The organism is Lysinibacillus sp. NPDC092081, from assembly GCF_044755845.1.
Lineage (GTDB): Bacteria > Bacillota > Bacilli > Bacillales_A > Planococcaceae > Lysinibacillus.
In genome coordinates, this window is the sequence record NZ_JBIVRU010000002.1 from 115344 (window position 1) to 484275 (window position 368932).

At 37.4% G+C, this 368932-nt stretch carries 347 protein-coding genes, 1 tRNA gene, 1 other RNA gene, 5 pseudogenes, 4 riboswitches and 6 other annotated features (1 of these 364 running past the window's edge); of the genes and pseudogenes, 281 read left to right on the forward strand and 73 right to left on the reverse strand.

Going from position 1 to position 368932, the window contains the following annotated elements:
* A protein-coding gene (gene thiD, locus ACIQLB_RS05355) for a bifunctional hydroxymethylpyrimidine kinase/phosphomethylpyrimidine kinase (RefSeq protein ID WP_400723067.1) crosses the window boundary here: on the reverse strand, positions 1 to 552 show its 5' portion. Its footprint begins 273 nt before the window's first position; 552 of the gene's 825 nt are visible here — the first part of the coding sequence; it begins with the start codon at positions 550 to 552; its stop codon lies off the left edge, out of view.
* Complete coding sequence (thiM, locus tag ACIQLB_RS05360) at positions 552 to 1307, reverse strand: hydroxyethylthiazole kinase (protein WP_400722005.1); 756 nt, start codon at positions 1305 to 1307, stop codon at positions 552 to 554. The genes thiD and thiM overlap by 1 nt, the downstream gene beginning before the upstream one ends.
* A gap of 87 nt (positions 1308 to 1394) precedes the next feature.
* Positions 1395 to 1493: riboswitch (TPP riboswitch) on the reverse strand.
* Between the two features lie 297 nt (positions 1494 to 1790).
* Between thiM and mbcS the strand changes: the two genes are divergently transcribed.
* The 5 genes from mbcS (at position 1791) to ACIQLB_RS05385 (ending at position 7209) form a co-directional block, all read left to right on the forward strand.
* Entirely contained in the window at positions 1791 to 3380 is a 1590-nt protein-coding gene (gene mbcS, locus ACIQLB_RS05365) for an acyl-CoA synthetase MbcS (protein WP_400722008.1), read from the forward strand.
* Between the two features lie 384 nt (positions 3381 to 3764).
* Entirely contained in the window at positions 3765 to 4778 is a 1014-nt protein-coding gene (sppA, locus tag ACIQLB_RS05370; RefSeq protein ID WP_400722011.1) for a signal peptide peptidase SppA, read from the forward strand.
* A 12-nt stretch (positions 4779 to 4790) separates the two neighbouring features.
* Positions 4791 to 5408, forward strand: coding sequence for an RDD family protein (locus ACIQLB_RS05375; RefSeq protein WP_400722013.1), 618 nt, complete (start codon positions 4791 to 4793; stop codon positions 5406 to 5408).
* Between the two features lie 278 nt (positions 5409 to 5686).
* A complete protein-coding gene (gene tpx, locus ACIQLB_RS05380; RefSeq protein ID WP_337989065.1) occupies positions 5687 to 6190 on the forward strand; it encodes a thiol peroxidase in 504 nt (167 codons plus the stop codon).
* A gap of 89 nt (positions 6191 to 6279) precedes the next feature.
* Positions 6280 to 7209 carry a class I SAM-dependent methyltransferase gene (locus tag ACIQLB_RS05385; protein ID WP_400722016.1) on the forward strand — a complete coding sequence of 310 codons (930 nt, stop codon included), beginning with the start codon at positions 6280 to 6282 and terminating at the stop codon, positions 7207 to 7209.
* A 475-nt stretch (positions 7210 to 7684) separates the two neighbouring features.
* Here ACIQLB_RS05385 and ACIQLB_RS05390 read toward each other — a convergent pair whose 3' ends face one another.
* Complete coding sequence (locus tag ACIQLB_RS05390) at positions 7685 to 8134, reverse strand: universal stress protein (RefSeq protein ID WP_323649118.1); 450 nt, start codon at positions 8132 to 8134, stop codon at positions 7685 to 7687.
* Positions 8135 to 8494: 360 nt separating this feature from the next.
* Here ACIQLB_RS05390 and ald point away from each other — a divergent pair, with 360 nt between their 5' ends.
* Positions 8495 to 9610: an alanine dehydrogenase gene (gene ald / locus ACIQLB_RS05395; RefSeq protein ID WP_400722020.1), complete on the forward strand. Its 1116-nt coding sequence runs from the start codon at positions 8495 to 8497 to the stop codon at positions 9608 to 9610.
* Between the two features lie 756 nt (positions 9611 to 10366).
* On the opposite strand, the gene ACIQLB_RS05400 is transcribed toward ald, so the two are convergent.
* Positions 10367 to 11455, reverse strand: a complete 1089-nt coding sequence (locus tag ACIQLB_RS05400) for a M24 family metallopeptidase (RefSeq protein WP_400722023.1) — start codon at positions 11453 to 11455, stop codon at positions 10367 to 10369.
* A 276-nt stretch (positions 11456 to 11731) separates the two neighbouring features.
* Between ACIQLB_RS05400 and ACIQLB_RS05405 the strand changes: the two genes are divergently transcribed.
* Both ACIQLB_RS05405 and ACIQLB_RS05410 read left to right on the forward strand, forming a co-directional pair.
* Positions 11732 to 12415, forward strand: a complete 684-nt coding sequence (locus ACIQLB_RS05405) for a metal-dependent hydrolase (RefSeq protein ID WP_400722026.1) — start codon at positions 11732 to 11734, stop codon at positions 12413 to 12415.
* 151 nt (positions 12416 to 12566) lie between these two features.
* On the forward strand, positions 12567 to 13874 hold the full coding sequence (locus tag ACIQLB_RS05410; protein ID WP_400722029.1) for a DRTGG domain-containing protein: 1308 nt from the start codon (positions 12567 to 12569) through the stop codon (positions 13872 to 13874).
* Between the two features lie 195 nt (positions 13875 to 14069).
* Here the strand turns inward: ACIQLB_RS05410 and ACIQLB_RS05415 are convergent, their stop codons facing one another.
* Complete coding sequence (locus tag ACIQLB_RS05415) at positions 14070 to 14375, reverse strand: YtpI family protein (RefSeq protein ID WP_400722032.1); 306 nt, start codon at positions 14373 to 14375, stop codon at positions 14070 to 14072.
* Positions 14376 to 14465: 90 nt separating this feature from the next.
* Between ACIQLB_RS05415 and ACIQLB_RS05420 the strand changes: the two genes are divergently transcribed.
* From ACIQLB_RS05420 to ACIQLB_RS05455, 8 genes are all read left to right on the forward strand, one after another.
* Complete coding sequence (locus tag ACIQLB_RS05420; protein ID WP_400722035.1) at positions 14466 to 15407, forward strand: DHH family phosphoesterase; 942 nt, start codon at positions 14466 to 14468, stop codon at positions 15405 to 15407.
* 47 nt (positions 15408 to 15454) lie between these two features.
* Positions 15455 to 18538: a DNA polymerase III subunit alpha gene (dnaE, locus tag ACIQLB_RS05425; protein WP_400722038.1), complete on the forward strand. Its 3084-nt coding sequence runs from the start codon at positions 15455 to 15457 to the stop codon at positions 18536 to 18538.
* 420 nt (positions 18539 to 18958) lie between these two features.
* Positions 18959 to 19600, forward strand: coding sequence for a FadR/GntR family transcriptional regulator (locus ACIQLB_RS05430; RefSeq protein ID WP_400722041.1), 642 nt, complete (start codon positions 18959 to 18961; stop codon positions 19598 to 19600).
* A 21-nt stretch (positions 19601 to 19621) separates the two neighbouring features.
* On the forward strand, positions 19622 to 20470 hold the full coding sequence (accD, locus tag ACIQLB_RS05435; protein ID WP_400722044.1) for an acetyl-CoA carboxylase, carboxyltransferase subunit beta: 849 nt from the start codon (positions 19622 to 19624) through the stop codon (positions 20468 to 20470).
* Positions 20463 to 21419 (forward strand): acetyl-CoA carboxylase carboxyltransferase subunit alpha, encoded by a 957-nt coding sequence (locus ACIQLB_RS05440; RefSeq protein ID WP_400722047.1) that lies wholly within the window; start codon positions 20463 to 20465, stop codon positions 21417 to 21419. The genes accD and ACIQLB_RS05440 overlap by 8 nt, the downstream gene beginning before the upstream one ends.
* Positions 21420 to 21695: 276 nt before the next feature.
* Complete coding sequence (pfkA, locus tag ACIQLB_RS05445; RefSeq protein ID WP_400722050.1) at positions 21696 to 22655, forward strand: 6-phosphofructokinase; 960 nt, start codon at positions 21696 to 21698, stop codon at positions 22653 to 22655.
* A gap of 27 nt (positions 22656 to 22682) precedes the next feature.
* A complete protein-coding gene (gene pyk / locus ACIQLB_RS05450) occupies positions 22683 to 24443 on the forward strand; it encodes a pyruvate kinase (protein WP_400722053.1) in 1761 nt (586 codons plus the stop codon).
* Between the two features lie 304 nt (positions 24444 to 24747).
* Complete coding sequence (locus ACIQLB_RS05455; protein ID WP_400722056.1) at positions 24748 to 25137, forward strand: FxsA family protein; 390 nt, start codon at positions 24748 to 24750, stop codon at positions 25135 to 25137.
* Here the strand turns inward: ACIQLB_RS05455 and ACIQLB_RS05460 are convergent.
* On the reverse strand, positions 25121 to 26203 hold the full coding sequence (locus tag ACIQLB_RS05460) for an AI-2E family transporter (protein WP_400722059.1): 1083 nt from the start codon (positions 26201 to 26203) through the stop codon (positions 25121 to 25123). The two genes, ACIQLB_RS05455 and ACIQLB_RS05460, sit on opposite strands and share 17 nt — an antisense overlap.
* Positions 26204 to 26337: 134 nt before the next feature.
* On the opposite strand from ACIQLB_RS05460, the gene citZ reads away from it, so the two are divergent.
* The 23 genes from citZ to ACIQLB_RS05575 all read left to right on the forward strand — a co-directional run bounded on the left by citZ (position 26338) and on the right by ACIQLB_RS05575 (position 52040).
* Positions 26338 to 27453 carry a citrate synthase gene (gene citZ / locus ACIQLB_RS05465; protein WP_400722061.1) on the forward strand — a complete coding sequence of 372 codons (1116 nt, stop codon included), beginning with the start codon at positions 26338 to 26340 and terminating at the stop codon, positions 27451 to 27453.
* Between the two features lie 80 nt (positions 27454 to 27533).
* Complete coding sequence (icd, locus tag ACIQLB_RS05470; protein WP_400722064.1) at positions 27534 to 28796, forward strand: NADP-dependent isocitrate dehydrogenase; 1263 nt, start codon at positions 27534 to 27536, stop codon at positions 28794 to 28796.
* A gap of 373 nt (positions 28797 to 29169) precedes the next feature.
* The gene (mdh, locus tag ACIQLB_RS05475; protein ID WP_370041448.1) at positions 29170 to 30108 is read left to right on the forward strand and encodes a malate dehydrogenase; all 939 of its coding nucleotides are present in this window, start codon (positions 29170 to 29172) and stop codon (positions 30106 to 30108) included.
* Between the two features lie 429 nt (positions 30109 to 30537).
* Positions 30538 to 30978 carry a MaoC/PaaZ C-terminal domain-containing protein gene (locus ACIQLB_RS05480; protein WP_400722068.1) on the forward strand — a complete coding sequence of 147 codons (441 nt, stop codon included), beginning with the start codon at positions 30538 to 30540 and terminating at the stop codon, positions 30976 to 30978.
* Between the two features lie 51 nt (positions 30979 to 31029).
* Positions 31030 to 31746, forward strand: a complete 717-nt coding sequence (locus tag ACIQLB_RS05485) for a response regulator transcription factor (protein WP_370041452.1) — start codon at positions 31030 to 31032, stop codon at positions 31744 to 31746.
* On the forward strand, positions 31743 to 33278 hold the full coding sequence (gene pnpS, locus ACIQLB_RS05490; protein WP_400722072.1) for a two-component system histidine kinase PnpS: 1536 nt from the start codon (positions 31743 to 31745) through the stop codon (positions 33276 to 33278). Before ACIQLB_RS05485 ends, pnpS begins: the two co-directional genes overlap by 4 nt.
* A gap of 374 nt (positions 33279 to 33652) precedes the next feature.
* On the forward strand, positions 33653 to 34021 hold the full coding sequence (locus ACIQLB_RS05495) for a CidA/LrgA family holin-like protein (protein WP_400722075.1): 369 nt from the start codon (positions 33653 to 33655) through the stop codon (positions 34019 to 34021).
* Positions 34018 to 34731: an LrgB family protein gene (locus tag ACIQLB_RS05500; RefSeq protein WP_400722078.1), complete on the forward strand. Its 714-nt coding sequence runs from the start codon at positions 34018 to 34020 to the stop codon at positions 34729 to 34731. Before ACIQLB_RS05495 ends, ACIQLB_RS05500 begins: the two co-directional genes overlap by 4 nt.
* A gap of 195 nt (positions 34732 to 34926) precedes the next feature.
* Positions 34927 to 35913 (forward strand): FtsH protease activity modulator HflK, encoded by a 987-nt coding sequence (gene hflK / locus ACIQLB_RS05505; RefSeq protein WP_400722081.1) that lies wholly within the window; start codon positions 34927 to 34929, stop codon positions 35911 to 35913.
* Positions 35913 to 36914, forward strand: a complete 1002-nt coding sequence (gene hflC, locus ACIQLB_RS05510) for a protease modulator HflC (RefSeq protein ID WP_400722084.1) — start codon at positions 35913 to 35915, stop codon at positions 36912 to 36914. Before hflK ends, hflC begins: the two co-directional genes overlap by 1 nt.
* 626 nt (positions 36915 to 37540) lie before the next feature.
* A complete protein-coding gene (locus ACIQLB_RS05515) occupies positions 37541 to 37972 on the forward strand; it encodes a DNA polymerase I (protein WP_400722087.1) in 432 nt (143 codons plus the stop codon).
* A 205-nt stretch (positions 37973 to 38177) separates the two neighbouring features.
* Positions 38178 to 40805: a DNA polymerase I gene (polA, locus tag ACIQLB_RS05520; protein ID WP_400722090.1), complete on the forward strand. Its 2628-nt coding sequence runs from the start codon at positions 38178 to 38180 to the stop codon at positions 40803 to 40805.
* 12 nt (positions 40806 to 40817) lie between these two features.
* Positions 40818 to 41690 carry a bifunctional DNA-formamidopyrimidine glycosylase/DNA-(apurinic or apyrimidinic site) lyase gene (gene mutM / locus ACIQLB_RS05525; protein ID WP_400722093.1) on the forward strand — a complete coding sequence of 291 codons (873 nt, stop codon included), beginning with the start codon at positions 40818 to 40820 and terminating at the stop codon, positions 41688 to 41690.
* A 12-nt stretch (positions 41691 to 41702) separates the two neighbouring features.
* Complete coding sequence (gene coaE, locus ACIQLB_RS05530; RefSeq protein ID WP_400722096.1) at positions 41703 to 42299, forward strand: dephospho-CoA kinase; 597 nt, start codon at positions 41703 to 41705, stop codon at positions 42297 to 42299.
* A 952-nt stretch (positions 42300 to 43251) separates the two neighbouring features.
* Complete coding sequence (locus ACIQLB_RS05535; protein WP_400722099.1) at positions 43252 to 44274, forward strand: glyceraldehyde-3-phosphate dehydrogenase; 1023 nt, start codon at positions 43252 to 43254, stop codon at positions 44272 to 44274.
* 281 nt (positions 44275 to 44555) lie between these two features.
* Positions 44556 to 45026 (forward strand): transcriptional regulator NrdR, encoded by a 471-nt coding sequence (nrdR, locus tag ACIQLB_RS05540; protein ID WP_049667519.1) that lies wholly within the window; start codon positions 44556 to 44558, stop codon positions 45024 to 45026.
* Positions 45027 to 45044: 18 nt separating this feature from the next.
* Complete coding sequence (locus ACIQLB_RS05545; protein ID WP_400722102.1) at positions 45045 to 46427, forward strand: replication initiation and membrane attachment family protein; 1383 nt, start codon at positions 45045 to 45047, stop codon at positions 46425 to 46427.
* A gap of 2 nt (positions 46428 to 46429) precedes the next feature.
* The gene (gene dnaI / locus ACIQLB_RS05550) at positions 46430 to 47368 is read left to right on the forward strand and encodes a primosomal protein DnaI (RefSeq protein WP_400723070.1); all 939 of its coding nucleotides are present in this window, start codon (positions 46430 to 46432) and stop codon (positions 47366 to 47368) included.
* Positions 47369 to 47944: 576 nt separating this feature from the next.
* Positions 47945 to 49876, forward strand: coding sequence for a threonine--tRNA ligase (thrS, locus tag ACIQLB_RS05555; RefSeq protein ID WP_400722105.1), 1932 nt, complete (start codon positions 47945 to 47947; stop codon positions 49874 to 49876).
* 658 nt (positions 49877 to 50534) lie between these two features.
* A complete protein-coding gene (gene infC, locus ACIQLB_RS05560) occupies positions 50535 to 51038 on the forward strand; it encodes a translation initiation factor IF-3 (protein WP_024363824.1) in 504 nt (167 codons plus the stop codon).
* Positions 51039 to 51069: 31 nt separating this feature from the next.
* Positions 51070 to 51270: a 50S ribosomal protein L35 gene (gene rpmI / locus ACIQLB_RS05565; protein ID WP_004226312.1), complete on the forward strand. Its 201-nt coding sequence runs from the start codon at positions 51070 to 51072 to the stop codon at positions 51268 to 51270.
* Between the two features lie 54 nt (positions 51271 to 51324).
* Positions 51325 to 51684: a 50S ribosomal protein L20 gene (rplT, locus tag ACIQLB_RS05570; RefSeq protein ID WP_049667524.1), complete on the forward strand. Its 360-nt coding sequence runs from the start codon at positions 51325 to 51327 to the stop codon at positions 51682 to 51684.
* 95 nt (positions 51685 to 51779) lie between these two features.
* Positions 51780 to 52040, forward strand: coding sequence for a DUF1294 domain-containing protein (locus ACIQLB_RS05575; protein ID WP_400722115.1), 261 nt, complete (start codon positions 51780 to 51782; stop codon positions 52038 to 52040).
* Between the two features lie 39 nt (positions 52041 to 52079).
* Here the strand turns inward: ACIQLB_RS05575 and ACIQLB_RS05580 are convergent, their stop codons facing one another.
* A complete protein-coding gene (locus ACIQLB_RS05580; RefSeq protein WP_400722118.1) occupies positions 52080 to 52475 on the reverse strand; it encodes a sigma-w pathway protein ysdB in 396 nt (131 codons plus the stop codon).
* A 103-nt stretch (positions 52476 to 52578) separates the two neighbouring features.
* Here ACIQLB_RS05580 and ACIQLB_RS05585 point away from each other — a divergent pair, with 103 nt between their 5' ends.
* The 3 genes from ACIQLB_RS05585 (at position 52579) to ACIQLB_RS05595 (ending at position 55434) form a co-directional block, all read left to right on the forward strand.
* Positions 52579 to 53064 (forward strand): dUTP diphosphatase, encoded by a 486-nt coding sequence (locus ACIQLB_RS05585; protein WP_400722121.1) that lies wholly within the window; start codon positions 52579 to 52581, stop codon positions 53062 to 53064.
* 94 nt (positions 53065 to 53158) lie between these two features.
* Positions 53159 to 54247 (forward strand): M42 family metallopeptidase, encoded by a 1089-nt coding sequence (locus ACIQLB_RS05590; RefSeq protein ID WP_400722124.1) that lies wholly within the window; start codon positions 53159 to 53161, stop codon positions 54245 to 54247.
* Between the two features lie 572 nt (positions 54248 to 54819).
* The gene (locus tag ACIQLB_RS05595; RefSeq protein ID WP_400722126.1) at positions 54820 to 55434 is read left to right on the forward strand and encodes a cysteine peptidase family C39 domain-containing protein; all 615 of its coding nucleotides are present in this window, start codon (positions 54820 to 54822) and stop codon (positions 55432 to 55434) included.
* Positions 55435 to 55633: 199 nt separating this feature from the next.
* On the opposite strand, the gene ACIQLB_RS05600 is transcribed toward ACIQLB_RS05595, so the two are convergent.
* Positions 55634 to 56629 carry a serine hydrolase domain-containing protein gene (locus tag ACIQLB_RS05600; RefSeq protein WP_400722129.1) on the reverse strand — a complete coding sequence of 332 codons (996 nt, stop codon included), beginning with the start codon at positions 56627 to 56629 and terminating at the stop codon, positions 55634 to 55636.
* 573 nt (positions 56630 to 57202) lie between these two features.
* On the opposite strand from ACIQLB_RS05600, the gene argF reads away from it, so the two are divergent.
* The 9 genes from argF (at position 57203) to ACIQLB_RS05645 (ending at position 65058) form a co-directional block, all read left to right on the forward strand.
* A complete protein-coding gene (gene argF / locus ACIQLB_RS05605; protein ID WP_400722132.1) occupies positions 57203 to 58168 on the forward strand; it encodes an ornithine carbamoyltransferase in 966 nt (321 codons plus the stop codon).
* A gap of 307 nt (positions 58169 to 58475) precedes the next feature.
* Positions 58476 to 59375 carry a LysR family transcriptional regulator gene (locus ACIQLB_RS05610; RefSeq protein WP_400722135.1) on the forward strand — a complete coding sequence of 300 codons (900 nt, stop codon included), beginning with the start codon at positions 58476 to 58478 and terminating at the stop codon, positions 59373 to 59375.
* 185 nt (positions 59376 to 59560) lie between these two features.
* Positions 59561 to 60889: an LLM class flavin-dependent oxidoreductase gene (locus tag ACIQLB_RS05615; protein ID WP_400722139.1), complete on the forward strand. Its 1329-nt coding sequence runs from the start codon at positions 59561 to 59563 to the stop codon at positions 60887 to 60889.
* A gap of 46 nt (positions 60890 to 60935) precedes the next feature.
* A complete protein-coding gene (locus ACIQLB_RS05620; RefSeq protein ID WP_400722142.1) occupies positions 60936 to 61943 on the forward strand; it encodes an LLM class flavin-dependent oxidoreductase in 1008 nt (335 codons plus the stop codon).
* A gap of 13 nt (positions 61944 to 61956) precedes the next feature.
* A complete protein-coding gene (locus ACIQLB_RS05625) occupies positions 61957 to 62229 on the forward strand; it encodes a glutaredoxin family protein (RefSeq protein WP_400722145.1) in 273 nt (90 codons plus the stop codon).
* Between the two features lie 15 nt (positions 62230 to 62244).
* Positions 62245 to 63069 (forward strand): transporter substrate-binding domain-containing protein, encoded by an 825-nt coding sequence (locus tag ACIQLB_RS05630; RefSeq protein WP_400722148.1) that lies wholly within the window; start codon positions 62245 to 62247, stop codon positions 63067 to 63069.
* Positions 63070 to 63095: 26 nt separating this feature from the next.
* Positions 63096 to 63800, forward strand: a complete 705-nt coding sequence (locus tag ACIQLB_RS05635) for an amino acid ABC transporter permease (RefSeq protein WP_400722151.1) — start codon at positions 63096 to 63098, stop codon at positions 63798 to 63800.
* A gap of 11 nt (positions 63801 to 63811) precedes the next feature.
* Positions 63812 to 64519: an amino acid ABC transporter permease gene (locus ACIQLB_RS05640; RefSeq protein WP_400722154.1), complete on the forward strand. Its 708-nt coding sequence runs from the start codon at positions 63812 to 63814 to the stop codon at positions 64517 to 64519.
* A 26-nt stretch (positions 64520 to 64545) separates the two neighbouring features.
* The gene (locus tag ACIQLB_RS05645) at positions 64546 to 65058 is read left to right on the forward strand and encodes a GNAT family N-acetyltransferase (RefSeq protein WP_400722156.1); all 513 of its coding nucleotides are present in this window, start codon (positions 64546 to 64548) and stop codon (positions 65056 to 65058) included.
* Between the two features lie 57 nt (positions 65059 to 65115).
* Here the strand turns inward: ACIQLB_RS05645 and ACIQLB_RS05650 are convergent, their stop codons facing one another.
* Together ACIQLB_RS05650 and sspI are read right to left on the reverse strand one after the other, a co-directional pair.
* Complete coding sequence (locus ACIQLB_RS05650; RefSeq protein ID WP_400722159.1) at positions 65116 to 66495, reverse strand: FAD-binding oxidoreductase; 1380 nt, start codon at positions 66493 to 66495, stop codon at positions 65116 to 65118.
* A 78-nt stretch (positions 66496 to 66573) separates the two neighbouring features.
* Positions 66574 to 66783, reverse strand: coding sequence for a small acid-soluble spore protein SspI (sspI, locus tag ACIQLB_RS05655; RefSeq protein ID WP_132357157.1), 210 nt, complete (start codon positions 66781 to 66783; stop codon positions 66574 to 66576).
* Positions 66784 to 67019: 236 nt separating this feature from the next.
* Between sspI and ACIQLB_RS05660 the strand changes: the two genes are divergently transcribed.
* Together ACIQLB_RS05660 and ACIQLB_RS05665 are read left to right on the forward strand one after the other, a co-directional pair.
* Positions 67020 to 67544: a sigma-70 family RNA polymerase sigma factor gene (locus ACIQLB_RS05660; protein WP_400722163.1), complete on the forward strand. Its 525-nt coding sequence runs from the start codon at positions 67020 to 67022 to the stop codon at positions 67542 to 67544.
* Between the two features lie 524 nt (positions 67545 to 68068).
* Positions 68069 to 70201: a bifunctional diguanylate cyclase/phosphodiesterase gene (locus ACIQLB_RS05665; protein WP_400723073.1), complete on the forward strand. Its 2133-nt coding sequence runs from the start codon at positions 68069 to 68071 to the stop codon at positions 70199 to 70201.
* Between the two features lie 150 nt (positions 70202 to 70351).
* Here ACIQLB_RS05665 and ACIQLB_RS05670 read toward each other — a convergent pair whose 3' ends face one another.
* From ACIQLB_RS05670 to ACIQLB_RS05680, 3 genes are all read right to left on the reverse strand, one after another.
* Positions 70352 to 70543: a small, acid-soluble spore protein, H family gene (locus ACIQLB_RS05670; RefSeq protein ID WP_400722166.1), complete on the reverse strand. Its 192-nt coding sequence runs from the start codon at positions 70541 to 70543 to the stop codon at positions 70352 to 70354.
* Between the two features lie 12 nt (positions 70544 to 70555).
* Positions 70556 to 70717 carry a YfhD family protein gene (locus tag ACIQLB_RS05675; RefSeq protein WP_142508843.1) on the reverse strand — a complete coding sequence of 54 codons (162 nt, stop codon included), beginning with the start codon at positions 70715 to 70717 and terminating at the stop codon, positions 70556 to 70558.
* A gap of 243 nt (positions 70718 to 70960) precedes the next feature.
* Positions 70961 to 72376 (reverse strand): LysM peptidoglycan-binding domain-containing protein, encoded by a 1416-nt coding sequence (locus ACIQLB_RS05680; protein ID WP_400722171.1) that lies wholly within the window; start codon positions 72374 to 72376, stop codon positions 70961 to 70963.
* 168 nt (positions 72377 to 72544) lie between these two features.
* Between ACIQLB_RS05680 and ACIQLB_RS05685 the strand changes: the two genes are divergently transcribed.
* Positions 72545 to 73894 (forward strand): FAD-binding oxidoreductase, encoded by a 1350-nt coding sequence (locus ACIQLB_RS05685; protein WP_400722174.1) that lies wholly within the window; start codon positions 72545 to 72547, stop codon positions 73892 to 73894.
* Positions 73895 to 74043: 149 nt separating this feature from the next.
* Here the strand turns inward: ACIQLB_RS05685 and ACIQLB_RS05690 are convergent, their stop codons facing one another.
* On the reverse strand, positions 74044 to 74439 hold the full coding sequence (locus tag ACIQLB_RS05690; protein ID WP_400722177.1) for a (deoxy)nucleoside triphosphate pyrophosphohydrolase: 396 nt from the start codon (positions 74437 to 74439) through the stop codon (positions 74044 to 74046).
* Positions 74440 to 74749: 310 nt separating this feature from the next.
* Between ACIQLB_RS05690 and ACIQLB_RS05695 the strand changes: the two genes are divergently transcribed.
* From ACIQLB_RS05695 to ACIQLB_RS05710, 4 genes are all read left to right on the forward strand, one after another.
* Complete coding sequence (locus ACIQLB_RS05695; protein ID WP_400722180.1) at positions 74750 to 75514, forward strand: TrmH family RNA methyltransferase; 765 nt, start codon at positions 74750 to 74752, stop codon at positions 75512 to 75514.
* 847 nt (positions 75515 to 76361) lie between these two features.
* A complete protein-coding gene (gene pheS, locus ACIQLB_RS05700) occupies positions 76362 to 77399 on the forward strand; it encodes a phenylalanine--tRNA ligase subunit alpha (RefSeq protein WP_400722183.1) in 1038 nt (345 codons plus the stop codon).
* Positions 77400 to 77411: 12 nt separating this feature from the next.
* Complete coding sequence (gene pheT, locus ACIQLB_RS05705) at positions 77412 to 79829, forward strand: phenylalanine--tRNA ligase subunit beta (RefSeq protein WP_400722186.1); 2418 nt, start codon at positions 77412 to 77414, stop codon at positions 79827 to 79829.
* Positions 79830 to 80371: 542 nt separating this feature from the next.
* Positions 80372 to 82339, forward strand: coding sequence for a methyl-accepting chemotaxis protein (locus tag ACIQLB_RS05710; RefSeq protein ID WP_400722189.1), 1968 nt, complete (start codon positions 80372 to 80374; stop codon positions 82337 to 82339).
* 131 nt (positions 82340 to 82470) lie between these two features.
* Here ACIQLB_RS05710 and rnhC read toward each other — a convergent pair whose 3' ends face one another.
* Positions 82471 to 83397, reverse strand: coding sequence for a ribonuclease HIII (gene rnhC, locus ACIQLB_RS05715; protein ID WP_400722192.1), 927 nt, complete (start codon positions 83395 to 83397; stop codon positions 82471 to 82473).
* Positions 83398 to 83529: 132 nt separating this feature from the next.
* Here rnhC and zapA point away from each other — a divergent pair, with 132 nt between their 5' ends.
* The 15 genes from zapA to ACIQLB_RS05790 all read left to right on the forward strand — a co-directional run bounded on the left by zapA (position 83530) and on the right by ACIQLB_RS05790 (position 102317).
* Positions 83530 to 83790, forward strand: coding sequence for a cell division protein ZapA (gene zapA, locus ACIQLB_RS05720; RefSeq protein ID WP_400722195.1), 261 nt, complete (start codon positions 83530 to 83532; stop codon positions 83788 to 83790).
* 5 nt (positions 83791 to 83795) lie between these two features.
* Positions 83796 to 84335 (forward strand): CvpA family protein, encoded by a 540-nt coding sequence (locus ACIQLB_RS05725; RefSeq protein ID WP_053484931.1) that lies wholly within the window; start codon positions 83796 to 83798, stop codon positions 84333 to 84335.
* Positions 84336 to 84394: 59 nt separating this feature from the next.
* Complete coding sequence (gene polX, locus ACIQLB_RS05730) at positions 84395 to 86104, forward strand: DNA polymerase/3'-5' exonuclease PolX (RefSeq protein ID WP_400722199.1); 1710 nt, start codon at positions 84395 to 84397, stop codon at positions 86102 to 86104.
* 18 nt (positions 86105 to 86122) lie between these two features.
* A complete protein-coding gene (locus tag ACIQLB_RS05735) occupies positions 86123 to 88489 on the forward strand; it encodes an endonuclease MutS2 (RefSeq protein ID WP_400722202.1) in 2367 nt (788 codons plus the stop codon).
* A 21-nt stretch (positions 88490 to 88510) separates the two neighbouring features.
* A complete protein-coding gene (locus tag ACIQLB_RS05740) occupies positions 88511 to 88924 on the forward strand; it encodes a DUF350 domain-containing protein (RefSeq protein WP_197144741.1) in 414 nt (137 codons plus the stop codon).
* Between the two features lie 720 nt (positions 88925 to 89644).
* The gene (locus ACIQLB_RS05745) at positions 89645 to 91336 is read left to right on the forward strand and encodes an AMP-binding protein (RefSeq protein ID WP_400722207.1); all 1692 of its coding nucleotides are present in this window, start codon (positions 89645 to 89647) and stop codon (positions 91334 to 91336) included.
* 203 nt (positions 91337 to 91539) lie between these two features.
* A complete protein-coding gene (locus ACIQLB_RS05750; RefSeq protein ID WP_400723076.1) occupies positions 91540 to 92121 on the forward strand; it encodes a fatty acid metabolism transcriptional regulator FadR in 582 nt (193 codons plus the stop codon).
* A 14-nt stretch (positions 92122 to 92135) separates the two neighbouring features.
* Positions 92136 to 92909: an enoyl-CoA hydratase gene (locus ACIQLB_RS05755; protein WP_400722210.1), complete on the forward strand. Its 774-nt coding sequence runs from the start codon at positions 92136 to 92138 to the stop codon at positions 92907 to 92909.
* A gap of 117 nt (positions 92910 to 93026) precedes the next feature.
* Entirely contained in the window at positions 93027 to 93800 is a 774-nt protein-coding gene (locus tag ACIQLB_RS05760) for an electron transfer flavoprotein subunit beta/FixA family protein (RefSeq protein WP_400722213.1), read from the forward strand.
* Between the two features lie 51 nt (positions 93801 to 93851).
* Positions 93852 to 94829, forward strand: a complete 978-nt coding sequence (locus tag ACIQLB_RS05765) for an electron transfer flavoprotein subunit alpha/FixB family protein (protein WP_400722216.1) — start codon at positions 93852 to 93854, stop codon at positions 94827 to 94829.
* Between the two features lie 141 nt (positions 94830 to 94970).
* Positions 94971 to 95204 (forward strand) — a binding site (T-box leader).
* A gap of 195 nt (positions 95205 to 95399) precedes the next feature.
* Positions 95400 to 96758 (forward strand): amino acid permease, encoded by a 1359-nt coding sequence (locus tag ACIQLB_RS05770; RefSeq protein WP_400722219.1) that lies wholly within the window; start codon positions 95400 to 95402, stop codon positions 96756 to 96758.
* A gap of 124 nt (positions 96759 to 96882) precedes the next feature.
* Entirely contained in the window at positions 96883 to 97194 is a 312-nt protein-coding gene (gene trxA / locus ACIQLB_RS05775; protein ID WP_142508860.1) for a thioredoxin, read from the forward strand.
* A 166-nt stretch (positions 97195 to 97360) separates the two neighbouring features.
* Positions 97361 to 99151 (forward strand): excinuclease ABC subunit UvrC, encoded by a 1791-nt coding sequence (gene uvrC / locus ACIQLB_RS05780; protein ID WP_400722223.1) that lies wholly within the window; start codon positions 97361 to 97363, stop codon positions 99149 to 99151.
* A 135-nt stretch (positions 99152 to 99286) separates the two neighbouring features.
* A riboswitch (Lysine riboswitch) is annotated at positions 99287 to 99465 on the forward strand.
* A 239-nt stretch (positions 99466 to 99704) separates the two neighbouring features.
* Positions 99705 to 100931 (forward strand): aspartate kinase, encoded by a 1227-nt coding sequence (locus tag ACIQLB_RS05785; protein WP_400722226.1) that lies wholly within the window; start codon positions 99705 to 99707, stop codon positions 100929 to 100931.
* A 126-nt stretch (positions 100932 to 101057) separates the two neighbouring features.
* On the forward strand, positions 101058 to 102317 hold the full coding sequence (locus tag ACIQLB_RS05790) for a methyl-accepting chemotaxis protein (RefSeq protein WP_400722229.1): 1260 nt from the start codon (positions 101058 to 101060) through the stop codon (positions 102315 to 102317).
* A 133-nt stretch (positions 102318 to 102450) separates the two neighbouring features.
* Here the strand turns inward: ACIQLB_RS05790 and ACIQLB_RS05795 are convergent, their stop codons facing one another.
* Positions 102451 to 102885, reverse strand: coding sequence for a YslB family protein (locus tag ACIQLB_RS05795; RefSeq protein WP_400722232.1), 435 nt, complete (start codon positions 102883 to 102885; stop codon positions 102451 to 102453).
* A gap of 272 nt (positions 102886 to 103157) precedes the next feature.
* Here ACIQLB_RS05795 and ACIQLB_RS05800 point away from each other — a divergent pair, with 272 nt between their 5' ends.
* The 13 genes from ACIQLB_RS05800 (at position 103158) to ACIQLB_RS05860 (ending at position 113886) form a co-directional block, all read left to right on the forward strand.
* The gene (locus tag ACIQLB_RS05800) at positions 103158 to 103766 is read left to right on the forward strand and encodes a succinate dehydrogenase cytochrome b558 subunit (protein WP_400722235.1); all 609 of its coding nucleotides are present in this window, start codon (positions 103158 to 103160) and stop codon (positions 103764 to 103766) included.
* A 66-nt stretch (positions 103767 to 103832) separates the two neighbouring features.
* A complete protein-coding gene (gene sdhA, locus ACIQLB_RS05805) occupies positions 103833 to 105587 on the forward strand; it encodes a succinate dehydrogenase flavoprotein subunit (protein WP_400722238.1) in 1755 nt (584 codons plus the stop codon).
* A gap of 5 nt (positions 105588 to 105592) precedes the next feature.
* On the forward strand, positions 105593 to 106372 hold the full coding sequence (gene sdhB, locus ACIQLB_RS05810) for a succinate dehydrogenase iron-sulfur subunit (RefSeq protein WP_400722241.1): 780 nt from the start codon (positions 105593 to 105595) through the stop codon (positions 106370 to 106372).
* A 373-nt stretch (positions 106373 to 106745) separates the two neighbouring features.
* A complete protein-coding gene (locus ACIQLB_RS05815; protein ID WP_400722244.1) occupies positions 106746 to 107204 on the forward strand; it encodes an acyl-CoA thioesterase in 459 nt (152 codons plus the stop codon).
* A 314-nt stretch (positions 107205 to 107518) separates the two neighbouring features.
* Positions 107519 to 107740, forward strand: coding sequence for a helix-turn-helix domain-containing protein (locus ACIQLB_RS05820; protein WP_004226437.1), 222 nt, complete (start codon positions 107519 to 107521; stop codon positions 107738 to 107740).
* A 75-nt stretch (positions 107741 to 107815) separates the two neighbouring features.
* Positions 107816 to 108268, forward strand: coding sequence for a MarR family winged helix-turn-helix transcriptional regulator (locus tag ACIQLB_RS05825; protein ID WP_400722249.1), 453 nt, complete (start codon positions 107816 to 107818; stop codon positions 108266 to 108268).
* Between the two features lie 10 nt (positions 108269 to 108278).
* A complete protein-coding gene (gene racE, locus ACIQLB_RS05830) occupies positions 108279 to 109076 on the forward strand; it encodes a glutamate racemase (protein ID WP_400722251.1) in 798 nt (265 codons plus the stop codon).
* 133 nt (positions 109077 to 109209) lie between these two features.
* Positions 109210 to 109959: a ribonuclease PH gene (rph, locus tag ACIQLB_RS05835; protein WP_400722254.1), complete on the forward strand. Its 750-nt coding sequence runs from the start codon at positions 109210 to 109212 to the stop codon at positions 109957 to 109959.
* A 1-nt stretch (position 109960) separates the two neighbouring features.
* Positions 109961 to 110554: an XTP/dITP diphosphatase gene (locus ACIQLB_RS05840; RefSeq protein WP_400722257.1), complete on the forward strand. Its 594-nt coding sequence runs from the start codon at positions 109961 to 109963 to the stop codon at positions 110552 to 110554.
* A gap of 12 nt (positions 110555 to 110566) precedes the next feature.
* Positions 110567 to 111070 carry a metallophosphoesterase gene (locus tag ACIQLB_RS05845; RefSeq protein ID WP_400722259.1) on the forward strand — a complete coding sequence of 168 codons (504 nt, stop codon included), beginning with the start codon at positions 110567 to 110569 and terminating at the stop codon, positions 111068 to 111070.
* 277 nt (positions 111071 to 111347) lie between these two features.
* Positions 111348 to 112808, forward strand: a complete 1461-nt coding sequence (locus ACIQLB_RS05850; protein ID WP_400722262.1) for a protein adenylyltransferase SelO — start codon at positions 111348 to 111350, stop codon at positions 112806 to 112808.
* A gap of 141 nt (positions 112809 to 112949) precedes the next feature.
* A complete protein-coding gene (locus ACIQLB_RS05855; RefSeq protein WP_400722265.1) occupies positions 112950 to 113123 on the forward strand; it encodes a DUF2639 domain-containing protein in 174 nt (57 codons plus the stop codon).
* Positions 113124 to 113184: 61 nt separating this feature from the next.
* Positions 113185 to 113886 (forward strand): YqjF family protein, encoded by a 702-nt coding sequence (locus tag ACIQLB_RS05860; RefSeq protein WP_400722268.1) that lies wholly within the window; start codon positions 113185 to 113187, stop codon positions 113884 to 113886.
* Positions 113887 to 113931: 45 nt separating this feature from the next.
* Here ACIQLB_RS05860 and ACIQLB_RS05865 read toward each other — a convergent pair whose 3' ends face one another.
* Positions 113932 to 114678, reverse strand: a complete 747-nt coding sequence (locus ACIQLB_RS05865; RefSeq protein WP_400722271.1) for a glucose 1-dehydrogenase — start codon at positions 114676 to 114678, stop codon at positions 113932 to 113934.
* Positions 114679 to 114871: 193 nt separating this feature from the next.
* On the opposite strand from ACIQLB_RS05865, the gene ACIQLB_RS05870 reads away from it, so the two are divergent.
* Both ACIQLB_RS05870 and ACIQLB_RS05875 read left to right on the forward strand, forming a co-directional pair.
* Positions 114872 to 114945: transfer RNA gene (locus ACIQLB_RS05870), tRNA-Arg, on the forward strand.
* Positions 114946 to 115064: 119 nt separating this feature from the next.
* The gene (locus ACIQLB_RS05875; RefSeq protein ID WP_400722274.1) at positions 115065 to 115220 is read left to right on the forward strand and encodes a hypothetical protein; all 156 of its coding nucleotides are present in this window, start codon (positions 115065 to 115067) and stop codon (positions 115218 to 115220) included.
* Between the two features lie 942 nt (positions 115221 to 116162).
* Here the strand turns inward: ACIQLB_RS05875 and ACIQLB_RS05880 are convergent.
* The gene (locus ACIQLB_RS05880) at positions 116163 to 116330 is read right to left on the reverse strand and encodes a hypothetical protein (RefSeq protein ID WP_400722277.1); all 168 of its coding nucleotides are present in this window, start codon (positions 116328 to 116330) and stop codon (positions 116163 to 116165) included.
* A 202-nt stretch (positions 116331 to 116532) separates the two neighbouring features.
* Here ACIQLB_RS05880 and ACIQLB_RS05885 point away from each other — a divergent pair, with 202 nt between their 5' ends.
* The 4 genes from ACIQLB_RS05885 to ACIQLB_RS05900 all read left to right on the forward strand — a co-directional run bounded on the left by ACIQLB_RS05885 (position 116533) and on the right by ACIQLB_RS05900 (position 118521).
* Positions 116533 to 116856, forward strand: a complete 324-nt coding sequence (locus ACIQLB_RS05885) for a hypothetical protein (protein WP_400722280.1) — start codon at positions 116533 to 116535, stop codon at positions 116854 to 116856.
* A 50-nt stretch (positions 116857 to 116906) separates the two neighbouring features.
* Complete coding sequence (locus tag ACIQLB_RS05890; RefSeq protein WP_400722283.1) at positions 116907 to 117569, forward strand: alpha/beta hydrolase; 663 nt, start codon at positions 116907 to 116909, stop codon at positions 117567 to 117569.
* Positions 117570 to 117922: 353 nt separating this feature from the next.
* A complete protein-coding gene (locus tag ACIQLB_RS05895) occupies positions 117923 to 118123 on the forward strand; it encodes a hypothetical protein (RefSeq protein WP_370041634.1) in 201 nt (66 codons plus the stop codon).
* A gap of 110 nt (positions 118124 to 118233) precedes the next feature.
* Positions 118234 to 118521: a hypothetical protein gene (locus ACIQLB_RS05900; protein WP_400722287.1), complete on the forward strand. Its 288-nt coding sequence runs from the start codon at positions 118234 to 118236 to the stop codon at positions 118519 to 118521.
* Between the two features lie 194 nt (positions 118522 to 118715).
* Here the strand turns inward: ACIQLB_RS05900 and ACIQLB_RS05905 are convergent, their stop codons facing one another.
* The 3 genes from ACIQLB_RS05905 to fdhF are packed head-to-tail and all read right to left on the reverse strand — an operon-like array spanning position 118716 to position 123193.
* Positions 118716 to 119762 carry an Mrp/NBP35 family ATP-binding protein gene (locus ACIQLB_RS05905; protein ID WP_400722290.1) on the reverse strand — a complete coding sequence of 349 codons (1047 nt, stop codon included), beginning with the start codon at positions 119760 to 119762 and terminating at the stop codon, positions 118716 to 118718.
* A gap of 16 nt (positions 119763 to 119778) precedes the next feature.
* Positions 119779 to 120255 carry a helical membrane plugin domain-containing protein gene (locus ACIQLB_RS05910; protein WP_400722294.1) on the reverse strand — a complete coding sequence of 159 codons (477 nt, stop codon included), beginning with the start codon at positions 120253 to 120255 and terminating at the stop codon, positions 119779 to 119781.
* 4 nt (positions 120256 to 120259) lie between these two features.
* The gene (gene fdhF, locus ACIQLB_RS05915) at positions 120260 to 123193 is read right to left on the reverse strand and encodes a formate dehydrogenase subunit alpha (protein WP_400722297.1); all 2934 of its coding nucleotides are present in this window, start codon (positions 123191 to 123193) and stop codon (positions 120260 to 120262) included.
* Between the two features lie 619 nt (positions 123194 to 123812).
* On the opposite strand from fdhF, the gene ACIQLB_RS05920 reads away from it, so the two are divergent.
* The 3 genes from ACIQLB_RS05920 to moaA are packed head-to-tail and all read left to right on the forward strand — an operon-like array spanning position 123813 to position 126006.
* A complete protein-coding gene (locus ACIQLB_RS05920; RefSeq protein ID WP_049667590.1) occupies positions 123813 to 124160 on the forward strand; it encodes a Na-translocating system protein MpsC family protein in 348 nt (115 codons plus the stop codon).
* Between the two features lie 12 nt (positions 124161 to 124172).
* A complete protein-coding gene (gene fdhD / locus ACIQLB_RS05925; RefSeq protein ID WP_400722301.1) occupies positions 124173 to 124988 on the forward strand; it encodes a formate dehydrogenase accessory sulfurtransferase FdhD in 816 nt (271 codons plus the stop codon).
* Between the two features lies 1 nt (position 124989).
* Positions 124990 to 126006, forward strand: a complete 1017-nt coding sequence (gene moaA / locus ACIQLB_RS05930) for a GTP 3',8-cyclase MoaA (protein ID WP_400723079.1) — start codon at positions 124990 to 124992, stop codon at positions 126004 to 126006.
* 79 nt (positions 126007 to 126085) lie between these two features.
* Here moaA and moaC read toward each other — a convergent pair whose 3' ends face one another.
* The 3 genes from moaC to ACIQLB_RS05945 are packed head-to-tail and all read right to left on the reverse strand — an operon-like array spanning position 126086 to position 127642.
* Positions 126086 to 126568: a cyclic pyranopterin monophosphate synthase MoaC gene (moaC, locus tag ACIQLB_RS05935; RefSeq protein ID WP_370075498.1), complete on the reverse strand. Its 483-nt coding sequence runs from the start codon at positions 126566 to 126568 to the stop codon at positions 126086 to 126088.
* Complete coding sequence (locus tag ACIQLB_RS05940; RefSeq protein WP_400722306.1) at positions 126561 to 127151, reverse strand: molybdenum cofactor guanylyltransferase; 591 nt, start codon at positions 127149 to 127151, stop codon at positions 126561 to 126563. Before ACIQLB_RS05940 ends, moaC begins: the two co-directional genes overlap by 8 nt.
* The gene (locus tag ACIQLB_RS05945; RefSeq protein ID WP_400722309.1) at positions 127148 to 127642 is read right to left on the reverse strand and encodes a MogA/MoaB family molybdenum cofactor biosynthesis protein; all 495 of its coding nucleotides are present in this window, start codon (positions 127640 to 127642) and stop codon (positions 127148 to 127150) included. Before ACIQLB_RS05945 ends, ACIQLB_RS05940 begins: the two co-directional genes overlap by 4 nt.
* Before the next feature lie 122 nt (positions 127643 to 127764).
* Here ACIQLB_RS05945 and ACIQLB_RS05950 point away from each other — a divergent pair, with 122 nt between their 5' ends.
* Genes ACIQLB_RS05950 through moaD form a run of 5 tightly spaced genes read left to right on the forward strand, consistent with a single transcriptional unit; the run spans position 127765 to position 131275 of the window.
* On the forward strand, positions 127765 to 128781 hold the full coding sequence (locus ACIQLB_RS05950; protein ID WP_400722312.1) for a thiazole biosynthesis adenylyltransferase ThiF: 1017 nt from the start codon (positions 127765 to 127767) through the stop codon (positions 128779 to 128781).
* Positions 128782 to 128795: 14 nt separating this feature from the next.
* Entirely contained in the window at positions 128796 to 130088 is a 1293-nt protein-coding gene (locus ACIQLB_RS05955; RefSeq protein ID WP_400722315.1) for a molybdopterin molybdotransferase MoeA, read from the forward strand.
* The gene (gene mobB, locus ACIQLB_RS05960) at positions 130055 to 130573 is read left to right on the forward strand and encodes a molybdopterin-guanine dinucleotide biosynthesis protein B (RefSeq protein WP_400722318.1); all 519 of its coding nucleotides are present in this window, start codon (positions 130055 to 130057) and stop codon (positions 130571 to 130573) included. Before ACIQLB_RS05955 ends, mobB begins: the two co-directional genes overlap by 34 nt.
* Entirely contained in the window at positions 130570 to 131049 is a 480-nt protein-coding gene (locus ACIQLB_RS05965; RefSeq protein WP_400722321.1) for a molybdenum cofactor biosynthesis protein MoaE, read from the forward strand. Before mobB ends, ACIQLB_RS05965 begins: the two co-directional genes overlap by 4 nt.
* Positions 131042 to 131275, forward strand: a complete 234-nt coding sequence (gene moaD, locus ACIQLB_RS05970; RefSeq protein WP_400722324.1) for a molybdopterin converting factor subunit 1 — start codon at positions 131042 to 131044, stop codon at positions 131273 to 131275. The genes ACIQLB_RS05965 and moaD overlap by 8 nt, the downstream gene beginning before the upstream one ends.
* Positions 131276 to 131399: 124 nt before the next feature.
* Here moaD and modB read toward each other — a convergent pair whose 3' ends face one another.
* On the reverse strand, positions 131400 to 132056 hold the full coding sequence (gene modB, locus ACIQLB_RS05975; protein ID WP_400722327.1) for a molybdate ABC transporter permease subunit: 657 nt from the start codon (positions 132054 to 132056) through the stop codon (positions 131400 to 131402).
* A gap of 3 nt (positions 132057 to 132059) precedes the next feature.
* Positions 132060 to 132845, reverse strand: a complete 786-nt coding sequence (modA, locus tag ACIQLB_RS05980) for a molybdate ABC transporter substrate-binding protein (RefSeq protein WP_400722330.1) — start codon at positions 132843 to 132845, stop codon at positions 132060 to 132062.
* 164 nt (positions 132846 to 133009) lie between these two features.
* Here modA and ACIQLB_RS05985 point away from each other — a divergent pair, with 164 nt between their 5' ends.
* Entirely contained in the window at positions 133010 to 133933 is a 924-nt protein-coding gene (locus ACIQLB_RS05985) for a substrate-binding domain-containing protein (protein WP_400722333.1), read from the forward strand.
* 164 nt (positions 133934 to 134097) lie between these two features.
* Here ACIQLB_RS05985 and ACIQLB_RS05990 read toward each other — a convergent pair whose 3' ends face one another.
* Positions 134098 to 135150, reverse strand: a complete 1053-nt coding sequence (locus ACIQLB_RS05990) for an ABC transporter ATP-binding protein (RefSeq protein WP_400722336.1) — start codon at positions 135148 to 135150, stop codon at positions 134098 to 134100.
* A 526-nt stretch (positions 135151 to 135676) separates the two neighbouring features.
* Here ACIQLB_RS05990 and ACIQLB_RS05995 point away from each other — a divergent pair.
* The gene (locus ACIQLB_RS05995; protein WP_053484870.1) at positions 135677 to 135877 is read left to right on the forward strand and encodes a cold-shock protein; all 201 of its coding nucleotides are present in this window, start codon (positions 135677 to 135679) and stop codon (positions 135875 to 135877) included.
* Between the two features lie 263 nt (positions 135878 to 136140).
* Entirely contained in the window at positions 136141 to 136479 is a 339-nt protein-coding gene (locus ACIQLB_RS06000) for a hypothetical protein (RefSeq protein ID WP_400722341.1), read from the forward strand.
* A gap of 106 nt (positions 136480 to 136585) precedes the next feature.
* Here the strand turns inward: ACIQLB_RS06000 and ACIQLB_RS06005 are convergent, their stop codons facing one another.
* Together ACIQLB_RS06005 and ACIQLB_RS06010 are read right to left on the reverse strand one after the other, a co-directional pair.
* Positions 136586 to 137962 carry an MATE family efflux transporter gene (locus ACIQLB_RS06005; RefSeq protein WP_400722344.1) on the reverse strand — a complete coding sequence of 459 codons (1377 nt, stop codon included), beginning with the start codon at positions 137960 to 137962 and terminating at the stop codon, positions 136586 to 136588.
* Positions 137963 to 137981: 19 nt separating this feature from the next.
* Complete coding sequence (locus ACIQLB_RS06010) at positions 137982 to 138461, reverse strand: DUF6530 family protein (RefSeq protein ID WP_400722347.1); 480 nt, start codon at positions 138459 to 138461, stop codon at positions 137982 to 137984.
* 358 nt (positions 138462 to 138819) lie between these two features.
* Between ACIQLB_RS06010 and ACIQLB_RS06015 the strand changes: the two genes are divergently transcribed.
* The 3 genes from ACIQLB_RS06015 to ACIQLB_RS06025 all read left to right on the forward strand — a co-directional run bounded on the left by ACIQLB_RS06015 (position 138820) and on the right by ACIQLB_RS06025 (position 140653).
* The gene (locus ACIQLB_RS06015) at positions 138820 to 139230 is read left to right on the forward strand and encodes a hypothetical protein (RefSeq protein ID WP_400722350.1); all 411 of its coding nucleotides are present in this window, start codon (positions 138820 to 138822) and stop codon (positions 139228 to 139230) included.
* 54 nt (positions 139231 to 139284) lie between these two features.
* On the forward strand, positions 139285 to 139827 hold the full coding sequence (locus ACIQLB_RS06020; protein ID WP_400722353.1) for a TlpA family protein disulfide reductase: 543 nt from the start codon (positions 139285 to 139287) through the stop codon (positions 139825 to 139827).
* A 100-nt stretch (positions 139828 to 139927) separates the two neighbouring features.
* The gene (locus tag ACIQLB_RS06025; RefSeq protein ID WP_400722356.1) at positions 139928 to 140653 is read left to right on the forward strand and encodes a metallophosphoesterase family protein; all 726 of its coding nucleotides are present in this window, start codon (positions 139928 to 139930) and stop codon (positions 140651 to 140653) included.
* Positions 140654 to 140721: 68 nt separating this feature from the next.
* On the opposite strand, the gene ACIQLB_RS06030 is transcribed toward ACIQLB_RS06025, so the two are convergent.
* Together ACIQLB_RS06030 and ACIQLB_RS06035 are read right to left on the reverse strand one after the other, a co-directional pair.
* On the reverse strand, positions 140722 to 141024 hold the full coding sequence (locus ACIQLB_RS06030; protein ID WP_400722359.1) for a hypothetical protein: 303 nt from the start codon (positions 141022 to 141024) through the stop codon (positions 140722 to 140724).
* A 561-nt stretch (positions 141025 to 141585) separates the two neighbouring features.
* Entirely contained in the window at positions 141586 to 142590 is a 1005-nt protein-coding gene (locus ACIQLB_RS06035) for a nucleoid-associated protein (RefSeq protein ID WP_400722362.1), read from the reverse strand.
* 248 nt (positions 142591 to 142838) lie between these two features.
* Between ACIQLB_RS06035 and ACIQLB_RS06040 the strand changes: the two are divergent.
* A pseudogene (locus ACIQLB_RS06040) lies at positions 142839 to 142976 on the forward strand (IS1595 family transposase); the annotation flags it as partial.
* Positions 142977 to 143075: 99 nt separating this feature from the next.
* On the opposite strand, the gene ACIQLB_RS06045 reads toward ACIQLB_RS06040, so the two are convergent.
* Positions 143076 to 143408 (reverse strand): GNAT family N-acetyltransferase, encoded by a 333-nt coding sequence (locus ACIQLB_RS06045; RefSeq protein WP_400723082.1) that lies wholly within the window; start codon positions 143406 to 143408, stop codon positions 143076 to 143078.
* A gap of 236 nt (positions 143409 to 143644) precedes the next feature.
* Between ACIQLB_RS06045 and tsaA the strand changes: the two genes are divergently transcribed.
* The gene (gene tsaA, locus ACIQLB_RS06050) at positions 143645 to 144106 is read left to right on the forward strand and encodes a tRNA (N6-threonylcarbamoyladenosine(37)-N6)-methyltransferase TrmO (RefSeq protein ID WP_400722365.1); all 462 of its coding nucleotides are present in this window, start codon (positions 143645 to 143647) and stop codon (positions 144104 to 144106) included.
* A 58-nt stretch (positions 144107 to 144164) separates the two neighbouring features.
* Positions 144165 to 144719: a GNAT family N-acetyltransferase gene (locus ACIQLB_RS06055; protein WP_400722368.1), complete on the forward strand. Its 555-nt coding sequence runs from the start codon at positions 144165 to 144167 to the stop codon at positions 144717 to 144719.
* 200 nt (positions 144720 to 144919) lie between these two features.
* Here the strand turns inward: ACIQLB_RS06055 and ACIQLB_RS06060 are convergent, their stop codons facing one another.
* The 7 genes from ACIQLB_RS06060 to ACIQLB_RS06090 all read right to left on the reverse strand — a co-directional run bounded on the left by ACIQLB_RS06060 (position 144920) and on the right by ACIQLB_RS06090 (position 152499).
* Positions 144920 to 145780 carry a DUF6612 family protein gene (locus ACIQLB_RS06060; protein ID WP_400722371.1) on the reverse strand — a complete coding sequence of 287 codons (861 nt, stop codon included), beginning with the start codon at positions 145778 to 145780 and terminating at the stop codon, positions 144920 to 144922.
* A 478-nt stretch (positions 145781 to 146258) separates the two neighbouring features.
* Complete coding sequence (gene qoxD / locus ACIQLB_RS06065) at positions 146259 to 146543, reverse strand: cytochrome aa3 quinol oxidase subunit IV (protein ID WP_400722374.1); 285 nt, start codon at positions 146541 to 146543, stop codon at positions 146259 to 146261.
* Positions 146543 to 147142, reverse strand: a complete 600-nt coding sequence (qoxC, locus tag ACIQLB_RS06070) for a cytochrome aa3 quinol oxidase subunit III (RefSeq protein ID WP_400722377.1) — start codon at positions 147140 to 147142, stop codon at positions 146543 to 146545. Before qoxC ends, qoxD begins: the two co-directional genes overlap by 1 nt.
* 1 nt (position 147143) lies before the next feature.
* Complete coding sequence (gene qoxB / locus ACIQLB_RS06075; RefSeq protein ID WP_400722380.1) at positions 147144 to 149087, reverse strand: cytochrome aa3 quinol oxidase subunit I; 1944 nt, start codon at positions 149085 to 149087, stop codon at positions 147144 to 147146.
* A gap of 27 nt (positions 149088 to 149114) precedes the next feature.
* Complete coding sequence (gene qoxA / locus ACIQLB_RS06080; RefSeq protein WP_400722383.1) at positions 149115 to 150038, reverse strand: cytochrome aa3 quinol oxidase subunit II; 924 nt, start codon at positions 150036 to 150038, stop codon at positions 149115 to 149117.
* Between the two features lie 844 nt (positions 150039 to 150882).
* Positions 150883 to 151725: a DUF2785 domain-containing protein gene (locus ACIQLB_RS06085; protein WP_400722386.1), complete on the reverse strand. Its 843-nt coding sequence runs from the start codon at positions 151723 to 151725 to the stop codon at positions 150883 to 150885.
* Positions 151726 to 152031: 306 nt separating this feature from the next.
* A complete protein-coding gene (locus ACIQLB_RS06090; RefSeq protein WP_400722389.1) occupies positions 152032 to 152499 on the reverse strand; it encodes a hypothetical protein in 468 nt (155 codons plus the stop codon).
* Between the two features lie 450 nt (positions 152500 to 152949).
* Between ACIQLB_RS06090 and ACIQLB_RS06095 the strand changes: the two genes are divergently transcribed.
* The 22 genes from ACIQLB_RS06095 (at position 152950) to ACIQLB_RS06200 (ending at position 184091) form a co-directional block, all read left to right on the forward strand.
* Positions 152950 to 153939 (forward strand): hypothetical protein, encoded by a 990-nt coding sequence (locus ACIQLB_RS06095; protein WP_400722392.1) that lies wholly within the window; start codon positions 152950 to 152952, stop codon positions 153937 to 153939.
* Between the two features lie 111 nt (positions 153940 to 154050).
* Positions 154051 to 155340: a trigger factor gene (tig, locus tag ACIQLB_RS06100; protein WP_400722395.1), complete on the forward strand. Its 1290-nt coding sequence runs from the start codon at positions 154051 to 154053 to the stop codon at positions 155338 to 155340.
* 1151 nt (positions 155341 to 156491) lie between these two features.
* A complete protein-coding gene (gene clpX / locus ACIQLB_RS06105; protein ID WP_400722398.1) occupies positions 156492 to 157763 on the forward strand; it encodes an ATP-dependent protease ATP-binding subunit ClpX in 1272 nt (423 codons plus the stop codon).
* Positions 157764 to 157993: 230 nt separating this feature from the next.
* On the forward strand, positions 157994 to 160318 hold the full coding sequence (gene lon / locus ACIQLB_RS06110) for an endopeptidase La (protein WP_400722401.1): 2325 nt from the start codon (positions 157994 to 157996) through the stop codon (positions 160316 to 160318).
* Positions 160319 to 160322: 4 nt separating this feature from the next.
* Entirely contained in the window at positions 160323 to 160904 is a 582-nt protein-coding gene (yihA, locus tag ACIQLB_RS06115; protein WP_132357011.1) for a ribosome biogenesis GTP-binding protein YihA/YsxC, read from the forward strand.
* A 118-nt stretch (positions 160905 to 161022) separates the two neighbouring features.
* Positions 161023 to 161196 (forward strand): YjfB family protein, encoded by a 174-nt coding sequence (locus ACIQLB_RS06120; protein ID WP_400722405.1) that lies wholly within the window; start codon positions 161023 to 161025, stop codon positions 161194 to 161196.
* A 165-nt stretch (positions 161197 to 161361) separates the two neighbouring features.
* Positions 161362 to 163020: a hypothetical protein gene (locus ACIQLB_RS06125; protein WP_400722408.1), complete on the forward strand. Its 1659-nt coding sequence runs from the start codon at positions 161362 to 161364 to the stop codon at positions 163018 to 163020.
* A 267-nt stretch (positions 163021 to 163287) separates the two neighbouring features.
* Complete coding sequence (locus ACIQLB_RS06130) at positions 163288 to 164742, forward strand: S-layer homology domain-containing protein (RefSeq protein WP_400722411.1); 1455 nt, start codon at positions 163288 to 163290, stop codon at positions 164740 to 164742.
* 19 nt (positions 164743 to 164761) lie between these two features.
* Positions 164762 to 167665: a vWA domain-containing protein gene (locus ACIQLB_RS06135; RefSeq protein WP_400722414.1), complete on the forward strand. Its 2904-nt coding sequence runs from the start codon at positions 164762 to 164764 to the stop codon at positions 167663 to 167665.
* A 248-nt stretch (positions 167666 to 167913) separates the two neighbouring features.
* Entirely contained in the window at positions 167914 to 168696 is a 783-nt protein-coding gene (locus tag ACIQLB_RS06140) for an MBL fold metallo-hydrolase (protein WP_400722417.1), read from the forward strand.
* Positions 168697 to 168796: 100 nt separating this feature from the next.
* Complete coding sequence (locus tag ACIQLB_RS06145) at positions 168797 to 169330, forward strand: hypothetical protein (protein ID WP_400722420.1); 534 nt, start codon at positions 168797 to 168799, stop codon at positions 169328 to 169330.
* A 595-nt stretch (positions 169331 to 169925) separates the two neighbouring features.
* Positions 169926 to 171290 (forward strand): glutamyl-tRNA reductase, encoded by a 1365-nt coding sequence (gene hemA, locus ACIQLB_RS06150; RefSeq protein WP_400722423.1) that lies wholly within the window; start codon positions 169926 to 169928, stop codon positions 171288 to 171290.
* 189 nt (positions 171291 to 171479) lie between these two features.
* Positions 171480 to 172307: a cytochrome c biogenesis protein CcsA gene (ccsA, locus tag ACIQLB_RS06155; protein WP_400722426.1), complete on the forward strand. Its 828-nt coding sequence runs from the start codon at positions 171480 to 171482 to the stop codon at positions 172305 to 172307.
* An 18-nt stretch (positions 172308 to 172325) separates the two neighbouring features.
* On the forward strand, positions 172326 to 173258 hold the full coding sequence (hemC, locus tag ACIQLB_RS06160; protein ID WP_400722429.1) for a hydroxymethylbilane synthase: 933 nt from the start codon (positions 172326 to 172328) through the stop codon (positions 173256 to 173258).
* Positions 173248 to 174009 carry a uroporphyrinogen-III synthase gene (locus tag ACIQLB_RS06165; protein ID WP_400722432.1) on the forward strand — a complete coding sequence of 254 codons (762 nt, stop codon included), beginning with the start codon at positions 173248 to 173250 and terminating at the stop codon, positions 174007 to 174009. The genes hemC and ACIQLB_RS06165 overlap by 11 nt, the downstream gene beginning before the upstream one ends.
* Positions 174006 to 174986: a porphobilinogen synthase gene (hemB, locus tag ACIQLB_RS06170; RefSeq protein WP_400722435.1), complete on the forward strand. Its 981-nt coding sequence runs from the start codon at positions 174006 to 174008 to the stop codon at positions 174984 to 174986. The genes ACIQLB_RS06165 and hemB overlap by 4 nt, the downstream gene beginning before the upstream one ends.
* A complete protein-coding gene (hemL, locus tag ACIQLB_RS06175; protein WP_400722438.1) occupies positions 174987 to 176279 on the forward strand; it encodes a glutamate-1-semialdehyde 2,1-aminomutase in 1293 nt (430 codons plus the stop codon).
* A gap of 249 nt (positions 176280 to 176528) precedes the next feature.
* Complete coding sequence (locus ACIQLB_RS06180; RefSeq protein ID WP_400722441.1) at positions 176529 to 176975, forward strand: SRPBCC family protein; 447 nt, start codon at positions 176529 to 176531, stop codon at positions 176973 to 176975.
* A gap of 274 nt (positions 176976 to 177249) precedes the next feature.
* Positions 177250 to 178017 carry a valyl-tRNA synthetase gene (locus ACIQLB_RS06185; protein ID WP_400722444.1) on the forward strand — a complete coding sequence of 256 codons (768 nt, stop codon included), beginning with the start codon at positions 177250 to 177252 and terminating at the stop codon, positions 178015 to 178017.
* A 268-nt stretch (positions 178018 to 178285) separates the two neighbouring features.
* Positions 178286 to 178564, forward strand: a binding site (T-box leader).
* A gap of 130 nt (positions 178565 to 178694) precedes the next feature.
* A complete protein-coding gene (locus ACIQLB_RS06190) occupies positions 178695 to 181340 on the forward strand; it encodes a valine--tRNA ligase (RefSeq protein WP_400722447.1) in 2646 nt (881 codons plus the stop codon).
* A 211-nt stretch (positions 181341 to 181551) separates the two neighbouring features.
* Positions 181552 to 182841: a bifunctional folylpolyglutamate synthase/dihydrofolate synthase gene (locus ACIQLB_RS06195; protein ID WP_400722450.1), complete on the forward strand. Its 1290-nt coding sequence runs from the start codon at positions 181552 to 181554 to the stop codon at positions 182839 to 182841.
* Positions 182838 to 184091 carry a bifunctional folylpolyglutamate synthase/dihydrofolate synthase gene (locus tag ACIQLB_RS06200; RefSeq protein ID WP_400722452.1) on the forward strand — a complete coding sequence of 418 codons (1254 nt, stop codon included), beginning with the start codon at positions 182838 to 182840 and terminating at the stop codon, positions 184089 to 184091. The genes ACIQLB_RS06195 and ACIQLB_RS06200 overlap by 4 nt, the downstream gene beginning before the upstream one ends.
* A gap of 105 nt (positions 184092 to 184196) precedes the next feature.
* On the opposite strand, the gene ACIQLB_RS06205 is transcribed toward ACIQLB_RS06200, so the two are convergent.
* The gene (locus tag ACIQLB_RS06205) at positions 184197 to 184616 is read right to left on the reverse strand and encodes an SRPBCC family protein (protein WP_400722456.1); all 420 of its coding nucleotides are present in this window, start codon (positions 184614 to 184616) and stop codon (positions 184197 to 184199) included.
* 318 nt (positions 184617 to 184934) lie between these two features.
* Between ACIQLB_RS06205 and ACIQLB_RS06210 the strand changes: the two genes are divergently transcribed.
* From ACIQLB_RS06210 to rpmA, 13 genes are all read left to right on the forward strand, one after another.
* Positions 184935 to 185582 (forward strand): hypothetical protein, encoded by a 648-nt coding sequence (locus ACIQLB_RS06210; RefSeq protein WP_400722459.1) that lies wholly within the window; start codon positions 184935 to 184937, stop codon positions 185580 to 185582.
* Positions 185583 to 185680: 98 nt separating this feature from the next.
* Entirely contained in the window at positions 185681 to 186274 is a 594-nt protein-coding gene (locus ACIQLB_RS06215; protein WP_400722462.1) for a Maf family protein, read from the forward strand.
* A 34-nt stretch (positions 186275 to 186308) separates the two neighbouring features.
* Positions 186309 to 186980: a RadC family protein gene (gene radC, locus ACIQLB_RS06220; RefSeq protein WP_400723085.1), complete on the forward strand. Its 672-nt coding sequence runs from the start codon at positions 186309 to 186311 to the stop codon at positions 186978 to 186980.
* A 916-nt stretch (positions 186981 to 187896) separates the two neighbouring features.
* Positions 187897 to 188916 carry a rod shape-determining protein gene (locus tag ACIQLB_RS06225; RefSeq protein ID WP_370041845.1) on the forward strand — a complete coding sequence of 340 codons (1020 nt, stop codon included), beginning with the start codon at positions 187897 to 187899 and terminating at the stop codon, positions 188914 to 188916.
* Between the two features lie 13 nt (positions 188917 to 188929).
* Positions 188930 to 189841, forward strand: a complete 912-nt coding sequence (gene mreC / locus ACIQLB_RS06230; protein ID WP_400722465.1) for a rod shape-determining protein MreC — start codon at positions 188930 to 188932, stop codon at positions 189839 to 189841.
* Complete coding sequence (gene mreD, locus ACIQLB_RS06235) at positions 189841 to 190365, forward strand: rod shape-determining protein MreD (protein WP_400722468.1); 525 nt, start codon at positions 189841 to 189843, stop codon at positions 190363 to 190365. The genes mreC and mreD overlap by 1 nt, the downstream gene beginning before the upstream one ends.
* A 27-nt stretch (positions 190366 to 190392) precedes the next feature.
* Complete coding sequence (gene minC, locus ACIQLB_RS06240; RefSeq protein WP_400722470.1) at positions 190393 to 191061, forward strand: septum site-determining protein MinC; 669 nt, start codon at positions 190393 to 190395, stop codon at positions 191059 to 191061.
* A gap of 1 nt (position 191062) precedes the next feature.
* Complete coding sequence (minD, locus tag ACIQLB_RS06245; RefSeq protein ID WP_370041853.1) at positions 191063 to 191860, forward strand: septum site-determining protein MinD; 798 nt, start codon at positions 191063 to 191065, stop codon at positions 191858 to 191860.
* Between the two features lie 93 nt (positions 191861 to 191953).
* The gene (locus tag ACIQLB_RS06250) at positions 191954 to 192508 is read left to right on the forward strand and encodes a peptidoglycan DD-metalloendopeptidase family protein (RefSeq protein ID WP_400722473.1); all 555 of its coding nucleotides are present in this window, start codon (positions 191954 to 191956) and stop codon (positions 192506 to 192508) included.
* On the forward strand, positions 192498 to 193109 hold the full coding sequence (locus ACIQLB_RS06255; RefSeq protein WP_400722476.1) for a site-2 protease family protein: 612 nt from the start codon (positions 192498 to 192500) through the stop codon (positions 193107 to 193109). Before ACIQLB_RS06250 ends, ACIQLB_RS06255 begins: the two co-directional genes overlap by 11 nt.
* Positions 193110 to 193154: 45 nt before the next feature.
* Positions 193155 to 193230, forward strand: a sequence feature (ribosomal protein L21 leader region).
* Between the two features lie 14 nt (positions 193231 to 193244).
* On the forward strand, positions 193245 to 193553 hold the full coding sequence (gene rplU, locus ACIQLB_RS06260; protein WP_370041859.1) for a 50S ribosomal protein L21: 309 nt from the start codon (positions 193245 to 193247) through the stop codon (positions 193551 to 193553).
* A 16-nt stretch (positions 193554 to 193569) separates the two neighbouring features.
* Complete coding sequence (locus tag ACIQLB_RS06265) at positions 193570 to 193926, forward strand: ribosomal-processing cysteine protease Prp (protein ID WP_068983764.1); 357 nt, start codon at positions 193570 to 193572, stop codon at positions 193924 to 193926.
* On the forward strand, positions 193923 to 194222 hold the full coding sequence (rpmA, locus tag ACIQLB_RS06270; RefSeq protein ID WP_024363181.1) for a 50S ribosomal protein L27: 300 nt from the start codon (positions 193923 to 193925) through the stop codon (positions 194220 to 194222). The genes ACIQLB_RS06265 and rpmA overlap by 4 nt, the downstream gene beginning before the upstream one ends.
* A 161-nt stretch (positions 194223 to 194383) precedes the next feature.
* Here the strand turns inward: rpmA and ACIQLB_RS06275 are convergent, their stop codons facing one another.
* On the reverse strand, positions 194384 to 194560 hold the full coding sequence (locus tag ACIQLB_RS06275; RefSeq protein WP_400722481.1) for a hypothetical protein: 177 nt from the start codon (positions 194558 to 194560) through the stop codon (positions 194384 to 194386).
* Positions 194561 to 194669: 109 nt separating this feature from the next.
* Here ACIQLB_RS06275 and ACIQLB_RS06280 point away from each other — a divergent pair, with 109 nt between their 5' ends.
* The 5 genes from ACIQLB_RS06280 to ACIQLB_RS06300 all read left to right on the forward strand — a co-directional run bounded on the left by ACIQLB_RS06280 (position 194670) and on the right by ACIQLB_RS06300 (position 198733).
* Positions 194670 to 195197: a Spo0B domain-containing protein gene (locus ACIQLB_RS06280; RefSeq protein ID WP_400722483.1), complete on the forward strand. Its 528-nt coding sequence runs from the start codon at positions 194670 to 194672 to the stop codon at positions 195195 to 195197.
* A 5-nt stretch (positions 195198 to 195202) separates the two neighbouring features.
* Complete coding sequence (obgE, locus tag ACIQLB_RS06285; protein ID WP_400722486.1) at positions 195203 to 196492, forward strand: GTPase ObgE; 1290 nt, start codon at positions 195203 to 195205, stop codon at positions 196490 to 196492.
* 23 nt (positions 196493 to 196515) lie between these two features.
* Positions 196516 to 196971, forward strand: coding sequence for an ACT domain-containing protein (locus ACIQLB_RS06290; protein ID WP_004226679.1), 456 nt, complete (start codon positions 196516 to 196518; stop codon positions 196969 to 196971).
* Positions 196972 to 197437: 466 nt separating this feature from the next.
* A complete protein-coding gene (pheA, locus tag ACIQLB_RS06295) occupies positions 197438 to 198313 on the forward strand; it encodes a prephenate dehydratase (RefSeq protein WP_400722491.1) in 876 nt (291 codons plus the stop codon).
* A gap of 30 nt (positions 198314 to 198343) precedes the next feature.
* Positions 198344 to 198733 carry a thiol-disulfide oxidoreductase DCC family protein gene (locus tag ACIQLB_RS06300; protein ID WP_400722494.1) on the forward strand — a complete coding sequence of 130 codons (390 nt, stop codon included), beginning with the start codon at positions 198344 to 198346 and terminating at the stop codon, positions 198731 to 198733.
* A 219-nt stretch (positions 198734 to 198952) separates the two neighbouring features.
* Here the strand turns inward: ACIQLB_RS06300 and ACIQLB_RS06305 are convergent, their stop codons facing one another.
* Positions 198953 to 199486 carry a transcription repressor NadR gene (locus ACIQLB_RS06305; protein ID WP_400722497.1) on the reverse strand — a complete coding sequence of 178 codons (534 nt, stop codon included), beginning with the start codon at positions 199484 to 199486 and terminating at the stop codon, positions 198953 to 198955.
* A 142-nt stretch (positions 199487 to 199628) separates the two neighbouring features.
* Between ACIQLB_RS06305 and ACIQLB_RS06310 the strand changes: the two genes are divergently transcribed.
* The 8 genes from ACIQLB_RS06310 (at position 199629) to ACIQLB_RS06345 (ending at position 206767) form a co-directional block, all read left to right on the forward strand.
* Positions 199629 to 200651, forward strand: a complete 1023-nt coding sequence (locus tag ACIQLB_RS06310; RefSeq protein WP_400722500.1) for a LysM peptidoglycan-binding domain-containing protein — start codon at positions 199629 to 199631, stop codon at positions 200649 to 200651.
* A gap of 70 nt (positions 200652 to 200721) precedes the next feature.
* Positions 200722 to 201519: a phosphotransferase gene (locus ACIQLB_RS06315; protein ID WP_400722502.1), complete on the forward strand. Its 798-nt coding sequence runs from the start codon at positions 200722 to 200724 to the stop codon at positions 201517 to 201519.
* A gap of 113 nt (positions 201520 to 201632) precedes the next feature.
* A complete protein-coding gene (ruvA, locus tag ACIQLB_RS06320) occupies positions 201633 to 202253 on the forward strand; it encodes a Holliday junction branch migration protein RuvA (RefSeq protein WP_400722505.1) in 621 nt (206 codons plus the stop codon).
* 18 nt (positions 202254 to 202271) lie between these two features.
* The gene (gene ruvB / locus ACIQLB_RS06325) at positions 202272 to 203276 is read left to right on the forward strand and encodes a Holliday junction branch migration DNA helicase RuvB (protein WP_400722508.1); all 1005 of its coding nucleotides are present in this window, start codon (positions 202272 to 202274) and stop codon (positions 203274 to 203276) included.
* Between the two features lie 17 nt (positions 203277 to 203293).
* A complete protein-coding gene (gene queA / locus ACIQLB_RS06330; protein ID WP_400722510.1) occupies positions 203294 to 204337 on the forward strand; it encodes a tRNA preQ1(34) S-adenosylmethionine ribosyltransferase-isomerase QueA in 1044 nt (347 codons plus the stop codon).
* Positions 204338 to 204391: 54 nt separating this feature from the next.
* The gene (gene tgt / locus ACIQLB_RS06335; RefSeq protein WP_400722513.1) at positions 204392 to 205537 is read left to right on the forward strand and encodes a tRNA guanosine(34) transglycosylase Tgt; all 1146 of its coding nucleotides are present in this window, start codon (positions 204392 to 204394) and stop codon (positions 205535 to 205537) included.
* A gap of 175 nt (positions 205538 to 205712) precedes the next feature.
* A complete protein-coding gene (yajC, locus tag ACIQLB_RS06340; protein WP_400722516.1) occupies positions 205713 to 205979 on the forward strand; it encodes a preprotein translocase subunit YajC in 267 nt (88 codons plus the stop codon).
* A gap of 152 nt (positions 205980 to 206131) precedes the next feature.
* Positions 206132 to 206767, forward strand: a complete 636-nt coding sequence (locus ACIQLB_RS06345; protein ID WP_400722519.1) for a DUF421 domain-containing protein — start codon at positions 206132 to 206134, stop codon at positions 206765 to 206767.
* Here ACIQLB_RS06345 and ACIQLB_RS06350 read toward each other — a convergent pair.
* Positions 206764 to 208281: a putative polysaccharide biosynthesis protein gene (locus ACIQLB_RS06350; protein ID WP_400722522.1), complete on the reverse strand. Its 1518-nt coding sequence runs from the start codon at positions 208279 to 208281 to the stop codon at positions 206764 to 206766. The genes ACIQLB_RS06345 and ACIQLB_RS06350 overlap by 4 nt on opposite strands.
* A 93-nt stretch (positions 208282 to 208374) precedes the next feature.
* Between ACIQLB_RS06350 and ACIQLB_RS06355 the strand changes: the two genes are divergently transcribed.
* From ACIQLB_RS06355 to ACIQLB_RS06365, 3 genes are all read left to right on the forward strand, one after another.
* Positions 208375 to 208683 carry a post-transcriptional regulator gene (locus tag ACIQLB_RS06355; RefSeq protein WP_400722525.1) on the forward strand — a complete coding sequence of 103 codons (309 nt, stop codon included), beginning with the start codon at positions 208375 to 208377 and terminating at the stop codon, positions 208681 to 208683.
* A gap of 349 nt (positions 208684 to 209032) precedes the next feature.
* Complete coding sequence (gene secDF, locus ACIQLB_RS06360; RefSeq protein WP_400722528.1) at positions 209033 to 211300, forward strand: protein translocase subunit SecDF; 2268 nt, start codon at positions 209033 to 209035, stop codon at positions 211298 to 211300.
* A 146-nt stretch (positions 211301 to 211446) separates the two neighbouring features.
* Positions 211447 to 211623, forward strand: coding sequence for a hypothetical protein (locus ACIQLB_RS06365; protein WP_400722481.1), 177 nt, complete (start codon positions 211447 to 211449; stop codon positions 211621 to 211623).
* A gap of 213 nt (positions 211624 to 211836) precedes the next feature.
* Here the strand turns inward: ACIQLB_RS06365 and ACIQLB_RS06370 are convergent, their stop codons facing one another.
* On the reverse strand, positions 211837 to 213525 hold the full coding sequence (locus ACIQLB_RS06370) for a methyl-accepting chemotaxis protein (protein ID WP_400722531.1): 1689 nt from the start codon (positions 213523 to 213525) through the stop codon (positions 211837 to 211839).
* 321 nt (positions 213526 to 213846) lie between these two features.
* Positions 213847 to 214120, forward strand: a binding site (T-box leader).
* A 279-nt stretch (positions 214121 to 214399) separates the two neighbouring features.
* Between ACIQLB_RS06370 and ACIQLB_RS06375 the strand changes: the two genes are divergently transcribed.
* From ACIQLB_RS06375 to ACIQLB_RS06430, 12 genes and pseudogenes are all read left to right on the forward strand, one after another.
* Positions 214400 to 215773, forward strand: coding sequence for a chorismate-binding protein (locus tag ACIQLB_RS06375; RefSeq protein ID WP_400722533.1), 1374 nt, complete (start codon positions 214400 to 214402; stop codon positions 215771 to 215773).
* Positions 215773 to 216804 (forward strand): anthranilate phosphoribosyltransferase, encoded by a 1032-nt coding sequence (gene trpD / locus ACIQLB_RS06380; RefSeq protein ID WP_400722536.1) that lies wholly within the window; start codon positions 215773 to 215775, stop codon positions 216802 to 216804. Before ACIQLB_RS06375 ends, trpD begins: the two co-directional genes overlap by 1 nt.
* Positions 216801 to 217592 (forward strand): indole-3-glycerol phosphate synthase TrpC, encoded by a 792-nt coding sequence (gene trpC, locus ACIQLB_RS06385; RefSeq protein WP_400722539.1) that lies wholly within the window; start codon positions 216801 to 216803, stop codon positions 217590 to 217592. Before trpD ends, trpC begins: the two co-directional genes overlap by 4 nt.
* The gene (locus tag ACIQLB_RS06390; protein WP_400722542.1) at positions 217589 to 218203 is read left to right on the forward strand and encodes a phosphoribosylanthranilate isomerase; all 615 of its coding nucleotides are present in this window, start codon (positions 217589 to 217591) and stop codon (positions 218201 to 218203) included. The genes trpC and ACIQLB_RS06390 overlap by 4 nt, the downstream gene beginning before the upstream one ends.
* Positions 218203 to 219414, forward strand: a complete 1212-nt coding sequence (gene trpB / locus ACIQLB_RS06395) for a tryptophan synthase subunit beta (protein WP_400722545.1) — start codon at positions 218203 to 218205, stop codon at positions 219412 to 219414. Before ACIQLB_RS06390 ends, trpB begins: the two co-directional genes overlap by 1 nt.
* Complete coding sequence (gene trpA / locus ACIQLB_RS06400) at positions 219411 to 220202, forward strand: tryptophan synthase subunit alpha (protein WP_400722548.1); 792 nt, start codon at positions 219411 to 219413, stop codon at positions 220200 to 220202. Before trpB ends, trpA begins: the two co-directional genes overlap by 4 nt.
* Before the next feature lie 118 nt (positions 220203 to 220320).
* Positions 220321 to 220611: a single-stranded DNA-binding protein gene (locus ACIQLB_RS06405; protein ID WP_400722551.1), complete on the forward strand. Its 291-nt coding sequence runs from the start codon at positions 220321 to 220323 to the stop codon at positions 220609 to 220611.
* 707 nt (positions 220612 to 221318) lie between these two features.
* Positions 221319 to 221555, forward strand: a pseudogene (locus ACIQLB_RS06410) (group II intron reverse transcriptase/maturase); the annotation flags it as partial.
* Between the two features lie 42 nt (positions 221556 to 221597).
* Positions 221598 to 221825, forward strand: coding sequence for a hypothetical protein (locus ACIQLB_RS06415; protein ID WP_400722554.1), 228 nt, complete (start codon positions 221598 to 221600; stop codon positions 221823 to 221825).
* Between the two features lie 151 nt (positions 221826 to 221976).
* Positions 221977 to 224019: pseudogene (gene recJ, locus ACIQLB_RS06420) on the forward strand (single-stranded-DNA-specific exonuclease RecJ); the annotation flags it as partial.
* A gap of 33 nt (positions 224020 to 224052) precedes the next feature.
* Positions 224053 to 224565, forward strand: a complete 513-nt coding sequence (locus ACIQLB_RS06425) for an adenine phosphoribosyltransferase (protein ID WP_400722557.1) — start codon at positions 224053 to 224055, stop codon at positions 224563 to 224565.
* A 173-nt stretch (positions 224566 to 224738) separates the two neighbouring features.
* Positions 224739 to 225596, forward strand: a complete 858-nt coding sequence (locus tag ACIQLB_RS06430; RefSeq protein ID WP_400722560.1) for a PhzF family phenazine biosynthesis protein — start codon at positions 224739 to 224741, stop codon at positions 225594 to 225596.
* A gap of 476 nt (positions 225597 to 226072) precedes the next feature.
* Here ACIQLB_RS06430 and ACIQLB_RS06435 read toward each other — a convergent pair whose 3' ends face one another.
* On the reverse strand, positions 226073 to 226519 hold the full coding sequence (locus ACIQLB_RS06435) for a MarR family winged helix-turn-helix transcriptional regulator (protein WP_400722563.1): 447 nt from the start codon (positions 226517 to 226519) through the stop codon (positions 226073 to 226075).
* Positions 226520 to 226755: 236 nt separating this feature from the next.
* On the opposite strand from ACIQLB_RS06435, the gene ACIQLB_RS06440 reads away from it, so the two are divergent.
* The 6 genes from ACIQLB_RS06440 to ACIQLB_RS06465 all read left to right on the forward strand — a co-directional run bounded on the left by ACIQLB_RS06440 (position 226756) and on the right by ACIQLB_RS06465 (position 233766).
* Positions 226756 to 228012, forward strand: coding sequence for an MFS transporter (locus tag ACIQLB_RS06440; protein WP_400722566.1), 1257 nt, complete (start codon positions 226756 to 226758; stop codon positions 228010 to 228012).
* Positions 228013 to 228528: 516 nt separating this feature from the next.
* Positions 228529 to 229620 carry a carbohydrate kinase gene (locus ACIQLB_RS06445; RefSeq protein WP_400722569.1) on the forward strand — a complete coding sequence of 364 codons (1092 nt, stop codon included), beginning with the start codon at positions 228529 to 228531 and terminating at the stop codon, positions 229618 to 229620.
* A gap of 4 nt (positions 229621 to 229624) precedes the next feature.
* Positions 229625 to 230533, forward strand: coding sequence for a pseudouridine-5'-phosphate glycosidase (locus ACIQLB_RS06450; protein WP_400722572.1), 909 nt, complete (start codon positions 229625 to 229627; stop codon positions 230531 to 230533).
* A 215-nt stretch (positions 230534 to 230748) separates the two neighbouring features.
* Complete coding sequence (locus ACIQLB_RS06455) at positions 230749 to 232944, forward strand: RelA/SpoT family protein (protein WP_370075397.1); 2196 nt, start codon at positions 230749 to 230751, stop codon at positions 232942 to 232944.
* 92 nt (positions 232945 to 233036) lie between these two features.
* A complete protein-coding gene (dtd, locus tag ACIQLB_RS06460; RefSeq protein ID WP_400722575.1) occupies positions 233037 to 233477 on the forward strand; it encodes a D-aminoacyl-tRNA deacylase in 441 nt (146 codons plus the stop codon).
* A 73-nt stretch (positions 233478 to 233550) separates the two neighbouring features.
* Positions 233551 to 233766: a DUF2642 domain-containing protein gene (locus ACIQLB_RS06465; protein WP_400722578.1), complete on the forward strand. Its 216-nt coding sequence runs from the start codon at positions 233551 to 233553 to the stop codon at positions 233764 to 233766.
* Between the two features lie 280 nt (positions 233767 to 234046).
* Here ACIQLB_RS06465 and ACIQLB_RS06470 read toward each other — a convergent pair whose 3' ends face one another.
* Positions 234047 to 235633: an N-acetylmuramoyl-L-alanine amidase family protein gene (locus tag ACIQLB_RS06470; RefSeq protein WP_400722581.1), complete on the reverse strand. Its 1587-nt coding sequence runs from the start codon at positions 235631 to 235633 to the stop codon at positions 234047 to 234049.
* Positions 235634 to 235795: 162 nt separating this feature from the next.
* Positions 235796 to 236037 (forward strand) — a binding site (T-box leader).
* A 94-nt stretch (positions 236038 to 236131) separates the two neighbouring features.
* On the opposite strand from ACIQLB_RS06470, the gene hisS reads away from it, so the two are divergent.
* From hisS to ACIQLB_RS06560, 18 genes are all read left to right on the forward strand, one after another.
* Complete coding sequence (gene hisS, locus ACIQLB_RS06475; RefSeq protein WP_400722584.1) at positions 236132 to 237397, forward strand: histidine--tRNA ligase; 1266 nt, start codon at positions 236132 to 236134, stop codon at positions 237395 to 237397.
* 178 nt (positions 237398 to 237575) lie between these two features.
* Positions 237576 to 239345 carry an aspartate--tRNA ligase gene (gene aspS, locus ACIQLB_RS06480; RefSeq protein ID WP_400722587.1) on the forward strand — a complete coding sequence of 590 codons (1770 nt, stop codon included), beginning with the start codon at positions 237576 to 237578 and terminating at the stop codon, positions 239343 to 239345.
* Between the two features lie 140 nt (positions 239346 to 239485).
* Positions 239486 to 239685: non-coding RNA, 6S RNA (gene ssrS / locus ACIQLB_RS06485), on the forward strand.
* Between the two features lie 138 nt (positions 239686 to 239823).
* Positions 239824 to 240369: a GrpB family protein gene (locus ACIQLB_RS06490; RefSeq protein WP_400722590.1), complete on the forward strand. Its 546-nt coding sequence runs from the start codon at positions 239824 to 239826 to the stop codon at positions 240367 to 240369.
* Between the two features lie 187 nt (positions 240370 to 240556).
* Entirely contained in the window at positions 240557 to 241714 is a 1158-nt protein-coding gene (nagA, locus tag ACIQLB_RS06495; protein WP_400722593.1) for an N-acetylglucosamine-6-phosphate deacetylase, read from the forward strand.
* Positions 241715 to 241745: 31 nt separating this feature from the next.
* Positions 241746 to 242468: a GntR family transcriptional regulator gene (locus tag ACIQLB_RS06500; RefSeq protein WP_400723088.1), complete on the forward strand. Its 723-nt coding sequence runs from the start codon at positions 241746 to 241748 to the stop codon at positions 242466 to 242468.
* Between the two features lie 4 nt (positions 242469 to 242472).
* Positions 242473 to 243192: a sugar isomerase domain-containing protein gene (locus ACIQLB_RS06505; protein WP_400723091.1), complete on the forward strand. Its 720-nt coding sequence runs from the start codon at positions 242473 to 242475 to the stop codon at positions 243190 to 243192.
* 17 nt (positions 243193 to 243209) lie between these two features.
* On the forward strand, positions 243210 to 243479 hold the full coding sequence (locus ACIQLB_RS06510) for an HPr family phosphocarrier protein (protein ID WP_400722596.1): 270 nt from the start codon (positions 243210 to 243212) through the stop codon (positions 243477 to 243479).
* 100 nt (positions 243480 to 243579) lie between these two features.
* Positions 243580 to 244755, forward strand: coding sequence for a GNAT family N-acetyltransferase (locus ACIQLB_RS06515; RefSeq protein ID WP_400722599.1), 1176 nt, complete (start codon positions 243580 to 243582; stop codon positions 244753 to 244755).
* A 323-nt stretch (positions 244756 to 245078) separates the two neighbouring features.
* Entirely contained in the window at positions 245079 to 245390 is a 312-nt protein-coding gene (locus ACIQLB_RS06520; protein WP_400722602.1) for a PTS sugar transporter subunit IIB, read from the forward strand.
* Positions 245391 to 245403: 13 nt separating this feature from the next.
* Positions 245404 to 245724: a PTS lactose/cellobiose transporter subunit IIA gene (locus ACIQLB_RS06525; protein WP_400722605.1), complete on the forward strand. Its 321-nt coding sequence runs from the start codon at positions 245404 to 245406 to the stop codon at positions 245722 to 245724.
* A 45-nt stretch (positions 245725 to 245769) separates the two neighbouring features.
* Positions 245770 to 247098 carry a PTS sugar transporter subunit IIC gene (locus ACIQLB_RS06530; protein WP_400722608.1) on the forward strand — a complete coding sequence of 443 codons (1329 nt, stop codon included), beginning with the start codon at positions 245770 to 245772 and terminating at the stop codon, positions 247096 to 247098.
* Between the two features lie 25 nt (positions 247099 to 247123).
* Positions 247124 to 248206, forward strand: coding sequence for a DUF871 domain-containing protein (locus ACIQLB_RS06535; RefSeq protein ID WP_400722610.1), 1083 nt, complete (start codon positions 247124 to 247126; stop codon positions 248204 to 248206).
* Positions 248207 to 248375: 169 nt separating this feature from the next.
* A complete protein-coding gene (locus ACIQLB_RS06540) occupies positions 248376 to 249350 on the forward strand; it encodes an N-acetylglucosamine kinase (protein WP_400722612.1) in 975 nt (324 codons plus the stop codon).
* Positions 249351 to 249731: 381 nt separating this feature from the next.
* Entirely contained in the window at positions 249732 to 250493 is a 762-nt protein-coding gene (locus ACIQLB_RS06545) for a tRNA threonylcarbamoyladenosine dehydratase (RefSeq protein ID WP_400722615.1), read from the forward strand.
* A 296-nt stretch (positions 250494 to 250789) separates the two neighbouring features.
* The gene (locus ACIQLB_RS06550; RefSeq protein WP_400722618.1) at positions 250790 to 251179 is read left to right on the forward strand and encodes a hypothetical protein; all 390 of its coding nucleotides are present in this window, start codon (positions 250790 to 250792) and stop codon (positions 251177 to 251179) included.
* Between the two features lie 172 nt (positions 251180 to 251351).
* Complete coding sequence (locus ACIQLB_RS06555) at positions 251352 to 251912, forward strand: hypothetical protein (protein ID WP_400722621.1); 561 nt, start codon at positions 251352 to 251354, stop codon at positions 251910 to 251912.
* A 439-nt stretch (positions 251913 to 252351) separates the two neighbouring features.
* Entirely contained in the window at positions 252352 to 252933 is a 582-nt protein-coding gene (locus ACIQLB_RS06560) for a hypothetical protein (protein ID WP_400722624.1), read from the forward strand.
* 216 nt (positions 252934 to 253149) lie between these two features.
* Here the strand turns inward: ACIQLB_RS06560 and ACIQLB_RS06565 are convergent, their stop codons facing one another.
* Positions 253150 to 254439, reverse strand: coding sequence for a replication-associated recombination protein A (locus ACIQLB_RS06565; protein WP_400722627.1), 1290 nt, complete (start codon positions 254437 to 254439; stop codon positions 253150 to 253152).
* Positions 254440 to 254641: 202 nt separating this feature from the next.
* Between ACIQLB_RS06565 and cymR the strand changes: the two genes are divergently transcribed.
* The 4 genes from cymR to ACIQLB_RS06585 all read left to right on the forward strand — a co-directional run bounded on the left by cymR (position 254642) and on the right by ACIQLB_RS06585 (position 258204).
* Positions 254642 to 255061, forward strand: coding sequence for a cysteine metabolism transcriptional regulator CymR (gene cymR, locus ACIQLB_RS06570; RefSeq protein WP_053484768.1), 420 nt, complete (start codon positions 254642 to 254644; stop codon positions 255059 to 255061).
* A 79-nt stretch (positions 255062 to 255140) separates the two neighbouring features.
* Entirely contained in the window at positions 255141 to 256289 is a 1149-nt protein-coding gene (locus tag ACIQLB_RS06575; protein ID WP_400722632.1) for a cysteine desulfurase family protein, read from the forward strand.
* A gap of 46 nt (positions 256290 to 256335) precedes the next feature.
* The gene (gene mnmA / locus ACIQLB_RS06580) at positions 256336 to 257460 is read left to right on the forward strand and encodes a tRNA 2-thiouridine(34) synthase MnmA (RefSeq protein ID WP_400722635.1); all 1125 of its coding nucleotides are present in this window, start codon (positions 256336 to 256338) and stop codon (positions 257458 to 257460) included.
* A gap of 84 nt (positions 257461 to 257544) precedes the next feature.
* Positions 257545 to 258204: a tetratricopeptide repeat protein gene (locus tag ACIQLB_RS06585; protein WP_400722638.1), complete on the forward strand. Its 660-nt coding sequence runs from the start codon at positions 257545 to 257547 to the stop codon at positions 258202 to 258204.
* 60 nt (positions 258205 to 258264) lie between these two features.
* On the opposite strand, the gene ACIQLB_RS06590 is transcribed toward ACIQLB_RS06585, so the two are convergent.
* The 3 genes from ACIQLB_RS06590 to hisA all read right to left on the reverse strand — a co-directional run bounded on the left by ACIQLB_RS06590 (position 258265) and on the right by hisA (position 260226).
* Positions 258265 to 259005: a GTP pyrophosphokinase gene (locus tag ACIQLB_RS06590; RefSeq protein ID WP_400722641.1), complete on the reverse strand. Its 741-nt coding sequence runs from the start codon at positions 259003 to 259005 to the stop codon at positions 258265 to 258267.
* A 169-nt stretch (positions 259006 to 259174) separates the two neighbouring features.
* Positions 259175 to 259462, reverse strand: a complete 288-nt coding sequence (locus ACIQLB_RS06595; protein WP_400722644.1) for a hypothetical protein — start codon at positions 259460 to 259462, stop codon at positions 259175 to 259177.
* Positions 259459 to 260226, reverse strand: a complete 768-nt coding sequence (gene hisA / locus ACIQLB_RS06600) for a phosphoribosylformimino-5-aminoimidazole carboxamide ribotide isomerase (RefSeq protein ID WP_400722647.1) — start codon at positions 260224 to 260226, stop codon at positions 259459 to 259461. The genes ACIQLB_RS06595 and hisA overlap by 4 nt, the downstream gene beginning before the upstream one ends.
* Positions 260227 to 260415: 189 nt before the next feature.
* Between hisA and recD2 the strand changes: the two genes are divergently transcribed.
* Together recD2 and ACIQLB_RS06610 are read left to right on the forward strand one after the other, a co-directional pair.
* Positions 260416 to 262848: an SF1B family DNA helicase RecD2 gene (recD2, locus tag ACIQLB_RS06605; RefSeq protein ID WP_400722650.1), complete on the forward strand. Its 2433-nt coding sequence runs from the start codon at positions 260416 to 260418 to the stop codon at positions 262846 to 262848.
* 194 nt (positions 262849 to 263042) lie between these two features.
* A complete protein-coding gene (locus ACIQLB_RS06610) occupies positions 263043 to 264725 on the forward strand; it encodes a polysaccharide deacetylase family protein (RefSeq protein WP_400723093.1) in 1683 nt (560 codons plus the stop codon).
* A gap of 55 nt (positions 264726 to 264780) precedes the next feature.
* On the opposite strand, the gene ACIQLB_RS06615 is transcribed toward ACIQLB_RS06610, so the two are convergent.
* Positions 264781 to 264969 carry a hypothetical protein gene (locus tag ACIQLB_RS06615; RefSeq protein WP_400722654.1) on the reverse strand — a complete coding sequence of 63 codons (189 nt, stop codon included), beginning with the start codon at positions 264967 to 264969 and terminating at the stop codon, positions 264781 to 264783.
* A gap of 342 nt (positions 264970 to 265311) precedes the next feature.
* On the opposite strand from ACIQLB_RS06615, the gene hpaB (ACIQLB_RS06620) reads away from it, so the two are divergent.
* On the forward strand, positions 265312 to 266748 hold the full coding sequence (gene hpaB / locus ACIQLB_RS06620) for a 4-hydroxyphenylacetate 3-monooxygenase, oxygenase component (protein WP_400722657.1): 1437 nt from the start codon (positions 265312 to 265314) through the stop codon (positions 266746 to 266748).
* Positions 266749 to 266911: 163 nt separating this feature from the next.
* Here hpaB (ACIQLB_RS06620) and ACIQLB_RS06625 read toward each other — a convergent pair whose 3' ends face one another.
* Positions 266912 to 267685: a magnesium transporter gene (locus tag ACIQLB_RS06625; protein WP_400722660.1), complete on the reverse strand. Its 774-nt coding sequence runs from the start codon at positions 267683 to 267685 to the stop codon at positions 266912 to 266914.
* 18 nt (positions 267686 to 267703) lie between these two features.
* On the reverse strand, positions 267704 to 268408 hold the full coding sequence (locus ACIQLB_RS06630) for an MgtC/SapB family protein (RefSeq protein ID WP_400723096.1): 705 nt from the start codon (positions 268406 to 268408) through the stop codon (positions 267704 to 267706).
* Between the two features lie 369 nt (positions 268409 to 268777).
* A riboswitch (M-box (ykoK) riboswitch) is annotated at positions 268778 to 268951 on the reverse strand.
* 771 nt (positions 268952 to 269722) lie between these two features.
* A riboswitch (M-box (ykoK) riboswitch) is annotated at positions 269723 to 269896 on the forward strand.
* 226 nt (positions 269897 to 270122) lie between these two features.
* Here ACIQLB_RS06630 and ACIQLB_RS06635 point away from each other — a divergent pair.
* The 16 genes from ACIQLB_RS06635 (at position 270123) to mtnN (ending at position 286595) form a co-directional block, all read left to right on the forward strand.
* Positions 270123 to 271052 (forward strand): magnesium transporter CorA family protein, encoded by a 930-nt coding sequence (locus ACIQLB_RS06635; protein ID WP_400722663.1) that lies wholly within the window; start codon positions 270123 to 270125, stop codon positions 271050 to 271052.
* A gap of 21 nt (positions 271053 to 271073) precedes the next feature.
* The gene (locus tag ACIQLB_RS06640) at positions 271074 to 272024 is read left to right on the forward strand and encodes a magnesium transporter CorA family protein (RefSeq protein ID WP_400722666.1); all 951 of its coding nucleotides are present in this window, start codon (positions 271074 to 271076) and stop codon (positions 272022 to 272024) included.
* A 38-nt stretch (positions 272025 to 272062) separates the two neighbouring features.
* On the forward strand, positions 272063 to 273016 hold the full coding sequence (locus tag ACIQLB_RS06645) for a magnesium transporter CorA family protein (protein ID WP_400722668.1): 954 nt from the start codon (positions 272063 to 272065) through the stop codon (positions 273014 to 273016).
* 106 nt (positions 273017 to 273122) lie between these two features.
* Positions 273123 to 273336, forward strand: a binding site (T-box leader).
* A 110-nt stretch (positions 273337 to 273446) separates the two neighbouring features.
* On the forward strand, positions 273447 to 276107 hold the full coding sequence (alaS, locus tag ACIQLB_RS06650) for an alanine--tRNA ligase (RefSeq protein WP_400722671.1): 2661 nt from the start codon (positions 273447 to 273449) through the stop codon (positions 276105 to 276107).
* A 224-nt stretch (positions 276108 to 276331) separates the two neighbouring features.
* Entirely contained in the window at positions 276332 to 276598 is a 267-nt protein-coding gene (locus ACIQLB_RS06655) for an IreB family regulatory phosphoprotein (protein WP_004226839.1), read from the forward strand.
* 2 nt (positions 276599 to 276600) lie between these two features.
* A complete protein-coding gene (gene ruvX / locus ACIQLB_RS06660; protein ID WP_400722676.1) occupies positions 276601 to 277017 on the forward strand; it encodes a Holliday junction resolvase RuvX in 417 nt (138 codons plus the stop codon).
* Between the two features lie 19 nt (positions 277018 to 277036).
* Positions 277037 to 277345: a DUF1292 domain-containing protein gene (locus ACIQLB_RS06665; RefSeq protein WP_400722679.1), complete on the forward strand. Its 309-nt coding sequence runs from the start codon at positions 277037 to 277039 to the stop codon at positions 277343 to 277345.
* A gap of 534 nt (positions 277346 to 277879) precedes the next feature.
* Positions 277880 to 278407, forward strand: coding sequence for a DUF1292 domain-containing protein (locus tag ACIQLB_RS06670; protein WP_400722682.1), 528 nt, complete (start codon positions 277880 to 277882; stop codon positions 278405 to 278407).
* A gap of 427 nt (positions 278408 to 278834) precedes the next feature.
* On the forward strand, positions 278835 to 279962 hold the full coding sequence (gene mltG / locus ACIQLB_RS06675) for an endolytic transglycosylase MltG (protein ID WP_400722685.1): 1128 nt from the start codon (positions 278835 to 278837) through the stop codon (positions 279960 to 279962).
* Positions 279963 to 280461: 499 nt separating this feature from the next.
* Entirely contained in the window at positions 280462 to 281094 is a 633-nt protein-coding gene (locus tag ACIQLB_RS06680) for an O-methyltransferase (protein WP_400722688.1), read from the forward strand.
* A gap of 5 nt (positions 281095 to 281099) precedes the next feature.
* The gene (locus ACIQLB_RS06685) at positions 281100 to 282032 is read left to right on the forward strand and encodes a peptidase U32 family protein (RefSeq protein ID WP_400722691.1); all 933 of its coding nucleotides are present in this window, start codon (positions 281100 to 281102) and stop codon (positions 282030 to 282032) included.
* A gap of 14 nt (positions 282033 to 282046) precedes the next feature.
* The gene (locus ACIQLB_RS06690) at positions 282047 to 283327 is read left to right on the forward strand and encodes a peptidase U32 family protein (protein WP_400722694.1); all 1281 of its coding nucleotides are present in this window, start codon (positions 282047 to 282049) and stop codon (positions 283325 to 283327) included.
* On the forward strand, positions 283327 to 283965 hold the full coding sequence (gene udk, locus ACIQLB_RS06695; RefSeq protein ID WP_400722697.1) for a uridine kinase: 639 nt from the start codon (positions 283327 to 283329) through the stop codon (positions 283963 to 283965). The genes ACIQLB_RS06690 and udk overlap by 1 nt, the downstream gene beginning before the upstream one ends.
* Positions 283966 to 284152: 187 nt before the next feature.
* Entirely contained in the window at positions 284153 to 284641 is a 489-nt protein-coding gene (gene greA / locus ACIQLB_RS06700) for a transcription elongation factor GreA (protein ID WP_400722700.1), read from the forward strand.
* A 542-nt stretch (positions 284642 to 285183) separates the two neighbouring features.
* A complete protein-coding gene (locus ACIQLB_RS06705) occupies positions 285184 to 285837 on the forward strand; it encodes a YrrS family protein (RefSeq protein ID WP_400722703.1) in 654 nt (217 codons plus the stop codon).
* A 65-nt stretch (positions 285838 to 285902) separates the two neighbouring features.
* The gene (gene mtnN, locus ACIQLB_RS06710) at positions 285903 to 286595 is read left to right on the forward strand and encodes a 5'-methylthioadenosine/S-adenosylhomocysteine nucleosidase (protein ID WP_400722706.1); all 693 of its coding nucleotides are present in this window, start codon (positions 285903 to 285905) and stop codon (positions 286593 to 286595) included.
* A gap of 526 nt (positions 286596 to 287121) precedes the next feature.
* Here the strand turns inward: mtnN and sigK are convergent.
* Both sigK and pssA read right to left on the reverse strand, forming a co-directional pair.
* Positions 287122 to 287829, reverse strand: coding sequence for an RNA polymerase sporulation sigma factor SigK (gene sigK, locus ACIQLB_RS06715; protein ID WP_053484741.1), 708 nt, complete (start codon positions 287827 to 287829; stop codon positions 287122 to 287124).
* 87 nt (positions 287830 to 287916) lie between these two features.
* Positions 287917 to 288417: a CDP-diacylglycerol--serine O-phosphatidyltransferase gene (gene pssA, locus ACIQLB_RS06720; protein ID WP_400723099.1), complete on the reverse strand. Its 501-nt coding sequence runs from the start codon at positions 288415 to 288417 to the stop codon at positions 287917 to 287919.
* A gap of 136 nt (positions 288418 to 288553) precedes the next feature.
* On the opposite strand from pssA, the gene ACIQLB_RS06725 reads away from it, so the two are divergent.
* Genes ACIQLB_RS06725 through ACIQLB_RS06765 form a run of 9 tightly spaced genes read left to right on the forward strand, consistent with a single transcriptional unit; the run spans position 288554 to position 294388 of the window.
* Positions 288554 to 289336 (forward strand): phosphatidylserine decarboxylase, encoded by a 783-nt coding sequence (locus tag ACIQLB_RS06725; RefSeq protein ID WP_400722710.1) that lies wholly within the window; start codon positions 288554 to 288556, stop codon positions 289334 to 289336.
* Positions 289337 to 289372: 36 nt separating this feature from the next.
* A complete protein-coding gene (locus ACIQLB_RS06730) occupies positions 289373 to 289894 on the forward strand; it encodes a YqeG family HAD IIIA-type phosphatase (protein ID WP_053484739.1) in 522 nt (173 codons plus the stop codon).
* Positions 289891 to 290994: a ribosome biogenesis GTPase YqeH gene (gene yqeH / locus ACIQLB_RS06735; RefSeq protein ID WP_400722714.1), complete on the forward strand. Its 1104-nt coding sequence runs from the start codon at positions 289891 to 289893 to the stop codon at positions 290992 to 290994. The genes ACIQLB_RS06730 and yqeH overlap by 4 nt, the downstream gene beginning before the upstream one ends.
* 30 nt (positions 290995 to 291024) lie before the next feature.
* Complete coding sequence (aroE, locus tag ACIQLB_RS06740) at positions 291025 to 291855, forward strand: shikimate dehydrogenase (protein ID WP_400722717.1); 831 nt, start codon at positions 291025 to 291027, stop codon at positions 291853 to 291855.
* Between the two features lie 5 nt (positions 291856 to 291860).
* Positions 291861 to 292163, forward strand: coding sequence for a ribosome assembly RNA-binding protein YhbY (gene yhbY, locus ACIQLB_RS06745; RefSeq protein ID WP_400722720.1), 303 nt, complete (start codon positions 291861 to 291863; stop codon positions 292161 to 292163).
* Between the two features lie 9 nt (positions 292164 to 292172).
* A complete protein-coding gene (locus ACIQLB_RS06750; protein ID WP_400722723.1) occupies positions 292173 to 292763 on the forward strand; it encodes a nicotinate-nucleotide adenylyltransferase in 591 nt (196 codons plus the stop codon).
* Positions 292732 to 293304 (forward strand): bis(5'-nucleosyl)-tetraphosphatase (symmetrical) YqeK, encoded by a 573-nt coding sequence (yqeK, locus tag ACIQLB_RS06755; protein ID WP_400722726.1) that lies wholly within the window; start codon positions 292732 to 292734, stop codon positions 293302 to 293304. The genes ACIQLB_RS06750 and yqeK overlap by 32 nt, the downstream gene beginning before the upstream one ends.
* Positions 293301 to 293645 carry a ribosome silencing factor gene (gene rsfS / locus ACIQLB_RS06760; protein WP_370042014.1) on the forward strand — a complete coding sequence of 115 codons (345 nt, stop codon included), beginning with the start codon at positions 293301 to 293303 and terminating at the stop codon, positions 293643 to 293645. Before yqeK ends, rsfS begins: the two co-directional genes overlap by 4 nt.
* A gap of 2 nt (positions 293646 to 293647) precedes the next feature.
* The gene (locus ACIQLB_RS06765) at positions 293648 to 294388 is read left to right on the forward strand and encodes a class I SAM-dependent DNA methyltransferase (RefSeq protein WP_400722730.1); all 741 of its coding nucleotides are present in this window, start codon (positions 293648 to 293650) and stop codon (positions 294386 to 294388) included.
* Between the two features lie 45 nt (positions 294389 to 294433).
* Here the strand turns inward: ACIQLB_RS06765 and ACIQLB_RS06770 are convergent, their stop codons facing one another.
* Positions 294434 to 294889 carry a DUF3997 domain-containing protein gene (locus ACIQLB_RS06770; RefSeq protein ID WP_400722733.1) on the reverse strand — a complete coding sequence of 152 codons (456 nt, stop codon included), beginning with the start codon at positions 294887 to 294889 and terminating at the stop codon, positions 294434 to 294436.
* A 132-nt stretch (positions 294890 to 295021) separates the two neighbouring features.
* Here ACIQLB_RS06770 and ACIQLB_RS06775 point away from each other — a divergent pair, with 132 nt between their 5' ends.
* The 4 genes from ACIQLB_RS06775 (at position 295022) to ACIQLB_RS06790 (ending at position 300118) form a co-directional block, all read left to right on the forward strand.
* Positions 295022 to 296152, forward strand: coding sequence for a DUF4085 family protein (locus ACIQLB_RS06775; protein WP_400722736.1), 1131 nt, complete (start codon positions 295022 to 295024; stop codon positions 296150 to 296152).
* 337 nt (positions 296153 to 296489) lie between these two features.
* Positions 296490 to 297137, forward strand: coding sequence for a helix-hairpin-helix domain-containing protein (locus tag ACIQLB_RS06780; protein WP_400722739.1), 648 nt, complete (start codon positions 296490 to 296492; stop codon positions 297135 to 297137).
* A 123-nt stretch (positions 297138 to 297260) separates the two neighbouring features.
* Positions 297261 to 297830 (forward strand): ComE operon protein 2, encoded by a 570-nt coding sequence (locus ACIQLB_RS06785; protein WP_400722742.1) that lies wholly within the window; start codon positions 297261 to 297263, stop codon positions 297828 to 297830.
* Between the two features lie 29 nt (positions 297831 to 297859).
* Positions 297860 to 300118 (forward strand): DNA internalization-related competence protein ComEC/Rec2, encoded by a 2259-nt coding sequence (locus ACIQLB_RS06790; RefSeq protein ID WP_400722745.1) that lies wholly within the window; start codon positions 297860 to 297862, stop codon positions 300116 to 300118.
* A 32-nt stretch (positions 300119 to 300150) separates the two neighbouring features.
* On the opposite strand, the gene ACIQLB_RS06795 is transcribed toward ACIQLB_RS06790, so the two are convergent.
* Positions 300151 to 300288, reverse strand: coding sequence for a YqzM family protein (locus ACIQLB_RS06795; RefSeq protein ID WP_082337542.1), 138 nt, complete (start codon positions 300286 to 300288; stop codon positions 300151 to 300153).
* A 164-nt stretch (positions 300289 to 300452) separates the two neighbouring features.
* Here ACIQLB_RS06795 and holA point away from each other — a divergent pair, with 164 nt between their 5' ends.
* A complete protein-coding gene (gene holA, locus ACIQLB_RS06800; RefSeq protein ID WP_400723101.1) occupies positions 300453 to 301463 on the forward strand; it encodes a DNA polymerase III subunit delta in 1011 nt (336 codons plus the stop codon).
* A 172-nt stretch (positions 301464 to 301635) separates the two neighbouring features.
* Here holA and rpsT read toward each other — a convergent pair whose 3' ends face one another.
* Positions 301636 to 301884: a 30S ribosomal protein S20 gene (gene rpsT / locus ACIQLB_RS06805; RefSeq protein ID WP_400722749.1), complete on the reverse strand. Its 249-nt coding sequence runs from the start codon at positions 301882 to 301884 to the stop codon at positions 301636 to 301638.
* A gap of 162 nt (positions 301885 to 302046) precedes the next feature.
* Between rpsT and gpr the strand changes: the two genes are divergently transcribed.
* The 4 genes from gpr to lepA all read left to right on the forward strand — a co-directional run bounded on the left by gpr (position 302047) and on the right by lepA (position 308552).
* The gene (gpr, locus tag ACIQLB_RS06810; protein ID WP_400722752.1) at positions 302047 to 303063 is read left to right on the forward strand and encodes a GPR endopeptidase; all 1017 of its coding nucleotides are present in this window, start codon (positions 302047 to 302049) and stop codon (positions 303061 to 303063) included.
* Positions 303064 to 303115: 52 nt separating this feature from the next.
* The gene (gene spoIIP / locus ACIQLB_RS06815) at positions 303116 to 304000 is read left to right on the forward strand and encodes a stage II sporulation protein P (RefSeq protein WP_400722755.1); all 885 of its coding nucleotides are present in this window, start codon (positions 303116 to 303118) and stop codon (positions 303998 to 304000) included.
* A gap of 593 nt (positions 304001 to 304593) precedes the next feature.
* Positions 304594 to 306492, forward strand: coding sequence for an acyltransferase family protein (locus ACIQLB_RS06820; protein ID WP_400722758.1), 1899 nt, complete (start codon positions 304594 to 304596; stop codon positions 306490 to 306492).
* A 233-nt stretch (positions 306493 to 306725) separates the two neighbouring features.
* Positions 306726 to 308552 carry a translation elongation factor 4 gene (gene lepA / locus ACIQLB_RS06825; RefSeq protein WP_400722761.1) on the forward strand — a complete coding sequence of 609 codons (1827 nt, stop codon included), beginning with the start codon at positions 306726 to 306728 and terminating at the stop codon, positions 308550 to 308552.
* A 103-nt stretch (positions 308553 to 308655) separates the two neighbouring features.
* Here the strand turns inward: lepA and ACIQLB_RS06830 are convergent, their stop codons facing one another.
* Together ACIQLB_RS06830 and ACIQLB_RS06835 are read right to left on the reverse strand one after the other, a co-directional pair.
* On the reverse strand, positions 308656 to 308844 hold the full coding sequence (locus ACIQLB_RS06830; protein ID WP_400722764.1) for a hypothetical protein: 189 nt from the start codon (positions 308842 to 308844) through the stop codon (positions 308656 to 308658).
* A gap of 124 nt (positions 308845 to 308968) precedes the next feature.
* Complete coding sequence (locus ACIQLB_RS06835; protein WP_400722766.1) at positions 308969 to 309217, reverse strand: N-terminal phage integrase SAM-like domain-containing protein; 249 nt, start codon at positions 309215 to 309217, stop codon at positions 308969 to 308971.
* 320 nt (positions 309218 to 309537) lie between these two features.
* On the opposite strand from ACIQLB_RS06835, the gene ACIQLB_RS06840 reads away from it, so the two are divergent.
* Complete coding sequence (locus tag ACIQLB_RS06840) at positions 309538 to 310314, forward strand: CsxC family protein (RefSeq protein WP_400722768.1); 777 nt, start codon at positions 309538 to 309540, stop codon at positions 310312 to 310314.
* 721 nt (positions 310315 to 311035) lie between these two features.
* Here ACIQLB_RS06840 and ACIQLB_RS06845 read toward each other — a convergent pair.
* Together ACIQLB_RS06845 and ACIQLB_RS06850 are read right to left on the reverse strand one after the other, a co-directional pair.
* The gene (locus ACIQLB_RS06845; RefSeq protein ID WP_400723103.1) at positions 311036 to 311254 is read right to left on the reverse strand and encodes a tyrosine-type recombinase/integrase; all 219 of its coding nucleotides are present in this window, start codon (positions 311252 to 311254) and stop codon (positions 311036 to 311038) included.
* Positions 311255 to 311404: 150 nt separating this feature from the next.
* A complete protein-coding gene (locus ACIQLB_RS06850; RefSeq protein ID WP_400722770.1) occupies positions 311405 to 312310 on the reverse strand; it encodes a LysR family transcriptional regulator in 906 nt (301 codons plus the stop codon).
* 132 nt (positions 312311 to 312442) lie between these two features.
* On the opposite strand from ACIQLB_RS06850, the gene hpaI reads away from it, so the two are divergent.
* The 19 genes and pseudogenes from hpaI to ACIQLB_RS06945 form a co-directional block, all read left to right on the forward strand.
* Entirely contained in the window at positions 312443 to 313369 is a 927-nt protein-coding gene (gene hpaI, locus ACIQLB_RS06855; protein ID WP_400722773.1) for a 2,4-dihydroxyhept-2-ene-1,7-dioic acid aldolase, read from the forward strand.
* A gap of 71 nt (positions 313370 to 313440) precedes the next feature.
* Positions 313441 to 314958, forward strand: coding sequence for a 5-carboxymethyl-2-hydroxymuconate semialdehyde dehydrogenase (gene hpaE, locus ACIQLB_RS06860; protein WP_400722776.1), 1518 nt, complete (start codon positions 313441 to 313443; stop codon positions 314956 to 314958).
* A gap of 27 nt (positions 314959 to 314985) precedes the next feature.
* Positions 314986 to 316458, forward strand: coding sequence for a 4-hydroxyphenylacetate 3-monooxygenase, oxygenase component (hpaB, locus tag ACIQLB_RS06865; RefSeq protein WP_400722779.1), 1473 nt, complete (start codon positions 314986 to 314988; stop codon positions 316456 to 316458).
* A 26-nt stretch (positions 316459 to 316484) separates the two neighbouring features.
* Positions 316485 to 317468 carry a 3,4-dihydroxyphenylacetate 2,3-dioxygenase gene (gene hpaD, locus ACIQLB_RS06870; protein ID WP_400723105.1) on the forward strand — a complete coding sequence of 328 codons (984 nt, stop codon included), beginning with the start codon at positions 316485 to 316487 and terminating at the stop codon, positions 317466 to 317468.
* A gap of 162 nt (positions 317469 to 317630) precedes the next feature.
* A complete protein-coding gene (locus ACIQLB_RS06875; RefSeq protein WP_400722782.1) occupies positions 317631 to 317867 on the forward strand; it encodes a hypothetical protein in 237 nt (78 codons plus the stop codon).
* A 39-nt stretch (positions 317868 to 317906) separates the two neighbouring features.
* Entirely contained in the window at positions 317907 to 318380 is a 474-nt protein-coding gene (locus tag ACIQLB_RS06880; RefSeq protein WP_400722785.1) for a flavin reductase family protein, read from the forward strand.
* 21 nt (positions 318381 to 318401) lie between these two features.
* The gene (locus tag ACIQLB_RS06885; protein ID WP_400722788.1) at positions 318402 to 319298 is read left to right on the forward strand and encodes a cytidyltransferase; all 897 of its coding nucleotides are present in this window, start codon (positions 318402 to 318404) and stop codon (positions 319296 to 319298) included.
* 33 nt (positions 319299 to 319331) lie between these two features.
* Complete coding sequence (locus ACIQLB_RS06890; RefSeq protein WP_400722791.1) at positions 319332 to 320774, forward strand: aldehyde dehydrogenase family protein; 1443 nt, start codon at positions 319332 to 319334, stop codon at positions 320772 to 320774.
* Positions 320775 to 320837: 63 nt separating this feature from the next.
* On the forward strand, positions 320838 to 321191 hold the full coding sequence (locus tag ACIQLB_RS06895; RefSeq protein WP_400722794.1) for a DUF485 domain-containing protein: 354 nt from the start codon (positions 320838 to 320840) through the stop codon (positions 321189 to 321191).
* A gap of 4 nt (positions 321192 to 321195) precedes the next feature.
* Positions 321196 to 322752, forward strand: a complete 1557-nt coding sequence (locus ACIQLB_RS06900; protein ID WP_400722797.1) for a solute symporter family protein — start codon at positions 321196 to 321198, stop codon at positions 322750 to 322752.
* A 53-nt stretch (positions 322753 to 322805) separates the two neighbouring features.
* Complete coding sequence (locus ACIQLB_RS06905; RefSeq protein ID WP_400722800.1) at positions 322806 to 323564, forward strand: fumarylacetoacetate hydrolase family protein; 759 nt, start codon at positions 322806 to 322808, stop codon at positions 323562 to 323564.
* Positions 323565 to 323597: 33 nt separating this feature from the next.
* Positions 323598 to 324386: a fumarylacetoacetate hydrolase family protein gene (locus tag ACIQLB_RS06910; protein ID WP_400722803.1), complete on the forward strand. Its 789-nt coding sequence runs from the start codon at positions 323598 to 323600 to the stop codon at positions 324384 to 324386.
* Between the two features lie 13 nt (positions 324387 to 324399).
* Entirely contained in the window at positions 324400 to 324786 is a 387-nt protein-coding gene (locus tag ACIQLB_RS06915; protein ID WP_400722806.1) for a 5-carboxymethyl-2-hydroxymuconate Delta-isomerase, read from the forward strand.
* A 217-nt stretch (positions 324787 to 325003) separates the two neighbouring features.
* The gene (locus ACIQLB_RS06920) at positions 325004 to 326497 is read left to right on the forward strand and encodes an aldehyde dehydrogenase family protein (protein ID WP_400722809.1); all 1494 of its coding nucleotides are present in this window, start codon (positions 325004 to 325006) and stop codon (positions 326495 to 326497) included.
* Between the two features lie 635 nt (positions 326498 to 327132).
* Entirely contained in the window at positions 327133 to 327954 is an 822-nt protein-coding gene (locus ACIQLB_RS06925; protein WP_400722812.1) for a helix-turn-helix domain-containing protein, read from the forward strand.
* Positions 327955 to 328346: 392 nt separating this feature from the next.
* Positions 328347 to 328445, forward strand: a complete 99-nt coding sequence (locus ACIQLB_RS06930; protein WP_400722814.1) for an aldehyde dehydrogenase family protein — start codon at positions 328347 to 328349, stop codon at positions 328443 to 328445.
* A 280-nt stretch (positions 328446 to 328725) separates the two neighbouring features.
* Positions 328726 to 330030, forward strand: a complete 1305-nt coding sequence (locus ACIQLB_RS06935) for an APC family permease (protein ID WP_400722817.1) — start codon at positions 328726 to 328728, stop codon at positions 330028 to 330030.
* Positions 330031 to 330075: 45 nt separating this feature from the next.
* Positions 330076 to 331455, forward strand: coding sequence for an aminotransferase family protein (locus ACIQLB_RS06940; RefSeq protein ID WP_400722820.1), 1380 nt, complete (start codon positions 330076 to 330078; stop codon positions 331453 to 331455).
* A 300-nt stretch (positions 331456 to 331755) separates the two neighbouring features.
* A pseudogene (locus ACIQLB_RS06945) lies at positions 331756 to 332063 on the forward strand (IS3 family transposase); the annotation flags it as partial.
* Between the two features lie 174 nt (positions 332064 to 332237).
* On the opposite strand, the gene ACIQLB_RS06950 reads toward ACIQLB_RS06945, so the two are convergent.
* Entirely contained in the window at positions 332238 to 332399 is a 162-nt protein-coding gene (locus ACIQLB_RS06950; protein WP_400722822.1) for a YjcZ family sporulation protein, read from the reverse strand.
* Positions 332400 to 333043: 644 nt separating this feature from the next.
* On the opposite strand from ACIQLB_RS06950, the gene ACIQLB_RS06955 reads away from it, so the two are divergent.
* The 3 genes from ACIQLB_RS06955 to ACIQLB_RS06965 all read left to right on the forward strand — a co-directional run bounded on the left by ACIQLB_RS06955 (position 333044) and on the right by ACIQLB_RS06965 (position 334818).
* The gene (locus tag ACIQLB_RS06955; RefSeq protein ID WP_400722825.1) at positions 333044 to 333775 is read left to right on the forward strand and encodes an alpha/beta hydrolase; all 732 of its coding nucleotides are present in this window, start codon (positions 333044 to 333046) and stop codon (positions 333773 to 333775) included.
* Between the two features lie 345 nt (positions 333776 to 334120).
* Positions 334121 to 334363, forward strand: a complete 243-nt coding sequence (locus ACIQLB_RS06960) for an NUDIX domain-containing protein (protein ID WP_400722828.1) — start codon at positions 334121 to 334123, stop codon at positions 334361 to 334363.
* A gap of 2 nt (positions 334364 to 334365) precedes the next feature.
* Positions 334366 to 334818, forward strand: coding sequence for a GNAT family N-acetyltransferase (locus ACIQLB_RS06965; RefSeq protein ID WP_400722831.1), 453 nt, complete (start codon positions 334366 to 334368; stop codon positions 334816 to 334818).
* Positions 334819 to 335037: 219 nt separating this feature from the next.
* On the opposite strand, the gene ACIQLB_RS06970 is transcribed toward ACIQLB_RS06965, so the two are convergent.
* Together ACIQLB_RS06970 and ACIQLB_RS06975 are read right to left on the reverse strand one after the other, a co-directional pair.
* A complete protein-coding gene (locus ACIQLB_RS06970; RefSeq protein ID WP_400722834.1) occupies positions 335038 to 335565 on the reverse strand; it encodes a SpoIIIAH-like family protein in 528 nt (175 codons plus the stop codon).
* A gap of 314 nt (positions 335566 to 335879) precedes the next feature.
* Positions 335880 to 336914, reverse strand: coding sequence for a YdcF family protein (locus tag ACIQLB_RS06975; RefSeq protein ID WP_400722837.1), 1035 nt, complete (start codon positions 336912 to 336914; stop codon positions 335880 to 335882).
* A gap of 243 nt (positions 336915 to 337157) precedes the next feature.
* Here ACIQLB_RS06975 and ACIQLB_RS06980 point away from each other — a divergent pair, with 243 nt between their 5' ends.
* On the forward strand, positions 337158 to 337658 hold the full coding sequence (locus tag ACIQLB_RS06980) for a GNAT family N-acetyltransferase (protein WP_400723108.1): 501 nt from the start codon (positions 337158 to 337160) through the stop codon (positions 337656 to 337658).
* A 172-nt stretch (positions 337659 to 337830) separates the two neighbouring features.
* Here the strand turns inward: ACIQLB_RS06980 and ACIQLB_RS06985 are convergent, their stop codons facing one another.
* Positions 337831 to 338256, reverse strand: a complete 426-nt coding sequence (locus ACIQLB_RS06985; RefSeq protein WP_400722840.1) for a GNAT family N-acetyltransferase — start codon at positions 338254 to 338256, stop codon at positions 337831 to 337833.
* Positions 338257 to 338376: 120 nt separating this feature from the next.
* Positions 338377 to 339246, reverse strand: coding sequence for a cation diffusion facilitator family transporter (locus ACIQLB_RS06990; protein ID WP_400722843.1), 870 nt, complete (start codon positions 339244 to 339246; stop codon positions 338377 to 338379).
* A 678-nt stretch (positions 339247 to 339924) separates the two neighbouring features.
* Here ACIQLB_RS06990 and ACIQLB_RS06995 point away from each other — a divergent pair.
* Together ACIQLB_RS06995 and ACIQLB_RS07000 are read left to right on the forward strand one after the other, a co-directional pair.
* A complete protein-coding gene (locus ACIQLB_RS06995; RefSeq protein ID WP_400723110.1) occupies positions 339925 to 340077 on the forward strand; it encodes a YoaP domain-containing protein in 153 nt (50 codons plus the stop codon).
* Positions 340078 to 340509: 432 nt separating this feature from the next.
* The gene (locus ACIQLB_RS07000) at positions 340510 to 341502 is read left to right on the forward strand and encodes a zinc-dependent alcohol dehydrogenase family protein (RefSeq protein ID WP_400722846.1); all 993 of its coding nucleotides are present in this window, start codon (positions 340510 to 340512) and stop codon (positions 341500 to 341502) included.
* 92 nt (positions 341503 to 341594) lie between these two features.
* Here the strand turns inward: ACIQLB_RS07000 and ACIQLB_RS07005 are convergent, their stop codons facing one another.
* Positions 341595 to 342590 carry a PLP-dependent cysteine synthase family protein gene (locus ACIQLB_RS07005; RefSeq protein ID WP_400722849.1) on the reverse strand — a complete coding sequence of 332 codons (996 nt, stop codon included), beginning with the start codon at positions 342588 to 342590 and terminating at the stop codon, positions 341595 to 341597.
* A 439-nt stretch (positions 342591 to 343029) separates the two neighbouring features.
* On the opposite strand from ACIQLB_RS07005, the gene ACIQLB_RS07010 reads away from it, so the two are divergent.
* Entirely contained in the window at positions 343030 to 344475 is a 1446-nt protein-coding gene (locus ACIQLB_RS07010) for a DEAD/DEAH box helicase (protein WP_400722853.1), read from the forward strand.
* Between the two features lie 432 nt (positions 344476 to 344907).
* Here ACIQLB_RS07010 and ACIQLB_RS07015 read toward each other — a convergent pair.
* Together ACIQLB_RS07015 and ACIQLB_RS07020 are read right to left on the reverse strand one after the other, a co-directional pair.
* Positions 344908 to 345745, reverse strand: a pseudogene (locus ACIQLB_RS07015) (PLP-dependent cysteine synthase family protein).
* Positions 345746 to 345768: 23 nt separating this feature from the next.
* Positions 345769 to 345894 carry a hypothetical protein gene (locus ACIQLB_RS07020; protein WP_400722856.1) on the reverse strand — a complete coding sequence of 42 codons (126 nt, stop codon included), beginning with the start codon at positions 345892 to 345894 and terminating at the stop codon, positions 345769 to 345771.
* Positions 345895 to 346412: 518 nt separating this feature from the next.
* Between ACIQLB_RS07020 and ACIQLB_RS07025 the strand changes: the two genes are divergently transcribed.
* From ACIQLB_RS07025 to ACIQLB_RS07045, 5 genes are all read left to right on the forward strand, one after another.
* On the forward strand, positions 346413 to 347171 hold the full coding sequence (locus ACIQLB_RS07025) for a formate/nitrite transporter family protein (RefSeq protein WP_400722859.1): 759 nt from the start codon (positions 346413 to 346415) through the stop codon (positions 347169 to 347171).
* A 295-nt stretch (positions 347172 to 347466) separates the two neighbouring features.
* On the forward strand, positions 347467 to 347670 hold the full coding sequence (locus ACIQLB_RS07030; RefSeq protein ID WP_400722862.1) for a hypothetical protein: 204 nt from the start codon (positions 347467 to 347469) through the stop codon (positions 347668 to 347670).
* Positions 347671 to 347952: 282 nt separating this feature from the next.
* Positions 347953 to 348378 carry a GatB/YqeY domain-containing protein gene (locus tag ACIQLB_RS07035; protein WP_400722865.1) on the forward strand — a complete coding sequence of 142 codons (426 nt, stop codon included), beginning with the start codon at positions 347953 to 347955 and terminating at the stop codon, positions 348376 to 348378.
* Positions 348379 to 348527: 149 nt separating this feature from the next.
* Positions 348528 to 349106, forward strand: coding sequence for a TetR/AcrR family transcriptional regulator (locus tag ACIQLB_RS07040; RefSeq protein WP_400722868.1), 579 nt, complete (start codon positions 348528 to 348530; stop codon positions 349104 to 349106).
* A 75-nt stretch (positions 349107 to 349181) separates the two neighbouring features.
* Positions 349182 to 350135 carry an SDR family NAD(P)-dependent oxidoreductase gene (locus ACIQLB_RS07045; protein ID WP_400722871.1) on the forward strand — a complete coding sequence of 318 codons (954 nt, stop codon included), beginning with the start codon at positions 349182 to 349184 and terminating at the stop codon, positions 350133 to 350135.
* A gap of 81 nt (positions 350136 to 350216) precedes the next feature.
* Here the strand turns inward: ACIQLB_RS07045 and ACIQLB_RS07050 are convergent, their stop codons facing one another.
* The 3 genes from ACIQLB_RS07050 to ACIQLB_RS07060 all read right to left on the reverse strand — a co-directional run bounded on the left by ACIQLB_RS07050 (position 350217) and on the right by ACIQLB_RS07060 (position 354322).
* Complete coding sequence (locus ACIQLB_RS07050) at positions 350217 to 351914, reverse strand: methyl-accepting chemotaxis protein (RefSeq protein ID WP_400722874.1); 1698 nt, start codon at positions 351912 to 351914, stop codon at positions 350217 to 350219.
* A complete protein-coding gene (locus tag ACIQLB_RS07055) occupies positions 351892 to 353541 on the reverse strand; it encodes a pyridoxal phosphate-dependent decarboxylase family protein (protein ID WP_400722877.1) in 1650 nt (549 codons plus the stop codon). Before ACIQLB_RS07055 ends, ACIQLB_RS07050 begins: the two co-directional genes overlap by 23 nt.
* A gap of 622 nt (positions 353542 to 354163) precedes the next feature.
* Positions 354164 to 354322: a polysaccharide deacetylase family protein gene (locus ACIQLB_RS07060; protein ID WP_400723113.1), complete on the reverse strand. Its 159-nt coding sequence runs from the start codon at positions 354320 to 354322 to the stop codon at positions 354164 to 354166.
* A 194-nt stretch (positions 354323 to 354516) separates the two neighbouring features.
* Between ACIQLB_RS07060 and ACIQLB_RS07065 the strand changes: the two genes are divergently transcribed.
* The 12 genes from ACIQLB_RS07065 to ACIQLB_RS07120 form a co-directional block, all read left to right on the forward strand.
* Positions 354517 to 355707, forward strand: coding sequence for a DHH family phosphoesterase (locus ACIQLB_RS07065; protein ID WP_400722880.1), 1191 nt, complete (start codon positions 354517 to 354519; stop codon positions 355705 to 355707).
* A gap of 522 nt (positions 355708 to 356229) precedes the next feature.
* Positions 356230 to 357075 (forward strand): DUF4179 domain-containing protein, encoded by an 846-nt coding sequence (locus ACIQLB_RS07070; protein ID WP_400722883.1) that lies wholly within the window; start codon positions 356230 to 356232, stop codon positions 357073 to 357075.
* Between the two features lie 105 nt (positions 357076 to 357180).
* Entirely contained in the window at positions 357181 to 358341 is a 1161-nt protein-coding gene (chrA, locus tag ACIQLB_RS07075) for a chromate efflux transporter (protein ID WP_400722886.1), read from the forward strand.
* A 246-nt stretch (positions 358342 to 358587) separates the two neighbouring features.
* Positions 358588 to 359733 (forward strand): radical SAM family heme chaperone HemW, encoded by a 1146-nt coding sequence (hemW, locus tag ACIQLB_RS07080; RefSeq protein ID WP_400723116.1) that lies wholly within the window; start codon positions 358588 to 358590, stop codon positions 359731 to 359733.
* Positions 359734 to 359822: 89 nt separating this feature from the next.
* Positions 359823 to 360851 carry a heat-inducible transcriptional repressor HrcA gene (hrcA, locus tag ACIQLB_RS07085; protein ID WP_400722889.1) on the forward strand — a complete coding sequence of 343 codons (1029 nt, stop codon included), beginning with the start codon at positions 359823 to 359825 and terminating at the stop codon, positions 360849 to 360851.
* 2 nt (positions 360852 to 360853) lie between these two features.
* Positions 360854 to 361441, forward strand: a complete 588-nt coding sequence (gene grpE, locus ACIQLB_RS07090) for a nucleotide exchange factor GrpE (RefSeq protein ID WP_400722891.1) — start codon at positions 360854 to 360856, stop codon at positions 361439 to 361441.
* Positions 361442 to 361515: 74 nt separating this feature from the next.
* Positions 361516 to 363357 (forward strand): molecular chaperone DnaK, encoded by a 1842-nt coding sequence (gene dnaK / locus ACIQLB_RS07095; RefSeq protein WP_400722893.1) that lies wholly within the window; start codon positions 361516 to 361518, stop codon positions 363355 to 363357.
* Positions 363358 to 363592: 235 nt separating this feature from the next.
* On the forward strand, positions 363593 to 364711 hold the full coding sequence (dnaJ, locus tag ACIQLB_RS07100; protein WP_400722896.1) for a molecular chaperone DnaJ: 1119 nt from the start codon (positions 363593 to 363595) through the stop codon (positions 364709 to 364711).
* A gap of 21 nt (positions 364712 to 364732) precedes the next feature.
* Positions 364733 to 365674, forward strand: coding sequence for a 50S ribosomal protein L11 methyltransferase (gene prmA, locus ACIQLB_RS07105; RefSeq protein ID WP_400722899.1), 942 nt, complete (start codon positions 364733 to 364735; stop codon positions 365672 to 365674).
* Between the two features lie 82 nt (positions 365675 to 365756).
* Entirely contained in the window at positions 365757 to 366494 is a 738-nt protein-coding gene (locus ACIQLB_RS07110; protein ID WP_400722902.1) for a 16S rRNA (uracil(1498)-N(3))-methyltransferase, read from the forward strand.
* Between the two features lie 453 nt (positions 366495 to 366947).
* On the forward strand, positions 366948 to 367763 hold the full coding sequence (locus tag ACIQLB_RS07115; RefSeq protein ID WP_400722904.1) for a CsxC family protein: 816 nt from the start codon (positions 366948 to 366950) through the stop codon (positions 367761 to 367763).
* Between the two features lie 616 nt (positions 367764 to 368379).
* Positions 368380 to 368932 (forward strand): hypothetical protein (locus ACIQLB_RS07120; RefSeq protein WP_400722907.1); only part of this gene is annotated, 553 nt, incomplete at its 3' end.

Below are 368932 nucleotides of genomic sequence, written 5' to 3' on the forward strand. Positions count from 1 at the left end.
ATCAGTAGCATAACATTTATCCTCTAAATGACCACCTTTAATAATGACGCACTGAACGCCCATTTGTAATAAGGCCTGAGCTACTTCTTTAATATCTGCTAAAGAATTGATTTTCCTGCCAGAAAGGGTTTCTGCTTCAGGAATATTCGGTGTTACAATTGTTGCTAAAGGTAGCAAATAACTACGTAATGCCTCAATTGCTTCTTGCTGTAACAAGCTTTCGCCACCTTTTGCAATCATGACAGGATCTACAATAAGCGGAATTTTTACTTCGGCTAAAATCTGTGCAATTGATTGGATTATATCGGAGGAAAACAGCATTCCGGTTTTAACAGCACTTATAGAAAAATCCTCGACCAGCGCTTGAAGTTGTTTTTCAACAAAGCTAACTTCAATTGGTAAGACATCCGATACACCAAGTGTGTTCTGGGCCGTTAAAGCTGTAATGACAGACGTTCCAAACACCTTTAATTCCTGAAATGTTTTTAAATCAGCCTGTATGCCTGCACCACCACCACTATCTGAACCAGCAATTGTCGTTACAATTTGCATCATTCTTCACCATCCTTTGAAAGACGATGCAGTTCATTCAATACTGCAATTTGAAAATCGCCAATGTATTGAGTAGAAGAAGCGGCTTGCACTGCCACTTTTTTATAAAGCAATAAAGTTTCTACCAATTGGTCAAATGGTTTATTTCCTAAAGAGTAGGAGGCACAACAAATTGCACTCAATAAGCAACCTGTTCCAGTAACTTCTGTCATTTGAGCATTTCCACCCGTAACCCATTGCTGATGTTCACCATCAGTAATAAAATCCTTTTCGCCGGTCACAATCACAATACAATTGTAGAGTTGCGCTACATGCTGTGCCTCAAGTTTTAAAGAAATGGAACCACTACCACTATCTACGCCTTTTTGTTGCCATTCTACATTGGCAATAGCTGCAAGCTCTCCAATATTACAACGAATAGCCGCAAATTTTATTTCCTTCAGTAATTGCTGTACTGTTTGTTTCCGGTATGTTGTTGCACCTGCAGCAACAGGATCTAAAATAACGGGAATGCCAAGAGCATTTGCTTTTTTTCCTGCAAGTAACATTGATTCTTTCATTCGTTCATTAAGGGTACCAATATTTATCAATAAACCTGAGGCAATTGCGACCATTTCTTCAACCTCATGACTGTCATCAGCCATGACTGGAGAAGCGCCTATTGCTAATAGGCCATTTGCTTGAAAATTAGCCACAACATAATTAGTAATGCAATGAATTAGTGGATTTTGTTTACGGATAGTATGAAATACCAATTTAAGTCCTCCTTGTTGGATGGACGTAAGCGTGCAAAAAAGGCTCTTTTCGTGTAGAAAAAACACGTAAAAGAGCCCTTCATCAGTAATTAGATGTGTATTGCTCCCTACGTCAGTATTAACTAACAGGTTCAAAGGGTCAGGTTTTACCTTCTCAACTCTAAATGAGTCCCCCTGCAATCATGCTTTTAGTTGTCCAAAATGTACCATATTATTCATTCGTGTTCAATAGGGAATTTTTTTCTGTGCGACAGCAACAAATATTTTCTATGCGAAAGCGAAGCGACAGCAACAAATATTTTCTGTGCGAAAGCGAAGCGACAGCAACAATTACACCACGCTGAAAATGATAGAACCAAAACGTGACTGATGCCATATAGCAGAGCATGATAGTTGTCACGACTTTAATGAATTAGAGTGAATTTCATTGAAAATGATAAAAATTGAGTTTTATAATGAGCGTAACAAAAGGGGGCATTTGCCATGAAAAGAGAAGATTTAATCGCACCAGAATGGTATAACATTTCAGAGGAAATTGAAAAACATGTACAGGATTCTACCAAAAATGCATTAGTAGTTTATAACGAAGACGGGGAAGTTCAGTACATAACATATACAGATTTACTTGAAAAGGCGAATCAAGCAGCACATGTATTTACATCTCAAGGTTTAAAAAAAGGTGATGTTATTTTAGTCATGTTGCCGAGATCAGTTGAAGCGTATATCGTCTATATTGCTGCCTTAAAGGCAGGTTTAACCATAATACCTAGCTCAGAAATGCTGAGAACGAAGGATATTGAATATCGAATCAAACATGCCGATGCAAAAGGCGTTATTGCATTTGAGCCTTATATTGAACAATTTGATAATGTGGAAAATTTACAAGAACTACAGCAATTTGTCATTGGTCATGCACATGGATCTTGGCAGGCATTGCTTGAAAAAATGCAAAACCAACCAACAACCTATATAAGTTCTACACCAACTAAGAGTACAGACATTGCATTTTTAGCATATACGAGTGGTACAACAGGCAATCCGAAGGCAGCGGTACATACACATGGCTGGGGTTACGCACACTTACGAACTACTGCACCAAATTGGTTAGGTGTCCAAGAAGGTGACATTGTTTGGGCTACAGCAGCTCCTGGCTGGCAAAAATGGATTTGGAGTCCGTTCCTTGCAACTTTAGGAAGCGGTGCAACAGCATTTGTTTACAAAGGTCACTTTGATGCGGCAACATACCTTGCACTGCTTGAAAAATTCAATATTAATATTCTGTGTTGCACGCCAACCGAATATCGATTTATGGCGGGGCTTGAAAATTTACGAGATTTCAATTTAAGTACAATACGTCAGGCTGTGTCAGCGGGTGAACCTTTAAATAGTGAAGTGATAAAAGTATTTTCCGAGGTCTTTAATTTACAAGTACGAGATGGTTATGGACAAACAGAGAATACATTACTTGTTGGTACAATGGTAGGAATGGAGTCTAAAATGGGCTCAATGGGTAAACCTACTCCGGGTAATACTGTTGAAATTATCAATGATTTTGGAAATCCTGTTGCAATCGGAGAAGTTGGAGATATTGCTGTACACTGTGAAACACCCGCGTTATTTAAAAAATATTTAAACGATCCCGAACGTACAAATCTACAATTTAGAGGCGAATGGTATATTACCGGAGATCGTGCATATAAAGATGAAGATGGCTATTTTTGGTTTGAAGGACGTGGGGATGATGTCATTATATCGTCTGGCTATACGATTGGCCCATTTGAGGTAGAAGATGCGTTATTGAAGCATCCAGCAGTAAAAGAAACTGCCGTTGTCGCGAGTCCGGATGAAGTTCGTGGAAATGTAGTAAAGGCATTTGTTGTGCTCTCTGATGGAGAAGTTGGTGATGAATCGCTTATTAAAAAACTACAAAGCCATGTGAAAACTTTAACAGCCCCTTATAAATATCCTCGTGCAATTGAGTTTGTTACTGAGCTACCAAAGACTGCATCAGGCAAAATTCGTCGTGTCGAATTACGTGAACAAGAGAAAACCCATTCTATCATTCATCATTAATTTCCTAGGAAATAATGTCGAAAATCAAAGTTCCTGCTTAGTTTATGAACTTTGATTTTTTTTTTTATATTAGATAATGTAGTATAGGTTGAATAGGTTGAATAGGTTGAAGCTTTTGCATAGTATTGGCTCATCATCAAAAGTTAGAAATGACATTTGTTTAAACGTGTGACTTGTATAATTGGAGTCTTGGCACTCCTTAGGGATTAGCGTCATAGATTTAAACCATGGAGTGTGCCAAGTAGAGGAGACGAAGGTAAAAGCACCCTGAGAGTCCAATCGGAACAGAGATCAACCCATGTTATGGTGATATGCCATATTATTGCAATAAGTATGAAACAAATTGGAATATCTATTGTATAACGTATGAGGAGGCGGAAAAACATGAATGTTAAAAGGTGGACTGCTTTAATAATTGCAGGTGTGTTATTAGTATTCTCGTTATGGATCAACACTATTTTTGCAATATTTAAATCGGATTTCTTTAGTAGTTTTGATAGCTTGACGGCTGGAAACGACTTAACGGTAATGGAAGAGGTTAAAGAAGGTGGCGATATGGATAAACGTATTGCATACTTAAAGGTAAATGGTACGATTCAAGATGTTGGCTCAGGTACATTCTGGCAACCAGTTTCTTATGATCATCAATTTTTCTTAGATCAATTAGATTATATTCTAAATGACGAAACTGTGGAAGGTATCGTCTTAAGTGTTAATTCACCAGGTGGCGGTGTAAAGGAATCAGCAGAAATATATAAAAAACTTTTGAAAATTAAAGAAGAGCGACAAATTCCAATCTATGTTTCTATGGATTCGATGGCAGCTTCAGGTGGTTATTACATTTCAGCACCTGCCGATAAAATATTTGCGCAACGTGATACAATTACAGGTTCGATTGGTGTCATTATGCAATCTATTAATTATCAGGCGTTAGCAGAAAAAGTTGGTATTAAATATGAAACGTTTAAATCTGGTGAACATAAAGATATGCTTAGTCCAATGCGTGAAGTGACACCGGAAGAGCGTGCTATGATGCAAGACATGATTAATGAAACTTATCAGGAATTCGTTCATATTGTTGCAAAAGGGCGTAATATGTCTGAAGCCAATGTGAAAAAAGTTGCCGATGGACGAATTCTTAGTGGTAAGAAGGCTCTCGAAGCGGGCTTAGTAGATGAAATTGGCGATGAGGAAGCAACAATCGCTGCACTGCGTAAAGACTTTGGTTTAGAGGACGCAGAATTATTCGAGTATTCATATGATGAGGGTGGCTGGCAATCATATGTTGGGATGAAGATTGGATCAATCTTTGGTCCTTCAGCAGAGGAAAAAATGCTGACGAAAATTATGGCAGATTATAAAGCACCAAAAATGATGTACTTATATGGCGAAAACTAAGGAGGGAGTACAATGACAAACAATGAAATTGTTATGCAAGGTTCACCCTTTATGGAGAATGATTTCCTAATAGATAAGCCAATTACGAAAAAAAATTATGCGTTAAAAACGGCAGGCTTTTGGATACGCTTTTGGGCATTTTTATTAGATGGATTCGTGATTACAGCTATAGGTGGAATTCTCGTTAACCCAATTTTTTATTTAATGGATTGGTCATTATCTGAAACAGTGTGGTATGCACCAATTTCGATTATATCCGCTATTCTCTATTACAGTTATTTCGTATTAATGACGAAATTTTTTGGACAAACATTAGGGAAAATGATATTTGGATTACGTGTTATTTCATTAAAGCATAAGAAGCTGACTTGGTCAGATGTGTTATTCCGTGATTGGATAGGGCGGATCATCAACAGCATTTTTATGCCACTTTATATTCTTGTAGGCATTTTACCAAACAATCAAGGTCTACATGATTATTTCGCGGATACAACAGTCGTTCATGAAAAAGTTTATATTGAAAAAGATATTGTGCAACCATCTTTGCCAATTAAAGAGGAAAAGACTGAATTTGTACCTCAAGAGGAAAAACCAGAACCCAAAAAGCTAGAGGAAAAAAACGAAGAATAATGGCTAGAGCTGTCTCATTTCAGTGAGACAGCCCTTTATTTTTGTTGATAGTAGTAATAATTGATGGTTAGTTAGAAAATAACCTTGGGAATTAGCGTCATAGATGAAACCCTGAAACGCAAGCGTGGCTGCTCATCGGACGCGCCTAGCCGGAACGGAAATCAACCTACATGCGCGATAAGATTTTATCAAAACTATTTTTGATAAGCTGTCTTAGTTGCAATTAATTCCCTCCATTTAGTAATATTATGTACATATGATGATTAGGAGGGGTTTATATGGCACAAGTAACATTTAAGAATGGCCCAGTAACACTTGTAGGTAACGAAGTAAAAGTTGGAGACAAAGCACCAGACTTTACTGTATTAGCGAATGATCTATCACCTGTTACATTAAAAGATTCAGAGGGAAAAATTCGTTTATTTAGCGTTGTACCATCATTAGATACTGGTGTTTGTGATGCACAAACACGTCGTTTTAATGAAGAAGCAGCAAACTTAGGTGACAATGTAGTTATTTATACGGTTTCTGTTGACCTTCCATTTGCTCAAAAACGTTGGTGTGGTGCGGCAGGAATTGATGCTGTTCAAACAGTTTCAGATCACCGTGACCTTTCATTTGGTGAAGCATACGGTGTCTACATCCAAGAATTACGCCTTCTAACACGTGCGGTGTTTGTTGTGGACGCAAATGACAAAGTGACATATGTGGAATATGTTCCTGAAGCAACAGACCATCCAAACTATGAAGCCGCAATTGCAGCTGTCAAAGCACTAGCATAATTTATTGATTTTAGGCTAAGATATTACTAGACAAAGGGGCTGTGACAAGTTTTTGTCACGGCTCTTTTCTGCGTGAAAGGAAGTTGTGTATGGAAAATATCGAAAAATTATTTGGTATGCTAAATGAACATGCTGAAAAGATAGAAAAAGAACATAATATTACATTGCTAGAGGGTATTTTAGATGGCCTAGAGGCATGGCTAGATGAGGAAGTTAATTTTTCACAAGACGGTGCTACAAAGGAAGATGTGCGCAAAGCGATTCAAATTGCTGTTTTAAAGGGGATGCGAAAAGGATCTCAGCCGAATCACCAAATGACACCCGATACTCTTGGATTATTAGTTGGTTATTTTGTGGAACAGCTATTTGCAGAGCGTCTAGAAACAGAAAAAATTTCTATTTTAGATCCAGCAGTAGGTACAGGGAATTTACTATTAACAGTTATGAATTTATTAGACGAAAAAATAGAAGCTACAGGTGTAGAGGTTGATGAGCTACTTATTCGTATAGCTGCTGCTACAGCTGATTTGACAGAGCAGCCAGTTGCCTTATTCCGTCAAGATGCTTTACAAGATTTATTAGTAAATCCTGCAGATGCTGTTGTTTGTGATTTACCGGTCGGGTATTATCCGAATGAAGATGTCGCATTAGATTATGAACTATGCGCGTCAGAAGGAATGAGTTATGCACATCACTTATTTATTGAGCAGTCCATTAATTACACGAAGGATGGAGGCTACTTATTTTTCTTAGCACCAACTCATCTCTTCGAGTCTGAGCAGTCGAAACAACTGCATAAATACATTCAAAAGCATGCTTGGATTCAAGCGATTATTCAATTGCCAGATACAATGTTCGCCAATAAAGCACTTGAAAAGAGCATTGTTATTTTACAAAAGCAAGGTAAGGAATTCAAAGCTCCAAAAGAGGTACTGTTAGCAAAAGTACCAAACATGCAAAATAAACAAGCTCTTGCTATGTTCTTTGAAAAAGTGAAGATGTGGCAAGAAGGAAAATAAGTAAAAAAGGTATCCAAAATAGGATACCTTTTATTTTATCGATAATAAAGTATGTATCAATGAACACCTGTTGATTTTCACCCTGAGTCTCCACTTCACGCTAAAATCAATGGTTCCACACCATAGAATAGGTGAAAAGCTAAATCCAAAATAGTATTAACTATAATAAAAAACTAAAAAGATCCTAAATTATAAATGGATAGATTTGATTATTTTTCTATACTTCGATTTTGCACAAAAAACATATGTTGTTGCAGCTACTTAGCACTACGTTTTCACATAAATATGCTGTCACTTCGCTTTCGTAAAGCGTAGCGGCAGCAACAAAGCGCCCAGTCGGAACGGAAATCAACCTCTCGTTTTTGCCGGAGTGACATACCTTATTTAATAAAACACTTTAATCTCATTGACATAACGGTTTTTCTACAATAAGAAAAAGGTATCCAAAATTGGATACCTTTTATGTAATACAAAATTAATTTTCAGGTGTACGGATTACAAGTACGTCACATTTAGCAGAGCGTACAATTGCTTCAGATACTGAACCAATTAGGAAGCGTTCTACTGCATTTAGACCAGTTGCACCACAGATGATTAAGTCTGCGTCTACAATTTTAGAAAGCTCTTTTGTAATGATATTTTTTGGTGAGCCGTATTCAATTACAAGGTTAACATTTGTTAAGCCTTCTTCTTCAGCTTGTTTTTTGTAACCATTTAATAGCTCTTCAGAGAATGCTTGAGCACGCTCAGCAATTGAACGGTCGTATGCTTCGATTGCTGCGAATGAGCGTGTGTCAATAACATTTACTAAATTTAATACAGCACCGTCGTTACGTTTTGCTACGTCAATCGATTTACGGAAAGCGTATTCAGCTTCCTTTGAACCGTCTACTGCTACTACAATGCTTTTATATTTATTAGCCATTTGAATTACCTCCCTGATTTGTATATGTTGATTATACCAAATGATTTTCTAAAGGAAATACTTTCCGGAAGAAAAAATGTGAAAAAGTGAAGGCATTTACATTCACAAACAAAATAAATATTACTAATACAAGCATATTTTTTGTTACTTAAGTGGCATTTTCCAGGAAACATCTTCTTGATCTATAAAACCGAAATATTTATCATTATGAGAATATTAGGAATTTTATCTATTATTATTTTAATTAAAGCATTTTTTGTTTATGTTTGGTAATATGGAAATGCAAGGGGTGCATCAATACATCGAGGAGTATGTAACAAAATGTGCTTATTTTTTAGGTAATGGAAGGGGATAGGGAAGATGAAGATTGGTATTCCAAAAGAGATTAAAAACAATGAAAATCGTGTAGCCATGACACCAGCAGGGGTTGTTACATTAACAAATGCAGGCCATGAAGTGTACATTGAAACTGGAGCAGGTTTAGGTTCAAGCTTCACAGATGCAGACTACGTTGCTGCAGGTGCTCATATTGTTGAGGCAGCAAAAGAAGCATGGGCGCAAGAAATGATCATGAAAGTAAAGGAACCCGTAGCATCAGAATACGATTACTTCTATGAAGGTCAAATCTTATTTACTTATTTACATTTAGCGCCAGAGCTTGAATTAACGCAGGCACTTTTAAATAAAAAAGTTGTAGGCATTGCATATGAAACGGTGCAATTAGCAAATGGTTCTTTACCTCTTTTAACACCAATGAGTGAAGTTGCTGGTAAAATGGCAACACAAATTGGTGCACAATTCTTAGAGAAAAATCATGAAGGTAAAGGTATTTTACTAGGCGGCGTATCAGGTGTACCACGCGGTAAAGTTACAGTGATCGGTGGCGGTATAGCTGGAACAAATGCGGCAAAAATAGCTGTCGGAATGGGTGCTGATGTAACGGTTATCGATTTAAGCCCAGAGCGTTTACGTCAATTAGAAGATTTGTTTGGCCGTGATGTTCAAACATTAATGTCCAATCCTTATAATATTGCAGAATCAGTGAAAAACTCAGATCTAGTAGTAGGGGCAGTTTTAATTCCTGGAGCTAAAGCACCAAAGCTTGTTTCTGATGAAATGATTCAGTCAATGCAACCAGGTTCTGTCGTAGTCGATATCGCTATTGACCAAGGCGGTATTTTTGAATCATCTGATCGAGTGACGACACATGATAATCCAACTTATGTAAAACATGGAGTTGTGCATTATGCAGTAGCAAATATGCCAGGAGCTGTACCACGTACATCAACAATTGCTTTAACAAATAATACAATTCCTTATGCACTTCAAATTGCTAATAAGGGTTATAGACAAGCATGTGTTGAAAACGCTGCATTGAAAAAAGGTGTTAATACTATAGAGGGCCATCTCGTTTACAAGGCTGTTGCAGATTCTCAAGGTTTGTCATATGTAAATGTTGATGAATTAATTCAATAAGTAACATAACAAAAGGAAGCACCATTTTTAATTATGGTTGCTTCCTTTCATGTTGTTGAAAAACTATTAAAGTGTCCTATTAAGGTATGGCTCTTAGCAAAACGATGGTTGATTTCCGTTCCAGGCTACTCGCTTTCCTGTGGGCGAGCGTCGAGCCGCTTCCTCCGCTTACGCTTCGTGCAGGGTCTCGCCTGTCTCGCTTTCCCACGGGAGTCGAGTAGCCTTCCACTCCAATCAGCAATAGTGTAGAACTTTAATAAATTTTATTCATTTCAAAAGTGAACACTATGCAACTTATAACAGTGACACAATTGTACACCTGTTATTGCTAATGCTGCGCTTTCGCACAAAACACATCTTGTGCTACCGCTTCACTTTCGCACAGATAAAACATTGTTGCTGTCGCTGCACTTTCACACAAAAAACATCTTGCTAAGTTTTTTATAAATTAGAGTTCCATGCCAGAAGAAATATGCTATGTGAAGTAGTTGATTGTAGTGGAGGCTGGGCGACTCCTTGGGGATCAGCGATAGAGGAACGAAGGCTAAAACCATCACATCCTGTGATAACGCCTTCGTGACCAACATCGTGTTGGCCCGAGACCCTGGAGCGAGCAACGCGAGTGAAGCGGCTCATCGGACGCCCCCAGGAAAGCGCCCAGCCGGAACGGAAATCAACCCCTCGTTGTGCCGAAGAGCATACTTTATACTTAAAAAGGAAGCACCGTGTTGGTTGCTTCCTTTTTCTTAAATAAACTTACAGTACAATCAAATCTTTCGGGAATTTTGTTAGTACTTCTACTCCGTCTTTTGTTACGACTACATCATCTTCAATACGGACACCAGTCACATCGGATTTATAGATACCTGGTTCAATTGTGAAGACCATGCCTTCTTCCATAGTCATTTCATTTGCGCCTGTAACAGAAGGGAATTCATGTACAGAAATGCCGAGTCCATGACCAAGTCGATGTGTGAAATATTCGCCATAGCCTGCGTCAGTAATAGTATCACGAGCGATTTTATCTAAATCCATTGCACGAACACCTGGTTTCACTGCTGTAATTGCATTTGTGTTAGCAGCTAGTACTGTGTTGTAGATTTCCTTTTGTGCCTCACTAGGTTCACCAAAGGCAACCGTACGTGTAATGTCAGAACAATAACCGTCGTAAATTACGCCAAGGTCGAATAAAATCATATCGCCTTTTTCTATTTTTCGAGCACCTGGTTTACCGTGTGGAGAAGCTGTTTTTGGACCGCTCAATACCATTGTCTCAAAGGACATCTTGCAGCCTTTATCTTGAATAGCACTTTCTATCGTTGTTAAGATTTCCATTTCTGTTTTGCCTTCAGCGATTTCTTTACAGCCGATTTCAATAGCATAGTCAGCTAGTGCAGCAGCTTTACGTAATTTTTCTAATTCATTTTCCGCTTTAATAACGCGCATAGCATTGATTTTTTCATCGAGACGGACAAAACTTGCCTGTGGGAATGATTGTTGTAGGGCTTCTAAACGCTCTACAATGAGTTGACTTTTTTCAATAGCAAACGTTTGCGGGTTAACATTACGAGCTTTTATCGCTTGTGCAAGAACTTCCATGGAATTTTCAGTATCTTGGTGGCCGATGACTTCATAAGACCAACCTGCATCCTTTGCATCTGGGATTTCCATTTTTGGGCAAATTAAAAAAGGTTCTGCCTCTTTAAAAATCATCACGCCTAGCAATCTCTCATGTGGATCACTTTTAAAGCCTGAAACGTAAAAAACATTGTCTGGTGTCGTTACGAAAGCAGCATCAATTTGGTTTTGTTGTAAATAGTTTTGAATTTCTTTAACCTTTGACATAAACAGTTCCTCCTCTTGTTGCACTGAAAAAATTTTCATGTGCTTGACTAAACTAATAGCCTAATCGGGATGAGGCTTCGACTTTTGAGCGATCTATAACTCTAATTCGATGCTTCATTTTTGTACGAATGAATAATTGTCTCCCCATAAAGTATTACTTTGTTGGGAAAGCATCTATTATTCTCTGTACAAGCATATCAAAAAAAGGGAAAAATCGCATGGATAGCGAATAAAAATATGATGTAGAACAATATGTACCGCAGGGAGGAAATTTAGATGGAAATTAGTTATCATGGACATTCTGTTGTCAAAATCCAATCAAATGGGAAAACAATCTTGATCGATCCATTCATTAATGGGAATGGGCAAACAGATTTAAAGGTTGCTGAGGAAGCGCCGGATATAATCTTACTTACACATGGCCATAATGATCATGTCGGAGATACAGTAGAGCTTGCAAAGAAAAAAGATGCACTCGTCATTGCACCGAATGAGCTAGCCAATTGGATTTCTTGGCAAGGAGTGAAAGCGCATCCAATGCATATAGGGGGAGCCAAGGAATTTGATTTTGGTAAAGTGAAGTTTACACAAGCCTTCCACGGTTCGTCATATGTAACTGAAAATAATGAAATTATTTATATGGGAATGCCTGCTGGAATTTTATTATTTATTGAAGGATTAACAATTTATCATGCAGGGGATACAGCTTTGTTTAGTGATATGAAATTAATAGGAGAACGCCATCCTATTGATGTTGCATTTTTACCAATTGGTGACAATTTCACGATGGGCCCAGAAGATGCAGCTTGTGCAGTGTCATTTTTGAAGCCGAAAATGGTCGTACCAGTTCATTACAATACATTCCCTCCAATCGAGCAGGATCCACAAATTTTTGCAGATTTAGTGCAAAATGCAGAGGTTCAAATTTTAAAAGCGGGTGAAAAAGTAAACTGTTCCTAATCAATGACACTACTGTACTATATGAGTTGGCATCACGTGCGTAGTTGAAACGATGGGAAAAGAAAACAAATTCATCACTTTATATTAAATATTTTCATAAAAAATATGGTACACTAAGAGCAGAATTGATGCTTGAGAAATAGGTGATATTTTGTCTACAAAACATGAGAGAATTTTACAATACATCGAATCACTACCCGTGGGTGATAAAATTTCAGTACGTCAAATTGCAAAGGAAATGCAGGTGAGTGAAGGAACGGCATACCGTGCCATTAAAGAAGCGGAAAATCGTCGTTTAGTAAGCTCTATTGAACGTGTTGGAACAATTCGAATTGAGAAGAAAAAGAAAGAAAATATTGAGCGATTAACTTTTGCTGAAATAGTTAACATTGTAGACGGCCAAGTTTTAGGTGGCAAAACAGGTCTACATAAAACGTTGACGAAATTTGTGATTGGTGCCATGCAATTAGAAGATATGATGCGTTATACAGACGCAGGAAGCTTGCTCATCGTTGGTAACCGTATTAAAGCACATGAAAATGCACTGCGAGCTGGGGCAGCTGTTTTAATTACAGGGGGCTTTGATACAACCGAGGAAAACAAGTTACTCGCAGATTCCTTGGACCTACCGATCATTTCAACAAGCTATGATACATTTACTGTGGCAACAATGATTAATCGTGCAATTTATGACCAATTAATCAAAAAAGATATTTTATTTATTGAAGATATTTTTGTACCGATGACGGATACTTCTGTTCTCAGAAATGATGAGACAATTCATCATTTCCAAAAGCTAAATGAACGAACAACTCATGGTGCATTTCCTGTTGTTACAGCAAACAATAAACTTGTTGGGATGATTACAGTAAAAGATGTTATTGGTCGAGAAGAAAACGAGCTTATTGATAAGGTTATGACAAAAAATCCAATTGCCGGATCGATGAAAATGAGTGTTGCTTCTGCAGGACATCGTATGATTTGGGAAGGGATTGACCTGTTGCCAATTGTCGATGATGACAATATTTTACAAGGTGTAATTAGTCGACAAGATGTACTAAAAGCGCTTCAACTTGCTCAAAGACAACCGCAGCATGGTGAAACGATTGATGATTTAGTGAAAAACGAGATGAAGGTGCTTGGCGATGAAGAATTAATCGTAGATTTTAAAGTGACACCTCAAATGACAAACCAATATGGGGCAATTTCTTATGGAGCATTTACAACTTTGTTAGCGGAAGTTGGTTCATTCGCATTAAAGCGTCGTAAACGTGGGGATGCAGTTGCTGAAAACATGACGATTTATTTCATCAAGCCTGTACAAATGGAAAGTACACTTACTGTAAAGCCTCGAATATTAGACATGAGTCGTAAGTTTGTGAAAATGGACTTCGAAGTGTTTAATCAACAAATGCTTGTTGGGAAGGCAATGATGATGTTCCAACTACTGGAACGTTAAGAAAATACAAAAAGGGATGGTCTAGGGTAAATGCTAGACCATCCCTTTCACTTCTTTCAGCGGGTGTCCAAACACCCGCTGAAATAGAGGAACTCGGTCTAAGGACGCCACGTCCTTAGACTGAGTGACCAACATCACGTTGGCCCAAAGCCTCCGGAGGATGTCACGCAATTATGCCGAGGCATAATTGATTATTTATTGGTTAATTCGGTACTCCTCGTCAACAAATTGACCGTAGTGACGAACCCTTTTAATATTTTCGATAATAACAAAGATGCCTAAAACGACAAGAATTGCTACAATAATAAATGTATATAACCCAGGGAATAAATAGGCTTGGTTTAAACCGAATAACAGAATAAATGCACCGAAACTTACATTAGCTTTACTTTTGTACCAATTTTTAGCGATTGGTAATGAAGAACGAAACTGTTTTGTTTTAAAATAAAAATAAAAAACAAATGATATGATTATTGCAAACACAAATATTAAATTGAGCATAGTAAACCTCCTAGCATAACTAGTCATTATTGTAACGATTATTAAAGAAAAATGCTAACGGTTATTACTATCAATTTGGGGGAAATTAATTTGAAAAGACAAATCATCGACACAATTGCTTCATATGAAACAATCATTATTCATCGCCATGTGCGTCCAGATCCAGATGCTTATGGATCTCAGCAAGGGTTAAAAGAGCTTATTTTAGCAAATTATCCGGAAAAGAAGGTTTTTGCTGTAGGCGAGCATGATGAATCTTTATCATTTTTAGCAAATCCAGATCACATTACAGATGATGTATACGACAATGCTTTAGTTATTGTGACAGATACGGCAAATACTGAACGTGTAGATGATCAACGTTATACAAAGGGTAAAATGGTCATTAAAATAGATCATCATCCAAATGATGATCCGTATGGTGATTTACTTTGGGTGGATACGAAAGCGAGCTCTTGTAGTGAAATGATTTATGAGCTTTTTGAGGTAGGAAAACAAGTAGCAAACTGGATTCTATCTGATGCCTCTGCAAGATTATTATTTGCTGGTATTGTAGGGGATACAGGACGTTTCCAATTCCCTAGCACGACCGTAAAAACGTTTAAAATTGCAGGAGAGCTTATTACATATAATTTTGATCGAAATCAAATTTTCGATGGAATGTATGAAATGGATCAAAAGCTATTAAATTTACAAGGCTATATGTATCAAAATTTCAAAATGGATGAGTATGGAGCAGCACATATCAAGCTGACAAAGGAATTGCTGGCAGAATTCAATGTTGTACCGTCAGAGGCATCCCTGTTAGTTGGCTGTCTTGGTAGTGTGAAAGGTATTTGTGCATGGGTGGTCTTCATTGAAGAGGCCGATCAAATTCGTGTGCGTTTACGCTCAAAAGGCCCTATTATTAACACTTTGGCGAAAGAATTTAATGGTGGTGGACATCCGCTCGCTTCTGGAGCTACAGCTTACTCATGGGAAGAAGCAGACCGTGTTATAACGAGATTACAGGAAATTTGTAAGGCATATTAATAAACCGGTTGCTTTATTGATCGAAACTTAGAAAGGAAGGGATTCATTTGACACATGTATACACGAAAATGCATACGAGTGCGGATTTATTGAAAAGTACGATTCGGCTTGAACAATTGATCCCTTTTTTACAAGAGCAAAATACTCAGGCCTGTGCAATCGTCAATTCAAAATTGTACGGGCTTTTGCCTTTTTGTAAAGCATTGCAGCAAGCGAATATCCATGCTGTATTAGGGCTCACGATCAATGTACAGTGGCAAGAAAGAAAGGTTCCACTTGTGCTGTATGCTCAGACGCAAGAAGGTTACCAACATCTATTAAAGATTAGTAGTGCAGTTTCGATTAGAGAGGATGATGCACTTCCGTGGAAATGGCTTGAAGGATATGCAGCGGGTTGTGTGGCATTACTTTCTTCGAATGATTTAATAGAAATTGAGGATTGGATTGAAGTAGCAAGTGCTCTAAACAAGGTATTTGGTAAACATTTATTTATGGGTATAGCAAGACCTGCAGGAATGATAACTGAAAAAGAAGAAACGTATGTAGCATGGTGTGAAACTATGAACATAACGATGGTTGCCTCTCAGAGCTGCTATTTTTTACGTCCTGAAGATCATTTTGCCTTTGAGGTTGCAAGAGCGATAGATTCAGGTGAAAAGCTTACCGGTACAATGCTATCAGCTCATTTTCAAGGTTATTTCGCTCCAACGGAAGAGGAATGGCGAAGTTGGTTTGCTGATCATCCAGAATGGCTTGAGTCTAGTGCAATGATGCTAGCTAGCTGTACGGCGGAAATTCCTGAAATGCACGTACAGATGCCTAAATTTCCTGTGCCAACAGGTGAAACTGCCGAAAGCTTGCTCGTTAAAGAGACTTTTGTAGGATTGGCAGAACGTTTAAAGCAAACTGAAATTCCTCTAGTTTATCGGGAGCGACTTCAATACGAGCTTGAAATTATTTGTTCAATGGGCTATGCAGATTATTTTTTAATTGTTGCAGATTTTATGCATTTTGCTAAAGAAAATCGTATTTTAACAGGTCCTGGTCGTGGTTCATCAGCAAGTTCTCTTGTGGCTTATAGCTTATCTATTACACAAGTAGATCCATTAGTTTACGGCTTATTATTTGAACGATTTTTAAACCCTGAACGTGTTACACTGCCAGATATAGATATCGATTTTGTCGACAGTAAAAGACAAAAAGTCATCCAATATGTCACTCAGAAATATGGAAAGACAAATGTAGCGCAAATTATTACATTTGGCACTTTATCTGCTAAGGCAGTTGCTAGAGATGTTGCCCGTGTTTTTGGTTTTGATGCTGAAGTATTAGAAAAAATTTCAAAAATGATTCCGAATAAACCTGGGATAACATTGCAAAAAGCAGTGGCTGAATCACAAGGCTTACAAGGTTGGTTAGCCGAGGATGAAAAGCATCGTCGCTGGTTTGAGGTGGCGTTAAAACTTGAAGGATTGCCAAGAAATTCTTCTACTCATGCGGCCGGAATTGTGCTGTCTCCTTCACCATTAGTCAATACGATACCGATTGAAGAAGGGCATGATGGAATATATTGTACGCAATGGCCAATGGGGGATGTAGAAGCTTGTGGACTTGTCAAAATGGATTTTTTAGGTTTGCGCAACCTGACAATTTTAGAGCAGATACGTTGGTCCATTTATAAAGCAGGTGGTCCTTGGATAGAGTTTGAGCTTATTCCGATGCAAGATGAAAAGACATTTCAACTTCTTCAAACGGGAGATACATTAGGGATTTTTCAATTAGAATCGGAAGGTATGAAGCAAGCTTTACGTGATATTCATCCAACCCATTTTTTAGATATAGTAGCAGTCAATGCGTTGTATCGCCCTGGTCCGATGGATTTTATTCCTGTGTATGCCAGACGGAAAGCAGGAAGGGAATCGGTTACTATGCCACATCCAGCTTTAGAACCCATTTTACGAGAGACATATGGTGTCATAGTTTATCAAGAACAGATCATGCAAATTGCTTCAGTGATGGCTGGTTTTACAATGGGACAAGCGGATTTATTGCGTCGGGCGGTAAGTAAGAAAAATCGTCAAGTATTAGAGGAGCAACGTGCCGCATTTGTAAATGGATCAATGAAGCAAGGCTTTGACGTTCATGTGGCGGAAGAAGTGTATGCATTAATTGTACGCTTTGCAGACTATGGTTTTCCTAAAAGCCATGCTGTCGCATATAGCGTCATTTCCTACCAAATGGCCTATTTAAAGGCACATTTCCCACAAAGCTTTTATACAGCACTTTTATCAAATGCAACAGGAAATGTGGAGAAAATTCTGCAGCTTGTGAGTGAGGCAAAAGAGAAGGGGATTCCATTCTATCCACCTTCATTAAAACAAAGTACAAAATATTTTACTGTTGAAAAGGATGGAATTCGCTATAGTTTATCTGGAATAAAGGGTGTACCTCATACATTTATAGAGACAGTGAATGCCTTACGCCAAACGAATGCAGAAGCATTTGATAATTTATTTGACTTGGCAGTTGCCTTAAGTGCGCAGCATTTTAAACCAAAAGTAATGGAATCTTTAATTTTCGCCGGGGCTCTCGATTATATAGGTAAAGATCGTGCTGTCCTAATAGCAACATTGGAGGCGGCCTTAAAGCATGCTGATCTGCTAAGACCAACTGAGGATATTGATATAGAATCGGCTACTGCCTTTAGTTTTGGTAAGCCAAAGTATATGGAATCGGAAGCGATGTCACAAAAGGAAAAATTACTACATGAAAAGGAAAGTCTTGGTTTTTATATATCAGCACATCCGGTCTCAGAGGAAAGAGCTTTTTGGAATGAAGTAAATAGTACGTGCCGTGAGTTAAAGCATGCTCGTGAGGGAACGTATGTGAAAATGATTGGCATGATAGAAGAAGTAAAGAAAATACGCACAAAAAAAGGTGAGCAAATGGCCTTTGTTCAGCTTCAGGATGAGTTTGGAACGGTATCTGTAACCTTATTCCCACAGGTTTTTCATCTTGTCCAAGAGCTGTTACTAGAAGATGAATTTGTTTACATTGAGGGAACGCTTGAAAAGCGCTTTGGTAAACCTCAAGTGAAAGTAAAACATGCGCAAGCGACGAAAAGAATATGAAATTGAAGAAAATTTTAGAAACTGCATAATTTTTTTATGCAGTTTTTTCTTTACTTTTTAACAGTTATTTTGTAAGCTAGAGTCAATGTTAAAAAGTGGCCAGACCACTTTTATCCTCATTCAGTATTAGATTCTCACCTTTGAAGGTGACGAGATGAAAGCGGATGTGATTTCTTTTCAGAGAGTGTCCAGACTTCTACTGAAATTGAGGAACTCAGTCTAAGAACGCCACGTCCTGTGGCAATTTATCTGTGACCAACATCATGTTGTTACTGACGCTACGCTTTCGCACAGAAAACATTTGTTGGTCCATAGCCTCCGGTGGATATTTGGATTTTCAAAGGAATGAATTGTGTAGATACAATTCAAAATCCAGACGCAATTACGCCAAGGCGAAATTGATTAAGAGGAGTTGATTGTATGGATAAAAAAACCGAACAAAAGAAAGTGTTTTTAGATATCGTCCAACAATTACGTCAACTTATTATAATGGAAAAAATACAGGCTGGTGAAAAACTACCTTCCGAACGAGTCCTTTCAGAACGTCTAGGTGTCGGGCGATCCTCCGTGAGAGAGGCATTGCGAAGCTTAGAATTGTTAGGTCTTATTGAAACGAGACATGGAGGAGGTACGTTCCTAGCTTCCACACATAAGCATCAGCTCGTAGAAATACTGTCGATGTTTATATTAGAAGATGAAAAATCGAAAAAGGATGTCGAATTAACGCGACAAATTCATGAAAAGGAAGCCACTCGCGTAATAAGTTGTACAGAGACTCTGCGAACACTTCCTGTGTGGGACAGTTTTTTTGTAAAGCTAGAAATAGAAAGTACGATTAATTGTCGGGATGTATTACGAGAAATAATAATCACTGCAGGAAATCGTCTTTCACTAAAAATCTGGTTTCAGTTAGCAGCTTATGATGGTGACCGTCTAAATCGAAACTCAACAGAAGAAGAAAAATTAATCATACAAACTATGTTGAAATCGATGCAGCTTGGCTATGAAAAAGAAGCATTACAAGCTTATGAGCAATGGATGAAGACTGTACGAAGCATGTAGACAACAAAGGGGGAGACGAACATGGCAATACGTAGCTTATTTAGCAAAAAGAAAGAGGACGGACAAGAAAAGGGATTTCCAGAAGGACTTATGACAAAATGTCCAGAATGTCGTCATATTCAGCTAACGAAGGAATTAGAAAAAAATCATAAAGTCTGTACAAAATGTGACCATCATTTCAAAATGACTGCACAGGAGCGCGTAGTAGATTTCTTAGATGAAGGTTCATTTGTTTCAATGGATGATCATTTACAAACAAGTAATCCACTTAATTTCCCTGCTTATGTAGAAAAAATTTCAGCGGATCAACAAAAAACGGGATTAAACGAAGCTGTACTGACAGGATTGGGGACACTTGATGGAGAAGAAATTGTAGTAGCAATTATGGATTCTCATTTCCGTATGGGCTCAATGGGCTCAGTTGTCGGAGAAAAAATCACACTTGCTGTTGAAAAAGCTACTGAATTACGTGTACCATTTATTATCTTTACTGCTAGTGGTGGAGCGCGCATGCAAGAAGGCATTCTATCATTAATGCAAATGGCAAAAACGAGTGTTGCTTTAAAACGTCATGGCGATGAAGGACTATTGTTTATTTCTATATTGACGCATCCGACAACTGGTGGCGTTTCTGCAAGCTTTGCCTCTGTTGGAGATATTAATATTGCTGAACCACAAGCGTTGATTGGCTTTGCTGGTCGTCGTGTGATCGAAGAAACAGTAAGAGAAAAACTACCAAGTGATTTCCAAACGGCGGAATTTTTACTAGCGCATGGTCAGCTTGATGCAATCTTCCATCGAAAAGATTTACGAAACCAAGTAGCAGTGCTTGTAAAAATGCATACGAAAGGCGGCGTGCAACATGTCTAAAAATTTAGCTTTTGAAGAACCTGTAGTACAATTACGTGAAAAAATTGATGAGTTAAAAATGATTGCTGCCGATGCGGATGTAGATATGACAGGCGAAATCGAAAAGTTAGAAATACGTCTAACACAGCTAGAACAATCCATTTATGCCAATATGAAGCCGTGGGATCGTGTACAGGTTGCAAGACATCCAGAACGACCAACGACATTACAATATATAGAGGCTATGTGCGAAAACTTTATTGAGTTACATGGTGATCGTACGTTTGGTGATGATGCGGCTATTCTTGGAGGAATTGCTTTTTTTGAAGGTCAGCCAGTAACGATTGTTGGACACCAACGCGGAAAATCAACTAAAGAAAATATTCGTCGGAATTTTGGTATGCCACACCCTGAAGGATATCGTAAGGCATTACGGTTAATGAAGCAGGCTGAGAAATTTAAGCGACCAATTATTTGTTTTATTGATACGAAAGGTGCTTATCCTGGTAAGGCAGCTGAGGAACGTGGTCAAAGTGAAGCGATTGCCAGAAATCTAGTCGAAATGGCAGGCTTATCAGTGCCAGTTATTACTATTGTTATTGGAGAAGGCGGTAGTGGAGGTGCAATTGCATTAGGTGTAGCGAATCGTGTCTTTATGTTAGAAAACTCAACGTATTCGGTTATCTCGCCAGAAGGGGCTGCGTCGATTTTATGGCGTGATGGTAGCCTAGCAAAGCAAGCGGCAGAAGCAATGCGTATAACAGCACCTGACTTAAAAGAGCTTGGCGTTATTGATGGAATTATCCCTGAAATAACAGGTGGAGCTCATCGCAATGTAGCGAAGCAAGCACTTTCTATAAAAGAATGTATAAGCGACACACTAAAAGCATTGAATTCTCTAAATGGCGAACAATTAATTGAAGACCGTTATGAGAAATTCAGAAAGATAGGACAATATACAGAGGCTTAAATACAGTTTTAAGTTTTTGGACATGTAAATTTGCTCGAAAATAGTTAAAAATTGTGTTTTACATTCATAAAAAGCCTAGAGTAAATAGCATAAAAAATAATGAAATTATATTGAATAAATGTTAAATTTAGGATGTTTTCAAGTAGAAAGAGTGTGTGAAAACGCATTCTTTTTATTTTTTATGTAAAAGTTATGTTTTTCTAGCCTTAGAACACTTACATAGTTTGTTTTTTCATGTTAATGTGAATAATAATAGTATCTGCAGGAGGTTCGACAATGAAAAAAATTGCCGTATTAACAAGTGGTGGAGATGCACCAGGAATGAATGCAGCTATTCGTGCAGTCGTTCGTAAGGCAGCATATCATGGAATTGATGTTGTCGGAATTAAGCATGGCTATGATGGCTTAATAAAAGGCAGTATGGAAAATCTTGATTTAGGTTCAGTAGGTGGCATTATTCAACGTGGCGGTACACATTTAAATTCAGCAAGATGTCCTGAATTTAAAGAAGACGCTGTTCAGCAGCGAGGCATTGAAATTATGCGTGAAGCTGGCATTGAAGGACTAGTCGTTATTGGCGGTGATGGTTCCTACCGTGGAGCTATGGATTTAGTGAAAAAAGGCTTTCCTGTTGTTGGTGTACCAGGAACAATTGATAATGACGTACCAGGAACCGAGTATACTATAGGTTTCGATACGGCACTAAATACGGTCGTGGAATCAATAGATAAAATCCGCGATACAGCAACTTCCCATGAAAATTCCTTTATTGTTGAGGTAATGGGGCGAGATGCAGGGGACATTGCTTTATGGGCAGGTCTTGCAGCTGGTGCTGAAACAGTTTTAATTCCGGAAGAAGATTATAATTTGGATGACATTGTGGCACGCTTAGAACGTGGAGCAGCGCGCGGGAAAAAGCATAGCATTATTATCGTCGCTGAAGGTGTCATGTCTGGTAGCGAATTGGCAAAACTATTATATGAAAAAACAGGGAAAGAGACGCGCGTTTCTGTTCTTGGACATATCCAACGCGGTGGTTCACCTACTGCGCGTGATCGTGTTCTAGCGAGTCAATTTGGTGCACATGCAGTTGAATTGCTTATGGAAGGAAAGTCTGGCAGAGCGGTAGGTATCCGTAATCATCAAGTTATTGACTATGATATGCCTGAGGCTTTCGAAAAAAATCATGAATCAGATGTAAGCTTATATACTTTGATGAAAGAACTATCAATATAATTTGGCATAAAACGGAGTGGGCAGAAAATGAGAAAAACAAAAATCGTATGTACAATTGGTCCAGCAAGTGAGTCAACAGAAACTTTAGAGAAACTAATTGAAGCAGGTATGAATGTTGCCCGCTTAAATTTTTCGCATGGTTCTCATGAGGAACATGAAGTACGTATTAATTTAATTCGTGAAGTAGCACAAAAATTAGGGAAACCAGTTGGGATTTTACTCGACACAAAAGGCCCTGAAATTCGTACACATAATATGAAAAACGGAGAATTGCATTTAGCGGCAGGGCAAGTAATTGATATTTCAATGACTGAGGTTGAAGGAACAGAGGCAAGCTTCTCTGTAACGTACGATCGTTTAATCGAGGACGTTGAGCAAAACTCGATTATTTTATTAGATGATGGACTTATTCAATTACGTGTATTAGCAAAAGATATGGAAAAAGGTCTTATTCATACGATTGTTGAAAATGCAGGTGTTTTAAAAAATAAAAAGGGTGTTAACGTGCCGGGTGTTTCTGTACAGCTTCCTGGAATTACAGAAAAAGATGCACAGGACATTCTATTCGGTATTAAACAAGGTGTTGATTTTATTGCAGCCTCGTTCGTTCGTCGAGCAAAGGATGTACTAGAAATTCGAGAATTACTTGAACAAAATGGTGGTAGCCACATTCAAATTATCCCGAAAATTGAGAACCAAGAGGGTGTCGATAATATCGATGAAATCATCTTGGTTTCAGATGGATTAATGGTAGCTCGTGGTGACCTCGGTGTAGAAATCCCAGCAGAAGAAGTACCACTTGTACAAAAGAAATTAATTTTAAAATGTAATCAAGTAGGTAAACCAGTTATTACAGCTACACAAATGCTAGATTCGATGCAGCGTAATCCACGTCCAACACGAGCAGAGGCTAGTGACGTAGCAAACGCAATTATCGATGGTACAGATGCAATTATGCTGTCTGGTGAAACGGCAGCAGGGATTTATCCAGTAGAGTCCGTACAAACAATGAATAAAATAGCACAACGTACAGAAAATTCATTAGACTATAAGGCAATTGTCTCTACACGGAGTCGTGAAAAAGAGGCAAATATGACAGAGGCGATTTCTCAGGCAGTAGCATACACTTCGATAAACTTAGGTGTGAAGGCAGTACTAGCACCAACAGAAAGTGGTAACACAGCTAAAATGATTGCAAAATATCGCCCAGGTGTACCGATTGTCGCTGTAACAGGTTCTACCAATACAGCTCAAGCATTAACACTAGTTTGGGGTGTATACCCAGTTGTTTGTCAACGAGTGACAACAACAGATGAAATTTTAGAGCTAGCTGTTGATGAAAGCTTGAAGCATGGCTTTGTAACGCACGGTGATGCAGTTGTCATTACAGCAGGTGTACCAGTAGGTGAAGCGGGTACTACTAACTTAATGAAGGTACACATCATTGGAGATTTATTAGCTCGTGGTCAAGGAATCGGTAAAGCTTCAGTAGTAGGAAAAACAGTTGTTGCAAAAAATGCAGCAGAGGCACTAGCATATGATACAGACGGATGCATTTTAGTAACGCTTGGCTCAGATCGTGATATGATGCCAGCAATTGAAAATTGTGTTGGTCTGATTACAGAGGAGGGCGGGCTAACAAGTCATGCAGCGGTTGTAGGACTAAGCCTTGGTATCCCTGTTATCGTCGGAGTAAAAGAAGCCACTACATTGATTCGCCACGATCAAGAAATTACAATGGATGCTGAAACAGGAGTTATTTATAAAGGGCATGCAAGTGTACTTTAATCTATAAAAAGAAGCTCTAGTGCAAATAATTGTACTAGAGCTTTTCTTATATTAAAGAAGTAAATAGCATTTTGTGGTTTTTCACCGAAATCTAGGGATGACATTTTGTTAAAACGTATGTCGTGTTTGCCTAGTTTAAACAATATTTAACGAAATCGTCCCTTTTCTCTCATGGAATGAGATTTACTATAAAAAGAATAGCGTCGTCACCTCTTAAATAGGACCCATTGTTTTTTTAATGAAACTTAATGGGCTATAATAACGTATAAAAGGTATAGCTTTTTTAGATAGAAAGGAGAAAAAAATGAGAAAAGTTTTTCTTGGTTTCATTGTCTATGCATTAGCCGAGTTGGCGTTATTAATAGTAATTGGTCAAAATATTGGTGTTCTAAATACATTATTGCTTATAGTCGCTACGAGTATTATAGGTATTTATATAGTGAAAAATAAAGGTATGAATTCTGTACAAAAGGTAAAAAATACGATAGCACGCGGAGAAGCTCCGGGGCCAGCATTAGTTGACACAGTATTAAATTTCAGTGGTGGTGTACTTCTAGCATTACCAGGTTTTATAACAGACCTTGTTGGTTTATTACTGCTCATGCCTTTTTCTCGCAAAATGTTCCAGCCAATCTTTTATTATTGGATGCGGAAAAAAATGAAACAAGGTCAATTTATCATCGTTCAAAAATAGCATTATCCTTTAGTTTAACCGCCAAAAATAAAAATATTGGGCTCAGTAAAATGCCGTAAAAACCAAATAATAAAATAGAGGCAGCACTGATGAAAAAGGTGTGGAATGTCCGTAATTGTAATGTATTTGACCAAAGCATGGATTCAGCTAGCTGCCTTGTTAATTGAACGAAGAGATACAAAAGTAAAATAGCTACACATAAAAAGGTATTGCCTTTTAAGTAAAAATAAATGCTCATGGGTACAAGAAATACGCCAATCCCAAAGAACGGAAGTACATCTGCAAATGCAACTATAAAAGCTTTAATGATGGCTTGTTCAAATTGGAGAATCATAAATCCCGCACAGAGAATGAGCAGTGTAATTGTGAATAGCTGAAACTCCACATACAAAAAGTAATGAAATAGCTGCATAATTTTAGAAAAATGCTTTTGCCATTCATTGCGGAATTTTTTCGGCACATATTGAAAAAACCAATATCGGGATTTGCGAGTTTCTAATAGGGCGAAATAGTAAGAAACAAGGAATATAAATACTTCAATTACATGCTTCATGAATAATTGAAAAATATTAGCTGTGTATAAAAAGATTGAATCGAAAATAGAGAGCGATTTTTCCTTTAAAACTTGGATGAACATTGATTCATATTCATTGAAAAGTGGGAAATTTTGTAGAGTATCTCTGATTTCAGGGAAGACAAGAATAATACTGTTTATAGATATGATAACGAGAAGAAAAATGCAAGCTAGTATAAGTGCTTCCACAATAAGTGCTGCAAGCCAATAGGTAATCCTACAATAAGAATGAAGAAACTTTATGATAGGATACGTAGAAAAAGACAAAAAAATCGCGAGTGATACAGGTAATACAAACCACAGTATTACCAAATAGAATGTAAAGAACAAAACACTTATAGTTCTTTCGTATGAAAAGTATTTAATATTCCTCATTTTTACAAATTCACCCCGTTTCAAATGATAAATTAATATTGAAATGTGCGAAAGAATCTCTTTAAAGCTTATATATAATCGCTCGTACGCCTTTTTCTTTATTCGGAGGATTTTCATTCACAAAGCTGTCAAAAATGATTATAATAGCAATGTAAGCGATTAACTTAATGGTTCATATGAGCAAAAAACGTAAATGTGAGCTAATAACTGCATTTACAACTAAAAAATATATTATGAGGGAGCGATAATTTATGTCAGCAACTAAAGGTTTAGAAGGTATCGTAGCAGCGGAATCTAAAATCAGTTCAATTATCGATGACACACTTACATATGTTGGTTACAACATTGATGATTTAGCAGAGAATGCGTCATTTGAAGAGGTAATTTATTTATTGTGGCATACTCGTCTACCAAAAGCGGACGAGCTAGCTGAATTAAAACAACAATTGGCAGACAACATGTCTATTCCACAAGCAATTGTAGACCAATTCAAAACATACCCACTTTCAACTGTACATCCAATGGCTGCACTACGTACTGCAGTATCTTTACTTGGTGTATTCGATGAAGAAGCGGATGTTATGGATACAGAAGCTAACTATCGTAAAGCTATCCGTTTACAAGCTAAAATTGCTACAGTAGTTACTGCATTTGCACGTGTTCGTAAAGGTTTAGAGCCAGTTGCGCCAAAACCAGAATTAGGATATGCAGCAAACTTCTTATACATGCTTAAAGGTGAAGAACCAGCAGCAATCGAAATTGAAGCATTCGACAAAGCATTAGTATTACATGCTGATCACGAATTAAATGCGTCTACATTCACAGCACGTGTATGTGTAGCTACATTATCAGATGTTTATTCTGGTGTAACTGCAGCTATCGGTGCATTAAAAGGACCACTTCATGGTGGTGCAAACGAGCAAGTAATGAAAATGTTATCTGAAATTGGCTCACTTGAAAACGTTGAGTCTTATATTCAAAATAAATTAGACAACAAAGAAAAAATCATGGGCTTCGGTCACCGCGTATACCGTAAAGGCGACCCACGTGCACCACACTTACGTGTAATGTCACAAAAATTAACTGAGCTAACTGGTAAACCAGAGCTTTATGAAATGTCAGTTAAAATCCATGACATGATCGTAGAACAAAAGAAATTACCTGCAAACGTAGACTTCTTCTCTGCGTCAGTGTATGATTCTTTAGGTATTGATCATGACCTATTCACACCAATTTTCGCAGTATCACGTACTTCTGGTTGGGTAGCTCATATTCTAGAGCAATATGCTAACAACCGCCTAATCCGTCCACGTGCAGAGTATGTTGGACCAGGCATGCAAAAATATGTTCCAATCAGCGAGCGCTAATTCGGAAAATATGCTAGAATATTTGGGACTGTGTTACTGATAACACAGTCCTATGATTATGAATTTAGGAGGCAACATCAATGTCAAACAAAATTGTAGTTGAAAATGGCGTACTTAATGTACCAAACAATCCAGTGATTCCTTTCATCGAAGGTGACGGAATCGGTCCAGATATTTGGGCTGCAGCATCACGCGTAATCGACGCAGCAGTAGAAAAAGCTTACAACGGTGAAAAGAAAATCGAATGGTTAGAAGTTCTAGCTGGTGAAAAAGCATTCAACCAAACTGGTGAATGGTTACCACAAGAAACTTTAGACAAAATTAACGAATACCTAATCGCAATCAAAGGTCCTCTTACTACTCCAATCGGTGGTGGTATCCGCTCTCTAAACGTAGCATTACGTCAACAGCTTGACCTATATGTATGCTTACGTCCAGTACGTCACTTTGATGGAGTACCTTCTCCAGTTAAACGTCCAGAAGACGTTGAAATGGTTATCTTCCGCGAAAACACAGAAGACATCTACGCTGGTATTGAATTCGAATCTGGTTCAGAACAAGCACAAAAAATCATCAACTTCCTACAAACTGAATTTGGTGTTAATCAAATCCGCTTCCCAGAAACTTCTGGTATCGGTGTAAAACCTGTATCTAAAGAAGGTACTGAGCGTTTAGTACGTTCTGCTATCGAATATGCAATTAAACATAAACGCCCATCTGTTACTTTAGTACACAAAGGTAACATCATGAAATTCACTGAAGGTGGATTCAAAAAATGGGGTTATGAATTAGCTGAAAAAGAATTTGCTGATCAAACATTCACTTGGAACCAATATGATGCTATTAAAGCTGAACAAGGTGAAGAAGCAGCAAACAAAGCACAAACTGACGCTTTAGCAGCTGGTAAAATCTTAGTTAAAGATTCTATCGCTGATATCTTCTTACAACAAATCTTAACTCGTCCAACTGAGTTCGACGTAGTTGCTACAATGAACTTAAACGGTGACTATATCTCTGACGCATTAGCTGCTCAAGTTGGTGGTATCGGTATCGCTCCAGGCGCAAACATTAACTACGTAACTGGACACGCGATCTTCGAAGCTACTCACGGTACAGCTCCAAAATATGCTGGTCAAGATAAAGTAAACCCATCTTCAGTATTACTTTCAGGTGTATTAATGCTTGAACACTTAGGATGGCAAGAAGCGGCTGACATGGTTACTAAATCTGTAGAGAAAACAATTTCTTCTAAAGTTGTAACTTACGACTTCGCTCGTTTAATGGACGGCGCTAAAGAAGTAAAATGTTCAGAATTCGCTAATGAATTAATCAAAAACCTATAATTTTCTATTCTAAAATAGAAATTATAGTTAAAGCGGAAGTATATTCTGCCGATATAATTAGGGTGAAATGTAAATTTCTATTGACCTTAGCTTAATAAAATATTTACGATGAACTTGTTTAATCGAGGGAGTGAGATTTATTCTCCTCCCTCTTTTAATTTCTTTCAGCGGGTGTTTAAACACCCGCTGAAAGAAGCCTCCGGCGGATGTCATGGAATCGGAAAGGAGTTCACATAGGATGTTAGCCTAAAAGCATCGCATCCATGCGATAACGGCTAACTGACCTGCATCACGCAGGCCTAAAGCCGATTCCTGACGCAATTATGCCGAGGCATAATTGATTAAATAACCTAATTTAAAGGAGCGTATTCGAATGTCTCTGAAACGAAAAAAAATCTCAGTAATCGGTAGCGGTTTTACTGGCGCTACTGCAGCATTTTTAGCAGCTCAAAAAGAACTTGGTGATGTAGTGTTAGTGGATATTCCTCAAGCTGAAAACCCAACAAAAGGTAAAGCTCTGGATATGTGGGAAGCTGCACCAGTGCAAGGCTATGATTCTTATGTTAAAGGTACTTCTAATTATGCAGATACTGCAGATTCTGATGTAGTAATCATCACTGCTGGTGTTGCTCGTAAACCAGGTATGAGCCGTGACGATCTTGTTCAAATTAATCAAGATGTAATGAAAGCTGTTTCCAAGGAAATTGCTAAGTACTCACCAAATGCAACAATCCTCGTTCTTACAAACCCAGTTGATGCAATGACTTACACAGTATTCAAAGAAACTGGTTTCCCTAAAAATCGTGTAATAGGTCAATCAGGTGTACTTGATACGGCTCGTTTCTGTGCGTTTGTAGCTGAAGAACTGAATATCTCGGTAAAAGACATCACAGGTTTTGTTTTAGGTGGTCATGGTGATACAATGGTGCCACTTACTCGTTACTCATTCGCTGGTGGTATTCCATTAGAATCATTAATCCCAGCAGATCGTCTTGAAGAGATTGTTGACCGTACACGTAAAGGTGGTGCTGAAATCGTTAACCTCCTTGGTAATGGTTCTGCATATTATGCTCCTTCAGCGGCACTTATTGAAATGGCGGAAGCTATTATTAAAGACCAAAAACGTATACTTCCATCTATTGCATACTTAGAAGGTGAATATGGCTACAATGATTTATATCTAGGTGTTCCGACATTATTAGGTGCAAATGGTATAGAAAAAATCTTTGAGCTTGAATTAACAGATAATGAAAAAGCAGCTTTAGATAAATCGGCAGAGGCTGTCCGCGACGTTATGAAAGTTTTAGCTTAATAAGAGTTTATGAAATCGAGTAGGATTCATTCCTACTCGATTTTATGTTGTTGAAAAACTATTATTTCAATTAAATTAACAAATTGATAATAGTTCATCATAACGTAGGGGTGATTTCCGTTCCTGGAGAGAAGCGGATAGGGGAACGAAGGCTAAAAGCATCACGTCCTGTGATAACGCCTTCGTGACCGACATCCTGTCGCCCCGACGCCCCTCAGGAAAGCGTCCAGTCGGAACGGAAATCAACCCTTCGTTTTGCAGAAGAGCCATACTAATGACACCTCCTTGGCGTAATGGTAGCTGTCGGTTTGCTTTCGACAGATAAATAAAACATTTGTGAAGATAAAATGGTTATTCTGCTTTTCGTTGTACTTTTGGAATAAAATTGATACTATGAAGGTATATGATAGAAAAGGGGTTGGCGTATTATTGCTTCAAAAAAACAGTAAGCTTGGTCTCACTATTGATGAAATTACAGTTGGCGAGAAGATTCATATTACTGAAAAAATAGAAGATAAGGATTTACTGCTTTATTTAGGACTAACGAATGATAATAATCCGCTTTATATTCAACATGATTATGCTGCGTTGACACCTTTTCAAAAGCCGATCGTACCAACAATCATGTTAAATGGTATTATTACGTCAGCTGTGTCAAAGTATATTCCTGGACCAGGTGCACGAATTATTGAGCAACATATAAAGTATTTAGAACCACTCTATCATTATGAATTATTTGATACACTTTTAGAGGTAACAGAAATCAATAAATTACAAAATACAATTACTGTATCGGTACACTCATATAATGAGCAAAAGCAGCTTGTGATTGAAGGTATTTTGCTGGTGATACCACCACTTGCTTTATAGACGTCTTGGATTTGAAATGGGGGTTTCAAATCACTAACGGAGGCATTACACATGACAAAAACGATTTTAGTTGTAGAAGATGAATTTTCTATTGCGACATTATTGAAATATAATTTAGAGCAGGCTGGATATGTTGTAGAAACAGCTGCAGATGGTCAAGAGGGCCTTGATAAGGCAATTGACTTACAGCCAGATTTAATTTTATTAGATTTGATGCTTCCAAGGCTTGATGGTATGGAGGTTTGTAAACAAATTCGTCAACAACGTATGAATACACCTATTATTATGCTAACAGCAAAGGATGACGAGTTCGATAAAGTACTTGGTCTAGAGCTAGGGGCGGATGATTATATGACGAAACCCTTTAGTCCGCGCGAAGTGTTAGCACGGGTAAAGGCTGTTTTAAGACGTTTTACTCAAAATATAGTGGTTGAAGATAAGAATGGGCCACAAGAGAAAATGTATGAATTTGGACAATTGCGTGTCTTTCCAGAGCGTTTTGAAGTATTTTTACAGGATGAGGCACTAGAATTTACACCAAAGGAATTTGAGCTACTCATTTATTTACTTGAAAATAAAAACCGTGTTTTAACACGTGATCAGCTATTAAGTGCTGTATGGAAGTATGACTTTGCTGGCGATACACGAATTGTGGATGTGCACATAAGTCACCTTCGCGATAAAATCGAGGAAAGTAGCCGTAAGCCAATGTTCATCAAAACGATTCGTGGCCTTGGCTATAAGTTCGAGGAGCCGAAGACGACATGAAATCAATGAGCAACCGCTTATTCTTGACATTCATGCTATTGCTTGGAACAATATTAGCTGTCCTAATGATTGTTATAGGTCAGCTTTTTCCTGTTTATATAGAACAGTACAATGATCAGGCAAGTTTACAGATGCAAGAATCCATTAACCAAATATTAGATGAACGAAAAATTGAACTATCAAAAGAAGATAAAGAGGCACTATATACTGCTCAAAACATTGAGGAAACAGAATCTCTTATATCGAATGTTCATGCGCGACTTTATGTAGTGCTAGCGATTCTTTTTATAATAGCACTTATTTTAATAGCTATTGTAAGTCGTTATATGATTCGAAATTTCACTGCTCCTATTGATAACGTGACAGATACAGCACTTGAGCTGGCGAAGGGAAATTACCGTGCTCGTGCTCATGAAAATGAGCGTGAACGCATAATACCACTTAGTCACTCCATCAATATTTTAGCGCGTAACTTACAGGATATTACGACGATTCGCGAGGTAGAAGAGGAAAGGCTTAAGACGTTAATTGAAAACATGGGAAGCTCCCTCATGATGATTGGACGTGAGGGGAATATATCTATCGTAAACCGTGTATTTTTAGAGCGTTTCGGTATGCAAATTGACGACGTACAAGGAAAAGTTTTTCGTACAATTGGCTTACCTAAATCACTTGAGCAATTTATCGACCATGTGTTTCTAACAGAAATGCCTTATCGTCAACAAATTATAATGGAGGTTCAACAAGAGCTATATAATAAGGAAGTGTATGGAGCGCCTGTTATAGGAGATCATGGTCGATGGCTTGGTGTCGTTATCGTTATGCATGATATTACGGAGCTTGTTCGTTTAGAGCAAATTCGTAAGGACTTTGTAGCAAATGTATCCCATGAATTGCGTACACCTATTACATCTATTAAAGGCTTTTCTGAAACTTTACTGGATGGTGCGTATAAGGATGAAAAAATGCTGCTATCTTTTTTAGAGATCATTAATAAGGAAAGTAACCGTCTGCAAATGCTTATCCAGGATTTACTGGAGTTATCGAAAATTGAACAGCATGGTTTTACCGTTAATATTATGCCGATGGGCTTGCAAGATGTACTTATACGTGGAGCAGAGCTGACAGGACCTCGTCTGGATGAGAAAAATATGAGCTTTCATGTTGATATAGAACGTGATGTTCAAGTTATGGGTGATGCGAATCGTATCATTCAAATTGTTACTAATTTAATTACCAATGCCATAACATACTCTCCAGAAAATACAACCGTTACGATTCGATTAAAGGAAAATGAAGCGTACGGAATTCTTGAAATAGAAGATCAAGGTATAGGAATAGAAAAGCATGAAATTGCCCGTGTCTTTGAGCGGTTTTACCGTGTGGACCGTGCGCGAAGCCGGAATTCTGGAGGGACAGGGTTAGGGCTTGCTATTGTGAAGCACTTAGTAGAAGCGCATCATGGTCGCATTCAGGTAGAAAGTGAAGTTGGCGTCGGGACAAAAATGATTGTCATGATCCCGAAAAATTAACGATTTCTTTACAATAGCGCAATTTTAGATTCACAATGGGGCCTTATACTTGTTAGTAGAAACCCCCTATATATTATTAAGACTTTAAAATAGCTAAAAAATCTTCAGATAAAGATTTTTTGATTGTGTTGCTTAGTTATCGCCACAATAGGAAGAATCTATTGCCAAACTTTTTGGTGATAGATTCTTTTTCTGTTTTACACGTAACGTAAATAGGTGTAAAGTATAGTAGCATAATATTCAACTAATAAGCAATGTACTTGTTAGTTGAACTAATCAGGCTAATACGGTCAGATAATATGCCCATTTTAATCTAGAAGGAATCTATATTACTGACCGCTAAAGCGGGATAAAAAATTGAGAGAAGGATGACCATGAAAATCGTCAAAAGTATCGTGCAAATCGGCTATCTTTATGTAATTTTATTTATAGGGAATAGTATTGCACGTCTACTTCACTTGCCGATTCCAGGTAGCATAATTGGACTAGTCTTATTGTTTTTACTTTTGCAGTTTCATATTATAAAGCTTGAATGGATTGAGCTAGGTGCAGGTTTATTACTTAGTGAATTATTACTGTTTTTCATACCATCTGCTATCGGAGTAATCGATTATACTGCATTATTTGGTGTGCAAGGTGTGAAAGCTTTGCTTGTTATTGTGTTGAGTGCCATAGTTGTAATGTTTGCAACAGGTTTTACAGCACAATTGCTAGGGCAACGAAAGAAAGGTGATACTGCATGAGCTTTTTAATAGCTATAGTAAGTTTACTAGGTACTATTGCAGTTTTTTATACTAGTAAAATGTTTTATAAAAAGTATCAGCAGGAATGGTTAACACCTATACTGATCACACCATTAGTGGTAATTATCATCTTGCTATTAACGGGTACATCCTATAAATCGTATACTGCTGGAGCCAGTATTTTATCAAATTTACTAGGACCAGCAACAGTTGCATTTGCGGTACCAATTTATAAAAATTTTAACCTATTAAAGAAACATGCTTTTGAAATTTTTCTAAGTATCGCAGTTGGCTCAGCCGTTGCCATTGCATCTTCATTTATCATTGCCGTAGTAATTGGATTAAATAATGAGCTTGTGCATAGCTTAGTTCCGCGTTCAGTTACGACACCAATAGCAATGGACATTTCTAACATGATTGGTGGCTCTCCTACACTTACTGCTGTTTTCGTTATGGTAACTGGTATTTTAGGGAGTCTAATAGCACCGTTAGTGATTAAAGTATGTCGTTTCCATCGACCATCCTCTAGAGGTCTAATGTTAGGAATGGGAGCACATGGTACAGGTACTTCTAAAGCATTTGAACTTGGTGAGTTGGAAGGTACTTTTGCAAGTCTTGCGATGATTGTAGCTGCATTAATTAGCATTGTTTTATCAACAACCTTTTTCCCAGCGTTTGAACATCTAGTTGTCAATATCCTGTTACCTTAAATGGTAACGGGATTTTTTTCAGTTCTATTTTATTTGTGCGGTATGATTTTAGATGGAGGGCCGATGCAGGAACGTTTAGTGCGCTTGCTCCTTATGTCAAACTGCCTAAAATAAAAAAAGGTTTATTAAAATATTTTGAAACTTTTTATAAATTGTCCCGTATACAATAGTACTAAGCTTAAGGGAGGATTAGACATGAGTGTGAAAAGGTCACTTATGATGGTGGGACTTGGCATTTTTGGCATTGTTGCAATTATTGCGGTATTTACATCGTGGTACACGGTAGATGAATCAGAACAAGCAGTTGTCATTACGTTCGGTCGTGCCGATAATACAGTTACAGAACCAGGTTTACATTTTAAATTACCTTGGCCTGTACAATCGGTTCAGGTTTTATCGAAGGAAACATTTAGTTTAAAGTTTGGCTATAAGCAAAATGAAAATGGGGAATTGGAAACTTATGATGCTGAAACGAAAATGATTACAGGGGATGAACATATTGTATTAACAGACCTTGTCGTTCAATGGAAAATTACAGAACCGAAAAAGTATTTATTCAGCTCACAAGATCCAGAAAAAATATTACATAGCGCTACGTCGAGTGCGATTCGATCCATTATCGGAAGTTCCAAAATCGACGCTGCGTTAACTGAAGGAAAAGCGGACATAGAAGCAAAATCACGAGATTTACTCGTTTCTCTTCTTGGAAAATACGATATAGGTATAAGTGTTTTAGGGGTAAAACTACAGGATGTTGAATTACCGAATGCAGATGTGCGAGCAGCCTTTACAGCTGTTACAGATGCACGCGAAATGAAAAATACAAAAATTAATCAGGCGAAAAAATATAATAATCAGCGAATTAGTGAGGCTGAAGGTGAGAAGGATGCAATCATCTCGAAAGCTCAAGGTGAAAAAACAGCGCGTATTGAGCAGGCTCAAGGGGATGTAGCTGTCTTTAATAAAATGTATGAGCAATATAAGGGCAATCAACAGATTACCCGCGAACGTTTAATTTTGGAAACACTTGAAAATGTATTACCTAAAGCACAAATTTATATTATGAATGATGATGGTAATACAATGAAATACTTACCTCTTCAAGCCTTGCAACCTGCAAAACAGGAGACACCTGCAACAAAAGAAACATCAAAAGAAAAAAAAGAAGGGAGCGGTAACTAATGGATCAAAAAAATAAGGATCTTGAAAAATTCCTGAATTTTTTATCGGGTAAATCCAAAAATACTGCTCCAAAAGAAGAGGATAATGTGGTCAAAATGTCGAAAAAAGGCCCGATGAATCCGAAAAAATATATTTCTTTTGCTGTAACCTTAACAGCCGTTTTTGCTATTGCCATTATATTATTTGCTAATGTTTATATAGTTAAAGAATCCGAATACGCAGTTGTTAGACAGTTTGGAGAAGTAGTGAAATTTCAGAGTGAGCCCGGCTTGAAAATAAAGGTTCCGTTTATTCAAAGCGTAACGAGGCTACCAAAAAACCAAATGACATATGAAGTTTCTGAAGAAGAAATTAATACAAAGGATAAAAAACGAATTATTATTGATAATTATGCAGTTTGGCATATAACTGATCCAAAGCAATTAATTTCAAATGCAGGAACAATAGAAAAAGTTGAATCACGTATGGAAGAGTTTATTTATTCAGTTATTCGTTCAGAGCTTGGTCGAATAGAATATAAGGCGATTATTAATGATGAAGGTTCTTCACGTGGGAGTATCAATGATCAGGTAACTGCACGTGTCAATGAGTTACTTTCAAATGATAAATATGGAATAGAAGTAGTAGATGTTCGTATCCGTCGTATCGACTTGCCTACTGAAAATGAGCAATCCGTGTTTACGAATATGATTTCGGATCGTGAATCAATCGCACAGAAATATTTATCTGAAGGTGACGCTGAGAAACGTCGTGTTGAAGCTCAAACAGATCAGCAGGTTCAAGAAATGCTCGCAACAGCGAAAAAGGATGGAGCATTGATTCAAGCGGAAGGGGAAGCAGAAGCTGCGAAGATTTACAATAAATCATTCTCTCAAGATCCCGAATTCTATTCATTGTACCGTACATTAGAATCATATAAGAAAACTATAGGTGAAGATACGGTCATTATTTTGCCATCCACTTCACCGTATGCGAAAATATTATCGGGTTATATAAAGTGAAACTAAAATAATACTATTATTCTTGCAGGGATTAGTAGTATGAAGTCGTCTCAAATTTTTTGAGACGGCTTTTTTACACTTTCCATAAAATTAGCAATACATTTCTACATATTAGTGACTGGTTTAAAGACTCATTACCATAACGTAGGGTTGATTTCCGTTCCGATTGGGCGCTTTGCCGCTGACGCTACGCTTTCGCACAGATAAAACATTTGCCGCTGACGCTTCGCTTTCGCACAGAGCAGAGCTTCCTTGGGGCGTCGGGGCAACAGGATGTTGGTCACGAAGGCGTTATCACAGGACGTGATGGTTTTAGCCTTCGTTCCTCTATTGCTAATCCCCAAGGAGTCACCCAATCTCCACTCCAATCAACTTATATACGTTTTCGATAAATATCATCTCTAACTTTTGTTGATGAGCAGTTTATAGGAGAATTTTTTAATGGATACAAGTTCTAAATTCTTTAATTTTATATTTAGGTATTTTTTATCACGATTTCTATAAAAATCTTTCATATATTAATGGTATGATATAAAAATAATAAAAATTTATGATTTTGTGTTTCGCGGATGACTGTTATCTGATAGAATGATAATGTTCAGAAATAAAAAATGGGGGTAATAGTTGTGAAATTGCAAATTAGCAAGGGGCTCCAAAATCTATTGATAGCCTGTAGTATTGCATCGTTATTTACACTTTTCTTCCGTCTATCAGATTTTGCATGGATCACGAAAAGTGTTTATCATATACCAGTATTTTTTGTCATTTTGTTTTTATTAGGTTTAGTCATTGCTGAGGATGTAAGAAAGATATTTAAAAAAATGTTTTGGTACGAAAAACGCAAAGTTAAGCGTCCTATATGGCAAGTTGGGATCGGCTTCATTTTCTTCTTAGCGCAAATCGGCACTGTAATGGTGTTTAATACAGAGCTTACACATCCACAGCTTGGTGGTATGCCATTATTTTTAGTGTTTGCCTTTATGAATGCCTTTATTATGACAGTCATATATGAAGAGATTTTCTATCGCAAAGAAAAAACAACTAAAGCTAGTGAATAATATCGGAAAAGTCAATTACAATGAGTGATTGGCTTTTTTTGTGTCGTCAATCCTGAGTTAAACTATTAATGTAGAAAATTTGGCGATTTTCATCGTTATGATTGGTAAAATAACCGTTTTCTCGATAAAGTAAAAGGAAGAGGCATTTTCAAACATACGTTTTCGTTTTACAATTAAGAAGACGACAACGCAGGAGGATAAAATCATGACAAAGGAAAAATTGCTATTATTGGACGGCAATAGTTTAGCATATCGCGCGTTTTTTGCGTTACCTCTATTAACGAATGATAGTGGAATTCATACGAATGCAGTGTACGGCTTTACAACAATGCTACAAAGAATATTAGAGGAAGAGCAACCAACGAAAATTTTGGTTGCCTTTGATGCGGGTAAGACAACCTTCCGCCATGAGACATTTACGGAATATAAAGGTGGTCGACAAAAGACTCCACCAGAATTATCTGAGCAGTTTCCTTATATACGTAAGCTTATTGATGCTTATGGTATTAAGCGATATGAGCTTGAATTGTACGAAGCAGACGATATTATAGGGACACTTGCCAAAGAAGCTTCATCACAGGATATGGACGTCATCGTCGTATCCGGAGATCGTGACTTAACACAGCTCGCGACTGAGCAAGTAACAGTATATATTACTAAAAAAGGCATTACTGAAATTGAAAAAAATACACCAGAGTTTATTGCAGAAAAATACGGCTTAACTCCCCAACAAATTATTGATATGAAAGGTTTAATGGGGGATTCTTCAGATAATATCCCTGGTGTGCCGGGTGTCGGTGAAAAAACGGCTGTTAAATTGCTAAAAGAGCATGGTTCAGTCGAGTCGCTTTATGCGGCAATGGATACGTTGAAGGCTTCTAAAATGAAAGAAAAATTAGTTGCCAATGAAGAACAGGCACTAATGAGTAAAAAACTAGCTACCATTTTTACAGATGCGCCGATTGAAATAACGATTTCTGATCTTGCCTATAATGGTCCGATTGAGGAAGAAGTAATTAGCGTGTGGCAGGAGCTTGGCTTTAAATCATTGCTAGAGAAAAGCGATTTTACTGTCCAAGAAGAAGAACAAGCACCTTTTGACTATGAAATTGTGCAAGAAGTAAAGCAAGGTCATTTAAAAGATGTAATGGCAGTGCACTTGGAGCTAGAGGACGAGCATTATCATACATGTCAGCAACTAGGTATTGCACTAACGGATGGAACGAAAACAATGTACGTGCCGTTTGATATTGCTGCTAAATCAGATGACCTTCGTCTCTGGTTAGAAGATGCTACTAAAATAAAGTATATGTCTGATTCAAAAGCATCTCAGGCTGCATTAAAACGCGCGGGAATACGTTTAGCGGGTGTGGAATTTGACTTATTGCTTGCTTCTTATATTAACAATCCTGCGCTAAGTGGAGATGATGTGGCAACGCTTGCGAAAGAACTGGGTTATCGTAATGTGCACGCAAATGAGACCGTTTATGGTAAAGGGGCGAAACGGGCTATACCAGCCATTGATGCACTTGCTGAGCATGCAAGCCGCAAAGCCTTTGCTGTGTGGTCTTTACAGCCAAAGCTTGAGGCATTGTTAAAGGAAAATGAACAGTTCGAACTCTATAAAAACTTAGAACTTCCTCTTGCTGCTATTTTAGCGGAAATGGAAAGTGAAGGTATCACGGTCAATCGTGCCACATTAGAGAAGATGGGGCAGGAACTAAATGACAAACTAGTTGTGATTGAACAGGAGATTTATACAGAGGCAGGAGAAGCCTTCAATATTAATTCACCAAAGCAATTAGGTGTCATCCTCTTTGATAAACTTGGTCTTCCTGTTATTAAAAAGACAAAGACAGGCTATTCCACTGCAGCAGATGTATTGGAAAAATTAAAGCCAGAGCATGCCATTATTGAGCATATTCTTTTGTATCGTCAGCTTGGAAAATTACAATCAACTTATATTGAAGGCCTGCTAAAGGAAATCCATGAAGAGGATGGAAAGGTGCATACTCGATTCCAACAAGCATTAACAGCTACAGGGCGTTTAAGCTCAACTGATCCGAATTTACAAAACATCCCGATTCGTTTAGAAGAAGGGCGAAAAATTCGTCAAGCGTTTGTGCCATCGAACGAAGATTGGATATTATTTTCCTCCGATTATTCACAAATCGAATTGCGTGTATTGGCCCATATGTCAAAGGATAAAAATTTAGTCGAAGCTTTCCGTGAAGGTATGGACGTTCATACGCGTACTGCGATGGATGTTTTCCATGTCTCAGCAGATGAGGTCGATAGTAATATGCGTCGCGCTGCAAAAGCAGTAAACTTTGGGATTGTCTATGGTATTAGTGATTATGGCTTATCGCAAAACTTGGATATTACTCGTAAGGAAGCTGCTACATTTATCGAGAAATATTTTGCGAGTTTCCCAGGTGTAAAACAATATATGGATGATATCGTCCAAGATGCGAAGTTTAATGGTTATGTGACAACGATTTTAAATAGACGTCGATATTTACCTGACATTTCGAGCTCGAATTTCAATTTACGAAGCTTTGCAGAGCGTACTGCGATGAATACACCAATTCAGGGAAGTGCAGCTGATATTATTAAAAAAGCAATGATTGATATGGATGCTCGCTTGAAAAAAGAAAATATGCAGGCAAAGCTCCTATTACAAGTGCATGATGAATTAATTTTTGAAGCACCTAAAGAGGAGATTGCATTGCTTGAAAAAATAGTACCAGAGGTTATGGAGAACGCAATCGAGCTTTCAGTACCGTTAAAGGTAGATTTTAACTACGGTGCTACTTGGTACGAAGCGAAATAAGGAGGGGTTAAAATGCCTGAATTACCAGAGGTTGAAGGTGTCGTCCAGGCATTAAAACCTAAAATTGAAGGGCGCACAATTCAACAGGTTCAACTATCTGAAATTATTCGTTTTTCCTTTGGAGAGGGGAAGCAATGTATCGTGAAGCAAGCTGAGCCTGATGCATTTGAAATATCCTTGTCTCAAATGACGATTACAAAAGTCGAACGACGTGCGAAATACATCTTTTTTCATTTGCTGAAAGAAGATGTCCCTTACGTGCTTGTTAGTCATTTAGGGATGACAGGTGCATGGTTTGTGGTGAATTCGCCTGAGGAAATCCATGAGGCGAAATTTAAAAAGCATATTCATGCTACATTTCAAATGACAGATGGTGGCTATTTAATTTATTCAGATATACGCCGCTTTGGTGAACTGCGTTTTTTAACAAAAATTGAGGATCATGCACCATTAACAAAAATGGCGCCAGAGCCATTCGATGAAATAGCATGTGATTATTTTATTGCGAAATCAAAGTTACCGAAATATGAGAAAAAGGCTGTTAAGGATGTAATTATGGATGGGCAGGTCATTTCGGGCTGTGGCAATATTTATGCTACAGAAGCACTATTTGCTCAAAAAATTCATCCGGCCCGCACTATGAACCGCATTAGTGAAAAGCGTAAGCGTGCATTATTCGAGGCGATTGTCGCTATTTTACGCCAGAGCATTGAAGCAGGAGGTTCAACAATTTCAGATTATCGTAATATTAACGGTGAGGCTGGAGGTATGCAGAATCGACTGCAAATGTATGGGAAGAAGATGTGTCCAACGTGTGGAACTGCAACGAGCCAAATGACGATAGGTGGGCGCACATCAGTCTTTTGCCCAAATTGTCAACATTAAAGGGGATTAACTATGATTATCGGACTAACAGGAAGTATTGCGAGCGGAAAAAGTACAGTAGCAAAAATGATGACAGCACTTGGTTTACCGATTGTTGATGCAGATATTGTTGCGCGTGATGTTGTAGAACCAGGAACGGAGACTTTAAAGTTAATAGCTGAAAATTTTGGACAAGTTATATTGCTAGAAGACGGTAGTTTAAATCGTGCCAAGCTAGGCGATATTATTTTTCACGAGCCTGCAAAGCGTAAAATGTTAAATGATATTATGCATCCTGCTATTCGTAAGGAAATGTTACGCCAGCGTGATGCTTATTTAGAGGCTGGAGAAAAGGATGTTGTGATGGATATTCCACTGTTATTTGAAAGTAAATTGCAGCATTTTGTCGAGCGTATTATCGTGGTATCGGTTAGTGAAGAGGTACAGCTTCGTCGATTAATGGAGCGTAACAACTTATCGAAGGAAGATGCCCTAGCCCGAATGCGTTCTCAGTTACCTATGTCAGTGAAAGAAAAAGGGGCCCATGCGGTTATTTATAATAATGAAAATTTAGAACAAACCGAGCACCAATTAAAAAAAATCCTAACATATTGGAACGTAATTAATTAAAAATCTGTAAAATCATTCGATGCGTAGCAATGACATATTGCTACGCATTTCATATTGTTGGAAAACTAGTGTATCAATGAAATTAAGGTGTCACATTAAAAATAGTATGGCTCTTCGGCAAAACGAGGGGGTGATTTCCGTTCCGGCTGAGCGCTTTGTTGCTGCCGCTACGCTTTCGCACAGATAAAACATTTGTTGCTGCCGCTACGCTTTCGCACAGAGCTTCTTGGGGGCGTCCGATGAGCCGCTTGGGGCAACAGGATGTTGGTCACGAAGGCGTTATCACAGGACGTGATGTTTTTAGCCTCCGTTCCTCTATCGCTAATCCCCAAGGAGTCGCCCAGCCGGAACGAAGATCAACCACTTCACATAGCGTGTATCTTCTGACAGGGCACTTTAATTTATAGTTGAAACTACAGCGGTTTTGGAAAAACGAAGCATTGGCAATAACAGGTTACAATTGTTTCATTGTTATAAGTCTTTTCTGTTCGATAGGTAAGTAGCAATAGTGTTTACTTTTGAAATGATTAAAATTTATAAAAATTCTACGCTATCGCTGATTGGAGTGGAAGGCTACTCGACTCCCGTGGGAAAGCGAGACAGGCGAGACTCTGCACGGAGCGCAGCGAAGGAAGCGGCTCGACGCTCGCCCACAGGAAAGTGAGTAGCCTGGAACGGAGATCACCCATTAAAGAGCCACACCATTCACCGAGGTTTCCTTACCAATTTTGTTTTTTTTCAACAACATGAATGCGTAGCAAGAACACTTCGCTATGCATTTTTTTTGTGAGTTTATACCATAATAAGGACTAATTTAGGTGATTTTATTTTTCAGAAAATAAGAACTTTAATATTATGAATATATAATGTTCATCTTTTTTGAAATTGTGTTATACTATTCGCATAAAGTATATAATTAATCTGAGTATGTACTCACAGGAGGATTTTATAAATGACAGTATCAGTTGCTATTAATGGTTTCGGGCGTATCGGACGTATGGTTTTCCGCCAAGCGATCGTGCAAGAAAATTTAAATATCGTTGCAATTAACGCTAGCTATCCAGCTGAAACGTTAGCACATTTGATTAAGTATGACACAAATCACGGAACATTCGAGGGTACAGTTGAGCCAGCAGGCGATGCTTTAATTGTAAATGGTAAACGTGTTCAAATTATTAGCGAACGTGACCCATTAAAATTACCATGGGCAACAATGGGTGTGGATATCGTTATTGAAGCAACTGGTAAATTTAATGATCGTGAAAAAGCAGCAATGCACTTAGAAGCAGGCGCAAAGAAAGTGATCTTAACAGCACCTGGTAAAAACGAGGACGTAACAATTGTTTTAGGTGTAAATGATGAGAAACTTGATATCGCAAAACATGATGTTATTTCAAATGCTTCTTGTACAACAAACTGCTTAGCACCAGTTGCCAAAGTATTAAATGACACATTTGGTATTGAAAGCGGATTAATGACAACAGTTCACGCTTATACAAATGACCAAAAGAATTTAGACAATCCACATAAAGATTTACGTCGTGCACGTGGTTGCGCACAATCAATCATCCCAACATCTACAGGTGCTGCAAAAGCATTAAAATTAGTGTTACCAGAATTAGAAGGCAAAATTCATGGTATGGCACTTCGTGTTCCAACACCTAACGTATCATTAGTTGACCTAGTAGTTGATTTAAACACAGACGTAACAGTTGATGCTATCAACGCTGCATTTGTGAAGGCTGCTACTGAAGGTCCAATGAAAGGTATCTTAAACTTCTCAGTTGAGCCTCTAGTATCTTCTGATTACAATACAACAACTTACTCTTCTACAGTAGATGGACTTTCTACAATGGTAATGGGTAACCGCAAAGTGAAAGTACTTGCTTGGTACGACAATGAGTGGGGTTATTCTGCACGTGTTGTAGATCTTGTGAAAAAAGTGGCAAAAGCTTTAGAAACAGTTAATGCATAATTGCGTCCGGAATCGGCTTTGATCTTAGGCTAACATCCTATAAGAACTCCTTCCGATTCTGTGACACCCGCTGAAAGAAGTTAGACGGAGCACATTGAAATCCAAGTGATTTCAATGTGCTTTTTTTATTTAGATAGCTAGTTTAAATGTAGAAACTATACTTGTACTTTAGCCTTGCAAGGTTTATCATGAGCACACTAGCGTCAATGCGCTTTTCTTATACATAGGAAATTTGTTATAATAGAGATATTAAATTGTTGTGAAATCAGGAGAGTAATTATATGAGATGTCCATCTTGCCAATTTAACGGAACGCGTGTTGTGGATTCGAGGCCAGTTGATGATAATAAAGAAATTCGTAGACGTCGTGAATGTGAGTCATGTGGCTTCCGCTTTACAACGTTTGAAAAAATTGAAGAGACACCTTTAGTTGTAGTGAAAAAAGAAGGTTCACGAGAAGAATTTAGCCGTGAAAAGGTACTTCGTGGACTTATTCGTGCTTGCGAAAAACGACCTGTTTCTCTTGAAGTACTTGAGGGACTAGTAATGTCTATTGAAAAAGATCTTCGCCGCATAGGGAATTCTGAAGTCCGATCCGAGGATGTAGGAGAAATGGTAATGGATCGCTTAGCAAAAATCGATGAGGTTGCTTATGTACGCTTTGCCTCGGTTTATCGTCAGTTTAAAGATATCAATGTCTTTATTGAAGAGATTAAAGAAATTATCCAACGTCAGACAGAACAGAAATTATAGGGAAAACAGAGAGGGTGAATGACGTTGATCCATTTGTATAAGGAATTGCAGCCAGCTGATTCTTTTGACATTCGTCTACCTCATGCACTTTCTACGCAGGAACGTCAATTAGTAACGCTTTTTTATCAGCCTTTAATTGGAGCGGAACCAATCAGCCTTTATTTAACACTATGGGCAGAAGCTGAGCAAATGCCAAGTCAGCAAATGACACATTATTATTTAATGAATGTGCTAGGGCTTCCTATTGGCAAAGTATTTGAGGCACGTATTGCGCTTGAAGCAATTGGTCTGTTACACACATGGAAAAAAGAAAATGATGGCCAGCGAAGCTTTTTATATGAGCTGATACGTCCACTTGATGCAGATAGCTTTATGAAAGACCCACTGCTCTCGATGTTTTTATTTAGTAAAATAGGGGAGCAAGCTTATCGGAAGTTACGTCAGCGTTTTATTTCATCTGCAAGAGATGCAGAATTTAAAGATGTATCGCGTGCCTTTATAGATGTTTTTAAGCCTGTAAGTACAAACATTCCAGATGATTTACAAGCTGATACTAGTAGCAAAGATAAACAGCAAAAGATGTATCCGTTTTATTTTGACCAGTTTGACTTTGAGCTACTGCAAGCGGGCTTATCGGAGCAACTAGTGCCGGCAAGTCTACTAACATTTGAGGTACGTGAATCAATAGCAAAATTAGCGTTTTTATATCGCTTAACTGCACTTGATATGCAAAAAGTAGTGATTCTTGCATTAGATGATGACTTAGGTATTTCACTGGAACGTTTACGTAAAGCCGCTGCGGATTTTTATAAGCTAACGGTTTCAAAAGAACCACCAAAACTTGCAAGAGTGAGTAAGCCGTCAACCATAGAGGAATCAGGCCAGAAAACAAAGGATCAGGAGCTTCAGCAATATTTAGAGACGACTCCACCAGTGCAAGTATTGCGAGATATCAATAATGGCAAAGAACCTTTACAGACCTCCGTGCAGCTTGCTGAGAGTTTGATTGTCCAGCATGGAATGCCAGTAGGCGTTGTTAATGCTCTTTTGGAATATGTAATGCTAACAACTGATATGAAGCTACCTAAAAAATATGTGGAAACGATTGCGGATCATTGGGTACGTAAAAATATTCAAACAGCAAAAGAAGCCATGGAGCTAGCGCGCCAAGAGCATGATAAGTACACTACGTGGAAAAATAAACCCCAGACTTCGACGAAAAAGAACTCGTACACAAAAAATCGCCGAGAGGAAAAAGTGCCAGATTGGTTTTATAAGCGTAATGAAAAATCAGAGGAAGTAGTAAAAGATACAACGAATACTGACACTACTGATTTTGAAAAGGAAAGACAAAAGATCCTAGAAAAATTAGGTAATATTCAAAATAAGGTAGGTGAATGACAATCGAACCGATTAATGGACCATTAAAAAGAGCAATTACTGTACCATCATTTCAAGAACGTTACGAAGCGATGCGTCGAGAAATATTGGAAAACCCTCGTGTGCAAGAGTTTTTAGCTGAGCATATGGATGAGTTAAGCTACGATGCAGTTGAACGTAATTTACCGAAGCTCCATGAATTTATTAGCCAATCTACAGTCTGCTGTGGCTGTGACAATACAGAAAGTTGTACAAATTACTTAAAAGGTTTTTTACCTACTTTACGTGTAGTAAGGAGTACTGTTGAAATTGATTATGTACGATGCGAGCAAAAGATACGTGAAGATGAGCGCCGAGATGTTGCTAATATGATTGCCAGTATGCATATGCCAAAAGATGTGCTACAAGCTACAATAAGTGATTTATTTATTGATGATCATACACGTATTGACATTGCAAACCGTGCGACTGATTTTGTTCAAAATGTATTAGATACAGGGAATTTGCCTGCTAAGGGCTTTTATTTATATGGTCAATTTGGCGTGGGGAAATCTTTTGTGCTAGGCGCACTAGCTAATGAACTTGCGAAGGCGAAAGTAAAGTCAGTTGTAGTTTTCGTGCCTGAATTTTTACGAGAAATGAAAAATGCAATTGGCGACAACACATTGAATGAAAAAATAGACTATGTGAAAAAGGCACCAGTGCTAATGCTTGATGATTTAGGAGCCGAAACAATGACTGCTTGGACGCGAGATGAAATTTTGGGGACTATTTTCCATTACCGCATGGCAGAGCAATTGCCAACATTCATTACATCTAATTTTAATTACGATGAGTTGGAGCATCATTTAGCGCAGTCACAAAAAGGTGACATAGAAGTCGTAAAGGCTGGACGTGTTATGGAACGTATCAAAGCCTTGACAGAGCCGATTAAAATGAGTGGGAAAAATAGACGTATGTAAGATTGGCAGTTGCATTTTATGACAATCGAGCGTATACTGTCACATATAATAATTAACTTCTTTCAGCAGGCTGTGCAAACACCCGCTGAAAGAAGTTAATGCCTTCGGCGGATGTCACGGAATCGGCTTTGTGCTTGCATAAAGCCGATTCCAGACGCAATTATGCCGAGGCATAATTGATCCAAAAATGCATTGATGAGGACATGAATTTTGTGTAACGGCTTTTAGAGAGGGAAGTCATTGGCTGTAAGCTTCCTAGTTTGAGCACACTATTTACTACCTGCTGAGCAGCGAAAGGGATAATCTTTCGCCGGTCCCTAGCCCGTTAGCTAGCCTTGAGCTTCGTCTGACTATAAAAAGTCGGAAGGAAGAAGGGTGGAACCACGAGCATACGCTTCGTCCCTTTCGTAGGGACGGAGCTTTTTTTATGTTCATTCAGTGGAAATTAGTGGTGAAATGAATACGGATGTAGTTCCTTTTCAGTGGGTGTCCAAACACCTATTGAATGAGGATAAATTCCGAGGATTCTTGAACTTCAATCATGCATCACAACATAACTATAAGGAGTGCAAAAAAATGTCAGATATGATTAAATTAACTTTCCCAGATGGCGCTGTAAAGGAATTTGCAAAAGGTACATCTACTGATGACGTAGCATTATCAATTAGCCCAGGACTTCGTAAAAAAGCATATGCCGGTAAAGTAAACGGTGTCTTAGTCGATTTAAAAACACCAATTGAAGAGGACGCAACAATCTCGATTATTACACAAGATGATGAGGAAGCACTGGAAATCTTACGTCACTCTACTGCACACTTAACAGCACAAGCAATTAAACGTTTATTCCCAGAAGTTAAACTTGGTATTGGTCCAGTTATTGAAGGTGGCTTCTACTACGATATTGATGCACCGACGCCAATCACTGCTGAAGACCTACCAGCAATCGAAAAAGAAATGAAAAAAATTATTGCTGAAAACCTAGAGATCGAGCGCAAAAATGTTAGCCGTGCAGATGCACAAGCGATCTATGAAAAAATTGGCGATGAGTACAAATTAGAATTACTTGAAGCGATTCCGGCTGATGAGCAAGTTTCTATTTACTATCAAGGTGAATTCTTCGACCTTTGCCGAGGTATTCACGCACCATCGACTGGCAAACTACGTGAGTTCAAACTTCTTTCATTAGCAGGTGCTTACTGGAGAGGTAACTCAGATAACAAAATGCTACAACGTATTTATGGTACAGCATTCTTTAAAAAAGAAGAATTAAAACATCACCTACAAATGCTTGAAGAAGCAAAAGAACGTGATCACCGTAAAATCGGTAAGGAATTAGAATTATTTACAACTTCTCAAAAAGTTGGTCAAGGCTTACCGCTATGGTTACCAAACGGTGCAACAATCCGTCGTGTCATTGAGCGCTATATTGTAGATAAAGAATTATCTCTTGGTTATAAACATGTTTATACACCAGTACTTGGTTCTAAAGAGCTTTACCAAACTTCTGGTCACTGGGATCACTACCAAGATTCTATTTTCCCACCAATGGAAATGGACAATGAAACATTAATTATGCGTCCGATGAACTGTCCTCACCATATGATGGTGTACAAAAACAGCATGCATTCTTATCGTAACCTACCATTACGTATTGCGGAGCTTGGTACAATGCACCGTTACGAAATGTCAGGCGCTGTTTCAGGTTTGCAACGCGTACGTGGGATGACTTTAAATGATGCACATATCTTCGTTCGTCCAGATCAAATTAAAGTGGAATTCCAAAAAGTAGTACAGTTGATTTTAGAAGTATACAAAGACTTCGATTTAAAAGATTACTCATTCCGTTTATCTTACCGTGACCCAGCAGATACTGAGAAATACTTTGACGACGATGCAATGTGGGAAAAAGCACAAAGTATGTTAAAAGAGGCAATGGATGAGCTTGGCTTAGATTACTTCGAAGCTGAAGGTGAAGCTGCATTCTACGGTCCTAAACTTGACGTACAAGTGAAAACTGCCATTGGTAAAGAAGAAACTTTATCAACAGTTCAACTTGACTTCTTATTACCAGAACGCTTTGACTTAACTTACGTTGGAGAAGATGGTAAACCACATCGTCCAGTTGTTATTCACCGTGGTGTTGTATCAACAATGGAACGTTTCGTTGCTTTCTTAATCGAAGAGTACAAAGGTGCATTCCCAACATGGTTAGCACCAGTACAAGTTGAAGTCATTCCAGTTTCAAACGAAGCACACTTTGATTATGCAAAACAAATTGAAGAGCAATTAACTGCAGCGGGCTTACGTGTTGAAATGGATGACCGTGAAGAAAAACTAGGCTACAAAATCCGTGAAGCACAAATGAAAAAAATCCCGTATATGCTTGTTATCGGAGACAAAGAAGTAGAGGCTGGTGGCGTAAATGTACGTCGTTACGGCTCAAAAGATTCAGAAACAATTAGCTTCCAAGACTTCTTAGCCAACATTAAAGCAGAAATTACAAAATAATTTTAACTTCTTTCAGTGGGTGTCCAAAAATCCGCTGAAAGAAATTAAAGCCTATTTTAATAAAACAATATATTGATTTCATCACCAGATGTTGGGGTGACACTTGTGTTTAAACGAATGCCATATATAAGTTGATTGGAGTGGAGGCTGGGTGACTCCTTGGGGATTAGCGATAGAGGAACGAAGGCTAAAACCATCACGTCCTGTGATAACGCCTTCGTGACCAACTTCGTATTTGCCCGACGCCCCCAGGAAAGCGCCTAGCCGGAACGGAAATCAACCCCACGTTATGATGAAAACCATTATAATAATATAGATTAAGAATTTTTAGGTTACTTTATTAATAATAAACCCAAAAAACATTTGACAGCTTATAACGCACATGCTATTATAGTTAAGGTTAATGAATACAAAGTTTGTGGTTGAAGTAGAGGCTGCCCGCTTCTCACCTGATACAACGCTCTTAGGCTGTGAACAGGTATTACACGTTGAATTGTTTTGCGCAGACTTGCGCATGCACATATAGCGGGCGGACATCTTAGTGTCCGTCCTTTTTTTATGGACATGACAAGAGGATGTACCGTTCAACCGGGCAAGGCTTTGCCCAAACCATGTATTCGCGACAACTACTTGGAGGTGGATTACTATTAGCAAAGACATGTATGTAAACGAAGGCATTCGCGCACGTGAACTTCGATTAATCGATCACAATGGTGACCAGCTTGGTGTAAAGACACGTAACGAAGCGCTAGAAATCGCCACTCGTGTAAACTTGGATCTTGTCCTTGTGGCCCCTCAAGCCAAGCCGCCAGTCGCTCGTATCATGGACTATGGTAAATTTAAGTTTGAACAGCAAAAGAAAGACCGTGAAATTCGTAAAAATCAAAAGGTCATCGTAATGAAAGAGGTTCGTCTGAGCCCAACAATCGATGAGCATGATTTCCAAACGAAGCTACGTAATGCGATTAAATTCCTTGAAAAAGGCGATAAAGTAAAATGTAGCCTACGTTTCAAAGGTCGTGCGATTACACACAAAGACATTGGTCAACGTGTATTAGATCGTTTTGCTGAAGCTTGTGCTGAAGTATCGACGGTTGAACAAAAACCGAAGATGGAAGGCCGAAGCATGTTCTTAGTTCTTCAACCGAAGAACGAGAAATAATATTAGACGAACAGTTTAGGAGGAATTCGACATGCCAAAAATGAAAACTCACCGTGGAGCTGCGAAACGTTTCAAAAAAACGGGTTCAGGTAAATTAAAATATGACCGTGCTTATGGAAGCCACTTATTCGCAAACAAATCTACGAAACAAAAACGTCACCTACGTAAAGCAAATATCGTTTCATCTGGTGACTTCAAGCGTATCAAATCTTTACTTGTTTACATGAAATAATTGACTAAAAAATACTAACATTCATTTTTAAATGAAAAGCAGGAGGTAATTCATATGCCACGCGTAAAAGGCGGAACAGTGACGCGCAAACGTCGTAAAAAAGTATTGAAATTAGCTAAAGGTTACTATGGTTCAAAACATACATTATACAAAGTTGCTAACCAAGCAGTGATGAAGTCAGGTCAATATGCATACCGTGACCGTCGTCAGAAAAAACGTGATTTCCGTAAATTATGGATCACTCGTATCAACGCAGCTGCTCGCATGAACGGCCTTTCATACAGCCGCTTAATGCACGGTTTAAAAGTTGCTGGTATCGAAGTTAACCGTAAAATGTTAGCTGACCTAGCTGTAACTGATGCAGCAGCATTCACTCAATTAGCTGAATCTGCTAAAAAAGCAGTAGCTAAGTAATTAGTGATATAATGCTTTCACAAGACTGATGGATTTATCCGTCAGTCTTTTTTGTGTTAGAGTAGTAGTAAATAAAAAATAAAAAGGAGTATTCAATGGGTCAAGCATTATTAGCTTATATGGCGATTGTTTCTATAGTCCTGCTCATTATGATGGGCGTGGATAAATCAAAAGCAAAAAAGCATGAATGGCGTATTGCAGAACGCACATTATTTACATTAGCAATCGCTGGGGGAGCAGTAGGTGGCGTGCTAGGAATGTATTTATTCCGTCATAAGACACGCCATAATAGCTTTGCATTTGGCTTCCCACTGCTAGCAGCTATTCAATTTTTTATCCTAGTACAATTATTGTGATAAATCGCAGGAATAGTTCCGATAAATAAAAACACATCCTCATGATGAGGATGTGTTGTGCATAAGCTTTTCAATGGGTTGCTTCCAATTTATTTTTGCGCTCGGATAGTTCAATAGGATTTCTTGCTGTAGGTATTCAAAGTCTCTTTTCGTAAAACCTTGCAGTGTAGCGGCGTCTCGGGCGCCAACAAAAATCGTCACAACCTCGAAGGCATCTTCAGTAGTGCCGAGGTATTTTTCACCTTCGAAAAGAGCACCCTTATAAGAAATAAAGAAATTTTTTCGGACATTTTTGACGTCATCATAAAAAAAGTAATGGCCTTTTTCATAGGCTTCATCAAGTTTTCGCTTAGGATCGGTTATATAACGAATCGCTTTATAAAATACATAGATAATAAGCGCAATAACAGCAAGACGAATAAGTAACGGCAACATTTTTAATTTCCCCCTTGAAGAAAGGTTATTCCTTCCTATACGATTGTAGAGGGCAATTAGTTTCACTTTTTATAAATATTTTTAAGAAATTTAGGAGAAAAAAATGAATTTACAACAATTGTTTAAAATGCAAAAAGAGCTTGATGATTTCATCGAGAAAACACAAAATATTGAACGTGATGTATTTAAAGAAAAAGGTTTAGCCTTAATGGTGGAGCTAGCTGAACTAGCAAATGAGACACGTTGCTTTAAGTTTTGGAGCACAAAGGGAGCCTCAGAGCGAGATGTGATTTTAGAGGAATATGTAGATTCTATTCATTTTATATTATCGCTTGGCCTATTAAAAGGTTATACAGCGATAGAAAAATGGCCCGTGATTGAAGAGAAGAGAGATTTAACAGAGACATTTTTAATGACACAAGACTATATTTTAAGCTTTATTAGTCAACCAACAGAGGATAGATATTTAGCGATCTGGAAATGCTATGGATTACTTGCGTTTAATCTATGCTTTTCGTTTGAGGACGTTGTTGCGGCATATATTGAGAAAAATGAAGAAAATTATAATCGCCAACGTTCAGGATATTAAAGTAAGAAATACACCAATTTTCTGACGATTAAGCTAGGAATATTTCGGTAAACGAAGTATAATAGAGGAGATACAAGAGTCAGGAGGCAGAAGTATGACACAACTAGATCCAACATTACAAATGTTTAAAGATTTAACAGATGCGAATGGTATTGCAGGTAATGAACGTGCACCACGCGAGGTCATGAAAAAATACATTGGACCATATGCAGACTTAGTTGAAACAGATAATTTAGGTAGCGTCATTGCTAAAAAAGTTGGCGATGAAAATGGTCCAAAAATTATGGTTGCAGGTCATTTAGATGAAGTAGGCTTCATGGTTACTCAAATCGATGACAAAGGATTCATCAAATTCCAAACTGTAGGCGGCTGGTGGAGCCAAGTTATGCTTGCACAGCGTGTCACAATTACAACACGTAAAGGCGAAGAAATTATTGGGGTTATTGGTTCAAAGCCACCTCACATTTTACCAGCAGATGTGCGTAACAAAGTAGTAGACATTAAAGATATGTTTATCGATGTTGGTGCGGCTTCAAAAGATGAAGTGCTTAAATGGGGCGTACGCCCTGGCGATATGGTAACACCATATTTCGAATTTAATGTGATGAAAAACGAAAAATACTTATTAGCAAAAGCATGGGATAACCGAATTGGTTGTGCAATTGCCATTGATGTTATGAAAGCATTGCAAAATGAAAAGCATCCTAACATTCTTTATTCTGTAGGGAATGTCCAAGAGGAAGTAGGGCTTCGTGGTGCGAAAACTGCTACGCATAAGATCCAACCAGATATTGGCTTTGCTGTCGATGTAGGTGTAGCAGGAGACACACCAGGGGTAACTGCAAAAGAATCAACTAGTAAAATGGGCGCTGGTCCACAAATTGTTGTTTACGATGCATCAATGGTGTCACACCGAGGCTTACGTGAATTCGTATTAGATGTGGCTGATGACCACAATATTCCATATCAATTCGAGGCAATGGCTGGTGGCGGTACAGACGCTGGTTCTATCCACGTAACTGCAAATGGTATACCTGCTCTATCCATCGGCATTGCAACACGCTATATCCACTCACATGCAGGTATTTTACATCGTGATGATTATGATAATGCTGTAAAATTAATGGTGGAAGTTATTAAAAAATTAGATCGTGATGCAGTCAATAAAATTATTTTTGACTAATACTGCTAAAATTGAAATACTATAGTTTTGCCTTCTAACAAAAATGTTAGGAGGCTTTTTTCGTTGGTTAGGCCAAAGAAATGTATAAATGTTGACGTTGATACGAAGATTTTGGCGATTCAAGCTCAAAAGGAAGAGGAAGAATTCACCCAAACAGCTTAGAAGAAAGATACTTTTAATGCTGTTCTCAATGGCTTCTTCTGTAATTCGAATGTAGCCCTCTATGAAATATCTTTATCTATTCACACAGTTTAGATGATGATAAATTTCCCCTTATGTACTGCCTCGATATGGCTCACTATTTAATTTGAGTATTGTATATGAATTTTCCCATGAACTTCTGTGCTTTATAGTTGAATAAACTTCTAAGACATTTAGCCCTTATCGTCTCGACTGTTGTAACGGTCAATTACTTTTGTTACTGATTCCCAACTCCCACACACCAATATTTGTGAATATGTTACACTAGACATAATAACTGATTATTCAGTTATTCAAACAACGAGGTAGGTTAGTGAAAGAAGGACTTAGAATAATGTTGCGATATGGACGCAAAGCAATGGGGGAGTAGTGTGTTTATAGTTAGAACAGCTATTTTATGGATTATTATATCAACTATTATTAATGCATATTTAATGACATTACCCATACCTGTTTTACGAAAAAGAGATTATCCGGCTAACTATCTAATTAACCGAAATAATAGGATAGATATACAGAACAAAAGGGAATGTGCAGCATTTTCAACAGCATATGTGTTGCGTCATTTTGGAATGGAGGCCGATGGTGATGAGTTATATACTAATTTCCCTAGTAAAATGTGGTCAGGCAATGTATATCCAAAGGGAATCCGTACGGTGTTAAGAAAAAAGGGATTTAAAACAAGCTATTATAAAGGAAATATAAATACATTAAAGTACGAAGTTAGTAAAGGAACTCCCGTAATTGTTTTTATTAAAGTACATAAAGATCGTAATAATTTGCATTTTGTCCCTGTCGTAGGATATGACGAGGAGTATGTCTACCTTTCAGAATCATTAAGGCAACGGGTGAATTGTAATGATGATAACAATAGCTATAATCGAAAAGTTCCTATTAATGAATTTAGGAAATTGTGGAATGTAAAAAATATTAATATGCTTCTTTATAGCAATACTTACATAACCGTAGACGCCACACAGAGCTAATATTAATGACGAAGAATTTTATTTGGATACACAGTTAAAAGATACTAAAAATTGATGTGGTCTTATTTTAATAATATGGAATTTTCGTTGAAGATATTTTTACTCTAACAGCCCTCAAACTTAAATGTTTGGGGGCTGTTTTTTTATGTCGATAAATTTAAAAAGTTAGGCGATAAATTCACGTAATCATATAAATTGTTTATTTAACCTGTAAAAGCTGCAATATATCCTTGCCAATTTGACTAGGGTTTGCCGCAAATATAGGCGATCGATAATTAGAGAGAACAACAACGCCTGTTTGTTGTGTTTTATCAAACCCTAAATAGCTAGAGAAAGCTTTCGTCGAACCGTTATGCCAAATGATATTGTGATCGAGTTGCCATCCTAGACCAATACCTATATTTTCTGAAAAGGTTTCAGTAGCTTGATGTGTTAATGTATAACCTAAATTTTCATCACTTAAATGTACTTTCATAAATTTTAAAAGGTCATTGACAGTTGAACGGATTGCCCCAGCTGCCATAAAGACATTCATTTGGAGCGGTGGCTTTTTATGTCCAAGGATCGTGTATCCTTGCAATACTGTCTCCGCTTTATCAGAAGGGATAGAGATAAATGTATTTGGCATATTTAAAGGATCTGTTAATCGTTGTTTGATCGCTGTTTCATAATCAGTATGCAGTGTATTGGCTAAAATATATCCTAAAAGCCCCATTCCTACGTTAGAATATCTAAATTTAACTTTTGGCTCGTCGGTGTGCGTTTTAAAATAATGTATAGTCTCGTTCAGTGAATATTGACAAAAAGTATCACGAGGTGTTTGCGCGTCAAAAACATTGTAAATGTTCTTCAGCACACCTATTCCTGGTAATCCAGAAGTATGATTTGCTAAACGTTTGAGTGTGACGGGATGATTGTCTAGAATTGCGGAAAAATATTTGCCAATGGAATCTTCTACATGGACTTTTCCTTCCTGAATCATTTCCCCTAAAATGGATGTAGTCAAAACTTTAGAAATTGATCCAACTTCATATATATAAGGCTTTTCTTCCAGCTTAAAACCCGAGCCACTGAAAATAAAAGTAGCTTCTTGGCCTTGATAAATGATACCAATGGATAAGGCAACATTTGGACGAGTTTTTATATAGGGATAAGCAATTTTAAATATGTCCTTCTTTAAATCATGTAAATCCACAATAGTTCCTCCATTAAGAACACTTATTTTTTCCTGCTCCTTTGAAATAATAAAATGTAATTTCAAAAGTATGTACTTTAATTGTAACAAATCTAGCTTTGTATAATTTTTATAAATAATAGCAAGCTCAATTTCCTCCTGCTTTTGAAAATAAATATGTCCTCGTTCATCTAGCTATATAATAACCTCTCTACGATCCTTTTTATTCATTGTTCTTTTTCTTGCTCCAGCCAATTTACTAATTGGCTTACAGTGCCTGCGGATGTATCCATTAACTTTGTTAATAAGTTTGAACGGACCATTCGTCTGAAGAGGACTTAAAAGATGCACCAATTCCTTATCCGTATATTTTACCACCTAAATACCGAATATATATTAATTATTACCAATAGTGCAATTCTCTTAAATATGCGATTGAAGATGAAATATGCATAAATATTCTATTATCCGCATTTTAGACACATTTAAAGATAAAATTCTAATTTTTTAAAATAAACATAAAAATTCAGTTGATTTTATAATTATGCATTTGCTATACTAAGTCCAACAGCAACGAAACAAGGAGAGAAGGCTATGAAATTACTTGAGGAAGTACAGTTAAAGTTAGTGTCTAGCTTAAAAGGTAAGGACCTATTAACCTTGCTAGACTATACGAGTCAAGAGGTTCAACAGTTAGTTGAATTAGCGACACAGCTGAAAATGATTACTAAAGAAGGGAAATGTCCGAAGCTACTAGAAGGTAAGACACTCGGCATGATTTTTGAAAAACATTCAACTCGTACTCGTATTTCATTTGAAGTAGGTATGAATCAATTGGGTGGCAAAGGTATGTTTATGCATGCGCGTGATTTACAGATTGGTCGCGGTGAATCGATTTATGATACAGCACATGTGTTATCAGGCTATCTAGATGGTATTATGATTCGTGCGAACTCGCATGCAATGGTGAAGGAGCTTGCAGAGCATGCATCTATACCGGTTATCAATGGACTAACGGATATTTATCATCCATGCCAAGCTTTAGCGGATTTAGAAACGATCGCTGAAAATAAAGGTAAATTAAAAGGACTAAAAATTGCATATGTTGGAGATGGCAACAACGTGGCGCACTCATTAGTAGTCGCTTCTGCGCATGTAGGAATGAACGTGGCAGTGGCAACGCCAGTTGGCTATGAATGTGATGCAGATGTTATCGCAAAAGCACAGGCTACCGCAGCAGCAAATGGTAGTACTATTATAATTACAAACGATCCTATAGATGCGGTTATAAACGCGGATGTAGTGTACGCTGATGTATGGACGTCGATGGGGCAAGAAGAGGAGGCTGCAAAACGACTAGAAGACTTTGCAGATTATCAAATTAATGATGAACTTGTCGCATACGCAAAACCGAATTATATGTTCCTGCACTGTTTACCAGCTCATCGTGAAGAAGAAGTAGCGTCATCTGTTATTGATGGCCCAAATTCCTACATCTTTGAGCAAGCAGAAAATAGACTTCATGCACAAAAAGCAGTGCTAGCATCAATTCTGGCTTAATGCAATAAATAAACAGACGCCAAGCATTATCAGATTGAGAAATACTATAGAGATAGAGTTCATATTGGTAACAGGGGGTGTCAATGTGAATAGCATAACAGTGGTTGCAGACAGAGGGATGTAAGCCGCGCGTGATGTATGTTATCAAGATGGATGACCACATCGCTACATAATAAAGTAACCTGGGAGACGCTAGGTTACTTTTTTTCTTGTTGAAAATAAAATTCCTAGTTTTCCAATCTTTTATAGAGAATTAAAACGATTATCTATATAATAGGATAAATAAGTAATTTGAGGAGGGCTTCACATGAATATTGACCATATCGAAGCATTTTTATATGTAGTGCATTATAAAAGTATTCATAAGGCCGCAAATGCATTGTTTTTATCTCAACCGACTGTAACGGCGCGTATTAAATCATTGGAGCGAGAGTTAAATGTAGAGTTATTTCATCGAGATGGGCGAAGTGTAATATTATCGGATAAAGGCAAGGACTTTGTACCGTTTGCGACACAGATTGTGCAAACCTTCGAACGGGGAAAGAAACAATTAGAGGAAACGAAGGAGTCTGATGAGGTGTGCATTGGTACAAATGGGGTCACAGCACAGTATTTTTTAGCTTACGCATTGCCTAAATGGAAGAAGGATTTTCCTCATTTGCGCTTTCAGATTGTCACAGGTTCAACAGCAGTGATTTTAGAGAAATTGCAAAGTCATCAAATCCATCTTGGTCTTGTTCAATACGTGCATAAGGAAGGAATTTGCAACGAGCTATTATTAAGTAATGCTGTTAAACTTGTGATGCATCGTGAGCACCCATTTATACAACAAAATCTAATGAAAGCAAAGGAACTGGCACAACAGAAAATGGTGTTTTTTGAATGTGGGGCTTTTGATTGGAATTATGTGCATAAAATGTTTGAGGTAGAGGGCGTATCAGCAAATATTGAAGTGCGAACGGATCATTTAGAGGTAGCGAAAGAATTTATTCGTACGAGAGAATATATGAGCTTCTTACCACATCTCTGTGTAAAAAAGGAGCTTGAAAGTGGGGAATTTGTTGAGATTGATGTGAAGCATTTACTGGATATGAATCAACACATTTTTTTAACGTATAAAAATAAAGAGACGCTGGCACCAGCTTTTTTGAAAACAATATACGATACAGCTGTGGAATTCGAAAGCATTCAAGAAAATTCGAATTGATAAAATATTTTATAAGACAGTAAATTTTTTCTATTATGTAGCCTATTGCAAATTGGATAAATGAACGGTATTATCTTCCTCAATCCCATTTTATTTATGAAAAACCATAAATAAAATATTTTTTTAATCGTAAAACATACTTAACCACTATGTTTAGTAAAAATAAAGTTTGAGGAGGAAATAATATGGTGAGACAGGACAAAATTCGATTTGGGGCTATTATTCATGGTGTAGGTGGCAATATTTCAGGTTGGCGACATCCTAAGGTGGCTAGCAATCAAAGTGTAAGCTTGCCGTTTTATATTCAACAGGCACAAAAGGCTGAGCAGGGGAAATTTGATGTTGCTTTTATTGCAGATGGTTTATTCATCAATGAAAAATCTATTCCTCATTTTTTAAATCGTTTCGAGCCAATAACAATCTTATCGGCGCTAGCAGTAGCAACTAAAAACATCGGGTTAGTAGGTACTGTATCAACCTCCTATAGCGAACCATTTACAGTTGCACGTCAATTTGCCTCTTTGGATCATATTAGCGGGGGGCGTGCAGGGTGGAATGTCGTAACGACACCATTAGAAAGTACTGCCTTAAACTACAATAAAACTATTGAGCAGCATCCTAGTCACGCTGAGCGCTATCAAATTGCTGAGGAATATTTAGAAGTAGCAAAGGGCTTGTGGGACTCCTGGGAAGATGATGCTTTCATTGCAGATGTAGAAAATGATGTGTTTTTCGATTCAGATAAGCTGCACACATTAAATCATAAGGGCAACTACTTTTCAGTACAAGGTCCGCTAAATATTGCACGCTCTAAGCAGGGGCAGCCCGTTATTTTCCAAGCGGGTTCTTCAGATGCAGGTATTCGATTAGCAGCAAAGGATGCAGACGCAATTTTTACGCACGGTGCGTCGTTAGAAGAGTCACAGAAATTTTATAAAAGGGTAAAAACTGAGGTTGCGGCGTTTGGACGCAATCCAGATGAAGTTAAAATTTTTCCAGGAATCTCTCCGATAATTGGCGATACGCTTGAAGAAGCAGAAGCAAAGTATCAGGAAATTGTTGAGCTTGTTTCGATAGAACGTGCACTTGCTTATCTTGGAAGATATTTCGATCATCATGATTTTTCACAATATGATGTAGATGCACCGTTCCCAGAGCTTGGTGATATTGGAGCAAACAGCTTTAGAAGTACGACTGATTATATTAAAAAATATGCCAAACAAGAAGGGCTAACATTGCGACAAGTAGCGTTACGTGAGGCAACCCCAAAAACAGCATTCTTTGGTACAGCAGAGCATGTTGCTGACCTCGTGCAGGAATGGTTTGAGCAAGAGGCGGCTGATGGCTTTATTATAGGCGTTACTGTACCTGGAGCACTGGATGATTTTGTAGACAAGGTTGTGCCGATTTTACAAGCAAGAGGGTTATACCGTGAAGAATATGAGGCTGACACATTACGTGGTAACTTAGGTTTACCATTTAAAGAAAGCCGTTATGTCAAACAGTCTGTCTAAAAACCTAGTAAATGTATACGAATAAATGTATTTAAGGAGGCAATGTATGAGCTATTCATTAGGTATTTTAGATCAAAGTCCTATTATTGAGGACGCAACAAATGAGCAGACCTTACAAAAAACAGTGGCTCTAGCACAAAAAGCAGAGCAATTGGGCTACTCACGTTTTTGGGTGTCAGAGCACCATAATACAGATACATTAGCGGGGTCATCTCCAGAGGTATTAGTATCTTATCTCCTTGCTAAAACAAAGTCTATCAATATTGGGTCGGGTGGAGTGATGCTACAGCACTACAGCCCATACAAAGTAGCAGAAAATTTTCATGTTCTCGCATCGTTGGAGCCAGGGCGCGTTGATTTAGGCATAGGGAAAGCACCGGGCGGTTTACCTCTATCTACGAAGGCATTGCAATTTGGCACGCTCAATAAAGGCGAAGATTTTGAGGAAAGATTAACATTTTTACAGCAATTAATTGAGCAAACAGTACCAGCAGAGCACGAGTTATATGGAGTACAGGCAACACCGATTCCAAAGGTAAAGCCAGCATTATTTTTACTTGGGGCAAGTCCTCAAAGTGCCGCTCTTGCAGGCTCACTAGGCATTGCGTTCGTCTTTGCTCGATTTATTAATAGTGATAATGATGTGTTAGCACAAGCAGCTACAGCTTATCGCACGCATCATCCAAACGGGCATTTTGCCGTTTCCATCGCAACCCTTGCAGCTCCTACAAAAGAAGAGGCGAAAGAGTTAATTGGTGATCAAAAAATTACGAAGGTGCATTTAGCAAGTGGCAGAAGCCTTACATTACAATCAGTAGAACTTGCAGAGAAATTTGGTCAGGAATCTGGAGAGTCATTTACGGTGATGCAATATGATGCAGATATTTTATATGGTACTCCGGAAGATATTAAAACGATACTAGATGACTATCATGTGCGCTATCAAATTGATGAGTTTATCTTGCATACACCTGTATTGAAAGAATTTGAACGGGAAAGATCATTTGAGCTATTAAGTCCAGTCTATTTACAGCAAAAGGAAGCGGTAAGCTAAGGAGGAAATGAATATGGCAAAAAATATAGATGTAATTGTTTGGTCAAAGCAAGGCTGTAGTTATTGTGATGAAGTGAAAACATATTTACAACAACAAGGCATTTCTTACAAAACAGTGGATGTAACGCATAATGATGCATTCCGTGACATCCTTGAAACAAAATATGGTATCCGTTATGTTCCGGTTGTCGAAATTGGATCAAATGGTGTTTTTAATGCAGTAACAGAAATTGGGCTGGAACATTTAAAAGCAGGGCTTGCTGTTGATATACCGTCGCATGCATAAGAAGAGAGGGATTCTATGAAAAAATTATCATGTTATTTACTATTGTTGCTAGTTTTACTTTTAACAGCTTGTACAAGTTCTGAAAAATCTGAAGGGGATACTAGTGAAAATAATGCAGCACAAGGTGGAAAGGGAGTTCAAAAAATTATTGTCGGTACAGGAACCCAATTTCCAAATATCTGCTTCATTGATGACAAGGGGAATTTAACAGGTTATGATGTGGAGCTTGTGCGCGCTATTGATGAGAAGCTACCAGAATATGAGTTTGAATTTAAAACAATGGAATTTTCAAATTTATTACTAAGTTTAGAGACAAGAAAGATTGACTTTATTGCCCATCAAATGGAAGTTAATAGTGAACGAGAGGAAAAATTCCTCTTTAATAAAGAGCCTTATAATGTATTCCCATTAAAAGTAACAGTCAATGAAAAAAACAATTCTATTCAATCCATTGATGATTTGAAGGGGAAAAACGTTAGTGTTTCACCAACGAGTAACTCTGCTGTCTTTCTAGAGAAATATAATAAGGAGCATAATTTAGGCGCTAATATTGTCTATTCGTCCGGCTCGGTCGATGTTCACAATCAACTTGCGACTGGTCGAATCGATGCAATCATTACAACACCATTTGCAGTGAAGTACTATAACGAAAGCAATAAAGCGCAGGAGAAGGTTGTAGGAGATGCTTTATTGAATTCAAAAGTTTACTTCTTATTAAACAAAGACGAGGTAGTCTTACAGGAGCGACTTGATGATGCAATTCGAGAGTTAAAAGCAGAAGGCGTCATTAGTAAGCTAAGTAAGAAATGGCTAGGTGACGATTATTCGGTAGACTTCTAAACGAAATAGGAGAGGGAGAAGGAAGTATGGCTAATGACTTTGACTTCACACTAATTGCAAAAGTACTTCCAATATTGCTTCAGTATTTACCAGTAACACTCGAAATTTTAGTATTTGCCACTTTTTTTGGCATGCTGCTTGGTATAGTGATCGCCATTCCAAAGCTGTTACACATACCAGTTCTGAAGCAAATCATAACGATTTATATTTCGTTTATTCGAGGTACGCCGATTTTAGTGCAATTGTTTTTAGTGTTTTATGGTATACCAGCATTATTAAAGCTTGTGCATATTGATGTAACAAGAATGGATGCTATGTATTTTGTGATTATTACTTATACTTTGAGCAATGCTGCATCGTTCGCTGAGATTTTTAGAGCGGCTATTTTAACAGTTGATCGTGGACAAATGGAGGCAGCTTATTCAGTTGGATTCAGTGGAATACAGGCCTTTCTACGGATTGTTCTCCCTCAGGCGATTCGTGTTGCCTTTCCAAATATGACAAATACAATGATTAGTTCATTAAAGGATACCTCTTTAGCATTTTCAATTGGTGTCATGGATATGGTGGGACGTGGAGAAACTCTTATCGCTTCAACGACAAGGGCGCTGGAGATATATTTGGCGCTATCCATCGTTTATTATGTCATTGTTATGCTACTAGAAAAGGGTTTAAAGCGAAATGAACGGTATCTTAATCGATATATGCCAAAGGAAGCTGCATCTAGCTAGGGGGAAATGCTATGACAATAGATTTTGCTTTTATTTTTGAAGCTTTAATAGAAATTAGTAAAGTATTGCCGTTAACTTTATTCTTGACAGTTACGCCTGTCGTATTGGGCATTTTAATCGGCATAATAGTTGCTTTTGTTCGGATACAACAAACAAAAATTCTCGCACCATTGTTGAATTTTTACGTATCTTTTTTTAGAGGCACACCAATCATTATGCACATTATGCTTGTTTATTTTGGCATACCAATTGTGGTAGATGTCATTGCAAAAGCTTTAAAGATAGAGTATCAATCAAGCTCTATCCCTATTTTATTTTTTGTTATTTTGGCTTTGACGCTAAGTGCAGGAGCTTACGCCTCCGAAATAATTCGGTCCGGAATTTTAAGTGTACCTAAGGGACAGCTAGAGGCAGCTTATGCAGTCGGTTTAACATTTTCACAGGCGATGCGACGCTATATTCTACCCCAAGCATTTAGTAAATCCATACCTAACTTCACAAATGTCTTTATCGGTTTCTTACATGCGACGTCACTAGCTTTTTTCCTTTCGGTTAAAGAGTTGACAGGAGTTGCGAATATTATTGCCTCTATTAATTTAAAGTTTTTGGAGGCATTTATCGCTGTTGGGCTAATTTATTGGGGTGTTTCAGCTATCGTTGAATGGTTGGCACATCGTATTGAAAAAAGAGTAACTGCCTATAGTAAGGGCGGCATTTAAATAGAGTCTAGAAAGGGGATTGAACGATGACAGTAGCTGAAATAGTGATTGAACATTTGAAAGAGGAAGACTATGCACGATATTTAGAGGTTCTAGTAGAAAGTTATGCACAATATGAAAAAGAATATGATAACCCAGAGGACTGGGCTTCATACTTAAGTGATATTCGGGCATCTGTTGGTAATACTAATGCAGAAACAATTTTAGTGGCAAAGCGTGACGATGAGATTTTAGGGGGACTGCAATTATTTACAGATTCTGAAAAAGCGTATGGTTTGCCAGAGCTTAACATAAAGTCTACCATTGTGCGCTTACTTGGCGTACATCCTAAAGGAAGAGGGCTAGGTGTTGCTAAAAAATTATTGCATGAAAGCTTTACTTTTGCACGTAATCGTCAGGATCAAGCATTATATTTGCACTCAGGCGATATTATGCAGGCTGCTATTAATCTTTACTTATCGCTAGGCTTCGAACGAGACGAATCAAAGGAATTTTATAAAGGACAGAAGCTAGTAAAAAGCTTCCGCTATGAACTGTAAAAAATGAACCCGTTGATTTTGACATCAACGGGTTTTATGTTTGAAAGAATAATGAATTTACATGCTGAAAATTTTTCCAGGATTCATAATATTTTGTGGATCAAGTGCTGCCTTTATGCTCTTCATCACTAATAGAGATGTTCCGTGCTCTGTAGACTGATATTTCATTTTTCCAATACCAACACCATGTTCACCAGTACAAGTGCCACCACGCAGTAAAGCAAAGTGCACAATATGTTCATTGAAGCGATTGGCTTTTGCTTGCTCCTCGGCATCGTTTGGATCTAACATTAACAAGGCATGAAAGTTACCGTCTCCAACATGACCTACTATCCCACCTGCTAGACCAATATCCTCAAGTTGTTCACGAGCATATAAAACGGATTCAGCAAGCATAGATATCGGTACACAAACATCAGTCGACATAAGCTTTTTCCCTGGATAAGCATGGATATATGCATAGGCCAATGAATGGCGCGCCTCCCAGAGCTTATTCCGTGCTGCATTGTCTTGTTCAAATTCAACCGTAAGACAGCCAAAGTCCTCAAAAATTTCTCTAGAAAATTCTATATCGGCATGCATACCTGCTTTATTTCCGTGAAATTCTAAAAATAGTGTTGGTTTTTCATCATAGGATGTTTCATTATAAATATTTGCTTGTTTGATAGAGGCTTCATCGACCAGTTCAACACGGCCAATTGAAATGCCCGCTTGCAACAATGCGGTTACTGCACCGACAGCATCGCCAACTGTCGCAAAAACTGCACGTCCCGCCGTTACAAATTCGGGTATACCATAGACTTGTAAAGTCAATTCTGTAAAGCAACCTAGCGTACCCTCAGAGCCAATGAAAAGGCCATTCAAGTGATAACCAGAAGAAGATTTTGCTGCTAAGCTACCGGTATGAATGACTGAACCGTCTGCGAGTACAACCTCTAAATCTCTTACTTGATCGCGCATAACACCATAGCGCACTGCTGTTGTCCCGCTGGCATTAGTTGCTGCCATTCCACCAAGAGTAGCATCAGCACCAGGGTCAACTGTGAATTGAAGTCCATGTTTTTTTAACTCTTTATTCAATTGGGTACGTGTTACACCTGGTTGTACTTTCACAAGCAGGTCATCTGGTCGAATTTCTAAAATAGCATTCATTTCAGAGAAATCGATAGAAATGCCATTTGCAATGGGAATTGCATTTCCTTCCAAGCTTGAGCCAACACCAAAAGGTACGACTGGTACACGTTCCGCATGTGCAATTTTCAAGATGGCACTGACGTCGGCCGTGGAACGAGGAAAGACAACGATATCTGGTAAGCTGATTGTATGATGAGATTCGTCCCTTCCATGTAGCTGTCGCACCGTTTCGTTTGTTGACACCTGTTCTTCAGATAAAACCTTTTTTAGTTGATTTATTATTAATTCTACAGCAACAGTCATTCCAATCCCTCCTAATTTTCTGATAAGTTAAACTTTATCATGCATTTATTGGAAATGGAATGAACTGTCTATAAAAAATTAGTGAGCAAAGGCTTTTTCAAGTTTTTGAACAAATGCATCCTGCTCAGTAGGACTAGATTGCTGCCACCATTTTTCGAAAAACACACCAAGCCCTGGAAGTAAATGCTCTTCACCACGGCTAATTGCATCTTCGACAATATCCTTAAATTCGGCCGCTGATTGACCATGTACGTTTGTCGTAATCGCATCTCTTATTTGAAAATTCATCTATTTCGCCTCCTTAGTAGTAATTTGTCCAACCTTTTAAGAAATATGTATAGAATTACAGTTAAAAGATATGATTTTTGAAATATCATATTGTTGTTATGTATAAATATTAAAAAGGACTTATAAAAACTTTCTCATCCTATTGACAAAAGGGCTGTTCGACATCCTCGTTGCATAATAACTAAGATAGAGGCACCTAGGAATAATGGATTGTGCACAGTCGATAGGACAATAGGATGACAACACAGCATAATAAACAAAAGTTATTACCTGAACAACCATTTGATGAAGTATTAGAATTAGTCCAGCCGATGATAACGTCGATTTTGTTAAGGTGCCACATTTATAAGGATTTTGAGTATTATCGTCATGTAGCATCCATAGCCGTGTGGGAGGCTTGGCGTAAAGCAGATCAATCAAAAGGGCTGTTTTCTGCTTATATTTATACAACCGTTAAAGGAGAAATTTTAAAAGAGCTTTCAAAAGAAAAGAGTTTTGAAAATATGAACACACCTATGGATAATGAAACGATAAATTATATTCGAGATCATGAAATGAATGAAAGAAGTCCAGTGCTTATAGACTGTATTATGTCTCATTTAAAATTTGAAGAAAGAAAAATATTACTACTTTTTTATGTAGAAGGTTATAGCTATTTGGAAATAGCTAAAGAACTAGGTTTATCTGTGGACGCTGTTAAAAAAAGACGCACACGAATAATGATTAATCTTCGCGAGATGTTATATTCTACAGACGAATAGAGCGTTAAAGGTATGCTAATTTCAAAAAAATGAATATTGGCATACTTTATCAATTATGCCTCGGCATAATTGCGTCCGGAATCGGCTTTGTGCTTAGGCCTGCGTGATGGCCGACACGATGTCGGTCATTTCGGTAATGCCACAGGACGTGGCGTTTTTACCGATGCAGGTCAGTTAGCCGTTATCGCAAGGATGCGATGATTTTAGGCTAACATCCTATGTGAACTCCTTTCCGATTCCGTGACATCCGCCGGAGGCTTTAACTTCTTTCGGCGGTTGTTTGGACACGCTGAAAAGTGATTTAAACCCGCATTCATCTCACGACCTATAGAGGTGGGGGACATCTGCTGAAAGAAGTTATATTTGCATACAAATTCCAATAAAAATGCTATGATTTGTAATAAGTCAAAAAAATATACAATTTTTAATTTTATTTCCCCTTAAGATAGATCATATTACCTATCTAATTTGATATATATTGGTATGGAGGGTTTTTGTTGGAGAAAAGGTTGAATCAATTAGAGATGGAAAAGAAAGAGGTTTGGTATATAGTATTGCCACTATTGCTAGTGTTGCCACTATTAGGTTTAAGTAATCAGGTATTTGGATTTTTTAAGGAAGAAAGTTACATTTGTTTGAATTTGATTATACAAGTACTAATTATTGTTTTTACAATGGCAATCGCTATTCAATCTTGGCTCGTTTTTTCACACTTATTATCGAATCAAACATTATACATAGGTAATTTATTTTTTATCATCGCCTTGTTTGAATTCGTGAACTTGGTTATCGCTCAAAATCCAATGGCTGAAACACTATATTTGGAAATATGGTTGGATTTAATAATGCGTTTATGCTTATCAATCGGTTTTCTCTTTATTATTTTAAAGCCAAAAAAACGCTTAACGATGAATGATCGTAATTATACATATAGAAGTTCTTTATTATTTGTACTACTGAGCCTTTTTCTAGTGTATTTCTCTTCGAAATATTTTTCACTTGAAGAACAATTGTTGCTTAAAGCAAATGCTATTGTTCATTTATTTTCTGCTGTCTTACAAGGTGTAACGATAGTGATTTTAAGTAAGAAAGGAAAGCTGCCTAAACGAGTTATGTGGCTAATTAGCGCAGCATTTTATTTAATTATTAGTGATGTTTTCTTTGCGTTCATCAAAGATTTGAAATCAATTTGGGGCTTTTCAGCATTAATTTATCAATTTTTAGCCTTCTACTTTTTCCTAAAAGCAATCTACTATACAACTGTTGCAAGACCATATCAACAACTTTTAAAAACAAAGCGAGATCTTGAGCATTCACAGCAGGAACTTCATTTTCAAGCTTATCATGATGATATTACTAAGCTTCCAAATGAACATTTACTTTTGAAAACCTTAAAAGAGGATTTACATGATAATAGTCGTCAAAAAGCAATCATTGCAATAGAGATTGATCGCCTTGCTGGTATCCGCTCATCTATAGGTATTAGCTATTCTAATACAATGATGAAGCTCGTAGCTGAGAGAATTCAAGCCATATTACCTCCTCATTATTTTGCTACAAAGCTTCGTGAGGGGCAGTTTATTATTTATATAAATCATGTGAGGACAAGAGAAGAGTTGCTACAATTTTGCTTGAACTTGAAGAGTGCTATGGAAAAACCATTACAAGTACAATTATTTCCACTTAATGGGAATCTTAATATTGGGATTGCAATGCATGAAGAAGATTGTTCAGGTGAAGAGCTTTTAATGCATGCTCAATTAGCGATGCGGGAAGCGAGACAAATACCTCAAAGATTTCTTTTTTATAAGCCATATATGTCAAATGGCCTTGCTGATCGTTTATTGATTGAGCAAGAACTCCATAAAGCATTAGCTAATGAAGAATTTTACTTGGATTTTCAGCCTCAAGTAAATTTAAAAACGGGTAAAATTGAATCGGTGGAAGCGCTAGTACGTTGGCGTCATCCAACTCGTGGTTTTGTTTCACCTGAGTTGTTTATCCCAATTGCAGAAGAATCTGGCCTTATTATTCCATTAGGAAAATGGATTTTAGAGACGGCATGCTTTCAAGCGAATGCGTGGAAAGAGCAAGGATTGCCACCAATGAAGGTTGCCGTAAATTTGTCGCTTGGACAATTATTCCAGCAAGATTTAGTGCAAATGGTGCAAGAGATTTTACAAGGAACAAATTTAGAACCAAAATATTTACAGTTAGAAATTACGGAAAGTATGACGATGAATATCGATCAAATGACACAGCTACTTCATGAATTAAAGGCAATTGGAATTCAAATTGCTGTTGATGACTTTGGGACAGGGTATTCGTCACTTTCATATTTAAAAGATTTTCCGATCGATTGTTTAAAAATTGACAGGGCGTTCGTTCGAAATATTCAACATAATCCAAATGATGAAGCGCTCGTTTCTATGATTTTATCAATGGCGAAGCATTTGAGATTAAAGGTTGTTGCCGAAGGAATTGAAGAAGTGGAGCAGCTTGCTTTCCTTATTGACGGTGATTGCGATTATATACAGGGCTATTTATTTAGTAAGCCGATTTCTGCTGAACAGATTTCCAATACCTTTAACGAGTTACACAATCGAGCAAGAGATATTTTAACAGAGTTTAAATATGAAGAGGATTACGTCATTTAAAGTTGGGATTATCAGAGGTGAAAAATTGATCAAACACTCGATTGACGAAGTGCCATACTTTATTTAATAGAAATTTTATTGACATAATAAACATGAAAACTGCTTACTTCACCAAAGGAAGTAAGCAGTTTTTTTATTTGAGATAAAAATCTAATGTACGAGGTACTCTTCCTTTAATTCTCCTATGTCCACTTCAGATCGTTCCTCTAAAGAGCGACGTAAATGGACAGTTGCTGTTTTACCATCATCATGAAGCGTGTCAATCCAGATAGATACGCCATTATAGCTTACTTCATATTCTTTTGGTGAGGCGACAATTTCTTGTGCACGTGTATAATCCACTTGAAGGCCCCCTTATTTTTTCGTCTTGCCTTCTTTAGTGACTGAATTAATCATGTTCATAAACTCTTGAGAAAATTCTTCACTAACTTTATCTGGCGCTATTTTTTGGTTTTTTGGCGTTTGAGGCAATGACCCTTTGTTGGCGCTTTTACCTTGTTTATTGTCTCTTCCCATGTTCAGTTGCTCCTTTCGTTTAGATATTTCTTAATATGGCTTTGAATTGATTTTTTTATCATGGGAAAAACTAGGGAAAGGTAAGGATTTATTGTGGATATTAGAACTTTTTGGGTTAATAAATAAGCCTTAAATGCACATACTTAGCCATAATATCGCCTTTGTAATCAACAACTTTTTGACCAAAGTGGTTCATCGGACACCCACTGGAAAGTGCCTGGTCTACCAGAAATCACCCCACGTTTATAAAGAAACCTTTTTGATGGAAAAATCATTATTTAATAGTGCCCAGTTTTGTGGGAAAGGAAAACCTAATGCCCAATAGCTAATACCTCGAAGATTATATTCCTTCGTCATGTCAAACTTAGCTTGTGCACTTCTAGCATCTTCAAACCATACCTCATGATTTTTACCTTGTTCATCAACATAACGGAAATACGGTGACTGTGCGGTCCTATCATATTGAATGGTTGCGCCATGTATTATTGCTCTGTTAAGTGCTTCTTGAGAGCTGAATGTTTCTGCCTCCTGACCTTTAACATGCGGTAGAAGCCAATCGCGAGCATAAATTTGAAAGCCTAAAAATATTTTGTTAGCAGGCATAACTGATAAAGCATATTCCACAACTTTTCTCATTTCGTTAATGGGTGAAATGGCTTGTGGTGGACCAAGTCGGTATCCCCACTCATATGTCATTAAAATAACAAAGTCTGCAATTCTTCCGTGTGCTTCATAATCATGTGCCTCATATAAAGTCCCTGCCTGCGTTGCGCTCGTTTTTGGCGCAAGTGCCGTTGAAACTAGGAACCCTTTTGGATGAAGACGATCAACAGCTAATTGAAGGAAAGTGTTGTAATTCTCTCGATCTGCTGGAAGAACGTTTTCAAAATCAACGTTTAGAACTTTATAGCCCTTTTCCTGCATCACTTGCAAAGTATTATTGATAACCTTCTCCCGTAATTCTGCACTAGATAAAATAACATGTGATAAGTTGGAACCGGCTTCTGTGGAAGAGAAATTCGTAAGTGTCAGCATAGGTGTAATGTTTTTGGCAATAGCTGCATCGATCATTTCTTTATCCTTTATAGGCTGTAGTGTTCCATCCTCCTTCATCATATAAGCAAAGGGGCTAAAATAAGTTAGTAGATGACCGATTGCGTTAATCGACTGCACAGCTTCTTTAGGTTCTTGATACGTATAAGCATTTACTTCAATGGAAGGCTTTGCTCTTGGAATAATCAAATGTGTACCAACATAAATCATATTCGGATTTGGAATTTCATTTTCTAAAACAATTGCTTGCACAGTCGTTCCATATTGCGTGGCAATTTGCGATAGAGTCTCTCCTGGTAGCACAATATGTGTCGTAGGTGGAATAATTAGTCTAGTTCCAGGTGTTAAAACATCTGGATTCGTTAAATGATTATCTGTAATAATCGATTGCATAGTCACCCCATATTGTTGGGCGATCGACCATAAGGTGTCACCCCTTTTTACAATATGAGTTGTGTAAGGAGAAGGGATAACGAGTGATTGTCCGATTACTAATTGATTTGGATTAGATAAAGCGTTTAATTCGATAATGGAATTAATAGGTACTGAATAGCTGTTTGCAATTTGCCAAAGTGTTTCACCAGCGCTCACCACATGAATAATCATTAGGACACCTCCTTAGTGGTTTCAATATAGCATCATATGTATGAATAAAGAGAATGAGCATTTATCTTTCATTTTTAAGCGATAAAAATTTCGATTTTCATATTCTTTTCAAGTGATATGCATAGGATAAAACATATGCATGGCATCATTAGAGAGAGGAGCTGTATTTTGAAGAAAGTAAAGCTCACAGGAAGAATTGTTACCCCTGAAGATCCGGACTATGAGCAAGCAAGAACAAATAATAACTTAAATAATCCCAAATTTCCGAGTATCATTGTATTTTGTCGACATACGAAAGACGTTATCAACGCATTAAGATGGGCGAGAGAAAATAATGAGCCATTTCGAATCAGAAGTAGGCGACATAACTATGAAAATTATTCATTATTAAATGAAGGTCTTGTTATAGATGTTAGTGATATGAATGACATAACCATTAACCTGCAAGATATGACAGCGAGAATTGAAGCGGGTGCTAATTTAGGAAAAGTGTATCGGGTATTATGGGAAAATGGTTTTACAATACCAGCAGGAACTGAAGGTAGTGTAGGGGTTGTTGGTTTGACGCTTGGTGGCGGAATTGGCATGCTATCGCGTCCATTTGGGCTAACTTGTGATAATTTACTTGAACTTGAAATGGTTGTTGCAAGCGGTCATGAAGGAGCAGAAGTAATCCAAGCTAACAAGCAGAAAAATAGTGATTTATTTTGGGCTAGTTGTGGTGGGGGCGGAGGGAATTTTGGCATCGTTACAGCGCTTACATTTAAACTGCATCCTATTTCTAACGTATCAATTTTCTCCATTACATGGGGATGGGAGGATTTTGAACGAGCCTTTGATGCATGGCAAAAATGGGCACCTTCTACAGATGAACGCTTGACCTCACAGATTGAGCTTAAATCTAAGGAAGTGGGCGAAATTGTTGCTCAAGGTGAGTTTATAGGTACAGCATCTGAGTTAAAGAAATTACTCCGTCCTTTAAGGAAAACAGGTTCACCGACGAATGTATGGATAAAGGAAGTTCCGTATATTAAGGCTGTAGAATTTTTTGACTTACCGAGCGGCAACAAACCAGCTCTTCGTAAAAGATCTGGATCCTTTATTGAAAGGCCACTCCCTCATGTTGCTATTGTAAAAATGAAAGAATTTTTAATGAACACTCCTAATAGAGATACGACCATTTGGCAGCAATCTCTTAGAGGTGCGGTTAGTCAAATTGCGTCAAGTCGAACAGCTTACTATTATAGAAATGCTTTAATTGCCCAGGAGTATAATACTTCATGGAAAAAGCCTAAAGAAGAAGAAAGAAATATTCAGTGGGTGGAGAATTTAAGAAGGGCTTTGTCACCTTACACTACTGGTGATTATGTGAATTTTCCAGATCGTTTTATAAAAGATTGGCCAACTGCCTATTATGGTCGTAACCTTAGAATGCTTAGAGAAGTAAAGGGAAAATACGATCCGTTTAATGTATTTAATTTTCCTCAAAGTATTCCGGTAAATAAAAAATGGCTTTAACACCATTATGATTCCGGACGCAATTATGCCGAGGCATAATTGATATGAGGGACAATTCAAAAAAGAAAGAGCAGAATGCAGAGGGTAATCTAAACATTGCTGCTCTTTTCTCCCGCATAAACTGCCCATAAAAGCCTGATTGGTGAAGACTATTCTTCTGCAAGTATTTTATTGATCGCAGGAATATCAGCGGGGGCAAAATTAAGATTTAGAAGTTCATTTCGAGGGACCCATCTAATTTCAGTATGTTCTAGCAGGACCGGCTCTCCCTTTGTAATCGACGCTTTAAATGTTTCTAAGCGTACGATAAATTTTTCATATTCATAAATGGTATCTTCAACCTTTTCCTCAACTTGTATAGAGCAATTAAATTCCTCTAATATTTCACGAGTTAAAGCTTGTTCAGGCGATTCGCCCTCTTCGATTTTACCACCGGGAAATTCCCAATAATTTGCTAGTACCATATTAGGATTTCTTAACGCACAAAAAATTTCGTGCTTATCATTTTCAATAATTGCACCTACTACATGTACATTTTTTTTCATTCATTTTCACCCTTAAGTTTATTTATGAATATTAGCTTCACCCAAAATGGCAATCTTTTTTTATTCCTAAAATATAGAAAATTATAACATGTATAATCTAGTACGGTAATAATTTGGCTCATAATGTGGGGTTGATTTCCGTGCAAAATAAATAACTAACTAAAAAATTATATAGAATCATCCCATTTCGTTCCTTAAGAACGTTGATTTTAAAATAACAATTAAACTGTTTTTTGCATGACTATGTAATTTATCGTTTTCTACTGTATAATAATGAACAATATATAGGAAAAAGGCGGTACGAGGTACGATGAAAAGAATTGAATCTACGCAAAATGCGTTAGTGAAATATTGGAAGAAGCTTGCGACAACACGTAAAGAGCGTGAAAGATCTGGAGAATTCATAGTAGAGGGATTCCATTTGGTAGAGGAAGCATTAAAAAATAACGAGCAGGTGCTACAGCTAATTGTACGTGAAGGTGTAGATTTACCAATGCTTTGGCCGATTGATAATGTAGCCGTCGTTGAAGTAACAGCGGCTGTTGCCAAGGAGTTTGCTGAAACGGAGACATCTCAAGGTGTATTTGCAGTTTGTAAGCAACCTTTGTTAGAAGAAGATGTAATGGCTTCGTGGCGCAAGGTGCTGCTAATTGATGCCGTCCAAGATCCAGGAAATATTGGGACGATGATTCGTACTGCGGATGCAGCTGGTTTGGATGCAGTCATACTCGGTAAGGGTTGTGCGGATATATATAATCCTAAAACGCTTCGCTCTGCACAAGGCTCACATTTCCATATTCCTGTCCTTCGTGGTGATTTAGAGGAATGGATTGAGCAACTACAGGATAATGGTGTACCAGTATTTGGAACTGCTTTGGATGAGGATGCAGTTGTCTATAGTGATATTGAGCATACTGGTGCATTCGCTATAATGATGGGGAATGAAGGTAGTGGCATTCATCCACAACTACTTTCGATGACAGATCAAAATATTATCATTCCAATTTTGGGACAAGCGGAGTCTCTAAATGTAGCAGTGGCAACAGGAATAGTATTATATGGATTTGTTAAGTAATTAATAAAAGCAATCAACTGCGGTTATAAGTATTTGATAAAATCGTTAAAAGTAGTCTTATTACCAAAATTTGCAGATGACATTTTTAAAAATATATACCCTGTGTATTAGTTGATTGGAGTGAAGACTGGATGACTCCTTGGGGATCAGCGTCACAGATGAGACCCTGGAGCGAGCAGTAGGGGAACGAAGGCTAAAACCATCACGTCCTGTGATAACGCCTTCGTGACCAACATCCTGCTGCTGACGCTACGTTAGCACTACGCTTTCGCGCAAAAAACATCTGTTGCCCCAAGCGGCTCATCGGACGCCCCCAGGAAGCTCTGCTCTGCGCGAAAGCGAAGCGTCAGCGGCAAATGTTTTATCTGTGCGAAAGCGAAGCGGCAGCAACAAAGCGCCCAGTCGGAACGGAAATCAACCACACGTTATGGTGATGAGCCTAAAATTGCCGATAGAGCCATCAATATCGCTAATAATGGGCACATGGCTCTTGATTTGAATTGGTATAGTATTGTATAATCACTGTTAAAATATAAATTTAAATGCTTTGACCGGGAAGTAGTAAAGATTGTGAATGGACGACAGGGAGCGCAGGCCGAAGATTGAGAGCCAGTGCCGTACCAATGCAGTTTTGAATTCATCCCGCGAGCAGCTACCGGGACCAGCGAAATGCTGTAAAGGTATGCCGGCTTTAATCTAGTCGTTATGTCAATGAAGTGATTGCTAGGAATTTTCCTTGCAATAACTAGGGTGGTACCGCGAATATGTCCTCGTCCCTTTTATAGGGGCGAGTTTTTTTATGCCTTCAACAAAATTGGCATGGATTTGAACAAGGAGGGTTTATTACATGGAAGAGCAATTAAAGCAATTAGAGCAAGAAGCACTTGCTAAAATTGAAGCGGCAGCAAATTTAAAGGAATTAAATGATGTGCGAGTAGCATATCTAGGAAAAAAAGGACCTATCACTGATTTATTAAAAGGGATGGGGAAATTATCAGCTGAAGAACGCCCAAAAATGGGTGCCTTAGTCAATACGGTACGTGAAAATGTAACTGCTGTATTAGAGAAAAAGGTAACGATGCTAGAGGAAGCAGCAATTGCTGAAAAATTAGCAAGTGAGTCGATTGATGTCACTTTACCTGGTCGTGAAATTAAAGTTGGAAATCGTCATCCATTAACACGTGTTATTGAAGAAATTGAAGATTTATTTATCGGTATGGGCTACGAAATTGCAGAAGGTCCTGAAGTGGAAAAGGATTACTATAACTTTGAAGCATTGAACTTGCCGAAGGGGCACCCTGCTCGTGATATGCAGGATTCGTTCTATATTTCCGAGGAAATATTACTACGTACACAGACATCACCTGTTCAAGCTCGCACTATGGAGGCAAAAAAAGGTGAATCAATTCGTATTATTTGCCCAGGGAAGGTATTCCGTCGAGACAACGATGATGCTACACACTCACACCAATTCATGCAAATTGAAGGGTTAGTGATTGGTGAAAATATTCGCATGAGTGACCTTAAAGGAACGCTTGATACTTTAGCGAAAAAAATGTTCGGTGCAGACCGCGAAATTCGACTTCGCCCAAGCTTCTTCCCATTCACAGAGCCATCTGTTGAAATGGATATTTCATGCTTCAAATGTGGTGGTTCAGGCTGTAACATTTGTAAAGGAACAGGCTGGATTGAAATTTTAGGCGCTGGTATGGTACATCCAAGAGTACTAGAAATGTCTGGCTATGATCCGAAAAAAGTGTCAGGCTTTGCATTCGGTATTGGTGCTGAACGTATCGCAATGTTGAAATATGGTGTCGACGATATTCGTCATTTCTATACAAATGACTCACGTTTCTTATCACAATTCGAGCGAACAGAGGCGTAAGGGGGATAAAAGATGTTAGTATCATTAGAATGGTTAAAAGATTATGTAAATACACAGGATTTAGCGACTGAACAGTTAGCTGAAAAAATTACGCGTTCTGGAATTGAAGTAGATGCAGTAATTGACCGTGCTAACGGCATGGATAAAGTTGTTGTCGGCTATGTCGTATCAAAAGAGAAACACCCTGAAGCAGATAAATTAAATATTTGCCAAGTGGATGTTGGTGAAGCTGAACCACAACAAATTATTTGTGGTGCTCCAAACGTTGATGTTGGTCAAAAAGTTATTGTTGCTCGTCCAGGTGCACATTTACCAGGCGGCATTAAAATAAAAAAAGCAAAACTTCGTGGACATGAATCAAACGGTATGATTTGTTCATTACAAGAGTTAGGTATCGAAGGGAAACTTGTTCCTAAAGCATATTCTGAAGGTATTTATGTGCTTCCTGAGGGTGCTGAGGTTGGCTCGGATGCCCTTGCTATTTTAGGTCTACGTGACACAGTGTTAGAGCTAGGTTTAACACCAAACCGCTCAGATGCGCTGTCAATGCTAGGCGTGGCGTACGAAGTTGGTGCAATTCTATCTGAAGAAGTGAAGTATCCAGAAATCGCCTACAGCACATCTTCTGAAAAAGCAGAAGACATGTTAAAGCTTCGCGTAGAAGATTTACAAGCAAACCCAATGTATGTAGCAAAAGTTGTGAAAAACGTAAAAATCGCGGAATCACCGATGTGGCTACAAAATCGCTTAATGGCAGCAGGCGTACGCCCACACAATAATGTTGTCGATGTAACGAACTACATTTTAATGGAATACGGTCAACCGCTTCATGCCTTTGACTACGATAGCCTAGCAACAGGTGAAATCGTAGTGCGTAAAGCAACAGAGGGCGAAAAAATGACAACTTTAGATGACCAAGAGCGTACTTTAAAAGCAACAGATTTAGTTATTACAAATGGCAAAGAGCCAGTAGCTATCGCAGGTGTAATGGGTGGTGCAAACTCTGAAGTAAATGATTCTACAACAACAGTTGTGATCGAATCTGCTTACTTCGACGGTTTAACTGTACGTCAAACATCGCGTCATCTTGGACTTCGTTCAGATGCTTCTGCTCGTTTTGAAAAGGGTGTTGACCCTAACCGTGTATTACCTGCTGCAGAACGTGCTGCAGCACTACTAGCTGAATTAGCTGGCGGTGAAGTGTTAGAGGGAACATGCATCGTGGATGAACTCGATAAATCACCAGCACGTGTTGTCGTTTCTCCAGATTTTGTTAATGAACGTTTAGGTATGAAAATTTCATTAGAAGAGATGCTGTCTATTTTAGAGCGTCTTAAATTTGGCGTAGAAGCAGCAAATGGTTTGCTAATCGTGGATGCGCCAACACGTCGTCAAGATATTAAAATTGAAGAAGATATCGTAGAGGAAATTGCTCGTCTATACGGCTATGATGAAATCCCGATGACTTTACCAGAGGGAGCAAACCAAGTAGGCCGTCTAACGCCATATCAAGCAAATCGTCGTGTAGTTCGTAGTTACATGGAAGGGGCAGGTCTTTACCAAGCTGTCACTTACTCATTAACTTCAGATGCATTGTCACAACGCTTTGCATTGAAAGCTGTGCCGGTAACACGTTTACTAATGCCGATGAGCGAAGACCGTTCAACACTACGTCAAAGTCTTATCCCGCATTTAATTGAAGCTGCTGCTTATAATGTGGCGCGTAAGGCTGACAATGTGGCATTGTATGAAATTGGTTCAGTATTCCTTGGTCAATCAGAAGAGGGGCTACCATATGAGGAAGAGCATGTGGCAGCAGTAGTAACAGGAAAATGGCTTGACCATGCTTGGCAAGGTGAGAAAAAAGCAGTAGATTTCTTCGTCTTAAAAGGCATTGTAGAAGGTGTTATTGGTAAGCTTGGTTTAGAGGATCGTATTTCATTTGTGAAAGCTGAAGTAGATGGATTACACCCAGGACGTACTGCTAGCATCCTTTTAGACGGTGAACAAGTCGGTATTATCGGCGGATTACATCCAGCAGAACAAAAAGCATGGGGTGTAAAAGACACATATGTAATGGAAATGAATCTAGTATCATTATTGAATGCTACTGCTAAAGAAGCACCACTTGGTTATACACCAGTGCCTCGTTTCCCAGCAATGTCTCGTGATATTGCACTTATCATGGACCGTACAACAACAGCTGGAGAGGTTATTTCTGCGATTCGCTCAGCAGGCGTGAAATTATTGAAAGACGTTCGTGTATTCGACGTATATGAAGGTGAAAAAATGGAGGCTGATAAAAAATCAGTAGCATTCTCCCTAACATACTTCGATCCAGAACGTACATTAACAGATGAAGAGGTTGTTGCAGCACATAATAAAGTGTTAAAAGCTATCGCAACAATTGAAGGCACAGAAGTACGCTAATTTAATAATTAATTTGTGAGCTGTCTCGTAATGAGGCAGCTTTTTGTTTTGTTAACAGCAATTATGCCTGGGCATAATTGCCGCTGTCGCGCAGATAAACAATGCGTCCGGAATCGGCTTTGCCTGCATGAGGGCCGACACGATGTCGGTCATTTCGGTAATGCCACAGGACGTAGCCTTTTTACCGATGCAAGACAGTTAGCTGTGATAACATCCTATATTAACTCCTTTCCGTTTCTGTGACATCCGTCGGAGGCTTTAGGCCAACAAATTTTTTTGCGCGAAGATGTTAGTCACTCAGTCGTGTGTTGCTGACGCTTCGCTTTCGCTACAGAAAATAATTGCTGAAAGAAGTTAAAGTGTTACAAGTATTTTTGCAGGAAGTGTGAGAGAAATAAAACACGGCAGAGAAGATACTTTAAACTAATCTTATATTTAAGTTTTTCATCAATATTTAGAAATAACAAAAAATAAATTTTTGATCTATATTATGTGTATAGTAGAACTTGGATAGAAAATTTTACTATGGGGTGGTAGTTATTATGAAAAATCATCGAAAACGAAGAGGCTTTTCCATGCGAGCTCGATTAATATGGGCGTTTACTTTGACACTTTTAATCCCAAGCATCGCTATTGGTACGTTTTCATATATGAAGGCTTCTGATCAATATCATAAGGAATTAAGTAAGAACTCACGTGAAAATGTCGATTTATTAAATACACTAATTTCGAATGAGATATCACCTATTCAAAGTGATGTCGAGTATTTAGCTGCTTCTTTTAATAAGGATGTGCAAGATGCAGAGGCTTTAAAGGAATTAGAGAAATATAATGCCTTGCATAGCAATGTCTCTGTTGTCAATTTAGCAATTGAGGGGCACAAATTTTTGCGTGAACCATACGCTGAATCCTCAGCTGATTATGATCCATTTACGCGACCATGGTACTTAAAGGCTATTGAATCACCAGGCAAAGGCGTTATGGTTGATCCATATAAATCAACGATTACAGGTGAATTAATTTTAGCGGTATCAGCTGGTTTACAGGACCGTTCAGGGGCTATTTCTATTGGTTTAAATTTAGACGGAATATCCGAGCTAGTGAATTCGGTAGAGATTGGTAATAATGGCTATGCTACATTAGTAAATGCCAATAATCTTATTATTGCTGATCCACAGTTGGAGGTAGGGGCGGAGCTTAAAAAGACATATATAGAAAAGATGCAAGGAAAAGAAGAAGGTAGTTTTACCATTGAGGAAGATGGAAGAGAGCATCAAGTGTTTTTTACTACAAATAAACTAACAGGCTGGAAAATTATCGGTACTATGGATTTAGCAGATGTAGCAGCTGTCACAAAACCAATTTTAATAAACACTTTGACGGTTATTGTCATTGCTCTAATTGTATTTGGAATCATTGGTGCTGTCACTATAAGAACAATCACTCAACCATTAAATAACTTATCAACAATAGCTGAACAGGTAGGAGATGGTGATTTACGGAATTTAATTGAAATTAAAAGACATGATGAGATAGGTAAATTGGCGGATATATTCAATAAAATGATTCTATCTTTACGTGGTGTAGTTGGTAACATTGGTGAGGAATCAAATCAGTTAGCTGCATCATCGGAGGAACTTACAGCAAGTACATCAGAAAATAAACGAGCTACATCGCAAATTGTTGATTCCATTCAAACATTTGCTGAAACAGTTGATTTGCAAGCAGAAACAATTAATGATAGTACTAACGCTGTACTTGAAATGTCATCATCCATTCAACAAATTGCAGTAAAGTCCGATACCGTTAAAGCGATGTCAAATAAAGCAATGGAAGCTGTTATGATAGGAGACAAAACTATTCAAACAGCAATTGGCCAAATGAAAATGATTCAAAGTACTGTCCAAGCACTTGAAAACACCGTACAAACACTGAGTGAACGTTCAAATGAAATCGGACGTATTGTAGAGGCAATTACGCAAATTGCTGATCAAACAAATCTTTTAGCTTTAAATGCTGCAATTGAAGCTGCTCGTGCTGGTGAGCATGGAAAAGGTTTTGCAGTTGTTGCAGATGAGGTACGAAAGCTTGCTGAGCAATCCGCACAATCAACAATGCAAATAAAAGATATTATTGATTATATTCAAGCCGATACAAAACTAGCGGTTGAATCAATGGCTGCTGGTTCAGCTGAGGTCGTAAAGGGAATTGATGTAACAAATATGGCAGGAAAGTCATTCAAAGAAATTAATAATAATGTACAAAGTGTAACCTATGAAATAGGACAAATTTCAGAGACAGCAAAAGTTATTTCTGAACACTCCAATCAGGTAGCATTCGGAATTGAAAGTGTGCTTCAGCGAACAAATGAAAATACAGCAAGTGCACAAAATATTTCTGCCGCAACAGAGGAACAGCTTGCTTCTATGGAAGAAATCGCTGCATCGGCCGAAGCTCTTGCTAAAATGTCTGAAAATCTACAACAAACAATTAAACAGTTTAAATATTAAGCTAAACAAAAATCCAATCATGATAAGTTTTTGATATAAAGAATTTCGCTAACTACAGTAGAGAGCAAGTCGTTTAACCTTGTAATCTGCTGGAGTATAGCGAAATTTTTTTGTTGTCTATATGACCAATTTTATTTCATCTTTTTAGCTTTATCAGTATTCGCAAAATGCCATTTCGTAATGGAACGTAAAAATTCCGTGCCTTGCTTTCGCCAAATGCGTGCTGCTAACGCATCTACTTTCGCTGAAGCCCCCTTTAACAACTCTATCCCAGCAATCTCACTTAGGCGATCCATTTCTTTTAAAAATGCCGCACGAGCTAATATCGATGCAGTGGCTACTGAAACATGTAATTGCTCGGCCTTCGTAGAAAATAGCACATCATCTCGAACGATTTCTCGTTCATTTTTTAAGTAATTGTAATACACACCACGTTCCGCAAACTGATCTATCAATATATGCTCTGGTTTTTCGGGTGCCATTTTTGACAGTGTATTTTTAAGTGCCCTATTGTGCATCATAGCTTTCATCTTACCTTGAGAGTAGCCTCGTGCTTGTAATTCGTTATATTTTTCATTGCGTAGTACAAGCACACTATGGACACAAGCTGCACGTAAATCTGGCGCTATTTTACGCATGTAATCATCCGTTAGCATTTTGGAGTCCTTGACACCAAGTTCGTTTATAAGCGCAATTTTTGATGAAGGGACATATACGGCTGCAACTGTTATTGGACCGAAATAATCACCAGTACCCGTTTCATCTGAGCCTAACACCGACATCGCAGCAAAACCTTCTGGCAGAACGTCGCCCTTTGCTCCTATCGACGATGATTTTTGTGTATTTGTAACTTCTACGTTTCCCCAGCGTGCAGCTTCTCGCTCAGCTCCGCCCCCTTGGAACATTAATTTACCGGATTTGTACATCGTAATTGCTGTATCTGGGAGCTTTGCAGCAAAGATTACACCAGGAGCTTTACGTTCTACAAAATGGTTTGCATAATAAGACATTACCTCTTTTTGTTTATTTGTTGATATGGAAAGTACAATATTTGACATTTACTCGTTCCTTTCTGTCCTCGTTGTTCACAATTTTATACCTTTCATGGTATGATAATAAATAGCTTTTTTGTGTATGCTGCTCACAACCAAAAAATTCGTGAGCACAAAAATTTAAAAGGGGGTGCGACTATGGAAAATCAAGAAAAGAATAAAATTTCTGTGGAAATCTACGGTCATACATATAAAATGGTCGGCTCTGAATCCATTGGACATATGCGACTTGTCGCTTCGATTGTTGATGACCGTATGCGCGAAATGATTTTACATAATCCCTCTCTTGATAGCACAAAGCTTGCCGTTCTTACAGCAGTAAATACAGTTCACGATTATTTACTACTAAAAGAACAAATGGAACAACTAGAAGAAGAATTGAAAAAATTAAAGGGTTGAAGTGAATGTTAGATTTAATCATATTAGCGGTACTATTAGCTGGTCTCATCGTTGGAGCAAAACGTGGTTTCATTGTACAGATGATGCATATCGTTAGCTTTATAGTGGCCCTAATTGTTGCGTATATCTATTATAAACCATTGGCACAAAAATTTGTGTTTTGGGTTCCGTATCCAGGTGTAACGGATTCAGGTAGTCTGGGAGTAGTTATTGATAGCCTGGATTTAGACCGCACTTTTTACCGTGTCATTGCCTTTGCTGTCATTTTCTTTGCGGTGAAAATTACATTGCAAATTGTGGCATCGATTTTTGATTTTATAGCGTATTTACCTGTGTTAGGTACAGTGAATCGTTGGCTTGGAGCATTGTTAGGCATGATTGAAAACTATTTAATAATGTTTATTTTGCTGTACATTCTTGCTTTATTGCCAGTTGATTTTATCCAAAGTTTAATGTCGAAATCGTTGTTAAGTGGTCTTATTTTGGAGCATACCCCAATTATTACAAGTATGTTCCAAAACTGGTGGTATATTTATATGCAATAGCAAACTGTGCACTTCTCTCGGTTTTGAGGGAAGTGTTTTTACGATAGGAGGAATTCCCGATGAACAAAAAAACAATTATTCGCACATTTGAAAAAATTGCATTGTATATGGAATTACAAGGGGAAAATCCATTCAAAGTGTCTGCCTTTCGAAAAGCTGCCGCTGCACTTGAAGGGGACGAGCGCTCATTAAGTGAGATGGAGGATGTCACAAAGCTCAAAGGAATAGGTAAAGGTACAGCTGCTGTTATTGAGGATTTAATGACAAATGGTGAATCGCGCTTATTAAAAGAGTTAGAAGAAATTGTACCAAAAGGATTGCTCCCGTTATTAAAACTTCCAGGCTTAGGTGGTAAAAAAATAGCTAAGCTTCATCAAGAATTAGGGATTGATTCTGCGGAAAGTTTAAAGGCTGCTTGTGAGGAAGGTAAAGTTCGTGAGCTAGCAGGCTTTGCGGCGAAAACCGAAGAAAAAATTTTGAAGGAACTTGCAAATTTAGCAAATCGTTCAGAACGTTTACCGATTTGGCAGCTAGAGCCAGTTGTTTTACAAATTGAATCTCTTCTAGATAATATGGAAGAAGTGGAACGTTTTTCTGTTGCGGGAAGCTTCCGTCGTGCAGCTGAAACAAGTAAGGATATTGATTTTATTGTTGTCACTGAAGCAGTTGAAACTGTACGTGAAAAGCTACTAAATGAGCTTTCTGTACAGGAAGTAGTAGCTGCTGGTGATACAAAGATTTCAGTTATTTTAGATCTAGAGGAGCCTGTAAGTGTTGATTTTCGATTAGTGAGGGATGCTGAATATGCAACGGCCTTACATCATTTCACAGGTTCGAAAGATCACAATGTCCGCATGCGTCAAATTGCTAAGGCCCGTGGTGAAAAAATTAGTGAATATGGTGTAGAGCAAGCTGATGGCACTGTATTAACGTTTAAGGATGAAGAGGAATTTTTTGCGCATTTTGATTTACCATTTATCCCGCCTAGCTTGCGTACAGGAACAACGGAATTTGACAAAACAGATGACATTAAAAGTTTAGTAAAATTAGAAGATATTAAAGCAGATTTGCATATGCATACGACATGGTCTGATGGTGCGTACTCTGTAGCTGAAATGGGCGAGGCATTGATTGCGCGACGCTATCAGTATAGCGTGATTACTGACCATTCACAATTTTTAAAAGTAGCGAATGGTCTAACGCCAGAGCGCTTAACAAAGCAACGTGCTGAAATTGAGGCATTTAATGAAGTACATCCAGATTTCCATTTATACGCTGGGACAGAGATGGATATTTTGCCGGATGGTTCCCTTGATTTCGAAGATGATGTACTAAGAGAGTTAGATTTTGTCATTGCTTCTATTCACTCTAGCTTTACACAATCACAGGACAAAATTATGGCGCGTTTACTTACGGCGATGCAAAATCCGTATGTTCATATGATTGCCCATCCGACTGGCCGCATTATTGAGGATCGTAATGGCTATAATCCTGATATGGGGCAATTAATTGCTTGGGCAAAGGAGTATGGTAAAATTTTAGAGTTAAATGCGAATCCGTATCGTCTTGATTTATGTGTTGAGCATTTAGAAATGGCTTTGGCAGCTGGTGTGCCCGTAGCAATTAATACGGATGCCCATGATATTGCTCATTTACGCTTTATGGATATTGGAGAGCGCTACGCAAACAGAGCATGGTTGAAAAAGGATATGATTGTGAATACATGGACGCGAGAACAATTTGAAGCGTTTATTCGACGAAATAAATAGGTTGAGGAGGTGTTCTCAGTGATCGCAGAACGCGCATTGAAAACACTAGAATATGATAAAGTACGTCAGCAAGTGGCTACATACTGTACTTCTTCAATCGGCAAATCAGCGGTTGATGGGCTTGTACCACAGACAGACTATGAAAAAGTTGTACAATTATTAGAAGAAATGGATGAAGGACTATCCATTTTACGTGTAAAAGGCAATGTACCAATGGGTGGGATTTTTGATGTACGACCAGCTGCAAGGCGTGCACAAATTGGTGGCATGCTTTCTGCAATGGAATTAATGGAAGTTTCAAGTACGATTCGAGCTAGTAGAATTCTTCGTAATTTTATTGAAGATATCGAATCAGAAGAAGTGATTGAGATTCCTCATTTCATCGCCAAAAAGGAGGCAATGCCTGTTTTGACAGGCTTGCAACATGAAATTAATAACTGTATTGATGACAATGGTTCAGTGCTAGACTCTGCTAGCCAAACTTTGCGTTCAATTCGCCAATCTTTTCGCGCAGAGGAGGCTAAAGTACGTTCTAAGCTAGAAAGCCTTATACGTGGGAGCAATGCTTCAAAAATGCTCTCAGATACACTTGTAACGATTCGTAATGATCGCTTTGTTATTCCCGTTAAGCAAGAGTATCGTCATCATTATGGTGGAATTGTGCATGACCAATCATCTTCTGGCCAAACATTATTTATCGAGCCAGATACGATTGTACAAGCGAATAATGAAATTCATCGATTAAAAATGAAAGAGCAAGCTGAAATTGAGCGTATCTTACTTGCCTTAAGTGCAATGGTAGAAGAAGTAGCTCCGGATTTATTTAACTTAGTAAAAGTACTAGGTGAGATCGACGTCATTTTAGCTAAAGGCAAATATGGTCAAGCGAACAAATGTACAATGCCTAAAATGAATAACGACGGCTATATTCGACTTGTGCGTGCACGTCATCCACTTTTACCAATTGAAACGGCGGTTCCTAACGATATTGAATTTGGGAAAGACATTACGGCAATTGTTATTACAGGACCAAACACTGGTGGTAAAACTGTCACTTTAAAAACAGTTGGACTGTGTACTTTAATGGCACAGGCGGGGTTACCGGTGCCTGCACTTGATGGTTCAGAGCTTGCTGTTTTCAAGCAGCTTTTTGCGGATATTGGAGATGAACAGTCAATTGAGCAATCACTGTCAACGTTCTCCTCTCATATGGTCAACATAGTAGATATTTTACAAAAGTTTGATGACGAGTCACTCGTTCTATTTGATGAATTAGGTGCTGGGACAGATCCTCAGGAAGGGGCAGCTCTGGCCATCTCCATTTTAGATGAAGTACATGGTCGTGGCGCCCGCGTTATGGCAACGACACACTATCCTGAGCTAAAAGCATACGGCTATAATCGTCCAGGAGTTGCCAATGCAAGTGTAGAGTTTGATATTGAAACATTGAGTCCAACATATCGTCTGCTTATCGGTGTACCAGGCCGCTCCAATGCATTTGAAATTTCAAGCCGCCTTGGCTTACCAGAATCGATTATTGACCGTGCGAAAAGCTTTACAGGTACAGATCGCCATGAGGTAGAGTCAATGATTGCATCACTAGAAGAGTCTCGTCGCCAATCCGAAGATGATGCAGAACGCTCTCATGAATTAATGATAGAGTCTGAAGCCCTACGAAAAGAGCTACAAGAAAAACTACAAGCTTACGATGACCGTAAAGAGGCACTCGATAAAAAAGCGAAAGAAAAAGCTCGTAAAATTGTTGATGAAGCAAAAAGAGAAGCAGAATCAATTATTGCGGAGCTTCGAGAAATGCGTAAAAATGCAGACCAGGTTGTCAAGGAGCATGAGCTTATCGAAGCTCGTAAACGACTGGAAGAAGCTACACCGCTTGACAACAATAAAGTACTGAAAAAAGCGGCACAAGTAAAAGCCCGTGCACAAAACCTAGTTGTCGGAGACGAGGTAAAGGTGTTAAGCTATGGACAACGGGGTACATTGCTCGAAAAAGTATCGAATTCCGAATGGGTTGTCCAAATGGGGATTTTGAAAATGAAAATCGCGGATAGTGATCTGGAGTACATTAAACCAGAAAAAGAACCTGTGCAACGTATTGCTGGTGTGAAAAATCGCAGCAGCCATGTAAAATTAGAATTAGATTTACGCGGCGAACGATACGAAGATGCCATTATACGTACAGAAAAATATATTGATGATGCATTGCTTGCTAACTATGGGCGTGTATCAATTATTCATGGTGTCGGTACAGGTGCATTACGTCAAGGAATTCAAAACTATTTGAAAAAACATAAGCGTGTAAAATCCTTCCGTTTTGGTGAAGCCGGCGAGGGTGGCTTAGGCGTCACGGTTGTGGAATTGAAATAAGCAGTAAAGGGGACGGAGAAAATGCTGAATTCTAGCTTTTGGCGATATCCAATTATCGAAACGGCAGGATATTTTAGTGTTGTTGTGTTATGTTTAGTCGTCTCGATGGCATTGTTCGAAGTCGTTACGAAATATAAAAATTGGGAAGAAATTAAAAAGGGCAATATCGCTGTGGCACTCGCAACAGGTGGGAAAATACTGGGGATCTGTAATATTTTTCGCTTTTCCATTGCGCGCCATAGCACTTTAAGTGAAATGATTGGCTGGGGCCTTTTTGGTTTTACATTACTAATTGTGGCGTATTTTTTATTTGAATTTATGACCCCACGTTTTAATGTCGATCAAGAAATCGCAAATGATAATCGCTCAGTCGGCTTCATTTCATTTACTATTTCAGTCGGTCTATCGTTTGTTATTGGGGCAAGTATTGCATAGGAGTGTAATGACATGGAAAAATTAGCAAAAATACTAATCGTTGTCTGCATCGCATTTTTGGCAGTCGGTGTCTATTATATGATGACCCTTTAATCAAAAAACGCATCCTTTTGAGGGTGCGTTTTTTTATAGGTAAAGAGAAGAACTGCTCGAGTGTCTAGCGACGAAAAGAAGACAGGGCGACGGAAAGAAGAGCCGAAGTGACGGAAAGAAGCCAGAGCGACGGAAAGAAGAGCCGAAGTGACAGAAAGAAAAACCAAATCGAGGAAAGACGTGCTAAAGCGACGGAAAAGAGTGAAGAACTGCTCTCGCCCGAAGAGAAACTGTTCAAGTTGAGTGTGCAATCGCTCCAATAGAAAAAACTATAATACCCCCGAAAAAAATCATAAGTTACATCATCCTCACATCAACCCAAATCATAAAAAATTACTAAAACCTATTAATATTCCTTCATCTATCTAAAAAGTTATCATTAAAAAATTATTTTTGGAATATAGAAATATGAACTCAGTCGTGTGCATAAAAAAAGAAAGAATGAATGAGTATTCATACGGCCTATCGCTCCAAAACCCTAAGAAATAAAGTAATATAAATGTTGTGAAACGCATAATAATTAATCGAAAATACATTTATTTTCTATTTTGTGTTTGAAAGAGTATTTCTTTTTCATTATAATTAAAGTAAGAGTTTACAAAGTTTGGGGCAAAGGGGAGAGGACGTATGACAACAAAACCATGGCTAAAAAATTATCCTGAAGAAGTACCATCGTCTTTAACGTTTGAGGAAATTCCTGTGCAAGAGTTTTTGACACGTGCCTATAAAAAGAATCCATCCAAAGTTGCGATTCATTTTATGGGAAAGGATTTGACGTACACCGAGCTATATGAGTCAGCGCTAAGGTTCGCAAACTATTTAAAAGCCCTTGGAGTAGAGAAGGGAGATCGAGTAGCTATTATGCTGCCAAACTCACCGCAAAGTGTAATCGCTTACTACGGGGCAATGTATGCTGGAGCGATTGTCGTACAAACAAATCCACTTTATACTGAGCGTGAACTTCAATATCAAATGGCTGATTCAGGTGCGAAAGTTATTTTATTGATGGATATTTTGTATCCACGTGTTATGAAAGTCATAAAAGAAACTGCACTTGAAAATGTAATTGTCACGGGTATTAAAGATTATTTACCATTTCCAAAAAATTTGGTTTATCCCTATATTCAAAAAAAGCAGTACGGTTTTAGTGTCAAGGTTGAACATAGTGGTCAAAATCATTTATTTACAGAAATTATGCGCTCTTCGCCCATCAAAATGATTGATATTCCATTTGATTTTGAAGAGGACATAGCACTGCTTCAATATACAGGTGGAACGACTGGCTTCCCTAAGGGTGTGATGTTGACCCATAAAAACTTAATTGCTAATACATCAATGTGCGATGCGTGGATGTATAAATGTGTACATGGTGAGGAAACCATTATGGGCATACTGCCATTCTTCCATGTTTATGGTATGACGGCTGTTATTTTATTATCCGTATTCACGCAAAATAAAATGGTGTTATTACCAAAATTTGATGCAGAGACAGCGTTGAAAACGATTGATAAGCAAAAACCAACACTATTCCCAGGTGCACCGACTTTATATATTGGTTTATTAAATCACCCGGATATTGCAAAGTACGACTTGTCGTCCATCAAAGCATGCATAAGTGGATCAGCTTCATTGCCCGTAGAGGTGCAGGAGAAATTTGAAGCGGTAACAGGGGGAAAACTTGTTGAAGGATTTGGATTAACAGAAACTTCTCCTGTCACACATGCAACACCTATTTGGGGTAAGCGTGTCATGGGCTCGATTGGTTTACCTTGGCCAAATACGGATTCAATCATTTTACGTACAGGGGATGCTGAGGCGCTTCCAGTCGGTGAGGTTGGCGAAATTGCTGTAAAGGGCCCGCAGGTTATGAAAGGCTATTGGAATCGCCCTGAGGATACAGCAGCAGCATTCGTAGATGGCTGGTTTTTAACAGGCGATCTGGGCTATATGGACGAGGAAGGCTATTTCTATGTAGTTGACCGTAAAAAAGATATTATTATTGCAGGTGGTTTTAATATTTACCCTCGTGAGGTAGAGGAAGTACTATATGAGCGTGAGGAAATCCAAGAATGTGTTGTTGCGGGTATACCTGACCCTTATCGTGGAGAAACAGTAAAAGCTTATATTGTTTTAAAAGAAGGATATTCGATTACAGAAGACGAATTAAATAAATATTGCCGTCAAAACTTAGCCGCTTTCAAAGTTCCTCGCTATTATGAGTTTAGAGATGAGCTACCGAAAACAGCTGTTGGAAAAATTTTGCGTCGCGCAATAGTTGATGAAGAAAAAACAAAATTAGTGAATAAAGAAGCGAAATAAATACGTGGTAAAGTATTGACAAGTAAAGATGTAAATTATAATATGAAAATATGAATGAATGACCATTCATATTTTCATTTTTTTTTAGGTTAACACGTCACATCCCTAGAATATATCAGTTTTAGATGGCTGGTCATTGGATGACATCATGTATTGAGCATGATTTTAGACGTGTGCAAGTTTTTTTAGGTGGTGATATAAAAGTGAAACGTGATAAGCCAAAATATAAGCAAATTATTGATGCAGCTGTCATCGTTATTGCAGAAAATGGGTATCACCAAGCACAGGTATCGAAGATTGCTAAACAGGCAGGGGTGGCCGATGGAACAATCTATTTATATTTTAAAAATAAAGAAGATATATTAATTTCTGTCTTTAATGAAAAAATGGCTGTTTTTGTAGAGTCATTACAAGATATAATAGAAAATGGAAGTACGTCTAAGGACAAACTTTCACGAATGATAGAAAATCATTTTAATGTTCTAGCGACAGATCGATACCTAGCAACCGTCACACAATTAGAACTACGACAATCGAACAAAGATTTACGACTGAAGATCAATTCGGTGTTAAGAGAGTATTTACAATTACTTGATCAAATTTTAATTGAAGGTATGCTAACAGGTGAGTTCAATCAAACGATGGATGTACGCTTGGCACGTCAAATGGTATTTGGAACAATTGACGAAACCATTACGTCGTGGGTCATGAATGACTATCGATATGATTTGATAGAACAGGTTCCAAAAGTTCAGGCGTTAATCCTGAACGGCATTAAAGCTTAAAAGGATGTGGAGAAATGGAATTTCTAAGTTGGAAAGCAGAGGATGGAGTAGCGATTATTACAATTGCACGCCCGCCAGCAAACGCATTATCTCGTGGAATCATTGCCGAAGTAAATGCTGTGCTAGATGCCGTAGAAAATGATGACACAGTACGTGTCCTTGTACTTCATGGCGAAGGTCGTTTCTTCTCAGCTGGTGCAGACATTAAAGAATTTACAGAGGTTACATCTGGTGATGAATTTTCAAAGCTAGCAAGCAATGGTCAACAAGTTTTTGAGCGAGTTGAATCGTTCTCTAAACCTATTATTGCTGCAATTCATGGTGCTGCATTAGGTGGGGGCCTTGAACTAGCAATGAGCTGTCATCTGCGCTTTGTGACAGAATCTGCGAAATTAGGGCTACCTGAATTACAATTAGGTCTTATTCCAGGTTTCGGGGGTACACAACGTCTACCACGATATGTAGGGGTTGCAAAAGCTGCGGAAATGATGTTTACAAGTGAGCCGATTTCTGGTACAGAAGCTGTACAATGGGGTTTAGCGAATCGTGCATTTACAGATGAAGCATTATTGGAAGAAACGCTAAAGGTAGCGAAGAAAATTGCGAAGAAGAGCCCGGTTGCTTTAAAAGCAGCTATTCAAACATTGCAATATGCTAAGCATGCTTCGTTTTATGAAGGTATTGAGGCAGAAGCAAAATCCTTTGGCACAGTATTCGTTTCGGAAGATGCCAAAGAGGGAATTCAAGCATTTATTGAAAAACGCGAGCCTGTGTTTACTGGTAAATAATATTCCATCAGTGTCGATAGCGACTTGAAAAAGTGTTATCGACGTTATCGACACTGAAAATATATAATATTTATAAGTTTACTTAGAAATAAAAAACGTTGCAGGAGGTATGGATATATGAATATTTTTGCATTAATTAAACGTACGTTTGATACAGAAGAAAAAATTGTTGTGTCGGGTGGTAAAATCCAAGAGGATGGCGCAGAGTTCATCATCAATCCTTACGATGAATATGCTATTGAAGAGGCAATCCAAGTACGTGACGCTGCTGGTGGTAAAGTAACAGTTGTGTCAATTGGTGGCGAAGATACAGAGAAGCAATTGCGCACAGCTCTTGCAATGGGAGCAGATGAAGCAGTTCTTATTAATACAGAAGACGATCTAGATGAACTGGATCAAAATGCAGCAGCATATATTTTAGCTGAATATTTAAAAGATAAAGACGCTGATTTAATTTTAACAGGAAACGTTGCAATTGACGGAGGCTCTGGTCAAATAGGACCTCGTGTTGCAGATTTACTAGGTATTAACTATGTAACAACAATTACAAAACTTGAAATTGACGGAACATCTGCGAAAATTGTACGCGATATTGAAGGTGACTCAGAAGTTATCGAGACATCTTTACCACTTTTAGTAACAGCTCAGCAAGGTTTAAACGAGCCACGTTATCCATCTTTACCAGGTATTATGAAAGCGAAGAAGAAACCGCTTGCAGAACTTGAGTTAGATGATCTAGATATCGATGAAGATAATGTAGAAGTTAAGGTAGAAACAGTTGATATTTTCTTACCAGCTCAAAAGGCAGCAGGTCGTGTTCTTGAAGGCGAACTTTCTGCACAAGTAAAAGAACTAGTAAACCTACTTCATACAGAGGCGAAAGTAGTTTAAGTCATCTGATAACGCAAATCGAATCTTAAAGGGTAACGGAGGGAATATACTATGTCAAAAAAAGTATTAGTATTAGGTGAAGTTCGTGAAGGAAGCTTACGTAATGTTTCTTTCGAAGCAATTGCAGCTGCAAAGCAAATCGCAGATGGTGGTGAGGTTGTGGGTGTTCTTTTAGGGGATGCCGTAGCAAGCTTAACAGGCGCATTATTTGAATATGGTGCTGATCGTGTTGTAACGGTGGAGCATCCACATTTAAAACAATATACATCTGATGGCTATGGTCAAGCTTTATTAGCAGTAATTGAGGAAGAAAAACCAGCTGGTATCGTATTTGGTCATACTGCAAACGGTAAAGATTTATCACCAAAAATTGCAAGTAAATTACAAGCAGGTCTTGTATCTGATGTAACGTCTATTGAAGGTGCTGGCGATGATGTTGTATTCATCCGTCCAATTTACTCTGGTAAAGCTTTTGAAAAAATTAAAGTAAAAGACGGTTTGGTTTTAGCCTCAGTTCGTCCAAATAATATTGCACCATTAGAAAAAGTTGCCGGTAAATCAGGTGACATCACTTCTGTTACTGTAGATATTACAAACCTTCGTACAATCATTAAAGAGGTAGTACGAAAATCTTCAGAGGGTGTCGATCTTTCTGAGGCAAAAGTAGTTGTAGCAGGTGGTCGTGGCGTAAAATCTGATGAAGGTTTTGAACCATTAAAAGAGCTAGCGGATTTACTTGGTGGTGCAGTGGGTGCTTCACGTGGTGCATGTGATGCTGAATATTGTGACTACTCACTTCAAATCGGTCAAACAGGTAAGGTAGTAACACCAGATCTTTACATCGCAGCAGGTATTTCTGGAGCAATTCAGCACTTAGCGGGTATGTCAAACTCAAAAGTAATCGTTGCGATTAATAAAGATCCAGAAGCAAATATTTTCAAAGTTGCGGACTACGGTATCGTAGGTGATTTATTTGAGGTAGTGCCTCTTCTAATCGAAGAATTTAAAGCGTTAAAAGTGAATGCCTGATTAATGATATTTGTAGCAGGGAGGATGTATCTTCCCTGCTTTTTTTGTTGAATTTTTTGATTTTTTAAAGTTATTGCAAAATAAAATGTTGACATAATTAATTTTAGAACGTATAGTGATGAATATTAATTTAAATCAATTTGAAACGCAAAGATTAGGAGTAGTAAAAGCTCATTATTTGGTGAAGAGAGCTGCGGGTTGGTGCAACGCAGTCCAATAAGACTTTGAACTTGCCTAGGAGCGGTAAGATAAATGGAATTTGCAGAATATTCTATTTGTTGGACGGTTAACCTTCGTTATTAGGTTTTTAAGCAGGGTTCTTTAAGAACCAATTAGAGTGGTACCGCGGTTTGCTTATGGCATATCGTCTCTTCTTTCATTTGATAATGAAGGAAAGAAGAGACGATATGCCTTTTTTGTTTTCGTCTAGGCTAAAGCGCTACATCCTCGAGGTCGCTTCGATCCCTCGGGCAAAAGTGGAGGAGCACTTACTTTTGCTTCGGGCTCTCCAGCGCTTGTCGGATGTAAACGAGCGCTTTAGCGCATTTGTTCAATTTAGGAGGTAAGGAAATGGAAAATGACAATCAGAAATTAAAGAGAACGATGACCTCACGGCATATTACGATGATGGCTTTAGGTGGTGCCATTGGTGCAGGGTTGTTTAAAGGAAGCAGTACAGCCATTGATATGGCAGGTCCATCAGTACTTATTGCGTACTTAATTGGTGGGATTATTCTGCTATTTGTTATGCAAGGTTTAGCAGAAATGGCTGTCCGCAATAGCGAAGCGAGAACATTTAGAGATTTAGTGCAAGCCGTTTTAGGAAAGTATCCAGCTTATTTTCTAGATTGGATCTATTGGAAAATGTGGGTGTTAAATATTGCGGCAGAATCTATAGTTGCTGCCATTTTTATTCAATATTGGTTGCCAGATTACCCAATTTGGATACTTGCATTATCTGTTTCGGTGTTAGTTACAGCTATTAACTTGTTATCAGTGAAAGTGTTTGCTGAAACTGAATATTGGCTGGCGTTAATTAAAATTACCGTTATTGTGGTGTTCATCATAGCGGGATTAATATTATTGCTTGTTACTTTTGGTAATCATACAGCGGTTGGTTTTTCCAATTTAACGGAACATGGCGGTTTCTTCCCGAACGGATCAATGGGGTTGATTGCTGCAATGCTTGTAGTTATTTATTCTTATGGTGGTACTGAAATTATTGGTATTACATTAGCTGAAACGAAAAATCCAGAGAAAGTAGTGCCAAAAGCTGTTCGCAGTACATTAGTACGTATTGTGACTTTTTATTTAATTCCTTTCTTTATTATCGTTAGCTTGATTCCTTGGAATGAAGTAAACGGGGTACCAGAAAGTCCGTTTGTAATGGTTTTTAAAATGATTGGGATTCCTGGTGCTGACCATATTATGAACGCTGTTGTTTTACTTGCCATTATTTCATCAATGAACTCTGGACTTTATGGTTCATCACGCGTTCTGTATACACAAGCTGTGGACGGGCGTGTTCCTAAAATCTTTGCCCACTTATCAAAAAGAAAGGTTCCTGTATATGCCATATTTATGTGTACGTTAGCTTTATATATGGCTGTAATATTTTCTTTATTTGCGGGAAGCAAAACCTTTGATTTCCTAATGGGTTCACTTGGATATACAGTGTTATTTATTTGGTTAATTATTGCGATTGCGCATCTGAAATCGCGTAAAAAACAGCCGGAAAAAACAAGTACCTATACTGTGAAATGGTACCCTTATACAACTTGGATCGCTATTATTGCGTTAAGTGCAATCCTGATTGGTATTATTTTTACAACATCTATTATCGTAACAGGTATTACATTAGCTATTTATCTCTTTATTACGTTAACGTATGTCTTTAAAGGTCGTTTTCAAGAAAATGAGGCTAAATAACAAATCAGTTTAATGCCATTTTCGACCTTGTTTTTCATAAATTATGCATACTAGGCAGATTGTTCGCTCAAGAGAATTTATCCATGCTATACTACAAACATAGTAAGTTTAAGGAGGATTTCAAATGGCAATTGTACATGCAACAGATGCAACTTTCCAAGACGATATTAAAGAAGGGTTAGTACTAGTAGACTTTTGGGCTGCTTGGTGCGGACCTTGTAAAATGATTGGACCAGTTCTTGAAGAAATGGACGCTGCAGGTAGTGCGGCTAAAATTGTAAAAGTAGATGTAGATAACAACCAAGGTACTGCAGCTCAATACCAAATTATGTCTATCCCATCATTACTATTATTCAAAGACGGTGAAATAGTAGATAAAACTGTTGGTTTCCAACCAAAAGAAGCGTTAGAAGCATTTATCGCAAAACATGCTTAATCTGTAAGAAAAAAAGAGTCAAGCCATCAATAAGATGTGCTTGGCTTTTTTTCGTTATATAATATAGAGAAAAAGCGAACGTTATCCTTAGAAGCAGACAATGTGGTATACAAAGCTGTATTTAGGGAACGAACGCTATTTTAAGAAAAAGGGGGGCAGGTAGGCGATGAATGATTTAATTAAACGAAAGCTTGAAATTTTACCAGATCAGCCTGGCTGCTATTTGATGAAAGATCGACAAGGAACCATTATTTATGTCGGGAAAGCAAAAGTGCTGAAAAATCGAGTACGCTCGTATTTTACTGGTACGCATGAAGGGAAAACACAAAGACTTGTAAGCGAAATAGAAGATTTTGAGTACATTGTGACATCCTCCAATATTGAAGCTTTAATTTTAGAGCTTAATCTTATAAAACTACATGATCCGAAGTACAATATTATGCTGACGGATGATAAAACGTATCCGTATTTAAAAATTACAAATGAAAAACACCCACGTCTTATTACAACACGAAAAGTGAAAAAGGATAAGGCAAAATATTTTGGTCCTTATCCGAATGCGTATGCAGCAAGTGAGACGAAAAAGCTGCTAGATCGTTTATATCCTCTGCGAAAATGTGTACAACTCCCTACCAAGGTTTGTTTGTATTATCACATGGGGCAATGTCTAGCCCCTTGTGTGAAGGATATTGATGCTGAAGTTTACCACGATATGATTGAGGATATGACAAAATTTTTAAATGGTGGGGTTGAGGAAGTCAAAAAGGAGCTAGAGGTAAAAATGCTAGCGGCCGCAGAAAATTTAGAGTTTGAGCGTGCAAAGGAATTTCGTGATCAAATTGCACATATCGATACAGTCATGCAAAAGCAAAAAATCGTCTCAAGTGATACAACTAACCGCGATGTATTTGGCTATGCCGTCGAGAAGGGCTGGATGTGTGTTCAAGTTTTCTTTGTCCGTCAAGGAAAGCTCATTGAGCGAGATGTCTCGATTTTCCCAATTTATCAAGAGGCAGAAGAGGAATTTTTAACGTTCGTTGGACGATTTTACGAAAAACTAGAGCACATTAAGCCTAAGGAGATCTTTATCCCACAATCTATTGATGCAGATATTTTAACGGAATTACTAGAAGTTAAGGTACTGACACCAAAACGTGGACAAAAAAAAGAGCTAGTTGAATTAGCGACGAAAAATGCTGAAATTGCTGTAGCAGCGAAGTTCCAACTTATTGAACGTCAGGAAGAACGCACTATAGGAGCATGTGAGGCACTTGGTGAAGCTATGAGCATTTCTACGCCTTTACGGATTGAAGCTTTCGATAATAGCCATATGCATGGGACAGATGCTGTATCTGCAATGGTTGTATTTATCGATGGAAAACCTGCAAAGAAGGAGTATCGAAAGTACAAAACACGTACAGCTGCCAAGCACGATGATTACGGAGCAATGCAGGAAGTAATCCGTCGTCGTTACACACGAGTATTAAAGGAAGGTCTACCTTTGCCAGATTTAGTACTAATTGACGGTGGGAAGGGGCAAATGGAAGTCGCACGAGAAGTATTAGAGGATGAACTCGGCCTTGTCATTCCAATTGCTGGATTAGCAAAAGATGAAAAGCATAATACGTCACAGCTTTTATTTGGTGATCCACCTGAAGTAATTGCGTTAAAGCGTACAAGTGATGGATTCTACTTACTGCAACGAATTCAGGACGAAGTACACCGCTTTGCTATTACCTTCTTGCGACAGCAGCACGAGAAGCATGCTATACAATCTGTCCTCGATCATATAGAGGGCATTGGTCCAAAGCGAAAACAGCAATTACTTAAGCATTTTGGCTCTGTCAAAAAAATTCGTGAGGCAAGTATGCAGGCATTACAGGAAGCCGGGATGCCAGCTAATCTAGCTAGCAATATCTATGCTTATTTTCAACAAGAGACGTTGTCAAAGGATTAGACGTATGCTAAGGTTGTATATAACATTGCCCCTTCAGTATAGCAATGTTATATACCGTGCCTTAGTTTTTCAGTAGTTTCTACTTATTAAATTGGAAATTTCTTCACTAAGGTTCAATTAAATACTTCACTATTTAGTGATGATAGAGGTGCAAGGTTTAAGAGTAGTACGTTCGAGGACGAACAAGTCCAGTGAAAACGTATGAAAGGGAAGCTTGCCGAAGTGGAGCATCGTTGATTCCGATGCTGTGCTGGTTTTACATTTAAGAGATGTAAGACTGTCGATTCTAATCGTTTCGGAGAGCTATCACACATGCGCAAGTTACTATTATTGTACATGTTATAGGCAGCTTTCACGTTATGTGAGAGCTGCCTTTTTTTGCTTTCTAGAGACAACCTTTTTTCAAGGTAGTTACTCTGACCTAAGAGGTGATGCCAACCGTATTATTTCAAGGGCGCTATTTGCTTTTGCAGCGTTAATTTGGTGAAGAGCCACAAAAGTATAGCTACTTTATAATCAGCGAAATGATTGAATACGAAGGAGAATGATAAAGATGGCGAGAATTGTGATGAAATTTGGTGGTGCTACATTAGCATCAACAGAGCACATTCGAAATGTTGCGAAAAAGGCGATTGTAGAAAAGGAAAGAGGTTTTGATGTTGTCGTTGTCACTACAGCTATGAGGGGTATGGCTAAAGAATTAGCAAAGATGGCTCGTGATCTATCAGACAACGCATCTAAGCGTGAACTAGACGCACTATTTTCAACAAGCTCACAACTTACAAGTACATTAGTGGCAATTGCTTTACAGGAGGAAGGATACGATGCAGTGTCATTAACAGGCTGGCAGGCAGGCATTGAAACCGATGCTATGTATAGTAATGCCCGTATTGATGAGATGGATGCTAGTCGAATAGAAGAGTATTTTGTACAGGGGAAAATCGTAATCGTTGCTGGGGAACAGGGTATCGATAATTTACGGAATATTACGACGTTAGGTAAAGGTGGTGCGGAAACGTCGGCTATAGCTATTGCAGCAAAATTGAAGGCGGAGCGGGTAGATATTTACACGAATGTGGATGGAGTCTATACAGCTGATCCAAATCATGTTGCTGGGGCACAAAAGTTAAAAGAAATTTCCTACGATGAGATGCTAGAGCTATCAAACTTAGGATCACAAATTTTACACCCACGAGCTGTAGAGTTAGCAAAGAAGTTTCAAATCCCGGTTATCATTCTGTCGAGCGAAATAGATACAGTAGGTACTTTATTGAAGGAGGAAGTTGAAATGGAGAAAAATTTAATTGTACGTGGTGTTGCCTATGAGTCAGACATTATTCGCTTAACAGTTGGTTATGATGCTTATTCCAATGCTTCATTAGCAGATATGTTCACAATACTTGCAGAAAATTGCATAAACGTCGATATAATCGTACAAGCAATAATTGATGGCTTAAAGCCAACTGTATCATTTACCATTTTAAAAGAGGAGTTCGCTGAAGCATTACGTGTCCTAGAAGATAGTAAATTATCATTAGGGTTTAGTTTTGCTGATTTTGAAATTGGCTTAGCAAAAGTCTCAATTATTGGCTCAGGAATGGCATCTAATCCAGGGGTGGCTGCCCGAATGTTTGATCGTCTACGTCGTGAAGGTATCCCTGTAAAAATGGTCAGTACTTCTGAAATAAAAGTGTCTGTCGTTGTTCCTCAGGACGAAATGATTCGTGCAGCAAATGCATTACATGATGAATTTAACTTAGAACAAACGCTTTACATATAATTTTGAATAGGATGTGTCTGAAAAAGGCACATCTTTTTTTGTTCACATCAATTTAATATTTTATCCAATTTTATTGTTATATAATAAAAAGTGACATGTTTTACCAAGGGGAAGGTGGGAGTTTGTATGGTATTATTCGGTTTATTTCAAAAAACAATGGATGAAAGCGTTGAAAGAGACAACGATTTAGAAATACAAATATTAAAAAAGCGAATTCTGGAATTGGAACTTGAGCAGGAAAGCATTGATGTGAAAAATGCGATTTTAGACTTTGTACTAGCGCATATGGAGTTAATTAATTTTCAAACGGCTTTAAAGGTTCAACATGTCTCAACGAGTGTAGGGGATATTTCCGCAATGAGTGAAGAAATGTCGTCAAATACAGAAGAGATGCTTGCGGTTGAGCAAAATGTTAATGCAAATATTCAAGAAATAAAACAGCATTCATTATACCTTGTAGAGGAAATGGAATCATCCATTTCAAAAGGTGAAATGGTTCAGGAGTTGTTGGCTAAAGGAGCTCATTCAACAGAGCAATTGAATGATGAAATAACTAAAATGGATGATATCGGTAAAGGGGTAACCGGGATTGCCGATCAAACACAACTACTATCCTTAAATGCCTCTATTGAAGCCGCGCGAGCTGGTGAGCATGGAAAGGGCTTTAATGTTGTCGCGATGGAAGTAGGGAAGTTAGCCAACAGCTCGAAAGGTTCATTGCAAGAAATGACGAAAATTCGATCAGTCATTGATAAGAAATTACATAATACAATAACAAATATTAAACAAGTCGAACATTATTTAACTGACTTTTTAAGTATCATGAAGAACAATATTGCTAATCTGACTGTAACAAGTAAAAATATTGAAGAAGCAGCACATGGAATTCATCAAATAACAGCTGCATCAGAAGAAAATGTAATAGCTGTAGGTCGTTTAGCGGAAACAACGACGGAATTATCACATACTAGTGACTTCTCGGATATAATACAAAATCAAGTATCTGAAATGTTAAAAGCTATTGCACCGACAATCAGAAAGCCCTCAGAGCAAACGGTAGTTAGCCAATTGGCCGCAAGGTTAATGGATCATGCTAGCTTTTTACGAAATGCTATTCAAAAGGCTGGTCATAAAGAAACTTTAAAGACGCATCATCAATGTATGTTTGGGAAATGGTATTATGGACATTTTGAGGAATATCAGAATTTACCAGAATATCGTCATATAGAACAACCTCATGAATTAGTACATATGGCCGCACAAAAATTAGTGAATGAACTGTCAATTAGTAACTTAGAGGAAATGATTCAACACTCACTTAGTATTTTAGAAGCATTTATATCGTTAATAGATGTGCTCTTAAAAGAAAGACATGCACAACTATAAATATAAAAATGATTCGTGATCAAAACGAGGGGTTGATTTCCGTTCCGTCAGTCTTCTCTCTATTAATCTTATATATTTAGCATACATAAAAAGGATTGTCATCCATAAATTTCGGATGACAATCCTTTTCGTTTTATTCTGTAGGAACGGTGTTCATGATTCGTTCTTTGACGTCCCATTTTACTGTAAACATAACGTTCTGTTGCTTTTCGCGTTTTTCATCATAGCATTCTGTTAAATAACCTTTTGCTTGCTGGATTTGTTCAGCTATAAATCCTGCTTCAAGTCTAAAGCTACGAAGACCGATTTGTAACAGTTCTGGATCATTTGTCAACTGGAATATACGGCCATCCTTCGATTCTTTGACAAGTTCTAAATTACCCCAGCAGGCATCTGCGAAAAATGCGATAAGTTCTTCTTGACTTTTACATGGGAACTTCCGAGCTAGATCTTTTCCTGCCCAGTAAAGTACATCTCCTTCATGTTTACCAAGAATAGAAGATAAAATATAATCGCGAATTATCTCATAGCCAAATGCTGAGATTGTAGGTGATGAAGTGTTTAACATTTAAATCCTTCTTTCTTAGAATTTTCTTAAAATTTGACACTGATAAAGTAAAGATAGATTTTTCGAGAAAAAACGAAGCATCATGTACTAGATTGTTTCTTTAATAAGGATTGTGAAAAACTCTTAGTTGCCTTGACGCTCGTAGCTCTTGAGAGTACAATAAACATGTCATAATATTGTACCATGATGAAATACACAGTCAATGAAGTATCAGTTACAAAATGATGACTTCTTTTGTTGTGCTATTTTAAGTACTAAGGGGGGTAACAGTCTTGTCGAAAGATCGAGAGTTTTTATGGCGTCGCTTACATTCTCTACTTGGGATCATACCAGTAGGTCTGTTTTTAACGATGCACCTGTTAATTAACTTTACAGCAACAGGCGGAGCAGAAAGTTACAACGCAGCTACCGCAAATATGGAAAAGATTCCATTCCTTATCCTAGTTGAATGGATTGTCATCTATATTCCATTAATGTTCCACGCATTTTATGGTGTCTACATTGCATTCACTGCTACACCAAATACAGGACGTTTCAGCACATACCGTAACTGGATGTATTCATTACAACGTTTCACTGGTGTATTCTTAGTGATCTTCATTGCATGGCATATTTTCCAAACTCGTATTCAAAAAGCGCTTGGTACAGAAGTTGATTACGATATGATGGCGAATATTGTCTCTAATCCATTCATGCTTGGATTCTACATTGTTGGTATTATATCAGCTACTTTCCACTTATCTAACGGTTTATGGGCATTCCTAGTAAGCTGGGGTATTATACAATCTCCTCAGTCTCAAAAGATTGCTACTTATGTAACAAACATTATTTTCGTAATTCTAAGTGTAGTTGGTGTGGCTGCTATTTTAGCTTTCGTTTAATGTAATAGAAGCTACTATAGAGTACATGCAATCATTGCAATTTTTTAAGAGGAGTGAGAAATAATCATGGCGAAAAGCAAAATAATTGTTGTCGGCGGCGGTCTAGCTGGTCTGATGGCAACGATTAAAGCAGCTGAAGTTGGTACTGAAGTTGATTTATTCTCATTAGTTCCTGTAAAACGCTCACACTCTGTATGTGCGCAGGGCGGAATTAATGGTGCGGTAAATACAAAAGGTGAAGGGGATTCTCCTTGGATCCACTTTGATGATACAGTTTATGGTGGGGACTTCTTAGCGAACCAACCACCTGTTAAGGGTATGTGTGATGCAGCCCCTGGTATCATTCACTTAATGGACCGTATGGGTGTAATGTTCAACCGTACACCAGAAGGTCTTCTTGACTTCCGTCGTTTCGGTGGTACTTTAATGCACCGTACAGCCTTCTCTGGTGCAACAACTGGTCAGCAATTACTATACGCACTAGACGAGCAAGTTCGTTCTCACGAAGTAGCTGGTTTAGTGAACAAATATGAGCACTGGGAATTCCTTGGTGCAGTAGTCGATCCTGACGGCGTATGTCGTGGTATCGTAGCGCAAGATATGCGTACAGAAGAAATCAAATCATTCCGTGCAGACGCTGTTATTATGGCGACTGGTGGCCCTGGTATTATCTTCGGTAAAACAACAAACTCTGTTATTAATACAGGTTCAGCTGCTTCTATCGTTTACCAACAAGGTGCCTCATACGCGAATGGTGAGTTCATCCAAATTCACCCAACAGCGATTCCTGGAGATGACAAAAACCGTCTAATGTCAGAATCAGCTCGTGGTGAAGGTGGCCGTATTTGGACATATAAAGACGGTAAGCCTTGGTACTTCTTAGAAGAGAAATACCCTGCATATGGTAACTTAGTACCACGTGATATTGCAACACGTGAAATTTTCGACGTTTGTGTAAACCAAAAACTTGGTATCAACGGCGAAAACATGGTATACCTAGATCTTTCTCATAAAGATCCACACGAATTAGACGTTAAACTAGGTGGTATCATCGAGATCTACGAAAAATTCGTAGGAGATGACCCACGTAAATTACCAATGAAAATTTTCCCAGCAGTTCACTACTCAATGGGTGGATTATGGGTTGACTACAACCAAATGACTGAAATTCCTGGTCTATTTGCAGCAGGTGAATGTGATTATTCTCAACATGGTGCAAACCGTCTTGGTGCGAACTCATTATTATCTGCTATCTATGGCGGTATGGTTGCTGGACCAAACGCAGTAGATTATGTTAAACATCTTAAAAAGCATGCTGAAGATATTTCTCAAGAAGTATTCGATGCTCGCGTTAAAGAAGAACAAGCTAAGTGGGATGCTGTCATGAAAATGGACGGCACAGAAAACGCTTACTTGCTTCATAAAGAGCTTGGTGAAATGATGACAGCTACTATGACAGTAGTACGTTACAACGACCAACTTCAAGATACATTGAATAAACTTGATGAATTCCAAAAACGTTGGGAAAACATTAACATCAACGATACTCAAAAATGGAGTAACCAAGGTGCTCACTTTACGCGTCAGTTGAAAAATATGATTTACCTAGCAAAAGTAATGACAAAAGGTGCATTACTACGTAACGAATCTCGCGGTGCTCACTATAAGCCAGATTTCCCGAACCGTGATGATGAGAACTTCTTAAAAACAACAATTGCGAAGTTTGACCCAACTACTGGTGATCCAATCATCACGTACCAAGAAGTCGACGTTTCATTAATTCCACCACGTAAACGTGACTACTCTGCGAAAGGAGACTAAAAGTTATGCAAATCGCAGCAAATACTGGAAGAATGGTCAAAGTGGAAATTTTACGTCAAGATACAAAAGGCGGCAATGGCTACTGGCAAAAATTCCAAGTGCCTTACCGTCATGGTATGAACGTAATTTCTATTTTAATGGAAATTCAAAAAAATCCTGTTACTGAAAATGGTGAAAACACTTCTCCAGTAGCATGGGATATGAACTGTCTTGAAGAAGTTTGTGGTGCATGTTCAATGGTTATCAATGGCCGCCCACGTCAATCATGTTCAACTCTTGTTGACCAATTGACTGAGCCAATTAAACTTGAGCCTATGAAAACTTTCCCAGTTATTCGTGACTTACAAGTTGACCGTGAGCGTATGTTCAATGCACTAAAAAAAGTTAAAGCATGGGTTCCAATCGATGGTACTTATGATTTAGGTGAAGGTCCACGTATGCCAGAAGGTAAACGTCAATGGGCTTATGAATTATCTAAATGTATGACTTGTGGTGTATGTATGGAAGCATGTCCAAACGTGTCTGAAAAAGCTTCATTCATCGGACCAGCACCATTATCACAAGTACGTCTATTCAACACTCACCCAACTGGTGCAATGATTAAAGACCAACGTTTAAATGCGATCATGGGTGATGGAGGCCTTGCAAACTGCGGTAACTCACAAAACTGTGTAGCTGCTTGTCCAAAAGGTATTCCTCTAACAACATCTATCGCATCATTAAACCGTGCAACTTCAGTGCAAATGTTCCGTAACTTCTTCGGTTCTGACCACTACGTAGACTAATAGTACAAGCTATTACTCCCAACCCCCTTACACTTAATGTGTGAGGGGGTTTTTTTATGTAAATATAAAACAATTTTATAGATTAACTGGAAAGACCCACCGATTAAAGTTTCGCATTATATCGAGTTCTGAATAGGGGCATTTTCAAGAAAGAGTAATAAACTAAATAAGATGACTTCAATACAGCAAAAAATAGAACGGGGATTGTTGAGTTTTTGAAAAAAAAGGAGATTTCGAATAAATCGAGAAAAAATTGGAGTTTTCTATGATAATATAGTATTTTCCTTTATAATGAATATAGATTCATTTATGACTTGCTAATTCCATCTGTTGTTTTGGGAAGAAGCGAATGAAAATTAGGGGGATGGTTAAGATGAAAGCAAATTATATCGGAGATTTTCAGGAATGGGCAAAGGATTTTGCATTTTTTATTGAGGTCCGTGTACGTTTTTCAGAAACGGATATGTATGGTCATATGAACAATACCGTTAGCTTTACATTTTTTGAACAAGCACGAATCGATTATTTCCGTCATTTAGGTGTTCTAATGCCATCAGCAATTGATGAACATGTAGAGGGGATTCCGATTGTAGCCGACTTACAGTGTGATTACGTGAAGCAGGTTTTCTTTGATGATGTGCTAAGAGTTTATGCGAAGATAGCGAAAGTAGGAAACTCATCAATGGATATTCATTACTTAGCGAAAAACCAACATGATGAGGTTTGCTTTACGGGGCGTGGTACGGTAGTGCAAATGGACCCTCGAACTGGGAAGAGTGTACCTCTATCTGAAGAAGCAAAAATTCAGATAGCAAACTTAGTGTCCATATAGGATCGCGAAAGTTATCTGTAGAAAGTTTTAACTTCATTCAGCAGAATCTAAAGCCTCCGGACGCAATTATGCCGAGGCATAATGGATTGACAGTAATATTTTTCTACATTATTGCGAAAAAGTCCCTCGGGAAAAGAAGTATAAACAATGATTTCGACGGTTGAAATTGCATTTTTACATAAAATTCATTAATGTATGGAAGCAATTTCCGATTTTTTTAAAGAAACACGAGATATTCATGAAAATAGCCGTCACCGCTCCCCATTCCTTTACATAAGTTACAATACGTGCGGGGGAGGAGGGTGTAACTGAAAATGAATGGCTCTCATCATCGTTCTCTTTTAACGAACCGAGAACGTGAAATATTTGCGCTTTTATTAGCTGAAAAAACAACGAGGGATATTGCAGAGCAACTTGGTATTAGTGAAAAAACAGTGCGAAATCACATTTCCAATACAATTCAAAAGTTAGGTGTAACGAATCGATCTCAGGCGTTAATTGAGCTGTTACGCTTAGAAGAATTCAAATTAGACTAATTGGACACTTGCTATTTCAGAAAAAAAACGACAAAATAGAACTATTCAACGTATTTTTAGGAGTGAAATAGTTATATGTCGGATGAAGTAACAAAGCACTCACCTGAAACCGTTGCAACGGTTGAAAAGGAATTACGCTATATAGCGGCGATTGTGAAGCAAAAAGGAAGAGAGATTGTTTCACAATATGCGATTACGCCGCCACAATTTGTTGCATTACAGTGGTTAGAAGAGCTTGGAGATATAACAATTGGCGACTTGTCAAATCGATTATACTTAGCTTTTAGTACAACAACAGATCTAGTGGACCGAATGGAGAAAAATGAATTAGTCAAGCGAGTACGTGACGAAAATGATCGTCGTGTCGTTGTTGTTCATCTTCTCGAGAAGGGCAAACGTATTATTCAAGAGGTTATTGAAAAAAGACAGCACTATTTGCAAGAGAAGCTTGTTGGTTTTAATGAACAAGAAGTCGCGCAATTATCAAGCTATTTAGAAAAACTACATGTACACATGAAACAGGATTGAGGCGGAAAGTATGAATGCCCCGATAGGCGTTATTGATTCAGGAGTAGGCGGTTTAACCGTAGCAAAAGAAATAATGAAGCTATTACCAAATGAAACGATCTATTATATTGGTGATACAGCAAGATGTCCGTATGGTCCAAGAACTCGTCAGGAAGTACGAAATTTTACTTGGCAAATGGCTAAAGCACTAGAGAAAATGAATATCAAAATGCTCGTCATTGCTTGTAATACAGCGACTGCAGTAGCACTCGAAAGTTTACAAAGAAATATGCCTTTTCCGGTACTAGGCGTTATTAATGCTGGCGCACGTGCAGCTGTAAAGAAAACGAAGCGACATGAAGTCGTTGTGCTTGCAACAGAAGGTACAATTAAAAGTGGGGCGTATGAGGAAGCCTTACTTTCACTGAATACTTCAACTCATATTATTCCACTTGCTTGCCCTACATTCGTACCACTTGTAGAAAGTGGCGAATATAAAGGTGAATTTGCAAATAAATTAATTGCGGAAGGCTTAAAACCGATAAAAAACGAACAATTTGATACGGTCATACTAGGATGTACGCACTATCCAATTTTGCAAAAACAAATTGAAGCTGTTGTAGGAGAAGAAGTTTTTGTGCTATCTTCCGCTGAGGAAACAGCAAAGGATGTTCAAGAAATGCTTGCGTATAATGGTACTTTGGCTGACCCAGACGCTGTGCCTGCTCATAAATTTTATGCAACTGGTTCTGTTCCAATTTTCCGTTCGATAGCTGAAAGTTGGCTTGAGCAAGGTACTCTTCATATAAAACGTATGACATTAAAATAAAAAATCAGCTTAGCTAGGGGGCTAGGCTGATTTTTGCCGTTTTTAGCATTGTACATAAGGGACCGAGCACTTTTTTGAAGGTGAAAATTATGTTAAGATGAGTGCGCGAAAGATTTTAGGAGGAACGAAAACTATGACAAGATTTGATGGAAGAAATATAGATGCACTGCGACCTGTGAAAATGGATAGTGAGTATCTATTGCACCCAGAAGGCTCAGTGTTAATTCAAGTAGGCAATACGAAAGTAATTTGTACAGCAACGATAGAAGATAAGGTTCCTGGGTTTTTACGTGGACAAGGCAAAGGGTGGATCACTGCAGAATACTCAATGCTACCTCGTGCAACAGCACAGCGTACAGCACGTGAATCATCTCGTGGCAAAGTAAATGGCCGTACAATGGAAATTCAACGATTAATCGGTCGTGCATTACGTGCTGTCGTTGATTTAGAAGCACTTGGTGAGCGTACTGTGTGGATTGACTGTGATGTGATTCAAGCAGACGGAGGGACACGTACAGCTTCAATAACAGGAGCATTTGTAGCGATGACACAGGCAATTGCTAAGGTTGCAGAAGAAAAACAATTAGCGAAATTTCCGGTGACAGACTATTTAGCTGCAACGAGTGTTGGTATTGTAGAGGATCATGGGGCAATTTTAGACTTAAACTACGTTGAAGATGTCGCTGCTGCTGTAGATATGAATATCGTCATGACAGGAGCAGGACGATTTGTTGAGCTACAAGGGACAGGTGAAGAAGCAACCTTTTCTCGTGAAGAGTTAAATGAACTACTGGCGTTAGGTGAAGAAGGCATTCAACAATTGATTGCACTTCAAAAAGAGACACTAGGTGAATTGGCTAACAAAGTGGGAGGAAATGAATAACATGAAACAAGTAGTCATTGCAACGAAAAATAAAGGAAAAGCAAAAGATTTCGAAGCATTATTTGGTCCACTTGGTTATGAAGTAGTAACGATGTTTGATGTTGCCCCAGAGATGGAAATAGAAGAAACAGGCACTACTTTTGAGGAAAATGCGATCTTAAAGGCAGAAGCATTGGCAAAAGAGCTTGGCACAATTGTTATTGCTGATGATAGTGGCTTAGCTGTTGATGCATTAAATGGTGAACCTGGTGTTTATTCTGCACGTTATGCTGGTGATCATGATGATGAAGCAAACATGGTTAAGTTGTTAGAAAACCTAAAAAATGTCGAAGATGAAAAGCGTACAGCCCGCTTCTGCTGTTGCATCGCTATTGCGGGGCCTGGTTTTGAAACGACAACAGTTTTTGGTACTTGTGAAGGTGTCATTGCACACGAAAAACGTGGTACAAACGGATTTGGTTATGATCCAGTCTTCTTTGTCCCAAGCTTAAACCGTATGATGGCAGAGCTAACTGCCGATGAAAAAGGAGCAATTTCCCACCGCGGGAATGCGATTCGTAAGTTGAAGGAACAATTGCCAAGTCTTATAAAATAAGAGGTGATATCCATGCAAATACTGGTCATGAGTGATACACATGGCGATAGTGATGTGATTGAAAAAGTACGTAGCTTTTACCCAAATGTTGATGCTTTGATTCACTGTGGAGATAGTGAGCTTCCTTTCTCACATAAAGCGCTGGATGGCATGAAGAAAGTACGAGGAAATTGTGATATCGATAAAGCCTTTCCTGATGAAGCAGTATTCGATTTAGAGGACGTAACAGTCTTTGCAACACATGGCCACTTATTCAATGTTAAAACATCAATCTTATCCTTATCATATCGTGCCAAAGAGGTAGACGCACAAATTGCGTGCTTTGGTCACTCTCATATTCTTGGGGCAGAAATGATTGATGATGTGTTATTTTTAAATCCGGGGAGTTTATTAAAACCACGTGGTCGTAAAGAAAAAAGCTTTACCCTTGTAGAGGTTGAAGATACGTATTTTGAAGTAAAGTTCTTGACGGATGATAATAGCTGTATTTCCACCCACAAGTTTATGCGAAAATGATGTAACAAAAACGCTTAAGTTTTAGAACTCTAAGCGTTTTTTGTTTTATCCTGGCCTGATTGGTGAAGAATCAATTATGCCTTGGCATAATTGCGTCCGGAATCGGCTTTGTGCTTGCACAAAGAACTCCTTTCCGATTTTCGTGACATCCACCGGAGGCTTTAATTTATTTCAGCGGATGTTTGACCCGCTGAAATAAGTTAAATGGAAAAAATGGCTATGAATTGTTTATGATGAAGTAGAAAAAATAAATATAAACGTAACGAAGGGAGACAACATGGACAATACAATAGGATGGAATTTTGATAATAGCTATACCCGCTTACCAAGCATTTTTTATACATCAATCAATTTAAATCCAGTTCGTTCACCAAAGTTAATAATGTTAAATGAATCAGTTGCCAATTCACTTGGATTAAACATCGATGCTTTGCAAAGCGAGGAAGCGGTAGAGATTTTTGCAGGTAACAACAATCCGACTGGTGGCACACCCATTGCACAAGCTTATGCAGGGCATCAATTTGGTCACTTCAATATGCTTGGAGACGGAAGAGCACTGTTATTAGGTGAACAGCTAACACCAACTCATGAACGCTTGGATATCGCACTAAAAGGCTCAGGAAGAACGCCTTATTCCCGTGGCGGAGATGGCAGAGCAACACTTGGTCCAATGCTACGTGAATATATAATTAGTGAAGCCATGTATGCACTTGGTATTCCAACCTCTCGAAGTTTAGCTGTCGTAACTACAGGCGAAATTGTCCTCCGCGAAACCGAGCTTCCTGGTGCAGTTTTAACGCGTATTGCAAGCAGTCATTTGCGAGTTGGGACTTTCCAATATGTAGCGAACTTTGGATCTGAGAAGGAGCTGAAAGCTTTGGCGGATTATGCTTTGGAACGTCACTTCCCTAATGCTGATGTAGCTCAAAATCGTTATTTAACCCTTCTACAGGAAGTTATAAAGAAACAAGCATCTCTCATTGCAAAATGGCAGCTAGTTGGTTTTATTCATGGCGTCATGAACACTGATAATATGACCATTAGTGGTGAGACGATTGATTATGGTCCTTGCGCCTTTATGGATACTTATGATCCAGCGACAGTATTTAGCTCTATTGATCGACAAGGCCGTTATGCTTACGGGAACCAGCCTAATATCGGAGGATGGAATTTAACACGACTGGCTGAATCATTAATACCGTTAATCCATGAAAATGAGGAAGATGCTATACACTTAGCTCAAGAGGCTCTAAAGCAGTACCCTCAATTGTATTATGCAAAATGGCTAGCAGGTATGCGAGCAAAGCTTGGGATATTCAACGAAGAAGATCAGGACATGGCACTCATTGAAGAGCTTCTAAAGTTAATGCAGCAACATCAAGCAGACTATACAAATACATTTATCGCATTAACCTTCGATAAATTTGATGAATCAACGTTATTTAGTACAAATGAATTTAAAGAATGGCATAAGAATTGGCTTGCAAGACTAGAAAGACAACAAGAAACAAAAGATATGTCTCAACAATTAATGCGTGAGCATAATCCAGCAGTAATTCCACGAAATCACCGTGTAGAAGAAGCTTTAGAGGCTGCAGTTGAACAGGAAGACTATAGCGTAATGGAGCGATTACTGGATGCTCTTGCTCTTCCGTTTGCACATTCTAAGGAGCAGCAGAAATACGCGACATTACCAACACAATCTAACCAACCATATCGAACTTTTTGTGGCACATAAGTTGAAAGTACAATTGCCAAGGAAAATCTTTGTGGGTACAAAATAAAAAACGAAGGATAAATTCTTCGTTTTTTATTTTGTAAAAATTGTCACTACACAAATTCCTGAGCATACGCTATGTAATGAATAGTAGTGAAGGGAATGTGTAAAGTGCATAAGTATTCAAAAGGTTGGTTTGTGAAGCAACTTCGAGATCATGGTATTTTGGTGCATCCACAATATAAAAGTCATTTAGGCAATTATAAAGAATCCGAACTGCGCAATTTATATTACCGATATGTTGAAATAGAAACATTAGATTCAGAACAAAAATAGTCATTTTCGTTTGAATAACTCCTTTGTAGGAAAGAATTTAACTACAGAAAGGAGTTATTTTATGTGGAGTAAATCGTGGATGTTGACGCAAATATGGCAAGATGTGTTGTTTCTACATTGGCCAGTATCACCTAAGGATTTAGAGCAGTACATTCCGCAAGAGTTGCAACTGGATCTCTATGAAAATAACGCTTGGCTTAGTGTTGTCCTTTTTAAAGTAAAAGGACAACGACTGAGATATCTACCACCATTACCAGGAGTAGGTTCCCATTTGCAGCTTAATGTCCGGACATATGTTACATATAATGGCATGAAAGGTATCTATTTCTTTAACTTAGATGTTACGAATCGTTTTATCGTACAAATAGCTACAAAGGGCAGTTTATCATATCGCCATTCAAAAATAGCTTTAAACCAAACAGGGAACAATTTTTCTTTTACAAGTTTATATCATGGTGCACTAGATGAGAGGTTGAAAATTTCATATCAACCGACTGCCAGTGAAATAATTACTTCGACCTTTGATAAATGGTTAGTGGAACGTTATCATTCTTGGTCGAAGTGGAAGAGTTCTCTAGTTCGCATAGATATAGATCATATGCCATGGCAGCTACAACGAGTTCATATTAACATTGAAAGCAACACACTAGCTCCATTTGTGAAGGAATCTATACAAGGCATTCAACCTATTGCTCATTATTCGAAGAGTAAAGAGGCTAGAATTTATTCGCCAAAAATAGAAACCGGATTCAAAAATGCTTAGTGAATCTGGTTTGCTTTTGTTCATTGATTGAAAGTAGTGTGTTACCTACTCTTCATACATCATTTTCTTTGTCATCCCACCATCAACTGTTAAATTAATGCCTGTGACGAAATTATTTGTGGGGCTAGTTAAATATAAGCAAGCCTGTGCAATGTCTTCAGGTACGCCTACACGCAACGATAAATGCTGCTCGTGATCAATCTTACGGAGCTGTTCATAATCACCCGTTTCAATCCAACCAGGCGAAATACAATTAACCGTAATATGATCTGGACCTAAAGAACGCGCTAAAACATGTGTTAATGCAACGATACCGCCTTTTGTTGCTGCATAGGCTTCGGTATGGGGCTCAGACCTCTCAGCGCGTGTAGAGGCTATAGAAACGATTGAGCCACCATTGACATTAGCTCGCATAACTTTTGCAGCCTCTCTCGAACACAAAAAGACACTCGTCAAATTAGTTTGGATGATATCGTTCCATTCGTCCAACGTTACGTCATAGAGAGATTTATGTTGAAATTTACCCGCATTATTAATTAAAATATGAATAGTACCAAAATAATTAACAACTTTTTGCATTAAAGAAACGATGTCTTGTTCTTTCGTAACATCTGTTTGAACAAAAAGAACAGAATAACCTTGCTTAAGTAAATCTTTTTCCAATTCCTGACCTAATTCTTTATTTACATCGGCAATAACTACATTGGCACCATTTCTTGCATACGTAAGTACAATGCCTTTGCCGATCCCTTGCGCACCGCCAGTTACGACGACAACTAAATCTTTAAACATAATAGCTTCCTCCAGTTTTATTGCTTTTCATTATTTTAGCAAAAGAAGAGCTGAGAGTGGGCATAATGGGGTACATGAAATCATATAATATTAATATGAGGCAAACCTTGCCTTCATAGTAAAATTAATGTTGACATTATGATATTAAGCACATATAATAAATATTGTCCTTATATGGACTACATAACATCATGTCTCAGTAGCTCAGCAGGATAGAGCAACGGCCTTCTAAGCCGTCGGTCGGGGGTTCGAATCCCTCCTGGGACGTCCAGTTTTACAACGTTATATCTAGAGAAATAAGCACTTTCGCTTATGATTCAATTTTACAGTACTCGGTCAGTCGAGTTTCTGTACTAATGAATTATAGGTGGAGGTGCTTTTTTCATTTGACTAAAAAGAAGGGGATATTTGATATCCAAATTGAACAACCGTTAATTCAAGTTAGAAAACGTGAAGTAAAACGTAATGATGTGGCAATTGGACAAGCGTTGTCAGTCATTCTGAAACAACTTGAAGTAAGTGGCTGCAAAATCTTTAATTAACTATGTATTAACTAGTCTTTATTCTGAAATGTATTTGTATTTGTCAGATTAACAATTACTAATTTCATTTAGTAGTTAAGCTTCGAAAAGCTTTAGCTTTGAGAAGGATATTTTGAACTTATAACGCTTTAACTGTTAATTCACTTTAAGCTTACCGTTATCTAATTTTCTCAGTAATATGTCCGTGAAAACCCCCTAAAGTAAGACAAACACCATCAAATCCCCTGAAAATTGATTAAATAGTCCTGCGTTTATCTATGATTTCACGTCTTACTAATTTTGATGATTTTAACTCGTTATACCGCTGATTCAAGTTTATTAAACAAGTATCGCCTTATATAATTGAAGATACTTAAACGAGTGATACCACTGATTCAAGATTCTTTAACAGCTAGTGTTATATGTGTCAAATATGTGTCTTCGTGTGCAGTGAATATAGGGGGAAATTGCCCATGTTTCGTGCGTTAAGTGTGGGAAAGGAAAGAAAAAAGTAAATCGTTTCTTCCCAAACAGCTTAGAAGTGACGCTGGTGACGTTTCACTTTCAATCACAAAAATCACCACATCCGTTAACTGCAATATAAACAAAAAGAATCGTTTCACCGATTATTATAAAAATACTAAATGCTTTCAATAAGGTAACTAAACAGCCTTTGCTATTTCTGTAAATATATAATCCTCCGATATTAAATATTAGTATAAGTATATAATTTACTATTAATTTTATAGTCAATTTCTAACTCTATCTCCTTTTGATGTACCATGTTTTCTATGTACATGACTTGCAAGATTATAATAACACCAAATATTGCACTTTGCACTGGATGCTGAAGGTAATATAAAAAAAGAGAGAACCAGCAAAAGCCGATTCTCTATAGTTTAAAATTCAGTGTTAGGTCAGGGTGTGACATGCCTTGCCTATGTAAGTGTATAAGAACCGCCTCTATTTACGGGGCTTTTTCTTTTTCTTTTTGTTTGTAACCTTTTTGCTTTTAACCTCTAAATAAACCTTAACACCGTAAAAAACACTTACCCCAACAACTTTAAATGCTGTTATAACAGCTGTGCTAACCACCATTAAAACTATTTCCAACAACAATAATAAATCCATTTTCGGAATCCCCTTATAAACTTGATGTCTATTATTTGCAAGCATTATAAGGAAACCCTCTTTTAATTTAACAGGAACTCGTAATTTTTTTAAAAGTCTACAAAGGTACAGGCTTGTAGACGTGCTGGAATGGAAGATTGGCAATTTGCGATGTTAAAAATCATTGTAGACGGTGATGAAAAGGACTTGGAGGAACTATTGAATGGACTTAATCGACAAACTGAAAAAGGCTGATAAATTGCTACAAGGTGAAAATTTACATGAAAGCAAACCATTGTTAATTCAGTGGTTTGCTGAAATCTATCAGGAAATTACAGAAACACCCTTTACATATCAAATGGGGTATAAGCTTACAACCATGCAAGCACACATTCCAACCTATAGAAAATACGCTATGAAGCATAGAGAAAAAGCACTCGCTGCTACCCACCTTATTCTGATGGATGGTCTCCCGGGAGCAATGGTGCCCTTGAATTTGATGAAAGACACCATTTACCCTCACAGCAACTGCTTACCTTCGTGCTAGTGCATGGTGCTTGGGCTGATGCTCATTTCTGGGATAGAGTAGCGGCAGAGTTGCGCAGTCGAGGGCATGACGTCTATACACCTGAATACGCAGGTCACGGCGAAGATCCGAATAAAAATGTCACGCATGCGATGATCACGAAGTCCGTCGTTGATTTTATAACAAAATGGAATCTACGTAACTTTGTTCTCGTTGGGCACAGTTTCGGAGGGTCAGTCATTCAAAAGGTTGCAGAGCAGGTTCCGGATCGCATAAAGCGACTTGTTTTCTGGGACGCGTTCGTACTGAAAGACGGAGAATCAGTTGCTGACGAATTCTCGCCCCAAATGTTACAAGGTTTTGAACAGCTCAGAGCCAGCTCGAAGGACGATACGATCTTTATGCCGTTTTCCTTGTTTCGGGATTCGTTCGTTAATACGGCCACTTTAGAGGAAGCTAAACGGATGTATGAAAGCGTTACTCCGGAACCGGCTAAGCCGCTTTTCGAGAAACTGGATCTGAAAACGTTCTACTCGCTACCTACGCCCAAAAGCTATGTCTATTTCTACCAAGACAACGCATTGCCACGAGGGGAGAATTACGGCTGGCATCCGAATATGTCCAGACGGCTCGGGCAGTTCCGCCTGATTGTAGGTGATGGTGATCACTTTACGGACACGCGTACAAGGCCAGCTATGGTAGCACAGAAATTTTACGAGGCTGGTCGCGACTGACTATTGTAAGCGGGATTAAGTTAATGATTAGCTTTAATAAACCATAAAAAGGCCACTCGTGAGGAACAAAAAGAACCGAGTTAGAACCAACTGAAAAGTGCTTTAAATCCTTTGTTTTCAAGGATTTGAGGCATTTTCTTTTTTCATGTTGTTCATTCTTAATGTGGTCAGATCAACTTCTTTGAAAAATGTATTTTGTTGCACTTAGCCTCTATTGGGTTATTCACATGTAATTAATGATGTTCTCACTAAACCATATATCATTCTCCTTCCGTAAAGATTCTTTTGTAAATTAGAATAATTTATATAAAAAACAGAAAGAAATATGTGTAAAAATGTTGGAGTTGATCGTTATGGAATTTGATAAAGAGTTAGAAATTTACTGCTACAGCTGTCGTAAAAAAACTGTATTTACACGCAAAGATATGCATAATAAAAGTGGGGTAGATAGTCACTGTAGTGAATGCTCAGGTATTTGGTTTGAATGGCAAAATCGAGCTGTAGAGAGAGAAATGGAAAAGTGGATTGAATATAATAAAGGACTCGTAAATTAGAATAGTCAATGATACCAGCCTGAATGTCTCAAAAACGAAAGAAGCGGAAACTTATAAAAAGAGTTATAATATAATAGGAAGAAACTCAATAAAGAGAGATGGATTTTAACATGAATGAACAACTAGTAGATTGGATTACACGTTTTCAAAAGGAGAAAGATATAGAGGCTCTCGCAAACTTAAAAGACTATTGCTACTATATGATTGAACCTTTAATTGAGGAATTTACGGAGAAATACGGTGAAGATGCTGGGGAGTTATTACGGTTAAAATGGGATAAGCGTTTTTATTTTATTTTTACAAAGTATCAATTAAATGTTGGGCTGCCTTTAGATACTTTCGTTAAAAATACGTACCGCTTTTATTTTATGCAGATTTTAAAAAAGGCTGGTTATTGAATTACATATAGGGGAGTGTTTCAAACTTGAACATTGCTCGATAAAAAAATCCTTGTCTCGTGTAAAAGTGAGGCAAGGGTTTTTGTGTTTTATCATGCTTTTGGCGGGAGATTAATTGCCTGTAAAAGTCTGATTGGTGAAGACTAATCATCAGTAGGGGATGAAGAAAACCACCTACTGATGAAAGGTACATTTTATTGATACATCATATCTTCTGCAAGGTGGGTAAATACCTCACCGATAATGGAGTCTTCGTCATAAACGGAAGAACCTGTATTTTCCTCAGGTTGCGCAAATGGAATTTGAGCGATGATACTTGTCTGAAGCTCATCTGCTAATTTTTCTGCGCCACCTTGACCGAATAAATAGTTCTTTTCACCATTTGAGTTTTTAAAGTAAGCCATGTTTTCAATAACACCAAGAATCGTGTGGTTCGTATGTTGAGCCATCAGACCTGCGCGAGAAGCAACATGAGAAGCTGCAAGATGTGGTGTTGTTACAATAATTTCATGTGCTTGTGGGATCATTGCCGCCATATCAATGGCTACATCTCCTGTACCAGGTGGTAAATCTATAAGGAGATAATCTAATTCATCCCAATGTGTATTGACAAGGAAATTACGAATCCATTTGTTGAGCATTGGGCCACGCCACATGACAGGTTGGTTTTCGTTTGTGAAAAAGCCCATCGACATGATTTTTACACCATGACTTATTACTGGAATAGCTGTTTGGTCTATCATTGTTGGCTTTTGATGAATCTTCATCATGGCAGGAATACTGAATCCATATATGTCGGCATCTAAAATACCTACACGTTTTCCAAGACGGGCAAGAGCTACTGCTAAGTTAATCGTCACGGTAGATTTACCGACGCCACCTTTACCACTAGTAACTGCTATAAATTTGACACCAGAATCGGGTAGAAGCATTTTAGGCATACCTTTATCCGTCACTTTTTCTGATTTTAAAGAAGCTGTTAAACTACGACGTTCGTCATCTGTCATAGAACCAAATGTAATGGAGACATTTGTTGCGCCGATTGCTTTCAACGCTTCTTCAACATCTTGTTGGATTTTGGCTTTCATAGGACATCCTTGAATAGTCAAGATAATATCAAGTGAGATATCCGTACCGTTGACTTGAATATTGCGTACCATATTCAAGTCAACGATGCTTTTATGAAGCTCTGGGTCATCGATTTTCTGCAAAGTTTTTAAAATGTGTTCGTTCGTTAGCATGTTAGAAACCACCTTCCTATTTTAGGCCTTTGCCAAGCCCTTTTAAGAAGTGAACGCCAAAGTTTACAGCACGATTAACATCAGGATCGTTTAACATTTTGAACAACTTAAAGGCGCTAACTTTTTCATCCGATTCAACGGCTTTGTTCGCTTCATCTAAGCCGGTATTTAAGCCTTCAATAAGCTTTGTTGTTGTTTCTGGATTCAATTCGGTTAATGCTCCTGCAACACCCATTAAGTTGTTGATGATATTCGTAACAGGCTTACGCGTTAATTGACCAAGAGCGATATGTGTAACATCCTCTTTTGCTTCAAGTAGTTTCGTAGCTGCTTCTAGCGCTCCAATATCATTTAATTCTGCCATGATCGTAAAGACCTGATTCACCATTTCTTCATTCTCAGAAAGTAGTTGCTTTAAATTCTCTAACTTTTCTTCCTTTAGTTGCTCTTCTGTTACTTGCGCTTTTTGAATTGTCGTAATTGGTGCAGCCATGAAATCACTCCCTTTCGTTAGTTGTTAAGTGAACGTAACCAGGACGATTCCATTTACGTTGTACCTCAACACCATTTTGTGGATGACGTTTTTTATAACGCGGGTTTGTTCTAGGAAGTGGCGATTTTCCTTTTTGCTTCAATACTTCTACGCGTACTTTTGTTTGTTTGTACGCCGGTGTCGATGTATTGATGTCTGCAGCCGGGCCAGTTAAGAAATTAATCGCTGAATCTTTGCTAACAGAGTTCATTGGTAAGAAAAGTTCATTTCCTTGTACGCGGTCTGTCACTAGGGCATTTAATTTTAATGCACCCTGAGGAGACACTAAACGAAGAAGAGCTCCATCTTCAATGCCACGTTCTTTTGCTAGTTCTGGTGATACTTCAACAAAAATTTCAGGTACTTTCGATTGAATACCTTTTGATTTATTTGTCATATTACCTTCATGGAAGTGTTCAAGCATACGACCGTTGTTAATATGGCAATCATATTGCGCTTCATATTCAACCGGTCTGATCCAATCATTTAAAGCAAAACGAGCTTTTTTGTCAGGGAAGTTAAAGCCATCCTCATATAGTAAAGGTGTGTCTTTACCATCATGGCTACCCCAACAGAAGCTACCCCAATTTTCTAATACATCATAGTTCGCTTGCGAGAAGAATGGAGCAAGACTAGCCATTTCAGCAAAGATTTCACTTGGGTGACTGTAATTCCAGTCAGCACCTAGGCGACGTGCTACTAATTGAAGGATTTCCCAATCGGCTTTTGATTCACCAAGTGTTGGTAATACTTGATATAGTCGTTGTACACGACGCTCTGTATTCGTGAAAGTACCTTCTTTTTCAAGAGAAGGTGCTGCTGGTAAAATAACATCCGCATATTGTGCTGTACGTGAAAGGAAGCAATCTTGTACAACAAAGAAGTCTAATTGTGAAAGTACTTTATCTACATGGTTAGCATCGCAATCTACAAGTGCCATATCTTCCCCAACTAAATACATTGCTTTCATTTTACCTTCCATGATAGCATCTAACATTGCCATATTCGTACGACCTGGTTCAGGTTTGATTTTCACACCATATGCTTCTTCAAATTTCTTACGTGCTTCGTCGTCTATTACTTTTTGATTACCTGGTAATAGATTTGGTAGTGTACCCATATCACAAGCACCTTGAACATTGTTGTGACCACGAAGAGGGTAGGCACCTGCACCTGGACGACGATAGTTACCAGTAGCTAGAAGTAGGTTAGAAATGGCAGCTGATGTATATGAGCCACCTGTATTTTGTGTAACACCCATACCCCAAAGTACACATGTACCGTCAGCATCACGAATCATTTCAGCAACATTTATCAATGTTTCTTTTGAAATGCCCGTTTCTTTTTCTGCATATTCTAGTGTGTATGTTTCAAGTACATCTTTAAAATCATCAAAGAAGTGTACGTTCTCTTTAATGAAGGCTTCATCATGCCAACCTTGATCGATCATATATTTTGTAACGGCCATTAACCATACTTGGTCTGTGCCTTGTTTTGGGCGCATGAAAATATCAGAACGCTCAGCCATTTCATGTTTACGAACGTCGGCAACAATTAATTTTTGACCGTGTAACTTATGGGCACGTTTTACACGAGTAGCTAAAACAGGGTGACCTTCTGCAGGGTTTGCCCCAACAATAATAACAAGGCCAGCTTTTGCGATATCTTTGATCGTTCCAGCGTCGCCACCTATACCAACTGTGCGTAGTAGGCCATCTGTAGCTGGAGATTGACAATAGCGTGAGCAGTTATCAACGTCGTTTGTTTCGAATAATTGACGTGCCATTTTTTGAATTAAGTAGTTTTCTTCGTTTGTAATTTTTGAAGAAGAAATAAAGCCGACAGAACCAGAACCGTGTTCTTTTTGAATGCCACCTAGTTTAGTAGCAATTAAATCAAGAGCTTCATCCCATGAAGATTCAACAAATGCATCATTTTTACGAATTAATGGTTTTGTAATTCGTTCTTCAGAGTTGATGAAGTCCCAACCGAATTTTCCTTTTACACAAGTAGAAATAGCATTTACAGGACCGTCAGAAGGTTGCACTTTTAAAATTTTGCGGTCTTTTGTCCACACTTCGAACGAACAACCTACTCCACAGAAAGTACAAACTGTTTTTGTTTTCTTCGTACGTTTACTACGCATAGCAGCCTCGACTTCAGAAACAGCGAAGATACCGCTATAGCCAGGCTCGACTTCCTTAATTAAACTAATCATCGGATCTAATGTTTCTTGTTTAAGTCCAGTCATAAAACCAGCTTCACCAAGCATTGATTTTTCCATTAATGCGTTACATGGACAAACGGTAACACATTGTCCACAGCCTACACATGAAGAATCGTTAATGGCAACGCCTTCATCCCAAATTACTTTTGGTCTTTCAGCTTCCCAGTCAAGAGATAATGTTTCATTAACTTGTAGGTTTTGACAAACCTCTACACATTGTCCACATGCGATACATTGGTTTGGATCATATCGATAAAACGGGTGCGACATGTCTACTTCGTGTGGTTCGACTTTTGGTTGATAAGGATATTTTTGATGTTCGATTTCCATTAATTCTGCTGTGTTGTGTAATGTACAATTTCCGTTGTTATTATCACAAACTGTGCAGTACAGTAAATGATTTTCTAGTAGACGATCCATCGCTTCTGTTTGTGCAGCTTTCGCTTTATCAGAAGTAAGTTGGATATCCATGCCGTTTACTGCTTTTGTTGAACAAGAGCGTACTAATTGTCCATTCACTTCAACGATACATGTATCACAAGTTTCGATAGGATCAACAGATGGTACATGACAAATTTGTGGATGGTCGATGCCATGTTGATTAATGGAATCAAGTATTGTAGCTCCCTCTGCTACATCATACGGTAGGCCATTAATTTTAATTGTAGTCAAGGTGTTTTCCTCCCTTTGCTCTTTGAGACTAATTTGACAACAGGTTAATACTTAGGATAAATCGGGAAAAGAGTTACGAGTTTTTTTATTTTGATTGTCTTGTTATTTTTAAAAAATTGTCTTGTTATAATGTCATTTCCCAATTTGTCCAATTTCTACACCAACATAGATGAAGAAACATTTATTATTTGTTGTCGATGTTGATATTGCTCAAAAATAAAAAAATCCACCATGAAAAGGCATGTATTATCATGCTATTTATTCATGGTGGATAAAATTCTTAACAGGCCTTGCTAAAAATTCAATCAACTTTTATTTTTTATTCAATATAACTATAGAATTTAAATATTAAAACCACTATGCCAATAGTTCAAATTTATTTATATGAAACCATGACATAGGAATCAAAATACTTTCATTCCATATGTAATACCAATTATTATAGCCTTTTCAGCCAAAATGGACAATAATTATAATAAAAATTATTGATTGAGAATAATTATCATTGAATATTTTCTCTTTAATTTTTATTTAAGTTGCTATATTATTAACAAACTGTAAGGGTGACCCCCATGAACATAGGATAAATAAGATTAATTACGTTGGGAGAATCGTTAAAATGTCAAAAAAAGTGCATGAGTTCAACGACATTATTCGAAAACTACGCAAAGATATATTTGGAAAAGGACCAGAGCGTATTCATACTGTTTTCGTAGAGAATATGGCTGTGTCAACTTTATATGGTAATATCACACCGACAGAAAAATTTATTGCGAGTACGCCTGAAGGGTTAAAAATGGTTCATGCTGCACGTACAAGAATGATTCAAGATTTGTATACTAAATCACCTCCAGAAGGCATGGAAGAACTGATGGGCACTAAGTTACTCCATTTATTTTCAGATATCAAAATTGAAGAAGATTTTGCTATTTCTGTCTTTGTTTTTGAAGATAATATTAGTGAATAAAGGGGATGCCATATGGAACGCGCAGTAGCTAGAGAAATAATACGTGTTGAAGGTAATCAAATCAAAGAAATAGAAGATACAGTTGTCACAGAATACGCGGTCACAGTGAAGATTAATGAGCAAGAATTTGTGACGATGGTTTGCACACCAGAGTATGTAGAAGATATGGTTATTGGATATTTGGCTTCTGAACGAATTATTCGCGATTACGAAGATATTGAAGCCATTTGGCACCAAGAAAAAGAAGGTTTTGTGCACGTTAAAACAAAACGTGTGAATCCTTACTTTCAACAAATTCAAAATAAACGTTACATTACTTCTTGCTGTGGCATGAGCCGCCAAGGGTTTGTTTTTGCTAATGATGCATTAGTAGCTAAAAAAATGGAAGGCATTCATGTGCGTATTACAACAGATGATTGTTTTCGTTTAATGCGCGATATGCAAGATTTGGCTGAAATATTCAAACAGACTGGTGGTGTTCATAACGCCGCGCTATGTGATGCGAATGGTGTTTTATTGAGTAGAATGGATATTGGGCGCCATAATGCCTTAGATAAAATTTATGGCTATTGCCTAAAAAACAAAATTAGCATTCAGGACAAAATTATCGTATTTAGCGGAAGGATTTCATCTGAAATTTTACTTAAAGTATCGAAAATTGGCTGTGAAATTGTTCTGTCCAAATCAGCTCCAACAGAATTAGCATTGCAATTGGCAGAGCAACTCGGTATTACGACGGTAGGTTTTATTCGCCAAAATACACTTAATATTTATACACACAAAGAACGTATTCACTTACCAACCAATAAAATGAAAGGAAGAGATTAACATTATTAATCTACAAGACCAACTACACAGACCATTAAGAGATTTAAGGATATCAGTAACAGACCGTTGTAATTTTCGTTGTCAATATTGCATGCCTGCAGAAGTATTTGGTCCAGATTATGCTTTTTTATCGTCCGATAAAATATTGAGTTTTGAAGAAATCGAACGATTAGTAAAGATTTTCGTTTCATTAGGTGTGAAAAAAGTACGCATTACTGGTGGTGAGCCTTTACTACGTCGTGATCTGCCAAATTTAATTGAACGTATACATCGCATAGTTGGAGTAGAGGATATTGCGTTAACGACCAATGGCATATTGTTGAAAAAATATGCCAATGAATTGGTGAGAGCAGGTTTATCACGAGTAGCTGTTAGCCTAGATTCTCTAAATGAGGAACGTTTTTTTGAGATGAATGGCCATCGAGGAAAAGTGAAAACAGTATTAGAAGGTATAGAAAAAGCGGCAGAAGCGGGTTTACAAGTGAAGATCAATATGGTCGTTCAAAAAGGAAAAAATGAACAGGATATCATTTCGATGGCAGAATATTTTAAAGAAAAACAGCATATTCTTCGCTTTATTGAATATATGGATGTCGGTAATTCAAATGGTTGGCGGTTGGATGAGGTTGTGTCGAAGAAAAAAATTATTGACCAGGTCAACCAATTTTCCCCTTTGCATAGTGTTGACCCTAATTATAAAGGGGAAGTGGCTACACGATATCAATATGAGGATGCTCAGGGTGAAATTGGCGTAATATCATCTGTAACAGATTCTTTCTGCTCCACTTGTTCGCGTGCCCGTATTTCGGCAGAAGGAACATTATATACGTGTTTATTTGCAACAGAAGGAACGAATCTACGAGATTTGTTAAGGTCTGGGGAAGATGATGAAACGATCATCCAATGCATTTCGAATGTTTGGGAAAATAGAAAAGATCGCTATTCAGATGAACGAAATGAGCAAACAATGGAAAAAAGGAAAAACTCAAGAATTGAAATGTCACATATCGGTGGGTAGACGAAATAGAGTGGTATTAGTTAGTGCTGGTGACTTAAGACAGAAAAAAATCGGCAAAATAATGCCGGATTTTTTCTGTTTATTTATGCACAAAGTCGCCACTTTTTCCACCTGTTTTTTGAACGAGGTATGTTTCTTTAATCACCATAGATTTGTCGACGGCTTTACACATATCATAAAAAGTCAGTGCAGCAATGGATACAGCAGTTAATGCTTCCATTTCGACGCCTGTTTTACCATTACATTTTACTGTAGCTTGAATGTGTAGTTCATAACCATCCTCTGCTTTTGTATATTCAAATTGAAGATCTGTTCCTTGTAACATAATCGGATGGCACATTGGGATAATATCAGCAGTTTTTTTAGCACCCATAATCCCAGCAATTTGTGCCACTTGCGTAGGGTCGCCTTTTTTAATGCCTCCCTGTTGGATAGCTTGATAGACTTCATCGGATAACGTGATTGTACTACGAGCGATCGCAGTACGGTTTGTGATTGTTTTATCTGAAATGTCGACCATTTTGGGACGACCTTCTTCATTCCAGTGTGTAAAATTACTCATTATTAGACTTCCTTTCAAATGTTTGTAGCCAATCTTGTTGAGAATTAATATTGATAAATGTTGAGCTTTCTTCCTCGAATGGGACATAACATACTTGAAGTTGCTCTAACAAGACTTTCATACTTCGCTTGTTTTGTTGGACTAATTGCTGTGCTTTTGGTAAAGCGCTGCGTCGATATAAAGCAGCAAGAGGTTGTAATCTTGAAGCTTGTTTAGGAACAATCGCATCATAACGATCATCGATAAATGTGAGCATAGTTTGGACAAATTCTGCATTAATAAAAGGCATATCACTAGCTATTACGAAAAACCACTCTACTTCCGGAAAATTTGTCATTATAATATGCAAGGCAAACAGAGGTCCTTGATGAGGGTGTTTTTCAATAATCCATTGGACATTTTCTTCTACAAACTTTGATTGCAAGCTAGCATTCGTAGCAATAATTAAAGGCTGTAGTTGATTTTTTTGTAAGGCTATGAGACTGTGCTTATATAAAGGCAGACCAGCAAATAATTCAAACATTTTCGGTTGACCATACCGTGAAGATTGACCGCCAGCTAAGACAACACCAGCCATTTTCATATGCGATTCAACTCACCGACAAAATGTTGCACAGTAGGAAGAATCAGCTTTGTCATGGCAAGTGTCACGGCGTTAGTGGAACCTGGTAACACATAGATAGCCGTTTTATCGCGACTACCCGCTGTTGCACGACTAAACATGGCTTTTGGACCGATTTCTTCATAGCTTAGTGTTCGAAATAATTCACCAAATCCCATCATTTCTTTTTCGAAAAGAGGGAGAAGCGTGTCGTAAGTTTGGTCTCTCGGTGTAAATCCTGTTCCTCCTGTTACGATAATGGTATTAATGGTTTGATCATCGCACCATTTCCGTACATGGTTTGAGATTTCAAGCGGTTCATCTTTTGACATTTGGTAGTCTACTAATTCAAATGAAGCTTCTTGAAGTAATGATTGAATACGCTGGCCACCACGATCATCCGACTTCGTGCGTGTGTCACTCACTGTTAAAATGGCAGCTCGTATAGGAAGTTCACTATGTGTGGGATGCAAGGTAAAAGCCCCCCCCCTTTATAGAGTTGATTTTTGTTTTTGCTGAAAAACATTGCTTTTATTATAAAGCTATAAATTAAAAGGTCAAACTAAAATTCATAGAAAGAAAGGCAAAAGCGTTTATGCATAATAGATATTCTAGACAACAATTATTCAACCCAATCGGAGAAAACGGGCAGCTACTACTACAACAAAAGCATGTCCTGATGATAGGAGTTGGTGCTTTAGGTAGTGCTAGCGCAGAGGCTCTTGTAAGGGCAGGCGTTGGAAAATTGACGATTATTGATCGTGATTATGTTGAGTGGAGTAATTTACAAAGACAACAACTATATACCGAACAAGATGCGCAAGAAAAAGTTCCTAAAGTAATCGCTGCAAAAAAACGACTACAAAGCATTAACTCAGAGGTAGAAATTAACGAATATATTTTTGATGCGTGTACAGAGCAAATAATCCCATTGCTTGCAGATGTAGATATTATGATGGATGCAACGGATAACTTTGATATTCGCTTTATGATGAACGATCTTGCACAAAAATATCAAATTCCTTGGGTTTACGGTTCTTGTGTTGGTAGTTATGGTGCTACTTATACAATTGTGCCAGGGAAAACACCTTGTTTACATTGTTTGCTAGCAGCGATGCCCAATACAGGGATGACATGCGATACAGTAGGAATTATAAGTCCAACTGTTCAAATCGTAGCAGCTTATCAAGTTGCTGAGGTATTAAAGTTTTTAGTAGGCGATGAAGAAGCATTACGAAAAAGTTATTTAACTTTTGATGTTTGGCAAAATCAACACTATGAAATAAACGTAGAAAAAATTCGCAATCATGATTGTCCATCCTGTGGCAAAAATCCGAGCTATCCGTATTTATCATATGAAAATCAAACAAAACTAAATGTATTATGTGGTCGCGATGCTATTCAAATACGTCCACCAAAACCGATGCATTATAATTTTGATCAGCTCGCTGTCCAACTTCGTCCCTATGGTGATATTCAACAAAATCCCTATTTACTATCTTGCCAAGCAGAAGATTATCGACTAGTGATTTTCCAAGATGGACGAGTTGTCATTCACGGTGTACAAGATATACAAAAAGCTAAAACCATTTATTATCGTTTATTCGGATAAAGGAGTGTTCTAAAATGTTAGAAAAAAGAAAACCAATTGCTGTTGGAGAAGCTGTTCAACGTGTCATGGAGTTTGCATTCCAAGGAAAAATAGAGGTCGTTTCACTACAGCAAGCACATGGACGTTTTTTAGCAGAAGATGTTGCTGCAGACCAAGATGTACCAGCTTTTGATCGCTCCCCTTATGATGGTTATGCTATTCGCTCGATCGATAGTCAAGAAGTGAATTCAGAAAATCCAGTAACCTTTAAAGTAGTAGGAGAGATTGGCGCGGGCTATGTATTTGAGGAAATAGTGGGTCATCGAGAAGCGGTGCGTATTATGACAGGTGCTCCTATCCCAAACGGATGTGATGCAGTCGTTATGCTAGAATTAACGCACACATTTGAAGAAGACAATCAACGATATATGTCGATTAAACGCTCTTATGAAACAGGAACAAATATTTCCTATAAGGGAGAGGACGTTCAAAAAGGCGCAATTCTTATTGAAAAAGGACAATACATCAATCCAGGCGTTGTCGCATTACTTGCTACTTTTGGTTATGATCAAGTACCTGTTTTTCGAAAACCAATCGTTGGCGTTATTGCAACAGGAAGTGAATTACTAGAACCAAGTGATTCTTTGCAGCCAGGAAAAATTCGTAATAGCAATGCCTATATGATAATGGCTCAAATTGAACGTGCTGGGGCAACCGTCAAATATTTTGGTAAATTTAGCGATGATTTAAATTTATGTATTCAAGCTGTTGAAAAAGCTCTTCAGGAAGTAGACATATTGATTACAACAGGAGGAGTATCTGTAGGGGATTACGATTATTTACCTGCCATTTATGAAGCCATTGACGCACAAGTCCTTTTTAACAAGGTAGCAATGCGACCAGGTAGTGTAACGACTGTTGCGGCTCGAAATGGCCAATTATTATTTGGACTTTCAGGCAATCCGTCAGCTTGCTATGTTGGTTTTGAACTATTTACACGGCCTATTATTCGAACGGCGTTTAGTAATAAGCAACCACATTTACGTAGAGAGCAGGCTATTTTAAATACGGACTTTAAAAAACCGAATCCGTTTACCCGTTTTGTGCGTGCTAGTGTTTCTTATGAAAACGGTCAATTAGTTGCAGTTCCCTCTGGTTTTGATAAATCTAGTGCGGTATCTTCCTTAGCAGAAGCTAATGCTTTTATTGTATTACCAGGTGGCTCACGTGGTTATGAAAAAGGCATGCAAGTTGTTGTTTTATTGTTAGAAGATTTGCAGGGAAGTGAGTGGCCATGGGACATCATCGAAAAATCTTACAAATCGTAGGCTATCAAAATAGTGGCAAGACAACGTTAATGGAACAACTCATCACACAAGCCACCATAGAAGGTTTTCGTGTAGGAACGATCAAGCACCATGGACATGGTGGTATTCCTATGATAGAAAGTTCGAAAGATAGTGTTCGCCATGAGAAGGCTGGCGCAAGTGTCACAGCAGTTGAGGGAGAAGGTACTTTGCGCATGAGTATTCACCAAAGTAACTGGCAGCTTGCTGATATACTAGCTATTTATGAAACATTTAAGATGGATATCATTTTCATTGAAGGCTATAAAAATGAAGATTATCCGAAGGTTGTTCTTTTGCGTAAGGCGGAAGATGAATCTTTACTACAAAAAGTAAGCAATATCGTCTGTGTTCTTTATTGGCCCACATATCCACTAAATAAACCGTTAGATTATCCAACTTTTTTAATTCAAGAAAAAGCACAATATATGGAAGTTCTTATGCAGGAAATGAGGAGAAAATCATGACTACATCGTTGTTTGAAATCATTGATAAACCAATTGATGTTGAAGAAGTTAGACAAAAAGTAACAGATCGAAATGCTGGTGCAATCACTGTTTTCATCGGAACAGTACGTGAAATGACGAAAGGCAAGAAAACACTACATTTGGAATATCAAGCTTATCCAACTATGGCTATTAAAATGTTTAAACAAATATCTAAAGAAATACAAGAGCGATGGTCAGAAGCGAAAGTAGCCATTACACATCGTGTTGGTCATTTAGAAATTTCGGATATTGCCGTAGTCATTGCGGTTTCATCACCACATCGTAAAATAGCCTATGAAGCCAATGAATATGCCATTGACCGTATTAAACAAATTGTGCCTATTTGGAAAAAAGAGTATTGGGAAGATGGAACTGAATGGATTGGTGATCAATTAGAAAATGTCCCTTATCCAAAAGGAAATCCATCCATTAGTGAGGAGGAATCTTGTGATTAACATATTACTATTTGCTCACTTACAAGAAAGTATCGGTGAGTCAAAATTATGTGTAGACCTGTCAGACCGAACAGTTGGACAAATTAAGGAATGGATGGAAACGCAATATTCACAAGTTAATTTACAACATGTTATGACAGCAGTAAATGAGGAATTTGCAATAGATTCAACAGTTGTAAAAGAAGGGGATACAATCGCCTTTATTCCACCTATTAGTGGAGGGTAAAAAGAAAAGATGTAGTTGGTACAGTTTAGTTTGAACCGACTACATCTTTTATTTTATTTATTCTGTAAAAGCCCGATTGGTGGAGCCTAATAATCGGTAGGGGGAAGAAAACTCCCCTTATACTTTATACCTTCAAAAGATGAACACTCAGAAGCATAAGGAAGGAAATACCTATCATACAAATCACCCATGACCATGCGAGTGACATGTCACCTGAACCAATCGCCATATATATAGCAAGTGGCGTAGTTTGCGTTTTGCCTGGAAGGTTTCCAGCAAACATTAAGGTTGCACCAAATTCACCTAAAGCTCGTGTGAAACTTAAAATTCCACCTGAGACAATTGATTTTAATGCAAGAGGGATTGAAATAAAGAAAAAGACTTGCCATTCGTTAGCACCATCAACACGTGCAGCGTTCTCGATGTCCTCATCAACAGATTCAAAGCCAGTTTTTACTGATTGATACATTAAAGGAAATGCAACAATAGTAGAGGCAATGACTGCCGCCCACCATGTGAACATAACTGGTTGGTTAAAAAGCCATGTAATCAAGTTACCTAGCACACTGTTTTTTCCGAAAATAATAATTAGAAGAAATCCTACTACAGTAGGAGGTAATACTAATGGTAAAAGTAACACTGTTTCTAGAAATAATTTTCCTTTGAAATTGCGTTTTGCCATCCATTTACCAAATAGAATACCTGTTACTATGACAATTATTCCTGACACAAGGGCTATCTCGATAGAAAGTTTAAGCGGTGACCAGAAATCAGAACTCATTTATTAATGAGTTCCTTGAAAGCCGTATTTTTTAAAAACTTTCATCGCTTGATCACTTTGTAAATAGTGATAAAACTCTTCCGCTTCTTTTGCATGCTTACTATCTTTGATAACACCTACAGGATAAATGATAGGTGTATGTGTATCTTCTTTGGCTGTAGTAACGACATCGACTTTTTCTGATATAAGGGCATCGGTTTTATAAACCAGACCTGCATCAACATTTTCAGTTTCTGTATAAGTTTGAACTTGTCGTACGTCTTTTGTATATACTACTTTTGATTCTACATGTTCCCAAAGGTTCATATTTTTCAATGTTTCTATACCGTACTTGCCAGCAGGAACCGTTTCAGGTGTACCAACGGCAATCTTATCAACTTTCTTTAAGTCTTCAAATGAGTGAATCTGTTTTTCATTTTTCTTAGGAACGATTAATACTAATTCGTTCGCTAAAAGATCTGTTCCTTGCTTTTTATCGATTAAATCTTCTTGAATTAGCTCATCAAACTTATCCTCTGCTGCTGAAAAGAAAAGATCAACAGGAGCACCTTCTAAAATTTGTTGTTGTAAAGCACCAGAGCCACCAAAGTTAAATGTGATTTTAATAGTATCGTGTTCATTTTCATAGTTTTTTTGAAGTTCTTCTAATGATTCTTGTAAACTAGCTGCTGCGGAAATCGTTAATTCAACTGGTTTGTTTGTTTTGTTTTTGCTTCCTTGGCTACCACAACTTGCTAAAATGCCGACCAGTAGTAACAATAAAGCTATTAAACTATAATACTTTTTCACTTTGATTATACTCCTTTTATAACTCGTTATAACAAGACATTACTAATTATAATTAGTTATGTCTAAAAAAGAAATACCAAATCGCTAGAAACTTTCAAGATGTTAAAAATATTATAATTACGATACTATAGTAATCAATAGAAGCAGAAGGGGAGATTTTTTACATGTCACATGAACATTCCTATACGATTGAAGAGGTGGCTCAATTATTAAAGGTTTCAAAATTAACGATCTACGATTTAGTGAAAAAGGGAGATTTACCTATTTTTCGAGTAGGCCGACAAATGCGTGTGGATAGAACCGATTTACAATTATATATACAAAAGAGCAAGACAGGAGCAACTCCTGCTGCATCTACTGCCTCGACTACTCCTTCGACAAAAAATAAAAAAATTATTATTAGCGGACAAGATTTAGCCTTAGACTTATTAGGGAAATTTATAGAGAAAAAACAATCAAATAAAGTATTGCGCTCACATGAAGGTAGTTTTAATGGTGTCATGGCGCTATATAATGGGGAATGTGATATTGCTAGTTTACATTTGTACGACGGTGATACAGGGGAATATAATACCCCTTATTTGAAAAAGATTTTTGTAAGTCACTCTTATATTCTTCTCAATCTGATTTCACGCCGAGCAGGCTTTTACGTTCAAAAAGGAAATCCATTGCGAATTCAATCAATGGATGATTTTAAGACCAAATCACTAAAATTGATGAACCGTGAAAAAGGTTCAGGTGCTCGTACTTTTCTTGATGAACAATTACGTATTCATCACATCTCTCCATCCTCAATTGAAGGGTATAACGAAGAAGAAATGAGCCATATAGACGTAGCTTCTGCTGTCGCAAATGGGAATGCAGACATTGGAATAGGCATTGAAAAAATATCAAAACTCATGGAGGTTGACTTTATACCACTTATTAGAGAACGTTATGATATTGTCCTATTAAAAACACCTGAAAATCAATTGCTGGTTGAATCGGTAAAAGAGATATTAAATTCACCAGATTTCCAATCAGAAGTAGTTGCACTAGGAGATTATGACGTCACTCAAATGGGACAGGTTATATATGAAACACTTTAACTTCTTTCAGAAAAAGTCCTCAGTCGGAACAGAAATCAACCTCTCGTTTTGCTGAAGAGCCATACTTTATTTAGAAGGGGCCTTAATTTTATTGACAAAAAATTTTTCAACTACATAAAAAATACTTGCCAAAAAGGCAAGTATTTTTTACTTTAATCGAAAAGTTATAATAATACTTCCGTTTCCGCATCAAAAAATAATAGATGTTGAGGCTGGAGAGGAAGTATTTCTCCGATTTTAAAGGAATGTTGGCCACTCCATTTTATAGTCCATGTTTGATCTGCCAATCGGACAATGATATGCGTTTCATGTCCTAGCTGTTCAATATTTACTATAGGAAGATGCAAAACGTCTCCTTTTTGGAGATGCTCTGGACGAACGCAGACTGTTAAAGGTGTATGTTGAGGTAAACGTGTATAAACATCGGTTGGAAGTTTCATTTTAAATTGATTTTCAATAATGAGCGTAGAATCTTCTAGAACTGCAGTTGCCATGTTTATAGTAGGAGAGCCTATAAAACTTGCAACAAATAGATTTCTAGGTTGATTATACAGTTCTAGAGGTGTTCCAATTTGCTGAATACACCCATTATGTAAAACCATTATCCGATCACCCATGGTCATCGCTTCTGTTTGATCGTGGGTTACATAAATAGTTGTTAAGCCCAATTTTTTTTGTAGTTGTTTGATTTCTGTCCGCATTTGTGTTCGTAATTGTGCATCTAAATGGGATAAAGGCTCGTCCATTAGGCATAGCGGAGATTGGCTTACAATAGCACGTGCAAGAGCAACGCGCTGACGTTGACCGCCAGATAAAGCTTTTGGTTTTCGATGTAAATAATCAGTCAGCTTGAGCAATTCAACACTTTCTTGTAAACGTTTCTGTTGCTCTTGCATATGAACTCCCTTTCTTTTTAAACCAAATAAGATATTTTGTTCCACTGTTAGATGAGGGTATAGTGCATAATTTTGGAAAACCATTGATAGATTTCGTTCTTGAGGGGAAGCCATATCTAATGTTTTTCCATGCATTTGTATTGTGCCACTCGTCATTTTATCCAAACCAGCAATAAGGCGCAGAAGTGTACTTTTACCTGAACCAGACGGACCTACTAATACAAAGAATTCGCTTTTTTCAATCGTCATATTAATATTTTTTAATATAGGTTGCTGGGAATTATATGCTTTTTCGACATGCGTTAGCTTAATAAAGCTCATTTGTTAAACCTCATTTCACATGATAACTAAAACAAAAGTCATTGTAGTTAATACAATTCTTTCTACTATTGGTCTATCGATTATCTTCGATTATCTTATCACAATCAGCTGTACTCTTCACGGTACTTAAAGTAAATGGTGGTATTTATTTATGAATAAGGTAGCTGACGTTGTATTTATTGGTCTTGATCTAAAATTAATGGCAACGAAACCACAATAGATGTTTGTCAAAAACTAAGTTTACTAACGGGGTGCGTTGATCTAAAAAGATTATCGCACCTTGTTTGTTGAACTTATTTAGTGACGTTTTAGGTTAGTAAGAAAACTGTTTATTTAATAATTCATCTTTAGTACTAGACAAATGTGATTTTATTGTATATAGTAAATGTAATAAAATCGTTTTCAAGAGAACAATAAATTCACATATTACAAAGAGTAATCGTGTTTTATTTGATGCTTTTTGTAATATGTGAATTTTCTTTTGGTAATATGATTTTAATTAATACAATTAATGGAGGTCATTCAAATGACACAAGGTACAGTAAAATGGTTTAACTCAGAAAAAGGTTTCGGTTTCATCGAAGTAGAAGGTGGAAATGACGTATTCGCTCACTTCTCAGCTATCCAAGGTGACGGCTTCAAAACTCTTGAAGAAGGTCAAAAAGTTGAATTTTCAGTAGAAGAAGGTCAACGTGGACCTCAAGCTACAAACATCGTAAAACTTTAATTTTAATGATGTAACCATAAAAGAGGCATCCTTTCATTAGGATGCCTCTTTTTTATGCGAAAAAAGAAACGTTGTAATGGAAAAATGGATTGGCACAACAATTAACCATTACCTAACTGGAAAAATGGTCATTATAGGAAAATCGTAGAACGGTAAAATAAATTCTATAATAAACTGGATAATTAGTATAAAATCGGAACTTGAATTGAATTCAATCGTATACAGAGTAAGAAACATAAACTTTGAAGAGTAGGGGGATATATATGGGTAGGAAAAATTTGATAATTATGATAGTGGCATTTATTGTGGAAGTTTTAATTACGTATTTTATTGCTTCATTTTTCTCCGTAAGATTTATTGAGGTAATGTTTTTCACTGGTATAGCTTTTGCTGGGGGCACTTTTTACTTTTCAAGTAGTGGTGGAGCCATGTCTAGGGTATTTACTTCTCAAGTTAGTGGGCAAACGGGCATAATCCAGAAAAGAGAGCAGTTCACTTATAAAATTGGTCCGATATTTATTACTTCAGTTATATTCTTTTTAATTGGATTAGTATTCTTTCTCCTACTGGTTTGGGGAATAATTCCGCCTAAGGAAACTTAAATCCTGATTTATCAATGCTATCGGGTGTTCTACTTACTCTAAACCCTATAAAATTGCTGTAGACAAAGCACGCATGCGGCTTTGTCTACAGGCTCTATCATAAAGATTAATCGCTTAGCATTGCTTTTAATGTTCGTTTTTGCCAGCCTAGCTTGAAGTATGCGTATTGTAATACAAAATGCACACAGAAGGCAGTAGGGTAAGCTATCCAAACGCCATTTAGCTCGAATGTAGTGTAATGCGATAAAATAAACGCCAATGGTACCTCGACTACCCAAATTGCGATGACTAGGAAAATTGTAGGCCATAAGACAACTCCTGTAGCACGCATTGTAGCCGATACGGTTTGTGTATGGCCAAAAATTAAATAGCTCCAAAATGCGATATATAAATAATCCTTGGCGATAAGTACCGTATCCTGTTTATCAATAAAGAAAGATAAAATAGGCTCCGCAAATAAATACATTATTAAAATAATAGCGCCACCTAAAATATAGTTAACGAGCACACCTAATTGACGAATTTTTTTAATCATATCTGTAGAGTTTGCTCCTAAAGCCTGCGCAACAAATACAGAAGTCGCAATAGAAATGCTCATCGCTGGCACTTGTGCATAGCTAGCGACCTGATTGACAACACCGTAAGCAGCAGTAGCATCGGAGCCGTAAACATTAACGAAGCCAATTACAGCAATTTCAGCTACAGAGATCGCAACCATACTAATGCTCGCTGGAATGGCTAACTTTAATAATGAAGCTAAAATATCCTTCTTTAATTTAAAATGCTGTAAAATCGATTTGTCTAAGCGCAAAATATGCTTTGTTCTATGCAGGTAGGCAAATAATAATAACATCGTCACTAGATTGGATAAAACAGAGGCATAAGCAGCGCCGTTTAAGCCAAACTCAGGCAGGCCAAGCCAGCCAAAAACTAATGGTGGTAGGAATGCGATATTTAAAATAACACTTGTGACTAAAAATAAAAAGGGTGTTTTAGAGTCACCGACACCACGCATAAAGGTTGTGTACACCATATACCAAAACATAATCGGTAGCGTGAAAAATAAAATTTGAGCATATCTAATACTCATATCTAAAATATTTGCGGGTGTTTGCATAAAGCGTAAAATCCACTCAATGAAAAAGCCACCAAAAATCGCGACGACAATCGATAAAATCGTCGTAAAGGCTAAAGTTACCCCTACAACCTCCTTCATCTTCTCGTGATTGCCAGCCCCATACGTTTGCCCAACTAAAATCGAGCTACCTGAGCCAATCCCAATAGCAAATGCCATTAAAAAGAAGAAGAATGGGAAAAATGCTGAAATCGCCGCTAGCGCATCGACACCTAAATTGCGCCCAACGATAAACATGCCAAAGACTTGCCCTAGTGATTGCAGCACATTCGCTAGCATAACAGGGATTAAAAAGTTAAAAAAAGCTTTCTGCAGTTTTTTATCATCATGTAAAATTTGTTGGTCCATTTTTATCCCCTCTTGAGTTTTAATAACCCATTTCCTTTAAAATATGTGATAGCGTGCGCAGGCGTTCGCCAATTAGCTCACCATCCGCACTTAATGCTTGATTAAAGAGCTGAATATCCTCTTTAATTTGTTCATTTTCCGTACATACTTCTACTGTCATTGCATCACCTTGTAAGCCAACACGCTTAATAATAGGATTTTCTTCATCATATAAATGATCGTAGCGATAAGCTTCCTTAAAATAAAGCTGAGACTCACATACTAAAATAGCGAGGTCAAGTACGCGATGAAGCGGTAGTTCCTCCGATTGACGTGACCATTTACCACCTGTATGACGCCACACCTTAGCAGAAATATCAACCTTGCCTCTGTCATTCCATTGAGCTAAGCCAAGTGAAAGCCCCTGTGCATCTGTATGATAAGCAGTACGTCCATCAATATCGGCATAATTTTCAGCAACGATAACAGGTTTATGCTTTAAATGTGTAGGTATTTTCATCATTACAACCCCTTTGTTGTTAAAATTTTAGTAATTTAGTAAATTACTGCATTAGTAAATATAACATTGGACAAATTAGGAAGTCAATTTCTTTATGGAAATTTTTTCATTACATGGATCGCATAAACAAACCAGTTATAAAGGGAAAACATCAAGATAATCTTCGCAATATTAATATGAGAATCACTACTGATTTGTTCGAAAGAATTTTTTGCAGGCCAAAAATGTTGTCTTGCAAGACTGCAATGATAAAAGGGGATAGCTACTACGATATATAGAGAGTAGACCGAATTGATTAAATTGGTTAAAATGGTAATTGATTTATATAATGGAAAGTTAATTAAGTAGTATTCTTTGAATGCCGAAAAAACGAATGAAAGTGGGCAAGAGAATGAGGATCCAATCTACAAATAATAATTACATAAATACGATTAAAAAAGATGAATTAAATAGACTATCTCCAGATTTATTTTTAGACAAAAATAAACAGGAAAAAGCGAAATATGAAATTATAAGAGAAGATGGTTATATTCGTCATTATGTAACAAAATTAAATGGTGAAAGAGTAATGATTAAAGAAACCAAATTACCAAAGGGACAAGATACAGATCAAAGCACAGGCGAGATGTCCGACGTGTTGATAGATAACTTATTAAACCAATTTACAAAAACTTTAGATCATCAAACATCTGATGAATTATTAAAAACAGGATTAGCAGGTCAGAAAGCCAAAGAAAAATTAATATTAGCTTATCAAAATTCAATATAGGTACGTTTTAAGGGAAAAAGATATTTTAAAAAGGGGTAATTTGGGTGATCATATATGCAGTTTAAAAAGCGTTTTGGTTTATATTTCTCAGCTTTATTAGTCGTATTACTTATAGGAATTGTTTTGAAAAATGTATTCATAAAAGAAGCAACGATTAATCCGATAGTAGAAAATGAAGATGGAACAAAACAGCTTGTTTTTGATGCAAAGTTAACACGATTAGACGAATCAACAACAACATTTAAAGAATACAATGGAAAGGTCCTAATCGTTAATTTTTGGGCATCTTGGTGTGGACCTTGTCAAGAAGAGGCTCCTGAATTAAGGGATTATTATAATAATAAATCTGAAAATGTTGAGCTATTAGCGATCAATGCAACTTCTAAAGATAGTAGTGAAAATGCTATGAAATTTCAAGAGTCATACAATTTGAATTTCCCTATATTTCTTGATTTAGATGGTGCACTTCAAAAATCATTTGAAATATGGGCTTATCCAACAACTTTTATATTTGATTCTAAAGGTATATTAAAGTACACGATAAAAGGATCGATTAATCAAAAAGAATTAAATAAATATATTGAAAAACTCTACTAATCTGAATCTGTTCCAGGCATTTATGGTCCAGCTAAAGAGGAATGGGCGAATTTCGGTATGGAAGCTCCAGAAATGTAAAATTAATTAAGGGGAGGATATAGTGAAAATAGCTGTACTATCAGATATTCATGGAAATAAAGATGCATTAAAAGCAGTGCTACAGGATATAAAATATAGAAATATCGATAAGGTTTATAATTTAGGTGACACTCTATATGGACCGTTATTCCCGTTAGAAACATATGAAATGATAAAGAGTATAGATATTAAAAGTGTAAGTGGAAATTGTGATCGGATATTATTACAATCTTCATCAGAAAATCCAACCGTTCAATATGTCTTAGACATGCTCACGGAAGAACATAAAAGCTGGTTATGTAATCTTCCATTTTCGATTCAAACAGATGATTTTTACTTTTGCCATGCTTCACCGGAAAATGATGAGCTGTATATGTTGAATGAAATTACTCCAAATGCTGTGACTTTAAAACAGACAGAGGAAATAATGAATTTAGTAAAAGATATTCCTCAAAATATTATTTTTTGTGGTCACTCCCATTTACCAACGATTGTTTATTTACCTAACAACAAAATCATTATTAATCCGGGTAGTGTCGGTTTGCCGGCTTATGAAGAAGTCGAGCCGTTTTATTATAAGATTGAATCAGGCACACCATTTGCGAACTATACAGTTGTAGAAAAACGGAATGGTGAATGGGTTATTGAGCAGTTGAGCATCCCTTATGATACTACGGAAGTTATTAAACGAAGCGAAGATCAAAATAGATCTGATTGGGCCAGAGCATTAACATGTGGAAGAGTTTAAGGTGGTATTTTTAAAGTTTTAAAGGACTTGTTGATCAATCATAAAAACAAGTCCTTTATTTTATCATCTTAAATACTGTCGTGAGCTTTGTCTTTCATTGTAATTACCTTTAGTAGGTTCTTCTTCTGAATAAATAAAATAACAGAGGCTTGAACCGTCATGGCTAAGACAAGCAGAATGAAGTGCGAATTATGGTACAAAATTATCGAAAGAAAATAAAATATTGGTGCAGACGATAAGTACGAAATATATTGATTTTTAGTTACTAAATAAATAATAGTTGAAATACAAGTTGTCACTAAAAGAAGTTCGAGTAAACTCCCGATTGAAGCACTATCAATATAATATTGTAAATCGTTTATATAGGACATATTAAAAAGATCCTCCTATTTAATAAAATTATTTAACTGAATTGTAACACATTAACAAATTTGGTGTATAGGTGATACTTAATAATCCTGAAGATGTTTTAAAGTTGCAACTGGCTAGATATTTAAGGGGAATGGTTTATTAAATGTTATTCTCGACCGTATAAAGTTATAGATTGAAAAAAGGGCTCAACAACAAAAGTTGTAGATGACGTATGCATTGATATAAGTTGATTGGAGTGGAGATTGGATGACTCCTTGGGGATCAGCAATAGAGGAACGAAGGCTAAAACCATCACGTCCTGTGAAAACGCCTTCGTGGCATCCTGTTGTTGCTGCCGCTTCGCTTTCGCACAGACAAAACCTTGTTGCTGGCGCTTCGCTTTCGCACAGACAAAACCTTGTTGCTGCCGCTATGTTAGCACTACGCTTTCGCACAGAAAACATTTGTTGCCCCGACGCCCCCTAGGAAAGCGCTCAGTCGGAACGGAAATCAACCACGTTATGGTGATGAGCTAAAAAAGAGACTTCCCATAAAAACTAGGAAAGTCTCTTAGAATTTAATTATAGTTCTTCCTGGAAATAAATCTTATAAAATTTTCGATTTGTAGATTCATCGTATCCTACTTCGATGAGTTCATCCACTTGGTCAATATCCTGTACGTTCACCTGGATCTCAATATTAGAATCGAGTTTAATTTTACGTTTATATTTTTTTTCAGCCTTTTCAAGTGCGCTCTCAGAAATAACGGTTTCATAAGGTTTTACCGAATTTATAATAATATCTTTTTGTGTTGGCTCCGCATTTTCAAACACCGTTTCAATATAATTATTTACTTGAAATTCATCTTCATTTCTAAAGTAATCAAGCGTTCTATTTAAAAGCCCCAGTTTCTCAGTATTGGTAAAGCTCTCTTCTTTTAAAATATATTTTTTGCATTCTGTTAATGCTAAATTCGTTTTATAATAATGTTCATCTGCTGCTTTTATCTTTAAAAATCGCTCTTGCCAGTAGACAATATCTTCTTTCCTTTTCGTTTTCATAAAGACAGCAGGTGCCTTATCCGTCCCCATATCTACGATAATGGCCATGTTATTAATTTTCTTTACATTAATGCCATCGATACCATTGACAATCATTTTGTTTTGGTCATTTTTCACATCTAAAAACATTTCTTTTTCATCAATTTTAACAATAGCAATTATTTTTTTTGCTTCAGTAGCTAGAAAACAATTGTCAAATAATCCAATAAACAATTCGCCGCTTTTAATGTTAGGGTGTTGAGATACACTATGTAAGTGTTTAGCGATGTTAATTGATTGTTCATGGAAACTAGTCTCCTGATCAAAAATTGCCCTCACATATGTGTACACCTCATTTAACTCAATATTTGTTTCATGGAAAAATTCGTATTGCTGCTCTAAATCGATTTTACTAAACGCTAGCTGTGTAAAAGCTGCCTCTAGCATGACCTCTGGCTGCGAAAATGACTCCTCACCTAACACGAGTGTATCGCTAATAAAATGTATACTATATTGTGCTAACTTACTTTCGCTTACTTCTAACATGTTTTCCACCTTCTAAAATTTCATTGTAGATAATATACCATATCATAATCCTCGCAACATTTTCATGTATTTTATGTTTACAAGGCTTATCTTTAAAATATTGTGATTGAATAGGTGATTTCATTGGAGCGGAAAGAGGTAATCAGATTCATAGAGATGCCTTATTATGTACGGATTCCAAAAGGAAAATGGGAATATCCATGAAGTCATAAATACCTGAAAGGGGTTGTATGTTAAGAAAGGGATTTCAACATGTAAACTCTTATGATAAACGTTTAAAAGGTTGGATGGAGCGGTTTAATGGTGTGACAACAAACTATTTGGATAACTATTTATTTTGGTTTTGCTTTTTGAAACTGAATAAGGACAATGGAAAAGAAATAGCTCATACGGCTATATTCTTGGTATAAAGCCAATTTTACAACAATTAATTCTTTCAGCTAAAGTAAAGACTGCCGACAGTCAATGTAAATTGTTAACCGATTTTAAGTAGACGTACGTACTATTTCACCGTCTATTACTTCTTCACTAACTTTTATAAACCCTAAAGATTCATACAACTTTCTCGCAATTTGATTGTTTGGTCGATGTCCAATCATTATTCTTTTGCAATTTGAAATACTCATAAACTGAATCAAGGCTTCCATCGCTTCCTTGCCATAACCTTTGCCTTGATGTTTTTCGTCAATCATTATGGCCGGAATCCAATAGTTACCATCCTTGTCTGGATTAGTACAAAATACGAGAAATCCAACTAGAATCCCTTCTGAATCCGAAGCGGGTAGGGGACGAAGGTTAAAAGCATCACGTCCTGTGATAACGCCTTCGTGACTAACATCGTGTCGCTGTCGCTACGTTAGCACTACGCTTTCGCACAGCCCGACGCCCTCAGGAAAGCACCCAATCGGAACGGAAATCAATCAACCACACTTTATGGTGATGAGCTTTGAAATTGTAAGTTCATTACCGTAAATTGACATTTGCACTAGCTAAAGTATACTGGGATTAAACGGAAATGTGCATGGAAAACTCAACGAAGAGAAGAGGTCTTGAAATGATCTATAACATTAAACCAATCGCTGTAGTGAGCAATAGTCGAAAAGTGATTGAAGACGATAATTGGGGTGACGTCATTTCTACGATTGAATTGACAAAAGATATTCATGAATCTTCTTTAAAAGGGATTGATGATTTTTCTCATTTAGAAATAATTTTTTATTTCGATAAAGTTGCTGATGATAATATCCAATATGAAGCGAGACATCCAAGAAATAATAAGAACTATCCGGAAGTCGGTATTTTCGCACAGAGAGGTAAAAACAGACCTAATAAAATAGGCGTAACGGTTGTGGAATTACTAGAGTTAAAGGATAGAGCAATAATCGTTAAAGGTTTAGATGCTATTGATGGAACACCAATCATTGATATAAAACCTGTAATGAAAGAGTTTTTACCAAAAGGAGAAGTAAAACAGCCACATTGGGCAACTGATCTAATGAAGAATTATTGGGACTAGTATATGTACACAAAAGACAGGACGATCTATTTTATTTTAGTAATAAGGAGTAATCATTATGTTTTTAAATCTATATATTGAAACTGAGAGACTAGTAATTCGCCCATATGCTCTAACTGATTTGGATGCATTATATGCAGTCGTTTCTGAGCCTAATTTTTATCAATTTATCCCAGAGGATGTGCCTAGCCGTGATGATGTTCAACGAATAATAGAGTGGTCCATTCAATGTAACAAAAAAAACACACCTACTCAAATACATAAGCTTAATCTAGCCATTGTAGATAGGGAAAGCCAAACGTTAATTGGCTATTGTGGCATTGGTCCAGATGATGTAAAAGAAACTGAGATCGAAATATATTATGGTATTTCGGAAGCTTATAGAGGGCAAGGGATTGCGTATGAAGCGGCACAAGCTTTACTGAAATATGCGTTTAATAAGATTGGTTTATTTAAAGTTATTGCTGTTATTCATCCTGAAAATGTGGCATCTTTACGAATTGTAGATAAACTGGGAATGAACTATGAATATACGTATAACAATCTTAATTCGGAACTGAAGGATTTTGAAGGATTACTTCATTTTTCTATAGAGGCTAAAGCATATCTATGAAGTAAATATGTAAAGCGTAAATGCTTCTATGGATAAGTAGAGGTCATTAGTGTTGAAAACAAAATGGTTCAAGGGAATCCTTGTGAATGTTGTTAAGCTTAAATGAGGGCGATTTCCGTAAGTGAAGTGGTACCCAAAGAAAAGGAATCTGCGTACATTAAAGTATGCAGATTCCTTTTTTTATACAGTCACATTGTTAATTACTGTGGAATAGATTGTGCTTTATCGATAATTTCTTGTGGGATGTCGATTGTTTTTAGGTGATTGAAATCAGTGTATGTCACAACTGATTTTGTTTTCATTGATAGTTCTTGATCTTCAACTTTCATTTTCAAATCGAAATCCATATCCATTTTAGTTGTATCGAAAGTCTTTTTATCGATTTGTAGAATGTAGTGTATTTTATCGATTGTTAAGTTATCAAGTGGATTATTTTCAAGACCCATATCTTTCATTGATTTGTTAATTTCAGAATCGATAAGTTCTTTAAATTTATCGCCTTTAGCGTCTAAAGTTAAGACATATGCATCATCTGTTTGCTCGAATTTGAAATCTTTAATAAAGTCTTTAAGCTGATCTAATTGTGCCTTAGCGTTAGCAGATGATACATTTTCTTCTAACATTGCATCTAATTGCTCATCTGGTAATTTAAACCAAACGTTAGATGCTGTATCCTTCATGAAAAAGCCTTGATCTTTCTTCATGTACATATCAATCGGCATTTCCGTATTTTTTTGGTCTTCACTAGCCGGATCTGGCATTGTCATTGAACCTGATAAGTGCATAGAGAGTGGATCAGTAACTAAATCCATATCCATTTTTGAATCGATGGTAAACTCCATAGATTGTTCACCTGATCCAACTTTGGATTCTTGAGTCATCTCCATTTTTGCACTCGAGCTTTTAATGTCTGCTTGGCGCTCTACTGCTTTTTCATACACTTGCTCTAAAGTGAGTTTACTTGTATTAGTTGTGTCTTTCTTTGGGGTAGCGCTACTGTTACAAGCTGCTAGCGTTAGTGCTAATGCTCCAACACTTAAAACTTTAAAAAATTTGTTCATTAACTTTCATCTCCTATTCTTGGTAAAAACATCAACTACTAGTATACATTAGTATAAAAGTAAAAGTTTCATTATTTAAAAATCAGTACTAATTCGATAGTAAAATAATAGTAAATACCCAACGTACACCTTTATTTATAAGCCTTATTACTCATGATAAGTCGCAAGAAAAATGGTAAATGAATATTAATTGGTGCTCCATAGATCTGTTGTTAGCTATTGTAAAATATCGCAAAGGTGCTTAGACAATAAACTATCATTAGTAGATTAGTTTTTGGTTAGAGGATTCTAATGGTTTTGCGTTGGAGTTAGGGAGCATAACAGTTAGTGTTTGTATATAAGTAAGACAGAGGGAGTGGTGTTCGAGGCATTGGAAGGACTGGAATTTTCTTGAGTTGAGTCTGCTTTTGATGGTGGAAAAATATATTTACAAAAAGAAAAAACCGAGAAAATGAAGTCATTTTCTCGGCTTTGTTTATCAATTATAGCCCCAGATCATTGCGAATAATGTACCAATGATTGTGACAACACCTACGAATACTGAATATAAAATCGTTGTATATAACGTTTTCTTGTCTTCAGATTCACCGATGTGCATGAATAATACTAACTGTACAGTTGCTTGTGCAAGAGCAGTCACTAGTAAAACGCCAAATGCCATGTTAAGTGACATATCGAATTTAACAACAGCTAAAGCTACAACTGTTAGTAATAGTGAGAAGGCGAAGCCCATCACATGTTGTTTTGGGAATAATTCCTTCATCAGCTAATCAGTCCTTTCAAGTAGACGAAGCTGAAGATGAAAATCCAAACAACGTCTAGGAAGTGCCAGTACAGTGAGAAGATGAACGCTTTGTTAGCCGTTTGTGGGTTTAAACCACGGCTAGCTACTTGGATTAAAATTGCAACGCCCCAGAAGAAACCGAATGTTACGTGGGCACCGTGCGTACCAAGTAAAGTCATTAATGCCGATAAGAATGCACTTGTTTGAATTGTTGCACCTTCATCAACATATGTGATAAATTCATCAATCTCAATGCCTAAGAAGCCAAGACCTAATAGAAGTGTGATGATGAAAAATGCCATCATCGCTTTTTTATTGCCAATACGCATTGCGTGAACACCAAGACCAATTGTGAAACTACTTGTTAATAATAAGAATGTTTCCCATAATACTGGTGTTAATTCGAAAATCTCAGCGCCACTTGGGCCACTACCAGTACGTGTTTGAAGTGTAAAATACACTGTAAATAGTGTGGCGAATAATACGATCTCGGCACCAAGGAAAATCCAGAAACCGAAAATTTTCAGGCGATTTTCTTCTGTACTATATTCTAATGGAAGTGAAGAATCGATTTTCATATTATTTATCACCTCTCAAGCTTTTCTCAGTTGCCATAACTTCTTCAACTGAAATGTATCGACCATGATCTTTTTCAAACGAACGATGAATCATAAAGCCGAATACACCAACCATACTAATGATGGCAGGAATCCATAGATTAAATACAGCGAAGAATGCTGCAAGGAAGAAGAATCCGCTCATCCAGAATGGTGTGCCAGTGTTGTTAGGCATGTGAATCTTTTCAATTTTACCTGCTGTAATATCGCGACCTTCTTTTTTCGCGAACCAGAATTCATCTAAACGTGAAACAGTTGGAACTACTGCAAAGTTATATTCTGGTACTGGAGAATGAGTAGCCCATTCTAACGTACGACCATCCCAAACATCTGCTTTTTCATTACGTGGCATATGTTTCCAGCTGTAGTAAATGTTATATACGATTAACGCGAAGCCGACAGCAAGACCAATACCACCGATGAACGATAGCATGTTCAATGGACCGTAGCCAGTTGACTCAGAGTAAGTATACATACGACGAGCGTAACCATCTAAACCTAAAATGAATAGAGGGAAGAATGTTACGTTAAAGCATATAGCGATTAACCAGAAAGCAGCTTTACCTAGTTTTTCATTTAAACGGAAACCGAACATTTTTGGCCACCAGTAGTGGTAACCTGCAAGTACACCGAATACTGTACCTGGAATTAATACATAGTGGAAGTGGGCAACTAAGAACATCGTATTATGATATTGATAGTCAGCACTTGCCATTGCTAGCATTACCCCTGTAACCCCACCAATTGTGAAGATAGGAATAAAGCCAAGAGCATAAAGCATAGGCGTTGTAAATTGAATTTTACCGTGTCTCATTGTGAGCAACCAGTTAAATATTTTAACCCCTGTCGGAACAGCGATTGCCATAGTTGTAATAGAGAACACGCTGTTTACCATTACACCGTGACCCATTGTATAGAAGTGGTGGGCCCATACTACGAACGATAGTAATGAAATAACGACCATACTCATAACCATTGATTTATAGCCGTATAAGTTTTTACGAGCAAATGTCGCAATGATTTCAGAGAAAATACCGAAAGCAGGTAGGATAACGATATAAACCTCAGGATGTCCCCAAACCCAGAATAGGTTGGCCCAAAGCATATCCATACCACCATTTTGCATGGCAAAGAATTGTGTACCAAATTGACGGTCTAACATCATTAATGCAAGTGCAACAGTTAACACTGGGAATGCAAATACGATAATAACGTTTGTAATTAAAATTGACCAAGTGAACATTGGCATTTTCATTAATGTCATACCAGGTGCACGCATTTTAATGATTGTTGCGATGAAGTTAACACCAGTCATTAACGTACCAATCCCTGATAATTGTAAAGCTAAAGAATAGTAGTTGCCCCCAACAGATGGACTAAATTCTGTCCCAGATAGTGGGAAGTAAGCTGTCCAACCAGCATCAGGTGAACCACCAATGATAAATGATAGGTTTAGTAAACCGCAACCAGCTGCAAATAACCAGAAGCTGACTGCATTTAGACGTGGGAAGGCAACGTCACGTGCACCAATTTGTAGTGGGATAACAATGTTCATTAAACCAATTACGAATGGCATAGCCATGAATAAAATCATGATTAAACCGTGTGTTGTGAAAATCTCATTATAGTGTTGTGCATCAAGAAGTCCGTTATCAGGAACTGCCGTTTGTGCACGCATTAACAATGCATCGATACCGCCACGGAATAGCATCAAAAGTGCTGTAGCGATATACATAATACCGATTTTTTTATGGTCAACAGTTGATAGCCAGTTTTTGTAGAAATAGCCCCATTTTTTGAAATACGTAAGGCCAGCTACGATAACCACTGCTCCAACTACGATACTAATAGCTGCCGCTAAAATCATCGGTTCTTGCATAGGATGGAATACTTCTTCCATACTCATTGGATGCGCTCCTTTCGGGTTTAAAAATTAATGTGAATGTGTTGCTTCAGAATTTTCTTGTGAATCAGAATGATCCCCATGGTTCATTTTGCTATGATCCATGTCTCCCATTTTCATGTGTTCACTATGTTCCATTGGAGCTGGACTAAATTCTAAGTGTGTAGATGAATAGCTTGAACGACCAACGTGTTCTGCTTTTAATAGTTCATCAAATTTTTCTTCTGTTAATGGTTTTTCTTTTGTTTTTACATCAGTAGCCCATTTGTCGAAGTCTTCTTGTGTCATAGATTGCGCTTCAAATTCCATTTCAGCAAAACCGCGACCACTAAAGTTAGAGTTACGGCCCATGTATGAACCAACCTCATCTGCGGCAAGGTGAATAGTTGTTAACATGTCACTCATCGCATATTTTTGACCAGCTAATTGCGGAATCCAGAAACTTGTGATTGGTCCGAAAGAGTAAAGTTTGAACTCGATTGGACGGTCAGTTGGAATATTTACATAGTTTACAGTTTCAATCCCTTGCTCTGGATAGCTAAAGTGCCATTTCCAGTTAGAGGAAGATGCATAAATAACAAGTGGCTCTTTATTGTCATAACCTGCTGGTTGAGCTTCTACTGTACTCGTGGATCTTACAGTAACAATTGCTAAGAATGCCACGATGATAATAGGGATAACTGTCCATGTAATTTCAAGTAAATGACTACCCTCTTCGTGAGGAGGCTCATAATCGGCAGGTGTTTTTGAAGCACGGTATTTTGTTAGCATAAATGCTAAAAGCACGTACACGACTAGTAATATAAAGGCCATTGTAATAATGGATAAAATAATTGTGTCTGATAATGTTTTGGCATTTGGCCCTTTTGGATCAAAGATTGTTAGGGGTTCACAGCCAGAAAGAACTGCAAGCGCTCCAAATGCAATAAACATTAAGCTTAACTTTTTCTTCATGTTTGACTCCTTTCTATAAAACGGCTATTCATAAATTTCATGTGTTTATATAGTAGATTCGAAATTATAAATAGTGGGTAATAAGGTCACCTCTTTTAGTTGTTGTACCAATCAAATAATCAGAAATACTTACAATGGCATGGTTCAATATGAAACATTGAATCTAGTATTTGATTGGTCTAGTGCAAGCGTTCGCAAAATCATTAATCTGTGTAATCGATTTTCTAGACAATGTGTCATAATCGATCGACACAAATGTCGTTGTTGCACATTGGATTATACGCCCCGTTTTACAGAAAAAAAATTATTTTTTTATATTTTTAATAGTAAACTAGGGATGAATATGAACATTTTTTGAACAAAAATCGTTATTTCAATATTAGTATTTTTGTGTTTAATTAAATAAACACTGTTGAAACGTTGAAAACACTGAGTTTCTCGTGTTTAACTAAGTAAATAGTTTTTTTTGTGAAAATCCCATTTCACATTTTAGACGTCATTTTGTAATAAAATCGCCGTTATGTTAAGGTACTGAATGCTTTTTTGTTGCGTTTTTTAAAAAGATGGGTCCGCGAAAAGTAGATTTGTGGATATATCAGGATAAACTTTCAATGTAAGGGATGAATGGAAAGGGGTATTTCGGAAACATACATTAATTATGTTAATATAATTATATACTTCCATAAATTGTATTCTTAATGTTTTACCTGAAAAGTAAAAATAGCAAACTAAGGATATCCTTGGTTTGCTAAATTTGGTTATGAAGACGAAAATAAATGTTCTAAGCAGAGAGAAGGTGAAATTTATCTTTAATCGGTACAATTAAGGGTGAAATTGATTGATTTTAAGCTCCGAGCTTTAGCCATTTTGCTACTTGTCCATAGATAGTATTTTGAAGTTTTAGGGCTAAGTTATTCATCTTTAAGGCAAAATACAATGTTTTCATTAAATTTAAAGTACATGTACGTCCACTAAAAAAGGCTTCGTTATAGCCCTGAGTCACTAAATGCATTTCAAATTTATCAAATACCTGTTCGACAAATTCTATTAATGCTTCCTCGGAGTAGTCACGAGCTAGTAACGCTTCAATTATATTAACTAAGCGTTCCTCTTCATCGTTGACAAAGACAGTATCTTTCCAAGTAACAAGTTTCAATGCATGCAAGATTAAAGGCGCGTGCTGTAAATCAAATTTAGGATGTTTAATCGTCATTGCTGCTAAATCTGCACCATGTGCAATGCTGTGAGCCCAGCCTTTATCATGAACATGACCTCTTGTATCTTTTTCCAATAATAAATAGCGACCAATCTTTTGAAAGAAAATTTGTAGACGTTCATCATTTAAAACTAGTAGTTCGGCATCTTTTGCGAGAATGCCGGCTACAAGTAAAGCAGAAAACGAACGTGTAAAGACGCTATCTGTCAATTCTTCACCTATATTTAAATATAAAAAATCGTCGCCTATTACAGTATCAAATAAATATTGTAGCTGTTCGGTGCTCAGTAAATTGTCGCTAAGTATATCAATAAAAGTACGATAAATTAATTTGTCTCGTAATTCAGCATCTGGTGAACCGATGTGCGTTAACATTTCTTGTAACAACCAATCGCCCTTTTGCAACATAAATTCTTGTCGTGCTGAATGTGTCATAGTGGAAAATGATTGTAATGTATTTTTGATATCCATATGTAATTCCCCCGAAGTTAAGTTAATTTTCTATAAGAGCATTTTAAAAATGTATTCCTTCTTTGTAATAACTTTTAGAACAAGCGTAGACATAGTAAAAATGCTTATATGGAGCTAGGTCTTTTTATTATAGCGCTTCAACGATAAATTTGTTGATTTGTAAAGTTTTCTAGAGATATAGGATTATATTCACAATGGGAATTCCAGAATCAAGAGAAAGTTGATATGATAGACAAGCAATAAAATGGGGTAGACTAAACGAGTGTACAATAAAAGACATACCTATTTAAGTATGTCTCATCCTAGTTATAATATAACGGCTGACTTTATACCGAGCGGCCATTCAGTAAAGGTATTTTGATTGGTTTTTAATTCTACAAGAATATTTGCGTTTTTAATGGCATCGATTAGCCATTCACTATAATGAAGATTCGGTTGAGAGTGCTGTAAGATTCGTTGCATATCTTTTTTGTCGATACTTAGAAGTTTATAGTTGCATTCAATGTGTACATTTTGGGGAATAATAAAAAGTGACTCATGTTGGTGTCCAATTGAAATGGAGCCAGGAATGTAACCTTGTATACTTAGAATATGTGTAATCGCTTCTTGCTTGTATAAATCAATCTTTGTCCGTGTGAGTATTTCAAATTCAATCGGATAATCCTTCTGATGGGGACTGTCCGCTGTTGAAAACGAAACAACTTTAATTGATAGTGCCTCAAACATAGGAGAGATGCTACTACCAAATTCGTTAACTGTATCCATTAATTGCATGTATTCCACTCCTTGTGAAGAACTTTTTCTTAAATTACAAGACGAAGCCGGTAATAAATGAAAGATATTATTAATTATAATACAATTTATTACAAAATATGAAATACTAAAGTAATGATTTTTGTGAAAATTTAAGTAGTGAATAAATTTATTGGTTTATATATTGTTATTTATGGAAGAGTTGAAAATGACATTGATTGAAACGTAAATCATCTTAATGAGGTTGATTGGAATGAAGGTGGGATCGTCCTAGAGGAGACCTTATTGAGAGCAGTGAGAAATGAAGGCTAAAGCATTAAGATCTGTGATAACGTCTTCGTTGAACAACCCCAAGTATCTCATCGAACCTCATAGTAAAGCGCTCAGTCGAATACGAAAATAAACCCTCATGTTATGATGATGATTTATATAGGAACTAATAAGAAAAATAGTGGTAAAGAGGTGAGGAAAATGACAAAGCGAAAACGACATGTTATAAAACATGACAATATTGTTGTTTTTCCAGGTGCTGTTCAGACATTAATACGTGAAGGACATATGTATGCGGAAAATTATCAATATGAAGAGGCTGTGGCAAGCTTTGAAAAAGCATTTTTATATGAAGCTGGAGATGAAATTGCATTAAGTACCTATGCGTACGCTTTATATGAATTAAAAGCATACGAGAAAGTTAAAAGTGTTTGTGAGCAATTGTTTGCTATGGGAACGTCATTGTATGTGGAAGTAATGGAACTGTATGTTACTGTATGTATGCAGTTAAAGGAATACCATCAAGTAGAGTCATTAATTACGACATTAATTGAAGAAAATGTACTTCCGGAAGATCAGCTCGAGAAATTTGAACGCTTAAGAAGCTTGAATCAAGAGGTTGCTAGTAATCTCCAAAAAAAAGAGGATGCAAAACGATTGTTAGAAGAGCAAGAATATGAACTTTCGGAATTTAGTTCATTAACGCCAGATGAACAATCTATTCGACTGCATCGTTTAATGGATACGAATGTACGACAATTAAAAACAGCATTGAAAGATATTATAGAATGTCCAACGATCCATCCATTTGTTCAGAGCTTAGCATTAATCTTATTAGTGGAACAAGAAGTGTCAATAGAGATTGCTATCTCAAAATTTAATGAAACAAAAATTATTAATCCTATCAATTTAGTCCTACCAAATCAGTTACCTCAGTATAGGGATGTAAAAAAAATAATTGAAAATAAATTAGAGCAAGACCCATCAACGTTAGAAATGGTACAATATTTAATGGCGAAGCATGCTATTGTAACGTATCCGTTCGAATGGCGCCCGTTCGAAGCCGATGATATTGCTTATAGTTATATTGACTTTGTACAATCTATGCTCGGAAAAGTACAGGAAATGAACTATGAAATCATTGACTTTTTACAAATGTTAGAAAAATTAACAGAACTCCATGAAGTATGAAATAAGTTGAAACTATACGCATCTATGTTATACTAAAATGGTTGTCAAAATCGTAGTTACGAATGAATTGTCTAACAATAAACTTGATCATTTATTTGGAGGTATTTATACATGTCAGCAAAATGGGAAAAACTAGAAGGTAATATCGGTACACTTACAATTGAAGTACCTGCTGCAGAAGTAGACGCAGCAATGGACCAAGCGTTCAAAAAAGTTGTCAAACAAATTAACGTTCCAGGATTCCGTAAAGGAAAAATGCCTCGTAAAATGTTTGAACAACGCTTTGGTATCGAATCTTTATACCAAGATGCATTAGAAATCATCGTTCCTGATTCTTATTCAAAAGCGATCGATGAAGCTGGTATTATGCCAGTTGATTACCCAGAAATTTCTGGTACAGAAAACTTCGTACACGGTAAAGATTTCGCATTTACTGCTCAAGTAACAGTGAAACCAGAGCCAAAACTTGGTGAGTACAAAGGTTTAGAAGTTACGAAACTTCCAGTAGAAGTTACTGACGAAGAAGTAGAAACACAAATTCAAGACCAATTAGCTCGTAAAGCAGAGCTTGAAATTAAAGAAGATGAAGCTATCGTAGAAGGCGATACAGCTACTATCGACTTTGAAGGTTTCGTAGGTGAAGAAGCATTTGAAGGTGGTAAAGGTGAAGACTATCCACTAGAAATCGGTTCAGGCTCATTCATCCCTGGCTTTGAAGAGCAACTTGTAGGTACGAAAACTGGTGAATCTAAAGACGTAGTTGTTACTTTCCCAGAAGAATACCATGCAGCTGAATTAGCTGGCAAAGAAGCTACTTTCAAAGTAACTGTAAAAGAAGTTAAAACGAAAGTTCTTCCAGAATTTAACGACGAATTCGCTAAAGAATTAGACCCAGAAGTTGAAGGTGTTGAAGCTTTACGCGCAAAAATCAAAGAGCAAACTGCTGAACAAAAACAAGCTGAATCTGATGCAGCACTTCGTGATGAATTAGTTGAAAAAGCTGCTGGAAATGCTGAATTTGAAGTACCAGCGGGTATGATTAACTCTGAAACTGATCGTATGTTACAAGAATTTGGTCAACGTTTACAAACGCAAGGAATGAACTTAGACCTTTACTACCAATTCTCTGGTCAATCAGAAGAAGATTTACGTGGACAAATGAAAGAAGAAGCAGAAAGCCGTGTACGTGTATCTTTAACACTTGAAGCAATTGCTGAAGCTGAAAAAATTGAAGCAACTGAAGCTGATATCGCAGCTGAATTAGAAAAAATGGCTGCTCAATTTAACATGACTAAAGAGCAAATTACAGGTGCTTTAGGCGGCACAGCAGTTCTTGAAAACGACATTAAAATTCAAAAAACAGTTGAATTTTTAGTAGAAAACGCTAAAATTACTGAATAGGATTTTATTTGTAACTGGATAGAAAAATGAAAACAAGGTACGGCATTTAACCGTGCCTTGTTTTATCACATATTTTTTGTTTAGGTTAAGCTAGATTTCCCTTTAGGTTTAGTTCAGTTAATTATATTATTAAGATGACGACTACTATCACCGTAAAAAGCATCCTCCAAAAGGAAGTACTTTTTGATAAGGGGATAGGCAAAGCCTTTACACTTCTCTAATACATAGTATTGTTAGACTTTTTACACGATGCTACAATCTTTATTCAGCAGAGATAAGGCTTAGTTTAACTTCTTTCAGCAAATTTCTTTTGTACCGAAAGCGTAGCGACAGGTACAGAAGTCTCCCACTTCTATAGGTGGTGAGATGAATACGGTTTTAAGTCCCTTTTCAGAGGGTGTCCAAACATCTGCTGAAATAGAGGAACTCAGTCTAAGAGCGCCACGTCCTGTGGCAACGACTGAGTGACCAACTTCGTGTTGGCCTAAAGCCTCCGGCGGATGTCACGGAATCGGAAAGGAGTTAATAAAGGATGTTAGCCTAAAATCATCGCATCCATGCGATAACGGCTAACTGACCTGCATCGGTAAAAACGCCACGTCCTGTGGCATTACCGAAATGACCAACATCGTGTTGGCCCTCGTGCAGGCCTAAGCACAAAGCCGATTCCGGACACAATTATGCCGAGGCATAATTGATTGATATCTCAATTCTTCCAAATGAGGAACAACGAAATACATCCTCTTCTGAATGAAGTTAAGCCTCTGGCGAATGTAATAGATTTTAAAGAAATTCAAGTTGCTCATTTGAGGATCTGTAACTTGTTCTACCGGGTATAACAGTAAAGTCACAAGCCAAATATCAAGTGACGAGGGTCAGGGAGCTTGACGAAACGAAAGGTCTCTGGTTGCTAGAGGTTTCTGAAGAATCAGTCAGTTACGTACATGGGAATAAAAGATACAATTGGTAAAATTGTCAAGATGAATAATTAGCAGCTTTGCGGTAAATGTCAGTGTTTCTGTACTATGCATGTAGTAAATTTTTTTAAAATCTCGAACCATAAACGCCGTGGTGTAAATGGATGCAGACAATTTATTTGATAATGATTCAATAATCTTGTAAGATTGTTGCTTGAATAGGGGTGAAACATATTGTTCAAATTTAATGATGAAAAAGGCAATTTAAAATGCTCATTCTGTGGAAAGCCACAAGAACAGGTACGTAAACTAGTTGCAGGTCCTGGTGTTTATATTTGTGATGAATGTATCGAGCTTTGTTCAGAAATCGTTGTAGAGGAACTGGGCGTTGAAGAAGAAATTGAGTTTCAAGATATTCCAAAACCGAAAGAAATCTTATCGATTTTAGATGAGTATGTAATAGGACAAGAACGTGCTAAAAAAGCTTTAGCAGTTGCGGTTTATAATCACTACAAACGCATTAATACGAATAGTAAAATTGATGATGTCGAATTAGCAAAATCGAACATTGTGTTAATCGGCCCAACTGGTAGCGGTAAAACTTTATTAGCCCAAACATTGGCGCGTATATTAAACGTTCCTTTTGCAATTGCAGATGCTACTTCTCTAACTGAAGCTGGCTATGTGGGTGAGGACGTTGAAAATATCTTATTAAAATTAATTCAATCAGCGGATTATGATATCGAACGTGCTGAAAAAGGGATCATCTATATTGATGAAATCGATAAAGTTGCACGTAAATCTGAAAATCCATCCATTACACGTGATGTATCTGGTGAAGGCGTACAACAAGCACTTCTTAAAATTTTAGAAGGTACAGTTGCGAGTGTCCCACCACAAGGTGGCCGCAAGCATCCTCACCAAGAGTTTTTACAAATCGATACGACAAACATCTTATTTATTGTGGGTGGAGCTTTTGATGGAATAGAATCCATTATTAAACGTCGTCAGGGTGAAAAAGTAATTGGCTTCGGTTCAGATCCTAACAAAATTGAGATGGATGAAGGCTCAATTATGGCAAAGCTGATTCCAGAGGATTTATTGAAATTTGGTTTAATTCCAGAATTCATCGGTCGATTACCAGTACTTGCAAGTCTTGAGCAATTAAACGAGGCTGCGCTTGTACAAATTTTAACGGAGCCCAAAAATGCACTAGCTAAGCAATATCAAAAAATGCTTGAACTAGATGGTGTTGAGCTTGAGTTTGATGAAGGTGCGCTTTCTGAAATTGCAAAAGAAGCAATTGAACGGAAAACAGGTGCACGCGGTCTTCGTTCAATTATTGAGTCAACGATGCTTGAAGTAATGTACGAACTACCTTCACGTGAAGACGTGAAAAAATGTATCATTACAGCAAAAACAATTACGGATAAAGATAAACCGAAATTGCTTCTTGAAGATGGCACTGAACTCGATGAAGGTAGCGACACAAAAACTTCAGCATAACGAACAGACGTGGCTGTCTATTGTTATGAGATAAAGAGTAATTTAGCTGACTTCGATTGTGCAATATTCGCACATATCGACAGTCAGCTTTTTATTCATTCATACATAAAGCCTACTGTAATTAGATGAAATTTTTGGCTCGATTGATTAACTAGTGTGAATCAGCTTTTTAGACACATACTAGTAGCGCGGGAGTGTATAAGAAAATTTTGACGGAGGTGAATACCCGCATGGTAACAATACAAAAAACAACAAATGTACCATTATTGCCTTTACGTGGACTTTTAGTATACCCGTCGATGGTGTTACATATTGATGTGGGTAGAAATCGTTCTGTAGCGGCGCTAGAACAAGCGATGTTAGAGGAACAATTGATATTATTGGTAACACAAAAAGAAGTGCATGATGAACAACCTGATGAGCAAGATTTATATACAATTGGTACGATGGCATATGTCAAACAGATGCTAAAATTACCAAATGGAACACTGCGTGTTTTAGTGGAAGGTGTTGCTCGTGCAACATGGTCTAACTATCGGGCGTTAGAAAAATATACGATTGTAGACATCGATGTTCAAGAGGAAGACATCGATAAGGATGTTGAAACACAGGCTTTAATGCGTACGTTGTTAACGTATTTCGAAAAATACGCGAAAGCCTCCAATAAGATTACATCTGAAACCATTAGTACTGTGGCAGACATTGAAGAGCCCGGTCGTTTAGCAGATATCATTGCATCGCATTTACCATTTAAGATTGCAGATAAACAAGAAGTATTGGAGATGCTCAGTGTAAAGAAGCGTTTAGATCATTTAATTATTCGTTTACATGATGAGCAGGAAGTACTTGATCTTGAGAAGAAAATTAATACAAAAGTTAAGCAATCCATGGAGCGTACGCAAAAAGAATATTATTTACGTGAACAAATGAAAGCTATTCAAACTGAGCTAGGGGACCGTGAAGGAAAAACTGGCGAAGTAGCTGAATTACGAAGACGTATTGATGAAACAGGCATGCCTGAATCAACGAAAGAAGCAGTGCTTAAAGAGTTGGATCGCTATGAGAAGTTACCAACAGCTAGTGCAGAGAGTGGCGTCATCCGAAACTATATTGATTGGATCGTATCACTACCTTGGACAAATGCGACTGAAGATCGCATGAACATCGCACATGCAGAGGACATTTTAAATCGTGATCATGACGGATTAGAAAAAGTAAAAGAACGTATATTAGAATATTTAGCAGTACGTCAGCTGAAAAAATCGTTACGTGGACCAATATTATGTTTGGCAGGCCCTCCAGGTGTCGGTAAAACGTCATTAGCTCGATCTATTGCAGAAAGCTTGGATCGCAAATTTATCCGTATTTCATTAGGTGGGGTACGTGACGAATCAGAAATTCGTGGTCACCGTCGTACGTATGTTGGAGCGATGCCAGGTCGTATTATCCAAGGAATGAAAAAGGCAGGGACGATTAATCCTGTGTTCCTTCTAGATGAAATTGATAAAATGTCTAATGATTTAAGGGGAGATCCTGCAGCAGCAATGCTTGAAGTTTTAGATCCGGCTCAAAATAATACATTTAGTGATCATTACATCGAAGAACCTTATGATTTATCAAATGTATTATTTATAGCAACTGCCAATGATTTAAGTACAATTCCTGGACCGTTACTGGATCGTATGGAAGTAATTTCAATTGCTGGTTATACAGAAATTGAAAAAGAGCAAATTACGAAAAATCATTTAATACCTAGACAGTTAAAAGAGCATGGCTTGAAAAAAACACAAGTTATTATTAAAGATGAAGCAGTAGTAGATATCATCCGTTATTATACTCGTGAAGCAGGTGTTCGTGGACTGGAACGTCAAATCGCAACCCTATGTCGTAAAATCGCTAAGATCATCGTTTCTGGTGAGAAAAAACGAGTAACAGTTAACTCGAAATCATTAGAGGATTTACTCGGCAAGCATCGTTTCCGATATGGACAAGCAGAAGAGGAAAATCAAATCGGTGTAGCTACTGGGCTTGCTTATACAACTGTGGGTGGTGATACGTTACAAATTGAGGTATCATTAACACCTGGAAAAGGAAAATTGCAGCTAACTGGGAAGCTAGGCGATGTCATGAAGGAATCAGCTCAAACAGCTTTATCGTATGTCCGTACAAAAACGGAAGAGCTAAAAGTGGATGCAGAATATTTTGAAACACATGATATTCATATTCACGTTCCCGAAGGAGCCGTGCCGAAAGATGGACCTTCCGCAGGTATTACTATGGCAACAGCAATTGTTTCCGCAATTTTACACCGTCCAATACGCCGTGAAGTCGGCATGACAGGTGAAATTACATTACGTGGACGTGTACTGCCAATTGGTGGATTAAAGGAAAAAACACTCAGTGCGCATCGAGCGGGCTTAACGACAATTATTTGTCCGAAAGATAACGAACGAGATATTGAGGATATTCCTGGAAGTGTACGCGAACAACTAACATTTAAACTAGTGTCATCGGCTGATGAAGTATTAGCCTATGCACTGGACGGAGGTTTTTAAGAAAATGAAAGTCCATAACGTCGAAATGGTCATAAGTGCTGTAAGACCAGACCAATATCCAGAAGATGGACTGCCAGAATTTGCACTAGCCGGTCGTTCAAATGTGGGGAAATCCTCATTTATTAACCGAATGATCGGTCGTAAAGCTTTAGCACGTATTTCTTCTAAGCCTGGGAAAACACAAACGCTTAATTTTTACAAAATTGAAGAGCAATTGTTTTTTGTGGATGTACCGGGCTATGGTTATGCAAAGGTTTCAAAAACTGAGCGTGAAGCATGGGGAAAAATGATTGAGCGTTACATCACAGGGCGTAATGAATTAAAGGCAGTCGTACAAATTGTTGATTTACGTCATCCCCCTACAGCTGATGATCGCATGATGTATGATTTTTTAAAGCATTACAATATTCCTTGTATTGTCATTGCAACAAAAGCAGATAAAATTCCAAAAGGTAAATGGGATAAGCATAAAAAAATCGTGAAAGAAACGCTAGACATGGAAAAAAATGATCCTCTTATTGTCTTTTCTTCAGAAAAAGGAATTGGTTTCGAAGAAGCCTGGCGTACAATTGAAAATAAAATGTAATAAAAAAGCATCTATTGAGTCTATTATTTAGGACAGTAGATGTTTTTTTATTAAAAATGGAGGGAATCGCTTGATGAATGAAACAACTGACCGATAAATTAAATAGGAGGTGGACTAGATGGATATCGCAGCTTTATCAATGGCAATGAATCAAGCAAATTTAATGCAAAATGTATCTCTAGCTGTAACGAAACAAGCAATGGAGATGCAACAGCAAAATACAGAACAATTAGTTGAAATGTTAGATGCTCCACATCCGACAGCAGGACATACAATTGACGTTCAAGTATGATAAAGGGAAGGTAGCTTGAAATTGGAAGCTACCTCTATCTTTGTGTCTAATGGTACCTTTAAAAAGTAAGTAAAAGCACTAAAATGTAACTTTTTGAATAGGAAAAACTACCAATAGTACGATATACTATTTATTAATAACATTTTTTTAGGAGGCGGGATTTTTTTGAAGAAGATTCCATACATACTAATGATTTTGTTACTAGCGGTTCTCGGATTTTCATCAAATCAAACAGCGCATGCTGCCCAAATGGTGACTGGAACCTTTGTCGATGTAACATTTTCAGAATATGCAAATTCAAACGGAGTAATAGAAAAGAAGCTTAGTAAAATTACTTTGCAAAATGAAAGCGGTCGCCAAGTTACATACAATATAAATGATAGTGCCCGCCTGTATATTAATAATACAGTGACAACAATCGAAGGCTTTAAGATGGGAATGAAAGTAGAAGCGGAAATTTCACTTCGCAGTGTGGTTGAGCTTCGAGGTACTTCTAATTCTACAAATGAAACAGAATCTCCAACAGTTACACAAAATACTCAAATACTTGCTGGAGTAGTGACAAGTATAGATCCAAATGGACTATTCATTATGCTGAAGCCAGATATTGGAGAGGAAACAACTTACTATATAAATAAAGATACAGCATATCAAAAAAAATCTTCAGCTGTTGATATTAGTGCATTATATGTGGGGGATCGTGTAAAGCTTAGCCTTAAAAACCGAAACACATCTATTGTCACAAAAATAGACATTAGTGAGACGGGTACGTTAGTTGAAAACCTGTATAAAGGTGAAATACAGACGGTTAATGCCAATACAAATAAATTAACTGTCAAGAATCAAAATGCTTTTATTAATTGGCAATTTGGATCTGATACAACAACGGCTTTATCAACTATGGATTTTTCATCGAAGGTTCCGATCTATGTTGGAAATACAAAAATTGACAAAGGTCAGTTGAAAAATTACATTGGCAGTGAAGCATATTATGCAACAGTGAAACAATTTGGCAAAGAAGTGATTGAAAAAATTGTTGTTTTGAAAAACAACGAGCGAACTTACTATGAGCCTATGCTTTCTGTCGATACTAAATATCAATTATTAAAACTTAAATCAGCTGGTACAATATACTTCCATGATGGAACGATTTTAATTAGAAATGGTCGTTTAATTGAACCTACTGGCTTATTAGCTTACGGTACAGCCTTTGTTATTTCGGACGGTGCTGCACGTGATCATTATGCCCAAGTTGTGCAAGTAACAAGTGATAGCTTTATGTCACCAAACTTAGCAGGTCATGAGTTATATTATGGACGTTTATCACAAGCGGATGGCTATTTAATCGAAATTGATGATGCGATGAAGATCGAGTCAAATGTCTTCAAGAAAACAGAGCGTACTGTACTATCTGTTAGTAATTCAACGAAGGCAATAGTAGAGGATGGTAAGAAAATATATAGTGTCATTCCTGATATTGAGCTTCATTTATATGAAGGAGAATATGGATACTTCTATGTGAAGGATGGTCATGTGCAGGCCCTTCATATTCTTAATAAAGCGAAGCCTGTTGCACCATTAATGTTAACTGGTAAACTACAGTCAGTTAAATCGAAATACCCGGCTGTTATCAATGTGCAGAGCGTTAGTCAATGGCAAAATGGTCGCTGGTATGAAGCTGGTGAAATGGTTGATATGAATATTGACCAAGCTACAATTATTAAAGCTGGTAAAGTTATTCAAGCATCTGATCTAAAACCTTCTGATCGTTTAGTAGTCTTATCAGATCGTTTTGTCAAAGCTCATTTAATATTAGTTGATTAATCAATTTAGAAGTCTGTGAGTCTTCTGCGAGTATATTTACGACGAAGTTATTCAGCTTTAGCGAACTTAGAGCTTGCTTATGATGAAAAATTTTGTCGCCCTACGAGTAGAAGACGAGCAGATGTTAACCTTATATTTTTCAGGTGTGTGGATAAAAGCAGATAATAATGGTTAATCAACTCACCTGATTATTTTGTAATGTGGAATGAAATTATCGACAGCTCCAGATGCGGATATGTATGGAATGAAAGAGAGGGACAAAAAAGAATGCGAAAACATTTATCTAAAATAATGTTAGTAGTTCTTGCTGTATTTGTTATTGGAACTACTATCCCAGAAAATGCATCAGCTGCTTCATTAGAAACAACAGGTGCTGTAAAAAATGAATATACATATGAGGAAGCTGTTTTCATTACAGGAACACCGATTATATTTAAAGGCACTAGTAAAGACATTAAAATCACACAAAAAGAAACTAAAGGAAAGTTAACTGAAATATATAGTTTAAAGCTAACAGCAAGTAACGGTGCTACATTAACACGAAATATGGCCTATGAATCTGATGTTGTAGATTATGCTACGATTGGTCAAAAAACATCGAATGGTGTAGTGAAAAAGTATACGGAGAAAATTGCTGTTGGAAAAATAACGTATACATTGGTAGATTACCAATTTTCACAAGGGACTGTAACGGACAATCGTGCAGCGTCTGATTATTATTCAGGTAATGTGATTTCAAGAAAAACATATGCCTTTCAAACTGGGACTGGAAAAAATACAGTCCAAAATACTGTAACAATTGATACTGATAGTCGTCATGCTGGCTATGAAAACTTCTGGGGAGCAACAGAAACACAAATTACAGAAGCTGTTTATAAATATAGCGACGGTAAGACAAGCCATGTGAAAAATCGTTTATCTACAAGCAAATCACGTGTACTAAACTATGAAGAAAACCTAGGAAGTTTAGGGAGCTTTGATGGTGGATATGCGGTAGTAAGTGAAAAGGATGTTATTTCTGAATATACGTATGATTTAGCCTCTGGGCAAAAAGGTACTGTTGACTTAGATAAAGCATACATGCCAACAATTGAACGTTTAATCATTCCTAAGTTCCGTGATGTATCCAATCATTACGCGAAAGGAGCTATTGAAAAATTATATTCTTTAGGTATTTACTCTGATGCAAGTAACTTCTTCTCACCAAATACACCTATGAAGCGTATTGATTTTACAACGGCAATTGGTAAAGCGGTTGATTTACGTGTTATGGAAGAACCGAAAACGAAAAAATCGACATCAGCTACTAGTATTTTTAAAGATGTTAAACGTACGGTAAAAGATTATGCCTATATTGAGTCTGCGTTTAATAAAGGAATTATTAAAGGTGTAACGCCAGAGTATTTCAAACCTGATAATCAAATTACTCGAGCTCAAGCAGCTACGATTTTTGTACGTGCATTAGGGCTAGAAAATAAGGCGCCAGATCCAGGCTATGTGACGAAGTTTAAGGATGACGCGCAAATTCCTGACTATTCAAAAGACGGAATATACATTGCAAATGAATTAGGCTTAATGACTGGTGACCCTATAACAGGTCGATTTAATCCAAATCAACCATTAACGCGAGCACAAGCATCAGTAGTGTTAGAACGTTTCTTGAACTATTTGGAAAGTGACTTAAAACAAAATTATCGAGATGACATATTGTTCTTTAACTAAAGAAAGGACTGAAAAATAAATGACGTATACCAAAAAAGCATTTCTATCCCTGCTTTGTTTAGTACTAGTCTTGATGACAGCAACTCCAGCTGTGACTCATGCCGCTACGACAATTAATGATGTACCAACAAATAACGGTAAATACAAAGCTATTTCATGGGCAGTCGATAATGATCTACTCTCATTGAATAGCGCTAATAACTTTTTACCTGATGAGCAAATAACTGATCGAGAGCTTGTTGTAATGTTTGCAAAGCTTGATAAAAACTTTGCATTAACATATAACGATAGTGTCGCTTATAACTTCTATAGTGATTTTTATTTACCGTTTAATGGTACATACACAACGGCCAATCGTTCGAAAGCTGTTACACGTGGACAATTTGCGCGTATATATGCTGCCTTTAAAGGCTTAGATTTAGATGAGCCTCAAGCGGTTCAATATTTATACACAAATGATATTTCAACAGGAAGCACTGGTAAAAAGACATTTGCGGATTTCAATCCTTCGACAAAGCTAACGCGTGGAGATATTGCTGAATTTTTATATCGCAGTGTACAAAACGGCAATTTTGCTGTACTAGGATTAAAACGTGCTGCATCCGGCCGTGATAACGATAAAATCACTTTGCCTTCAGGCTTCATGGGCTCAAATAACGCAGAATTTGAAGTGCCAAAGGACAATTCCAATGATTTTACTGGACCAGAGTATGTTAATAATGCTCTACAAAGTATTGATGTTGAAAAACCAGATTTAATTGCAAATGACCAAGATTCAACGCTCATTACTGTATCTTTAAAAGCTTGTAATGGTGATCCAATACCTGATGATAAATCATATACATTCCGTGTAACATCATCATATGGTGCAAAAATTGTAGACACATCGGGTGAAGCTGTTCGAAATGTACAATCAGATGGCTCTACTGTTTCTGCAATTGTTATAGCACCAAAATTAACTAAATCTGTACGTGATACAATTACATTTGAGCTTATTAACAACACAGACCCTGGTATGAAATGTCTTGTAGGCGAAAAACTAAATGCACATGTCCGTTACTTACCTCAGCCGGAAATGCGCATTGATTATCAAGTGTATGATCCAGCAAACAAAGATGATGAAAATGGAAATGTAACACCTCCATATCCAAAGTATGAAAAATTACCTGAGTTCTTTACACAAAACATTGTTAACGTTCATTGGATTGATCCAGAAGAAAAGCTATTTAGTATTGGACAGCAAACAAATGTGACAAGTACCACAGGAAATGTTGAAAATAAATATTTACAATATGGTGGCAGTGATAAAAATTACCCTGCATTAGGTTATGAAAATGCCATTTTACAGTTTGAGAACTATAATATTTCAGTTTGGCTATTCGAAACAATTATTCAAAAACGCTTGAAGGATTCTATTAATGATAAGATCGAAATTATGTATATGATTTCAGATGATGGGCGTCCAATATATCGTATTCAAGGAATTGATGATGCGATTGCTTCACAGGTTGAGAACATTAACCCAGTTGGTGCTATTATTCAACTTATGAGCTATATGCCAGACGAAAAACACCTGACACTTGAGCATTATGATAGTGTCATGAAAATTTATGCTATTCTCACAAACTTGAGTAACTATGATCGAACAGTATTATTAAAATACCAAGGTGGTAAATTGCTCGGTCAAGTAGAAGCCTATAAAAAACGAGTGGAAGCATTAAAGGAAAGTGCGGATGCTGCATCAAGACCGTCTGGTAAAGATCGTTATACTAAGGTAATGGTTACATTAGTAAGACCAGGTGGAGAAATTATTACTGACTACCAAGGAACAGTAAAAATTAAATTTGATGGTGTTGAGAAAACAGCTTCATTTGTTACAAATACTTCGGATTATTTAAATAACACAGGAAGCCCAGGGACAGCTGTAGCATACTTTGACTCAGTTATTTATGGGAAATCTAAAGCTGAAGCAACATTAGTAAATAAAATAGATCCTCGTTATGCAACAATATTGAAGGATTTACAAGATAAAACAATTACAAAGGAAATTTTCACAAATCCTTACTTTAGTAAAAATTCTTGTTCTTTAGCAACGGAAGTCGCTTACGTAGTTGATTACTCTTCTTCCATGAAAGCTTCTGACCAAACTAATTACCGCGGTAAGAAAATGATGGAAGTCATCAATCAAATTAAGGCTAAAAATAATGTTGTTATAGAAACAAATACAAAAGCTACTGTTCTTGGAGAGGGTAGTACAGACAACGTCTTGAAAAAGGATTTATATAAAGCATCAAAAGAGAGAGGTGCCACAGATATTTTTGCAGGTATAGATCTCGCTCTGTCTAAATTCTCCAATGATTCGAAAACCTCAAAATCTATAATTGTCGTATCAGATGGTAAAACAAGTAAGTCGAAAATGACAAAAGTGCTGAACGATGCAAAAAATAAAGGGGTTAAGATTTACACTGTAAGTATGGGGAAAAAATCACAAGTCAATGATGCAATTTTAATGCAACTGGCTGATGAAACTGGTGGTACTTATTACCACGCAAACGATAACTTACAATTACATCAAGTTTTCCAAAAAATTATTGATTCAATTTTATGTAAAACTTCGTCGTCAAGTTGTGGGAATCCTGAAAATCTATTTGAAGAAGCGACAGTCACTCTACGCAAAGGCAATATTACAATGAATGCAAGAATTGATGGTAATTGTTCAAATGTTGCAAAGGTTAATGTACGATTCCCTTCTTTAAGTGGAGATGTGCAATTTGAATTGAATAAGCGTAGTGATAGTGTTTACATGCTAACAAAAACAGTTCAAACAATGCAGGACTTCAAAGTTAATAATGAAATTGAATTTGTAGCATATGATAAAGACGGTAAAATTATAGCTACAAAAACTGTGACGATTACAAATTAATAGATAGAAGTTATTTTTAAGCTGAACTAATTCTAACAATTAGTTCAGTTTTTTTTACTCTAGATGAAATATTCATATAGTAATTACCAACGAGGGAGTGATTTCTGTGAATTATTTAGTTTGGTTTTGTTACTTTAATAGCAAGGAATATGTGAACACTATATCGAATAAGAGCAATATGATAATCATTTCTTGCCTGTTTACGCATAATATTGAAAGTCATACTCTTACTTTTTGGGGGGATTGTTATGGTTAAGGACTCGTGGTTTACGATTCAGGAAATCGATAATAAAACATTCGCAATTAGTGAATATGGACATTGGGAAAAGGTGCATTCATTTCTATTAGTCGGTAATGAAAAAGCAGTTCTTATTGATACTGGTCTGGGAATTGATAATATCAAACGCATAACGGATCAATTGACTGATTTGCCGATTGTTGTTTTAACAACTCATGTGCATGTTGATCATATTGGAAGCCATGGAGAATTTGAAAATGTTTATGTTCATGAAGCTGACTCAGATTGGTTAACTAATGGTATTAAAGGATTGATCATAGAACAAATAAGAAGAGATATTAGTAGGGATATAACAATTCCAACTCCAAAAACATTTAATCCAGAAACATATAAACCATATCAAGGAACACCAACTGGCTTATTACAGGATGGTGATGTGATTGATATAGGAAATAGAGAATTAATTATTCATCATACTCCTGGGCATTCTCCAGGTCATATATGTGTTTCTGACAAAACAAACGGATATTTGTTTACTGGTGATTTACTTTATGATGAAACACCTATCTATGCTTTTTATCCTTCAACTAACCCTCTTGATTTAGTTGATTCCTGGGAAAAGATATCAAAGATCCCATATGTCACAAAAATTTATGGTTCACATAATACATTAGGTCTTGAACCAAGTATCCTACAAGAACTCGTAAACGCAGTTAAGGAACTTAAAGAAAAGGATCTAGTAAAGTTTGGAACAGGGATTCATAAATTTAAAGGATTTAGTGTACAGTTTTAACCTTACGGAGATATAAGCTCACCGTCTTCCTTAGAAGGCGGTGATTATTCTTAATGAATTTGGGAATATTACACCTAAAGATATTTTGAGGTGGAGACAAATGAACAGAGCTGTTTATCTTTTCTTAGTTTCATTTTGTACATTTTTTTTAATAACATTACATGCATCTGCAACGGATAAACCTAGTCCTTATGAAGAAATATATCCCGAAATAGGATATAAATCAGTAGAAGAAGCAGTGAATGATTTTGAACAACATTTTAATCAAAAATTAAAGTTACCGCTTAGAGTACCCCCAATAAGCTTTACACATCATTTTGGACGATTTACCGATTCAAAGTATGAAGGCAATGACGCATTTGAAGTGACATTTATCAATGATCAAGCATCTGAAAATCACTATAAGATTGACATTCGACTACTTAAGAATAAAATTCCTCTAAGAGAGAAATATGTAGTAAATACTTTTGAATTGAAAAATGGGAATGTAGCCACATATATGAAAATTTCAGGTTTTAATGTACTTGTTTTCTATAGAGACAATTTGCAGTATATGCTAAGTATTGATAAACGAGTTGCAAATAAAGTGACACCAGAAACTTTAGTAGACATAGCCAATTCTATTGATTATTAAACGGAACTAAAATTTTGATGTGACTCGGGAACAATAATATAGAAAAGTAAAAATAGCCTTGTTAACGATAATTAAACGAAGGCTATTTTTTTATGCCTTAAAATAAATTTCATTTAAACTATTCAAATTTAGTTCGACTTTATTAGGATGATCTTTTTTAAAACGTATGTCATGTGGATAGGTTGATTGGAGTGGAGGCTGGGCGACTCCTCGGGGACTAGCGATAGAGGAACGAAGGCTAATACCATCACATCCTGTGATAACGCCTTCGTGACCAACATCGTGTTGGCCCGAGACCCTGGAGCGAGCATCGCGAGTGAAGCGGCTCATCGGACGCCCCCAGTCGGAACGGAAATCAACCTCACGCTATGGTGATGAGCCATTAAAATTAATCAATACTGTCTTTTTAAGACAATGCTCTGGACAAACATTAAATTTGAAACAGGAAGTATAATTTGCTACACTTAGTTTATAATAATTCTAATGTAGTTAACGAATGTCAGTTCTTCATGACATGTTCACAAATTATTGATGAACTCTTGTCGAACTGTGCTATAATGAGATTTGTCAATTAGAACGTGAGAGGTGTTTATTCATGCATACCATCGTAGTAGGCTTGAATTATAAAACGGCGCCAGTTGAAATTCGTGAAAAGTTATCATTCATAGAGAGTGAGCTACCACAGGCAATGGAAGCGCTGCAAAAGCAAAAAAGTATATTAGAAAATGTTATTGTTTCGACATGTAACCGCACAGAAATTTATGCAGTAGTTGATCAATTGCATACTGGACGCCATTTTGTTAAACAATTTTTAGCAAATTGGTTCGACCTGCCTGTGGAAACATTTTCATCTTATTTAACAATTCGTGAAGAAGATCAGGCTATCGAACATTTATTCAAAGTGACAGCTGGAATTGATTCGATGGTACTTGGCGAAACACAAATTTTAGGACAAGTACGAAAAAGCTTCTTAAGTGGACAAGAGATTGGAACAACAGGAACGGTTTACAATCAGCTATTTAAACAAGCAGTGACATTTGCGAAGCGTGCACATAATGAAACGGCTATCGGTGAGAACGCGGTATCTGTCTCTTATGCAGCAGTTGAATTAGCAAAGAAAATATTCGGATCTTTACAACGTAAACATGTAGCAATTTTAGGTGCAGGAAAAATGGGGGAACTTGCTATTGAGAACCTTTACGGTAGCGGTGTAGGAAAAGTAACCGTAATTAACCGTACGTTCGAAAAAGCAGAAAGTCTGGCAGCTAAATTTGACGGTGAAGCCAAATCTATGAAGGAACTACAATGTTCATTACTAGAAGCGGATATTTTAATTACGTCTACAGGTGCAACAGATTATGTTATTGATTATGAATTGATGCAATTTGTTGAACGTTTGCGTAAAGGTAAACCATTATTTATGGTAGATATTGCGGTTCCACGTGATATTGATCCACGTGTTGGAGATTTACCAAATGTTTTCTTATATGATATAGATGATTTACAAGGCATCGTCGAAGCCAACTTAGCTGAACGTGAACGCGCTGCAGCTGATATTTCTTCAATGATTGGTAAAGAGGTTGTGCAATTTAAAGATTGGGTTACGACTCTTGGCGTTGTCCCTGTCATCTCGGCTTTACGTAAAAAAGCGAGTCATATTCAAGAAGAGACAATGATTAGTATTGAAAATAAAATGCCGGATTTAACGGATCGTGAACGTAAAATTTTAAGTAAGCATACAAAGTCTATTATTAATCAATTGTTAAAAGAACCCATTTTACAAGCTAAGGAAATGGCAAATTCACCAAAAGCAAATGAACAGTTACGTTTATTCCAACAAATTTTCGGTATTGAGGATGCTGTGGAAGCTGAAGTTACTGCGATGACAAAACAAGAGCTTGAACGTAAAGAAAGCTTACAGTCGTCACAATCTTCAACTGAACCAAAGTATTCTTTCTAAAGATGTCTATGTTCGCGGTGCAACTTTAGAAAAGTTGTCCTTCGAGCTTTTTCCCGCGAACGAGATTTTCTACTGATATTAAATGAGGCGTTTTCGTATCTGTGTGGTAAACTAAGGATACGAAAACGTTTTTTTTTCTAGGCTAAAGTACACTACTTTAGCACTTTCAATATAAAGAAGGGATGTCTATTGGCTGATTTGACAATGACAAGGCTCTATGAAGTAATGATCGTCTTGTATGCGATCAGTCTAGTATTTTACTTTACTGATTACTTTTATAAGCAAATACGAGCAAGGCGAATTGCTTTTTGGCTTGTTTCATTCGTATGGGTAATTCAAAGTGCCATTATACTATTAACTTTTGTGGAAACGAAGCGTTTTCCGATTTTATCCTTGTCAGAAGGAATTCTCTTTTATTCCTGGCTGCTCGTGACATTATCTATTGTTTTGCACTGTATTGCACGGGTAGATCTACCGGTATTTATTATTAATATACTAGGATTTTTATTCGCTAGTATCTTTACATTTATGCCGAAACGGTCAACAGGAACAGTTAGCGATACTTTAATTTCGGAATTGCTTTTTATTCATATATCATTTGCAATTTTATCGTACGCAGTGTTTTCGTTAACATTTGTTTTTGCGATATTGTATTTAGTTTTATATCGTTTGCTTAAAAAGAAGAAATGGTCACATTTATGGACAAGGTTGCCATCACTACAGCAGACGAGCAACTGGATGAATGTTTCATTTTACATTGGTATTCCAGTGCTATTTGTAAGTTTAGTTTTAGGGCTTGAATGGGCACTACTAACGCTAGAGAGTTTTTCGATTTTTGATGCGAAGATTATTGGGTCCTTTATTATTTTAGTTTTGTATTGCTTTATATTGTATGTGAATCGTAAACGTAAGCTGACAGGGACAACTTATGCGTGGGTACATATATACGCTTATCTATTAGTTGTTGTTAACTTCTTTTTAGGAAGCAGTTTATCACGATTCCATTTATGGTATTAGAAGAGAGGTTGAAGACTGTTGAGAAAAATTATTGTAGGTTCTAGAAGAAGTAAGCTAGCTTTAACACAAACAAATTGGTTTATCAATGAGTTAAAAGCAGCCGGTGCACCATTTGAATTTGAAGTGAAAGAAATTGTCACGAAAGGTGACCAAATTTTAGATGTGCAGCTTTCTAAGGTAGGTGGTAAAGGGCTTTTCGTAAAAGAAATTGAACAAGCACTTTACGACAAAGAAATTGACTTTGCTGTTCATTCTATGAAGGATATGCCTGCAGTACTGCCTGAAGGATTAGTAATTGGCTGTATTCCACCACGTGAAGATGCGCGTGATGCATTTATTTCAAAAGGACATGTGAAATTTGCCGATCTTCCAGCAGGAGCTGTAGTTGGGACAAGTTCTCTTCGTCGCAGTGCTCAACTTTTAACAGTCCGCCCAGATATAGAAATTAAATGGATTCGTGGAAATGTAGATACACGCTTAGCTAAACTTGAAACTGATGCATACGATGCCATTATTTTAGCGGCAGCTGGACTAAAACGCCTTGGCTGGAGCGATGATGTAGTGACTGAGTTTTTATCTGTAGAGGAGTGTCTACCAGCAGTAGCTCAGGGATCTCTAGGTATTGAATGCCGTGGAGACGATATGGAGCTATTAACGGAATTAGGCAAGTTAACAGATAGCCTAACATGGAAAGAAGCACATGCAGAACGTGCTTTCCTAGCGGCTATGGATGGTGGCTGTCAAGTACCTATCGCAGGATACGCAAAGTCTAATGGGGAAGAAATTACATTAACTGGCCTTGTTGCTGCACCAGATGCTTCAGTTGTTTATAAGGAAACGGTTGTGGGCACTGATGCGGAAGCAGTTGGGAAAGAGCTTGCTGAGATTTTAACGAAGCAAGGTGCTTTTGATTTAATTCAACGAGTAAAGGCAGAGCAAGATGCAAAATAATTTACCTTTAGAAGGTAAAACGATTATTTTGACAGGTACATCTAAGACGACAACAATAATAGATGACATTACAGCTTTAGGTGGCCAAGCAGTAATTGCCCCATTGATTGAAACTTGCGAGATTATCGCTAAAAACGATGATGTGCATTTAGCGTTTGCCCGTCAATTTGAATGGCTCATTTTTACGAGTCAAAATGCTGTAGAAGCTTTTGCCAGCAAGATGCAACGATTTAATGTAAGTGCAGGGCATTTTCAAGGGAAAATTGCTTCTATTGGTACTAAAACTACTTCAGCTTTAGAAAAACTAGGATTCCATGTGAGCTTTATGCCTTCTATTTTTAGTGCAGATGTATTTGTTCAAGAATTTCCTAGTGTAGCAGGTAGCAATCCTACGTGTCTATTTATTCGTGGAGAAAAAGCGAAAAAGACATTAAAGGAAGGGCTGCACTTTAAATTGAAGGAATGGACAGTTTATGAAACGATTGAGCGACACGACCAAAAACAATTAATATTCGAATGTATCCGTGCGAATAGCGATGTCACTGTGATTTTTGCTAGCCCTTCCGCTGTTGATGTCTACGCAAAGGATGTAGCTTCGGTAATCGGTTGGGAGGCCGTTCGTGTAGCAGTAATCGGTCATATTACAGAAGCTGCTATTTTAAATCACGGTGCTTTTGTGGATGTTATGCCGAACGTATATACAATGCAAGCAGTCATCGAGGAAATAACGAAAGTAGGAGAAAGAAAATGACAAAATTACAATTTCAAAGACATCGTCGTTTGCGTGCAAATGCTGCAATACGATCAATGGTAAAAGAAACATACTTACACAAAGAAGACTTAATTTATCCAATCTTCGTTATTGAAGGCGAAAACATTAAAAATGAAGTATCTTCTATGCCGGGAGTATTTCAATTTTCATTAGATAAACTTGAAGCTGAGATTGATGAAGTTGTTGCTTTAGGTATTCCTGCTGTTATTTTATTTGGCTTACCTGCAGAAAAAGATGCAGTTGGAACTGGTGCATTCCATGATCATGGTATTGTGCAAGAAGCAACACGACTTATTAAAGCTCGCTACCCAGAGCTTTTAATCATTGCAGATACATGCTTATGTGAATTTACAGATCATGGTCATTGTGGCTTAATTGAAGGCGATCAAATTTTAAATGATTCTTCATTAGATGTTTTAGCACGTACAGCAGTATCACAAGCAAAAGCAGGTGCAGATATCATCGCTCCATCCAATATGATGGATGGTTTTGTGGCTGCTATTCGTGCAGGCTTAGATGAAGCCGGCTTCGAAAATATTCCGATTATGTCGTATGCTGTAAAATATGCATCTAGCTATTACGGTCCATTCCGAGATGCAGCTGATGGTGCGCCTCAATTTGGCGATCGTAAATCATACCAAATGGATCCATCGAATCGTATGGAGGCATTCCGTGAAGCAGCGTCGGATATAGCGGAAGGTGCAGATTTCTTAATCGTTAAGCCAGCACTAAGTTATTTAGATATTATTCGTGATGTAAAAAATAACTATACATTACCGATTGTTGCATACAATGTTTCTGGTGAATATGCAATGATTAAAGCGGCGGCTATTAATGGCTGGATTGAAGAGAAAAAAGTAGTGCTTGAAACATTACTTAGCATGAAACGTGCAGGTTCAGATTTAATTATTACGTATCATGCTAAAGATGTTGCACGTTGGTTGGAGGAGAAATAAATGACGCGTTCTTACGAAAAATCAAAACAAGCATATGCTGAAGCAATTAACTTAATGCCAGGTGGTGTTAGTAGCCCAGTACGTGCATTCAAATCCGTAAATATGGATCCAATCTTCATGGAATCTGGTCACGGTGCTATTATTAAAGACATTGATGGCAATGAATATATTGATTATGTATTATCATGGGGACCTCTTATTTTAGGTCATTCACATCCAGAAGTTGTACAAGCAATTGCAGAAACAGCAGCGAAAGGCTCTTCGTTTGGAGCACCAAGCTACACAGAAAATCGATTAGCCAAATTAGTGTTAGATCGACTACCTGGTATGGAAATGATTCGCTTCGTGTCTTCTGGGACAGAGGCTACGATGTCTGCTTTACGCGTAGCTCGTGGTGTTACAGGACGCGATAAAATTTTGAAATTCGAGGGCTCTTATCATGGTCATGGAGATTCCTTGCTAATTAAGGCTGGCTCTGGGGTAGCTACATTAGGCTTACCTGACAGTCCTGGTGTCCCAGCGGATATTGCACGTAATACGTTAACAGTAGCGTACAATGACTTAGAAGGGGCAAAACTAATTTTCGAAAAGTTTGGTTCAGAGCTTGCGGCAGTAATTGTTGAGCCAGTTGCAGGAAATATGGGCGTTGTACCTCCACAACCAGGCTTTCTACAAGGCTTACGTGAATTAACAAAGGAACATGGATCATTGTTGATTTTTGATGAAGTTATGACAGGCTTCCGTGTTGACTATGGCTGTGCACAAGGTTATTTTGATGTAACACCAGATATGACAACATTAGGAAAAGTAATTGGTGGTGGACTTCCTGTAGGTGCATTTGCAGGGAAAAAGGAAATTATGGAGCAGGTAGCACCAGCTGGTCCAATCTATCAAGCTGGAACATTGTCAGGGAATCCATTAGCAATGACAGCAGGCTATGAAACATTATCTCGCCTTGATAATAGCTCTTATGAATACTTCAAAAAGCTAGGAGATCAATTAGAGGCTGGTTTCCGTGAAGCAGCAACGAAATATAATATTCCACATACTGTAAATCGAGCTGGTTCAATGATAGGTTTCTTCTTTACGAATGAAGATGTTATTGATTTTGCTTCGGCAAAAACATCTGATTTACAATTATTCGCTGAATACTTCCGTCTAATGGCAGAGGAAGGTATTTTCTTACCGCCATCTCAATTTGAAGGTTTATTCATTTCCACTGCACATACGGAGGAGCATATCGCAAAAACAGTTGATGCCTTCCATAAAGTATTTGCACAATTAGCAAGATAGGTTGTTACAAAAAAGTATGCTAGAAGTATATTTCTGGCATGCTTTTTTTGTTGTTAAAGTAATGTAAGATGTCTTTGTCTGCAATGATTTTTATTTTTGCCCGATAAAAAGTACATTGGATTATCAATGAATGAAAATAATCGTTTCTACTTGAAAAAATTTTATTAAAATTATAACTTTCAGCATAGCCAAATTGTGGGCGAAATCGTATATAATATAGCTATTCGTAAAAGAAAGTAGTGAATTGATATGGCAACTGGCACACATATAGTCGAAGTACCCGTAGGAATTGAAAATGTATGGGATTTCGTCAGTGATATGGAAAAATGGGCAAAGCTTGTCCCAGGTTATAATGCACATGAAATGATTGATGAAAAACATTCAAATTGGACGTTTAAAGGCAATGTTGGTGTACTGAAAAAAACAGTACAAGTAGAGATTACTATTTTAGAGTGGGCAGCGCCTACAAAAGTAACATTCGAATTAAAAGGACTTTCTGATAACTTTTCAGGAAACGGTTATTTCCTAGCAGAAAGTATTGATGCAGAAAATACAAAGATGACAGGCTTCTTAGAAGTAACAGCGGGAGGATTAGCTGGTCCTGTTTTAAATCCAATCTTTAAGCCGATCGTACCAAAAGCAACACAAATGTTAACAGATCGTGTGGCAAATAAAATTAAATTGGTGAATGTATAATTCTGCTGTTGAAACAACAGTAAAGAGGCATGCTAGAAGTTTTCTAGTATGCCTTTTTTTAGGCTCATCATCATAACGTGTGGTTGATTTCCGTCGCCAAGGCGAAATTGATTAATCGACCTTTAGCATACTATCCTTTGGAGCTTCATATGATGCAAGGGGAGGGATTATTATCGAACACAAAACTTGGAATATGAGTGAAACTTTTTGTTTTCCTGGTTATGGCTGCCCAACGGAAATAGCAGCTGTACAAATTAAGCCGCGATGGCAGACAATGCAGTTAGAAGATTCTCTACGATTAATGGGTATTTATCATATCACAGCACATGTTCGCTTTGATTTTCAAGACATGCAAGCTTTCCTGGGTGATGAAGAATTAGTACAAATCGATGCGCTAGATATTCAAGGGGACACTGGTTATTTTGAGTATGCAGTTCCTTTAAATGTGGATTTACCAAAGGATGCAGCTATTGAAGATTTAATGGTAAAGGATATTCGACCTATATTGACTAATCAGATGTGTCAGCTCGAATGGACGGTTACAAGTGTGTTTAATGAGCTTGAGCCAGCATTAGAAAAAGCTCATGTTTTAGAAAAACAGCCTGTCACTGTCAATGCCTCAGCTCAAATAGAGAAGGTTGCGCATATAGAAGAAACGACACAGGTAAAACAATCTACAGCAGCAGTAGCTTCGATTCAAGAAGAAAAACCTGCACCTATAGTGGTTTTGGCACAAGAAGAAAAACCTATAGCAGTAGTAGCCTCAACACAAGAAGAAAAATCAACAGCATCCATAAAAGAGGAAAAAGCAAAGGTTGTAACATTTGCAGCACCAAAGGAAAAGTCTGAAGCTGTAGTGGCTTCAGACAAAAAAGAAAAACCTGCACCAGTTGAGCAAAAAACAGTGTTGAGGGAATCCTCAAGTCATATTGTAGTCCGTGAATCCAGCTCCTGGCATGAAGTTCCTTCGATGATCTGGGATTTAACGGAGGACTATACACCGCTAAAGGTTCGTGTTTCAAATGACATCATTCAAAAGTAAATAGCATAGAAGTAGCAGGAGCAATAAGATGATAAAATCACCAGATGTCGGAAGGATGATGACATGTATAAACTGAAAAACACAAATTGGTACAATTATCGTTCTGCAATAAAAACGAAATTGTCGTAGCCATGGTGGTAAAAGCCAAGGATTATACTTGCGTCGTCGCATTTGAATTTCACTTCCTTTTCTAGTAGTGCTTCCTAAAAAATGACTAAATCACTTGAATAATTGCACGATTTTGCGGTACAATGTGAAAAAGTCGAATATAGATGCTATGACAGGGAAGAGTAAATTATGAGTGCATTTTAAGAGAGGAAACGGTAGCTGAAAAGTTTCTATTTGTACCTAATTGAATGTAGCCCTCGAGCAGCTTTAGTGAACTAACAGTAGTTAAAGCCGGTTAAACACCGTTACCGAATTGAGAGCCAGTAGTAAAAGGCTTAAGCAAGTAGTACATTTTTTTCTGATGAAATGTGTGACTACTTAACTTACCTCTACTGGAATTAAAGGTGGTACCGCGAACTTAAACTCCTTCGTCCTTTTAGACGTTAGGAGTTTTTTTTATTTTCATTAATCTTCTGGTAAATGTGCCTCTACCTGAGACATAAAAACAGAATGATTGGTACGATCTCACACACACCGGTAAAATTAATAAGTCAACAGGAGGAGTCAAAATGACAGAAAACATTTCAATGCCTACAAAATATGATCCGCAGTCCATTGAAGCAGGTCGTTATGAATGGTGGTTACAAGGGAAATTTTTTGAGGCACAGCCTACAAGTGAAAAGGAGCCTTATTCTATCGTTATTCCACCACCGAATGTAACAGGTAGATTACATCTTGGCCATGCTTGGGATACCACATTACAAGATATTCTAATTCGTATGAAACGCATGCAAGGTTACGATGCACTTTGGTTACCAGGAATGGACCATGCAGGTATTGCAACACAGGCAAAAGTAGAGGCCAAACTACGAGAAGATAATATTACACGTTATGATTTAGGGCGTGAAAAATTCCTCGAAAAAACATGGGAATGGAAAGAAGAGTATGCTGGGCATATTCGCGATCAATGGGCGAAGCTTGGTCTTGCATTAGATTATTCTCGTGAGCGTTTCACACTCGACCAAGGTCTTTCTGATGCAGTTAAAACTGTTTTCGTTCAATTATATGAAAAAGGCTTAATCTATCGTGGCGAACGTATTATTAACTGGGATCCTGCTGCAAAAACAGCATTATCAGATATTGAAGTTATTTATAAAGATGTTCAAGGTGCATTCTATCATATGAAGTACCCATTAGCTGATGGCTCAGGATATGTGGAAGTTGCGACTACACGTCCTGAAACAATGCTAGGAGACTCTGGGGTAGCTGTTCACCCGAAAGATGAGCGCTATCAACACTTAATCGGTAAAACAGTTATTTTACCAATCGTAGGCCGTGAAATTCCTATCGTAGCAGATGACTACGTAGATATGGAATTTGGTACTGGGGTAGTAAAAATGACACCAGCACACGATCCTAACGACTTTGAGGTTGGTAACCGCCACAACCTAGAACGCATTCTTGTCTTGAATGAAGATGGTACTATGAACGAGCTTGCTGGCAAGTATAACGGTATGGATCGCTTTGAATGCCGTAAGCAAATCGTAGCTGATTTACAAGAAGCGGGCGTGCTTATCCGTATTGAAGAGCATTCACACTCAGTAGGTCACTCTGAGCGTTCTGGTGCTGTTGTAGAGCCATATCTTTCAGCACAATGGTTCGTAAAAATGCAACCACTCGCTGATGCTTCACTTGCTCTTCAAAAAGATGAAGAAGGGCAAGTAAACTTCGTACCATCTCGTTTCGAAAACACATATTCTCGCTGGATGGAAAACATTCGCGACTGGTGTATTTCTCGTCAGTTATGGTGGGGTCATCAAATCCCAGCTTGGTATCACAATGAAACAGGTGAAATTTACGTAGGAAAAGAAGCGCCAGCAGATGCAGAAAATTGGACACAAGATGAAGACGTATTAGATACATGGTTCTCGTCAGCACTATGGCCATTTTCTACAATGGGTTGGCCAGATGAAACAAACGAAGAATATAAACGTTACTATCCAACAAGCACACTTGTAACTGGTTATGATATTATTTTCTTCTGGGTTTCTCGAATGATCTTCCAAGGTCTTGAATTTACAGGTCAGCGCCCATTCAAAGATGTATTAATTCACGGTTTAGTACGTGATGGTGAAGGACGTAAGATGAGTAAATCACTTGGCAATGGTGTAGACCCTATGGACGTTATTGATCAATATGGTGCCGACTCATTACGTTACTTCTTAGCTACTGGATCTTCACCTGGTCAAGATTTACGCTATACAACTGAAAAAGTAGAAGCAATTTGGAACTTCTCTAACAAAATTTGGAATGCCTCTCGTTTTGCTTTAATGAACATGGAAGGTATGACATATGATGAAATCGACTTAACTGGTGAAAAATCAGTTGCTGATAAATGGATTCTAACTCGCTTAAATGAAACAATTGAACGTGTAACATCACTTGCAGAACGTTACGAATTTGGTGAAGTTGGTCGTGAGCTTTATAACTTCATTTGGGATGATTTCTGTTCTTGGTATATTGAAATGGCGAAATTACCGTTATACGGTGATGACGAAGCAGCTAAGAAAACGACTCGTTCTATTTTAGCTTATGTTTTAGATCAAACTATGCGTCTATTACATCCATTCATGCCATTCATTACGGAAGAAATCTGGCAACATTTACCTCATGAAGGTGAATCAATCACAGTGGCAGCATGGCCAACTGTACGTACGGATCTTCATTTTGCAGAGGAAGCGGACAATATGAAGCTCCTAATGGATATTATACGTTCAGTGCGTAATATTCGTGCGGAAGTTAATACACCAATGAGCAAAAAAGTGCCGCTATATATTTCAGCAAAGGATGCTGCAACGGTTACTGTACTTGAAGCAAATAAAGCATATCTAGAAAAATTCTGTAATCCAGAAACACTAACAATTGGAGAAAGTTTAGAAGCTCCTGGTCAGTCAATGACAGCAGTAGTAACTGGAGCTGAGCTATTCCTACCACTTGTTGGACTTATTAATCTAGAAGAAGAAATGGCTCGTCTTGAAAAAGAATTAGAAAAATGGGCAAAAGAAGTCAAGCTTGTAACTGGTAAGTTATCGAATGAGAAATTCGTGTCCAAAGCGCCAGAAGCATTAGTAAATGCGGAGCGTGAAAAATTAGCCGATTACGAAAGTAAACATGCGGTTGTATTAAAACGTTTAGAAGAACTAAAAAATATGTAAGATTGAGACAGCGGATGACGATATCGTCATCCGCTGTTTTTTATCTTCATCTTGCAAATGTTTTTTGTAGCGACAGCATACCAAGACGAAATTGAGTTTATATGCAACTGTGTTTTTTAGCTTTCATTGCAAGAGTTTTTTTCGAAATGTATGTGTATCGAGCGCTACTTGTACTAAAATAGAGATATTGTAGTAAGAGGGAGTGTTTCTTTTGTTTAAAACGATGAAAGAATGTACAGATTTTATTTTTACGTTAAAGGCAGTTGATCATAAACGTGCACCGCTCGTATTGATGCAAGAAGTATTAGCGCTTCTTAATAACCCACAGGACAGGCTACGCGCTATCCATTTAGCAGGCTCAAATGGAAAGGGATCAACAGTGAATGCGCTTAGAGAAATGCTACAGCATGCTGACTATAATGTAGGCGCCTTTACTTCACCTCATTTAGAGCGTGTTAATGAACGTATGACTATTAATGGAAATCAAATTTCTGATGCACAATTTTTACACTATATGAACAAAATTGCTAAGATTATTGAGACACATTATGAAGGTGATTTTCCAAGCTTCTTTGAAGTTGTGACACTTATTATGTTCCAATATTTTGCGGATGAAGAAGTGGATATTGCGCTGATTGAAACGGGGCTTGGTGGACGTTTAGACGCTACGAATGTCATTACGCCCCTAATTTCAATTATTACAACGATTTCATTAGAACATACTGCGTTTTTAGGAGATACATTAACAAAGGTAGCGTTTGAGAAGGCGGGCATTATTAAAGAAAATATACCTGTTGTAGTGGGTGTTAAAAGTGAGGAGGCACTTACTGTAATCGAGGGGGTAGCAAATGAGCGCCATGCCCCATGCCTTGTTTTAGGGAAGGATTTTACGGTTGAAAACATTGAACAAGGTACTAGTATACAGCACTTTAATTACCAAAAAGCAAATGTGGAAATGGCTGTCCCATTAAAAATGGCCGGAACGCATCAAATAAATAATGCAAGCCTTGCGATTACGGCGATCCAAACGTTACGAGACAATGGAGCAGTTGACATTTCAGATGAATCAATCCGTCAAGCTTTGGCAAAAGCTCAGTGGGCAGGCCGTTTTGAGCAATTACCGGGCAATATTATATTAGACGGAGCACATAATTCTGAAGGAACTGCCGCACTTATTCAAACCCTTAAAACGGTTTATCCAAACCAAAACTATCGATTTATATATGCAGCATTATCGGATAAAGATCATGCGAAAAGTATTGCTTTAATGGATAGTATTGCTACATCAATTGCGTTTACACAAATTGAGCTACCGAATGCTATGCCTGCTGATCAATTAGCTGCATTATCTACAAATACGAAAAAAATGTATAATGCGAATTGGCGTGAAATAGTTCGAACGATGCTACATCAAAGAAATAATGAGGATGTTATCGTCATTACAGGCTCATTGTATTTTATAGGTGAAATACGACAATGGCTACTGGGGGAACAACGATGATCCCAAAATTGAATAGCTACAAGGAAAAGTGGAATGTTCAGAGTGATGATGTTATTAAACCTGGTTTAACTGCGATTGAAGAGGCATTGGCACGAGTGGGTAATCCAGAAAACAAATTGCAAGTCGTGCATTTAGCAGGGACTAACGGTAAAGGCTCGACACTTACATTTCTAGAATCAATCGCCAAAGAACATGGCTTACGTATTGGTAAATTTATGTCTCCTTGTATTGTGGACGTGCATGACCAAATTCAAGTAGAGGGTCAAGCTATTACAGAAGAGGAAATGAATGATGTATTCCAACAAATGCAGGCAGCTGGACTAAGTGGGAAACTAACAGATTTTGAACTGTTAACTGTTGCAACGTTTTTACATTTTGATGCTAGTAATGTAGATATTGCCCTTATTGAAGCAGGTATGGGGGGCTTACTTGATAGTACGAATGTGGTTACACCAATTGTGTCAATTATACCGAGTATCGCATTAGAGCATACGAATTTTTTAGGAGATACGATTGAAAGTATTACCCATCATAAAGCAGGAATTATTAAGCCATATCGTCCAGTTATTATCGGGGATCTACCGTTAGAAGCGAAGAATATAGTTTATCAAGAAGCTCAAAAAAAACATTCATCTGTGCTTGAGTTAAATCATCAATTTTTTGTGAAACAAGAGAATGATGGAGAGAGCTATAAGCAAAATGACAATGGCTTCCGTATTACAAAGCTTACACGCACAATGAAGGGAGCACATCAGGGGAATAATATGGCACTAGCTATTACAGCCTTTTTTGAAGTGGCAAGCGCATTAGAATTACAAGTTAGTAAAGAAGCTATTCAAAAAGCTGTGAAAAACGCAACTATTTTAGGACGTTTTGAAGAAATTATGCCTAATATTTTTTTAGACGGTGCGCATAACCCAGCGAGTGCTGAGAAATTAATAGAAACGATTAAGCAGGAATTCCCAGATGAGAAGATTACTTTTGTAATTGGTATTCTTGCTGATAAGGCTGTAAAAGAGATTTTGCAACTATTTGAGCAGGTAAGTGATTATTTTTACTTTGTTGATTTCGATAATCCCCGTGCGATGGCTACTCACAACATGCTTGAGCTGTCCAACGCCTCTCATAAAGCAGTTTTAGAAGATTATGTGCAATTTTTAAAACTACAGTCAGAAAGCAAATCGAAGACTATTGTATCGGGTTCGTTGTATTTATTAACAGAAGTACGTAGCGGATTAAAATATAGTTAAGCGGACAATATTTTTACAGTAGAAATCAGGTACTCATTAAAAAATGAGTCCTGATTTTTTTATACGATGATAAGATTTTCTCCCAATCAGTTTAGGTAAATATAATTAATTTTTGGGTATTCTCTCTTTGATTTCCTCAAGCACTTTTTCCCAATATATTTTCATTCCTTCTCTTACATACTGATCGGAAAGTTTTTCTTGATGAAAACTAATAGTTGTTTTATTGCTTGTACTCGAGATAATACGAACTTGAATTGTTGATGCCTTCTCCCATCCTATCTTTTGCCAAGTAAGGCGAAGCTGCTGTAAAGGTTTAACAACGCGTATTTCTCCAGACCCTAGTTTCGTCATATATTTCTGTCCTGGTTCCAAGATAATGTCCATACTTTCTCCTAACCATAAATTTAATCCATCTTGTGAAGTAACAAGGTTCCAGGCTTCTTCTTGGGAAATAGGGAGAGTCCTTCTAACACCTACTTGAAATCCAACAGTTTTTGTTTGTCCAATATTTTTTGGGTTGTCCATCATATCACCTCAATAACGATTATTTGTCAGTAAATAATATTATTTCTATTTCCTTTCTATTAACTCATTCAGCAAAATTGTTCTTTGATAGAGATACAAAAGAGTAAAGTAAAGAATCCACCCCTTTTTTGTTTATAGTAAACCTTTCGTTACAAAAATAGTTAATTTTGCAGCAAAACTTCGCAAATAACTATTCAATCAAAATGTAGTAAGTTCGCATTTACACATCCTTTTATACATATACTTATATATCAAAATGTAACAATATCGTCTTTTTTAAATTTACTTTGATACGTTGGAGAAAGAGGTGATGGTCGAATGAAAATTGTCAGTCATGTGATGAAAAAACAAATATTTCGAGCGATGGTTATTGGAGGTATAGTTGGACTTTTTGGTGTAGCCCTTTTTTTAGGTATTCTTCAAGCAAGTACTAAATTTTCTTTAAAAAATGATAGCACTGAGGTAGCCACTAAAAGTAATAATGGTAATTCATCCGGAGAAACAATTCCGACGGCTGGAGGAGCAACGAACGGACCCATGTTTTTTGCAAGTCAAGCAGGGGTCTATTCGAATTATGAAAGTGCAAGCTCGTTTGTATCTGAACATCCTTCATTAAAAGAAAGTACTATTGTCGAGGTTGATGGAAAATTTTATGTTTGGACAAGTATGGTAACAGATGAAAGTCAGCTTGTCTTTTTAAAAGATCCTGCAACCTTTAAAAAAGCATTTACTTTAAGCGGTGACAGTTGTAAGGAGGCAACGATTGCAGAACTTCCATCTGTGCTAGCTGACAAAAATGCAACAAAATTAAATTTTAAGGATAAATCGAAGGATTCTACGCTGCCTGCTGATTGGCAATCTATTGGAGCGGCAGCCTCGTCTATTTCAACCGATATCAGCATCGTTCGCTTACAAGTTTTTGCCCATTACAAATCGAAAAATGCTTGTCTTCAAGTGAAATTTTAAGCAAAAAGATAGCGAAATCAGCATTATCTTGATTTTTAGAAAATTTTCAAATCCCAATTTCTCCGTTATGATAACTAATAAGGAGGAATGGTCAGATAATGTTTAAAACAAATCACAAGCTAGTGCTTGCTTCAGCTTCACCACGACGAAAAGAATTGCTTGCTATGCTATCACTTCCATTCGACATAATAACTAGTGAAGTAGAAGAGACAAGCGTTCAAGCAACTACAATGCAAGATTATGTAAAAGGTGTAGCTCTATTAAAAACACGTGATGTGGCGAAAAAAGCTCCAAATGCAACAATTATTGGAGCGGATACTATTGTTGTTTATGATGATGAGCTACTCCATAAACCCAAAAATCGTGAGGAGGCAATTTCTCACTTATTGCGCTTATCAGGTAAGTGTCATGCGGTCATGACAGCTGTTGCCATTATTGAGCCTAACGGTAATGAAACTATATTCGTTGAAGAGACAAATGTTGTCTTTCACCATTTATCGCAGGAGCTTATCGAAGCATATGTAGATTCGGGGGATCCATTTGATAAAGCAGGTGGTTATGGCATTCAAACTGCTGGAACCCTTCTAGTAAAACGAATTGAAGGAGATTATAACAATGTTGTCGGCTTACCACTTGCAGCGTTGTTTACGCAATTGGTAGCACTCAATATTATCCAATTTGCGAAGGAGTGAGACTTTTTTGCCAAATGATGTTTTACCAAGGATGATGATACGCGACGTTAATATAGAGGATCGACCACGTGAAAGACTACGGAGACAAGGAGCTATGAGTTTATCGAATCAGGAGCTGCTGGCTATTTTACTAAGGACAGGCACTAAAGAAGAGTCTGTTCTTGTACTTGCAAATCGCATACTAAGCGTTTTTGAACGTTTACATCATTTGAAACATGCAACAATAGAAGAAATGGTTGCTATTAGAGGCATTGGTGAGGTTAAAGCCATTCAATTATTAGCGGCTATTGAACTCGGTAGACGTCTCGCTCAGAAACATAGCGATGAAAAATATACGATTCGTTCACCGCAAGATGCCGCCGCCTATTTAATGCCTGATATGACCTCACTGAATCAGGAACATTTCATAGTTCTTTTTCTAAATGTAAAAAATCAAATTATTCATAGAAAGACGATTTTTATAGGCAGTCTAAATGCTTCGATAGTGCATCCAAGGGAGATTTATCGCGAGGCTGTAAAAAGATCTGCAGCTTCTATAATTTGTGCACATAATCATCCTAGTGGCGTTCCAACACCTAGTGATGAGGATATTGAAGTGACGAAAAGAATTTTAGAGGCTGGTTATATTATAGGCATTGATTTAATAGATCATCTCATCATCGGTGATCATCAGTTCATTAGTCTGAAAGAAAAAGGATACTTTTAACTCTGCAATATATTTTGCAGAGTTTTTTTGTGGAAATCTTTAGAGTTTGTTGAAGTATCAGGTTCATCACCAAAAGTTGTGAATGATTTTGTTAAAACGTCTACTATGTAGATAAGTTGATTGGAGTGGAGACTGGGCGACTCCTTGGGGATTAGCAATAGAGGAACGAAGGCTAAAACCATCACGTCCTGTGAAAACGCCTTCGTGACCAACATCCTGTTGCCCCGACGCCCCCAGGAAGCTCTGCTCTGCACGAAAACGAAGCGTCAGCGGCAAATGGTTTATCTGTGCGAAAGCGTAGCGGCAGCAACAAAGCGCCCAGTCGGAACGGAAATCAACCACACGTTTTGGTGACGATCCAAGTATCTATACGATTTAGAATTGTAAAGCAGTTGCTGAATCATTTCGTGAAGCCTCACAGTGTTCCTTGTTTCTAAAATTTAGTGAAAATCAAATCACTTTATTATTTTAAAAATAAATATTTTGTATTTTTTTGCGAAAAGCTAAAAATAAAAACGAACCTTTTCTTATAGAAAACGTTAGTGTATTCGTAGAAATGTCTATAATATTCACAAAAATTGGTAGCCTATTACACGTTGTCTTACAAGAATAAAAATTATATGCTAATCTATACGTACTGTTTTTATTTAGGAGGGAATTAAAATAGTATCTTTTCCGCGAGAAGAGGTATGTGGCACTACAAATTCTTGCGTTTTTCCGTTATAATGAACGGTATGATTTTATTTTTATTCAGAAAAAGACTCTCACTCCAACAGGTGTGAGATAATTGAGGGTGTAGTTTTTTTCAGTAGGTGTCTAACACTGAGTGAATGAAGATAGAGCTTCGGGTGTAAACACGCCTGGGCGTAGTTGATGTCAACGAAAGTATGGCTTAAATAGAAAGGGAGTACACAATTTGTTTGGATTAGGAAGTAAAGATGTCGGGATTGACCTTGGCACAGCGAATACATTAGTGTTTATTAAAGGGAAGGGAATCGTTTTACGCGAACCTTCAGTCGTAGCAAAAAATACAAAAACTGGAGACATCGTTGCAGTTGGTAATGATGCGAAAAATATGATTGGTCGTACACCTGGCTCAATCGTAGCAATTCGTCCAATGAAAGATGGCGTTATTGCTGATTTTGATATTACTACAGCAATGATAGAATACTATTTAAAAGAAGCTTGTAAAAATTCTGGTGGTAATTGGAAAAAGCCGAATGTTATGATTTGTGTGCCTTATGGTATTACATCGGTTGAACAACGTGCGGTTATTGATGCTGCTCGCCAAGCAGGTGCTAAAGATGCATTTACAATTGAAGAGCCATTTGCAGCAGCAATCGGTTCGAACTTACCAGTATGGGATCCAACAGGGTCAATGGTCGTTGATATCGGTGGTGGTACAACAGAGGTAGCAGTTATTTCATTAGGTGGTATTGTAACAAGTGAATCCGTGCGTGTTGGCGGGGATGCAATGGACCAATCCATCATTTCGTATATTCGTAAAACATATAACTTAACAATTGGTGAACGTACTGCAGAAGCAGTGAAAATGGAAATTGGTACAGCGTTGGCTGAGGGTCCAGAAGATAAGATGGAAATTAGAGGACGCGACCTTTTAACAGGTTTACCGAAAACAATCGAAATTTCTTCACAAGAAATTTCTGAATCTTTACGTGAAGCGGTAGCATCTATTATTGATGGTGTTCGCAAAACGCTTGAACAAACACCTCCTGAATTATCTGCAGACGTAATGGAGCGCGGAATTGTACTAACAGGTGGTGGAGCGCTATTAACGAATTTAGACAAAGTTATTAGCCAAGAAACTAATATGCCAGTATTTATCGCAGAAGATCCACTGGACTGTGTTGCTATTGGTACAGGTAAGGCTCTAGATCATATTGATTTAATCCGTCAACAACAAGTTAAAGGGTAAGGAGGTTTAGGCAATGCCACAGTTTTTTTTCAATAAGAAATTAATTTTGCTACTCGTGGGCATGGTTTTTCTTGTGGCATTGATTAGCTTCTCATTACGTGAACGGACGAAAGCAACTTTACCAGAGCAAATTATTAAAGACACTGTCGGCGTCGCACAATCTATTGTTGCGAAGCCGGCGAATTATATTACTGGTGTTTTTAATAGTATTGATTCCCTCTTAAACACGTACGAAGAAAATAAACGTTTAAAAGCACGCTTAGATGAATTTGCAGCTGTACAAGCTGAGGCATCGGACTTGAAATCTGATATTAAAAAGTTTCAAGAGCTCATGGACAAATCGGAAAGCTTAAAAGCTTTTGATCCGATTCATGCCACAGTTATTGCTAGAAATCCTGACCAGTGGGAAGAAAAGATTATTTTAGATAAAGGATCTTCACACGGTGTAGAAAAAAATATGGCAGTTATGACAGCGAAAGGGTTAGTCGGTAAAGTTACTTTAGTGACACCTTTCACCTCTGAGGTAGAGCTTTTATATACAAATAATCCAAATTATCGTGTTTCTGCGATGGTTCAAGGAGATAAACAAGCATACGGTTTAATCGAGGGCTATGATAAAGAGCGTAATGAACTCATCATGAAGCGAATCGATTCAAGTTTAACAGTTAAAAAAGGTCAGCAAGTAGTTTCATCAGGACTTGGCGGTATTTTCCCTAAAAATGTGCCAATCGGAGAAATAACTGAAGTAAGTACAGATGATTTTGGCTTAACAAAAATGGCCTATGTAAAACCATCTGCGGATTTTTCAATTTTAGACTATGTTGTTATTGCTAAACGTTCCGCTACTGTGATAGATGGTTCTGATGGTAATACATCGAACGAGGATTTAACACATCCACAAAAGGGTAAAGAGGAGGCGGAATAATGGTTCGGTTTCTCATCCCTACTGTGGCAGTTTTACTATTTTTACTAGAACCAGAGTTTGCTATGTTTTCACCAATTGAAGTGAAAGGGCAAATCTATTATTTAGTTCCGAGATTTTTAATCTTATATTTAATATTTATATCCATTTATTACAGCCGTCAACGAGCGGTAATGTATGGACTTTTTTTTGGTGTCTTGTATGATGTGTTTTACATTGATATTATTGGATTATATTCAGTACTGTTTCCGCTTATTTGTTTTTTAGCAGGATCTATTGTGAAAGTTATTCATCAGCACTTAGTTGTGACAACGACGATTTCAGTTGTTTTAGTAGCAATTTTAGAATTTATACTCTATCAATTCTTCTATCTTATCGACTTTACAACGATTCCATTATCGGAATTCTTACTTTCACGACTACTGCCAACGATCATTGCTAATGCACTATTTTTAATGATTCTTGGTTGGGCCTTCAAGTATCTAATTAATGCGCGTGTCTTACAGAGAGCACGTGAAGTTTCTTAACAAAGAGCAACGTGGGGTGAGGCATTCATGAAAAAACAGTTAGTTAATATGAAGGGAACAAAGGATGGATTTGTTCTTCGTTTAGACGATCAATGTGCGTATGCCGATTTAGTAGAAGAGCTGAAAAAGAAAGTTTCAGAGAGCGGTATCGATAGCCAAGTAGATGTACAATTATATTTGGGCTATCGATACTGTTCTGATGAACAAATCAAAGAGCTTATTAAAATTGTTCAGGAAACCGAGCAACTAATCGTTTCAAAGGTGCAAAGTGAAGTACTGACTGTCCATGAGAGCAACCAGAAAAGGATTGAAAGTCAACAAGATACATATATAGGTGTGGTCAGATCGGGGCAGGTTCTGCGTTCGGCAGGAGATATTATTATCGTAGGGAATGTCAATCCGAACGGACGTGTAGAAGCGGGTGGCAATGTGTATGTCCTAGGTAAACTCAAAGGGATTGCTCATGCTGGTGTTCATGGTAATAAGGAAGCAATCATTGCAGCATCTCGTTTTGAAGCCACTCATATCATGATTGCTGATCAGGTTCAGGTAATGTCAGACGAACATGTAAAAGTAATTAATCAGGAAGAGATGACTTGTGCATTTATTGGCTATGATGGGCGCATTACGTACGATCAAATTCACGCGTTAAAAAATATTCGACCATTGTTAAATGTGTCTAAAGGAGGTGGCTAGTGTGGGAGAAGCGATCGTCATAACTTCAGGTAAAGGCGGTGTCGGAAAAACAACGACAACGGCTAACCTTGGGACTGCATTGGCTCTACAAGGTAAAAAAGTATGTTTAGTAGATACTGATATTGGACTACGGAATTTGGACGTAATTTTAGGTCTTGAGAATCGGATTATTTATGATTTAGTAGACGTTGTTGAAGGACGCTGTAAGATTCATCAAGCGTTAATAAAAGATAAACGTGTAGATGAAAAACTATTTTTATTACCTGCTGCTCAAACGACAGATAAAAATGCTGTGAAACCTGAGCAAATGAAGAACTTAGTAGAAGAATTAAAAAGAGACTATGATTATGTTTTAATAGACTGTCCAGCGGGCATTGAACAAGGCTATCGCAATGCTGTTGCTGGTGCAGATCATGCAATTGTAGTAACAACGCCAGAAATCTCTGCTGTGCGTGATGCAGATCGAATTATCGGTTTACTTGAACAGGAAGAAATTTCTGCACCTAAACTAATCATTAACCGGATTCGCCAGCATATGATGAAAAGCGGTGATACTTTGGATGTGAATGAAATTACAACACATTTGTCTATCGATTTATTAGGGATCATCGTAGATAATGAAGGGGTTATTTCATCATCCAATAAAGGTGAACCAGTAGTAATGGATCCTACTAATAAAGCATCTTTAGGCTATCGTAATATTGCCCGTCGAATACTGGGTGAGTCTGTGCCACTTATGGCAATTGAAGATGAACATAAAGGTGTATTTTCAAAACTAAAAGCGTTATTTTCAAGATAATCATCAGCCTTTTCGTGCATTTGTACGAGAAGGTTTTTTTCTTGTGCATGAATGGACATGCAATCTCATATAGTGTGAAAAAAGGATGAGGGCTTGTTTAAAAAATGGAAATGGTTAGTCACGATATTGCTTGTGGCTGCAATTATGCTCGTAATTCGTTTAGAGGATCAAGGTGTATTGGAAACACCAGTGCGAAAACTAGTTACAACATCAGCAGATCTAACCTATTTAAGTGAGCTCGGACAAAGTTGGCTAAATAAAGAGGATACAACAATTTTGGTATCGAGTGATGTTGGACAAACTGAACTATTATCATTTGCCAATGCGCAAGTTTTTAAGGAAGGTTTTTTATTGCAATATGACATGGGCCTTCCGGTTTATGCTGGAAAGAATGGTCTTGTCGTTTTCACTGGTCATACAAAATATACTGGTAAAACAATGACGATCAGCTATGATGATGGTACAACAGTATCTTATGGTATGTTGGACAGTTTAGCACAACTTCCATATACAACAGTGCAGGCAAACGATTTAATCGGCATGAAAGAGGCGGGACAACTCTATATCTCGATTGAAAAAGATAAGAAAAATTATAGTTTAGAGCAGATTGTACAGTGGCTTGAAACAGCGGCGTCCAATGAAAATTAAACTGCATCTTCTATGTATCCCTCTCGTATTTTTAATGATTTTTACAGGCCAAATTGCTTATTACGCCATTATTTTATCGTCGTTATTATGGCATGAAACTGGTCATTTGTTAACGGCAATGCTTTGTGGTGTTAAGGTAAAATCATGCATTATTACACCTTACGGGGGGGAAATAGAATTTGAAAATCCAGCGGTTGTGCCCGCAACGTCACTCCTTTGGATTGCCTTAGGGGGACCAATCGCTACAATGTTAGGGATTGGCCTCGCTTTTTTTATGCCGGAACTGCTTGCTACTAAGCTTATTAATGTGCAACTTGTGCTATTAGTAATTAATGTTGTACCGATTATTCCGTTGGACGGAGGCAGAATAATTTTAGCGTGCTTATTTTTATTCTATCCTAATGTTCATGCGTTTGAATATTACTACTGGCTTTCTCTTATAATTGCTTTTATACTATTTATGATAACTTTATGTTACCTCCCACAATCTATTTTTTTAGCAATTCTATGTTTATTTATTTGGCTTCAAGTGTTAAAGGAATGGAATTATCGAAAATATCGTTTAGCATTTGAGAAATATGTAATGAATAGATTGACTTAAAAAAAAACGTGTGGTAATATTTTAATGTTATTGTTTGTAGCACCTGTGCTACTGCAACCGCACTGGAAAGGTTTAAGTATCATACGATCACCTTTATATACAGGCGAGTCTGAGTCTAAGAGGAGGTGCAGTAAAATGTACGCAATTATTGAAACTGGTGGTAAACAAATCAAAGTAGAAGCTGGTCAAGAAATCTATATTGAAAAATTAGGTGTAGAGGCTGACGAGGTTGTAACTTTCGATAAAGTTTTATTCGTTGGTGGCGAAAACGTTAAAGTTGGAGCTCCATTCGTAGAAGGCGCTACTGTAACAGCTAAAGTTGTGAAAGAAGGCCGTGCGAAAAAAATCGTTGTTTTCAAATTGAAAGCTAAAAAGAACTACCGTCGTAAACAAGGTCACCGTCAACCTTACACAAAATTAGTTGTTGAAACTATCAACGCTTAATTGAGAGGTGTAGCGAATGATACAAGTTACGATTCATCACGATGAAAATAGACATGTGTCAGCATTCGAATTTTCAGGACATGCTGAATACGATGAATCTGGTAAGGATTTAGTATGTGCAGGGGCATCTACAATTGCCATAGGCACGGTGAATGCTATTTATGCACTATTACAATTACAGCCAGAAGTCGAACAAGCTGCTGAAGGTGGAGGCTATCTTAAGGTAGATTTACCATCAGATTTAGAGCCTGAGATTGATGCAAAACTACAGTTAATTGTCCAAGTAATGACTGCCCAAGTGTATTCTATGGTGCAAAATTACGGACAATATATCCAAATCAACTACAACCAAGTAGGAGGTGGAACACGATGAAATTATTATTAGCATTAGACCTTCAACTTTTCGCATCTAAAAAAGGTGTAGGTTCTACAAAAAACGGACGTGACTCTGAGTCAAAACGTCTTGGTGCTAAACGTGCTGATGGCCAATTCGTAACTGGTGGATCAATTCTTTACCGTCAACGCGGTACAAAAATTTACCCAGGTACAAACGTAGGTCGTGGTGGTGACGATACACTATTTGCTAAAGTTGACGGCGTTGTTAAATTCGAACGTTTAGGTCGCGATCGCAAACAAGTATCTGTATACCCAGCAACACAAGAAGCTTAATCTTTTATAAGATAACATAAAGCGGAGGACTGCATTTATTGCAGTCCTTTTTTTGGCTAAATTACAACTTCTTTCAGCGCATATCCAGACATCCGCTGAAAGAAGTTAAAGCCTCCGGCGGATGTCACGGAATCGGAAAGGAGTTCTTTGGGGATGTTAGCCTAAAACCATCGCATCCATGCGATAACGGCTAACTGACCTGCATCGGTAAAAACGCCACGTCCTGTGGCATTACCGAAATGACCAACGTCGTGTTGGCCCTCGGTAAAAACGCCACGTCCTGTGGCATTACCGAAATGACCGACATCGTGTCGGCCCTCGTGCAGGCCCAAGCACAAAGCCGATTCCGGACGCAATTATGCCGAGGCATAATTGATTGAAGAATTAAGGGAAAAATACAGCAAAACTTGTTATACTAGTAAGGATAACTTTATTGGAGTGAATGGGATGAACAATCAATCACTAACCATTAGTGAAGTATTACGTTTTGCAAATCATGATTATGTGAATCAGCTTCAGCTTATTCGCATGAATTTAGATTTAGGTAGAATTGATGAATCAAAAAAACTTATTAAAGAGTATTCAGAGCAATTACAAGTATTTTCTATCCTTAATCGTCTACAATTACCCCAAACAATAGAATGGCTGCAAACAGCAGGCTGGCGCTACCCTTCATTACCAATGAAGCTAAGCGGTGAGATAAAAAGGCCAGTCACAAATACTATTGATTTGGAAGTTGTAGATTACTTAAACAAAACAGTTATGCATGTTTATGATACATTAGATCCATTTACAGAGCAGAGCTTTGTGCTCGATGTACGTGTTGACGATCATACATTTGCCGTGACATTCACGTTAAATGGGCTATGGAGTGCTGATGCATTCACCGAAAAAGGTTTGAAACAATTCGACATTCAAACAGTGGAAGAGACAAATACGTCTTGGATATATGTATTGAGTGCAAGTAGGGAGTGAATTAAATGTTTGTCGATCACGTCAAGATTTATGTAAAAGGTGGCGACGGTGGGGATGGAATGGTAGCCTTCCGTCGTGAAAAATTTGTACCGAATGGTGGTCCCGCTGGTGGCGATGGCGGTCACGGTGGGAATGTTGTATTTCAAGTTGAAGAGGGTCTGCGTACGTTAATGGATTTCCGCTACAAACGCCACTTCAAGGCTGACCGTGGTGAGCATGGTATGAGTAAAGGAATGCATGGTAAACGTGCAGACGATTTAATCGTTAAAGTACCACCAGGCACAGTCGTAATGAACGAAGAAACAGGCGTTGTTATTGCGGATTTAGTCGAGCATGGTCAACAAGCGATTATCGCAAAAGCTGGTCGCGGTGGCCGCGGGAATTCCCGCTTTGCAACACCAGCCAATCCTGCTCCAGAACTTTCTGAAAAAGGTGAGCCAGGACAAGAATTAAATGTTATATTAGAGTTGAAAGTACTAGCAGATGTAGGATTAGTTGGCTTCCCAAGTGTAGGTAAATCAACATTATTATCTGTTGTTTCTGCGGCAAAGCCAAAAATAGGTGCTTATCATTTCACTACAATCGTACCGAACTTAGGAATGGTTGAAACAGATGATCATCGTAGCTTTGCAATGGCCGATTTACCAGGTTTAATCGAAGGTGCGCACGAAGGTGTTGGCCTAGGTCACCAATTCCTCCGTCATATTGAACGTACACGTGTTATCGTACATGTAATTGATATGTCGGGTATGGAAGGGCGCGATCCTTATGAAGATTACTTAACAATCAATGATGAGCTAAAACAATATAACCTTCGTTTAACAGAACGTCCACAAATTATTGTGGCAAATAAAATGGACATGCCAAATGCAGAGGAAAACTTAGAAATTTTCCGTGGAAAAGTGGGCGAAGATGCGAAAATCTTCCCAGTATCAGCGGTTTCTCGCCAAGGTTTAAAGCCAGTATTATTTGAAATTGCCGACTTACTGGAAGTGACTCCTGAATTCCCATTATTCGACGATCTAGATGAAGAATCAGATGCAACGGTACTTTACAAACACCAATCTGAAGCAGATTCAATCGAAATCTCTCGTGATCCTGATGGTACATTCATTCTTGGTGGATATGCGATTGAGCGTATCTTCAAAATGACAGACTTCAGCCGCGAGGACGGTGTACGTCGTTTTGCACGTCAATTACGTGGTATGGGCGTCGATGAAGCATTACGTGAACGTGGTGCACAAAATGGAGATATTGTACGCTTATTGGAATTCGAATTTGAATTTGTCGACTAAGAATAGGTTTTAGGGGGAAGCGTATGAAGAATGTTGCGAATCAGCGATATTATTTAGTTCGTGAAGATGTTTTAACGGATGCTATGCAAAAAACTTTGGAGGCGAAACACTTACTTTCAAGTGGTTCGGTATCTTCCATTTGGGATGCGGTAAAGCAGGTGGATTTATCGCGTAGTGCGTTTTACAAATATCGTGATGCTGTATTTCCTTTTCATTCAATTGTGCAGGAACGCATTTTAACAGTCTTTTTACAGCTTCAGGACCGTAAAGGAACACTTGCAAAGCTTTTAGAAACAGTGACAATTACGCATTGCAATGTACTGACTATCCATCAAACAATACCGATTCAAGGACGTGCTAATGTTACATTGTCATTAGATGTAACTAGTATGACATGCGACCTTGATGATTTAATACAGCAACTCAAACGTTTAGATTTTGTAGAGTCAGCGGAAGTAATTAGTTCTGGTGCATTGTAATGACTGAAAGCAAGCTTGAATTTTTGACAGAATGTAAATAAGCTCAAAAGGAGCAGTCCCATGTGATGAAATGATCGCTTCATGGGACAGCTCCTTATTCTATAACAAAAAAGAAAGACTATCACAAAAATTCTATAATACAATTTAAGAGGAAAGGCAATTGCCAGAGCAGATAGGAAAGCTTCACATTCTGCCTCAACCTAACATTTGATTTAGTAATATAAAGCGATTTTTAGGAATTAAAAATTCCGAATTTTTACATTAGTAAAATTTAAGAGGCTCATTATCAAAAGTCGAGGATAACATTTGTTAGGACGTATGTCATGTATATAAGTTGATTTCCGTTCCGACTGGACGCCCCCAGGAAAGCGCGCAGTCGGAACGGAAATCAACCCCACGCTATGGTGATTGAGCCATTTTAATATAAAATCAAAAGCTACAAGTTGTAGTGAAGGAGGTAAATGTAATGACAGAGCAACAATGGGAAAAACGAATTGGATATTTAGGACCGGAGGCATCATTTACATACTTAGCAACAAAGGCAACCTTTCCGAATGAGTGGCTTGTCCCTTGTACTACCATTCCAGAATGTATTGAGGCAGTAGCAAAGGGGAAGGTAGATTTAGCAGTTGTGCCACTGGAAAATGCTTTAGAAGGCTCTGTATCGTTAACGCTCGATTATTTATTCCATGAGGCGACCTTATATGTTACAGGTGAGCTTCAGTTAAAGATACAGCAACATTTAATGGTCAATAAAGCGCAGAAGGACAATTGGGAGGCGATTACAGGTGTTTATTCACATCCGCATGCACTAGCCCAATGTCATAAATACTTATTTTATCGTTTCAGCCATGTTCCTTTACATCAAACGACATCAACAGCAGCGGCGGCAAAATTTGTTTCCGAAAATCCAAATGAGTGCATTGCGGCAGTTGGAAATGCAGCGGCAGCAGATAAATATGGCTTAGAAATCGTTCAACCTAATATTCATGATTTCCATTTTAATCATACACGTTTCTTCGTATTATCTAAGCAAAATATACGATTACCGCAAGAATTATCAGATGGACAGGCGAAGACAACTTTCATGATTACATTGCCAACGGACCGTTCAGGGGCATTACATCAAGTATTATCAGTATTTGCATGGCGACAGTTGAACTTAAGTAAGATAGAATCAAGACCATTAAAAACGGGCTTAGGTGACTATTTCTTTATGATTGATGTATTGGCAGATGAAAAGGAGCCTATGATGCGTGGGGCTATGGAAGAACTAGCTGCGCTTGGTTGCAAGGTGAAGTCACTTGGTACATACTTTACTTATCTAACATCGGACGAGTAATCAATTTCGCCTTGGCTAGGAGGAATCATTATGGGTGGCATTATTTTGTTTGACGGAGTGTGCAATTTTTGTGATAGTAGTGTGCAATTTATTATCAAATATGATCAGGCAGCATATTTTCAATTTGCTGCTATTCAAAGTGATGCAGGGCAGGCATTACTTGCACAGTACGAGGTACCAGAAAATATAGATAGCGTCATGTTAATTGAGCATGGAAAGGTATATTTTGAATCCACAGCAGCACTTAAAATCTGTAGGAGATTAGATAGTGTTTGGCCTGTTTATTATATTTTCATTATGATTCCTCCATCTATACGAAATAAAATGTATCGATTATTTGCTAAAAATAGATATCGACTTTTCGGGCGAAAAGAAATGTGCTTATTGCCAACACCTTCACAACTAAAAAGATTTCTCTAACTCTAAAGCTATCCAATTTAAGTGGATAGCTTTTTTTTAGAGGGAACTGCAACAGTAATTCACAAGAATAACCAAATAAATAAAGAACAACGGAAATAAACTATAAAAATTTAATCATAATTTTATAGCAAATCATTTAAAAATGCCCTAAAAGTTTGCGTATGATTGTGACTTGAAAATATTTAAAAGGATTTTTAACTTCTTTCAGCAGAAGTTAAATTATTGATCTACAACTAAATAGTTCTTTTTTTGTAAAGTACGTTCAATTAAATCTAAAATTTCCACGGAAGGAGCAGAAATAACATGAAGATGTGTACCTCCTGTTAGTTCGGATAAATAACTTGCCTGAGTTTCATTGACGCGCTGAATAAATGTTTTTACCTCATGACGGTTAGAAACCATAATGGATGCGGTAATTTCTCCATAAATTGGGTGTTCAACAATAACATTTTTTACTGTACCACCGCAATCAACTATTGTTATAAGTTCATCTTCTGCATCCTCTGCAGCGTGGAAGCAAGGAATTGTACGTTCAACAGTTTGATGTAATTGTTCCTGATGCATATAAAGATATCCTTGGCTAGTTGCAATAATAGGTTCATTTCTAGCCTTTAATAATGTCATATCATTGACAATGACTTGTCTAGAAACATTAGCGAATTTAGCTAGGTCCGTCCCTGTTATAGGTGCTGTGCTATTTTTTAGTTGTGCTAGAAGTTGCAGTCGGCGTTCTTCGCCTAACATTTTTTTCATAAGAGATCACCTCTGCCTGTAATAAAGGAAGCAGTTTTCCTTAAAAACTAGTGTACCATGAAGCATTTCCAACATGCATGAAATTTTTGTATCCAAATGAAACATTGAACATATGATACGAAGAGAGGAAGGGAGGAAAAAATTGCGTATTCATATTGTCCAAAAGGGAGACACGTTGTGGAAGATTGCGAAAGAGTACGGAGTTTCTTTTGAAGATTTAAAGCGGCTGAATGCCCATCTTGCTAATCCAGATTATATTGTACCGGGCATGGAAATTATCCTACCTGAAAAAATAAACAAAGAACCACATAGAGAACAACATCGAGAATCAGATTGGGGAATGCATAGAGAAGGACATAGGGAATCACATAAAGAGGGGCATAAGGAACACATGCACAAAGAACATATGCACAAGGAGTCACCTACAAGGCACGTTAAAGAAAAAGAGGTTCAAAGACCAATGCCACCACCAATTATTGTACCACCACCACCAATGCCAGAACCACAGATGATTCCAATTCCTTATCCGATGCCAATGCCGATGCCTCAGCCAGCGCCTGTTGAGCTTAGCTGGAATCAAAACGTTGTCATGCCAAGTGTAGAACAAACTGTATCGCCAATTCAAATTCAACCACAACCACAGCCTGTAGCCCAACCGGCGCCAGCACCAATGCCAATGCCGCAACCGATTTTTATCATGCCACAAATGCCAGCACCACAAATGCCAGTACCACATTGTGCAAGCTGCCATCAACCAGTGCATCATCATATGTGGTGGCCAATGCCGATGCAGATGCCGATGCAGATGGAGCCACAAGTTGAGGCATATACTATGCCGGAGCAACCAACATCATGTGAAATGCCATGCGAAAAAGTTGCTGGGGCGGAGGAGTTCTTAGAATCTAGTACATCTCCATTCTTCCCTATGAAGCCTGAATTTCAGCCGATGCCGGAAATGATGCCGGAAATGGAACAGCCATGTGGTTGTCATGCACAACCAGTCATGATGCCGACTTGGCAAATGGACCCATGTTTCTGTCCACCGCCATGTCCACCACCATGCCCAATGCCATGTCCATCACATTGCCATATGCCACATTCTTCGGTAGGACCATGGATGTCACCGCACTTTTCCCCAGGCGGGATGACGCCTTATCGATGGTAAAAAAGCGTATATCATTGAAGAAGTAAAGTCGAATATTTGGAAGTATAAATATCAATCCAATAATTATTTTGTGAAACGAGCAAAGCAGATAGAAATAGCTGAAAAGGTGAGGGTTATTCATCGACAGCTTGGACATCTGGAACCCTCGCTGATCTTACCTTTAATGAAAAGTGATGATGAGTATTTAATCGTGCAAGATTGGCAAGAAGGAAGTCATAGTGCTAATTTTGCACATAAAAAGGATCGGAAAGAATCTCTCAACTTATTAAATACGTTACATGATACACATAAAAAAATTGCTTGGCAGCGGGTGCCAGGCTTGCACACCTATTCACAGCTTTTAAAATGGCAAATGCGTCATATGCGTTTTAAAAGCAGACGGAATGAATTTCGTTCATTTTTAACAAAAGAAGAAATCGATCAAATTGTACATTATAGTGAGAAATCGTTACAGCTAATCGCTCAGGAAGATGTACCTGAAAAAGAAATAACGCTTTTACATGGAGATGTCGTACATCATAATTTTTTATGGTGCTCAGATGGGAAATTACGTTTAATTGATTTTGATCTGGCTCACCTTGGAGAAGCGGATGATGAATATATTTTATGGTTACATCGTGTATTGCCAGCTGTAGATTATGACCTTGGTAAAATATTTGCAGAGCTACCAGAGATGAAACGATTAGATAAAAGAAAGCTACATCGTTTAAAATATCCGAATGAGCTATTACGTGAATGGCTTTTTGCAGTAGATTTACCATTAGATCAACAGCTTGTATTTTTAGATTATTTAGTGCCATTTACAAAACGAGCTCTCACATATTGGCCGAAACTGTGGTACGATATTGATAAAATGATAAAAAAATGACCGTCTTTCGGCGGTCATTTTTGTATGTGAACGGCTACTGTGTTATTTCTTATAGTCGAGCATTCGTTCGCAATATGCTATAATCGAAGACGATGATTGTGAGGGATTATAGAATGTATGATTATTTAAAAGGACAAATAAAGCGTATAACTCCTGAGTATATCGTTCTTGAACAACAAGGGATGGGCTGGCAGCTGAATACACCTAATCCATTTGCGTTCAGGACATCTGCACTTGAACAGCAAATATTTGTACACTTGCATGTACGTGAGGATGCACAAGTGTTATATGGCTTTCCAAATTTAGACCAACGAGAACTGTTTCGTAAACTTATTTTAGTGTCAGGGATTGGACCGAAGGGTGCGCTTGCTATTTTAGCTACTGGGAATCCGCAACAGGTTATCAGTGCTATTGAACGAGAGGATGAATCGTTTTTAGTAAAGTTTCCTGGCGTGGGTAAGAAAACGGCACGTCAAATGATTCTAGATTTAAAAGGTAAACTTGGCGGATTGTTAGAGACTATTGAGCTACCAAGTACAGAAGATGAGCTACCGTTATTTGGTGTGAATCCATATAAACATGAGCTTGAAGAAGCTATTCTTGCCTTAATGGCACTTGGTTATTCTGAAAAAGAACTAGAAAAAATACGTCCACAGCTCGAAGATAACGACAAGCTTGAAACAACAGATGCATTTATGAAACAAGCTTTACAATTGCTATTAAAGTTAAAATAGTGAAAGGGGGGGAAGTACATGTCTGAACGTATGATGGCTAGTGAGGCAGGTAACTATGATGAACAGTTTGAATTATCTTTACGACCACAAAGGTTAGCACAATACATTGGTCAACATAAGGTAAAGGAAAATTTACAAATTTTCATTGAAGCGGCAAAGCTTCGTCAGGAAAGTTTAGATCATGTGCTGTTATATGGACCGCCTGGACTTGGTAAAACTACCTTAGCTGCTGTCATTGCTAATGAAATGAATGTCAATGTGCGCATGACTAGTGGCCCTGCGATCGAACGTCCTGGAGATTTAGCAGCTATTTTAAGCTCACTGGAGCCAGGGGATGTGCTATTTATCGATGAAATACATCGCCTACCTCGTGCAATAGAAGAGGTTCTTTATCCTGCTATGGAGGATTTTTGTTTAGATATTGTCGTTGGTAAAGGCCCTGAAGCGCGTTCTGTACGACTTGATTTACCGCCATTTACACTCGTTGGTGCAACAACAAGGGCAGGCGCATTATCTGCACCATTAAGGGATCGCTTTGGCGTATTATTAAGATTGGAGTATTATGATCATACTTCACTTGCAGAAATTGTCGTACGTAGTGCGCATTTATTTAATGTTGATATTGAGCAAGTAGCAGCTCTTGAAATGGCGACACGCTCGCGTGGTACACCCCGTATCGCTAACCGTTTGCTTAAACGAGTGCGAGATTATGCACAGGTGCTTGGAGATGGTATGATAACGGAGGGACTTGCTAAGCAAGGGCTTGAGCTATTACAAGTCGATCCTAGAGGGCTTGACCATATTGACCATAAACTTGTGACCAATATGATTGAGCGCTTCCGTGGTGGCCCTGTAGGCTTAGATACGTTGGCAGCATCTATTGGCGAGGAACGCGTAACGATAGAGGATGTGTACGAGCCATATTTGATGCAAATTGGCTTTATACAACGGACGCCACGCGGACGTGTGGCAACACATTTAGCCTACGAACATTTTGGATATGAATATCCCCAACAAACCTAGAAGAAGGAAGTATTTTCATGCGTGTAGAAGATTTTGATTTTGAATTGCCAGAAGAGCTTATTGCACAAACACCACTTTTGGACCGTACAGCTAGTCGTTTAATGGTAGTGACGCCAGGCTCGCAAAATGTTGAGCATCATCATTTTGCTCATATTTTAGATGAGCTACAAGCTGGAGACTGCCTTGTGTTAAATGATACAAGGGTCTTACCAGCGCGTTTAATGGGCGTTAAAGAGGAAACTGGTGCTCATATAGAGGTACTGCTATTAAAGCAAATGGCAGGTACGGATGAATGGGAAACACTTGTTAAACCAGCTAAACGTGTAAAAGTCGGCACAGTTGTAACATTTGGAGATGGCTTACTGACAGCTACTTGTACAGGAGAGCTTGATCATGGTGGACGTACATTTGAGTTTAAATATAATGGGATTTTTTATGAAATTTTAGAGCGACTTGGTGAGATGCCACTACCTCCATATATCCGTGAAAAATTAGAGGACAAGGATCGTTACCAAACCGTTTATGCAAAAGAGCGTGGCTCAGCTGCAGCACCAACTGCAGGCCTGCATTTTACAGAAGAATTACTAGAGCAAGTAAAAGCAAAAGGGGTCGAAGTTGTATTTATCACGTTACATGTGGGACTTGGAACTTTCCGTCCTGTAAGTGTAGATTCAATTGAAAATCACGCAATGCATTCCGAATTTTATAGTGTAACGGAAGAAGCCGCATCTATCATAAACCGAGTAAAGAGTAACGGTGGAAAAGTGATTGCAGTTGGTACAACCTCTACACGTACATTAGAAACTATCGGCTCTAAATATGAAGGTGAAGTGCGAGCAGAACAAGGTTGGACGTCTATTTTCATTTATCCGGGATATGAATTTATGGTTGTGGATGGTTTAATCACAAACTTCCATTTACCAAAATCGACCCTTGTAATGCTTGTTAGTACACTTGCGACAAGAGATACAATTTTAAGTGCTTATCAACAAGCTGTAGAAGAAAAATATCGCTTCTTTAGCTTTGGTGATGCTATGTTTATTCGTCCAAAAGGAGAATAAAGAAAAAATCGGAGTACTGTTTTTACTTTAGATAAGAGAGGAATTTTTTATAATATGACACAACCAGCAATTCGTTATGAGTTACTTCATACTTGTAAGCAAACAGGAGCACGCCTTGGCATCGTGCATACGCCGCATGGCTCTTTTGAAACGCCAGCATTTATGCCTGTTGGTACACAAGCAACTGTTAAAACAATGTCACCTGAGGAATTAAAAGAAATGAATGCAGGTATTATTCTGTCAAATACGTATCATTTATGGCTCCGACCAGGTAATGATATTGTGAAGGAAGCAGGGGGCTTGCATAAATTTATGAACTGGGATCGCCCGATTTTAACAGACTCAGGTGGTTTCCAAGTGTTTTCACTCAGTCAATTCCGTAAAATCGAAGAAGAAGGGGTTCATTTCCGCAATCATTTGAATGGGGACAAATTGTTTTTAAGTCCAGAAAAGGCGATGGAAATTCAAAATGATTTAGGCTCGGATATTATGATGGCTTTTGATGAATGTCCACCTTACCCTGCGACATATGACTATATGCTGCAATCAGTAGACCGTACAACACGTTGGGCTAAACGTTGTAAAGAGGCACATAATCGTCCAGAAGATCAAGGTTTATTTGGTATTATTCAAGGGGGAGAATACGAGGATTTACGCCGTCGTTCTGCAGAAGCATTAGTAGAGCTAGATTTCCCAGGTTATGCAATAGGAGGGCTATCTGTTGGTGAGCCTAAGGACGTTATGAACCGAGTATTAGAGTTTACAACACCATTAATGCCAACTAATAAACCACGTTATTTAATGGGTGTCGGGTCACCTGACTCATTAATCGATGGTGCTATTCGTGGTATTGATATGTTTGACTGTGTATTACCAACACGTATTGCCCGTAACGGCACATTAATGACATCTGAAGGTCGTTTAGTTGTTAAAAATGCAAAATATGCACGTGATTTCGGTCCAATTGATCCGAACTGTGATTGTTATACATGTAAAAACTATTCACGCGCCTATATCCGCCATCTAATTCGTACGGAAGAAACATTTGGCATCCGTTTAACGACTTACCATAACTTACACTTCTTATTGAAACTAATGGAGCAAGTGCGTGAGGCAATCCGTGAAGATCGTCTTGGTGATTTCCGAGAAGAATTTTTCGAGAAATACGGCTTTAATGGACCAAATGCGAAGAACTTCTAATTTTTAGTAAAAAGATCATGTGAATTTATGTGATTTATGAATATTTCTAGCAAATTATTGTCTATCATAGAAGAAATATTAGTAATATAGAAAAATTTTGGGCTTGTCCATCGCTTTTTTAGGGTGGAATAGTCTATACTAAAAAAGTGAGAATTGAAAGGGGGCAAGAAGAATTATGAATACATCATCATTACTACAATTTGCACCAATATTATTAATGTTCGTTGCAATGTGGTTTATTTTAATCCGCCCTGCTAAAAAGAGACAGCAGGAAACACAAAGTATGCAGAGTAATTTGCAACGTGGAGATAAAGTTATTACAATCGGTGGCTTACATGGTGAGGTTGACTCAATTGAGGACACAACTGTGACATTAAAAATCGCAGACAATATGCGCGTGAAATTTGATCGTCAGGCAATCGGACGTATTGTTAATAACTAGTATTTGGTCTTAAAGGCGTTGTCCAACATTAGTGGACAACGCCTTACACCATATAAATAGCTTTGTCAAAATGCAGGAATTCATTTTTGACAAGGCTTTTTTTTGTATAAAAAGTAACGTACACGGTCACCTTATTATATGGGGGTGACTGCATGGAAGAATATTTAACGATTATTTTTAGAACATGCTTTTTATATGTGTTTATCCTAATAATTTTTCGTTTAATGGGTAAACGTGAGGTCGGCGAATTATCTGTAATAGATTTAGTTGTATCCATTTTAATGGCTGAGGTTGCTGCGTTTGCACTGGATGATTTCGAAAGTCCTTTATTTAATGTAATTTTACCAATCATCATATTGTTTTTCATTCAAATAATAACTGCATATCTTTCACTCAAAAATAAAAAATTTCGTGACCTAGTTGATGGCGATCCAGTATTACTTATAAGAGATGGGGTCATTTTAGAAAGTGAAATGCGCAAGCAACGCTATAATTTAGATGATTTGTGTCAACAATTACGCGAAAACGGTAATGCTTCCGTTACAGATATTGCTTATGCCTATCTAGAGCCCTCTGGCAATTTGTCCGTATACGAAAAAGATGAAAAGGCATTTGTTTACCCACTGATTATCGACGGTGATATTCAGGATAGGCATTTAAAGGTCTTGCATAAAGATACTGATTGGTTAATGGCAGAGCTTGCTAAAAATAATATTACGGATAGTAACACGGTATTTTTTTGTGTTTGGGAGGAAGATCACCTTCATATCCAGCTGAAAGAATCTTAAACTTTCTTGGCCAGTTTACGAAGGTAGCGCAAATCAGTTATGCGCAACTGATTGGAAAATAGTAAGAAAGTAAATAGTAAAAACAAGGTTACACAACTACTTAAAATAAAAGGCAGTGGCATCATTTGCATCAAGAAATACTGAGTAACACAAACAGCAATAAAGCAGCTATATGGAACAACGAACATTCTAAATCCAGCACGCAAATTTTTGCGCTGTCTTACTGTTGCAATATGCAAAAATGAAGTTAATAAAACGCCAAAGCCAATTGCTACAACGGCACCTTTTTCCTGTATACCAGGCTGAGAAGCCAGCACGAACATGACAAAGAGTTTACCAAGACCACCGAAAATGGAGTTCATCATTGCTGCGCGAGCCTCGCCGATTGCTTGTAATATTGAGTGCAAAGGACTTTGTATATAATAAAAATAAAAAATAGGCGCTAATATTTTCACATAACCACGATTTTCTTGTAAGTGAAAGAGCTTCACAGCTAAGTCGTCTCCATGAACGAAAAAGTACGTAGCAGCAACACAGCCCACTAATGATGAAAGTCGCAATGATACAGAAATGCGTTCCTGTAGGAGCGGAATATGCTGGCGTGCAACGGCATCACTAACAGCCGGTATAAGAACGATCGAAAGTGCTGCAGACACAAATGCCGGGAATAATAATAGGGGGACTAGTACACCCGAAATTACCCCATATAAAATTGTTGCTGCGGAGGCTGTCAATCCTGCCATTGTTAAAGCCTTTAAAAAAATGATAGGCTCTAAAAACCAAGTAAAAGATCCAAACAGCTTGCTTCCTGCAGAAGGAAGGGCAATCCGTAACATCGGAGAGGCAGGATAAGCCTCGATTTTGTTTTTTTGTGTCAATAATTTTTTCTTTGAAACAATATAATGCATCCACAAATACAAGAAAGCAACGACTTCAGCTAGAAGCGTAATACCCATAGCAGAGGCTGCAGTAACGGCAGCATTATCATAGGCAGCCACAAAAGGTAGCGTAAATGTGATGAAGCTAATGCGGATAATTTGTTCAATCATTTGAGACCAAGCTGTTGGTGTAATTTTCGCAATACCCTGTAAATAAGCGCGCAATAATCCAGAACCAACTGACACTGGTACAGCAAAGAGTGCAATCCAAAGCGTAAATGTTGTTTGTTCATTATGTAAAAGCGTAGTCGAAATATATGGTATTGTAAGTGCAACAATCGGCATAAAGATGATCATGCCAATAAATGACCAAAGAATAGCCGTACGCATAACACCATAGATGCCTTCGCGTTTGTTTTTTGCTAGTAACTCTGCTACAATTTTTGCCACAGCGATAGGTAGTCCAAGTTGAATGAGTGAGATGAAGAAAATAAACGCCGGATAGACGGTCATATAAATGCCGACTGCCTCTTCACCAGCGATACGCATAAATTGCATTCTATAAAAGAAGCCAAAGAGTTTAGATAAAAAAATCACAAACATTAAAAATAGTGTACCCCGTACAAAAGAACTCATGCCATCCGTCCCTTCTCAAGCCACAAAAATTCATTTACACTATTTGTATGCAAACATGTCTTACGATACAACTTTGATTGGAGAGGATTCAAAATGAGTATGCAGTATGAGCAACTATTTGAAAAAATTCGTCCTGCAATCGATAGTAAGATAGAAGAGTTTAAACATTATCAATACGATGCGATTACAGCAGAAGAACTATGGCGCTATTGTGTAGAGAAAAAATGGCGAAAAAAAAATATTGATCAAATACGTTTACACGAAGTTATCGCAACTATTTTTGCAGTATCACCATCCGATATCGTATCATTTAATCAAGTAGAATTTTTACAAAATAATGATTGGTTTACAGAATTGAATACGGAAGAGTTAAAAATGCTACTTGGTCCGGTTAAAACTTAAGAAGAATGTGTGAAATTTGTCAAATAATAAAAGAATACTAAAAGTGTTGAATTGACACCAAGCGCAACGTGTTTCATAATGAGTGTGTTGCGCTTTTTTTATTTGTATAAGTATATTTATTCAAAAACCTCCTAATCATTCTTTTCTAAATTTGGAGGAATACACCTATTTCAAATACAGGGATAAATTTGCGCGTTATGAACGATTGAAATAAGTAGAGCAACCTTTTTGAAGCACAGGCAACATTATTCTACAAGAAAAGGAGGAATAAACGTTTCAAAAGGACTTGCTATTATACTTGTTTGTAGTGTAAGGACTTGCCTTACACCATTTCGAGGAGGATTTATAAATGAAACTAAAAAGTCGTATAGTTGCATTCGTACTATTAATGGTTATTTTTACAGCAACCATCGGTACGACTGTAGGCGGCGTCTTAAAGGACATTAAGCTAGGCCTTGACTTACAGGGCGGGTTTGAGGTTCTTTATGAGGTGAAAGAATTACACAAGGGAGACAAAATTACACCGGATGTTTTGACGGCAACAGCAACAGCTCTTGGTGAACGTGTAAATGCTATCGGGGTAAGTGAACCGAGCATTCAGGTTGAGGACAAAAACCGCATTCGTGTGCAATTAGCGGGTGTCGAAGACCAAGAATCAGCACGTAAATTATTGTCTACTTCTGCAAATTTAACATTCCGTGATGTCGAGGACAATTTATTGCTGGATGGTAATGACTTGAAGCCAGGTGGCGCTAAAGGTTCCTTTGACCAGCAAAATCGTCCAATTGTTTCACTAACATTAAAAGATGCGAAAAAATTTGCTGATATAACTAGTAAAATTGCCGCTAAACCAGCAGGTCAAAATTTACTCGTTGTATGGTTAGACTTTGAAGATGGTGTTGATTCATATAAAGCTGAATCACAAAAAGCGAAGCCTCGCTATGCATCTGCAGCAACAGTTAATCAAACATTAAATACAACAGATGTAATGATTAGCGGGAATTTCACAGTTGAAGAAACAAAAAATCTAGCGGGTATTTTAGATGCTGGGGCACTTCCTGTAAAGCTTAATGAAATTTATTCTACTTCAGTTGGTGCACAATTTGGTGACCAAGCACTGAAAAGTACAATTTTCGCAGGTGTTGTGGGCGTAGTATTAATATTCTTATTTATGCTATTCTACTATCGTTTACCTGGTTTGATTTCCATCATTACACTGGCTATTTTCACTTTCCTAGTACTAGTAGTATTCGACTGGATTAATGCAGTATTAACACTTCCAGGTATCGCAGCTATCGTGCTCGGTATAGGGATGGCCGTTGATGCGAATATTTTAGCAGCCGAGCGTATTCGTGAAGAGCTACGAGTAGGTTATACGGTTAAACAAGCATTCCAGATTGGCTCGAAGCAGTCTTTATCAGCAATTGTCGATGCACAGCTAACTACATTATTAGCAGCTGCTGTATTATTCTACTGGGGGACAAGCTCTGTTAAAGGATTTGCAACGACATTAATTATTAGTATTTTACTAAGCTTCTTAACAGCTGTTTGGGGTTCTCGTGTACTGTTAGGTTTACTTGTCAACAGTGGCTATATCAACAATCCAGCGTGGTTTGGTATTGCTAAATCTAAACAGCATAGCTTAGATGAAAATATCGGTACATTAGATTTATCAACGAAATTTGATCGTTTTGACTTTGTACACAACCGTAAGAAATTCTATACATTCTCATTAGCTATTCTAGTAGCTGGTTTAGTGGTTCTTGGTATTTTCCGTCTAAACCTCGGTATTGATTTCTCTAGTGGTACTCGTGTGCAAATTGAAGCGGATCAAACTTTAACTAAAGAAGAAGTAGCTAAATATGTAGATAGTATCGACTTCCCATCTGAAGATATCGTTATGACAGGTGAAAAGAGTAACTCTGCGGTTATCCGTTATAAACATGACCTATCGCAAGCAGAAATTTTAAAATTTAAAAAAGAAGCAGGCAAAAAATATGGTCATGAACCTGGTGTAAGTACAGTGTCACCAACTGTCGGTAAAGAGCTTGTAAAAAATGCTATTAAAGCATTATCTCTTGCGGCTATCGGTATCATTATCTATGTAGCGGTTCGTTTCGAGTGGCGCATGGGTGTTGGGGCAGTTGTCTCGTTACTACATGACATATTCTTAATTGTTGCTGTATTTAGTTTTATGCGCTTAGAAGTCGATATTACGTTTATAGCAGCTGTACTGACGATTGTCGGTTATTCTATTAATGATACAATCGTTACGTTTGACCGAATGCGAGAAAACTTAAATCGATATGATACGATTAAAGACCGTGAAGTGTTAGCGGATATCGTTAACAAATCACTACGTCAAACGATGGGTCGATCTGTTAACACAGTGTTAACGGTTATTATCGTTACAGTGGCACTTCTTATTTTAGGAGCACCGTCGATTCAAAACTTCTCAATCGCGTTATTAATTGGTTTAATCACAGGTATGTATTCTTCAATTTGTATTGCTGCACAAATCTGGTATTCACTTAAAATTCGTGAAATGAAAAAATCAGATGGTCAAATACACAAAAAAGAGAAAAAACAATGGGGTACTGACGAGCCTACTGTTTAACATAAGCTTTAAAACAGGGAAAGGAAACATTTCTTTCCCTGTTTTTTTATGAAAAAAAGAATCTGCTTGCTTTCTTTGGAAAGCAGCAGATTCTTTTTGTTGGTTTAATCAATTATGCCTCGGCATAATTGCGTCCGGAATCGGCTTTGTGCTTAGGCCTGCACGAGGGCCGACACGATGTCGGTCATTTCGGTAATGCCACAGGACGTGGCGTTTTTACCGAGGGCCAACACGACGTTGGTCATTTCGGTAATGCCACAGGACGTGGCGTTTTTACCGATGCAGGTCAGTTAGCCGTTATCGCATGGATGCGATGGTTTTAGGCTAACATCCCCAAAGAACTCCTTTCCGATTCCGCGACATCCGCCGGAGGCTTTGGGCCAACATGATGTTGGTCACTCAGTCGTTGCCACAGGACGTGGCGTTCTTAGACTGAGTTCCTCTATTCCAGCGGATGTATGGGCACCCGCTGAAAAGTAACTTAAGTCCGTATTTATCTCACTAACTATAGCGGTGGGAGACATTGCTGAAAGAAGTTAAAGTTTAAATTGCAGTAGTAATGATTGGAGTTGCTGTGCGTTGTCGCTTAATTCCTCAGCTACCTCATTCACCTGCTGCATTGTTGCAGCTTGCTCTTCTACTGCTTCAGCAATGATTTGTGAGTTGCTTGCTGAAACGCTCGCACCATTTGCAATTTCTGTTACAGAGGCAGCGACTTCTTCAGCACTTGCTGAAATTTGTTCAGAAGTGGCTGAGATATCTTCAATTTGGTCAGTAAATGCTTGCACAGACTCTGTAATGGAATCAAATGCATCACCGGCCTCATGAATTTTTGCTACACCGTCCTGGACAGATGCTAATCCTTCATGCACAGCAGCTGCTACATTTCTTGTATCCGTTTGAATTTCATTTGTGATGGCAACAATTTGGCCAGCAGATTGATTAGATTCTTCAGCAAGCTTTCGTACTTCATCTGCTACAACCGCGAAGCCTTTACCATGCTCACCAGCTCGTGCTGCTTCGATGGCAGCATTGAGTGCCAGTAAATTTGTTTGTTCAGTAATAGCCGTAATTACTTTTGTAATTTGCCCGATTTCTTCAGATTGCTTACTTAGCTTTTGTGTTAAATCGGCAATTCGTGTAGTTGATTCAGAAATTGTATCCATCTGCTTTTTGGCAGTTGAAATAGTTTTCCCCCCGGTTTTGGCAAGCTGAGTCATATTTATAGCATTGTGATGCAAATTTTGAGTAGCCTCAGCAATTCGTTGTACACCAGCAGCTGTCTCGTCCATAGCTAGAGCACTTTGTTGAGAAGCGCTAGCAGATGAAGATAAATGGTTTGACGTGTCTTGTACTCGATGTGAAATGTCGTTTGATGTTGTTGTCACTTCTACAGTGCTTGCGGAAAGTTCTTCAGAAGCAGCAGATAATTGTGTAGCATTATCCTGAACATTTTTAAGCAATACAGATAAATTCTGTTTTAATGCATTCACTGCTGTGGCAAGTGTACCAATCTCATCTTTTGAGTTATGTTCAAGCTGAGCAATTGTTAAGTCACCGTGTGCTAATGTATCGGCTGCGTCAATTACTTTACGAAGCGGTTGAATGATGTAGTGTTTTACAAAATATATAAAATATAAACCAACAAGTACACTTAAAACAAGTAAGACAATAGAAATAATAATAGCTCGTGCGACTGTTTGGACAACACTGTTTTTAACCTTTTGCAGCTGTTCATCATGATAATTTAATAAATCATTTGTCAGTGTATAAATTTCTTTGTTGCTTTTTGTAACTTCTCCATTTATGTATGATAAAGCTAAATCTGTTTTTCCACTATTAAATGCTTGCACTGCTTGATTAGAACTTGTAAGTAAATCTTGTTGTAATTGGTTTACTTGCTTCATAATATTTTTTGTGTAATCGGAACGAACGATGCCTGAAAGCTCTTGAATCGTTTCTGGTAATTGTTTTTCATAACGCTCTAAATTTGATTTTGTCGTCTCATCCTTACTATTTAGAATATAGGAACGTAAAAAGAGCCCTTGTGAAGCAAGCTCTTGCTGTATTTTCTCTGTTAATTGCATTTGCACGATTCTGTGATCAAGTACCTCTACTATATCTCCTTCAACCGACTTAAATTGAAAAAATGCAATAATACTTGATATTAAAAGTAAACAAGTGAGTGAAATAAAGCCTATATTTAGTTTTTTTCGAACGGACATATTCGTTCCTGCTTTCTTTAATGTATTAGAGAATAAATGTTCTGAATTTACTATAACTTGATATTTTTACAAGGTCAATCCTTGATAAATACTCAAAAGTAGGTAGTTTGTTTTCCTTTCCCTGGTATATATAGAGGGTCATTTTTCCTTTTGATATAATTTCAAAACTTCCTTCAACATTTTTCTTTTTCTCTGAATTGATTGACAATTCTTGTGGTTTGGCATAAAATAAGGCTAACTTTTTTGTTCGGTACAAGGTAGTTGGTTTCGGGAGCGAAGCCAGCCTTAGAACAGATGAGCTGAGTTTAGATGAGAATAGCTGAGAAATTGTTGAATAAGAGTAGTAGCATAAGTGTGCAATTTAGAGAGTCAGTGGATGGTGCGAACTGATTTGTAACTTATGTGAATGGACTTATGAGAGTCGCTAATTATCTTCATTACGCCAAGGCGAAATTGATAATAGAGAACGGATTCCCCACGTTATAGGGGGTGCTTCGACTTAGTCAAGTTTTATTGAAGAACTAAGGCTGTGCACATAAGAGAGAGCAAATATGCTCTAATATGAGGTGGCAACGCGGTCATGATCGTCCTCTGCAATTAGGAAAAATCCTTTTTGCAGGGGACTTTTTTTATTGCTTCTATTTTGCATGGGGATGAATGCTTCAATCAAACTATCAAAAATAGGTAGCCGATACTTGACCGTAAAAAAGTTGATTGGAGTGAGAGGCTGGACGCCCCCAGGAAAGCGCCCGGCCAGAACAAAAATCAACCCTACGCTTTGACGATGATCTTTTTTATTCAACAAAAACCGATTCAGCAACTAAACCTTTATAAGAGTCTTACCTGGAGAAATTTAAAAAGGAGCTTGGTAATTATGCAATCGACGAATTCAAGAACAAAAATGAAAACCATTAATGCTGATTCTTTAACACCGATTTTAATTTTTAGACGCCTACAAGGAAATTTTAAATTTTTACTTGAGAGTTCAGCACAGCATGAGGGAGCAGGACGTTTTTCTTTTATCGGTGCAAATCCGAGAAAAACGTATAAAGGCTTTGGAGATGAAATTCAGGAATACTCATATAAGACTGGAAACAGATATACACATAAGGGCAATATGTTTGTTTTACTGAAAAGATTAATGCCACGTATCTCCAATACGACAAAATTCCCGTTTTCAGGAGGAGCTGTTGGCTATGTTAGTCATGATGCAACAACGATATTATCGACAGGTCAGGATAAAGTGCAGCTACCAGATGTGCATTTCCACGTGTATGAGACTGTCATTGTGTTTGATCATGTAACAGATGAAGTTACTTTGATTCATACAAATATTGATGCAGAAAAAAAAGAACCAAATTTAGAAGAGTTAGCAGAGCAGCTTTTAAATGGTAGAGAGGATGAGGATACAACTTGTAGCTATGAATCTTTTGAATCGACTACAAATGAACAATTTGCAACATCCCTTACATCTAGCAAAGGTACTTTAGGTGAAGATATGACAAGAGTCGTCCTATCAAAGCGTTTTTTAGCAAATATACAAGGAGATGCTTTTGCTTTATATCGTCAATTACGTAAAAAACATCCTGCTCCGTATATGTATTATGTAGAGTTTGAGGATCATGTTGTTTTAGGAACATCTCCTGAAAGTCTAATTCGCGTAAAAGGTGAGCGTGTGATTGCGACACCAACAGAGGGGACATATCCTAGAGGTTCTACAAAAGGTGAAGACTTAGAACATGAACGAAAGCTCTATGAAAACACAAATATTAGGAAGTCACATGCTGTACTTGTTTCTGCCGTGCGACAAGAGTTACAGTCTGTGTGCTTCCGAGATTCCATTCAAGTCATTGAGGCGATGAGAATTGAGCGTTCAAAGCATGCATTACACATGACATCGAGAGTCGAAGGGCAAATATTACCGATGCTTCATGCACTTGATGTATTAGCTACGACGTTACCACCCTTTCCATCAACAAGTATTCCAAAGGAACAGGAAAAAGACTATTTAGAAAAATCTAGTCAAACTTCAGGGATATTTGGAGGAGCTCTTGGATTTATTGGTTTTAATGGTCATCTGGATTTTGCTTTAACAGGAAAATCCATTGTTATAGAAAATGAAACGATGCATATGCAATCAACTGTAACGGTGACCAAATACACAAACGTTAAAGAAGTATTAAAACAAGTAGAAAAGGACGAACAGGAATTTTTACAGCTACTTGAAAAAGAAGGAGGTCAACACTAATGGAAGGTATTCATCAAAAAGTACAACAACGAGAGCATTTAATGTTTGAGGAAATGCTACAGGCAGCAAAATGGATGTTCCAAGATGACACACCGAAGGAACAAATCGCAAGCTTTTTAACGGCTTTATCTGTCAAAGGTGAAACAGCACATGAAGTAGCGGCATTAGCTACAATTATGCGTTCCTTTGCACTAGATGTACCAGCAAAAGCAGGTGTCTACATGGATAATTGCGGTACTGGAGGGGATGGTCTTAATACATTTAATATAAGTACAACTTGCGCCTTTGTATTAGCAGGGGCAGGTGTCGAAATGGCGAAGCACGGCAATCGTAAAATTTCTTCGGCATCAGGAAGCTCAGATGTTTTAGAAGCACTCGGTATTCATACGAATATTTCCATTGAACAAACTGTTGATCTGTTAGCGAAAGAAGGAATAGCCTTTTTATATGCTCCAAATGTCCATCCGAAATTAAAGCGGATTGGCGAGGTGCGTCGGGTACTAGGCAAGCCAACTATTTTTAATCTTGTCGGTCCACTTACGAATCCAGTGCCTTTATCGACGCAATTTACAGGCATTAACCGTCCTAATTTTGTCATGGAGTATGCTTCCGTTTTACAAATGCTCGGGCGTGAACGAGCAATGGTCGTTTCTGGGCCACTAGGTTTGGATGAGGCTTCATTAGCTGGTCAAAATACTTTTGTCTTAGTAGATAAGGGTGACTTAATTCCATTTTCATTAACGGCAGAGGAAGCGGGTCTTCGCTATGCTCCATTAGAGGCCATTCGTGGAGGTAATGCAGATGACAACGCTGCTATTATGCGTAAATTATTAGCTGGTGAACAAAGTGCTTATTTTGACACAGTTTTATTGAATGCTGGTATTGGGTTGTTCAGCTATGGAATTGCTGAAACCGTTAAAGAAGGTGTAGAAATGGCGAAGGATAGTATTTTTAGCGGGCGTGCACAACGGAAATTAGAGGCAGTCGTTGCTTATAGTGAGCATATTAAAGAAGTGGAGGTCCGACAATGAATATCTTAAATAAAATTCTCGAACAAAAAAAGCTAGAAGTTGGTGCTTTACTTGAACAGCCCGACCCGTTAGCTAATTTTACAGAAAACCTGCGTCCGTCATTATTTGAACGATTGAGAAAAGCTGAAACATTACAGGTCATTTCTGAAATGAAGCGTGCTTCCCCCTCAAAAGGGCTAATCGCAGAAGGGGCAGATCCAGTGGCACAAGCAAAAATTTATGCAGAAGCAGGGGCAGCGGCCATTTCTGTTTTAACAGATAAACAGTTTTTTAAAGGCTCCTTTGATGATTTAGCCGCAGTTGCAAATGCTGTTCAAACGCCACTTCTATGTAAGGATTTTATGATCGATCGTGTGCAAATTCGATTTGCAAAGGCATCAGGTGCATCTATCATTTTGCTAATTGTAGCTGCGTTAACAGATGAGGCATTACGTGACCTGTATAGCTATGCAACAGGCTTAAATCTAGAGGTGTTAGTTGAGGTGCATGATCTTGAGGAGCTTAAACGTGCTATTGCAGTTGGTGTCAAATTAATTGGCGTCAATAACCGTGATTTACGTACCTTTGAGGTGAGCTTAGAACGGACACGTGAAATTGCTGAAGCTTTTCCGTTCGAAGAAGAGAAAGTATTAATAAGTGAAAGTGGGATTTGGACGCAAGAAGACGCTAAAGCGGTGGCAGCCATGGGAGCTAGTGGCGTTCTTGTAGGTGAGTCATTAATGCGCAGTGGTGATGCAGGTACTGCGCTAAAAAGTTTACAGGTCAATAAGGTGGGGGCATCTGTATGACGAAGGTGAAAATTTGTGGACTAAAGGAACAACAGCATGTGCAGGCAGCAGTAGAGGCTGGAGCGGATGCAATTGGTTTTGTCTTTGCGCCAAGTAAACGACGAGTGTCGGTTGAACAGGCACAGCAACTAGCCAAACATGTGCCAGAGGGCGTTTTAAAAATCGGTGTTTTTGTCAATTCAAGCGCAGAGGAATTACGAACAGCGGTAGAAAGCGTGCCATTAGATTATGTGCAATACCACGGAGACGAAACTCCGGAATTTATTCGTCAGCAAGGCTATCCAGCCATTAAAGCTTTGGCCGTAAGCGGTGCTGAAGATGTTCAGGTTGCTGCTAACTATGATGTAGACTATTACTTATTTGATGCACCAGGGATAGATTTTAAAGGAGGAAGTGGTCACACGTTTGATTGGACCCTTCTAGAGATGGTAGGAATTCCGCGAGAAAAGTTAATTTTAGCAGGTGGTTTGCAAGCTGAAAATATTGAAGTAGCAGTGTCACTTGTGTCGCCATTTATGGTAGATGTATCGAGTGGTGTGGAGACAGACGGTGTAAAAGACATAGCAAAAATAACCGCATTTATACAGGCAGTAAAGAAGGGGAGAGCATAATGGCGAATTCAATTGCAAATAGTGTACCTACGAAGGAAGGGCGTTACGGAAAATTTGGTGGACAATTTGTTCCGGAAACATTAATGACAGCTTTGTTGGAACTAGAAACGGCCTATGATGAGGCAATGAATGATCAAACTTTTACTGAGGAACTGGAATATTATTTACAACAATATGTTGGTCGTGAGACGCCGTTGTATTATGCAGAAAATTTAACAAAGGAGCTAGGTGGCGCGAAGGTTTATTTAAAGCGTGAAGATTTAAATCACACTGGAGCCCATAAGATTAATAATGCGATTGGTCAAGCGCTTCTTGCAAAACGAATGGGTAAAAAGAAAATAGTGGCGGAAACAGGTGCAGGGCAGCATGGAGTGGCCACGGCAACTGCATGTGCATTATTGAATCTTGAATGTGTTGTATTTATGGGGGCAGAGGACATAAAACGCCAACAGTTGAATGTGTTTCGCATGGAGTTACTCGGTACAAAAGTGGAATCTGTAGAAACAGGTTCAAAAACATTGAAAGATGCCGTCAATGCAGCACTTCGCTACTGGGTGACAAATGTTGAGGATACTCATTATATTTTAGGCTCAGCTTTAGGACCACATCCATTCCCGAAAATCGTAAGGGATTTCCAGCGTGTAATTGGTGTTGAAACTAGAGAGCAGATTTTAGCTAAGGAAGGACGTTTACCAGATGCAGTCGTTGCTTGTATAGGTGGAGGTAGTAATGCAATTGGTATGTTCCATCCTTTTGTCGACGATGAAGCTGTAGCGCTATACGGAGTAGAGGCTGCAGGTAGTGGCATTGAGACAGGAAAGCATGCAGCAGCAATTGCCGGTGGACAGCTAGGCGTTTTACACGGTGCATACATGTATTTATTACAAGATGAAAATGGTTTCGTGCAAGAAGCACATTCTATTTCAGCGGGTCTAGATTATCCAGGGAAGGGCCCAGAGCATTGTTATTTACATGATATTGGGCGTGTTCAATTTGATTCGATTACAGATAGTGAAGCACTTGAGGGTTTGCAGTTACTGTGTAGAACAGAAGGTATACTACCTGCACTAGAAAGCTCTCATGCCATCGCCTATACAGCAAAACTTGCGAAGACAATGTCTATAGATGACATCATTGTTGTATGCTTATCCGGCCGAGGAGATAAAGATGTTCATACTGTTCGTAAAGCATTAGGAGGAGATATGTCATGACAACACTACAGCAGGCAATTGAACAAACGAAAATCGCTGGTAATAAAGCATTTATACCATATATTATGGCCGGCGATGGGGGTCTGGGAACTTTGAAGCCAACGATCCTAAAGCTACAGCAAATGGGTGTAACGGCAATTGAAGTGGGTATACCATTCACGGATCCTGTAGCGGATGGACCTACGATAGAGCAAGCAGGTGAACGGGCTTTAACAGAAGGTGTGACATTACGTAAAGTGTTAGCAGCATTAGCTTCATTTAAAGAAGAAATTCAAGTTCCGTTAGTTGTTATGACTTATTTTAATCCTGTGTTAGCTTTTGGGTTAGAGGCTTTTGCGAAGGCTTGTGAGGCAGGGGGCGTTAAAGGATTAATCGTTCCTGATGTACCACTTGAGGAAAGTGCCATCTTATATGATACATTAAATCCTCATGGTATCGACATCGTCCAGCTTGTCTCGTTAACAAGTCCACCAGAGCGAATTGCACGTATCGCGGCCGCCAGTCAAGGTTTTGTCTATGCTGTGACAGTCAATGGAATCACAGGGGCTCGCACAAGCTTTGCTAATGATCTAAATGCTCATTTTGCTCGCTTACGTGAAGCAAGCCAAATACCAGTACTAGCTGGCTTTGGAATTTCAACGCCCGAGCAAGTGGTAAGCATGGGGGCACTTAGTGATGGTGTAATCGTTGGTAGTGCGATCGTGACAGCATTGCATGAAGGTAATTTAGAGAAGGTTGAAGCATTAGTTTCTGCTTCAAAAGGTGTGCTTGAGAAGTCTACTCTTTAATGGAGTAGGCTTTTTATTTTGTGCCTGCCTGCTGCTGACTGGATAAAACTATCATTCTGACAGATAGTGCGGATAGGCTAGATTTTCTGTATAATAGCCTACGTAAGGAAGTGAAAAGATGATTCTATCGAAAAAGAGATGGCAGGTAGAGCGCCCAGACGCTAAGCTTGTCCAAACATTACAAAATGACCTACAACTTTCTGCGATTGCAGCGAAAATTTTAGCAGCACGAGGCTGCGAAACAACTGCTGACGCAGAGAGCTTATTAAATATGACAGAAGCAAATATCCATGATCCATTTTTAATGCATGGTATGGCAGAAGCTGTAGCACGTATTGAGCAAGCGCTTGAAAACGGAGAGAAAATCCTAGTATATGGCGATTATGATTGTGGTGCGACACGTTTCTAAGTGAAAAGCTTAGACACTAGGGAGTCGCTTAATTTCCCTAGGAGAACTGATTTCTTGATAGGTGGAATGAGAGGGTAACGCCTTGAAACGCCTACTCTGATACTCCGACATGCTTTCACTAAGGTTAGGTAGAAAAGTATGAAGCTCGGTGAAGTCGGCAGAGAGATACCGTAAGTAAGTTAGATTAGTAACTTACACGAAAGCTGTCCAGCGGTGGATAGTGTGTCCTATATGCCGGGAGTCCATAAAATGTCTATGGTTAGAATGTGCTGCACAAGCACTGACGAATCTCTGAATGTACAGGTCTATACGTAGATGTTACAGAAATGTAATAGGTGGCAGTGCCATCGTATGTGTGGGTGAGTAAAAATCCGCAGTTATGAAAACCCATAATTCGTTACAGGCGAATTCAAGCATACAGGACTATAGGAGAAACCTAAGGATATATGCAAGGATAGAGAAATCGGAACGTGGAAAGCGAAGGATGTGGAGGTATTAACCGACCTATGAAGCAGTTCAGTAAATAAAGGGGCATTGACCTACTAAAACTGATTTATCTTCGTAAGAGTGGAGTCATAGTACCTTTGAAACCATGATAATAAATGGTGGAGGGATAGGCTCTAGTCGGGAGTTTCAAAAACTTATAAATGCATAACAGACACAGATTCGAGTATGACTAATAGAATCACCACTTGAGAAAGGGGCTGATGTCTGTGGCAAATTCACGAATCGCACAACATGTTAAAAAGTCCAAATTAAGAAATGCTGAATATTATAGTATGCAGTCAACTTTTGACATGCTATATAACCAAAGTAAAAACGGTAGTAATTTTAAAAACTTAATGGGGATTATCAGTTCGTCTGAAAACATTAAGTTAGCGTATCGTAATATCAAGAAAAATACAGGCAGTAAAACGGCTGGCGTAGATGGTCGAACAATCGAACATTGAGGTAAATGCCATGTAACAGGGCAAGAACTAAACCCGATGACGCTTCACTGTCATCACAAAGTACCACGATTGCAAGGTGGTACTGACGAATACAAAAACCTCTGCCTCGTAGATAAAGACATTCATTTCTTAATACATGCTAAAGATGAAGAAACAATCTCAAAGTATAAACATCTAATTACGAACATGAAAAGTTTAAACAAGTTAAATACGCTAAGAGAGAAATTAGAAGTAGAACAATTAAAATCTAATTTGGACGATTAGACATATAAGAAAAGTGAATTCTGTTAAGTTATGTAGATTACCAAAATTTTGAATCTATTCGATGGAACGCCGTGTGAGGTGAAAGTCTCACGCACGGTGTGAAGTGGGGGAAAAGCTAGAGATAACTTCAAAGGCTTACCTATCACTATATGGTGTCTCAAGCACGACAGTAATGCTTAATGTGTTACTTGATCTAGGTGCCGATGTATCGTTTAAAATACCGAATCGTTTTATTCATGGCTATGGACCGAATGAAGCGCTATTTCGTGAAGCACATGACGAGGGCGTACAGCTAATTATTACAGTAGATAATGGTATTTCAGGCATGGAACCGATTCGTATCGCCAAGGAACTAGGCATGGATGTTATCGTTACAGATCACCATGAACCAGGCGATGAATTACCACCTGCCGATATTATTTTACATCCTCGTATACCAGAAGGACATTATCCATTTGGCGAGCTTGCAGGTGTGGGGGTAGCATTTAAGTTAGCGCATGCTCTATATGGAGAACTGCCAACGCATCTATTTGAATATGTTGCTGTTGGAACAGTAGCGGATTTAGTACCATTAGTTGATGAAAATCGCTATCTTGTAAAACGAGGAATAGAAGAAATGCGCCGATCACTCAGCCCTTGGATACAGGCAATGTGTGAAGTAGCCAGTGCAGAGCAAGCAAAAATTAGCGAAGAAACAATCGGTTTTTACTTTGGTCCGCGCTTAAATGCAGTTGGTCGACTAGGAGAAGCGGCGCCAGGTGTAGAGCTATTAATGGCTGAAGATAATACTAAGGCAATAGCAATAGCGAAACAGCTTAATACGTGTAATAGCGAGCGCAAAGATATTGTAAAGAGTATTACAGATGAGGCGATTGCTCTCATCGAATCAGATAAAAAGGTCGGGGAGTCACTCGTTTTAGTTATTGCTGGAGAAGGCTGGAATGCTGGAGTAGTAGGGATCGTCGCATCTCGTCTTGTAGAGCTCTATTATCGTCCTACAATTGTACTGTCACTTGACTATGAAAAAGGCATAGCTAAAGGCTCAGCTCGTAGTATTGAAGGCTTCCATTTATTTAATGAACTAGCGAAGAATCGAGATATATTACCTCATTTTGGTGGGCACCCTATGGCAGCTGGGATGACATTATCTATTGAACATGTGGATGAATTAAGATCACGCTTAGATGCTCAAGCAAGAGCGTGTTTATCAGAAGAGCAATTGACACCTGTACTCAATATTGATATTCCTTTAAAAATGGATGAAATTTCAGCAGATGCTATTGAAGAGATTTCAACGCTTGGTCCATATGGTACGGATTTTCCAAAGCCTGTTTATGTGCTAGAAGATGTAGAAATATCCTCCATGCGGAAAATTGGAGCAGCAGAAAATCATATAAAAATGGAATTGACGGATGGCTACGAAAAATTGGATAGTGTCGGTTTCAATAAAGGACATTTACACGACGAGTTAACCTATGGAATAAAAGTATCATTTACTGGGGATTTACAAATTAACGAGTGGCAGGGCCGTAAAAAAGCTCAATTTATGATAGAGGATGTCCAAACGACTGAATGGCAATTATTTGATATTCGTGGTATTCGCCAAACATCCCGCTGGTTAAATACGGTTCCAAAAGAGGAGGCAACATTTATCGCCTTCCGTTCAGAGACGATTACCTATTACCAGTCGCTAATTGGTGTACCAATCCTAGCGGTGGATCCTACGCTTTCAAATGTAGAACAAAGCAATTATATCGTCCTACTGGATTTGCCACAAAATGTTCAAATGTTAGAAAATGTCTTACGAAAAACAGCTCCTTCCCGTATATATGCACATTTTTACATGCCTGATTCTCAGTACTTCAATGGATTGCCTACACGTGAGCAATTCTCCTGGTACTATAAGTTTTTGAAAAATCGTCCTGCCTTTCCACTGAATATGCATTTGGCTGAATTAGCTAAACATACAGGTTGGCCGTTAGATGCATTAAAATTTATGACACAGGTGTTTTTTGAACTTGATTTTGTTAAAATGGAGAGTGGACTGACGACTGTCAACGTGAATGCACCAAAACAGGCACTTACAGAGGCACCGTCTTACAAACAGCGTTCAGAACAGATCGAAATGGAGCAGAAGCTAGTATATGCCCCTTATATAGAATTAAAACAATGGTTTGATGAACGATTACATTAATATACGAATAAGTTTCGTAGGAGGAACAATAACATGGATTTAAAGCAATACGTAACAACGGTTGAAAACTGGCCGAAAGAGGGCATTAGCTTCAAAGATATTACAACAATAATGGATAACGGTCCTGCATACAAATATGCAACAGATCAAATCGTAAGTTACGCAAAAGAATTAGGTGCTGAAATTATAGTAGGTCCTGAGGCTCGAGGCTTCATTATCGGATGTCCAGTTGCATATGCCCTTGAAATTGGTTTTGCGCCTGTTCGTAAGCCAGGAAAATTACCACGTGAAGTGATAAGTGCTGACTACGGGCTAGAGTACGGTAAAGATACGCTAACAATGCACAAAGATGCAATTAAACCAGGTCAAAAAGTATTAATCTGTGATGATTTACTTGCGACAGGTGGTACAGTTGAAGCGACAGTGCGTTTAGTTGAACAATTAGGTGGTCAAGTTGTTGGCTGTGCATTCCTTATCGAGTTAACAGAGCTAAACGGACGTGCAAAACTTGGCGACATTAACATAAAAACACTTATTCAATATTAATAAATGATGGATTCTTGCTAAATGAATTGGTTGTTTGGAGTTCATTGGCATAATAGTTCTTCAACAGAATGAAAAGCGTCACATTTTTGTGGCGTTTTTTTATTTATGATTTATAAAGATATGAGGAAATATCGAATAAAGATATTTTAAATTAATTTAAGGGGGAGTTAGCTTTGTCATATTATGTAATTGATGCTTTTACAGAAACAAAATTTGGCGGTAATCCAGCAGGTGTAGTGATTCATGAAAATTTAGACGAAGAGTTTATGCAGAAATATGCTGCAGAAGTTCGATTTTCAGAAACAGCATTTATTAAAAAAATAGACAATAAAAATTTTGATATAAAGTTTTTTACACCGACTGCACAGGTTGAACTTTGTGGACATGCTACAATTGCATCCTTCAAGGCATTATTAGACAGTTGTGCTATTGAAGATAATAATACATATTTTATGAAAACACTCGCTGGCACACTTGCTGTTGAAATGAATCAATCATTTATCATGATGGAGCAAGCTGAGCCTAAGTTAGGGAAAATATTCGATGATTATGATAGTTTGTCTGACCTTTTTAAGATTGATAAAAGCCAAATAGGAGATATAAATTTCAATCTAATACCTCAAGCTGCAAGTACGGGTCTTTGGGATATAATGCTTCCAATAAAAACAAAGGATGATTTGTATGCTTTAAATCCTGATTTTAAGGCACTTGCTGAATATACAAAAATCAATAAAGTGGGGGGCGTTCATGCATTTACGCTCGACACAGAAGAAGGGATAGCAGAGAGTAGGAACTTTTGCCCACTCTACGGTATTGATGAGGAAGCCGCAACAGGTACTTCGAATGGAGCATTAACTTATTATCTTTTTCATAACCACATACTAAATAAATTTAATCAAGATTACTCGTTCCTTCAAGGGCATAGTATGGGCAGACCTTCTAACATCATTACAAAATTAATAAATAAAGATAATCCAAGAGTGATGGTAGGAGGGAAAGCAATTATTTTATCAAAAGGGGAACTATGCTAGCTGTTCTTTTTATCATATAATAAAACAGAATAGATTTATAACAGCAACGCGATTATATATCTGCTCATATTGCTACTATGTTTTTACATATTTCCACTATAAATTAGAGTAACATGCCAGAAAATACATGCTAAGTGAAGTGGTTGATTGGAGTGGAGGCTGGGCGACTCCTTGGGGATTAGCGATAGAGGAACGAAGGCTAATACCATCACATCCTGTGATAACGCCTTCGTGACCAACATCGTGTTGGCCCGAGACCCTGGAGCGAAGCGAAGCGGCTCATCGGACGCCCCCAGGAAGCTCTGCTCTGTGCGAAAGCGAAGCGACAGCAACAAAGCGCCCAGTCGGAACGGAAATCAACCCCACGTTTTGCCGAAGAACTATACTTAATTGGCATATTAGCTCTACAACAACTTTAAGAATCCATTTTGAACAATCATTTTTCAAAATGGATTCTTTGTTTTATGTCTGTTTATTTATTCTTCATCATAAGATTGAATTATTTTTTGCATAGTTTTCAATGTTTCATAAAAATCCTCGTATTTCTCTATGCCAATATCATTGATAATTCTTTCTTGAATATCTTCCCAAATTGGAACAGCCTCGTTTAATTTTTCGACCCCTTTATCAGTTAGTGTAATGACCTTTGCTCGAGCATCTTGCGGATCTCTCGCTAAATCTACATAGCCATTTTGCTTTAACAAATTAATATTACGTGTAATGGTAGTTTGATCAAGTAGCAAGATTTCACCTAGTCGACTTATGGAAACAGATTGTTGATGGACAATATTTGCTAGCATTGAATATTGTGTGATTTTTAAGCCAGTGGGCTGAAGTAATTTATCGTATAATTGTGTCACGACTCTTGTTCTTTTTCTAAGGTTTGCACATACACATATTTGTGTGTAATCTATATTTTTCATTACTCCTTACTCCTTTTCGAGTGGGTTCAATATTATAGTAGCCCTAATGATGTATTTTGTTAAGCTGGAAAATGTTCCTTGACAGTAATAAAAGAGATTACTAAGATTATATATGTATATACATATATTTTAAAGGTATTTACTCCAATGATATATGCATATACATATATATGGGCTGTAATCTTTCTTATTAAAAAGTACTTCTAAAAAATCTTTCAAGAAATGAAGGTGTAAAGATGAAGCGTATTCATTACAGTTGGTTTATTTTGGTCATAACATTTTTCTCAATTATTGTTGCAGGGATTACAATGTCATCATCAGGAGTTTTTATAGATTCCTTTGAAAAAGAATTTGATTGGGATCGATCTTTAATTGCCTTAGCTTTTGCAGTGAGTCTATTTTTATATGGTTTTTCAGGCCCGTTTATGGCGGCATTACTAGAAATAGTTGGATTAAAGAAAATGATGCTAGGTGCGATGGCTACATTATTCATAGGCATGATGCTTACGCTTTTCATGACACAGTCTTGGCAATTAATTATTATATGGGGCTGTATTATTGGCTTAGGAGCGAGTCTCTTTTTAACTGTGTTAAGTCCTTATGTGGCCAATCATTGGTTTGTGAAAAGCAGAGGGCTGGCAGTAGGAATTTTAACGGCGAGTACAGCAACGGGGCAGTTAATTCTCTTACCTTTATTGGCAATAATTATTGAGCATTATTCTTGGCGATGGGCGATTGGATTAATTCTTATTCTAAGTATTGTTATGTTCATCACTATTTCTATATTTATTAAAAATAAACCACAGGATATTGGAATTCTTCCATATGGGATGGAAGAAAATCTAGAAATGCAACAAGAGAATCATAAGAAAAATCCGATTAGTATTGCTTTTAATGGTTTATTTGAAGCTATAAAGAAGAAAGAATTTTGGTTACTAGCGGGAAGTTTTTTTATTTGTGGACTTTCAACGAGTGGGTTAGTTGGTACTCATTTCGTTTCTTACTGTATTAGCTTTGGTGTGCCTTTAGTAACCGCTGCATCCTTTCTTTCTTTTATGGGAGTGTTTAATCTCGTTGGCACCACTTTATCAGGATGGTTGTCTGATCGATTTGATAATCGATGGTTATTGTTTTGGTATTACATTTTAAGAGGAGCGTCTTTGCTTTTACTCCCGTATGCATTAATGCAAGGCTCACTCACATTACTGACAATCTTCACGATATTTTATGGATTAGATTGGATTGCTACAGTACCTCCAACGATTAGTATTTCAAGACAAATTTTTGGTGCAAATAAAAGTAACATTATTTATGGGTGGATTTTCGCATCTCATCAGGCAGGAGCTGCAGTTGCTGCTTATGGTGGAGGCCTTATCTATAAGTTTTTCAATTCATATACTTGGGCCTTTTTCCTTGCAGGAATGTTCTGTACATTGGCAAGTTTATTTGTCATCATCGTGAAAAAACAAACACCTCATCAAGCCAATACTTGATAACTAACTATTCGCTTTGCTTAGGGCGCGATTCTTGATGCTATCGTCAGTTCTCGACATTTTATCAGTGATCGGCATTTTGGAGCATCGAGCAGTTCCTCCGATTTTGTTGTTGCTGTCGCTGCGCTTTCGCACAGAAAACATTTGTTGCTGTCGCTGCGCTTTCGCACAGAAAACATTTTTCCAGCTTATATTGGAATTCGCCGCTAGAAGTGTGAGTTTCGCCGCTAACCAAAGGAGAAACGCCGCCAAAACATAAAATTGCGCTGCTAACTAAGCAAGGAACGCCACAAAAACCCGAAATTACGCCGCTACGCAACGGAAATCAACCCACTCTTTATGCCAAAAAGCCATACTTTATTTAATACGACACCTTAATTTCATTGAAGCAATAGTTATCACAACATGAAGTTGAAGCCAATATCATCATATCGGCTTCAACTTTTTTAAAAATTTTTTTTGACATCAATCAAACAAAAGTTTATAATGTAAACAAATATAACAAAAGGTGATGCTATGAATGAAAGAGAACAGGCGGTCCTTGCATTAATTCGCCAGAATCCGTTTATGTCTCAGCAAGAGATGGCAGATAAGATGAAACTATCTCGACCAGTACTTGCCAATTTAGTGTCGAGCTTAACGAAGCAGGGGAAAATTGTAGGTCGTGCTTATATTTTGCCAGAGGAAAATGAAATTATTTGTATCGGTGGAGCCAATCTTGACCGAAAATTTCATGTGAAGGGGAATGTCCAATTAGGTACATCCAATCCTGCGAGCTCTTCATTTAGTGTAGGTGGTGTTGGCCGAAACATTGCTGAAAATTTAGGTAGATTAAATCATCAGGTAACATTGCTGACTACTGCCGGCAAAGATGCTGATTGGCAAGTGATCCAAGAAGCTTCAGAGCCATTTATGAATTTACGTTATGTGGAGCAGTTACCTGACGCTTCGACTGGTTCCTATACTGCGATTATGGATGAGCAGGGCGAGCTAGCACTAGCAGTAGCAAATATGGAAGTATATGATCTTTTATTGCCGAGTTTGCTAAAAAAACATGAGGCAATGCTGATGAATGCGGGCTGCTTTATTATGGACTTAAACTGTCCTAAGGAAACAGTGGCTTACATACAGCAGATTGCGATTGCCCGTGACATTCCATTTGTCATCGTACCGGTATCTTCACCAAAAATGAATCGATTACCAGATACGTTGCAAGGTGTAACGTGGTTTATTTGTAACACAGATGAAGCAGAGACGATTGTAGGTCATAAAATCGAAAACTCTGCACACTATGAAAAGGCTTTACAGCAAATTCTTAAATTAGGTGCTGAACATATAATTATTACAGCGGGTAGCAAGGGTGTGTATGCAGCTTCCACTACAACGAAGCCAAGTCATTTCGCAGCTAAAGCTATAGAAAAAATTGAAGATGTAACAGGTGCAGGAGACGCCTTTGTCAGTGCTGTAATCCACAGCTGGCTTACTGGGCAATCCGTTGCAACATGTATTGATGCAGGCTTAACGAATGCCAAAAATACGCTTTCATCCCCATATACAGTAAGACCTGAGTTATCAGTTGATTTGTTAAAAAGTGAAATGGAGGAATAACAACATGAAAGAATTCATCGTATTATCAGAAGAAGTAAAAGCAGGACAAGCAAAAGGCTTACCAATCGTAGCATTAGAATCAACAATTATTTCTCACGGAATGCCATATCCACAAAATGTACAAACAGCACGTGAAGTGGAACAAATTGTTCGTGATAATGGTGGAGTGCCAGCAACAATTGCTTTAATCGACGGTAAAATTAAAATTGGTTTATCAGATGAAGAACTTGAAATGTTCGGTAATGCACAAGGCGTAGCAAAAGCATCTCGTCGCGACTTAGGCTATCTTTTAGCATCAAAAAAATTAGGAGCTACAACTGTAGCTGCAACAATGATTTGTGCTGAGCTAGCTGGTATTGAAATTTTTGTAACTGGTGGTATCGGCGGGGTACACCGTGGTGCTGAAACAACAATGGATATTTCAGCAGATTTAGAAGAACTAGCACAAACAAATGTTGCCGTAATTTGTGCGGGCGCTAAGTCTATTTTAGATATTGGTTTAACTTTAGAATATCTTGAAACAAAAGGTGTACCAGTCGTTGGATATGGTACAGATGAGCTACCAGCATTCTATACACGTCAAAGTGGTTTTGATGTCAACTTCAAGATTGATACACCAGAGGAAGTGGCCGAAATGCTACGTGCAAAATGGCAATTAGGATTAAAAGGCGGAGCTGTTATTGCTAACCCAATTCCAGAGTCTGACGCGCTTGAGCATTCATTCATTACAGGAATCATTGAAACAGCTTTAGTAGAAGCAGAAGAAAACGGTATTCAAGGTAAAAACGTGACACCATTCTTACTTGGAAAAGTGAAAGAATTAACAGAAGGTAAAAGCCTTGTTGCCAATATTGCATTAGTAAAAAATAATGCAGTAGTTGGTACAAAAATTGCTGTAGCGTATAATAAATAAGCCAACAACTATGATACGAGAAGAGAGACTCTTTGCGAAATATTGCATTCGCAAAGGGTCTTTTTATTCATTCAGGAGAATATTTTTCCATTTTTCACATTGTTCACGAGAATAACTAAACAAAATGACACAGTTACTTTACAATAGCCCATAAAATTTTATACAATTAAGTTTATATCTAATCTGAAAAATTTGACGAGCAAGGTGGACATGTTATGGCGAAAGAGCAAATTTTGACTCCCGAGGACGTTTTTGAGTTAGTCAAATCCTACATGAATGATGAAAATGTCGCATTCGTGAAAAAAGCATATGAATTAGCAAGGGATGCCCATATTGAGCAATTCCGAAGCTCAGGTGAACCGTATATTATTCACCCTGTGCAAGTAGCTGGAATTTTAGCTGAATTACAAATGGATCCTGAAACAGTTGCAGCTGGTTTTTTACATGATGTTGTCGAGGATACGGATTTTACGCGCGACGATTTGGTTCGTGAATTCGGCGAAGAGGTTGCGATGCTTGTAGATGGTGTAACAAAGCTGGGGAAAATTAAATATTTATCTAAAGAAGCGCAACAAGCAGAAAATCATCGAAAAATGTTTGTAGCTATGGCGCAGGATATTCGTGTCATTTTGATTAAACTGGCAGACCGCCTACATAATATGCGCACGTTAAAGCATTTACCAGCCGAAAAACAACGCCGTATTTCTAAAGAAACGCTTGAAATTTTTGCACCACTTGCGCATCGTCTTGGGATTTCGACTGTTAAATGGGAGCTTGAGGATACGGCACTTCGTTATTTAAATCCACAGCAATATTATCGCATTGTCAGTCTTATGAAGAAAAAACGTGATGAGCGTGAGGCCTATTTAGATAATGTAATGGGTGAGATGAAGTCACAGCTTACAGATGTTGAAATTGAAGCAGATATATATGGTCGCCCAAAACATATTTACAGTATTTATCGTAAAATGGTGTTACAAAAGAAACAATTCAACGAGATTTATGATTTATTAGCCATTCGTGTACTTGTCGATAGTATTAAAGATTGCTATGCCGTACTTGGGATTGTGCATACATTATGGAAGCCAATGCCTGGACGTTTTAAAGATTATATTGCGATGCCAAAACAAAACCTATATCAATCCCTGCATACAACAGTAATTGGTCCTTATGGTGACCCATTAGAAGTTCAAATTCGTACGAAGGAAATGCATAAAATTGCCGAGTACGGGATTGCAGCGCATTGGGCGTATAAAGAAGGTAAAAAAGTTGATAATGAAAAACAAAATGTCGACCAAAAATTAACGTGGTTCCGAGAAATTTTAGAATTCCAAAACGAATCTTCTAATGCTGAAGAATTTATGGAATCTTTAAAATTTGATTTATTCTCTGACATGGTCTATGTCTTCACACCTGAAGGAGATGTCATTGAATTACCAGCAGGCTCTGTACCGATCGACTTCGCATATCGTGTGCATTCAGAAGTTGGGAATCGTACAATTGGCGCGAAAATCAATGGTAAAATGGTGCCACTTGATACACCGTTAAAAACGGGAGATATTATTGAAATTTTAACGTCTAAGCAATCATTTGGTCCGAGTCGCGATTGGCTAAAAATTGCCCAATCCTCACAGGCGAAAAATAAAATAAAGCAGTTTTTCAAACGTCATCTTCGTGAGGAAAATATCATCAAAGGTAAAGAGATGATAGAAAAGGAAATCCGCGCACAAGGTTTTGACGTAAAAGAAACAATGTCAGCGGACAATTTGAAGCGAGTATGCGAAAAATTCAACTATACAAATGAAGAAGATTTATATGCAGCTGTTGGCATGAATGGCATTACAGCTCAGCAAGTTGTTAATCGTCTAGCGGAAAAACGTCGCAAAGAGCGTGAACAGGAAGAAGCGCTAGAGAAAATTGAACAAAAAATGAAAAACCCTATTCCGCAAAAACGTACGGAATCGGGTGTTATCGTAAAAGATATCGACAATATGCTTATTCGACTTTCACGTTGTTGTACGCCAGTTCCTGGAGATGAAATTGTAGGCTTCATTACGAAAGGAAGAGGTGTTTCAGTGCACCGTGCGGACTGTCCAAATATTCAAGTTGATGATGAGCAGGAGCGCTTAATAGAAGTTGAATGGGAACATGGACTTACTCCAGAGAAAAAAGAATACCCTGTCGATATTGAAGTTTCGGCCTTCGATAGACCAGGAATTTTAAATGAAATCATGCAAATTGTTAGCGAAACGAAAACGAATATTTTAGCAGTGAGTGGTCGTGCAGATCGTGATAAAATGGCAACGATTCATTTAACGATTTCGATTTCAAATATTTCGCATTTGCATAAAGTAGTGGAACGTATTAAGCAAACACCTGATATATATTCAGTACAACGTGTTATAAATTAATTGATTAATGGATGATTGGGCAGTAGCAACTTTGTTATGTACCGAAAATGGTTCTTCTGGTGCATACAATAGGAGAATTGAGGTTTTAAAGAATGAAAGTAGTTTTGCAGCGTAGTAAAGCAGCCTCTGTTACGGTTGACGGAAAAGTAACGGGAGCTATTGATAGCGGTTATGTTCTTCTAGTTGGCATTACACACGAGGATACGCAAGAGGATGTTGAATATTTAGCAAAAAAAGTAGCTAATCTCCGTCTTTGGGAAGATGCTGATGGAAAAATGAATCATTCCATTTTAGAGCAAGGAGGGGCTATTCTATCCGTCTCGCAATTTACATTGTATGGGGATGCAAAAAAGGGGAATCGCCCAAGTTTTACAAGTGCAGCAAGACCAGAAGTTGCGGAACCGTTATGGGAGGCTTTTAATAATGCTTTACGTGAACACGGTTTACATGTGGAGACAGGAATATTTGGTGCAATGATGGATGTTGCACTAACAAATGATGGCCCGATTACAATACTTCTTGAGTCCAAATAAATGGTACATTCCCTATGATTCCTTCATACATTAAATAGTATGGTTAGTTTTGTAGGGAGGAAGTGCATTAAAGATGACGCAAGCAGGAAGTATATCAAATCCATATTTATACGAAACTCTTAACATGATGATTGATCAGGCAATTGTAGTGCAAACTAGGGAAAATATCCAGCAAGGAAAATTAATCTCTGTATTACCTGATGATATCGTAGTAGAGGTTAACCGTACACCCTTTTTCATTCGTATGAAGGACATTGTATGGGTGACGTTAGCAACGAGGAAAAAATAAGCGCATAAAGGACCCCTATACTCATGTAATGTGAGTTAGAGGCCTTTTTTCGTTTTAGCAAGTGTATAGTATTTGACAGTAAGTACTGAAGGCAAACACCATAACTTAGGATTGATTCAGTTCCATTAACTAATAACTTCTATCAAGAAAGAGTCGTATAAAACAATCTCGTAGTGGACTAGTAAAAAAATAAATAAGCTGCAAGGGAAGTATAAGTCTACTTTCCTTTGCAGCTTATTTATTTATCCCAAAATCAATTATGCCGAGGCATAATTGATTTTTATTGATTTTTGTTAAAGTAATCTAAAATACCTTGGTAGATACCGAGAGTAGCTTGTTCGCGGAATTTAGCGGTTGTAATACCACGTTCCTCACTACCATTACTTAAGTAGCCTAGCTCAATGAGGGCAGCTTGTTGACGATTTTCTCGTAGAACTAAATAATTCCCTTGTTGGGTACCACGATTCTTTAAATCGATTTTATTGGAAAGCCCATTATTTATTGCCTCTGCAAGACCTTGTTGATTACTGTTCATATAATATGAGGTGAAGCCATTAACGGAGCTATCGTCTGTTGCATCATAATGAATACTGATAAAAGCATCTGCCTCATACTGGTGCGCAATTGATACGCGTTTACGGAGTGCAACATATTCATCTGATTCTCTAGTCATGACAACATTTGCTCCAGCAGCACTCAACTTTGAAGCTAGAAGAGAGGCTGTTTTCAATGTAATTTCCTTCTCATTTGTTCCACGTTGTCCGGTAGTGCCGTGATCATTTCCCCCATGTCCAGCATCTACAACGATAGTTAGCCCATTTAAAGTGCCTTTCTTGCGTGGTGTAGATTTATCTTTTTTTATAGCAGTAGTGGCTTTGCTCGACGAAGTAGTAGTAACGACCCAGTTCGCCACAAATGCAGTTTTGTCATCTACTTGTATTTCATAAAAATCATTTTTAGCACCTACAATAGGGTAGGTTTCACCAGCATCTACACGTGCAACAACATCAGCAGTTGTTGTTGCATCTGTCCGTAGGTTTGTCCCATTATATATGATTGTCACAGATTCAAGCTCTGAGGAAGAAGAAGATTTTGATGTCGTATTTTCTATATTTGAAAAAGTGCCATAAAAGCTATAAACCCAGCCTGTTTTTTTATCGTTATATTGAATTTGTACCCAGTTATGCTCTTGAGACAGCACTTTAAAGGCTTGTCCTCTTGAAACAGTTCCTATTTTTGGAGTATTTAAGTCTGGCTTTTGGCGCACATTAAGTGCATCTACTAAAACTGTAAATGTTGTATCTTTGTTGACTTTTTTTGTGGAAACTTCAACTTTAGGTTCCTCAGTCTTAGTCTCTGCTTTAGCCTTTTTTTCAGTTTGGTCATTGATTGTAACATAGTCAGTAGATACCCAACCTACTAGTCCATTCCAATCTATTTTTGCCCATTCGCCATTTTTTTCAATAAGTTTAGCTTGGCTGCCTATTGATAATTGTCCAAGAACGGCTGAAGATATGTCAGGCTCAGTACGGATATTTAGACGATCGACCTGTGAAATCAACGTTTTATCAATCGTTTGTTTATCATTTATTGAAGCTGTTAGCCAGGATGCTACCCAGCCTTCGTAATCGCCTGCTTTTACTTGAATCCAATCACCCTCACGACTAATAGAAGTTAACGGATCACCTTCATCTAATATCGTAATGATTGGATAAGACAGTCCAGGTCCCTCGCGTAAATGAAGAATCGTTCCAGCTACTTTTAAATCACTGGTGTCGGCTAGTGCTCTTTGATTATTCATGCTTGGAATCGCAATTATTAGCACTAGTACGAAGATGATACTAATATTTAAAAGTTTTGTCCTCATCAGATTCCTCCTATCTTGTGCTATTTTACCATGCTTTTATAATAGAATTCGTGGGAAAAAGGTAATGGAATTTATTATTTTAACGAATGTAATGTAAAAAAAACAAAAACAGTTGACATTGCCTTTTGTTGTGACTAACATAAAGGGTAATCAAAAAATGATTAATCGCTTATGACCAAGCAAGTAGCGTATACCTCTATTGGAGAAGAGAGGGAAAGACCTAGGCTGAAATCTTTCCTACAAAAATGTATTTCGTGAACAACACTTGAGAGGCTTTTTTCTGAAAAGTAATGCTTAGTAGGAAAAAACGGAATCGGCCGTTATCCGATCAGGAGGAGGACGCATGTATTTGATGCGTCAACTAGGGTGGAACCGCGGAAGCTTATACAGCTCTCGTCCCTTGCATTATGCAGGGGGCGAGGGCTTTTTTTATGGACAAAAGAATGAGAGAAGTCCAGAAGAGCTTGCTCATAAGCAATTTATAAAGGAGGTTTTTATATGAGTTTTAAAGTGCCACGAGGGACACAAGATATTTTGCCGGGTCAATCAGAAAAATGGCAAAAGATAGAAGCGGTTATCCGTGATATCTGTCGTGTCTATCGCTACAATGAAATTCGCACACCAATTTTTGAGCAAACAGATTTATTTGCACGTGGTGTCGGTGAAACAACAGATGTTGTTCAAAAGGAAATGTATACATTTGAAGATCGTGGTGGCCGTTCGTTAACATTACGTCCGGAGAATACAGCTGGAGTAGTTCGCGCTTATGTTGAGCATAAAATGTTTGGTGCACCTGATCAACCAGTAAAGCTTTCATATTTAGGACCAATGTTCCGTTATGAACGTCAACAAGCAGGGCGCTACCGTCAATTTGTTCAATTTGGAGTAGAAGCAATTGGTTCAGCTGATCCAGCTATTGATGCGGAAGTTATTGCACTAGCAATGGATGTCTATGAATCAGCCGGTTTAAAGGATTTAAAATTAGTCATTAATTCACTTGGCGACAAAGAAACACGTGATACACACCGTACAGCACTCCTACAACACTTCGAACCACATATTCATGAGTTTTGTTCGGATTGCCAAAATCGTTTGCAAAAAAATCCACTGCGCATTTTGGACTGTAAGGTAGACCGCGAGCACCCATTAATGAAATCTGCACCGGCATTAACTGATTTCCTAACAGAGGAGTCAGCAGCATATTTCGCTCAAGTTAAAACGTATTTAGATACACTTGGAATTACGTATGAGGTCGATCCAAATCTTGTAAGGGGCCTTGATTACTACAATCATACGACTTTTGAAATTATGTCAACGGCTTCTGGCTTTGGATCAATTACTACACTTTGTGGTGGGGGTCGCTATAATGGCCTTGTGCAAGAAATCGGAGGACCGGAAGTACCAGGTATCGGTTTCGCATTAAGTATTGAGCGTTTGTTGCTTGCGCTTGAAGCTGAGGGTGTTGAATTAGACACAGCATCAGGACTCGATGTCTATATGATTGCTATGGGCGAAGAAGCGAAGCTAAAAACGGTAGAATTAACAAGTACCTTCCGTGCAAAGGGTATTTCTACAGAGATGGATTATTTAGATCGCAAAATGAAAGCTCAAATGAAATCCGCAGACCGTCTAGGTGCAAAATATACGATTGTTTTAGGCGAAACAGAGCTTGAAGAGCAAGCAGCTACTGTTAAACATATGGAATCAGGTGAACAACAAAAAGTAGCGTTTTCAGAGTTAGTGAACTATCTATTAAAACAATAAACCCTTTATATCCATAAAGGATGATTATCTGTCCAAATGATCAAATATCTACCTCATTTTGGACAGATAATTATCTTGAAATTGAACTGATATCTAATTTTCCTTGGCATCAATTCGCTACTTAGTAGGAAATGTATGCTACATAAGTAAAATAAATTATTTTGGAGGAATTAAATAAATGGCAACGAGAACACATGCTAGTAGTGAACTTTCAGAAGCATTAAAAGGCGAAAAAGTCGTATTAAAAGGTTGGGTACAACGTCGCCGCGACCTAGGTGGTTTAATTTTCATTGATTTACGTGACCGTACTGGAATCACACAGGTAGTGTTTAGCCCTGATGTAGCAGAAGCACATGCTTTAGCTGATAAAGTACGTAGTGAATATGTAATTGAAGTAGAAGGAACAGTTATTCTTCGTGCAGAAGATCAAATCAACCCAAATGTACCGAACGGTAAAATTGAGGTAGAAGCGACAAAATTAATCGTCATTAATACAGCTAAAACAACACCATTCCAAATTGAAGATCGCACAGACGTATCTGAAGATTTACGTTTAAAATATCGTTATCTTGACCTACGTCGTCCTGTTATGTTTGATACATTCAAAATGCGTTCAGACGTTACTCGTACAATTCGAAACTTCTTACAAAACGAAGGCTTTTTAGAAGTAGAGACGCCAATTTTAACAAAATCATCTCCAGAAGGAGCTCGTGACTATCTAGTGCCATCACGTGTTCATGAAGGTGAATTTTATGCATTACCACAATCACCACAGCTATTTAAGCAATTATTAATGGTGTCTGGTTTCGAAAAATACTTCCAAATCGCACGTTGCTTCCGAGATGAAGACTTACGTGCTGACCGTCAACCAGAGTTTACACAAGTTGACATTGAAACAAGCTTTTTAACACAAGAAGAAATTATTGAAATGAACGAACGCTTAATCCAAGCAGTTATGAAAGAAGTAAAAGGCATTGATATCCCTGCTCCATTCCAACGTATGAAATATCAAGAAGCAATGGATCGTTACGGCTCAGATAAACCTGACGTACGTTTCGGCTTAGAGCTAGTTGCATTAAACGATATTTTTGATGGCTGTAATTTCAAAGTGTTTGCTGATACAGTAGCACAAGGTAAGCAAGTAAAGAGTATCAATATTAAAGGTGCAGCAGATAAATACTCTCGTAAAGACATGGACGAGCTAACAAAATTCGTTGGTATTTATGGAGCAAAAGGTCTTGCCTGGTTAAAAGTAACAGAAGAAGGTTTAAACGGACCAATTGCAAAATTCTTTGACGAAGCTTTAGCAGCTTCATTAATCGAACGTATGAAAGCTGAAGTTGGCGATATTTTAGTATTTGTAGCTGATAAAGCATCTGTTGTAGCAGCATCTCTAGGTGCACTTCGTACGAAATTAGGCCAAGAATTAGGTTTAATAGATGAATCACAATTTGCATTCCTATGGATTACAGATTGGCCATTATTAGAGTACTCTGAAGAAGACGGTCGCTACAAAGCAGCACACCATCCATTTACGCGTCCATTTGACGAAGATATTCAGTTAATGGAAACTGATCCATCAGCTGTTCGTGCACAAGCATACGATATCGTATTAAACGGTTATGAGCTTGGTGGAGGTTCATTACGTATTTATGAACGTGAATTACAAGAAAAAATGTTTAATTTACTTGGTTTCACAGAAGAAGAAGCAAGAGCTCAATTTGGCTACTTATTAGAAGCATTTGAATATGGTGTACCACCACATGGGGGTCTTGCATTTGGTCTTGACCGCTTCGTAATGCTACTTGCAGGCCGCACTAACTTACGTGATACAATTGCATTCCCGAAAACAGCAAGTGCAAGCTGTTTATTAACGAATGCACCAAGTGCTGTTTCTTTAGAACAATTGAATGAGTTAAATTTAGCGATTAAAACATTTAAAAGATAATTAATACTATGAAATACCTGGATTCTCTAGCAAAATCTGTTGAGAATCTAGGTATTTTTTTGCGTTTTCGCAAGTTTTTAGATTTTTTAAAAGAAAATAGTTTGAATTATCAGAAATATAGTGTTATTATAACTGTAATACGAATCCTGATGTGTTAGTCTAATTGCTAGCTCTACTTAACAGTTTTGACCGAACACTTTTGAATCGGGAGCCTTCATTTTGTAGTCGCAAACAAGCCCCATGCGGAGCGGGACGTTTAAAGCTGCAAAGCGGGCACCCCCCTGCGAATTGCGGGTTCAAAACGAATGTTTCTTGGCATAACGGCACAATTGGGATTCGTCATACATAGTAAATAAGTACACAGGGGAGCATAAAGTTAGCTCCTTTTTTAGTGCAAGTAAATGGTTATTCAAAAAGCCAACCGCACAAGCAAGACTTAAAATCGATCAAATTTGATTATTGCAAAGGAGAACTGATAATGATCCTTGGCTTAAAAAAGAATGAAGTAAAAATTGTGCCCTATGAAAGTGAATGGAAAAAAGAATTTATCCGAGTTCGTTCCGAGATTATAGAACATACAAATATCCAATTTGATCGTATTCAACATATTGGTAGTACATCGATTGAAGGGATTCAGGCAAAGCCAGTGATCGATATTTTAATGGGCACTGACAATATTCAAAATATTTCAGATTCCTTTTTAGAAGAAATGAGAAAAGCTGGTTTTTATAGATTGCGTGTAGAAAGACCAGCAGAAATTGTATTTGCAAAGTTTACAGATGATACATTTGAAGTCAAAACACATTTTGTTCATTTGGTGAATTATGAAGAAGATAAATGGTTTGATTTATTGTTTTTTAGAGATTATTTAAATGCAAATGAATCAATCAAAAGGCAGTATGAAAAGTTAAAACTAAACTTTCTTAACAGCAATTTAAAGGGAATTGATGAATATACATCGTATAAAGAGCAATTTGTACAATCGATTTTTGATAAAAGAATTGCTTTAGCAGGAGATAAATAAAGCGTGGATATAGTTTACGGAAATCAACCCCACGGTATGGCGATGAAGTTAAAAATTTAGAAAATACAAAAAATACTTTATATTTTTGTTAAAGCGTCATATAATTGGTATAGACAACTATACCAAAATGAATGGTAGCTTATTAATTTCAGTAAAGCTCCTCAAAAAATGATTAGGAGGTGATCTATTGAAGAATACACTTTTAATTTCCAATGTTACGATAGTCAATTATGATGAAGCACCGTTTAAAGGCGATTTACTCATTGACAATGGTAGGATTGTTAAAATAAGTAATAACTTATCTGATAAAGCCGAGCATTATATAGATGGCATAGATGGAAACTGGTTACTGCTACCTGGCTATATTGATATGCATATACATGGCTCAGCTGGGCATGATGTGATGGATGCTACGCAATTAGCATTACATCAAATGGCGCGCTCGTTAGTACAGGAAGGCGTTACAGGCTTCCTTGCTACTACAATGACGCAATCTATAGAAGCAATTGAAAGCGCTTTAGCTAATGCTGCTCAATTTGAAAGTAATGATGATGAGGCATGTTTATTAGGTATACATGTAGAAGGACCATATGTATCGAAAAAAAGGGCAGGTGCTCAGCCAATTGAGTACATTATTTTACCGTCTACTGAGCAATTTGCATCCTGGCAGAACTTAAGTAAGCAACGCATTAAACAAGTAACAATTGCACCTGAGATAGAAGGAGGCTTTACGTTTATTGAATCGTTAAAGGATTTAAATGTTATTGCTTCCATTGGCCATTCTGACGCATCAATTGAGGAAGTGGATAAGGCAGTATCATTGGGAGTAAGGCAGGCTACACATTTATATAACCAAATGCGCCCTTTCCATCATCGTAATCCAGGTGTCGTTGGTGCAGTGCTTTTAGAGGATCAGGTAAAGACAGAAATTATCGCAGATTTTGTGCATAGTCATCCTCGAGCTGTAAAGCTAGCGTATCGTATGAAAGGTGCAAAGGGCATTATCTTAATTACCGATGCGATGCGGGCCAAAGGCTTACATTACGGTGACTATGATTTAGGAGGTCAAACCGTTCATGTATCTAAGGAGGGGGCTCATTTATCTAATGGGGCTTTAGCTGGTAGTGTGTTAACGATGGAGCAGGCAGTAAAAAATATGAAAGCAATTACCAATTGCTCATTGCGGGAAATTGTCGCAATGTCCTCTACGAATGCTGCTGAGCAATTACAGCTAGCAACTAAAGGTCGTATTGAAGAAGGCTATGATGCAGATTTTGTATTACTGGATGAAAATTTAAATGTACAAAAAACTATTTGTCGGGGTAAAGTTGTATTTGAGAAATGAAAGTAAAGAGGCGATAAGGATGGTGCAACACTTGTTAGATAAAAATTCTCATATACCTATCTATATACAAATAGAAGAAATCATTAAACAACGGATTTATTTAGAAGAATACAAAATCGGAGAAAATATACCTTCTGAGCGAGAACTTTCTACGCAGTTTGATGTTAGTAGAATGACTGTTCGTCAATCAATCACAAATTTAGTCAATAGCGGTTTGCTGTATCGTGAAAAAGGGAGAGGTACATATGTCGCTAATCCAAAATTAGAACAACCGCTAAAAGGATTAACAAGTTTCACAGAGGATATGCGTGCTAGAGGGATGGAACCAAGCAGTAAAGTTTTACGCTTTGAGAAAATCGTACCAACAGTTGATATTGCTGGAGATTTGATGTTAGAGCCAGGCGAAGAGGTATTCTTCGTTGTACGAATTCGTAGTGCAGATTCCAAGCCAATGGCAATCGAAAGAACATATATTCCAGTAAGAGTATATCCAGAATTAGATGAAAAGAAAATAATGGGATCATTGTATGCGTTAATCGAAGCAAAATTCCATCAAAAAATTGGAAATGCTATTCAGCAAATGGAGGCAGCTATTGTTCCAAAAGAAGATAGCAAATTTTTGCAAATTAATCATACTGCACCTGTATTAATTATTAAACGTACGAGTTATTTATCTGATGGAGTTCCGTTTGAGCTTGTGCGAAGTACTTATCGAGCTGATCGATACAAATTCATTAGTGAAATTAAAAGGTGATCCTATGGATGCATATTTTCTAGAAATTCAAAAGTTAATGCAGGTCGTGAAGGAGCAAGAATATGCCCAAATAAAAGAAGCCGCACAAATAATTGTACAAAGGCTTCAACGCGGGGGAATTGTCCAATTATTTGGTTGTGGCCATTCTCATCTTTTAGCACAGGATGGTTTTTATCGTGCGGGAGGGCTTGTACCAGTACGTCCTATCATTATAGAACCTTTAACATTACACGCAGGAGCAATGACGTCATCTGAAAATGAGAAGGACCCGACTATCATTGAACAGTATAAAGATCATTTTGATTTTCATGAAAATGATGTTTGCATTGTTATTTCAACATCCGGGAGAAATCAAGCACCTATAGATGTAGCATTTTTAGCGAAAGAAGCAGGAGTGCTGGTCATATCTCTGCAATCTCTTGCTTATTGCGAACAGCCGACCCGCCATCAAAGTGGACAGCGCTTAGAGGATGTAGTAGATATAGTTATCGATACGCATATACCAATAGGAGATGGTTTGCTGCATCACAATGAAATACAGTATGCACCATCCTCTACAGTTATTGGTTCAATTATTTTAAATGTATTATTCAGTGAAGTCATTGAGATCATGGCCATATCTGACGAAGTATTACCAGTTTTTAAAAGCAATAATGTTGACTCGGATTCGTCTCATAATGAGGCTATGATTGCCTATTATCAACATCGAATTAACTTTAAATGACAAGCGGAGGGATATCTATGAAGAAAATATATAAAATAACAGCGCCGGAGGGACTACATGCTAGACCCGCAGCTTTACTTGTAACTGCAGTCACACCATTTGAGTGTGATGTTCTGTTAACGTATAAAGAGAAATCGGTCAATTTAAAATCAATTATGGGTGTTATGGCACAAGGAGTAGCACCCGGAAGCATTGTGGAAATTTCAGCAGATGGGCCCGATGCTGAGAAGCTTTTTCAAACAGTAACAGAAGTAATTGTTTCTAAAGGAATTGGAGAGGAATGCTAAAAATAAAAGGCATTGTTGTATCTCAGGGGTGAACTATAAAGATTTAAGTTTATCTCGAAATGTGAGAATATTCAGTGTTGAGAGGGAGGTGAATTTGTCTATGGAAATTAAAATAATTCCAACAGAAGATTATAAGCAGGTACATCAATTAAGAGATTATTGTTTCCCTAATAAGTATACTAGTGCGCGCCGCGATGATTTTCACTATTGGGTTGAGCATAGCACAACATTGGGTGCCTACGATGAACATAAAGTAGTTGGACAGCTATTAATATTGCCACTTAATATGACAATCCATGGTGAAAATTATGATATGGGCGGAATTGGCTTTGTTGCAACCTATCCTGAGTATCGGCAGCAGGGCATTATCAAAAAGCTTATGACAGAGGCACTGAAGAAAATGCGGGAGAATGGGCAAAGTATTTCTGTGTTAGCACCATTTTCTGTATCCTTTTATCGTTATTTTGGATGGGAATTGTTTTTTGAGAAGCTATATTACACGATTCCTCAATCGATGTTTCCTTCTTTCGGAAAGCAGTTGGACGTAGTAAAACGTATGAGCTTTGAATGGCCAGATTGTGATCTTTTTCAGGCGATTAAGGATTTTCATAATGCACAGGCGCTTTGCGATAATGGAAGTATGCTACGAGATGACGCGTGGTGGAAAAGAATAGAGAGAAGGATGCCTGATAGTCATTTTGCGGCATATTTTAAGAATGATAAAATTGCAGGTTATATTCGTTATATCATTCAGGATGGAGCGTTTGAGATTCATGATTTTATAGCTGAGGATTTACAAGCAGAACAAGCAATTTGGCGTTTTATAACGTCGCATGCGGCGAGTGTAAATAACATCAAGGGAGTTACTTCTAACAACCATCAATTTGGCTTCTATTTTAAAGAACCACAGTTTAAAAAGGAAGTCGTTCAAGATGTGATGGTAAGGATAGTTGACGTTATGAGGTTTATGCAACATTATCCGTGGAGCGATATTCAGGAGCCATTATATATTCAAATTGAAGATGCATTTTGTAGTTGGAATCAGCACGTATATAAAATAAATAAAAGTGGAGATGTCTCGATAATTAAGACAAAATCTATCCGAGAAATGCATATGTTAACATTACCAATTAATCTTTTTTCAGCGATGATGGTTGGCTATCTTTCTGTAAAGGATGCGGTCATGTATGCAAATGAACAATTGGCTGAAGAGATAATTGATCGATGGCAGTTAGCGTTACCATCTAATAAACCAGCCTTCTATGAATATTTTTAAAAGCAAATTAACAATGTATGAGAGACATTTATTCAAAAGTGGATATGAATGAATAACTTTTAATCATTTAATTTCGGAAAATTAAAATTTTTTAAGTTTTTTTCTGGACTATACCAGTTGGATGAATCCTTTCAATAGTCTATAACAACGATGTAGCCCAGTTTTTGAAGCTATTTCCTGAGGAAGTAAATTGTGTAAAAAGTATATTGTGGTATATACCAATAGGTGCTATTCTCAATTTAAGAAAGCGATTTCATAGTTGGAAATTACAAAAATTAAAGTTAGCTAGAAAGACGAACTTTATCATGAAAAGGAGTGTTTTGATGAAAAACATTATGCTAGTGTGCGTAGCGGGAATGAGTACTAGTTTACTAGTGTCAAAGATGCAAAAAGCTGCACAAGAACAAAACATTGAGGCAGATATTTATGCGATTGCTGAAGGTGAGGTTGATAAAGTATTAGCTACTAAAATGGCGGATGTGCTGCTATTAGGTCCACAAGTCCGTTACTTAAAAGGGACATATGAAAAAAAATACAAGGCAATGAATTTTCCGATTGAAATCATTAACATGGCGGATTACGGCATGATGAATGGCGAAAATGTTTTAAAGCAGGCATTAACGTTGATTGGTTAAGGGGGCGACGACAATGGAAGAAACAGTTTTGATGGAATCCATTATGGGACTGATTGTGCACAGTGGTAATACGAAAAGTGAGTGTATGGAGGCTATCCAGCTAGCAAAAAATGGGCAGATTCAGGAAGCAAAGGAAAAAATACAGTTAGCTAACGATTCATTGATTGAAGCGCATCATTCTCAGACAGCTCTACTTTCACAAGAAGCAAGGGGAGAAAAAGTAGAAGTTTCTATGCTGTTAATTCACGCGCAGGATCATTTAATGAATGCCATAACGTTTCGTGATTTAGCGCAGGAAATGATCGAGTTATATGAACGAATCAAAGGGGAGTAGCATCAAGTTTTGATGTAAAAATAAAAAGCAAAGGGAGTGTAGGGAATGTTTCGTTTTTTAGAAGAAAAATTTGTGCCAGTTGCTGCTAGAGTAGGAAGCCAGCGTCATTTAGTTGCCATTCGTGATGGATTTATTACGATCATGCCATTGACAATTCTTGGATCACTTGCAGTTCTTGTTAATAATTTGCCTATTAAATTTTATCAAAATGCACTCGATGCCATCTGGAAGCATGAAACTTGGACACAATGGGGTGGCAATGTTTGGGGAGCAACATTTGGAATTATCTCGCTTTTATTAGCCTTTTCAATTGCTTATCATCTTGCAAAAAGCTATGACAAGGATGGACTTTCTGCCGGCGTTATCAGTCTTGCGGGTTACATGACATTTGGTACCTTTGGTGAGGGTGGCTTAACAGGCTTAACAACAGGTACAGGTGGTATTTTTATAGCTCTTATTATTTCTCTACTCTCCACGGAAGTATTTTGTAGATTGGCGGGCAATCCTAAGCTACTAATTAAAATGCCAAATGGTGTACCGCCGGCTGTTTCAAAATCATTTGCGGCGTTACTACCTGCAATTATTACAATTGGATTATTTGCTCTAGTTCGTACAATCATTTCAGCAGGCTTCGATATTCCTGATATTGTTGGATCATTCTATTCTGCCATTCAAGAACCATTTATGGGCTTAACGAATACGTGGTTAGCGGCATTAATTTTAGCATTTATTCCTACGTTTTTATGGACACTGGGTGTTCACGGTGCTAATATCATCGAACCATTTATGCAAACGATTAATCTACCTGCGATTGCTGAGAATGTAAAGGCTATTTCAGCAGGAGATGTAGCACCGTATATCGTCAATAAACCATTCTTTGATGCCTTCATCAATATGGGTGGATCTGGTACGACAATAGCACTTATTATTGCTATTTTCATTTTCGCTAGAAAGAATAAGCAATATAATACGGTTGGAAAATTGTCAGCAGCACCAGGGCTTTTCAATATAAATGAGCCATTACTTTTTGGTTTACCTATCGTATTAAATCCAGTTTTATTTGTACCGTTTATTTTGACACCAATGATTAACGTAACGATTGCTTACTTTACAACGAAATGGGGCTGGGTACCAGCAGCTACAGTTTCGCCACCATGGACAACGCCACCAATTATAAATGGATTCCTAGCAACTGCATCTTGGCGTGGAGCTGTACTTAGTTTTGTCTTAATTGTTGTAGCTGTATGTATTTACTTACCATTTATCTCAATGGCAAACCGAATGGCGAAGCAAAATGAACAACGAGCTGCTGAAGCAGAAGCTCAAAATAAACAGCCTGCTGCACAATCAGAAATTCAAAAAGTAGAAGTGTAATTGTGAACTAACGGAGGTAATTGAATTGAAAAGATTAGGGATTTCACTATATCCTCAGCATAGTACACTAGAAGATATGAAGCGATATGTTCAGCTCGCTCATGACAATGGTTTTGATCGAATATTTACTTGTCTAATGTCGTTAAATAACGATCAGGAACGACAAAAATTACAGCAAATCAATAAATTTGCGCAGCAGCTTGGCTTTGAAATTTCAGCTGATATTGCACCAACTGTTTTTGAAGATTTAGGCTTAACGTATAAGGATATTGGGTACTTTAAAGAACATTATCTTTTAGCGGCATTGCGCTTAGATATGGGTTTTTCTGGCCAGGAAGAAGCGTTTATGTCCCTCGATGCAAGCAATTTAAAAATAGAGTTAAATATTAGTAACGGTACTAAATATGTAGAAAATATATTATCCTATCAACCGAATAAAGATAATATTATTGGCTGTCATAATTTTTATCCAAGACGTTTTACAGGTCTATCACGTCAACATTTTTTACAAACATCTCAACAATTTAAAGCAAATCATATTCGAACAGCAGCAATGATCTCATCACAGCACGCTATGTTTGGGCCTTGGGAAGAAACCGAGCATGGTTTGCCAACATTAGAAGAGCATCGTCATCTGCCAATTACTGTGCAAGCAAAGGATTTATGGCACACTGGTTTAATAGATGATTGTATTATCGGCAATATGTATGCTTCTGAGGAAGAATTACGTGCATTAGGTCAATTAAATCGCCATAAGCTAGAGCTGAAGGTTGAGCAGTCCGTTGAAACGTCTGTTTTAGAAGAAGCCATCCTTTTTAAGGAGCCACATTTTAATCGTGGCGATGTTTCGGATTATGTAATCCGTAGTACGCAATCTCGTGTTAAATATAAAAATGGTGACTTCCCTGCACACGATAGCCTTCCATTAAAATTGGGGGATGTGACAATCGATAATAATTTAGATGTACGTTATAAGGGTGAGCTCCAAATTGTTTTGAAGGAAATACCGAATGCCGGATCAACAAATGTTGTTGCAAGAGTTGTAGAAGAAGAGCAATTCTTATTAACAAATATTCAGCCATGGGCATCATTTGGCTTTACAAAATGATTACAGAAGAAGGAATTAAGCCATTAGTTGATAGTGCTTAATCCCTTTTTTTATCTTGATTCAGCTATTGTTTTTATAGCGACAGCAACAATGTTTTATGTAGCGAAAGCGAAGCGACAGCTACAATTAAGCTAAGGAGAAATTAACCAAGAAGAAAGGAGAGAAGATTATGTATGTATTAGCGATTGACGGTGGTGGAACGAAAACATCAGCAGTGATTTGTGATGAGCTGGGCAATATTTATGCCAAAGTCGTAACGGCTCGGAGTAATCCAACAGCAATGGGTGTTCAATATTTTAAGTCAACGATTCATGATATACTACAAAATTTACAGCAACAGAATCCGCAAGTATTTGCTGCCATAGATAGTTGTTTTGCTGGCATGGCTGGGGTCAAGGAGCTACAGGCAGAGGAAGTTGTAGAAACAATAGTGCGTCAATACGTTCATAAAACAGCACATATTTTTGTTGATAATGATGCTCTAATTGCACTGTATGCAGGCACACTTGGGCAGGAGGGTATTGTGCAAATTGCAGGGACAGGCGCTATCACAATGGGCTACGATCGAGAGCAACATTTTCATAGAGTAGGGGGCTGGGGTTATCTTTTTGATGATGAGGGCAGTGGCTATGATTTAGGGGTTCAAGTACTGAAGGCTATTTTTCAAAGTTATGATGGACGAGGAGACCCAACAGCTTTGACAGATGTTGTATTGCGTTATTTTTCAATGGAAAATGTACCGCAATTAGTTGAGTGTATATATGGAGAGGAGCATCCTCGGACAGTGATTGCACCGTTAAGTAAATATGTTTTTAACGTGGCAGAAAAAGGAGATCGTGTTGCTATTCAGATCATTGAGGATGCATGTAAGAAATATTATGTGGCGATTAAAGCATGTTACTCTCATATGACTTGGGAGGAAGGGAAAGTACCTGTTGTATTAGTGGGTGGCGTTTATAATAATGAAGCATATTTTTTATCGAAATTACAGCAATTCTCACAAGCTGACGAGATACCATTGCAATTTATGGTACCAAACTTACAACCAATCGGAGGGGCAGCAATTGCAGCTTTCAAGCAAATAAACGTTCAGCTCGGCTCAGATTTTGCGAAATCTTTCTCCAAAAATTATGAACAGGAATGAAAATGATAAGACTAAAGGCAGTTGGATTACGATTTATTCAATTGCCTTAAATTTTCTACTTCAAGCTGTGAACATATAGATTTTTATAGGCTCCATTCAAACTTTACATACTTAATAAAGTGTTTGATTAGGAATACTTATTTTTTTTAGTTATAATTTTTACTTGATGAATATCGTGATAAAATGTAAGATAGGTTTGATTTTATCTTAGTATATAACTAGGTTTACTAATAAAGTAATCAGTGTGGGCTTTATCCACCGCAAATCACAAATCGGGCTTTAACGGGCAGTGTATCACCCACCTAACGCTTCGCTGACGGTAAAAGATAAATTACTGCCCGTTAAAGCGGGATCAAAATTCAATAGACGGAGAGTGTAAGGATGTTACATCAATTTTCACGTAATGAGCTCGCAATAGGAACAGAGGGACTCGAAAAATTAAAAAATACAACGGTAGCCATTCTTGGTGTAGGGGGTGTAGGTTCATTTGCTGCTGAGGCATGTGCACGTAGTGGTATTGGCCGCATTATTTTGGTAGATAAGGATAATGTAGATATTACGAATGTTAATCGTCAATTAGTTGCCTATCTTTCAACGGTCGGAAAATCTAAGTCAGGTGTTATGAAAGAGCGTATTGCTGATATTAACCCAGAATGTGAAGTAATTGATATGCACATGTTTTACACAGAGGAAACATATGAGGAATTTTTTGCCCAAGGCATAGATTATGTCATTGATGCAAGTGATACAGTGATGTATAAAATTCATATAATGAAGGAATGTCTAAAGCGTAATATTCCAATGATATCTAGTATGGGTGCAGCCAATAAAATGGATCCAACTCGTTTCAAAATTGCGGATATTTCTAAAACGCATACGGACCCATTGGCTAAAATAATTCGTACAAAATTACGTAAGGATGGTATTCATAAAGGAGTAACGGTTGTGTTCTCAGATGAGAGTCCCATTGTAGTTCGTCCAGATGTTGTGGAGCATGTCGGAAAACCAGATGCAGATATCCGTAAAGCTAAAATGCCTCCATCTTCTAATGCCTTCGTTCCTTCAGTGGCGGGTTTAATTGCAGCAAGCTGGGTAGTGAATACAATCTTAAAAGATGTAAAAATTACACGTGTACAAGGTTAAAAAACATTGAAAAATCTGTTATGTCGATAAATTCAGAATTTTAACCGATAAATTAATAATATTTATCGATAAACTCAAATAATTTCTCGATAAAAATAAGAAACTGATAATGAACCATTTTATGGAAGCGGCTGTCTCGATGTTAGACAGCTGCTTTTTCTATGCTACAATAGGAGCGTTGTAAAAAAGAGGTCTACGATATTTGCTAGGGTATCTATACAATTTAAGATGTTTGGGCAGCTTTACATTATGACTCCTCCAACATTTGCTGTAGAACCTATAATAGGAGGCGTTTTATGATGGAGAAAATCTATCAAATGGAATATAGGGGCTTAAATCTATTCGATGAAATTAGCACAGTAGAATTAGCTATCGATGAAGAAGGGCAAACAATACACATTTTTGATGTTGGCCAGGTTGTTAGCCCTATTTTTAATTTTGATGTTTCGGCTTATGAGCTATCAGATGGTTTTTACAAAATGGCGGATATACTTCGACATAAACATATATTGACAAATCAACAGCCAGATAGTGAACTAACGCTTAGTGGGTGGTTAATTACAAACACTGCCTATTTTTATATGCCACAAAAAAGAATAAAAAAATATGCACAAGGAAGTATTATCGAAATTATTGATCGAACGAAAGAGCAATCTTTATTTGATGATTATGTACAAAGAATATAATTTTACCAAAATTGTTCGCCTTACGTGTTCAAAAATGCTATTAATTCACTAAATTGCCTTATTTTTTTCATGTGCCCACTTCTTTATTTGGTTTATTGCTATAATTTTAATAATTCCAATAGATAATAAATCAGTTTGTTTGGAATGTGCAGGACTGCTTAGGGGAGTAGGAATGACGTTTAGAAAACAAATGACAACATCGGAGAGTGGTAAAATGGAAATTCAAGTAATTCGTGATCATTTAGACATTGTAAAACTTCAAGAGAAAATGAATGATATTGTATTTGACTATTTGGATACATCTAATAATTATCCAAAGGCAATGAAAGGACTAAATCCTTTATATATACAAGCTACAACATTTTATAAAGAATATCTAAACAATAGAGCGGGTGAATTACCAAATGCCAATACATATTGGCATTTGTTTATAGATTGTTGTGCAAAGCTGTGCTACTTTTTAGCGGCATCAACTTATTATTCAACCAATGAGTTACAAAAAACACCTGAAAAAGTTGAGCAATTATTAACAGTTGCTGCCTATTCTTTACCTAGCATTGACCAAGAAGAGAATGAACAATTATTATCAGCAATTTTTGCACTTTATAGTGAAGTCGTAGGGGATGAAGAGAAAACAGTATCACTACGAAATGCAGTACTTGAACAAAAAGGTGCAGTCAAACACTGCCTGCAACAATTTAAAGTATTTGTAGATAATGAAATTACAAAATGATTGATCTTCACTTTTATAAAATAGAATAACAATTTTAGAATCTGCTTACTTTTTGCGGCTGATCCACCAATTCTTACAGCACTTTTTGTGATGGGAATTGGGTTTCCAGTTCTTAAAGTTTTGCAGATTTTTTTGTTAATGTTAAGAGATTATTGAGAGAAACTGTTATAGTAGTGTTAAAATTTTGTTGTACGGAAATAAAAAAAGGACTTTTTTCTTAAAAGGGATTTATAAATTTTTGTCGAAATATAGTAAAAAAATTGAAAATCTGTGTGTAAGGTTTATGCCTCATCATCATTTGTTAAAACGTAAGTCCATGGATTGGAGTATCAATCGTAAACGGAAATCACTCTACGTTATGGTGATGATTAAGGTTTATTCCATACTGTAAGTTATAGGAAGGAGGGTATGCAATGTTATAAACGGTATCGAAATCGATTTGTCAAAATTAGAAAAACCACTCTTATTAGTAAGTGAGGATGAGGAACTTTTATTTCAGCAGCTTATACAACCAACACTTGAACATGAGCTTATCCAATGTCAAATAGCTCTCTCGACAAGAAAATTCATCTCATTAGTAAAGGGTTTTTGGTTGGCTATGTATAAAGATCGAGAAAAATTATATATCAACAGTGGACATGCGCTCCTGTATCCAATTCGTTTAATCATATTCGAACTGGTGACACAAGCGGAATACTTTAAACGTTTGTCGAAAAAAACTTTCGGAGATGAATGTCTGTCCCTTATTTATGCCATTGTCCTATTACAATTTGTCTTGCAGTGGATAAAGGAACGGTTTAGTGATAACAAGGAAGTTCATGAGGCATTAAAATTATTATATAGAACTACAGATGATAATGTAGATGATCAAACCTCTCCGTCAAGAGAGCAATCAATTGGTCAAGCAATTGCTGTAAAAGCAATTCGTTTGAAGTACGTGAGAACTCCCAGGAATTTGCTAGTCTGCTCTATCAAACCTACAATTTTCTTCATCATTTACATGATATCGAAAAAGAAATAGAGCAGAAAGAAACGACAAACTTACCGTCGATGAGAAATGTGGAAGATACATTGAATCGATTTTATAATAGCCGCTATTCAACAAATAAGACAACCTTTACTGGGTGATTGCTTAGCGGTCAGTCCTGTTTTTAGTAACAAGATAAAAGAAAATAAGGCGCTTCTTGTTAAAATAGAAGTGCCCTATTTACGAAAAAACATAAGTCAAGTAACGATATTACTTTTCATCCTTATGAAAAGATTTAAGCTTTTCGTAGATTCCTGCCATTCGTTTTTCTTCACCCGCAATAACAGGTTTATAAAATTCGGTGCCCACAAGCTCATCGGGTAAATATTGCTGGTCGACCCAGCCACCGAATGTTCCAATAGGGCTGTTATGGGGATATTGATAACCTACATGACCTAAATCTTTTGCCCCTTCATAATGAGCATCGCGTAGATGATGTGGAATATCGCCTGTTTTTCCTTCATGAATGCTAGCAATGGCGGCATCGATAGCTATAATTGCAGAATTGGATTTGGATGCAAGGCACATTTCAATAACAGCACTTGCAAGCGGAATACGCGCTTCGGGTAGCCCTAAACGCTCAGCCGCTTGTACAGCCGCAAGCATATGAGGTCCTACATCAGGATTGGCAAGGCCTATATCTTCATAAGCCATAACAAGTAAACGTCGACTAACCGCTACTAAATCACCGGATTCCAATAAATGAGCTAAATAATACAATGCTGCATTCGTATCACTTCCACGAACTGATTTTTGTAATGCAGATAGCAAATTATAAAAATGAGATCCTTTTTTATCACCATAAACGCCAATTCTGCCGATAAGGTGCTCAATGACATGATCAGCAGCAATTGTTTGACCGTCTACCTCATCACTTGCATAATAAATCGATTCAAGCAAAGTTAATGCCTTCCGTGCGTCACCATTAGCTGCTTCAGCAATTTGCTCAATTTGATGATCTGTTAATACAAAATGATGTTTACCTAGCCCGCGTTTTTCATCAGAAAGTGCTTTTTTTATAAGTTCGAATATGTTTTCTTTCGTTAAACGTTTTAGTTGATATATTTCTCCGCAACGTGAGCGGATAGCGGGATTAACATCATGGTACGGATTTTCCGTCGTAGCTCCAATTAACACGATTGAACCGTTTTCAACATGTGGTAACAAAGCATCTTGCTGTAATTTATTAAAACGATGAATTTCATCTAAAAAAAGAAGGACTTTCCCAGATATTCGAGCTTCCTGTACAATATCCTCAACGTCCTTTTTACCAGCGCGAGTAGCATTCAGTGCGAAAAAGGGAAGCTTCGAGCTTCCTGCTATGGCATTCGCAATTGACGTTTTACCGATGCCTGGCTCACCGTATAGTAGCATGGATGGAACATGCTCATTTTGAATCATTTTATAAAGAGCGGTGTTTGGACCGATAAAATCTTGGTGTCCTACAATCTCTTCAAGGGTTAAAGGACGCATGCGATAAGCGAGTGGTTCGTTATGCATTAAAAATTCCCCCTTTCAACTGTTTTTCAATTAATATGTTTTTTTGTGCTTAGAATGAAGCGTTAATAGTATTTTGACTAACTATACTAAGGCGCAATTAATAGTATATCATAACCTCCCGAGAGTATTTCCGAGTTCTTCGAGAGGAGATTATGATATACTGATGGTAGTATTTTTGACTAGACTAATTGAGGGTGATAAAATGAAAATTTCTACAAAGGGCCGTTATGGGCTAACGATTATGATTGAATTAGCAAAGCATTATGGAGAAGGACCTATTCCACTACGCAAAATCGCTGCTGAAAAGGAGCTTTCTGAGGCATACTTAGAGCAGTTGGTTTCACCATTACGTAATTCTGGCTTAGTGAAAAGTGTACGTGGTGCATATGGTGGGTATATGCTAGCAAATCCACCAAGTGAAATTTCGGCAGCTAATGTTATTAGTGTGTTAGAGGGTCCAATTCAACCAGTAGAAGGTATTGAAAATGAAGAAGCACCTCAGCGAGAGTTATGGCTCCGCATTCGTGATGCTGTGAAAAATGTGTTAGATACAACGACAATTGAGGATCTAGCACAATATACTGAAGAAAATGTAGCGGAAGGCTATATGTTCTATATTTAAAATTAGGCTAAAGCACAGCTCCCTAACCTGAGGCAGGGAACCAGATCTTTGGCGCTTTTCGTACAAAGGAGTTTTCAACATGAATTCATATATTTATCTCGATCATGCAGCGTCTTCACCAATGAATGACAAAGTAATAAACGCTCTGACTACAGCAATGCAACTGGTTTATGGTAATGCATCAAGTATTCATGGGATAGGTCGAGAGGCGCGCAAATATTTAGACGATGCACGTGAAATACTTGCCCGATCAATTGGTGCTCAACCTGGGGAAATTATTATAACAAGTGGCGGAACAGAGGCGGATAATACGGCTATTTTTGGCACTGTTTATGCAAGGGCTGCTGAAGGGAAGCATATCATTACCACACAAATTGAACATCATGCTGTGTTACATACTTGTGAAAAGCTTGAGCGAGATGGCTTTGATGTGACATATTTGCCGGTTGATGAAAAAGGACGTGTTTCTGTAGAAGACGTGCGAAATGCATTACGTGAGGATACAATTTTAGTCACGATTATGTACGGCAATAATGAAGTTGGTACGATTCAACCGATTGCTGAAATTGGTGACTTGTTACGTGAACATAAGGCTATTTTCCATACAGATGCTGTTCAGGCATATGGTTTAGAGTCAATTAATGTTGCTGATTTACAGGTTGATATGCTAAGTGTTTCCGCACATAAAATTAATGGTCCTAAAGGTATTGGTTTCCTTTACCAAAAAGCAGGAACACCATTTACTAGTTATGCATTAGGGGGAGCACATGAGAAAAAACGTCGTGCAGGTACTGAAAATGTGCCAGCAGTGATTGGCTTTGCTACTGCAGTGCAAATTGCAAATGAGTTGCGAGAAGAGAAGCGCGCATTATACAATCGCTTTAAGCAAATGATGCTGGATGTTTTCACGAAGGAAAATCTAGCATTTCATGTGAATGGAGATATAGAAAATACGCTCCCACACGTTTTAAATGTAAGTTTTTCTGGTATGGAAGTAGAGTCATTCCTAGTAAATCTTGATATGGCAGGTATTTGCGTATCGAGTGGTTCTGCGTGCACTGCTGGCGCCATTGATCCATCACACGTTTTAGTTGCGATGTTTGGACAAGGGGTAGAGGAATTACGTAACTCGATCCGCTTTAGCTTCGGTCAAGGTTTAACAGAAGTTGATGTACAACATGCGGCAGAAAAAACAGCAGCGATTGTGAAAAGACTAGCGAAAAAATAATTCGCTGTACATTTAATGGAATTAGAAAAAAGAAAAGGTGACCAAAATGAAAGAAACACGTGACCCCTCACAAATTCGTGTTGTTGTCGGCATGTCGGGTGGGGTAGATTCTTCGGTTGCTGCATATTTACTAAAACAACAAGGATATGAAGTAATCGGGATATTTATGAAAAACTGGGATGATACAGACGAAAATGGCGTTTGTACAGCTACAGAAGACTATGATGATGTTATTAAAGTATGTAATCAAATCGGGATTCCGTACTATGCAGTGAATTTTGAAAAGCAATATTGGGATAAGGTTTTCACATACTTTTTAGAAGAGTATAAAGCAGGACGCACGCCAAATCCAGATGTTATGTGTAATAAGGAAATTAAATTTAAAGCGTTTTTAGAGCATGCGATGGATCTTGGAGCTGATTATTTAGCGACAGGTCACTATGCTCGAGTGGATCGTAGTGGCGATGGCGAAGTTAAAATGCTTCGTGGCATTGACAATAATAAAGATCAAACGTATTTCTTAAATCAATTATCGCAGGAACAATTGTCGCATGTAATGTTTCCAATTGGACATATTGAGAAAAAGGAAGTCCGTAAAATTGCGGAGGAAGCTGGTTTAGCTACAGCGAAGAAAAAGGATTCAACAGGAATTTGCTTTATTGGAGAGCGTAATTTCAAAGAATTTTTAAGTCAATTTTTACCAGCTCAACCTGGTAAAATGAAGACTATGGAAGGTGCCGTAATGGGCCAGCATGACGGATTAATGTACTATACACTTGGTCAACGTCATGGTCTTGGAATAGGTGGTGACGGTGAGCCTTGGTTCGTGTTAGGGAAAGATTTAGAGCGCAATGTGTTACTAGTTGGACAAGGTTTCAATAATGATTCACTATATTCTACTGCACTGACTGCTGTGAAAATGAACTATACTTCGACAAAAAAATTGCCCGGGAAATTTTCATGCACAGCAAAATTCCGTTATCGTCAAACAGATACACCGGTAGAAGTGGAAATTTTAGCGGATGGACGTACACTTATTACGTTTGCTGAACCAGTACGTGCGATTACACCTGGACAAGCTGTTGTACTATATGACGGCGAAGAATGTTTAGGTGGCGGTACAATTGACGAAGTCTTTAAAAATAATGAAAAACTAACATATGTAGGTTAATTAGCGAAAAGACTGCTTATACTACTTTTTCTGAAGTGTATAGAATTAAAGCAGTCTTTCGCTACATAGAGGTGAAGAAAAACAATGGATTTTAACGAGCAAGGCATTCAAGCGTTTCAAGAAAAGCGCTACGAGGATGCTGCACAACTTTTTACACAAGCGATTGAAGAAGAGCCTAAAAACCCAATAGGTTATGTAAATTTCGGAAATCTCTTAGCAGTCTTAGAGGATACTGAACGAGCAGAACGCTTTTTTCAAAAAGCAATCACTGTCGATGAAACAGCAGCAACTGCTTATTATGGTTTAGCAAATTTATATTATAATGCGGAACGATATGCGGAAGCGGTAAAGCTTTATGAGCAAGCACTGAAACATAAAATTGAAGGCGCAGATGTGTATTATATGATGGGCAAATGCTTTGAGCGAATGGAAAATTCGAAGCTTGCACTGCCATACTTACAACGAGCTTCAGAGCTTGCGCCAGAAGATACACAAATTCGTCTAGCATATGCGATCGTGCTATGTGCGCTAGAAATGTTTGAAGAAGGCAAAAAGGAATTAGACTATTTAATCGAACAGGATTGGAATAACGCAGATGCGCATTATAATTTAGGTGTACTATATGCGGTATCTACTGAGCAAACAGAAGATGCTATGTACCACTTAAAACAAGCATTTACATTACAGCCAGAATACGACCAAGCACGTTATCTTTACGATATGATTGCACAGCGATTTAACTAAAATAACTTATAGTAGAGAAAGGATGCCAGAATTACTTCGGCATCCTTTTATATCGTGAGTTTAGTCTTGATCATCCTCAGAAGAATAACCAAGTGGTAGTTGAGATAGATATTGTGCTAAATAAGCAATAGGCATTGCATCTAATGACGTCTCTTCTTCATCCGCTTTTAGAATATTTATTTCTTCATTAAGTCGTTCCATTTTTCGATCCAGTTCAGCTACTTGAATGGCAGCCTCCTTCAATTCAAAACGGATATGTTCAGGTACTTCCTTGTTGTATTTGTAATAGATTTTATGTTCAAGGCTGGCCCAGAAGTCCATTGCAATTGTACGGATTTGAATTTCTGTATAAACACTTTCCACACGATCGGACATAAAAATTGGGATTTTTATAATAAGATGCAAGCTTTGATAGCCATTCTCCTTTGGGGATTTAATATAATCCTTTACATCCACAACTTCAATATCATTTTGCGCCTGTAGCATGGCACTTACTTTATAAATATCCTCTACAAAGGAGCATGTAATTCGCACACCCGCAATATCACGAATGTTTTCACGAATCACTTCGACAGATTTCTCAAGGTTCTTTTTCTGGATCTTCGATAATATACTTTTTGGTGATTTTACTCGAGTTGAAATATGCTCTATCGGGTTATATTCATGAATTAACTTAAACTCTTCTTGTAAAATATTTATTTTCGTTTCAATTTCTTGCAAGGCAAATCTATAGGCTAAAAAGAAACGTGTTATTTCTGATTGTAGGCTTTTTAAAGTGATTGCTTCGAGTTCATTTTTCATTCTTCATAAAATCCTTTCTTTTCGCAAATAACATTAATCAAATTCTCTTATTGTAATCTCATTAAATAATAGCTTAACAAAAATAGCTACTAAATAGAAATATGTGCTCTAAATTAGGTATAGTATTCTTGTTTCAAATAAAAAAAGGGGATTTTAGTCCCCTTAGTTATTAAGCGATAATTTCAGCATTTAAGTTGTATCGTTTATTAAATTCATCAATGAATATTTGTAAATCGATATAAATACCAATATAAGGCTCTGTTTCTTGATCACGTAAGAAGCCGCATGTTGCCTTTAAAGATTTTGAAAACTCAAGGAGCATTTGTTCATCATCTAGCTGTATATGTAACGAAAGAGAATGATCCTTCGTATTTATCTTAAAATATTTACCATCTATAATGCGTTCTAAATTTGTTTCTTGAAAAGGGAAAACATAATCCTTATATATTAACTTCACAATACCCCGCCTTTTTTGCAATAATGCACCACATCTGAATAAGGTAAATCTCCACCGAAAATTGAAAGAGCGCTACCAATTGTCACATGAAGTTTACCATTTGAGATATTTTTAAACTTCTTTAAGTCGTCTAAAGATCGAACTCCACCAGCATATGTTGTTGGAATCGTTGTCCAAGTGGCTAAATCTTGCACTAAGATTTCCTGCATACCGCCTTTCTTTCCTTCCACATCAACAGCGTGAATAAGTAGTTCATCACAGAAATTTTCGATAAATGCAATAGACTCAGCATTTACTTCAAAATCACTAAATTTTGTCCATTTATCAGTAACAACAAACCATTTTCCATCGCGCATACGGCAGCTTAAATCGATGACAAGATGCTGTTTACCGATAATCTGTACTAATTGCTTTAGTCGATCTAAATGGAGTTTGCCATCATAGAATATAAATGATGTGACAATAACATGGGTAGCTCCCGCATCAATATACTTTTTTGCATTTTTCGTGGTGATACCGCCACCAACCTGTAACCCTTGAGGATATGCTGCTAGTGCTGCTAATGCGGCATCTTCGTTTCCATCACCTAGCATAATGACGTGACCACCTGTTAATTGATCCGTGGCAAACATTTTTGCATAATAACTAGAGTCATGATTTGAAATAAAGTTCTCAATAACAACTTGATCTTTATGACCTAGTGTGCTACCAACGATTTGTTTTACTTTGCCATCGTGTAAATCGATGCAAGGTCTAAATTCCAATAGTTTCACAATCCTTCCGTGCAACAAATTCACCTATATCATAGCATGTAAAGGTTGATAATAACCGTGAAATGTTATTTATCCATACGATTTTAAAAGAATTTAGTGAATTCTCTTTTTAAACGATTTTACACATTATGGTGTGGTAAAATATAATGATTGAAATGAACACGAAAGGACGAACCGAAAATGGCAGAGAATCTTGATTTATTTAAACAAAATAAATTTTTTATACTCGGACGTCCAATCGTCTCTATCTTCCATAATGCACAAAATATGTATTCGATAGTTCGTGTGAAAATTCAAGAGACCAACTTACAGTATGAGGATAAAGAAATAATAGTTGTTGGATATTTTCCGCATTTACAGATGGATGAACAATATCGTTTTACAGGATTATTGAGACAACATCCAAAATATGGTGTACAATTTCAAGTAGAGACATTCACAAAGGAAGTGCCAGCAACAGAGCAAGGAATTATTCATTACTTATCGAGTGACTTGTTTGTTGGAATCGGAAAAAAAACTGCTGAAACAATCGTAGAGAAACTAGGGGCAAATGCGTTACGTCTTATTTTAGAGGACCCAAATGCGCTCGATGCTGTACCTCGACTATCTGCTGAAAAAAAAGAGGTTATCCATCGTACGATTGAACAAAATCTAGGCTTAGAACGAGTGATGATTCAACTGAATGAATGGGGTTTCGGACCACAGCTTGGCATGAAAATTTACCAAACATACCGAACTGAGGCCGTTGAATTATTAACTGAAAATCCATACCGCCTTATTGAAGATGTAGAGGGTGTTGGTTTCTTTCGTGCTGACGAGCTAGGTTCAAAATTAGGGATTACTGGCAATCATTCAGACCGTATTAAGGCGGCGATTTTACATACTCTAAATACAGCAGCTTTATCGGATGGGCATGTATATTTAGATGCGGAACATGTTTTACCACTAGTAAAAGATATGCTTGAGCAAAGCCAACGAGAGGAAATTCCTTTTGAGATCATTTCTAAAGCTTGTATCGAATTGCGTGAGGAAAGTAAAATTTGTGGGGAAGAAACGAGATTATATTTACCATCTCTATATTTCTCAGAAGTAGGAATTGCATCAAAAATATTAGCTTTAATCGAACGTAACAATAATGCTGAACATTTTAGTAAGGCTGAAGTACGCAAAGCGATTGGTGAAACAGAAGAGATGCTCAATGTCACATATGCTGAAACACAAGCGAATGCTATTGAACAAGCTTTAAACTCAGCTGTTATGATTTTAACTGGTGGCCCCGGTACAGGTAAAACAACTGTTGTTCGGGGTGTAGTAGAAGTTTATGCAAAGTTACACGGACTATCATTAAACCCGAAGGAATACGCACAAAAAGAAGAACCCTTTCCGATTATTTTATGTGCTCCAACAGGACGTGCTGCCAAGCGTTTATCGGAATCAACAGAACTTCCAGCAATGACAATCCATCGATTGCTAGGCTTTACTGGTCAGGAGAAAGAGGAAGAAACTGAGCGTGAGGTTACAGGAAAACTTATTATTGTAGACGAAATGTCGATGGTCGATACTTGGCTCGCGCATCAATTATTAAAATCCTTGCATGAGGATGTGCAAGTCGTATTTGTTGGCGATCAAGACCAGCTACCACCAGTAGGACCAGGACAGGTGTTAAAGGATTTGTTGGCTTCCGGGCAAATACCTACTGTCGAATTAACAGAGGTTTATCGACAAGCAGAGGGCTCAACGATTATTGAACTTGCTCATCAAATTAAACGTGGTAATATCACAAATGACCTAACATTAAAGACGTCTGACCGTTCATTTATTAAAGCCTCCTCAGATCAGGTAGCAAGCGTTGTCACACAGGTTGTGAAAAGTGCGGTTACGAAAGGTCAAGAAATTCGTAATATCCAAGTGTTAGCACCAATGTACAAAGGTCCAGCAGGAATAGACAATTTAAATAAAATGATTCAGGAACTTATTAATCCAAACGATACTGGCACTAGAAAAGAGCTCGTCTTTGGTGATGTCACATATCGCATAAAGGATAAAGTCTTGCAGCTTGTTAATCAACCAGAGAGCAATGTTTTTAATGGTGATATGGGTGAGGTAATCAGTATTATAAAGGCAAAGGAAACCATTGATAAACAAGATATACTTGTTGTGTCATTCGACGGTATTGAAGTAACTTATCAACGGAGTGACCTCAATCAATTGACACTTGCCTACTGTTGTTCCATTCATAAATCGCAAGGCTCTGAGTTCCAAACAGTTATAATGCCGGTTGTACGAGGCTATTCTAAAATGCTGCGTCGTAATTTGTTATATACAGGTATTACGCGTGCAAAAAATTTCTTGATTTTATGTGGTGAACCTGATGTGCTAGCAGATGGTTTACAGCGTACGGATGATTTACAGCGCTTTACGTCTCTACGTGCAAGGCTCAATCCAATGAATGTTGCAGAGGAAGTTGTAGAAGCAGAAAATGTTCTATTAAACGAAGATTTACAAAATGAAAAACAATCCTTTGATTTCAAGCTAACGATAGAAACAGAACCATATATCCATCCATTGATTGGAATGGATGGGGTCTCACCGTATGATTATTTAGATAAGTGAGTTAATTTCATAAATTTTAATCCCTTTAGTATCAAGGGTTCTGAAACAATAAAAACGGGACCTCCCCAATAAGCTCTTGTAAAATATGATTGATGAAATTAATTCAACCAATCAACTTTTATTGGTTGGAAAATCGTCTAATGATTGAAGGAAAAGATAATAAAAATTTTTATGAGGTGAATATAGTGAAACGCATGCTAGTATTGCTTCTGTTCATGATGCTATTACCTTTTGCAGAAAAAGCATATGCAAATAATACCGTCATCCAAGTGAATGAAGAAGCAACTGTCTTTGATAATCGTTCAGGCTCACTAGTTCAGGTGGGAACATTATCAGCAGGGCAAACTTTTGAAGTAACAAAAGATTATGGAGCCAATTGGTGGCAAATTCGTTGGGGTGGTTATGATGGTTATGTTGAAAAACGTTATACAAAGGTTGTTTCAGCAAAAAACTATAAAAATTCAGTCCCAGCTGTTGCTAAAATAAAGGACTATATTGTCCCAAAAAGCGTTGCACCGATTTACGATAATACTGGCAATAAACTTGTTCAATTTGCCACATTGTCAGAGGGAGTTCGCTTCCCTATATATAGCAGAATGGGTAGTTGGTATGGAATTGCTGTGAACGGACGCTTAGGGTATGTACATAGTAATCTTGTTGTGGAAGAAAAAGGTCAGAATACAACAAATACGAATACCACAAAGCCTGTTGAAAAACCAACTACAACTCCTCCTATTAAACAAAATGGCTATATAGAGGCGTTAGAAAACGTAATTCTTTATGATTTCCGCCGTGAAAAAGAAATGGCTATTGCTACGTTAATGAAAGGGCAACAGCTAGAGGTTGTAGAATCAATGGATCCAACATATGTTCAAGTTCGTTGGGGAAAATCATATATTTATGCAGAAAAATCAAAGGTGAAATTTTTAAATACTCCTTCATATAAAAATGTTGGTAAGGACAATACCATGAAAAATGAGTATTTCATCCCTATTTCTGCCAACAGTGAAATTTATGACAAAGCAACAAAAGCGTTACAGCCATTTGCTAAACTAGACTCAAATCGCCGTTATCCGATATTGCGGAAAGAAGGGGATTGGTACGTAACAGTACTTGGCGGCCGTGAAGGATATATCCATAGCTCTAAAGTAGCGATTGATCGTGGCGTTCCTGTAATGATGTATCATCATTTTCTAAAAGAGCATGAGCTTGGACGTTTCAAAAATGTAAGTACTACGATGACAGATGTTCAATTTGCAAAAGAAATGCAGTATTTAAAAAGTAAAAACTACGAAACCATTTCTGTAGACGAATTATTGCGTTTCATGCGTAATGAAATTACACTACCTGCCTACTCAATTGCTTTAACTTTTGATGATGGCCTATTGTCAACACGTGAATATGCGTATCCAGTACTTAAAAACAATGGCTTTAAAGCTACACAATTTTTAATTACGTACCGTAATGAAAATTCGAATGATGGGCAAATTTTTAATTATAATGATTTACAGGCACTTTCACGTCAGGACATGACAAATATGCAAGATGTTTTTGCGTATGGATCACACACTTACAATTTACACGACTTAGTAGGGAATAAAGGCAAAATGCTTCTAATCCCATACCATGAGGTTGTTCAGGATTTACAACGTAGCACAACAATTATTCCAAAGGCTAAAGCTTTTGCTTATCCGTTTGGACAATATAATGCCAACATCATTAATGCGGTAAAGGAAGCTGGATTCACAATGGCATTTTCAACGAAGCTTGGCTATAACAATCCGTACGATGATGTATATCAAATTAAACGCTTGTCCAGTAATCAACAAACAACATTTATACAATTCCAAAAAATGGTCCTGCCATATGCGCAGTAAAATACAAAACCCGATCAATTTGAATTGATCGGGTTTTGTTGTGTGAGTTATTTGATTAGTGGATGCCAACTAGGTGATGTTTAACTACTTCATATGCTTGGCAAACATTTTTAAATTGATTTTTTTCTTTGGCAATCATATCTGTAGCAATCGAAAATAAAAGATTCTCTTCATTATGATCCTCCATTTTATTCATTAAAGCAGCTTCCATTTCCGCCACGTATGAGATGATTTGTTTATTCATATATTCTCCTTTAATAAAAAGATGTTTTTGTTTTGTTTACGAAGCTATCTTACACCTGCATATATAAAAAATCTAGCAATTCTGTACTAGTCGAAGAGGACTTTTCTGTGAATGTGTCACAAAATTGAACTCGTAAAAAAAGTGCTGATTGAAACCGTTTTTATCTAAAGTAACTGAATAATCGTGTAATAAAGGCAGTTTTTTAACTGTATTAATAAAGTAGTACAGTTTCGGGTATTTTCGGATTTTCTATAATACAGATGGGTAAAGTGGAACCTAATATTAGGAAATTCCATATACTAAATAAGTATTAAAACATTTGGAACGTTTAGGGGTGACTGCATGCCAGTAATTACAGGAAAGCAATATATTGACCGTATTGACGCTTTAAAAACGTATATTTCGATTGATGGGAAAGTTGTCACAGGGAAGGTGTCGGAGCATCCAGCATTTAAGGGAGTAATGCAGAGTCAGGCGAGGCTTTTTGATTTACAAAATGAAAAGGCGTTGCTTGAGAAGATGACATATGTTTCACCAACGAGTAATAACCGTGTAGGTATGTCTTTTCTTCAAGCAGTGACAGTCGAAGATCTCGTGAAAAGACGTAATGCAATACGAGAGTGGGCATTATCTAATCATGGCCTTATGGGGAGAAGTCCGGATTACATGAATACGACATTAATGGCTCTGGCATCCGTAGCAGAATATTTGAAAGATAAGCCAAATTGTTTCCCGCAGCATTTATTAAAATTTTATGAGTATGCTCGAGAGAACGATTTGACTATGACACATACATTTATCGAGCCACAAGTAAACCGTCAAAAATTTTATTTTGAAGATGAAGATGTTACAATTGCTGCTAAAATTGTAGATAAAACGAGCGAGGGGTTAGTAATTAAAGGTGCGAGATTACTCGCGACACAGGGAGGAATTACAGATGAACTCCTTGTTATATCAACAAATGGTTTTGATAAAGGAAAAGGCTTTGCTTTCTCGATACCAAGTAATACAAAAGGTTTAAAGTTTTTATGTAGACAATCATTTGTCGGAGGGGAATCGGCTTTTGATTATCCATTAAGTAGTCGTTACGAGGAAATGGATGCAATCGTTGTATTTGATAATGTTGAAGTACCGTGGGAACGCGTCTTTTATTATGAGAATGTGGAAGTTGCTAATAACTTTTTGAACGTAAGTGGTTTTCAGACATATGGTTTACATCAAGTTCTTACACGTCAAATTGCCAAAACGGAATTTGTCTTAGGTGTTGTACAGTCAATTATAAATACGATAAATATCGGCGAATACCAACATGTGCAGCAAAAGGTTGTTGATATCATCGTGACATTAGAAACGATGAAGGCCTTACTGTTAAAGTCTGAAATAGAAGCAAAAAGAGATGAATTTGGTTTTATAAGACCTGATCTTCCAACAGTACAAGTAGCTATTCAGATGTTCCCTAAAGTATATCCGACCTTTACAGAAATTATCCAGTTACTTGGCGCAAGCGGATTAATGTCCATTCCAAGTGAAAAAGCATTTACAGCGGATGACGGTGATCTTGAGCATTATTTACAGTCTTTTCAGGATGGTGGAGAGGAGCGCGTCAAAAAATTCCGCTTAGCTTGGGATTTAACGATGAGTAGCTTCGGTACAAGACAGACACTGTATGAACGCTTTTTCTTTGGGGATCCAGTCCGTTTAGCCAGCGCACTTTATAATTCTTATAACAGGGAAGAATTAGTTAATCGGGTAGAAAACTTTTTGAAAAATAATAATTAGTTTTGAGGAAGTAACTGTTTAAAATTAATTTAACTTCTTTCAGCGGATGTCACGGAATCGGCTTTGTGCAAACACAAAGCCAATTCCGGACGCTATTATGCCTCGGCATAATTGATACAATTACTTCTCATTGAGTATAATTGCTGTAAAAATATCACTATCTTTATAGATATGTCAGCACATCATCAAAAGTAACGATTCCAAGTAGTTCAAGGTTCTCTGTTATTACAGGGACTGCTAAAAGACCATATTTTCGAATGATTTGGATTACCTCAGATTGGTTTGTATGGGCAGATACTGAAATGATTCCAGAGTTCATTATTTCACGCATTCGACACTCTGGTGGGGAAATTATTAGCTCTCGTAATGATACGACTCCAAGCAATTGTTTATTCGTATCTGTAACATATAAGTAATAAAAAGTTTCTGCATCAGCTTCACTATGCTTTAGGCGTTCAAACACATCAATTACTAAATCATCTTTTGCAACTATTACTACGTCTGTTGTCATCAAGGCTCCCACTGACCCTTTTTTGTATTGAAGTAATTGCTTAATATCATTGGCTTCATCTTTTTCCATACGTTCTAAATAAAAATCGGCTTCTTTATATGATAGTAGCCCCAAGAAATCTGTGGCGTCATCTGGAGGTAATTCATTTAACATCTCCACTGCAAATGGACGGTCAAGCTCTATAATACATTTTTTCTGCATGGATGGTTCTAACTCGCTAAAAATTTCTCCAAATTCACAAGGAGTTAAAAAAGAATAAACTGTGATGCGCCTTTCTTCACTAAGTTCTATAAAAAATGTTGCTTGATCCATAGGGTGCAAATCTAGAAAATCCTTTCGAAAAGAATCTTTTTTTCCAAACTTTAAAGATTGCAACATGTAGTATGTGTACTCTTCTTTATATTTATATTGATGTAGTCTAATCATTATTGACGCTCCTTTCTATTACAAATTCTCAATTTCGACACTCAGGACGTGATCAATCTTTTTGACATAATAATAAATCTCCGTCGTGTATTGGTCTTCTGGTACCGAAAGAATTAAGTCAATTAATTGGTGATCGTTATCAATATCTTTGAGCTTGAAATGCCGAATTTTATACTCATATTTTTTGGAAGATCCATTTTGCCCTCTATGCTTAATCATTTTAATTAATTCTGTCATACGATAATTCGATTCCACGATAATCTTTAATGAAATTTCCTGTCGGTTAAGTGTTGATAGACCTAATGTTTTTATGAAAAAGGGCACAATGTTGACTGCCATTATCAAGAGGATGACAGCACATGTTGCTTCTAGATAAAACCCCGCCCCGATAGAAATTCCAAGGGCAGAAGCTGACCAGATTAGTGCAGCGGAAGTAAGACCAGAAATAACCTCGTTACTTCTTCGTAAAATAACGCCAGCACCAATGAAACCAACTCCGCTTACAATCTGCGCAGCAAGTCGCATCGGATCCATATTCGGATGATTGGCACCGCCAAATTTTCCAAATGCTTCTATGGATACAATTGTTAATAAACAGCTGGCAATACAGATGACCATACTAGGTCTTATGCCCAGTTGTTTTTGTTTAATCTGTCTATCAATCCCAATCAATAATCCGAATAGTAAAGCTAGGCTTAACTTGATTATCATTTCTACTGTCATTATCATCGTCAATCACCTCTTCATTTCTTTTTATAGAATGCCACTAAAATAAAAATAATATAAAAAAGCTCCCGTAAAAAAGGGAGCTTCTTGCTTAGAATGTATCTTGTTCAACGTACACATCAAATAAACCGTATCTTGATAAACTCCAATTGCAGAAAATTCATAAGTGGAGTTTTGAAGAAAGGGACATATGCGGACTGAACGCAAAAACGCTGCCTTTTGCCATATTCGAATTATTTAAAAATATGAAATGCCATATCGAATAACTATCCATCACATGTTCCCCCTTTTATAGTCAAATAAAATAAAACCCCCTCTAACGATTTAGAGGGGGTGAAAAGCGCACAAAAAAACAAAAAAGTACGTTCGATTCCCCTTAATCGAGTTTTAGCACTATACACCGTAAAGAAATGTAATCATTTCTTAGCCACCTTAAGAAAAGCCTTAATTCGGCAATTCCTGTTCTACCCATGGGCATCTTTCGATATTTCTGGGCAGTGGCCTATGTTTGCATAGGAGCCTCACCTAACGAGGACATATTGTTTTCAGGTGAATTGTACTCTGAATAATTTTGGTTGTCAACAACTGTTCAAAAGAAAAAATCTTAAAATGGCCACATAAGTGGGGGATTTCCGTTCCAGTGGGGCAAAACGATATTGACTACGAGGGCGTATGTCAGGACGTTATATCTTTAACCTTCGTTCCCCTACTGGCTAGCTCCCTTTCCAATCAACTTTTTATTACATAATATCCCGAACTTTTGTTGATGAGCCTTATTTCTATGCTTACAATTATTACTTAATCAAATTTGGGGTTAGAAGTTTTATGAATTAAAAATTATTTATTTTGTACTTTATGGATGATCAATAGCTTCTGTAACTGTCGTTAAGTCTTTTTCATGGTACGTAAGTTTTTTATATTTAAACTGCTGCACAATGAATCTAAAGAGGATCAATACAAAATCTATGAAAGTATATAGAGTGGAGAGTGGCAAGTACTCCTGTCGCTCTGCTTTCGTTGCAAAGCTTACTGGAATCTTTTTGTGAGTTGCTAGGGTTGATAAAAACAGCTTAATAGAACAGAGAAAATGTTTAACTTATGCCGAGGCATAATTGATTTAAGAAAAATTATGAATGCTCTTTATTTGTTTTGTTAGAATAAATTTTTTTCGTAAACAACCGTAAATTTTAAGGCAAAGACTACAATATTTGTTTCATAGTTTATACGGAAATTCGTAATAAAAAAAACTAAAAAACATTTTTTGACTCTTGACAAATCAAAAAATACGGCTTACGATTGCGAGGAAATTAAATAAAACCTCGTTAGGTGAGGCTCCTATACAAACATAGGCCACTGCCCAGAAATATCGAAAGATGCCCATGGGTAGAACAGGAATTGCCGGATTAAGGCTTTTCTTAAGGTGGCTAAGAGATGAATTTATTTCTTTACGGTGTATAGTGCTAAAACTCGAGTTAGGGGAAACGAAAGTGCTTTCTGTACTTATTTATTTTTTATGCACTTTTTTAAATCTCCGGGGCTCCTGGAGGTTTTTTTATTTTCAAAAAAGAACTTTACTACACTTTAGTGGAGAATGAGTGTTCGTTTTTAGAAAGGAGGGGGTCAAAATGGAGAGTCCGAGTCCGACCGATGGAGATAGTAGGAGTAAAAAACTTAAATCTGTTTTAATTCAACAGATTAGGAGGACGATTCAATGCTTAAAATCTATAAAAGAAGCAAAGAAGGGCTACTGGAAGAACAGCCTAAGATCGTTCAGGGTAGCTGTGTATATCTCACTGAACCATCCGAAGAGGATATACAGTATGTTGCTAATCGACTTGGAGTACCAACTGACTTTATTAGTGACTCCCTTGATATGGATGAACGATCACGAATAGAAAAAAGCGGAAATGATTTATTACTGATTGTCAATGTACCCTTAAAAATGCCAAATGGTGAAACTATACCATATAGGACAATTCCAATGGGTATTATTCAAACAAGTGAAGTAATTGTAATAATTTGTCGTGATAATCATCCGATTCTACAGGAATTTAGCAAAATTCTCGATACGAATTTTAATAACAATATAAACGTATCTTTTATTTTACAATTGTTGCTTGTTTCGGCCCGTTATTGTTTACGATGCCTTGATGATATTAATCAAAAAGTTATTGTATCTGAAAAATTAATACAAAAATCGATCAAGAACAGTGAAGTGTATACTTTACTCAATATAAATAAGAGCCTTGTTTATTTCATAAAGGCGTTAAAAGTAAATCTTGTGATGATGAGGAAATTGTCAAGAGTACTAGAAATGAATGAAGAAGACGAAAAACGGATGCAAGACACTCTTAACGAGATGCAACAAGCTCTTGATACATCAAAAGTTTACAACAAAAATTTAAGCAATATGATGGACGCATATTCTGCGGCGATTGAAATTAACCTAAGTGTTGTAGTGAAAGTTTTAACTGCATTTACGATTATCTTGACGTTTCCAACGATGGTCGCAACAATTTATGGGATGAATTTTCCATTACCAAAGCAAGATGGTGCATATGCATTAGCAGTGCTAATGTCAATTTCTGCAGTCATTAGCTTGTTGACAGGTTGGATATTTTACAAAAAACGGCTATTTTAGCAGAGAAAGCGAGGAGAAAAGATGCTTACAATATATCAAAGTAATTCAATAGGTCAATTACAACAGGTATCTGACATTGTTCATAACACGTTGCTCTATCTTGTGGATCCGACAGATGCTGAAATTTCTCAAATTTCAAATAAACTCAATGTTCCGAAAGATTTTATTCGTGATTCTTTAGACATCAATGAGCGACCTCGGATTGAAAAAGAAGATTCGTCAATGGTCATCATTCTTAATTCTCCTGTTGTGATGAATGAGGAACGTTTGTACGAGGAAATCCCTTATCGTACGGTACCAATCGGGATTATTCATGTAAAGGACCATTTAATAATTGTCACAAAAGAAGACAATCCATTATGTAGAGACATATTTTCAGGAAAGTATGGAACATTTCAAACGCATATGAAGACTCGAATAACATTACTTCTATTTGAAGCGATTGCTCAATCGTATCTCGATTTTCTCAAGCGTATAAAAGCACAGGTTGGTCGATTGCAGCGAGAATTAAAAGAATCACATAACAATCGAGAGCTTTTTGGTCTGATTCATATTAATAAAAGTTTAGTATATTTTTCAACATCTTTACGAGCTATGCGCAATGTCTTTTTACACCTTTCCAAAGGGCAGGATATAAAGCTATATGAAGAAGATCAACAAATGTTGCATAATGCGCTAGTAGATATTGAACAAGCAGCGGAAGTAACAGAAATGCGAAGTCTTAGTTTAAGTGGTCTTATGGATGCGTACGCAGCAATCACTCATAATAATCTGAATAGTGTTTTGAAAATACTGACTACCCTTACGCTTGTACTAATGATACCGACTATAATTGGAAGTGTTTTCTCGATGAACGTCCCGTTGCCCTATGAAGATCAACCATTCATGTTCTTAGTAGTTATTGGACTAATGGTAGGGATCAGTGGAAGTCTCTTCTACGTATTTTACAAATCAAAATTTTTGCGTTTCTAATATATTCAGATAGTACGTAAGAAAGGTTGTGTTATAAAATGCTTATTATTAACAAAAGTACCTTAGAAGGTAAGTTTGAACAGACATCAAAAATTGGTTATAACAGCTGGCTTCATCTTGAAGCACCAACAACAAGTGAAATTGAACATGTAGAGGCAGCTCTTGGTGTTCCAAACAATTTTTTAACGGATTCACTTGATATAGAAGAACGCCCACGAATTGAAGAGCGCAACGGAGCGGTCTTAATGGTTATTCATGTCCCATACGACCAATTAGATGTCGAGAGTTCTGATCAAAACGTGAAGTATCGGACAATTCCAATGGGTATCATACACAAAAAAAATCATATGATAACGATTTGTAGAGAAGAGTTACCTTTTATGAAGGATTTGTTTAATGGTGAATTAACTCTTTGTGAGACACATATGAAAACGCGCAATACTTTAAATATATTAAGTATAACGGCTCGAGCATATATTCGTTTTTTAGCTACAATTGAACGGGAGATCACTTTAGCAGAAAAGGAACTTGCCAAGTCATATCGTAATAGTGAGATGTACACACTCCTTAACTTAAACGAAAGTCTTATATATATGGTAACTTCTCTTAAACAAATGAAATTTACGATGCAAAAAATATTACATGGTAGCTCTATCAAATTAGACGAAGACGATGCAAGTATTTTAGACGACGTCCTTATTGAAATTGATCAAGCATATGAAGTGACGGAAATTAATCAAACTAATTTAAATAATATTATGGATGCATATGGTAACGTAATTCAAAACAACGTAAGTCAAGTCCTTAAATTACTCGCTTCATTTACAATCATATTGTCAGTGCCGATGTTAATTGCCAGCATTTATGGGATGAATGTGCCTATACCATATCAAGATACATCAAATATATTTTGGGTAGTGATTGCCGTTATGATCTTGTTAACAGGATTGTCTACCTTCGTTTTTTACAAAAAAAATTATTTCTCTCGGTAGCATAGTGGGATAGAATATAATTTTTAACGAGCTTAGTTATGTTTAGCAATTATAGTGCCAATTGACAGAAGAAAATATTTTTTTTATAATTCTCGTTAGAAAATAGTAAAAAACGATGATGGAAAAAGTACGTATTTGTGCGTGTAAAAGAAAGGGATTTCTTGGCTGAAAAAATCCTCACAATAGCAAATACCGAAAGCTACTCCAGAGTGCAGTTAATCCCTGCCGTTCACTTACGTTACAAGTGCTAAAGAGGTAAGTATACTTTTACTTACAACTAGGGTGGTACCGCGAGACAAACACAAGTCCTCGTCCCTTTTTTGGGATGGGGGCTTTTTTATGTCTATCTGCGCGAAAGCTTACGCCGAAGCAAAATTGATTTGCGGACTCATTTCGTATTTTACAAAACATATTGGGAGGAACTTTTCATATGAAAGCAGTAGAAATTCGCCGCATGTATTTAGAATTCTTTAAAGAAAAAGGTCATCATCATGAGCCATCAGCACCACTTGTGCCAATCAATGACCCATCATTACTTTGGATTAACTCAGGTGTTGCAACACTTAAACCATATTTTGATGGTCGTATCATTCCTGACAATCCACGTATTACAAATGCCCAAAAATCAATTCGTACAAATGATATTGAAAACGTAGGTAAAACGGCTCGACACCATACGTTTTTTGAAATGCTAGGTAACTTCTCGATTGGGGATTACTTCAAAAAAGAAGCTATTCATTTTGCTTGGAAATTCTTAACGGATAAAAAATGGATGGGCTTTGATCCAGAGCTTTTATCTATTACTATCCATCCTGAAGACCAAGAAGCGTATGACGTATGGCATAACGAAATTGGTATTCCTGAAGAGCGTTTAATCCGACTTGAGGGGAACTTCTGGGATATCGGTGAAGGTCCATCTGGTCCTAACTCAGAAATTTTTTATGATCGTGGGGAAGAATACGGTTCAGATGAAAATGATCCAGAAATGTATCCAGGTGGTGAAAATGAACGCTATCTTGAAATTTGGAACTTAGTGTTCTCTCAATTCAACCATAATCCTGATGGCACATATACACCACTTCCAAAACAAAATATTGATACTGGTATGGGTCTTGAGCGTATCGTATCAGTTGTTCAAAATGTTCCAACGAACTTTGATACTGATTTATTCATGCCTATTATTGAAAAAATCGAGCAATTAGCAAATCGCAAATACAAACGTCCAGGTGAAGTGGCGCTAAGCGAAATCTTCGGTTCAGAAGAAGATATCAATACACCATTTAAAGTTATCGCGGACCATATCCGTACAGTGGCGTTTGCCATTGGTGATGGTGCTCTTCCTTCAAATGAAGGTCGCGGTTATGTATTACGTCGTTTACTACGTCGTGCTGTGCGCTATGCAAAACAAATTGGCATTGAAAAGCCATTTATGTTTGAATTAGTACCAACTGTGGGTGAAATTATGAATGATTTCTACCCAGAAGTAACGGAAAAATGCGAGTTTATCCAACGTGTTATTAAAAATGAAGAAATTCGCTTCCATGAAACATTAGACGGTGGTCTTGCTATCTTTAACGAAGTAGTAGAAGCTCAAAAAGCAGCTGGCCATGACTACATTCCAGGTGCAGATGCATTCCGTTTATATGATACTTACGGTTTCCCAATCGAATTAACAGAAGAGTATGCGGAAGAAGTAGGCATGAAGGTTGACCATGAAGGCTTTGAGACAGCAATGGAAGAACAACGTGAACGCGCACGTGCAGCTCGTCAAGATGTAGATTCTATGCAAGTTCAAAACGAAGTGCTAGCAAACTTGACGGTTGCGAGTGAATTTGTAGGCTATGATACATTAACGACAGACACAGAAATTGCAGCGATAATTGTCAACGGCCAAGTATCAAAGGTAGCATCTGAAGGGCAAGAAGCACTAGTTATTTTAGCTAAAACACCATTCTATGCTGAAATGGGTGGTCAAATTGCGGATAGCGGTGTTATTTCTAATGATAGCTTTACTGCCATTGTAAAAGATGTACAAAAAGCTCCAAATGGTCAGCCGCTTCATACTGTACTTGTAGAATCTGGCGAAATGCACGTTGAAGATGCTGTAAAAGCGGTAGTTAACCGTGAAGAACGTAATTTAATTATTAAAAACCATACAGCAACACATATTATGCAACGTGCGCTAAAAGATGTACTGGGCGACCATGTTAGCCAAGCCGGATCATATGTAGGTCCTGATCGTTTACGTTTTGACTTCTCTCACTTCGGACAAGTGACAAAAGAGGAATTACAACAAATTGAACGTATTGTAAATGAAAAAGTGTGGGATGATATAGAGGTCGTAATTGAAGAAAAAGGCATCGATGAAGCGAAAGCTATGGGAGCAATGGCGCTATTCGGTGAGAAATATGGCGATATCGTTCGCGTTGTTTCAATTGGTGACTACTCTATTGAGCTTTGCGGTGGTATTCACGTAAAACGTTCTTCTGAAATTGGCTTCTTCAAAATTGTTACAGAAGGTGGTATCGGTGCAGGTACACGTCGTATCGAGGCTGTGACAGGTAAAGTTGCTTATGAAGCAATAAAAGAGGAAGAAGCTTTATTAAACGAAGCAGCAGCATTATTAAAAGCAAATCCAAAAGATATTGTGACAAAAGTACATGCATTACAAGCTGACTATAAAGATTTACAACGCGAAAATGAGGCGTTATCACAAAAAATCGCGAATGCACAAGCAGGCGCTATTGTGGACGCAGCGCAAACTTTTGGGGATGTAACTGTTTTATCTACTAAAGTTGAGGCGAAGGACAATAATCAACTGCGTCAAATGATGGATGACTTGAAAGTTAAAATGCCTAAAGCTATTATCGTTCTTGGTGCTGTCGATGGCGAAAAAGTTATGCTATGTGCTGGTGTAACAAAAGATTTAGTTGGTGGCAATTACCACGCAGGAAATATCGTAAAAATGGTAGCAGAAGCATGTGGTGGTAAAGGCGGCGGTCGTCCAGATATGGCGATGGCAGGTGCAAAAGATGCATCAAAACTTGATGAAGCACTACTTTCTGTGTATGATTATGTTAAATCCATTTAACTTCTATCAGTGGATGTCCAAACATCCACTGAAATAGAGGAACTCAGGCTAAGAACTTCACATCCTGTGAAAACGCCTGAGTGACCAGCATCGTGCTGGCCTAAAGCCTCCGGACGCAATTATGCCGAGGCATAATTGATAATACGCCAAAACATGTTATAATAAAGAGAAATTGGAGATGAGCTTTTGCACATCTCCTTATTTCTGAAAGCGAGGTGCTGGTCATGAGTTCATTTGATCAAACTATGAAATTTAATTTTCCAGAAGAATCAATGGAACAGGAAGTCAAGCAGGTAATGTTGAAAGTACATTCTTCATTAGAGGAAAAGGGATATAACCCTATCAATCAGATTGTCGGTTATTTACTTTCTGGTGATCCGGCGTATATTCCTCGCCATCAGGATGCTCGTAATTTAATTCGCAAGCTTGAGCGTGACGAAATTCTAGAAGAGCTTGTTAAGTTTTATATTAAAAAGAACAACGAGGACTAGAAATGAGAATTATGGGATTAGACGTTGGGTCAAAAACCGTTGGCGTTGCTATTAGTGATGCTTTAGGGTGGACGGCCCAAGGTATTGAAACCGTAAAAATTGATGAAGCTAACGGCGAGTTCGGCATTGTCCGTATAGCCGAGTTAGTGAAGGAGTATGCTATTACAGAATTTGTTGTAGGATACCCGAAAAACATGAATAATACGGTGGGACCGCGTGGTGAGGCTTCTGAAGACTATAAAAAGCTTTTAGAAGAAACATTTTCACTACCGGTCAAGCTCTGGGATGAGCGTTTAACTACGATGGCTGCTGAGCGTATGCTAATCGAAGCTGACGTGAGTCGCAAAAAGCGTAAGCAAGTCATTGATAAAATGGCTGCTGTGATGATTTTACAAGGCTACTTGGATAGCAAAAATTAATTGATGAGGTGACAAGCACATGGCACAAGAGCATAACCATGAAGAAGAATTACATGTACAGCACATTACAGTGATTGACGAGAACGGAAATGAACAGCTTTGTGAAGTGATTCACGTACATGAATCAGCTGAATTTGGCAAATCATACGTATTTTACTCAATGGTAGGCGCAGAAGAAGATGAGGATGGCTCTGTAGAAATCTTCGTATCTTCATTCGTTCCATCTGAAAATGGTGAAGATGGTGAATTAACACCAATCGAAACTGAAGCAGAGTGGAATTTGGTAGAAGACGTATTAAACGCTTTAGAGGATGAATACGAGGACTAATTCGTAATCTTTAAAAGTGTGGAACAAGGATGGCAACAAGCACTCCTTGTTCCTTTTTTACTTTTGAAAGAATAAAGCTGTCTTATCACCAAAAGTTATGAATGACACTTTTTTATATATGCTCTGTATATTAGTTGATTGGAGTGGAGGCTTGGCGACTCCTTGGGGATCAGCGATAGAGGAACGAAGGCTAAAAGCATCACGTCCTGTGATAACGCCTTTGTGACCAACATCGTGTTGGCCCGAGACCCTGGAGCGAGCAACGCGAGTGAAGCGGGTAGGGGAACGAAGGCTAAAAGCATCACGTCCTGTGATAACGCCTTCGTGACCAACATCCTGTTGGCCCGACGCCCCCAGGAAAGCGCCCAGCCGGAACGGAAATCAACCACACGTTATGGTGATGAGCCATAAGCTGTGAGGTTATGTGAGACTATGGCAAATCCAATGAATTAAAGGTGAGTTTTTTGTGTCACCAAAAAAATGACTCGTATCAAAGTTTGAAACATAATTTAGCCTAATTAAGGAGGAGATTAAATGAACGAGGAAACGCAAGAATTTCTTATAGTCGGGGAAAATGGCAAGGAGCAAAAGTGTCGTGTTGTCTTCACCTTCGATGCAGAGGAAAAATCATATGTATTGTTTTCGTTAATCGACGAAGAGGGCAATGAAATTCCTGGAGACATTTCTGCTATGACATTTGATTATGATGATAACAATGGAGAAATGACAAATCTACAGCCTGTAGAAACAGATGCAGAATGGGAAATGATTAATGAGGTAGTCCTGACACTTCTAGACGAATTTGAAGAAGAGCCGCAACTATTTACAATAACAGATGAGAATGGGGCAGATCAGGTATGTGAGGTTATTCATACATTTTCATCTGAACAATTTGGCAAATCCTATGTACTATATGTTCTGGCAACGGACGAGCCAATAGAGGAACGAGATATTTTTGCTGCACAATACGTATCGGGAAATGACGGAACGATTGATGATTTATTACCGATTGAAACAGATGAAGAATGGGCATTTGTTGAAGATATATTAAATGAATTGTAATTAGAACTCTGAGTGGTAAAATACTACTCAGAGTTTTTTTCTTTTTCAATTGTTATGTCAAGTCAAATTGTATAGGAATGTAAGCGTTTGTTCTTAACCTTGAAAAAAGTATACTAAAAATTGTATTTCTAGTAACTTCAGATGAGGCTGTCAAAGTCATAAAACTGTTTTGGTGTCAGTTTGTTGACTAAACCTGTGAAAATCAACTTTGATTTGTGATATTCTTTCTTTTGTCGCAAGCTTTTTTAACTTCTTTCAGCAGGTGTCCAAACATTCGCTGAAAGAAGTTAAAGCCTCCTTTCCGATTCCGGACACAATTATGTCGAGACATAATTGATGATGTGATCTATTTCTACTGAATTATCTATTTCTGTTTGTCGTGATAGTTGATTTCTAGTATGATAATGAAGTGATAGGGGGGAAACCCGTGAATAACGGTTCAAAAAAACAAGAAATGTTTTCAAAAATGCAAGAAAGAAAATCCGAGGTAAAAACTGTGAGAAAAATCGTTGCTATAGTTGCAATTGCTTTTGTTCTAATAGTAGGGATTATCGGTTTACTTGGCTATAATTATGTGAAGAGTGCCTTAAAACCAGTGGATCCAGATGCGACTAAAACAATAGCAGTTGAAGTACCAATTGGCTCAACTTTAAGCTCTATTTCAACTCTTCTAGAGGAAAAAGGGGTTATTAAAGATGCTCGTGTTTTTAAATACTATGCTAAATTTAAAAATGAATCCCAGTTCCAAGCAGGAAACTATGGTTTAACACAAGCAATGACATTGGATGAGCTAATCGAAAGTTTAAAAACCGGGAAGGTCTACCGTAAGCCAGTCTTTACAATGACAATTCCAGAAGGTCTAACACTTGAACAAATTGGTAATGTTGTGGAAAAGAAAACGCCGTACACTCAAAAAGAATTTATGGACTTAGTAACAAGCGATGCGTTTGTACAACAAATGAAGGCTAAATACCCTGAGCTTGTAACGGATGCGGTTTTAGCTGATAATATCCGATTTGATTTAGAAGGCTATTTATTCCCTGCAACTTATTCTTATTTTGAAAAAAAACCATCATTGGAATCGATTGTAGACGAAATGGTAGGGGCAATGGACAAGGTTGTGAAAAATTACAACGACGTTTTAACCGAAAAGAAAATGTCAGTACATCAATTATTAACATTTGCTTCATTACTGGAAAGAGAAGCTACTGCCCAAACAGATCGAGAAACGATTGCGAGCGTATTCTATAATCGTATCGATCAAGGGATGCCACTACAAACAGATCCAACTGTTTTATATGCACTTGGTTCCCATAAAGATCGTGTACTATATAAAGATTTAGAAGTAGATAATGCCTATAATACTTACAAAAATAAAGGCTTACCACCAGGTCCTATTGCAGGCGCTGGAAAAACTTCAATTGAAGCAGTGCTTAATCCAAGTAAAACGGACTATCTCTACTTCTTAGCGGATAAAAAAGGTGTCAACCACTTCTCAAAAACGTACGATGAACATTTACTGAAAGTAGATAAATATATAAAAAAAGCAGAGTAAGTACTTTAAATAGACAAAATAAATAGCAATAATGTGGATAGAAGGAAAGAAAAATAGCTTTCCTTCTATTTTCATGCTATTATAAATTGTGATTTTTAATCGATCCGCATGGAAAAAATTCAATCTGTCCGTTAATGCGGAATAATATACGTGGTGGCAATTGTTTTGAGCTTATAAAAACAATTGCTCATTTTTGTATGACGAAGTACCAAGACATCACGTTTGGTCTTTTTCTTTTTGTTGCTAAATGATGAAGTACAGACAACGAGGAGGACTCGTTGCCTTTTAACTTCTTTCAGCGGGTAAACATCCGCTGAAATAGAGGAACTCAGTCTAAGCACGCCACGTCCTGTGGCAACGACTGAGTGACCAACATCATGTTGGCCTAAAACCTCCGGCGGATGTCACAGAAATCGGAAAGGAGTTCTTTGTGCCAGCACAAAGCCGATTCCAGACACAATTATGCCGAGGCATAATTGATATGAGGGTGAACTAAAAAATGGAATTATCAGATGCATATATACAATCATTTATTCAACCACGTAATGAATTGCTTTTAGAAATGGAAGCATTTGCGGAGGAGAATCATGTACCGATTATGCAACTTTCAGGCATTGATGCACTAAATCAACTGCTACGTATTCAAAATCCGTCGAAAATTTTAGAGATTGGTACAGCAATTGGTTATTCTGCAATAAGGATGGCAGAGGCTTTACCAAATGTGCAGATCGTTACAATCGAGCGTGATATAGAGCGTGTTACGAGAGCAAAGGCTTATATTGAACGTTCCGCAGTATCAGATCGTATTACGGTCATTGAAGGTGACGCCTTAGAGGTGAATGATGAAGCAATTCAAACGACCTTCGATGCTGTTTTTATCGATGCTGCAAAGGGACAATATCAACGCTTTTTTGAAAAGTATGCACCTCTTGTAAAATCTGGCGGAGTTCTGTATATCGATAATATGTATATGCATGGCTTATCAGATTTGGATTTAAAAGATGTACCGCGTCGCAAGCGTACAATGATTCGAAATTTAAAAAACTTTACCGAATGGATTATGCAGCACCCTGATTACACAAGTGCATTTTTACCAGTCGGTGATGGTTTATTATTATGTTTGAAGAGGTGACTATTATGAAAAAACCTGAATTGCTTGTTACACCGCAATCAGTGGACCATGTTAAAGCACTTTTACAGGCTGGAGCAGATGCTTTTGTCATTGGTGAACAACAATTTGGTCTGCGCCTAGCAGGAGAATTTTCTGTTAGTGAAGTGGAAGTGGCTACAAAGTTAATTCATGCAGCGGGTAAAAAGGTTTATGTTGCGGTAAATGCGCTATTCCATAATGAAAAATTGGATGCGCTTGCCGAATATTTAAAAGAAATGCAACGTATTGGTGTTGACCGTTTAATTTATGGTGATCCAGCAGTATTAATCATTCGTCGTGAGCAAGGTGTAACAATACCGTTACACTGGAATCCAGAAACGACTGCAACGAACTGGTTTACTGCAAATTATTGGGGAAAACGCGGAGCAACTCGCGCAGTGCTTTCACGTGAACTTTCTTTAGATGAAGTGCTAGAAATTAAAGAAAATACAGAAGTAGAGATTGAGGTTCAAGTACATGGAATGACATGTATGTTCCAATCAAAACGTCCATTACTAGGCCATTATTTCTTATATCAGGATAAAGTAATGGAAATTGAAAATCGTAAGGAAAATCGCAATATGTTCCTTCATGATGATGAACGAAATAATAAATATCCAATTTATGAAGATGCTAACGGTACGCATATTTTCAGCCCAAACGATATGTGCATTATTGATGAGCTTGGCGAATTATTCGAAGGCGGCATTGATGCATTGAAAATTGAGGGTGTTCTTCAAACGCCAGAATATGTGGTCACAGTAACAGAAGCTTATCGTCAAGCAATGGACACATATTTTGATGAATCAGAAGATGCGTATGAAGATATTAAAGATGATCTATTAGTTAAAATTGAAGAAATTCAGCCTACCATCAGACCTCTTGATACTGGCTTTATCTTCAAGGAAACAGTTTATTAGGAGGTGGCAAGAACATGGCATTAGTATTAGAGCAAAATGACAAAATCCGTGAGATTGTAGACGGTAAACGTGTCATTACAAAAAAACCAGAGCTACTTGCCCCTGCAGGTAGTTTAGAAAAATTAAAAGTAGCAGTTCATTATGGAGCGGATGCTGTATTTATCGGTGGACGAGAGTTCGGTCTACGTTCAAACGCAGATAACTTCTCAATTGAGGAAATGCGCGAAGGTGTTGAATTCGCCAATAAATACGGTGCAAAAATATATGTTACGACAAATATTTTCGCCCACAATGAAAATATGGACGGCTTAGAGCAATATTTACAAGATATTGAATCTGCGGGTGTTACAGGCATTATTGTAGCGGACCCATTAATCATTGAAACATGCCGTACAGCTGCACCAAAGCTTGAAATTCACCTTTCTACACAGCAATCTTTATCGAACTGGAAGGCAGTACAATATTGGAAAGAAGAAGGCTTACATCGTGTAGTATTAGCTCGTGAAGTTGGCGGCGAAGAAATGAAGCTGATGAAAGAAAAAGTCGATATTGAAATTGAGGCTTTCGTTCATGGAGCAATGTGTATCGCCTATTCTGGTCGCTGTGTACTTTCAAATCATATGACTGCTCGTGACTCTAACCGTGGTGGTTGCTGTCAATCTTGTCGCTGGGACTATGATTTATATGAGTTAGAGGATGGCGAAGAAAAGGCGCTTTTCGATGATAATCACGCATCTTTTGCGATGAGTCCGAAAGACTTAAAGCTGATTGAAGCAATACCACATATGATTGAGCTTGGTATTGATTCATTAAAAGTAGAAGGTCGCATGAAATCAATTCACTATGTTGCTACAGTTGTTTCAGTGTACCGCAAAGTGATTGACGCTTATTGTGCTGACCCTGAAAATTTCAAAATTAAACGTGAATGGCTCGAGGAACTAGACAAATGTGCTAACCGTGATACTGCTGAAGCATTCTTCCATGATGCCCCTGGCCACGAGGAGCAAATGTTTGGTGTACATGGCCGTAAAACGACTTATGAGTTTGCTGGTTTAATTTTAGAGCATGACCCAGAAACGAAAATGGTTACAATGCAACAACGTAACTATTTTAAACCTGGCGATGAGGTAGAGTTCTTTGGACCAGAAATCGAAAATTTCCGTTTTACAATGGGTGAAATTTGGGATGAGGATGGCAATAGCTTAGATGCCGCACGTCATCCACTACAAATTGTTAAATTTAAATGCGATACACCATTAAAACCGCATAACATGATGCGAAAGGAGAATAATTAATGGCAGCGAAGCGTCCAGTCGTCATCGGAATCGCTGGTGGCTCATGCTCGGGAAAAACGAGTGTGACCCGTGCTATTTATGAAGTTTTCCGTGACCATTCAGTAGTTGTAATTGAACAAGATTTTTATTATAAAGATCAAAGTCATTTAACGTTTGAGGAGCGTTTAGGTACAAACTATGACCATCCATTAGCGTTTGATAATGATTTGTTAATCGAACACATAAAAAAATTATTGGTCCGTCAACCAATCGAAAAGCCAGTATATGATTATGTGCAGCATACAAGAGCTAAAGAAGTTATTCATGTAGAGCCTGTAGATGTTATTATACTAGAAGGTATTTTAGTGTTAGAAGATGCAGATTTACGTGATTTAATGGATATTAAATTATTTGTAGATACGGACTCAGATTTACGTATTATTCGTCGTATAATGCGTGATATAAAAGAGCGTGGACGTACTACAGATTCTGTAATCGACCAATATTTATCGGCAGTGCGTCCAATGCATAATTTATTTATTGAACCGACGAAACGTTATGCTGATATTATTATCCCTGAAGGCGGGGATAATGAGGTTGCGATTGATTTAATGGTAACTAAGATTAAAACTATCCTTGAAACTGACAACGTATTGTAATAAGATAGAGTGGTATTGACAATATTTACATGCATATCTGTACATATTTCAGAAAGGCATGCATACTATTAGGTCAAAGAGTAATTTGAAACCGTTTAAAAATAATAAAATTCGATTAAGTGAATCCTACTAGGCACTTAATCGAGTTTTATGTTTTTATATTGACGAAAACAAGGAGTGAAGAACTTTGGCAAACGAAAAACAGTACCCAATGACAGCTGAAGGTAAAAGAAAATTAGAAGAAGAATTAGTGAAATTAGAAACGGAAACACGTAAGGAAATCGTAGAACGTATTAAAATCGCTCGTGATTTCGGGGATCTTTCTGAAAATGCTGAGTATGATTCTGCAAAAGAAGAACAAGCCTTTTTAGAAGGTCGAATTTCTACATTAAAATCAATGATTCGTAACGCAGTTATTATTTCTGAGGACGAAACAGACAACAGTGTAGTATCGTTAGGGAAAACGGTTACATTTGTAGAAATTATTAATGGAAAACCATCAACAGACAAGGAATCGTATACAATTGTTGGTTCGGCTGAGGCAGATCCAATGGAGTTCCGTATTTCAAATGAATCACCAATTGCTAAAGGCTTGCTAGGTCGTGCTGAAGGCGAAGAGGTTGTTGTACAAACACCTGGTGGTGAAATGAAAGTTAAAATTATTTCAATAAAATAATTTTTGTACAAGCAGTTAGCTTATCTTTTGAAAGGAGAGCTAGCTGCTTTTTCTTCATCCGCAAATGTTTTTTTGTAACAGCAACAGCAATTACGCCAAGGAGAAGTTGATTCTTGAATCTATATTCTGTGTAAGTTTTTACATCAATGGTAAAAATCTTGTTCATCACCAAAAGTAGTTGATGACTTTTGTTAAAACATCTACTATGTAAATAAGTTGATTGGAGTGGAGACTGGGCGACTCCTTGGGGATTAGCGATAGAGGAACGAAGGCTAATACCATCACATCCTGTGATAACGCCTTTGTGACCAACATCGTGTTGGCCCGAGACCCTGCAGCGAAGCGAAGCGGCTCATCGGACGCCCCCAGGAAAGCGCCCAGTCGGAACGGAAATCAACCACACGCTTTGGCGGTGATCCAAAAATCTATTAGAAAATACGTCGAGATGTCTATATTTTTCTCTATGAAAAAATATATGAGTACAATTATTTTGCAAGTGCTGTTGAACTTGATAGAATATTGGCTAGAGAGGGGGAGACTTCATGAGTGAAAAACAAACTCGAAGCAGTCGTCATTTGCAGCCATCTCGTAATAAAAAGCTAGATAAACTATTGAATGTTTTAATTGGTATTGTCGTGATATTAATTATTATAACAGCAACATATGTGTTTAAATGGCAGGATGATGCAGGGAAAGCTGAGAAAGGCGAGCCAATACAGGAGCAGAAGAACGATAAAAAAGATGTGAAGGAAGAGCCTTCTAAAGAGCAAAATAATGATGTTACAGCTCAAGAGGAAAAACCTACAAAGGAAGAACCTACAGAAGGAACTCAAACATCTGAACAGGACGCTACTACTGAAACTACTTCAGACAACCCAATTGTTGACAAGGTCATAACAAATAAAAATTGGCAATCTACACCTACAACACAAACAGGTCAGCATGTGTCTTCTTACGATGATAAATCAGTAGACTGGGCTGAGAAGCTAGCAACAGTTACTGCCGTTACAGGCATCGAAAAGGATAATATGATTATCTGGCGTATGGGCAATAACGGTAGCGCTAATTCGGCTATTGCAACAGTTTCAACGAATGATAAGACAAAAATGTATCGCGTTAGTATGGAATGGGTCGACAACGAAGGCTGGACACCAGTAAAACTTGAGCAACTAAATACATTAAATGGCGCCTATTGACGAAAATAACACGTTTTATTATTTTTAATAGAGTGAAGTGAACAAAGAAGGGAAGTAACATAGACATGAAAATTGCAGTAATCGGCGCAATGGAAGAGGAAGTAGAGCTTTTACGAGCATCATTAGATAATGCAAAAAGCACAACAATCGCAGGCAGTGAGTATACAACGGGAACTTATAAAGGGAAAGAGGTAGTTTTATTAAAAAGTGGTATTGGTAAAGTGAATGCTGCAATGTCAACTACTATTCTATTACATGAATTCAAGCCTGATGTAGTCATTAATACGGGCTCTGCCGGAGGCTATGATGAAACTCTTGAAGTAGGCGCAGTCGTTATTTCAGATGAAGTCCGTCATCATGATGTAGATGTAACGATTTTCGGTTATGAAATGGGTCAGATGGCTGGTATGCCAGCAGCTTATAAATCAGATGAAAAACTTATGAAAGTGGCTGAAGAGGCAGTAGAGGCTGTTGGAGAGCACCAATATGGTGTTGGTTTAATTTGCTCAGGTGATGCCTTTATGAATGATCCTGTTCGTGTAGAAGCTGTCCGTCGTCATTTCCCACAAATGAAGGCAGTGGAGATGGAAGCAGCAGCTGTTGCACAAGTATGCTATCAATTTGGTACTCCGTTTGTTGTTATTCGTGCTTTATCAGATATTGCTGGAAAAGAATCGAATATTAGCTTCGATGAGTTTTTACCAGTAGCTGCAAAGCATTCAACACAAATCGTACTAAAAGCTATCGAATCGTTATAAAGTGTTTAATCTGTAAGGCTAGATTATTAGTTTTCACCGATCCGCGGGATAAACTACACAAAAAAGTCAAAATGAGTGCCTTTTAGTGTGAGAAAAATCACAGTTTGAAAGTCGCGCTAATGCTAAACTGTTGTTAATTAAATCTCTTCATATTCAGATGGGAGGCATGCATAATGCTATTTTTAACAGCAGGTGTAGTCATAATAACAATGTTACTCGGTACACTTATTTCAGTAGAACTTTCAGAATCTGAAATTCATTAAGGGAAAAGCCCTCTTGCGACATTTTATGACGCAAGGGGGCTTTCTTTATTGTTTAATTTTTTTAGCAAATGTCTTCTGTAGCGAAAGCAAAGCGTCAGCTACAAGTGTTTTCGTAGCGAAAGTGAAACGTCAGCTACAAATGTTTATCAACCCGTGATATGGTGACGAGCCTAAGTATTACTTTTGTAACAAAAAATACAAGATGAATTGCGGAATAATGTAATAGATTTATTGAAATTTTATAATTATCAATTTACAATATATTACTCAATAATCTTTTGATCTCGTTTATATAACTGATAGAGTTTAATAAGTGCTCGCTTTTCAATGCGAGATACATAACTACGAGAAATATTTAAACGTGCAGCGATTTCTTTTTGTGTGAGTGCATCCTGCTGATTTAGACCATAGCGGAGTGTAACGATTTCGAGTTCACGTTCGTCAAGCATATGCAAATAATGATATAGTTGTGCAACATGCTCTTTATGTTCAAGTTTTTCTGTTGCACTCTCTTCATCGCATTGTAAGAGATCTCGGATTTGTAGGGCATTCCCATCTTTATCTGTACCGATTGGCTCAAATAAGGAAACATCTTTTTGCACTTTTTTCTGTGTACGCAGATGCATTAAAATTTCATTTTCGATACAGCGGGCGGCATAAGTGGCAAGACGGGTCTTTTTGTCAGGAGTATAACTTTCTACGGCTTTCATAAGACCAATAGTACCGATGGAAATATAATCATCAAGTTGTTCATGCTTTGGGTGGAATTTCTTCACAACGTGTGCGACAAGTCTCATATTGCGTTCAATTAGGTCCAGACGCGCTTGCTCATCACCGCCTAAAAATCGTTCAATACAAGCAGCTTCCTCTTCTTTTGAAAAGGGTTTATGGAATGTTTGCCCCTTTAAATAGCCAAGTAACGCTGGGATCTCAAGCCATAACTGCAACATAGATGTAAAAATTCCGCTCATTGAATGATTTCATCCTTTCCCCATTTTTCGACAGTATATGTTATGAAACTGTGTTAAATGAAAAAAAGTGCAACAGCAAATGCGCTGTTACACTTTTTTTAACGTGATTGTACTAATCATTAGTAATGCTAGTATTGGGAATAGGAAAAGATAAAATGCCGGGTGGAACGTATTAGATGCAAAATACGTTAAAGTTAAGATCGTACCTGCCGCTGTAATCGGTAACCCTGTAAAATAGCCGTTTGCTTCAGTAATATTGAAGCGAGCTAATCTCATCGCACCGCAGACGATATACAGTACTGTCATCGTCATGCCGACAAAACCAAAGTCGACTAAGACAACTTTATACATTAATAATGCAGGCGCCACACCAAATGATATAATATCACTCATAGAATCTAATTGTTTACCTAAATCAGACACTTGTCCAAGTGCTCTAGCTACCTTTCCATCATAGCGATCAAGAAGGGCTGCAATAAAGATAAACAAGACACTGTAGCTATAGTATTCGTGTAGTGTAGCCATTATGGCCGCTCCGCCGAAGGACATATTACTGATTGTGATAAAGTTTGCTGCTTGCGATTTCATTTTCTTAACCGTGGTATCCACCAACTTGTGATAAAAAAACAAGGGGGATCACTCCTTTGCACTTAAGATATTGTACCATTATACTTCGAATGCGAAAAAATTGACAGTCTAAATTAATCGATAGGGGTTTTGTTTTATGAAAGAAAAATTATATCAACGCTTGATTGAATTAACAAATGGAAAGCAATCCTCTAATATTTTGCAATCTATTGCAAAAGCAAAGTGGAGTAAACGCATTATTCCTAGTTACATGAAAGTTTACGACATTAATCTTGAAGAGGTTTCAAAACAACAACAACATTTTTCAAGTTTACATGATTTTTTCACAAGAGAGCTTTTAGAACATGCACGTCCGGTTGAACAAAATCCAACTACCTATGTAAGTCCAGTGGATGCGAAAGTGGAATCATTTGGACGTATCGAATGGAATATGACGTTTCTTGTAAAGGGTAAGCCTTATGCTTTACAAGATTTACTTGGCAATGCAGAACGTGCTTCACAATATGCAGATGGACATTATATCGTGTTTTACTTGAGTCCTGCAGATTATCACCGTATTCATAGCCCGATTGATGGGGAAGTGCTAAGACAATATACACTTGGTCAAAAATCCTATCCTGTTAATCAGCTCGGTCTTACATACGGTAAAAAACCAATTTCACACAATTATCGTTCAGTAACGGAGCTGAAAGTGGCTAATAATCAGCAGGTAGCATTTATTAAAGTTGGTGCTACCTTTGTAAACTCTATCGTGCTTACTAATACAACAACGCAGTGGCGTAAAGGTGAAGAAGTCGGATATTTTTCATTCGGCTCTACAGTAGTTATGCTGTTTGAAAAGGATGCAATAGAATTTACGGAAAATGTTGTACAAGGAAGCCCAATTCGTATGGGTGAAGCCTTCGCAAATATGCTATAATGGTCGAATAATACGTTTAGATTAGGGGTCGCTATTTTGTATAATTTTTTATTACCAGATGAATTTGTCACGAGTATTTATGAAATTACACCGGAAAAGCTTCAAGACTTAGGCATTAAAGGTATTATTACGGATTTAGATAATACGCTTGTGGAATGGGACCGTGCAGATGCAACGGAAGAGCTTATTATTTGGCTGCGCATTATGAAAGAATCAGGCATTCGGGTTATTATTGCGTCGAATAACAAAGAAGCACGTGTAAAGCAATTTGCTGAGCCATTAGGTATTCCCTATATTCATAAGGCGAGAAAGCCACTTCGTAATGCCTTCTATAGTGCGATTATTCAATTAGGGCTACGACCACAGGAAGTAGTAATGGTAGGAGACCAACTACTAACAGATGTAATGGGCGCAAATCGCTTAGGCTTGCATACGGTACTAGTAAAACCAGTTGCACAATCAGATGGGCTCGTAACAAAATTCAATCGATTTATTGAACGTCGTGTGTTCAATAATTTGAAACGAAAAGGAATCACTACTTGGGAGGAAAAAGAATGAACGAAATGCCAAATTGTATTGGCTGTGGTACAACAATTCAAACAGAAGATAAAACAGCAGTTGGGTATGCACCCCCATCATCATTAGAAAAAGACGTGGTCATTTGCCAACGTTGCTTCCGTTTGAAAAATTATAATGAAATTCAACCAGTTTCATTAACAGATGACGACTTTTTACGCATATTAAACGGTCTTGGAACACAGCAAGGCTTAATCGTAAAAATTGTTGATATATTTGACTTCAATGGGAGCTGGCTACCAGGACTTCACCGCTTCGTTGGTAAAAATCCTGTGTTATTAATCGCGAATAAAGCCGATCTATTACCGAAATCTGTGAAACCGAAAAAAGTGATTAATTGGCTAAAACGTGAAGCAAAGGCTCTTGGTCTACAACCTGTCGATGTACTTTTAGTAAGTGCCCATAAAGGTAACGGGATGGCCGAAGCAATGGAAGCCATTGATGAGTACCGTAATGGACAAAATGTGTACGTTGTAGGTTGTACAAATGTTGGGAAATCCACGTTCATTAATCGCATTATCAAGCAGGCTACTGGTGAAGGTGAGATTATTACAACTTCTCATTTCCCAGGTACTACTTTGGATATGATTGAAATTCCATTAGATGATGGTAGTGCATTATATGATACACCAGGAATTATTAATCACCATCAGATGGCACACCATATTGACTCTAGCGAATTAAAATATATCATGCCTAAAAAAGAAATAAAGCCTAAAGTGTATCAACAAAATGCTGGACAAACATTATTTATCGGAGCCCTTGCTCGTTTTGACTTTATTCAAGGAGAGCGTTCGGCATTTACGGTTCACGTGGCAAATGACTTACCAATACACCGTACAAAGCTTGAAAAGGCAGATGCATTGTATGCAGAGCATAAGGGTGAATTGCTGGCACCTCCAACGGCCGAATTTATAGAACAGCTACCGCCATTAGTGCGTCATGAGTTCTCTATCAAAGAAGCGAAAACAGACGTTGTATTCTCTGGTCTTGGATGGATTACAGTGCAGCATGCCAATGTTGTTGTAGCAGCTTATGCACCAAAGGGTGTACAAGTTTCAATTCGCCCATCACTAATTTAGGATGTACAAGTAGAGAAGAGGGACTAGGAAATGAAGAAATGGTTTGCGGTTATTGGTGATCCAATTGAGCATTCGAAATCTCCAACAATGCATAATGCTTGGTTCGAGGAGCGGTCGATAGATGCGACGTATATTCCAGTGCGTGTAACTTCTGAAAATTTGGAGTCAGCGGTTGTTGGTCTGAAAACATTAGGTGCAAGTGGTTGGAACATTACAATCCCACATAAAACAGCAATCATTCCTTATTTAGATGAGCTAGATGAGTTGTCAGAAAAAATGGGAGCTGTCAATACGGTTGTCCGAACAAAAGAAGGAAAATTAAAGGGATACAATACAGACGGTGTTGGTTTTGTGCGTTCGCTAGAAGAAGCGGTTGGCAAGTCACATAAAGACAAGCCAGTTCTTCTTATTGGTGCGGGCGGTGCTGCTCGTGGTATTGCTTTTGCAATGCAGCAGCAAGGTTATACGAATTTAACCATTGCCAACCGCACAGTGGCGAATGCTAAGGCAATTGTCGATGAAATGGGTATAGGTAATGCTATTTCTTTAGCAGAGGCTGAGGAATCATTAGCTGATTTCGGCATTTTAGTGCAAATGACATCGGCTGGACTTGCTACGGGCAATTTTTCGATGCCATTTTCACTAGAACGACTTGCAGAAGGCGCAATTGTGGCCGATATTGTGTATAATCCATTAATGACGCCTTTTTTAAAAGCGGCTGAGGAAAAAGGAGCAACCGTCGTTACGGGTCTTGGAATGTTCGTTCATCAAGGAGCTATTGCTTTTGAGCATTGGCTTGGTGAATACCCAAATACAAATTCAATGATTGCGCAATTAAAGGCGCAATTAGGAGGAAATTAATTTTTATGTTAACAGGTAAACAAAAACGTTTTTTACGTGCAGAAGCACATCATTTAACACCGATTTTCCAAGTAGGAAAAGGCGGCGTTAATGACGAAATGACAAAGCAAATTCGTGAAGCATTAGAAGTACGAGAGTTGATAAAGGTACGTATTTTAGATAACTGTGAGGAGGACAAGGCTGAAGTTGCAGAAGCACTTGCTAAAGGTGCTCATGCAGAGCTTGTGCAATTAATTGGACTGACAGTTGTTTTATATAAAGAGTCACGCAATCATAAAAAGATTGCATTACCAAAAGTAACGAAATAAGGTGAGACGATGAAAAAGATCGGTTTACTGGGAGGTACATTTAATCCACCACATAATGGACATTTAATGATGGCTAATGAAGTACTGCATGCATTAGATCTAGATGAAGTTCGCTTTATGCCAAATGCGTTGCCACCACATAAGTTCGCACGTCATGATGCTAGCGATGTGGAACGCCTTGAAATGGTAAGGCGTGCAATAAGTCCATATCCGTATTTTTCTGTGGAGTCGTATGAGGTGGACAAGGGTGGCGTATCCTATTCATATAAGACACTTTCTGCGATGTGTATAAAAGAGCCTAATGTGAAGTTTTACTTTATCATTGGAGGCGACATGATTGATTCGCTTCATACATGGTACTGTATTGATGAATTAGTGAAGCTTGTGCAATTTGTAGGAGTAAAGCGTCCAGGAACAGAGGCCACTACAGAGTATCCTATAGTAATGGTGGAAGCTCCCCAAATCGATTTATCGTCCACACTGATTCGTGAACGCCTTGCCACTGGAGGAACGATTACCTTTTTACTGCCTGAAGCGGTAGAGACGTTCATACGAGAGGAAGGTCTATATGGAACGCGAACAGTACTTGGCGGCAATTAAGCCACGCATGCCTGAGAAGCGCTATATTCATACCATTGGTGTAATGGAAACAGCCATTGAGCTAGCAACATTATATGGTGAGGATGAAAAAAAGGCTGAGATAGCTGCCATCCTTCACGATGTTGCGAAATATGCAGATATCGAATGGATGGAGAAAATCGTCCGTGATGAAAAATTAGATGCTCGCCTTATTGGCTGGGGTAGTGAATTACTGCATGGTCCAGTAGGTGCATATATTGCAGAAAGCGAATTTGGCATTACAGATGAGGATATGTTAAATTCTATTCGTTTTCATACAACAGGACGCGCGGGCATGAGCCGTTTAGAAAAAATTATTTTTGTTGCAGATATGATTGAACCTAATCGTAAATTTGTTGGTGTTGATCGTCTACGAAAAAAAGTAAAGAAAAATTTGGATAAAGCGATGAGTGCTTGTGTGCGCCATACATTGGCATTTTTAATTGACACAAAACAACCAATTTATCCATTATCAATAGAATGTTACAACGATATGATGAAAAGAGAGGACAGTGAAGGATGACTTCAACTTTATTACAATCAGCTTACAAAGCAATTGACGACAAACATGGTGAGGATATTGTCGTTTTAAATATGCAAGGCATTTCACTTTTAGCGGATTACTTTATTATTTCTCATGGTAATTCTGACCGCCAAGTGCAAGCAATCGCACGTGAATTACAAGAGGTAGCAGTAAAAGAGGGCTTTGAAATTCGTCGCGTAGAAGGCTTCGATGCAGCACGCTGGATTCTTGTAGACCTAGGAGATGTTGTAGCGCATGTATTCCATAAAGATGAACGAGCTTATTATAACTTAGAGCGTCTATGGGGCGATGCACCTCAACTAGACATGCCAGAGGCTTAAGTGTGAGTAGTTACGAGCGATTTGCGCACGTGTATGATGAGCTGCAAACCGATATCCCTTACAATCTTTATGTGGAATGGGTTTTGCAGCATGCACCGAGCAGTCAATTTCCAAATCTCTTAGATATCGGCTGTGGTACAGGTATACTTGGCCTGTTGTTTGCGCAGGCGGGTTACAAGGTGAGTGGAATCGATTTATCTGAAAATATGCTCTCCATTGCCGCAGAGCGCTTTGCTGATGCAGGATTACATGTGCCTCTCTATTGTATGTCGATGGATGAATTAGAGGGCTTTGAGGCGCTTGACGTTGTAACGATTGCTATTGATTCTCTGAATTATGTAGTGAAGGAAAAAGCAGTTTATTCAACATTAGAACGTATTTATGGTGCTTTACGAGATGGTGGCCACCTGTTTTTTGACGTGCATTCGTTATTTAAAATGAATGATATATTTTTAGACGGACCGTTTACGTATGACGATGGTGATATTAGCTATGTATGGCATACGGAGCCTGGCGATTTTGAACATTCCGTTGTCCACCAAATGACGTTTTATGTGCGTGATGCTGAGAGTGATCTGTATGAACGTTTCGACGAGGAGCATAACCAACGCACATTCTCAATTGAGCAATATATGGCATGGCTTCAGGAAATTGGTTTTAATCATGTAGAAGTAACAGCAGATTTTACTGATGAAGGCCCTGAATATGAAAGTGAACGCATTTTTATCCGTGCGGTAAAATAGTAAAACAGCTTGCTGGTAAACTTACCAGCGAGCTGTTTTTGTTTTTCATTGCCGAAGATCACTTAAATCTTCAATGGGAATTAACTCCATTTCTTCAGACAAATTTAAAAGTTTCTTTTGTTCGATAAGAGCTTTTTCGTCAAGTGGTCCATAAACGATATGAGCATGCATATCAACGACCCAAAATGCAAACTGCTCTTCATTTGGCTCAGCAACACCACCATTTATACTTTGTAGAGTCACTTGTTTGGCAATAATATAATTGTCATTCCACCAGATATCTGTTATTTTCGGAGGTACATAGTTATAATTATTTACATTACCCTTTACCATTCCTTGCTCTACTACGGGTTCTTCACCATATATGCCGATTTGATGTGCAGATAAACGGTCGATTCGGTATTCATTTGGTAGTGGGATTGTGTAGTCTGCTAAACCTGCACAACCAACTAATATCAATAGTATAATTGAATTTGTGACTAAAAGTGTTTTATTTCTCAAATGACCCCTCCTAACTAAAATCAATGATGATTTTTTCCAAAAAAGTGTTTCTGTTTCTTACTACCAAATTGAAAGGGGCTGAAATTATGTGGCATTTATCATTGCGAGAGAAAAAAAAGGTATGAAAATGCGATGAAATTATTTATTTACGAATCTGATGAAGAGTGGACACAAAGCCTTGCCTATGCAAAGGAAAATGATATTGATTTATTTAAGGAAAAAAAGCAGGAGTTAGGTGGATTACGTGATAGTTTAATGAACTATTTACCACTGCGGTTTCAACCATATATTTTAGATGGTACGTTGAATACACCAGATGTTCCTAAACATGTACGGGAAGATTTTTTACGATGGAGAAATGAACAGGAGCGGCTATTTGAAAATATTCTCGATGCGGCATATGACGAAAAGCAGAAAACGTTAGCTTATATGAAACCAAAGGGAAGAGAAGTCTTTGAGCAAAGCCTTCATGATGCAAACATAGTTAGTATTAGCCGTAATGCTACTCAAGTAGTATTAACACTGGATATGGCAGGAGGCTTTACTGCAAAGTCAATCATTTCTTTAACGTTTAACAATATTATAAGTGAAATAGGTAAAATTATCCTTAAACAGTTTTATATTTACGATGAGCTCAGAAAAACAGCTAATGGTTTTGCACTGCGCGTGATTTTTGATTGCCCAGAGGTGGAGTGGACGATTGAAGCAGAGGAGTTAGACGCTGAATTTTATTATCGTCCCAAAACATATAGTGATTTTGCTGCAAGCGGTAATTTTTCTGGATACGTTCAAACATTGCAGCTAGAGCATGGCTTAATCTTTATTACGCCGCAATTGAAAAAGCAAGTGATTGGGCTTCAGCAACACGCACCGTTTTTAATGTTGAAAAATAGTCATTTATATGAAAATGAACATGGAGTTTTTGTGGATACAATACGTGTAGCAGACAAGTTAGAAGATTGTATTCATTTTATACATACAGATACATATGAAGACCCGTATGCGCACTTTAGTGAGCCTGTAGCAATGCAAGATTTGGAGGAAGCAGCTCTCGGTACAGATTTAGAGTTAAAGGTTCGCGCTTGGAATACGATGTATGCCAATCCAGTACAGCTCGCAGAGAAGATTAATCAAATATTAATGCAGATGAATCCAGCTCAAGAGGATGATATGATGCAATCTGTGTTTATTCGCCATTTTAACAATGAGGGAATCTTAGCGACTGAACTTCAAGCGAAATTTAAAGATCTATTAGAAGACTAAAGCTTTTAGAAATGCTAAAAAAGAGCAGCTTTGCACAAATATGCACTGTGGTTCTTTTCACATTGTAGCGTTAGAAATAAAAGTGATTAAGTTGATTGGAGTGGAGACCGGGCGACTCCTTGGGGATTAGCGTCCTGGAGCGCAGCGAAGCGGCTCATCGGACGCCCCCAGGAAAGCGCCCAGTCGGAACGGAAATCAACCCCACGTTATGGCGATGGGCTTTCATTATTAGTCTCAGCACTTTCTATAAATAATTTATCTTTTCAACACATGAATGATAATGTAAGATGAAATAGACTCCATATGATTACCTTTTGCAAAGGAAAGGATGTTATAGATGATCCAATCTTTTTGGCAAAAGTACAAAAAAAGTATGTTGATCCCCGGCATACTTGCAATCAGTGGACTTAGTTACTTCTTTTTTTCGAGTTCTGACTCTTCGCCTCCCCAAGAAGAGCTCATCGAAACAATCCAACCTATTGAACAACCTGATATGAAAGAATCTGTTGATGAAGCGGTCATACAGCAGATATTTGTTGATATAAAGGGTGCTGTTATGTATCCAGGTGTCTATGAGCTACAGACTGACCAGCGAATTATAGATGCGGTAAAGCTTGCAGGTGGCTATACGCAGGATGCTGATACGCAACTCATTAATCATGCGCAAAAAGTTGAGGATGAGATGGTTATTTACATTCCTATAAAGGGTGAAAAGCCTGACGAAATTACCTCTAATATCTTGACGATGCCTACTAGTGGAACATCACAAAGTAACAATGGCATGAAAGATCAAAAGGTCAATTTAAATAAAGCAGATGAAGCAGCACTTACGACTTTATCAGGTATTGGTCCATCAAAGGCTCAAAGTATTATTTCGTATCGTGAGGAGAATGGTGCCTTTAAAACAATTGAGGACTTAAAAAAAGTGAGTGGTATTGGCGAAAAAACATTTGAGAAGCTAAAGGATTTCATTACAGTTAAGTAATGGCAGTAAGTTTTGAGATATTGACGATTCTTTTCAAAAAGGGCTACACTATAGTAGAAAAAGACTGTTGCAATAAAGGCACAGCGTATTAATTAATATAAGTAAATTTTTGGAGGTAGTCATATGGAGCGAATTACTTGGGATCAATTTTTCATGGCGCAAAGCCATTTACTCGCATTACGTAGTACATGTACAAGGCTTGCAGTAGGAGCTACTGTCGTTAGAGATAAGCGAATTATAGCAGGTGGCTATAACGGTTCAATAACAGGTGATGAACATTGTATTGAAAAAGGCTGCTATGTTGTTGATAACCATTGTGTACGTACAGTACATGCTGAGATGAATGCACTGCTACAATGTGCTAAATATGGTACGCCTACAAAAGGTGCAGACTTATATGTTACACATTTCCCGTGTTTACCATGTACGAAATCTATTATTCAAGCAGGTATTGAACGTGTGTATTACGCTACCGATTATAAAAATAACCCTTATGCACATGAGTTATTTGAAAAAGCAGGTGTAGAGGTTGTACACGTTCCGTTTGATGAACGTAAAATTGACTTCTTAAGCGACGAAAAATTAGCCTTGTACATAGACATGCTAAACGAGCTTCGTGAGAGTGGTATGCCTACAGAAAAATTGCTCCCATATGAACAGAAGGTGAGTGCATTATTTGGCAAAATGCTTTAAAGCATAAATGGATTTACGTAGCACTAGCTGTGCTCGTTGCTTCAATAGCGGCACACAAGTCAGCTTGGCTACTCGCTGTTCTTGTGCTTTTCGCGTTATGGCTTAAATTGAAAGGTGAAACGCGTTTAATTTCAGCGCTTGTTATCGTCTTTGGATTTCTTTCTTATTTCTTCATCGTTACATTTCAACTGACGGACTCTTCCCCTCTACCGTCAAAATTCCCAATAACTTGGTCGAGTGAATTTAAAATAAATGGTCAAAAGCTTAGAGGTTTTGTAAAAACTGAATCAGGTGAGAAGCTGTATGTTGTCTATACATTTTTATCAGAAGAAGAGAAAATCTTTTATGAAACTACTTCATTGACAGGTAGGACCTATCTAGTGCAAGGAGAACTTGTAGCACCGCTTCCACCTGCACATGCGTATGGGTTTTCTATGGAAAAATATTTGATTAGTAAAGGTGCTAGAGGAATATTTGAAGTTTCGAGCTGGTCCTTTATAGAAGAGAAAAAATCCATTCGTTCGTTTCTTGCTAAACAGAGACACTATATGAAAAAACATATTGAAACAACATTCCCAGAGACACTAATTGCAGAGGCACAAGCACTCCTAATAGGATTACAGGATCAAGTCGATCATGAGCTTCAAAGAGCCTATCAAAAGCTTGGCATCACGCATATATTTGCTATCTCTGGCTTGCATGTGGCGCTTGTCTCATGGTTGTTTTTTGAAGGCCTTCTACGTATAGGTGTACGAAAGGAAATGGCGACCTTAGTGTTACTCATCATCTTACCTATATATGGGGTGATAGCTGGCGGTGCTCCGTCCGTATGGCGCGCAGTATCTGTTGTAGAACTAATTATGCTGATGCGTTATGCTAGGTGGCAAATTTCAATTGATGATGCTCTAGCAATTAGCTTTATTTGCTTTGTCCTACTTGAACCAGGTGTCATTTATCAGATTGGCTTTCAATTGTCATATTTAGCAACGGTTAGTCTCGTCTATTCAGCTGTCATTTTTAGACTATTCGCGAACTGGTTAATCCGATCATTTTTCATTACATTTGTGTGCCAGCTTCTTGTTTATCCATTATTGCTCCATCATTTTTATGAAATTTCTATTTCTTCATTCTTAGCAAATATTATTTTTGTACCACTGTTTTCCTTTGTTATTCTGCCTATTAATATTGCCATGTTTGTTGTAACAATTATATCGATGCCAGTAGCAAAAGCATTGTTTGATGTGTACGAGCCGCTCCGTGTTTGGCTTACAAAGTTTATTTTATATCTCCAGGAAATACCGTTTCAGCTGTGGTCGCCAGGGAAACCTGCTTTATGGCTTATTTGCGTGGCGTTGATCAGTGTATTAGCAGGTTTCTATTTTATTGAGATAAAACATTATGGTAAATTTGCAGTTGTAGTCTTCATCCCTGCATTGAGTATTCATTTATCGCCGATGCTGTTTAACGAAACTAAGCTTACATTTTTAAACGTTGGTCAGGGTGATTGCACAGTTATTGAATTACCCTTTAGAAGGGCTGTGTATGTTATTGATTCAGGCGGCTTACTACGTTTTGAGCAGAATATTTGGAAGACGTCAGAAAGCCCATATGAGGTTGGGAGACAAGTTGTTGTACCGTTTTTAAAAGGAAAAGGGATACGAAACATTGATCTCTTTATCGTCACTCATGCTCATGCGGATCATGTGGAGGGAGCTGAGGAGGTTTTGCAAGAGATTAACATGCATGAAATTCACCTCACTCCGGGTTCAATGGATCAACCTATAATGCGAGATTTACTGATGGAAGCCAAAAAGCAAAAGGTACCAGTGAAAGAAAAGATGCATGGGACAACTTGGCGTATAGGAAATACTAGCTTTCATTATTTATGGCCCCGTGACACCCATTATGAGGGGAATGATGATTCAATTGTTTTATATATGCAACAGGGGTCATTTCGAGCATTGTTAGCTGGTGACTTAGAGGAAGATGGTGAACAGGAGCTAATTCATCTTTACAACAAGCAATTAGCGGATATGACATTGTTGAAGGCTGGACACCATGGCAGTAAAACATCAAGTATTGAGCCATTTGTGGAGCTGTTACGGCCTGAATTAACCATTTTCAGCGCTGGGCTCAATAATCGCTATCGTCATCCGCATGATGAGGTTGTGGAGCGTTTTACAAGTCGAAATTTATCTATTTTAACAACTGGAATAGATGGGACGATTGAAGTAAGAATTCATGAAAATAGTTGGTCTGTGCAAAAGAAAAAAGACCTTGTCCAATGAGCAAGGTCTTTTTCCTCGTACATTACATTCAATTATCTAGATGCTACTTCCACTACTATTGCGATGATAAACATAACTGCAAACATTCCGAATGATACACCGAAGCCAACTCCAGAATCGATTGCATCGTTACGGCGACATTGTATGTTTTTTCCTTCAAATGGATTCATTGTTATCCCTCCAATTCTGTTATTTATTATAAGACATCGTTTTCATAAAAGCTATATCGAAAAGGAGAATTTGCCAAGTGGCAAGGAATCGACACAATTCGGTCAAAGTCACAAAGGAATGTAAATCATGTATACTAGTAGTATTGCTAGATGGAGGGAAAATTATGATTTCAACGGTTTGGAATAATATCAAAAAAGGAGAGCTCTCACCAGTTTATTTACTCGTTGGTGAGGAAAGCTATTTTATAGATGAGACAGTTAAACGGTTAAAAGAAGTGATAGGGCCAGAAGAAGAGATAGAGATGTCTACATTTGATTTGGAAGAGATGCCAGTGGATGTCGTTATGGATGAAGCAGATACAATTCCTTTTTTCTCTGAGCGAAAGCTTATTATTGCCAGAAACGCATCCTTTTTAAAGGCAACCGAAAAAGGCAAAGAAAAAATTGACCATGATATAAAACGCTTAGAAGCATGGCTTGCTAACCCTTCTGATTTTTCAGTAACAGTTTTTATCGCACCTTATGAGAAGTTGGATGAACGTAAAAAAGTGACAAAGATGATGAAAGAGCATGCGTTATTAGTCCAAGCTGAAACACCAAAGGAGCAGGACTTAGCTGTGTGGATACAAAGTATAGTCAAAGCAGAAGGCAGCAGCATAACACAAAATGCGATTGAGCAGCTCGTCGCAATGGTGGGACCGAATATGCTACAGTTGCAAATGGAAGTTGAGAAGCTAACTCTTTATGTAGGAGATGGTGGTGAAATAACTGCTACGCTAATCGAGGATTTAGTGGCAAAAACGTTAGAGCAGGATGCCTTTAAAATGTTAAATGCTTACTTTGCGAACGATTCTGTAGGAGCATTGTCTATTTATCACGATTTACTACGTCAAAAGCAAGAGCCTATCATGCTTGTTGGATTGCTTGCATCAAATGTACGTACGATGTCCAATGTATTTTATTTATTGAAAAAGGGCTATCATCCACAGCAAATCGCAAAAAATTTAAAAATACATCCTTATCGTGTCAAGTTGATGGTTGAGCAGCGTAATCGTCCGTCAGAGGAAAGCTTATTGAAGGCTTTATATCAGTTAGCAGAGGTCGATTTACAACTGAAATCAACAGGAGGCAATCGTGAGCGTTATTTAGAACTCTTTTTATTGCGTCAACTTTAAGGGTATAGCGATAAGAAAACATCTATTGATGAGCTGTCCGAAGCAATATGGGCAGCTCTTTATAGTAAGCACAATAGTGGGAAAACGAAGTTATGACAAGGCGTAATTGATTTTCTTATAAATTAAAAAGATCAGCACACTCTTAAAAGAGTATACTGATCCTTTATAACAATTACGCTTTTTTAGAAAGGCGAGACTTTTTACGAGCCGCCGCGTTTTTGTGGATAAGTCCTTTTGAAGCTGCTTTATCTAAAGATTTGTAAGCTGCTTGTAAAAGTTCTTGTGTGTTTTCAGCTTTAGCAGCAACAGCGTTTTCAGCTTTTTTCACTGTAGTACGCATTGCAGATTTAGCTTGAGAGTTAGCAGCGTGAGCTTTCTCGTTAACTTTTACGCGTTTAATCGCAGATTTAATGTTTGGCATATATTTCACCTCCTAAATTAGGTACGAGATGATATCTTCTCATTGATTTCTTGTGTCAATACAACAAAAATCATTTTAACAAACGCTAGGCCAAATTGCAATAGATAAATGCAAAGAATATTTACTTGACAGTTTGAACAAACTACAGTTGAGGTGAACTGTATGCAAAACTTTAACTGGCAACGTACGGATTTAATTGATGAATCTGAAGAGGTTGTATTACATCAAACAAAAGAACAAAAAGAAACGCTTGAAGAGTCTAGTGGTATTCAAATTGAAGATCAGACTGCTGGACGGGTAAAAATCACTGATGTGCTCGTTAATGCAGAAGGTGAGAAGCAAATTGGAAAGAAGAAAGGGCAGTACATTACACTGTCTGTGCCTACTTTGACGTTAGAAGATCAAGATGGATTTGAGCAGCTTGAGAAAGAATTGCTTGTGAATTTTAAAAAAATGCATGAATCCATTTCATGGAAAGATGATGACAAAATTTTAATTATTGGTCTAGGTAATCGAACAATTACACCTGATGCTATAGGGCCTTATCTTATTGATCATTTGCATAGTTTAGATGTAATTGATGAAAAATTCGTTATGTATGCGCCTGGAGTAACGGGGCAAACAGGATACGAGACTGGTGAATTTGTAGCGGCGTTGGCAGAGCGTCTTAAACCTAAATTAATTATTGTTGTAGACGCACTTGCAACAAGAGCCAGCAATCGCTTATGTAAAACAATTCAATTAACGGATACAGGGATACACCCTGGTTCAGGCGTTGGAAATCAACGTAAGGAAATTTCATATGAGATGCTTGGCATTCCTGTTACCGCAATTGGTATCCCAACAGTAGTGGATGCACCTGTATTAATTGCGGATGCTGTAGAGGTAATGCTACGTTCTATAGCTGCACGAGTGTCAGAGCGGAATAAACCATCATCAAAATTGTCATTATCGTCTTGGCAACCAGATATAAATAAAGAACTAGATATGTCTTTAGTGAAGCCGATTTTTGGTGAGTGGGCTACGTGGTCTAAAGAAGAGCGTCAACAATTATTTGCAGAGACTTTCGCAGGCTCGCATACACAGCTGATGGTCACGCCAAAGGAAGCCGATTATTGGGTAGATAAGTATGCAAAACTCGTGTCGTCTATGCTTATGAAGTGGGCAAACAATCTATAATTTTTTTCGTTCTAAAAGGCACACCCCCTCCATACGATAAGGGGAGGAGGGTGTGACTTTGCTAAAAAAACTACAGTGGTCATTTGGTTTATTATTGTTCTTTTTCGTATTACCTGTCATTGCTGGGCAACTTCCGTTCAACAAGCAAGCATCGACTCCGATTAAAGAACCAGAGGATAAGCAAGTCGTGTTTGCCGCTACTAATTTACCTGAACAAAGTGCACTTGAGCAGACAAAAGATCAAACACAAGATCAAACACAAGATCAAACACAAGATCAGAAGCAAGATCAAACAAAAGACCCATTTAAAGTATTGCTATTATTTACGCATTCACAGGAATCATATCAACCAATGGTGAAAGCTGCTAGCGGGAAAGCGGCCTATTATGATGAAAAAACAAATATTTATAATTTAAAAGATACTATTTCTAAGCATTTTAGCATGAATGGTATACAAACGGATATTTTAGATGTTGATGTTATGAAGGAACTAAAACTTAAGGGAAAAAGTTTTCCGGATTCTTATAACTTTGTACGTCCTTATTTAGCAAAACGTTTACAAGAGCAATCCTATGATTTAGTTATTGATTTTCATAGAGATTCTGCCAAGAGAGATGCGACAACGTTAACACATAACAAAGAATCATATGCACGGATTGCAATAGTCATTGGTGCAGAGCATAAGAATTATAGATGGAATACTGCTTATGCAGAAAGTCTATCTGCTGCTATGAATGAAATTGTTCCAAAGATTTCTAGAGGTGTTATATCTAAAAGTGGTGACAATGTAGATGGACGTTATAATCAAGATTTAACAAAAGAAATGATCTTAATCGAAATAGGTGGAATAGACAATACAGAAGAAGAATTGAATCGTACAATTGCTGTAATAGGAAAAGCTATATCAAAATCCTTTAATACAGGAAAACAAGAATAATCAACGGTCTTCTAATTAATTTCAAGTGGATAGAAATAGTTAATCAATAAACCTGATAGATTAAATTACAATAATATTGGAATTGGTGAAAAGCTGGACTTTTTATATCCTCCTTTTTGCCAATTTTTTGTGATATTTTTGGACAAAGTATGAAAAATGAATGATTATTAGCAAAAATACCAGGAATTTTATTTAGGGAAAATAGTTGTAAAGCCTTTTAATTATTTATTTCTTGTCTTATAATTTTTTGAGTCAACACATAAAGATTTGACTATGAGTTGTAAAAGTTTTGTAGCGGCATATGCAATAGGCGAAATACGCTTTTTAAAGCATCTACCATTTTGGAGATGCTTTTTTAATGGATAAAATATGAAAAAGATTAACCTTTATTTCAAAAGGATGAAGGACAACTATACATATGAGAAGTTAATTTAGTGTTGTTTATGTGATAAAAAGTAAACTTTTATAAATACTCATCCGTCATTTATATAAGTGAATGCATTGAATCATTAGTTAAAAGGGGACGATAATTGGTTTTATACTAAAGTTTACACAAAGTTTTGTAGATTATCGGAAGAAGAGGAAGGAATATTATGTCAGGCAAAGCAGTCAATCATCGTTATATCCCTGGGTTAGATGGGATTCGAGCTTTAGCAGTACTAGCTGTGATAGCTTATCATTTTAACTTCAAATGGGCCAGTGGTGGGTTCCTCGGAGTTGATATCTTTTTTGTTTTATCGGGTTACTTAATAACCTCTACAATTTTACCTTTAAAAGGAAATCAGTTAACAGTAGGGCTAAGAGATTTTTGGGTTGGGCGATTTCGACGCCTACTACCTGCAGCGTACGTAATGATTATTACTTCATTTGCTTGGGCTACCTTATTTCATAAGGAACTTCTAAATACATTGCGCGGAGACGCAATATCCTCTATTTTTTATTCAAGTAATTGGTGGTTCATTTTTCATAAGCTCTCCTATTTTGATAGTTTTGGATCTCCTTCACCTATAAAAAATTTATGGTCTTTAGCGATTGAGGAACAATTTTATCTTATTTGGCCAATTCTGTTGATGCTAGGGCTTTATCTTGTTAAAAAACAGAGTAAATTAGCTATTTTTATCTTTATTGGTGCATTATGCTCAGCTGTGTTAATGGGCATACTGTATGAGCCAGGAGCTGATCCTAGTCGTATATATTACGGGACAGATACACGTTCCTTTGAATTACTTATAGGTTGCTGGCTAGCTTTCGTTTGGCCGATGAAAAGACTATCTTCTCAAAAACTATCTACTGACCATGTCAATAAACTAAATGCTATAAGTGTGGTTGCTTTTAGTATTTTCATATTAAGTATTATTTTTGTAGATGAATATCAAACTTTCTTATATAGAGGAGGCATGTTCCTATTCTGTTTGAATGCAGCTATATTAATAGCGTGTGTTTGTCATCCAATTAGCATATTAGGAAAAATACTTTCTTTAAAGCCTCTATGTTGGATTGGTTCAAGATCATATGGAATTTATCTATGGCATTACCCAATCATGGTGTTGGGTACTCCTGTCCACGAGATAGGTAATCCTGTATACTGGCGAGTTGCTTTACAGCTAATTCTTATTTTGATTATTGCTGAATTATCGTATCGTTTTATCGAAATGCCAATACGGAAGGAAGGATTCCGCTCCTATTATCGACAGTATCTTGTATTTAATAAAAATAAATGGGGCAGCTTTTCGTTTACTAGAAAAATTTCTACTGTGCTTGTTCCACTATTCCTTCTAGTATTTTTTACTGGAATGACAGGCGTTGTAGGAGAAGAACAAACGCAATCAAAAGAATCTAAGCCAACAGAAATTAAAATAAATGGTGGAGAACAACCTTCTAAGCATAATGATTCCGTTGCGGAAAAAGAGACATCAGAAAGCGATTCTTCGAATGTTCAGAATGAAAAAGCTGAAACTAGCCCGCAATCGGAAGTAGAAGAACCTAAGCAGGGAGAACATGAGACAACTGCTAATTCTAAAAATGAATCCAATAACGGAATATTAGCTATTGGAGATTCTTTAACGATAGATATTGCTACAAGCTTACAAAATATCTATCCTAACATAACAATTGATGCGAAAATTGGTCGCCAAGTTTCACAAGCTGTCAAACTGGCACCAAATTACGCTAGTTTTAATCAGCCAAATAAAGCAGTTATTATTCAACTTGGCACAAATGGTTTCTTTACGAGTGATCAGATCGATACACTACTTGAATCTTTCTCCAATGCCGATATTTATCTAGTGAATACAAGGGTACCTCGTGCTTGGGAAAGTAAAGTAAATTATTCATTACAACAAAAAGCTCAAGAGCATGATAATATTACATTGATTGATTGGCATTCGGCTGCTATCAATCATCCAGAATTTTTTGCTCCAGATGGCGTACATTTAGAACAAAAAGGTATTAATACGTTAACGAGCCTTATTCAACAATCAATAAATATTTAATTTAGTAATAAAATAGCCAGCGTGCACCATTTCTAGGTGTAGCTGGCTATTTTTTATGAAGAGTATAGGAAATATCTCTTAGCAACTCATTATCGTTTTTGCATTGTTTTGCAGAGGAAATGGCACACTATTTAGAATAACCATTGATTTAACAGCATTTATGCCGTTCTATTGTTGTGGTTTATATAAGGTTCATAGTATAATTCATTATAGTTTAATTAGGAGTGGAAAAGATGAACCGAGAAGCACGTTTAAAAAGACAAGAGAATATACGAAATTTCTCTATTATTGCACATATTGACCACGGGAAATCAACGCTTGCTGACCGTATCTTAGAGCAAACGAAATCATTAACCTCTCGTGAAATGAAAGCACAGCTACTCGACTCAATGGATTTAGAACGTGAGCGAGGCATTACGATTAAATTAAATGCAGTCCAATTAAAGTATGAAGCTAAAGATGGTGAAGTGTATATATTCCATTTAATCGACACACCAGGACACGTCGATTTCACATATGAAGTATCACGTAGTTTAGCTGCTTGTGAGGGTGCAATTTTAGTTGTCGATGCAGCACAAGGTATTGAAGCACAAACACTAGCAAATGTATACTTAGCGCTTGATAGCGACCTAGAAATTTTACCTGTTATCAATAAAATTGATTTACCTGCAGCAGATCCAGAACGTGTACGTCAAGAAGTTGAAGACGTAATCGGGTTAGATGCTTCTGAAGCTGTTTTAGCTTCTGCTAAAGCCGGTATCGGGATTGAAGATATTTTAGAACAAATTGTAGAGAAAGTGCCTGCACCAACTGGTGACCCGGATGCACCGTTACAAGCCCTTATTTTTGACTCTGTTTACGATGCTTACAAAGGTGTTATTATTTCCATTCGCATCATGAATGGTACAGTAAAACCTGGCGATAAAATTCGTATGATGGCTACTGGTGCAGAATTTGAAGTTATTGAAGTTGGTGTACACACACCAAAAGTTGTACCACAGACTGAACTAACAGTAGGTGACGTAGGCTATTTAACAGCATCGATTAAAAATGTAGGTGATACTCGTGTGGGGGATACAGTTACATTTGCTAATCGTCCAGCAGCTGAGCCATTAGCAGGTTACCGTCGATTAAATCCAATGGTATACTGCGGATTATATCCAATCGATACAGCGAAATATAATGACTTACGTGAAGCGTTAGAAAAGTTAGAGCTTAATGACTCAGCACTTCAATATGAGCCAGAGACATCACAAGCACTCGGATTTGGTTTCCGCTGTGGTTTCTTAGGGCTTTTACACATGGAAATCATTCAAGAGCGTATTGAGCGTGAGTTTAGCATTGATCTAATCACAACAGCGCCTTCTGTAATTTACAATGTTCAAATGACGGATGGATCTACAGTAAAGGTTGACAACCCTTCATTTATGCCGGATCCTCAAAAAATTGAGCGAGTGGAAGAGCCATATGTAAAAGCTACAATTATGGTACCAAACGATTATGTAGGAGCTGTTATGGAGCTTTGTCAATTAAAGCGCGGTAATTTTATGACAATGGATTATATTGATACAACACGTGTCAGCATTATTTATGAAATGCCGTTATCAGAAATCGTTTATGATTTCTTTGATTATTTAAAGTCAAATACGAAGGGCTATGCTTCATTTGACTATGAACTCATTGGTTATCAGACTTCAAAACTAGTGAAGATGGATATCTTATTAAATGCTGAGCAAGTCGATGCACTAAGCTTTATCGTACACCGTGACTTTGCATACGAGCGCGGTAAAGTCATCGTTGAAAAATTGAAAGAATTAATCCCACGTCAACAATTTGAAGTGCCAATTCAAGCAGCAGTTGGTCAAAAAATTGTGGCACGCTCAACAATTAAAGCCATGCGTAAAAACGTATTAGCGAAATGTTACGGTGGGGATATTTCTCGTAAACGAAAACTTCTTGATAAACAAAAAGAAGGTAAAAAACGTATGAAACAAGTAGGTTCAGTTGAAGTACCACAAGAAGCATTCATGGCTGTTCTGAAGATGGATGATTCGAAGTAATATAGTAATGATAAGGGTCTGTGACGAATTTATCTAATTTATATAAGGGTTAAATGGTGGGGTTTCCCACCAATTCCCCAACATAAAAATAAGTTAGCAATTCTTATATATCTTGAGCGAATGAATCAAAGATGTTTGCAGCATCTCTTGCCATTTTCTCAGTGAGGTGGACATAGCGATCTTCTGTGACGGTTCTGCTATGTCCCAATCTTTTTTGTACAGTTTTAACAGGTGTACCATTCTCTATTAATGTCGTTGTATCGTCATTTCCTCGAAATTTATATGTTTCCATTCAAGCCCACAAACTTCATCTACACGCACACCACAATGTAAGCCAATATGAAATGGTAAATAAAAAGGGTGATCCTCATTTAAAACGCTATTAATACTTCTTAAGTTTTCTTTTGATTGAATTTTTAAATCTTCACGGGTGGTTTTCTACTTTTATCCTTCAGGAGCTCTACATAATGCATAGGGTTTTCTTTAATGTATTTGTATGGATACACTGCGTGATTTAAAGATAAATTAATAAACTGTTGTAAGACATGAGTGGTTAAAGATTTTACTTTATATTTACCTAGGTGAGGCAAGATGTGATTCTTTATTACACCTTCATAATTGTAGTACGTATTCGGTTCTAGTTTAAGGTCAACATATTCCTCCATCCAAAAACTTAAGTCCTGTAATATAATTTCTTGTGGTATAAATACGGTTCCAGCATTTTCGTACTCTAATATCTTTCTCCGTAATATTGCTTCTGCTTTTGACTATTATTTTCTTGAAATTCTCCAGTCAAAAAAGGTAACTAAACAATTAAAACTAGGTGCTAGGTGAGTATCTAGCATTTTGATGTTCATTCTAAAAAACCCCTTTTTTAAAATCAGAAAAAACTAGTATACACGTCTATACATAGAATTAATCGCTACATATTCTAGCAATATAGAGAGCGCTCTCTAATACTAAAAAAATGAAAAGAGGGAATTTTTTGAGTGATCAATTAGATTTTCAAGTTAATCAAGTCGAACCTTGTCCAGTAACATCGACAGAACAAATACCATTAACTGCAGCTACTACTCCATTAGTCGCTACACCGTTAACGACTCCAACTATTAAAGTTCCAGTTGTACTTGCAGAACCAACACTTCAAATTGCTGTGGAGTCAGATATTACGCTTAGTCCTGCAGCAACTGAAATCAAAAGAGTGAAAAAAAATGTATTCCTGAATCAAGTGAAACTAGTACCGGTTGCGTTTGCACGTATTGCCAACACTGACTTTTTTACGGTAACAAGAGCTAAATTATTTGTAGCGGGAAATATTCGCAAAAACATAGAATATGCTTCAGCAGCATGTAACGGGGCACTCCAAGATAGAATTGCCGATGTTCCGTTTTCAGGTTTTACAGACCTTACTTTCCCACAAACAACAGGAGGCCCTTCTCCAATTTTAGGAATTTCCGAGTTTGCCGAAGCGAACTTCCTTAATGAAACTACGCAAATGGATGCTCGATTGGATAAAGCTTTCTTCCAAAATCTAGTTAAATACAATGAACAACCATTTGGCGAGTTAGTAGCTGCAAACTTCTTTGAACTTGATTTTTCACCGGTTATGGCAGCACCAGAAGGCACTTTCGACACATTACGTGAAAAAATCGTGCTTGAGCTTACTGTAAAAGTACTGCAAGTTCAACAAATTCGCCTTGGAACTGGCACTAATGTTATAACTCCTGTTCTTACAGGGCTTACTCCTCCAGTTAGTCCTTGATAATCTCTAGTTTTTAGAGGAGCAGAACAAATAAAAAACGCAGTTCACTGCAACAAAATGTAATCGAAAAACAACCCTGTAATATTTAATGGGTACAAAATCAAATATTTGAGTTGGCAGTTGAAAGTTCGGATGAATCTGATTTTCAACTGCCTTTTTGCAATTTAATAACCAAGATGTATTAGATGGTGTGTAATTAAGGGAAGGCTAGAGGGTTGCAAAAGGGCATTTTTCAACAGATCCCGAAAAATATATTGAACAAATTAAATCTACAGAACGCACAATAAAAAGATTTATTCATTAATTATTAGAACAATCGATTTAAAAGCCTTACATAGATGTTAATAAGACTGTTTACATTGACAGAGATATTATAAAGACCACTCCAGTGTGCGAAGTGACGGGTGTTCTTATTTTTGCACATCATAACCCCACCATATGTAGAAAATAAAGCATGATAAAAGCAAAATATCCATGAATAAAATTAAATAAAAAACAACCGAAAAATCCTTATATATCAAAGGATTGTCGGTTAAATAGAAATATAAAAAGATAAATTTGAATATACATTTCCACAGGAAGCATTCATGGCTGTTCTGAAGATAGATGATTCGAAGTAACGTTGTTATAACAACGTTTATAAGGATTTGAATTGTGTGTTTTTATATGAGTATGGGTGATTGCCACCGATTTGCCACCGCTTTAAAATTGTGCCAGCAATTTATAAATTTTTTGCGATGGAATCAAAAATATCGGTAGCATCTCTTGCCATCTTTTGAGTTAAATGGACATAGCGGTCTTCAGTAGTTGCTGATCTGCTGTGTCCTAATCTTTTTTGGACAGTTTTTATAGGGTGTCCACTTTCAATCAACATTGTTGCGTGTGTATGTCGTATCCGAACAATATTACATTCTCTATGAATGGTAGTAACCCAGTTAATAAATGAACGAAGTCAAATGAGTTCATTGTCTTATTTTTGACTCCCCAATATATATTTAATATAACTATAAAGGCTCAAGAACGGGAGAATAATAAAAATCTTTAAAACTGATTCACCATTATGATTTATAGAAGCATGAAATTATTTGAGTCATTCTACTTGTGAAATATTTAAATTGTATTCCCTCTTAAAAGTTTCAATAAATTTAACAGCACTTTTTGAAAGGTAACGATCCTTCAACCAGATAACGGCGGAATCTGATTGAATACTAAGTTCTTCAAGCTCCAATATTTTCAGGCCATTCATCGAAAATGAACGTAGGACAGACCTTGGAAGTAAGGAAGCACCGACACCTTCTCTAACTAGGGACATAATCATATCAGCGTCTGAACATTGACAGACAATATTTGGTTCATAGTGATGTTTTCTACAAGCTTCTATAACCAGTTCGTATTGACCAACGCCCTTAAAACGTTGCAGCAACATTAGGGGCATACTTGAAAGTTCATCTAGTCTTATTGTATTTTCATAATTCCACGTCTCAGGGATAACGGCTACAAAATGGTCCGGAGGTAATGGCAGTGAGGATAAGTCATCTGATTCTGATTCGAAAGGTAACCGGACTATAGCAACTTCAATATGCCTATTTCTTAAATCTTGTAATAATCGATAGGTATCCCCTTCGAATAAGCGAAATGTAACGTTTGAATACTTTTCACGGAAAAAACGAATGCGTTCAGGTAGGTAAGAAAAACATGTTTTTACAGATCCGATTGATAAGGTACCCTTAAGACCTTCTCCTACTTCTTTCACTTCCATAATTGTTTCTTCAATCTGACTTAAAAGATTGGTAGCTCTCTTATACAAAACTTTTCCTGCTGCTGTTAGTTCTATATTCTTTCCATTTCGTACTATCAAACGAGTACTAAGTTCTTCCTCCAGCGCTTTTAGCTGTTGACTAAGGGGGGGTTGGGCCATATGTAATTTCTTTGCTGCTCTAGTGATTTGGCCTTCTTCAACAATAGTGGCAAAGTATCGCAATTGTCTTATATCCATGAAATTCCTCCTTAGAAAGCATATTTATTTTATATGCATTACAAACATTTTAAATATTTTAAATATTTCAAACTTAATGATACATTAATCTTGAAAACGATTCCATAAAAAGGTATAGAAGGAGAAGATAAAATGTCTAGAATTCTAAAAGCTAAAGAAATTATAAAAGGTTCGATTGCACCAGTTATTACACCTTTCAAGGAAGATGAAAGTTTAGATTTACAGACATTTAAAAGTTTAATTAACTGGCAAATAGAAAGTGGGAGCCATGGTATTTCGGTAACCGGGACTTCTGGGGAACCTAGTTCTCTAACGATCGAAGAGAGAGAGCTTGTGATGGAAACAGCGAGTAAAACGATTAACGGACGAGTTCCATTTATACCAGCAACGGGATCAGTTAATCATAATGAAGCACTTCGACTAACAAAGGCTGCTCAAGAAATAGGAGCAGATGCTGCGATGGTCATTGTTCCATATTATAACAAGCCATCCCAGCAAGCATTATATAAACACTATAAAGCTATTGCCGATGCCGTGGATATTCCAATTATTATATATAACATTCCTGGAAGAACAGGGGTGAATATGGAAGTAACAACAATGGCTCGACTTGTTGAAGATTGCCCGAACATTATTGGTGCCAAAGAGTCAAATAAAGATTTTGAACATGTCAATCGGGTGCTGTTAAATTGTGGGAGAGATTTTAGTCTATTCTCGGGAATTGAACTTCTTTGCTACCCCATGTTAACAATCGGTGGAAAAGGTTCTATTAGTGCCACAGCAAACGTTGCACCAGCGAAAGTAGCAGAAATGCACAATGTTTGGGAGGAAGGCGACGCTGAAAAAGCTTTAAATCTTCATTATGAATTAATGACATTAAATGATGTGTTATTCAAAGAAACTAACCCTGGACCAGTAAAAGCAGCGCTGGGCATGATGGGTAAAATTACGCCAGTTTTACGTAAACCAATGGATTTACCATCTGAGGCACTTCAAAACGAAATTCGTGAAGTTTTAAATCAATATGGCATTTTATCAAATGAGATTGTAACTAAATAATCATTCAAAATCTAAAAAAATTCTCTTACTCCTTGTTATAGGAGTAAGAGAAGAATGAGGAGTGTAATCACATGCAAGTTCAAGTAACTGAGACTCAAAAAAATCACGAACACATGCAAGTAGAAAATATAAAACTCTATATTAATGGCCAGTTTGTCGACAGTAAATCAGGTGCTTCTTTTGAAAATAAAAATCCATTTACTAATAAAATAAACAACTATATCGCTGAGGGGCGTGAAGCGGATATAAATCAAGCTGTTCTTTCAGCAAAAGAAGCGTTTGAGAATGGTCCGTGGGGCAAGATGAAATTGAAAGAAAGAATGAAATATATTAATAGAATTGCAGATCTCATCGATGAGGAGATTGAAGAAATTGCTTTCTTAGAATCATTAGACACAGGTCTGCCAATTAGCCAAACAAGAAATCAAACCGCACGTGCTGCAGAAAATTTCCGTTTCTACGCACGAATGGTTGAGACAAAATTGCATGGCGAATCTTACCCAATGGATGATGAATTCGTTAATTATACAGTTTATAAACCATTAGGAGTTATAGGGTTAATTACTCCATGGAATGCCCCATTCATGTTAGAGACTTGGAAAGTAGCGCCTGCATTAGCAACTGGGAATACTGTTGTTCTAAAACCAGCTGAACTTTCACCATTGACTGCAAATAAATTAGCTGAAATTATTCATAAAGCTAAAGTTCCGGATGGAGTCTTTAATGTCGTTCATGGCTTTGGAGAAACAGCAGGGGCTGCTCTTGTTGCTCACCCAAATGTGAAAGCGATTTCATTTACAGGTGAAACGACTACAGGTTCCACTATTATTAAAAACTCTGCGGATACTTTAAAGAAAACATCGATGGAGCTTGGCGGGAAATCACCTTTAATTGTATTTGATGATGCAGATCTTGAACGAGCTCTAGATGCAGCAATATGGGGAATTTTCTCTTTTAATGGGGAACGTTGCACATCCAATTCTCGAGTATTCTTGCATAAAAATATTAAAGATCAATTTGTTGAAAAATTAAAAGCACGTGTTGCTAACATTAAAATCGGTGACCCAATGGATTCATCAACTGAGCTTGGCCCACTAATTGAAAAAGGTCACTACAACAAAGTAAAAAAATATATAGAAATTGCTAAACAAGAAGGTTGTGAAGTAGTTCAGGGAGTGGTTCCGGAGAAGGTAAAGGCAGGTAATTTTGTACCACCGACACTCTTATTAAATGCAAAAAATGACATGAGAGTATGTCAGGAAGAAATCTTTGGTCCCGTTATGGCCGTAATCGAATTTGAAACAGATGAAGAAGTACTTCATATGGCAAATGACGTATCTTACGGACTAGCTGGTTTTGTATGGACAAAAGATTTAAAACGAGCACATCGTATGGCGGATGCTATTGAAGCAGGTATGCTTTGGATTAACGCTCAAAACGTACGAGATCTTCGAATTCCATTTGGCGGAATGAAAGATAGTGGAATTGGAAGAGAGGGTGGTCATTACGCAATGTTTGAATTCTATACAGAACCAAAGGTAATCCATGTTGCTATAGGTGACCATCATATTCCGCAATTTGGGAAGTAAACACTATTTTTTAAGGGGGAAACAATAATGCCAGCAAAAACAGGGAAGCAATATATTGAAAGAGTTGATAATGCACAGGCAAATATATGGATTGATGGCAAACGAGTAGAAGGGAAGATTTCTGAACATCCAGCTTTTAAAGGAGTTATGAAAACACAGGCAGAACTTTACGATTTGCAACATGATCCAGACAAAAAGGATTACATGACATATGAATCTCCAACAACTGGTGAACGGGTAGGTACATCTTTTATTCAGCCAAAAACAAAAGAAGATTTGGTGACACGTCGCAAAATGATGCAAGAATGGGCGAAATATAATGGTGGCATGATGGGACGTACTCCTGATTACATTAATGTCGGGATGATGGCATATGGTTCAGCTGCAGAAATGTTTGGAAAACAGGACTCCATTTATGCCGAAAACATGACCAACTACTACGAGTATTGCCGTGAAAATGATTTATCTTTAACACATACGTTGATTCAGCCTCAAGTCAATAGGGGAGTAAACTCAGCACAGCTTCCAGATCCGTATATTGCAGCGCGGATTAAAGAGAAAACATCTGAAGGGGTCGTTATTAAAGGGGCAAGATTACTTGCTACTCAAGGTGGTATTACCGATGAAATCATGGTATTCCCATCTACTTTGTTAAAACAATCAGCTGAAGAAAATCCATATGCATTTGCATTTTCTATTCCTAATAACACACCGGGCTTAAAATTTATTTGTCGAGAATCTTTTGATTATGGTAAGTCTCATTTCGACCATCCGCTAGGATCTCGCTTTGAAGAAATGGATACCATTGTTGTGTTTGATGATGTTGTTGTTCCGTGGAATCGAGTTTTTGCCCTTGGTGATGTTGATGTGTGCAACCAGGCCTACAATGAAAGTAATGCGGTTGTTCATATGACACATCAAGTTGTATCAAAAAATATCGCGAAAACAGAGTTTGTACTTGGTATTATTCAATTGATGGCAGAGACAATTAATATTGGCCAATACCAACATATACAGGAGAAAATCTCTGAGGTCATTATTGCACTTGAAACGATGAAAGCATATGTCGTTGCTGCCGAAGCAAATGCAAAAGTGGATAGATGGGGAACTATGACACCAGATTTTGCACCGTTAAATGTAGCACGTCATTACTTCCCGAAAATTTACCCTCGCTTTACAGAAATTATGCAATTAATGGGTGCAAGTGGCTTAATGGCGATTCCATCAGAATCAGACTTCAATTCTGAAATTCGTCCGGATCTTGATAAGTATTTACAATCCGCCACTGGAGATGCTTATGATCGTGTGAAACTTTATCGTTTGGCATGGGATGTATGTATAAGTTCATTCGGTACACGACAAACACTTTATGAGCGCTTCTTCTTCGGTGATCCAGTTAGGATGGCAAGTACGCTTTATAATGGGTATGACAAACAGGAATATGTTGATCGTGTAAAAGAATTTTTGAATCGATCAGAAGCGTTAGTTAAAAATAACTAATTAATCGACTAAGGGAGATGAGGAGTATGGATTTCAATATCATTCGCATTGCCAGAACTGTTATAAATGTGAAGGATTTAGACCGTTCAAAAGATTTTTATGTAAAAGCGCTCGGCATGATTGAAACGGAAACAAAGGACGACTGTGTTTATTTGAGAGGGCTTGAAGAACACACACACCACAGCTTGGTTCTTAAAAAGTCCGAGACGTTAGGGGTACACGCACTCGGTTACAAAGTAGAAAAAGAAGAAGATCTTGACCGTCTGGCTGAATTGTTTCAATCAAAAGGCTTAAAAACAAAGTGGCTTAAGGAAGGTACTCAGCATGCTCTTGGGCGTGCACTGCATGTACTTGATATTTCAGGGATGCCCCTTGAATTTTTCTGCAAGATTGAAAAAGCAGAGCGCTTACTTCAGCGCTACGACTTATACAGAGGTGCCCGAATTCAGCGGATTGACCACGTAAACTGTGCTGTACCGGATGTAGAAAAAGCTTACAACTTCTTTATCAACGAACTAGGCTTTGCATGTTCTGAATATACAACTATAGAAGATGGAAGTATCTGGGCTGCGTGGCTCCACCGCAAACAGACCGTGCATGATCAAGCCTTTATGAACGGAGATGGTCCGCGTCTTCATCACTTTGCCTACTGGTTACCGGATCCACTTGCTCTAATTCACTGCTGCGATGTTTTAGCTTCTCTTGGCTATTCAGAGAACATTGAAAGAGGTCCAGCACGCCACGGCTTATCCAATGCGTTCTTCTTGTATTTAAGAGATCCAGATGGATACCGTATTGAGCTGTATAACGGAGATTACTTAACAAGTGACAATGACTTCGAGCCAATTCGATGGGATTTAAATGACCCACGTCGTCAAACATTATGGGGTGCAAAAGCACCGGACAGCTGGTTTAATGAAACATCTCCGTTTTTAGATATTGAAACCAATGAACAAATTCAATCTAAGTCACCAAACCTTGCACAGCGCAAACCAGAACTTGTTATATAAATAAATAGGCGTATTGATTAGGGGAAAATAGGTTTATTATTGAGCGATAAAAAGGTTTTTTGTTACCTCTTATCCAATATATTACTATTTTAACTGACTGTAGTGTAGGGCTACTCGACTCCCGCGGGAAAGCGAGACAGACGAGACCCTGAGGCCAACACGATGTTGGTCATGAAGGCATTGTCACAAGACGTGACGCACTTAGCCTTCGTTCCTTTAGCGGAGGAAGCGTCAGCAACAAATGTTTTCTGTGCGAAAGCGAAGCGTCAGCAACAAATGTTTTCTGTGCGAAAGCGAAGCGTCAGCAACAAATGTTTTCTGTGCGAAAGCGAAGCGTCAGCAACAAAGCGAGTAGCCCGTAGCGGAAATCAGCCTCTTCGATTGTATAAAAATGGTTAATCAATACACCTGATAAATAAAACGAATGGAGGAATTTCAATGGATGATCGTACATTTCGAGATGCCATGGGTAAATTTGCGACCGGTGTAACAGTTATTACAACGGACATTGATGGAGAGCCTCATGGCATGACAGCAAATGCCTTCATGTCAGTGTCGCTAAACCCGAAACTCGTACTAATATCGATTAAAGAAAATGCAAAAATGCTAGATAAAATTAACCGCTCAGGTAAATTTGCGGTGAATATTTTATCGGAAGACCAGCAAGAAGTTTCTATGTTATTCGCCGGTCAGATCAAAGAAAAGCGTGAACCAGAATTTGATCGCCTAAACGAAATCTCGGTAGTAAAGGATGCGCTAGCAAATATTGTATGCAGTGTATATGGAAAGCAAGTAGCTGGTGACCATACGCTGTTCCTTGGAGAAGTAGAAGATATTGTCCTTCGTGGAGGAAATCCTCTGACATTCTTTGCAGGAAAATATGGCCAGCTCACTGCACCGCAGTTAACTTAACATAAAAGGAGAGGGCAAACGATGGAGACAATTACTATCAAAAGTTCAATTGATAAACCAAAGTTCACTGAAACGGAAGCTTGTGTTTTGGCCCTTGGTTTTTTTGATGGAGTTCACATCGGTCATCAAAAAATTCTTGAAACAGCAAAACAAATTGCTGTGCAAAAACAATGCGCCTTTGGTGTTATGACGTTTTATCCGCACCCAAAAGATATACTCTTTCCTCATATGGAGCCAATGACTTATTTAACTCCGCTTCCTTTGAAAGAAGATCGATTTGAAAAGCTGGGTGTTGAGAAGTTATTTGTTGTTCAGTTTAGCCCTGAGTTTGCTCGTCTTTCTCCTAACGATTTTGTTGAACAATACATTATAGAACTTGGATGTATACATGTTGTAGCAGGCTTTGATTATCATTATGGCTATAAAGGACTCGGTAATATGAAAACGTTATCAGAGTATAATCCCGGAAGTTTGGAAGTAACGACTGTTCCAAAGATCCAACATGATGATGAAAAAATTAGTTCAACAGCAATCCGAAAATTGCTTGATGAAGGTCATGTGCAAAAGATTCCTATGTACCTTGGCGATTTTTATGAAATTAATGGAGAAGTGAATCAAAGCTCCCTTTTTTACAAAAGTCATCAGTTTCTTAAATTAATAGTAAAAAAGAGATACCGAATGCCTAAACCTGGTATTTACCATATTCAAGTTGAAATAGATGGTAATAATTATGATGGAACCTGCCACCAAATATCTATAAATGAGCAACACCCTTCATTATTAATACAATTAAAAGATTGTTCTGTATACCCATTCAAGAAGCGGATTAAGGTAAAGTGGCTAGATTATAAATATGGCAAGCAGAATGAGTCATACGGAATGAATGAATACATGAAAAAAGATGAGCTAGTGATCTAATGAATAGTAGGCTATAACAGAAAGGAGTAGAACATGAATTTAAAAGTGCAAGCAAGAAAGAAAAACTTATACATTGATGGTCAATGGAAAGAAGCCACTGAACATGCATCTCTAACATCTCCATACTCTGGAGATGTTATTGCATATATTCCTAAGGCTAATGAAAAAGAAGTGAATGAGGCAATTGAAGCTGCAGTTCGTGCAAAAACAGTAATGGCGAAAATGCCAGCTCACGAACGTGCAGCTATTTTGGAACGTTTGGTAGCTTTGTTTGAGAAGCGTTTAGATGAAGCTGCAGAAATAATCGCTCTAGAGGCAGCTAAACCAATTGCTACTGCAATCGATGAAGTGAAACGGACAATACAAACGTATAAGTTTGCAGCTGAAGAAGCAAAGCGAATTCATGGAGAAACACTTCCATTGGATGCTGCACCTGGTGGAGAAAAACGAGTAGCATATACGGTGCGTGAACCTATTGGGGTTATTGGAGCGATTACTCCATTTAATTTCCCGATGAATTTAGTCGCCCATAAAGTAGGTCCTGCCATTGCCGCAGGAAATACAATTGTATTAAAACCAGCAAGTCAAACTCCACTATCTTCTTTCTTTTTAGCAGAGTTGTTACAGGAGGCTGGTTTACCTAATGGAGCTCTTAATGTTATTACTGGAAGCGGAAGAGTCGTGGGGGATAAAATCGTGACCGATGATAGAATTGCAGCTATTACATTTACGGGAAGCCCAGCTGTTGGGATTGGTATTCGAAACAAAGCAGGACTGAAGCGCGTGACATTAGAACTGGGTTCAAATGCAGCCGTTATTATTGATAAAGGGATCGATATTGATTCAATTATTAATCGTTGTGTGAAGGGAGCCTTTTCTTTCCAAGGTCAAGTATGTATATCATTACAACGAATTTATATTCATGAAAGTTTGTACGAAACATTTGTGCAAAAATTCGTTGAAGCAACTCAACAACTCAAAATGGGTGACCCTTTAGATCCAAGTACGGACGTTTCAGCGCTTATTTCAAAAGGAGATGTGGAACGTACTTTAGATTGGATTCATGAGGCGGAACAACATGGAGCGGAAGTAGCAACTGGCGGAATCGCAAAAGGGAATATTCTATTGCCAACGGTATTATTAAATGCAGAGTCTTCTTTAAAAGTTTCATGTCAAGAAGTGTTTGCTCCAATTGTTATCATCAATAAAGTTCAAGCAGTAGAGGAAGCCATTGAGCAAGTAAATGATTCACGATATGGTCTCCAAGCGGGAATCTACACGGATAATGTTCATACAGCGTTAACTGCAGCTGAAAACCTTCATGTTGGAGGCGTAATGATTAATGACATTCCAACGTTTCGTGTAGATAACATGCCTTATGGAGGTGTGAAGGAAAGTGGAGTTGGAAGAGAAGGAATAAAATATGCTGTAGAGGAAATGACAGAGCTAAAACTAGTGGTTTTTAATAGAAATTAAAGATCGAAGAATTAGAAGCATTTAAGAACCCTATTAAATGATTAGGAAAGTGGTGCTATCAATTTGGAGCTAGTAAAAGAACAGAGTAGTGTAAAAAAAGACATCGAACAACAAGACAACAAACAAATAGATTATGATAAAATTTCCACTTCGGAGGATTTTAAACAACTACTTTTATATAAGAAAAAGTTTATTATTCCATATACAATGTTTTATTTGGCTTATTCCCTAGCTTTACCATTCCTAGCCTTGTTTACAAATATATTAAATGTCCAAGTAATAGGAGACATCACGTTGGCGTGGATTTACGGTATTTCAATTATCTTTATGTCATTTGCGGTATGCAGTGTTTATGTAAAGAAGTCTGCTGAATTTGACGAAAAGGTAAAGCAAATCATAGTAAAGGAGGGGCTGTAGACATATGGGATGGGATATTATTCTTCTTTTTGTACTCATGTCAATAGGGGTACTTTTCATTACGTACTATGCTTCCAAAAAAACAAAAACGGCAGGTTCTTTCTACACAGCTGGAGGTGGTCTGACTGCTAGGCAAAATGGTCTTGCTTTAGCCGGAGACTTTATGTCTGCATCTACCTTTTTGGGGTTAATTGGAGCCTTTTCTTTAACGGGATATGACGGATTTTTCCTCATGTACGGTGCTCTTGTTTCTTTTTTAGTCATTTTATTTTTAGTTGCAGAACCATTAAGGAATCTTGGGAAATATACGTTAGGTGATATGATTACTGCTCGATTTAAGTTTAAACAAGTACGAGGTGTAACTGCCTTCAATACAATAATCATCTCCGTTTTTTATATGCTTGCACAGCTTGTTGCTGCAGGAGCTTTATTCAAATTATTATTAGGTATTCCGTATAATACTTCAGTCCTTATTGTTGGTGTTGCTATGTTAGCTTTTGTTTTGTTTGGAGGAATGACCGCAACAAGCTGGGTTCAAATTATTAAAGCCGTTCTTTTAGTAGGTGGAACCTTTATTATGTTTGTAATGGTTATGTGGAAATTTAATTTTAATTTTATTGGCATTTTTACTGATATGAAAACAGCCACTCCTTTTGGAATTGATTTCTTAAATCCTGGTTTAAAATATAAAAACGGTTGGGATGCAGCTTCTTTAACACTTGGGCTCATTCTTGGGACAGCGGGTCTACCACATGTATTAGTTCGCTTTTTAACTGTACCTAATGCTCAGGTTGCCAGAAAGTCAGTTGTTTGGCTTATGTGGATCATGGGTCTGTTCCATATTATGGTCATTTTCCTTGGGTTTGGAGCAGCAAAACTAGTTGGAACTTCGAATATTATAGAGGCTAACCCAGCAGGGAATATGGCAGCGCCATTATTAGCAAAGTTTATTGGCGGAGATTTTATGTTTGCTTTCATTTCTGCGGTTTCTTTTGCTACTATTCTCGCAGTTGTTGCTGGAATTGTGGTTACGGGAGCAACAGCATTTTCCCATGACTTTTATAACGAAATTTTAAAAGACGGGAAAGCAACCGAAAAGCAGCAAATGTTTATGGTACGTCTTGCATCGATTGTCATCACTGGTATCGCCATTACCTTATCACTATTTCTTCAAAATTTTAATGTTGCCTTTGTAGCATCAATCGCTTTAACATTAGCAGCGAGTTCGAATTTACCAGTTATTTTATTAACTATTTTTTGGAGGAAATTCAACAAAACTGGAGCAATCTTTGGGATGCTTATAGGATTAATTAGCACGATTGGTCTGGTTATGTTAAGTCCAAATGTTTGGAATCCAGAACCAGGTGTAGCCTTATTTACTGGTAATCCTATTTTCCCTCTTGCATCACCAGGAATTCTTTCTATTCCGTTAGGTTTCTTAGGCTGCTATATTGGTACATTAATAGGGGCCCGTAAGTCAAAAAATGTAGAGGATAATTTTCCAGAAATTATCGTTAAGTCAAATATAGGTAATGATGTTAAAGGTGTAGTTAATCATTAGTGATTAAGTAATCATCAGATGAATTTACGAGTTTATGATAGGAGTGAATAGTTATGAGTAAGGCAATTATTAAATTTAGAGAAGCCCTTCATACAAAAGAAGTGGAAGTAGATCCTCAAAGCAATACAATTATTTTCGGTGATAGAAATTTAACAGTAGAGCAGTCCTCTTTGGATGCGCCAATTTCGGGTACAGTATATGGGGCTTTGTTAAATTATAGTGGCGAGCTTAAGGCATTAGGTTCATCGTTAACTAAAGAACCTTATAAACAGCCTCCCAAAGCGCCTGTCTTATATATAAAACCGGTGAACACCATTACTGGATTTAAATCTTCAATTCCATTACCCGAGGATACATCTCATCTGCAAGTAGGTGCCTCATTAGGCATTGTCATGGGGAAAAATGCTACTCGTGTAACAGAGGAAAAAGCTTTAGATCATGTATTAGGATACACCATTGTAAATGATGTGAGTATTCCACATGAGAATTTTTATCGACCAGCTATTAAACAAAAAGTAAGAGATAACTTTTGCCCTGTAGGTCCATGGATTATTGAACGCGATGCAATCTCTGACCCTAATAAGTTGACGATTACTGTATTCGTTAACGATGAATTAAAACAAAAGAATACAACGGCCAATTTAATTCGTCCTGTAGCGCAATTGATTTCTGAAATTTCTGAATTTATGACGCTGTATGAGGGAGATGTTTTACTGGTTGGGGTACCTGAAAATCCCCCGCTTGTTAAAGAGGGAGACCGGGTACGAATTGAAATCGATGGAATCGGTTATTTAGAAAATACAGTTAAATGAGAATCTCATTGTTTTGTAAAGGAGCGGATTAGTATGAAACATGCACGTGTAGTATTTCAGGATGTCATTCATCACGCAATTGAAACAAATGATGGTCACCTGAAACTAGATAATGGACAAATTGTTTCTGAGGAGGAAGTGGTCTGGCTACCGCCTGTCCAACCTAGAACCGTTTTTGCTTTAGGACTAAATTATGCAGATCATGCAAAGGAACTTGCTTTTGAAGCACCAACAGAACCTTTAGTTTTTCTAAAAGGTCCTAATACTTTTATTGGTCATCGAGGTCAGACTTACCGACCGACTGAGGCTACCAATATGCATTATGAATGTGAACTTGCAGTTGTCATTGGGCGTTCCGGGACTAACATTAAACGAGAAGATGCTTATGATTATGTAGCAGGATATACCGTTGCAAATGACTATGCCATCCGTGATTATTTAGAAAACTATTATCGTCCGAACTTAAAAGTAAAGAATAGAGATACTTGTACACCAATCGGTCCATGGCTAGTCGATGCAAAAGATATTGAAGATCCTATGAATCTTACATTGCGTACTTATGTAAATGGAAAAGTTACGCAGGAAGGCACTACGAAAGATATGATTTTTAGTATTCCGCAATTAATTGAGTATTTAAGTAGTTTTATGACATTAAATAAAAACGACATTATCCTTACTGGTACGCCTGAGGGCTTAGTTGATACAAAGGAAGGAGATGAAGTCATTACTGAAATTGAAGGAGTGGGACGACTAGTAAATACCGTTATTAGTGAAAAACATTTCTTAAGAACTGAAAGTGATAACGCCATTTTTAGTCAGTGAAAGGGATGAAAACATGCCGCATTTTATTGTTGAGTATACCGATAACATAAAGAAAGAAGCAGACATTCCGAAGTTGCTTAAAAAAGTGAATGATGTTTTGATTTGCCGTAGTCATCTTTTTCCGACTGGAGGAATTCGATCAAGAGCAGTTGAACTTCAAGATTACCGAGTAGCAGATGGAGCAGAAGATGATGCATTTGTTCATGCTATATTAAAAATTGGGGCGGGAAGATCGGCTGAAAATAAGAAAGAAACTTGTGACGAACTATTCGAAGTAATCAAGGATCATTTTGCTGATCTATTTACTAGGCGATATCTGGCATTATCTATGGAATTGATTGAATTCAGTGAGGAAGGTACTTACAAGTATAACAATATTCATAAGCGTTTTAAAAAGTAAGAAGGCTGAAAGTCAATCTGCGTTAAAGGTAATAGATTTCAATTTGGCTAAAAGAAGTTTTTTAGATTTTTAGTCTAATATCTTCATTATTGGTGTTTTATTGAATAATTAGAAGGCTCTGATTTCCGCTTTTTACAATAAAAAATAATTAATACCGCTTACAATTTAGGTTACATCGCGTTAAGTATAGATGTTCATTTCAGGAAGGGGACTTTAAATGACAAAGAATCTGGCTTTAGATGTGAACTGCATTGAATGGGCAAGTAAAATAAACAAAAGTTATATTGGAGGTCAATGGGTAAAGGGTGGTAGTAAAAGAACTTATTCAATAAAGGATCCATATGATCAGTCAACTATTACATCTGTAGAATTAGCGAATGTAGAGCAAATAAAAGATGCTTATCACAAAGCAAAAGCAGCACAAAAGGAATGGGCTAAATCTACTCCAGAACAAAGAAGAGAGGTTTTAACGAAAGCATTAGACTATTTAGAGAAAAATAAAGAGCATATTTTAGAATTAATTACACGAGAAACAGGTGGAACACTACTTAAAGCTCATATTGAGTTTGGCTTTGGGGTTAGTGACATAAAAGATTCTATTAATATGGTTGATGAAATATACACACCCAAAAATTATGCATCTACTACACCAGGAAAGGTTAGCCGTGTATATCGATTACCTTTAGGAGTTATTACGTCCATCACACCTTTTAACTTTCCATTTAACATGGCAACAAGAACAATTTTCCCTGCTATTGCTCTCGGAAACAGTGTTGTTCATAAACCAGATCTCCAAGTTGGAATAGTTGGTGGACAAATTTTTGCAAAGGCTTTCGAAGAAGCAGGACTTCCTGCTGGAGTGTTTAATTCAATTTTAACCGATCTTCAAGAATCAGGAGATGAATTCCTGTTAAATACGAATTCTTCGTTTATCAGTTTTACAGGATCAACTGCAGTAGGAAAACATATTAATAAGGTAACAGGCGGAACATTAAAACAAATGGCATTAGAACTTGGAGGCAATAATCCTTTAGTAGTTTTAAGAGATGCCGACGTTGAACAAGCAGTGAGAGCCGCCATCTTCGGGAAATTTTTGCATAGTGGCCAAATCTGTGCGATTACAAATCGAATTATTGTTAATAAAGATATTTATGATGAATTTGTTGCTAGATACGTAGAAAAAGTAAAGGGATTAACAGTAGGAGACCCGAAGGACCCTAACACAATTATTGGACCTGTTATAAATGAAAAACAAGCTGATAAAATTATGGATTTAGTTAATAAAGCAAAGGAAAGTGGATTAAAAGTTGCCGTAGAAGGTGACCGTACAGGGAATGTTATTTCTCCATTTGTATTTGTTGATGTACCTAATGATTCAAGTCTTGCATCTTGTGAAATCTTTGGTCCTGTTGCACAAATTATTCCAGCTGAAAGTGATGAAGAGGCCATTCGTTTTGCTAATGACACGGAATATGGATTATCCTCTTCCATTATAACTAGTGACTTAGAAAGAGGGGAAAGATTAGCCCTTGAGATCGAATCTGGTACAACACATATAAATGATATGCCTGCAGTGCTAGAAGGAAATGTTCCATTTGGTGGAGTGAAACAAAGTGGAATTGGGCGTTTTGGATATGAATGGATTGTAGATGAGTTTACTGTTGCGAAATGGGTATCTGTACAGACGAGTAAATTAGATTATCCATTTTAGGATTGCAGCGAAATTCAAATCCTTACAGCTCGATACTAGTAAGTGGATATTAATAGATTTGAAGATATTTCTCAATAAAGCATTGAAACCGTTAATAAACCTGTTGTTAGAAAAGCCTGTAAACTTGAGTTGACAAGGGATACAGGCTTTTAACTTGGTTACCGATAATGTTTATGAATGGGAAAGATAAAGAAATAACCATCTTCATCAAATAAAAAATTAGAAACACTGAGGGAAGAAGGATAATTATCGAAATTTTCTAAAAATAATATTGATTATTTTTCCTTTTTTTTTTACACTTATTTTACGAACTTTCGTAAAGTGGTGGATATGAAAGTTCTACTAATTAACTTTGGTTCAATTTGTGGAAAAAGGATACGAGAGTACTTCTTTAACTGACATTGTTGAAGAGGTAGGAATAAAAAACAATCAATATACTCCTATTTTAAACACAAAGAAGATATTTTTCTTCAAGATATGAAACAGTAATCTGAAAGAAATCTTTCAACAACATCAGCAACTTTCATTGATAGTAAACCGTTGATTTAGCTGTTATTCGATTATCCGAGGAAATTATCACATATTAAGCATTGAATTGTAAGCGTTTACTAATTTGTGTTAAAGGGGGTATAAAGTTGACTAGTCCTTTAAATTCGAAAATAATTAGTTACTTGCCGTCTCAGCCTGACTTTGAATTTCAGACAGATTACTATACTGAACAAAAAGTTAGAATTAAACCAAATCAACCATCTATTCTGTTTTACCAATTTAAAATGGGAGGGGTAAGTAGTCAAATTTCTGTTATCCCGGATGGGTGTATCGATATTCTCATTAATTGTGATCAGCATTACGGTAATATTTGTGGAAGCGTTACTAAAAGTAGAGTGATTAACCTTCTCCCAAACAGTACATACTTTGGTATTCGTTTTCTGCCATGCCTAGATATTAAGAAAATAAACTTTGGTATAAAAGACCTTACAGATAAAGAAATTTCCTTAAATGAAATGTTTCCTGTAAATACGAATATCTTAGAAAGGGTAGTAACCGACGAAAGTTTTATGGAGAGAGTCAATATATTCATTGAAACATTGGGAAGTCAAATTTTTGAGATTGATAAATCATCAAAACTAATAAAACAAGCATTATATAATATATACGCGACAAGAGGTAATATTACCATAACTCAACTTGCAGAAGAAGTAGGATATTCAACTAGATATTTAAGAAAACAATTTGAAGACCATATTGGAATTCCCCCAAAATTATTTAGCCAAATAGTAAGATTTCAATCATCACTAAATATGCTTCTGAGGACAACCCACTTTACGTTAAATGATGTTATTTATGAGAATGGTTATTATGACCAAGCCCATTTGATTCATGAGTTTCGGAATTTTGGATGCATGACACCTTATCAATTAACTGGGCAAAAAAGTTGCCTGAAAACAGCTAAATAATGTTTGTATAGCGAAAGCAATTACTTATTTAAGTAATTGCTTTTTTAAGTGCGCCCGGCATGCGCATATTTGAAGAATTATTGGTTGAAAATTTAGAATGTTCCGATTTTTACAATATCAAATTATCTTAATCTGATAATCTGTAATTACTATAAAGAATGTTTATTTTTCCTACTACAGTCAAAGGAAAAATTGGCAATCAACAAAACAAAAGAGGGGAGTCAGATGAATGACGAAATACCAACTGTTTATTGGGTTGAGGCTGTGTCAGGCTGAACATTTTAGTCAATTAATCTCAGAACCGGAAAGTGGATGCCGTATTATCCGAGGCCGGACCGGAAGTTGTGGGCCTTGCAGTCAAAGCTGCTAGGAAGGCTTTAGGCTGAAATGAAGTGGATGCCCTGGAAAAAGCAAATGACACTGTTTATGGGTTGGCATCTGGGGTTTGGACCAATGATTTAAAGCGTGCCATCGAATGGCCCGTGTTATAAAAGCAGGGAAAGTTCGGGAAAATACATGCATCTTTTGAAGGGATGAAACAAAATGGTTTCGGACGTGAATTAGGAGTACAGGCAATGGAATGTACAGTTAGACAAAGCATGCCTGGGTTGACTTGAATGAAAAAGTTTTGAATTGGTATGGAGGGTAACGCTTTGTATAAATAACAAAATTATAATAACGCCAATGGGGGTAGGGATTATAGAAATACAAAAATCAATAGAGAACATTCAAATTTTATCAGATGGGCAAAGTCTAAAAAGAAGTTTAAAGATGCGAGATTTAGTTATTTTTGGTCTTGGCTTTATGGCACCAGTTGCAGCGATGTCAATGTTTGGTATTATCACGTTGGTATCTCAGGGCCATTCTGTCCTCTCATATGTTCTTGGTTTTGTTGCAATGTTATTTACGGCGTACAGTTTCGGTAAAATGGTTGAAGCTTACCCAGTAGCGGGCTCAACCTATACCTACGCCCATAAAGCGCTACACCCTAAAATAGGATTTATAGCTGGATGGGGAATGCTCCTTGATTATCTGTTGATACCCATGCTAACTTTTTTGATCAGTGCAAGTTTTGCAAACGCCCTTGTACCAAGCATTCCGGTTTGGGGTTGGGTTCTCATTTTCGCTATCCCAATCACGATTGTCAATATAATTGGAATTGACATAGCAACTAAGGTGAATTCAGTTTTAGTGCTCCTCATGATTATCGCGGTGATTGCCTTCGTTTTCAGCGCAAGTCACTATATTATAACGGGTGATTTAACTTTAATAAACTATAAGGCAATTTATGATGGTGATTCATTTTCAATAGGAGCAGTTATTGGCGGGGCAGCTATTGTTATTGTCGCTTACCTAGGTTTTGATGCTATTACAACCTTGGCTGAAGAGACGAACGTAGAGGGGAATAAAATTGGTTTGGCCATTTTGTTTACCTGTGTCATTCAAACGGTATTTTATGTTTCCGTAACTTATTTAGCAGTGATTCTTGTAGGAAACTATTTAGCTATTGATAATCCCGACACAGCCTTCTTCAACGTTTTAGAGACTATAGGGGGCGGGTTTCTCCAGACTTATATTACACTTACGATTATCGCATCTGGAATTGCAAGTGCCTTAGCTAGCCAATCAGCTTCAAGTCGTCTGCTCTTAGGGATGGGACGTGACAATGTCATCCCTCAAAAATTTTTTAGCTATATCCATCCAAAGTATAAAACACCGATTAATAATATTTTATTAATGTCAATAATCGGAATTATTGGTGCAGTATCGTTGAATCTGCAAATTGTATCTGACTTAGTTGCATTTGGTGGATTATTAGGGTTTGCTTTCGTGAATATTTGTGTTATTAGTCATTACTATTTAAAAAATAAGCAAAAAAATATCGTTAAATATTTAATTATTCCATTAATTGGAATGTTTATTTGTCTTTATATTTTGTGGGGGCTTTCAACAACCGGAAAAATAGTTGGATTTACCTGGATGGGAATTGGTGTTTGTTATTTAGCGATTCGATCCATGTATTCAAAAGAATCCAAGAAACTCTTAACAGATATAGAAGGGCAGAATATTAGTTAACTAACAATGCTTAATAATATTTGTCTATTAAAGGAGGAATAAAATATGCAATACGTTACAAAGCGGAATAACTTAAGCAAATTAGAATTATCAGAACTTGATAAAAAACATTATTTGCATCCAACCACACCACCAAGAGCTCATTATTTATCAGGGCCTTCAACAATCTTTACAGAAGGCAAAGGAATTTATCTGAAAGACATAGAGGGGAAAGAGCGTATTGATGGGGTTTCGATGCTTTGGAATGTTAACCTTGGCTATGGGAATGAAGAGCTTGCTGAGGTAGCAAAACAGCAGATGTTAAAACTTTCTTACAGTTCTTCATTCAGCGGACAATCCAATGAGCCTGCTATCCTTTTAGCACAGAAAGTGGCCTCATTAGCACCTGGTGATTTGAATGTTTGCTTCTTCACATCGGGAGGCTCGGAATCTAATGATACTGCATTTAAACTAGCCCGCTTTTATTGGAAAGTAAAAGGTCAGCCAGAGAAAACTAAAATTATTTCTCTTGAACAATCATTCCATGGGGTTACAGTAGGAGCCACAAGTGCTACCGGAATCGAGGGATTCAACAAATTTACGACTTCCAATGCTCCGAACTTCCTTACAGCTGCAGCGCATGTTTTGAATGCAGAACTTGGTGACAAAAGTGATCCAAATTACTCGCGTTCTATTCGTGGGATAATTGAATCAGAAGGATTCGACACCATAGCCGCTGTCATTCTGGAGCCAATCCAAGGCGCAGGCGGGGTAAGGTTCCCTCCTGACGGATACCTTCAAGCTGTTCGCAAACTTTGCGACGAACACAACATTTTGCTTATTGCAGATGAGGTGATTTGTGGGTTTGGAAGAACCGGAAAGACCTTTGGTGTTGATAATTGGAACATTGTTCCAGATATTCTGTGTGTTGCAAAAGGAATCTCAAGTGGCTACGCCCATCTGGGTGCCGTAATTATGAGAGAGCATGTAAGAGAAGCATTTATTCAATCAGATGAAATGATGTTCCATGGATTCACATATAGTGGACACCCAATGGCTTGCGCGGTTGGCCTGAAGACACTTGAGATAATAGAAAGAGATCAAATTGTTGAGAATAGTAGACTTCGCGGTGAAGAATTATTAAAAGGACTTAAGTATCTCGAAAGCAATTATAAACATATAACGAATGTAAGAGGTCTTGGTCTACTTGCTGGTATTGAGCTAGTTAAAGATCCTGAAAACGGCATCTCATTTGATCCGTCGGTACACGCCGCAGCTCTGTATACAGAGATATGCATGGACTTAGGGCTGCAATTGCGTTACTTCGATTGGAAGGGAACAAATACGGTTGCTCTTGCTCCACCGCTTATTATTACAAGCCAACAGGTTGAAGAGATTATTAACAAAATGTCTGAGGCTTTTAAAAGGTTCGAAAAACAAATTTAATTCACGCTAGCAAAATCTAATAAGACTATTGATAGTAAAGTACTATCTCTAAAAATCTCTCAAAGGGGGTGTTCCAAGAGTTCAATGCTCATTTTGTCAATGTTATTAACTAACAGATAATAGAAGTTGATCGTTATTCAATTATAGGACGCTTTTCCTAAGTAAAGGAAGTGTCCTTTTTCATGTATTTTAATGATTTTCATGATTCAGTAATTTATTATTACCCATGATCCGATCCTTGAATATCCGTGTATGAAAAAGACCCTGCACGAACAGACCTTAGAGCACCTTCAATCAGGTGATCAAGTCATCCTTCATTCGGACCAAGGTTGGCACTATCAAATGAAAAAGTATCAACGAACATTAAAACAACATGGGATCACGTAGAGTATGTCTCGTAAGGGAAATTATTTGGACAACGCAGTCATCGAAAATTCTTTGGCTTATTAAAATCTAAACTCCTGTACCTACAAGAATTTAAATCCATGGAGCATTTTGAACAGGAACTCAAGGACTATATTCACTATTACAATCACAAACGAATGAAGGCAAAATTAAAAGACCTAAGCCCGGTGGAATACCGAACTCAGGCCTTAGAAGTCGCTTAACTAAATATGTCTAACTTTTTTGGATCAGATCAATAGTAGTTATCTGTTTTATATCTTCGTACCATCAAGTGAATCTGCTGAACATTTTGGAAAAAGAACGATTAAAGGGTCACCAGGCTAGGAGCGACCCTTTGTCATAAGGTGGCAAAGGGCAGGTAGATTAGCATTGAAAAATTAACAATCTTCTCTATTTAGGAAAGTAGCGCCAATTATAATCAAAAGAATAAATAGGACAACAATTAGAGCGAACGTTGAACCAGTGCCACGATTATAGCCACCGCCACAGCCACAGGAATAAGAATTATTAAAGTTACCTACATTTCCATAGTATCCCATAAAAATCCCTCCTTTCTACAATATATAATATGTTAGTTGTAGAGAAGAAGTGGGATATTCATCCATCCAACAATAGCATAAAAAATTAATCAATCCAGTTATATTTTTGTGGGATAAGACAATAAAAAAGGTCACTTGGGATTGGAGTGACCCTTAATACAAAAGGAGGATAATTGCTTTACATTACTATTACTATGAAGTAAAAGTTATTTTGTATAGTGAATAGCCTGTGAAATATATTAAAAATAAATACTGTAGTGAATTAAAATACTGTAGCTTATTTTTAGCTTCTGCTGAAAGAAGTTAAATTTCTTGTCTATATTATCTGAAATCGCAGCACCCAAGCTGCTAATATAGGAGTGGGTATAGTATATTCATTTGTAAAAATTCCACTTTATCCAGTAGCACGCGAAACTTGCTGAATGAGCGAAATACACAGACATTAAAAACCCCTTATAGGATTTTCATTAGCTAGTTCCATACATTAAGAGCGTTTTGTGCCATTTTACAACAGGCATAATGAGATTAGCGTGATGGTCTTCCACAATCTATAAATAATAGATCGGGTACATTGGATAATTGGCTACTTTGGTAAAGTATCTTTATACTGAGAATTAGTCTTTATGAAGAAAGGTTTTGGTTTTATGATAAAGATACTTCCTGCTAAAGAAATTTACCTAAAAGGTGATAATCACGCTGTATTACTTTTACATTCGTTTACAAGTCATACTAGAGATATGAAGAAGGTTGCTATTGAAATTCATAAAAAAGGTTACACCTGCTATGCACCACTTTACCGAGGACATGGGTGTGCTCCAGAACAGTTACTACAATATAACGTAAATGACTGGTGGCATGATGTTGTGAATTCATATCAATTTTTAATTAGCGAGGGGTTCCAAAAAATTTCTGTTATAGGTTTGTCTATAGGCGGGATATTTACATTGAAACTTGCAGAGGTAGAAAAAATAGAGCGAGCAATTGTATTATCAGTACCAATCGATAGGGAGCCAGAACGACTCAAAAAAAGAATTATTAATTACGCATACAATTACAAAAAAGTAGAGGGGAAGTCTACATTTCAAATTTCTCAAGAAATTGATACGTTTAATCAAATGTCCTTAGATACATTAATTGTATTTCAACAATTCATTAAGTCTACCATTCAAAATCTTGATAAAGTATCAGTTCCAATTGCAATTTTTTATGGTGAACAAGACGATAAATTGTACTCATATAGCGCTAATGTTATTTATAATAATGTCAATTCATATGTAAAAAAGATTAAAGGTTATAAAGAATCCAAGCATTTAATGACATTAGGTAAAGATCAAGAAGAACTAGTAAATGACATTTTGGAATTTTTTAATTGTTGAAGAAGAAATTATTTGTAATCTCTATAAAAAGACCACTTCAAATGATAGGATCTGTTTGTTTATATTCTCTATCACCCAGCTGTATGTAGAAAATAAAGCTCGGCGAAATCAAATTATTACTAAATAAAATTAAATTTTAAAGCTTTTCTGTATTGGTACTTTATCGCATTCAAATAGGGAGTTTGCAGAAAAAGTCCCTCGGGGAAGGGGCAAATAAAAGTGGCTATATGGTGCGTAGATAGGAAAGAATCTATTTTTACAATGTAAACGGAAAAATTCAAGCTTAAACTAGCTATTAGATTAAATATTTTATTTAATTTCAGTAGTGACACAGGGGTGTTTTAATTGAGTGAAATTCCAATAAGATGTACAGGAGTTGCAACAGTTTTATTAAAAAGAATAGAAAATGAATATAAAGTTTTACTCTTAAAAAGAGCTACTGCGGTGTTACGTGATGCATGGTGTTACATTGGAGGTGGGATTGAAAAAGACGAAAGCGCTTGGGAAGCGGCTTTAAGGGAAATAAAAGAGGAAACTGGAATTGAAAAAGTTACATTATATACATCTAATAAATTGGAGAAGATATAAAAATGCAAAATACAATTCGTACGTTAACACCTGAGGATATAGAGCAAGCATCAAAGGTTTTTACAAGTGTTTTTAATGCTGCTCCTTGGAATGAACCATGGAGTTTACAAACATCTTATAAACGATTGTTAGACATAAGTATGACTCCAGGATACATAGGAATCGGTTATTTTCATTCTGATGGTCAAATGAATGGATTTTTAGTTGGAAATGAAGAGCAATGGGCAGACAGTAAGAGCTTTTACATAAATGAAATCTGCGTATTAAATAATATTCAACAAAACGGGGTTGGCTCAAATTTACTAAAACATTTAGAGGATATCCTTATAAAGGAGAAAGTTGAGGCAGTTTATTTATCAACAGAGAGAGGTAAAGGTAAACCAGAATTATTTTTCAAAAAGAATGGATTTGAGACAAACGAGTCGCGAATTTTGATGAAAATGAACCTAAATTGAGTTTAATTAAATCCCAAAAGTCCACACGATGGAGTCTGTCTGTATAAATTCCCCATCATTTCCTCACCAAATGAAGAAAATGAAGCTTGATAAAATCGAATTATCATTGTTTAAGAGGGAGGGGGCTGCAGCGTCTTAGAAATCGGTATGTCCACTATAAAAAAATCCTCCGTAACGCTGTTTTTCGTAAATAAAATGAAGACCCCTTTTTTCTATTTTTTAATAATTATTTACACCGAATTTTACTTGCACATTTGCATCCTCGCATTCTTTTTTTACCAGATAGATAATTTCATTTGCTCGAGATTTGGATAATTCATTTGCCACTACCGTTACAGAAACGTCTTCACCTTCTATTCGTACTAAAGCATCGGGAAAGCCTAATGATTTAATTTGCATCTCAAGTATTGCCTCTGTAGATTCTTCTTTATTGAGAGTATCAATTTCAATAGACGCCGTATTTTGTTCGTCAACAAAATACTCATCTGACGTTATTTTTTGTGTTAACTTTTGGCGAAGTTGGTTTCTTTCGTTATTAACTTGTAGGCGTGTTTCTTCAAATAAAGGGCTAGAAGATACTGCCTTAGTAACAGCCTGTATTGCAGCTTTTTGATCTGCATCTACAGACAAGGTGATATCCTTATCCTCTTTTGATTGTTTTGGTGAATCCATCAAATAAAACACTGAAATAACCGCTACTAGAGTTAATAATGCAAGTAACCAAGACGATTTTCTTTGTAGGTGCATTCACTGTCACTCCCTCAATAAATTTGGTTAAACACCACTATTCAACTTTTCAATGTCTGTTTTTATGAGAAATTTATTTATAAATATGCTGAAAGTTAAACGAAAACAACTCATTTTGTCCGTCTGATTTGTCGAAGCCGTTTTAAATTATCTAAATTAAGCTTGTCTTCGCATTTAAAGTAGGTGCTATGTACGAAAGTATTGTTCATGTCCCGTTTGTGGCTACAGGGGAAAAATGTTTATTGTCAACAACTAATAAAAGGGTACTAGATTTATGAATCAGTACCCTTTTATTGATTATTTTTTTCATCTAACTATAAGAATAATAAGCCAAATAAAGAAAGGAGTAGAGAAATTCCGAGGATTGTCCCAACAACTTTCATATGTCTTTTTCGCCCCATTACAACAATTGCAACATATTCACGAACCATTGCGTTGGGCCAATAATAAAATGCTGTTTTTGAGCCGATACCTTGGCTATTCAGGCCAGCTTGTCTAGCGTATAGACCAGCACGGAAAAGATGGAAATTATTTGTTGTAAAGATGCTGTTGTGTGTACCATCTGGTTTTAAAGAATCCATAATTCGTTTCGAAAATAACAGATTTTGATCTGTATTTACAGAACGATTTTCTTGCACAGTATGCTCAATAGGAATGCCTTTTTCAACAGCGTATTTTTGCATCGCTTCCGCTTCAGGCAGATTTTCATCGGGACCTTGTCCGCCAGAGAAAATAATTGTTGGTGGTGCGGTAACTGCTGCTTGTTTCTGATAAAAATCAATAGCTTTATTAATTCTACTTGCAAGAAGTGGTGGTACTTTATCGTTAATTAAACCACTGCCTAGTACGATGATAAAATCTTGGTTATACTTTGGTTTATTAAACTGATAGAGGAAATATGCAGATAGAAAGTTTGATAAATGAATCAAGAAATAAAACATTATAAGCGAAATTCCACCAAAAACAGGCTGAAATATATTAGATAACAAACTGGATGGACTAATAATAGGCATGACAATAAATAATAAAATAATAATAGCTACAATTAAAGTTAAGGAATTTGCTAGGCGTCTTCCCTCTCTTTCCATTAAAATTCTTGCATTAAGAAATAGGCCGAACATTAAAGCTACAATTCCAAATGGTATAATAAAGAAAAGTGCTATTAAAGGAATAATAACTAAAAGCTTTATAGTATTGTTTTCAGATGCTAAAGAAACAATCGTACAAAATAAAAGAAATGAACAGAAAAAAATATTAAATAAAAAGCCATTTACTATCTTTCTGGGATCTTTCACGTAAGAATACAGAAAAATAAAAAATAGGATAAGTGGAATAATCCCAAAATACATAAAAAACCTACACCTCGCCTATATAGTATTGATCGTTTTATTTTAAACTCCTATATATTAGCATAGATTTTTGAAATTACATCCTTTTTACGTAATCCTTACATAAACCTAAAAAAATATTGTTAATTGCACATACAAATTAGAAGAAATTTATATTTCTTTGCAAGTCTGGAGCGAATTCTTCTAAACTTAAAATAAGGAAAAGCCATTCACATTTTGAAGGAGGGAACAATATTGATAATTATGGAAACAGAAAGGTTAGAATTACGAGAACTAAACGATGATGATATTTCTGTCCTTTATTCAATTTTTTCAGATGCTGAAACAATGAAATATTATCCATCACCATTTAGTTTAGAACAAACTAAAAATTGGATTGAAAAAAATAAAAAAAGATATCAAGAAGATGGTTATGGTTTATGGGCTGTATGTTTAAAAGAATCGAATGAATTAATTGGAGATTGTGGCCTCGTTAAACAAATAGTTGATGGAAAAGCTGAAGTGGAAGTGGGCTACCATATTCATAAAAAATATTGGTCTCAAGGTTATGCAACTGAGGCAGCTAAAGGTTGTGTGGAATATGGATTTTCACAGTTAGGACAAGAAAAATTAATAAGTATTATTGACCCTGAAAATGGATCATCAATTCGTGTGGCTGAAAAAAATAGTTTTATGAAGGAGAAGGAGTCATTTATTTTTAATAAAATTCATCATATATATGCAGTACAATTATTAGAAACTTAATTGATGATAATCGAATATTTAGTACTTGAAAATTAGTTGTAATTGTAAAAAATAATAAAAATTAAGTGATTACAATTACAACTTTTTGATATTTTATATAAAGAATTTTTCATTAATTTTCGTGCTTATAAACATATTCTACATTCAAGAGTTACAAGGAAATTTTGTAATCCTATGAAAGATCCTTTTTTAAATAATAGTGCTGATGATCCCTGCCGACATTGTCCAATGTACCGTAGATTTGATATCCGTGGTTTTGATAAAAATCTAAAGCCTGAAAACTTAAAGTATCGACCTTTATGAAGTCACATTTGTTATTTAAAGCAATTTGTTCGATTTCTAATAACAATTTAGATCCATGGCCTAATCCACGAATATCCTCATCGATCATAAGTGTATGTATCTCTAACCAATTCCAACAAATTTCCCCCAATATGCCACCACGGATTTGATCATTTTCATCTGTAAGGAAGAGGTTGATTTCTTGATATCTGCCTCTTAAATCTTTTGGGAAATGTTTCAAATTGTATTCGTAAAGCTTATTATTAATAAAAGACCTTTTACGTTCATTTTGCTCTTGTGAGATTTTGTATTGCATATATTTTTTCCTCCTCTTTTATAATGGGATATTTCGTTTTAATTATTAAATTTAACTATATTTTGCAATTATACAAATGACCAGGTACTTTAAAAAATAAAGACCTGGTCATTTTGCAAATCATTCATTTATTTTCTCATTCTCTGGTTCTAAGTGAATAAGAATATGGGCTTGATGAAAAAGGTTATTAATCTTTTCTTCAATACGATCACATAAATTATGAACGGTTTCAATGCTTTCATTTGATGCTACGACTAAATGGAAATCGATGTATTCTTCCGCACCAGAGCGTCTAGTTCGGAAATCGTGAAACTCAATGTATTCATCTTTAAATGCTTCAATAATTTCAATAATTTGTTCTTCCTCTTCTTTTGATAATCGTGCATCCATTAATGGAGGAAATGTTTCTTTCATCAGTTTGAAAGCTTCCATCATAATATAACATGCTAATATAATACCGATTATTGGATCTAAAATATACCAGCCTGTTAAATGGACAATCAATAAACTCAAGGCAACACCCAATGATGTATAGACATCTGTAAGTAGATGCAGTGCATTTGATTTCATGGCAACAGAGTTAATATTTTTTGCAGTTCTATAAACAATCCTTGATACAACAAAATTAATCAAGGCGCCAAATAACATGACCAGTATTCCTAAAACTGGAAGTTTGACTGGTGTGGGAGTGATAATTTTATTAATACATTCATAAATAATCCAAATCCCAGCAACAAAAATTAAAATTGTTTCAATTGTTCCTGAAATATTTTCAACCTTTCCATGTCCATAGGGGTGCTCTTTATCAGCTGGTTTACTGGAAATTCGTACGGAGAGAAAGGCAATAAAAGAGGCGAGTAAGTCTAACAAAGAATGGATTGCCTCCGACAAAATTGCTACTGATCCAGTGAACAATCCAACGATAATTTTTAATATGACAACAGTAGAATTACTTAAAACTGATAAAAATGCAATTTTTGATGAATTCACTTCAAATTACCTCCTGATAAATATAAACCTATGATACCAAGTAAACTTTGAGTGGGTCTATAGCAACGTTTTTTCCCAATTCCCATTAAATAACTAGTGTGAAAAAAAGTTGCTTAAGGGAAAATGTATAAACAACTTTAACAAAAATTCATACCACAAAAAAACAGAGTGAACAGGGCATGGACTTGGGATTAAGACTTAAGCTAATTAAGCAAGAGAAGAATTCATGACTATATTATGTGTAGAGGCGCTAAGGTTAATCTCTACATACGGAATTAAAGTGCTAAATTTAACAGAATATCAAGGATTTGATATCTGTATAGTTTTCAAGTGTTCACTTTTTTGCTGTGAAATCTAGGTGATAGTTAATGAAAAAGAAAAGGAATTGCTATACATTTTCTACATCCGATATAATAAAATAGTGGTACCAAATTGGTCAGTAAAGAGGCTGATGGTAAAGTGGATTATATTCAAATTACTAGGAACAAGGAACAATATTGAACAGGAACATATATGTTGCGCTCATGGTGGGAAGCAATATGAGGGAGCGGTAAAAGAAAAACACGTTGCTGCCGCTACGCTTTCGCGCAAAAAACATCTGCAAGCCTAAGCATAAAGCCGGTTCCGAACGCAATTATACCGTGGCATAATTGATAAAATATAGCAGCGAAAAGGGGCATTCTTTTTCATGCATGTCAACTAATGACGAAAGATGAAGCGAAGAATGCACCTATCATATGGACTACCTTTGGACTGTTTTACAATGGTCAGTTCATTACACATGAAATTATGAGTGCAAACAAGTTAAAAAAATTATTAAATACATTATGAGTAGGAAATTTATCTGCTTTTCATGAATTTTAATATTAGAGCAAATAAACAAATACCTCCAAAAGAACCTAGAGTAAACGACCAAGAAAAATAATCGAAAAAGATGTATGCAATTAATAGTGCAAGCAAATAGCCGAGAGCGGTGCCCAGCAATTGTTTTTTGATATTCAACGATCTCACTCCTTACTGCGTGATAGTTAATATACTTATTTATATTTTATAGAAATATTAGGTAAATATCCATAAGAATCAGGATGAAAGGAAGGTGGACATCAGTTTTGAAAATTAGCAGACAGTATGCAGAACAGCTGCTCGTTTAAAGTCAGATTGGTGAAGACTAATAATCATTGGGGATGAAGAAAAGCCCCTTAAAGTCTCACTTAATGAGCCGTTACATAAAAGTTATTATCAATCATAAAGGAGTTACATTTTTTGAAAGCAAAAAGTATTAAATTGTATGAATTTGGAAGCCCTCGGGAGGTTTTGAAGTTTGAAAATAAAACGATTAAACCTCCTGAAGAACAAGAAATCCTTGTTCGAATGTTGGCACGACCTATTAATCCTTCTGATTTAATACCAATATGGGGGAAGTATGCTCATCGAATTTCTTTACCAACTATTCCTGGCTATGAAGGAGTAGGTATTGTAGAGGATGTAGGTCCGTATGTTTCTCAAAATCTTATCGGAAAGCGTGTACTACCTTTACGTGGAGAAGGGACTTGGCAGGAAATTGTAAAAACAAGTGCAGAATTTGCAGTACCCATTCCCGATTCCATTGATGATTTTACCGCAGCGCAAATGTATATCAACCCAATGACAGCTTGGGTAACTTGTACTGACATATTACAATTGCAGCCAAATGATGTTTTACTAGTGAATGCTTGTGGGTCCGCAATTGGACACATTTTTGCTCAGCTAGCAAAATTGTTAGGTTTTCAGTTAATCGCGGTTACGAGAAATAATAGACATACTGAAGATTTAATTCAGCTTGGCGCTTCCTATGTAATAGATACTTCAGTAGCACCGCTCTATGAGACAGTAATGGAGCTAACAAATGGTAGGGGGGCTGATGCTGCTATTGATTCTATCGGGGGGACAGCAGGTAATGATCTTGCCTTCTGTTTGAAATCGGAAGGGAATTTCTTAGCTATTGGTCTTTTATCAGGTGTGCAAGTGAATTGGCAAAGAATCGTTAAAGAGGCAAATGTAAAGGCAAATATGTTCCATTTACGTCATTGGAACAAGCAAGTCTCGGTAGAAAGATGGCAAGGTACATTTCATCACTTAATCAATCTAGTTAATAGTGGTAAGTTAAAAATGATGGCAGTGGATTCACATTATGATTTGTTAGACATTAAAAATGCGATAACGGCTGTTGAATCGTCTAAAACCACTAAGGGAAAGGTTTTCTTAACAAGCTATTAATATGAACGAAGGGTAATTAATTTTACCCTTCGTTTTTTTAGGGTGTCTATAATAGTGCGCTACTCTAAGTACAATCTCTCTAGCGCTTGTTTTTAAAATAAATCTGTTGATAAATATCGTAGACCAGTATCGGGGAGGATAACGACAATCCTTTTTCCTTTGTTCTCGGGACGTTTTGCGAGAGCTGTGGCGGCAAATAAAGCAGCGCCTGATGATGTACCTACTAATAGACCATCTGATTTCGCAACAGCGCGTGCAGCCTCATAAGCTTGTGCAGTTTCCACCTCGAGTACTTCATCAATTATTTCTAAATGAACATTCGATGGTACACGAGCCTCGTCAGCATCGGAGAAGCGGTGAACACCTGTGATTTCAATAATATCTGGATTATCGACTGTTGCAATGGAATTAACAGCAGGCTCTACACCAATGATCTGAATATCTGGATTTTTAGATTTTAAGTATGCACCAGCACCACTTATCGTACCACCTGTACCAATTGCTGCCACAAAAATATCAATTTGTCCGTCTGTATCCTCCCAAATTTCAGGGCCAGTGGTTAACTTATGAATATTTGGATTGGCATCATTATCAAGCTGATTTAAAAACACAACATTTTCTTCTTGTTCAACGACTGTTTCTCGAAATACTTTGATCGTTTCAACAAAGTCACCATCCGTTTCCTCGAAGGCAGCTACCATTTCCGGGACATCTGAAAAAGGTACAACCTCTGTTCCGTATGCCTTAACGACCTTTGTACGCTCTTCACTTACACCATCTTGCATGTAAATTCGAAGCTTATAGCCTTTTGCAGCTGCAATTGCTGCTAGACCAATACCAGTATTGCCACTGGTTGTTTCGATTATCATTTTATCTTTTGTCAAAACACCACGAGCTTCAGCGTCCTCAATCATCGCTTTAGCAACGCGGTCCTTCACACTATTAGCAGGATTAAAATACTCTAGCTTTACAATAATTTCGGTTTCTAGCTGTTGCTCTTTTACATACTGATTTAATGCTAAAAGTGGTGTATGACCGATTAACTCTGTAATAGATTGTTTGATCTTATTAGTTACAATTTGACCCATCTCAATCAACCCCTTGTCTTTTACCTATTAAACAAACATGTTTTATAGGAATTTATGGAATCATATCACGATAAATCCTTATAATCAATAAAATTCCAGATAGAAAGATTGAATATAGTAATAGAAAAAAATAATTAATTAAATTTGCTAATACAACGTCCTTCTTTTATGAATAGGTATTATGTAAGTGCACTATATATGTCATGATCTATCTATTCAAAATGCAAGGACTGGATCATTTTATCTGTTCAAATTGTAAATATTTTCGCAGAAGAATGTCTGAGAAAGCCTAATGAATAGAAGGTAACCTGATAATTCGGTAAGTTGCAATAACTTCGAGAGTAGTTATTATTCACTTTCGTATGTATAATGGGAGTCTATGTTAGGTAATTATCTTTCAGAAATAGTAAAAATAATCGAACATAAATGAGGCTTAATGATGAGTAAAAAAAGGTTTAAGGATTATGAATTAAGTAATGAAATAATAATGGCACTGGATAGCTTAGGATATGAACAACCAACAGAAGTTCAGAGTAAGGTCATTCCGTTAGCATTAGCAAAAACAGATCTTGTTGTAAAATCACAAACAGGTAGTGGGAAAACTGCATCTTACGGGATTCCAATTTGTGAAGCCATTGATTGGCTAGAAAACAAACCACAAGCCTTAGTGTTAACTCCGACAAGGGAGCTTGCTGTTCAAGTAAAAGAAGATTTTACGAATATTGGCAGACTGAAGCGCATTAAAGCAACAGCGGTTTATGGAAAACAGCCGATTGCCATTCAAAAAACAGAACTAAAGCAAAAAACACATGTTGTTGTTGGTACGCCGGGACGCATGTTAGATCATATTGAAAGAGGCACGCTTGTCTTAGACAAAATACGTTATCTTGTCATTGATGAGGCGGACGAAATGTTGAATATGGGGTTCATAGAACAAGTCGAAGCCATTATTAAACAAGTGCCTCAAAATCGTGTGACGATGTTATTTTCAGCTACGTTGCCAGAGAAGGTAAAAGACTTAGCTCTTAAATATATGAAAACACCTACTGATGTAGAAATTCAAGCTACGGGATTAACAACAGATAAAATTGACCATTCCCTTTACGTAGTGGATGAGGAGCTAAAACTATCCCTGCTGCGCAAAGTTACGATTGTTGAAAATCCAGATAGCTGTATCATTTTTTGCCGCACAAAGGATAGAGTCGATACGTTATGTGAGCAGTTAATCAATTTCGGATATAGCTGCGATAAAATTCATGGCGGTATGATACAGGATGCACGACTTGAAGTGATGAATGATTTTAAAAGAGGCGATTTTAGATATTTAGTTGCCACAGATGTAGCGGCTCGAGGGATTGATATTGATAATATCACACATGTCATTAACTATGATTTGCCATTAGAAAAAGAAAGTTACGTGCATCGAACGGGAAGAACTGGACGAGCAGGTCTAAAAGGGAAAGCAATTACGCTTGTAACGCCGTTTGAAGATCGTTTTTTAAGTGAAATTGAAGACTATATTGGTTTTAAAATTCCAAATGAAGTAGTGCCAACTGAAGAAGATGCTTTAAAAAAGAAAGCAGCTTTTGAAGCGAAAATGGATATTGAACCAACCCTGAAAAAGGCGAAAAGTGAAAAGCTGAACGAGCAAATCATGAAGCTATATTTTAATGGTGGTAAGAAAAAGAAGCTAAGAGCTGTAGACTTCGTCGGGACGATTGCCAAAATCGATGGTGTAACAGTCGAGGATATAGGCATAATTACCATTACAGATGCTTTTACTTATGTAGAAATATTAAATGATAAAGGCCCGATTGTTTTAAAAAACATGAAGAAAACGACAATCAAAGGTAAGTTATTGAAAGTATATGAAGCCAATAAGTAGTAAGCGGTAAGTTTTGATAGAGTTGAGGGTCAAGTGGAAAAGGTGCTTGCCTTTATATTGAAGTTAGTAAGAAAACAACAGCCAGTTCGCGGTATTTCACCGGGGACTGGCTGTTTATTTTGTTGAATATTAATTGGACGCTGAATCTCGAAGTATATACTTTTTACAATAAGTACTTAAACCCAATTTAACCCAATTGATGTGATATTTTATGTTTTTTTTAAAAATCATCTTGAAAATGGCTCTACACCAAAATCTGTTCTTGAATCAGTATAATAAAAACACATGGAACGGAGTACGGCGACTCCAGCGGAAACAATTATGCCGAGACATAATTGATCAAGTTATTAATATGAATGAAGGGTAATTTATTTTACCCTTCGTTTTTTATTGGGTGTAATTCTAATGCGCTATTCTTCGGTGCGCTTGTTTCTAAAATAAACCTGTTGATAAATATCGCAGACCAGTATCGGGTAGGATAACGACAATCCGTTTTGCTTTGTTCTTTGGACGTTTTGTAAGAGCTGTGGCGGCAAATAAAGCAGCACCTGATGAAGTACCTACTAATAGACCGTCTGATTTCGCAACTGCGCGTGCAGCCTCATAAGCCTGTGCAGTTTCTACCTCGAGTACTTCATCAATTATTTCTAAATGAACATTCGACGGTACACGAGCCTCGTCAGCATCGGAGAAGCGGTGAACACCTGTGATTTCAATGATATCTGGATTATCGACTGTTGCAATGGAATTAACAGCAGGCTCCACACCAATGATCTGGATTTTTAGATTTTAAGTATGCACCAGCGCCACTAATCGTACCACCTGTGCCGATTGCTGCCACAAAGATATCAATTTGTCCGTCTGTATCCTCCCAAATTTCAGGACCAGTGGTTAACTTATGAACATTTGGGTTGGCATCATTATCTAGCTGATTTAAAAACACAACATTTTCTTCTTGTTCAACGACCGTTTCTCGAAATACTTTAATCGTTTCAACAAAGTCACCCTCTGTTTCCTCAAAGGCAGCTACCATTTCTGGGACATCTGAAAAAGGTAAAACCTCCGTTCCATATGCCTTAACTGCCTTTGTACGCTCTTCACTTACACCATCCTGCATGTAAATTCGAAGCTTATAGCCTTTTGCAGCTGCAATTGCTGCTAGACCAATACCAGTATTGCCACTGGTTGTTTCGATTATCGTTTTATCCTTTGTCAATACACCACGAGCTTCAGCATCCTCAATCATTGCTTTAGCAACACGGTCCTTCATACTATTAGCAGGATTAAAATACTCTAGTTTACGATAATTTCTGCTTCCAGTTGATGCTCTTTTACATACTGGTTTAATGCTAAAAGTGGTGTATGACCGATTAATTCTGTAATAGATTGTTTAATCTTATTAGTTACGATTTGCCCCATCCCAATCAATCCCTTTAATTTAACCTACTTAACAAACTTGTTTTGTAGGAATTGATTCGGATCATATCAATATAAATCCATATAAGCAATAAAATCACTAATAGAAGTATTAAATGTAGCAATAGAAAAAAATAATTAATCAAATCTACAAATTAATTTTTTCTTGGTTTAGTAATGCGAGAAATACGAATTATTATTGACAATGCTTCTATGCAAAAGCGAGAAGCCCGAAACACAAATTGATGTCTCCTCAGAAAGAAATTTCTGGATAATATTGGATTAACTATCCCTTTTTAATACCAATGAACTAAACCTAAAGTAATCTTTAAAGTGCATGAAAATATGTATATTTGGAGGAATTTACTTTAAATTTGCTAAATAATGATATTTTGGAATAATATTTGTTAAAATGTAACTCTTGTATATAAGTTGGTTAGAGTGAAAATTGGATGATTACTTGAGATCAGCGTTAAAAATAAGTTATTAATTTAGCTTGATGTTGTTTGGGAGATGAAAGTATGAAAGAGGCAATTTCTTCAGTTTGTATAACAGCTGAAACAAAAATTAAAATGATGAAGCAAAAGCCTGCTAATTATTTATTGTTAGCTATTTTTGGCGGGCTTTTTATCGGATTTGGTATTTTGCTCATCGTTACTATTGGCGGATTATTCAGTCCAGCTGGGGTACCGAGTATGAAGGTCGTACAAGGATTAGCATTCGGTGTGGCACTTAGCATGGTCATGCTGGCTGGAGCAAATTTATTTACTGGTGATAATCTAGTTTTAACGGTTAGTACACTATCAAAAAAATCATCACCATTAGAGATGTTAGGCATTTGGACGTTTAGTTACATAGGAAATTTCTTTGGTTCGCTTTTAGCAGCCACATTATTTTTTTACTCGGGGCTAGCAGTGGGAGACACAGCAGCTTACATTGAAAAACTGGCTACAGCTAAGATGAGTGCTAGTTTCGTTGAACTTTTATGTCGAGGTATTTTATGTAATTTGCTAGTATGCTTGGCAGTATGGTGTACCTATAAATTAAAAACAGAGACGGCAAAATTAGCGATGATTTTTTGCTGTATTTTCCCTTTTGTCACAATTGGATTTGAGCATAGTATAGCAAATATGACATTGTTTTCCCTTGCTCTCTTAATACCTCATGGTGAACTCGTATCGTTTGCTGGAGCCATTTCAAATTTATTACCTGTTACACTAGGTAATATTATTGGGGGAGCGGTTATTGGTTTTGTCTATTGGGTAAATGGCAGAGAATAATAATTCACTAGATATTGTAATCAGTATCATTTCCTTGGTTGGAGGTAATGGCAATTTAAAAAGTGATTGTAAGGTCTCTTTACATATACAAACGATTTAAAGCCTTGCGATTAAATTAACGGATGAATACTTGACAAACTTCAACTATTAATATTTTGACTTTGGAATAAATGATAGATAGAATGACAGGTAGAGTTGCTTATGTAACTCTACCTTTTTTATTTATGTCAATGTAATTAATGCTGTGAAATTAATAGATAATGGAATGAATATAAAAGAGGGGAGGAAGTCAAAAATGGAACCAGAGGTAAACCAACATACGATTCTTCAAGCAATTTTAGAGCTTTCGAAGCAAATGCAAGACATGAAATCAGATCTTCAGCAACAAATTGAAGCGGTCGAAAAGAGATTAGAAGCGAAAATCGAAGCGGTCGAAAAAAGAATAGATGAAAAAATTGAAGCAGTGGAAACAAGATTAGAAAAAGTTGAACAAAGTTAAAGTAGAAAAATTGATCTTGTAGATGCAAAATTTGAAATATTATCACTGGATTTATTAACGACAAAAGCTGAGGTATCTATGCTTAAACAAGTAAGATAGTAGCAATTATACCTTGGCATAATTGCTTCCGGGATTGGCTCTGTGTTAGCACAAAGAGTAACTTAAACCCACATTCATCTCACCACATAGTAGAAGTAGGAGATTCCTAAATTGGCTTACCGTATCCCTTAAGGTTACGGTATTTTTTTGTGGTATAATGAATGTCACGAAGGAGTGAAAACATTGTTAAAAACAGAGGTATTTGAACAATTAAAACAGGCAATGAGAGAAAAGGATGTATTAGCCAAAGGTGTATTATCGCTTTTGAAATCTGCCCTTGATTTAGCTGAAAAAGAAAAGGGAGAGGCTTTGTCGTCTGAAGAGGAAATGGCAATTATAAATCGTGAAGTGAAGCAAACAAATCAGGCTTTAGAGGGTGCTCAAAATGCAGGACGAGCTGACTTAATTGAAAAAGAGGAAGCGAAATTAGTATTATTAAAATCATTTTTACCGAAGCAATTAACTGAAGAAGAAATTGCAGAAAAACTTGTGGCAGCGGGCGTTGTAAAAGGGATGAACATGGGGGAAGCAATGAAAATTGCAAAACCTTTGTTAACTGGTCAGGCTGAAGGCGCTGTTATTTCAAAAGTTGTGAAGGGTCTTATTTGATGTCGTTAGAAACAATCTCCTACTCTCAAGTAGTAAGAGATTGTTTTTTTTAGCTCCCACATTATTTTTTCCACGCTAGAATCACTATTGCTAAAAAATGAGAACACCTATATACTAGTTGTTAACCACTGGTCAATAAGGAGGACAATATGTCGCCACGTAAGCCATCAACAAAAGATTTGACGAAAGAAATGATTATAAATGAAGCTCATAAGCAATTTATCATGAAGGATTTTCACCAAGTATCAATGCGTAGTATTGCTAAAGAGCTTGGTTGTAGTCATGGGGCTATATACTATCATTTTAAAAATAAAGCAGAAATATTTTATGCAATTTTAGGTGATTATTTTTCTGAGTTAAATAATACTTTAGATGAAAAAGTGAACGGTCCTGAAGATCATAACACTAAACTGCTCAATGTTTTTGTAGGTTATATGGCGTTTGGTTTAAATAATCAGAGCCAGTATGAATTAATGTTTATGATGAGAGATAGTGAAATTGATGGGCTTTCACAAGAGGCAGCGAACTTTAGTTATGAAAAATTTGCACAATCTGTACAGTCGTTATCAAAGACAGAGCTGTTAAATTCAGACATATATTCTACATTTATTGCTCTTCATGGATTTGTTGCACATTATCGTCATTATGTAAAAAATTATGAGGAAGCGAAAAATGCAGTGGATGTACATGCAAAATTTCTTATCAAGGCTTTAACATATAGAGAGTAGCTCTAGTAAAAAAATCTAGAGCTTTCTTTTAATAGTTATTTGACCAGTGGTTAATTAATGGAGGGGGAATTAATTTTGCAAACAGCATTAGTTATTGGGGCATCTGGTGGTATGGGTTATGCTCTAGTAAATGAACTAGTAAGTCGAAATATACAGGTGAAGGCATTTGCTAGAAATAAAGAAAAGTTAGTTGCACTTTTTCAGCATCACAAAAATGTCGAAATCATGTCGGGTGATGTATTTAATGAACAGGAAATAATGAGAGCTTCAAAAGGTGTGGATATTATTTTTCATGCTATTAGTTTTCCGTATCAGGATTGGGAAAAACTCCATAAGCGATGCTTAGATATGGTGATTAATATAGCCGAGAGGCGAGGAGCAAAGATTGTACTTGTAGATAATATTTATGCATATGGAAGACAATCGACAAACCCTGTAATAGAGCAAGCTAGAAAGGAACCACAAACGAAAAAAGGGAAAATTCGTTTAACGATGGAAAATAAATTAACAAACAGTAATGTACCCTCGTTAATTGTACATTTCCCGGATTTATACGGGCCAAATGCAGAGAATACAATACTCTATGAAACGTTAAAAAATGTAGTACAAGGTAAAAAAGCTAATTTTGTAGGAAATATGCAGGTGAAAAGGGAATTCCTTTATACAGTTGATGGCGCAAAGGCTATGGTTGAGCTTGCTTTACGAGACGACACATATAATCAGAATTGGAACGTGCCAGCCGTTCATCCAATTGCAGGGGAAGAACTAGTAAAAATTTTACGTGAAATTACAGGCTACAAAAAAGGCGTTCGTACAGTTTCTAAAGGGATGATCCGACTAATTGGAATGTTTACTCCTTCTATGAAAGAAGTGGTTGAAATGTTGTATTTAGCAGAAGAACCGGTTATTTTAAGTGGGGAAAAATACGAAAAGGAAATAGGCGCTTTACCACGTACTTCATATAGAGTAGGGCTAGAAGAAACGATTGCATGGATGAACAAGAGAGCACTAAAATTAGAGAAACTTTAAGAGTGTATAAAAAATCCGCATAAACTTCTGTTTGTAAAAATTTAGTACAGAAAGTATAGCGGATTTTTTCATTAGATTTCCTTATAGCTGGAATTTTTGTATGATATTTCGAAGTTGCTGTGCCATCTCAGCTAAATTATTTGAAGACGCAGTTATCTCCTCAATACTAGCTGATTGTTCCTCAGAAGCAGCAGCCACATTTTGAATGTTTCCAGATGATTGTACGGCTATTACACCAACTTCCTCTACAGAAATGGCAATGTTGCTAACCCCGTCATTAATATTTGAAATGACGTTATTGACATAATCCATTTCTTGAGTAAGTGCAGTAATATGAGAATATATTTCTTTAAAGGCGTCACCAGATTCATTAAATGTAATTGAGCTTTCTGCAAGATTACTACTACTAATTGCCATAGATTTTACAGCTTGAGTAGACTCTTCTTTAATCGTCTCAATACGTGTTCGAATATTATTCGTCGCTGCTAATGATTGATCAGCAAGTTTTCGCACTTCTTCAGCTACAACTGCAAAGCCTTTACCATGCTCACCAGCACGTGCTGCTTCAATAGATGCATTTAATGCGAGTAAATTTGTTTGATCCGTAATCTCATTAATTAAAGTTACAATGTCGCCGATCTCATTTGAGTATGTGCTTAAACGTTTCACAACCTCTGAAGTCTCTTGAATAGCATTAGATGTTAAAGCCATTTTTTCTGTAGCACTTTGAATCGTCGTATTGCCTTTTTCTGAAATAGATGATGCACTAGATGCTTTAGTAGTGACATCATTAACGCTCGCTACAACTTCCGACATTTTTGTGGAGATTGCCGTAATATGATTTTCTACTTCTTCAATAGAGGAAGTTTGTTTTTCTGATCCTGAAGCTACTTCTTGCATTGAAGATGTAATTTGTTGAATAGATGCACTTGTTTGTTCAGAGCCTGCCGATAACTCTTCAGACATAGCAGCTACTTGCTCAGCATTCTCAGAAATTTGCTGAATAAGTGAGCGTAAGTCTGCGGTCATATTTTCAATGCCAGAAGAGAGCTGTGCAATTTCATTAGAACCCTTTATTTGAAGTGGTTCAACAGCTAATTCTCCTTGTGCCACCTTACCAACATAACTAGTCATATTTTTAATTGGTTTGATAATGCCTTTGCTAATGAAATAAGCCACAATAATACCGAAAATCAAAAACATCACGGTCATGATGATACAAGTCCAAATAGTCTTAGTTTGAAGTTTAGAAATGAAGGAAGCGTCCATATCTAAACCAAAAAGAATATCAGTATCTTTAAATGGTACAAAAATCGATTTATGAATACCGTATTCATCTTTATAAATATCACTAGATTGAACGGTTCCAGTACTTAGCGCTTCATGCATGTCCTTACTAAAAACATAGTCCTCTTGATAATTATCTTTATTGCTTAAAGCTATAATATGTTCTTTACCATTTGCGCGTGAAAGAACGTAGGCATTTTGAATATCATACTTTTTAAGTGATGCATTTAATTCTTTTAATATTTCTTCATATTTATCCTTATCGCCGTTATCTGCAGCTTTGACGTCATTTTCGTCTATACCTTCAAAAATGGTTTTAGATATAACATCTAAAGATGATTCAAATTGTGTAATAACAAAATTATTGATAATCTGAAAAGATGTAATAAATAATACAGTACTAAATATTATCGAAATAATAGCAATTGGAATAGTAAAACTTGCAATATATTTATAGAGTAAAGAGCTTTTAAATTTTTTGACTATACTCAACTTTAGCATCCTCCAATACTTTCACCTTTTGTTGTAAGAAATGGATCATATCACTAATATGTTCTGTCTCTGTATAAGGAGAAATTGAAAAGAATTTTGCAGCAGCTACTGGAATTTGTTGTTTTGTATCGCTAGTGCTGACAGTGCAAACACGCGTCGTATCACCGAAAAATACTTCGTCGCGACCTTCTCCTATAATTTCAAATAAAGAAGCGTTAATACCATTAATATATTCAATCTGATCTTGTGTATAGCTACCTGACTGTTCAGAGTTCCAATTAAAGCCTTCAGGATACAAACGAAAGGCTGTGACTGGTCCAATATTAGAATCATTGACTACTTGTAACATTGGAGTCTTCTCAGCTAACTGCGTACGGAACGCTAAATTTACACGCACATAATTTGCTAATATTTGTTGGTAGCCTTCTTTACCAAACGCCTGTAATGCAGCATAAATAGCAATAGAACTACCCATACGAGAGCACTCTAATGTATAGCCTGTATGATATGAACCATAGCCTCGATTACCTACATAAGGTGTGTCGAAGTCCTCAATATCTAATAGCTGTAGGTGTTTTCCTTCTTTTATTAAGAATAAGCTTGTTAAATACGGTGTTTGACCAAGCTTTTGGAAGTCGAAGCAAAGGCTATCCGCAATAGGTAGATATTGCATACGTTCTTTAATTTGCTCTAGTGCTTGTAAAACATCAGTCTCTAATTGAAGTGGATTTGTCTTAAAATCATAATCGTTGAAAAATGCGTAAAAACCACCTAAAGCTGAATCAGCGTGAATATGTATAGGTTTTAAGGAATGTTTTTGTTCAAGGTCAGTTGTAACTTTTTTGACTGCTTGTACATCATCAATGGCAAATTGATCTGTAGCGCCTGTTGTAGCAACTACATACACTGGAATACCCCCATTTTCGATAACCTCAGTCATACGCATACGTAAGTCTTCAATATCCATTGAATGGTCTTTTCCAGCTTTAATACGAATTAAATGCTTGCTACCGATGCCGACTGCTTCAATTGATTTTAATAAGCTGTAATGAGCATTTTCTGAAGCGAAGCAATATAAATTATTTGGTACACCATCTTCTTTTGCATTAGGGAATTGTTTAGCGATCGCAAGACGAAGCCCACTGAAAACTGCCCCTTGTCCACCCCAAGTTGTGTAACCAAAGCTTTGAGTATAGTCGTAGCCAACTAACTTCGACATCATTGCTACTACCTTTACCTCACATTCTGCGGCAGCTGGTCCGTATACATCCCATAGATTGTTACCGTTAAGTAGAGCATTAGTAAATTGACCTAATATGCCGGGAATGCTAGCCATTGGCAAAACATTTGTGACGAAGTTGCGTGTATGGTAAGGGTGTCCTTGCATCAATTGTGTTAAATCATTCACAACCTGATCAAGTCCGACACCTGAAGCAGGTACTTGATTTTCTTGCATTAACTCTTTATAGAAATTGTCAGAGCGCTCTTTCATTGGTCCAAGAGTTGTTGTTTTTGGATTTTTTAACTCATCTAATGATGTAACAATTTTCTCTAATAGGGATAAAAAATTCTCTCTTTGTTCGATATTCCCATCTTCACTTTGGAATAATTGTTGGATTTTTTTCATATTCATCTTCCTTTTTAGTTCGTTTTTCCTCTATTTTTTATTTCATAAAAATAGGTCGTTTTACTAAAATTATAATAACATATTATAACAAAAAATGAATTTATATTTTGTTGGATAATAAATTTCAGTCATTTCTAAATAGTCTGATTTAACCTAGGGCGAAATATATATAAGAAATATTGTAAAAGACTATGTTCGTAAATGTTGAATTTAAAGGGTTTTTATGACCTTTTTTAATGAATTGTTGCAAAGCTAATGACGAGGGAGAACTATGAGGGGAGTAAATATTTTTTAACAAATACTATGCATTGAATAATTTTAATTTATTTAAGAACGATGAATAATTTAATGCTTTAAGACTATTAGAGGGAAATATATAAATATTAATCTATAGTCAAAAAGGAATCTGCATAAATGCAATTTTTTGATTATTGATGCAATCCTAGAAACAGTTGTAACTCTGATTGTGATAGTTTTAAATTAGAGCTGAGTTTATGGGTTTCTATTTTCCTGTTTTTCAAAGTTATTTTTGTAAGTATGGGATGTTAATGTTAATTATGGTTTTATCTATTTTTTACATTTTGATAAGATTTTTATTTTTGGAGTATGATTTTTTTATTTGCTACAAGTGAAATTCTTTTCGCTTATGTGAATAAGTGTGATTGCCCATTTGGTAACCCGCCTTGACATTTTTTTTAGATTCCTCTGGATGTTCCTCAATTTCCTTTCCTATTAGAAAAAAGATTGCTTTAGTATTGGAGGTATCTAATAAAGGTAGAATGGCGCTGAATTTTTAATAGGGCCATCATCGAATGTTAATGCAACAACGTTCATTAACTTATATGAAACAAAACCTAAAGCAATAATGAATAATAGACCAAGTCCTAAATAAGAATTTTTCTTTGTTCGTATAAACACTCCTTACAATACCAATAATTTTTTAATGATAAACCATACTAATATAGAGGTGAAAAAATGTATAAATTGCTATCGCATAATGATTTAGATGGAGTAGGCTGCGGGATATTAGCCAAGCTTGCTTTTCAAGACCAGGTAAAGGTAAGATACAATTCAATTTCATCGCTGGATCGCGAAATTGAGTATTTTTTAGATAATAACGAACAAGATACTTTTTTATTTATTACTGACTTATCTCCAAACGGGGAAAATGAAAAGAGATTAAATGATTATTATACCGCCACTGGCAATGTTCAACTGCTTGATCATCATAAAACGGCTTATCATTTGAACGATTATGCATGGGGTAAAGTATTAATAGAAGATGAAAATGGCTATTTAACATCAGCAACGTCTTTATATTATCAGTATCTTGTTACTCATGGATTTTTAGAACAAACAAACTCCACCGCAGAATTTGTAGAGTTAGTGAGACAGTACGATACGTGGGAATGGGAGAAGAATGATAATCACAAAGCACGTCGGTTAAATGCTCTCTTTTTTTTAGTATCAATCGATGAATTTGAAGAAAAAATGCTTGAACGTCTAATGACAAGCGAGCATTTTGATTTTGATGAATTTGAAAAGAAAATTTTAACTATGGAAGAAGAGAAAATAGAACGGTACATCCGACGAAAAAAAAGGGAGCTAGTGCAAACATCGATAGGAGAATACTTTACAGGTGTGGTTTATGCAGAATCTTATCATTCAGAGCTTGGTAATGAATTAGGAAAAGAAAATGTACACCTCGATTTTATAGCTATATTAAATATGGGTGGCAAAAAAATTTCCTTTCGTACGATTCATGACCACATAGATGTTTCGGTAATTGCAGCAGAATTCGGAGGGGGAGGGCACCAAAAAGCAGCTGGGTGTTCTTTAACAGATGAAGCTTATGAGCAGTATGTGGCTCAAACATTTCATATAGCACCAATACCAGAGGATGCGAAACGAAATCGCTATAATTTTAGGTTCTCTTCTTTTGGGACAATGTATAAAAACCTAAAGGAAGAATTTTTCCTCCTATATTCAATAAGTGATTTTGATTGGATCATTGAAAAAAATAAAATGCCGTTAGATCAAATCTTTACAAGTTTTTATGAAGCGGAATGGTTTTTAAAAAGAAATTATCAAGCATGGTTAGTGAAAGATGAGTTATTTGTAGATTTTTTAATGGAAGAGGCCATAAAGGTTCGTCATCAAGAGTAAGGGAAATAGCTCTTCGGCAAAAAGAGGGGTTGATTTCAGTTCCGACTGGGTGCTTTCCTGGGGGCGTCGGGGCAACAGGATGTTGGTCACGAAGGCGTTATCACAGGACGTGATAATTTTAGCCTTCGTTCCTCTGCTGATCCCCAAGGAGTCACCCAGTCTCCACTCCAATCAACCACTTCACATAGCATATATCTTCGGGCATGAGAAATCACTAACTTAATGCGCTGCAACAATCACAAATATTATCTTGACCATTTTGTTCTTCAAGTTTTGCAACAACTTTAAAGGAATATAAATTATTCCTTTAGATACATATTGAAATCAGCCAAACCTAGACATCGTTAGAGGTTATATAATGCTCAGCTGAAAACTACAATAAATAAAAAGCATTTATCTTCAATCAGCAAAATGTTTTTGTAGCGGAAGCGAAGCGACAGTTACAGAAGACTTCCACCTCTGAGGTGGTGAGATGCAAAGCGAAATTGATGCAGATAAACTTTCTTAAAATGAGGTGTACATATGTCCAATGATATGCTTCTTGTTGAGAGTCAGCCTAAGGAAAATCGAGGACGGAAAATATGGTTTGTAGTTCTATTGCTTTTATTGATAGCTTCTTGTGTCATTGTTTATTATTTTTTGTTTAATAAAGATTTGAATTTTGAAACCTACAAAACAGTTGTCGGTAAAACTACTGAAAATAGTCTAGGACGTTTAACGTTAAATGAAATAATAATTGACGATAACCAAATATTATTGAATGCTACCTTTAAGCCAGGAAAGGACATAAATTTCGACCATCAAATTTTTTTCTTTCCGCAGGTTTTTGTGAATGGAAAAGAGTTCACGGTTAGAAATGGAGGACAGTCAATTCAACAATCCGATAAAACCTATACAATCTATAGTAGTGTGAAATTAAGTGAACTACCAGAGGATAAAATATTAAATTTAGATATTCGTTATAACGATTGGAACGGCGAAAAAAAGATTGACGAGCCCTGGGAATTTCAAGTAGAAGCGTCACAAGAGCAATTACAAGAAGATAGAAAAGTCTTTCCGGTTGAGAAAAAAGTAAAGCTGTTAGATAGTCAGGAAATAACAATAGCAAAGGTTGTTTCTACACCAATATCAACAACGATTTATTTTTATTCAGAGAAAAGTTTATTAAATGAAGCGATACATTTTAAAATTCAATCAGTATCAGGGGAAACTTGGCACTTTAACTCCGCTTATCCTTTAAATGAAGATTATACGAAATGGGGTATTCGTCTCGATGCATTATATTTAACGGGAAAGAGCTATGAGCTAGTTCCGGTTGCTGCTAATGGAAGTGAGCTTGGTTCTGCTATTAAAATTGGAGATGAGTAAAGATATCTGATTTTTATAGTGAAAACTTTACAATATCTTAAACCAAAAAGATGATTCCCCCATGTAATATGAATATATATATGGAATGGAAAGTAGTTGAAGATATTGCGAAGGTTATGGGAAATTTTTTTAGTTTCGCTTAAATTAGGTTGCACATCCTTTGGGGGCCCAACTGCCCATTTGGGCTATTTTCAAAATGAATATGTTCAGAAGCGTAAATGGTTATCTGATCATGACTACAGTCAGCTTGTTGCACTCAGTCAATTTTTACCCGGGCCAGCATCGAGCCAGGTAGGGATGGGTATTGGCTTAATAAGAGGCGGTTTGTTGGGGAGTATTGTGTCATTTCTTGGGTTTACATTGCCGTCAGTTTTGCTACTTATAACATTTGCTTATTTTTCTGCACATACAGGGATGAGTATGGGCTGGATTCATGGCTTAAAATTAGTGGCTGTTGCGATTGTTGCGCAAGCTATTTTTGAAATGTCAAAAAAATTAATCCCTAGTATTCGGCATTTTATAATCGCGTTGTTGGCACTTGTAGTAGTGCTTTTATGGGCCCATCCACTTGCTCAAGTAACTTCTATTATTGTTGCTTCTTTTATAGGCTATTATTTTTTTAAGAAGACTAATCAAAAAGATGACCCAAAAGAAACGTTTATACCTATTTCAAAAACGACAGGTGTATGTTTTTTAGCGCTGTTTGTTATACTTCTCGTTGGTTTACCAATTGTTAGCCCACTTATTCAATATGAATGGTTTACGATCATTGAAAAGTTTTATCTATCAGGTGCATTAGTATTTGGTGGAGGTCATGTCGTATTGCCTTTACTAGAGGCACAGTTTGTGCAAAGTGGATTAATGAGTTCTTCTGATTTTTTAGCAGGATACGGAATGACGCAGGCAGTTCCTGGTCCATTATTTACATTTGCTTCCTACATAGGTATGGTCATTGCTGGGGTACCTGGGGCTATAATCGCTACGCTAGCCATTTTTTTACCGGCATTTTTACTAATAGTAGGGGCGATGCCTTTTTGGCTAGCTCTTCATCGTTTTGCTGGATTAAAAGGGGCGATGGCTGGTGCAAATGCAGCAGTTGTTGGAATATTAGCTGCAGCTTTTATTCATCCGATTGTTACACAAACAATTCAAAATGGTCTAGACGTAGTAATTGCAGCCGTTTTTTTATGGTGCTTGATGCGTTGGAAAATTCAACCTTATTTGCTAGTGCTAGTCGGCATTTGCGTAGGAATTGTATGTTATTAAGAATACTCAAAAAATCAAAACCTTATTGCTGTGGTTTTGATTTTTTTGTGCAATAAATTAGCTATGTAGATAAAGTGAGTACTGCTTTTTGCAACAAACCTCTTTATCCAGCAGGTTCCCTCTATCAATATATTTACCATTCAGTCTTGATATAGTTCTTTTTACTAGCTCGATTCATGGCGTTCCATGCCGGGATTGTTTATAATGAGGAAATGGAAAAAGACTAACGAGAAAGAAGGGATAGCTATGGCACGGGGTGTTTACATTCATATTCCTTTTTGTCATCAAATTTGTAACTATTGCGATTTCAATAAATTTTATTTTAAAAATCAACCAGTGGATGAATATATAGAAATACTTGGCAAGGAGATGGAGCTTGCGACAAAAAAGTATCCTGAGAGTTTTAAACAAATCGAAACGATATTTCTTGGTGGCGGTACACCAACAGCATTATCGCCTCAACAAATAGGGAGACTTCTTGAGCTTATTCGTACGTATATTCCAATGGACAGTGTGACAGAATTTACATCAGAGGCCAATCCGGACGAGCTATCAGAAGCAAAATTGCAGGCATTATTTGATGGTGGTGTAAATCGCTTAAGTATGGGTGTACAATCCTTTGATCAAGAGTTGTTAAAGAAAATTGGTCGTACTCATAGCAACAATCATGTTTACGAAACAATATCTTTAGCGAAAAAGGTTGGTTTCAGAAATATTAGTGTGGATTTAATGTACGGTTTGCCGGGTCAGACAATGGCACAATGGAAGGATACCTTAGAAAAAGCGTTCGCGCTTAATTTACCACATTATTCTGCTTATTCACTAATAGTGGAGCCAAAAACGATTTTTTATAATCAATATTCAAAAGGTAAGCTCCATTTACCAACTGAAGATCTTGAAGCGGATATGTACGATGTGTTAATGAACCAGATGGAGGCACATGCACATCAACAATACGAAATTAGCAACTTTGCTCAATCAGGTTTCAGTTCTAAACATAACAAAATATATTGGGAAAACGGTGAATATGCAGGCTTTGGTGCTGGTGCTCATGGGTATTTAGCTGGTGTGCGTTATTCAAATCATGGACCATTGAAAAAGTATATGGATGCAGTAAATGCAAGGGAACTACCAATTGTATATGAACATGTTGTAACAGAGAATGAGAAACGAGAAGAGCAAATGTTTTTAGGTTTGCGTAAAACAGAAGGAATTACACACACTATATATGAAGAAAAATTTAATGAATCGATGCATAGGCATTACTCACATGTTATTGAAAGTTTAGTCTCAGAAGGTCTTTTGGAACATGACACTATAGGAATTCGTCTTTCGCGAAAAGGTCGTTTTGTAGGGAATGAAGTATTTCAACAATTTTTACTAGAAGATTGAGCGATATCGTTGACATAAAATGTAGGATTTGATAACTTAATAATAGTATTAGCACTCCTCTTAGTTGAGTGCTAACAGAGGTGATGATCATGCTAACAAATCGGCAATTACAAATATTGCAAGCTATTGTAGACGACTTTATTATGTTTGCACAGCCGGTAGGTTCTCGCCAAATCTCCAAAAAGCAAGAGATTACATTTAGTCCAGCCACAATTCGAAATGAAATGGCGGATTTAGAGGAATTAGGTTTCTTAGAAAAAACACACACTTCCTCTGGTCGAGTGCCTTCGGAAAAGGGGTATAGATTTTATGTAGATCATTTGTTGAACCCACAAGGCATTAATTCAAGGGATATTCAGCAAATCCAATCAATTTTCAACGATCGTTTAGTAGAAGTAGAGCATATTATCCGAAAGTCAGCCAATATTTTATCAGAGCTGACATCGTATACATCGATTCTTTTAGGACCAGACGTTCAAAGACATCGTGTTAAACGATTTTCAATTGTGCCACTCTCTAGCGATACAGCAGTAGCGATTATCGTAACGAATAACGGTCATGTTGAAAATCGCATGTTTAGTTTACCTCCTAATTTTACCGCTTCTGATTTAGAGAAAATGGTTAATATTTTAAATGAACGCCTAGTTGGTGTGTCATTAGAGGATATTCATAAAAAACTCGAAGCTGAAGTGCTCACAGTATTACAGCAGCATGTTCGATCATCGGATGATTTTATTCACGCTCTCGTTACAGCGACGATGCATAATTCGGAAAGTAAAATTTTCTATGGTGGTAAAACAAATATGTTCAACCAACCGGAATTCCACGATTTAAATAAAGTCCGTATGATTTTGGACTTAATGGAAACGACTAGCCAAGTGCAGTCGCTCTTCCAACCCAATGAATCGGGCATTCATATTCGTATTGGCTCGGAAAATAAACAACTAGAAATGGAAAACTGTAGTGTCATTACGACCACTTATTCTATTGGTGAAGATCAGCAAGGAGCAATAGCAATTATTGGTCCAACACGTATGGATTATAAGCGTGTTGTTGCTTTACTAGACGTAATGCGCATGGATTTAACACAAGCATTTACAAAGAATCGTAGTGATTGATAATGAGGAGGATTCAAGTGACGGAAACAACTGAAAACAAAGACCTTGTACAAGAAGAAAAGGATGTACAAGCTGAAAATGCAGTAGAAGCAGAAGTTAAAGAAGGACAAGAAGCTGAATTAACAATCGAAGAACAGTATGAAGCAAAGCTAGCTGAGTTACAAGCGAAGCTAGACGATGAGGAAAATCGTCATCTGCGCTTACGTGCTGACTTCGATAATATCCGCCGCCGCAATCAACTTGATCGTGAGGCTGCTGAAAAGTATCGCGCTCAGAGCTTACTGTCAGATTTACTGCCAGTAATCGATAATTTTGAGCGTGCCTTACAAGTTGAAGCGACTTCAGAAGAAACTGCTTCCATCGTAAAAGGTATTGAAATGGTGTACCGTTCTCTGATAGAAGCTACTGAGAAGGAAGGCTTACAGATTATTAAAGCTGAAGGTGAGCAATTTGATCCGAATGTTCACCAAGCTGTCATGCAGGAGCAAGATAGTGAAAAAGAGGCGGGTGTTGTCTTACGCGAGCTTCAAAAAGGCTATATGTTAAAGGATCGCGTATTACGCCCAACAATGGTATCTGTAAACGAATAGACTTAGTACTGTTTAGTTAATTACATTAGTTAGAAAACGCATCATTTGCGTTTAAATAATAGGAGGCAATTTTTATGAGCAAAATTATCGGTATTGACTTAGGAACAACAAACTCTTGTGTTTCTGTACTAGAAGGTGGAGAACCAAAAGTAATTCCAAACCCAGAAGGAAACCGTACAACACCATCTGTTGTTGCGTTTAAAAATGGCGAACGTCAAGTTGGGGAAGTAGCTAAACGTCAATCAGTAACAAACCCTAACACAATTATTTCTATTAAATCTAAAATGGGTACATCTGAAAAAGTTAAAGTGGAAGATAAAGAATATACGCCACAAGAAGTTTCTGCAATGATTCTTCAATACTTAAAAGGCTATGCTGAAGACTACTTAGGTGAAAAAGTAACAAAAGCAGTTATTACTGTACCTGCTTACTTCAACGACGCTCAACGTCAAGCTACTAAAGATGCTGGTAAAATCGCAGGTTTAGAAGTAGAGCGTATTATCAACGAACCAACAGCTGCTGCACTTGCTTATGGTTTAGACAAACAAGATACAGATCAAAAAGTATTAGTATTTGACCTTGGTGGCGGTACATTTGACGTATCTATTCTTGAATTAGGTGACGGTGTATTTGAAGTATTAGCAACAGCTGGTGATAACAAACTAGGTGGGGACGATTTCGATGACGCTATTATCGAGTATCTTGTAGCAGAATTCAAAAAAGAAAACGGCATTGACCTTTCTAAAGATAAAATGGCTATGCAACGTCTAAAAGATGCAGCTGAAAAAGCGAAAAAAGACTTATCAGGTGTAACATCTACTCAAATTTCTTTACCATTCATCACTGCTGGTGAAGCGGGTCCATTACACTTAGAAATTTCTTTAACTCGTGCAAAATTTGACGAAATTACATTACCATTAGTAAACCGTACAGTAGGTCCAGTACGTCAAGCATTATCTGATGCAGGTCTTTCTACATCTGAAATTGACCAAGTAATCTTAGTTGGTGGTTCTACTCGTATTCCAGCTGTACAAGAAGCTGTACGTAAAGAAACTGCAAAAGAGCCACACCGTGGTGTAAACCCTGACGAAGTTGTAGCAATGGGTGCTGCTGTTCAAGGTGGCGTATTAACTGGTGATGTAAAAGACGTAGTTCTACTTGACGTAACTCCACTTTCATTAGGTATCGAAACTATGGGTGGCGTATTCACAAAATTAATTGACCGTAACACTACGATCCCAACATCTAAATCACAAGTATTCTCAACTGCAGCTGACAACCAACCAGCAGTAGATATTCACGTACTACAAGGTGAACGCTCAATGGCAGCAGACAACAAAACATTAGGTCGCTTCCAATTATCGGATATTCCGCCAGCACCACGTGGGGTACCACAAATCGAAGTAACATTCGATATTGATAAAAATGGTATCGTATCTGTTAAAGCGAAAGACCTTGGTACAAACAAAGAACAAACAATTGTTATTCAATCTGATTCTGGTTTATCTGAGGAAGAAATCGAACGTATGGTAAAAGATGCTGAGGCAAATGCTGATGCGGATACTAAACGTAAAGAGGAAGCAGATCTTCGCAACGAAGCTGACCAATTAGTGTTCCAAGTTGACAAAACAATTGCTGACTTAGGTGAACAAATTACAGAAGACGAGAAAAAATCTGTTGAAGATGCTCGTGATGAACTGAAAAAAGCGCTTGAAGCGGGCGAATTAGAAGGCATTAAATCTGCTAAAGAAAAACTAGAAGGCGTATTACAGCCATTAGTTATGAAAGTATATGAACAAGCTGCAGCGGCTGCTCAAGCAGCTCAAGGCGATGCAGATGCAGATGCAGATGCTGGCGCTGGTAAAAAAGATGATATCGTAGACGCTGACTTTGAAGAAGTAAAAGACGATAAATAATAGTAAGTAACGCAGTTAAGTGAAGAAGCCAAAGACCGCTTGCGGCTTTGGCTTTTCTCTTTATTTTTAGCTATGTCCTATGCACACTTAATCGTTTAGTTTCATAGGTTATTTGCGAGTAAAGTGAAAAAACATGTGTGCAACAATTTTAATGTATATTTAATAATAAAATAGAGGCAGTTTTTTTAACTGCGTGATACAATAGATTTTATGCAAAAAGAGCGGAGTGTGAATCATGGAGAAACGCGATTACTACGAGGTGCTTGGTTTAACGAAATCGGCTTCTAAGGATGAAATTAAAAAAGCATACCGTAAATTATCAAAGCAATACCATCCTGACCTTAATAAAGAGCCAGGTGCAGATGAAAAATTCAAAGAAATCGCTGAAGCTTATGAAGTATTAAGTGACGATCAGAAAAAAGCACGCTATGATCAATTTGGCCACGAGGATCCAAATGCAGGCTTTGGTGGTGGCTTCGGAGGCGGCGGCTTTGGCGGCTTCGAGGATATTTTCAGCTCATTCTTTGGTGGTGGCGGTCGCCGTCAGGATCCGAATGCACCACGCAAAGGTGATGACCTTCAATATCGTATGAATATTTCATTTGAGGAAGCGATTTTCGGGAAAGAAACAGAAATCGAAATTCCAAAAGATGAATTATGTGATACTTGCCAGGGTTCAGGTGCAAAACCAGGTACTAACCCCGAAATATGTTCAACATGTCAAGGTGCAGGTCAAGTAAATCAAGCTGTAGATACACCTTTCGGTCGTGTGATGAATCGCCGTACTTGTTCAACATGTCAAGGTGTAGGTAAAATCATTAAAGAAAAATGTTCAACTTGTCGTGGCGAAGGAAAAGTTCAAAAACGTAAGAAAATCAAAGTAAACATTCCAGCGGGTGTTGATGATGGTCAGCAAATTCGTGTGTCTGGTCAAGGTGAACCAGGTATAAATGGAGGACCTGCGGGGGATTTATATATTATGTTCCGCGTTCAAGGACACAATGAGTTCGAACGTGATGGCGATGATATTTATTTCGAACTAAAACTGACATTCCCACAAGCAGCTCTTGGTGATGAAATTGAAGTTCCGACTGTTCATGGGAAAGTAAAACTACGCATTCCAGCGGGAACACAGTCAGGTGCGCAATTCCGTCTAAAAGACAAAGGTGTCAAAAATGTTCATGGCTATGGCACAGGGAATCAATATGTAACAGTAAAAGTTGTAACTCCAGAAAAATTAACAGAAAAACAAAAGCAATTACTACGTGAATTTGCGGAAATCAGTGGTGATATTCCTGAAGAGCAAGGAAGCTCGCTATTCGATAAAATTAAGAAAAAATTCCAAGGTGAATAATTAGAGGAGCTGAAGAGCTACGTGAAGTGGTCAGAATTATCCATTCATACAAAAAATGAAGCGGTAGAAGCAATTTCGAATATTTTGCATGAAGCAGGGGCAAGTGGTGTGGTTATTGAAGATTCTGCAGAATTTGCGAAGCCACGTGAGGATCAGTATGGTGAAATTTATGCACTAAATGAAGCGGATTTTCCGAAAGATGGTGTTATTGTTAAGGCTTACTTATCGGAGTCTAGTTTTTTAAATGAAACAGTCGAAGAAATTAAGGCGGCTATAACAAATCTAACGAACTTCAACATCGATATTGGTGAAAATGTTGTATCGATTGTGGAAGTGAATGAGGAAGACTGGGCAACAGCATGGAAACAATACTATCATCCTGTAAAAATTTCTGAACGCTTTACAATTGTACCAACATGGGAAGAATATGTACCAGTAGCAACAGATGAATTAATTATTGAATTAGATCCTGGTATGGCTTTTGGTACAGGAACACACCCTACAACTGTTATGTGCTTACAAGGGCTTGAGAAGGTTGTAAAAGAGGGAGATACGGTAATTGATATTGGAACAGGTTCAGGCGTTCTATCAATTGGTGCAGCCTTACTAGGAGCTAAGAGTGTACATGCACTCGATTTAGACGATGTAGCTGTACGTTCAGCACAAGAAAATGTTACGTTAAACAAAGTAGCTGATAAAGTATCTGTATTCCATGGAAATCTATTGGATACAGTAAAGGAACCAGCTGATGTCGTTGTGGCTAATATTTTAGCAGAAATTATTATGTCCTTTACTGACGATGCATTTACGGTTGTCAAACCGGGTGGATTATATGTCACTTCAGGTATCATTGGTGCAAAACGTGATGATGTAAAAACAGCATTGGAAGCTTCAGGCTTTGTAATCGAAGAAGTATTATTAATGGAAGATTGGGTAGCGATCATTGCCCGTCGACCACAATAAGTGGACTGAGGGAGCGCCAAATCGTGAGCCGTGTGCTTGCGATTTGGCGTTTTCTCTTCTTGCTATAAAGGAGTATGGTAACATGCAGCGATATTTTATTGAGACGACAATAGAGGAAGCGCGTATTAGCGGAGAGGATGCGCGACATATTGAACGAGTAATGCGTATGAAAGAGGGCGAGAAAATCGTTGTAGTTGCACAAAATACCGCCCATATTTGTGAAATTGTAGCCTTTGAAGGAGATGAGGTACACGTTCAAACTACAGGTGACATTGTTCCTTCTCCGGAGTTACCTGTGCATGTCACAGTGGCATGTGGTTTGCCAAAGGGTGATAAACTAGAACTTATTACACAAAAGGCTACAGAGCTTGGAATGTTTGCCTTGTTGCCATTCGAAGCGGAGCGTTCCATCGTTAAATGGGATAAAAAGAAGGGTGCCAAAAAGCAAGAGCGTCTACAAAAAATTGCAAAAGAAGCAGCTGAGCAATCCCATCGTACACATATCCCAGAAATTTATGAACCAATCTCTTTTAAACAGCTACTAGAACAAGTTGGCAATTTCGACGCCGTTTTTATAGCTGATGAAGAGGATGCAAAAGCAGAACAACGCACAAGATTTGCGGAGAAGCTAAAAAATGCGAATGACAAGAAGTCGAAATCAATTCTAATTATTTTTGGTCCAGAAGGTGGCATTGCTAGAAAAGAAGCAGATGCCCTGATTCAAGCTGGTGCCCAAACGATGTCATTAGGACCCCGAATTTTACGAGCAGAAACAGCGCCACTCTATGCACTGTCTGCAATATCTTATGAATTTGAATGAAATAGGTATTTAGTCCTGTCGAAAGAGGCTTTTCAAACAATGGCTGTGCATGGGTAAACTGCAATATAATTACGCGTAAGAGCAGTCGTGGCAAGATTTGAAGGAATAGGAAAAAACCACAATCAATGACTGTTTTTTATTAATAATACTAACAATGCAAAAGAGCCGATTCAAATTTTTTTGAATCGGCTCTTTTGCATTGTTAGTCCAAATAAACTCGTTAGAATAGGTTTTATTTTTTAGTAAAATTCCCATTTTAGTATTATAGTTTTTTTACTTAAATGGGGTAAAATCATAGGGAGAATTGGATATTCCCCCTATCAGTAAAGTATTAAAATCCCATTTTATTATAAGTAAAAAAACTAGTATACAAGTCCATGTATAGTTTTAAGTGCTTCATATTCTAATATTGAGCGCTCTCCAATACTAAAAAAATGAAAAGAGGGGATTTTTTTGAGTGATCAATTAGATATTCAAGTTAATCAAGTCGAACCTTGTCCAGTAACATCAACAGAACAAATACCATTAACTACTGCTACTACACCACTAGTCGCTACACCGTTAACGACTCCAACTATTAAAATTCCAGTTGTACTTGCAGAACCAACACTTCAAATTGTTGTGGAGTCGGATATTACGCTTACTCCTGCGGCAACTGAAATCAAAAGAGTGAAAAAAAATGTATTCCTGAATCAAGTGAAACTTGTACCGGTTGCTTTTGCACGTATTGCTGGCACTGACTTTTTTAGGGTAACAAGAGCTAAATTATTTGTAGCGGGAAATATTCGCAAAAATATAGAATATGCTTCAGCAGCATGTAACGGGGCACTCCAAGATAGAATAGCCGATGTTCCGTTTTCAGGTTTTACAGACCTTACTTTCCCACAAACAACAGGAGGCCCTACTCCGATTTTAGGAATTTCCGAGTTTGCCGAAGTGAACTTCCTGAATGAAACTACGCAAATGGATGCCCGATTGGATAAAGCCTTCTTCCAGAATCTAGTTAAATACAACGAACAACCATTTGGCGAGCTAGTAGCTGCAAACTTCTTTGAACTTGATTTTTCACCGGTTATGGTAGCACCAGAAGGCACTTTCGACACATTACGTGAAAAAATCGTGCTTGAGCTTACTGTAAAAGTACTGCAAGTTCAACAAATTCGCCTTGGAGCTGGCTCTAGTGTAATAACTCCTGTTCTTACAGGGCTTACTCCTCCACCTAGTCCGGCTATTATTCCTCCTCCTCCTCCTTCTAATCCTAGTTGTTAATCTCAGTTTTTAGAGGAGCAAAACAGATAAGAAAGGGCATGAGGGCACTGAAATCTAAAATTTGAGTTGGCAGTTGAAAGTTCGGTTAAATCGAACTTTCAACTGTTTTTTGTATTAAAAGATGCTATCAAATAATTGAGTTGAAAACAAAATAGTGTGGATAGATAAAATTTTGGGTGCTATCGTCTCTCAAACACATGAGTATCTTAATTGCTACTTGAGATTTGAAAAGTACTCTGTGACAAAAGTGAAAATAAAGCATAAAATGGATTGTAATTATAAGTGCAACACTTAGATCAATATAAAAGTAGCTCATAATGATGTCGTTTGACAATATTCGAAAAAAGGGGCGTTCATTAAAAGCTATACACATCTATCATATATTTGAGCAAAAATAGAAGAAAAAGTGTTTAGCTGTTCTCAAACATTAGAAGAAATAAAAATGGCAGTTTTTTTACCAATCCCTATTCATCATGGCAACGTAAGTAAATGAAAACGGGTTACTTCGTGAGTTTTTCCTGAAGAAAACGATTTTGAACATGTTTCTCTTATCGTAGGATTTTACGGATCAAATGTTGCACAATATTTATCAAAAACATTATTTGGGAGTGAACTAATGCAAACTCCATGGATTAACTATGAAGTGATGAAAGAGATAAGTTCCAAACAAAAATATAATTGTCAAGTTGAACCCATCGAAATGGATCAAGCAACGCAACAAAATTCACCTTATTCTGATTTTATAAATGATCTCCTTGATATAGAAAAAGAAAATGAAACCAGCCATGCATCACATTTAGATTCCGATTGTGAACTACTCATTCCTTCTGAAACTAATGTAGGGGATGAAATGAATGATCCTCTTGATACAGACGATGTAGATGAAACCAAGCCTGTGGAAGAACAGAATTATGCATCTCATCTAGATTCCAATTGTGAACTACTCACTCCTTTTGAAACTAACGTAGGGGATGAAATGAATGATCCTCTTGATACAGAAGGAGCAGATGAAACCAAGCCTGTGGAAGAACAGAATTTTGTAGCCCATCTAGATTCCGATCGTGAACTACTTATTCCTTTTGAAACTAACGTAGGGGATGAAATGAATGATCCTCTTGATACAGAAGGAGCAGATGAAACCAAGCCTGTGGAAGAACAGAATTTTGTAG

What these genes read in the sequence shown, in the direction of transcription:
- ACIQLB_RS05795 (WP_400722232.1), bottom strand. Translation starts at nt 102,885, where the DNA reads ATGTTAAACACTTCATCACCTACAATCTCAGCATTTGGCTATGAGATA.
- ACIQLB_RS07010 (WP_400722853.1), top strand. Translation starts at nt 343,030, where the DNA reads ATGAGTAAAAAAAGGTTTAAGGATTATGAATTAAGTAATGAAATAATA.
- ACIQLB_RS05840 (WP_400722257.1), top strand. Translation starts at nt 109,961, where the DNA reads ATGAAACAAGTAGTCATTGCAACGAAAAATAAAGGAAAAGCAAAAGAT.
- ACIQLB_RS06680 (WP_400722688.1), top strand. Translation starts at nt 280,462, where the DNA reads ATGGAATTATCAGATGCATATATACAATCATTTATTCAACCACGTAAT.
- ACIQLB_RS05785 (WP_400722226.1), top strand. Translation starts at nt 99,705, where the DNA reads ATGGCGAGAATTGTGATGAAATTTGGTGGTGCTACATTAGCATCAACA.
- ACIQLB_RS06085 (WP_400722386.1), bottom strand. Translation starts at nt 151,725, where the DNA reads ATGGATATCAAAAATACATTACAATCATTTTCCACTATGACACATTCA.
- rsfS (WP_370042014.1), top strand. Translation starts at nt 293,301, where the DNA reads ATGACTTCAACTTTATTACAATCAGCTTACAAAGCAATTGACGACAAA.
- ACIQLB_RS06465 (WP_400722578.1), top strand. Translation starts at nt 233,551, where the DNA reads ATGACGCAAGCAGGAAGTATATCAAATCCATATTTATACGAAACTCTT.
- aspS (WP_400722587.1), top strand. Translation starts at nt 237,576, where the DNA reads ATGGCAACGAGAACACATGCTAGTAGTGAACTTTCAGAAGCATTAAAA.
- ACIQLB_RS05660 (WP_400722163.1), top strand. Translation starts at nt 67,020, where the DNA reads ATGACAACACAGCATAATAAACAAAAGTTATTACCTGAACAACCATTT.
- ACIQLB_RS05385 (WP_400722016.1), top strand. Translation starts at nt 6,280, where the DNA reads ATGGAAAATATCGAAAAATTATTTGGTATGCTAAATGAACATGCTGAA.
- ACIQLB_RS06290 (WP_004226679.1), top strand. Translation starts at nt 196,516, where the DNA reads ATGAAGAATGTTGCGAATCAGCGATATTATTTAGTTCGTGAAGATGTT.
- ACIQLB_RS05985 (WP_400722333.1), top strand. Translation starts at nt 133,010, where the DNA reads ATGTCACATGAACATTCCTATACGATTGAAGAGGTGGCTCAATTATTA.
- ACIQLB_RS06345 (WP_400722519.1), top strand. Translation starts at nt 206,132, where the DNA reads ATGGAAGAATATTTAACGATTATTTTTAGAACATGCTTTTTATATGTG.
- ACIQLB_RS05865 (WP_400722271.1), bottom strand. Translation starts at nt 114,678, where the DNA reads ATGTTTAAAGATTTAGTTGTCGTCGTAACTGGCGGTGCGCAAGGGATC.
- ACIQLB_RS06775 (WP_400722736.1), top strand. Translation starts at nt 295,022, where the DNA reads ATGAAATTATTTATTTACGAATCTGATGAAGAGTGGACACAAAGCCTT.
- mtnN (WP_400722706.1), top strand. Translation starts at nt 285,903, where the DNA reads ATGAAAATTGCAGTAATCGGCGCAATGGAAGAGGAAGTAGAGCTTTTA.
- ACIQLB_RS06555 (WP_400722621.1), top strand. Translation starts at nt 251,352, where the DNA reads ATGACGTTTAGAAAACAAATGACAACATCGGAGAGTGGTAAAATGGAA.
- ACIQLB_RS06515 (WP_400722599.1), top strand. Translation starts at nt 243,580, where the DNA reads ATGGAAATTAAAATAATTCCAACAGAAGATTATAAGCAGGTACATCAA.
- rpmA (WP_024363181.1), top strand. Translation starts at nt 193,923, where the DNA reads ATGAAATTATTATTAGCATTAGACCTTCAACTTTTCGCATCTAAAAAA.
- ACIQLB_RS06965 (WP_400722831.1), top strand. Translation starts at nt 334,366, where the DNA reads ATGCAAAATACAATTCGTACGTTAACACCTGAGGATATAGAGCAAGCA.
- mreD (WP_400722468.1), top strand. Translation starts at nt 189,841, where the DNA reads ATGGTTCGGTTTCTCATCCCTACTGTGGCAGTTTTACTATTTTTACTA.
- ACIQLB_RS05855 (WP_400722265.1), top strand. Translation starts at nt 112,950, where the DNA reads ATGTGTAAAGTGCATAAGTATTCAAAAGGTTGGTTTGTGAAGCAACTT.
- ACIQLB_RS05790 (WP_400722229.1), top strand. Translation starts at nt 101,058, where the DNA reads ATGGTATTATTCGGTTTATTTCAAAAAACAATGGATGAAAGCGTTGAA.
- thrS (WP_400722105.1), top strand. Translation starts at nt 47,945, where the DNA reads ATGTCAGATATGATTAAATTAACTTTCCCAGATGGCGCTGTAAAGGAA.
- ACIQLB_RS06625 (WP_400722660.1), bottom strand. Translation starts at nt 267,685, where the DNA reads ATGATTAGACTACATCAATATAAATATAAAGAAGAGTACACATACTAC.
- ACIQLB_RS05755 (WP_400722210.1), top strand. Translation starts at nt 92,136, where the DNA reads ATGGAATTTCTAAGTTGGAAAGCAGAGGATGGAGTAGCGATTATTACA.
- ACIQLB_RS05990 (WP_400722336.1), bottom strand. Translation starts at nt 135,150, where the DNA reads ATGAGCTTTATTAAGCTAACGCATGTCGAAAAAGCATATAATTCCCAG.
- ACIQLB_RS07110 (WP_400722902.1), top strand. Translation starts at nt 365,757, where the DNA reads ATGCAGCGATATTTTATTGAGACGACAATAGAGGAAGCGCGTATTAGC.
- argF (WP_400722132.1), top strand. Translation starts at nt 57,203, where the DNA reads ATGAAATTACTTGAGGAAGTACAGTTAAAGTTAGTGTCTAGCTTAAAA.
- hpaB (WP_400722779.1), top strand. Translation starts at nt 314,986, where the DNA reads ATGCCAGCAAAAACAGGGAAGCAATATATTGAAAGAGTTGATAATGCA.
- fdhD (WP_400722301.1), top strand. Translation starts at nt 124,173, where the DNA reads ATGGAACGCGCAGTAGCTAGAGAAATAATACGTGTTGAAGGTAATCAA.
- ACIQLB_RS05920 (WP_049667590.1), top strand. Translation starts at nt 123,813, where the DNA reads ATGTCAAAAAAAGTGCATGAGTTCAACGACATTATTCGAAAACTACGC.
- ACIQLB_RS06510 (WP_400722596.1), top strand. Translation starts at nt 243,210, where the DNA reads ATGAAGAAAATATATAAAATAACAGCGCCGGAGGGACTACATGCTAGA.
- ACIQLB_RS05615 (WP_400722139.1), top strand. Translation starts at nt 59,561, where the DNA reads ATGGTGAGACAGGACAAAATTCGATTTGGGGCTATTATTCATGGTGTA.
- ACIQLB_RS05665 (WP_400723073.1), top strand. Translation starts at nt 68,069, where the DNA reads ATGGAAAAGAAAGAGGTTTGGTATATAGTATTGCCACTATTGCTAGTG.
- ACIQLB_RS06880 (WP_400722785.1), top strand. Translation starts at nt 317,907, where the DNA reads ATGGATGATCGTACATTTCGAGATGCCATGGGTAAATTTGCGACCGGT.
- ACIQLB_RS05880 (WP_400722277.1), bottom strand. Translation starts at nt 116,330, where the DNA reads ATGGATTTATTATTGTTGTTGGAAATAGTTTTAATGGTGGTTAGCACA.
- ACIQLB_RS05760 (WP_400722213.1), top strand. Translation starts at nt 93,027, where the DNA reads ATGAATATTTTTGCATTAATTAAACGTACGTTTGATACAGAAGAAAAA.
- ACIQLB_RS07055 (WP_400722877.1), bottom strand. Translation starts at nt 353,541, where the DNA reads ATGAAAAAAATCCAACAATTATTCCAAAGTGAAGATGGGAATATCGAA.
- coaE (WP_400722096.1), top strand. Translation starts at nt 41,703, where the DNA reads ATGATTATCGGACTAACAGGAAGTATTGCGAGCGGAAAAAGTACAGTA.
- ACIQLB_RS06950 (WP_400722822.1), bottom strand. Translation starts at nt 332,399, where the DNA reads ATGGGATACTATGGAAATGTAGGTAACTTTAATAATTCTTATTCCTGT.
- ACIQLB_RS06690 (WP_400722694.1), top strand. Translation starts at nt 282,047, where the DNA reads ATGGCATTAGTATTAGAGCAAAATGACAAAATCCGTGAGATTGTAGAC.
- ACIQLB_RS06875 (WP_400722782.1), top strand. Translation starts at nt 317,631, where the DNA reads ATGTTGGTCATGAAGGCATTGTCACAAGACGTGACGCACTTAGCCTTC.
- yqeK (WP_400722726.1), top strand. Translation starts at nt 292,732, where the DNA reads ATGGAACGCGAACAGTACTTGGCGGCAATTAAGCCACGCATGCCTGAG.
- ACIQLB_RS05415 (WP_400722032.1), bottom strand. Translation starts at nt 14,375, where the DNA reads ATGCTCAATTTAATATTTGTGTTTGCAATAATCATATCATTTGTTTTT.
- ACIQLB_RS06835 (WP_400722766.1), bottom strand. Translation starts at nt 309,217, where the DNA reads ATGGAGGAATATGTTGACCTTAAACTAGAACCGAATACGTACTACAAT.
- ACIQLB_RS06980 (WP_400723108.1), top strand. Translation starts at nt 337,158, where the DNA reads ATGGAAACAGAAAGGTTAGAATTACGAGAACTAAACGATGATGATATT.
- ACIQLB_RS05770 (WP_400722219.1), top strand. Translation starts at nt 95,400, where the DNA reads ATGGAAAATGACAATCAGAAATTAAAGAGAACGATGACCTCACGGCAT.
- ACIQLB_RS05610 (WP_400722135.1), top strand. Translation starts at nt 58,476, where the DNA reads ATGAATATTGACCATATCGAAGCATTTTTATATGTAGTGCATTATAAA.
- ACIQLB_RS06550 (WP_400722618.1), top strand. Translation starts at nt 250,790, where the DNA reads ATGATGGAGAAAATCTATCAAATGGAATATAGGGGCTTAAATCTATTC.
- ACIQLB_RS06520 (WP_400722602.1), top strand. Translation starts at nt 245,079, where the DNA reads ATGAAAAACATTATGCTAGTGTGCGTAGCGGGAATGAGTACTAGTTTA.
- ACIQLB_RS05745 (WP_400722207.1), top strand. Translation starts at nt 89,645, where the DNA reads ATGACAACAAAACCATGGCTAAAAAATTATCCTGAAGAAGTACCATCG.
- aroE (WP_400722717.1), top strand. Translation starts at nt 291,025, where the DNA reads ATGAAGAAATGGTTTGCGGTTATTGGTGATCCAATTGAGCATTCGAAA.
- ACIQLB_RS05630 (WP_400722148.1), top strand. Translation starts at nt 62,245, where the DNA reads ATGAAAAAATTATCATGTTATTTACTATTGTTGCTAGTTTTACTTTTA.
- ACIQLB_RS06540 (WP_400722612.1), top strand. Translation starts at nt 248,376, where the DNA reads ATGTATGTATTAGCGATTGACGGTGGTGGAACGAAAACATCAGCAGTG.
- ACIQLB_RS06525 (WP_400722605.1), top strand. Translation starts at nt 245,404, where the DNA reads ATGGAAGAAACAGTTTTGATGGAATCCATTATGGGACTGATTGTGCAC.
- ACIQLB_RS06505 (WP_400723091.1), top strand. Translation starts at nt 242,473, where the DNA reads ATGGATGCATATTTTCTAGAAATTCAAAAGTTAATGCAGGTCGTGAAG.
- ACIQLB_RS05680 (WP_400722171.1), bottom strand. Translation starts at nt 72,376, where the DNA reads ATGATTATTCATGTGGTGAGCGCTGGTGAAACACTTTGGCAAATTGCA.
- rnhC (WP_400722192.1), bottom strand. Translation starts at nt 83,397, where the DNA reads ATGTCAAATATTGTACTTTCCATATCAACAAATAAACAAAAAGAGGTA.
- ACIQLB_RS06035 (WP_400722362.1), bottom strand. Translation starts at nt 142,590, where the DNA reads ATGTTAGAAGTAAGCGAAAGTAAGTTAGCACAATATAGTATACATTTT.
- ald (WP_400722020.1), top strand. Translation starts at nt 8,495, where the DNA reads ATGAAGATTGGTATTCCAAAAGAGATTAAAAACAATGAAAATCGTGTA.
- ACIQLB_RS06665 (WP_400722679.1), top strand. Translation starts at nt 277,037, where the DNA reads ATGGCACAAGAGCATAACCATGAAGAAGAATTACATGTACAGCACATT.
- tsaA (WP_400722365.1), top strand. Translation starts at nt 143,645, where the DNA reads ATGATCTATAACATTAAACCAATCGCTGTAGTGAGCAATAGTCGAAAA.
- ACIQLB_RS06890 (WP_400722791.1), top strand. Translation starts at nt 319,332, where the DNA reads ATGAATTTAAAAGTGCAAGCAAGAAAGAAAAACTTATACATTGATGGT.
- citZ (WP_400722061.1), top strand. Translation starts at nt 26,338, where the DNA reads ATGTCAGCAACTAAAGGTTTAGAAGGTATCGTAGCAGCGGAATCTAAA.
- ACIQLB_RS05820 (WP_004226437.1), top strand. Translation starts at nt 107,519, where the DNA reads ATGAATGGCTCTCATCATCGTTCTCTTTTAACGAACCGAGAACGTGAA.
- hflC (WP_400722084.1), top strand. Translation starts at nt 35,913, where the DNA reads ATGGATCAAAAAAATAAGGATCTTGAAAAATTCCTGAATTTTTTATCG.
- polA (WP_400722090.1), top strand. Translation starts at nt 38,178, where the DNA reads ATGACAAAGGAAAAATTGCTATTATTGGACGGCAATAGTTTAGCATAT.
- hpaI (WP_400722773.1), top strand. Translation starts at nt 312,443, where the DNA reads ATGTCTAGAATTCTAAAAGCTAAAGAAATTATAAAAGGTTCGATTGCA.
- ACIQLB_RS06565 (WP_400722627.1), bottom strand. Translation starts at nt 254,439, where the DNA reads ATGCATAACGAACCACTCGCTTATCGCATGCGTCCTTTAACCCTTGAA.
- queA (WP_400722510.1), top strand. Translation starts at nt 203,294, where the DNA reads ATGCGTGTAGAAGATTTTGATTTTGAATTGCCAGAAGAGCTTATTGCA.
- zapA (WP_400722195.1), top strand. Translation starts at nt 83,530, where the DNA reads ATGGAAAATCAAGAAAAGAATAAAATTTCTGTGGAAATCTACGGTCAT.
- ACIQLB_RS06705 (WP_400722703.1), top strand. Translation starts at nt 285,184, where the DNA reads ATGAGTGAAAAACAAACTCGAAGCAGTCGTCATTTGCAGCCATCTCGT.
- ACIQLB_RS06375 (WP_400722533.1), top strand. Translation starts at nt 214,400, where the DNA reads ATGCAATCGACGAATTCAAGAACAAAAATGAAAACCATTAATGCTGAT.
- ACIQLB_RS06725 (WP_400722710.1), top strand. Translation starts at nt 288,554, where the DNA reads ATGAAAGAAAAATTATATCAACGCTTGATTGAATTAACAAATGGAAAG.
- ACIQLB_RS06610 (WP_400723093.1), top strand. Translation starts at nt 263,043, where the DNA reads ATGCTAGTATTGCTTCTGTTCATGATGCTATTACCTTTTGCAGAAAAA.
- sppA (WP_400722011.1), top strand. Translation starts at nt 3,765, where the DNA reads ATGAATGTTAAAAGGTGGACTGCTTTAATAATTGCAGGTGTGTTATTA.
- racE (WP_400722251.1), top strand. Translation starts at nt 108,279, where the DNA reads ATGAATGCCCCGATAGGCGTTATTGATTCAGGAGTAGGCGGTTTAACC.
- ACIQLB_RS05585 (WP_400722121.1), top strand. Translation starts at nt 52,579, where the DNA reads ATGAATTTACAACAATTGTTTAAAATGCAAAAAGAGCTTGATGATTTC.
- ACIQLB_RS05910 (WP_400722294.1), bottom strand. Translation starts at nt 120,255, where the DNA reads ATGGCTGCACCAATTACGACAATTCAAAAAGCGCAAGTAACAGAAGAG.
- infC (WP_024363824.1), top strand. Translation starts at nt 50,535, where the DNA reads ATGTATGTAAACGAAGGCATTCGCGCACGTGAACTTCGATTAATCGAT.
- ACIQLB_RS05710 (WP_400722189.1), top strand. Translation starts at nt 80,372, where the DNA reads ATGAAAAATCATCGAAAACGAAGAGGCTTTTCCATGCGAGCTCGATTA.
- trxA (WP_142508860.1), top strand. Translation starts at nt 96,883, where the DNA reads ATGGCAATTGTACATGCAACAGATGCAACTTTCCAAGACGATATTAAA.
- ACIQLB_RS06355 (WP_400722525.1), top strand. Translation starts at nt 208,375, where the DNA reads ATGAGTATGCAGTATGAGCAACTATTTGAAAAAATTCGTCCTGCAATC.
- dtd (WP_400722575.1), top strand. Translation starts at nt 233,037, where the DNA reads ATGAAAGTAGTTTTGCAGCGTAGTAAAGCAGCCTCTGTTACGGTTGAC.
- grpE (WP_400722891.1), top strand. Translation starts at nt 360,854, where the DNA reads ATGAGGAGGATTCAAGTGACGGAAACAACTGAAAACAAAGACCTTGTA.
- ACIQLB_RS05455 (WP_400722056.1), top strand. Translation starts at nt 24,748, where the DNA reads ATGAGAAAAGTTTTTCTTGGTTTCATTGTCTATGCATTAGCCGAGTTG.
- hemB (WP_400722435.1), top strand. Translation starts at nt 174,006, where the DNA reads ATGACAAAATTACAATTTCAAAGACATCGTCGTTTGCGTGCAAATGCT.
- rpmI (WP_004226312.1), top strand. Translation starts at nt 51,070, where the DNA reads ATGCCAAAAATGAAAACTCACCGTGGAGCTGCGAAACGTTTCAAAAAA.
- sdhA (WP_400722238.1), top strand. Translation starts at nt 103,833, where the DNA reads ATGGCGAAAAGCAAAATAATTGTTGTCGGCGGCGGTCTAGCTGGTCTG.
- ruvX (WP_400722676.1), top strand. Translation starts at nt 276,601, where the DNA reads ATGAGAATTATGGGATTAGACGTTGGGTCAAAAACCGTTGGCGTTGCT.
- lepA (WP_400722761.1), top strand. Translation starts at nt 306,726, where the DNA reads ATGAACCGAGAAGCACGTTTAAAAAGACAAGAGAATATACGAAATTTC.
- ACIQLB_RS06490 (WP_400722590.1), top strand. Translation starts at nt 239,824, where the DNA reads ATGATCCTTGGCTTAAAAAAGAATGAAGTAAAAATTGTGCCCTATGAA.
- ACIQLB_RS05400 (WP_400722023.1), bottom strand. Translation starts at nt 11,455, where the DNA reads ATGTCAAAGGTTAAAGAAATTCAAAACTATTTACAACAAAACCAAATT.
- ACIQLB_RS06350 (WP_400722522.1), bottom strand. Translation starts at nt 208,281, where the DNA reads ATGAGTTCTTTTGTACGGGGTACACTATTTTTAATGTTTGTGATTTTT.
- ACIQLB_RS06545 (WP_400722615.1), top strand. Translation starts at nt 249,732, where the DNA reads ATGTTACATCAATTTTCACGTAATGAGCTCGCAATAGGAACAGAGGGA.
- ACIQLB_RS05635 (WP_400722151.1), top strand. Translation starts at nt 63,096, where the DNA reads ATGGCTAATGACTTTGACTTCACACTAATTGCAAAAGTACTTCCAATA.
- ACIQLB_RS06215 (WP_400722462.1), top strand. Translation starts at nt 185,681, where the DNA reads ATGTTTAAAACAAATCACAAGCTAGTGCTTGCTTCAGCTTCACCACGA.
- ACIQLB_RS06750 (WP_400722723.1), top strand. Translation starts at nt 292,173, where the DNA reads ATGAAAAAGATCGGTTTACTGGGAGGTACATTTAATCCACCACATAAT.
- yihA (WP_132357011.1), top strand. Translation starts at nt 160,323, where the DNA reads ATGAAAGTCCATAACGTCGAAATGGTCATAAGTGCTGTAAGACCAGAC.
- ACIQLB_RS06640 (WP_400722666.1), top strand. Translation starts at nt 271,074, where the DNA reads ATGCTTACAATATATCAAAGTAATTCAATAGGTCAATTACAACAGGTA.
- ACIQLB_RS06305 (WP_400722497.1), bottom strand. Translation starts at nt 199,486, where the DNA reads ATGAAAAAAATGTTAGGCGAAGAACGCCGACTGCAACTTCTAGCACAA.
- pheS (WP_400722183.1), top strand. Translation starts at nt 76,362, where the DNA reads ATGGAAGAGCAATTAAAGCAATTAGAGCAAGAAGCACTTGCTAAAATT.
- ACIQLB_RS05650 (WP_400722159.1), bottom strand. Translation starts at nt 66,495, where the DNA reads ATGACTGTTGCTGTAGAATTAATAATAAATCAACTAAAAAAGGTTTTA.
- rplT (WP_049667524.1), top strand. Translation starts at nt 51,325, where the DNA reads ATGCCACGCGTAAAAGGCGGAACAGTGACGCGCAAACGTCGTAAAAAA.
- ACIQLB_RS05740 (WP_197144741.1), top strand. Translation starts at nt 88,511, where the DNA reads ATGCTGAATTCTAGCTTTTGGCGATATCCAATTATCGAAACGGCAGGA.
- dnaJ (WP_400722896.1), top strand. Translation starts at nt 363,593, where the DNA reads ATGGAGAAACGCGATTACTACGAGGTGCTTGGTTTAACGAAATCGGCT.
- ACIQLB_RS06120 (WP_400722405.1), top strand. Translation starts at nt 161,023, where the DNA reads ATGGATATCGCAGCTTTATCAATGGCAATGAATCAAGCAAATTTAATG.
- gpr (WP_400722752.1), top strand. Translation starts at nt 302,047, where the DNA reads ATGCAAAACTTTAACTGGCAACGTACGGATTTAATTGATGAATCTGAA.
- alaS (WP_400722671.1), top strand. Translation starts at nt 273,447, where the DNA reads ATGAAAGCAGTAGAAATTCGCCGCATGTATTTAGAATTCTTTAAAGAA.
- polX (WP_400722199.1), top strand. Translation starts at nt 84,395, where the DNA reads ATGAACAAAAAAACAATTATTCGCACATTTGAAAAAATTGCATTGTAT.
- ACIQLB_RS05405 (WP_400722026.1), top strand. Translation starts at nt 11,732, where the DNA reads ATGGAAATTAGTTATCATGGACATTCTGTTGTCAAAATCCAATCAAAT.
- holA (WP_400723101.1), top strand. Translation starts at nt 300,453, where the DNA reads ATGATTTCAACGGTTTGGAATAATATCAAAAAAGGAGAGCTCTCACCA.
- ACIQLB_RS06655 (WP_004226839.1), top strand. Translation starts at nt 276,332, where the DNA reads ATGAGTTCATTTGATCAAACTATGAAATTTAATTTTCCAGAAGAATCA.
- ACIQLB_RS06635 (WP_400722663.1), top strand. Translation starts at nt 270,123, where the DNA reads ATGCTTAAAATCTATAAAAGAAGCAAAGAAGGGCTACTGGAAGAACAG.
- pnpS (WP_400722072.1), top strand. Translation starts at nt 31,743, where the DNA reads ATGAAATCAATGAGCAACCGCTTATTCTTGACATTCATGCTATTGCTT.
- ACIQLB_RS05580 (WP_400722118.1), bottom strand. Translation starts at nt 52,475, where the DNA reads ATGTTGCCGTTACTTATTCGTCTTGCTGTTATTGCGCTTATTATCTAT.
- ACIQLB_RS05815 (WP_400722244.1), top strand. Translation starts at nt 106,746, where the DNA reads ATGAAAGCAAATTATATCGGAGATTTTCAGGAATGGGCAAAGGATTTT.
- ACIQLB_RS06615 (WP_400722654.1), bottom strand. Translation starts at nt 264,969, where the DNA reads ATGAATAAACAAATCATCTCATACGTGGCGGAAATGGAAGCTGCTTTA.
- rph (WP_400722254.1), top strand. Translation starts at nt 109,210, where the DNA reads ATGACAAGATTTGATGGAAGAAATATAGATGCACTGCGACCTGTGAAA.
- ACIQLB_RS05625 (WP_400722145.1), top strand. Translation starts at nt 61,957, where the DNA reads ATGGCAAAAAATATAGATGTAATTGTTTGGTCAAAGCAAGGCTGTAGT.
- ACIQLB_RS06000 (WP_400722341.1), top strand. Translation starts at nt 136,141, where the DNA reads ATGGGTAGGAAAAATTTGATAATTATGATAGTGGCATTTATTGTGGAA.
- cymR (WP_053484768.1), top strand. Translation starts at nt 254,642, where the DNA reads ATGAAAATTTCTACAAAGGGCCGTTATGGGCTAACGATTATGATTGAA.
- ACIQLB_RS06055 (WP_400722368.1), top strand. Translation starts at nt 144,165, where the DNA reads ATGTTTTTAAATCTATATATTGAAACTGAGAGACTAGTAATTCGCCCA.
- ACIQLB_RS06470 (WP_400722581.1), bottom strand. Translation starts at nt 235,633, where the DNA reads ATGAGGACAAAACTTTTAAATATTAGTATCATCTTCGTACTAGTGCTA.
- sdhB (WP_400722241.1), top strand. Translation starts at nt 105,593, where the DNA reads ATGCAAATCGCAGCAAATACTGGAAGAATGGTCAAAGTGGAAATTTTA.
- ACIQLB_RS05500 (WP_400722078.1), top strand. Translation starts at nt 34,018, where the DNA reads ATGAGCTTTTTAATAGCTATAGTAAGTTTACTAGGTACTATTGCAGTT.
- ACIQLB_RS06005 (WP_400722344.1), bottom strand. Translation starts at nt 137,962, where the DNA reads ATGGACCAACAAATTTTACATGATGATAAAAAACTGCAGAAAGCTTTT.
- ACIQLB_RS06780 (WP_400722739.1), top strand. Translation starts at nt 296,490, where the DNA reads ATGATCCAATCTTTTTGGCAAAAGTACAAAAAAAGTATGTTGATCCCC.
- ACIQLB_RS06060 (WP_400722371.1), bottom strand. Translation starts at nt 145,780, where the DNA reads ATGAACAAATTTTTTAAAGTTTTAAGTGTTGGAGCATTAGCACTAACG.
- hpaD (WP_400723105.1), top strand. Translation starts at nt 316,485, where the DNA reads ATGGATTTCAATATCATTCGCATTGCCAGAACTGTTATAAATGTGAAG.
- obgE (WP_400722486.1), top strand. Translation starts at nt 195,203, where the DNA reads ATGTTTGTCGATCACGTCAAGATTTATGTAAAAGGTGGCGACGGTGGG.
- ACIQLB_RS06130 (WP_400722411.1), top strand. Translation starts at nt 163,288, where the DNA reads ATGCGAAAACATTTATCTAAAATAATGTTAGTAGTTCTTGCTGTATTT.
- tig (WP_400722395.1), top strand. Translation starts at nt 154,051, where the DNA reads ATGTCAGCAAAATGGGAAAAACTAGAAGGTAATATCGGTACACTTACA.
- ACIQLB_RS06020 (WP_400722353.1), top strand. Translation starts at nt 139,285, where the DNA reads ATGCAGTTTAAAAAGCGTTTTGGTTTATATTTCTCAGCTTTATTAGTC.
- ACIQLB_RS05590 (WP_400722124.1), top strand. Translation starts at nt 53,159, where the DNA reads ATGACACAACTAGATCCAACATTACAAATGTTTAAAGATTTAACAGAT.
- ACIQLB_RS05765 (WP_400722216.1), top strand. Translation starts at nt 93,852, where the DNA reads ATGTCAAAAAAAGTATTAGTATTAGGTGAAGTTCGTGAAGGAAGCTTA.
- ACIQLB_RS06135 (WP_400722414.1), top strand. Translation starts at nt 164,762, where the DNA reads ATGACGTATACCAAAAAAGCATTTCTATCCCTGCTTTGTTTAGTACTA.
- ACIQLB_RS05965 (WP_400722321.1), top strand. Translation starts at nt 130,570, where the DNA reads ATGACTACATCGTTGTTTGAAATCATTGATAAACCAATTGATGTTGAA.
- trpB (WP_400722545.1), top strand. Translation starts at nt 218,203, where the DNA reads ATGGCGAATTCAATTGCAAATAGTGTACCTACGAAGGAAGGGCGTTAC.
- ACIQLB_RS06455 (WP_370075397.1), top strand. Translation starts at nt 230,749, where the DNA reads ATGGCGAAAGAGCAAATTTTGACTCCCGAGGACGTTTTTGAGTTAGTC.
- trpC (WP_400722539.1), top strand. Translation starts at nt 216,801, where the DNA reads ATGAATATCTTAAATAAAATTCTCGAACAAAAAAAGCTAGAAGTTGGT.
- ACIQLB_RS06180 (WP_400722441.1), top strand. Translation starts at nt 176,529, where the DNA reads ATGGCAACTGGCACACATATAGTCGAAGTACCCGTAGGAATTGAAAAT.
- ACIQLB_RS06910 (WP_400722803.1), top strand. Translation starts at nt 323,598, where the DNA reads ATGAAACATGCACGTGTAGTATTTCAGGATGTCATTCATCACGCAATT.
- ACIQLB_RS05995 (WP_053484870.1), top strand. Translation starts at nt 135,677, where the DNA reads ATGACACAAGGTACAGTAAAATGGTTTAACTCAGAAAAAGGTTTCGGT.
- recD2 (WP_400722650.1), top strand. Translation starts at nt 260,416, where the DNA reads ATGGCAGAGAATCTTGATTTATTTAAACAAAATAAATTTTTTATACTC.
- ACIQLB_RS06915 (WP_400722806.1), top strand. Translation starts at nt 324,400, where the DNA reads ATGCCGCATTTTATTGTTGAGTATACCGATAACATAAAGAAAGAAGCA.
- ACIQLB_RS05900 (WP_400722287.1), top strand. Translation starts at nt 118,234, where the DNA reads ATGAATGAACAACTAGTAGATTGGATTACACGTTTTCAAAAGGAGAAA.
- ACIQLB_RS07025 (WP_400722859.1), top strand. Translation starts at nt 346,413, where the DNA reads ATGAAAGAGGCAATTTCTTCAGTTTGTATAACAGCTGAAACAAAAATT.
- ACIQLB_RS05950 (WP_400722312.1), top strand. Translation starts at nt 127,765, where the DNA reads ATGCATAATAGATATTCTAGACAACAATTATTCAACCCAATCGGAGAA.
- ACIQLB_RS06645 (WP_400722668.1), top strand. Translation starts at nt 272,063, where the DNA reads ATGCTTATTATTAACAAAAGTACCTTAGAAGGTAAGTTTGAACAGACA.
- mutM (WP_400722093.1), top strand. Translation starts at nt 40,818, where the DNA reads ATGCCTGAATTACCAGAGGTTGAAGGTGTCGTCCAGGCATTAAAACCT.
- ACIQLB_RS06445 (WP_400722569.1), top strand. Translation starts at nt 228,529, where the DNA reads ATGAATGAAAGAGAACAGGCGGTCCTTGCATTAATTCGCCAGAATCCG.
- ACIQLB_RS05725 (WP_053484931.1), top strand. Translation starts at nt 83,796, where the DNA reads ATGTTAGATTTAATCATATTAGCGGTACTATTAGCTGGTCTCATCGTT.
- ACIQLB_RS05620 (WP_400722142.1), top strand. Translation starts at nt 60,936, where the DNA reads ATGAGCTATTCATTAGGTATTTTAGATCAAAGTCCTATTATTGAGGAC.
- ACIQLB_RS06590 (WP_400722641.1), bottom strand. Translation starts at nt 259,005, where the DNA reads ATGAAAAATGAACTCGAAGCAATCACTTTAAAAAGCCTACAATCAGAA.
- ACIQLB_RS06985 (WP_400722840.1), bottom strand. Translation starts at nt 338,256, where the DNA reads ATGCAATACAAAATCTCACAAGAGCAAAATGAACGTAAAAGGTCTTTT.
- tpx (WP_337989065.1), top strand. Translation starts at nt 5,687, where the DNA reads ATGGCACAAGTAACATTTAAGAATGGCCCAGTAACACTTGTAGGTAAC.
- ACIQLB_RS07030 (WP_400722862.1), top strand. Translation starts at nt 347,467, where the DNA reads ATGGAACCAGAGGTAAACCAACATACGATTCTTCAAGCAATTTTAGAG.
- ruvB (WP_400722508.1), top strand. Translation starts at nt 202,272, where the DNA reads ATGTCTGAACGTATGATGGCTAGTGAGGCAGGTAACTATGATGAACAG.
- ACIQLB_RS05850 (WP_400722262.1), top strand. Translation starts at nt 111,348, where the DNA reads ATGGACAATACAATAGGATGGAATTTTGATAATAGCTATACCCGCTTA.
- ACIQLB_RS07040 (WP_400722868.1), top strand. Translation starts at nt 348,528, where the DNA reads ATGTCGCCACGTAAGCCATCAACAAAAGATTTGACGAAAGAAATGATT.
- ACIQLB_RS06010 (WP_400722347.1), bottom strand. Translation starts at nt 138,461, where the DNA reads ATGAAAATACCTACACATTTAAAGCATAAACCTGTTATCGTTGCTGAA.
- ACIQLB_RS06015 (WP_400722350.1), top strand. Translation starts at nt 138,820, where the DNA reads ATGCCGAAAAAACGAATGAAAGTGGGCAAGAGAATGAGGATCCAATCT.
- ACIQLB_RS06255 (WP_400722476.1), top strand. Translation starts at nt 192,498, where the DNA reads ATGAAAATTAAACTGCATCTTCTATGTATCCCTCTCGTATTTTTAATG.
- secDF (WP_400722528.1), top strand. Translation starts at nt 209,033, where the DNA reads ATGAAACTAAAAAGTCGTATAGTTGCATTCGTACTATTAATGGTTATT.
- yqeH (WP_400722714.1), top strand. Translation starts at nt 289,891, where the DNA reads ATGAACGAAATGCCAAATTGTATTGGCTGTGGTACAACAATTCAAACA.
- ACIQLB_RS05895 (WP_370041634.1), top strand. Translation starts at nt 117,923, where the DNA reads ATGGAATTTGATAAAGAGTTAGAAATTTACTGCTACAGCTGTCGTAAA.
- rplU (WP_370041859.1), top strand. Translation starts at nt 193,245, where the DNA reads ATGTACGCAATTATTGAAACTGGTGGTAAACAAATCAAAGTAGAAGCT.
- ACIQLB_RS07070 (WP_400722883.1), top strand. Translation starts at nt 356,230, where the DNA reads ATGTCCAATGATATGCTTCTTGTTGAGAGTCAGCCTAAGGAAAATCGA.
- ACIQLB_RS06975 (WP_400722837.1), bottom strand. Translation starts at nt 336,914, where the DNA reads ATGTATTTTGGGATTATTCCACTTATCCTATTTTTTATTTTTCTGTAT.
- ACIQLB_RS06435 (WP_400722563.1), bottom strand. Translation starts at nt 226,519, where the DNA reads ATGAAAAATATAGATTACACACAAATATGTGTATGTGCAAACCTTAGA.
- ACIQLB_RS05485 (WP_370041452.1), top strand. Translation starts at nt 31,030, where the DNA reads ATGACAAAAACGATTTTAGTTGTAGAAGATGAATTTTCTATTGCGACA.
- ACIQLB_RS05575 (WP_400722115.1), top strand. Translation starts at nt 51,780, where the DNA reads ATGGGTCAAGCATTATTAGCTTATATGGCGATTGTTTCTATAGTCCTG.
- ACIQLB_RS06440 (WP_400722566.1), top strand. Translation starts at nt 226,756, where the DNA reads ATGAAGCGTATTCATTACAGTTGGTTTATTTTGGTCATAACATTTTTC.
- ACIQLB_RS05905 (WP_400722290.1), bottom strand. Translation starts at nt 119,762, where the DNA reads ATGCTAACGAACGAACACATTTTAAAAACTTTGCAGAAAATCGATGAC.
- ACIQLB_RS05690 (WP_400722177.1), bottom strand. Translation starts at nt 74,439, where the DNA reads ATGAAAAAAAATGTACATGTAGTAGGTGCAATTATTGAAAATGATAAG.
- uvrC (WP_400722223.1), top strand. Translation starts at nt 97,361, where the DNA reads ATGAATGATTTAATTAAACGAAAGCTTGAAATTTTACCAGATCAGCCT.
- accD (WP_400722044.1), top strand. Translation starts at nt 19,622, where the DNA reads ATGGCAATACGTAGCTTATTTAGCAAAAAGAAAGAGGACGGACAAGAA.
- ACIQLB_RS07065 (WP_400722880.1), top strand. Translation starts at nt 354,517, where the DNA reads ATGTATAAATTGCTATCGCATAATGATTTAGATGGAGTAGGCTGCGGG.
- ACIQLB_RS06145 (WP_400722420.1), top strand. Translation starts at nt 168,797, where the DNA reads ATGAACAGAGCTGTTTATCTTTTCTTAGTTTCATTTTGTACATTTTTT.
- qoxB (WP_400722380.1), bottom strand. Translation starts at nt 149,087, where the DNA reads ATGAGTATGGAAGAAGTATTCCATCCTATGCAAGAACCGATGATTTTA.
- dnaK (WP_400722893.1), top strand. Translation starts at nt 361,516, where the DNA reads ATGAGCAAAATTATCGGTATTGACTTAGGAACAACAAACTCTTGTGTT.
- pheT (WP_400722186.1), top strand. Translation starts at nt 77,412, where the DNA reads ATGTTAGTATCATTAGAATGGTTAAAAGATTATGTAAATACACAGGAT.
- ACIQLB_RS06920 (WP_400722809.1), top strand. Translation starts at nt 325,004, where the DNA reads ATGACAAAGAATCTGGCTTTAGATGTGAACTGCATTGAATGGGCAAGT.
- ACIQLB_RS06405 (WP_400722551.1), top strand. Translation starts at nt 220,321, where the DNA reads ATGATTCTATCGAAAAAGAGATGGCAGGTAGAGCGCCCAGACGCTAAG.
- hemW (WP_400723116.1), top strand. Translation starts at nt 358,588, where the DNA reads ATGGCACGGGGTGTTTACATTCATATTCCTTTTTGTCATCAAATTTGT.
- ACIQLB_RS05695 (WP_400722180.1), top strand. Translation starts at nt 74,750, where the DNA reads ATGAAAAGAATTGAATCTACGCAAAATGCGTTAGTGAAATATTGGAAG.
- ACIQLB_RS06630 (WP_400723096.1), bottom strand. Translation starts at nt 268,408, where the DNA reads ATGACAGTAGAAATGATAATCAAGTTAAGCCTAGCTTTACTATTCGGA.
- ACIQLB_RS06450 (WP_400722572.1), top strand. Translation starts at nt 229,625, where the DNA reads ATGAAAGAATTCATCGTATTATCAGAAGAAGTAAAAGCAGGACAAGCA.
- trpA (WP_400722548.1), top strand. Translation starts at nt 219,411, where the DNA reads ATGACAACACTACAGCAGGCAATTGAACAAACGAAAATCGCTGGTAAT.
- hflK (WP_400722081.1), top strand. Translation starts at nt 34,927, where the DNA reads ATGAGTGTGAAAAGGTCACTTATGATGGTGGGACTTGGCATTTTTGGC.
- nrdR (WP_049667519.1), top strand. Translation starts at nt 44,556, where the DNA reads ATGAGATGTCCATCTTGCCAATTTAACGGAACGCGTGTTGTGGATTCG.
- ACIQLB_RS05675 (WP_142508843.1), bottom strand. Translation starts at nt 70,717, where the DNA reads ATGGGAAGAGACAATAAACAAGGTAAAAGCGCCAACAAAGGGTCATTG.
- ACIQLB_RS06785 (WP_400722742.1), top strand. Translation starts at nt 297,261, where the DNA reads ATGGAGCGAATTACTTGGGATCAATTTTTCATGGCGCAAAGCCATTTA.
- ACIQLB_RS07005 (WP_400722849.1), bottom strand. Translation starts at nt 342,590, where the DNA reads ATGGGTCAAATTGTAACTAATAAGATCAAACAATCTATTACAGAGTTA.
- rpsT (WP_400722749.1), bottom strand. Translation starts at nt 301,884, where the DNA reads ATGCCAAACATTAAATCTGCGATTAAACGCGTAAAAGTTAACGAGAAA.
- mreC (WP_400722465.1), top strand. Translation starts at nt 188,930, where the DNA reads ATGCCACAGTTTTTTTTCAATAAGAAATTAATTTTGCTACTCGTGGGC.
- ACIQLB_RS06090 (WP_400722389.1), bottom strand. Translation starts at nt 152,499, where the DNA reads ATGCAATTAATGGATACAGTTAACGAATTTGGTAGTAGCATCTCTCCT.
- ACIQLB_RS06210 (WP_400722459.1), top strand. Translation starts at nt 184,935, where the DNA reads ATGAAAATTGTCAGTCATGTGATGAAAAAACAAATATTTCGAGCGATG.
- mbcS (WP_400722008.1), top strand. Translation starts at nt 1,791, where the DNA reads ATGAAAAGAGAAGATTTAATCGCACCAGAATGGTATAACATTTCAGAG.
- ACIQLB_RS06190 (WP_400722447.1), top strand. Translation starts at nt 178,695, where the DNA reads ATGACAGAAAACATTTCAATGCCTACAAAATATGATCCGCAGTCCATT.
- ruvA (WP_400722505.1), top strand. Translation starts at nt 201,633, where the DNA reads ATGTATGATTATTTAAAAGGACAAATAAAGCGTATAACTCCTGAGTAT.
- tgt (WP_400722513.1), top strand. Translation starts at nt 204,392, where the DNA reads ATGACACAACCAGCAATTCGTTATGAGTTACTTCATACTTGTAAGCAA.
- ACIQLB_RS06185 (WP_400722444.1), top strand. Translation starts at nt 177,250, where the DNA reads ATGCAGTTAGAAGATTCTCTACGATTAATGGGTATTTATCATATCACA.
- ACIQLB_RS06370 (WP_400722531.1), bottom strand. Translation starts at nt 213,525, where the DNA reads ATGTCCGTTCGAAAAAAACTAAATATAGGCTTTATTTCACTCACTTGT.
- mnmA (WP_400722635.1), top strand. Translation starts at nt 256,336, where the DNA reads ATGAAAGAAACACGTGACCCCTCACAAATTCGTGTTGTTGTCGGCATG.
- ACIQLB_RS06530 (WP_400722608.1), top strand. Translation starts at nt 245,770, where the DNA reads ATGTTTCGTTTTTTAGAAGAAAAATTTGTGCCAGTTGCTGCTAGAGTA.
- ACIQLB_RS05440 (WP_400722047.1), top strand. Translation starts at nt 20,463, where the DNA reads ATGTCTAAAAATTTAGCTTTTGAAGAACCTGTAGTACAATTACGTGAA.
- ACIQLB_RS06850 (WP_400722770.1), bottom strand. Translation starts at nt 312,310, where the DNA reads ATGGATATAAGACAATTGCGATACTTTGCCACTATTGTTGAAGAAGGC.
- ACIQLB_RS06205 (WP_400722456.1), bottom strand. Translation starts at nt 184,616, where the DNA reads ATGGACAACCCAAAAAATATTGGACAAACAAAAACTGTTGGATTTCAA.
- qoxD (WP_400722374.1), bottom strand. Translation starts at nt 146,543, where the DNA reads ATGAAGGAATTATTCCCAAAACAACATGTGATGGGCTTCGCCTTCTCA.
- mdh (WP_370041448.1), top strand. Translation starts at nt 29,170, where the DNA reads ATGTCTCTGAAACGAAAAAAAATCTCAGTAATCGGTAGCGGTTTTACT.
- hpaE (WP_400722776.1), top strand. Translation starts at nt 313,441, where the DNA reads ATGCAAGTTCAAGTAACTGAGACTCAAAAAAATCACGAACACATGCAA.
- ACIQLB_RS06830 (WP_400722764.1), bottom strand. Translation starts at nt 308,844, where the DNA reads ATGGAAACATATAAATTTCGAGGAAATGACGATACAACGACATTAATA.
- ACIQLB_RS06165 (WP_400722432.1), top strand. Translation starts at nt 173,248, where the DNA reads ATGCAAAATAATTTACCTTTAGAAGGTAAAACGATTATTTTGACAGGT.
- hemL (WP_400722438.1), top strand. Translation starts at nt 174,987, where the DNA reads ATGACGCGTTCTTACGAAAAATCAAAACAAGCATATGCTGAAGCAATT.
- ACIQLB_RS05940 (WP_400722306.1), bottom strand. Translation starts at nt 127,151, where the DNA reads ATGAAAATGGCTGGTGTTGTCTTAGCTGGCGGTCAATCTTCACGGTAT.
- hisS (WP_400722584.1), top strand. Translation starts at nt 236,132, where the DNA reads ATGAGTTTTAAAGTGCCACGAGGGACACAAGATATTTTGCCGGGTCAA.
- minC (WP_400722470.1), top strand. Translation starts at nt 190,393, where the DNA reads ATGAAAAAACAGTTAGTTAATATGAAGGGAACAAAGGATGGATTTGTT.
- ACIQLB_RS06425 (WP_400722557.1), top strand. Translation starts at nt 224,053, where the DNA reads ATGGATTTAAAGCAATACGTAACAACGGTTGAAAACTGGCCGAAAGAG.
- icd (WP_400722064.1), top strand. Translation starts at nt 27,534, where the DNA reads ATGTCAAACAAAATTGTAGTTGAAAATGGCGTACTTAATGTACCAAAC.
- ACIQLB_RS05460 (WP_400722059.1), bottom strand. Translation starts at nt 26,203, where the DNA reads ATGAAAATCCTCCGAATAAAGAAAAAGGCGTACGAGCGATTATATATA.
- hpaB (WP_400722657.1), top strand. Translation starts at nt 265,312, where the DNA reads ATGCCAGTAATTACAGGAAAGCAATATATTGACCGTATTGACGCTTTA.
- ACIQLB_RS05885 (WP_400722280.1), top strand. Translation starts at nt 116,533, where the DNA reads ATGGACTTAATCGACAAACTGAAAAAGGCTGATAAATTGCTACAAGGT.
- ACIQLB_RS05955 (WP_400722315.1), top strand. Translation starts at nt 128,796, where the DNA reads ATGTTAGAAAAAAGAAAACCAATTGCTGTTGGAGAAGCTGTTCAACGT.
- ACIQLB_RS05545 (WP_400722102.1), top strand. Translation starts at nt 45,045, where the DNA reads ATGACGTTGATCCATTTGTATAAGGAATTGCAGCCAGCTGATTCTTTT.
- modB (WP_400722327.1), bottom strand. Translation starts at nt 132,056, where the DNA reads ATGAGTTCTGATTTCTGGTCACCGCTTAAACTTTCTATCGAGATAGCC.
- ACIQLB_RS06030 (WP_400722359.1), bottom strand. Translation starts at nt 141,024, where the DNA reads ATGTCCTATATAAACGATTTACAATATTATATTGATAGTGCTTCAATC.
- ACIQLB_RS06820 (WP_400722758.1), top strand. Translation starts at nt 304,594, where the DNA reads ATGTCAGGCAAAGCAGTCAATCATCGTTATATCCCTGGGTTAGATGGG.
- pssA (WP_400723099.1), bottom strand. Translation starts at nt 288,417, where the DNA reads ATGAAATCGCAAGCAGCAAACTTTATCACAATCAGTAATATGTCCTTC.
- ACIQLB_RS06685 (WP_400722691.1), top strand. Translation starts at nt 281,100, where the DNA reads ATGAAAAAACCTGAATTGCTTGTTACACCGCAATCAGTGGACCATGTT.
- ACIQLB_RS05845 (WP_400722259.1), top strand. Translation starts at nt 110,567, where the DNA reads ATGCAAATACTGGTCATGAGTGATACACATGGCGATAGTGATGTGATT.
- ACIQLB_RS05495 (WP_400722075.1), top strand. Translation starts at nt 33,653, where the DNA reads ATGAAAATCGTCAAAAGTATCGTGCAAATCGGCTATCTTTATGTAATT.
- pyk (WP_400722053.1), top strand. Translation starts at nt 22,683, where the DNA reads ATGAGAAAAACAAAAATCGTATGTACAATTGGTCCAGCAAGTGAGTCA.
- sspI (WP_132357157.1), bottom strand. Translation starts at nt 66,783, where the DNA reads ATGAATTTTCAAATAAGAGATGCGATTACGACAAACGTACATGGTCAA.
- pheA (WP_400722491.1), top strand. Translation starts at nt 197,438, where the DNA reads ATGACAGAGCAACAATGGGAAAAACGAATTGGATATTTAGGACCGGAG.
- yhbY (WP_400722720.1), top strand. Translation starts at nt 291,861, where the DNA reads ATGTTAACAGGTAAACAAAAACGTTTTTTACGTGCAGAAGCACATCAT.
- lon (WP_400722401.1), top strand. Translation starts at nt 157,994, where the DNA reads ATGGTAACAATACAAAAAACAACAAATGTACCATTATTGCCTTTACGT.
- ACIQLB_RS06585 (WP_400722638.1), top strand. Translation starts at nt 257,545, where the DNA reads ATGGATTTTAACGAGCAAGGCATTCAAGCGTTTCAAGAAAAGCGCTAC.
- trpD (WP_400722536.1), top strand. Translation starts at nt 215,773, where the DNA reads ATGGAAGGTATTCATCAAAAAGTACAACAACGAGAGCATTTAATGTTT.
- ACIQLB_RS06415 (WP_400722554.1), top strand. Translation starts at nt 221,598, where the DNA reads ATGACGCTTCACTGTCATCACAAAGTACCACGATTGCAAGGTGGTACT.
- ACIQLB_RS06265 (WP_068983764.1), top strand. Translation starts at nt 193,570, where the DNA reads ATGATACAAGTTACGATTCATCACGATGAAAATAGACATGTGTCAGCA.
- sigK (WP_053484741.1), bottom strand. Translation starts at nt 287,829, where the DNA reads ATGAGCGGAATTTTTACATCTATGTTGCAGTTATGGCTTGAGATCCCA.
- ACIQLB_RS05860 (WP_400722268.1), top strand. Translation starts at nt 113,185, where the DNA reads ATGTGGAGTAAATCGTGGATGTTGACGCAAATATGGCAAGATGTGTTG.
- udk (WP_400722697.1), top strand. Translation starts at nt 283,327, where the DNA reads ATGGCAGCGAAGCGTCCAGTCGTCATCGGAATCGCTGGTGGCTCATGC.
- ACIQLB_RS06900 (WP_400722797.1), top strand. Translation starts at nt 321,196, where the DNA reads ATGGGATGGGATATTATTCTTCTTTTTGTACTCATGTCAATAGGGGTA.
- ACIQLB_RS06955 (WP_400722825.1), top strand. Translation starts at nt 333,044, where the DNA reads ATGATAAAGATACTTCCTGCTAAAGAAATTTACCTAAAAGGTGATAAT.
- ACIQLB_RS05645 (WP_400722156.1), top strand. Translation starts at nt 64,546, where the DNA reads ATGACAGTAGCTGAAATAGTGATTGAACATTTGAAAGAGGAAGACTAT.
- ACIQLB_RS07020 (WP_400722856.1), bottom strand. Translation starts at nt 345,894, where the DNA reads ATGGGGCAAATCGTAACTAATAAGATTAAACAATCTATTACAGAATTA.
- ACIQLB_RS05390 (WP_323649118.1), bottom strand. Translation starts at nt 8,134, where the DNA reads ATGGCTAATAAATATAAAAGCATTGTAGTAGCAGTAGACGGTTCAAAG.
- ACIQLB_RS06095 (WP_400722392.1), top strand. Translation starts at nt 152,950, where the DNA reads ATGACAAAGCGAAAACGACATGTTATAAAACATGACAATATTGTTGTT.
- ACIQLB_RS06905 (WP_400722800.1), top strand. Translation starts at nt 322,806, where the DNA reads ATGAGTAAGGCAATTATTAAATTTAGAGAAGCCCTTCATACAAAAGAA.
- hrcA (WP_400722889.1), top strand. Translation starts at nt 359,823, where the DNA reads ATGCTAACAAATCGGCAATTACAAATATTGCAAGCTATTGTAGACGAC.
- ACIQLB_RS06140 (WP_400722417.1), top strand. Translation starts at nt 167,914, where the DNA reads ATGGTTAAGGACTCGTGGTTTACGATTCAGGAAATCGATAATAAAACA.
- hemA (WP_400722423.1), top strand. Translation starts at nt 169,926, where the DNA reads ATGCATACCATCGTAGTAGGCTTGAATTATAAAACGGCGCCAGTTGAA.
- ACIQLB_RS06200 (WP_400722452.1), top strand. Translation starts at nt 182,838, where the DNA reads ATGATCCCAAAATTGAATAGCTACAAGGAAAAGTGGAATGTTCAGAGT.
- ACIQLB_RS06935 (WP_400722817.1), top strand. Translation starts at nt 328,726, where the DNA reads ATGCGAGATTTAGTTATTTTTGGTCTTGGCTTTATGGCACCAGTTGCA.
- ACIQLB_RS06940 (WP_400722820.1), top strand. Translation starts at nt 330,076, where the DNA reads ATGCAATACGTTACAAAGCGGAATAACTTAAGCAAATTAGAATTATCA.
- mobB (WP_400722318.1), top strand. Translation starts at nt 130,055, where the DNA reads ATGGGACATCATCGAAAAATCTTACAAATCGTAGGCTATCAAAATAGT.
- ACIQLB_RS06300 (WP_400722494.1), top strand. Translation starts at nt 198,344, where the DNA reads ATGGGTGGCATTATTTTGTTTGACGGAGTGTGCAATTTTTGTGATAGT.
- ACIQLB_RS05535 (WP_400722099.1), top strand. Translation starts at nt 43,252, where the DNA reads ATGACAGTATCAGTTGCTATTAATGGTTTCGGGCGTATCGGACGTATG.
- ACIQLB_RS05430 (WP_400722041.1), top strand. Translation starts at nt 18,959, where the DNA reads ATGGATAAAAAAACCGAACAAAAGAAAGTGTTTTTAGATATCGTCCAA.
- ACIQLB_RS06970 (WP_400722834.1), bottom strand. Translation starts at nt 335,565, where the DNA reads ATGCACCTACAAAGAAAATCGTCTTGGTTACTTGCATTATTAACTCTA.
- radC (WP_400723085.1), top strand. Translation starts at nt 186,309, where the DNA reads ATGATACGCGACGTTAATATAGAGGATCGACCACGTGAAAGACTACGG.
- ACIQLB_RS06885 (WP_400722788.1), top strand. Translation starts at nt 318,402, where the DNA reads ATGGAGACAATTACTATCAAAAGTTCAATTGATAAACCAAAGTTCACT.
- ACIQLB_RS06280 (WP_400722483.1), top strand. Translation starts at nt 194,670, where the DNA reads ATGAACAATCAATCACTAACCATTAGTGAAGTATTACGTTTTGCAAAT.
- ACIQLB_RS05825 (WP_400722249.1), top strand. Translation starts at nt 107,816, where the DNA reads ATGTCGGATGAAGTAACAAAGCACTCACCTGAAACCGTTGCAACGGTT.
- yajC (WP_400722516.1), top strand. Translation starts at nt 205,713, where the DNA reads ATGAATACATCATCATTACTACAATTTGCACCAATATTATTAATGTTC.
- ACIQLB_RS05375 (WP_400722013.1), top strand. Translation starts at nt 4,791, where the DNA reads ATGACAAACAATGAAATTGTTATGCAAGGTTCACCCTTTATGGAGAAT.
- qoxC (WP_400722377.1), bottom strand. Translation starts at nt 147,142, where the DNA reads ATGAAAATCGATTCTTCACTTCCATTAGAATATAGTACAGAAGAAAAT.
- ACIQLB_RS06795 (WP_082337542.1), bottom strand. Translation starts at nt 300,288, where the DNA reads ATGAATCCATTTGAAGGAAAAAACATACAATGTCGCCGTAACGATGCA.
- ACIQLB_RS05640 (WP_400722154.1), top strand. Translation starts at nt 63,812, where the DNA reads ATGACAATAGATTTTGCTTTTATTTTTGAAGCTTTAATAGAAATTAGT.
- ACIQLB_RS06390 (WP_400722542.1), top strand. Translation starts at nt 217,589, where the DNA reads ATGACGAAGGTGAAAATTTGTGGACTAAAGGAACAACAGCATGTGCAG.
- moaC (WP_370075498.1), bottom strand. Translation starts at nt 126,568, where the DNA reads ATGAGTAATTTTACACACTGGAATGAAGAAGGTCGTCCCAAAATGGTC.
- ACIQLB_RS06575 (WP_400722632.1), top strand. Translation starts at nt 255,141, where the DNA reads ATGAATTCATATATTTATCTCGATCATGCAGCGTCTTCACCAATGAAT.
- ACIQLB_RS06670 (WP_400722682.1), top strand. Translation starts at nt 277,880, where the DNA reads ATGAACGAGGAAACGCAAGAATTTCTTATAGTCGGGGAAAATGGCAAG.
- qoxA (WP_400722383.1), bottom strand. Translation starts at nt 150,038, where the DNA reads ATGAAGAAAAAGTTAAGCTTAATGTTTATTGCATTTGGAGCGCTTGCA.
- pfkA (WP_400722050.1), top strand. Translation starts at nt 21,696, where the DNA reads ATGAAAAAAATTGCCGTATTAACAAGTGGTGGAGATGCACCAGGAATG.